Origin of the sequence: Gilliamella sp. ESL0441 (assembly GCF_019469185.1) — a bacterium.
GTDB lineage: Bacteria > Pseudomonadota > Gammaproteobacteria > Enterobacterales > Orbaceae > Gilliamella.
On the sequence record NZ_CP048264.1, the window covers coordinates 1,901,678 to 2,363,050 of the forward strand.

A 461,373-nucleotide genomic window follows, 5' to 3' on the forward strand; every position below is an offset into this window, starting at 1 on the left:
AACTGTTATTGCTATTGCACATCGATTATCAACAATTGCAGCGATGGACAGATTAATCGTACTTGATCAAGGAAAAATAATAGAGCAAGGCACACATCAAGAATTATTAGATAAAAATGGGTTATATGCTCAACTTTGGAAACATCAAAGTGGTGGTTTTTTACCTGATAATTTATAATATTTATTGAATAAAATTGTGTACATGCTTTTAAACTAAAGCATGTACAAACAATTCATTACTGGATAAAATTTTTATAAAATTCAGATTCAAATCGCATTATTGCACTATTTTTGGGTTCATCTCTTCTTTCTGGATGATATCCCGAAAGTAATTGAACAAAAGCAATATAACCACCATCTGATTTTTCAATAAAGCCGGCTAAATTATAACTCCCTTGAATATACCCTGTTTTAGCTCGTATTGCTTCTTTGAATGGTGGTTGATTAAAACTTTTTCGATTCTGCAATGTACCATCAGTTCCTGAAATTGGTAGTTTTTCAATAATTTCAAGTTCGGTATCATGGGCCGATATATATTGTAAAATTTCCATTATTTTATCAGCACTCACTAAATTTAATCGCGATAATCCCGAACCATCAGCAATAACAACATTTTCTAAATTTATTCCAGCTTTAGTTCGTAAAATTTGTTTAACCGCATCACGACTATTTCGCCATGTACCTTGGATATTAAAATGATGAGCGCCCAGCGTTCTAAAAATTGTATCCGCATATAAATTATTTGATTTTTTGAGCATAGTAGTTAACAGTTCCGAAAGTGGAGCTGACTTACTCGAAGTTAATAATGTTAATTTAGCCGCTGTTTTTTGATTGCGCTCTGTAATCGTACCTGTGTAAGAAATATTCTGTTGTTTAAGCTCCCGTTTTAAAATAGCAGAAAAATAATCAACACCATTTAAAACCGCAAATTTTAATGAGGCTTTATCAGAACTGGCAGGAATACAACCTGATAAATAGTAGCGATTTTTTTCAGAATAACTTGCGTCAAGTTCACAATATTTGTCACTTAAATCTTTACTATTTTTGGCAATGGTACGTACATTACCCGTTACTGTGACAGGAATATTAGTTGGTCCAGATACAGATGCTTTATTACCGATTTTTCCAGGCGTAATAGTCGCATAAAAACAATTATCATCAATAATTGCAGCTGAAGGTGGAGCATTGTAACAAGCTGTTAGATTATTCCAAGACCAACCTTCTGCCTTATCATGGCCTGTGAAAATAGAAGTATCTAAAATCACTTTGCCCGAAATTTTTTCAATACCTTTTTGATGTAAAGTTGCTAACATACTTTTCAAACGTTCACGAGTAAAGCTAGGATCGCCACTCAATTGAACAATCAAATCCCCATTAAGCTGCTTGTTCTTGATTGAACCATTAGTTAGCATTCGAGTTTCAAATTGAAAATCGCTGCCTAATTCTAGTTGTGCAGCAAGTGCAGTAATTACTTTTTGCACACTTGCAGGCTGTTTAAACTGATCACTTTTATATTTAGCTAATGTCTTGGGTTTTTTGCCTACGGATTGAACTAAAATTGACAAGTCACTGCCCTTTGGTAATGAAGACACGTAAGGTTCAACAGATTGGGCTTGTAATAAACTTGAAAAAAAAGCAATAAAAAACAGACTAATAGATCTGAAATTTTTCATCAAAATTGACTCAAAAAGATTTAAATTAAATAGATAAAATAGGGTTATAAATATATCGTTTTTTAGTAAAGCTATCAATCTTTAAACTATCACTTTTTGTACTAAAATAGTTTAAAAGCAAACAAACTTTAATATGTAAGAGAATTAATCAACTCAATAAACAAGTTACAATAAAATAATCACCTTAATGACTTTCCTTTTTCAATACAAACACTATTGATTTGTAGAAAAAGCTCATAATTTTAATCGAATATATTTAATATATATAAACGATATCGACCTTAAGATCTAACTGACTACAAAAAGTTAGCAGGGATTGCCCCTGCCTTAATTAGTAGAGTTTATTCAGTTCTTTTTCGTGAACGAATAAAATAGCTTATGCCTAAAATAATAAACCAAATAGGTGTTGCAATTAATGCATGACGTGTATCATCTTGGAATGTCAGTAGCACAAGAACAAATATGAAAAAGGCTAGACTAACATAACACATCAAAATTCCGCCTGGCATTTTAAATTGAGATTGCTGATGTAGATTAGCTTTTTTATGACGATAAGCAATATATGAAATCAGAATCATAGACCATATAAACATAAATAAAATAGCCGATATGGTTGTAACTATAGTAAAAGCTTCAATCACATTTGGTACAGTATAGATCAGAACGACACCACCAAATAAGCAACTGCATGAAAATAATAGACCATTAGCCGGAACGGAACGTTTCGATAATTTACCAAACGGTTCAGGTGCATCTTGTTTTTTAGCCAACCCAAATAGCATACGACTGGTTGAATAGACGCCACTGTTAGCTGATGAAGCAGCCGAAGTCAGTACCACAAAGTTGATAATACTAGCGGCAGCAGGTAATCCAATCATAGTAAACAATTCTACAAAAGGACTTTTATCAGGAGAAATCAAAGTCCAAGGTGTTACACTCATGATAATAATTAATGCAAATACATAGAAAAAGATAATACGGGCAGGAACAGAATTAATTGCATTGGGTAAATTTTTATTAGGATTGACCGTTTCGGCAGCGGTGGTACCCACAAGCTCAATACCTACAAAAGCAAAAATTGCAATCTGAAAACCAGCAAAAAACCCCATGGTGCCATTTGGAAAAAAGCCACCATATTCCCATAGGTTAGAAAATCCAGCGGTACTATTTGTCAAATCTGAATGAAAAGAAGTAAAAATCAATACAAGTCCAATTATAATTAACGCAACAATTGCAGCAATTTTAATCATTGACATCCAAAACTCTGTTTCACCAAACATTTTTACTGTCAATAAATTTAATACCGAAAGTAAAACAACAGTTAATAACATCGGTATCCAAGCGGGTAAATCAGGAAACCAATGTTGTGCATAACTGGCAATTGCAACAACGTCTGCAATTCCTGTTATCACCCAACAAAACCAATATGTCCAACCTGTAAAAAAACCTGCCCAAGGCCCTAATAAATCATTGGAAAAATCACTAAAGGACTTGTACTCCAAATTTGACAACAGAATTTCTCCCATTGCTCGCATTACAAAAAATAACATAAATCCAATAATCATATATACTAAGATAATTGAAGGACCAGCAAGACTAATGGTTTTACCTGACCCCATAAATAACCCAGTTCCAATTGCACCACTAATTGCAATCAATTGAATATGACGATTAGAGAGATTTCTTTTTAGATCATTGTTTGAGGATGTAATGCTCATCGCTATTCTTACCTTTTATGTCGTAGCTTTTAATTTTATCAGGAATATAGGACTATAAAGTCTATATCATTAAATCTCAAGTTGAAATATAATTAAAACTTTTTATGGCAAGTTACAAATTATCAGTAGTTTCTTATAATAGAATTGTGTAGCATAACAATCACTGTTTTAAAATCATTATAATTAATAAGATGAAAGAAATTATCAAACATTATCGGATTTACTTGTTATTTGTTTTTTTTATTTCAACTTTAATCTCAGGTTGCCAAAATAACTCAACCAAACAAGGTCAACAATATAAGGACGGGAAATTTAAACAACGATTAAATATTAGTTATCCTGATTTAGATACACCCGTAAATATTACGGATTATATTGTACAAGTAGATAAAATTAGAACTGCATCACCGGTTTTATATAGCCAAAATGAACATATCTATAAAGCTATCGATGATTGGATAAATCGCTTATTAGGATCCAATGAATTTGATAAAGTTGGCTTAAACAGTTACGAAATGGCAGGACAAGATGGATATGGTAATGTCCATTTAACTGGATATTATACCCCTGTAATCAAAGCTAGGCACAAGCCTGACGCCAAATTTAAGTACCCTATTTATAAAATGCCGACACATGTAAAACGAAAGTTGCCTAACCGGGAACAAATATACAAAGGTGCTTTATCAGGAAAAGGGCTTGAAATCGCTTATAGTAATTCCTTGATGGACAATTTTATTATGGAAGTACAAGGAAGTGCATATATCGATTTTGAAGATGGAACCCCATTAGTATTCTTCGGTTATGGCGGTAAAAATGGTCATGGTTATTCAAGTATCGGTCGGATTTTAGTTGAACAAGGTGAAATTGAAAAAGAAAAAATATCAATACAAGCCATTAAAGATTGGGCCAAAAATAAAAATGAAAAACAACTTAAAGAATTGCTCATACAAAACCGTTCATTTGTGTTTTTTAACCCAAAACATAATGCTGAAGTCAAGGGTGCTGCCGCTGTACCATTGATTGCTAATGCAGCTATTGCTTCAGATAAATCTCTTGTTCCGCTAGGCTCCGTGGTTTTAGTGGATGTACCGCTTCTGGATAATGATGGTCAATACCGTGGTAGGAGAGAAACTCGCCTAATGGTAGCCCTTGATGTGGGGGGAGCAATAAAAGGCCAACATTTCGACCTTTACCTTGGTATTGGTGAAGCATCAGGTCAATTAGCAGGTTTCTACAACCATTTTGGTCGTGCTTGGGTAATTAAACCCTAGATCTATAGCATCGACGTGATTAAAAGAAACTGTTAAAATAAGGATAGAGCGGCTCAATTAAGGATAACTCATGAGATTATGCGATCGAGATATTGAAGCATATTTACAAAATGGTAAATTAAAAATTACACCTCAACCGGCATCGAATTGTATTAATGGTGCGACTGTTGATGTTAGATTAGGTAATCAATTTCGGACTTTCCGAGAACATACAACCCCTTTTATTGATCTAAGTGGTCCCAAAGAAGAAGTTTCTGCAACATTAGAACGAGTAATGAGTGAAGAAATGGTACTACCTGAAGGTGATGTGTTTTATCTTCATCCCGGAGAACTTGCTTTAGCGGTCACATTAGAATCAGTCACCATTCCTGATGATTTAGTGGGTTGGCTAGATGGACGTTCTTCCCTAGCCAGACTTGGGCTGATGGTCCATGTCACAGCACACCGTATCGATCCAGGCTGGCAAGGTCAAATTGTATTAGAATTTTATAATTCAGGTAAAATCCCGTTAGCGTTAAAACCAGGTATGACTATTGGTGCCTTAAGTTTTGAAACTTTAACAGGGCCTGCTGCAAGACCTTATAATCGTCGACAAGATGCAAAATATAAAGACCAACATGGTGCAGTTGCCAGCCGTATCGATAAAGACTAAATCAGTTTACAACTATAATATAGGAACACTAATATGATAAAAAAAATATTGGTTACTTTTTTAATTTTAATTTTTATAATTGCAATAGGGATCGTATCACTTATTGTTTTTGTTGATCCCAACAATTTCCGTGGATTTATCTCTGATAAAGTGAGAGATAAAACAGGATATGAATTATCTATTGAAGGTGATTTACGTTGGCACATCTGGCCACAAGTCAGTATATTAACCGATTCAGTTAAATTAACCGATACAGGTGCTCAAAAACCAATTTTGACCGCTGATAATATGCGACTTGATGTAGAACTATTTCCATTATTTTCTAAAAAAATAGTTGTCAAAAATGTATTTGTTAAATCAGCCGTTATCAATGTTACTGATGACAGTAAAGGTCAAGTAGCAAAAAGTAAAGAAAGTAATAGCACCGCAAAACAACCAGTACCAAATACTGAAGATAAATCGCAACAAAATGAAGAAAAAGAAAAATCTAGCTGGAAATTCACATTAAACAAATTTGAAGTTGCAGATAGTACTTTGGTTTTTCAGAACAAAGATACATTAATTAACTTCAGAAATCTTAACCTAATAGTTCAACAAAATAGCGAAAAATATCTTTCAGTTGATATTAAAGGCAATATTGACCGAAATCAGCAGGATTTATATTATTCCGCCATTGCTGACATTGATTTAACTCAATTTCCAAATATTGCAAAAATTGATTTAAAAAAATTTGATTACACACTCAAAGGAATTGGTATTCCTAATGATGAGTTAGTGGGTAATTTGAAAGGAATCATTAATTATCAAAAAAATCCACAAAGCATAAACACACAAAATTTAATTTTTTCAATTAATGATAATATTTTTACAGGTAATGTAAATGTAAACCTAAATACTAAACCTTCTTTAGAATTAAATCTTAATTCTGACAAGTTAAACGTTAATACATTTATTTCAAATAAAGAAAAATCTAAAGAAAATACGAACATTAACCCTCAACAAACAACACCTGTTGTATCAAGCGTTAACAAATCAACAAACGAGCTTACCTTTCTTAATGCTTTCGATGCCAATCTTAAATTAAACATTAAGCAATTAATCGCTAACAAAATGATATTAACTAATGTTTATGCTGATTTACAAAACAATGATGGTGTTGCAACAATTAAGGCTATCAATTTTGACTTTGCTGATGGCACGGTAACCACCAATGGGGTCGCTAATGGCAAACAAAAAAATACTCTAATCAAGCTCAACACTAAAATTAACAATGTTGATTTAAATAACTTTTTTAATCAGATTGATACAGCCAAAGATTTAGTTGGACGCTTTAATGCTTCAGGCCAATTAGAGATCAATACAATTAAAGCCAATAAGTTATTAGAAAACTTACATGGAAATCTTGCTATCAATATAGCTAATGCAAAACTTGATAATATTAATATCCAAAACATTATTAATGCTGCCGCAGCTAAATATTCTAAGGATGTTTTAACACCTGAAAATCAAAATAAATATACTGAATTCCATACAATTGAAGCTAAAGCTAACTTAAATAATGGTAATTTAGAACTTACCACCTTAACTGCTGATTCTGAAACAATTGATATTATTAACGGTTCAGGAAGAGTTGGTATGTTAAAAAAAGATATTGATGTGAATCTAAATATTAAAATGTTAGATGGTTGGAATGGCAAAAGTGATACCATTGCTAAATTGCAACAAATGACTATTCCACTACGTATTTATGGTCAATTTACTAAACTTCATTATCAGATAGATCTTAATCAAGTATTTAAAGATGTACTAAATGACAAATTACAGCATGGACTTGAAAAACTTCGAGAAAAAATTGAAAAACGAAATTCAAAAGATAACGACAAAGACAAAGACAAAGACAAAGACAATAATGACTTTAAGTCTAAATCACGGCAAAAAGCGGCTAATATATTAAGCGAATTGTTAAAGAAATAACCAGCAATATCGCTAAAATATGATTAGTTTTAAAATTAGATAATAGCAAAAATGAAAAAAGGTGAGGATACCTCACCTTTTTTTATATTTAATATAAATAATTATAAAATAAACTTGCTAAGATCTTCATCAGCAACAAGTTTATCAAGATGATCACCTACATACTTAGCATCAATAGTAATCGTTTGACCACCAAGTTCACTCGCTTCAAATGATACTTCTTCCATTAAGCGTTCTAATACGGTATGTAAACGACGAGCACCAATATTTTCATTTTGTTCATTAACTTGCCAAGCAGATTCCGCAATTTTACGAATACCATCTGCCGTAAAATCAATGTTAACTCCTTCTGTTGCCATAAGAGCCTTATATTGTACAGTTAGTGAAGCATTCGGTTCAGTTAATATGCGCTCAAAATCTTCACTTGTTAGTGCTTGCAGTTCAACTCTTATTGGTAAGCGACCTTGAAGTTCAGGAATTAAATCAGATGGATTAGCTGTTTGGAAAGCACCCGAAGCAATAAATAAAATATGGTCGGTTTTCACTGCGCCATGTTTAGTTGAAACAGTACATCCTTCAACAAGTGGTAATAAATCACGCTGTACACCTTCACGTGAAACATCTGGACCCGATGAATTACCTCGTTTACAGACTTTATCAATTTCATCAATAAACACTATACCATTTTGTTCAACAGCTTCAATGGCTTCATGTTTAAGATCTTCAGGGTTAACTAATTTAGCCGCTTCCTCTTCAATCAACTGTTTGAATGCATCTTTGATTTTCATCTTGCGTGGTTTCGTTTTTTGTCCACCTAAGTTTTGAAACATTGATTGCAGTTGGCTTGTCATTTCTTCCATACCTGGAGGAGCCATGATCTCAACACCAATGTTTACTCCTGCAATTTCGATTTCGATTTCTTTATCATCAAGAGCACCTTCACGCAGTTTTTTTCTAAATGCTTGTCTTGCTGTCGAATCAGTATTATTTTCAACTTGGCCCCAACCATCTTTTGAAGGCGGCACTAGAACATCTAAAATACGTTCCTCTGCTAATTCTTCAGCACGGTTACGATTTCTTTCCATCGCTTCTTGACGAATCATCTTAACCGCAGAATCTGTCAAATCTCTGATAATTGAATCAACTTCTTTACCAACATATCCTACTTCAGTAAATTTTGTTGCTTCAACTTTAATAAATGGAGCACGAGCAAGTTTTGCTAATCGTCTTGCTATTTCAGTTTTACCAACACCAGTTGGGCCTATCATCAAAATATTTTTAGGGGTAACCTCATGTCGTAATGCTTCATCTAGTTGCATTCGGCGCCAACGGTTACGTAATGCAATTGCAACAGACCGTTTTGCTTTATCTTGCCCTATGATATGTTGGTTTAATTCGCTTACAATTTCGCGAGGGGTCATTTCAGACATAATAAAATTCTCTTAAATCAGTTTAAATTAATAATTGAGTTCTTCGATTGTTTGGAAATTATTGGTATAAACACAAATATCACCAGCAATCGATAAAGATTTTTGCACAATATCATGCGCCGATAGTGAAGTATTATCAAGTAAGGCTCGTGCAGCCGCTTGTGCATAAGGTCCTCCTGATCCTATAGCAATCAAATCATCTTCTGGTTGAATAACGTCCCCAGTACCAGTGATAATCAGTGAAGCACTTTCATCAGCAACAGCAAGCAAAGCTTCTAATTTGCGTAGCATTCTATCTGTTCGCCAATCTTTTGCTAGCTCAACAGCAGATTTGGTTAAATGACCTTGATGCATTTCTAATTTACGCTCAAATAACTCAAACAGTGTAAAAGCATCAGCAGTACCACCGGCAAAACCTGCAATCACTTTATTGTTATATAAACGACGAACTTTACGTGCATTCCCTTTCATGATAATACGTTCGCCTAGTGTGACTTGACCATCTCCACCGATTACAACTTGACCTTCTCGACGGACACTGACAATTGTTGTCATATTCTGCTCCTTCTCTTACATAAATAACTATATTCGGAATGAATAGAATATATATTGGGATGATTAATCCATTTTCAACATCTTAATTTAAAGATGTTGAGGATTTATTTATATGACAATAACACTATGTTATTAAGAAAGTTTTACTAGCATTAGTTAGGAGTGTAATTAATTTTCATTAATTTTACTTCATTATAAAGTTCTTGGGAAGGAATCGGCATATGTGCTAGCTTGGCTGCTGCAACTGCCTCACGACATAATGGTTCATCACCGCCTAATACTTTTAAACTCAATATCAAACCATCTGGAGCAATTAATATTTCCAGGTTACAATATTTTCCCGCATAAAGTTTGTTTGGATTAATAAACTTATTACTTATAGCTGTTCTTACCGAATTTATATATTTATTTTTTGCATCATTCGAATTACCTTTACTTGATGCAGGACTATTAGATGAACTTGGTTTACCTGAAGTGAGTCCGCCAAGAAGGTCATTGACTGCTTTTTCATTCTTGGCAGCCTCAGCTCTCTGCTTAGCTAATTGTTTCTCTTTTTTCGCCTTTTCTTGTGCTGCTTTTTTTTCAGCTTCTAATCGTTCTGCTTCTTTTTTGCGTTCCGCTTCTAGCTGTTCCTGTTTTTTTCTTTCCGCCTCAATACGTTCGGCTTCTTTTTTACGATCAGCTTCTAGTTGTTCTTGCTTCTTTCTTTCCGCCTCAATACGTTCGGCTTCTTTTTTACGATCGGCTTCTAGCTGTTCTTGCTTCTTTCTTTCCGCCTCAATACGTTCGGCTTCTTTTTTACGATCGGCTTCTAGCTGTTCCTGTTTCTTCCTTTCCGCTTCTAATCGTTCTGCTTCAAGTTGATCTTGTTTCATTTTTTCATCAAGCTTCAAACGCTCCATTTCCAATTTTTTTAGAAGCTGTTGTTGTTCAAGCTGCTTTTGTTGTAATGCTTCAGTTTGTTTGTTTATCTGATCGTCAATTTGTTCTCTTAATCGCTGTTGATTGATTTGGCTTTGTGATTGCCTTTGTCTTTGCTCAACCATAATAGAAGGATCAACCATAATAGCATTCAGAGATTGACCATTGATGTCACCGTAACTATTACTATCATCTTGCATAACTTTATAGCATAAAATTATGATTAAAATCACATGCAAGACAATAGACACAATTATGGCCAGACTTAATTTTGAATTTGATTTTTTAAACATTGCTGACATTTTTCATTTAGATTTTTAAATATTAAATTGGTTGAGTCATCAATCCAACCGATTTAACACCGGCAGATTGCAATAAATTCAACGCCTTTATAATTTCATCGTAGGGAACTTCCTTAGATCCACCAACCAAAAATACAGCTTTTTCATTCAAAGCCAATTGCTGTTTGGCTTCTGCAATAATTTGTTCTTGAGTAATATTTTCTTGTCGGACATCATCTACCCTAAGTGCATAAACGCCAATCCCGATAACCTCTAAAATTATTGGTTTATCAGAAGATGGAACTGTTTTCGATTCTGCTGCTTCAGGTAAATCTACTTCCACACTCTGATTCACAATTGGTGCGGTTGCCATGAAAATAAGCACTAATACTAGCAAGACATCCAGCAAAGGTACAATATTGATTTCAGATTTAGTTGAATAACGTGAACGTCTTCGCATAATTATTTCCTAACAGCAACAACTTGACGTTGTAAAATAGCAGAAAATTCATCAATAAAGTTAAGATAACTTTGTTCAATTCGACTGACTTTTAATGATAAGCGGTTATAAGCCATAACAGCAGGAATCGCTGCAAACAAACCGATGGCAGTGGCAATCAAAGCTTCAGCAATACCTGGAGCAACCAATTTTAACGTCGCTTGTTTAGCGTCACTTAAAGAAATAAATGCATGCATGATTCCCCATACAGTACCGAATAAACCGATGTATGGGCTAATTGAACCAACTGTACCTAAAAAAGGAATATGCATCTCTAAATTATCAAGTTCCCGATTCATAGCTAACCGCATGGAACGTGATGCGCCATCTAAAGCAGCTTCTGGCATATTAGGATTGATTTGGTATAAGCGAGTGAACTCTTTAAAACCTGAATAAAAAATATGTTCTGTTCCAGCAAGTTGTTCTTTACTTAATTTTGCTTTTTCAAAAAGAACATTTAACTCATCAGCAGCCCAAAAACTATTATCAAATTCTTGAATTTGTTTTTTTGCTTGACCTAAAACTCTACTTCGCTGAAATATGATTGCCCAAGATATGATTGAAAATACTAATAAAAGCAACATAACACCTTGAACGAGTAGGCCCGCATTTAAAAACAATTTAATAATATTCAGATTATCCACTTATATAAACTCCAAAACTAATGACTTAGGAAGCCCACATGGCTTCATTTTACTTATATCAACACATGCAATAATAACATTAGCTGAACTAACTACTTGCTTATCTTGATTAATAATAGTTTGCTTAAAAAAAATCGATGCTTTGCGAATTTGATCTACTTTACATGTAACCGTTAACAAATCATCTAAACGAGCTGGAAGGTGATAGTTAATATCCATCTTTTTGACAACAAAAGCAATATTTTCTTGCAATAACTTATGTTGGCTAATTCCAAGATCTCTTAACATTTCAGTTCTAGCACGTTCATAAAATGCAAGATATCTAGCATGATAAACTACTCCACCGGCATCGGTGTCTTCATAATAAACTCGGGCATTCCAATTAAATTCTTTCATACTGTCATTCATATATATAAACTCTATGAGAGTCATTATAACGAATTATCAATTACGCTGCACTATGATATAGAATTCGCCAAATGAAAACAATTATCATTTGTAACAAAATCTATTTTTAAATTGCTTAAATACGAAAAAGGTGACTAACAGTCACCTTTAGTTAATTATTCATGCTTTTTTATTGATTATTGTCGGACTCTTTATCTCCACTATGATTTTCGACCCAAAGTCCTGTAACAGCTGAAAGCATAACCGCTGCAATAATCCCGATAAACCATAAAAAGTAATACATAATAATACCTTAATAAAGTGAATGTTTATTATTTTCAATATGATTTTTATCAAGTCGCCCAAACATTTTGATATACGACCATGTAGTATAGAACAAAATGATAGGTAAAAATATGAGCACAACAAAGAACATAATGTTAAGTGTTAATTGACTTGATGTTGAATCCCATATAGTTAAACTTGCATTAGGCATAATGCTTGAAGGAATAATGAACGGGAATGTTGCAATTCCATAAGTTAATAAAACACAAGCAATGGTTAACGTTGATAAAATAAACGATAATGCATTTTTATTCATACCTGAACAAATAATGTTAAGTAAAGGTAGTAAAATCCCCAATACAGGCACAATCCATAAGATTGGACAATTCATATAATTGCTTAGCCATGATGCATCCGTAGAAACTGTTTTATTTAATGGCTGTGATGTTGCAGAATGATCTAAAGAAGTTACAACTTCATAACCATGCATACCAAACATAACCCATACCCCAGCGAATAAAAAAGCAACCACTAAAACTACACATGATATTTGTGTTGCTTTTCTTGCTCTTAAATAAAGCTCACCTGAAGTTTTAAGCTGTAACCAAGCACCACCATGCGCAACAAATAGCATTAAGCTAACAATACCGACTAATATCGCAAAAGGATTTAATAAACCAAAAAAGTTACCATCATAGAAGACACGGTAAGATCCATCAAATCTAAATGGCACACCTTCTAATAAATTACCAAATGCCACACCAAAGACCAATGCAGGAACAAAACTACCAATAAAAATTCCAGCATCCCACAAATTTCGCCATTTCGAATTTTCAAGTTTACTACGATAATCGAAACCAATTGGTCTAAAAAATAGCGCACAAAGCACTAGAATCATCGCAATATAAAAACCAGAAAATGAAACAGCATAAGCAAATGGCCATGCTGCAAAGATACCCGCACCTGCAGTAATTAACCACACTTGGTTACCGTCCCAATGTGGCGCAATCGCATTTATCATAATACGACGTTCTGTATCTGTTTTGCCAATAATCGGAAGTAGAATCCCTACTCCCATATCAAAGCCATCAGTGACAACGAAACCAATCAATATCACGCTTATTAGCAACCACCAGATAGCACGTAGAATTTCATAATCAATCATCATTGTGTATACTCCCTTAGTCCTATTCTGTTATTGGTTGTGTCTTTTCATAATGATATTTGCCTGTACCTAAGGAACTAGGACCTAAACGAGCAAATTTAAACATTAAAAACATTTCAGCAACTAAGAACAAAGTATAAAGCCCACAAATCAATATCATCGTGAATAATACTTCACCAGGAGTTAGAGATGAATTTGCAACACCTGTAGGAAGAATATCTTGAATTGCCCATGGTTGACGACCATATTCTGCGACAAACCAACCACATTCACATGCTAGCCATGGGAATGGTAAAAATAAAACTAACATACGATGTAACCAACGTTTTTCACCAATTTTATTTTTATATGTTACCCAAACCGATAAAGCTGTTCCTAGAATCATTAACAAACCAAGACCGACCATGCCTCTAAATGACCAAAACAGAGGCCAAACAGCTGGAATAGAATCTTCAGTCGCCGCTTTAATATGCTCTTCTGTCGCTTCAGAAATGGTAAGATTATCTCTATCTGTAAATCGTTTAACTAAGTAACCGTAGCCTAAATCTGCTTTATTATCTTCAAATGCCTTAACAACAGCAGGATCCTGATTACCTTGCTGAATTTTCACCAGATTAGTATAAGCTAAAATACCTTTGCGGATTCTTGCTTCATTACTTGTCAGAATATCTTTTAACCCTATTACTTGAGTATCTAATGAACGTGTTGTCATGATGCCCATCGCATATGGTATTTCAATCGCAAATAAATTTTCTTTATTTTTTTGAGAAGGAAAAGCAATAACATTAAATGATGCTGGAGCAGGTTGAGTTTCCCATTCCGCTTCGATAGCAGCAAGTTTAGCCGGTTGAACGGTTGTCATTTCATGGCCAGCTTCATCACCCATAATTGCAACAATGATAGAAGCTATAAATCCAAACATGGCCGCAACAGCAAAAGAGCGTTTTGCAAACTGAACATCACGTTTTTTAAGTAAATAGTAAGAACTGATACTTAATACAAATATTGCACCCGTTAAATAACCTGCGGCAACAGTATGTACAAATTTATATTGTGCAACCGAATTAGTAATTAACTCATAAAAGTTTGCCATTTCCATACGTGAGTTAATAGGATTGAAATCAGAACCTATTGGGAACTGCATCCAACCATTAGCCACAAGAATCCATAAAGCAGAAAAATTAGAACCAAATGCTACACACCATGTCACTAACAGGTGTTTTCCTCGACTCAGTCTATCCCAACCAAAAAAGAATAAACCAACCATTGTTGATTCTAGGAAGAATGCCATCAAACCTTCAATTGCTAATGGCGCGCCAAAAATATCACCGACGTAATGTGAATAATAAGACCAGTTAGTGCCAAATTGAAACTCCATTGTTAAACCAGTTGCTACACCAACTGCAAAGTTGATTGCAAATAGCTTACCCCAAAATTTGGTCATATCCTTCCAAACTTGCTTACCACTAACAACATATACAGTTTCCATTATCGCTAGCATAAAGGCTAGTCCTAGCGTCAATGGGACAAAAATAAAATGATACATTGCCGTGAGTGCAAATTGGAGGCGTGATAGTTCTACTATATCTAACATGATTGCTCCCTTTCCTCTAATGCCCACAAAAATATTACGTTTCTAAATATTGTACACCAATATTTTGATAATAAAAATTGATGAATGTCAAAAAAACGTCACTTAAACTGTTTTTTTACTGCATCACCAATTTCAGTAAGACTATTCACAACAGTGATACCAGCAGCTTTTAATACTTTCACTTTTTCTTCCGCTGTTCCTTTGTTACCCGATATTATTGCACCCGCATGCCCCATACGTTTACCTACAGGAGCTGATACGCCTGCGATATAGGCAATCACTGGCTTACTGACATACTTTTTGATATATTCAGCTGCTTCTTCTTCTGCACTGCCACCTATTTCTCCAATCATGACAATTGCTTTTGTTTTCGGATCTTGTTCTAAAAGCGCTAAAATAGAAATAAAATCACTACCAGGGATAGGATCCCCTCCGATACCAATACAAACAGATTGACCAAGTCCAATATCTGTTGTTTGTTTAACCGCTTCATAAGTTAGTGTACCAGATCGAGACACGATACCAACATGACCTGCTAAATGAATATGAGCAGGCATAATACCAATCTTGCATTCATCAGGAACAATAATACCGGGACAATTTGGTCCTATCATTATTACATCGGTCTCTTTTAATTTTTCTTTAATAACCAACATATCTAAAGTTGGAATGCCTTCAGTTATACAGACAATTAATTTAATGCCTGCTTCTATAGCCTCAAGTATAGAATCTTTACCAAATGCTGCGGGTACATAAATCACACTTGCCGTTGCTCCTGTTGCATCAACGGCTTCTTTAACAGTATTAAAAACGGGCAATCCTAAATGGACAGTTCCTCCTTTACCAGGAGTAACTCCCCCGACTAGCTTAGTACCATATTCAATAGCTTGTTGCGAATGAAAGGTCCCTTGACTACCTGTAAAACCTTGACAGATAACCTTAGTATTTTTGTTAATCAAAATAGACATAATAACGTTTCTCCACCTTTCTTATTATTTTGCAACAGTAACGATTTTTTGTGCTGCGTCAGTTAAACTTTCAGCTGTCATCACATTCAATTTACTTTCAGTTAAAATCTTTCTCGCCAATTGTGCATTATTACCTTCTAGTCTGACGACCACAGGAACGGTTAAACCAATTTCTTTTATTGCAATAATAATCCCTTCAGCAATTAAATCACAACGGACTATCCCACCAAAAATATTAACTAAAATAGCGCTGACGTTTTTATCTGATAATATGAGTTTAAAGGCTTCTGTAACACGTTCTTTAGTCGTTCCCCCCCCAACATCTAAGAAGTTAGCTGGTTGGCCACCATAAAGCTTGATAATATCCATCGTCGCCATCGCAAGACCTGCGCCATTGACCAAACAACCAATATTACCATCAAGCGAAACATAACTAATTCCATGCTTAGCCGCGATTGATTCACGTACATCTTCTTGCGTTGTATCTCTTAAAATATTTAAATTAGGGTGTTTAAATAGTGCATTATCATCCAAAACTATTTTAGCATCTAAACAAATTAAATCTTCCGAATCGGTAATAACTAAAGGATTAACTTCCGCTAAAGACATATCATTTTCTAAAAATAAGGTAGCAAAGTTAACAAACAGTTTAGCGAATTGATTAATAAGTTTTCCAGATAATCCTAATTTAAAAGCTAACTCTCTTCCTTGAAACGCACAAGGACCAGTTAATGGATCAAGCGCAACTTTATGAATCAAATGAGGGGATTTTTCAGCAACACTTTCGATATCAACCCCACCTTCAGTTGAAGCCATAATAACGACACGTTTAATACTGCGATCAATCACAGCACCTAAGTAGAGTTCTTTTTGAATATTGGAAGCTTTTTCAATTAAAATTTGATTGACTGGTTGACCTTCAGATGTGGTTTGATAAGTCACAAGCTGTTGACCTAACCATTTTTCAGCAAAAAGTTTTATTTGATTAAAATCATTGGTGCATATTACGCCACCAGCCTTACCTCGACCACCTGCATGAACCTGACATTTTGCTACCCATGCACCTAACTCGGATTTTGATGCTAATTCAGCTAGCGTGTCTTGAACTTCATCAATTGAGTTACAAACAAAACCTTCAGGCACGGGTAAATTATATTGCTTAAAAAGAGATTTGGATTGATATTCATGCAGGTTCATAAAGAAATTCCATGACTTAAGTTAATATTAAAAAATAGTCACAATTCTAATGCAAGATAAATAAATTGTGTAGTAAATAATATCTTATATTTATTGTATTTGAGAATTATTGCTGATAATAAGTGACAATGATATACTCAAAAGCTAATTTAATATCGTAATAATTGTAAAGGTAAAAATATGAAACAAGTTGGGATTTTTTTTGGTAGTGACACAGGTAATACAGAAAAAGTTGCTGAACAAATCCAACTCATTTTAGGGAGTGATAAAGCAGATCTTTTTGATATTCGAAACGCTACAAAAGAGCATATAGAAAAATATGACTACCTTTTTTTCGGCATTTCAACTTGGTATTATGGTGATCCACAAGCTGATTGGGAAGACTTTTTTCCTAACCTTGAACAAATCGATTTTAATGGAAAAACTGTTGCTATCTTTGGTTGTGGTGACCAAGAAGATTACGCTGAATTTTTCTGCAGTGCAATGGGCATGTTACGTGATATTATTGAACCTAATGGCGCAAAAATAGTTGGGCATTGGCCAATTGAAGGCTACAATTTTGAGGAATCTAAAGGTTTAGTAGATGATGACCATTTTATTGGTTTAGCTATAGATGAAGATCGTCAACCAGAATTAACCACAGAACGTATTCAAACTTGGGTTAAACAAGTTAAAGCAGAAATGAATATTTAATCTATTGAAATGATTTCTTTTATTTTCCGTTCATCATTTTTATAATAAACAATTTATAGCAACTAAACTATATTGGGATGTAATATGACAAATCATGATAGAGATAATAATGCAGCGCTGAAAAGTGCGGGTTTAAAGGTTACATTACCTCGTTTAAAAATACTAGAATTGCTGCGTGACCCTTCGTGCCAGCATATTACCGTAGAAGATCTTTATAAAAAGTTACTTGATATGGGAGAGGAAATCGGTCTTGCTACCGTTTATCGCGTGCTGAATCAATTTGATGATGCAGGGATTGTCACTCGCCATAACTTTGAAGGTGGGAAAGCAGTTTTTGAACTTGCAACACAACAACATCATGACCATTTAATTTGTTTAGATTGTGGTGAAGTCTTTGAATTCCGTGATGAAGTGATCAATGCGAGGCAAAAGGAAATCGCTGAACAATATGGTGTGAAATTAACTTTTCATAGCCTTTATCTTTATGGTCATTGTGATTCCGGTAACTGCAAAAAACACCCTGAACTTCATACTAAAAAATAAGCCTATTTTATAGGCTTTTTTTACTTTTCAAATTATCGTAATTCTTCTGTTAGGTTAGTAATTAAAATGAAACAGCTTTTAAACTTTATCCCGCTTGTTGTCTTTTTTGTCTTTTTGACAATGTATGATATTTTTATTGGTGTTCAAGCATTAATGATTGCATCATGTGTATCACTTGTTATTGGAATGATTTTATACAAAAAAATTGATAAAGTAGAATTAATTTCCTTTTTGATGGTGATGATTTTTGGTGGTATTACGCTCGCCACAAAAGAAGCGATATTCATAAAATGGAAAGTAACAATTATTAATTTTTTATTTGCATCTGTTCTATTAATCAGTCAATCTATATTTAAGAAAAACTTAATTCAAAAAATGTTAGGCAAAGAGTTACAATTAGATGACATTATTTGGAATAAACTGAATTTAATATGGATAGTCTTTTTTATACTTTGTGGAACGTTCAGTTTGATTGCAACTTATTATATGTCTGATAACTTTTTTTGGAAATTTAAAGTATTTATTTTACCCATTTTATCATTGTTATTATCTTTGATTTCAGGAATTTATATTTTCAAAAATATTGATAAAAAAGATCTAGAAAGTAAATAGCATATGCAGGAGTATCTTTAAATATGAGACAAAATATTGAAAGTCCTAAAGGACAATTAGTACTAAGAACACTTGCTATGCCTTCGGATACCAATCCTCATGGACATATTTTTGGTGGTTGGATTATGTCTCAGATGGATCTCGCTGGGGGAATTTTATCGAAAGAAATAGCTAAAAACCGAGTTGTAACTGTTAATGCTAGCAGTATTACTTTTCATAAACCAGCAATGGTGGGAGATGTCGTGTGTTGTTATGCGCATTGCCTAAAAACAGGTAGAACATCAATGACTATCGCTATTGAAGTTTGGATTAAAAAATTAATCGACACAGAAGATACAACTCAACGTTTTCGTATCACGGATGCTGTTTTTACCTATGTTTCAGTTGATAAACACAATAATCCCAAGCCATTGCCTGAAATATTTCAATATTTTGATTGTAACAAAGATCCAATTAGTAAACTAAATCTTAATAATAGTTAATAAATATGCAATTATACTCATTTCATACATTAGTTAGTACGTTGATATTTCTGATATATTGGTTGCTGATTGTTGCAACCACATTACGTATTGTCTTCAAACGAAGACCAACAACTTATGTGATTGCATGGATGTTAATTATCTATATTTTACCTATTGTTGGAATCATACTCTATTTCGCAATCGGTGAGGCACATTTAGGACAACAACGAGTAAAACGAGCTCAGCAAATGCGTCCTACTATTGCTAAATTTATTCAAAGACTTGAAGATTTTCCTGATATTTTTACAACAAAAGTTAGTCAAGTCAGCAAACCTATATTTCAATTATGTAAACATCAGACTGGACTTGATGGTATAAATGGCAACCATATTGAGCTACTGAGCGAAACTGATGAGATATTTGATCGCTTAATTAATGACATTAATCAAGCAACCTCGAATATTGAAATGGTATTTTACATTTGGAATGAAGGTGGTAGAGCCAATGAAGTTGAAAATGCACTAATCGCAGCAACAAAGCGTGGAGTAATTTGTCGTTTAATGGTGGATTCAGCTGGTAGCCGACACTTTATTAGAACCAATGCAAGTAAACGTATGCGTGATGCGGGGATCATAATTGTTGAAGCTCTTAAAGTAAATTTACTTCGTTTTATGTTTAGACGACTTGATTTACGTCAACATCGCAAAGTAGCTATCATTGATAACTATATATCTTATACTGGTAGTATGAATATTGTCGATCCACGTTTTTTTAAACAAAATAAACACATTGGTAAATGGGTCGATATCATGGTACGAATGAATGGCCCCGTTACAACATTGATGGGTGCAATATATGCCAGTGATTGGGAGTTAGAAACAGGTAAATATTTAGCCCTACCACAAATTACAGATTTTGCAGAACCGCCTGAAGACAAAAAACATATTATGCAACTTATTGCTTCAGGGCCAGGATATACTGAAAATATGATTCATCAAGTACTATTGACAGCAATCTATTCTGCACAAGAACAAATTATTTTTACTACCCCTTACTTAGTTCCTAGTGATGACATACTCCATGCTGTTGTTACCGCGGCTCAGCGAGGAGTAGAAGTTATCATTATAGTACCAAAAAAGAATGACTCTCTAATGGTTAAATGGGCCAGTCGAGCTTTCTTTTCCGAACTATTGGATGGGGGGGTCAAACTTTATCAATTTAATGATAACTTGTTACATACTAAAAGTGTACTAATCGATAATCAGCTTAGTCTTGTCGGTACGGTAAATTTAGATATGCGAAGTTTATGGCTTAATTTTGAAATTACAACGGTTATTGATGATGCTGAATTTGCAAACTCATTATCTATCCTATTGCAAAAATATTTATCACAATCCGATCCTGTCAATGTATCCGAATGGAAAAAACGCCCAATTTGGCAACATATTATTGAACGGCTATTTTACTTTTTTGCTCCGTTATTATAATAAAATTTAAATCATTTGGTATTCAAAACGGATAATTATTAGTAGCCGTTTTGAGACAGATCGGGTTGAAACTGGTTGCTATTTATTCGAAAAACATCGGTTTGTATTTCTCCATCTTTACCAAGTTTAATTTCTCGCCAACCGGGTGCCTCTAAAGATAAATTAAACTCATAGGATGCCGGTTTAAATTGCACGCAAGTTGAAGGTGTCGAAAATGCTTTGCAACCATACCAAGAATGCATTTGATTTTGATGTATATGCCCCCACCCTACTCCACTTATTTTAGGATAGTTTTGGATGATATTTTTCAATTGATCACTATTTTTCAATATATGTTGATCTAGCCAATGACATCCTGACTCGATAGCGTGATGATGTAAAAAAACAAGAGCATATCTATCATTATAGTTTTCAAGCGTTTTTCGTAAAAACGCTAGCTCTAAATCAGATAAGTAACCATATGCTTGCCCTACTACTTGACTATTTAACAAAATTAAAAGCCAATTATCACCCAATAAAACAACTTTATTTTCAGCTAGTTGGTAATCTTTAAAAATAATCTGCATGTAAGCATAGTTATCATGATTTCCGGCTAGCCAGACACAAGGCGTATTTAATTTTTGGATTTGCTTTGCAAATAACGAGTAAGCTTCTTTAGAGCCATCTTGTACAAAATCACCTGTTGCTACAATCAAATCATATTGTTTTTTTAAAGATTTTATCTCATCCATAACAGAGAGAAAACTTGCATTTGAATCAACACCTAATAACTGATTATTATCATTAGCAAATAAATGCGTATCAGTAATATGCAATATATTACCGAAATCGCTATTTTTTATTGGAAGGTGTAAAAATGACTGCAAAATTTACCTCAGCATCTGTTTTATTTTCAATTTTTATTATCAACTTAGTCATTAAATAGGACATTATGATTGGCTTTGATATTTATTTTTTTATTATAAATTCAAGTACGCTTACAAAGTGTAAAATGGATCACATTTTTATGAAAGAAAAAATTAAATGTGATCACTTAAAATTTTATTTCCATTCTTCCTGTAACAACGCATAATTGAGCTGTAACCATTGAATTGCAATAATTGATGCAGCATTATTGATAACTCCTTCTTGAACCCATCGATAAGCTTGCTCTCGACTGATTACGTGCACTTTAATATCTTCGTTTTCTTCGGCTAATCCATGAATTCCTTTAGCTGTTGAGGAATCAACTTCACCAACTAATATGTGCAGTTTTTCAGTTAATCCACCTGGCGATGCTAAATAACTAATAACAGGTTTGCAACGCCCTATCGTTATTCCCGCTTCTTCTATGGCTTCTCGTCTTGCAACATCTTCACATGACTCATTATCATGATCCATCATGCCAGCAATAAGTTCTAATAACCATGGACTATTTTGGGTTTCGATAGCCGCTATACGGATTTGCTCAATCATCACGATTTGATCACGCTTACTATCATAAGCTAATAATACTACAGCATGACCGCGTTCTAAAATCTCTCGAGAAACTAATTCGCTTTTAGTTCCATCGAATTTACGATATTGAAAACGATACTCTAGCAAAGAAAAAAAACCTTTATATAAAACACGTTTAGTTAAATTAAACACATCTTTTTTGTCAAAAAGGATCGGATTATTATTAATTTTCATATAAATTCTCAATTTTAGACTAAATTTTAATAAAAAGTGCGGATAGCAAACAAACTATGCTTACTATATCTTATTTATCTGTTAAAATTATACAATTAAAAATACTACAATATTTGAATGTTTTTTAAAGAGAAAATTGATGAAAAAAACTTTAACTTTTCTAATCGGCTTAGCGTTAAGCCACTCTGTCTTTGCAGAGAATTTGGTTCAGGTTTATGAACAAGCAAAGATAACTAATCCGGATTTGCGCAGTTCATTAGCTGAAAAAGACAAAGCCTATTCAGCCATCTCTGGATCTCGTGCCAGTTTATTACCACAAATAGGTTTAAGTGCCTCTTATGGTGTCACACATGGTCGTCGAGACTATAGCGGTATCAAATCGAAAAGTGGTAATTTATATCAATTAACTTTATCGCAAAGTCTTTTTGATTATTCTAACTGGAAAGCTTTAGATATCACTAAAAAGCAAGCCACGATTGCAGATATCGCTTACCAGTATCAAGGACAAACCTTAATATTAAATACTTCCGTTGCTTATTTTAATGTTTTAAAAGCTCTTGATGCATTAAGTTTTATTGATGCTCAGAAAAAAGCGATTGGACGTCAATTAGAACAAACACGTCAACAGCACCAAGTTGGATTAGTGGCAATCACCGACGTGCAAAATGCTCAAGCTAATTACGATCTTACTCTTGCACAACAAGTTAATGCATTAAATGACTTAAATAATGCAATTGAAGATTTACGCCAAGTTAGTGGTCGTTTTTATTCTAAACTAGCAACCATTAATACGAATACGTTTAAAACTGAAGCACCAACTGCAATTAGTGCATTGTTAAAACAATCAGAAACGTCTAATCTTAATTTGTTAACAATGAAACTTAACCAAGATATTGCTCGTGAACAAATCAAGCTTTCTCAATCAGGACATTTGCCAACTGCAAGTTTAGATGCTTCAACAAATTTAAATAAAACTGATAGATATGGTCGCAATACAGGGCCAAATGGTGGCAATGGTAAAACTTATTCTGGCAATAATTATGTAGGTCTAAGTGTAAATTTACCTATCTTCTCAGGCGGAGCAACGACTTCGAAAGTTGAGCAAGCACAGCATAACTACATTAGCTTTAGTGAAAAACTTGAGAGTACAAATCGTGCTGTAATCAACCAAGTTCGTTCTTCTTATAATAATATCTCTTCATCAATCAGCGCCATCAAGGCTTATCAACAAGCAGTGGTTTCAGCTGAAAGTTCATTAGAAGCGACAAACTCGGGCTACCAAGTTGGAACACGAACAATAGTTGATGTACTTAATGCAACAACACAACTTTATAGCTCAAAAAGAAACTTGTCTGATGCAAAATATAATTATCTAACCAGTTTATTACAGTTAAAATATGCTGTAGGTACGTTAACTGCTAATGACTTAGTTTATTTAAACAGTATGTTAGGTAAAGACGTAACGACATTAGTTACCATCAATAATTAATTTATTGTGGTTATTTTAATAAAAAGGCGATTAACTCGCCTTTTTTTACACCTAATCATTAATGATAAATGCTTTTTAACTAAACCTGAAACTCTAAGACATAGCATTAGTCACAAATTCAGTAAACATTTTCATTTTTGGTAATGGTTGTCTATCGGCGGTATAAAGCATGTGCACTTCTCTGGCTGGTGGTAAAAAATTTTGCAATATAGGCAGTAACTTATTTTGCTTAATGGGCTCAATTAGCATAGATTCAGGTAACATTGTTATACCCAACCCTTCGATAGCAGCAATAGCTAAAGCAGAAGTATCATTGGTTTGTAATAAGCCAGATATAGGAAGATTACATGATTTGCCATTAACGGAAAAAGGCCATACATAATCATTTTTATTCCGATTTACATATTGATAAATTAAACATTGATGGTGTTTTAAATCCTCCGGTACAGCAGGTATGCCATTTTGAGCCAAATAACTGGGTGATGCAGCAAAAATAAGTTGAAAAGGTTTGAGCTTTCTTCCAATTAAACCCGAATCATTTAATTGCCCAATTCGAAATAAAATATCAAAATCGTCTTTTACAATATCGACATAACGATCACTCAATTGAATATCTATATTGAGTTTAGGATAGCATTTCATAAAGCGACTAATAACTGGAATGAGATTATAATGCCCATAACTAACTGGCGCACTAATCCTTAGTCTACCTTTAGGTTCATCAATAAATTGTTGTGCTAATACTTTAGATTCTGCTATTTCACCAAGAATTAATTTAGAACGCTGATAATACTGTTTACCAAATTCAGTAAGATTTTGTGAGCGTGTTGTTCGATTAAGTAGTTTTAAACCTAAATATTTTTCTAAAAAAGCGATATATTTAGTCACCATTTGCGGCGATGTATTTAAAGAAACTGATGTAGCGACAAAAGATCCCGTTTCTACAGTTAATACAAACGCCTCCATACACTTTAAAAGATCCATATTATCAACCTCCAGTTGTTAATAAATTAATTAATATCATATTTATTCTCTACCATTTTATAATGATAATACAACAAAATAATTAATGATATGGAGCTTTACATGAAAAAAATAGGTATTATTGGTGCAGGTTTTGTTGGTCAAGCATGCGCTAAATTGTTTATCCAAGCTGGATATCAAGTTATGCTTAGTAATTCAAGAGATAAAAAATCGTTATACAGTGTCGCTAGCAGTTTAGGTTGTCAAATAGGTAGCCAGCAAGAAGCAATTGAATTCAGCGATCTTATTTTAGTCGCTATTCCATTCATTAATTACACTCTTTTGCCAAAAGATCTGCTCAGTAAAAAAATCATCATCGACACAATGAATTACTACCCAGATCGTGACGGTCATTTTGAACAACTAGATAACCATCAAATTACAACAAGCGAACTTGTCGCTCAACATCTTGACCAGTCTAAAATTGTCAAAGCATTTAATGCAATACTTGCCAAAGACATTGTTAAAGATGCCAAGCCGGATGATAAAACAGACAGAAGAGCACTCCCAGTTGCTGGTAATGATATGCCAAGCAAACAAATTATATTCAATTTACTAGAACAAGTTGGATTCGATTATATCGATACCGGAGATTTATCTCAAAGTTGGCGATTTGAACGAGCAAAACCTGCTTATTGTGTACCTCTAAATCGAGACCAGTTATTTGAAGCACTAGCTAAAGCTTCAAAAGAAGAAGAATTACCCCATAATTCATGGAAATAATAATAAATATTAATCTTATTCAAATATGAAAAAGGAAAGAAAATGATCAATAATGAAAAAAAATACACGGCAATAACCGGCGCCAGTTCTGGCATTGGTTATGCCTGTGCACTTGAATTTGCTAACCGCAATAAAAATCTAATATTAATAGCAAGAAGAGAACAACAACTGCAAGCATTAAAACAAAAAATAGCTGAAGTGAACCCAAATATCCAAGTCATTATCAAAATTTGTGATTTATCTCAAGCAACTAATGTTAATTCTCTGTTTGAGCAATTAAATAGCTATTACATTGAAACATGGATAAATAATGCGGGTTTCGGACATTATGGAAGCGTTGAAGATCAAAATTTAGAGAAAATACAATCCATGTTACATTTAAATATTGAAGCTTTAACTATTTTATCCACACTTTATGTCCAGAAATATCATAATAAACCTGATACACAGCTAATAAATATCTCATCAAGAGGTGGATATACTATAGTACCTAATGCAGTTACCTATTGCGCCACTAAATTTTACGTTAATGCCTTCACGGAAGGATTAGCACAAGAGTTAAAACAAGCAAAAGCAAAATTGACGGCAAAAGTTTTAGCACCAGCTGCGACCAAAACGGAATTTGGTCAAAAAGCGAATAATGTTAATGAATATGACTATGATAAAAGTTTTAACCAATATCACACAGCAGAACAAATGGCTGGTTTTTTAATGAAATTATATGATAGTGATCAAACTATCGGAGAAATCAGCACTAAAGATTTTTCATTTTCTTTAAAAAATAGCATATTGCCTTATTCTGGCAATCCTTCAGAAAATCAAAAAAGTTAGATAATTAATTAGATAGATGACAATTAAACAGCATTTAAACGATATCCTACTCTTTAGCTCAAAACCATCATTTAATAGTGTTTTGAGCTTTTTTTATCTAAGGGTTTCAACTTAAATATCGTTGTTCAAAAAGTTTTCAAAAAATTGCCCCAAATTTTTTAAAAATTACATTTGAATTAAATTCATCAGCGACCCAATCTTGGCAATTCTTTCTTCAACTTTTTTGGCTGCTCCGTCTAACGAATAACCATCATCAATCAATTCTTGAATGAGGATTATCTTTTTAATGTTCGCTAAATCAAATTGACGCGATTTAGATTTTGGATCCACTGTTTTGATAATGCCTTTTTCTTCCCAATAACGCAATTTTCTTACTGGAATTTTAGTTATTTCAGAAACTTCCCCAATACCAACAATTACCGTTGATAAAAAATTATCATAAGAATTTTTTAAGGATTTTTTTTCCATATCAAAAACCTATTTATACTCAAAGTAAAAATCTATTATAAAACACAATATATTTAAACAACAAATAATGTTGTACTTAAAACAAATTTGGCTTTATAATTCAATCATTGTACTTTAACTACAATAATTGTATATATAGAGCCTAAAATGAAATATAAATTAATCATAGGTACCTTGTGCATTCCTCTTCTTGCACTTGGTGTCGTTACCCAACTTTATTTACTAATGCCTGTCTCAACCAATCTGTTACAATTTGTTAAACATGCTACGACCAATAATATAGGATTATTAACCACTCTATTTGGCTTTTTTTACGCTGTCGGGTTAATTATCTGGGGAAGTTTATCTGATCGAATTGGCAAGGATTTAACCTTAATCATTGGTCTATTATTACTTGCTTGTGTTAGCTTTATCGTACCACTGCTACACAACTATTATTTATTATTATTTGCTCGTGCAGTTCAAGGCTTTTGTGCTGCTTCGTTTCCTCCCGTGGCTTTAGCTTGGGTTTCAATTAATCTGCCAGATAGTTCAAAACCTAAAGCAATATCCCTGATCAGTTGCGCATTTTTACTTGCAGCAACGATTGGTCAATGGTTAGGATCATTATTGATTTCAAACTCCCTTTATTATGCAATGTGGTTTTTAACAGGTATTTATGCATGTGGCGCAACTATTTTTTACTTTTACTATTTAAAAAACAAACAAAACTATCAGGTTACCCCAAGCGCAACACTCCTTTCAATATGTTGCAAGATACCTAATATACTCACTAATAGAAAGTTATTACCAGTATATCTATGCTCGTTATTTGTCTTACTTAGTTTCGTCTCACTTTATTCTGTGTTGCACCGTAGTGCACTTATCGTATATGTTCCAACTTTAAGAAACATTAGCATCATTGCTATGCTATTTAGTTTAACCTCCAGTTATCTATTTAAAGTGATCAAACCAACGTATGTTCTTGCGATAGCACTTTGCTTAATGGCTTTTTCATTATTTATACATACGTTTTTCTTAACTGATCGATTAAACACATTGGTTATTCTCTATTTCTGCCATTTCATGCTAATTATTGGTCTTGCGTATGCTGTTCCTTCCATGATCGTATGTATAGCAACGCAATCAGAGATAAAAGATCGCGGTATTGCCACATCACTGTATACCTGTATTTTATTTATAGGTGCAAGCCTTGGAGCATTATTACCGACATTTATTACCCCTCCTATTTTGATAACATCGCTTTCTATTTTACTTATGGTCTGCGCAATACAACTCATTTTAAATTTAAAAGCTCATCATTAAGGATATTGATTTATGACAAAACAACTAACCATACTGACATTTATATTAAGTTTTTTTTATTCAAATTGTTACGCACAGCAACTTAACCAAACTAAGGAAACGTCTATGACTTCAACACAATTGGCAAAAATCAGCACACAACTTTCCCCAAACTTTCAGCAATTATTACCTGATAATGAGCTTAATTTTAACTTAGTGTTAACACATAAAGGACTACACAACGAGCAACCGGTAACGTTATACCGTTTTGAACCACAAGAAACCATGCATCTTAATAGCCAACATGTTTCATTTTTACTCGATGATAATTCAAATAAATTGCAAGGATTTGTTAGATTATTACCACAGTATCAATCAACTAAAGCACAAGTGACGAAAGATAAAGCATTAGCAATAACGCTCAAATTTCTTGAAACTTATGCACCAGATTTATTGAAAAATTATAATAATAATTGGATAGATACCCATGATGAAGAGATTATGGTGAATGGTAAAAAAGTGACTTTAACTGGCATGAAAGTTAAATGCCGCGACTTAAATACAGGTCTTTACTTTTGGACAATTATTGCACCGGATGAAACTATCATGGTTTTTGAAAGAAATGTTGAGTGGGACTTTATTCGTGCAGGTCGTCAAACACAAAAATGGCTACATGACAGTTGGTTAAGAAAAAAATTATAAAGAAGCGAGATAATTATGGATATTAAACTCATGGGAGAGATTAATGAATGAAGCGGCTTTTTTTAATGTTGATAATACGCTAATCAACATCGAAAGTATGTTTGATTTTTATCACTATTGGGCTGAAATAACAGAAAATAAAGATAAATACAATTCTTATATTAAAAACTTTAAGCAAGACATTGCTAATAATGTTCCAAGAACAATTGTAAATCGAAAATATTATCAGGAATTTCAGAATCAAACTCTAGAGAGTTTAAATGATAGAGCAAATAAATGGTTTGAAAATTTATTACAAAAAAATCCACCGTTAATACATAAAACTATAGAACGTTTAAACTTTCATAAAAAAGAAAATTTCAGGATTGTTTTTGTATCTGGTTCGATGAAACCTTTGTTAGAACCTTTAGCTAGATATTTAGGTGCCAATGATATCCTCTGCACAACACTTGAAATTGAAAATGGGATACTGACAGGCAATATTTTACCACCACAAACAATTGGTGAAGGAAAGCACGTTGCCATGAAAAACTATGCAGTAATAAATAATATTAACCTAGGAGAATCCTTTGCATATGGCGATGATATTTCAGATATACCAATGCTTGAGTCGGTAGGCAATGCTGTCTGTGTTGACCCTAAAACAGACTTGATAAAGTATGCAAAGGAAAAAAATTGGGAGATTTTATAATATAAGATTTTAACTTTTTTTATTATCAAATATCAATTTTAATTCATCTTAACAAGCGTTTTAACTTGTTAAGATGTAAAAAAAGAAAACAATTAATTACGAAATTCGCATACCTGGTTTTGCTCCACTATCAGGTGACAATAAGTAAACGCCTTCACTATCATCTTTACCACTTGCACAAAGTACCATGCCTTCAGAGATACCAAAACGCATTTTACGAGGCGCTAAGTTAGCGATCATAATCGTTAATCTGCCCACTAAAACTTGAGGATCAGGATAAAACTCTTTAATGCCTGAAAAGACATTACGAGTTTCGTCTCCTATATCAAGTGTAAGTTGCAATAATTTGTCTGATCCTTCAACAACACTTGCATTTTTAATTAATGCAACACGCATATCCACTTTTGCAAAATCATCAAAATTGATCGTGTCAGCAATCGGTTCAGCAACTTTTTCTTTAGCTGGCGTCGCTAATGCAGCTTGTTGTTTTGTTTCATCAATCATAGCAGTAATTTTATCCATATCTATACGGTTAAATAGGGCTTTAAATTTGTTAATATTGTGTCCGGTCAAAGGTTGATTAATCGAATCCCACGTTAATTGGCTATTTAAAAATGCTTCAGTGCGTTCTGCTAATGCTGGCACAATAGGTTTTAAATAGGTCATTAAAATACGGAATAGATGAATCCCCATTGAACAAATATCTTGTAATGCTTGATCTTGCCCTTCTTGTTTTGCTACAACCCACGGCGCTTTTTCATCTATATAACGATTTGCTTCGTCAGCCAGTGCCATAATTTCACGTATTGCTTTACCGGATTCACGTTGTTCAAAATAATCAGCAATTACTTTTGATTTTTCAATGAACAAAGCATAAAGTTCTGGCTCAGAAAGATTATCAGACAATTTACCGTCAAAACGTTTGCTGATAAAGCCTGCCGAACGGGAAGCAATATTAACAACTTTATTGACTAAATCACTATTAACACGTTGGACAAAATCTTCCAAATTTAAATCGATATCATCAATATGTGGCGACAATTTCGCTGCATAATAGTAACGCAAGCAGTCTGGATCTAAATGTTTTAAGTAAGTACTTGCCTGAATGAAAGTTCCACGTGATTTTGACATTTTTGCACCATCAACCGTGACATAGCCATGAACAAAAATATTGGAAGGTTTACGATGTTCACTACCGTCTAACATTGCTGGCCAAAATAGACTATGGAAGTAGACAATATCTTTACCGATAAAATGATAAAGTTCAGTCGTTGAGTTTTTATTCCAAAACTCATCAAATATCGCTTTATTATTTTTATTACAGTAGTTAAGGAAAGATCCCATATAACCTATTGGCGCATCTAACCAAACATAAAAATATTTACCGGGTGCATCCGGAATTTCAAAACCAAAATAAGGAGCATCACGACTAATATCCCAAGGTTGTAATCCTGCTTCAAACCACTCTTGCATTTTATTCGCAACTTGATCTTGCAATGTGCCCGATCGGATCCATGCCTGTAACATTTCTGAAAAAGCGGGCAAATCAAAAAAGAAATGCTCTGAGTCTTTCATTATTGGGGTTGCGCCAGAAATAACCGATTGAGGATTAATGAGATCAATTGGATTATAAGTTGCACCACAAACTTCACAGTTATCACCATATTGATCTGGGGCTTTACAACGTGGACACGTGCCTTTCACAAACCGATCAGGTAAAAACATCTGTTTTTCTGGGTCAAATAATTGTGATATTACTTTTGTTTTGATATAACCATTGGCTTTTAGCTTTTTATAAATCTGTTCAGATATCTCACGATTTTCTGGACTATGCGTTGAATGGTAATTGTCATAACTGATGTTAAATCCAGCAAAATCACGTTGATGCTCAGTTTTAACTTCTGCAATCATCTGTTCAGGCGTCATCCCTAGTTGTTGGGCTTTAAGCATGATTGGCGTACCATGCGCATCATCTGCACAAATAAAGTAAATCTCATTGCCACGCATTCGTTGATAGCGTACCCATACATCAGCCTGAATATGTTCTAGCATATGTCCTAAGTGAATTGAACCATTTGCATAAGGAAGTGCACAAGTCACTAATATTTTGCGTTTTGTTGTCATGTCAATTTAATACCCTTTATTACATAATGTCGGGAATAGTACATCAAACATGGGATTATCGCTAGATTTATGCCATAATTTAATAAAAATTCTTTCCAGATTCAGAAAAATCAGCAAACTAATGATTCACGATATTTTGGAAAGCATAAAATAATTTGGCTGTTCTCAATATTTTACTTAAATAAGCATGATAATTATACAAATCAGCATTAAAGCAGATAAAACCGTAGATAAAAATGAAGGCTAATCACCATGGAACCCAAAAAGATTCTTGAAAATTTTGCTCATCCTACTTTGCGAAAAAATTTAATCGAATTAGGTGCAGTTAAAAAGTGTGAAATGGAAAATCAAACTTTGCATATTCATTTAACGATGCCCTTTGCATGGCAAATCACTTTTGAAGAGCTGAAAAAAACCATTACACCTCAATTACTCGAACTTGACGGTCTAAAACAAGTGAATTGGCAAATTGATTTCAATATTGCCACCCTAAAACGAGCAAATCATCAACAAGCGATAAAAAACATTAAAAACATCATCGCTATTAGCTCTGGTAAAGGTGGAGTCGGTAAATCATCAACCGCGATTAACCTTGCGCTTGCACTGCAAAAACAAGGCGCCAAAGTTGGTATTTTAGACGCAGATATTTATGGCCCTTCTATACCTACCATGTTAGGAACCGAAAAACAACAGCCACTTACTCCAGACAATAAACATATGACCCCAATTATGGCCTATGAATTAGCCAGTAACTCGATTGGCTATTTAGTCGATTCAGATGGAGCTATGGTATGGCGAGGACCAATGGCAAGTAAAGCATTATTGCAAATTTTACAAGACACGCTTTGGCCTGAACTTGATTATTTAGTAATTGATATGCCACCAGGTACAGGAGATATCCAATTAACACTCGCGCAAAGCATTCCTGTTACCGCCGCGGTGATTGTTACCACGCCACAAGATATTGCCTTAATCGACGCTAAAAAAGGGATCACAATGTTTAATAAGGTTAATGTTCCGACGTTAGGCATTGTCGAAAACATGAGTTACCATATTTGTGAAAATTGTGGGCATCATGAGGCAATTTTTGGTGAAGGTGGCGCTGCACAGCTTGCCGAAAAATATCAAACTCAATTACTTGGGCAAATACCGCTACATAAAATGTTGCGACAAGACCTTGATACCGGAACGCCAACAGTTATTAGTCATCCAGACAGTGAATTTACTCAAAATTATTGTCGAATTGCTGGGCAACTTGCCAGTGAATTATATTGGCAAGGCGAAGCGATTTTACCGGATATCTCATTTAAAGCGTTATAGTAGTTTAACTTGATATTGGTTGTTTAACGAAACAACCAATATCAGCCTTAAATTGATAAACATTGGATTTACAATCCAGTCATAGCCGTTGTTAACTTTTATTACTTTTTGCTTTGTTGATTGGTTTTTAAGTGGTTAAACTCCATTTTGGCTTTTGCTAATTGTTGATTAAACTGCGAATTAGCGTGCAATTGAGCAACGACACTCGCCGCCATCACTCTAGCTGCATCAATATCACTTTGCCAATGGTATCCACAAATAACACGACTTTCACCCACTTCAAGACCACGTTTTAAAATTTCATTTTGACGTTGTGGGTTGATTTCAGCTAACACCAGCGATATAGCAAAACCAATTGTTGTATGTCCTGATGGATAAGATCCATTGGTAGACAGCGTTTTTTCGTCTTCTGGTCGGCAAGTCGGCTCATTGAAAAATGAAAATGGTCGAATACGGTTGTAATAATTTTTAGCAGAACGAGTAGCCAGATCACCAGCATCTTCTTTCATTGTAGTAATTAATTTATAAATTTCGGGCGTTTTGGTTGCCGATATGTCTAATCCAAAAGACTTTGAAAATTGCTCAGTAACATTTTCTTTACTCGAATCCGCATCAACATAAGCTTGCTTTCCTCGTTCGGTATGACGCATCGATTTACCCCAATCATACATAGCTTTATCTCTTAAAAATTCGACACTGGTAAATGCAGGAGGAGGGGGTAACAATTGGAAACTATCGGGAGCTTCATTTTCGGTAAGAAAATAGTCATTGGGATGTGTTGTCACATCTTTTATTTCTAGAGCAAATGCTTGGAGACAAAATAAAACATACAACACAATACTTTTAACTAACATTTTTTGCATAGCCATCCCCTTTATCTTTCTCGATATCAATATTCCAATATGGTTTGTATACAAATGATTAAATGTCTTATTACACTTTTCATATAATGAAGTCGTCTAAATCATTTAGTTTAATAACTTTGATTTATTTAGTATTTATCAATGTTAAAATGGATTATTGAATTAATAAATGGCAACATTTATATTATGTGATAACTATCACATTCCCATATAGATCCCTTTCAAATAGTGATACTAAGATTAAATAATCTTTTTTGATTTAATCATACTTGTTGAATAAAGACTCATTTAGAGTTAAGAAAAAATCTTATCTCTAAACATAAAAAATACTGCGCCAAGCAAACAGAAACCAGCCCAAATATAATCAGTTTTAAAAGGTTCTTTTAAGATAAAAATTGAAAAAGGTATAAAGACAGATAAGCTTATGACTTCTTGAATAATTTTTAATTGACCAGCGGTGGCAACTTGAAAGCCTATACGATTAGCAGGAACCTGCAATAAATACTCAAATAGCGCAATACCCCAACTAATAAAAACGGCAACAATCCAGACTTGATTATGCAAAAAACGTAAATGACCATACCAAGCAAACGTCATAAACATATTACTAAAAATTAATAAACATATTGTAATAAGAAGTTGATTCATGATTATCATCATTGCAAGTAGAAAGGTATGGATATTATATACCAGTTGCGAATGTAGGTACAAAATCGATAAAGAATGCCGATTAGTTGTCATCAAAGATGATAGAATTATCTTTGCTGTCTGTTTAATAAAGAACATTATTCAGTTATAATGACAATCAATCTATTTATCCCTTCTTTGAAAAACAACATGATAAATAATGCTAATAAACGGTCTCGAATTTGGTCGTCAATATTATGTTTGGCATTTGCAGCATTTATTTTTAATACCACCGAATTTGTTCCTGTAGGGTTATTACCCAACATCGCTAAAAGTTTTTCAATGGATGAAGCACATGCTGGATTATTATTAACTATCTATGCTTGGTCTGTTTCATTATTATCGTTACCCTTAACGGTATTAACCTCAAAAATGGATCGCCGAAAACTCCTTGTTTTCTTATTCTGTTTATTTATTGGTAGCCATATCTTAGCGGGTTTTGCTTGGGATTTTTATAGTTTAATGGTAGCCAGAATTGGGATCGCCTGTGCGCACGCTGTATTTTGGGCTATTACTACGCCTTTAGCTGTTCGACTTGCACCCAATGGCAAAAAAGCTAAAGCAATGGGTTTTATTGTTGTTGGCGTTTCAATGGCAACAATTTTAGGTATTCCAATTGGCACGATAATTGGACAAGTTGTTGGTTGGCGGATTACTTTTTTATGTATCGGTTTTATTGCTTTTTGTGTCATGGTTTCATTACTCTATTTATTACCGCCTGTGCCAAGCACAGACACCTTATCTATCCGTGATATTCCAAAAGTACTTAAACGACCAATATTACTTAATATCTATCTGTTAACAGCAATTATTATTACTGGTCATTTTTGTGCTTATACCTATATCACCCCATTTATGATAAATGTCGGTGGCTTTAACGAAAAAGTGGTGGTTAGCATACTATTAGCTATTGGTTTTTCAGGTATGATCGGCAGTGTTGTCTTTGCTAAATATTCGGATAGACATCCAACAGCAATTCTAATCATCCCTTTGTTATTATTGATGATTTGTTTACTTTCACTCTATGTTTGCTCGTTCAATTTAATTACTGCAATCTTACAAGGCATGTTATGGGGACTTGCGATCACCATCATCGGCATGGTTATGCAAAGTAAAGTCATTGATGTTGCTCCAGATGCAGCTGATATTGCAACATCTGTTTATTCAGGTATTTATAATATCGGCATTGGAGCAGGTGCGTTTGTAGGTAGCCAAGTATTAGTCAGACTATCAACCGAGTATATCGGGTTTATTGGTGCAATATTTGTCATTTTCGCATTAGCACTCTTTTTTGTATTAACAAAAAGAACATGGTAAATGCTAACAAGAGCTTGCCAAGCAAGCTCTTAACACGACTATTGTTGACTTAACGACTCAAGCGCTTCCCAACGAGCAAAGATGGCTTCTAGTTCAGCTTCTTTATTGGCCAAATCAGTTAAAATCGGGCTCGTCACCTCGTGGGGTTGATTGAAAAAATCACTGTGCCCTATTTGCGCTTGTAAATCAGCTATTGCTAATTCCAATTGCTCTATTTGGCTTGGTAACTGTGCTAATTCACGTTGTTCATGATAACTTAACTTTACTTTCTTTTTCGCTTCAGGCACGTTAGCTTGAGCAGTTACCGCTTTTTCATCTTTTTTAACCGGTGCACTATTTTTATTCACCGACACGGGTTTTGCTTGCTGCTGTTGCTGTAAAGCATCAGTATATCCGCCTGCATAAATACCGATATGACCTTTTTCTTCAAAAAACCAACATTGAGTAACCACATTATCAACAAACTGTCGATCATGGCTAACCAATAAAACGGTGCCTTGATAATCATTGACTAGCTCTTCTAATAACTCTAATGTTTCAATATCCAGATCATTGGTGGGCTCATCGAGTACTAATAAATTACTTGGTTTTAAAAATAATTTAGCTAACAATAAACGATTTCGCTCTCCCCCTGATAATGCACGAACAGGAGTTCTGGCGCGTTTAGGTGGAAACAAAAAGTCCTGCAAATAGCCAAGCACGTGACGAGATCGACCATTAACCATCACCTCTTGCTTACCTTCAGCCAAATTATCCATCACTGTCTTTTCAGGATCCAACTCAAGTCGATACTGATCAAAATAAGCGACTTCCAATTTGGTACCACAATGGACGCTACCCGATGTCGGCTGTAAGTTACCTAACATCAGCTTTAAAAGTGTTGTTTTACCTATACCATTAGGACCAATCAGCGCAATTTTATCGCCACGTAATACTTGTACCGTAAAATCATTAACCAATAATTTATCTGCGACTTGATAGCTCACATTATCTAATTCAAAAACAATCTTGCCAGAGCGCAACGCTTCTTCAATTTGCATTTTCGCACTGCCCATGACTTGGCGACGCTGCGCATACTCTTGTCTCATTGCTTTTAAAGCACGTACTCTACCTTCGTTACGTGTTCGACGAGCTTTAATCCCTTGACGTATCCAGACTTCCTCTTGAGCTAATTTTTTATCAAATTCTGCATTTTGCAACTCTTCTACACGCAAGGCCTCTTCTTTACCAATAAGGTAGCTATCATAGTCCCCACCCCATGAAGCCACTTTTCCCCTATCGAGATCAATAATACGTGTTGCCATTTGTCGAATAAAAGAACGATCATGTGAAATAAATACAATACTGCCATTAAAGCTTTTTAAAAACTCCTCAAGCCATTTAATCGTTTCAATATCTAAATGGTTAGTTGGCTCATCCAGTAATAACACTGACGGTTGACACACTAATGCTTTAGCCAATGCAGCTTTACGCAACCACCCACCTGATAAGGATGACAGTAGCGCATCACCATCTAATGAAAGTGAAGAGATAACATTACGAATGCGATTATCAAGTTGCCAACCATTTTGTTGATCTAATTGCTCTTGTAATTTCGCTAATTTAGCCAAATTACTTTCACTGGGATCGAGTTCAATACGATGAGATAAATCATAATAATCCCTCAATAATTGAGCTTGTTCTTTTAAGCCTTCTGCAACGAAATCAAAAACATTTCCTTGAATATCCCTTGGAGGATCTTGTTGTAAACGTGACACAACAACATTATTCTCATAAATAATTTGACCTTCATCTAATGGTACTTCTTTATTAAGGACTTTAAGCAGTGTTGATTTACCGGCTCCATTACGTCCGACAAGACAGACTCGCTCATTAGCTTCAATTGACATATCAATATGATCAAGTAGGGGCGCATCGCTAAAGGAAAGGTGAGCATTTGTGAGGTTGATTAATGACATATTCTGTATTTTTATTTGGCAATTAACTGATATAACGTTATTCTATCATAAAGTTGCCTTAAGCAACTAAAATCAATTCGCCAAAATTTTACTAAAAACTTCGCTAAAGTGAAATTACTGTTCTCTTTCCTTAAACAACTAATACTGTTATATTTATTTAATTAAAGGAAATATAAATGAATTTCAGTATGGAGGTTATTATGAGTCATATGTGGACATTTCAACGAGTTGGTGGCTTAGATCAAGTTGTATTTAAAAATGCGCAAGACATTATCAATTTACCCAATCTTGATCCAAAATTATGGGTTGCACTGAGTTGTCCTACAACTGGACTGGATTTTGACAAAAGAACGTTAACATTATTAGATGAAGACCAAGATGGGCGCATTAGAATACCTGATATTTTAGATGCGATAAGCTGGACAAGAAGTAAAATACTCTCTTTCGAAACAATTTTGAATGCTTCCGATGTGTTACCTTTGTCACAAATTGATACCACAACCGAAGATGGACAAAAGTTACTAGTCACAGCGAACAGTATTCTTACCAGTTTAAATAAGAGTGGTTATGATTATTTAACCCAAGAAGATGTCCAAAAATCGATTAAGATTAATTCAGGCAAATTATACAACGGTGATTTAATATTCCCACCTTCAAATGAACTGTCATCTGACATGCAAACTTTTATTAAATCTGCAATAAAAACCGTTGGTGCTGAAAAAGATATGAGCGGTGAAGAAGGTATTAACTTAGCCATTGCCATGACATTCGTCAAAAATCTACAAACATGGAAACAATGGCAAACAGATATCAGAAACACCCAAACACCATTTGGTGAAAATAGTTCAGAAATATGGAATTTAGTTCAAGCATTAAAACCCAAAATTGATGATTATTTTTTGCGAGTCGAACTTGCCCAATATGCCCCACAAGCACAAACAGCATTAAATGTTGATGAAAAATATATCGTTCCAACTGAGAATGGTTTACTATCAGATGAAGCGTTAGCAGAATTACCTTTATCTAAAATTGATACCCACAACTTCCTTGATCTAGTAAATGGTCTCAATCCTTTATGGAAAACTAAAATTACACGATTTAAAAGTCTTGTTTCTCCACTCTTAACAAATCCTAATCAATTAACAGAAGAGGAATGGCAACACATTCAATCAAGTCTGGATGCTTATTCTTCTTTGATTAATTCGTCACCAAAAATGGAAAAGTTAGAGGTTACAATTCAACCTACTGCTAGTATTGAAGAGTTATCGACCAGTACAATTAATAATATAATAAAAAAAGATTTATTTTCTCAATTTCAAGAGATGGTTGAGCAAGATAATAAAACCCCGATTTCTGCTTCCGATGTGCTAATTCTAGAAAAACTAGTTCTCTTTCATAAACATCTTTATCGTTTATTGGTTAATTTTACCTCTTTTTCAGATTTCTTTTCACTTGAAAAAAGAGCGGCATTTCAACTTGGTAAACTCTATATTGATGGTCGCTGTGCAACACTTTGTGTTTCAGTTGATAACATAGCCAAACATTCAACGATGTCTGGTTACTCAGAGTTATGCCTACTTTATTGTGAATGTACACGAAAAGGTGAAAAAAAGCTGATCGCCGCAGCCATTACCGCTGGACAAGGTGATTTATTGATTGAAGGTCGAAATGGTGTATTTATTGACAACGATGGTAATGATTGGGATGCTAATGTGGTTAAAATTATCACAAAACCAATCAGTATCCAGCAAGCCATATGGGCACCTTATCAACGTATTGGTCGCCTTATTACTGAACAAATTAACAAATGGGCAACCAGTAAGGACGCTGATATCGAAAAAACCGGTACACAAGTCTTACAAAATCCAGAGACTAAATTTGATATTGGCAAAAGTGTCGGTATATTTGCCGCAATTGGTTTAGCTATTGGCGCAATCGGTACCGCTTTAGCAACTATTTTCCAAGCGCTATTTTCATTAAGCTGGTGGCAACTTCCTTTGGTTATTATTGGATTATTCTTAGTCATATCGGGACCTTCTGTCATTTTGGCTTGGCTAAAATTAAGGCACCGAACACTTGGACCACTTCTTGAAGCATCCGGTTGGGCAATTAATGGGCAAGTTAAGATAAACTTATTATTAGGCGGATTACTCACTAGTAAAGCGGAATTACCAAAAAATGCTAAACGTAATTTACGAGATCCAATGAGAAAACGTCGTAATAAATTTGCTATTGTATTTTGGATAGCTTTAGTATTAGGTATAGGTATAACAGGTGGATGGTTATGGCATAAAGGTCATATAAAACACTTTATAGAGCAACATAAGCAAGAACTCATACAAAAAACTAGTGACACAGAAAAACAATAAAAACAAATCAATGATTATCGCCGATGATTGGCGATAATCATTATATCTTAATGTTGATAAACAGGTAAACGCCGACATATTGCTAATACTTTTTCTTTAACAGCTTGAATAGCTTGTTCATCATCAATATTATCTAAAACATCACAAATCCAATTAGCCAATTCACGAGACTCTGGCTCTTTAAATCCTCGCCTTGTAATCGCTGGTGAACCAATACGAATACCTGATGTCACAAATGGACTTTGTGGATCTTTTGGTACACTATTTTTATTCACGGTAATATTTGCACTACCTAATGCTGCATCGGCTTCTTTACCTGTAATTTTTTTATCGACTAAATCAATCAAAAATAGATGATTGTGTGTTTCACCTGAAACAACTTTATAACTCCGCTTTAAAATCACATCAACCATTGCTTGTGCATTTTTAACGACTTGCTGTTGGTATTGTTGATAAGCTGGTTCCATTGCCTCTTTTAATGCCACCGCTTTTGCTGCAATGACATGCATTAAAGGCCCACCTTGGGCACCCGGAAATACCGACGAATTTAATTTTTTATAAAGATCTTCACTACCACCTTTTGCCAAAATTAATCCCCCCCTTGGTCCACCAAGGGTTTTATGGGTTGTTGTGGTGACCACATGCGCATAAGGAACAGGATTTGGATAAACACCTGCTGCCACTAAACCTGCAACATGCGCCATATCCACAAATAAATAAGCACCCACACTATCAGCAATTTCACGCATAAGCTTCCAGTCAACAATACCAGAATAAGCAGAAAAACCACCAATAATCATTTTAGGTTTCGACTCCTTAGCAATGGTCGCTAACTGTTCATAATCAATACGACCTGCCTCATCAACACCATAGGCAACCACATGATAAAGCTTGCCTGAAAAACTAACTGGTGCACCATGGGTTAAATGACCACCTTCAGATAAATTCATACCCAGTACTGTATCGCCAGGATTTAATAACGCAGTATAAACGGCAAAATTAGCTTGCGAACCGGAATGGGGTTGTACGTTAGCATAATCAGCACCAAATAACGTTTTAGCTCGTTCAATAGCCAGTTTTTCAACGATATCAACATATTCACAACCACCGTAGTAACGTTTACCTGGATACCCTTCTGCATATTTATTGGTTAATTGAGAACCTTGTGCTTGCATGACTCTTGGGCTGGCATAATTTTCAGATGCAATTAATTCAAGATGATCTTCTTGACGTTGTTCTTCACCCTTAATGGCATCCCACAACTCCTTGTCATAATCGGCAATAGTCATTTCTTTACTAAACATTTTGACTCCTTATTTTCAATTACATTGGCTTTTAGGCTGTTGGTTAACTTTATGCTTAAAAATCACGATGAATTATCCTTACCTATTCAACATTTTATTTCAATCTTTTTTATGAGTTATAAATAATATTTATAGAAATAAGATTATAAAAATATCGATATGCTAAATATCCGATTAACTTATCAAATGGTTATGATTTAACCTTAACAAAAAAATGTTAATTTTTAATTTATTTTTTGATAAATAATAGATTAATTACACTCAAAATTGTCAGTTAACAGCATTCTATCTAGCTATTGAAATAAAAATACTCGCTGCTTTTTATTTTTCATAATATTAAGTATATACTTATGCAAAAGTTAATTATTGAGTATTTTGTTCTATGCCACTTTCGACATTAATTGTTTTACCTCTCTTAATTATTACCGTCGTGGTTGCCTCTTTTTTTAAACGCAAAAAGTGGCAACTGCTGGTGATCAGCCTGTTGACAGTTTTTATTGTCATGGAGTTAACTTCAATCTATTTTAGTGGCGGCTTTATAGATTATCAGTTTTACGTCAATTTAAACATCAATGACATTGTACAAGGATTATTTATTTTTAAAGTACAAGCACTCTTGGTTACTGCTGTCTTTTTGGGTTTTGTATTTTTACTGTTCAAGTTAGCGGGTTTATTTAAACGCAAATGTCATCCATTACTGCGTTTGGTATTTGCTATCATTGCCATTATTAGCATCAGTTATCACAATGGCCCGTTAAGCCGTTTATACGAAATTTATCAAGTGACAAACGCACCGCGGGAATCATTTGAACAAGCTCTACAAACGCTCAATATGACTGACTATACTAATAAAAATCAGTTAATTAGTCATAAAGGAAAAAATATTGTTGTCATTTCGTTAGAATCGTTTGAGCAAGGTTTTTTAGATTTTGCGGATATCACACCGAATTTAAGACAATTACGTCAAACATATACTTTCTTCCCGAATATGCCAATGAGTGTTGGTAGTAGCTGGACAACTGCATCAATGTATACTTACATGACGGGCGTGCCTTTTTTAATTGGTGGGTACTCAACTTCTCCATTGATGAAAAGTAATCAAACTCAATTAATTAACTTAGGTGATGTCCTTAAAAAAGCGGGATATCAAACTCGCTATGTTATGGCTGGCCCTGACTTTGCTGGTATCGGTCACACAGCTGAACTATTGGGAATGCAAGTTGTTTCGGAAAAAAATTATCCATCCCAATACCCTAAAGCACCATTTGGATTATATGACAAAGATATTTTTGATATCGCCAAAAAACAAATTAATGATATGAATGAGGCAAATCAACCTTTTGCTTTATTTATTTCAACCGTTTCAACCCATGCCCCTAATGGATTTTACGATGAACGAATGGCATCGGTTATTACACCTAAAGATGACAATATGTCATTTGTTGCTGCCTCACTGGATTATAATGTCGGACAATTTATCCAGTATTTAGAGCATAACGGATTGCTTGAAGATACGATCTTTTATATTTTTCCAGATCACTTAATGATGGGTTCAGGTACCCCTACCATTAATCGCCTATCTCAAAAAGAGCGTAAACTTTATTTATTAACCAATGCAAAATCTGAAAATTTGAACAAATCTCCCGATCAAACAATCTATCAAATTGATTTGCCTAGATTGATTTTAAATGGTGCACAAATTAAAAGTAATGCTAAATTTTTAACCGATTATCTAACCGAAACCGACAGGAATAAAAAACAATTTATTGAACAAAATAAATCCAAAATCGCAACCTTAAATCATTCGGCAGAACAATAAAAATAGGGTTAAAATGACTGTCGATACCATGCTCATAGTTACTACCGTTAGTTTTTTGGGAATGATTTCGCCCGGACCCGACTTTTTTTTAGTTTTAAAAAATAGTTTAAGCTATAGCCGAAAAATAGCTTTATTCACGAGTTTGGGTATCATCATCGCCATATTAATCCATATGAGCTATTGTGTTGCAGGTATCGCATTACTAATTTCTACAACACCTATACTCTATAATGCATTACGTTATGTTGGTGCTACATACTTAATTTGGATAGGAATTAAAGCGTTACTTGCCAAAAATAGGGGTTCTAATTATATAGGTTCCGTATCAAATAGTAGAATAATCACCACCAAAACAGCTTTTATTCAAGGTTTTTTATGTAACTTGCTTAATCCTAAAGCGACTTTATTTTTTCTAGCCATATTTACTCAAGTACTAAATGAAAATTCTACACTGTATGATAAATTATTAGTTGCTCTGATTATTTGGACGGAAGCCATTTTGTGGTGGCCTTTTGTCGTCTTTATTTTCCAAACCCAGACCATCCAAAGACGCTATTATAAAGTACAGTTTATCATTGATAAAATCTTAGGGATTATGATTGTGATACTAGGTTTGAAAGTTGCTTTAGGAAGTTAAACTAACAATACTAACTTAAATTAACACTTATGTAAGTCTCTATTGAACGTCAGTATTGCTAATTCAAAAAAAATAACTCGCTTTATTTTTGAATATTTGGCTGTTACTTGATACACTGTGAGCTAACATAATAAATCATTATTTACATTTTTAATTATAAAATGATACAAATCATATGGTTACCGTTTAAAGACATTCCATAGGCTAATTGAAATGGATAAATTATTAAAATATGGTCGAGAACTTCTTGAGTTAGAATTAAGCGAAGCTCAAAAATTACCTCAACGCCTAGGCGAAGATTTTATTAAAGCTTGCAAACTCATTTTGATGGCAAAGGGGAAAATTGTTGTATCAGGTATTGGAAAATCGGGACATATTGGAAAAAAAATTTCAGCTTCTTTAGCAAGTACTGGCTCTCCTTCTTTTTTTATGCATCCAACAGAAGCGCTACACGGAGATCTAGGTATGGTAAGTGAAAACGATGTTGCTATTCTAATCTCATATTCTGGTCGTGCAAAAGAGTTTAACTTTATACTTCCAATACTGGCTTCAATGAATGTTCCTGTTATTGCAATAACTGGGACATTAGACTCACCATTAGCAAAAGCGGCAGATGCTGTGATTGATATTTCAATTGAAAAAGAAGCATGCCCTATGGGATTAGCACCAACATCAAGTTCAACTAACACCTTATTGATGGGGGATGCACTCGTTATTGCTGTGATGCGAGCTAGAGGTTTTAAAGAAGAAGATTTTGCTCGTTCACATCCAGCTGGTAGTCTAGGTGCAAAATTACTTAATCAAGTTAAAGATGTAATGAGAACAGGTGAATCAATTCCAAAAGTTTCACATACTGCAACAGTTTTTGACGCAATGCTGGAACTTAGTAGGACTGGCGTTGGATTAGTGGCAATCTGTCAGGATGATAATAAAATTATAGGGGTATTTACAGATGGAGATTTAAGACGATTGTTGTTAAAAAATGGTACACTACATGACAGTATAAAAACCGTTATGACGAGTCCCGGATATAGAATACCCGCAAGTTGGAAAGCGACTGAAGCTTTAAAATCATTTAATTATCACAATATTACTGCTGCACCTGTAGTGAATACTGAAGGTGAATTAGTTGGCGCTTTAAATATACATGATCTGCACCAGGCAGGTATCAGCTAAAACTATTGCTAAAATACCTATTGCAAAAAGGGGCTTTCTATTGAGATAATTACCACCCTAAATTTTTGTCGTATTAGACGGAGATACAAGAAATGTTACACAATAGGCATCATATGATTGTTAAAATCATCAAAGTTTTTATTGTGTGGTAAATTTTAACCAAAATTAATAGATGATGAAACTACAATGGCAGAAAAGCGAAATATTTTTCTAATTGGCCCTATGGGGGCAGGAAAAAGCACAATAGGTCGACAAATTGCGCAACAATTAGGCATGGAGTTTTTTGACTCAGATCAAGAGATCGAAAAACGTACGGGTGCTGATATTGCCTGGATTTTTGACTTAGAGGGTGAAGACGGATTCCGCGCCAGAGAAGAGAAAGTCATTAATGAATTGACTGAGAAACAAGGTGTAGTCCTAGCAACTGGTGGAGGTTCAGTGTTATCTAAAGAAACACGTAACCGATTATCAGCTCGTGGGATTGTGATCTATCTAGAAACAACGATTGAAAAACAAATGGCAAGAACTCAAAAGGATAAACGTCGTCCATTATTACAAGGTGGCAATACTCCTCGAGAGCTATACGAAGAACTTGCAGATGAACGTGAACCACTTTATCAAGAAATTGCAGATATTACTATCAAGACAGATGAACAGAGTGCTAAAGGTGTTGCTGGTTATATTATCGATAAAATAGAGCAAATTTAGACTATTAATTTTTATTATTAAAGTTGATACTGAACTAATAACATAGCAACTCAGTAAGTTAAGGAGTAAATATGCGTGTAGATAGAGATGACCGTTACATATCAGAAAAAGCAAATAAAGACTCTAAAACTTCATTAAAATTACTAAATTTAGTTGAAAATTTTTCTAAACCAAAATTAATAATTCTTGGTTGTGCCGTCGTCATTTTTTTGATATCACTCTATTTTGTGCTATTTAGTTCTTCAAATAAAAATGAGCCAACGCCATTGACGCCTCCTGACGTCAATGGATCTTTATTATCGAATACTGATAACAATATTAATGAATCAATAGGTAGTGCTTCAAACCTTTCTATAGGTAACACGCATGCAACTAATTCCGATTCTTTAACCAATAATCAAGCTACATCTGTATTAAGTGGAAATTCAATTGAGCAACAAACACACACAAGTAAATATAATTCAAAAAATGAACCAAATTATTCTAATGAAACTCAAACGGTCAAACAGAAAGTAAATACTCAAACAAAAAGGACTGTTGGAAATACAAGTAACTCAAAAAATATTAATTCAATTTTCAACAATGATGACTATACCATTCAACTTAGTGCATCATCATCAATTGAAAATTTAAAAAAATTAGCTGAAAGATATAACATTACTGATTACCAAATTTATGAAACTAAACGCGATAATAATAGTTGGTTTGTTTTAGTAAAAGGTAAATATTCATCATATGATGAAGCACAAAAAGTTATCAAGTCTTTACCGAGTGCACTACAAAAAGCTAATCCATGGGTCAAATCTGGCGCAGCAATAAATAAAGAGAAAATTGGAAAGTAAAGGATATGGTTCATTTATCCTATCAAAAACAACATAGGAGTTTCCGTTGAAAAAACAACGAGCCTTTTTAAAATGGGCTGGAGGAAAATATGAACTTGTGGACACCATTAGGCAGTATCTACCAGAGGGAGATCAACTGATTGAACCTTTTGTTGGTGCAGGTTCCGTCTTCTTAAATACCAATTATAAAAGCTACCTTTTAGCTGATATTAACAATGATTTAATTCAATTATTCAATTTATTAAAAACGAAACCGAATGAGTTTATTAATGATTTAAAAACATTGTTCAAACCTCAGAATAATCAGCCTGAGGCATTTTATCAATTAAGAGAGGTATTTAATTATAGTAAAGATCAATATTTACGATCTTTATTATTTATTTATTTGAATCGCCACTGTTATAACGGTTTATGCCGTTATAACAATAGTGGGTATTTTAATGTACCATTTGGTCGCTATAAAACAATCTATTTTCCAGAAAAAGAACTTAACTTTTTTGCACAAAAAGCACAAAATGCGGAATTTATATGTGCACCCTATCAACAGGTTATGAAAAAAGCAAAGCAAAATTCTGTGATATACTGTGATCCACCCTATTTATCACCAAATGAATCGGCCGGATTTACGGCTTATTATTCAAATAATTTTGGCTATGAAGAACATAAAAAACTCTCTAAATTAGCCGAAAAAATAGCTTATAAAAATAATATTCCAGTACTGGTATCCAATCATGACACGGATTATACAAGAACGTTATACAGTAAAGCTCGCCACCTTTATCGAGCTGAAATGCGACGCTCAATTAGCTGTGATGGTGAAGGTCGAAAAAAAATTGACGAAATATTAGCGTTATACAAAAAATATTAAAAAGTTTAAGTATAAGCTTCTATGATTAGAGGTATGTTATGAAAGAGTTTATTATTGCACCATCAATACTTTCAGCAAATTTTGCTTGTTTAGGTGAAGAAACACAAAAAGTGATTGATGCAGGAGCTGATGTAATCCATTTTGATGTCATGGATAATCATTTTGTACCTAATCTGACAATGGGAGCGATGTTTTGCCAAGCGCTACGTGACTACGGCATAAACGCCCCAATCGATGTCCATTTAATGGCATCACCTGTCGAAGAACTTATTGTCTCTTTTGCAAAAGCTGGTGCTAGCAATATCTCTATTCATCCCGAAGCAACGATTCATCTTGACCGAACGTTGCAACTTATCAAAGATCATGGTTGTACCGCTGGTTTAGTTTTTAATCCGGCGACTCCGTTAGATCATTTAGATTATGTAATGGATAAAATTGATATTGTTTTATTAATGGGGGTTAACCCCGGTTTTGGTGGGCAATCATTTATCCCATCAACATTAAAAAAATTACAACAAGTTAAACAACGCATTATTGAATCAGGGCAAAAAATCAGACTTGAAATTGATGGCGGTGTCAAAGTTGAAAATATTGCAGAAATAGCCAAAGCTGGCGCTGATATGTTTGTTGCAGGATCTGCTATTTTTGGACAACCTGATTATAAAACAGTTATTGATGCTATGCGAAAAGAATTAGCAGGAGTTAAACATGCCTAAACTGGATGACATTCAAGCGATAGCATTCGATCTGGACGGCACACTCGTTGATAGTGTACCCGGACTTGCATTAGCTATTCAGCAAATGCTTGCTGATTTACAATTACCCACAGTTAGCAAAGATCAAGTTAAAAATTGGGTAGGTAATGGTATCGATGTTATGTTAGAACGTACATTTAAAGCAATCGATATTACCCCAACAGCAGAATTGTTTAGCCATGCTAAAAATTGCTTTAATCAGCACTACGATAAAGTTATCGATGCAGAAACAAAACTCTTTCCACATGTTAAAGAGACCTTAAAAACACTTTATGATAACCATTATCCATTAGCACTTGTTACCAATAAACCTGCACAATTTTTACCTGCTTTATTAGCATCATTAGGCATTAAAGAATATTTCAAACTGGTGCTAGGTGGAGGTGATGTTATCAAGTTAAAACCTCATCCAGCTCCACTTTATCAAGTTATGGCAACGTTTGGGCTTTTTAACGATCAATTACTCTTTGTCGGTGACTCTAAAAATGATATCACAGCAGCAAAGAATGCTAACTGCCCTACTGTTGCGTTAACTTATGGTTACAACTACGGTGTATCAATAGCGACTAGTGATCCGGATTTTTTATTTGACGATTTCAAAGATATATTAACCTTGTTACCACTGCCCAAAGCTGAGGCAAAAAAATAACAAGTAAAGTAACAGAATGAATAGATTAGGAATAAATTATGAGTAAACCGATTGTATTTAGTGGCGCTCAGCCATCAGGAGAACTAACACTTGGCAACTACTTGGGTGCTTTAAAAAATTGGGTTGCTTTACAAGCGGAATATGATTGCGTTTATTGTATTGTTAACCAACATGCCATTACGGTACGACAAGATCCTCAAAAACTACGTAAAGCGACCCTTGATACCATGGCGCTTTACTTAGCATGTGGTATTGATCCGAAAAAAAGCACTATATTTGTACAATCTCATGTACCAGCTCATGCTGAATTAGGTTGGGCATTGAACTGTTATACTTATTTTGGTGAACTCAGTCGCATGACACAATTTAAGGATAAATCATCACGACATGCTGAAAACATTAATGCAGGGCTTTTTGATTATCCTGTTTTGATGGCAGCCGATATTTTATTATATCAAGCTAATTTAGTCCCTGTTGGTGACGATCAAAAACAACATCTCGAATTATCCCGTGATATTGCAATGCGCTTTAATGCCCTGTATGGTGATATTTTTACTGTTCCTGAACCCTTTATCCCTAAAGTTGGTGCAAGAGTAATGTCATTACAAGATCCAACGAAAAAAATGTCCAAATCCGATGAAAATCGAAACAATGTAATTGGATTACTTGAAAATCCTAAAGATATTGAGAAAAAAATCAAACGTGCAATGACCGATTCTGATGAACCACCTGTTGTACGTTATGATTTAAAAAATAAAGCAGGTGTATCAAACTTACTAGATATATTAACTGGCGTAACAGGAAAACCCGTCACCGAACTTGAAAAAGAGTTTGAAGGTAAAATGTATGGACATCTTAAAACGGAAGTGGCGACACAAGTGATTGATATGATAAGTCAATTACAAACACAATATCACCAATATCGTGATGATGAAGATTATCTCTTTTCAATCATGAAAGAAGGCGCTGAAAAAGCTCGAGCTAAAGCGGATATCACATTGAAAAAGGTCTATGACGCTATCGGTTTTGTATAGTCTAAAATCAAATAACATAATTATTATTAACACTAAACAGTATTAATTGGCTTAATATAGGCATTTATTATCACCATGATAATAAAAGATATAAGAGCCATTTAATTAAAATAGGTTAGTTATGAAGATTATCATTCTTGGGGCAGGACAAACAGGCAGTGCGCTTGCAGAATATCTTGTTACTGAAAAACAGAACGATGTCACTGTTGTCGATGAAGATCATGATAAATTGCAATCTTTGCAAGAACGCTTTGATTTACAAGTCATTTGTGGAAAATCATCTTATCCACAAGTTCTTGAAAGTGCCGGTGCTGAATCTGCTGATATGCTTGTTGCTGTTACCAATTCTGACGAAATCAACATGATGGCGTGTCAAATTGGGCATGTCATGTTTAATATTCCGCAAAAAGTGGCGCGTATCCGTGCACCGGAATACAATGATGAAAGATACCCTTTTTTCAACAAAGAGTGCATCAATATCGACCATATCATTGCACCAGAAAACCTTATTACTAACCACATCAGTCACTTAGTTCAATATCCAGGCGCATTACAATTTGCCTCATTCAACGATACCCGTGTATGTCTAGTCGCTGTTATGGCGTATTATGGTGGCGCGCTAGTTGGCAGTGAGCTATCAGAGCTTAAAGAACATCTTCCGCATGTTGAAGCCAGAGTCGTTGCTATCTACCGTAAAAATCGCTTTATTCGTCCTCTAGGTTCTACCTTGATTGAAGCTGGCGATATGGTTTATTTTATTACTCCGCCAACCAATATCAAAGCCGTGACCAGTGAGCTACAACGTTTAGAAAAACCTTATAAACGAATTATCATTAGTGGTGGTGGCGGCATTGCGCTTGCACTGGCTAAGCGTTTAGAAAATGATTATCAAGTCAAACTAATTGAACGCAATGCCGAACGGGCAGAACTCATTGCTGAACAGTTACTTAATACCACGGTATTACATGGCGAATCATCAGACCAAGAATTGCTATCCCAAGAACAGATTGAACTTACCGATCTTTTTATTGCGGTAACGGGTGATGATGAGTCAAATATTATGTCATCGATGCTAGCAAAAAGAATGGGCGCTAAAAAAGTCATCGTTTTAATCCAAAAACAAGCTTACTTAGAACTCATTAATGATAGTGTGATTGATATTGCTATTTCACCTCAACACGCCACTATTTCTGAACTTTTAAGTCATGTCAGACAAACAGGCATCGTCAAAGTTGTATCACTACGACAAGGCGAATCTGAAATTGTGGAAATCGTTGCGCATGGCGATAAAGAAAATTCAAAACTGGTCGGAAAAAACATCAATGGATTAAAGCTACCGTCTGGGGCAACAATCGGCGCAGTTGTACGTGATGAAGATGTTATTATTATCAACACGGATTTAACGATTGAAGAGAATGATCACCTAATTATTTTCTTGCCGGATAGAAGAGCGATTACCGATATCGAAAAATTGTTACAATAACATTTAAATCAAAATTTTCTATTATACAAACTTGTTAAAAGCCAATAGGCAGTTCATAATATAAGCATAATTTTGACTCGGGGTGTTTTTTATTCATTAAAAAACTGAGAGTTTACCCGTTGAACCTGATCTGGATAACACCAGCGTAGGGAAGTCTAGCCATTCAACTTTACAATAGGCAAATTCTTCCCGATAAATCAAATAAGGAATGAACATGTCAGTAACCACATCGCTTCAAATCACTCAAGTTACACCTTTTATTAATCTTGTCAAAACGCAACGACCATTAGTTCATTGTATAACAAATGATGTCGTACAAAATTTTACTGCTAATGTTCTACTTGCTATTGGTGCTTCACCAGCAATGATTATTGCTGAACAAGAAGTGGCTGAATTTGTTAAAATTGCTAATAGTTTACTGATTAACATCGGTACAATTAATCCCAATACCGCCAAAAGTATGCTACTTGCAGCAAGCCAAGCTCAACAAAGCCAAACCCCATGGGTACTTGATCCTGTTGCCGTTGGTTCGGCACTTGCTTATCGTACCGAAATTGCGCATCAATTATTATCATTTAAACCCACCGTTATTCGTGGCAATGCTTCGGAAATCTTAGCGCTTAGCGGTCAACTTGCATCATCAAAAGGCCCGGACAGTCAAGACTCGACAAAATCCGCTTTACAATATGCAAAACAATTGGCACAAGATTACCAGACTATCATCGCAATGACTGGTGACATTGATTATATTACTGATGGTCATACGACTTACGCTATAGCAGGCGGTGATATTGCTTTAACCAAAATTACCGGAACAGGCTGTTCCTTATCTGCTATGGTTGCAGCGTTTATTGTAAATTCAACCGATCCACTTTTAGCCACAGCAGCCGCTTGCTATATGATGAAAAAAGCTGGAGAAAAGGCAAATAAACAGCTTGGATTAGGCAGTTTTGCCGTATCGTTATTAGATCAATTATCACTATTTTATTCATCATACTAATAGGGACGTAGCATGCAGAAAGAGTTGGATCTTACTCTCTATTTAGTGCTCGATCCGACACTATGTGGGGGAATCAGTGGCATGGTCGACACCACCAAAAAAGCCGTTGCCAACGGTGTAACCGCCGTACAATTACGATCAGAACAAGAATTGACAGGCAAAGATTGGTATAAAGCTGCTTTAGCCTTAAAAGAAGTGCTCAGTCAAACATCAGTACCCCTATTGATTAATGATCATGTTGATATTGCTTTAGCTGTCGATGCAGATGGTGTGCACGTTGGTCAAAATGATTTACCCATTGATGTGGCTCGACGATTGATCGGTAAAAATAAATGGTTAGGGCTATCTGTTTCGAATCAGCAACAACTTGAAACCGTTCCTTGGCAAAACGTCGATTATATTGGAATTGGTCCTATCTATCCGACTTCAACCAAAAAAGATGCATCACCGGCAATAGGTGTAGAGAGGTTAACTCAATTAGTCAAAACCAAACATTGCCCTGCTGTTGCCATTGGTGGTATCGACGTAACAAAAGTTACAGAAATAATACAAACAGGAATTGAAGGCGTTGCAGTCGTATCGGCTATTTGTGGTCAATCCAATATTGAACAAGCAACCACCTTACTAATCAATAAAATACATCAAGCTAGATAGGAAGCAACATCATGACAATTACAGCCCTAACTATTGCTGGTTCAGATCCCAGTGGGGGAGCTGGCATCCAAGCCGATCTCAAAACGTTTTCGGCACTCGGTGCGTATGGCATGTCTGTCATTACCGCATTAACAGCGCAAAGCACCCAAGGTGTTGATGCGGTATTTGGAATTCCACCCGAATTTATCGAAGCAGAATTTAACACCTTATATCAAGATATTCACATTGATAGTGTGAAAATTGGTATGCTAATGAATAAAGAAATTGTCACAACTGTCTATCAGTTATTAAAAAATCATCCTATACCATCGATTGTACTTGATACCGTTATGATCGCTAAAGGGGGACATGCACTTTTAAAACCCGATGCCATCACCGCCATTCGAGAACAATTATTGCCACTGGCAACAATTATTACACCTAACTTACCCGAAGCCGCAGCGCTTTTAGATTGTGATGAAGCGAAAAATGAAGATGAGATGCTAAAACAAGGACAAGATTTACTTAAACTAGGTTGTAAAGCAGTTTTAATGAAGGGCGGGCACTTAGCCAGTCAAGAAAGTCCCGATTATTTAATCACCTCAGACCAAACAATCAGAATGACATCGCAAAGAATTCAAACGAAAAATACGCACGGTACAGGTTGTACATTATCAGCAGCTATTTCAGCTCTACTGCCTAAAAACAGCTTAGAACACGCTGTTAAACATGCGAAAGAATATCTTCATGGCGCCATTCGTCATGCTGATGATTTAAACATTGGTAAAGGAATTGGGCCAACACACCACTTTTATCGTTGGTGGTGATCAGATATTACCATTAAAGTATTGTTGCACTAGAGCACAGGTATTTTATTTTTTCAGCTTCGGTTAAGTTCTTAACTTCTTTTCCATAGAGCTACTTACGGATGATATCCGCAGCCAGATCACCGGTTACGGCACCGGCACCACCGGCAAGTCCTGAGTTGCCTTGTAGTTCAGCGACCACCGCACCCAAAATCGCATGGGCAATAAGATTACCGGCTACATCATCGGTCTTCCAGTTTCCGTTTTCTTCCTTATGACCGGTATGCTTTTTGATTTGCTCCGCTACCCAAGGCGCACTGGCACCGGCTAGTCCGCCTGTGATGTCACCGGTGATAATGCCGGTCACTATTGATATCGCACTGTCTATCCCTTTGCTAACATCACTCCCCATTCCGCCCAGGTTTTTATTATTTTCTCTATTCGTTTTTAACTGCTCATCAACAGCAACGTAATAGAAGTAGTCTTTATTCTGATTATAATAATCCTCAACAGTTTTATATTTGGCTTTTTCTGCATCGCTCAGCTTATTATAGGCCTTTTCCGCTTCCAGCTTTGATAACGCATCTTTATTTTTATCTACTTCATTTTGCGCCTGAATTCGGTCATACTTATTCATTACACTTTTTGCTTGCTGTGCTATGTCTTTGATAAGCTCGACCGTTTCTATTTTGTCTAACTCTTTTTGCTTATCAAATATCTGTTTCAGCGGATTATTCGCACTCTCCGTATCCCGACTTAATTCATTGATATCCTGTTTTTGCTGCTCTTTATTGCGGATGATTAACTCGCCTTTTTCAACCGCCAATTTCGTCGTGCTTGAGTCACTATCACTGTTTTGATAAGCCGTTGTCGGTGCCATGCCCCCGGTAACGATACTGATCAAGACTTGTCTTACTTTTGTTTAGTGGATATTAGATAAATGAAAAGCTTAGAATTAACTTAAGTTTGGAAGGAAGGTTTAAGAAAATATAATGAATAACGGCATAGATTAACGACGAACTGCTAACCACAACAACTAATGACGCTAGTTATTATGGTTAAAACACATTCTAAACTAAAATCAACCACAGACAAAACACCGGCACTACAACCCAATGAGCGATTCTATACCGTGGGTTACGTGCCACAAGGCACAAAACCCAACCGCAGACCAGAACTGACCATTAAGGGCAGATGGCTGGAGCAATTTGGTTTTTATGTGGGCTGCCCTGTTATCATTAAGATCGAGCAGGGCAAGTTAATTATTGAACTTGCTATATAGTTCTAAAAAATAATAAAAGATCCCCTACTGGTTAGGCGGGGGTTATTCATTAGTAGATGGTTTCACACTGTATGCTAGATAGTTTTATATTTCTTAAAAAACCACTCATTCTATCTAGATACCAATTAAAATCTGGAATATCTTTCCCAGATAAATACTGACGATTTATTGACAATGACATAGATAAATAATTAGGGTAAATTAATAAATTACCTCCTGATTCATTATCATAAACCATCACTATACCAATTTTATTCATAATATTATGAGAGTTTATAAACTCATCTAAATTGAACAGGTTCATGTCCATATTCAGCCAGTCATAATCATCAATATCATTTGACGATAGATAAGTAACTATATTTTGATAATAAATATTCCAGCCATTATTTATTAGGCACTTTAATATCTCTTTAGGAGAATATTCTTGTGCAAAATTTATATCTATGCTGACTTGCATTCCCATATTAATATTCCTTAAACGGTATGTTTTTCGATGTTAACCAATCTTTAACATGCTGAGGGATAGGTGTGTTAGAATGTACTTCAAAAGAAGTACCGTTTTGCTTGGCAATACTCGCATGAGATCCCACATCGGATTTGAATTTCTCAAATCCTTTACTACCTGCCTGAGCATGGTCTTGCCAATAGCGTCCTGATTTAGCCTCATACCAGATTGAATTATTTGGACCATAAGCGCCATCAAACTCTCGTCCTTTAAATGTAAAGCTACCTTTACCACCTAAAGTTTGATTCAAATAATTTTCAAAATCCTTACCGACAAGTCCTTGAGCACTATTCGTCCCCTTTCCAGCATTAATCTCTTTTTCTTTTTTTACATGCTCACCAAATTTGCTACTTTCGTTGGCTTTCTGATTGGTAGCCTGATTATCTAGTATTTTATCCTTAGTCTCTTTATAATGTCCACCGCCTTGCTCGACATTTCCTTTGCCGTGTTGCGTTTCTAAGGCTGTTTTATCTAATGGTTTGTTAGCACCCGTACCCTTTCCAGCTAATATACTTTAGCTTGATTTGTCACATAAATTTTTATATAAAGTCTACGTATAACTTTTAATTGCTTCATGATAACCATCTTGACTAACAAAATAATTCATGAAAAAGTCAAATTCCCATATTGATGATCTTATAGAATTAAAACGTTTTAAATCCATTGATTTATTCTTTTTCATGACTTCTGTTTCTTTTTCGTTATTTATTTTTTGTATACCTTGATAACCAATTTGATCATCACATCCTCTCATTAAGGGAATGATATTTTCCTCTTCTAATTCTAGAAAAACTTTACCTTTAAAAATAACCCGACTATAAATATTAGAATCCAAGTGTTCTATATCATAGCCACCTAATGATATAAGACGATCTTTAGTATTAAATTGTAATCCAGACGAATAATAATAATTATTCTTATTATGGATAACCATAAGATCATAACAACATATATTTTCTATAATAAGCTTAGCTTTTTTGGCTAAAATGATTAAGTCTTCATCAATATTAATCTTACTTTTAATATTGATTGAAAGTATCTGATCTCGCCATACTTTATCGTACATATTTACAGATAAATTTTCTAAATGTACTTGGCAAGTTGAGGTTTCCTGATCAATTTCAGGTAAAGACGAATAATTTCTTATTCCACTTAAATTATCAAAATCAATTAAATACTCATAACTATCTGTACAATCTATATTATATTTCATTACGTAGCCTATTTTTTCTTAAAGATATATTCATTAATAGTTGGGTTCTTGATAGGGCTTCCATCTGATTGTGTATACCCCTTACTTGAAATCGTTTTTTTCTCAACTAATTTTAACCCATTGTCTGCTGCTATTTTTTCTATATTTCTAATATATTTATTTCCCCCACCGCCACGAATTATTAATACACCATCTTTATTTAATACTCTCATAACTTCATTATTTATTGGTTTATAGCCATATGGATTATCTATAATTACTTTATTTTGAGAACCTGTTGCAATATTTGACAAATCATTAGCATTGCCAGGATAAACATTTTTTCCCATAGGATAATCAGGATGAGATATATTATAAGCGCCTTCAATCGGTTTATTTCCTGCACCGATATTTAATGTTCCTCCTTGTTCGGGTTTGTTTAAATATCCTCCAGTCCCCTTTCCAGCATTAATTTCTTGTTCTTTTTTTACATGGTCACCAAAATTACTTGATTCATTACCTTTTTGGGTTTTTGCAACATTGGATTCTACATTACCTTTGATTATACTTTGAAGATGCGTATTTGTACTACCTGTACCTAATCGATCTATCATCTTATTAAGCGCTGTCATTGATTCTGCATTACTTGAATCAGATAAATAATCTTTGCTTGCTTCATTTAATAACTGTACTAGATTAGTTTTATCTGTATCTGTTATAGCGATATCAGTTGCAGCTAAAATTGTCATTGCTGTGCCGATTGGTCCGGGTAAATATTGTCCAATTTGTTCTGGTGCTCGCATCCATAATTCAGCATAATCGCTACCGTTAGGCATTCCTTTTCCTTAACTGACAATTAAAGGCAGGTGGCTGGAGCAATTCGGCTTTTATGTTGGCTGCACTGTTATCATTAAGATTGAAGAAAGCAAGTTGATGATAAAGATTGATTTGCAAATTTAAAAATAAATGGTAGATTTTCCCACTACTATGTGGGAATTATTCAGGAAATAAATATGAGCAAACAACTAGATAAAATAAGTAAATTTTTAAGCTATATTTTGAGACATCAACCAGAAGCTATTGGAATCACATTAGATTCCAATGGTTGGGTTAATATTGATAACCTAATCATGCAATCTAATCAACATGGAGAACATCTTACTAGAGAGTTGATTGAGCTAGTTGTTAAAACAAATGATAAAAAACGTTTTACGATTTCTGATGAAGGTTTAAAAATACGTGCAGCTCAAGGACATTCAACTCAACAAGTAAACATTAGCTATTCTGAACGAATGCCTCCAGAATTTTTATATCATGGCACTGCAACCCGATTTATTGATTCCATTAAAAAGCAAGGATTAGTTGCTGGAAGTCGTCATTATGTTCATTTATCTGGTGATGAGAAGACGGCTAATAAAGTCGGAGAAAGACATGGGAAACCGGTAGTATTAAAAGTAAAAACCTTGCAGATGTATCAACAAGGTTTTAAATTTTATTTGGCTGATAACGGGGTCTGGTTGACTAATACAGTCCCTAATACTTTTTTAATATTTGATTAAATCTTCTCTAACTCAGCCTGTTCTGCTTTATATTGGGCTGATTCTTCTTTGGCTTGTTTTAACCATTCATCAAAATCACAAACACTACCTCTGTTCTCCCATCCGGAAGAAGCAAAAGCATGAACAAAGTATACTTTAGGATTTCCTGATTTATCTGAGCCATCAAAACAAACAATATCATCAGTATTAGAAGCCTTGGCAAATGGTATTAATTTTCTAGTTGGATATTGTTTTTTTAATTCAAATAACCATTGTTTAGCAAAATTTTCAAATTCATATAAAAACCACCATGGCTCCAAATCAAGAACGTCTTGTTTAGAACAAATTTTTAAAAAAGATAAAGGATATTTAAACCCTTCAGGTAATTCTTCTTTCGAATATAAGTAATGAGCCATATTTTTACTCCTTAGTTTTACCACTAATGCGAGGGGGTGTATTTGAACCAAATGGATTATTTTTACTAAATCCACCTGACTGTTTATTAATCCTTCCTGTTATTGCTTCTCCCCAAGTTGTAGGTATAAATCCTTTTTTAGGATCAGAAAATCTATTTACTTCAGATGGTGAAAGCTTATCATTAAAATTTCTAACATTAGCTTTAATATTTATACCAGCTTCTCTAGCTGCTGCTATTCTTGTGTTATCCATACTTGTAAATTTGCCGTCAGGCATTTTAATTACATCAACTGGATCTCCTTTCCAACCATTAGTTTTCATGTTTGTAACAAGATCGTCATAAGTATATTTCATATCAGTCCCTCGTTCTATTTTATTATAAGAAACGGTATTCTGTGAAAATCTAATTTCATTAGGATTTAGATTAGATATATTATTGACAGTCCCCTTTCCAGCATTAGTGTTGCCTATTATCCATCGCCCGACTGTTTTGACTTTTCTCTATATACATCAGCCACTTGCAACATCTTTTGCCTTAGCTCACTATTCTACCGTATTTTTTTGCCCCGACACGCTTTTTTTCTCCGTTTTGCCATTTTGCTTAGCTCACCCTTGTAAAACCGTTGAGAGGTCTATCTCGTTTTAGCTGCCCTTATATCGGAGCCCAACAGCAGCTCGCAGCTTGTCTGTGAGATGATGGCGGGCTGTGCCCGTGTGGGCGGCATAGAGCCCACGTAATAAAGATTTAGTGGGGAGCCCCGCTTGCGGGGCGGACGGGCAAGTAAGATAGCGAGCACGGCAAGGAGCAAGGAGCGATTGCGACTGCGAGCCGAGCGCAGCGTTGGCTTACTTGGGGATGGGCGGGGTGTAAACCAGACAAGGCGCAGCCTTGTGGCATTATTGCTCTTTGTTTGAGCCGGCAGGACGCCGGCGAGTTCGTCACTGATGTGGATTGCCTTTGTTAACCGCATAAGTTTGACTGACAGCTGGCTGACAGGCGAACTTGTGCCCCTCTCGGCACTAAAAAGCCCATTGCGGGGGCGTAAGACATAATGTGGATTATACGCATTAAGCCACTCACTTAGGTTTAGGCTGTGTTGTCGTGCCATTTGGCGCCGTGCGTATAATCCCCCCACATTATGTTGAATGGGCAAGCGGCAACACCCCAGGCGGGTAGGTTGTGCGGTGACTTTTTGCCGGTTGACCATTTACCCCCGCACACACTGAAGCTGGCTAAGCAAGAGGCGGGCAGGACGCCCGGCTGTTGCGTCCACTGTACTCAGCAGGCTCACAGAAGCAGCTAACTGTCCGGCAGCTGCGTGGCCTTTGTCCGCCTGCCTTTGGCTGTCCGGCCGGTGTTTTTCGTTGCTTTACTGCTGATGTTTTTCCGCTGCATACTGGCCGCCGGATGGGTGGCACTATGGATATCTTTTAAGGCTCTGATGGAGACTTGGGTGTATATTTGCGTGGTTTCCGGGCTGGCATGTCCCAGCATCGCCTGTATCCATCTTAAGTCTGCACCGTTCTCTAACATTAAGGTTGCCATGGTGTGCCGCAGCAGATGACAGGAGCCGTTTTTACCGATGTTCGCTTTCTCTATCAACGTCCTAACTAAGTGGCTCAGGCGGTTAGGGCTGAACGTTTCACCCTCTTTAGTCAGGAACAGGACGTCACTCTCTTCTTCTGCCTTACTGTAACTTTCCAGTAGCGGCCGGGTTTTATTCTGATATTGCTCAACCCAGTAGATTGCTCGTTCGCCTATCGGGATTATTCGGTCTTTATGGCCTTTGCCTTGCCTTATTGTGATTATGCCGCGTTCGCTGTCGATGCTGTATTTGTTTAAGCTAATCAGCTCGCTGCGCCGTATGCCTGTGCTGTACAACACCTCAAGGATGGCGCGGTCTCTTAGCCCGAACAAGTCGCTGGTATCCGGTATATTCATAATGGCTTCAACTTCGCTTTCTGTCAGTATCGCTTTAGGTAGCCGATACTCTTTTTTCGGCAGCTCAAGCTCACTGGCCGGATTGGATAAGATGATGTGCGATTTTGTCAACCATTTGAACCACGCCTTTATCGGCACTAAATAGCTGCGCTGCGTTCGGGCACTTAACGGCTTACCATCCGTTTTACGGTGATAGAACAGATGCCGCCGGTAGCTTTCAAGCGTTGATAAGGTAATTTCATTCGGGTAGCTTAAGCCTCTTTCCTCACACCACACTAAGAACGCTCGCAACATCTCTTGCCATTTCTCCGTGGTTTTCGGTGAGTAGTTGCGGATAAGCATCGATTCAAGGAAGGCTAACATTTGGCTGTACAGGCTGCGACGTTCGTGTGCATAACGACCTATCGGCGGCTTGGGCTGGCTGCGGGTTTCATTGGCCATGATTGACCGCCTGTTGATGACTGTCTTTAAGGTTGCCTTGTGTAGCTGCGGGCGGTGAGGTTTTACGCTTTTTAGATTTTGTTCTGATTGTTGCGTTGTTATCCTCACCGACCGCTTTATCATCTACGTCAGATACAGACTGGCTTTGTGCGGTATTGTCATTAACCGACTGACCGCCGACCTTGCCCCGACCAGTCACCGACCGCTTTTTAGTTTGCCCCGACCGTTTCGTTTTGCCTGCATCATCCACCGGGGTTATCTTGTTGTCATTGACCTTATTATCTGTTTTATCTGACGGTGCTTTATCATCGGTTTGCCTCGGTTGCTTAAGCTGTTCAACCGCTAACAACCCGCACAGATGACGTTGTTGATTGTCGCCGTTATCTTCACCATCATACAACAGACTGTACTCGTAACTTAAGCCTTTACGGTACAGGCTCAGGTACTCCATTTCAACCAGTCTTCCAAGATGGATTTTTAATTGCGTATCGCCCCAGTGAGTGTACGCCCTGACTTCACGGCGGCTAAAATGGTATTCATAAGGCTTGATACACTGACGTTCACTTTCAGCCTTCACCCAGTCTTTTAGCAGGTTAAGCAGCTTTCTTGTCTGCGGCGGCATTTCATCGAGCGTGCGGCCTAAGATAGCGTGTGCCAGTTCGTTAGCTAACTGTATATCATCCAGTGTCACTTCGATATATTCGATAAGCTTTCCCCGATGCTCAACCCGTTTTATCTCCCGCTGATATTGATGCAGCAAGGTAATACTCTGTATCAGGGTTAAGTATTTCATATGGTCACGCCGGGTGCGGGTTTTATCACTTAAAAAGGTCAGTTCATTGGCGTAAGGGTTTACCACTTTAAGCGGCTTAAGCAGTCGCTGGGCGTTTTGGTGCAGTTCAGTCAGGTACTGTCTTTCACTCTCTGCCAGTAAGCCCTCAAGGGTTTGTCTTTGTCGCTGAAGCGCATGTATCGCTTTGGTCTGGGCTTCGCTTTCATTGACTGACAGCACCAGGCAGCGGTTTAACAGCTCTTCATCCACATCAATAGCCGTGGTGGTTAACATCAGCATTACCGGACCTTTGACCGTATATTGTTTGGTGACAAGGCTGCCGCTCTTTTCATCCTTGCCAGTACTGGCGATAGTCAGCTCGCCATCCGACTGCAACAGCTTTAAGGCATAGGCCGCCTGACGTACCCCTTCCTCTTCGGCGATGGCCAAGATTTTATGTTGTAGGTTAGTTTCACCTAAGTAGAACAGGCTCTGCCCGGTCATGGCGGAGTATTGCACCCGCTCCTCCTCCGGTATCAGGCTTAACACCGCATCCATCAGACTGCTTTTACCGGCTGCTGAGCTACTTTGTATCAACACAGCCAAGGGCTTATCCAGCTTACGACTGACTGCTGCCAGATAACCCGCTAACAGATTATTACGCTCACCCACCACTCCGCACGATGCTAAGTCATCAGCAATACGGCTGATTAAGTCAGGTGAACGCAGCAGCTCAAGGGCTGAGGCTTGCTGTTCAGTGTCAAGCTCAACCACGCCACCACAACCGTGATTAACGGAACCGTTAATGCTGTCTTGTATCGCTTTATCCTGTAACCGTTCAAGTAACAGCAGTATTCGCCCAAGGTCACGTTTAATCACCGATTCATCTAAGGCCAGTTCACCACACGCCTGCCGGATAAACAGGCTTCTGGCTTTAGCCTGATACAGCTCTAACTGGTCGATATGGAACAGACCCGTTTGACTGCCCCGCACCTGAGCATGAATTTTCATGCTTGAGGTTGACAGGTTTTTGGCTACGTCCTTTAACCGCCATTCTCGGCTACCAAACACCACTAATAACTCACCGGACGGCAGGGTCTGGTAAGGGATATCCTCACTGACCTTATCAACACCTGAGCCTGACACATTAATACCGGCATTCACGGAGGCAACTGCATTCAACGGCTGCGCCTGCTCCAGCAACAGGTCAAGACTCTTTTTTGGGTTACCGCTGGCAACCAGGAAGTCGTTTGCATCCATCCCTTTAGGGAAGATAACCCGATAACACGTTATGCCGTGCTCTGCCAGCATACCGGCCAGTTTCTCCGCAGCATTATCGCCGGCATCATCCCGGTCATAGGCGATATACACCACCTTAACCTGATGATGTTGCAGTGCCACCAGATGGTCATCAGTAAAACCGTTAACCCCGTAGCTACTAATCACATTGCGATAACCGGCACACCAGATTGTCATCGCATCGATTAACGCTTCACACAAGATAACCGTATCCGACCCTACCAGGCACGATTCATTCCAGACCCCAACTAACGGTGACGGTAAATACAGATGTTTAGGGTTGCCCTTGATGATTTTATAGTCCGGCTGGGTGCGGCGGCCATAAAGTTGCAGCACTTTACCACGCTGAGCCACACAAGCCGATTCACTAAAGCCCATTACCGGCACCATAAAACAACCTCGAAAGTGGTCCTGATGGGTTGATGACCTCACCACACCTAAGCTTTCCAGTCGCTCCCGCATCTGCTTGCCGGCTTTACTGCTTTTTGATGGCATCACCGGTGCAATGCCGTGTAGCCCGGCATAACCCAGCTTAAAATGAGTTAACAACTCCGGGTCAGTCAGACCACGCTTAACCAACCACTCTTTGGCCTCAACCGACGATAATAACTGGTTGTGATAGTGCTTAACTACCTGATGCAACAAGGCCTGACCGTCGTCGTCGATATCGGTTAATACGCTGCGTTCACAAGCAGCAACAGTGCCAGCCTGAGCACCTGCGGGAGCGGCTAAAGAAGAGGATTGCGTCACAGAGGGTAACTGACCGGATACGGACTGGAGATAACCAATCGCCTTACCCATACTCAGCCGCTGGCTTTGCATCACATAGTCCAGCACCGAGCCTGACATGCCACAGCCAAAGCAGTGATAACAGTTTTTACTCACCGATACCGAGAACGATGGCGTCTTCTCAGTATGAAACGGGCAGCACATCACATAGTCCTTACCCTGACGATGCAGTTTATAACCTTCTAACCCAAGCAAGCTCACCAGTGATACTGACTGTTTTAAACGCTCCAGCTCGGCACTTGAGAGACGGCTCATAAAAAGCTCCTTATAAAACCTTGTCAAGACTATTTATATGTATTATATTAGCACATATATGTGTTCTTTAGTCAAGGGGTTATTTTTTTAGGGGGTACAATATGGATAAATCACTTTTATGGTACTCACCTATGTCACTGTCACAACGATTAATTACATTACGCAAAGAGCGGGGGCTCTCACAGCAGGCTATCGCCGAGGTGATTGGACTTCACCCTAATAGCTGGAAGAAGTACGAGACAGGTCAGGCTATGCCTTCTGTTGATGCCTTAACTAAAATTGCTAAGACATTGAACGTTAGCACCGATTTTTTATTATTTGATGAACATGAACGTGTGCCTGAGAATGAACTTTCGTTACAGTTTGAGGCGATTAGCCAACTACCCGAAAACGAGCAAAGTATCATTAAAGAAGTTCTGGAAGGAATGATTATCAAGTACCAGGCAAGGCGCTGGGACTCAGCAAGGCTGGCCAAAAAGAAGGATGAATAGATAATAAAACAAGCAGTAACATCAATCAGCGCAGGCTAACAGTGTTGACGCACCGCTAACCTGCTAACCACAACTAACTATACTGGAGTTAACTATGGCTAAGACACATTCTAAGCTAAAATCAGCTACAGGCAAAGAGCCTGCATCGCAACCCAACGAACGGTTTTATACCATCGGCTACGTGCCACAAGGCACAAAACCCAACCCCAAACCACAACTGACCATTAAAGGCAGGTGGCTGGAGCAATTTGGTTTTTATGTCGGCTGCCCTGTTATCATTAATATTGAACAGGGTAAGTTAGTAGTAGAGATTGATTTAAGAGTCTAAAAAATGATAACTTATAAATAATCTTTAATTCTTTTATATAAAAATTCATAAAAATTAGCAGCATAAATCTTACATTCAGCAGATGGGAACATAATGTATATTGGACATTCCCCATTATCAAATTTAGTATAGTCAAAATAATACACATCACCAAAATCTGTTTGGCTAACAACAAGTTGTGTGTTTTTCATAATGTTATTTTTCATATCAATGATATGATGATAAACAATATCCCCACCATTAACCGATTCAAAATCTAATCCGTAAATGCTGTATATTTCCTCTCCACATATATCACCACCACGGTATTCACGTAAAAACCATTTATAAGAATTAGTTAAAGGAAAACCTAAATATTTTTCGGCCTTTAAAATCCATGATTCATCAACCGCATCTTCCGGAGTACCGAAATTAACTATATTCTCATTTTTATTAATGAATTCAATTAGTACATTTTTTGTTATTTCATTCATAATTTTTACCTATATGTTTTTGCTCTCTCGATCCAGTATTGAGTTTTCCATTTATTGAACTCATTTCTATTAATTCCAGAAGGAATTGTATTAGGATTAACATGAATCGCTTTTTTATTTTGTTGATGAAATGTTTGCGTAACTTCAGCAATAGCTCCATTTTGATTTTGTGTCATATGGTGTAAATTAATCGAATTTCCATCATGACCAATAGGTGCTCGACCAGATGCCATTCTTTCTAAATTTGTTCCTTTAATTATTTTCCCTTTATCTGTCCAAGTTGTCATCAAATTCGGATCAAACAAATCATTACGTTGATAAACTTTATTGCCATTAAATTCTATAGGATCTTTGCTCCAATATTTTCGTTCTTGCCCAAAATATTTTGCTGCATCAGCCTGTGTTACACTATTCGTCCCCTTTCCAGCATTAGTGTTGCCTATTATCCATCGCCCGACTGTTTTGACTTTTCTCTATATACATCAGCCACTTGCAACATCTTTTGCCTTAGCTCACTATTCTACCGTATTTTTTTGCCCCGACACGCTTTTTTTCTCCGTTTTGCCATTTTGCTTAGCTCACCCTTGTAAAACCGTTGAGAGGTCTATCTCGTTTTAGCTGCCCTTATATCGGAGCCCAACAGCAGCTCGCAGCTTGTCTGTGAGATGATGGCGGGCTGTGCCCGTGTGGGCGGCATAGAGCCCACGTAATAAAGATTTAGTGGGGAGCCCCGCTTGCGGGGCGGACGGGCAAGTAAGATAGCGAGCACGGCAAGGAGCAAGGAGCGATTGCGACTGCGAGCCGAGCGCAGCGTTGGCTTACTTGGGGATGGGCGGGGTGTAAACCAGACAAGGCGCAGCCTTGTGGCATTATTGCTCTTTGTTTGAGCCGGCAGGACGCCGGCGAGTTCGTCACTGATGTGGATTGCCTTTGTTAACCGCATAAGTTTGACTGACAGCTGGCTGACAGGCGAACTTGTGCCCCTCTCGGCACTAAAAAGCCCATTGCGGGGGCGTAAGACATAATGTGGATTATACGCATTAAGCCACTCACTTAGGTTTAGGCTGTGTTGTCGTGCCATTTGGCGCCGTGCGTATAATCCCCCCACATTATGTTGAATGGGCAAGCGGCAACACCCCAGGCGGGTAGGTTGTGCGGTGACTTTTTGCCGGTTGACCATTTACCCCCGCACACACTGAAGCTGGCTAAGCAAGAGGCGGGCAGGACGCCCGGCTGTTGCGTCCACTGTACTCAGCAGGCTCACAGAAGCAGCTAACTGTCCGGCAGCTGCGTGGCCTTTGTCCGCCTGCCTTTGGCTGTCCGGCCGGTGTTTTTCGTTGCTTTACTGCTGATGTTTTTCCGCTGCATACTGGCCGCCGGATGGGTGGCACTATGGATATCTTTTAAGGCTCTGATGGAGACTTGGGTGTATATTTGCGTGGTTTCCGGGCTGGCATGTCCCAGCATCGCCTGTATCCATCTTAAGTCTGCACCGTTCTCTAACATTAAGGTTGCCATGGTGTGACGCAGCAGATGACAGGAGCCGCTTTTACCGATGTTCGCTTTCTCTATCAACGTCCTAACTAAGTGGCTCAGGCGGTTAGGGCTGAACGTTTCTCCCTCTTTCGTCAGGAACAGGGCGTCACTCTCTTCTTCTGCCTTACTGTAACTTTCCAGTAGCGGCCGGGTTTTATTCTGATATTGCTCAACCCAGTAGATTGCTCGTTCGCCTATCGGGATTATTCGGTCTTTATGGCCTTTGCCTTGCCTTATTGTGATTATGCCGCGTTCGCTGTCGATGCTGTATTTGTTTAAGCTAATCAGCTCGCTGCGCCGTATGCCTGTGCTGTACAACACCTCAAGGATGGCGCGGTCTCTTAGCCCGAACAGGTCGCTGGTATCCGGTATATTCATAATGGCTTCAACTTCGCTTTCTGTCAGTATCGCTTTAGGTAGCCGATACTCTTTGCGCGGTAGCTCAAGCTCTGATGCCGGATTGGACAGGATGATATGCGATTTTGTCAGCCACTTGAACCAGGCTTTTATCGGCACTAAGTAGCTGCGCTGGGTGCGGGTACTTAATGGCTTGCCGTCAGTTTTACGGTGATAGAACAGATGCCGCTGATAGCTTTCAAGCGTTGATAAGGTGATTTCATTCGGGTAGCTTAAGCCTCTTTCCTCACACCACTCTAAGAACGCCCGTAACATCTCCTGCCATTTCTCGGTGGTTTTCGGCGAGTAGTTGCGGATTAACATCGATTCAAGGAAGGCTAACATTTGGCTGTACAGGCTGCGACGTTCGTGTGCATAACGACCTATCGGCGGCTTGGGCTGGCTGCGGGTTTCATTGGCCATGATTGACCGCCTGTTGATGACTGTCTTTAAGGTTGCCTTGTGTAGCTGCGGGCGGTGAGGTTTTACGCTTTTTAGATTTTGTTCTGATTGTTGCGTTGTTATCCTCACCGACCGCTTTATCATCTACGTCAGATACAGACTGGCTTTGTGCGGTATTGTCATTAACCGACTGACCGCCGACCTTGCCCCGACCAGTCACCGACCGCTTTTTAGTTTGCCCCGACCGTTTCGTTTTGCCTGCATCATCCACCGGGGTTATCTTGTTGTCATTGACCTTATTATCTGTTTTATCTGACGGTGCTTTATCATCGGTTTGCCTCGGTTGCTTAAGCTGTTCAACCGCTAACAACCCGCACAGATGACGTTGTTGATTGTCGCCGTTATCTTCACCATCATACAACAGACTGTACTCGTAACTTAAGCCTTTACGGTACAGGCTCAGGTACTCCATTTCAACCAGTCTTCCAAGATGGATTTTTAATTGCGTATCGCCCCAGTGAGTGTACGCCCTGACTTCACGGCGGCTAAAATGGTATTCATAAGGCTTGATACACTGACGTTCACTTTCAGCCTTCACCCAGTCTTTTAGCAGGTTAAGCAGCTTTCTTGTCTGCGGCGGCATTTCATCGAGCGTGCGGCCTAAGATAGCGTGTGCCAGTTCGTTAGCTAACTGTATATCATCCAGTGTCACTTCGATATATTCGATAAGCTTTCCCCGATGCTCAACCCGTTTTATCTCCCGCTGATATTGATGCAGCAAGGTAATACTCTGTATCAGGGTTAAGTATTTCATATGGTCACGCCGGGTGCGGGTCTTGTCCGATAAGAACGTCAGTTCAGTCGCATAGGGATTAACCACTTTTAGCGGTTTTAGCAGTCTCTGGGCGTTTTGGTGCAGTTCAGTAAGGTACTGTTTTTCACTCTCTGCCAGCAACCCGTCAAGAGTTTGTCTTTGTCGCTGAAGCGCATGTATCGCTTTGGTTTGGTCTTCACTTTCATTGACTGATAACACAAGGCAGCGGTTTAACAGCTCTTCATCCACATCGATAGCGGTTGTCGTCAGCATTAACATCACCGGGCCTTTGACCGTATATTGTTTGGTGACAAGGCTGCCGCTTTTTTCATCCTTGCCGGTACTGGCGATAGTCAGCTCGCCATCCGACTGCAACAGCTTTAAGGCATAGGCCGCCTGACGTACCCCTTCCTCTTCGGCGATGGCCAAGATTTTATGTTGTAGGTTAGTTTCACCTAAGTAGAACAGGCTCTGCCCGGTCATGGCTGAGTATTGCACCCGCTCCTCCTCCGGTATCAGTGATAGTATCGCATCCATCAGGCTGCTTTTACCCGCCGCACTGGATGACTGGATTAATACGGCCAGCGGCTTATCTAACTTTCTAGAGACGGCGGCAAGATAACCCGCTAACAGGTTACTGCGCTCGCCGACCACGCCACATGAAGCTAAGTCATCCGCCACACGGTTAATCAGTGAAGGCAGGCGCAGTAGCTCAAGGGCTGCCGCCGTTTGTTCATCGTTAAGCTCAACGACCACACCTGAGCCGTTATTAACCGAACCATTAATACTGTCCTGTATTGCCTTATCCTGTAACTGTTCAAGTAACAGCAGTATTCGCCCAAGGTCACGTTTAATCACTGATTCATCTAAGGACAGCTCACCACACGCCTGCCGGATAAACAGGCTTCTGGCTTTGGCCTGGTACAGCTCTAACTGGTCGATATGGAACAAGCCACTTTGCACATCCCGCACCTGCGCATGGATTTTCATACTGGTTGCCGACAGGTTTTTCTCAACGCCTTTAAGCCGCCACTCACGACTACCGAACGTTAACAACAGCTCACCATTAGGTAATGTCTGGTAAGGGATATCATCACCAACTTTATCGGCACTTGTGCCAACCACATCAACGCGAGTATCAACATTGGCATTCACTGACGTAACTGCATTCAACGGCTGTGCCTGCTCAAGCAATAGGTCAAGGCTCTTTTTCGGGTTACCGCTGGCCACTAAAAACTCGTTAGCATCCGTGCCTTTGGGGAACACCACCCGATAACACAAGATACCGTGCTCGGCCAGCATCACCGCCAGTTTCTCTGCGGCTTTATCCCCCGCATCATCCCGGTCATAGGCGATATACACCGCTTTGACCTGATGATGTAGCAATGCCGCCAGATGGTCATCAGTAAAGCCGTTAACCCCATACGACGAGATAACATTACGGTAACCGGCACACCATACCGTCATGGCATCGATTAATGCTTCACACAGTATCACGCTATCGCAGCCGACCAGACAGGCCTCATTCCACACACCACCAAGCGCAGACGGCAGATACAGGTGCTTTGGGCTGCCGGATTTGATTTTATAGTCCGGCTGAGTGCGACGGCCATAGAGCTGGAGCACCTTGCCGCGCTGTGCCATATTCGCCGCTTCACTAAAGCCGATTACCGGCACCATAAAGCAGCCTCTAAAGTGGTCCTGATGGGTTGACGCCCTGACCACACCTAAGCCTTCCAGCCGCTCCCGCATCTGGCGACCGGCTTTACTGCTTTTTGATGGCATCACCGGGGCGATACCGTGCAGCCCGGCATAACCCAGTTTAAAATGGGTTAACAACGCCGGGTCAGTCAGGCCACGCTTAACCAGCCACTCTTTGGCCTCAACCGACGATAATAACTGGTTGTGATAGTGCTCAACCACCTGATGCAGCAAGGCCTGACCGTCGTCGTCAATGTCGGTTAAGGTCTGACGTTCAGTATTCGCAACAGCGACGGGTTTACCCTCGGTTGGAGCGGCTAAAGAATAAGGTAAAGTTGGAAGCTGACCCGATACGGACTGAAGATAACCGATGGCTTTACCCATACTCATCCGCTGACTTTGCATCACATAGTCCAGCACCGAGCCTGACACGCCACAGCCAAAGCAGTGATAACAGTTTTTAGCCACTGATACTGAGAACGACGCAGTTTTCTCCTCATGGAACGGGCAACACATCACATAGTCTTTACCCTGACGACGCAGCTTATAGCCATCCAACTCAAGCAAGCTAACCAGTGACACGGACTGTTTTAAGCGCTCCAGTTCGGCACTTGAGAGACGACTCATAAAAAAGCTCCTTATAAAACCTTGTCAAGACTATTTATATGTATTATATTAGCACATATATGTGTTCTTTAGTCAAGGGGTTATTTTTTTAGGGGGTACAATATGGATAAATCACTTTTATGGTACTCACCTATGTCACTGTCACAACGATTAATTACATTACGCAAAGAGCGGGGGCTCTCACAGCAGGCTATCGCCGAGGTGATTGGACTTCACCCTAATAGCTGGAAGAAGTACGAGACAGGTCAGGCTATGCCTTCTGTTGATGCCTTAACTAAAATTGCTAAGACATTGAACGTTAGCACCGATTTTTTATTATTTGATGAACATGAACGTGTGCCTGAGAATGAACTTTCGTTACAGTTTGAGGCGATTAGCCAACTACCCGAAAACGAGCAAAGTATCATTAAAGAAGTTCTGGAAGGAATGATTATCAAGTACCAGGCAAGGCGCTGGGACTCAGCAAGGCTGGCCAAAAAGAAGGATGAATAGATAATAAAACAAGCAGTAACATCAATCAGCGCAGGCTAACAGTGTTGACGCACCGCTAACCTGCTAACCACAACTAACTATACTGGAGTTAACTATGGCTAAGACACATTCTAAGCTAAAATCAGCTACAGGCAAAGAGCCTGCATCGCAACCCAACGAACGGTTTTATACCATTGGCTACGTGCCGCAAGGCATAAAACCTAACCCACGACCACAGATCACCATTAAAGGACGCTGGCTTGAGCAGATAGGCTTTTACGCTGGTCAGTCGGTCATCATTACAGTTGAGCAGAACAAGTTAATTGTTGAACTTGCGAGGTAGATCTAGGAAGTAAAAACAAGATCCCCACGGTGAGGTGGGGATTAGGAGATTACTTTATATAATCTCTATTTATATCGCCTGTTAAATAATATTGAGAGAACATATCTAAAATCATTGAATAGTCATTAGTTACTTGTCTTTTATCCCAATAATCACCAAGAATTTCAATCTGTCCTTGTTCACCTAACTCATTAAAATAAGATTTTATATCTATTTCATCTTCCGTTTCATCTTCTAATGTTAGTAGATAATTATTATTTTCTGCTTGAGTTTGTAGCGATGTTATTCCTGTTTCCCTATCAATTATAGATAATGTGATACTCCCTCGAGAATTTTTTAAATTAATTAGTAAATTCTTTAAAAAATCCCAATTAAAAGAATAAGTGTGACCACCTTTATCTTCAATAACCCATGACAATAAAAATTTCATTATTTTTGTACCTCAAGTTTTTTCATTCCTGGTCGCCAATAATAGGTTAACCCTGTTTTTGCTTCATATATTGTTACCGATTTAACATCAGCAGCTTTTGCGGCAGAAACAATATCCGAACGGCAATAACTACAAATCGCTTTCCCTGCCACATTAATTTTCAAATCAGCCCCTTTAGCCAGTCCTGCATTATGAGCTTGCTGAATTGCACCTATTTCTGCATGTGCATTAGCCATATTCCAATTAGGAAGTTCTTTACCTGTAGCTATTTCTTTATCTCTTATTTTATCTGCAATCAGTGTTGACTCATTTGCATTTGCCTTGTCCGCAGGTCTTGCTTTTTGATTAGTATCTTTAAATTTAACACCATTAACTTCTAACTCAGCCGTGACTGTTGGTTTAACAACCGTCGTTCCCTTTCCAGCATTGATCTCTTGTTCTTTTTTTACATGTTCACCAAATTTGCTACTTTCGTTGGCTTTCTGATTGGTAGCCTGATTATCCAGTATTTTATCTTTAGTCTCTTTATAATGTCCACCACCTTGCTCGACATTTCCTTTGCCGTGTTGCGTTTCTAAGGCTGTTTTGTCTAATGGTTTGTTAGCACCCGTACCCTTTCCAGCATTAGCGTTATAACCCATCGATGCAGCTAAAGATTTCGATACAGAATCCGCTATTAAAGCCCACCTATATTCCTTTAAAACTTCAAGTACAGGTCTACCACTTACTTTTGATATTGCTTCAATTTCTTTCCAATAACTTACTGAATCCTTGTCTAATCCTAACAATATATTTTGAAGGTTATTCGAATCTTCCCTGTAAACATCACTATATCTTATAGTTCTTGCAGCTTCTTTGGCATATTCATTTTGCATTTGCCATGCTTCTTGTAGTAATCCTTGACAAGCTGAACTTGATATATTACCTGCATAACAAGTTTCTAGCAAAACCAGATCACGTTTTTTATCTAATTTTTCAATGTACTCTAATTCTTTCTTTTCATCTTCCGTTAACTCCTCACCTTTCCAGTTCGGTTTTATCCAAGATAACTCAGCTTTTCGTCTTGCTTCGGAAACTTTTAAATAATTATTCTCAACCGCATTCTTACCTGCTGCTATACCCGTGCTGACATCACCGACATCACCGCCTACACTGGCTACAGCCAGTCCGGTGGCAAGTTGGGCTAAGGCGCTGATGTTTTCTTTTTCAGCTTCGGTTAAGTCCTTAACGTCTTTTCCATAGAGCTGCTTGCGTATGATATCCGCAGCAAGTTCTCCGGTTACGGCACCGGCACCGCCGGCTAGTCCTGAGTTGCCTTGTAGTTCAGCGACCACCGCACCCAAAATCGCATGAGAAATTAAACGGGCAGTTTCATTATCTCCTGTCTGGATTTTTATCTGCTCCGCGACCCAAGGTGCACTTGCGCCAGCCAGTCCGCCTGTGATGTTGCCGGTGATAATGCCGGTCACTATTGATATCGCACTGTCTATCCCTTTGCTAACATCACTCCCCATTCCGCCCAGATTTTTATTATTTTCTCTATTCGTTTTTAACTGCTCATCAACCGCAACGTAATAGAAGTAGTCTTTATTCTGATTATAATAATCCTCAACAGTTTTATATTTGGCTTTTTCTGCATCACTCAGCTTATTATAGGCCTTTTCCGCTTCCAGCTTTGATAACGCATCCTTATTTTTATCTACGTCATTTTGCGCCTGAATTCGGTCATACTTATTCATTACACTTTTTGCCTGCTGTGCTATGTCTTTGATAAGCTCGACCGTTTCTATTTTGTCTAACTCTTTTTGCTTATCAAATATCTGTTTCAGCGGATTATTCGCACTCTCCGTATCCCGACTTAATTCATTGATATCCTGTTTTTGCTGCTCTTTATTGCGGATGATTAACTCGCCTTTTTCTACCGCCGATTTTGTCGTGCTTGAGTCACTATCACTGTTTTGATAAGCCGTTGGTACACCCGGGCCTCCGGTTCCCCCACTCACCGAAACATGCGTCACTTTAAAGTCAGCCTTGTTTTTTATATCACTGAAGCTGATGGTGCCGGTATCAAGTTTGTTCTTACTTTTATCTTCCGCTTCCGACGCTATCACCGCACCTTTTAAGTCAGTATTATTACCCACATAAATATCATAACCGCCTTTTCCGGCAAATATCCCCGACTGGTCTGTCACACTTGCCCATTTACTGTCTATATTCGTTGCTGATATCGAACCATTGGCACTAAATCCTGTGCCTCCCGTGCCACTGACCGAGGCACTGATTTTCTCGTAGTCGTAATCATCCGTATCTTGCAGTGACTGAATATTCAGGTTATTCCCGACATCCATCTTCACCGTATCGCCTTTCAACTGACCACCCACCACATTGACATCATTGCCCGTTTTGATATTCAGTTTGTTCTTGGCATCAATAACGCTTTCCGTCCATGCACTGCCGTCAGCAACTTCCCGCTCACGACTAAAATTACCGTTCGCTTTAAACCGCAGACCACTTTCATCTCCGCCTACCTGGAATTGAATACCTGCCGCCGCACCATAACTTTTTTCATCCCGGTCACTGTGCTGCGTATTTACCGCTCCAATCACATTCAAATCACGATTTGCCGTCAGGTTAATATCATTGCCGGCTTTGATATCACTGCCTTTTAACGTGATATCACCCCCGTTTTTATTCGCATCACCCGTGGCAACAATATTGATATTTTTACCCGCTGACACGCCACTGCTAATCACATTATGTTGTTCCTGATTGACTTCACGCTCAGTCCGTTGCGTTCCCACCATGGCACTGACGCCAATCGAGGCTTGACTTTGACCTTTATCGTTCTTCAGCTGTAAATTTTGTATCTCTTCTGTAACTGTTAAACCTGACTTTATCGATTGCAACGCCATTATCTTATCGTTGTCTTTATGTTTCGCCCGCTCAAGAGCTTGCGCTGCTTCATAAATATTAGCAGCCGTCCCCGTTAGCGCAACCGTTAATCCGGATTTTTCATAACTGTACTCTTCTTTATAGGTCGTTTTCGCATCAAGCGATGTGATTTCAACATTTTCTGCTTTTAAGTTAACATCCTGCTGCGCAATAATGTCACTTCCGCGAACGTTGATATCTTTACCTGCCTGTATATTCACATTGCCATTAGTGCTACCCACTACACTACCTACATAAGCCTGCTCATTATCCGTCTGTTTTAAATCCTCTTTCATTTTGCCAATGGTGACACCCAGTCCACCACCGCTCAATAAACCTGATTCCTTTTTGATAGTTTGTTGATATTGATAGTAAGATTCTTCTGCAGCATCGATATTAACATTATTCCCCGCCTGCAAATTCACATCACCCGTTCCGACAACCTGACTACCGCTCACCGTTAAATCATGACCGGCATTTATACTGATTTCATCACCATAAAGCTCACTCCCCACTTGCGTTGTATTATCTATTTCAAGATGGTTAATTGTGGTTTTACTGTTTAATAAACGTTTACTGTTTTTCTGCGTTCGGTCTGTTAATGCAGTATGCTCTTGCGATGCCGATAAAGTAATATCATTGCCCGCTTCCAACTTTAACTTATCATTCGCCGACACTATCGCCGAATCGGTTTGGATATCATGGCCGGCTTGTAAAGTAATACTGCCATTCGACTCTATCTGCGTTCCTACTACCCGGGTTTCGTCAATATCTCGGTAATCATTTTCCCCAAAACTGGCATGTGAACGCGATTGAGTCTCCACTTTGTCCAGATGAATATCATGACCTGCTTTTATTTCAGTTTGGCTTGTTTCACCGCCGGCAATAACCATCGCCCCCTTCATTTCAACATCATGACCCGCTTGTAGCTTAATATCACCGGCTTTACTTTGTAGAGATGCGACTTTATCAATCACCGTCTCAATATTATAGTTACCACCATACACAACCTTTGTGGTTCGGGTTGTTGTATTTAATGAAATATCATTTACCGCAGATAAAATAATATCTTTATCCGCATAAAATGTGCCACTGCTTTTCAAACTGTCATTTGCATTAACCGTTATGCTCTCACCTTTCCAAATCCCTTCCTGCTCTATATTTTCAGCCAGTACATTCAGTTTATTCGCAGCAAGAATATTTCCGTTTGAATAGATATCACCATCGCTGTTGATTTGTACATCTCTTCCCGCTAATACACTTCCGTCTGTCGTAAGCATCGGGCGATTAACAATATATACCTGAGGCACAAGAACTTGCTCTGCTTTACCATCAACGATAACCGTTTTACTTACCAACCAAACCATATCACTGGTCAAATTTGCCATCTGCTCAGCTGAAAGTGCCACACCCAGTTGAAGTTGATATTGCTCAGCATACATTATCCCCGCATCCATCAACGCTTTGTATTGCTCGATGTCACTTGTATAACCTTTGAGATACCGCTGCCCTGTTAATGCGATTAGTTGTTGTTGTATTAGCTGTTGTTCATAATATCCATCCCCCAACCGCTTTTGCATGACATTCGGGTCAGATTGGATGCGACTGGTGATATAGTCGGAGCTTAACCATTTTTTACGGTTCGTAAAGCGTGGGTCAGTTTCAATTAAATAATTACTTTGTGGATTTTTATTAACGGTATGTAAGCTGTTATTTGGCAAATTAACATTAGGCTCTATAGTACTAACTGAATCAACTTGTATCTGTTGTTGATCATTCTTATCAACCTTTATGCCTGTTTCATTTTTTTCACGTGCATCAATCGTATTCTTGTTAATAACCTGATGGTCATCTATTTTCCCTACATCCAAATCCAGTGTCTTTTCAATCGTTTTTCGATAGCGAGAAGGAAATGCCACTGCTTCATAATCTCGGTCAAATCCTCCGTGCCATTCGCGGTCATGCCGAATTTGCCACCCTTTATCATTATATCTGTCAATACCCTTCTCTGCGATATTATCCAGTAATCCGGCGGTTAATTGTAAAGTTGCACCGGCTAAAATCTTACTGTTGATATTGGTGACATGATTAGCATCAATGGCTAAATTTTTACCTGAGACAATTTCAGCCGGGTCAGTTCGTATAATTTTAGTTTGGTAATGTGTTTGTTTGTACTTATATTCAATATATTTATAACTGGATTGAACAGTGCCATCCGGATTATACACAATAAGTGTAGGGTAGTTTTTGTCGCCATGTCCTTTTTGGATTCGATATTCATTACCACTGTATCGACGACTGCTATTTCTAAAAGAATATTCCCGCTTTTTTTCTTCGCTGACTTTTACCAGCTCTGTTTCAAAATCATCATTAATATTATTAAGTTCACCGGCATTGATTTTCATATCGTCACCGGATTCAATGCGTGCAGAATGATTATTAATTACATCAGCCTCAATAGCTAATTTACCTAAACTTAATAACAACGCATGGCTATAATTGTTTAATGTCTCGGCCTTAATTTTAAAATCATGACGAGCAGCTATTACCGGTGCCTGTTTATCATCCGCTCTGTTGTTCAGTGTTTGAGCATAAATCTGTAAATTGTCGCTATAGATACGCCCGCTACCGGTATTATTCAGCGTCGTGGCGGTAATGTTTGATGTTTCGCCATCAATTAAACCTACGTTAGTCAGCGTTTCATGTTTGAAATTAAGCTGATTACCGCTAATTTCACCGGTTTGATGATTAGTCAGTGACTGACCGGTTAAAGTAAGACTGTTGCCCGATGTAATAACACCATCATTAATCAGCGTATTGTTTGCGTCAATACTGATATCATGGTTTGCAATAATTTCATTTTGGTTATAAAAAGCTTTAGTCAATTTTAATCTTATATCATGCTCCGCCAATAACTGACCGTCACCACTTAGCTTATCTGCCTGAACAGATAAGTCATGCGCTAAAATTTTTGCGGCTCGATTATCAAAGTCATCCACGTCAAAAGTGGCTTGTTGGCGAATTAACATATTGGCCTGTTGATTCAATAGTGTCGTTGCTTTTAACGCCAGCTGCTTAACATCCCATGATGATTGCTGATTATTAACCGTTTTAGCATCAATGGCGGTTAAACCTAAACTTTTAAAATGTGCCAGCTGATTATCTATCTGGTCACCAGATAACGAAATCAGGTTGTTACTGGTAAAATGCGCTCCATGGTTAATGATTTGATTGTCCGCGGTCATGACAATATTTTGCTCAGATAAAAAAGTCGCACCATGATTGTCAATCTCATAAGCATTAAATGATTGATTACCTTTACTGCTAATGTTTGCTTCATTCGTGAAGATACTGTCCTTTGCCTTAAAAGTACTGTCTTTCTCAGATACAATCGAAGCGTGTTTTAATGAAATTTGCTTTGCCTGAGCGTGAATATCACCTTTTGCTACAATTGTTGCCCTTTCATGATTAATCATGTTTCCGGCTGTCATGCTGATATTGTTATCAGCAACGAGTTGGCTTTCGCGAGCCACGATATTGTCTTGAACATTAATAACGATGTTTTGACCGGCATTAATCATACCGTGCTCAACGCTGAGCGCCTTAGCTGTAACATTTACTGTTTCTGCAATGTGCTGACTGTCATCTAAATTTACTATGTCTCCAGCCTGAATATTGATTTGATGACCGGCTAAACTTTTCCCTTTAGATACGACCTGATTAGCATTTAAGCTTAATACGCCCGGATTATTGAGTTTTCCACTACTATCAACACCCGCAACGAAAGTACCGGTTGCAGTGTTTTCAATCTTGTCTGCCGTTAATGTGACATTTTTATGTGCCACGATGGTTTGAGTATTAGTAATCGATTCTTGCGTTTTTAAATCAATATTTTTTTTAGCATAGAGCTGTTTTTGATTGTTAATACCTTTACGGCTATTGAATACAAGATGTTCATTTGCCTGAATGATACCTTTATTAACTATCTTGCCATCAGCGCTGAGCTTGATACTACCTGTACGTGCGCCCAGTTCACCTTCATTATAGACCCCAACCCCTTTCTCGGTGCCTACCATCTGGATTTTACCGGCATACATCCCGCCCAGTGCTGACACATCCAGTGCCACTTCCGGTTTTGGACTGTTATCCTCCGCTAACGGCGTGATAGTCTGTGCATTGCGGCTGACTTTATTACGACCGGTCACCACATTTAAATCATTGGCCCATACCGCCGAATTTATTGACACTGAACGCGCAATTAAATCCGTGTAACTTTGTCCGGTGCTGTCGAGCCCTTTACCGGCTACCGAAATATGCCCCTGCTCAACCTGATAACCGGTTAACTCTCCGTTGTCTATTATCGGTTTACCTGTGGTGAGTGTGCTTCGGTCTGCGTTAATAAAACCACATCCGTGACAGCTAATCCCGGACGGATTGGCGATGATGACCTGCGCTTTTTGACCGGCAACCTCAATGACACCATTTAACTGGCTCGGGTTACGGGAGTTGACTTCGTTTAAGATGATTTTTGCTGAGCCTGTTTTTAAGTACTCATTACCTTGTACATAACCGCCAATCTGAGTTTGAGTGATTTTGCCGCTGTTATTTAAAATCACCCCACGCTGTGAAACATCAAACTGCTTGTATTTATTATGAGAAAGCCCTTTTTTGTTTGGCGTCTGAATATTAACCTGCGTGACCCCATTCGCCGCCTGAATAACTTGCGCCTGCTGCGTTTTCTTTGCCTGCGGGTCGGCAATAATTTGACTGCCATGAGCCGGTAAAGAGAGGGTGACAAACCCGAATGATATCGACATCAACAAGGTAACCGGTTTTAATGTTGCCAACACGGATTTAGATAAAGTCTGACCTAAACCTGATGTTGATTTTTCGTGACCGGTAGGGGTTTTTGCTATGTCAGCCACCACCATCTGTATGCCACGTTTTTTATTAAAGATAACCCGATATAAATACTTGTTCATGTTCTATATTCCTTACAAAATACTTTTAATCTTGCTGTATTTATCCATTTTGGTTTGGTTTAATTAAAACAGTTCAATTTATTCATGGTTTTGTTGTAATCTTTGTTTATTTTTGCATAAAAAATAACGTACTGACTAAACAAACCTAATGAGTAAATAGATAAATCAGTTAACATTGAATGGTAATAAATGATTATTTGAGGGTATATGGTATAAGGCTTTTGAAGTATTTTGCTTTAATCCCACAAGCAAATAGGTCTTTGATAATCAATTAGTTAAAGCTATATTAATAAAAGATACAAACGCAAAAATTTTCAAGACACCAATCTAAAAAAACAATACCGAAACACAAAACTTAAATAATATTAACACTTATTACTATAAATTTACACTTTAGCATATTACTGTAAAGAAGATTAGTTTGTCTACATTTATTTGGCAAATATTGATCCGAGATAGATCATCAAATAATCTTGTTTTAGATGAAAACGATAATATTGGAGGAAAATGAAGTAGATTCAGATGATTTTAGGGTTGTATTTTATTCAATATTTAACTATCTAATCAATATCAAACCTGCTTTGAATCGTTATCAATATTAGTTAAATAATAATTGTATCTTATATGAATAATATTAAAATAAGTCAATATGTTACTTTGAATCGGACGCAGATTAAACCTCAATAAAATCAAGTTTACCTCAATCGCCCGAAAAAAATACCAAGTAAAACTTTTAACAATTAATACGAAATTCCCACAAATTCATACCCTGCTTCATTAATAGCAGCTATAGCGGCTTCTTGGGATATGGTTCCACCCTCAATATCAACTTCATGTATGGCTAAATCTATGGTTACTTTCGCTTTTGGATCAATATCATTAATCGCTTTGGTAATGGCATTAACACAGTGCTGGCAACTCATATTATCGACAATTAATTTCATGATTGACCTCTCTTTTAAATTAAATCTTAGTTAAAAAATTAAGAAGACTAAATAATAAATCAATTAACTTATTTATTAAATTGTACTGTTCTACCTTGTAGTAAAATAATTATATATATTCAGAACAGCTATCATTAAACCCAAATATTATAACAATTGATTGGCATCTATCCCCGAAGCATTTTTTACGGTGTCAAATAAATCATTTTCATCATACTTATAAGTATCTTTTGACACATGATCAAGCTCGTGGCTGGAGTCGGATTATCCAATTTAGATTGTACTTCATTTTAATAACGTTCAAACCAATTTGTTATCGCCACAATTTTTGTGAAACAACAAAGAATTTCGCATTGAAAAGTTAATAAAGCTAAAATTTTGCAAGATAATCTATATTGTTTGCGAAAAAGAATTTTTCATTTAAGAAAGCGACAATGACATCAGTTGTTTTATCATACACAATTTTCTGTTTCGAGAAAACTGACTCCAATAAATTATCATCCTGCAAATAACGTAATGTTTTAAATCAATTAGTTTCCAATACCTTTTACTATTATTGGACAATAAATTGAATAATCTTGGATTAATATCGTTATTATAAATAATTAGTGATTCGTAAACTGCTTAAGTTTTAAAAAATAATTGTCTTAATTTATAATTCAATTTCTGTTTTTCTATATATAAATTTTTCGATGCATTTATTTTATTTACTTCTGAATCAACAACAAAAAATGCTATTAATCCAGAACTTCTTTGACACTATTGTTACTAAAACGTTATACTAAAGGCGATATTTTGTACATCTGAATAGTTAAGCAGTTTTTTCAAAAGCAGTTTAAACATAGGGGGGTGTAATTTGGGTATCTTAAATAATATTTTTTCTAAAATCTTTCCAAGTGCTCAAGCAGCTGTCGGTAATGTCGCTGACGCTGTTAAAAATCAAGTCAACAGCATTACAGGTCATGATAAAGATGCAACAGCATCAAATAATCAGAATCAAGACCAAAATCAAAATCAACAACATTCAGACAACCAAACGCCAATCTCTGACGTGGATGTTATGTCAATTCTTAATAATTTAGCGAGTAAATTTCCTGAGAAACTTAACTGGAAAACATCGATTGTTGATCTGCTAAAATTATTAGGAATAGATAATAGTCTAGATGCTCGTAAAAAATTGGCAAAAGAGCTTAATTATACAGGCAGTACTGATGATACCGCAGCAATGAATACTTGGTTAATCAAAGAAGTATTTAAACGAATTGCTGAAAAAGGCGGTAATATCACTCATTTATTTTCTTAATTCAAGATTGATACGTGATTTGTTATCCACCTGATCTTCAGGTGGATTTTTTAATCGATAACTTTGATATAAATTAGTTTCAATTAAATTTATTAAGCTTTGAAAGCGTGTAGTCGATTCATTGCTGCTTCTAGACTTTGGGATAATAAAATATCTGTGCAGCGTGCAGATTCATCAATTGCTTTATCTATTAATTCCTGTTCTGGTTTAGAAGGCTTATTTAATACAAAACCGACCACTTTATTTTTATCACCCGGATGCCCGATACCGATTCTTAATCGATAGAAATTCGGATTATTACCTAATTTGCTAGCAATATCTTTTAAACCATTGTGACCGCCATGACTCCCACCAAATTTTAACTTCGCAATCCCCGGATTTAAATCAAGCTCATCATGCGCAACTAAGATTTCTTCTGGTTTTATCTGATAAAATGAAGCCATCGCTTGAACAGCTTTGCCACTTAAATTCATAAACGTAGTAGGTACTAATAAACGTATATCATTTCCTGCGATGTTTATACGTGAACTATAACCAAAAAATTTGGGATCGTTTTTTAAAGGTTGTTGATAACGTTGTGCAAGCAAATCAACATACCATGCCCCTGCATTATGTCGAGTTTGGGCATATTCGTTTCCAGGATTAGCAAGTCCTACGATAAGTTTTATGGTTGTCATGATGTTTTAATTATTTAGTGTTATTATTTGAAGATGTTAAATTGAAAAAGCCCCAAAAACGGGGCATTTTTATCATTAAAAATCAATTATTGATGGAACATTGCAGAAATCGATTCTTCGTTGCTTATGCGACGAATTGCTTCCGCTAACATTCCTGATAATGTTAATTGACGTACATTTTGCAATGCTTTAACTTCAGCTGTTAATGGAATAGTATCACAAACAACTATTTCATCAATGGCTGAGTTTTTGATATTAGTGACTGCTTTACCCGAAAAAATCGGATGCGTTGCGTAGGCAAATACTCTTTTAGCACCACGTGCTTTTAATGCATCAGCCGCTTTGCAAAGTGTTCCAGCTGTATCAATCATATCATCAACTAAAATACAATCTCTATCGGCAACATCACCAATAATATTCATCACTTCAGCTTCATTAGCACGTTGACGACGTTTATCGATAATAGCCATATCGGTATCATTCAATAGTTTTGCTATGGCACGAGCACGCACCACCCCGCCAATATCTGGAGAGACAACAATTGGGCGTTCAAAATCACGTTGTAGCATATCTTCTAAAATCACGGGGCTACCAAATACATTATCCACTGGCACATCAAAAAAGCCTTGGATCTGTTCAGCATGAAGATCAACCGTTAATACCCTATCAACACCAACAGTTGATAAAAAGTCAGCAACCACTTTAGCTGTGATCGGAACCCGTGCAGAACGCACTCGACGATCTTGTCTTGCATAACCGAAATAAGGAATAACTGCTGTAATACGACCTGCAGATGCTCGACGCATTGCATCAATCATAACGAGCAATTCCATTAAATTATCATTGGTTGGTGCACAAGTTGATTGAATGATAAAAACATCCTCACCACGGACATTTTCATTGATTTGAACATTTACTTCTCCATCGCTAAAACGACCAACGACAATATCACCAAGAGAAGTATAAAGACGATTAGCTATACGCTTTGCTAGCTCAGGAGTGGCATTACCAGCAAAAAGCTTCATATCAGGCACGAGAAATCCTCAAGCATGTAAACATGATTACGCATTCGTAATCGGTTAATTCGGAGTGACAATTATATAATCATTTAGTGATCATGCTCAACTACATTATAAAAAATTATCAAAATAATTTAACCTGCCTAGCAAAAAAGTGTAGGAGTAATTTTGTTAAAATATGTTTTTTGACGTCAACTTAAAATCGAGTAAACTAATTCATCATCGCTATTTTATAGTAGCTTTCAATTAGCTTGAATCAATTTTATAACACAAGTAGATAATCTAATGGCAGAACAATTACATACAGATATTGAAGAACAAAAACCGAAACGAACAATACGCAGTTTTGTGCTACGACAAGGTCGCTTGACCAAAGGTCAAGAACAAGCTTTACAAAATTTGTGGCCCGTATTTGGGGTCGAATATAATGCTAGTTCCCCTATTCACTTTAAACCTAATCAACACGTCGTTTTAGAAATTGGATTTGGAATGGGGGCATCGCTCATCGAAATGGCAAAAAATGCCCCCGAGAAATCTTTTTTAGGTATTGAAGTACATAAACCGGGGGTCGGAGCTTGTTTGATGGCAATTGAAGAAAATCAATTATCAAACTTAAATGTGATGTGCCATGATGCAGTCGAAGTTTTAGAAAATATGATTGCAGATAATTCGTTAGATAAGGTACAAATATTTTTCCCTGACCCTTGGCATAAAGCAAGGCACAACAAGCGTCGAATTATTCAGCCTGCTTTTGTCGAACTTATCAGACGTAAATTAAAAGTTAATGGTATTTTACATCTGGCAACAGATTGGCAACATTATGCCGAACATATGCTTGAAGTGTTGAATCAAGCGACAGGTTATAAAAATTTATCATCAACAGGAGATTATATTCCAAGACCAGCAGACCGACCTATTACCAAGTTTGAAAAAAGAGGTCAAAATCTTGGTCATGGTGTTTGGGATTTACAGTTTCAAAAACAATAACGTTATTAAGGAGCCGTTATGGAAAATCAAACTCTTGATTTCATTTATCATCGTCGTTCAATTCGTGCTTATAAACCCACCCCATTGACGCAAAAGCAAATAGCATCGATGATTCAAGCAGCACAATCGGCTCCGAGTTCTAACTTTCTTCAATGTTCAACCATTATTCGTATCACAGACAGTGATAAGCGAAAAAAATTAGCTCACTATTCAGGTGATCAAAATTATATTTATCAAGCTCCCGAATTTTGGGTGTTTTGTGCCGATTTTAATCGACATTTTCAAATTGATGCAACGATTCCTCTTGAACGAGCCGAACAACTTTTAGTCGGTTGTATTGATACCGCCTTGATGGCGCAAAATACGGTTATTGCTGCGCAATCGTTAGGATTAGGTACAGTCTATATTGGTGGTTTACGTAATAATATATCTGAAGTGACCCAATTACTAGCCTTGCCAAAATATGTTATCCCCCTTTTTGGTCTCTGTATTGGGTATCCAGATCAAGAACCCGAAATGAAACCTAGATTACCGAGTGAATTAATCTTTTTCGAAAATCAATATCAACCAATCAATCAGACATTATTGGCACAGTATGATGAGCAAATAGAGGATTATTATCAAACTCGTAGTTCTAATCAAAAAGAAGGCGGATGGAGTAACAAAATAGCTGAAACGATCTACAAAGGACAACGAGAATTTATTCTCAACTATTTACATCAACAAGGCTGGGTGAAACAATAATGAACAATCGCTACCAATTGGATAAAGTCGTCATATTAAGCCGACATGGAATCCGTACACCATTACAAAATACACTTGAATTTTTAGAACAAGCTACGCCATTTAAATGGCCTGAATGGGATCACCCTTATGGTTATTTAACTACCCGAGGCGGTGCGCTAGAAGTTTATTTTGGACGATACTTAGCGACATGGCTTGAGAATCAAAATATAAAATACAGTGCAGATGATTCTGATGTGTTTGTATATGCAAATAGTCTACAAAGAACGGTTGCTACAGCTCAATTTTTGACAGCCGGTGCTTTTGCTGGATACGATATTGCCATAAAGCATAAATATCCTATTGAAAAAATGGACTCCATGTTTGACCCGAGTTTACGCATCGACTCTGACGAATTTAAGCAAGCGGTTATTAAGGAGATTGATGAAACTGTTACAGCAGAATCAATCTATAAAAATTTAGCACCTGCTTATGAAATTTTAGCCGATATTTTAGACTATAAACATTCCAAATTTTATGCACAATATCAATGTGATTTAGCCGATATTCCTGTTGAAGTTTATTTAAAAAAGCATGAAGAACCGGCTCTTTTAGGTGCATTAGCGATTGGCATTAGTGCAGTGGATGCATTTTTATTACAATATTATTCGGGCTTTCCTAAGGAACAGATTGCGTGGGGAAGAATCAATAGCCTAGCGCAATGGCAACAACTTATTCAGATACGTAATCAATATCTAAACTTAGTCTGTCGAACTAAAACGCTTGCCAAACATTCCGCTGCAGAATTGATTAATATGATAAACAATCTTATGCTTCATGATGATCGAAAAATTCATTTACTTGTGGGACATGATAGTACAATTGCTTCATTATTCGGCGCATTAGATTTTGAACATTATCAGTTACCGAATCAATACGAAACAACGCCAATCGGTGGTAAAGTCATTTTACAACGTTTTCGTCATTTAGAGTCTGGAACACACTACTTCAAAGCCGAATATGTTTATCAAAGCTTTGAACAACTATTTAGCGGTGCTCAAATCAGTATGAATAACCCACCACAACATTTTACGTTGCAGCTTAAAAATGCCATGCAAAATCAAGATGGTTTTTATCACTGGCATGATTTTCAGCAGCGTTTAAACATATTTAAAGGATGATTTAATCAATTCATTACTCACGTCAGTATTTATCATACATGGCGTGAGATGATTTTAACATTTAACAACTCGTTATTGTTACCCCCCTTTTACATTGTCTAACCTAAAAGTCATCCCCACCTTAATCTTCAATGAGTTGATAGAATGGATGAAAACGGTTTCACTTACAAATGTAACCGATTTCATAAAGTGTTATCTAGATCACTTTTTTCATCATTTTATGGTGATAATATTCAATATAGAACTGAGCAATTTTATTTTTTAATCAATTGTAATCGGTTTCTTGATGAATGCGTATTCATTCAAATTTTATTAAAGGAAGTAAATTATGAATCAAAATATTAAGGCTACAATGCATAATAAGAATTATTGGATTTTCAGTTTTTATTTCTTTCTCTACTTTTTTATTATGGGCGCCTATTGCCCTTTTTTTCCCGTTTGGTTGAAAATGAACGGACTTGATGAAGCAAAAACAGGTTATGTTTTTTCTTTTATTTCTTTTTTTGCATTATTCTTTCAGCCTTTATTTGGATTGATATCAGATAAATTAGGACTCAAAAAACATCTCCTTTGGCTCATTACTTTATTGTTAGTGCTGTTTGGTCCATTTTTTATTTTTGTGTTAGGGCCCCTTCTACAATTTAATGTCACTGTCGGCGCAATAGTGGGAGGATTATATCTTGGAATGGTCTTTAGTGGAGGTGCGCCTGCTATTGAAGCGCTGGTTGAAAAAATAAGTCGGCGCAGTGGTTTTGAATTTGGGCGTTGCCGCATGTTTGGCTGTTTTGGTTGGGCAATTTGTGCATCATTTGTTGGAATTATGATTTCGAAAAATGTCAACGCAGTTTATTGGTTATGTTCCGGTTTTGCATTAATTCTACTTATTTTAGTGAAATTAGCTGATCCGGCAAAAACCACTACAACCGATATCGTTGAACAAATGGGATTAAATAAAAGTGATTCATTTAATTTAAAACTGGCTGTCGATTTGTTAAAAATGCCAAAAATATGGTTTTTTATGCTTTATATTATCGGTGTTGCCTGTACTTATGATGTTTTTGATCAGCAATTTGCTAACTTTTTTACGTCGTTTTTTTCAAGTGAACAAATCGGTCGCGAGGCCTTTGGTTATGTCACCACACTGGGTGAATTTTTAAATGCTACTGTAATGTTCATTGCACCATGGATTGTGAAAAAAATAGGGAGTAAAAATACATTGTTAGTTGCCGGAGCTATTATGTCAATCCGTATAACTGGCTCAGCCTTTGCAAGTACAGCCGTTGAAGTTATTATTCTGAAAACCTTACATATGTTTGAAGCACCACTATTACTTGTCGGCGCATTCAAATATATCACTAAACACTTTCCTATTCGATTATCGGCTACAGTCTATTTAATTGCATTTTGCTTTGCAAAACAACTTGCTATTATGTTTATGTCCACCTTTGCAGGGCAAATGTATGTTAAAATTGGATTTGAAGGAGCATATTTAGTTCTTGGATTAATTGCATTTAGCTTTACGCTAATCTCCTCTTTTACATTATCTGGACGGGGACCTTGGGATCTGTTTATTCACAAAAACAAGCAGCCGTCAGAAATACAACAATAACTGACTATAACGTTTAAGATGAATTGAGGTTTCAATATGAAGATATTAGTAACAGGCGGTTGTGGATATATAGGAAGCCATACGTGTGTTCAATTAATTAAAGCGGGTTACACGCCTATTATCATTGATAATTTATTTAATAGTAAAGCATCGGTAATAGATAGAATAGAACAAATAACAGGACAATCTATTAAATTTTATCAAGGTGATGTCTGTGATGCTAATTTATTAGCTAGAATTTTTGAAGAACAAGACATTCAAGCCGTAATCCATTTTGCTGGTTTAAAAGCCGTCGGTGAATCGGTATATAAACCCCTTGAATATTATGAAAATAATGTTTATGGCAGTATTGTTTTAATGAAAGCCATGCGAAATGCAGGCGTCAAACAATTAGTTTTTAGTTCATCAGCAACTGTTTATGGAGAATTAGCACCTGTACCTTATGTTGAAACCCTGCCACAAGGATTACCAACTAGCCCTTATGGTAAAAGTAAATTAATGGTTGAACAGTGCATCATGGATTTAGGCATAGCCGAACCCGATTGGTCATTAACTTTACTACGTTACTTCAATCCTGTTGGCGCTCATCCAAGTGGTTTAATGGGAGAAGATCCACTCGGTATCCCTAATAATCTTATGCCTTATATTACTCAAGTCGCAGTAGGTAAACGGGAATCATTAGCAGTTTACGGAAGTGATTACCCCACAGAAGATGGTACATGTGTACGGGATTTTATTCATGTCGTTGATTTAGCGGATGGGCATATTGCCGCATTAAAAGCAGATCGAAATAACACTGGCGTTCATATCTATAATTTAGGTTCTGGAGTGGGTTATAGTGTTTTACAAGTCATCAATGCTTTTGAAAAAGCATCTGGCAAACCACTTAACTGGCATTTTGCTCCAAGACGTGCAGGCGATTTACCCGCATTTTGGGCTGATGCGAAAAAAGCAGAGCAAATGCTTGGCTGGAAAACTAAATTAACACTTGACGATATGGTAAAAGATTCTTGGCACTGGCAATTGAATAACCCACAAGGTTATCCTGAATGAAAAACAAGTAAACATTAATTCAAGCAGAATTATAAAGAGGCAAAAATGGAGACGTTTAATCCTATTGATCATCCTCACCGTCGGTATAACCCATTAACCGATCAATGGGTTTTAGTTTCACCGCATAGAGCTAAGCGACCTTGGCAAGGTCAACAAGAAGCACTAAATCAAGAACAAAAACCCAGTTACGATCCCAACTGTTTTTTGTGCCCCAGCAATAAACGGGTCACGGGTGATAAAAATCCCGACTATACAGGCACTTTTGTCTTTACCAATGATTTTGCCGCATTAATGGATAATACCCCTGATTTGCTGCCAACTGATGATCCGCTTTTTCAAATGCAAAGCGCCAAAGGAACCAGTCGAGTAATCTGTTTTTCTCCCGATCATGGCAAAACCCTGCCGGAGTTAGACTTAACGGCAATTGAGGGCGTGATTAAAACATGGATATCACAGCAAAAAGAATTAAGTCAAAATTATCCTTGGGTACAAATATTCGAGAATAAAGGAGCAGCAATGGGATGCTCCAATCCTCATCCGCACGGACAGATTTGGGCAAATAGCTTTATACCGAACGAAATTAAACGTGAAGACGAGAATATGCGTCATTATTTTGAAACTTATCACCGAAATTTATTAGTTGATTATGTTGAAAAAGAATTGATCTATCGTGAGCGAATAGTCGTTGAAACTGAACATTGGCTTGCTGTCGTGCCTTTCTGGGCAATATGGCCTTTTGAAACGTTATTATTACCCAAAACGCATATTGCACAATTAACTTTATTAACCGAAAACCAACAAATTGATTTAGCGGTTGCGCTGAAAAAATTAACAAGTCGTTATGATAATTTGTTCAATTGTTCTTTCCCTTATTCTATGGGATGGCATGGCGCGCCATTTGTGAAAGATAAAACTGAATACTGGCAAGTACATGCACATTTCTACCCACCTTTACTCCGTTCAGCGACAGTCAAAAAATTTATGGTCGGTTACGAGATGTTAGCTGAAGTGCAGCGGGATTTAACACCTGAACAGGCAGCTGAAAGACTGCGTAATGTGAGTGATATCCATTATAAAGAAAGAAAGGATAAATAGATGAAAGCATTAATCGATAAAACTAAACAAGCATTTGCAACTCAATTTGGTTATCAATCCGACACCACAGTACAAGCTCCTGGCCGGGTTAATTTGATTGGTGAACATACCGATTATAACGATGGGTTTGTATTACCTTGTGCAATTAATTATGGCACAGTAATAAGCGGTCATAAACGTACCGATAAATTAATACGTGTAATTGCCGTTGACTATGATAATCAACAAGATGAATTTTGGTTAGATTCCCCCATTGAAAAGCATCCTCAATACCAATGGGCTAATTATGTTCGAGGTGTGGTTAAATATTTACAAAACTATACAAATACGCTTTATGGTGTTGATTTAGCAATTAGCGGTAATGTCCCCCAAGGTGCAGGATTGAGTTCATCGGCTTCGCTTGAGGTGGCTATCGGAAAGATGTTTCAAGTTCTAAATAATTTACCTTTAGATGGCACTAAATTAGCATTAATCGGTCAGGAAGCTGAAAATCAGTTTGTTGGTTGCAATTGTGGAATTATGGATCAATTAATCTCGGCACTTGGACAGGAACATCATGCTTTACTTATTGACTGCCGTACGCTCTCTGTTCATCCAGTTTCAATACCGGATGATTTGGCTGTTGTTATTATTAACTCGAACATTAAACGCGGATTAGTCGATAGCGAATATAATACTCGTCGTAGGCAATGTGAAGCAGCAGCAACAGCACTTGGCGTAAAAGCATTGCGAGACGCCACATTATCAGATTTATTAAAAATTAAACCAACGCTTGATCCTATTGTTTTTAGACGTGCGCATCATGTTATTTCCGAAAATGAGCGGACTTTGCTAGCATCTCATGCACTTGCAATTCATGATTATAAATTATTATCAACATTAATGGCGCAAAGTCACAATTCAATGCGAGATGACTTTGAAATTACTGTACCAGCAATTGATTATCTGGTTGAAATCATTAGCAATGTCATCGGTGATCAAGGTGGTGTACGTATGACAGGCGGTGGCTTTGGTGGCTGTATTGTTGCATTGGTAAATAAAGACAAGATTGATGCAGTAAAAAACGTTGTTAACAATAATTATCAGAATAAATTTGGTATTAAAGCAGATATATATATCTGCCAACCAAGTAAAGGAGCGCATGCAATATGTCTTTAAAACTGATCACACTTTCTAATAAACAAGGGATGCAGATTAAATTGTCTAACTGGGGAGCGACATGGCTCTCTTGCTTAGTACCTGTTGAGAAAGTCAATCGTGAAGTATTACTGGGTTGTTATTCGCTAGAACAATATCAACAACAACATGCTTTTCTAGGGGCAACTGTTGGTCGTTATGCCAACCGAATTGCCAATGCATCCATTGATATTGAAGGTAAACATTATAAACTTATCGCTAATGAGGGAAAAAATCAATTACATGGCGGAGCAGATGGATTTGATAAACGAGTTTGGCAAGTTCACTCTCAATCTAATCAACACGTGACATTTAGCTTAGTTTCTTGTGATGGTGATCAAGGTTATCCTGGCGAGTTAACAGTTGAAGTCACTTATGAATTGACAGAGAATAATCAGGTTATCATCTCTTTCAAAGCTTCGACATCTCAAACCACTATTGTTAATTTAACTAATCATGCTTATTTCAATTTGGATGGTGAGAAGAGTAAAGATATTCTAAATCACACATTACAAGTCAATGCCAGTCAATTTTTACCCGTTGACAAATATGGTATCCCCTATGAAAATTTAGTTAGCGTCACTAAATTTGATATGGATTTACGCCAAGCAAAACGATTATCCGAACGATTACTTGATAGTCCAGAACGACAAAAAACAGGCGGTTATGATCATGCCTATTTATTGGATAAAACCCAGCCGATTGCTGCACAATTAACCTCATCCGATAATAAAGTAACCATGCGTGTCATGACGACCAAACCTGCATTACAGGTTTATACCGGTAATTATCTGCAACATACGCCAAACCGTCATAATGGGGAATATAACAATTTTGCAGGTATCGCACTAGAAGCACAATTTCTACCAGATAGCCCTCATCACAATAACTGGCCCCAACCTAATTGCTGGTTGAAATCCGATGAAACGTATCAACATCAAACAACATATCAATTTGTGGTAAACTAAAATCACAGAATTAATGATGAGATATCTTAATCAAACGTTTAATAAAAGACATATTCGTTCAAAAACAATGCATTAAAACAATTGAGCAGCATTCAAATCACTGTTTCAAAAGGTTAACCAATTGAATTCTTGAAGTATTATCATTTTCCTATAATAATTAATCAAAATCAGGTTTTTCTCACGATAGCCTAACAATTTTTTTAAGAATTCTGTATGATATGAGTATCATTGCTAATGGAAGATATGATAAATGAAAACAAAAAGTTTAACTGCAATTTTTCCGGGAACTTTTGATCCTATTACAAATGGGCATATTGATCTTATCACTCGAGCATCACTTTTATTTCCTCGATTAATTGTTGCAATTGCTGAAAACCCAAATAAAAAAACGTTATTCAGTCTTAAAGAACGCGTCAATTTAGCATCCAGTTCGGTTGAACACCTTCTTAATGTTCAAGTGATTGGTTTTGATAATCTAATGGCTGATTTTGCGCAAACTTACAATGCGACAGTTATTGTTCGAGGTGTGCGAACTACTCATGATTTTGAATATGAAAGACAATTAGCTGAGATGAATCGGGCGCTGAAACCTGATTTAGATACAATATTTTTAATGCCTTCAATGGCGATGGGATTTATTTCTTCTACCATTGTTAAAGATGTTGCTTATCACGGTGGTAATATCTCTAATTTAGTTCCATTACTTGTTAAAACCGAATTGTTAAAGCGATTAACTTAATTTCAGATTTTTATGGCTATTTTTTATACTGCTCCACCCAAAAAACAATCTACCCAAAAATTGACTGTCACTATCTCTGCATTAGATGCGTTTGGACAAGGGATAGCAAATCATAAAGGTAAAACCATTTTTGTAAAATCGGCATTACCTGACGAAACTGTTGATATTCAGTTGACAGAAAATAAAAAAAATTATGCTAAAGCGAAAGTTATTAAATATCACAATCAAAGTGCTCAACGAGTAAAACCATTATGTCAATATTATCAGAAATGTGGCGGCTGTGAATTACAACATATCTCACCACATTTACAACAACATGCAAAATACCATGCACTTATCAATTTATTACAAAAAGAATGTGGGCAATCGTTGACTCATATTACTGAATTACCACCTCAAATTATTGCCGATCAACCCTACCATTATCGTCGACGAGCTAGACTTTCGATTAATTTGATTAAAGGTGAATTATTCTTTGGTTTTCGTCAAGCTGAATCCAATCAAATTATTAATATTGATCACTGCCCAGTACTTCAAGAAGATTTAGATCAATTATTAATGCCACTACAAATACTGCTACGTAAAATTAAATCGAAAAAATCACTCGGTCATGTTGAATTAATCTCTGTTGATAGTGGCATTATCATGGTATTAAGGCATACCACACCAATGTTAGCCGAGGACATAGAACTTTTAAAAACTTTTGCCGAAGCTGAAAAAATTTCTCTTTATTTATATGGTCAAAATTTATCACATATTACAGGAAAAACTGAACATTATTATTTAATTAATACGTTAAAACTGACTTTTAGCCCGATGGATTTTATTCAGGTTAATAATAAAATTAATCAAAAAATGGTAACACAGGCACTCGACTGGCTAACATTAAAGCCAACAGACAGAGTGTTGGATCTATTTTGTGGTATGGGAAACTTTTCATTGCCAATGGCAACAATATGTCATTCGCTAATTGGTATTGAAGGCGTGAATGAACTAGTTGAAAAAGCAAAATTAAACGTTATATTAAATAGTGATATAATTTGCGCAGAAACTGTTTTTTTAACAAGCAATTTAGAGGATAACCAACAATTTTTAGCATGGAATCAATCACCGTTTGATAAAGTTTTATTAGATCCTGCTAGAGCTGGAGCACTTAATGCTACCTCAGAAATTATCAAAATGGCACCATCGAAAATTGTTTATATTTCGTGTAATCCAGCGACGTTAGCTAGAGATAGCAAACAATTTATTCAAGCTGGTTACAAAATCGCTCAAATTGCTATTTTAGATATGTTTCCGCAAACTAAGCACATTGAATCAATGTTGTTGTTAACAAAATCAGGATTGTAATTATGGTATCAATTAGGGGTGCACATCAACACAGTGAAGAGCACTATTCTCTTGCTCAGTTTGATGTTGAACAATGGGCAAAACAGGAATTACAACTGACTAACGCTGAAAATTATCAGACGTTCAAACATGTTTGGGATTTTTGTTTTGAAAGTAGCGCGGGAGCTTCAGAACAAGTCGCTTGTTTTCAAAATGCCGTTGAAATGGTTGAGATATTATCCACCCTGAATATGGATATAAATAGTCTGTGTGCAGCTTTATTACTTCCTTTTCTTGATACTAAGGTTATTCGTCGAGAAGATATACCAGAAGATTTTGATCGTGAAATGACTCATATCCTTTCTAGTATCATTCGAATGAAAGAAATTCGACAACTTAGAGCAATTCGTAATGGTAGTGCCACTTCAGAACAAATTGACAGCATACGTCGCATGTTATTGGCGATGGTCAATGATTTTAGAAGTGTGGTAATAAAAATTGCAGAACGTATTACCTATTTACGCAATTTATTACATGCGCCCATTGAAGAGCAAGTGCTTGCAGCTAAAGAGTGTTTTAACATTTATGCACCGCTTGCCAACCGTTTAGGTATTGGTCAATTAAAATGGGAACTTGAAGATTTTTGTTTTCGTTATTTATATTCTGATGAATATCGCTTTATCGCCAAAAAACTACATGAAAAGCGACTTGATCGTGAATCTTATATCAATAATTTTGTCAAACATTTGCAAGAATTAATGAACAAAGATCATATTCGTGCAGAAGTATATGGACGCCCGAAACATATTTATAGTATCTGGCGAAAAATGGAACGAAAACACTTAGAGTTTGAAGATCTTTTTGATATTCGAGCGGTAAGAATTATTTGTGATCGAATTGAAGATTGTTATAACGCATTAGGTATTGTGCATAGTCATTATAAACATATTGCTAAGGAATTTGATGATTACGTTGCAAACCCCAAACCCAATGGTTACCAATCTATTCATACGGTGGTTTATGGACCACAAAATAAAATCATCGAAATCCAAATTCGTACCGAAAAAATGCATAATGATGCGGAATTAGGCATTGCGGCACATTGGAAATATAAAGAAGGCAGTACTGACAAAATGACTGCCTATGATCAACGAATTACTTGGTTACGTAAATTATTAACTTGGCAACAAGAGATGTCAGAAAGCGGTGAGATTCAAGAAGCCGTACGTAGTCAGATTTTTGATGATAGAGTTTATGTCTTTACGCCAAAAGGTGATGTGGTTGATCTTCCAACAGGCTCAACACCGCTTGATTTTGCTTATCACATTCACAGTGATGTTGGTCACCGTTGTATTGGTGCAAAAGTGGGAGGACGAATCGTACCATTTACTTATAACTTAAAAATGGGCGATCAAGTTGAAATTATTACCCAAAAACAACCCAATCCCAGCCGAGATTGGTTGAATCCAAATACCGGATTTGTAAATAGTAGTCGGGCAAGAGCTAAAATTCAGGCGTGGTTTAAAAAACAAGATCGACATAAAAATATTGCTGCAGGTCAACAAATTTTAGAAAACGAGCTTGAGCCTTTAAATATTAACTTAAAAAGCGTTGAAAAAATGCTAATTGATAAATATAACGCCCATTCCTTTGATGAGGTTCTTGCTGGTATTGGTAGCGGGGATGTGAGAATTAATCAATTGGTCAATTTTGTCAATGCCCAAATTAATAAACCAACCGCTGAAGAAGAAGACGAAGCAGCGTTAAAACAAATTGTCCAAAAATCCAATTCACAAACCAAAAATACCAACAAAATCGGGAATAAAAAAGGAAGTGAAATTATCATTGAAGGTGTCGGTAATTTGATGTGCACCATTGCAAATTGCTGTCGCCCTATTCCTGGTGATCCAATTGTCGGATTTGTGACTCAAGGGCGAGGTATTTCCATTCATCGAGCTGACTGTGAACAGTTACAAGATTTAAAAAATCACGCCCCTGAACGTATTACCAGTGCGGTTTGGAGTAATGAAACCAACTCAAGTTATACAATGGTGATACAGATCATCGCTAACGATCGTAGTGGCTTATTGCGGGATATCACAACAATTTTAGCTAACGAAAAAGTCAATGTTCTTGGATTGATAAGTCGAAGTGATATGAAGCAACAATTGGCTAATATTGACGTCGACATGGAAATCTTTGATCAAGACTCGTTAAATCGTATACTGAATAAAATTAAACAACTACCTGATGTGATTGAAGCAAGACGCCATCAAGGGTAAGCGATTTGCTAGGCTACCCTAAGTCTTGCTAAATAAAACATCATTCCGTTAAAAAGTTGAGTTACGTTCTAACACTTCAAAGTAATAATTGTATGGATTCTTATCATCTGCTTGATGATGTTCTTGAAAAACTTGTTGCCATGTTTCTGGTGCGTAATAAGGAAAATAAGTATCACCTTTTAAATTCGCATCGATATGGGTTAAATAAAGCTTGTCAATAAATGGCAAAACTTGTTGATAAATATTACCACCACCGATAATAAACGCTTCATCGCAATTAAGCCTTTTGGCAAGAGAAATGGCTTCATCAATAGTTGTTACCCAGCTGAGATTTGAAATTCGATCTGATTCAGACTCTACTTTTACTTGCCTTGATATAACGATATTATGTCGATTAGGCAAAGGTTTTCCTATAGATTCAAAAGTTTTTCTTCCCATAATGACAGGTTTATTAAGGGTATTCTTTTTGAACCATGCTAAATCGGCTGGCAAATGCCAAGGCATTTGATTATTCATGCCAATAATACGATTATTTGCCATCGCGACGATAATACTAACTATCATTTTTGTACTTTTACACATAACCTAATGATTTTATTCTCTGTTTTACATTTTCAGGAAATATCGTTTTACTCCATAATCGTTGACTTAATGAAAGAAGTGATTCTTTACGCCCATCAACAATCCAATTAGCCACTTCATCAGCAACATTAGGGTAAATTATTGGTGTCGGTGAAGGTAAAGCTAACCAATATTTCAGTTTAATACTGCTTAAATTTTCCATTACCGTTGCCATATCAAGCGATTGTAAACATTGAGCATTATAAATTTGTTCAAATTGCCCTGAAACGGGTTTAGTTAAAATCTTTTTGCCCAACGTCAAGGCTTCAGATATCAACGCAAAACCAGTGTTAGTAATAATTCCTGAACAACTAATTACCGCATCCATAAACCCATTACGGCACAAAGGATGCAAAGTAACATTATTGCATTGTGTTATTTGCTTTATGTTCGGATGAAAACAGATGAATTGGTGTTGAGGAAATAACTTAAGTAACTCAACGATTTCGTCCATATTTTCAAACGGCAAATAAACAACAATGCAACCATTTTCTGTCGGCGCTACTTGAAATGAATCAATCATTGGTGGTAATAATTTATGTCCGAAATGAAACCAATGTAAACCAATTGGTGTAGTTACAGGAGCGTAATACTTCATGATCACATTTGCAATCAACCCATATTCTTTAGGTTTAAGATACTGACAGACGACTTGATTACTAATCCCTATACATTCTCGATGCTGATGATAAGCGGCCCAAGCACTAACAGGTTCAAAATCACTAATAATACAATCATACGTTGATAAGTCTAAATCACGCACATCCTTAATTAATCGAAAAGCACGGATACGTTGAACTGTTTTACGAAAATTTATCTTTCCGTTAAGTGTCGCAAAAGTCACCCCTCGAAAAGTCTTATAATTACCAAAAACATCCATATCAAAATAATCTTTTGGATCACGCCCACTAAAAATATAATCGACATCAGCACCAACTTTTTTTAGTGATTTAGCTAACGTTCGACAACGGCTTATATGACCATTTCCAGTTCCTTGTACACCAAAAAGAATTTTCATATTGTAATTATTAGTCAATTGAAGTTACGAGATATCATACCAGAAGACTAAATAATTATCTTGCTTAATTTAAACCATAAAGAAGGAAATTTAGGGGTATAATTTACAATAGTTATGACATAAATTTGGATATTAATTTAATTAATCATTTTTAAATTTAAAAAATATGCAGATCTTTTTTAGTATCGATAAAATATTCAAATAATTAGCAATCAATAGAGTAGTTACACAAATAGCTATGCTTAAAAAACGTGCTATATAATGATGTTTGAAGTAAAATAGGGTTAAGCAATGATCAGATGAGTCGTGAGATTGTAATATGTCAGCTAAGATGACCTACAAACGAATAAACATAATTGTTGTATTAACGACAATTTTATTGTTGTGTGGTTATTCTGCTTTACAATCATCTAAACGAGTATTTGATTTTGACTCAACTTGCCATTCAACTGATCAACACTCGTTGACATTCAGTGACCACTCAAATATTGATTACTCCAAAGGGTCAATGTCAAAATTAACTTGTTCTTCAATAAATCATTGTATTGTATGTGGGGCAGTAGTTTCAAATTATGCCATTAACCTCTACAAACAAACCAAATTTACAGATTTTATATCACTCAAGTTCATTGCAAATAATAATGAATTTATTCCTGAATTAAGACCACCACGAATTACTTAATAAGTTATCTCAGTTAGATAGAATTTGTTAATCACTATCTGTTATGAATATACGTTATCTGTCGTAATGCCCTTTTGCATCACGATATCAGCGTTTTTGTTAAATCAGTTAATTTATTATAGGAATATTATGAAACGTCGACATTTTTTACTGAATATTACGGCTGCTGTAGGTGGATTAGTTGCAACCAAAACCATTGCTAAAATGGATCATTCAACTATGTCTGGTATGACCTGCGAACTCAATTCAGATGATTGTAAAATGGGGGATAATATGCACGAACATATGAATATGAACATGAATATGAATATGAACCACAATGAAAAACCACAAAAACTTTTACCTACTTCATCACTGACACAGAACCAACCTTTACCTAGTTTGATCAGTTTAAAAAATGAGAGTAATCAATCAGGAGTATTTGAAGCAACTTTACATCTTAAACCCGTGAAAATTGCCTTAACCCCTGATATAACGACTGAATTTTGGGCTTATAACGGCATGATTCCCGGGCCAAAAATTGAAGTTAACGAGGGAGAACATGTTAAAATCACAGTAAAAAATGATTTACCACAAGCCACGACCGTGCATTGGCATGGTTTACTTATTCCATCGAATCAAGACGGTAACCCTCAAGATGCCATTCCAGCAGGAAAAAGCCGTGTTTATGAATTTGATGTTCCTAAAGGAAACGCAGGCACATTTTGGTATCATCCTCATGGACATGAAACAGTAGCTGAACAAGTTTATCGAGGCTTAGCTGGAACATTCATCGTTCGAAGTAAAGATGATCCTTTAAATTCTCTTCCTGAACAACACTGGTTCTTTTCAGATTTAAAATTAACGGAGAAAGGTGAAATAGCCGATAACACCATGGTTGATTGGATGAACGGTCGTGAAGGTCAATTTGTATTAATTAATGGGAGTTATCGACCTAAAATTAAGGTTGATTCAGCAACACGTGTTAGAATCTGGAATGCTTGTTCAGGTAGATACCTTAACTTATCTATTCCTGATTGTGATGTTTTTTTAGTGGGGACTGACGGTGGATTATTGTCTGAACCTGTACCACTAAATAAACCATTACTATTATCACCTGCTGAACGGGCAGAAATTGTTATTCTTCCTAAAAAAACGGGTACGGTTTATTTACAATCTATCGGTTACGATCGAGGCAAAATGGGCAATGTACCGCCTGAACAAGATATGTTACTTGCAGAGTTAGATTTAACGCAGTCAAACTCAATCACCTTGCCATCAACACTTCGTACCTTACCAAAACTCGGACAAGCCACCGCACACAAAAAATTGGAATATACCGAAGTGATGGACATGAAAGAGCCGCGTGGCGGAATGTTATTTTTAATCAACGGTAAACGCCATGATATGAATCGTATCGATCTTGAAAGCAAAATTCATGAGGTTGAAGAGTGGACTATTCATAATAACTCTCATATGGATCATAACTTTCACATTCATGGTGCACAATTTATGGTCGTTTCACATGAATTTAATGGTACAAAAACACCACCTCCATACGTGGCATTAAAAGATACAGTGAATCTTCGACCCCATGAAACAATCACGATAAAGATTCAACAAAATATGCCCGGATTACGCATGTATCATTGTCATATCATTGAACATGAAACACTGGGTATGATGGGGCAATTGATGGTGAAATAGTTTATTAAGTTCATCTATCTTGTCACTTTATCATAGACAAGATAGATACCCCCTCCCTTTTAAAAAACTTTATAACTGCGTTGGCAACTTGAGTAATAATAGTTTTGCATTTTGGCAAATAATGCTAACATATTGCCATTATGATCATGACTAATTTCTGGCAAATACTTAGTAAACGTTTAACAATTAAAACGGCTTTATCGCACTTATTATTAGGTGTAATTGCTACTGGGTTTAGTTTATGCCAACAAGATGCTATTCCTAATGAGTCAACGGTTTCTCACGTCGGTATTATGGCGATTAAAGAAATCGTACAAGATCAACAAATATCGCTTCGAAAGGAATCACAATCATTAATCAGTCTACATAAGCTCAGTACTATTCCTGTATTTATTGCTGTTAGCTATAATGATTTTTCTTTTAACAAACCCATTCAAATCACTTCACACAATGCGATAAGAGCAGGGCCTGAAAACATCATTTAACTCACTGGTTTATAACTTAGTTTATATGTTTTATATAAGGTTTCTGCCTTATATCCTCCCTATTGAAAAGAAGAAAGAGAAATTTATGTTATTAAAATTATTAACCAAAGTATTTGGTAGCCGTAATGAACGTGTATTAAAAACTATGCGTAAGCGTGTAGAGAAAATTAATGCCCTTGAACCTACAATGGAAGCATTAACAGATGATGAACTTAAAGCAAAAACTACCGAATTTAAAGAAAAATTAGCGTCTGGTACTCAGTTAGATGATATTTTGGAAGAAGCTTTTGCTGTTGTTCGTGAAGCAAGTAAGCGTGTTTTTGGTATGCGTCATTTCGATGTTCAGTTGATTGGTGGTATGGTATTAAATGAACGTTGTATTGCTGAAATGCGTACTGGTGAAGGAAAAACTTTAACGGCAACATTACCAGCTTACCTCAATGCACTAACTGGCAAAGGGGTGCATGTTGTTACGGTCAATGATTATCTAGCACAACGTGATGCAGAAAATAATCGACCTTTATTTGAATTTTTAGGTTTAACGGTAGGCATAAATCTACCTAATATGCCGCCGGCAATGAAACGTGAAGCTTATAATGCTGATATCACTTATGGTACGAATAATGAATATGGCTTTGATTATCTCCGCGATAATATGGTGTTTAGCAAAGAATCACGAGTTCAGCGACCGCTACATTATGCGCTAGTCGATGAAGTTGACTCAATTTTAATTGATGAAGCCAGAACACCATTAATTATTTCTGGTCAAGCAGAAGATAGTTCTGATAAATATATCAGCATCGATAAAATCATTCCTCATCTCATTCAACAAGAAAAAGAAGACTCAGACCAATTCCAAGGCGATGGAGACTTCTCAATTGATGAAAAAACACGTCAAGTAAACTTAACGGAACGTGGATTAATCAAAGTAGAAGAACTATTGATAAAACTTGGCATTATGGAAAATGAAGAGTCATTGTATGCGCCGAGTAATATTGTATTAATGCATCACGTTAATGCAGCGCTACGTGCTCATCACCTATTCCATCGTGATGTGGACTATATCGTAAAAGATAACGAAATTATTATTGTTGATGAACACACTGGTCGAACAATGGATGGACGACGTTGGTCGGATGGCTTACATCAAGCGGTTGAAGCAAAAGAACATGTTAAAATTCAAAATGAAAACCAAACATTAGCTTCAATAACTTTCCAAAACTATTTCCGTCTATATGAAAAATTAGCGGGTATGACGGGTACAGCGGATACTGAAGCCTTCGAATTTAATCAAATTTATGGTTTAGATACCATCGTTATCCCAACTAATCGCCCAATGCAGCGTATCGATAAATCTGATTTAGTTTACATGACTGAAAAAGAGAAAATCGACGCAATAGTTGCCGATGTTCTGGATTGCTTAAACCGAGGACAACCTGTTCTTGTTGGTACCGCATCTATCGAAAAATCAGAATTAGTCTCGAATGCATTTAAAAAAGTAGGAATTAAACACAATGTATTAAATGCTAAATTCCATGCCCAAGAAGCTGAAATTATTGCAAATGCTGGTAGTAAAGGCGCAGTAACCATTGCAACGAATATGGCGGGTCGTGGTACGGACATCATGCTAGGGGGTAATTGGCAAAGCGATCTTGCGAAACTTGAAAATCCAACACCTGAAGATATTGAAAAAGCTAAACAAGCATGGCAAGAAAGACATGAAGAAGTCATTGCACTTGGCGGTCTTTACATTTTAGGTACTGAACGACATGAGTCTCGCCGAATTGATAATCAGTTACGTGGTCGTGCTGGTCGTCAAGGTGACCCTGGTGGCTCACGTTTTTACCTATCTCTTGAAGATCCATTAATGCGAATTTTTGCTTCAGACCGTGTAGGCAATATGATGCGTAAATTGGGTATGAAAAATGGAGAAGCAATCGAACATCCGTGGATAAATAAAGCCATTGCCAATGCGCAAAAGAAAGTTGAAAGTCGCAATTTTGATATTCGTAAACAATTACTTGAATATGATGACGTTGCCAATGATCAACGTAAAGCAATTTACCGTCAACGAAACGAATTATTAGATAACTCGGATATCAAAGAAACTATCGATTCAATTCGTGGCGATGTATTTAATGCGTTAATCGATCGTTATATACCACCTCAATCAATTGAAGAAATGTGGGATGTGCCTGGTCTAGAAGCGGCATTAAAAAGCGACTTTGATCTCGAATTGCCTATCGCAAAATGGTTGGATGAAGAACAAAATCTTCATGAAGAGACACTGCGTGAACGTATCATACAACAAGCGCAACAACGCTATGAAGAAAAAGAACAAATTGCAGGTTCTGAAGCATTCAGGCATTTCGAAAAAAATGTGATGTTACAAACACTGGACAATTTATGGAAAGAACATTTAGCGGCTATGGATTACTTACGTCAAGGTATTCATCTACGTGGTTATGCCCAAAAAGACCCTAAACAAGAGTATAAACGTGAATCATTTAATATGTTTGCCGACATGTTAGAAGCTTTAAAATATGAAGTAATAGGGATTCTTAGCCGTGTAATTATACGTTCACAAGAAGAAGTTGAAGAAGCTGAAAGACAACGTTTAGCAGAGATGGAAAAATTGTCAGCTAAGCAACATGCTAGCCACGAATCTATCACTAATATTGATGATGATAATGACAGTGAAAACAGATCTGGACAACCAATTGTACGTTCAGAAACAAAAGTTGGACGTAATGATCCTTGTCCTTGTGGTTCAGGGAAAAAATATAAACATTGCCATGGAGCTGTTCAATAAATAAAAAATTTAGTATCATCAACTTATCTTGATGATAAAATAAACGATTATCATCGTCCGGCAAATTTAGGGGAAATTTAAAATTTCCCCGAATTTTACTAAAAGACAGATGGAATTATGAGAAAACATATCGAAATTGCAATAGGAATTATACGTTCACAAGATTGTGAAATTTTTATCACTCAACGCGGAGAGGACTCTCACCTTGCCGGCTTTTGGGAATTTCCAGGCGGAAAAATAGAACCCGGTGAAACACCCTATCAAACTTTGCAGCGCGAAATAGCCGAAGAAGTCGACATTCTTATTCATAATGCTCAGTTTTTGAAAGTTGTAAAACATAGTTATAATGATCGTGATATTACCATTCATGCTTATTTAGTTGAAGAATGGGATGGCGTTCCTTTTGCCAAAGAAGGCCAACCTAGTCGTTGGGTAGATCAAGAGGATTTAAACGCTGACGAATTTCCTGATGCTAACAGACCAATTATAGAAATGTTGAAAAATCGAGATAAACAAATTTAATTGTTTTTTTAGATAAATCTCGTTATCAGGCTCGATTCTTAAACTGGATTTGTTTTTTTGGCTAATGATTCTTATTGATGATTTGAATCAGTTGTATTTAGTTCCTATTGAATAAATACACATTATCAATTTTTTCAAAATTTATCCTGCACAATCTCAATCGATTTCGACATATTATTATCAAATCGGTGATTGTAGAAATTCCCTTAATAACTGATAAAAAAATTCAAAGGAAGAGTGTAAAGCAATTTCATTAAGATAGAATGAAAAAAGTCAACGCTCACAAACTATTTCAGACTTTCTTAACCTGTTTTATTTCTAAATAAAGAAATGAGCCACAATAATTATCAATTGTTACCTTTATACAACTAGTTTTCTAAGCATGCTAAGAAATGCATTAAATATTCTTGCTATTTCTGAAAATAACTAACCTAATATTTTTAATTATCAATAACTAGGATTTATTATGTAGTCTTTGCTCAGCCAGAGCTAAAAAAACAATGCCAATAATAATACTGATTGCACCCAATAAGTGCGACAAAGTAATTTTTTCATCAAAAACCAATACTGATACGAGCATCACAGTGACCAACTGCAAATGTGAAGCGGCAAAAGCAGGACCAACTGGCGCTTTCTTTAATAACACCATCCAAGTAATAAAAGCACCAGTATACCCAACCATCACTAAATAAGCCCAATAGTGACTGAAGATACGAATTAACCAATCAATATTAAACTCGAAAGGCATTGCTGACAAGGTGGTAAATTTAAAACACATCTGACCGAAAGTATCAAAAAATAATAGAAATACAAAACCAACCAAATAAAATTTTCTCATTCCGTCATTCCTACTAATACTACTCCTGTAGTAATAAAAAATATGCCTAATAATCGAAATAATGTCAGATGTTCTTTAAATAAAACTCGTCCTGCTAGCATAACAGTTATCATATTAAATGAACCTAACAAAATACCTTGAGATAAAGGGACTTCACTCAAAAATGCTAACCAAAAGATAAAACCAACAAAATAAGAACCGAAACCAATCCATAACCAAAAATTACCAAAAAGTTTATGCCAATAATCCAAACCTTGTTTATGTTTGGAAGTAATTGCAGCATATTTAAAAGCTATTTGCCCAACGGTATCACAACTAACATTAAGCAACCAAAGTACAATAATTAAGGTTGACACAGGTGACATTCTCCATGAATTTCAAGCACACTGTGCTTAATTAAAAACTTATTTTGCTGCGCTAACTGTTTAAGTTGTTTTTCGATATTTTCGGAATGTTTTTCGATGATTTGTTGGCAAATATCACAAATAAACAGAATTGAAAGATGTTCAGGGTCTTGGAAGTGAGGACAAATAATATAACTGTTGCTAGACTCAACTTTATGGATAAAACCTTGTTCAAGTAAAAATTCCAATGCACGATAAATAGTAGGTGGTTTAGCTTGTGGCTCACTGACTTTCAATAAATCTAAAAGATCATATGCACTCATCGCTTTATTTGCTTTTAACATAATATCTAAAACTGTGCGACGCTGCGTAGTCAGTTTAATATTTCGTTTTTTGCATAAGGTTTCAATCTTGTCTATTATCAGATTATGCATCTTCTTACCCTTGCCAATAGTCATTATTTTTTCAATGCGGCTCTTCTTCGTCTTATTTCTTTAGGATCATTTATTAAGGGACGATAAATTTCGATACGATCGCCATTATTTACGCAATCATTAAGTTCACAACGTTTACCATAAACTCCAACTAAATGATCATCTAATTGAATATGACAAATTGATAAGATATTTGATTTTATAATTGCTTGCAAGACATTAGTTTGTTCATCAACATTGCAATCAATAACGGTTGGATTATTTGGTAATGCATAAACAACTTGTATACTTATCATTTTAATAAATCTGCCTTGCTCGCTTAGAAAATGCCTCTACCATATTTGTCATCACTTCTTTAAAAACTGGTGTCATAGTCATATCTAATAATTTATTTTGAAATTCAAAATCTAAACTAAAACTAATTTTACATTCAGTATCATTTAACGATGTAAACTGCCATTTGCCCGAAAGGTGTTTAAACGGACCTTCTAAAAGGGTTAAGTCAATTGAATGAGGCTCATTAATTTGATTTAATGTGGTAAATGATTTTTTGAAACCAAATTTTTCAACTTCAATAAATGCAGCAACAACATTATCTTGTTTTCTAATAATCCCAGTTGCGATACAATCAGGGACAAATTCAGGATATCGCTCAATGTCATTAACTAATGCAAACATTTGTTCGATAGAATACGGTTCGATAACTTCGTGAAATATATGTGCCATAAGAATAAATTACAAAAAATAAAAATTGTGGCATATATTACCACGTAACTCTATAATAACGCACATTATGACTAAGAAAAAATCACACAAACCCGGTTCAGCAACCATTGCTCTTAATAAACGTGCCCGCCATGAGTACTTTATTGAAGAGGAAATTGAGGCAGGATTATCCCTTCAAGGTTGGGAAGTTAAATCCCTGCGTGCAGGAAAAGTTAATATTAGTGATAGCTATGTTCTACTCAAAGATGGTGAAGCATGGCTATTTGGCGCAACCATAACCCCGCTTAATGTCGCTTCCACACATGTGGTTTGCGAACCGATGCGTAACCGCAAATTGTTATTAAATGAGCGTGAGTTAAATTCATTATTTGGTCAAATCAACCGACAAGGTTATACCGTTGTTGCACTTTCGTTATACTGGAAAAATGCTTGGGCAAAAGTGAAAATCGGTATTGCAAAAGGTAAAAAAGAGTATGATAAACGTACCGATATCAAAGAGCGGCAATGGCAAGTTGATAAGGCTCGCATTATGAAAAACGCTAATCGCTAATTTTTTAGATCATCCCCCTTAATCATCAGTTCCACGATGACGTATAATCATGGGACTGATGAAAAATGCATTGTGCTTTAGCTCTTTGAAATTGATTAAATCAGCAATCACGCTCACACAAGTGAGTGCCATTGTTTCAAAATCTTGGGCGATAGCATCTATAGGATAGTTAGAATAATTAAGATAGATATTATAATCGTAGGAACAAAGACAAATATTTTCTGGTTTAACTTTACTTTCAACTAAATAACTTAATATCTCCTGTAAAATATTACCTGATGGCGTAAAAATTGCTTTAGGTAAACGCCCCAACTCTATGTGTAAACGTTTCAATAACTCATAACCCTTATTTGGGCAATAATCATCACACACAATCCAATGAGGTTTTGGAGTTAACCCTACTTTTATTAAACCTTGCTTAAACCCTTCTAACCTTGATTGAATCGAGGTTAATTGAGTATCACAGCCAATAAAATAAAATTCATCTAAGTTTTTAGCATAAGGTTCTATTAGATTAGCAACAGCAGACCTTGCTTCGCTGGTTATAAACGGTAATCTAGTCTGTTCAATGTAACGATCAAAAAACAGAACGGGTGTATGTTGATTGATACTCAAATAAAAATCATCTGTATCCAATGACGTTACCACTATCATCGCATCCACTTTACGCTCTACCAAATTTTGTGCAACATTAATTTCAACATCCTTATTATAATGGCTACATGTAATTAACAGCTGTATATTTTTTTCTCGAAATGACGCTTCCAGATGATGTAAAAACATTGAAAAAAATGAATTCGACATATCCGGAACAATAACACCAATTGTATTTGTACTATTTGCCTTCACCAAATATCGTCGAATATGCGATTGTTCTCTATATTGTTCGGCAATTGACAGTACTTTTTGTCGTGTTTGCGGTGAAATACGATATTTCTTATCCCGTTTATTAAAAATATGACTGACGGTCGTTGCCGACACGCCAGCCAAACGAGCAATATCATTGATTCTTAATTTATTACTCGTCATATTTCACCTTCCAGTCTATCTTGGCGTACGTTGTTGTTTATTGGGAAAAGTAGGATTATGATTTTCCGACGGATTTTGATACCAATAAGCTACACTTGAAATATCATCGCAACGTTCGTATAACCTGATATCATCATTGCCAATTTGTTGAAAAGCTAGTTTGATATTCTTATGAAAAGCGACTGGATCAGGTAAATGCCAACGATATAAGCCATGCATAGGAAGCGCATCATCACCAAAACCATGTACTGGATTTGAATCGCCTGTTTGAAAAAAGTCTCGTGTTGCATCACGATTAGTTTGATAAGGATAACCCATAAACAAAGTTTGGAAACATTTCGCTTTTGGTCTTCCTTGACTGTCGCGGTTATGGAACGCCCAAGCTCCACCAAAATAATCTTCTGAGCCAGTTGAATGTTGCGTTGGATAATCACTATCATCATCGAGATAGAATTTGAACTCCCCTTCTCCCCACCAATAACGTTCTAAAGCTGTTAAGGCTAGATATGTGCCAACATAATAACCATGCCCATTAACATTATCTAAAATAACATAATCTTGAGCAAAATTCGTAACTCGTTGACGGCGCCATTGCGCATGAAAATAAAGTGGTTGCTCAAACGGTTTTGGCATGATGGCATAGTTAATGGTAAAAAAGAAATGTTGTAAATCAGCTTCATGCTCATTGTGAATTTCGATTCTAGCCCTTTTATTAAATGGCATTCTGAAATAACTATTGAAACCACCGGTTGGGTTAACCACAATTGGCATTGAATTAATATCACACCGTGCTCCAAAACCATTACAGAAAAAATCCCCTATAGGGCTTTCAACCGATGGGACGGTTTCATCATCCCAATAAATCCGAATGACCACATCTCGCAATACAAAACTTCCTCGATGTGTCCTATCCGTTAAGGTAAACCACATATGCCTAATTTCAGCAGGCCCGTTAATTTCCGCAATAGTTATTTTTTCCCCTGCCGGAATCGAGATACAACCTTGTCCTTTACGGCTAGGACCTAAAGCACTCGCTTTCATACAAGATTTGCCTTTTTCACCGGTCATATTTTCAGGTGAAATAGTTCGAGTCTGTTCAAAGTTAAATTGTGTCACTGAATTGAATATATTCATTTTAAATCCTTAATATATTTTATTAAATTCTAAATATCAAAGTTTGGTAAATTTATGGTCAATTTTTTTGTTCTGTATTGCCTAATCTTTTATCTCGGCTTAAGAAAAAAATCGCAAAAATCATAAAGCCCAATACGACTAACCCCAGATTATTAAAAGTCGTCGCAGCACCTGCTGTATCGTAAACATCACCGACATAAGTTGAGAACAATATTACGCCGACTGAACCGGCAACTTGATAGCCAATTAAAAAAACAGTGGCTGAAAGACGTGCATTAAAATTATTATCAATATATTTAAATACAGAGACTAAAATGGTTGAGATTTCTAAACAATGCATCAGTTTAATTATCGATATAATAACAATGCTATTAACATGACCAGTTAAAAATATCCGGGAAGCCGATATGAAAGCAGCAAAGATAAGTGCATTTTTTGCACCAACGCGATTAACAACAAAGGGCACACAAAACATCACTGCCGCTTCTAAAAAAACTTGAAAAGAATTTAATAAACCATATAAACGATAACCATCATTTACATCGGTAAATTGTTGCGTAAAATAAACGGGGAACAATTGCTGATCATAAATATTATAAAGACTATAAGTACCTAGTACATAAATTACAAATATCCAAAATTTTTTAAGCGCAAACACAGAAAGAATTTCATTAAAGGTTAATTTTTCTTTCTTTTGAAACACCACACTCGAGGATTGAGTTAAGTCAGGTTTGAAATTGAGGTTCAAAATCATAAAACAGATACCGACTATCGACGCCGCCCAAAAATTAAGATGAGGATTAATACTGATCAAGATTCCAGCGAAAAACGTTCCTACTGCATAAGCAATACAGCCCCAGGTACGGCATTGACCAAATTCAAACCCAAATGCCCGACTAATTTTTTCACAATATGAATCAATCAGCCCCATCCCTGCAACCCAACCAAAACCAAGAAAAAAACTACCAAAAATCACACCGATATAAAAACTATGGCGTAACAGTGGTTCATAAACATAGATTAATGCAGGTGCGGCACAAGTAATAATAATACTTTGAAACCAAATAAGATGTTTTTTCAAAACTAATTTATCTTGATAGATCCCATAAAGAATCATAATAATTAGCGATATAAAATAGTTAAATGAATAAATAATACCTGTTTGCTTTGCTGTTAAACCTATTTCCTTACTGAGCCAGATTGCATAAAAAGAGAAAACAAAACTGCCTGCTGCGTAATACATAAAGCTATAACACGAAGCAAACCAATAAGTTGGCTTTTTATAAAATGCACTTGTCATAATTTATCCTATGAAGAGTTAACCACTAAGAAGGAGTATGAAGAGCTAAAAATTTAGCTTTAAAGAGTTTGTTGGATAAATGTGATCAATATCAAAAATTATTTTTAGAAATAAAATAAAATAAACGCCATAAGATAAAGTTATCACTCATAATTCTAACTACTTGAATAGCAAACCCTAATCAATTGGAAAAGAAATGTAAGCTAACTTATCCTAACAATTTAAGAAAATATGTCATATAAATTTAAAAGTTGGTCACCTTAAAAAATTTATTTGGATCTTGAATCATAGAAACAAGTTTAAACATTAATTTTTCGGAATATTTTAGACATCTAAAAATCTTAGAATAACATTCAATAAATAGCTTTTTAATGTAGCTAAAATTTTTCATTTTATAGTAATAGTAAACCTGCCTTATAAGCACAATAAAGCTAATCTGTATTACATATAGAATGATAAAGAAAATACAGCCAATTTGAACAAAAACATATATGACAATCGAAAAAGTTGACACACACCATTTAGCCAAATTATAACAACAAACAAAGGCTGTTTATTGACTTGTCAGTTATGTAAATATTTGCATAAAAAGTATAAAAAAAATTAGAGTAATATTATTTAACTCTAATCAATTAGATGTTATTTTAAGTTTAAATTTAAACAACTTAGGGATATTAAAAAATAAATTATGACCCAAAAACGAAATGAGCATCATAGGCTTTATCAAGTCATAGCTACAGAACTGAAAAACCGTATAATTAGTGGTATTTATCCGGTAGGCAGTAAGTTACCTTCAGAACGATTAGTTTGTGAAGAACTCAAGGTAGGACGTTCAGTAGTCAGGGAAGCAATTATAATGCTTGAAGTTGAGGGATTTGTATTAGCACGCAAAGGGTCAGGTATCCATGTTATAGGTAACAGTTCACCAAGAAATCTCTCAGCAACATCACCTGGTTTAAATTTCGTTAAAAGTGGGCCTTTTGAACTGTTACAAGCTCGACAGCTTATTGAAAGTAATATTGCAGAATTTGCAGCGACTCAAATAACTAAAGAAGATATTGTCAAATTACTGGAAATTCAACATAATGCTGAAAAAGGTGATCATCACCGAGATCCAAACTGGGATTTAAAATTCCATACTCAAATCGCGATGATAACAAGGAATAATGCACTCACAATGATTGTCAAAGAGACATGGCAACAACGAACGTTGAATCCATTGTGGAAAAAACTTCATGAACAAGCTCCCGAGGACACAATCAATAATTGGTTAGAAGAACACAATAAAATTATCGAAGCACTTATAAACCGAGATCCTAAAGCCGCAAAATTAGCCATGTGGCAACATCTTGAAAATACCAAGAAAACACTTTTTGAGGCTGCCAACAAAGATTTTGAAACTAAACGCGATCATTATCTTTTTTCGGATAATCCTGTCATTAGTATCAACGTAAATGAATTTGATTAATAAGCTCTAGCCCCATCAAGCTTTGGCTAACGCATAGCTATCAACTAATTTAAAATCAAAAAATTTGACTTTATCCGAATTAATTGACGCTATATTGTGTATAAGACCCAACGTTAAATAGCGTCAAATCGCTAATAAATAAAAGTTTAATTTCTATTTACAATTTATCTTTGATCATCAATTTCTACACCAACTGGCGGGGTAAATTGAAACTGACTAAGCGTAACCTTTCCAAGTTTTTGGCGAGATAGATCATAAAAACTGCGTTGTCCATCTTCTTCAATAATCGTAAAATTTGAAATCATGCCATTAGGTAAGACAGAAATTATAAAATTCTGATTAGAATCATCATTTGGTTTTAAAGTAAAAGAATCTTGTTTACGACTAACATCATAACTATCCCAAATTGGGTTATGACTATCTGTTATCAACAACATTAAACGGTTATCAACAGCCTTTTTTAAATTCATGACGGTTACTTGTTCAACGGCAGGGGTATATATCCACATATTTTTACCATCAGAGATTACTGTCGTTTCATCTGGTTCAGTCATTTTCCAATTGAAATAGTAAGGTCTTGTTACCCAAAGATCGCCTTTTCCTTCCTGAACCAATTGGTTATCAGCGGTTTTCACATTTTGAGAAAAGCGTGCATAAAATCCTTCGACCTTATCTAATCGTTGTTGTAATACTTCTTTATCACCAGCCCATGCGGATACGCTAACTAATAATCCCATTAACACTAAAAACTTTTTCATAACGAATCCTTACTTTTTATTATCTATAACAAAGCGTTAAATCTTGTTTCAAAAACTTATTAGGTCAAAATATTACCGTTTTTCGTTAAGTTCGAAAAGTTATTTTCTTTTCTTTTTCACTTATCAATTAACAAGTATATAATATAATGAACTTTTAAAACTTGGATACTACCCGTTATGCCTAGCATGTCATTTGATTTTACGACCGATGAATTTCAGCCTTTAGCGGCAAAAATGCGTCCACGTAATTTATCAGAATACATTGGACAAACTCAGTTACTAGGAGCGGGGAAACCATTACCTAAAGCGATAGAAGCTGGCAATCTTCATTCCATGATTTTATGGGGGCCACCGGGAACGGGGAAAACTACATTAGCTGAAATTATAGCGCATCATGCTCATGCTAAAGTCGAAAGAATATCAGCAGTCACATCCGGAATTAAAGACATTCGTGAAGCCATTGAGCGTGCAAAAATCAATCAACAAGCTGGAATCCGCACAATCTTATTTGTTGATGAAGTACATCGTTTTAATAAAAGCCAACAAGATGCATTCTTGCCCTATGTTGAAAATGGTACGGTCACATTCATTGGTGCAACGACCGAAAATCCATCATTTGAACTCAATTCTGCTTTGTTATCACGCGCTAGGGTTTATTTACTTAAATCATTAACCAATGCCGATATCGAAAATATTTTACAACAAGCTATTGATGATCCTGTTCGAGGTTATGGCAATAAACATATCGTGTTATTACCAGAAACAAAAAAACAGATTGCCGAATTTGTTGGTGGAGATGCCAGACGTGCACTGAATACACTTGAATTATTAGTCGATATGTCCGATGGCAATGAACTAACACCAGCGTTACTTAAGGAAGTCATGGGTGAGCGCAGTGCCAGATTCGATAACCAAGGTGACCGATATTATGATTTGATTTCAGCCGTGCATAAATCAATTCGTGGTTCTGCGCCCGACGCTGCTCTTTACTGGTACGCAAGAATCATTACTGCTGGTGGAGATCCCCTTTATGTTGCTCGTCGACTACTGGCAATTGCCTCTGAAGATGTTGGTAATGCCGATCCACGAGCAATGCAAGTTGCTTTAGCAGCATGGGATTGTTTTACGCGTGTTGGTCCGGCAGAAGGTGAACGCGCTATCGCTCAAGCTATTGTCTATTTGGCGTGCGCTCCCAAAAGTAACGCTGTTTATCTGGCATTTAAACAGGCTATGATTGATGCACAATCAAAACCTGATTACGATGTGCCTGAACATTTACGTAATGCACCAACCAGTTTAATGAAAAATTTAGGTTATGGAGCACAATATCGTTATGCTCATGATGAACCGAATGCTTTTGCAGCAGGTGAAAATTATTTTCCACCAGAATTGGCTGATAGCAAGTATTACCATCCAACTGATCGAGGTGCAGAAAAAAATTATGCCGATAAGCTGGCATGGCTAGAAGCACAAAATAAATCGAGTTCACAGCAACGCTATAAAAAAAATGATTCATAAGTAAAACCTTTCAAAGCAGTTTCCTTTTATAACAAAAAAAAACGTTTACTAACCGATAGTTAACAAATTTAATTTTTATTGATAAGCCCAAAAACACACTATATATAGTAATAAAATGATTAATAGGCACTACATATTGTATATTTTGACAAATATCAATTATGATAGGCACCTCAAAAAAACGGGATAAAACTGGATGGAAAATGAATAAATCAATATTTGTGACCAAACGAGATGGTAAGAAAGAACCTATCAATCTTGATAAAATTCACAAGGTTATCACTTGGGCAGCGGAAGGATTAGAAAATGTTTCGGTATCCCAAGTTGAATTGCGTTCACATATTCAATTTTATGATGGTATACGAACTTCAGATATTCACGAAACAATCATTCGAGCAGCAGCCGATCTTATATCGCAAGATGCACCTGATTACCAATATTTGGCAGCACGATTAGCCATTTTTCATTTACGTAAAAAAGCTTACAACCAATTTACTCCCCCACCACTTTACGAGCACGTTAAGAACCTTGTCGCAAGTGACCGTTATGACAAACACCTGCTTGAAGATTATACTCAAGAAGAGTTTGAACAAATGGATAAAATCGTCGATCATTGGCGTGATATGTCTTTTTCATATGCGGCAGTTAAACAACTTGAAGGTAAATACTTAGTTCAAAATCGGGTAACTGGCGAAATCTATGAAAGTGCACAGTTTCTATACATTTTAGTTGCAGCTTGCCTTTTTGCTAATTACCCTAAAGATACACGTCTTAGCTATATCAAACGCTTTTATGATGCGGTTTCAACATTTAAAATTTCATTGCCAACGCCAATTATGGCTGGTGTTCGCACCCCAACACGCCAATTTAGTTCATGTGTACTTATCGAATGTGACGACAGCTTAGATTCCATTAATGCGACAGCAAGCGCAATTGTCAAATATGTGTCACAACGGGCAGGCATTGGGGTCAATGCGGGCAAAATTAGAGCACTGGGTAGTTCAATTCGTGGTGGTGAAGCTTTCCACACTGGCTGTATCCCATTCTATAAATATTTTCAAACGGCGGTAAAATCTTGTTCACAAGGTGGAGTTCGTGGTGGTGCTGCAACGGTATTTTATCCACTTTGGCATTTAGAAGTCGAAAGTCTATTGGTTTTACGTAATAATCGAGGTGTTGAAGAAAACCGTGTTAGACATTTGGATTATGGTGTTCAGATTAATAAATTAATGTATCAACGCTTAATCCAAAACGAAAACATTACGCTTTTCAGCCCGTCAGATGTACCGGGTCTATACGAGGCATTTTTTGCCGATCAAGCAAAATTCGACGCCCTTTATCATCAATATGAACAAGATGTGAATATCCGAAAAAGAGTGGTAAAAGCGGTGGAACTCTTTGCCCTGTTAATGCAAGAACGTGCATCAACTGGACGTATTTATATTCAAAATGTTGACCACTGTAATACTCACAGTCCATTCAATGCTCAGCTTGCACCTGTACATCAATCTAATTTATGTATGGAAATTGCGTTACCAACTAAACCGTTGAATAATGTTAACGATGAAAAGGGTGAAATAGCACTATGTACACTATCTGCCTTTAATTTAGGTGAAATTCAATCGTTAGATGATTTTGAAGAGCTCGCCGATTTAACCGTTCGTGCCCTTGATTCACTGCTTGATTATCAGGATTACCCTGTTCCTGCTGCTCGCAATTCATCCATTAATCGCCGTACATTAGGCATTGGTGTCATTAACTATGCCTATTATTTAGCAAAACATGGGGTAAAATATTCAGACGGCAGCGCTAATAATTTAACCCACCGCACGTTTGAAGCGATGCAATATTATCTTTTAAAAGCATCCAATAACTTAGCGAAAGAAAAAGGTGCATGTAACTTATTTAACGAAACGACCTATTCACAAGGTATATTACCGATAGATACCTATAAAAAGGATCTTGATACCATTACAAAAGAGCCATTACATTATGATTGGGAAGCACTGCGTGAATCAATTAAAACTCATGGTTTACGTAATTCAACCTTATCGGCATTAATGCCTTCTGAAACGTCATCGCAAATATCTAATGCGACTAATGGTATTGAGCCGCCACGAGGATATGTCAGTGTTAAGGCCTCAAAAGATGGCATCTTAAAGCAAGTGGTACCTGACTATAAAGATTTAAAAAATTTCTATGAACTGCTGTGGCAAATTCCTAATAATACGGGCTATTTACAACTAGTTGGTATCATGCAGAAATTTATCGATCAATCAATTTCGGCTAACACCAATTATGATCCGACAAAATTCCCGAATGACAAAGTACCGATGAAACAATTACTTGCTGATTTATTAACCGCATATAAATTTGGAGTCAAAACACTCTATTACCATAACACACGTGATGGGGCGGAAGATATTCAAGGGGATATTGCACTAACTGAAAGTGATGAAGGTTGTGAAGGCGGAGCTTGTAAAATTTAATTGCCTTTTTCGACAAAAATAAAGCATTACTTTAAAAACGTTCGATGGGGATTTTAATCCCCAATAATTGCCCTTTTTTGCTATCGATAGGTAGTGGTAAAAGCAACTAAAATCAGTTAGGAGTACGATTATGAATATGAATTACAGTACCTTTTCGCATGTACATAACGATCAGCTTAAAGAACCCATGTTTCTTGGTCAACCAGTTAATGTGGCGCGTTATGACCAACAAAAATATGAAATGTTTGAAAAATTAATCGAAAAACAACTTTCGTTTTTTTGGCGTCCGGAAGAAGTCGATATATCTCAAGACCGGATTGACTATGCGGCACTACCCGAGCATGAAAAACATATTTTTATTAGTAATTTAAAATACCAAACATTATTGGATTCGATTCAAGGTCGTAGTCCAAACGTTGCTTTACTCCCTTTAATTTCAATTCCTGAACTTGAAACTTGGGTAGAAACGTGGTCGTTTTCAGAGACGATTCACTCTCGCTCTTACACACACATCATACGTAACATTGTCAATGATCCTTCTGTGGTATTTGATGACATTGTGACAAATAAAGAGATCCAAAAACGTGCGGGTGACATTGCGGGTTATTACGATGATCTAATTAGCTATGCGAGTTATTACAACTTATTAGGTGAAGGTAAACACACGGTTAACAATAAAACCATTACCATAAGTTTACGTGAATTGAAAAAGAAACTGTACCTTTGCTTAATGAGTGTTAATGCCCTTGAGGCCATTCGTTTTTATGTCAGCTTTGCTTGCTCTTTTGCTTTCGCTGAACGAGAACTAATGGAAGGAAATGCAAAAATCATCAAACTTATTGCCCGTGATGAAGCCCTACACTTAACGGGAACTCAATTTATGATTAATACGCTTCGTAGTGGTGAAGATGATCCTGAAATGGCTGAAATAGCTAAAGAGTGTGAACAAGACTGCTATGATCTTTTTTTACAAGCAGCGAATCAAGAAAAAGAGTGGGCAGCATACTTATTTGAAGGCGGTTCAATGATTGGCTTAAATAAAGATATTTTATGTCAATATGTTGAATATATCACCAATATCCGTATGCAAGCGGTCGGGCTTAAACTACCATACGAAGTCAAATCTAACCCGATTCCATGGATCAACAATTGGTTAGTATCCGACAATGTACAAGTTGCCCCACAAGAAGCCGAAATGAGCTCTTATCTAGTCGGTCAAATTGATTCTGAAATCAATGAAGATGATTTGAGTGATTTCACTTTATAGTTAATCTTTTCACTAATACTTTTTTATTCAGACTTGCTTAGGTTTTATATTCAAACCTGGGCAAGTTTTGTCTTTGATGGTTAATCAAATTTACAATTAAGTATCAAAATTATTTTTTTCATTGATATAAATAGCGCTCAATAATTGATTAATGACAATATTAATTGTATGATTAAAATAAGATTAATTAAAAAAAGCAAAAACAAATTAACAAAAAATTATCTAATTTAAATATTTTAACCTTAAATTTAATGAATATGTGTTATATTGTAATTGTTTTAACCTTTTAAAGCGGTACCGTTAATCAATCTTAAAAAAATTAATTCATTTTTTACTTACATTAAACATGGGTTTTAATATGAAAAAACTTTTATTGAGTAGCCTTATCGGTTTTGTTTTGGTTGGTTGTGGTGAAAACAAAGTGACAGAAGAGATGCTTATAGGTGATTGGGAATGCACTCTTATCGGTCAAGAAGCAAAATGGAAAGATGGCAAATTTGAAGATTATTCCCCTATAAAAACAGACAATGGGAAAATCAAATATTTCATGAAAAACAATACGCTATATTTCAATTTTGGTACTAACGAATCTTATCCTTACAATTTACATTCTTACTACAATAATGAAGAAAAAATCCAATCAAATAATGGAATTACTTACAAAGTACAAAAAACTATCAATTATGTATCACAAAATAAATTCCAAACTTCAGAGTTAACTGAAATCAATTTCGATAATAATGAGATGAGAAACAAAAAAATTAAGGTAGAAGTCACCTGTGACCGCATAACACAATAAATTTTCTAAAAAATTAATAGTATAAACTGTGGCTTGACAGCTATCTTAATAAAGGGGACGATATACAATAATTGAATTTTTTAATTTAATATAATTCCCATGACGCAAGCGCATTTGTTTTATCCTATTTCACCGCTAGATTTTAGAGATGATGAAATCAATATTCATCATCTTAAAATGCAACTTGATCAGTTTCAACAATGGTCGATAATGCAATTTAAACAGAATGCAGACATTGATGAATTAGTGCATCTACGCAGTCAATTTATCGATAAATTACTAGCACGATTATGGTGTTATTATCAAATTCCAGCTCAAACTTCATCACATTTAAAAAAAAATCGTATTGCATTAATCGCTGTCGGAGGCTATGGACGAGCAGAGCTACATCCTCTATCAGATATTGATATTTTAATATTAAGTGATTACCCACTTAATCATGACATCGAAAAACAAGTCAGCGAGTTAGTACGATTGCTTTGGGATCTTCATTTGGATATAGGTCATAGTGTCAGAACGCTAAAAACATGTTTGCAAGAAGCCAAGAATGATATTACTATCATGACCAATCTAATTGAATCAAGATTAGTTGCCGGTAATGATCCATTATTACATGCGCTACGACAACACATTTTTAGTGATAAAATCTGGCCTTCTCCTGCTTTTTATCGTGCTAAGATTGCCGAACAGCAAGCCCGACATCAGCAATATCACAGTACAACTTATAATCTTGAACCTGATTTAAAAAATAGTCCCGGCGGTCTACGTGATATGCAGATCATTCAATGGATTGCGATTCGTCACTTTGGCGATGAATTTTTACAAAAAATTGCTGATTTTAATTACCTCACTCCGGAAGAGATAGACGAATTTAAAACTTGTCGTAAATTTTTATGGCGTATTCGTTTTGCGCTTCATAGTGTCATTACTCGCTATGACAACCGCTTGCTTTTTGATCGCCAATTAAGTATCGCCAAGCTGTTAGGCTATCAAGGTCAAGGAAACGCACCTGTTGAACAAATGATGCATGATTACTATCGAATTGCACATAACGTTACCGAGCTAAATCAGATGTTACTGCAATTATTTGATGAATCTATTCTTGAAGTTAATCCAAGCAACAAACCCTATGATATCGATGAGCACTTTCAAATCCGAGAAAGATTAATTGATGTAAAAGATGATAGTATCTTTAAAAAAGATCCAACAATGATATTACAGCTGTTTTACACCATTTTGCTCAATCCTCAAATCATTGGTCTCTATTCTAATACCATTCGTCAGTTACGCTCTGCAAGGCGAAAACTTACCACATTATTATGTGAACACCCTAAAGCCAGAACACTATTTATGTTAATCATTAAGCATCCGGATGCCATTGCAAAAGCAATTTTACCCATGCATCGTTATGGTATTTTAGCGGTCTATATACCTGGTTGGAAACATATTGCTGGCATGATGCAATTTGATCTATTTCATACCTATACGGTTGATGAACATACGATACGATTACTCGTAGAGCTAGATAGTTTAAAATCAGAACAAGGAAAACAGAAACATCCTAATAGCTCAACGGTATTCGCTAAATTATCCAGACCTGAACTGTTAATTATTACGGGGTTATTTCACGATATTGGTAAAGGTCATCATGGCGATCATTCTGAAATTGGTGCCAAATTAGTTGAAAAATTTTGTCAATTACATGAGCTTGAAACAAAAGATACCGATCTAATTGTATGGTTAGTACGCTATCATTTACTGATGTCAGTCACGGCACAAAATCGCGATTTACAAGATCCTGCTGTGATTCAAGAATTTGTTCAACAGGTTAAAAGTCGCCGTCGCCTACAATATTTACTCTGTTTAACTGTTGCTGATGTTTGTGCGACGAACGAAACGCTTTGGAACAGTTGGAAACAAAGCTTAATACGTCAACTGTATTTTAATGCCGAACACTTATTTGACATTGGCATTCACCAAATACCTGAACAGCGGAGTATTGCTCGTCAGCACAAGCAAGATGCATTAACTAGTTTAATTGCACAAAATTATGATGAACAACACATCAAAAACTTCTGGCTAAACTTTCGTGTTGATTACTTTTTACGTTACAACACTGAACAAATTGTTTGGCATGCCCAAAATTTGTTAAACCACGACTTAACGCAAACTTTAGTAATGATTAATCCAACACCGTATCATGGTGGCACAGAAATCGTTATATATTCACCAGACCGACCTTATTTGTTTGCTACCGCTTGTAACAACTTAAGTATGCACAATTTAAATATCCTTGAAGCACTTATCATTACCAATAAACAAGGATTTGCGCTTGATACCTTTATTGTACTTGAGCCTAACGGCAATACCGTTCAGCCTGATCGCCACGAAGGTATAATAAAAGCACTTGAAAAAACACTACAACAACCGGTTTATAAAGGTGTTACCGTAAAACCACCAAAGCAACGATTACGCTCTTTTTCAGTGCCGACACAAATTAACTTTTTATCATCCTTTAACGAAAGTCAAACCTACATGGAATTGATTGCTTTAGATAGACCAGGACTTTTGGCGTGCGTTGGTGAGGTTTTTGCCAACTTGGAGATTTCGTTAAGAAGTGCCAAAATTGCGACTATCGGCGAACATATCGAGGATTTGTTTATTTTAACCAACAAACATAACCATGCCCTTGATGATGATACCTGTCATAAAGTAAAACAATCCATCATTGTTGCACTTGAAGCAATGAATTAATCAATTAAATTAAAGATAAAACCTATGCAATTTTTTACTATTTTGTTTCCTATTTTTTGCATTTTCGTGGTGGGATTTATTGCACAGAAAATCTTACATTTTGATGTGGCAAATCTGTCCAAAATGTCACTGTATGTGCTTTCACCCTTTTTGGCATTTAAAACATTTTATACGCATACCTTAACAACAGAATACTTATTCTATATTTGCTATATTTTTGGTCTCTGTGTTGTTTTGGTGATCATTATTTCACTCTGGTCTTTTTTGATGAAATATTCCAGCAAAGAACGTTGTGCAATGATTTTAAGTGCTTGTTTTATGAACAATGGCAATTATGGCACACCGGTACTACTTGTCTTTTTTGGGGCAGTTGGTTTTAATTTGGGCGTAATTATGATGGTGCTACAACAATTTGTCATGAGTACCATAGGTATCTATTATGCTGCAAAAGGAAGTGCTCGTGATGATATTGTTACGCAAAAAGATGTCATTAACAAAGTTATTCGCATGCCTGTGGCGTATGGAGCTTTTTTAGGTATCCTTTTTCAACTTTGTAACATTCCTTTGTCCAAATCGATTATGACGTCAATTGGGATGATTGGTGACTCATCTATAGTGGTGATTATGATAATATTAGGTATGCAATTAGCGAAAATAAAAATCACTCAACTGGATTATCCAAAATTATCTTTTGCACTCCTTACAAGGATGATTCTATCGCCAATTGTTGCTTGTGCCATGGTCTACTTCATGCCTATTGCGCCAGTATATAAGCAAGTGCTAATCGTACTAGCGGCGATGCCAAGTGCAGCAAACACGACGTTAATGTCGGTACAATTTGATACGCACCCAGAACTCGTATCAAGTGCCACTTTTTTCAGCACTTTAATCAGTTTAATTACCCTACCTATTGTTCTATCTTTGGTTGGAGCACCTATCCCATATTGATCCATGATCTCTCGATCTGAGAGATCTTATCTTTCACCATCAAAAACCATTTTTTTGATAAACGTTATCTGGATTCGGCCCTACGCGTAGATTTTGGTTAAGTCCATTAATCGCTTGTGTTTCATCTGGAGTGAGTTCGAAATCAAAAATATTGGCATTCTGCTCAATTCGATCCGGATGTGCTGATTTAGGGATCACAATGTAACCATTTTGAATATGCCAGCGTAATGTCACTTGTGATGCTGATTTTTGATATTTATTACCGATTTCAATTAGTAAAGGATCAGTAATAACTTTATTGCGTGCTAGCGGAGACCAAGCTTCAATAGCTATCTTCTGTTGTCGTAAATATTCCACTAATTCGATTTGAGTTAAATAAGGATGAATCTCGATTTGATTAATCATTGGCTTAATGTTTGCTTTGGTTGAGAGTAATTCTAAATGCGAGATTTGAAAATTACAAACGCCGATTGCTCGCACACGCTTTTCTTCATACAGTTTTTCAAACGCCTTCCATGTATCAAAAAAAGTGTCACTTAATGGCCAGTGAACTAAAAAAAGATCGAGGTAATCAAGCTGTAAATCTTTTAGCGACTGATCAAAACCCGCTAATGTTTTATCATAACCTTGATTGCTATTATTGATTTTAGTGGTAATAAACAATTTATCACGTGCGACATGGCAATCTTTAAGAATTTGCCCGAGTTGCTTTTCGTTTTGATAAAGCTGAGCGGTATCAAACGCTCGATACCCCGCATTAATAGCCGCATTTACTGCACATGATAATTCATCACAATCAGTTAATTGATAGGTGCCAAAACCGAGTTGCTGCATTGCAACATGATGACTCAGCATAACTTTACTGTTGATCGAAATCGTCATGATAACCTCTTCTATTTTATTCAAATTATTGATTAATTATATCGATCATATAGATATTATCAATTAATTTAGAGTATTACCTCTTCTTCATCACTACCCCACTCTTTTTCGAATTGCTTCACAAACTCAACCAATATAGCGTGACGCTTTAATGCGATTTTTTTAGCAACTTGTGTATTCATCCTATCTTTGAGTAAAAAAAGTTTTTCATAAAAATGGTTTATCACTGTATTAGGTTGTTTATAGTTTTCTTCATTTAATAATGTTCTGGGTAATATAGTGGGATCATACATAATATTGTGCTTGTTCCCTCCGTAATAAAAAGTCCGAGCGATACCAATAGCACCAATGGCATCCAATCGATCTGCATCTTGCACAATTTGTCCCTCTAACGATAACGCCTTTTTTTGAGTAAGATTTTTTCGATATGACATATTTTCAATAATGTCAAAAATTTGTTCTATTTCGTTTTGGCTGATAGTTTGTTGAATCAAAAAATCGTGTAACTCATTAATGGCGTGATTCACATCTGATACCACTTTTTCATCGATAACATCATGAAGATAAGCACTCAAAATCACGATAAAATGATTGGCTGTTGGTTCATGTTTTAAAATTTGTTGTGCCAATTTAACCACTCTTTCAATATGCGCCATATCATGACCAGAAAAATCGTCAGCAAGTTTTTGTTTAACAAAAGTTTGAACATTATTGATAATTTTTTGTTGATCTAACATTTTTAATTCCTGATTCAATAAGCTTATTAATACCATTTTTCAAATTAAAAACGGATATTACTATTTTATATCACTAAGCTAAGCATTTAATTAAAAGATCATATTGATTAAATATATCAATCATCACAGAAAGATGATTTTTTAACTCAAGATTATAGTGAGTTATTCTTGATTCCAATTGTTAATCTAAATAATTTTAGCTAAATTTTAATAGAAACAATTTATCACAAAGTCCTACTTGGCAATAAACAATTAAAGACATGACTAATATAAAAGCTACCGTGAAATATATTAAAAATATCATTCTTCTCTGAAATAAACAGAAAAATGTAGAAAATTTATCTTTTTTTATATTTTCTTTAATATCTCTCGATTGTTTTCATGAAATCCGATCGGTAGAATTAACTTTTTAAACCGGATTAAAGCAACTTTTGGGGTTGACTAAGTGAAAATATCAGCGCGTAAAGTTTTGCCTTGGCAACTTATAGAATACTTCACTCGCTATCGCCAATTCTTAGCGCTACTATTAGGTCTTTCAATATTTTTAATTGCACTATTTGTCTGTTGGCATTTGCTTAAAGAAATTAATATCAATGATTTAAAGCTGGCTCTACATCAACTTTCCATTCATGCAGTTTTATTATCCTGTTTGTCCGCAATAGGAAGTTACCTCATGTTAATCGCTTATGAATGGTCAGCTATGCGTTATGCTGGCGTAAAGTTAAAATTATCCGTTATCGCATTAGGTGGTATTTGTGCTTCAGCCGTTGGCAATGCAATTGGTTTATCTGCACTATCAGGTGGTGCAGTAAGATGTCGACTATATTTTCAATATGGTCTAAACACGATAGATATTGCCAGAATGTCAATTTTTGCCACACTTTCATTGGGTGCTTCGTTACCTCTACTTGCAGCTATTGCCGCTCTCACTCAATCTAATGAAGTCCTACAGTCCTTACATATTTCGGTAATCTTCGTAAAGTTATTAAGTTACACAATTATTGTAATGTATCTATTGTTGTTCAGTTTTTTCTATTTTCATCGATTACCCGAAAAATCCAATCATGCATATCAATCAGTTAAATTATGGCATTGGTCAATCAGATTGCCCTCTATTCGCTTAGCATCTTCTCAATTTATAATTACCTTGTTTGATGTCATTTTAGCCGGTTCAATCCTCTATTTTTTATTGCCTGTGCAACCTAACTTTATCAGCTTTATCTTAGTTTATACTCTTGCTTTAGTTGCAGGCGTTCTTAGTCATATCCCTGCTGGTGTTGGCGTATTTGAAGCGATAATGCTTGGTGCTTTTTCAACTGAAATAGGTCCCGCATCATTGACTCTTGCTTTAGTGATTTATCGAATTATTTATATTTTTATCCCGTTAATCATTGCTGGCATATTGCTACTTTTGAACGAAACAAAACATCATTTAGCCACAAATCAAGTCAAGGAAGATGAAACAGGTTTAGCGGCTCCAGTCATTGCTGCTACTGTTTTTTTTGCTGGTATAGTGATGATGTTTTCGAGTATTACTCCCGGTTTTAATGCACAATTTGTGAATACCTTTATTCCGAATAAAGTTGTCAATTTTGCTCATTTAATATCGAGTTTAATCGGTGTACTATGTTTATTGCTTGCAATGGGATTACGACGACGTTTACTCATGGCATGGAGTTTGTCAGTCGTTTTATTATTTATTGGTAGTATACTTTCAATAATACGTGGATTTCATTGGTTTGAAGCATTCACCTTATTTGTTATTGCCCTTTTACTTATCAAATACCGATATGCTTTTTATCGAAAAAATCGTTTGAGCATATTACCATTATCTTTCAAATCGTTTGCAATCTGTTTTTGTTTGATCGCTTTTCTAGTATGGTTAATATTTTTTATCTATCAAGATGAACCTTATAGCCACTCATTGTGGTGGCAATTAGAATTAGACAGCCGAGTGCCACGAGCATTGCGTGCGGCTTTAGGTAGTTTTATTCTATTAAGTGGCATTATGTTATTTTGGTTATTTCGTCCTGCATTACCCATTTTGACAAAACCAACAAAGAAAGAGCTAAATACCGCCTATCAAATTATTTCAGAATCCAAACAACCTGAAGGAGGACTTGCCTTAGCAGGTGATAAGTCACTTCTGTTTAATGAATCACAAACAGCCTTCATCATGTACGCTAAACAAGGTCGAAGTATGGTAGCACTTTACGATCCGATTGGAGATTGTGCCGATCGCCCAGATTTAATCTGGACATTTCGAGACCTTTGCGATCAACACCATTTACGCCCTGTTTTCTACCAAGTTAAAGCAGCGAATTTACCTCTGTATATGGATATTGGATTACAAGCCGTTAAATTAGGGGAAGAAGCCTTAGTCGATTTAGATAAATTTGATCTAGCCAATAAAGGTAACAAAGATCTTCGCTATACATGGAATCGAGGACAGCGTGATGGACTGTCAATTGAATTTTACACATCATCTACAGCACCTTATGATGAATTAAAAGCAGTATCTGACGAATGGTTAAAAGGAAAAAATGCCAAAGAAAAACAATTCTCGCTAGGGACATTTTCCAAAGAATATCTTGATCACTTTACTATTGCTGTCATCAAACATGAAGGGCAAATTATCGCTTTTGTTAATTTGCTCGAAACCAATCAAAAACAGTATGCCAGTATTGATTTAATGCGAGTAAAACAAGGCATTCCTAAATTAACCATGGAATTTTTTATGGTTGGATTAATCCTTCATTATAAGAATCAGGGGTTTAAATTCTTTAGTTTGGGAATGGTTCCGCTTGCAGGAATGCAACGACGACATGGCGCGCCATTAATTCAAAGATTAGGCGCATTAGTCTTTAAACGAGGTGGACGCTTTTATAACTTCCAAGGTTTACGACGATTTAAAGAAAAATTTGCCACGCATTGGGAACCGCGTTATATGGCCGTACCGGCTGGCTTAGATCCTTTTATGGCAATACTTGATACGACTTTACTCATATCGGGTGGCATAACAGGATTAAAAAGGAATAAGAGTCAATAAAATGAAAAAAATTATCCGCTATAGCTTACTTGTTATAATGGTGATATTAACGAGTTTATTTGCTGGTGCTATTTGGTATTTTACAAAAGGTCATGCAACGGCTACGATTAAAAACATCCCAATAAATCAAGAATTCTCGGTATTAATGGCAACGCCTAAACATTCAGCCGAAGCTGCTGCGGTTATTGTTGCAACTAAAACCAATCATTTTACTCCACAACAACTCTTAGATCTCTCTCAAAAAACAGGAGCAAAATTAGTTCAATTTGAGTTAAAACCACAAGCAACTTGTCATGAACAGCTCAGCCGTTTTAATTATGCGACCAAAATATTAAATGAAAGAAATTATGTTGTAGCAGGTATGCAAGAAGGTGCCGCATTTGCTTATCGTTGGTTAGCTCAACAGCAACAAGCGAATGCTAAAGCACTATCAATTGAATTTACGTTAGATCATAAAGATTGTGATGCTCCATTACCTGCTCAAGCAAGTCATGGTACTTGGCAAGTCATTTGGAATAATCCACCAGAAGATCAAGTTGCGGTATTTCCTAGGCAACAAAAAAAGATTAATGTGACCACATCAATAGGTGAATATTTAGCATCACCAGTTGAATTATTAATTTCACATTTATCATCTATTTTATTTGATGAACATAAAAACTTACCCGTTATAGCATTACCCACAAACGGGAACGACGTTCACCCCAATACTGTCACACTATATTATTCTGGTGATGGTGGATGGCGTGATCTGGATAAAGTGTCAGCCGAATATATGGCATCACATGGTTACGCAGTGGTGGGCGTTGATGCGCTAAAACTTTTTTGGCAACACCGTTCGGTTGAGCGAAGCGCTAAAGATCTAAGCGACTTAATGCAACAATACCGCCAAAAATGGGGAACTACTCAATTCATTCTTGCTGGCTATTCATTTGGTGGTGATATCTTACCGGCACTGTACAATCGTCTGTCAGCCACTGATCAAAAAAGCGTACAAGCTATAATTTTGCTCGCTTTCTCAAAAAGTGCAAACTTCGAGATTGAAATTAGCGGTTGGCTTGGTCAATCGGGTAATGAAATGCAAACGGCTGCTGAAGTAAACAAAATACCCGCCAATAAGTTATTTTGTATTTATGGGGCTGAAGAAAAAACAGACACAGGCTGCTTGCAACCAGAAATGAAAGGCGAAGCTTTTGAACTCCCCGGAGGACACCATTTTGACGAAAATTATCAACATTTAGGTCAAATTATGATGAATGCCATTGATAAGCGCATAAACTAATAAGATCTACGTTTTAGATAACAAAAAAAGAGGAGATTTCTCCTTTAATTTTTAAGATTAAAACAGTAATATAAATTAACCTATTTTTTTATTTTAATTTTTCTTTCGGATAATAAAACACCACAGAGCGTAAATAATGTGCCAAACGCAGCAAGCCAAGTAAACGGTTCATTCAACATAAGCACTGCCCCAATAATTGTTAAAATAGGAACCAGATAAAGATAAATACTAATTTTCACAGCCCCCACTAATTTCACCGCATAATTCCAAGATGCAAAGCAAATTGCAGATGCCCCAACGCCTAAAAATAGAATATTAAATAGATTGGTAGTATTGCTAAATCGGTCTAAATTCAGTTTAAAATCGAATAAATAAAGTGCAGGAAGCATGAGCAATAAACCATAAAAAAAGAATCGTCGGGTTAATAAAATAGTGTTATACCCTCGATTACTGCTTTTTTTAGTTAAGATCGAATAACATCCCCAAAACAAACAAGCAAGCATGGCAAGCAAATCGCCAAGAGGATTCATGGAAAGCACATATTTGCCATTAAAGCAGATTAACCCAACGCCAACCGAGGCAAATAAACAACCAACATAAAAACGTTTGGGTGGTGTTTCAGCCTTGAGAAAAAACATAGCTAATAGCGCAGTAAAAATGGGGGCTAATGTTGTGATAATTCCAACATTTGAAGCAGTAGTATAGGTTAATGCAATATTTTCACATAAAAAATAGCAGGTAATGCCACATAATCCAGCACAAAGAAAAATAAACTCTTGTTTTACTCCTTGCCAGACTAACAAACGCGGGCATAGAATCCAGAGAGTTACATAACCCAGTAAAAAACGAAAAAATAAAATCTCTATCGGTTTAAACTCAATTAATAATGTTTTGGTGGAAATAAACGTCGTTCCCCAAAAAAACACAGTCATTAATGCAATTAAATGCCCCTGTGTTCTTTTTGTTAATAACATATAGACCTCGAAACTTACAGCAATGTAGCCGTCTCTGAGTAAATTTTTACTCACCTTTTAAAGTGCATTGATAAATATATTAGGAATAATACAAAAATTATGTTCATTGCTCACTTGATATTGTTAAAAATAACGCTATTTAATAATATGCATTTATACTAATGCTATGCTCTATTGTGTGCAAACAAATTAAAGTCGTTAAAATGATAGATAAATATAAAGAAGGAAAATAATAGATAAAAAAAATCCACCCGAAATTCGAGTGGAGGGCAAAAAATGAAAAAACGTAATCTGTTAATATAGACAAGCAAAAACAGAAAAAGTTCAATTTAATTTCAGATATTTTTGAGTTTTTATAAAACTATTTTTTAACCATTTGATTTTTAATATTTATTTAATTAAATTTTTTTCAAAAAAAGTAAACTTTTTTGCTTTTTTAAAATAATACTTAATAACGTGCCACACTTTCTAGCAAATTTTCTTCAACATTTTTCATAAACTCTCATTTTCAGAAGAAACGATATAATGTTAACAAAATGAGTAAAACTAAATTAGAAAAAACTTCATTGTTCAACCAAGACTAAGCCAACTTGTTTTCATCCTTGATTTCACCTATAATGCCCCGATATTGTATTACGTTACTTATCACAATTGGGGCTGATTCTGGATTCGACGGGATTTGCGAAACCCAAGGTGCATGCCGAGGTGCGGTTGGCCTCGTAAATAAACCGCAAAAAAATAGTCGCAAACGACGAAAACTACGCACTAGCAGCTTAATAACCTGCATAGAGCCTTCTCTCCCTAGCCTCCGCTCGTAGGACGGGGATAAAGAGGAGTCAAACCCAAACGAGATCGTGTGGAAGCCTTGCTTGGGGCGGAAGCATTAAACTTAATCAAGCTAGTCTATCGGTAGCGTGTTTGTCCGCAGCAGGTAGGCGAAATTTAAAGACAAACTACGCATGTAGTACCAAGGATGTAGAAATTTCGGACGGGGGTTCAACTCCCCCCAGCTCCACCACCATTCAAATCAATAGATGTCAATTGAAGTAAAAATAACTCTAAAAATCAATGATAAACTTTGAAAGATAAGTTTTTTGTACATTCAACTTAACTAATATAAATACCACCGCCATAAAATAATAAGATGAATGGTAAGGAAATCTTTTTATTTGTAAGTCGAAGTGATAACAAAGTTTGGCAATTAGGTTATAAACTATGTTATATAAATAAGGAAACCGATATAACAATTTAACATTATCCGCAGCTAATAGTTAATCAAGTAGAAAGATACTTTGAAATAACATGAAGTAATCTATTTGATTCACAATTTTTTCAATTACCCATTAAATGACATAAATAGATGCTCAAAAAATCTCATAGAATACCGCTGTGTTTTAATTAAAATTATTGATAATTTAAAAAATCGCTTTTAAGTCATGAAAAACTTTTTAGAAATGAGAGATAAATAATCATTTGATATAATTAAATAAATAATGGAACAAATCTAATTGGTTGCAAAGTCCAAGGGACGTCTATTGATCAGTATTGGTGATCCAAAATAACGATATATTTAGACTGTATAACCATTAAATTTGAAAGGAACATTTTATGAGACTTGAAGAGAAATATATAAAATTTGGTTATTTTTGGCTTCCTGAAAATCAACAGAATTCAATAGCTGGGGTTCTCTCCATTTATGATGGTGGACGGGCAGAATTAGAAATCATGGGTAATTTTGATGAAGATAAAGAAATTGGATTTATTTGTGAACATGAAAATATTCGTCTAAAAAGAATAATTGGATTTGTCGAAGACGATGGATTAGTAACACTGGAAAATTGCATTTATCTTAAGAAAAGTTTTGGATTTGGAAACATAACTAAATCAAAAATTTTGGCTAATACAGTTTTGAGTGGGGCTGAATGGGGAGCCGATGAAATCGTTACTTTTAATACATTTTCTTTTTCTGTTGATTGCTTAGATGAATGGGTTGAAATAAGTGGTATTCATGTAGAGAGTGATTGGAAAAATAGATCAGTAAGTATTTCTTATAACAGACCTGAAAAAATAAATTTTATACTTGATAATGGGATGGAAATTGAAATTAATTTTCATTACACATCTCCTAGTTTTCCTCATATAAAAGAGGCAAAGATTACTCAAAAGGCTTATTTTACATTAAAATCTGAAGAGTTACGTAAATTAAATGATTTTATAGCTATTGCCTATAAGATAACCAACCTTATGTGCTTTGCTATGGACAAAGTTGTGAGTATAAAAAATGTTTCAGCAACATCATCTAAAAAACTAGATAAATTAGGTGAAGACGAATACCCAACTGAAATTAAATTATTCTATCAAGCCATACCATTTGTAGAAACTGTACCTAAACGTCATTCTTTTGAAATGTTATTCAATTTCAAAATTATAAGAAATAATGCTCAGCAAATATTCAACAATTGGTTAAATGCTTATGAGTATTTATCTCCCGCATTTAGTTTATACTTTTCAACTCAAAGAGGAGATCAAAAATATCTTGATGGTAGGTTTCTAGCTTTAGTACAGGGTTTAGAAACATATCACCGAAGAACTAGTGATGAGAAATTAATGAAGAAAGAAGTTTATGAATCATTAGTATCTAAAATTCTTGGTGCATGTCCCGAAGAACATTTAGAATGGCTTAAAGGCAGACTAATGCATGGAAATGAAATTACCCTGAGTAAAAGGTTGAAAATGCTTATTGAACCATTTAAATGTTTTCTGGGAACAAATAGTGAAAGAAATAAACTTTTGAGACAAATTGTAAATACTAGAAATTATTTAACTCATTATGATGAAAATTTAAAAGATAAATTAGTTACTGGACGAGATCTTTGGATTCTATGTTTAAAAATGGAAGTTATATTCCAGTTTCACTTTTTACATGTTATTGGCTTCACTACTGAAGATATCAAAAAGACGGTTGAAAATTGCACTAAATTAAAAAATAAAATTGAAGAAATCAAAAAAAAGGATAAGACCGAATAAAATATTCGATTTTTTATTTTCAAACCAAATCATCATATCTGACATAAATTATATTCTTGTATGAGAATTGTTTGGTATGCCATAAAGAAATATTCAAGGAGAACAGCAACGCTGTTGCCTGATAGTTAATTAAGAAAATTAAGCTATTAATAAAATAATGCCCCTGTAAATATATTTTTTGATTGGTTATCAATATAGAAAAACTATGATTATCAATAACCTTTAATAGATAAAATGATTGTTAACCTATTTTTGTATACTGGCGAAGCAAGTTCTTTAACTCGACCTACTGATACCACAAAAGTTATTTTTATGATCAAATTATTATTTACATTTTACTGTTTTCAACAGTAATTTTATGTGGTGTAATATTTTTTTCATGATATATATAAGGGAGAATTTTTTATGGCTAATTTTTTTAAAAAAACATTTGGTGGGTTAGAAAGAAGTTATTTGTTCCGACAATATTTATTCGGTTTTGTTTTTGTTATACTTATATTAATGCCTATATCTCAGTTGAAATTATCTGATATTATAGTTCCAACTACAATTGCTTTAATCCTGTGGGGATTTTATCCATATTCTAGGTTCGTTTATGAAAGCATTATAGAGTTTATAATAGGTGATAATATAATTATCTCAAATATCTTTTTATTTTTATTCTTAAAAATAATGACTATGGGAATATGCTTTTTTTTCTCTGTTTTTATAGCTCCTTTTGGATTATTGTATTTATATTTTTATCACTCTAAATTGGAAAAACAATCCAAAGCTAATGTTATCGATAATTAGTTATAAAATATATCTCAACAGAAAGAGGAAAGAAGAATAAAGCCTTTATTTCCTCTTAGACGACATAAAAATTATTTATCAATAAAAATAAGATCCTTTATTGACTTTTCATTAGACCCTATCCTAAATTTTGTGTATTTGCTAGTTAGAGGTAACGAGTCATTCTATCACCAAATTCTATAATGAATCGATTCATCGCACTTTTCCAGTTTTGAATAGGCATAGTCCATTTTTATATGCTTGTTGTATCGCTAAATAGATAACCTTTTTAACTGAGGCATCGTTCGGGAAAACCTTAGGTTTCTTGATAGCATGACGAATAACACTATTTGATCCTCGGTTAGCTCTCGGCGGCTGGTTTTATTGGGTGCCAATTGCCTTTCAAGTGGTTGATTTACCAACACCGAGGCGACCTGCGACCTCACTGATTGAAAGATGTGAATTTGATAATGAATAATAATCCGATTGTTGTTTAAATTCAGGACTAAATTTTTTGACCATGATGTGTCCTCCTATGATTTTCATTTATATCATAGAGGCAATATCTGTCTACTTTTTTGGCGAGGATCAAGTGACTGTACAAAGTAATATGATGGGTTCTTATTTGGTTAATTATGATCTTTCAAAACAGAATGCAGATTGAGTACACGCTTTTATAACTTTAAGCGTTATAAATAGAAAATATGAAACAAAGTGCGTTATATGTTAATAAACAGGCTTATATACTAAATAAGTATCTAGATCAATCACATAATCTACTTGAATGCTTTCATCATATGGATAAATATCATAGCTATAACGAGCACAAAAAACAGATATAAAATCTTGTATATCGCAATCGGCTACTACTGTCATCACTCGATGTTTTAATTGCCCTATAGATGACACTTTACCAGAGAGTAATGAATCGCCATAAAAACTTTCTATTTTTATTAACATAAAAGTATTTCCTTTTATACAGTGCTTACATTAATTTTGATGTTTATCTAAGTGTTAAATATATTTTAAACAAAGTGCTCTATTACCTTACAGTAACATAGTAAACATACCCTGAACAATATAGGCACTAAAAGGTAATGGCTAGTGATTCATCATATTCTTTTTGAATGTGCTCCCTCAGTTTTTCTTTGTTATAACAACCTAATAGTGAACAGGTGATGAATGTCAGTAAGGTAAGTTTAATTAATGTTTTCATTCCGTGCTTCTAAGGTTTCATCATAAAGAGGGTTATGGGTTCATGATATAATTCACCGTCATCGCCTTTTATAAAGGTAACAGTTTCTGGATAATTTTTTCCTGGCAACTTGACTTTTACTGTATATAAGGCATTAAGCTTATCTTGATTATTTAACGCCCAATCAGGCGTATCTAATACCTGATAATCAATTTTTACATCCACATTTGTCTGATTTTTTCGATATAACCCACTTTCATACGTTTTTTCTGTTATATCTTTTACTTTTACTATTTTTTTAGGACCATAGCAAAATGAACTATTGTAAATAGGGTCTTTATCTCTATTATCAATAAATTGATGCCAATATTCACGCCCCAAATCGGTTAAATCATAGCGATAAATGCCTGATTGCCCTTCTACCGGCGTTTGGCTTAATAAGCCTAACTCTGCAAACAGTGGTAAGGTTTTCGCTAATTTACCTTTATTCCAACTCGCTCAATGAGTATCACTTTCTAATACCGGCTCATCAGTATACGGCAGTTTTACTGAACCGAGAAAATAGCAAAAGTCACCTTTGGTTTTAGTGATTGATCTTGCCCTATCATATTCTTTTTGAATATGCTCCCTTATTTTTTCTTTGTTATAACAACCTAACAGTGAACAGGTGATTAATGTCAGTAAGGTGAATTTAGTTAATGTTTTCATTGCGTGCTTCTAAGGTTTCATCATAAAGAGGGTTATGGGTTCATGATATAACTCACCGTCATCGCCTTTGATAAAGGTTATGGTATCAGGATAAATTTTATTGGGTAGAAACACGGAATTTCTACCATATAACTCATTAATCTTATCTTGCCCCTTTAATGCCCAATCAGGCGTATCCAATACTTGAAAATCAATTTTTACATACACATTTGTCTGATTTTTTCGATATAACCCACTTTCATACGTTTTTTCTGTTATATCTTTTACTTTTACTATTTTTTTGGGGCCATAACAAAAAGAGCTATAGTAAATAGTTTTCTTACCATTATTATTAATATATTGATACCAATATTCACGCCCCAAATCGGTTAAATCATAGCGATAAATGCCTGATTGCCCTTCTACTGGCATTTGGTTTAATAAGCCTAATTCAGCAAACAGTGGTAAGGTTTTCGCTAATTTACCTTTATTCCAACTCGCCCATTGAGTATCACTTTCTAATACCGGTTCATCCGTATACGGTAGTTTTACTGAACCGAGATAATAGCATAAATTTCCTTTGGTTTTGGTTAACGACATTGACCTTTCATATTCTTTTTGAATGTGCTCCCTTAGTTTTTCTTTGTTATAACAACCTAATAGTGAACAGGTGATGAATGTCAGTAAGGTAAGTTTAGTTAATGTTTTCAATGTGGTTCTCCTGATATTCTTAAAATCCGCCCAAGGTGGAGTGATGATGTTTGTAACTGTCAATAAACACCAACGGTTTATTGGTGACGGTTTGATTTTTGCTATTTGTCGACGTTTTGCCCTGTGGCCAGTAATTAATTTGTAAATAAAGCTCTTCAATGCCGTCATAACAAAACTCGCCCATTTTATAAACAATTTTAAAATAACCAAGATTTTGTTGTTTTGAATCAACCGCATTACTGTAAGCTTCAACTTTACCTATTTGGTTTATATCAAGTTCAATTTCTTTATCAACGGGTTTTAATGGAGTTTCCCGTTTAATTAATAAATCGATGGCTGAGCTATCGGCAAAGGTTAAAATTGGGTATTCCTCTCCTTTGCTTATATGCAAGGTAATGGGCTCTTGATAGTCTTTATTATAAGCGCGAAGCACACCTTCGTAATGACTCACTTTTGGTTTGTAATGGGGCAATGCCACCGACAGATAAATTTCGCGGCTTCTGGCTTTAACACCTATTGCTTGTATTTCTGCAAGGTTAGGACAATCTTTATTTTTATATATGACTTTATATTGGTCTTTATATTTGTCTTTAATTTTGTCAATATTGTTGACACCTTCTAAATATTGACGCATTTTTTTGACATAATAAATCTTCTCTTTTTCTAACTGAATAGCAACATTAGCCCCCAGCATGGCAACCATAAAATCATTAATTGCCATTGCCATACTGTCAAACGTAGGTAAGTAGGGTTGCCCTTTATCCGGGTGTTCATTTAAACCCAATAAACAGCGGTTAAACCAGAGTTGCATTTTATCCCATTTGTCTGATTCATCTTCAAAGATAATTAGTAAAATGACTGATACTGCCCCCGCAATTAAACCTAAAACAAAAATCCCTACCCCTAGCGGCCCTAAAAAGGCGGTTATTTGTAACCATATACCTACCGAGCCGGCTAAGCTTAATACACCAGCCAGTACCTGAAGCCCCCCGGCAATACAATACGCTGTTTTGGTTGCTCCACTTTTTTGTTGTCCTTGGGCGATTAAGAAAAACCCCTCCATTATCGATATCGCACTACCTAATACGCCAACGACACCCGCTACCATGGCAGAGGTTTTAAACACCCCATTGACTAAAAGACTGAGATTGGCTCGGTTTGTAATAAACGACCCGGCTAAATGAGATAACCCCATATTGATAAGAGTTAAAACTTCGTTGACTACCAGCGCAAAACTTGCTGCAACTTTATATATGCCAAACTGTAAATCGCGTTTAATTTCATAACGCAGGGTTTCGCTTAAGTTTGTATCTTCCAGTTTTCGCAAGTTTTCGGTGTAGTTGAGGTAGGTGGCGGCTGATTGTAATCCTGCTGAAATCGATTTAACAAAGGCTATGCTGCCACCAAATACCGTCATTTTAGCTGTCGGGTCAATCCCGGCATTTTTTATACTGTTTAAGATTGACTCGCCTTGTAGTTTGGCGACCCGATTATAAATTGACACCCCGGTATTTTTTAATGTTCTGGCAGGAAATCTTGCGTTCGAATTTATGCCTGAAAATCTATCGAGTATATAGCTTTCTAATCGTTGAAATAATACCGAGCCATTTCTCAGCACGTTACGGTCATTGATGATATCGACTAGTTTTAAGCCAATATCGATATAGTTGTTGGCTGTTATCACAAAATTCCAATCAATCACCCCATTTTGACTTTCTTCTGTTTTCGAATAAGCCGGATAGGGTGAACTTGTGCTACGGTATCCCAACGGTTCAAAATATTGATTAAATTCACGTAACTCTAACACCGGAATATTTTTCATTTGAAAATGAAAAATCAATTCGCCACTTATCACTAACGCGCTTTCAGCAACCAACTTAAATAATCGTTCTTGAATACACAGATAGTGTAATGCGCCAAGGTCTTCTTCTGTAAAGTTGGAATGCCATGAAAGTACACGTGATATGAGTATCGAATAAAGCGTCAACACAAGCTCGCCTTTTTCACAGAAGAATTTTTCATCTAACTGGTTTGACTCTGTTTCCGCTTCCAGCTCTTGTAATATCGTTTTGGTTTCCTGCAATCGCTTTGCTTTCGCCTTTAATTCATTTTCTTCCGCGTCGCCAAGATATTGCGCTATTTGTTCGTCGGTTTTGTTTTCTATCGGCGAGTATAAATGACTGTGCGCTTCCAGCTCTTGTTTCATGATGTTAAGGCGTTTTTTTATGATTAACGCCCAAAAACTGTTACTTCGTCCATCAAGCAGATGATAAAAAATACTATCGCCATAATTGATTAAGTTATCCCATAATGCTATTTGTATTTGGCTCTTCACACCGCCGATAGACGTAAAATCTATCATTGCTAAAAAATCCGAAAGATAACCTACATGGTTGTTAGAACAATTGGTATCACACTCTATTAACCAAAATTTGCAATCATTAAATTGACTCATTTCGTCTGGAGTGTGTTGTGACCAGTGTTGATATCCAAATAACCATAGCAAATAATACAAATAGTCCTGCGAAAAGTGATTAATCGAACGGATTATAGCGTTATATCTGTTTTTTTCTAAATCGGTAAATTGCGTTTCAGCCCCCGGGTTTAATCGCTTTTCATATTTTTCCATATGTTTGCGGGTTCTCGATAAAGCATCGAGTTCTGCCCGACCATTTATTATACTGTTATGTTTAAAAGCTTTGACATCGTAATATTCTTCGGTTTTAAAAATCCCTTTTTCTTTATTTTTTTGTTTCAGGTGGTTACGTTTTTCTTCATCTGTCATCGGAACTTCAAAATATCCCTTTGATAGTAAGTTTTTTGTTCTTGGCCAAGTATGAGTTTGCTCGTACGCTCCTATATTGGTTTTTGATATATAGTCATATTCTGGCTCTTCTTGTGCTTTTGATAATTCTATTGCTTTGATTTGATTACGATATTCATTTATCAATGATAACGTTTTACGTTTATGCAGTGTTTCTTCTTTAAAATAATCTGCATTTACTCCGGCAGCCAACGTCGCATTGTAATAGTAATCATAATCTTGGCTTATCATTAGGTTATTTGAATTTGGGGATTGATTGACATTTTCATCATTGGTCTCTTCATGACTTATTCTATCCACACGTTTAGACCCCAGAATTTTGTTGAAATGTTCTTCAATTTTTTGGTTATAAATCTCTTCGGATTTAATCACCAGTTGCGCTATGGGCTCAATCCTTAATTGTCGTTGTAAGCTCAGTTCTTCCGCTATACCAAACGTATCTTCCACAACCACAACAGGGACTTTGTATTGACGCGTTTTTTCTAATTTCTCAATTTGCGCATCTAAGACAAAGCTTGTCTCTAAAAACTCTTTACTATTTGTCTTTGACCTGTCTCGTAATGAGTTAAATTTGTGGGCTGTGATAAAGTTTTTCGAACTTAACAAACGTTTTTTACCATCATGTGTGATGATAAATCTGGGATCAGCAGCCAGCTCCAATAATGAATTATCGGATTTGAGTTTTTTAAACTCAAAACTTCGCTTGCCCTCGTCAGTTAATTTATTTGGATCTTTGTATGCTTCTTGATTCAGGTTAATTTTAGTAAAACGTTTTATCGCTTGTTCTAAAAAAATCTTGTTCTCCCAATGTTCGCTTGTCGAAGCATCACCGGTTGTCGAAGTCGACTTACTCTTCGAAGCTGATTCAATAATGATACTGGATTCATTCATTAATTTTAGGTATTTTTCTATTGTGCTGTTTTTACCTTGAGACCAGGCTCGACGAGTGTAGGCAATGTAGGCTTCGCCTTCATATATTGTGGTGTCAATATTGATAAAAGAACCGGGTATATGGTGATTGCCACCTTTAGTACACGCTTTAGGGATCTCGTTTATGTTTCGTTCTTTTAGGTCAGTAATGGTTTTATGGCGAAATACGCCTGAAGGCGTCACTTCATATCCTAAAAACTCCCACCCATTCGTTTTATGTTTGACTAAGATATAAACGTAACCGACGCGTAAGGTTCGGTAGACATATTTATGGCTGACTAAGCCAATGGGTGGCTCTCGATTGTCTTCCAATAATTTAATGGTTTCACCCATATTTTGGGCTAAGTTAAAATTTTTATTAATCGGCGCTTTTCTGACCAGAAAAATGGGAAATCCTTTACGTTCGCAAACGCCACAACCTCCATTGGCTAAAGCTGATTGAGAATCCTTGCCATACTTAGTTGCTTCAGCATAAATAATGCGATCTTCGAGTTCAGCAGCTTGTTCTTCTTTTGTAGTTTTGGTGGTTGTATGCTTTTCCATTTAAATCATTCCAATTTTTTATTAATATTTCTTTTTACTCAAATTAATGTGAGTTATTTCCGCCTGATAAATATAAAAATATTTATTTTGCGATATTTAAATAAGATATTGTTAAAATTGAAGCGATGAGTGTGAAGTTTACAATGTGGCAGGTTTGTACCTATTAATATATCTGACCTTAAGGCAAGATATTATGATTTATTTTGTATTCACAAATGAAGTTTACTTGATTTAATATTAAATAAAAAAACAATAAACTAACCATTTTTCGATCTTTTCAGTTACTGCTTTCAAATTTATGCAATTTTATATTTTAGATATTTTTTAAAAAAAATTAACAATATCTAAACATAAAATTACTCTTTTTTTAACCATTTTGCAATAGTTATTTTAGAGAGTAACGCTATGAAAATTCATTAAATTTAAATGCAGTAACCTAGTTAAACTTTATTTCCCAATACAAAACGAACTGAAGATACGACCTAATAAATCGTCGGAGGTAAATTCGCCAGTGATTTCACTTAGCGCTTCTTGGGCAAGTCTAAGTTCTTCGGCAAGGAGTTCGCCTGCATGGAAAGCCGTCAGTTGGTACTTACCATTGTTGAGGTGTTCTGACGCTTTTTCCAGTGCTTGCAGATGTCGTCGACGCGCTAAAAAGCCGCCTTCAGTACTACTGGTAAAGCCCATGGCCTGTTTTAAATGGTCACGCAGTAGTGTTACGCCGTCCCCTGTTCGTGCGGAAAGTTGGATAAGTGAGTAACCATTGACTTCACTATAACCTAATGCTTCGCCAGTTAAATCTGCTTTGTTACGTATGACGGTGACAGGCATATTTTTGGGTAAACGTTCTATAAATTCTGGCCATAACTTTTCGGGATTGGTTTCGGTTGTGGTGGTACTATCGACCATAAATAGTACCCTATCTGCTTGTTCAATTTCTTGCCAAGCACGTTCAATACCAATGCGTTCAACTTCATCACTGGCATCACGTAATCCTGCGGTATCAATAATATGTAAGGGCATACCATCGATATGAATATGTTCACGTAATACGTCACGCGTTGTGCCTGCAATATCGGTAACAATCGCCGCATCACGACCAGCCAACGCATTAAGTAAGCTTGATTTACCTGCATTTGGGCGACCGGCTATCACCACTTTCATTCCTTCTCGTAATAGTGAGCCTTGTTTCGCTTCTTGGCGAACTTCGTTTAAGCGAGTAATCACTTCATTAAGTTGTGCTTCTATTTTGCCATCTGATAGAAAGTCGATCTCTTCTTCAGGAAAATCTATCGCAGCTTCAGTAAAAATGCGTAAATGAATTAATGATTCAACTAATTCATTAATTTTTTTCGAAAACACGCCTTGCAAGGATGAAATCGCTGATTTTGCAGCTTGTTCAGAACTCGCATCAATTAAATCGGCTATGGCTTCGGCTTGGGCTAAATCTAATTTATCATTTAAAAAAGCACGCTCTGAAAATTCACCCGGTTTTGCAATACGGACGTTAGCAATCTCTAATACCCGTTTTAAAAGCAAATCTAAAATGACAGGCCCACCATGCCCTTGTAACTCTAGTACATCTTCACCCGTAAATGAGTGAGGATTAGGAAAAAATAGCGCTATTCCTTCGTCTAAGGTTGTACCGTCAGAAGCTAAAAAAGGAAGATACTCAGCATAGCGAGGTTTTGGTATTTTGCCGAGTATCGCTTGTGCAACGGTTTGCGCCTGTGGCCCCGAAATTCGCAAAATGCCCACACCACCTCGACCGGGTGGTGTTGCTTGCGCAACAATTGTATCTAATTTCATATATGTTTATAGCTGATTTAAATTTGAATGTTTAATAATAGCATGGACGCACGGCAAAAACATTAAGGACTATAGGTTTTGCCGTTATTCTTTTATAATTTTAGTGACAGGATAAGTCGGCTAATTATTAGTCGTTATTTGGATGATCGAATAACCATGAATTTGCCAATGCTAGGGGTTCTCTTATTAGTGCAATATATTTATCTCCATTTCCCCAGCCTAATGGCGCCGATAAACCTGATATTTCGTTAAAGCCTGAACGTTTAGCCAGCATTAGCGAACGCAGAATATGAAAATCATTGGTTACCACAACTGTCTTACCTAACGGCAATACACGATTCGCATAGACAAATTGTTGAGCCGTTCGAGTCGATTTATCTTCTTGGTAAACACGTTTTGGGTCAATACCCTTATGAATTAGATATTGTGCCATCACACTCGCTTCGGTCGCAGACTCATTTTTACCTTGTCCCCCACATACAATAACTTTCGTTCGTGGATTATGTTGTAAATAATCGAAGGCAATATCTAAACGTTGAGCTAAACTGTAATGAGGAACAGCAGGCGTACCAACAACTTGTGCACCTAATACAACTAAGGTATCAGCATCTGGCGCCGGATTTTGTTTAGAATAAAGATAAATAACGATGTTAGTTATAACAAAATAAGTAAAGATTAACACTAAGCCGTACTTAATTAATTTAACGATCATTTATTTTAACCCCTATTTTTTATAACAATGTTCAAAATGGTCATTGACTAACCCCATTGATTGCATAAAAGCATAACAAATTGTTGAACCAACAAAAGAAAAGCCTCTCTTTTTTAAAGCTTTTGACATATTATCAGAAATATCGGTACTTACAGGCACTTCACTAATATCCTTGTAGTGATTGATAATCGGTTTACCGTCGACAAAAGACCAAATAAATGTCGAAAAATCTTCATTATTTTTTTTCATTGTTAGATAAGCCTGTGCATTTTTTATAATACTATTAAGTTTTAATCGATTTCGAATTAATCCTTTATTTTCGAGTAAACGTTCAACATCTTTTTGGGTTAACGTAATAATTTTTTCTGGGATAAAATCAAAAAAACAGCGCCGATATTCTTCACGCTTTTTCAATACCGTGATCCAAGATAATCCTGCTTGTTGTCCTTCTAAACAGATTTTCTCAAATAATTTGAGGCTATCATACTGGGCAACACCCCATTCGTTATCGTGATAATTTATATATAAAGGATCATTTGAAACCCAGTCACAACGTATTATTTCTTGAACTGTCATTTAAATAATATCCTAACAAATTGGTTGTATTATGAATAATTTTGTCTTCATTTACAAAAAAGGAATTTCAATATTATAAGATTAATATCGAAATTACTAAATAAAAATTGTTGTCAAAACAATATGATGATTCAATCTACCTAAGCTCGATTTTTAAAAATGGGGCATATCATTTTTAAAACTAAAATATATTCTTTCCTACTAAAACTAAAAATTAATAACAAGTTTACTTTACCCGCTTTTTTACTAGTTATCCTATTATTTTTAAATAACATGAATCATAAAGTATTCAATTTGAAATTAAGATTCATACTTCAAAACAACTTGGTTTAAATAACTAGTTAAATCATTTATATAATCTAATAATTAAAATTTTACCTACTGTTTTTTTTGAAATTTTTTTGATATTCCTTCCGCTTTTTTAGAATATTTTTTGTTCACCCCATTAAAGTGTGATTAAGATCACAAATTTTAAAAATACCCCTCCTTTTGCAACGTGATCTTGATCACGTTTACTGACTTTTTCTAATGAATCCACGCCATGAACGTATCTAAAATAGTGTTAATTCAATGACATCAATCAATAAGGAAGGTAACGAAAATGAGTCGTTCAAACATAAAAGTTAAAGTCCAAAATTTTGGGCGTTTTTTAAGCAATATGGTTATGCCAAATATTGGCGCATTTATCGCATGGGGGTTGATCACCGCTATTTTTTTATACAATGCAAGGGATCCCAGTGCTGGGGGTTGGTTTCCAAATGAACGTGTATCAACATCGTTTATTGGGCCGATGATCACTTATTTACTGCCACTATTAATTGGTTATACCGGCGGTAAACTCATGTATAACGACCGTGGTGCCGTTGTTGGTGCGATTACGACTATTGGCGTAATTGTCGGGTCATCTATACCAATGTTTTTAGGCGCAATGATAGCTGGTCCTTTAGGCGGCTTTATGATCAAGCAATTTGATCGCTTAATAGATGGTAAAGTTAAAAGTGGTTTTGAGATGTTAGTCAATAACTTTTCAGCTGGCATTCTTGGTATGATGCTTGCACTAATTGCTTATTTTGCAATTGGTCCAGCCGTGGCTTGGTTAACCAATATATTGATTATCGCCGTCCAATTTATGGTTGATCATGGATTATTGCCACTCACCTCTATTTTGGTCGAACCGGCTAAAGTTTTGTTCCTCAACAATGCCATTAATCATGGTGTCTTTACCTCATTGGGTGTGACACAAGTAGCAGAAACCGGTAAATCGATTTTCTTTTTAATTGAAGCCAATCCGGGTCCCGGTTTAGGGCTTTTACTGGCCTATATGTTTTTTGGTAAGGGTGCCGCAAAAGGATCGGCTAGTGGTGCTGCGATCATTCATTTTTTTGGCGGAATTCATGAGATCTACTTTCCCTATGTGTTAATGAATCCCCGCTTGATTATTGCCGTTATTATGGGCGGAATGACCGGAATATTCACGTTAACCGTTTTTCATGCAGGTTTAACAGCTCCAGCTTCGCCCGGTTCGATTTTTGCTGTAATGAGTATGGCAAAAGGTTCCTATTTTGGCGTAACGCTTTCAGTCATGGCGGCGACGGCTGTCTCTTTTGTTATGTCATTGATTTTATTAAAAACAACCAAAACATCGTCTAAAAGTCTTGATGATGCCAAATTAAGTCTCTCAAGCATGAAAGATGAGGCTAAAGGAAGAAAAAATGAAACGTTTGATCTAGCTAAAGTCAAAAAAATAATCGTGGCTTGCGATGCAGGCATGGGATCAAGTGCAATGGGTGCCGGTGTTTTACGCAAGAAGATTGAAAATGCCAACTTGGCAATCAATGTTAGCAATCTAGCCATTAATGATCTGCCCGATGATGTAGATATCGTCATTACGCATCAAGATTTAACGCACCGAGCCAGACAGTATGCCCCCAATGCTTGGCATATATCGTTAACTAACTTTTTAGATAGTGAGTTATACAGTCAATTAGTCGACCAACTTAACCACGCACTAGGAATTGAACAAAAGATAACGACAAAAAATTCCCCCCAAACTTCCGATAATTCCCCTCTCTTCCAATTAACCGACAAAAATATTTTTTTAAATTTAACCGCCAAAACAAAAGAAGAAGCAATCCGTTTTGCCGGTCAAAAATTAGTAGAAAATGGCTATGTTTCCCCTGCCTACATTGAATCGATGCTAGAACGTGAAAAATTGACTTCAACCTATTTAGGTGAATTTATCGCTGTCCCTCATGGCACCATTGAATCTAAAGACAGTGTAATTAATACAGGTATCGTATTTTGCCAATACCCCTCAGGTGTTCAGTTCGGTGATAACAAAGAGGATTACGCCAAAATTGTTATTGGGATAGCTGCACGTAACAACGAGCATTTGGACGTGATTGCAAAGCTGACCAACGCTCTCGATAACCCCAATACCATTACAAAACTCACAACAACTCACAGCGTGAAAGAGGTTTTAGCCTTATTAGGCTAATGCTGTTTTTGTACGCCTTACGTTTAGGTAAGAAAACTCGAACATTATTGAAACTCACAAGATATAAGGTATAAATTATGAAAGCATTACACTTTGGCGCGGGTAATATTGGACGCGGTTTTATTGGTAAATTATTATCTGATGCAGGATTTCACGTCACTTTTGCTGATGTCAATCAGCAAATTATTGATGAATTGGCACATCGTCATCAATATTCGGTCAATGTAGTTGGAGAAGAGGCAAGTACTGAGATAGTCTATCACGTCGATGCCATTAACAGTACATCACCTAACATTTGCCACCACATTGCAACGGTTGATTTAATTACAACCGCTGTTGGTCCACAAGTATTGAATAAGATTGCCCCAATTGTTGCTCAAGGTATTTTGAAAAGATATCAACACGATAATCAAGCGCCGCTAAATATTATTGCCTGTGAAAATATGATTCGTGGTACTACTCAATTTAAGCAAGCAATCTTTGCACAATTACCTGAAACCTTACATCAATGGGTAGAAACACATATTGGTTTTGTTGATTCTGCAGTCGATCGCATTGTGCCGCCGACCCTATCACCATCAGGTGATATATTAGCCGTAACGGTTGAAACCTTTTCAGAATGGATAGTTGATAAAAAACAATTTATTGGTACTATTCCGAATATAACCGGTATGGAGCCTGTCGATAATCTTATGGCTTTTGTTGAACGTAAATTATTTACGCTCAATACCGGGCATGCCATTACGGCCTATTTGGGCTTTTACTACAATTTCGCAACTATCCGTGATGCAATATTGAATGAGCAAATTCGTTTCATTGTTCGTGGAGCAATGGAAGAAAGTGGGCAAGTATTGATTCATCGCTATAATTTTGATGATCAAAAACACATGGCATATATCGAAAAGATTTTATCCCGTTTTGAAAATCCCTATTTACACGATGATACCGCCAGAGTTGGACGTCAACCCATACGAAAATTAGGAGCAAGTGATCGTCTCATAAAACCGCTACTTGGCACATTTGAATATCAGATTAACAATTGTAATTTATTGATTGGTATTGCTGCTGCCCTTAACTATCGGAATAATGATGATGAACAAGCAGTGCAATTAGCAAAACAGATTGTTAATCATGGAGTGATACCCACTTTTTGTCAAATTTCGGGCATTGATAGTCATAATCCAGTTGTTCAACCAATCGAAGAACTTTATACTGCAATGCAAAATCATCAATTTTTATTAAAAGATGTCGGATAAAAGGCTACAAGAAGATAAAATACTAGAAAAACTCAATCAGCAAACTGATATTCACAGTTTGCTGACTGTCGCCATTAAACTGATCAACAAAAGTGTGAATCGGTTGATTCTCAACATTTTTTGTAAGGAACCCCATGCCATTAAATTTGTGATTCCTTCACTTATTGGTAAAAATGGGCCTTTAAATGATACATCTGTTTGTTTAAAATTGCTTTTTGCTTTGGGCATTTTAAGCCGTGCAGATTATGAAGATATCGAATTACTTATTGCCATTTTAGATGAGCTGGATCTTAGTGATAAACACTATCATTATAGTGATGACGAGATTCTTGGACCGATAAGCTTATTACATGATATGGTGTTACCGCAAAATTGGGTGTTACAACAAGATCAAGTTGCCGAACTCGGGATTGTCGATAATTTTAAATCATCCATTTTACAAAATCGTTATCAGCAAATGATCCGTTCAGCACTGATTATTGCGATCACCGATCTTATACTTCGAATTAGTAATAAACCCAAACATAAAGATCATGATTAACTGTCTATTACCGACTTTTTAACGTAAAAATTATTTTAAGTGGGTAAAGTTAGCGGTAATGATCGGCTTTATTTCCCACTCTTTCATTTAGTCGGTATAATGCCCCCATTTTATTGTAAATTGGGTTATTCATGAAAACGTTATTTGCCAGCACCTCGCGCGGACTTGAGGAGTTACTTAAGAAAGAGTTAGAAGAGTTAGGCTCGATCAATTGTAAAATTACTCAAGGTGGTGTCTATTATGATGCCGATGAAACAACGTTATATCAGTCTTTATTATGGTCTCGTTTAGCATCACGCATTCTATTACCGCTTGCTGAATTTGATATATATAGTGATTTGGATCTCTATTCTTGCGTTTTTAATCTAAAATGGACTGATATTTTTGCCGTCGATAATTCATTTGTCATCAATTTTGTCGGGGTAAATGATTTTATCCGTAACAGTCAATATGGTGCATTGAAAATCAAGGATGCGATTGTCGATCATTTTGTCCGACAAACCAATAGGCGTCCCAATGTTGCAAAACACGATCCCGATATTCGAATTCATGCTTATCTTCATAAAAATCGTGTTACGCTATCCCTCGATTTAAGTGGAGAGAGCCTGCATCAACGTGGTTATCGTCAACAAACAGGTCAAGCACCACTAAAAGAGAGTTTAGCGACAGCAATCATTTTACGATCAGGCTGGCAAATTGATGAACCGCTACTTGATCCTATGTGTGGTTCGGGTACATTGTTAATTGAAGCAGCCATGATTGCAGCTAAAATCCCACCAGGATTTCATCGAAAACAATGGGGCTTTTTAGCATGGAAAGGGTTTAATCCTATACTTTGGAATGATCTGCTATTAAGAGCAAAACAGAATATTTGCCACCCCAAAGGCGTTTTTATTGGTTATGATAATAATGCAATAGTGTTGGAACGTGCACAACAAAATGCACGTTATGCAGGCGTGAGCGATTATATTAGTTTTGCCAAACAAGATGTAACTCAATTAATCAATCCACTTTCATCCGAATCATCAGGCATGATTATCAGCAATCCGCCTTACGGTGAGCGTTTAGAAAGTGAACCTGCACTCATTGCCCTACATACTGCGTTAGGTCAACTTATTAAACAACATTTTGGTGGTTGGCGCCTATCACTGTTTAGTGGAGCCCCACAACTATTAGATTGCTTACAAATGCGTGCAGATAAGCAATTTAAGGCAAAAAATGGCCCACTGGATTGTGTGCAAAAAAATTATGTCATCGCCAAACGTGATAACACGCTACCGGTTTCTAATCCTAATTTACCGGCAGCGGATTTTGCGAATCGATTACGTAAAAATAAGCAAAAACTGGAAAAATGGGCTACTCAAGAGCAATTGGAATGTTATCGTCTTTATGATGCTGACCTGCCGGAATATAATGTTGCCATTGACCGTTACAAAGACAAAGTTGTCGTGCAAGAATATGCAGCGCCCAAAAATATTGATCCTCAAAAAACACGGCAACGGCTATTTGATATCATTAATGCGACTATGTCTGTATTAGAATTAACAGCCGATCAACTGATCTTAAAAACTCGGGAAAAGCAAAAAGGTAAACAACAATATCAAAAACTTGCTCAAAAGCAGGATTATTTTTTAGTGCATGAATACCCCATCAATCACCGTAAAACCCAATTTTGGGTAAATGTGACTGATTATTTAGACACAGGCCTGTTTTTAGATCATCGCTTGGCACGTAAAATGATAGGTGAAATGAGTGATAATAAAGATTTTCTTAATCTGTTTGCTTACACAGGAACTGCCACCGTTTACGCAGGGTTAGGCAATGCAAAATCAACTACCACCGTGGATATGTCACGTACCTATCTGGAATGGGCAGATCGCAATTTAAAACAAAATGATTTAACGGGTAAAAAACATCGCTTAATTCAAGCTGATTGTTTGCTCTATCTTGCTCAATGCAATGAACAATTTGATCTCATTTTTATCGATCCCCCGACATTTTCAAATTCTAAACGCATGAATGAGACATTTGATGTTCAACGTGATCATCTTAAGTTAATGAGCGATCTAAAACGATTACTAAGACCAAATGGCGTTATTGTATTTTCGAATAATAAACGAGGTTTTAAAATGGATGCGCAAGGTATGCAAAAATTAGGCTTAACCTTTCAAGAAATCACTAATAAAACACTATCATTAGACTTTAAACGCAATAAACAGATTCATTGTTGTTTTATTATTAAACATAATTAATAGCCATTGCAAGTTGAATGCTTCTTATACAGTGATTCTGAAAATTAAAGCTACTTAAAGGCTGATTATTTTATTCAAAAATAAATTTAGTCAGCCTCTAATTTTTTATTATTACCCACCGTTTAATTCTTGGTTCATCTATTAATAAAATTTTTGAAATCAGAGTATTATATTTTAATACTTATAAATAAGCTTGTCAGTTAATACACCAAAACAGGAGAATTACGCATTAAATCCCATTGCCATTTAAAAAATGAATATCTGTTACCTCGATATTTGTTATCATCTGAATTTGATAGAACATAATTTTTTTCAATTTTAATTGAAACTCTTTTGAAACTATAATCCATAATATTTTCCGTATATCCTTGATAAAAGACAAAATCATTGGTGACTTCTGAATAAATATTAAAATTATTTAATTCAAATTGATTAAATAAACGTTCAGTTATTGGTGGACTCGATACTTGTTTTTCGAAAATATGATGTAAAGTCAGTGAATGCCCTAGTTCATGTTGAATTGTGCAATTATCTTTTAGCGAATTTTGGAAATAAATACTATAACCGTGGTATAACATCTTTTCTTCAATTATTATACCTTTATGGTTTATTTCCTTAAAATCTTTTATAGTTAAACCTCCAATCCTTCCATTCAATGGATTCACGGTAACAAAAAATAACGTTACGATATGATTCTGTGGATTACTTTGTTTTTCGTTGAAAGAATTGAGAATTTCTTTATATACCTTATAGTAATGTATTATCCTAAAAAACACATATTTATCTGGTGATTTATTTTTACTCACCTTCTTCGACATAAGAGCTTTATTTTTAACATTATCTAAAAAAGATTTTAGTTTACTATTCTGCGGATTTTCTTCAGAAAATTTTAGCATATCAAATTCCTCAATTGATGTTATTTCGGGTTTGATTAATGCCTGATTGAATGTTTTATTGCTTAATAAACTATTAATTGATTTCACGTAATCTGGACGAATCTTATTTCCTTTTTCATCTTTTTCTAATATCACACTCACTAAATTAATCTTTAATTTAGGTATGATATTATTTTGATAAACCATGAGTTTTCCTACTTCAATTTCAGTATCACCCAGTTTAGCAAATACTTTTATTTCCTCGTGAGTATCCAAAGTCCCTCCCTGACAAATGACATTCACCGCATTTTCAATTTCATAATAATTGACCTTTTCTTTGCTATATTGATCCAAGATTCTGGTTTTTTTTCCTTGTGCTATGAATTTTGAAATTGGAATCTGAGTTGGATTTACCTTTAAACAAGACTTTCCCGGTTTTAAAATTATCTCCGTACCATCATCATTGATTGAGTCAATTTCATCTAATTGAAGATTGAGATCAACGCCTTTATTGTGCATTGAAGAATTTGCGTTTCCTTCAATATTACAAGCATAGATAGCAAGCCAAGCAGGATAATAATCTTTGTTGTAGGGTTTTATAGGATTTTTGACATCTTTTAAATATTCTTTTTTTAGAAAATAGGGTTGTTGACATAAGGGAGTATATTTTTTTATGTATATTAAATTTCTAAATTGATCTTCTTTCAGATCAACAAATTCTATCGGATAAATATACTCATCTCGTAACCAATCAAAACCATATTGACCTTGATACGGTGCATTATTTTTTTGTTTTATGGTAGCAGGTCTTCTAAAATGAATAGTAAATTTTTTTAAACATGATGTGGTCAAATCATCTATTAATGAACTTGTTTTTGGAAAATCGCAAAATGTTGTTTTTGCAATATCTTTAATCATAAATTTCCCCTTTAAGTTAATATTTTAACATAGAAGATTTACGCATTTTATCCCATTGCCACTTATAAAATGAATCCATTTTTTTGTCGTATTGATTATACCCTTGAACTAATTTATTTGAGGGTAATTCTTTATCTATGTATTTAAAACCATAATCCATAATATTTTCCGTATAACCCAGATAAAAAAGAAAATTATTAGAAGTTGAAGGTTCATCTTTTGGTTTTTCGAAGAGATGGTGTAACCTCATTGCATGGCCTAGTTCATGTTTAATTGCAATCGCATCACTAAAAGCTCTTTTGAAGTAAAAACAATATGCTTGGTATAACTTTTCTTCTTCCCTAGTTACATCATTATTATGTTTATCGTAAGGATAATTGTAAGTCCCTCCACTCAAAAATTCAGTGACCGGATCTAATCCAATAAAAAATATCGTTAAACTATCTTCATTATAAATATAACTATTAATATCTTTTGAAGATGCGTTAACTTCTTGAAATTTTCTATAATAATCCATTACTATTTTCCAGATATAGTCTACCTCTAAATTGACTTTTTCATGCGGTATTTGCTCCTTTGCCATTTTTTCTCTTTCTGCAATCCATCTCAAAAAAGTTTGGAGTTCATCCTTAACTTCTAGTTTATTTACAAATTCAAACATATCAAATTCTTGTACTGCTGATAATTCGCTTTTGATCAATGCTTGAGTTAAGACTTTATCATTTAATAAATGATTTATGGCACTCATATATTCTGGACGAATCTTATTTCCATTCTTATCTTTTTCTAATACCACACTCACTAAATTAACTTTTAATTTGGGTATAATATTATTTTGATAAACCATCAATTTTCCAACTTCAATTTCAGTAGAACCCAGTTTAGCGAATACTTTTACTTCCTCGTGAGTATCCAAGGCTCCTCCCTGACAAATGACATTCACCGCATTTTCGATTTCATAATAATTAATCTCTTCTTTACTATACTGATCTAATATTCTGGTTTTTTTTCCTTGTGCTATAAATTTTGAAATTGGGATCCGTTCTGGATTTACCTTTAAACAAGACTTTCCTGGTTTTAAAACTATCTCGGTACCGTCATCAATGATTGAGTCAATTTCATCTAATTGAAGATTAAGATCAACACCCTTATTGTGCATTGGTGAATTTGCATTTCCTTCAATATTACAAGCAAAGATAGCAAGCCAAGCAGGATAATAATCTTTGTTATATGGTTTTATGGGATTTTTTACATCTTTTAGATACTCTTTTTTTAGATCATAGGGCTGTTGACATAGCGGTGTATATTTTTTAACAAAATCCCAGCTTCTATTTGGCGAGAAAATTTCTTTCATTTCAACAAATTCTATAGGATAAGCATATTCATCTCGTAACCAATCAAAACCATATTCCCCTCGATAAGGTGCATTATTTTTTTGTTTTATCTTAGCTGGTCTTCTAAAATGAATGGTAAATTTTTGTAAACATGAGGCGGTCGGATCACCAATTAATGAACTTGTTTTCGGAAAATTACAAAACAATTTTTTTGACACTTAAATAACCATTAATAACCAGTAAACTAATATTTCAACAGTGAAGATTGACGCATTGAATCCCATTGCCATTTATAAAATGAATCCATTTTTTTTGCGTATTGGTTTAATACATGAGTATATAAAGTTGAAAATTTTTCAGGTTTTGCATTTATTGTTTTAAAATTATAATCCATTATATTTTCTGTGTAGCCTTGATAAAAAATAAAATCCTTGGTTATTTTGCTATAAATGTTAAATTCATTTAATTCAGAATGATAGAATTGACTTTCAGAAATTGATGTTTTATCTCTTAATTTTTGGAAGATATGGAGTAAACCCATGATATGTCCAACTTCATGTTTAATTGAGAGAGCATTATTAAGCCCACTTTTGAAAAAAAAACAGTAACTTTGGTATAACAATTTCTCTTCTTTCGTTACTCCAACATAATGTTTTTCATTAGGAGAATTAATCGTTAATCCAGCTACATCCCCATCTAACGGATTTAATCCAACAAAAAATATCGTTACACTACCTTCATTTTGAGAAGTAATAAGCTGACTATATTTTCTGTAAAATTTCATTATATTTTTGCTAATATATTCTGCTGCATTCATTCCATTCGGCATTATTCCCAATTTCATGACTTTTTCGTTTTTAATTAACGTTATAAAGTCATTGAGATCCGTTTCAAAACTTAGTGTTTGGGCCAATTCAAGCATATCAAACGCTTCTACTGCTAACAATTCGAGATTGATCAATGCCTGAGTTAATATTTTTTCATTTTTTAAGTGATTAATAGCGCTCTCATAATCAGGAATAATCTTATTTCCATTCTCATCTTCATCTAATACCACACACACTAAATTAACCTTTAATTTAGGTATGATATTATTTTGATAAACCATGAGTTTTCCTACTTCAATTTCAGTATCACCCAGTTTAGCAAATACTTTTATTTCCTCGTGAGTATCCAAAGTCCCTCCCTGACAAATGACATTCACCGCATTTTCAATTTCATAATAATTAATCTTTTCTTTGCTATATTGATCCAAGATTCTGGTTTTTTTTCCTTGTGCTATAAATTTTGAAATTGGAATACGCTCTGGATTTACTTTTAAACAAGGCTTTCCCGGTTTTAAAATTATTTCGGTACCATCATTAATGATTGAATCAATTTCATCTAATTGAAGATTGAGATCAACGCCTTTATTGTGCATTGGAGAATTTGCGTTTCCTTCAATATTACAAGCATAGATAGCAAGCCAAGCAGGATAATAATCTTTGTTATAGGGTTTTATAGGATTTTTTACATCTTTTAAATACTCTTTTTTTAGAAAATAAGGTTGTTGACATAAAGATGTATATTTTTTAACAGACACCCAATCTCCATTTGACGGGTAAGTTTCTTTCATATCAACAAATTCAATCGGATAAACATATTCATCTCGTAACCAATCAAAACCATATTCCCCCCGATAAAGTGCATTATTTTTTTGTTTTATCTTAGCTGGTCTTCTAAAATGAATAGTAAATTTTTTTAAACAAGAAGCAGAATAATTCTCGACAGCAGAAGTAGTTTTTGGAAATTCAATGATAGATGTTATTTGCATTCTAAAACTCTTTTATTTAAGCTTGGCTCATTTCATTCGTATTAATTTTAATCAGCAATGGCAACCAATTGAACTGAAAACAAAACCTTTCATAGATAGTATTGAATCTTGGTGAGTCATTATTTCCTTCAAATTCCTTTATCAGGTTCTTTTCGGTACCTATTACAAAAGGGTCTTCATCAAAATAGCTACCCAATATAAACATTAATACTATACTTGTCGTAATTTCTTCGGGATGATTCATATGCAAATGTTTTTGAGCTCTATCAAGACCAAATGTTAATAATTTTTCAAAATCATCTTCTTTTGTTGCTTCAAACTTAGCTTGAACGATTTCATTCAATGAATTAACAACCTCTTGTTTTATATTATCTTTATTGATATCGGCAGGAGCTATTGGTGTAGAATGTTTTAGTGGTTGCCTTTTCAAATAATCATCAAGTTTTTTAAAAATTTCACCTTTGTTACAGAGTCCTTCTCCATACGATTTTTCTAAAAAAGGGATAACATCAAAATACAACACCTCTGCTATGGTTAGTTCAGTAAAATCATGATAATCATCAAATATTTTTTTTATCCAACTATATTGAGGATCATCACGAAACTTTGCGCCTAACAAAATCATTAAATCAATATAGAATCGAGTTGTATCTTGTTGGGTAAACCCATTTTGTTTAGCATGATTTAAACTTAATCGTAAAATATTTTTGAGCGCTGTAGAGCCAACTGCTTCACGCAGATAAGCATAGTTTGTTTGACAATGGCTAACCAGTTTATCCAGATAATTCTCAATGGATTGTTTTTTTAATATGACATTGACTTTATCATCAATCTTTAACGGCATAATGGTTATCCTTATTAAAAAATAGGTATTGATCATCACAAAGTATTGCCCAACTTTCTATCTTTTCGAGATAATAGCTAATATTCTTATCAGCTTTGAATAGCTCTAACATATTATTGAAACAACGAGGATCATAAAATCTTAAGAAATATTTTTTACCTTGTTCGTTTTCTGCAAAAAGCAGTTCTTTTAAATAGTCTTGTAAAGAAAAGAAAGATGCTTTACTCCACAACCACAATACAGAAGGTTTTTCAACTTGGGCAATTAAAATTTCATTAATAATATTTTGATAACTAGGCTCATATTTTTCTATCTGTATTAATAAGGGGCCTGCTTCTGACGATTTAACGTAAGGCGTATTTGCTAATAAAGAGCAACAAATTAGATTGGGATCTTTGATAAACATTTTGTAAAAACAACTATCAAACTGTGCACAGTCAATAATTGCATAACAATAGATTTTTTCTTCAACGTTTTCCGTAGATAAATCATCTGATTCTTGTTTAAGATCATCGATAATATCTTGCTTTTTAGGAAATTCTGGAAGGGAAACTTTATTATCATTCATCATTCAATCTCCAACATAACTTCGCCAAGACGAGCCGCCCTTCTTAAGCATTCGACACAAAGCGAAGTTTGAGGAATATCAGCAAAATGAGTTTCTTGCGTATTAATATTAATACTCGCTGGCCCCATTTTCTGAAATAAACCACTTTTTAATAGGATATTGCCTTTAGTGCCTAATTCAATGCCATTACTATTTATTTTAATATAAGAACCACCACTGATTAATGTGATATCACGTTGAGCCGTTAAAATAACAGAGTCATCAATACTACTAATTTGAATTTCATTTTTTGCAGTAATTACCATCTCATCATTTTGAGCTTCAATTTCAACTTTTCCTTTTGATGCAAACAGTTTTATACCCATTTTATGAGCAAAAAAACTTAACGCTCCACCAGCGGCCAAAGTAATTTTTTTAAGTACACTAATATCAGTATTATCCTCGGCGATAATCGAAACATTTTTACTGGTTGATAATTGAATATTTTTAGGGCTTGTTAATCCAATACCTTCTTTAGCGTACCCCATTATTCCACTTTGATTTAACTGAGTAAGAGTATTTTTAAGTTCTGACTGACTTTCAAGTTCGGCTGCATGGGCTTTGGAAGCCTGAACAGCTTGTTGTAATGACTCTGCAATTGAAAAAGCATTATTTAGTTGTGCGCTTGCCCCATCCATATCTAGTTGTTTAGCTGTTGCATTAGGTTTGGTTTCGGTTGTTATATATAGTCCTTTTTCAGCAGATATCGCTCCCCATTCATCCGTTCTCAGTTCAAACCCTTCACCACGTTTAGTTTTTTCGCTGTCAACTAAATGCCCTAAATTAAGCTGGGTTTTACCGTATTCGGTCGCCAATTTAATGTGTTCTTGTCCACGTTTATCATCCATACGCAATTTGTTATTGGCAGGTGTTCGAATAACATTACGATGTTTGTTGGCGGTTGCTACATGGTCTGGATGGGTACTGTCATGCATCGCATGAGCTATATAAGGTCTATCGGGATTACCATTCGTGAAGCCTATCGCGACTTCTGTTCCATCTATTAATGGAAAATGAAAGCCATATGTATCACCTGAATAAGGTTTTGCCAGCCTTACCCATAAACTTTCTTCCCCTTTTTTCCAGTTTTTTAAATCAAAATTGAATTTTATTCGATATCGTCCTTGAGTATCGATATAACCATACGTGTCATTATCCGGACTTGTCACCCGTGCCGGCAATGTTCCGCTCACTTGAGGCCATGGCAACGGTGCCGGTCGATATGGTTTTAAGGCTGCATAAGCAATGGCGGTAAAATGCATACGAAAAGGCTCTGCTCTGCTACCTAACGTTTGCGTGGATAAAATGATGATTCCTTCATCCATATCCTTAATCGGACATTCGTCAATGATAATATGCTGACCCGGGATTAGCTGATAGTTATTACATTCTCCCGAAATAATTAATTGTTCAGCGATATAATGTTGATGGCGAATATGCGCATACCACATACCGCTTTCAACCGTAAGCTCATCACCCAATGTTTTAGGGTGTTCTTCATAGCGATAATCTTCTCCACGCGTGGTGATATCTTCTACCTGACTATTAGCACTTCCATACAGCGAACTATTTGCCATTCGATAATTATAATCGTTGACACTAACTTGGTTGGGTTGGGTTTTACTTCTGAATTGTAAATTCCATACACTATATTTTAAGTTGTCATTTAAGCCACTTGGCTGTTTTATGATTATGTTACCTGCATCCTGAAATCCCTGTTCATAATCGCTGATGACCATTACATCACAGTTATGTTCACGATGTGTGTCAAAATAAAACCATATTCCGACATCTGACATTAACCTTTTGATAAACGCTAAATCCGATTCTTGCCACTGCGTGATAAATTCACGTATCGGATAGGATTCCTTTAATTCAAATCTAAAATCTATACCTGTAAAACCATGGTTTCGTAGTACTTCTTCCACCACCTCGACAACACTTTGATTCTGAAAAATTGCACTTTGATGATGATTTGACAGTAACGCCACACGTGGCTCTAATACCACTCGATACTGCGCTTGTTCCTGACTCATCGATATTAAGCTAAATTCGGTTATAATGCCGTATAGCGTCCTTGGTTTATCAATTAATCCACTTATTTCAATGAGTTGTTCTATAAGGTTAGCTGATTGAAAAGTTAAGGAAGCTGGCTGGCTGAGAACAGAATCAATAGCGATATGTTTATTAGGGCTATTAAAATTGATCGTATACCGCCATGGCTGATTTAATTCTTCTTTACCTTCTATTGATAATACTGAAATTTCCGCTGAGGCATCAACACTATCAATGGAAAGAATATAATGATTGAGTGCTGAATTTTCCATAAAAGAAGATAAACCATTGGTAAACTGCCCCTTTATATCCATTCCCACCTCACGTTTAATATTTAAATACTTTTGACTATCCATGTAAAATGACTACATAAATCACATAATAATGATAAGCTAAAACACGTAAATTAATATACGTGTTTTCATTATGCAGTCAACTCATTTTACTGTTATTTACTTTTTTATATATCTGAAAAAGATAATGAATTTTCTTTATTATTGATATATGGCAGAATATATTTTGAGGAGTAATTATTTAAATTTGGGTAACCAGTTGGTTTAAGAAATATCAAAATGAGCATCCAAGTATTGCTAAAATTTCAATCATCATAATTTTCGCACTGATAATCACTCTAAAAATAGATAACTATCTACAAGGAGCTTTTATATTCACTCCTTATAGGTATCTATTGGGTAAACTTTAACGAACAACTAAAATTGACGTTTGAGCGCCACGAACAACACCGGATGCATTGGAACCTAATAAATGGGTGGTAATATTTGGACGGCGAGATCCTAATATAATTAAATCGGGTTTTAATTCTTCTGCTATATGGAGAATTTCATCTCTTGGATTACCAAATGCTATCGAAAACGATAAGTTTTCTCGTGGAAGGTTAATGGTATCAAGCAACTGGTGAAATGCTTGTTCAGTTTGCACCGTTGCTTTATCTTTAAATTCATCAAAACCAAATGAGTAAGCATTTACAATAGCGGATGCAATAGGTAAAACGTGAAAAAAAATAACGTCCGCATTCGATAATTTGGCTAAACATTCCAAATGTGGAATGACCTTTTTTGTTAGATCGTTTTCAAGAATATCAATAGGAACAAGAATTTTTTTATACATAACAAGTACCTCGCAAATAGCATTTGATAACGCATCTTTTTATTCAAAAAAACAGAGTCATTGCTAATTATGATACTAGTTTTTAGTTTATTTGCTAATATTTTAACTTACGATTAATCAAACTGAATGTTTGGTGCAATTGTGTTGATCTTATTTATAATGGTGAAAAATTGTTTATAGTTGTATATATTAAACTAACTTTAACGCAAGCAACAAACTGATATAAAAAATAGGTTGGAGCAACGTCGATCCCCTGATAATGCTTTACCCTTTCAAGCAATATACAATCATGCTAATCTTATTATTACTATATGGGATAAATAAAAACCAATTGGAATTACTCATTGTATAACCGATTTTGTTGTTATCGACTGTTCAGCCAATCTTGCAGTTCATGAAAAATTTCAAAAATTATAGTTAATCAATTAATAAAAAAGTGCCCAAAGAAGAGCAATCAACATTGTGATATGACTTTACTTACTGCGCTTAAGATTATTGATTATTAAGGTCATATCGGTTTTAATGCTTATCCTTTAGCTTGGATTTTAAAAGATAAATTGACATGAAAATCATATTAGCATCAACATCACTTTCTCGAAAAAAAGTACTGGAAAAATTAGCCATTCCATTTGAGTGCGTAGCACCTATTTGTGACGAAACTCCACTGCTTGGAGAATCTGCAAAACAGTTAGTTGTGCGTTTAGCAACGCTTAAAGCTCAGTCATTAGTGGCTCAATATCCAAATAGCTTAATTATTGGTTCTGATCAAGTTGGCGTTTTAGATGATCAGATTGTTTGTAAACCCCATACTGTCGAAAATGCTCGTAAGCAATTAAGAAATAGCAGTGGTAAAGCGTTTTATTTTTATACTGGTATGACCGTTATCAATACCGTCAATGGACAATCAACCACAATTTGTGAACCTTTTAAAGTCACTTTTCGCCAGTTAACCGATGCTGAAATTGACGCATATATTTTAAAAGAGATGCCATTACAGTGTGCTGGTAGTTTCAAATGTGATGAACTCGGCATTACTTTATTTGATAAATTAGAGGGTGAGGATATCAATTCGCTAGTGGGTTTACCCTTGTTAAAATTGAATAAAATTATGATAACAATGGGATATAATCCACTTTTGATCTCATAAGTCAGCGTTCACTTAAGTAACACACTGACTTATCTTTCTTCGTTGGTCAATCGACCCGCTGACATTTTCATAATTTTTTGGCTATAACTTGCCACATCATTATCATGTGTGACAATTAATAGTGCAGTACCTTGATGATGTATATCGGATAAAAGTTGCATAATGTCAGCAGCACTTTCTTCATCCAGATCGCTTGTCGGTTCGTCAGCAATAATAAGTTTTGGCTGACAAATCAGTGAACGTAAAATAGCAATACGTCGCATTTCACCGCCTGACATATTAGCAGGATAGGCATCTTGGAGATAACTGACCTTCGCCTTTTCAAGTAGGCTTTGAGCATAACTTAAACAGTGTTGATTTTGGCGTTTGGTTAGATAGAAAGGTAAGCGAATATTTTCTAATGCCGTTAAATTTGGCAACAAACTGCTACCTTGTGGAATGTAACCAATCTGTTGATTACGAAACGCAGACACTTGCTGATCATCAAGCTCAAATAAATTGGTATTATTAAGTATGATTTTACCTTGAGTTGGCGTAAGTAAACCAGCAATCATATTAAGTAAGGTGGTCTTACCACTACCTGATTTTCCCATTATGCAAACAAATTCATCTTTATTCATTGTGAAACTTACGTTATTCACTGCCGAGAAAATTTGCTTACCTCGTTGATAATCCTTGCGTAAATTTTTAATCTCCAACAACATTATTCACCCTCTCTTAATGTGCGATAAGTATCAAATTTAGTTATAGATAATGCTGAGTAGATACATGAAAGAGGCCCAATAATTAAAGTAAGAATAAACACTATTGTGGCATAGATTAATGCATCTAACAGTGAAATGCTCATACACGGTAAACCAATTGATTGGCAAATCAATAAGCTAAATGCATATAACAACACGCCAGAGATGATGATTCCGGCAATAGCGCCTAATGCACTAATAATTAATGATTCACGTAGTAACATGCTGACAATATCACGACGTGAGGCGCCTAAAATTCGAAGTAGTCCAATTTCTCGTTTACGCTCATTTAATGTCGAAGAAAAAATGATAAAGATCACCGCAATAGCCAGTATCCAGAAGGTAGCAGATAAGCTATACACAATGGTCGAAAAACTGTTTAAATATTTAGCTATATTGCTTAACATACCTTTAGTCATAACAAAGTCGATATTGTAATCTATAGCATATTTGGGCATGATTTGATTAACGATATCTTTAGGTTGATAATCAGGATTAACCTTGATAAAAATCGATGAGGCATAATTGGTAAAATGTTCAATATCACCTTCAATTAATTTTGCTTCTTTCATTAAAGATTGTGCCGCTGACATAGTCATAAATACAGAGGTGTCAAACCCCATACCTGTTGAATCCATTTTTGCTGCCACTCTATAGGGATGATTAAAAAACATAATTTCATCCCCAATATTTGATGTAATTTTTGCGCCAACCACAACTTCATTATCGTTTAATGGATTAGTTAACTGTGATTGTAACCATGGTTTAATGACAAAATCGCTATGTTGATCAAAGCCAATTAATTGCACTTTGGAGCTACAACATCCAGCGTTTAACGAAGCGATAAAAAGTTGCGGTGAAATAGATTGTATCCCTTTAATATTTTTGATTTTATCCATTAAATCAACTTTCAAATAGAAACTACTCGGTTCACCACGCAATAATGCTACTTCAAGATTTTTTTCATAACCATAAGGGACTATCAGGATATCTGCTCCTAAACGATCCGCCATACCTGAAATCCCTAAACTCAGGTTTTTCATTAATACACTACCACCGAACAGTGTCGCAGAAAATAGCATGATAATAATAATCAGACAGCAGCTACGAAAAGGTCTACGTTGTATATTTCGCCATGCTAGATTGGCAATAGTTATAGGAGTTTCTTGCATGTTTTATGTCCATCTATCTAATATTTTTTTAATGATCTTATTAATTCATACTTAATTTTTTTTAATGAGTTTATTTAAATAGAGTGAATTAAGTATCGATACAACAAATAAAATACCAGATAACAAAACTAGAGCAGGTTTTGCGCCCATATTACATCGCATCATCTCGTTTGAGCATACCCCAATTAAAATAGTCGGAATAGCGATAGCCAAAAGTGAAATACACGCTAATGCCATACTTAAACCAAGACGAACAAAAATTGTCCGACTCAGTAACATTAATGTGCCAATTACTATGATTAATGCACCAATACCTAATTCGGCTCGGGCAGTCCAAAAACACTTCATAATTTTACCGGCACCTGTATGCATATGCCCAGTATTGGCAACCTGATTGTTTATGCCATGAGCCGTATTGACTAGTGCATCGGGATGAGGACACACAGGTAAAATATAGATGGGAAATAGGATAATCATTAATCCAAGAAACACAAAAAATAGTGATAAAATTATTCGATTTTTCATATCATTAAAGCCTTATTTATTATTAATCACACGTGCCACTTTACCATGCTCTAAAACGACGGTGGTTTGTGCATGTTTTGAGACGTCAACCGAATGCGTTACGACAATAATAGTACTACCTTCTTCGTGTAGCTGATGAAGTAAGTTCATCACCATTGCTTCATTACTCTCATCTAGATTACCCGTTGGTTCATCGGCTAAAATTAATTTCGGATAGTTAATTAATGCTCGAGCAATACATAAACGTTGTTGCTCACCGCCTGACAACTGGCGAGGTAAATGCTTAGCTCTTGCTGCCAGCCCTACACGCTCTAATGCTTGCAAAGCTTCCTTTTCATCTACCATACTATGATAATATTGCGCTATCATGACATTTTCGAGCGCCGTTAAATAAGAGACTAAATGAAATTGCTGAAATATTAATCCAATTTTATCTCGGCGAATTTCGGTTAATTGTGGTAATGAGAGTTGAGTAATATCTTGCCCATCAAGTATTACTGATCCAATTGAAGGTTTATCCATACAACCGATAATGTTCATCAATGTGGTTTTACCACTCCCTGACGGCCCCATTATCGATAACCATGTTCCTTCTTCGACGGTTAAGTTCACTTCCGATAATGCATGCAGTGAACCATAAATTTTAGAGACATTATTAACTTCGAGTATATTCATACTTACATCCTATTCGCCACGTAAAACAAGTGCAGGTTCAACTTCAAGCGCTCGTTTTACGGGAATTAAACACGCAATGACAGTCACCATAGCTGAAATAACAATTGTTGTTGGGATAAGGTAAAACTCAATCACAATAGATCGACCAAATACATTAGTGCTTATCACCTGTGCAAATATCATTCCACAAACGACACCTATCATCCCACCGATAATGCCTAAGACTAATCCTTCGGCTAAGAATTCTTTTGCGATACTTTTATTGTTTGCACCAATTGCTTTTTTCAGTCCAATTTCTTTTCGACGCTCCATGACTACCGTCATCATGGTGGTGGCAACGCATATCATAGTCAGTATTAGCACCACAAAAGTGACTAAATAAAGTAATGAAGACAATTTACCCAATACGGATGATTCAGATTGTGTTACCCATTTAATTAAGTGAGGGTCGACCGTTGAAGAGTTTGCTTTTATCCTATCAATATAGTGTTTTAACTCATCTTGTGTGGCTGTAATACTCACTTCTACCACTTCCGCTTTATCTGTATCCTTCAAAAACTCCCCTAGATCCTGTAAACCAATAAAAATATAACCATCTTCAGTACGTCCGGTTTTAATAATTCCCGTTATTGTTAACTCTTCGTTGTAGCGTGAGTCTTGTTTGTTTTTTCCTAAAACCGGCATGGTGCTTCCAATGGTTAATTTGGTAAAGTTTGCAATATCGGTACCGATTAAAATTTCATGGGAATGTTTAGGTAGTTCGCCTTCAATTTTCCAATAAGGACTTGTTTTCATCACTTGTTCAAAGTCCGTACCAACCATAATATAAGGCTGTTGATTACTGCGAATAGATTCATAACGAAACGGGGTAACACCAAGTAGTTTTTCTTTTGGTAATAAACTTACCGCTTTTGAGACATCTTCCATTGTCATCATGGATTGATTATCAGCAGGCATTAATAACATATTGGCACCATAGGATCGAAACTCTTTTCCCATTTGGCGAGGAATATCATAACAAAGTGTTATCATACCAAGTAAAACTGTTGCCCCTAGTGCCACACCAAGTAAAGCAATAAGAATACGTGAACGGCGACGAATTAGAGAGCTAAATACTGTTTTAATGATAAAGCGCTGATTTTTATTAATCATGATTTTGACCTTTCAATTACCGTCCATGTAAAACATCAGTTGGGCGTAAAAACATCATAAAACGCAATGCTGGTAAACTTCCCATAAACGTAATAAAACTCACCATGATGAATACCAATGGAATGATGAGCATTTTAGGCTCAATAAATGAACCAAATACCGTGTGACCAATAATCTGTGCAAAGCCAAGACCAATAAAATAGCCGAAAACACCACCCAACAAGGCAATAATAAAAATCTCGGTTAAAACTAACATTGCAACAGCTTTATTGGTTGCACCAAGTGCTTTTAAAAGTCCGATTTCAGTACTACGCTCAATGACATTAGCAGTCACTAAATTAGAAATAGCAAGCGCGGAACAAATTAGTGATAGAACCGTTAATAAAAGCATTAATAACTGCGTTTTTTGTAAAATAGATCCCTCAGATTCGGCGACTTGCATAATGGCTTTTACTCGCACATCTGGCATCAACTCTTCTATTTGATAGGCAATCGAACTAATATATGCTGTACAATACCATGTATCCCATTCTGCTCTTGATAAGCTATTAGGATCTTGCGCTGCTTTTCGAGCCAATTCATTTTCAGGCGTCGTTAGCGCACTCACTTCGATCCGTTCAACAAGACCATTTTTATTTGCTAAGTTTTGCGCAACAGGAAGGGAAACATAAAGTTGAGAATCCTCAACTCCACCACTATGAAAAATATTATTGATGGTTAATGTAATCGTATTTTTAGTTTGCGGCGAAATCAGTTCAATCGTATCACCGATTTTTAAATTCCACTGTTTAGCGACTGTCTCGCCAACCATTACACCATGCAAGTTATCATCTTGCATGGGGCTTCCTTCAATTGTCCACCATGACTTCATCGCTAACATCCCCGTATCCACTTCATCACCTGTTGGTATGTTAAGATGCTTATTGAACCATGTTCCAATAAGCGTAATTGGCTTACCATTAAAGGTTGCTTGAGTGGTTAAATACGGGGTAAAATCAACAATATTATATGCCCAGAAGATCATTTTTATTTTGACTAAATCATCTTGCTTAATATATTGAATAGAGGCTTGATTTTCAGCATTTTCAATTTGATACAGTTCACTGACTAAAGCCGTACTACGCGGCACGATGTTTAAATTAGCGCCATAAGCTTTGAGTTCTTGATTCACTTTATCTCCCACGTCAAACATTACATTTAACATGGCGGTTGCTAACGATACCCCTAAAGCAACGGTTAATGCTATCAAAAACAGCTTCTTTTTTTGACGAACTAATACACTTAGTAACATTCTGTGAAACATATCTTCTTCCTTTGGAAAAACTTCTACTTAAAGCGAGTTTTTTCTGCTTCAAGGTGAGCGGTGCGAATCACCATATTTCCGTCAATAATCTCATATTTAAGTGGAACTGGATTACAGCCACCTGAAAATCCGATAGTGGCAATATTCATAACCACATCACATAAAATACAAACCACTTGATTGCCACGCTGATAATAGCCACTTGCTCCACAAATATCACATGCATCAAACCCAACGCCATAAGCATTCTCACTTTTCTTGATAACGATAAAACGAATTAACGTACCGTCGGATGCTTGAAAGCCATATCGATGTAAATTACCATCATTGACTTGAGTAAGAGGAATAACAATTAACCCCTCTTTATTTGCAGAAACAGGCTCAGCTGGCGTTAACTCCACCCCTTTTTCAAAGATATAACGCGCACGTGTAACGGTATAAGCGGTCATTGCTATGCCAGCCATGAGTAGTAACGAGGTTCTTCTATCTGTGCGTAGCTGTGCTTTGATTTTGCGGATTTGAGCCGGATTACTCCCGACTAAAGAAGTTGTTTTAGATTTTATATATAAAACAATCGTGATTAACAGCACAATTGCCATAAAAATAAATGTAAACAAATTGACATGTGCCAGAATAAAAATAACTAAATCCATCATCCATTTTTGTGTGGAGATGAGACGTCTGACAATTAAAATTTGAAGAAGATTAATACTATTTGCAATCGTATAGATCACAATAGATAAATAGGCAATAACAATAACAAATTTAGTCGGTAAACGACCACATATTCGATAAGTAAACCGACCAATAAAAAAAACTAACAATAGTGCAAATCCATAACCAATCCATTTGAACAGATAATCATTATTAAAAATAGATTCCATTCCAACATCGAATTCAAAAGGAAAAAGTATTAAATTTGGTAGACACTGAGCAGTAATTAAACCAATAGCAAATACAGATAACCCTATTAATAAGTGCTGATAAATTGGTCTTGATGAACGCATTCGAATAAGGATGATGATTAACAATGGAAGAGTAATAACTAACCAAAAAATAATGATACCAAGATCGTAATACTCACGAACAGCAAAACCTGTGTTACGTTTCAAAATGGCATAGGATAATGCAGCAATAAATCCCGAAATACTACCAATAACGATAAATGTTTTTATATGAAGGGTATTGAATTTATAAATTAGCGCACAAACTAACGCTATCATAATTGCAGGGACAAAAGTATTATCGGTGATGTTGATCAGGTATTGAAGCATAATGATTGCCTAATTATTGCTATTTATTATTGACGAGCGTTAAACTCGTCAATAATCTAGTACTTTATTACTCATTATTTCGATTTGGTTAAATGAAAATTACCAAGCTCGTGGGATGTAATCAAAGTCCCAAGAAACTTCAATTGGTTTACTCCAAAAACGGCCTTCAACACCGGTTTCTTTATCTACATGTAATAAATAGCCTTGTTTTTCAGGATTTTCGATAGTGAAGGTTACTTTATATTTGCCAGCACCATCAAGTTTAATATTATTACCATAGTGAGGACCATCAGAAGCATTCATCGGCATAAAATTGCCTTCAATTGTTTTATCGCTACCTTGCTTCTGAATTTTATATTTAACCGTTAGATAAGGGATGAAATCACCCACGCCATAGCCTAATTTATTTCCTTCAGCAGCCGAAATATCTGCTTCTAGATGCATATCAGATTTTGAAGCTGGAAGTCCCCCCATTCCAGCGGGTTCCATATCTACTGGTTGGAAATAAACTGCGCCAATGTGCAAAGGCCCTACTGTCACTTCATCACCGATTGGAAATTCTTCAAAACCTTTTTGCTCACCTGGAGCTGGTGCTGCAGCATAAGCAATTGAAGATAATGCCAGTATTGATGAAATCCCTGCGGTTAATAATACTTTTTTCATTGAAAACTCCTCTAATTTTTTAACTACTTTTTATTACAAATAAACTAAATTGCTATCGCTACCAATACTTGCTTGTTTAATGTTTTTTCCGTTTTTTATTATAATTTGTTTTGTAGTACAAAATGGACAATGCAACAACCATCACCATAAATAATTGTGGAGCTAATGTTTCAGCAGTTGGATATATTCCCAGCACTTCAATTGAGTGAACATAATCAACTGGAGTAACCTGAATAATATCTGCTTCTTGTAACTCCTTGACTCCACCACCGGCAAAAGCAATAGCCATGATATACATTAAGATACTTGTACCAATGAAAAATGGTTTAAGAGGTAATTTCATTGTTCCATAACGAATGACAATAAAAATTACCGCCAACACTAATGCCCCAAGTGCTAGACCATACCAAACCATATCCATGTGTTCTTTACTTTCGCTCAACATTGCTTGATAGAATAAGATTGTTTCAGCCCCCTCGCGGAAAACCGCTAAAAAGGCAGCAAATCCCAGCGCAATACTACTACCTGAAGATATAGCACTTTTGACCTTATCTTCTACATAATTTTTCCAAGCTTCTGCTTCAGCTTTTGAGAACATCCAGTTACTAATGAAAAATAAGACGATTGTCGCGGTTAACATTGCGACACCTTCAATAATCTCTTGATTAGCACCGCTAAGATTGACAATAGAATTAAGTGCTATTGCAGCAAGAACACTAGCAAAAACGGCAAAAAGTGAACTCATATAGACCACTTTTACCATACGGATATTTCCAGAACGCACTAGGTAGGCCGAGATAGCAGCAATCACTAATATTGCTTCTAATCCTTCCCTAAAGATGATGATAAAGGAAGCTAATAGTACACTCCAACCACTCTCTTTTTTACCGTCTAATTCGTTAGCATCTTCATGAAGCATTTTTAAAATGACATCGATTTCAGCACGAACAGTTTTATTTGGTGCACCATCAGACATTAAACGCTTAATTTTTGCGAATTGATATTCAGTATCGGTTCCACGCTTACCTGAAATATAAGACATAACGGCGCGTTCAACACCGTGTTTTTCATAAAAACCAAAATAAGCATTATTAACGCGAGCTTTAGCCTTTTCAGGATCTTTCATAAAATAAATATCATAGGCATCATTAAGAATGACATCCATTTCGTCAATAATCGCATTCCATGTCTCATATTTTTTTTCAACTGCATAAGATGAAGAAACAAAAGCAACGACGCTAACAAAAAATAGCAATGTTAGCGTTAAATATTTTTTCACAGCCATAACCTCTTATTTTCCTAATAACATCAAACCTATTGGTTTATTGTCTGAAGGTAACTGTAATTCTTGACTAATAACGTCTGGTTTAATGGCGTGTATATAACGTGCACTTAAGTCCAAAGCAGCTGAAGCTAAGTAGATGTTTTGACTCATTGCACCTACAGCAATATTACCAAAATTATTAGCTTTTTCTTCTTTGATATTATTAAATGCAGCTGAATCAGTAACAAAAATCAGCACATAATTAGCTCGTTTTACAAAATTTTGTAAACCGACATCGGCTCGAATATCTTTATTGTTTATTTCTTTTAGATAATGCCCTTCCCACTCATACAAAAAGGTTCCTTTTTCGCTTGCTACATAAATTCTTACATAAGGTTGTTTACCCGTACCCATTGGAACAGTCCAGCCCGTTGTTCCTCGATTTAAACCACTTGCGGCCCAGAGCACAGTAGAGAGTTCTTCATCCGAAATTTGTCCATTAGGAAAACCAGGACCTGGTGTTGATGACCGTTTTTTTAAACTTTCAAATAAGCTCATTCCATCTTTTGTTTGAGGAGCAGGTAAAGTAATATCGGCATAACATAGAGAGATAGAAAATAATGATGAGAATAAAATGACTACTATTTTTCGCATAATATACTGCATAATTACCTCTGACATTTTTGTAATCTAATGGAGGTGCTATCTTATTGCTAATAATTCCAATTATCAATACAAACTATCATTTTTATCATTAAAGTAATAAGAAAATTAGCGATAATTTCTTAACATATTGATTTGTAATCATCTATTTTAAAAAAAGATTTCATGCCTTAAATCCTATTAAATTACCTTTACTTAAATTTTTTATAACAACTCATATCTTATTTATTACTGAAATGTTATATACACTTTGTATGAGGTTTTACTCGATTGACTGATGACTATGAAAATTTTGTATCACAACACTTTATTATCATTAACACTATTTTTTATTCAAAATTAAAATGCTTTTTATCGAAATCTCTGTTTGCAGGCTTGGGACATTATTAGAAGATTTTTTGGAAAATAGATTTTTATGAGTAAAGGCACACAAGAATATAAAAAATCTGCCACAAGTTGAATTTAATTCATTTGCTTCGTAAAATAGCCAAAATTTTATTTTTGGCTGATTATGCAACTTCATTTAGTCGTTAATACATTTGGTTCTGACCTGCAACGCCGTTACGGCGAAAAAATTTATAAACTAACTTTACATGGTGGTTTTAGCTGTCCTAATCGTGACGGTACTATCGGTGTTGGTGGTTGTACCTTTTGTAATGTCGCCTCGATCATTGATGAGTCCATTCAAGTAAAAACGATTTCACAGCAGCTTGCCCAACAAGCGCATCAGATGAAAAAATCCAAGCGCTATCTTGCCTATTTTCAGGCCTATACCAGCACTTATGCCGAAGTTGAAATACTCAAAAATATGTATGAAGAAGCACTCAATAGTGCGGATATTGTCGGGCTTTGTGTCGGTACTCGCCCGGATTGTGTGCCAGATGAAGCGCTGAATTTACTTGCCAGTTATCATGCAAAAGGCTTCGAAGTTTGGCTTGAGCTTGGCTTACAAACTGCTCACGATAAAACGTTACACAATATTAATCGTGGACATACGTTTGATGTCTATCATCAAACTGTGCAAAAGGCTCGTCGTCTTGGCATAAAAGTTTGTACTCACTTAATTATCGGTCTGCCTAAGGAAACTAAGCAAGATAATCTAATAACGCTTGATAGCGTGTTAAATAGTGGTGTAGATGGTTTAAAACTGCACCCGTTACATATCGTAGAAGGCAGTATAATGGCGAAAGCATGGCGTGCAGGTCGGCTCGATATACTCTCTTTAGAGCAGTATGTTGATATTGCTGGCGATCTCATTAGGCAAACTCCGTCAAATATTCTCTATCATCGCATCTCAGCCAATGCCCGCAAACCTACCCTACTCGCTCCGGATTGGTGCGAAAATCATTGGCAATCAATGAATGCCGTAGACCACAATTTAAGGCAATTTGGTGTTCAAGGTAGTGCGATTGGGGATGATTACTGTTACACTCAATCCTAGAAAATAAAATCCTATTCACTTTTTGATTAGAAAGTAAATTCAAATTGCCTCAAAAAAGCAGTATTAATTATCAATAATGAATGAGATTAAAATAGAAATAGGAAGATTATTATGTTCTGGCACCAGAATATGAAATAACTAAAGCGAGATTATCGATTTAAAATCATTTAACATCGCTTTAGTTCATTAAATTTTCAATTAAAAATGATTCAAGTCTAAACTTTTGAATGAGTGTCTAAACGTTCATTTATATCGTTAACAATTTTAGATAATGTTTCACGTTCAAAAAGAGAAATATCAATATCATATTCTTTGCCGTCATAACTAATGCATAAAGTTTCACTAATACTACACAATAATATAAATACACCAAATGGCAGCAGTAAAATCTCAAAACTCACAAAACCTGAAAACAGATTGATAATTCCTTTTATTCCTAAAAAAACCAATATTACGGCGATTAATACCGCTTTAAGTTTAAATGTACGAGTAGTTGAAACAGAGCGAATACTTTTTGTTGGAATTTCTCGATTATTTACGGCACTACTACTAAGAGGATTATTAAATTCGTCAACTTTGACGACATCATCATTAATTTCAATTGTTGATTTCTGCCAGGGGGTTAACATTGATTGCTTGAATTGATAAACTGCCATTTCTATTCCTTATTTTAAATTGTTAATAAATTTTTTAGGTGTACTTTTTTGCGTTGAGAATATTATCACTTACTAATGATTTTAACAATTAAACTAATCATGAATTAAATTGTTAAAGCAAACAAAAAATGACATTTCATTTTCGCTAAAAACTAACAATAAAATCTATTTTTTGTACCTTGTCTAGCAACAAGTATATAATATGCCTTTCAAACTTGAGGCAATGTGCATGCAACTCGCTTTTTGTATCTATAAATATTTTCCTTTTGGTGGTCTGCAACGTGATTTTTTGCAGATTGCTAATGCTTGTCTGGCTCGTGGACATAAAGTTCGTGTCTATGTGATGGACTGGCAAGGCGATAAACCTGTCAATTTTGATATCATCTTAGTGCCTAAAAAGGGGATTTCGAACCATCGTCGAAATCAGAATTATTACTATTGGGTGAAAGATCATTTAAATGCAAATCCTGTTGATAGTGTAGTCGGATTCAATAAAATGCCTGGATTGGATGTCTATTTTGCTGGCGATACTTGTTTTGCAGAAAAAGTATCACATAAAGGTTTTTTTTATAAGCTGTCTAAACGGTGTAAACACTATTTAGCATTTGAAGATTCAGTATTCAATCCTCAACATAATACCAAAATTATGGTATTAACTAAGCAACAAATTAGCGATTTTGAAAAATATTACCATACTCAAGCATCTAGATTTGTATTGCTTCCCCCCGGAATTGCAAAAGATCGTCAATATCACATTGATTCGCCAATTAAACGGCAACAATTTAGGCACGCAAACCACATCCAGCAAGACGCTTTTGTCATCGTCCAAATTGGGTCTGACTTTAAACGAAAAGGTGTTGATCGCTCATTAATTGCGATTGCTTCATTACCTGAAGGGTTAAAAAAACAGGTGATCTATTTAGTTGTAGGACAAGACAAACCAGACGCTTACCAAAAATTAGCTAAACAACTTGGTATTTTACAGCAAGTGCGTTTTTTTTCGGGCCGTGATGATATTCCAGATTTTCTATTTTCAAGCGATTTACTGCTACACCCAGCAAGACAAGAAGCTGCTGGCATGGTGTTAATAGAAGCATTAGCGGCAGGCGTGCCAGTAATTGTATCTGGCATTTCAGGCTATGCTTGTCATGTACACGATGCCAATGCCGGTGTTGTGCTTAACGAACCGTTTGATCAATCAAAATCAAATCAAGCCGTCTATCAAGCCATAGTAGACAAACAACAATTGTTATCTTGGCATAATAACGCCATTCACTATGGCGAAACAGCTGATTTATATCATCTGGCTGAACGAGCCACAGACATTATTTTAGGTTGCAGACATTATGAATGAAATCAAACTTAAATCACCGTTCGATCAGCTATGGAAAAATAAAGATCCGTTTACTGAAGTTGAATTGATTTCGGGCCATATCTATCGAGAGGTTAAACAGCGAAAAACATTAAATTTTAAGCTAGATGGGCATTCTTATTTTATTAAAATTCATCGTGGTTCAACAATTAAAGAGATTCTAAAAAATCTGTTATCATTCAGATTGCCCGTTTTAGATGCTAAACAAGAATGGGATGCTATTCATCGTTTAGAGCAAGCTGGGGTCAATACCATGGATGGACGAGCCTTTGGACGTAAAGGCCTAAATCCTCTTACCCGTCATTCATTTATTATTACTCATGATCTTAATCCTACTATCAGTTTAGAAGATTTCACTCAATCATGGTCGATAACACCGCCTAGCTATCACTTAAAGCGTTCATTAATAGTGTATCTGGCAAGAATGACTGCCAATATGCATGCAGCGGGAGTCAATCATCGTGATTGTTATCTATGTCATTTTCTGCTTGATTTACCGTTGTTTCAAAATCATCAACAAATAAAATTGTCGGTTATTGACTTACATCGGGCACAAATTCGTAAGCGAGTACCAACTCGTTGGCGTGATAAGGATCTGATTGGACTTTATTTTTCATCCCGCAATATTGGATTAACAACGCGGGATATTTGGTTATTTTTAAAAGTTTATTTTAATAAACCATTAAAAACGATTTTACAAGATGAGCATAAACTAATTAGTCGCACGCAACAAAAAGCAGAAAGAATCCGACAACGGACGGAAAAATATGATCTATAACTATAAGGAAATACTATGTTTATTGAACAAATCGATATTGAAGGATTTAGAGGTATTAGCCGAATATCTTTAAAATTAAATTCAAAAACGAGTGTTTTAATTGGCGAAAACCGCTGGGGGCGTTCAAGCTTAATTAGCGCACTAATGCTATTATCACTGGATAGAAAATTCTATCAATTTGTTGATTCTGACTTCTATCACGATAAGTATGAAAATTACGGTACAAAAATTAGTATTAATGCCACCTATTGTGAGTCTTATAAAAATGAGCTTAACAATCAGAGTTACCAATCGCTACAAGCGGTTGCTTATCAAATAGAGCAAGATAATTTAAAACGTATTACTTATCAACTTACAGCTGATAAAATCAACGAAAATATCATTAGTCAACACAACTTAGTTGATCATCAAAGAAAACCATTTGCCGTTTCAGATCCAAAAATATTTATTGAGACACTCGTTAATCTTAATCCGGTAATGATACTTAAAAATGTATTGAACACTGACAATTTACCGATCACTAATCAACCATTGTCTGAATATTTCACTAACCAACTTGCTAATCAATTACGTGAACATTCAGCACAACTAAGCCAAGATGAATTGCAACGAGGCTTAAAAGCGGCTCGTGCTTTGTTAGAATACTATTTTGTCAATCCTGAGCAACGTTATCGTAATCAATATTTAGCTAATAAAAACAGTCCTCGTAATGAAGATTGGAATTCACTTGAACGCATTAACAATATTTTAGATGAACTCGATAATCACTATTTACGAACAGCTTTATTAGGTATTTTCGGATCCATCATGATTGCCAAAGGTGATAATCCTTTATCGCAAAGCGCGGTACCAATTTTAATTTTAGAAGAGCCTGAAAGCCAATTACATCCGATTATTTTATCAATTGGATTTCGGTTACTTAAAAATTTACCGACTCAAAAAATTATTACTTCGAATTCAAGTGATCTCGTATCATTATTTCCATTGGAAAATATTTATCGGTTAATTCGTCTGCCTGATCAAATAGTGACAAAATATATTGCGCCGAATTCTCTGAGTATTGATGACAACCGCCGAATTTTATTTCATGTTCTTTATCGACGGGCGAGTGCTATCTTTGCACGTTGTTGGCTATTAGTAGAAGGTGAAACAGAAGTATGGTTACTACGAGAACTTGCAGAACAAAGTGGCTATCATCTCAGTTCTGAGGGGGTACAATTACTGGAATTTGCTCAATGTGGTTTGAAACCATTAATTAACTATGCCAATAAAATGGGGATTCATTGGTACGTCATTACTGACGGTGACATAGCAGGTAATAAATATGCCGAAACGGTAAAATCGTTATGTCCTAAAGATAAAAATTATAATGATTATCTGACGGTTTTACCCGCTCGAGACATCGAGAATTTCCTTTTCAAAAATGGTTTTAGTCGTGTTTATAAATTAGCCGCGTATAAAACTGTTGAACACATTGATTTGCCAGTTCACAAAATTATCCAAAAAGCGATCCAAAATAGTTCAAAACCCGATTTAGCAATAGCGGTTTGTGATTATGCAAAATCAAAAGGGATTAAATCTATTCCTCATCTTCTGATTTACGCTTTTTCCAAAATAATTAAAGCGTCAAATAAGTTCGATTAATCGTTATAGCAAGTTAAGTCTAGCAATGTTCCGCCGAAGTTATCGGCGGAAATAAAAATAAACTATTTAGCTATACGTTTATATTTAGCTCGCTTTGGCTCCAATGCTTCAGCCCCTAAAGTGCGTTTTTTCCACTCTTCATATTCGGTAAAGTTACCTTCAAAGAACTCAACATGCCCTTCGTCTTGGTAATCTAAAATATGAGTTGCAATACGATCTAAGAACCAACGGTCATGCGAAATGACTAATGCACAGCCCGGAAACTCTAATAACGCATTTTCAAGCGCTCGCAGTGTTTCAACATCTAGGTCATTGGTTGGCTCATCGAGTAATAGTACGTTTCCACCAACTTGTAATAATTTGGCTAAGTGGACACGTCCTCGTTCTCCACCAGACAACTCACCAACTCGTTTTTGCTGATCCACACCTTTAAAATTAAAGCGACCAACATAAGCACGGCTTGGGATTTCAAAGTTACCAATACGCATGATGTCTTGTCCATTGGATATTTCATCCCAAACGGTCTTTTTATCATCCATACTGTCACGGAACTGATCCACTGATGCTAATTGCACTGTATCGCCTAAAGTAATGGTACCCGAATCGGGTTGCTCTTTGCCCGATAGCATTCTAAATAGTGTCGATTTACCCGCACCATTTGGACCAATGATCCCAACAATCGCCCCTTTAGGAATACTAAAAGAAAGATTATCGATTAATACTCGATCACCATAAGATTTAGTCAAGTTTTGCACTTCGATGACTTTATCACCTAAACGTTGCCCAGGCGGAATAAAGAGTTCGTTAGTTTCATTACGTTTTTGGTAATCATTGCTGTTTAATTCTTCAAAACGCGCTAAACGAGCCTTGCTTTTTGCTTGGCGACCTTTTGGATTTTGACGCACCCATTCAAGCTCTTTTTCAATCGATTTACGGCGAGCTGATTCGGTTGCCGCTTCTTGCGCTAATCGCTGATCTTTCTGTTCAAGCCAAGATGAGTAATTACCTTCCCATGGAATACCTTCGCCACGGTCTAGCTCTAAAATCCAACCAGCAACATTGTCTAAGAAGTAACGGTCATGGGTTACAGCGACCACCGTGCCTTCATAGTCATGTAAAAAGCGTTCTAACCATGCCACAGATTCTGCATCTAAATGGTTAGTCGGTTCGTCAATTAATAACATGTCCGGTTTTTCCAGCAATAACTGACAAATCGCCACTCGACGGCGTTCACCACCCGATAAATTTTCGATTTTTGCATCCCAATCCGGTAGACGCAAGGCATCAGCTGCTCGTTCTAATTGATTATCCAGATTGTGCGCATCTTGCGATTGTATAATGGCTTCAAGTTCCGCTTGTTCTTTGGCTAATTTGTCAAAATCGGCATCTGGATCAGCATAAGCCGCATAAACTTCATCTAAACGAGCCAATGCTTTTTTGGCATCACCAACAGCTTGTTCAATTGCTTCACGTACAGTTTGCTTAGGATCAAGTTTAGGTTCTTGCGGTAAATAACCTATTTTTATGTCCGGCTGTGGACGAGCTTCACCTTCAATTTCGGTATCCACTCCTGCCATAATGCGTAGTAATGTCGATTTACCTGCCCCATTTAAGCCAAGAACACCAATTTTGGCACCAGGGAAAAAACTTAAAGAGATATCTTTTAAAATATAACGTTTAGGAGGAACAATCTTCCCAACACGATTCATGGTATAAACATATTGCGCCATAAAACATCATCCGTTTGTTAAATTAATCATAGCCAAGTTAATTTTACTTGCTATAAAAGTCATGCCGTATATTGTAACGATTCTGTCAATGGGGTCTAGGGTTATTTGTCGAATTGATTAGATTTATTCACTCTCTTTTATTTTTAACATGCAATATAATTGGTTTCATATATAATCAATAGTCTATTAAATTGACAGTATGAGTGATAAAGACCATTTTAGGAGCAAGGATGAGTAACATCACCGTTAATTGCCATATTGATCGACAATATATTGTCGATACTTATTACGCGCTACTATATTGTTTGGATGATGTGTTTACACAAAAATTAGATGATTCAATTGCTGATAATATGCGTAATTTTACCTTCACCTTCGATAATGAAAAAATAGTGAAGCTAAATAACGATAAAAACGAAGTCTGTACTTTCTATTACTCAGATTTGTATCAAATTCAAGAAGCTAAAACTGGGTTATTTTTTTTTAGTAATAAGATTATTTTTGAATTTCTTCGTTATGATCTGTTTCAACCTAATGAGTTACAGCGCCTAAAAGATTATCTGGCTCCTTATTTGAGCAAAAACCAAGAATCCAAAATAGCAACAGTTAATTTTCAATTTGACTATCAAAAAGTATATGCGTTTATTTGTCATCAATATCGAAATTTAAGAAAAATGATGTTTATTACATCTACTATTCTTTTCTTGATGAGTTTGTTGGTATTTGCAAAAAATCCTCCTTTATCAGCACTAATTTTCATACTGTCTATTTTATTACTTACCATATTTTTGGTTAATTTTAAACAACAATCAAAAAAGCAGGTTTTAACATTGAATGAACGCTTTGGCAGTATGACCTGTATCTTTTATAATGATCATCTAATAACCAGTAGCGAAAAAAGAGTAGAAAATTATTTTAATATTAACTATGCTGAATTTTTCAAAATCGAGAAAACACCAAAAGGTTATGTGTTTCTTATACAGAAACATATGGGTTATTTCTTTTTTTATGAAGAGTTTACTTTAGAACAACAACAAGCGCTGGAAGAGAATCTGAAACACTATAGCAATTATTCAGAGAAGTAATATCATACCCTTTTTACTCATCCCACCTAATACGAGGTGGGATGTTAATCAGATTATAAGAAGGTGAAGATTTGATCTTTCGGCAGACGTGATTTTGGACGATGCGCATTACCATCATCTTGAGCACGATAACCTAACGTTGCAACCACAATGCTTTTCAATCCTTTGCTTTTAAGATCTAAAATTTCATCCATTTTAGCAGAATCGTAACCCTCTATTGCGGTAGAATCAACACCAATTGCCGCAGCGGCAAAAAGCAATTGCCCTAATGCAATATAGGCTTGTTTACCTTCCCAACACTGTTGCGATTCAGGTGTCTTGCTGTTTAAATTTACAAAATAACGTCGACCCTGATCTTGAGACGCCTTTAATTCCGCCGAAGGCAAACGTCCGTCTTTCTCTTCTTGATTAAGGAGATTGACTAAATGGGCTTCATCCAACGGGGTTTTAATGCAAAAAACAATAGTATGTGATGAGCCGGTGACACGTGGTTGATTAAAATCAGCTATTGCTGGCAAAATTTTATTTTTAGCCGCTTCATTATCAATAACATAAAAATGCCACGGTTGAGAGTTAACCGAAGATGGACTGTTTCTTAATACTGTTAAAAGTTGTTCAATCACCTCAGCCGGAATTTTTTTAGTTGGATCATAATGTTTTGTGGTATAACGTTTTTCTGAAATTTCAACTATGTTCATTTTAATGTCCTTAATTAATGATTTAAATAATTAATACCATAAGAAATAGTATAACCAGAATGATAAGACGCTCAATATATTATTTTGATAGGACGAACTTTGAAAATTAACCGAAAATAGTAGTTAGAATGAGGTATAGACACGCTTAGTTTAGAGTAATTTTTGTTCATTGACAAATAATCGTTGACACATTCATCAGCATTTGGTAAAAATAACACCAATTTATTTTGTATAACTGTTGAATTTAGAGATTTTTATGTTTATTAACTTTTTAACTCACAACCTCAGCCTCCTCCTCGCATTATCTTGCGCGGATAGCTTGTGTTTGGAGTAAAAGTTTTAAATATAAAATACTCGACAAATTAACAAGAACCCGCGCTAAAGTGCGGGTTTTTTGTTTTATAACGCTAAACACCGAGATAGCGCCAAATAAGAAAAGGAAAAAACAATGAGCAACCAAGTCATTATTTTTGATACAACATTACGTGATGGCGAACAGGCATTACAAGCAAGTCTAAGTGTAAAAGAAAAATTGCAAATTGCATTAGCTTTAGAACGAATGCGAGTTGATGTTATGGAGGTTGGTTTTCCTGTTTCTTCTCCCGGTGATTTTGAATCGGTACAAACCATTGCAAAAACCATCAAAGATAGTCGGGTTTGTGCGCTATCACGCTGTATTGATAAGGATATTGATGTTGCCGCTGAAGCATTGAAAGTTGCGGATCAGTTTCGCATTCATACCTTTATGGCAACATCGACGTTACATGTACAAGATAAATTAAAAATGACATTTGATGATGTCGTTGACAGGGCTGTGCACTGCATTAAGCGTGCACGTAATTATACTAATGATGTGGAGTTTTCTTGTGAAGATGCAGGTCGTACCCCAATTGATAACTTATGTCGGATCGTTGAAGCGGCAATTAAAGCCGGGGCAACGACGATCAATATCCCAGATACTGTCGGTTATACTGTTCCTTATCAATTTGGTGGCATTATTCGTACCTTATTTGAACGTGTCCCGAACATTGATAAAGCGATTATCTCTGTTCATTGTCATGATGACTTGGGTATGTCGGTGGCTAACTCGATTAGCGCGATTCAAGAAGGTGCTCGGCAAATTGAAGGGGCGATGAATGGTTTAGGTGAACGAGCAGGAAACACCGCTTTGGAAGAAGTGATTATGGCGATCAAAGTTCGTCAAAATATCCTAAATGTTCATACTAATATCAATCATCAAGAAATTTATCGTACCAGTCAAATTGTCAGTCAAATTACCAATATGCCAATACCGGCGAATAAAGCCGTTATTGGCAGTAATGCTTTTGCGCACTCATCCGGTATTCATCAAGATGGTATTCTAAAAAACCGAGAAACCTACGAAATCATGACCCCAGAATCAATTGGGTTAAACCAAATTCAATTGAATCTTACTTCACGTTCAGGGCGTGCAGCGGTTAAGCATCGCTTAGAAGAATTAGGCTACCATGATACAGACTATAATTTAGATCAAGTTTATGAAGCTTTTCTTGAATTGGCAGACAAAAAAGGACAAGTTTTTGATTATGATCTTGAAGCATTAATATTTATTAACCAATTAAAAGATGAACAAGATCATTACAAATTAGATTATTTTAATGTTCAATCAGGTTCCACGGTCGTTTCGACCGCATCAGTGAGCTTAATTATTGGTGACCAAAAATTCTCTGATGCAGCAACTGGCAATGGCCCGGTCGATGCCGTTTATCAAGCAATAAATCGTATTACTGGCGAACCTATTTCAATTGTTAAATATCAATTGGCATCAAAAGGTCAAGGCGAAAATGCGCTAGGTCAGGTTGATATTGTTGCTGAATATAAAGGTCGAAAATTTCACGGCGTTGGGCTAGCTACCGATATTGTGCATTCGTCAGCTTTAGCATTGATAAATGTCTTGAATAATGTTTATCGAGCAAACCAAGTTGCCGAGGAAAAACAAAAATTACATCATGCGTAATAACGAATCTCATTTTGTTTATTGTGAACAAAATAACCAATTTAAATTAGATTGTTAAGGAATAAGAACATGTCACAAAATTACCATATTGCAGTATTACCCGGGGATGGAATTGGGCCAGAAGTGATGAAACAAGCCTACAAAGTGCTTAATATTATCCGTCAAAAATATCAACTTTCTATTACGACTAGTGAATATGATGTTGGTGGTGCAGCGATTGATATTCATGGATGTCCACTACCTAATGACACGCTGGAAGGTTGTGAAAAAGCCGATGCCATTTTGTTTGGTTCTGTTGGTGGGCCTAAATGGACACATTTACCGCCAGATCAACAACCAGAACGTGGTGCATTATTACCGCTACGAAAACATTTTAAATTATTTGCTAATATGCGCCCAGCAAGTCTTTATCAAGGTTTAGAAGAACTTTGTCCTTTACGTGAAGACATTGCAAAACGTGGCTTTGATATTTTATGTATGCGTGAATTAACTGGTGGTATCTATTTTGGTTTACCAAAAGGACGTGAAGGCACAGGTGCACAAGAAAAGGCTTATGATACCGAAGTTTATCATCGATTTGAAATTGAACGTATCGCAAAAATGGCTTTTGAAGCAGCTAAAATTCGACGTAAAAAAGTCACCTCGGTAGATAAAGCTAACGTTTTGCAAACATCAATATTATGGCGAGAAGTTGTCACAGAAATCGCTAAAGGTTATCCCGATGTCACGCTTGAACATATGTATATTGATAATGCCACTATGCAACTGGTGAAAGACCCTTCACAATTTGATGTGATTTTATGTTCAAACCTATTTGGCGACATTTTATCGGATGAATGTGCCATGATAACCGGTTCAATGGGAATGCTACCTTCTGCAAGTCTAAATGAGCAAGGTTTTGGATTATATGAACCCGCAGGCGGTAGTGCACCCGATATAGCAGGAAAAAATATTGCCAATCCAGCCGCCCAAATACTTTCTTTAGCATTATTAGTCCGTTATAGCTTAAAACGTGATGATATTGCTAAAGCAATCGAAAATGCAGTTAATCGAGCGCTGGAACAAGGCATCAGAACAATTGATTTAGCTCGAGGTGGTCAGTATGTTTCAACCGATGAAATGGGCGATGCTATCTGCCATTTTATCTAACAACATTTATTATGCTTAAGTTGAAAAAATTCGGTTAATCTTCAGGATAACAATAAAGGAATAAAGCAATGTCAACAACTCCAAAAACATTGTATCAAAAATTATATGATGCGCATGTTGTATATGAAGCGCCAAATGAAACACCTATTTTATATATCGACCGTCACTTAGTTCATGAAGTGACCTCACCTCAAGCTTTTGATGGTTTACGGGCGATGAATCGAAAAGTGAGACAACCCCATAAAACCTTTGCAACGATGGATCATAATACCTCAACCAAAAGTAATGATTTAAATGCATGTAGCGAAATGGCACAAATTCAATTAACCGAACTTGCAAAAAATGCTGAAGAATTTGGCGTTTCACTTTACGGGCTACACAGTCCATTGCGAGGTATTGTCCATGTTGTCGGCCCAGAACAAGGGATGACATTACCCGGTATGACAATAGTTTGTGGGGATTCACATACCGCAACACATGGCGCTTTCGGCGCACTCGCTTTTGGTATAGGCACATCAGAAGTTGAACATGTTTTAGCAACGCAAACCTTAAAACAAGGTCGTGCTAAAACCATGAAAATTGAAGTGAAAGGTCAGGTTGCCGACGGCATTACCGCTAAAGACATTATTTTAGCCATTATCGGTAAGACAACCAGTGCTGGCGGCACAGGGCATGTCGTTGAGTTTTGCGGTGAAGCCATTAAAGCCTTATCAATGGAAGGCCGTATGACTCTATGTAATATGGCAATTGAAATGGGAGCTAAGGCTGGTCTGGTAGCACCGGATGAAGTCACCTTTGCATACTTAAAAGGTCGCCAATTTTCACCAAAAGGGGACGATTTTGACAAAGCGGTAGATTATTGGAAAACCTTAAAAACCGATGACGGTGCACATTTTGATCGTGTTGTTACTCTTGAAGCCAAAGATATTGCCCCACAAGTCACATGGGGAACTAATCCCGGACAGGTCACATCCATTGATGCTACCGTGCCAAATCCAAATGATTTTGCTGATCCCATCGAAAAACAGTCTGCTCAGCGTGCATTAACCTATATGGGATTAACCGCAGGAACAAAAATGAGTGATATCAAGATTAATAAAGTCTTTATTGGATCCTGTACTAATTCTCGAATTGAAGATCTCCGTGCCGCGGCAAAAATTGCTCAAGGACGTAAAGTCGCTAACGGCGTGCAAGCTTTAGTGGTGCCTGGTTCTGGGCCTGTGAAGCAACAAGCTGAAGCCGAAGGTTTAGATAAGATTTTTATCGATGCGGGTTTTGAGTGGCGTCTACCTGGGTGTTCAATGTGTTTAGCCATGAATGATGATAAATTAGCACCGGGGGATCGCTGTGCATCGACCAGTAATCGTAATTTTGAAGGGCGACAAGGTCGAGACGCCAGAACGCATTTAGTCAGTCCTGCTATGGCAGCCGCAGCAGCAATCACTGGCTATTTTACAGATATTCGCAAACCATTTTAAGGAGACGGTCATGGCAAAATTTACAACACACACAGGACTAGTCGTTCCTTTAGATGCGGCTAATGTTGATACCGATGCGATTATTCCAAAACAGTTTTTACAAAAAGTAACTCGCACTGGATTTGGTAAACATGCTTTTCATGAATGGCGATTTTTAGATGATGCCGGTAAACAACCAAATCCAGAATTTGTGTTAAATAAACCTCGTTATAAGGGGGCGAGTATTTTATTAGCTCGTGAAAACTTTGGTTGTGGATCTTCTCGTGAACACGCTCCATGGGCATTAACTGATTATGGTTTTAAAACGATTATTGGTTCGAGTTTTGCCGATATTTTTTATAACAACTCGTTTAACAATCAACTATTGTTAGTGAATCTGTCAGAAGAAGACATTGATGAACTCTTCAAAATTGTTGAAGCCAATGAGGGAATCGAATTTACTATCGATCTGGTTAACGAAGTTGTGATTGCAGGCGATAAGCAATATCCTTTTAAAATTGATGCATTTAAACGCCATTGTTTATTAAATGGATTAGATAATATTGGTTTAACGCTACAACATGAAGATGCAATCAGTGCATTTGAACATAAAATCCCTTCTTTTTTAGCATAAAATCTTAATGAAGATATCATCGCTTATTATTATTTAAGCGATGGTATATCACTTTCTTTTAAAATAAGTTACCCAATAACACTTCACTTAGATGATCAATATCATATATACTTCCGCAACTTATTTTCACATCAAAAAATTATTACTATAAATTGTTCATAAGGAATAAAAATATGCAACACATTTTCCTATCTATATGGTTAGATCTCACCATAATATTAATTGGTTTTGTTTCATTTATTGTCTTTACTATCTATTTTATACAGAGAAAGGGGGAATATAAAACACACATTGTTGAACTTCCCTCATTAAAACAAAAAGTCATCATTGCGCAATCAAAATACTTCCAGCAAACCCCGAATAAACAAGATAAAATTTTCAAAAAACATTTTTATATCGGTAAAGAACTGACTATTGAAGGCGAAATGTTGAGAATTAGTAGGGTTAACAAGATTGCTCAGTTGCAAGAAAACAAGATAGTGTATAAATACATTGTCTATTTTAAAAAATATGAGAATATTGAATGTCAAAATACAATTAACATTCAACGGCATCCAATCATTAGTAAAGTTGTTATTGACAATCAAATAATTCAAATAATTAAGCATGATCAGAGTATTGAAAATCTTTCTTTATATAATATTGAATATAATCATACTAATAACAGTATTTGCTTAATGCAAAAAACAATGAATCAAGAATCAGATCGCTATAAATTAACTAAAGATTGTTTTGATCATTTAGCTGATTATCAATATATTGAAGCAATATTAGATAAATATGCCAAACTGAATGAATCTGTCGATTTAGAACCTAAGAAAAAAGGGTGGGCAGATTTGGATGACAATGGCGGTATTTATTTTATGAGAAATTGGTCTGCCTGGATAAGATGGTTATGTGTTTTACCTGGTTTTATAATTGGCTATGTAATCGGTTTTTTTAGCGCTTCAATGTTCTTTAATATTATTGAAAATCTAACACATATGCAAAATGGGCCGATTAGGATATTGTTAAAAGCAAGTTTGGGAGCAATGTTAATCTGGGGACTTGCTGTTTCAATCGCATCTTCTGTCGTACCTAGCCATCGTTATTTAACGAGTATCATATTGTCTAGTTTAGTTGTGATATTACAATTAATCATATTCTTTCATTTTTATGATTCAACGGAACTGACATTTGATGAAAAAAGTGGAATGATAGTTGGGATGATATCATCTTTATGTGGCATGCTGATAGTCATAAACAAGAACAAAAATTATGAGAATAAATCATCACGATGAGTGAATTCAATTAAACAATCTAGCGATCATTTTCAATGGTTTATAGATTGTGCTTCATCACCCGTCAGTTAAGCTATCACTCATAAATCATGATTGAATGAAATTTAACGGTATAACTAAAGTTGTTTACGTTGGCTTGACGGTGGAATAGATAATGCTTCTCGATATTTGGCGACGGTACGGCGTGCAATAATAATGCCTTGATCTTCAAATATTGAGACTAACTTGCTGTCACTTAACGGTTTTTTTCGGTCTTCTGCTGAAATATATTTTTTGATTAATGCTCGAATTGCAGTAGATGAGGCTTCACCACCTGATTCCGTATTAACATGGCTGGAAAAAAAGAACTTGAGTTCAAATATTCCCCTCGGACATTGCAAATATTTTTGCGATGTTACTCTCGAAACAGTAGATTCATGCATATCAATTGCCGTGGCAACATCAGATAAAATCAGCGGTTTCATCTGCTCTGTTCCATGCTCAAAAAAAGCTTGTTGATGTTCAACAATAAATTGACTCACTTTAAATAAAGTTTCATTGCGACTTTCAATACTTTTTATAAACCAATTCGCTTCTTGCAAATTTGCACGAATATATTGACCATCGGTGTCATTAGCCGATTTTGCCATTTTCGCATAGTGTTGATTAATGCGTAGGTTGGGTATGGTATCGGTATTCAACTCAACCTGCCATTTACTCGCCACTTTTTTAACTAGTACATCGGGAACAACATAATCAGGTTGCGTCGTATTCAACATGTCACCAGGATAAGGATGTAAATGCTTGATAAATTCAATCGAGGCTTTAAGTTGTTCCTCACTCACATTGAGTAATTTTTTCAATGTCCGATAATCATGGTTTGCCAATAAATCCAAATGATTATCAATTATCTGTTTAACTAATTTTGGGGCATCTAAATATTGAATTTGAATTGACAGACACTCTTGTAGCGTTCTTGCTCCCACGCCCATTGGGTCAAAATGCCAAATCCGCTTTAAAACAGCCTCAATTTCATCAAGCTCAATTTCAGCATTACCTTGCGCTTCAAGCAGTTCTTGCGTTGTCGCCGTTAAATAACCACGATCATCAACGGCTTGAATAATTGAAATTGCAATGGCGCGATCAGTCTCGCTAAAAGGAGTCAGATCAAGTTGCCATTTTAGATAATCGTATAGCGTTTCATGAGTTTCACCCTGATAGATAGGTAATTCATCGTTACGATAATCCGAATAAGTCCCAGACGGTGTCCCTGCAGAATAAAGATCATCTAAAGAAGCATCTAATGGTATGTCCTCAGGTATTTCTTGGCTTTCTAATGCTTCACGGGTATCTAAATCTTCAGTCTCTTCACTGTCGTCAACGTTAATTTCGTCATAGTGTTCAGCAATTTCTAATAATGGATTATTTTCCAGTGCGGTTTGAATTTCTTGTTGTAATTCCAATGTTGACAACTGAAGTAATCGAATAGCAAGTTGTAATTGTGGCGTCATCGATAATTGTTGAGAAACTTTCAGCTGCAAACTAGGTTTTATCATAGTTTAAATTCATTTCCTAAATAAACACGCTTAACATATTCGTTATTTAAAATACTATTTGGTGTTCCTTCAGCGATTAAATGTCCTTTATTCACAATATATGCTCTTTCACATACATCTAGCGTTTCACGCACATTGTGATCGGTAATTAAAACACCAAGACCACGATCTCTTAAATGTTTTATTATATTTTTGATATCAATTACAGAAATTGGATCAACGCCTGCAAATGGTTCATCTAATAAAATAAACTTTGGATTTGCAGCTAAAGCTCTGGCAATTTCAACACGTCGCCTTTCACCACCCGATAAAGACTGTCCAATGCTATCTCGTATGTGCGTAATATGAAATTCTTCGAGTAATTCTTCAGCTCTTTCGATTTTTTCGTTTTTATCGATATCTTGACGAGTTTCTAAAATAGCCATGATGTTATCAATAACCGACAACTTTCTAAATATTGAGGCTTCTTGTGGTAAATAACCAATACCTTTTTGCGCTCGTTCATGTAAGGGTAAAACGCTTATATCATCATTATCTAAATAGATTTTACCTGCATTTAACGTCACTATTCCTACGACCATATAAAACGTGGTCGTTTTACCTGCACCATTAGGCCCTAATAATCCAACGATTTCCCCCGAATTAACCGTTAAACTGACATCTTCAACCACTCGCCGTTTTTTATAAACTTTAGCTAAATTTTCCGCCTTTAAAATTGACATTTTATTTATTTATCTCTTTAACTTGGTTTGGGAAGATAGTGCTTTTAACTCGCACGTTTTTACTTAGATGTGCTGCAATATGTTGTTTTTTTACATCATAAGTAATGACTTCACTACTAACATGATTATCTTGTTGATACATATTCGCATTGCCTTGCAACGTTACCATGTTTTCTTTAACGTTATAGATTACTTGTGAAGAATGACCGGTAACAATTGTGTTTTTTTCAGGCAAAATTTGCTTAAAATTAACGGGTTTGCCATAAGCTGTGATTTTTTGTTTTGACGAATCTTGCATATTCGTAATCACCACTTTATCTGCAATAATGGTTAAATCATCTTGCGTAATATGGACATTCCCACTAAAAGTAACAGTATTATTTTCTATATCAATTTGTTGATTATCTGCATCAATAGCAATAGGTTTATTGTTAATCGTTGTATTTTGTGTTGGCTCTTGCTTTACAGGTGGTAATTGAGTGATGGATTCTTCTGCATAGCTACTCAATGATATAGTTAATATTAAAAATAATGGTAAAAAAGCTTTTTTGGGGAAACTCATTTTTTATTTTGCCTCAGTTTTATAATATGTTTTTATATTTTCAAGGATATCAGCCGTTTTCGCCTGTAAATCTCCGTCTAAACCAATTCCCGTTGAATAAAATCCGATACCTTTAAGAAATACAGGATCTTTAGATGTTACATGCTGCGTGTTCAAATTTACTAGTGCATTATCTGTTTTAACTTGTTGTAATTGAGCATCAGGAACAAGATTATCTAATTGAACATCTTGATAAAGGTAAATTAGTTTATCATTTGTTAAAGTGGCTTTCTTAGCCTTTATTTTCCATGTTGTGACATGGTTTTCATCATAAAGGGTAACATTTGGTAAATCAAATTCGGTATAGTCTGAATTATCAAAATACTTCACATGCGCAGATTCAATTTTATAACTAATTTCTCCTGATAAATCATAAACATTAGTAACCATAGCATCACTTTGATAAATGGGCATGGTTGATAAATCTGCTGGCGATTGTTCAACTCTATCATCACCCTTTTGATAATAATAGTAAACACCAACAACTATGATCAGAAGTAAAATACAGATAAAATTTTTTTTGTTCATAACATAATTCAATTACGCTAATAAAGTTAGTTAATGATTAAGAGAAGCAATTATTCTAAGAGCCAAATATTTATATCATTTTACTGCATTTTTTATCAAATTAATATCTGACATTAAAAGAAGTTAAATTTTCTTTAGACGATAATTCATAAATATTTATTTTAACAATATTGGCTGAACGAGGTCCACCTTGGTTAAGCCATTGTGTCATTGAAGATATTTGATGGCTACTACCTTGAACAACTATTTCAACATCACCATTATCGAGATTTTTTACATATCCAACCAGACCGATTTTAATAGCCTTTTGATAAGTGAAAAAACGAAAACCCACACCTTGAACCGAGCCACTTATTATAAACTTAACAAGCCTTATCATTTGATGATTTTCCTTAACTTTTTTGCTTAATCAATAATAATTCAGTTTTATCGTAAATTAAATAAATAATCTTATAATTTTCAAAATATCTATATCCACATTGATTATATTTCGACCATTCAATGTATGGAGAAAAAATTTTTCAGATCTTACATTAAATTATTTAACCTTCTTTTTAGATTTTCTTATAAAAAGCGATTTTAATTAAAAAATACTTCAAATAAAATATCAGGATGAATTCAAATTAGCGACTTCAAGAAAACAATGAAAATATTTTTCAAATATAAAAAAAGTCTATTTTTAATTATGTTGATTTTGTCATTAAGTATCTACCTTTTTGGTCAAAAAATTGATGCGTATTTTCTGATTGATAAAGATAAAATAGGCGTTGTTGTCGATGAATTTAATGGTGTTAAAGTTTACTATAATGGTAGCGTAGATAATGTGAGTGGGCGCAATACATCTAAGGATGGATATAATCTCGGTTTGAAATACCAATGCGTCGAATTTATTAAGCGTTATTACTATGAGCGCTTTAATCATAAGATGCCAGATAGTTATGGTCATGCAAAAGATTTTTTTGATGATTCTATCGCCGACGGAAAAATCAATCCCAAACGCAATCTACTGCAATATCACAATGGTTCACCGTCAAAACCTCAAGTTGAGGATATTATTGTAATGGGATGGAGTAGATATGGTCATGTCGCTATTATCAGTAAAGTCAGCGATAATGAGATTGAAATTGTCCAGCAAAACCCAGGTCCTAATGCTAGCTCTCGTGCCTTGCTTCCTTTAATTTATAAAGACGGTTTATGGAATATTGATTCATTTCGGGTTTTAGGCTATCTGCGTAAAAATTAATGTTAAATTAATCATTATTAAAAGAATATAGATTTAAAAACTATTTATAATTTAATAAATAGTTAACTACGATCCTATTTATATTATCTATAAGCTAGGATCGTAGTTATTTCTAGTTAAATAAGCAATTCAATGATTCACTTAAAATTCGTCATGTTTTATATCTCCAATAATAAAGCCACCATTGATTAGTTCAGGAACTTTAATATGAATTGTATTACTATAAATTTTACCGTTCCAATCATTATTAACTTTTTTCGCTTTTAAAAACATTTTATTATTGGCAATTATTTGCCCCTGATTATAAACTTTATCAGCGTTAATATTTATTGTATCACTAGACTTAATAAAATTATGATTTTCAAGTTCTTTACCGGCAAAATTTACGCCTTGTCTAGCAATTATTTCACCTTTCCAATCATTAAATAGTTTAGTTGGGGTAAAATCTATAAAATGTTCAGAAATAAGTTTTCCTTGATTATAAACATCCTTAGATTTTATAGACATTGTTTTGTATACATCGACAATATTATGATTTTCAAACTTTTCTCCTGAAATATTGATATCATAGCCTTGCATTTGCCCTTTCCAATCATTTTTTAAATAATTTGAATTTGTATCTAAGGTTTGTTTAGAAGCTAATGTTCCTTGATTATAAACTTTTATTGAATTTATACTTAATAACTTTTCTGCATTAACTTGATTATGGTTTTCTAAATTTTGTCCAGTAATCGTGATATTCTTACCTTTAACGAATCCATTCCAATCATTTTTGAAATAACCTTGACTTATCAACACTGAATTATCAGATGATAAATCGCCTTGGTTATATAAATTAGTAGCGGTAATAGCTAAATCATTAATTGCACTAATAGAGTTGTGATTTTCGAGTTTTTCACTTGAAAGTGATATTTTTTTAGCACTAACCCTACCATTCCAGTCATTTTTAAAGTTGAGACCTTTAAAAAAGATTTCTCCAAAAGAATTTAGTTTCCCTTGGTTATATAAATCATTAGCGTTAATTGTTAAGTTACTTAACCCTTCAATTAAATTATGATTTTCAAGTTTTTGACTTGAAGAAATTGATATTTCGTTAGCAACAATCGTACCATTCCAGTCATTTTTAAGTTTATAAGTCGAAAAATTCAACTTTTCTTTAGCGCTCAAAATGCCTTGATTATAAAAGTTATCTTTCACCGTAAGATTCAGAATTTTTGTCGCGTTTATATAATTGTGATTTTCGAAATTAGAACTTGATAAAGATATCGCATTAGCGAATAACTCACCTTTTCCAGCATTTTTAAATTCACTAGCATCGATTTTAATGCGATCGGATGAGAGTTTTCCATAATTATTTAAGTAATTTACCGAACTTTCTAAATCAAGTGAAGACTTAACTAAACCATAATTATCAAATGTCGAACCCTTTAAACCGATATATTTACCAATTTCTATATTTCCAGTACTTTGATTTATAAAATGTTGACTATTTACATAAAGATGATATGACTTAATCGTGCCTTGATTTTCAAAATTATTAGAATCTAAACTAATATTTTGAGTATTTGATTGAATCAAACTTTGTTTATCATTGAATAATGAGGAACTAGATATGGCAATATTCTTTTCCGCCAATATTTTATTTGCATTATGTATCGTTCCAGCCTTTATATTTAAATCATTACTTGCTTCAATAACACCATAATTTTTAAATTGTTTAACTTCTTTTAATTGAACGTTTTTTGATTTGATGTTATTGGTATTTATTATAGTAGAGCTATCAGCAGTGAATTGTTCTCCGGCGGAAATCTTACCAAAATTGTTTACCTCATGACTTTTTATATTAAGATTTTTTCCACTGGTGATGGTCATATTATTTTCAAATGCAGAACTATTAACATTGATTGAACCCTTTGCCGATATATAATGGTTATTAACAATCATACCTTTGGTATTAATGTTAAGGTCTCCAGCGCTTACACCCAATGTTCCTGAATTACGTACACCGACACCTTGTTCATTTGCACTCAATGTAATTTTACCAGCATACATACCACCTAACGCAGATACATCAATACCAAAATTATATTTATCTTCATAAATATTATCTTTTTTATTCTCAGTAAAGCTTAAATCTGTACCGACATTATTTTGACCTGCTATCACATTGATTTCTTTATTAGCCCATAATTCAGCATTAATTTTTACACTTCGAGCAATGATATCCGTATAATCTTGCCCGGTATTTTTTAAGCCTTGCCCGGTAACATAAATATGTCCACGTTCAACTTGATACCCAGTCAATTTACCGTCTTTTACTAGCGGTTTACCGGTTGTTAAGGTTGCTCGGTCAGCATTGATAAAACCACATCCATTACAGGTTATACCCGCTGGATTGGCAATGATTACTTGTGCTTTTTGACCAGCTACTTCAATGTATCCATTCAACTGACTAATATTAGGTGAATTGACTTCATTCAAAATGACTTTAGCACTTTGTTTGATTAATGCATTACCACTAAGATAACCCGCTAATTGCGTTTTGCTACCGTCTGGGGAATTATTTAAAATGACACCATTTTTGGCTACATCAAATTGAGTATATTTATTATGTGAAACCCCACTACTCGATGGAGTAGCAATATTACTTACATAGGTTCCGTTAGAAAGTTGATAAACATCAGGACGTTGATTACGATTGGCTGATTTGTCTGCGACAATATTGTTAGCATAACTGCTGTCAATCAGACTAACCATTCCCAATGCGATATACGATATAAATATTAATGGCTTTATTTTGAAGGATTTTGTTGGGTAAATTGAGTCGTGTTTTTGATGAATAATTTCAACTTTATTTTTATTACTTGCCACCATTTGATGCGATTTAACCAGTTCGGATACAACAATAAATAAATTTCGAGCTTTATTAAAAATAATTCTATATAAATTTCTATTCATTTTATTTCCACCTTTCATCAATTGTTAATGCATTAAGTTATATACAGCTAATTAAAAACATAACTGCCTAAGAAACATAAAGAAACATATAGATCAATAAATAAACAAGAACTATTACAACGAAATAGAGAATTTTATGGTTTTAACATTACTAATTGAATTTATAACAATTATTAATACTAATTTAACTGAAAAAATTTAAAAAAATTACATTAAATAATTTGAGGTCGGTATAAAAAATCTTGAATTTATCGAACCTAATTTAGTCTGTGATTTATTACTACCTAAATTAGGTTCTGATTTATAATCAGTGAACTATTCTATGGATGAGAAAGTTCACTGGGCTGATTATCCATTTTGGTACTGACACTATTACTTTTAATTAGAGAGAAAATAATCATATCAGTAATGTTGGATATTATCATTTTTGCTTTATTTAAATTTAGATCATCATTGATAAATGTATTATTGTTTAAATTCTGGAACAGATTAGAAACTGAATGATCAATTGTAGATTGCGAATTATTAATGCCTGAGTGTAAATCTGTCTTCTTGATCGTATCCAAATTTTCCATTCCATAATCAAAAGTGGATTCAAGCTGGTGTGACCTTAGGATACCCAACTTTTCACTGTTTGAATTTTTATTATCAATCATTATCACATTTTGAGTTAATGATTGACCATTATATTTAATTTCATTAGGATTTATTATTATTTTATCATTTGGTTTTATCTCTTTTTTATTATCAGTTTTTATCTCTTTTGTTTCAGTTTTGGTTGAGTTTGTATCTGTTTGCCAATCATTTTTGAAGTTATCTCCTTTAGCTTTTAGTCTTTCTAATGACATTGCTTTTGCTTGATTGTATAAATCATCAATATTAAATTTTAAATCTTTTTTGCCGGTAGAGCTACTTTGATAATCGAATTCATTCTCTTCAAATTTATTTTTATCAGTCACTAAGACACCATTAAAAATTATTTGATTGGCTTTAACTTTTCCTTGTGAATCATTTTTAAAATTATAACTTAGTATAGATAATGTATCGTTAGAATATAATTTACCTTGGTTATACAACAACTCTAATGAGTTAATTTGAAGCAATTCTTCAGCAAGAATTTCATTAAAATTATAGAGTTTTAAAGAAAATAAAAAGACTTTATCGGATTTTATTATCCCTTTACTATTGTTTTCAAGCATGGAAGTGTCTAAAAAAATCATATCTTTAACTAACACTTGGCCATAGTTATAAATTTTACCAATTTTTACAAATATATTTTCATTATTAATGGAACCATAATTGAAGAATTTTGAGTTTTTATCATTATTATCAATTTTTAGAAATTGACTTTGTAACTTACCATTCTTATCGTTGATAAATTCCTTAGATAATAGTTCTATCCCCTTCCTTAATAAGATATTACCCTGATTATTCATAAGATCTTTTAATATGATATTGGCAGAATCACCATTAATTAAACCATAATTAAAAAATTGCTTACCCAAAACTTTTATTAGCTCACCTGCAATCAACTTACCTTGCCACGTATTGACTAATTTGGATTCATCATAATCGCCTAAACTTATCAAGTTCGACTTTACGGTACCATCATTTATAATATCGTTTCCCTTTAAAAAAATATTTTCTTTAGCTTCTATCGAACCTGTTTCCTTATTAGTAATATTATCACTTTGGACTAATATATTTTTTTCAGATGTGAGCTTATTTAAATTATTAACATCATTAGCAACAATGTTTAATTGCTCTTTAGCATTAACTTCACCATAATTTTCAATATTTTTTCCTGCTAAATTGACATTTTTTTGACTAGCAATTTTGCCATGATTTACAATGCTTTTACCTTTTAGCGAGATATCTTGTTTGGCTTTGAGCTTCCCTCCAGCATTATTTAAAATTTTACCATCCGCCGAGATATTCAACGTTCCCGCACTTGCCATGATTGTCCCATTGTTACGTACACCCACGCCGGTTTCGGTGCCCACCATCTTAATTTTTCCGGCATACATTCCACCTAATGCTGAAACATCCAGTGCAAATTCAGGTTGTTCGGTATTGGTGGCTGAGGCGACTTTTTCAACCTTCGTCAGGTCTGCACTCACCTTCGCTTTACCTGTCACAATATTAATTTCTTTATTCGCCCATAACTCAGCATTAACACTGACACTGCGTGCGATTAAATCGGTATAATCCTGCCCTGAATTTTTTAACCCTTCCCCTGTAATGGCTATCTTCCCCCTTTCTACTTGATAACCCATCAATTTTCCATCTTCTATTATCGGTTTACCCGTCGTTAAGGTTGCCCGGTCTGCATTAATAAAACCACAACCATTACAGGTTATGCCTGCCGGATTGGCGATGACAACTTGAGCTTTTTGACCCGCCACTTCGATATAACCATTTAATTGGCTGATATTTTGTGAATTCACTTCGTTCAATATAACTTTGGCACTATTTTGCAGTGATGCATTACCATTAATATTACCCGCTAATTGCGTTTTACTGCCGTTTGGGGAGTTATTCAAAATGACACCGTTTTTTGAAACGTCAAATTGCGTATATTTATTGTGGGATACGCCCCCTTTTGTTGGTGCGGCAATATCGATTTGTGTCACGCCGTTTGGTAAACCTTGAATTGTTGGTTGTTGAGCTTGATTGGCTTTTTGATCGACAACGATATTATTTGCGTAACTGACGCCAGTCATACTAACCAGCCCTAATGCTACATAGGATAAAAAAACTAACGGCTTTAATACATAAGATTGAGTAGTTTTGATTGAATCATCCTTGACGTGAATGCTCTTTGCTTGCAGATGTTTGCTAACCACAACTTGATTTGATTGAGCAATATCAGATACAACAATGAACAACCCTCGAACCCGATTGAAAATAATACGATAAAAATCTTTATTCATAGAATTATTTCACCTTTCATCTATTTCTTAATAGCCGTAATCAATCATACTAAGGTTAAACATTAAATAATGTACAACAAACTTTCTAAAATCACTTCAACATCAGACAACACAAAAAAGTTTGAAATTAATATAACTAAAACGACTGCGATATGGTTTACACGTTTGGGACAATTACTACAAATTGCTTGCATAATGATTAGAGACTATCATTAAGTTAGCAACAAGAATAAATCTTTTTATATTGTTTAGATAACTTAATATTTGTATAATAAAATTTAGTGTTATATTTAGTCAAAGAATTTATTAATATTTTTGTCAATTTTGGTATTTTTGGTACTTTAACTATTAAATTAATTATATTTTAAACAGGGAATATTAGATAGCTTTACTTTCATCCATTAATCAAAAATAGTGCCGACTTTGCTACGTTAAAATTTAATGAATATAATTGATCGATAAAATTTTTAATCTATTAATACGAAACACAATTTAATAAGTTCTTCGATTTGAAAGAACTTAATACTGGTTTACCCATTATTGAATCATAACCGATAAACCAGAAAGATAATTTTAACGATATAAACTTTTATTTGTTACTGTTATAGTCGTTAATCTTTGATGAATATTAATCACTTATTTCTAATAATTCATCTGCTTTGATTTTTCCATAATTTTCAACCCCATTTTTAACTTTAAAAACAAGGTGTTTGGTATCGATAACGCCAAACCAATCATTTTTAAAATTTTGACTGACAACATCTATTTTATTTTGGGCAAATAACTCTCCATTATTGTAAAATTCGATTGTGTCTATCATCAATGTATCATTAGCATGAATGGTTTTTCGATTATCAAATCGTCCTTCAATTATTCCTTCTTCATTTTTTTGTCCTGCTATTTTAATCGTGTTGGCACTCATTTCACCCTGCCAGTCATTTTTAAAGTTGTTACTCATTATATCTAATTCTCCTGATGAGAGAATTTTTCCTTGGTTATAGCCATCTGTAACTTGAATCGTTAAATTGTTAGCGGCAGTGATTTCATTGTAATTTCTAAAATTTACAAAATTAGTATATATTTCATTAGCCTTTATTAGACCTTGCCAATTATTTACAAAATTACTGCCTGATAAACCTGATAAATATAAATGAGTCGCTGAAATTTTACCATAATTGTAAAAATTATTAGTAATCACATTCATCGTACCAACCTCTATTAGACCATAGTTGGTAATATCATTATCAAAATTAACAGAACTAGGCTCAATCGTAGCATAATCGAAAGATAGTTTACCGTTCCAATCATTTTTAAATTGATGATATTTAAAATGTAAATTTGATTTTATCGCAATTTGACCTTGGTTATACATTTTCCCATACGATACAATATGTCCACCATCACCACTTACCAATCCCCAATTATCAAATTGATCTGCTCTTATGGAAACAAATTGATCGGCTTCTATTTTTCCACGCCAAGTATTAACCACGGTTCCAACATGTCCGGCACCTAAACCTACAGATGAGCTTTTAATATTACCTTCATTAACTATATTCTTTCCAGATAATGAAACAACTTCTCCAGCTTGAATTAAGCCTGTATCCTTATTGATAATATTATTTTCATTTTCGACCGATATTTCATTTTCAGATATCAGTTTATTTACGTTCAGAACATCAGCAATAATGCTTAATTTATCCTTGGCATTCACTTCACTATAATTCTCAAAATCTTTCCCTTCTAAAGTAATATTTTTCGACTGAATCACGCCAAACCAATCATTTTTGATTTTATCACTCGATACAGTAACGCTTTCTCCTGCTGATAAGTCACCCGCATTTTCGGCATATGATGCTTTAATTTCCACCTTTTCAACCGCATTCATTTTGCCCACATTTTTGGTGTGCATTGCATTTAATGTAATATTTTTAGCGTTCACATTCCCTGTCCAGGTACTCAGAAATTCATCACTTTCTGCACTAAGATTTTTTCCTGCTGATAATCTATTTTCATTGGCTACCAATGCTTTAGCTTTAAGTTGGATGTCTTCTTTTGCTTCTATTGTGCCATAATTTTTTACGTCTGTTTTTCCCGTTAAGCTGACACTTTTTTGACTGGCAATCGTGCCATGATTTTCTATATGTTGACTGTTTAGTGAGATATCTTGTGTTGCCTTAAAATTACCCCCCACATTATTTAAAATTTTACCATCCGCCGAGATATTCAACGTTCCCGCACTTGCCATGATTGTCCCATTGTTACGCACACCCACGCCGGTTTCGGTGCCCACCATCTTAATTTTTCCGGCATACATTCCACCTAATGCTGAAACATCCAGTGCAAATTCAGGTTGTTCGGTATTGGTGGCTGAGGCGACTTTTTCAACCTTCGTCAGGTCTGCACTCACCTTCGCTTTACCTGTCACAATATTAATTTCTTTATTCGCCCATAACTCAGCATTAACACTGACACTGCGTGCGATTAAATCGGTATAATCCTGCCCTGAATTTTTTAACCCTTCCCCTGTAATGGCTATCTTCCCCCTTTCTACTTGATAACCCATCAATTTTCCATCTTCTATTATCGGTTTACCCGTCGTTAAGGTTGCCCGGTCTGCATTAATAAAACCACAACCATTACAGGTTATGCCTGCCGGATTGGCGATGACAACTTGAGCTTTTTGACCCGCCACTTCGATATAACCATTTAATTGGCTGATATTTTGTGAATTCACTTCGTTCAATATAACTTTGGCGCTATTTTGCAGTGATGCATTACCATTAATATTACCCGCTAATTGCGTTTTACTGCCGTTTGGGGAGTTATTCAAAATGACACCGTTTTTTGAAACGTCAAATTGCGTATATTTATTATGGGATACGCCCCCTTTTGTTGGTGCGGCAATATCGATTTGTGTCACGCCGTTTGGTAAACCTTGAATTGTTGGTTGGTGAGCTTGATTGGCTTTTTGATCGACAACGATATTATTTGCGTAACTGACGCCAGTCATACTAACCAGCCCTAATGCTACATAGGATAAAAAAACTAACGGTTTTAATAGATAAGATTGAGCAGTCTTCATTGAATCATTTTTGATATGAATACACTTGCCTTGCTGCCCCTTGCTGACTACAACGTGATTTGATTGGGCAATATCAGACACAACAACAAACATCCCTCGAACTCGATTAAAAACAATACGATAAAAACCTTTATTCATAATAATTTACCTTTCATCTTTTTGTTAATAGCCGTAATTATTCATATCAAGGATTAAACATTAAATTATGTACAGCACATTTTCCAAAATAAATTCAGAATCAGATAATACATTTAAAAATTTAAAACCAATTTAACTAAAACGGCTACGACAGGGTTAGCACTTTTAAAAAACACACAAATTACTTACATAACGATAAAAACCTTTATTAAGTTATCGATAAAAAATAAAGCTTTTATATTGTTTAGATAACTTAATGTTTGTATATTAAAATTTAGTATTATATTTAGTCAAAGAATTTATTAATATTTTTGTCAATTTGGGGATTTTGGGTGCTTTAGCTATTGAATTGATTGTATTTTAAACAGGGAATATTAGATAGCTTTACTTTCATCCATTAATCAAAAATAGTGCCGACTTTGCTGCGTTAAAATTTAATGAATATAATTGATCGATAAAATTTTTAATCTATTAATACGAAACACAATTTAATAAGTTCTTCGATTTGAAAGAACTTAATACTGGTTTACCCATTATTGAATCATAACCGATAAACCAGAAAGATAATTTTAACGATATAAACTTTTATTTGTTACTGTTATAGTCGTTAATCTTTGATGAATATTAATCACTTATTTCTAATAATTCATCTGCTTTGATTTTTCCATAATTTTCAACCCCATTTTTAACTTTAAAAACAAGGTGTTTGGTATCGATAACGCCAAACCAATCATTTTTAAAATTTTGACTGACAACATCTATTTTATTTTGGGCAAATAACTCTCCATTATTGTAAAATTCGATTGTGTCTATCATCAATGTATCATTAGCATGAATGGTTTTTCGATTATCAAATCGTCCTTCAATTATTCCTTCTTCATTTTTTTGTCCTGCTATTTTAATCGTGTTGGCACTCATTTCACCCTGCCAGTCATTTTTAAAGTTGTTACTCATTATATCTAATTCTCCTGATGAGAGAATTTTTCCTTGGTTATAGCCATCTGTAACTTGAATCGTTAAATTGTTAGCGGCAGTGATTTCATTGTAATTTCTAAAATTTACAAAATTAGTATATATTTCATTAGCCTTTATTAGACCTTGCCAGCTATTTACAAAATTACTACCTGTTAAATGCAAATTAGTCACTAAGATTTTCCCATAATTATGTAAACTATTACTAATCAAACCCATCGCATCAGCCTCTATTAGACCATAGTTGGTAATAGCAGTATCAAAATAATTAGAACTAGGCTCAATCATAGCATAGTTGAAAGATAGTTTACCGTTCCAATCATTTTTAAATTCACTATGTTTAAAATGTAAATTTGATTTTATCGCTATTTGACCTTGGTTATACATTTTCCCATACGATACAATATATCCACCATCACCACTTACCAATCCCCAATTATCAAATTGATTTGTTATTATGGAAACAACTTGATCGGCTTCTATTTTTCCACGCCAAGTATTAACCACTGTTCCGACATGTCCTTTACCTATACCCACCGATGAACTTTTAATATTACCTTCATTAACTATATTTGTTCCAGATAATGAAACAGCTTCTCCAGCTTGAATTAAGCCTGTATCCTTATTGATAATATTATTTTCATTTTCGACCGATATTTCCTTTTCAGATATCAGTTTATTTACGTTCAGAACATCAGCAATAATGCTTAAATTATCTTTGGCATTCACTTCACTATAATTCTCAAAATCTTTCCCTTCTAAAGTAATATTTTTCGACTGAATCACACCAAACCAATCATTTTTGATTTTATCACTCGATACAGTAACGCTTTCTCCTGCTGATAAATCACCCGCATTTTCGGCATATGATGCTTTAATTTCCACCTTTTCAACCGCATTCATTTTGCCCACATTTTTAGTGTGCATTGCATTTAATGTAATATTCTTAGCGTTCACATTCCCTGTCCAGGTACTCAGAAATTCATCACTTTCTGCACTAAGATTTTTTCCTGCTGATAATTTATTTTCATTGGCAACCAATGTTTTAGCTTTAAGTTGGATGTCTTCTTTTGCTTCTATTGTGCCATAATTTTTTACGTCTGTTTTTCCCGTTAAGCTGACACTTTTTTGACTGGCAATCGTGCCATGATTTTCTATATGTTGACTGTTTAGTGAGATATCTTGTGTTGCCTTAAAATTACCCCCCACATTATTTAAAATTTTACCATCCGCCGAGATATTCAACGTTCCCGCACTTGCCATGATTGTCCCATTGTTACGAACACCTACCCCTGCTTCAGTACCCACCATCTTAATTTTTCCGGCATACATTCCGCCTAATGCTGAAACATCCACTGCAAATTCAGGCTGTTCGGTATTGGTGGCTGAGGCGACTTTTTCAATCTTTGTCAGGTCCGCACTCACCTTCGCTTTACCTGTCACAATATTAATTTCTTTATTCGCCCATAACTCAGCATTAACACTGACACTGCGTGCGATTAAATCGGTATAATCCTGACCTGATTTTTTTAACCCTTCCCCTGTAATGGCTATCTGCCCCTTTTCCACTTGATAACCCATCAATTTTCCATCTTCCATTATCGGTTTACCGGTGGTTAAGGTTGCCCGGTCTGCATTGATAAAACCACAACCATTACAGGTTATGCCTGCCGGATTGGCGATGACAACTTGAGCTTTTTGACCTGCAACTTCGATATAACCATTTAATTGGCTGATATTTTGTGAATTCACTTCGTTCAATATGACTTTGGCGCTATTTTGCAGTGATGCATTACCATTAATATTACCCGCTAATTGCGTCTTACTGCCGTTTGGGGAGTTATTCAAAATGACACCGTTTTTTGAAACGTCAAATTGTGTATATTTATTATGGGATACCCCCCCTTTTGTTGGTGCGGCAATATCGATTTGTGTCACACCGTTTGGTAAACCTTGAATTGTTGGTTGGTGAGCTTGATTGGCTTTTTGATCGACAACGATATTATTTGCGTAACTGACGCCAGTCATACTAACCAGCCCTAATGCTACATAGGATAAAAAAACTAACGGCTTTAATAGATAAGATTGAGCAGTCTTCATTGAATCATTTTTGATATGAATACACTTGCCTTGCTGCCCCTTGCTGACTACAACGTGATTTGATTGGGCAATATCAGACACAACAACAAACATCCCTCGAACTCGATTAAAAACAATACGATAAAAACCTTTATTCATAATAATTTACCTTTCATCTTTTTGTTAATAGCCGTAATTATTCATATCAAGGATTAAACATTAAATTATGTACAGCACATTTTCCAAAATAAATTCAGAATCAGATAATACATTTAAAAATTTAAAACCAATTTAACTAAAACGGCTACGACAGGGTTAGCACTTTTAAAAAATACACAAATTGCTTACATAGCGATAAAAATCTTTATTAAGTTATCGATAAAAAATAAATTTTTATATAGTTTAGATAACTTAATGTTTATATATTAAACTTTTAATTTTCATTTAGTCAAAGAATTTTGCCCAACGAATTGTAAGTAAAATTTTGTTTTCAAAATGATAAAAATCGAAGACTTATATTGATATCTTTTAGTAGGATGGATTAGAGGTGAGAAATGAATGTAGATAACATGCAAAATAATTGAATCTTAATAACCTGGTTTATCAAACGATAAATAACGTTTGGTAAACCAGGTGAGTAATTTTTACAATTATACCATGCTGTCATTCATTTTATTGATTAACGAAAATACCATTGATCACGCCAATGTTGTTAATATAGGCTAATTTAGATTCAATATATTTTGCATTAATTATTCCATGGCTATCGTTGGTTAATGTCCTAGCTGTTAACTTGATATAATCATCTGAAGTTATTTTTCCTTCGTTATAGATGAGGTTAGCAAGTATACTGATTGAATTATTGACAGATAACGTTCCATAATTTTTAAAATTATAATCAATATTTAAATCAATGGTTTCTGATGCTATCCAACCAAACCAATCATTGTGAAAGTTTCTACTGGTTAACTGTATTTTATTTTTAGCCAGTAACTGACCATTATTGTATAAACTACTTACATTTAATTTGAAATCATTATTGGCTTTTACGAAATTTCGGTTATCAATATTTCCACCTTTAATTTCGATTTGGTTAGCATTGATTTCGCCTTTCCAATCATTTTTAAAGTTATCAGTTTTTATTGCCAATTTTTCTGATGCCAAAATTTTCCCTTGGTTATAGCCGTTTTTCACCTTAATCACCGATGAATTTGATGCATTAATTTCATTGTAATTATCCAACTTATTGATATCCATAGAAATTAAATCGGCTTTGATTTCACCTTTCCAGTCATTTTTAACTTCATTGCCTTTTAAAATAATCTGTTTATTGGCAAATAATTTTCCTTGATTATAAAACTGGTTATTGCTATTTACTGACAGTAATTGACCCGCTTTGAGTTCATTATGATTTTCAAAATTACGCGTATTTATATCCACCTCATCAGATTTGATAAGACCTTGCCAACTATTTACAAAGGTATTGTTCACTACAGATAAAGTCTGATTAACTAAAAGTTGACCATAATTATAAACATTATTATTCAAAATATTTAAATTATCAGCATTGATGACACCATAATTAGTGATAGTAGAATCCGATTTCGTTTTGTTGATATTCATATAATTACTGGCTAATTTGCCATTCCAATCATTTTTAAAATCTTTAATAGATAAATTGAAATTGTTATTTAGCGTAATTTGACCTTGGTTATACATATAATCTTGTAATACCATTGATCCATTATCCGCCTTTATCTGTCCAGAATTCTCAAATTGATTAGCTTGAATATCAACTAATTGATTAGCATTTATTTTTGCTCGCCAAGTATTCACAACTTTTCCAACTTCTCCTTCCCCTAAGAATACTGAGTCACTACTGATTGTGCCATCATTGATGATGTTCTTTGCAACTATTGAAACTTTGTCCTCAGCTTTGATCAATCCCGTATCGCTATTAGTAATGTTGGTTCCTTTTAACAACAATTGCTCATCAGAGAGTAATTTATTGATATTATTTAAATTTTCTATCGAAATCACTAGGTTTTCAGCAGAATTAACTTCGCCATAATTTTCAAAATTTTTCCCATTCAAGTTAATATTTTTAGCGTTAATAATCCCTTGCCAATCATTTTTAATATTATCGCTTTTTAGGGTAATTTGTTTGCCTGCCGTTAAGTTGCCATTATTTTCTGCAGTTGAAGCATTAAAGGTGACATTTTCATAGGCTCTCATTTTACCCACATTTTTTGCTTTCTTAGCATTAATCACAATGTTATTTGCTTTTACATCACCTGACCAAATACTAATAAACTCATCACTATTTGTTGAAAGAGAATTTTTTGCAGACAGTTTTCCTTCATTGGTAATTAACGTGTGGGATTGAAGATTAAGGTCATTTTTGGCTGTGATTGTGCCTAAATTTTTAATTTCAGATTGACTCTTTAGGACAGTTCCTTCTGAGGACTGCATCGTTCCTTTATTAATAATTTTGCCATCAGCAGAAAGATTCAATGTACCGGCACTCGCCATCAGTTTCCCATCATTTCGTACCCCTACACCATTTTCTGTACCGACCATTTTAATTTTACCTGCATACATTCCCCCTAGCGCAGAAACGTCCAATCCAAACTCAGGCAAATCAACTTGATTATTAAATCCTTGCTTTTCAATTTTACTCAAATCAGCACTTACTTTAGCTTGTCCGGTGATAACATTAATTTCGTTATTTGCCCATAATTCTGCATTAACATTGACACTACGTGCAATTAAATCGGTGTAGTCTTGCCCTGAGTTTTTTAAACCATAGCCATTAATTTCAATACGCCCGCCATCAACTTGGTAACTCTGTAATTTGCCATTATCCATAATGGGTTTACCCGTCGTTAGTGTGACTCTATCAGCATTAATAAAACCGCAACCATTACAGGTTATACCGGCAGGATTGGCGATAATAACCTGAGCTTTTTGACCTGCAACTTCAATATAACCATTTAACTGACTAATATTGGGAGAATTAACTTCATTTAAAATCACTTTTGCACGATTTTGTAATAATTTATTACCATTAATATCGCCAGCTAATTGGGTATTGGTTCTTCCTGTAGCATTATTGAGTATGACGCCATTTTTGGATACATCAAATTGGTTATATTTATTGTGAGAGACACCACTATTACTTGGCGCTGCAATATCAATTTGTGTTACACCATTTTGTAAGTTGTGTACATTAGGACGCTGTGATTGGCTAGCAGCTTGATCAACAACGATATTATTAGCATAACTGACGTTAACTACACTTACCAAACCTAATGCAATATAAGATATAAAGACTAAGGGTTTTAATCTGCAAAACTGAACGTGGTGGATTGGATTAGGGCTAACATGAACTGTTTTGATTTGTTTAGCATTGTCGGTTATGACTTGATGCGATTTAGTTATATCTGATACAACGACAAACAATCCACGGACTTTATTGAAAATGATGCGATAAAAATTCTTATTCATAGTATTTACACCTTTCACCTATTATTTTGTTAAAACGTAAAAAATAGAATCATCATATTAAACAAATGATTATTTCAAAAAAATCTACAAAATAGTTAAATACGGTAATACAAATAATATTCAGAAGTTAATGCAACAAAAAGGAAATCGATATGATGATAAATTGTATGAAAACAGACTATTTATTTACTAATTAACCATCATCATCGGTAGAACAGAAAGAAACAGATACACCAAATTAACATTATTTAGATAATTTGATTCGCGTATAATAAACACTAAATTTGTATTTAGTCAAAGTTTTATTTGTGCATCTGTCATTTACATTTCTTTGTTAATTTAAACAATTTTTATGCTAACTAAAAATTTTAGATAACAAGATTTTCTAATTTATTAGTTTATCGCTTAAATTATTTTCCGCTTTATTAAATATAACCATATTATTCATATCGTTGCCACAATTAAGCCAGTTTTAAAAATTTTTACGTTTTTTTGGGGATTAAAGTAAATGAGAAGGGATTTGAGAAGTAGACAAAGATCAAAAGATTAATTTTTAAGATCCTAGCTTATCTATCGATGATATATTTCAGTAAACTAGGATCTTATCTTTACAACAAAACAGAATTAATTGATCAAATTAATCTATTCATCTTTTGCATTAGTGGACTTTCCATTAATTAGACCACGATTAACGATTTTATCAGATAAATTGTCAGTAATAATTTCAGCATTAATCACACCATGCCAATCATTGAGAAAATGATTACCCGCTAATTTAATCTCTCTTTTCGAAATCACATTGCCTTGGTTGTATGTATAATTAGAATTAATAGTTAACTGATCACCAGCTTCAACCTCACCAAAGTTTTCCATATTTGTTATAACATTCAGATCAATATTTTCAGCTTTAATTGAACCAAACCAATCATTTTTTAGGTTGTGACTGACTACTTTTACTTGTTGGTTAGCCAATAATTCACCATTGTTATTAAAATCATTCAGGTTAATATTCATTGTATCATTCGCTATTAATTTATTACGGTTATCAAATCTATTACCTGTGATTTCAATGTTATTTGAATTTATTTCACCAAGCCAATCATTTTTGAAATTATTGCTATTAATTAATAACTTGCCTTCAGTTAAGAGCTTAGCTTGATTGTAAGCGTTTTCGACATTGACATTCAGCTCAGAATTAGCAAAAACTTGATTGTAATTGTCAAATTTTGCACCTAGCAACGTAATATTATTAGCTTGTACTTCGCCTTTCCAATCATTTTTGAAGTTGTCACTCGTTATAGATAAATCATTTTTTGCCAATAATTTACCTTGATTGTAAACATTCTTAACATCAATATTGAGTAAGTCATTGGCATTCATTTCGTTATAATTAATAAATTCACCCGTTTCGTTAACTTGATCATTGTTGGTTTTAATGTTCACAAGATTTATTTGATCAGCATTAACTTTACCGTTCCAATCATTTTTAAATGAATCAAAAGATAGATTAATTTTGAAACTTGGTGTTTCTGAACTTTCAGAATGTGGTGAAGGTTCGGGTGAAATTGATGATAGAATTCCTTGATTATAAAGTATTCCTTTTACGGCGATATCGATGGATTGTACACCATTAACAGCACCATAATTTCTAAAGTTATTGCCTTTTAAATCAACGATTTTCGATTGCATTGTACCATTCCAATGATTAAAGACATCATCACTAATAACATTCATATTTTCTATTGATGCTAACACACCGTTATTGGATAACATTTTGGAATTTATGGATAATTCTTTTTGCGATTGAATCAGACCTGTTGAATGATTTTGAATGTTCTGACTTGCTAGCGTTAATTTATTATCTGAGGTTAACGTATTAATATTATTTATATCTACAACGTTAATGATCAAGTTGTCAGTTGCGTTAATTTCTTTATAATTTTCTAGATTTGTTCCTTCAAGTTCTATATTTTTTGACTGAATCACACCAAACCAATCATTTTTGATTTTTTCACTTGATACAGTAATACTTTCTCCTGCTGATAAATTCCCAGCATTTTCAACACTTGATGCTTTAATTTTCACACTTTCAGCCGCATTAATTTTCCCCACATTTTTGGTTTGCGCTGCGTTTAATGTAATATTATTAGCACTCACATTCCCTGTCCAGGTACTCAGAAATTCCTCACTTTCTGCACTAAGATTATTGCCTGCTAATAATCTATTTTCGTTGGCAACCAATTTTTCAGCTTTTAGATTAATGTCTTCTTTAGCATTAACAATGCCATAATTTTTTACTTCTGTTTTTCCCGTTAAAATGACATTTTTCTGACTAATGATTGTGCCATGATTTTCAATATTGTCACTCTTCAATAAGGTGTCTGTCGCAGAACTAAGATTACCACTTACGGTATTTAAAATTTTGCCATTTGTTGATATATCTATCGTTCCAGCACTGGCCATAAGTATCCCATTATTACGAACACCTACCCCTGCTTCAGTACCGACCATCTTAATTTTTCCGGCATACATTCCACCTAACGCTGAAACATCCAGCGCAAATTCAGGTTGTTCAGTATTGGTGGCTGAGGCGACTTTTTCAATCTTTGTCAGGTCTGTACTCACCTTCGCTTTACCTGTCACAATATTGATTTCTTTATTCGCCCATAACTTGGCATTGACATTTACACTGCGTGCTATTAAATCAGTATAATCTTGCCCTGAATTTTTTAATCCATCCCCTGTAATGGCTATCTGACCCTTTTCTACTTGATAACCAGTCAATTTTCCATCTTCAATTATCGGTTTACCGGTGGTTAAGGTTGCCCGGTCTGCATTGATAAAACCACAACCATTACAGGTTATGCCTGCCGGGTTGGCGATGACAACTTGGGCTTTTTGACCCGCCACCTCGATGTAACCATTTAATTGGCTGATATTTTGCGAATTCACTTCGTTTAATATGACTTTGGCACTATTTTGTAGTGATGCATTACCATTAATATTACCCGCTAATTGAGTTTGGCTACCATCAGGAGAGTTATTTAAAATCACACCATTTTTTGATACGTCAAATTGCGTATATTTATTATGTGATACGCCATTACTGCTTGGTGCTGCGATATCAATTTGTGTTGCGCCGTTTGGTAAACCTTGAACTGTTGGACGTTGAGTTTGATTGGCATTTTGATCGACAACGATATTATTTGCGTAGCTTGTATCAATAATACTAACCATACCTAACGCAATATATGACAAGAAAACCAACGATTTTAATGTGTGAGGCTGAACTTGACGAGTTACATTTTTTTCTGCCATTTTAGTTCTTTGGTTATTATTTACCACGACTTGATGTGATTTAACAATTTCAGATACCACAACAGATAATCCACGAACTTTATTAAAAATAATGCGATAAAAATTTTTATTCATAGTATTTTTCACCTTGTATCTATTTGCTAACGTTTTAAAACAAAAGCATATTTAGTTATTAAAAAATTGATTAAATTAAATAAAATGATTAGAACAAAAAATTAATATCAGCTTTTAAACAAAAAAAGAGATACTAATGGGTTACTACAACTTGAAAAAAATAAATTAATTCTATTATTCAGTTAATTATGGAGATTTTCTATTAACCATATTTAGATTAATAGTTTTTGCGATCGATAATTTTATTTCTTAGGAATTAGCTGTTTATTCACTAACTCGGTATTCAAAAATTAAAACGAGTAAGAACGGTATATAAAATGGCTGATTTAAATCAATCAACGAAACAGTTATGTTATTTACAAAATTTTTCATTTTTACTAAATATTGACATTTATCAATTGTTGGAAAAACTAAAAACAAATCAATTATCATCAGGATAAAATATTGAAAATAACGTTTATTTCATTGGTAGAAATGTAAGATGATGATTCAATTTCTAGGTAAAATGTAAATAATGTAAGGCTCACTATATAAACATTAATTTTTCAATTGGTCAAAGACTTTATCAAAGTTTTTTATATATTATTGAAAGTATTTAATTCAATTTTAATTTAAATCAAAAAAAATGATGTTTTATAAAATAAAAAATGAGATGAAAATAAAATTTATGTCTGTTTTATAAATTTACAATTTTCGACCAAAGCGTATTCTTCCACTTCACGGTGGCTAAAAACAGTAAGCATTTTTGAATAATATTCCAAAGAATAAAAAAGATATTTCAATTTGTTATTGGTAAATTTAAAAGTAATACAATAAGTTGAGCATGATGAGTCTGACAAAACATAACTAAATCGATGTTATTCAGTTTTGTATGATAAAAGCGATCATCAAGATCGAGAATAATATATTGAATCAATGAAGGATGAGCGAGTTAAATACTCTATTTTGTTTTGGAACGATAACTTTCTGAATATAGGAATTTAAAGACCCTAGCTAACTTGTATATATAAAGTATAAGAACTAGGGTCTGAATTATTTTAATTGGATAACGATTTTAATACGATGAATTACAATTGATTTTCATCATTAATAATTCCTTTTATTGATCCATAATTTTCAATGTTAGTCACTTTCGTTTTAATGTAATTTGCATTCATTACGGCTTTCCAATCATTTCTAAAATAATCAGCGTATAACCAGATGTGCATATCAGAATCAACTCGTCCGTAATTATAAAATTTCTTTGTCACAATATTCATTAAATTACTTGTTTCAAATTTTCCATAATTCGATAACTGAGTTGAAAGAATATCTAGGTTTTCAGCTTTAATTACACCATACCAATCATTTTTAAAATTGGTGCCGCCTATTTCTAGATTTCCAAATGTAAATAAGGATTTGTTATTGTAAAAATCACTAACATTGATAGTAATATATCGATTAGCTTTTATTTCGTTCATGTTGTGCATTTTTCCACCGGCGATATCCAGTTTATCGGCATCAACATGAGCTGCCCAATCATTTTTAAAGTCTGCACTATATATACCAATATGATTATTTGATGTAAACCTACCTTGATTGTAGATGTTGCTAACAATGATTTGTAGATCATTAGTCGCATTAAAGGTACTATGATTGTCCAGTTTATCAGCAAATATTGTCACTAAATCAGCTTTGACAATACTTTCATTTCCTTCATTCGAAAAATATGAAGTATTAATATCTAAATTTTCATCAGATAATAACTTAAATTTATTATATAACTGTTTCACCCCAATATTTAGGGAATCTTGAGCAGTTATTAAACCTTTATTTTCTAATGTTGTACCGGATAGATCAATTTTGTCAGCGCTTATTGAAGCATTCATCTCATTTTTTAGTTTGTCACCCTGAATGCTTAATTCATGTTTCGCCAATATCTTCCCTTGGTTATAAAAATCCTTAGATTTAATTTTAATTTGATCTTTTGACTGTATCGAACCAAAGTTAGAAAAACTTTCATTGACGATCTGTTGGTCGAAATCAATTAAATTAGCGTTGATTGTTCCTTGCCAATCATTTTTAAAATTCTTATTCTGATTTACTTTTAGAGTTTTTATTGCATCAAATTGACCATTATTGTAAAAATCATTACTTTCAACGATTATTTTACTGGATGAGTATACCGAACCTTTATTTTCAAAATAATCATTATTGGCATATAATTCACCGACTTTTATTTTGCCAAAAGCGGTATTAATAAAGTCACTACCCAATTCATAAAAATAGCCTACATCGATAAGACCTTCGTTAACACTTTTATGTGGATTTATTAACTTGAAATAATCAGCTATTATTTTGCCATTGATGCCATTGTTATAGTTTATTTCAGCAGATATATCCAATGCGCCAGTTAAAATTGTACCATCAGAATCGAAATTTTGTGTTATAACTTCCGCATCATAAGCGTTTATTATTCCGTCTTTTTTGTTAGAAAATTCTATACTATTAATCCTGATTTCGTTTCTTCCCACTAATTCATTAAGATTCGTGATACTTTTAACATTCATAGTTAATCTATTGTCGGCAACAAGTTGACCATAATTGACAAATTCGTCACCAAAAATTTTGATATTATTTGATTCAATTTTGCCTTTCCAATCATTTTTGAATTTTCTACTGTTTATAGTGACTTCTTTTTTAGCAGCTAATTTTTTATTATTTTCAAACTGATTTGCGAGCAGATTAATTGTGTCATTTACGTTAATATTGCCTGTATTTTTTGCCATATTCGCATCAATTTTTAGATTTTGCGCTTTTATATTTGCTGAATAACTATTATCAAACTCTTTACTCGTTGTTGTAATCTGTTTACCCGAAGATATTAATCCTTGGTTACCAACCCAACTTTCTGCATTAAGCGTGATATCACCTTGCGCATTTAATCTATCAACATTTTTTATTTCTGCTTTACTGGATAATACAATGTTTTTTGAACTTTCAATTGTTGAATGGTTTTCAATTCCACCATAAGTCGTTTTGAATTCAAGGTTTTGCGCTGAACTGATATAACCAGCATTAATTACTTTGCCATCGTTAGTTACAGTTAATGTTCCTGCATTTGCCAATAACGTACCATTATTTCGTACACCAACGCCATGTTCTGTCCCAACCATTCTAATTTTATCCGCATACATGCCCCCTAATCTTGAGACATCTATGCCAAACTCGGGTTGTCCAACGTTATTATCAATGCCTTGTTTATCGATATGTTTTAAATCAGCGCTAACTTTTGCTTTACCCGTGATAACATTGATTTCCTTATTTGCCCATAATTTAGCATTGATATTGACACTTCGAGCGATCAGATCGCTATAATCTTGTCCACTATTATTTAGACCATTACCTGTAATTTGAATTTGACCTTTTTCGACTAAATAACCTTCTAGATTACCATTTGTTACAATCGGTTTACCGGTTGTTAACGTCGCTCTATCAGCATTGATAAACCCACAACCATCACAGGTGATCCCGGCTGGATTGGCGATGATCACCTGTGCTTTTTGCCCAGCGACTTCTATGTAACCATTCAATTGACTGATATTATTAGAATTAACTTCATTTAAAATAACTTTTGCACTGTTTTGTAATAATGGATTACCATTTACAATTCCCGCTAGCTGTGTATTTGTGCCACCGGTAGCATTATTAAGAATCACACCCTTTTTTGATACATCAAATTGAGTATATTTATTATGAGACACGCCGTTTTTACTCGGTGCAGTAATATTTATTTGTGTTGTACCATTCTGCAACTCTTTAACGATAGGACGTTGATTTTGATTAGCCGACTGATCAACCACAATACTTTTTGCATAGCTTGTACCAACAATACTTATCATACCTAATGCAACATAGGATAAAAATACAAGTGGTTTTAATGTGCTAAATTTTGTATTGTTATCTAAATTTTGGTTAATATCAGCTTTTTTAGCTTTTCGATTGCAACTTGTTGTCGCTTGATGTGATTTTACAATTTCAGATACCACAACGAACAAACCACGAGTTTTATTAAAAACAATGCGATAAAAATTTTTATTCATAGTATGTCTCACCTTTCATATACCCACTCTTTTTTATTCAAAAAGGATCGGAATTTCTCTCAAAAACCAGTCATTTCATAAAAAATCAATTTACTCAATAACTAGAACATAAATTAATACTACAGGTTTACAAATTTTCTAATATCAATTAGTTACTACAATCAAATAATGACTACTGAACTATTAACAAATAGTTAATATTTTTTGGAACATTGTTGCATGAAACTTAGCCCGTATTTATCTATGATAGTTTCCATAAATTAATGCTAGCTAACTTACTTAAAATATGATTAATCAAACAGGAATAATTCAAGTTTTAAAAAGGTAATTTAATAGAATCTCACGACCAACTCGTAAAATTAAATATAGCTATTAATTTGTTGACTGAATCAACAAAATAGAAACCTTTTTAATATTAACTTTCTCATAAACGTTATGAATTTACCGCTATTAATAAATACTAAAAAAACAACAACGAATTTACCAATATTGATAGAATTATCAGCACTTTATAAAGCAATGATAAAAATAACTTCCATGCGGTTTAGATAACATAACTTATATATAATAATCTTTAAATAAACTTTCAGTCAAAGGTTTATTCAAAATATCTTCATTACATTTTTAAGCGTGATTAATTTTTCAGAGAATAATTAAAATAGTGAATTGATTATATTGAATATTTATTGTGATTTGTTTGATATGGTTATTATTACTTTAATATTGCCTTTTTAAAACAATATTAAAGTAATAATTTATTTTGTATTAAAAGATAAAATTTAATAAGTCCAATTAAAGTAGAATCCTAGCGTTAGGTGATTAGTGTCAAACTTTTTGGGTTTATAGATAGGCACGCCAGCAAACATGTCATAATAAATACCAAATTGACGTCCTCTTACACCAACAACGGAACCAATTAACCTTTTACCTGATAATTTTTCTGAATTCCCGCCAGAAACACCGCCGGTATCTATTCCTAAATACCATTGTTGATTAATCGGGGCAATCCATGTAAGTTCATTTCGTACATACCATCCATTATCAGCACTCAACATTTCTTCACCATCAAACCCTCGCACAGTCCAACGGCTACCTATAGAAAAGCGATCTGGAGGAGTTAATTTATTACGTCTGGTCATTTGTCCATTATAATCAAAACTATAACCAAAGTTTTGGTTGGCTAATTTAAAAGGAACATATACAGAAAGATTAACTTTGAAAATATCTGTTAAAGCACTACCAATTTTCGCATATTCTTCTGGTGCCTCTTGGGCGCCAAACCAGCGCACACCTTTTTGATACCAAGCGCCAGCATAAAGTACTATATTGTCAATATAGTGACTATGCTGTAACCCCAATTGCCAGTTACTGGTTTTGCGATGTTGAATCTCTATTTCAATATCATTTAAATAGTTACTTGATTCTCGCATGTTAACGCCATAACTCAGTATCGTTTTTTGAGATTCATTGCGATGTAAAACTCGGCTAAGTTGTAAATTATAATATTTGCTTCGTCCTTTATATTCATAATCTACAATTCCCGAAATCTTTTGGTGATAAGTGTTACCATATATCGATGCATCTAAAAGCCAATAGCCATAGGGTACTGAATAAGAAAAAATATAATTTTTAGAACCGTATTTACTTCTTCCTTCCAGATCATGTCCGCCTGAAACATAAAAACTATCACTAAGACCTAAAGGATTATCGAGATAAAATGTCAGCCCACCTTGATTTCGTCCGGTATCTTTTGTACCCGAGTTATCGAATGATAAGCCTAATCGCCAATATTTAGATTGTTTACGTTTAATAATTATATTGCTTTCACCTTGACCAGAACCGGGTACCAATTCAATTTGAGCGCTTGCAGTTGGAATTCGTTGTAGGTTTTCAAGACCTTGCTCTATAGCACGGAGATTTAATAGATCGCCTCTTTTTAAAGGCATTGTGGTCATTAAACTTGCATACTGATCACTATCAGATGTATAAATAATATCTTGTACAGTCCCTTTGAGTAATAATAATTTAAATATGCCTGTGTTTAAATCTTGTTGAGGAGCGAGAACTCGTGTTGTTATATAACCATAGCCAATTAATTGATTTTGTAATTCCGTCATAAGTAAATTGAGTCCCTTCCCTCCTAAACAACGCCCCTCTGCTTGCTTAGCTAAAGAATTAAGTGGGATAGTAAAGGGTAGATTATCTCTTTCTAATAACTCAACATGTTGAATAGGAAAACAAAATTGTTCTTCTGGAAAATCGATAGTTTTTACATTTTTTATTGGGGATGACAAACTTACTTTGGGCGCTCTAGAAGATAAAGCTTCTTCTGTTGCTTTTTGCCTTTCTTGTTGGTAAATAAGCTGCTGATTACTTATTTTTTGTTCTTCCGGCGTAGGTAATTGTCTTGCACTCGTATTGGAGGAAATGATAAAGCTTACAATTATAATTGATAACGTTCTGATTTTCATCGTTTTTTTCCATTACTAATTTTTGGCTCGCCGTTATGTTAATTCGATTATCTAAATAAGTCCATTAAAAATTCATTAACAAACAAAAATTTAAGAAAATTAACATTTAAAAACATTTTCTTATTATAAGAAGATATATTAGGATATATCTCTTAATAGGATTTTAAAGTTATGTTATAGAAAGAAACAGGCAATATTTTGATAGTATTAATTGATAATTATGACTCTTTTACTTTTAATATTTACGATTATCTATGTCGAGCAGGTGCCAACGTTAAAGTTATCAAAAATGATGAATTAACCATTGAAGAACTAAAAAAAATCAACTTTTCTAAACTTGTCATTTCACCTGGTCCAGGCACCCCTGATAATGCAGGTATTTCACTGACAGCATTGCACGAATTTATTAATCGTTGTCCAATTTTAGGCATCTGTTTGGGGCATCAAGCTATAGCTCAATATTTTGGGTATTCCATTATTAAAGCCCCAATACCTATGCATGGTAAAATGGATGATATCACTCATGATGGTAGCGGACTTTTTTATGGTATTAAAAATCCCTTGTCAGTAGTACGTTATCATTCATTAATCGCTTGCGATAATGTAATATCACACCAATCACCATTGATGGTAACTGCTCGAAATAAACAAGGATTAATTATGGGACTACGCCATAAAGAATTACCTATCGAATCAGTTCAATTTCATCCTGAAGCGATCAAAACCGAATGCGGTTTACAAATAATTCAAAATTTTGTTTCTAAATAGGAATTTCATGAAAGTTTATATTGATTTTGAAGGGCAACATAAGTGTTTTAGTAATCCCATTAAAATTTTCAAATCTACAAATATTGAGTCTATAAAACAACAATTAGACGAAATAGAAAAATTAGTTCACCAAGGCTATTATGCAGTTGGTTATCTTGCCTATGAATGTGCCAGTGCTTTTACTGCGTCAAATAAAACCCAATCTCTTGATCAGCAAAATACAGATTTGCCTTTACTACTTTTTGGTATTTTCAATAATTTCACTCTGACCGACGTACCAAATACAAATAATTTTGTACCCAAACCATCTGATTTAAATTACGATACTTCTCTAGAAGAATATCATAAAAAGATCGATTATATTCGGTCCCAGATTAAACTTGGTAATACGTATCAAACTAATTATACTATTCGAATAAATGCATCTTTTAATGAAAATCCCATTGATTATTACTTTTTCCTTCAGAAAAATAATCAAGCAAATTATTGCGCATATTTAGAATATAATGACAATTATATTCTATCCATATCACCTGAATTATTTTTTAAAATAGACAATTCAACGATAACGACAAAACCGATGAAAGGGACTGTCGCTCGAGGATTAACAACACAACAAGATCAAGAGCAATTAAAACGACTCTTATCTGAAAAAAATCTAGCTGAAAATATGATGATTGTGGATTTGCTGCGCAATGATTTAAGTCGAATTTCAAAATCTGGCTCTGTCACTGTGCCAAAATTGTTTACAACAGAAAAATATCCAACGTTGTGGCAACTAACCTCAACAATTGAAGGGCAATTACAAAAAGACGTGAGTCTATATCAGATCTTTCAAGCGCTATTTCCTTGCGGTTCAATTACCGGTGCTCCAAAAACGAGTACGATGCAAATCATTTCTGATATTGAAAATTCGCCACGCGGTGTCTATTGTGGAACAATTGGTTATATCCAACCATTTATGGAAAAAGCGTTATTTAATATTCCTATCCGCACCTTAACGATTAATAATCAACAGATGTCCTATGGTGTTGGAGGAGGAATTACTTGGGATTCGACATCACAAGATGAATATAACGAAATCTTGACTAAAGCTGCAATATTAAACCGTAAGCTACCTATACCTGAATATATCATAGAATCGCTTTTGCTTGAGGACGGACAATTTTTTTTGTTTGATGCGCATTTGACAAGATTAGCTGATTCAGCTGATTATTTTAGCTTTGTGTGTGATATACAGACGATTAAACTTAATCTTATCGAATTAGCAAATTCATTACCTAAACTTAGGTATAAAATTAGAATTTCACTACCCAAAGATGGTAAGTATAACATTAGCTTAAGTGCCATTAATGAGCCGTTTAAAATAAGCGAACTCGCATTTGCTCCTAATTGCGTTAATAGTAATAATGTTTATCTTTATCATAAAACATCAATTCGAGAACATTTTCCTCAATTGACCGAAGGTAAGGAATGTATCAACTTCAATCAAAATGATGAAATCACCGAATTTGTTAATGGAAACATTGCATTATTTATCAACCATCAATGGGTGACGCCTAAAATATCATCAGGATTACTATCAGGAACTCTGCGACAATTTTATTTATCGCATCGGCAATTATTAGAAAAAACAATCACCAAAGCAGATATATTAAAAGCTGAAAAGATAGCATTTATCAATAGTGTTCGTAAATGGATTGACATCGATATGCAGGTATTAAATCGTTTTAAACAGCAACTACAAGATTCTACAAATAAGTAATAAGCATTTCATCATCTAACGATGATGAAATGTCTCATTGTCATTAATCCTTAATAGAATTTGCAAAATCTGACTCTTCGTCCTGCCAACCTTTAGATAAGGCTTCGACTAATGCGTCGTAACCATTGTTAGTCAATGGTACATGACGTTCAAAAGATTTTGTTTTAATCCTATCTTGACTATCTTTCACTACCCACCGCCCTTTTACTATAGCATCCCCGGTATGACTACCATGAAATCCATCAATAAATAATTTTACAGTCAAATTTGGAGTGGTAATTGATTTGGTTGATACTAAATAATTGGGTAAATAAACGGTAAGATCTTGCTCCAAACGATCACCTAACTGTTGTGAAAGCGTTGATACCCATAAATTATTTTTTGCTGTAACATATTTGATATCTTCTGTTTGCAACACGATACCCGGTTTATTCAAAAAACTGGCAACATCTATCGATTCAATCCATATAAAACCGTTCGTTGTTTTTATTTTTTGTAAATTATGAGATGGCAAACCACTCGCTAACTGATAATAGCTTTTATCAGGTGAGCTGGATGAGCATCCCGTTAATATCATGAACAACGATAAAACAGCGATCGTTGAAAATTTTGTTATTTTTCTCATTATTTTTTACCTTTTGCTTTCGGTTCAAGATCTTGTTTATCTGGAGCTGAAAATATCAGCGCATTACTTTTATCATTTAACGTATTTAATAATGGTGTCAATTCATCCATCATCTGCTGAATTTTCTGCAAGTTCTCTTTCATTTGATTGTTCATTTCTGAACCCGGTTGGAATTCTTTTAATGTTTCAGACAATGAACGTAGAGTTTTTTGCAGATCCTTAGGCATATTCTGCATCTCTTTACTACTCATCATTCGATTTAATGATTTTATCAAACTTTCTGTTGATGCAAGTGATTGATTAAACTGATCCATCGTTTTATTTAAAGGAAGATTATTAAAGTTATCAAGCAGTTGCAATATTTTAGCCTGTATTTGAGCAATACCTGTTGATGTAGTTTCTATTGTGTCATAACCAAACTGTTTAGCATTTTCCTCACTATATTGATCTTTCAAATCAGGATAAAAATCAAGATCAATGTAAAGTGCGCCTGTAAACAAATTAGATGTTTTTAATGAAGCTCTTAATCCATTTTTTTGCTCATCGATAATGAGTTTTGCAATATTAATTTTTTCTTCTACCAATTCAGATAAACGTTCTGGTTCAATCTTAATTAACACAGGTACTTTTTGATTCAATATTGGTGATGCTTTTAACATTTCTGGCGTATAGAATGGTACTTTACTTACGCTACCTAATCTAATACCACGATACTCCACAGGCGATCCTACATTGAGTCCAGATATAGAATCTGAAATCATGATCAGAAACTCTTTATAGTCTGTATATTGGGATTCTTGTATTGATTTTCTATCATCATATAATTTATATAAATCATATTGTTTAGCTGGGGCACCCAATTTAGAACCATCTGGTAAATCAAAGCTAATTCCACCTGACATTAATACATCAAGCGATGGAAAATTTAAACTAGCCCCCATGGAAGAAAGGGTAAGATTGACCCCTCCTTCTTTCCAAAATCTGACATTTTGTGTGACTAAAACATCATAAGGCTCTTTAATGAAAACTTGGTATTTCATTTTTCGGGCATCAACATCAAATGATGAAGTCTCAACATTACCAACACGATAACCTCTAAACATAACCGATGCGCCACGAGGAATCATGCCACTTTGATCGCTTTCTAAATTTAATCGTATTCCTCTAATACTCGGATCAGATAATGGTGGGTTATCCGATAAGACAAAAGGATCATTTCGGAAACTATGCGTATCGTTTCCAGATACTAATTCAATATAAATTCCAGATAGAATTGTGCCTAAGCCAGTTACACCATCACGACCTATCTCTGGTTTTACCACCCAAAATATAGAATCATTTTTAAGTAAAGGATCCATTCCATTATAGATACGTCCTTTAATGACTACTTGTTTGTAATCATTAGATAATGTCACTTCATCAATGATCCCCACATCAACACTGCGGTTTTTAATCACTGTTTTTCCAGCAACAATACCATTAGCATCTCTTGCTAAGAGTGTGAAAGAAGTGCCTCTATCAGCAAAATGTGAATAAATTATCCAAAGCCCTACAATAGCTGTAACAATAGGAATAATCCATATTGCCGAGATAGCTCTGATTTTAATTATTTTTGCTAATCTATTTGAAGTTGTCATAATTTTCCTATAATGCTAATTTCTAATTGCTCGATGATCCCAAATTAAGCGAGGATCAAATTTTTGAGATGCAATCATTGTCACAATAACTACAGTAGCAAAAAAAACTACACCAATATCAGGGTATACACCCATCATTTGTTGATTTCTGACTAATGAACAGACTACTGAAACAACAAAGATATCTATCATTGACCATTTACCAATAAATTCTACTGCACTATATAATTTTTTCATTTTTAAACAGCTTTGTTTTGTTTTTCGCTTAATCGCTATTGCGAAATAACAAAGCCAACTAAGAGAAATGATTTTTAATATTGGGATAACGACACTCGCTGTAAAAATAACAAGTGCAACAGGGACATCACCGGCTTGCCACATATAAATTACACCATCCATAATAGTTGAAGTGGACGATGATCCAAGTACAACTGTTATCATAATTCCATATAAATTAGCTGGAATGTAGATAAGTAATGACGTCACTAATAAAGCAATAGTCCATTGGATTTTATTTCGGTTTCTAATCTGACTTTTTTGTTTACATCTTGGGCATTTAACATATTCGAAAGGTAAAATAGCATGACAACAACCACACAACTTTAATTTTTGGCTGATTGCCGTTTTTCCTGTTTTTAGTTCATTTTTGGCAAAATTATTAGTTTTAATTTCATTCCAAATGGTTTCGGGTGAAAAAATGACTAACGCTTTAATATAAAAAAAAGCGAACAAACAAAAAGCCCAGAAAGAACTCGTAACGCCAATATTGCCATAACTCATCAATTTAACAAAACTGACCAAAACCCCAGTAAGAAATATTTCAGGCATACACCAATGTTGAAATTTTTCATAAACGACAAGTAGATCTCTTTTTCGGTATTTAGAAAGTGTTAATTTCGAACAAAGCAACGCAATAATAGATAAATTTATTATTGGAAATAACAATACGAAAAGTACGAATAGTGCCGAAATATAGCTGTAATTATCAAAAAATAGCGTTTTAGGAATATCAATAACACTGACACCATTAAAATTGCCAATCAAACGTATATCGATAAATACAAACCTGCTAGCCGCTATCATCATAACGATTGAACATATCGCATACATCATCGATTTAAACTTCATATTTACATCGTTTTTAGCCAATGTAGTATTACAACGCGGACATACAGCTTTATGCTCTAAAAGAATATCACTTACTTCGACAACCAGATCGCAATTAGGGCACAATTCATAATCATTATGTTGTTTTTCAATGGTCATTATGTTCCTTTACTCGCACTTTACTCTGGTATGTAAAAATAGTTAAGTTTAGCATAACATTTAAGTCTAAAGCTTCAAACTATTTGATTATCAAAAATTGCTAACTTAGTAATCAATTTTATTTTAAACTCAATACTAAGCACCTTTGCGTAATATAATAACACATGTAATTTTTACCGAAAAATTAATTTGTTACCAATTTTATCGTGTCAAAAGACGAATATTAAATTCGTGATTCTAGATAAAAAATATTACACTAAATTACAGCTTTACCGATTATTACATTTACTTACAAATAATGTTAAGTACAATTGATTTCATCATCGACAGTTAAAAGTGATCTCTTTTTTTTATTCATACTTATATTTCATTATTTCCCCCCCCATTTTGGTAGCCTGAATATAATTGAGAATTTCAATGAGTATTAATAAAAAATCTATTTATTACGTATGGTTAACAAACTATTCCGTTCTCGTAAAAAAAGCTTGATACTGTATAACAATACAGTATAATAGCGTTCAATATGCTAACTCATTGGAATTTTATTATATGAACGAAAACAAACAACGCGCACTTTCAGCAGCACTAAGTCAAATCGAAAAACAATTTGGTAAAGGTTCTATTATGCGTTTAGGTGATACCCAAACGTTAGATGTTGATGCAGTTTCTACAGGTTCATTAGGGCTTGATATTGCATTAGGGATTGGTGGTTTACCAATGGGGCGAATTGTTGAAATTTTTGGACCAGAATCTTCTGGTAAAACAACGCTTACATTATCAGTTATTGCACAAGCACAAAAAGAAGGTAAAACCTGTGCATTTATTGATGCTGAACACGCTTTAGATCCAATTTATGCTGCAAAATTAGGGGTACAAGTTGATGACTTATTAGTTTCACAACCCGACACAGGTGAACAAGCACTTGAAATCTGTGATGCACTTGTTCGTTCAGGCGCAGTTGATGTGATTATCGTTGACTCGGTTGCGGCATTAACACCAAAAGCTGAAATTGAAGGTGAAATGGGCGATTCTCACATGGGATTACAAGCTCGTTTAATGTCTCAAGCACTGCGAAAATTAACTGCAAATATCAAAAATGCTAATTGTTTAGTGGTATTTATTAACCAAATTCGGATGAAGATTGGTGTGATGTTTGGTAACCCAGAAACAACAACTGGTGGTAACGCACTTAAATTTTATGCTTCTGTTCGTTTAGATATTCGTCGTACTGGTGCAGTTAAAGAAGGCGAAGATGTTATTGGTAGTGATACTCGCGTTAAAGTGGTTAAAAATAAAGTTGCTGCACCATTTAGACAGGCTGAATTTCAAATTTTATATGGTTGTGGTATCTCTAAAGATGGTGAACTCATTGATTTGGGGGTAAAACATAAATTAGTTGATAAAGCAGGAGCATGGTATAGCTACAACGGTGAAAAAGTGGGTCAAGGTAAAGCTAACTCAATTAAATTTTTACAAGAACACCCTGAAATTGCGAATGAGCTTGAAACAAAATTACGCGAACTATTATTAAATAGCCCTGCTGTTTTTTCTGATGAAGACACATCACCAGAAGATGAAAGTTTTGAGTAATGAATAAAAAGCTCAATAAACCCATTTTAAATAAAGCTGTGCAATTACTTGCACAGCGTGACCACTCATCATATGAATTAACGCAAAAGATAACGCTTTATTTTGCAAATAAATTGAAAAAAACAGATGACGATTACCACGAGCAATTAAACCAAATTAAAAGTGATATCAATAATGTTATTGACTATTGTACTACACAAAATTGGATAAACGACATTCAATATATTGAGAAATACATTATTATGCGTGCCAACAAAGGGTACGGGAAGTATCGTATAGCATTAGAGCTGAAACAACGTGGTTTGCCAACACATTTGAGCCAAGATCTCCTTTACCAATGTGATATTGATTGGTCTGATCTCGCTTATAAGCAATTGATCAAAAAATTTAAAATCATTGATCCTAAGAACAAACTACAATGGCACAAAAATGTACAATTTTTAATAACAAGAGGTTATACACAAGATGATGTAAAAAATATGTACGGTTTGTTGACTTAAATTGGTAAAATATCTAAAATGTATCACATCGAAGTTAGAACGATACCCTTTACGAATAAAGCTCACTAGGTCATTTTGTTTTTCCTTATTTACTTGTAATATTAGCTAGATTCACTGCAGTATAAAGAATATCTACTATTCAACTTTAGTTGTAACGGGTATGTTACTATGTTTAAAAATTAATCATTTTTATATGGAAGCCTAAATGAAAAGCACTGCAGAAATTCGTCAAAGTTTTCTTGACTTTTTCAATAGCAAAGGACACGAAATTGTAGCCAGTAGTTCCCTTGTACCACATAATGATCCAACATTATTATTTACTAATGCAGGAATGAATCAATTTAAAGATGTCTTTCTTGGCATTGATAAACGTCCATATAGTAGAGCGACAACCGCACAACGTTGTGTGCGAGCAGGCGGTAAACATAACGATCTTGATAACGTTGGTTATACTGCAAGACACCATACTTTTTTTGAAATGTTAGGAAACTTTAGTTTTGGTGATTACTTCAAACGTGACGCCATTCATTTTGCTTGGGAATTATTAACCAGTAAAGAATGGTTTAATCTACCGAAAGAAAAGTTAACAGTTACTGTTTATGAAACAGATGATGAAGCATTCGCAATTTGGGAAAAAGAAATCGGTATTCCTAAAGAACGCATCATTCGAATTGGCGATAACAAAGGTGCGCCTTATGCATCTGATAACTTTTGGCAAATGGGTGATACTGGCCCTTGTGGACCTTGTACTGAAATATTTTATGATCATGGTGAACACCTATGGGGTGGGCCACCAGGTAGTCCTGAAGAAGACGGTGACCGATTTATCGAAATTTGGAACATTGTCTTTATGCAATTTAACCGCCATGCTGATGGTACTATGGAGCCTTTACCTAAGCCCTCAGTAGATACGGGTATGGGACTTGAGCGTATTGCTGCGGTTCTGCAACATGTTAATTCCAATTATGATATCGATTTATTCAGCAAATTAATTAAAGATGCAGCAAAAATTATTCAGACGAATGATTTGGAAAGCAAATCCCTGCGAGTGATTGCCGATCATATTCGCTCTTGTGCATTTTTAATTTCAGATGGGGTAATGCCTTCTAACGAAGGTCGCGGTTATGTATTACGTCGAATCATACGTCGAGCCGTACGTCATGGTCATATGCTTGGAGCTAAAGGAATCTTTTTCTACAAACTCGTTAAACCATTAATTGAAGTAATGGAAAATGCAGCGATTGAATTAAATAAAAATCGTGAACATGTAGAAAATACACTGAAATTAGAAGAAGAGCAGTTCCTAAAAACATTAGAACGAGGCTTATTCTTACTTGATCAGGAATTAACTAAGCTCACAAGCAATGTTTTACCAGGCGATATTGCATTTAAATTATATGATACATATGGTTTCCCATTGGATTTGACTGCTGATGTCTGCCGAGAAAAAAATATTACTATTGACGAAGTCGGTTTTAATAACTGTATGGAAGAGCAACGAAAACGTGCTCGCGAATCAAGTTCATTTAGTGTCGATTATAGTAACGTAATTAAACTTGATGATATAACTGAATTTTTAGGTTATCAAGCAACGGAATCTTCAGCAAAAGTTATTGCAATATTTAAAAATGGCCAGAAAGTTGACAGTATTCATGCTGGTGAAGAAGCTATTGTTATATTGGACAAAACACCGTTTTATGGCGAATCTGGTGGTCAGATAGGCGATAAAGGTGTATTAACCAGTGCAAACCTTGAGTATACGGTTTTTGATAGTCAAAAATACGGAAAAAGTATTGGTCATTTAGGACAAATCGCTAAAGGTTCATTAAGCGTTGGCGATAGTGTCACAGCTGCTATAGACGTAGAGTTACGTGAACGTATACGACGTAACCACTCAGCAACGCATCTATTACAAGCAGCATTACAGCAGATTTTAGGAAGTCATGTTCATCAAAAAGGTTCGCTAGTTAACGATAACTATCTGCGTTTTGACTTTTCACACAATCAAGCCATAACGCCAGAACAAGTGATTGAAATCGAAAACTTAGTCAATCAACAAATACGTCGTAATTTACCCGTTGATGTTGAACTGATGCCAATTGACGAGGCTAAAAATCGAGGTGCAATGGCATTATTTGGTGAAAAATACGAAGATATTGTTAGAGTTTTAACAATGGGAGATTTTTCAATTGAGTTGTGTGGAGGAACTCACGTAGATAAAACCGGCGATATTGGCTTATTTAAAATTACTTCTGAGTCCAGTATAGCTTCGGGAGTACGTCGTATTGAAGCGACAACAGGACAAAATGCAATTGACTTTATACATCATGAATCTAATTTGCTTGCTCAAATTGGACAACTGATTAAAAGCGATAAATCTACTGTTTTAGTTCGTATTGAGCAATTGCTTGATCAAACTAAACAATTAGAGAAAACCATTGAGCAATTGAATGCACAAAAAGCTAGCCAACAAAGTGCACAACTTCTCAATCAATGTGAAAACATTAATAATAAAAATTTGCTAATTGCTAAAATTGATAACGTCGAAGCTAAGCAATTACGAACGATGATTGATGATTTAAAAAATCAGTTGAAATCGGGCGTAATTATTCTAGCTGCTGTCAACGATGGCAAAATCAATTTAGCAGCTGGCGTAACAAGTGATTTGATCAATATTGTTAAAGCTGGCGAATTAGTATCTCAATTAGCATTAATGGTAGGTGGTAAAGGCGGTGGGCGGCCTGATTTTGCCCAAGCAGGTGGAATGGATCTTTCGGCGTTACCAGGAGCGTTATCTTCTGTGAAAAAGGAAATCAGTAATAAATTACAAGCGAGTTAGCTAGATGAACTCTATGGTTTAATCATGCAAGAGTTCATCTGTTAAATCCGTCGTGCTGTTATGATGATGGGCTAACAAAGCTACTTTTTATAACAGTTTGGATATATAAATAACTGAGAGTAGGAGATCTAATGTTAATTTTAACTAGGAGAGTAGGTGAAACACTAATAATTGGTGACGATGTCGTTATTACCATTTTAGGCGTGAAAGGCAATCAGGTCAGAATTGGTATTAATGCACCTAAAGAAGTTTCTATTCATCGAGAAGAAATCTATAACAGAATCCATCAGGCGCAAAACAAGGCTGATGAGGTTTCTGAGCCTAAAGAATAGCAATTTTTTGGGCACGAATTAGACAACTAGAACGCGTAAGCAAAAAAATGTTTGACTTATTTTTTGTAAACCGTAATATGTGCGCCACACATAATGATTTTGTTGTTCAGATAAAATCATAGTTGTTTTGGTGAGATGGCCGAGAGGCTGAAGGCGCTCCCCTGCTAAGGGAGTATGCGGTCAAAAGCTGCATCGAGGGTTCGAATCCCTCTCTCACCGCCATTTTTAAAAATTTAAAATATGCATCCGTAGCTCAGCTGGATAGAGTACCCGGCTACGAACCGGGCGGTCAGGGGTTCGAATCCCTTCGGATGCACCATTTTAACAGAATTCAAAATATGCATCCGTAGCTCAGCTGGATAGAGTACCCGGCTACGAACCGGGCGGTCAGGGGTTCGAATCCCTTCGGATGCACCATTTTAACGAACTTACAAGCATCCGTAGCTCAGCTGGATAGAGCACTCGGCTTCGAACCGAGCGGTCAGGGGTTCGAATCCCTTCGGGTGCGCCATTTAAGCATCCCTAAAAATTCTTCGTTTTATACTAATCAATCAAAGGTTATGATCTATAAAACCACCTGAAAAATTATTCCATACGCATAGATTAATCATCTGCTCTACTCTACACTTTAGCATGTTTACCAATACCCTAAAAATGCTAATATAAAACGCTCTGCAACGCTTTTTATATTTCTCAAGTGTCTTTTATTCTCCATTCCTATTCAAGCCTTAGAAAGTGATTTAAGGAAGATTTGATGTCAAAATTCGTATTCTTTTAGCAACGCAATAAATTTACTATCAAAATGTAAAATAAACACCATAATAAAAGCGTTATGCTCCCACAAATTATCCCTGTTATTGCAAAACCAGAACCGCTTTTATTATTATTTTTTATCTCAATCATAGCAACAGCACCCAAAACTATAGCGACAATAGCGAAAACAATACTTAAAATATTGATGACCAATATAGTAACGAGTGATGTAATTCCACAAATCATTCCCGCTATAGCTAAACTACTTGTTGCTTTATATTGTTGTTGATCCATTTATCTTTTGCCCTTAATATTTTTGAAAAATAAAATAAATAGCAGTTAAGTATAAGATTATCGTTTTAGCAGATCAATCTAAGAGATATTTCACTTTATCAATCATAAATCACCGCTATTCAAATTATTTTTTATAGATGCAAATAAAATCGATATCAGTAGAAATCAACATGCAATAATAACTAAATGATTTAGAAGATGTTTAAATGCTATATAAAAACAGACAAATAGATTTTAAACGAGCATGGAACATCGGTATGATAAAATTTACTAAAAAATAATTGTTAATAACTTGTATTTGTTTTTTCTTTTATGAATAATAGTCAAGATAAAATATTCAGCAGTATAAGCAAGAAAAAATAGATTATAAAAATAATTGCTTTTATCCAATTGAACTACATTGATTGACGAATATCAGTTAGATTTCTTCGGGTGTACCACTTCGGTTGAATCCCGATATAAATCGAGTATACTAAGCTCAAACTTTAAATATTTATAATCAGTCTGCTTTTTTTATTTTAAATATGGTCGTCGCTATAATAAAATAATCATTAAAGTAGATAGATATCTTTAATTAATCATAATGGACTTTTTTTATGTTGGACCCGAATTTACTCCGAAATGAATTGGATCTTGTCGCTACTAAATTAGCGCGCCGTGGATTTAAATTAGATGTTGATAGTATTCGTCAACTAGAAGAAAAACGTAAAGTACTACAAGTTGAAACCGAAAGCTTACAGGCAGAGCGTAATGCACGTTCTAAAGCAATTGGTGAAGCTAAAGCTCGTGGTGAAGATATCACGTCCGTACGTGAAGAAGTCAATAAGCTTGGTGAAAGACTCAACAGTGCTAAAGCTGAGCTTGAAATCTTACTGAATCAAATTAAAGATATTGCATCAAATATTCCAAATATACCGGATGATTCTGTGCCTGACGGTAAAGACGAAAATGATAATGTTGAAATATCGCGTTTTGGTACGCCAAGAACATTTGATTTTCCGGTACAAGATCATGTTGCTTTAGGTGAACGATTTGGTGGGCTTGACTTTGCTGCGGGTGTAAAACTCACTGGGGCTCGTTTTGTGGTGATGAAATCACAAATTGCGCGTTTACACCGAGCTATCACTCAATTCATGTTAGATCTTCATACCGAGCAACATGGCTATGCTGAAATTTACGTACCTTATTTAGTTAATAAGGCTACTTTATTTGGAACAGGTCAATTACCAAAATTTGCAGGTGACCTATTTCACACAAAACCGCTCGATGAAGAAGCAGAAAGCAGTAATTATGCATTAATTCCAACCGCTGAAGTTCCGGTAACAAACTTAGTGCGTGATGAAATTTTAGATGAAAATGAGCTTCCATTAAAAATGACTGCTCATACACCTTGTTTCCGTTCTGAAGCAGGATCTTATGGTAAAGATACACGTGGTTTAATTCGTATGCACCAATTTGATAAAGTTGAGTTAGTGCAAATAGTGAAACCTGAAGAATCCATGCAAGCATTAGAAGAGCTGACTGCACATGCTGAAAAAGTGTTGCAGTTATTAGAACTGCCTTATCGAAAAATTGTGCTATGTACCGGTGATATGGGCTTTGGTTCTTGTAAGACCTATGATCTTGAAGTTTGGGTTCCTGCTCAAAACACTTATCGAGAAATCTCTTCTTGCTCTAATATGTGGGATTTCCAAGCACGCCGTATGCAAGCTCGTTATCGTAGCAAAGCAGACAATAAAACTTATTTAGTTCATACTTTAAATGGTTCAGGATTAGCGGTAGGTCGTACATTGGTTGCCATTATGGAAAACTATCAGCAAGCTGATGGAAGTATTAAAATTCCATCCGTTTTAGTTCCATACATGAATGGTGTCGAAGTGATAGGCTAAAAAACGTTTTTTAACTCTATAATAGCGCTATCCATTAGCGCTATTTTTTTATTAAATAAGGTGAAATCATGATAAAAGGTGTTGTCCTGTCAATACTCGCATCATGCCTTTTTGGCTTACTTTATTATTATCCCGTGTTATTGCATCCCTTGTCAGTTATTGATATCTTTTGCTGGCGATTGTTAACTTCTTTTCCTGCGATTGTAATATTAATTTTAATCGAAAAACAGTGGTCTGCCATTCATCTACTTTTTGTCCGTATAAAAACACATCCCCTTCTCTTAATTGGGTTATTGTGTTCTTCACTATTATTAACAATCCAGATGATGATCTTTATTTGGGCGCCTATCAACGGACATGGCTTGTCGGCTTCCTTAGGCTATTTTCTACTACCGTTAACCATGGTTATTTCAGGACAGCTGTTTTATCAAGAAAAGCTCAGTTTTTTACAAAAAATAGCGGTGGGACTTGCAGCATTAGGCGTCACTATTGAAATTGTTAATACAGGCGCATTTTCGTGGGAAACTGCCGTCATTGCCCTCGGATACCCCGTTTATTTTATGACACGCCGAAAATTACAAATAGAAGGCATTGCAGGCACATTTTCAGACTTCTTCTTTATTTTTATTGGTTGTTTGTTTTATTTTATTCTTAACTACAGTTGGGATGAGATTATTGATGACATTACCCATTTTCCTATTTTTATCCCTATGCTAGGAATCATTACCGCTATTGCTTTTGCAATGTATTTTGTTGCAAGACGATTACTACCGATGGGATTATTTGGATTACTAGGCTATGTAGAACCGGTTCTGCTTTCTATGGTATCGGTACTATTTTTGCATGAATCAGTATCATCAGAGCATATCATCTCATATGGACTCATTTGGTTGTCTGTCTGCGTATTAGCGCTAGAAGGGAGTATATTTGTTTTACGAGCGATAAAACGTAAAAGAATTCGGTAAATAACAAAAAAGCACATTTTAATGTGCTTTTATTTGATATAGCGGAATTTATTTACTAAACGTGACCGGCTGACCATAACTTTCAATAATCGCTTGGATTCTATCTAAAGTTTCTCTTGGCGGCGCCTCAACACCTTCCAATTGATATTTATCCCCTATCGTATCCCATTTATAAGCCCCCATTTTATGGTAAGGCAATAATTCAACACGCTCAATATTATCCATTCCTTGAATAAATTGACCTAGTAGATGCGCAGAATTATCATCATCCGTCCAGCCTGGCACAACGACATAGCGGATCCATGTTTTTTTATTAATTTTTTGGAGATATTTAGCAAACTCAAGTACCCGTTTATTCGAAACACCAACCAGTTTTTGATGTATTTCATCATTCATCTGTTTTAAATCAAGCATCACTAAATCCGTTACTTCCATTAACGCATCAACAGTCTGATCAAGTTGTCTGGCATAACCGTTAGTATCTAGACAGGTGCTTATACCCTCTTCATGACAGGCCTTAAACCATTCTGTAATAAATTCAGATTGCAACGTTGCTTCACCACCGGATGCGGTCACACCACCACCATTAGGCATGATAAAACTTTTGTAAGAAACAATTTCTTTCATTAATTCATCAACTGTGACTTCTCGTCCTGCTTTCAAATCCCAAGTGTCACGATTATGACAGTATAAACAACGCATTAAACAACCTTGAAAAAAGACAATGAAACGAATTCCAGGCCCATCAACAGTACCAAAAGATTCGAAAGAGTGAATACGACCTTTAATCGGTTGCTTGGTTGTCATAATAATATTTTGTTCCATAAAAATTCTCTAATCATTGCTTACATTATTTTATATAGCTTATTTTAACTCAGATAAGGGTTAGCTTTCACCAATTGCATTAATCAATTAATATCTTAGTCTTTCGGTGATTATACAGGTTAACTGTCAACAATATTGAATTATTATTAATGTACTAAAGTCATAAAGATTCATTTTGTTGTTTCGGAAATAAAAAACTAGCAATGATAGCAACACTCAATGCGATTAACACAACGAGTAAACTCATTGTCGCCGAAATATTGTATCCATGATGCCAAATATGATCGGTTGCATTTAAAAGTAATTTGAACGCAATAAAAAACAATATGGCTATTACTGATTTTTCCAAATAAATTAGATATTTCTTCAATGCTTCAAGTACAAAAAATAAACTACGCAAACCTAAGATTGCAAACATCATAGCACTATAAATAATTAATGGGTCACGACTTACCGCAATAATAGCGGGAACTGAGTCAAAAGCGAACATCACATCTGATAATTCAATAACAGATAAACATAAAAACAATGGTGTGACAAAAAAATAAGCTTTAACATTACGCTTTATTGCCAAATCTTTATTTTCTTGTTTAGTTAACTCTTCGTTAACCTGTGTCTTACTTAAGAAAAATTTATTCCCATATAATTTAGGCCAAACAGGAAAAAATTTTTTTACTAAACGATAGGCAAGATGCTGAGAATAGTCTTCAACTTTCTTATCAGCACCATCGTTTTTTAGCATCATAAATGCAGTCCAACCAACGACTAATGAAAAAACGATTTCTGCATAAGAGCTTAATCCAAATAATTTGGTACCAATAATTACAAATATCGCCCTAAAAATAATCGCACCAATAATTCCCCAATATAAGATTCTATGCCAATATTTTGTGGGTATTGAAAACCAAGAAAATATTGCCATCATGACAAAAAGATTATCAACAGACAGCACTTTTTCCAATGCATAACCTGTAATAAATAAATTACCCGTTTCCCAACCATAATAAAAATAAAGGTAACCTGCAAATAGTAGGGATACAGCCAACCAGAAAATTGACCATACTGAAGCGCTTTTTAATGTCACTTCACTATCTTTTCGATGCATAAAAAGATCAATGATTAAAGCGCCAATTAAGATTCCCAAAAAAATAAGTATTGTATGGATTGGATAACCCCAAAAAGTTTCGTTCATTTTCATCCTAATTATTTATTGTGTTTTCTGAATATTAGTTGTGTATGCTAATTAACCTAAATATTAATCACTACCATATTTTTTGACTCATCTGTGATGATAGAGCATTATTTAATATTTAATGATGAAGGACACCCCGATTATTTAATGCTATTTTGGAGACATCCATCATTTTGTTAGTCATATCATACCACATAATCTTTTCGTATTAATTATCTTAGGTTAAATCAACTTTTTTAAGAAGTTTATTTGACATTTAATTATATTAAAAAGCACGGTTTAACTAATTTCATTTATACTTGATCCAAACAAAAGCAAGTATCAGTTTTGTTTTTATTCACTTTAACAATACTCAATTCAAAGAATTAATTATATAAACTCGATAGAATCACTTTATCAATCTACCGTCGTCTTTAATAATGGTATTTAGTAAAATATTTCTTATTCAACATAGTGTATATTCACTAAAATGCGAAAAACTCATAGTTGAAAAGAATGATTCAGTTCTTATTGGTTGAAAAAATTTTTTCAATAAAAGTTGATGATTAATAATAAACATCATTTACTATTAATTCTGTGTGAGGATAATAATGAGTTTTGAGAAATTTACTAATTCCTTGGTCTTTATAATTTACTCATAAAGACCAAGGTAACTAGAACCTAGAACAAATTACATTGATTGTGTAAAAGTACGTGTAATGACGTCTTTTTGTTGTTCTTTAGTTAATGAGTTGAAACGTACTGCATATCCAGAAACACGAATGGTTAATTGTGGATATTTTTCAGGGTGTTCCATCGCATCTAATAATGTTTCACGATTTAATACGTTAACATTTAAGTGCTGACCACCTTCAACTGACGCTTCGTGGTGGAAGTAACCATCCATTAAACCAGCTAAGTTACGTTTACGTGCATTATCATCTTTACCTAATGCATTTGGTACGATAGAGAAAGTATAAGAAATACCGTCTTTAGCGTAAGCAAATGGTAATTTAGCGACAGATGTTAAAGAAGCAACCGCACCTTTTTGGTCACGTCCGTGCATTGGGTTAGCACCTGGTCCAAATGGCGCACCGGCACGACGACCGTCTGGCGTATTACCTGTTTTCTTACCATATACAACATTTGAAGTAATGGTTAATACAGATTGTGTAGGAATTGCATTACGATAAGTTTTCAGTTTTTGAATTTTCTTCATGAAACGTTCAACTAAATCGACAGCGATATCATCTACACGTGGATCATTGTTACCGAATTGTGGATATTCACCTTCGATTTCAAAATCAACCGCAAGACCGTCTTCATCACGGATGGTTTTTACTTTTGCATATTTAATTGCAGATAATGAGTCAGCAGCAACAGAAAGACCAGCAATACCACATGCCATAGTACGAATAATATCACGATCGTGAAGAGCCATTAATGATGCTTCATAGCTGTATTTATCGTGCATATAGTGAATTGCGTTTAATGCTGTCACATATTGTTTTGCTAACCAATCCATAAAGTGATCTAAACGAGCAAAGACTTTGTCGAAATCAAGATATTCATCAGTGATTGGATCTTCTTTCGGACCAACTTGCATTTTTAATTTCTCATCCACACCGCCATTGATTGCGTATAGAAGAGTTTTAGCAAGGTTTGCACGCGCACCAAAAAATTGCATTTGTTTACCAACAATCATTGGGCTTACACAACATGCGATTGCATAGTCATCGTTGTTAAAGTCTGGACGCATTAAATCATCATTTTCATATTGTAAAGATGACGTATCAATCGATACTTTTGATGCGAACTCTTTAAATCCACTTGGTAACTGTTCAGACCAAAGAATAGTCATATTTGGTTCTGGTGATGGTCCCATTGTATATAAAGTATTTAAGAAACGGAAAGAAGTCTTAGTAACTAATGTACGACCATCAACACCCATACCAGCGATAGATTCTGTTGCCCAAATAGGGTCACCAGAGAATAATTCATCATATTCTGGAGTACGTAAGAAACGAACCATACGTAATTTCATTACGAAGTGGTCAACAATTTCTTGAGCATCTTTTTCAGTAATTAATCCAGCTTCAAGATCACGTTGGAAATAAATATCAAAGAATGTTGAAGTACGGCCTAAAGACATAGCGGCACCGTTTTGAGATTTAACCGCAGCTAAATAACCGAAGTAAGTCCATTGAACAGCTTCTTGTGCCGTTTTCGCTGGTCCAGAAATGTCGTAACCATATTTAGCAGCCATTTCTTTAATTTGACCAAGCGCACGATGTTGTTCAGCGATTTCTTCACGACGTTGCATTGTCATGGCTAAATCAACACCATTTTCAAAATCCGCTTGTAATGAATTGAATTGTGCAAATTTGTCTTGCATCAAATAGTCGATACCGTAAAGTGCTACACGACGGTAATCCCCAATGATACGACCACGGCCATACGCATCAGGAAGACCAGTGATAACACCTGATTTACGACAACGAAGAATATCTGGCGTATAGATATCGAAAACACCTTGGTTATGGGTTTTACGATAATCAGTAAAGATTTTTTTGACTAAAGGATCAAGAGTTCTGTTGTAAGCTTTACAAGAGTTCTCGATCATTTTGATACCACCAAACGGGATAATCGCACGTTTTAATGGTTTCTCAGTTTGTAGGCCAACAATTTTTTCTAAATCTTTTTCAATGTAACCTGCATCATGAGCAGTAATTGTCGAAATAACACTTGTATCAAAATCTACAGGGGCATGGGTAGCATTTTCAATTTTGATGCCTTCCATAACTTTATCCCATAATTTAGTTGTCGCATCAGTTGCGCCAGCTAAAAAAGACTCATCACCCTCATATGGTGTGTAGTTTTTTTGAATGAAGTCGCGGACATTGACATTATTTTGCCAATCACCATCTTTAAATCCTTTCCAAGCGACCGCTTGTACTTCGTTTAAATTACTCATAGTTTTTCACCTCAGGTTTACTAAAATTTCTATCTACTCTTTTCTATATAAGGGTAAATATCATAAAAATCAATGTGGCTTACGTAAATATAATGCCCAATAAGGCAGCGCAACGGCTAAACCACCCAAAATATTCCCGATTGTTACAGGAATCAAATTCTTTAACACAAAATGCTCTACGGTTAATTCTTTGAATGCATCCGGAGATGCACCAATTGCGTGCCAAAATTCTGGGGAAGCAAAATTGTTGATCACAATTCCCATTGGGATCATAAACATATTAGCAATGCTATGTTCAAAACCACTAGCAACAAACATTGCTACCGGTAAAATCATAATTAGCATTTTATCAAGTAAACTACGACCAGCATAACTCATCCAAGCCGCCAAACATACCATCAGATTCGCTAAGAAACCAAGAAAAATAGCCTCAATAAATGTATGATGCAATTTATGATCTGCTGTTTGCAGAACATTAAGTCCCCACATCCCATTGGCTACCATATATTGACCAGAAAACCAAATCACACAAACGAATAGTATAGCACCAATAAAATTACCAATATAGACCAAAATCCAGTTACGAAACATTTTTGCCCAAGTAATTCTATGAGTCATTTTGGGTAAAATAGTCAATATTGTTGAAGTAAAAAGATCTGTTCCACAACAAACAACGAGCATAAGACCTAATGAGAAACAGATACCACCGACTAATTTAGCAAGTCCAAAAGCAACGGTTGCTGTTCCTGTTGTTACGGTAATATAAAATACAAAAGCAATAGAAATATACAAACCTGCAAGAATAGCAGATAAAATAGTACTGCTAGGGTGCTTATTTACTTTATAATTGCCAAGATCTTCGGCGATTTGGGTCATTTGTGCGGGGGATAATGAGTCCACAAGCTTTTCATTACTCAATGTTAACATCCTCAAAAAAACTAGGGTTTTATGAGGCGGATAGTATACTCTTAATTTATGTCAAATCATCAATTTTTTTAGTTAAAAATTTCAAAAATAAATAACTGTATGTTTTAATTAAACATTATTAAAATTCAATCTTGGATGTTTCGGATTTATTTAAATTTATCGAAAGATTTTCGTCAATAAAATTAAAAGAGCAATTTGAAATAGGCATTGTTTTTTTAATAGCAAATAACTCTTTAAAAAAACATTTCCATCCCTTCCCTATTATTGAAAAGGGATGAAAACAAAGCAGAACAAGTCTGAAATAAATATGTAAATGTAACTTGACGTTACAATTTGGATATCCATATCCAAATTTTGCTTGTTATCCATATGTTATGGATTACTTTCCTCAGAAACCATGAAGTCAAGTTTGCTTGGAAGTCCTGGTGACACTCGTATCACTTTAGGATTTCGTCCAATAACTTCATAGCCTTTAGGTAATGTTCTTGTATCTAATTTAATGACAAAATTGGCTCCTCTTTCCCAACGACCGCCCGATACGCCAACTAAGTGGTAACGACCATTGGTATCAGTAGTAATAATTTCCCCTCGAGTTGTAACCAGTTTTACACCACTCAAACCTTCTTCACCTTCATCTTGAACGCCGTTACCATTTCTATCTACATACACTTTTCCGAAAATAAGTGCATCATCAAATAATGGATCAGCGGTGACGGTTACCGTTGCTTGAGAGGTATTAGATACTACTCGTCCAGTTAATGAATTAATCGCTTTAGCTGTATTGATATATTCGCCCTGAGTGACCCCTGAACCCACAACCAACATATAAGTTAGTGTAGTTTTACCGTTAGATTTTAATTTTATTACCTGAGAAGTAACTGTTCTTCCACCACTAAGGTCTGCAACTTTCTTCCCATCTAAACGTGTAGAACCTTTAACAAACTTAAAGCCTGCTGGTAAGATGTCTTTTATCTTAATAGTTGAAGTCCGGGCACTATTATTGATAATTTGAATTGAGTAAGGCACGATATCACCGACAACCACATTATCTTTTAATGCTGTTTTAATGATTGTTACGTCCGCATCAGTACTACGATAACCTAATAACATTCCACTCGCCAATCGAGTAAAGGTTGTTGCCGGATCTTTTAAAACAACCGGTACTGTATGCGCTCCACCCACACCATTGAATGTAACCGAAGCTGGTGGGTTGGATAAGTTAATTAAATCATGTTCAACCACATTGCCATTATTATCTGTATATTGCTCAAATGACGGTATCAAATCAAATAATGGATTACTACGATTGACACTTACACTACCATCATTGTAATCCCCATACAGAACTCTAACGAAGTATCGTATACCACCATTATTATCAATAATCAGATTACGGAAACTAAATTTACCATTTTCACTACTTACCGATGTAATTGGTTTACCACTATTATCTAAGATATGCTTTTTATCACTATCTAATAAGTAAACATTTACACCTTTTAAGCCTTTGTAATTGGCAGCACCACTTAATCCTTTACCTTGATTATCGTCAAGAATTCTTCCTTCGATGAATCCTCCATTAATATAACCAAAGTTTTGATCAACTAAACTACCAGAGATATCTAATATGGCTACATTCTCTGTTTTAGGCGTTTTTAACGTACCATTACTATCATGATGAGCATCATCTGGGTCAAAGCTTGCTTTCAAAGTCGTCGGTATACCCGTAACTTCAATTTTCCACTTACCAGGTATGATATTCTTAATTTCATAGTCAATAGCGTTAGCTGCTAGTGAGTGTGTAAAGTGAATAGCTGGGTTATTGACATTTTCAAATAGTAATGTGATAGGTGCATTAACTGAGCTATCAATGGATGGATTGTATTCTCCGTCATCATTATTATCTAAGAACACCTTACCTTTAATACCACTAATACCACTCCAAGCAAAAATCACTCCTTGAGCTTGATCAGTTGCACTTGCAAATTGGTAAATTTCCTCCATTTCGTTATCTGTCTTATTTGTTGTCGCAGTAATACGACTATCTGTTAGCATAAAGCTACTAATATAATTAGAATCTTGAATAGACACTTTTACTTTGTAGTTAACACCAGACACTAAGTTTTCAAACTTATATTGACCAAGATCGTCAATATTCGTTCCTGTGCTTATTGCTTCGGCGGTATCAACTAGATCATTTTCGACAAACAATTCAACAGTATAATGAGGGAACAGTAAATCAATACCAATATCTTGTGCAGTAATTGCATTACCATCATTGGTATCGATATCAATTACAACCTGACCACTAATACTTGCTTGACCTTTTAGACCAAAATCAACATTAGTAACTAATGGCGATGATGTAGAATTAATATCAAGTTTGATTCCATTTGTAACCGTTGTAGAAGTTATATTCTGTGGTTTAACTACATAGCTATAACTATAGCCTGAACCTGCTACTGGTTGAATAGTAATAATCCATTCGCCTTCTGCAATATTATTGATTTCATATTGACCACTAGCATCACTAACCGCAGTTAGACGGATATTAGGATTATTTACGTCTCTTGCTTCAACAGTAACACCCGCTAAAGTACTATGATATGTCTGATGTATACCTTTTCCTGAATAATCCTTGTAAATTGTCCCTTTTAACGTTTTTTGGCTTTTATAACCATAATCAATATTGTCAACTAATTGATTAACACTCGTTACCGCTAACGTGTCATGATTACTTGCACTTCCACCATTAACCATGGCTGGACTGAAACTGATTTCATATCCAGACTGAATTAACGTATTATCATCAACACTCACTTCATATTGATTGTATGCCGTTAAATTATCGAACTGGTAATGACCATTGTTATCCGTTGTCGTTCTGATTTCAGGCGCACCACTTAATCCATTACTTTTGAGGGTAACAGGGATGCCATTTAAAGGTCTATCAATAGCTGCCGCATGGTAATTTAAACCGGCATTATCATTGACATCCATATCGACAACCACTTGCCCAGCAATTTTAGCACTACCCTTCAAGCCATAATCGATAGTTTTACCTGCAGTATCTGTGGCAGAAATGGTTAGCTTCAACTCGCCAGGATTGACCTGATCAATAGACAAATAATTTACAGCGTATTTGACGTAACTATAATTCCAATCTTGGGGATAGCCTGTAATTTTAACAATCCACACACCCGACGTTAGGTTGTTTATTGCATAACTACCATCGGCAAGTGATACGCTCGAAACTTTTGCGTTATTACTTTGATTGATAGCACTCACCTCTACCCCTGATAACGTAGGATAATTAGCATTATGAACAGCATTACCCATAATATCTTGATAGATATGACCACTAATACCTATGTTACCTTTATAACCAAAATTATTACTGACTTTTTGATCGTTGTCCGCCGAAACAATTATCGTAGCAATATCGAATGCATTATTCGTCGATGCCTTACCTGTCGGACTAAAGCTAATGACATAACCACTTAAAGCGTTTGTAGGGTCAGTCACTCGAATTCGATAATTACCACTCGATAGATCATTAAATTCAAAATAGCCATTACTGCCAGTGTTCGTTTGTTTATAGATAACAGTATCATTAGTTGGATCAATTAGGTTTATGGTTAAATTAGCAATACCGGTATCACCTTGTGACAATTGTTCATCGACATCGTTGTCCAGAACAACCATACCTGTAATTATGCTTTGACCTTTCATACCTAGATCAAGTTTGATCTCTTGACCGGTATTTGAATCAACCTGATAACTAATACTATTAGTACTGTTCCCACTTGAACTTACTGATTTTTCAACAAAATAGCTATAAACTAAACTTGAACGTGTTGGATGTGAAACAGAAACTGTCCATTTACCTTCTGTTATATTGTTAAATAAGAAGTTGCCATCGCTACCAACCGTTTGGGTATAAGTCACTTTTTTGTTATTAAACTCACCTTCAATTTTTACAACAGCACCCTCTAATTTTGTATGGAATGTTTGATAAGAACCATTTCCGGTTGCGTCCAAATAAACTGTTCCTGATAAGTTGCGTTTAATTTGATAACCGAAAGCACGTTTTTCTGGATTAAGTTCATACCGACTGTCATTCGGACCATTAATATCAAACGTTGCTATCGCCGATGGCGTTGCTGGATTTCCGGGACTAAAGACAAGTTTATAATCATTATGATTTACTGAGCTTGTAATTTCATAATTATGTTGACTTAATCCTTCTATTTCAAAAGCACCTGTAGATGGATCAACCGATATATCTTTAGGTGTGAAGCCCGATTTATTGTTTACCGAATTTAAGATTATTACTGGGGTTATTGGTGTAGATAACTGACCAAATGCCATATCGTTTCGACTATATTGACCATCGTTATCTCGGTCGATAACCACATAACCTGTGATTTTACTGCTACCGCGATAACCAATGTTTATATCGTCAACAGTCGATTGATTTGCAGATATTTTGATATCTAATGAAAAACTATTATTTTTAGCAACAACCTTTATATTATTTATTGAAGTATAGTTTAAAACATAGCTATTCCAATCAGGCACATTTTGAGAACTATTAGCTGTAAGAATCCAATGTCCCGGTGATAAATTTTCGAATTTAAAATTTCCCGAACTGTCAGTTATTACAGATAAAGTTGCTTGATTATTAGTCGCATTAGGATTTGAGCCTGACACTTTTGTCAATTTAAGTTCAACATTAGCAAAACCAGTATCAACATCTGTTTTACTTTGACTATTATCCACATCAATCGTTACTTGTCCTGTGATAATACCGCCATAATTAAATCCAGTACTACTACTGAAATCATCATTAGTTAGCGGCATAAAATCAATGATATTTTTATTATTTGCTATCTCTGATGCAGGAATAAGTTTAGCGCCATCTGGTGTAATGACTTCCACTTGATAATAATAATTGATAGGTAGCTTTTCGAAAAGATATTGACCATTTTTCGACGAATTACCATTTAAAGAAATATTATTCGTGGTAATTGTTTTAAGCGTTTTATATTGATTTGAACCTGGCACCTTGTAATTTAGATTTACTGTCACATCATTAGCAAGTTCATCATCTGCCTTCATTTTATTGTTGTTGTAATCAATCCAAACATCACCACCAATTTTTTGCTTACCTAAAACAAGATAATGATTATCAAGTGATCCTTCTAAAGGTAATCCACTGACAGGAATAACAATATTTTGTGCTTGATTGCCTGATTTACTTTGTTTGAAATCATAATCATTAATGGAATTCATTATGATTTTAACAGAATAATTAACACCCGTTCCGTATAAAAGATTAGCAAAATGGTAATGACCATTGGTCGTTTTTTGAGTCATCAACGGCTGTCCACTAGCATTTAACCCTGAATATAATTCAACAGTTGCCTGTACTGAGCTGTCAAGTGGATACCCAAATTGATTTAAATGATTCAAATCTTGGTTTGAATCGTTAAAATCGATATAAACATTACCTTGGATGCCATCGTAGCTAGCTTGACTATAATAGAATATCTTACCGTCAATACCTCGATTATTAATAGCGATATTTGATATGGTATCAATTGGTTGTACTGAGTTTTCGCTATTCCCAACAATAACATAATTTTGTGGGGCCAAAATAACACTGACTTTATAGTTACCATCTGGCAAATTATAGAAATGATATTCTCCATTAGCATCACTGTACTGGCGAACCATCTCTTTATTCGTCGTAGCATCGTATAAACTGAGTAATACCCCACCTAATGGATTACCTGTTGCAGCAGCAGGATCACCAATTAATGTTTTGCCCGAAATACCACTATTTGTTGCGGTAGTACTGGTAATACCTGCCGATGGATTAGCATTTGTTTTCCCTGCTAATAAGAAGTATTTACCTTTCTGACTACCACCTTTAGTATTAAAAGATATCGGATTTAAAGTTTTCTTCGTATTGTTATCCGCATTCGCTATCACGCCATAACCGCTTGGCGGTTCAATTTCAACAGTATAAAGGCTAGCTTTCGAATCTTCTTTACTTAAACTAAAACTATAATAGCCAATTTCATTGGTTTTAAGCGTACTAAATGGCGTTCCTGTTGCGTCACTTCCTTTATATAAATTAATAGTTACATTTGAAACAGGAAGATCACCTGTTCTATTAAAACTGATATCGGGTTGACCATTATTATTGATATCGATCATGACATAACCCGATATCGATGCATCCCCCTCTTTTTTATAAATGAAGTCTAAACCACCACCTGATAAAATTGGCGTCGATGCAGTGATTTGAACATCGTTTACGGTATCAGAAGGACTTTTCAATTCATAGCGATTATCTAAGCCTGTATCCGTTACTTTTATCGTGTAATTATCATTTAAAAGATGACTGAAACGATATTTACCGTTATTGTCCGTTTTGGTATAAGAATATAATTTATTACTGCCTTTACGATAAATTTCGACACGTACACCTGTAATTGGCACATCACCTTTAGACGAATCAAAACTACCATTATCATCATAATCGTAATAAAGCTGACCGCTAATTTCAGTATTATTATTGGCTCTAATTAACCAATATTGATTCGGTACGCCTCTTGGTAATAAATAAACCTGCATATATTCCAAATTCGTTTTTATTTCATCTGGAAGATAATTTTTTTCTGTTTTAGACGCACTGCTATTACCAACTAATTTGAAAGTACTTTTATCCAATCCATTTAATCGCAGTAACATGCTCGTTATATATAAATTATTATAACGAGTTGAGTTTTGTTTATTATAAACAAATCGCCCATTTTGTTTTACCTTGTTATCAACAAAATCAGGATCAGCTAAGATTGAATCGATACTTTTCGTTCTATCATAGTAATTAGGATAAATTCTTGGTGTAAAGACCCCTTCTACAGATAAATCTGATAGATTATACCGTTGTAATTCATCTGATGTTAATAAAACGGATTGTTCATTTTTTTCAGTTGATCCAGTGATGTCTAAATAAATGTTACCTGACAAAGCTTCACTTAGTCCTGAAGGCGCTATCCTTGCTTGCATAAACCATTGATTATTCTTATCCATATTAACTAATGTACCATCAGCTAAAACTTCAAAGTTTACTGTACCAGGAGGTGAAGAAGGATCCTTATCGGCAATATCTAAATATTTATTTTTATCTGCTTGGTGGACAATACGGTATTTGCCTTCTGGTAATGATTTTAGGTTGATTGTTCGATAGTAATCACCAATAACACTCCATTTTTCATATGCGCTACCATTCCAGAAATAGAGATCAAAATATCCATCGCCTTTTTCTAATGTTTGCTCACCTGCATAATCCATATCGCCATTTAAATCATTAACCGGTGCTCCCGAAAATTCTCCTTTACCTTGCATTAAAAAGTTTTTCGTCATCGGGACATCAAGTTGTTTAAATTTTACTTTATAACTTGGCGCTAACTCTTTAGCGGTATTAGTAACAGAAGTTGTCCCTGGGTATATAGCTTTAACGATGTAAGTGACATTACGATTGATACCATCTTGTTGCCCTTGAAAACTATAATCTCCTTTGGCATTGGTTAGTTTTTTACCAATAAAATTACTTCCGTTTTCAGTACAATCATTAGAACTGTTATCTTCGCAAAGTAAAACGACCGCATTTCTTAATGGTAGGTCATTAGCATTGTACATTTGCCCGGTTTGTATCTCACCATCGCCTAACCATGTATCTAAAAATACTGTGCCACGAAGAACATCTTCGTTAATTTTCAATTTATACCAGATGTTAGTGCCTGTGTTATATCTGTTACCACCACTCGCATTAACAACAATGCTTGATATCGTTTTCTTGTTATCATTAGGATCGATACTTGCTCCCCTATTCTGATCATTATTTTCGAAATCAACATCGCCAGCCTTGATATTACTATCACCACCATACTCCTGTTTAGCAGTAACACGATACTCTCCGTTAGGCAAATTGGTGAAATTGTAATAACCATTGTTATCGGTTGCAAATTCAGTGATAACTGTCCATTTTCCAGACACTTTGCGTTCCAGAATAACCCGATTTTGTTTAATAGGTGTATCTTGATTTGGATTATAAGATCCTAAAGCCCCTCGATGGCTATTATTTAAATAAACATATCCAGAAATCGTATTGGGTCTTTTTGGTGTAAAATAGATGGTGTCTTCCCAAGTTTTATTTGGAGTGACATTAATCGAATATTCGCCATTATATGATTCGGGATAATTTAAATTATCCGTATCATATTCAACAACAGAATAATAAAACAAACCGGCATGATCGATAGGATAATCTTGTGAGCCTCTTACTCCATAAAACCCTGGTTTTTGATAGCTAACTTCTAATTTATTACCTTGTAAATCGGTTGCTTGAGTCACACCATCTTCTTCAAAAAAGGCTATTTTAGTATAAGTACTGGCGGTAATTGCTTCAAGCCCATTAATCGTTGAACTCCAACTCCAATTCCCATTAGCTGTTTTCAAATAATTGACGACTAATAAATTACCTAAATTTTTACGTATTGGTGAATACCAAAAATTTTGGTTAGTTTTTCTGTCATTAAGTTTAGGTACAATAATCTCTTTAGCCGCAATGTTAGCTTGTGTACCATTACTTAATGTGACCTTACCTTTATGAATACTTTTTGATTTAGAGGAGGTACTGGTTGACTTACCGTCTGTATCATTAACAAAAACAGTATTATTTAAATTTATATTTGACTCTGTGACAACAACTTTATAATCTTTATTTTTTACTAATCCGACAAATTTATAAGCGCCCAAATTACCAGTGAATTGAGAAGCAATTTTTTCCCAATCGGTTCCATTATGTTGGTAAAGATCAACAGTGGTATTAAGTCCTGTACTACCTTGAGCCGCAAGTGGAAGATTATTGTCCGTTTTACCTGAATCCGGACCGGCTAGAATATATTGCTGAGGTCCTAATACAAACACATTTCCGGATATACTTGATAAAGATGTATCGTAAGGATCTAATTGAAACAGGAAATTAGGACCACTAGGTACCCCTGTTGAGTCAGGTATTGTTAATTGTGCTTTTGCCCTGTTTTTACTATCAGTAGTAAAAGGCGGAGAAGTGACATTTGTTACCTGAATATCATAAGTGGCAACAGCTAGATCACGAAAGCTGTATTTACCATCACCGCCCGTAATAACTGTATCGGTTCCCATTACTTTGGTTGTTGTACCAGAATAATACAGCTCGACCCTCATGTTTTGTAGACCAGTATCAATATCAGCTTCATAGGTATTGTTGTTATTTCTATCAACCACAACAACACCATCAACAGAATTGGTATTACGATGTTTAAGATTAAACTGTCCGCTTTGATCTGAACCTACCATCTTAAAAGAAATGAGTTTAGCATATTGATGACTATTATCTGGTAGTGTTACATCCCATAATTTATAATTTTGAGTTTTTAAAAAGAGATCAACATCTTCATCAAAATAGGCCTCATATTTAACGTTTAATAAGGTGTTTTTTATCTCTATTTCGCCATTATTATTTGTCTTTAATACGATATTATTATCCGTATTGGTTACCATTCCAAACGTTGATTGAGTACGTATTTTTACTGGAATATCTTTAATACCTGCATCTGTTCCATTTTTAACTTTTAGACGAATAGTTCCCCCTTTTCCTTTTAAAAAGAGGTTTTGACTTAACTCACCTGTTGCCCCTCTAACAGTTACGTTTTTGGAAACTTTTTCACCATTATTGGTTGCTATTTCAACGACATAATTCCCTAATGTATTAACTTCAAAGTTATACTGACCATCATCATTTGTTTGTTGATTTGCTATTAAGACATTTTCATCGTTTTTTAATGTAACGGATAGACCTTGTAACGGAAATGTTACTTTAGCTGCGGTATCATCGTAGTCTAAAAATACTCTTCCCGATATTGGAATTGCATTAGCTATCGATACTACTGCAAATGACATAAAGATGGATAGCCACATCCATTTTAGACATTGTAATAACACTTTATAGCCTAGAGCATCAACCCACGATCTTTTTTTAGCATTCATTTTCACTGTTGCATTATGCGCAGTTCGCATTATCTTTTCTCCTGATATGCGTAAATTCTCTTCTTTTTGATTTTCAACTTTTTGGTCTGAATTGATTTGCATGGGTAAATGCATTTGACCACTGTTAACTTTTTGCCAACTGTTCATTAGAAACTCCCTACTACATTGACAAACCAACCATGTGAACGGTAGTTCAGGTGCGTTAAGTTGTCGTTATAATCCGTAAAGTTATAACCCACTCCCATCTTGATATTGTCACCGACATTTCGGTAAATACTGGTCACAATCCCGTCTTTATGGTCATCTGCCAGATCGGTACGTAACGTTCGACCTTCTATCTGGTATTCCCAGTCACCTGTCTTGTAATTGAGGCGTATTGCATACAAGCTTGCCCCTGAGGAGTACCATGAGCTTTCACCTTTGTAACGTAAATGCCCTTGTCGGTGCGCCGCTTTAAACGCTGTTTCCCAGTTCGCATTCCACTCATATACACCTTCTAATGACCACACCCAGCTCTTTTGGTCATACAGACTTGAGGTATAGCTTTTGCTATTTGACGACGTCGAGTTCGCTATCAGCTGATCATCCGGATCTAAACCATATACATACGTCAGCTTACCGAATAAATTCAGGTTATTGATGGATAACGGGCGATAAGCAAAGCCTATTGTCGATTCTGTGTAGTTACTCAAAACATCGTTCGAATTATTTTGTTTACCAAGTGTTTTCGCAAAATCAAACTGCGCCATCCAGCTGAGGTTCTCGTTCACGGTCGTTTTTGCCCGGTTGGTCGTTACCCATTGGCGGATACGCTCACTACCTTCATCTATCCGGTATTCCACCCGGTTACGCACCTGAACGGTATCATTTTTATAACCGTATCCTACTGCATACACATCCCGACGAGTTTCATCATTTCCGGTTAAACTAGTACGGTTTCGGTTACGGTTATTCACCCGTCCTACCGAGTAAGACCCTTCAACAAACTGAGATTCAGTCGGTTTATAAGTCACCCCGTAAACATCAGAGGTGGTTCGGTCAATTTTAGTAGTTTTAAATTGTCGCTCTGAGTAAAGCTCCATCTGGCTGGTCGCTTTGCTGCGTCCCCCGACAACCGTCGTAATGCCCCGACCCGAGGTCGAGTCCACATCATTTAAGACTTTGGTATATAAACTGGTGCGGTCATTCACATCCCAGCTACCCTGAACGCCACCACCGGCACCCCGATTTGATGCAAAAACTTCTGCACCCAAATTGATGCTTTCGGTAATTTGTGAGCTGTACCCTAAGGTAGTGCGATTGTCATCAGACACATCACCCGATTTAGTCATCGTCATTTGCTGGATGAAATAACCTTTATCCCGTCCACCAAAAAACGAACGCTCTATTTTCGCTGCCACTAAGGTTTCACGGGTAGAAGCATCACCATAATTATGGGTATTGCGTTGTTGTAACTCTAACGCCGTTTTATATAAGTCTCCGAGTGTTGTGTAGTATTGTGCGCGGGCTATTTTTTCAACATAATTTGCCTTGTCTTTTTCACTGCTGTAACCCAGTAAGACGCCTTTTTTATCCGCCTCAAAGTCATAACGTAATTCGCCACCCCACTCTTCTAAATCACTGCTGCGGGCTTTAGCAAAGGACGAAAAGCCTTCCTGCTGCATTGAGTAATAACCCGTAAAACTTAACGGAATATCCTCACCGGTCAAATCACTGAATTCGATTTTTTGGTTAATCTTCCATGCCGCTCCCCGTGTATCACCCGATAACACCGTCTGATTAAATGACAGTCCACCATTGCTCGACACAAAAATATCACTCATCCCGGCCTTACTTTTGGCATATTCAAAATGCGTATGTGTTCCCTGCGTCGGTCTGACAATCACATCCAGTCCTTTTAACTCATACGTTTCACCGCTTGCCTGGTCTTCACTGATATATGTCCCGCCAATACGAATATGGTCGTTTAACCAGTGATAAGCCCGACCACCAAACACTTTTTGACCGTCAAAGTCAAAACCGTCTGAATAATATTCATATTCCGCAATAATCCACACCGGGTCGCCCCCAACCAGATTACCGCTTTCGATAATTGAGCTACCTGTGCCCCCGTTTGTCGTCATCGGCAGGGCTTTAGTTAACATCACCCGACCCTGAAACTGGTTCACTTCATAATCAACCCCTTCGGTCAGGGTGCTGGTACTCAGTACCCGACCGGTATTACGGTCACGCACTTCTACCGACAGTTTTAAACTCCCTTCTGTTATACGCTGATGTTTTAAAAAGTATAAACTACCACCGGTCGATGCTAATTCATTGTGACTGCCCCGGGTTTCACCATTCGATAAAAACACTGTCGCTAATGTGCGGGTATCACCATACTGGGTCGACTGCTCACTTTCGTGATATAATTTTGCCCCGTATAAACTGCGGTTAAAATTGGCAAACTCATTACCGGTAATCTGTGTGGTATAGTTACCCCATAACCCGTAACTTTTGCCTCTCTCTAATTTGATATAAAACTTACCTTCCGTATCCACATCACTTTCTGTGGTCGAACCATCTCCGTACATCGGATAGTAAGATTGTGGGTCGATTTCACGCGCAAAACGAGTCGGGTCTTTTTCACCTAAATGACCAAAGGCATTTTTTAGCTTCGTTTCTGTTGTGTCTAAATGCGCCGTTAACCGGTAATCACCCTTATTCGCTTTGACATAAAAGGCTACCCGACCATCCCAGCTCCCTTTGCCACTGTAGTGGTGACTGTCAGCCTCTTCGAGTATCGAACGCCCTTCTCCGCTGACATTGTTTTGCGCATACGTCACATCCACGATACCCACATAAAAAATGTCATCTTTCTTTTCAACCACCAACTTTTCCTGTTGCGATTGCTTCTGACCCGATTCATCCTGCCAGCTTAAATCAAACTGATACTCACCCGGCGATAAAATCATCTCCCGCATCGCCCGGCCCTCGGCATCCACCACTAAAGGCTCGCCATTAAGCATCACCCCTTGTTTACCTTTTAAGCCCGCCATCTGAATAACGACTTTCCGGTCCTGAGCATCACTCACAATACCCTGATGGTCTATCCGGCTTTCGCCAAACCCCGGTATCGTGCTATCTGATTTCAATTGACCAAAAAATAAATGACCTGAGCCCGATTGATTATCGGGTTTGTTGTAGGAAATAAAATCACTGCCAGAGTCTGCTGTGCCCTGACCTAAGGTCTTAAACGATGTCGCATAAACACTGTCTTTTAAACCGTCATAACTGGTGGTAGTTAAAATCGCTTTATACTCGCTATTTGTCGATAACGGCTCGCCATTATCGGTATCACCATGCCATAACACCGCTTCATACGGACTGATTTCTTTAAATCGTAAGGTCTTTATCGGTTGACGGTTATCTACATCCGATTGACGGTAAATGGTGATTTGATATTCAGCGATTTTAGTGGGATAGTTAGTGTAAATATAAAGCCCCATCGGTGTCGTAAACAATCCTTGTGACGTTAACTTCACTTTTGGGTTATAGATACTTAAATTAAGCTTTTCTTCTGCGTTAAATTCATCCCGAATAATATTTAATTTAGGTACATTTGTACTACCTGCATAAACAGAGTTTACCCCAAATAGCAAAATAAAACTTATACCCAGATTAGAAAATCTCCGGAAACGATTACATTTGACCATGAATTATAATTTCCTTTCACTTAATTACATCTATTGTTATAAAAATGAGGCTGATGTACCCTAAAAATAAAGAGAAGATAATGTACGAAATAGCTTCTAGTGTATAATAACAGTGTATTTAAAATTTGATAGTTAAATACTTACTACTATTTTCAATTATTTTAGATTTAGCTTAAATATTCATCAACTTCATATTTGCTAAGAGTTGTAAGCGGTTAACTAGCAGATAAAATAGAAGATTATCGATTTTTTAAGTTGCACAGTAAGTCTTTTTAAAGGAATGAAAGTTGAGGGTTAATAGTTTCAATTTTAAACATTCAAACTAAAAATTTCTTCAAAAAAAACCATCTTATTAAGATTAGGTTATCTAAATAAGATGGTTTTTTATAAATTTAGCTAATTACCGATTATCCAAAATTTTACTAACCTTAATTAGATAATTTCGGGATTCTTGAGAAATATGAGAAGTAACAAGTTTTCTATAAACTTGCTGAGGAGTCATCGCATTAATAATCTTAATTGCTTCATCACGGTCATTTGAAAAAGTGCGAAGCACACTTCCTGCACCACCATTATAAGAAGTAATCATTGCATATCTTAATGAAATAGGATTATTGATTCCCGCTAAATATTTTGTTTTCAATAACGACAAATAGGCGGTACCCATATCAACATTATTTTTCGGATCAAGTAAAAATTGTCTACTAGGTTCTCCTGATTTACCCCGTAATTTAAAAATATCTCGCCCAGCAGTATGTTGTTGAACTTGCATCAATCCTAGCGCATCACTACGACTAACAGCATATGGGTTAAATGCAGACTCTACTTCCATAATAGCCAAAATTAATCTCTCGTCAATAAAGTAACGATTCGAAGCTTCGATAACAAGTGGCAAAAATTTCTTAGCACGCTGATTAATATGATTAGGCACTAGTTTAATTTCAACATAAGTGATTTGATGCGAGCCAGAACGCCGAACCTTTAAATTATTGGCAATCAGATAATCAGCAAAATTATTCGCTCTTCCCATCCATCGAATAGGCTGCCTTTCTTGATCTAATACCTGATTATATAAAAATGGTTCTTGTGATAAATTTTGCCCGGCCTTTTCATGACGGATAATATCGTCAGGTTCAGGCATTAATAATGTTGAAATAATCGCTTCTTTTAAATTAATTATCGGTGTATCAGACAATGTTTCTATTGTAATCACGCCCGATACAAAATTAATGTGAACTCGAGTTTGAAGATTGTCTTCATATTGAACATAGTCTTTAGGCCCAGCAATAAGGACTTCTTTAGGTCCCCAAATCTGTTCAATGTTATTAGCATATTGGCTAATTAAAATATTAAATGCGTTAGTATCTTTGACGTAATAATCTTCATCTTCTAAATTGGCATTTTTACTAGGACAACCGCTCAAAAGACTTACGGTAACAAGCAATGTAATAATTTTGATATTATTTCTCATGTTAACTCTCAGTTCTCGGGTTTATAACCATCAATTATGATGTCCTCACCATCAAATAGAAACTTCACCATTTCATTTTCAATTTTTTTCCGATGTTCTGGATTCATCATATTGAGTTTATTTTCATTAATTAGCATAGTTTGTTTTTTGAGCCACTCTTGCCAAGCAAGTTTCGAAATTTCATTAAAGATACGCTTGCCAAGTTCTCCTGGATATAACTGAAAATCTAAACCTTCTGATTCTTTTTTTAAAAATTGGCAATAAATAATACGACTCATAGAAAGCTCTTTAAAATACAAATAGTGATTAATAATTGATTATACCTGAAAATAAATGATGAAAAGAAGTAAATTATTTTTACCTAAAACCAATATAAAATATTTATATTGAATTTTAATTCAAAATAAATGAATAATTATTTACTTTACTACCGCTTTAATTGGCATAAAATAACAAACAAACTAGACAATATATAAGGATTAAAGCATGCAATCTCAAATCAGCCGTGAACTATTTGATGAAATTATTTTACCGGTTTATTCACCAGCCCAATTTATTCCCGTTAGAGGATTTGGTAGTCGAGTTTGGGATCAAAATGACCAAGAGTATATCGATTTTGCTGGCGGCATTGCAGTTAATGCATTAGGGCATTGTCATCCGAAACTAATAAAAACATTAAAAGAACAGAGTGAAAAATTATGGCATGTGAGTAATGTTTTTACTAATGAACCTGCGTTAATGCTTGCTCAAAAACTGATTGAGCATACTTTTGCTGATCGGGTATTTTTTGCTAATTCTGGAGCAGAAGCAAACGAAGCCGCATTTAAACTTGCTCGATATTATACAACAAAAAAGTTTCATCCTTATAAAACTAAAATTATCTCTTTTTATCAATCTTTTCATGGGCGCACTTTTTTCACCGTTTCAGTCGGTGGACAAGCCAAATATTCCGATGGATTTGGCCCTAAACCAGCGGATATTGTTCATATTCCTTTTAATAATCTCGAAGCAGTTAAGGCTGTCATGGATGATCATACTTGTGCCGTGGTGTTAGAACCCGTACAAGGTGAAGGCGGATTAACATCGGCGACGCCTGAGTTTTTAAAAGGCGTACGGTCGCTTTGTGATGAATATAATGCACTGCTAATATTTGATGAAGTCCAATGTGGTATGGGACGAACAGGCAGTTTATATACCTATCAACAATACAACATTATACCCGATATTTTAACTTCTGCTAAAGCATTAGGCGGTGGGTTTCCGATTAGTGCGATGTTAACCACCAATGAAATATCGGAAGTAATGCATGCAGGTGTGCATGGAACCACTTACGGTGGTAATCCCCTTGCTTGCGCTGTAGGATGTGAAGCTTTTGACATTATTAATTCACCTGAAGTTCTTCAAGGTGTCGAAAAACGACGAGCAATATTCATCGGAATGCTTGAAGAAATCAATGAAAAATTCAAAATATTTCGAGAATATCGAGGGAAGGGGCTATTGTTAGGTGCTGAGCTACAACCAACGTTTTATAATAGGGCTCATGATTTTTTGACAGCAGCAACAGAATTTAAAGTGATGATATTAAATGCAGGCCCTAATGTATTACGTTTTACCCCTTCTCTCATCATTACCGAAGAAGAGATTAAAGAAGGAATGACTCGATTTGCAAAAGCAGTCGAAAAAGTTGTCAATGCATGAGTTTTTCTATACAGTAACGGCATTTTAATCGATTAAATGCCGTTTATGCATTTATAGGATACTTATTTATGTACGATATTCGCCCATTAAATTATGCAAAAACAAAGTTTATTTTAAGTGCACCAGATATTACCCATTTACCTTTTGATAGTGGCGTTGAAGTGGCATTTGCTGGTCGCTCTAATGCTGGAAAATCTAGTGCACTTAATACATTGACTAATCAAAAGGGATTAGCCAGAACCAGTAAAACGCCCGGTCGAACTCAACTCATCAATCTTTTTGAAGTTGAGCCTAATTGCCGTTTAGTTGACTTACCAGGATATGGTTACGCTCAAGTACCGGAAGCAATTAAGCGAAAATGGCAGAAGTCATTAGGCGAATACTTACAAAAACGTGAAAGTCTTAAAGGCTTAGTAATATTAATGGATATCAGACATCCTTTAAAAGATTTGGATCAGCAAATGATTGAATGGGCTGTATCAGTCAATATACCCGTCATGTTATTATTGACCAAAGCCGACAAATTAGCATCAGGAGCCCTCAAAAAACAAGTTAATATGGTCAAGGAAGCAATTTTACCTTTCCAAGGGGATATTACCGTTGCACCTTTTTCATCACCTAAACGCATTGGACTTGATCCATTAAAATGGCAATTAAATGAATGGTTTAATCAACAATAAAAGAGAATGTTAATGAATTATTCAGATTTTTCATTTCAAACATTATCCCCTGAGTTAATCCTAGATAGTATAGCGTCAACGGGTATCCGTGTTGATTCAGGTTTAACGACCTTAAATAGTTATGAAAATCGTGTTTATCAATTTATGGATGAAGATCGCAAACGTTATGTTGTTAAATTTTATCGTCCACACCGATGGAATCGACAACAAATTATTGAAGAGCATAAATTTACGCAACAACTATTTAATGCCGATATTCCAGTCATTGCGCCTTTAATCTTAAATAATTCAACGCTTCATGAACATAAAGGTTATATGTTTGCAGTATTTCCTAGTATTGGAGGAAGACAATACGAAATTGACAACATCGACCAGTTCGAATCAGTTGCAATGTTGCTTGGGCGAATGCATAAAATTGGTGCTGAACAAAGTTTTAATTTCCGTCCAACAATCGGGCTAGAAGAATATCTTTATCAACCTCGAGAGATTCTGTTAACTAGCCATTTTGTGCCCAAAAATATTTACATCGATTTTAAAAGCGTTTTAGAAAAATTAATCAGAACAATTGAGATACATTGGCATAATGATTGGCAATCAATACGTTTACAAGCGGATTGCCATGCCGGTAATATTTTATGGCGTGATGGTGCTATCTTTGTCGATTTTGATGATGCCCGTAATGGCCCTGCAATTCAGGATCTTTGGATGTTACTCTACGGTAATCTACAAGAGCAACGCTTACAACTAGAAACCTTGCTTGAAATTTATCAAGAGTTTTATGATTTTGACTATATGCAACTTGCATTAATTGAGCCACTAAGAGCCATGAGAATGGTTCACCATTTAGCATGGATAATAACTCGTTGGCAAGATCCTGCTTTTCCTTTGGCCTTTCCTTGGTTAACAGATAGCGATTTTTGGCATCAACAACTCAAAATATTTGATCAACAAATTGAAGCAATTCAATCACCGCCAATAACATTAGGGTCGATGTTTTAATGTAAATAAACAGTTGGTTGCAGATGATTTATTTAACTAATAATGTTAATAAATCGCTTAAATTTGGCGATGAAGCAATGAGCTTTTCTTTCTGTTGTTTCGAGAGTTGTTTGATTCGATACTCAAGTCTTAAAGCAGTTGACTTATCGCCTACACGGAGTTGATAAACAACATCAAGATCATGATGTCCATTTAAATGTTTAGCACCTTTACCATTTTGGTGCTGAGATAATCTTCTTTTAACATCAGTGGTTATTCCCGTATACAGTGTTTGTTTAGCGGTTCTAATAATATATAAAAACCAAATTGATGATTTACTTGGCATAATTAGAAAGATGGTAATAAATGCATTTAACGATAGTATACAATGATAAATTATAAAAATCTGATAGCAAAGTTGGATTATCATAACCCCATTATTTATAGATGAATTTTTTTCGATATCATAATTAAAATCTGCTACTAATATAATTAATGTATATCATCGTTTCATTTACTTTAAGGTAGATAGTGTTTAAGATAAAGCAATTTTGTTATTGTTTGTTTTGAGGCGATAAAATTTGAATAACTTTGCAAACATTATTGAAGTAGAACGTGGAAATCTGAAATTTGCCTATGTTCAAAATGATGAAATCAACTATTTAACCCTTTTTGATCAATTTTTAGCTGAAGAAGGTCATCATGAATTACTTGACCCAAGTGATAGAATCGAAAGATATACCTATTTAATTAATGATAATCAAAATAAATTCATTTTTAAAATTGATGGTGGTGTTGAGCATCGCCTTGAACGCCGAATTATAGCAAAAATTACCGGTGATTTTTATTTTAATTTGATTTATAAATTAGCGAAAATGTCACTTGATCAATGCGATATCGCCTACGATCTTTATCTTGTCGCTTTTGATAAAATAACCAAGCGTCACTATATGATCTTCAACTTTATTGAAGGTAGATCATTGAAGTGGGAAGAGATGAAAGAATATGAAGAACAAGTTAGATACTGTATCGAGAAACTGCATAGCTATAACTTAGTCTCTAATGATGTTCACGGTGGTAATTTTATTTTAACGCCTGAAGGAAAAGTTAAAGCAATTGATTTGACGAATTCGGGTTTTATTTGGTTAACTAAAGCAAACGATGCCATTGAATTACGTGAACGCTTTAATATAAAAATTAAAGTTCCAATGCTAGCAATGGCAATTAAAAATTTTACTCACGGATTTAAACGGTTATCAAGAAAAATTCGGGGTAAAGAGGATTAAAAATGTTATATAATGTGAGGGCATTGCTTCCTCACATCTTTACATTATTCATAAACACTTTTTCAACTTTAGACGTCGTATTTTATTAGCTGATTTTTAAATAATTTGTAGGTTTGTGTTAGCAACATTGCGTAAATCAGTTAATAGTCAGATAAACTTAATCAAGTTATTCTATAAGGAATGTGCTATGAAAAAGTTATTAGTTTTATCCATGACATTGGTCACCCTAATTGGATGTACATCCCAGAAGATGATGTCAATTTATCATACTCAAGGTGTCGAAATAACCCAAAACTCATCAGGTGATGATATTGTTAATAAATATACCACCTCTATACCGTTTAAAACGTTACATGCATCATTACCGATTTGTATTGCCCAAGAACTTGATAATAACCCTGTAGTACTTACAAGTGAAAACTACTTTGGATCACCTTGGTGGTATTCTTATAATCTACCTTCACAACAATCAATAACCTTAAACAGAGGTGAAACAATCAAGTTGGTAGAAGGAAAACAAGTTGTTGCCAATGCTGTTACTGATTATCAGCGTAATACTAAATATTTTGTTAGTTACACTTTGACTGCTACTCGAAATCAACATAGTATCAACTATTTATTTAGTAATATTAAACAAGCACCACAATATACAGGTTCAATTAATGATGGATTTAATAATGTAAAAACAGAACAGCGATCCCATCCTGATTTGGTTATCGAGGCACTAAATAAAGAAGCGATTAAGATTCAATCTTGTTTGTTGAAATGATTAAAAAAGAATGATGAGTTAAACAATTAACCTTAAAAAATGATTAATGCAAATTGGATTAAGACTGGTATTTTTGCAAAAAATATCAGTCTTAACTTGCATACTTTTACCATCGAATTATTAACTATTGTATCATCCTAATTTAATTATTTTTAACCTATTGTTATTGTTGCATTACTCGCATTGAATGATTAATCGTATCGTAATTCTAATGACCAACATTTAATCCAAGTAATCATCAATTAATAAATCACTAGCTTGTTGACAAAATTCAACCTCTTTTTCTGTGCATTGACGAGAAGATAATATTTCAAAATTATTTTCAGATTTTGTTTCAAAACTACATTTAGAATTAGATAATGTAAACTTTTGCGAATTTGTAAATTGATAAAGCTCCTTTAAGATTACTTGATTAGTGTAATCTTTAGGACAAATCTTTAATTTTTCTGCTGTTTTTCTTTTGGCATCAAACGTAATAAAACGACCTGACAAGTTTAAATAAACAAACTTATCTTGAGCTAAATCATATGAATAATAAGCATCAATTATATTTCTATCATTAATACTATCTGTAGTTTTAGAAATATAAAAATCATTGTTTTCATGATCAAAATTTGCATCTCGATCGGTGTTTATACTCAAAAAAGAAAGAAAGTCATAACCGTCCAACTTGCTAATTGTTTGAAATAAACTACCATCTTTTTTTCGATAGATATTGATTCCAACCACTTGTGCAAATCCTTTATTTTCATTTGAAATAAGCGTTTTAAAAAAGTAATCCTTAGTTGACTCTCTTTGTAATATTTCAACATTATTGAATTTGTTTTCCTTTTTTAATTTTTCATTAACGAGTTCTATCTCTTTATTTTCGCTATCATATTCAAATTTTTTTTGTAATTTAAAAGGACCATATAATTTTGAATCACAATCCAAAGTTTGATTTAAAATGATGGAATTATCTTTCGTAAAAGCTATATTTTTTATTAGGATAGTATCTATAAACTGTTCATCAAAGTTTACGTTAGGAACATTAAATTCAATACCTTTCCCCTCTTTATATGTGGTATTTTTTTCAAGTTGTTTGGGTTCAAAATCATTACTGTTTAAATAAATAATATTTATGTCATATTCAAACAAAGCATCAAAATAGAATTCGACTTTGTTTTGTCCTAAAACACCTTCATAAACGCTATAATTTGCAAAAACAGAACTAGAAAAAAACACAATACATAAAACCACTTTTTGAATATTTAACATATCAACATTACTCCGATTTTTTAGACTTTCTTCCTTCGTTTATCATACACACTTTTTTGGATTTGTTTATTAATCGCTTTTAAATTAACAAATAAAGCCGGATTGATCTTGCAACCTAACTTATTGGTTTCTGCATCTTTTTTATTCGATCTGTTATATCTTGGTTTCATGGTTATTTCAAAATGTAAATGAGGATTAATGACTCCTTTAGCATTACCAGTATCGCCGGTATAACCTAACAAATCACCAGCTTTAACTTTAACACCTTCTTTTAAATGTGCTAATCTTTTACTCAAATGGCAATATCTTAAGTAGAAATAATTGGCATTAAGATTAAAATCATCTCCTTGCATGACCTCATTTTTAAACTCAAGCGATGAGCCATTTCGGGATTTTCTTAAATCTTCACCTTTAACTTTTAAAACTAATACTTTTCCATAACCTCGCGGATCCTCGTGAAGCGAAGCAATTTCGCCATCCAAACAAGCAAAACATTGAGTACCAATATCTGCAAATAAATCTAATCCTGTATGAGCTTTTCTACTTCCATCAGCTCGCCTACGGACTAATCCAAATGCGCCATTTTGAGGTTTGACAGCACCGCCTGAATTGTAATAAGTTCTCTGCGGATATTTAAGCGGTTCATGCCAGCAACTACTTGTGGATTTTTGTACCGGTACCGGTTTCGGTTCTGGTTCTGGCTTAGGTTCTGGCTTAGGTTCTGTTTTTTCCTCTGGTTCGGGTTCCGGTATTGGTTCTGGTTCAGCTTCTATTACAGGCTCACACCAGATATCTGGTTCAATATTAAAATAATCTATCATCGCTACAGGATGTATATACCATAGTTGACCGTCAGCTGATAAATTTTTGAGTATTGGTTTATAACCTTTTGGATAGTTTTGATTTGATTCGCCTGTTTGAGTTGATTGTGCTTGTGCGACTTCTTTCCACCATAATAATGGTTTAATGCGATCTTCTTTTTCGATTTGCCAATTGCTTTTGACATGTTCATGAGCTTCATTCAATTTTTGTAGTGCAAAATTACGCTCATGCTTTTTATCAATCCCTCGAATTTCTAGCAATTTTTCAATGTTTTGTTGTTGTTGTTGTTTTTGTTCTTCAAATAATTCGTCTATTTCATGCCATTTGGTGAGCGCCTCATCGGCATACCATTCACTTTCATATTTTACGAATAAATGTCCAAGCTGCTCTGCCGCCCAACTTGTTCGTAACAAGCCTTTGAATTGTTCCTTTGTAAAAGGTTTTTTTTCTTTTAATTTCATTAATTGTAAAAAATTTTCGATTTCACTTTTTGCATTATGTGGCAAGTAGCTTAATTGCTGAAGATTATGTTCAGATTGGCTAAAAATTCTCAGGATAGCTAACATTGTTTCAGTACAATCTTCTGTGTCTAATTTTACGGCATGATTCTGACTCACCTTTTTTGAAAATTCTCCGACTGAAGCTTTCTCTTCAATCATGCTAAAACCAGACCAATGCCAAGGACTCACTCGTTTTACATGTTCTTGAGCTCCTTTTTTAGTATTGATCCAACCTTGTATTGGTATTCCTTGTTTATTTCCTGCGATAATCCTTAACCATAAGGATTCTGGATCTGCATCATCTCTTGCTATAAGTCTATCATCGTCTTCAATAGAATTAAGGGGTATTGTTCGTGGATAATATACTGTGTTGTATATATCGTCCTCGGGTATACTATCTGAAGATAATGGAAAATTATTCCAATAATCAATTCTAGCGTTTAGTTGCCCATCTTGACCATGCAAATGCCATACATCCTTTGATGCTACCCAATAGCATTTGTCTTCAAGACAAAATTGTATTTTAAATAATGCGTCATCCTCAATACCATCATTTGCAATTAAACTCGTTACTGGAGGGTTGTTAACGAGTTCAACCTCATCAGGAATATCGCCAATCATCAATTCAGGAAAACTATTTTTATAATGATTAATTAGCCAATTCTTATCATCGTCGGTTAAACGATATCGTTTTTTTTCATTTTTAATTTCTTCATCTTGATTTTGTTCTACATCTATACAATCTGCTGTATTTAAATCAGTTTGAGATGTCACTTTTGAAGGATTAAAAAAGACCAACGGCATGCTTAACGTATAGTCAGGATGGATCTTGATATAATAATTAATTGAATTATCAATAAACTTTATCCCCAACCCAGCGCGTAAAAAACCATCCGGTTTAGTCGGTACAAATAGCTTTGCTTTTTTTTCAACTAAAATAATATTCTTTTCACTTTCTGGTAGCTGGTCTGCTAAAGCACGAGTTTTACTAATAAACGCCGGCAAATCATCACAAGTAAACAATTCTATGTGCGCTAATTTTGGTAATTTATTACCTAACGCACGTTTCATCGTCGATAATAATGCTTCTTTTGGTTCGTCAAAGCGTTGACTTTGACTGACATTGTGTCCGATATAACCGATAAAATCCCCCTTTCCTATCGGAATTGGCTGTTTTAATACCACAACTTCATCTAATTTTTCTGGTTTTAGCGCTGTTAACGTCAACGAGGATAATTTGACATAGCCTTTATGAGTTGAATCTTGGCTACCATTTTCAACTTTTAAGCTAGAAGGGATAACACAACCACTAATTTTTTTAATTTTGGCATAGCCATTTTCTTGACCATCGAATTCAAAAGTCGCTGTTTTAGGTAAATATGTTAATTTTTGTTGATCATCAGCAGAGTCATATACAGCTATACCGTTGATCTCGACCTCAGGACAACCTACCATATTATAATTTTCCCGACAGATTTCATAATCTTTGTTGGCATCTGCTGTTTTTCCTGTTGGTCGTTCTAATGCTGTAGTACCGATATCTTCATACCAAACATAACCTTCAGTATCCCCCAATTCAGTTTTGAATTCGCTTGAAGTCACTAAAGTACCTTGAGTGATTGATACAATCTTATACCAACCTGATTGCCCATTTTTTTGCTCGCCTAATCGGATTTTACTGCCTTTTAGTAATAAACCGACGACTTCTGTACCTTCTCCTTCTTTTCGTATTGCACTACCTTCAATAGCATCTGTCATTGATTCATTAACTTTTCCAGCTTCCACCCGCCAAAAATGAGGATATTCAACCTGACAAATATTTTTTTGCTGGTAACCATACCAATCAAGCTGATGCATATATAAACTATGTAAGATTATCGCAGGTGGGGTTTCGGTTGAATCAGGAATTTTGGGCATTTTCAAATAGTGACGAACTAACGTAAAACCACTTGAAAAATAGGCTACTTTTTGTTGTTCTTGATATGGTGCAATAAGCTCTTCATTATCTTGATACACAATTTTAGGATATACATTATTAATTCGATAGGCAATAACTTCACCATTTGCCATACACCATAGTTTGTCATCATTACCTATTTTATTTAAAAAGGACGCATCGATATGAATACCACCATGCCATATTCCATCTTCACTAAATGGAAAAAAGCCACTCTCTGCTTCCGCCAAAGCTTTATAATAAGCGTCTTGGCTTAGTTGTTTTTCTCCTACCGGAAAAATAAAGTTAGTTATTGTTTTTATTGTCATTGTTTTATTTCCTTAATCCGAAAAACCTTTTGAGTTAAACGTAATAAATTTTTTCAGTAATAACTCAAGTTCTTTATTATTGTTAGTCAATTTAGCGGATAAATCATTACTCGCCGGGCCCATTTTTTGCATCGCATTACATTTTAGATAGATATTATCTGATGTACCCAGCTCTATCCCTTTGCTGCTAATTTTGATATATGACCCTCCGCAGATTAAGGTCAGTTGTTTACTGGCCGTTACGGTCAACTCGCCATCTACACTGTCAATTTTGATATCGTCTTTAGCCGCTATATTCAGGTTCGCATCCTGTGCCTGTACATCAATATCTCCCTGATTGGCAAAAAGCTTCATCCCCGATTTATGGGCAAATAATCCTATCGCCTCGCCCGAAGACACTGTGATATTTTTTAACGCCGTTATATCTGTCTGCTTTTCAGCTACTACCGAAAAACTGTTGCCCGTTGATAATTGAATATTTTCCGGACTGGTTAACGCTATCCCTTCCTGAGCATAGGCTAAAATTCCACTCTGACTTAATGCCGTTAGATTCGTTTTTAGCTTGTCCTGACTCTCCGTATCGGCTCCGTGGGCTTCTGATTGGCTTGCCGCATCCTGTAACGCTTTGGCTATCGACAGTGCATTTTCTAACTGCGCTATTGCACCTTGCATGTCCAGCTGTTTGCCTTGCGCTTTCGGCGTTGTTTGTGTGGTCAGGTATAACCCTTTTTCTGCGGCTATAGCACCCCATTCATCGGTACGAAGCTCAAAACCTTCACCCCGACCTTCTTTATTTCGATTAACTAAGTGACCTATATTTAACTGGGTTTTGCCGTATTCAGTCGCCAGTTTGATATGCTCCTGACCCCGCTTGTCATCCATCCGCAATTTGTTGTTGGCCGGCGTGCGAATTACATTTCGATGTTTATTTATCGTGCTCACCGGGTCTGGATGTGCGCTGTCATGCATCGCATGAGCTATATAAGGTCTGTCCGGATTGCCGTCCATAAACGCAATCGCAACTTCTGTACCGTCAATTAATGGAAAGTGAAATCCATAATTGCTTCCCGCATACGGTCTTGCCAGTCTAACCCATAAACTCTCTTCACCTTTTTTCCACTCTTTCAAGTCGAAATTAAATTTAACCCGATAGCGTCCATAGGCATCAATATAACCGTATGTATCATTGTCCGGACTGGTCACCCGTGCCGGCAATGTCCCCCCGACTTGTGGCCACGCTATCGGAGCCGGACGGTAAGGTTTTAATACCTCATAAGCAATTGCCGTAAAGCTCAGTTCATACGCTTCTGAGCGACTGCCTTGTCCCTCGACACTTAATATGATGATGCCTTCTTCAACATCTACCAGCGGATTTTGATTTATACAGACATGTTGACCCGGAACAAGGTTATAACTGTTGGTTTTCCCTCGAATGATTATTTTTTTACTGATTGCATGCTCATGGCGGATACGCGCATACCATTTACCACTTTCTGTAATGTCACTTTCGCTACCGCCATTATCGTTTGACTCTACGTCATTTTCGGTATCTTCATTCTGAGTATTACCACTCCCCACGCCTGCATCCAGTCGTTTATAGTGCTCTCCATAACGATAGTCCGTTCCGTAAGTGGTCATGTCATTGGGTTGGGTGTTTTCTTCTCCCAGTAAATTTTCCTTCGCTTCCCGGTAATTATAATCCTGTACGATAACCGATGATTCCACCAGTTGACTGTGCAGTGTGATATCCCACACACTCTCCATTCCTCCGTCCTGCAAATTACTCGGTAAGTTATAATCAAGATTTGCAACCTGTTTGAAACCTTGTTCATAATCACTGATTATCAGCACATCACAATCGTGCTCGTTGTGACTTTCAAATCGAAACCAGATGCCTACATCTGCCATCAATCTTTGGATAAATTCCAGGTCGCTTTCCTGCCATTGCGTGATAAACTCCCTTAACGGGTATTGCTCTTTCAGCTCCAGCCGATAATCGACGCCACTAAATTCATGGCTTCTGAGTACCTCTTCTATCACACTGACAACATTTTGATTTTGAAATATTGCATTATTTCGGTTGAGTCCCAGTCTCGCTAACCTTGGCGTTAACACAATCTGATAATGCGCTTCGTCTTTATTAACCGATAATTGACTGAAATGAGTGATAATGCCATAAATTTTTCGGGATTCACCCTCCGGCAAAAAATCACCTAAGGCACGTATCGCTGCACTTAATGCATCGTTTGCTATCGGATTAAATGAAAATGATGCTGATTTGTTGAGAAAACTCTCAACAGATAATGATTTATCTATACTGGTAAATGTGATGGTATAGTGCCAGAGCTGGCTTAACTGCTCCTGACCTTCCACTGAAAAAACCGAAATAGGCGAATCAAGTTCATCGACTGTCAAAGTATAACGATTGTGGCTTGTTATATCTGTTAACCCATTTATTAAACCTTCGCCAACTTGACTGAAATTTTTAGTCAACGTTTTCGCCATAAAATACTCCTTATGTTTCATTTTAATTGCATATCTAATAGTTGCTTTGTACTTATTTTTATAAGATTAAATTCAATTAATCAGACAGTTATATAAATTGTTTGAGTGTTAAAAAATTCGGTTTGCAATTGTGTTTTTGTTAATCAGTTAACAAAAATTTGTGGATAAAGAATAGGATATATCGTGTCAAAAATAGTCATAAATTAACACGATGCTATATTGAAAAAACAGAGCAATGGACCATTCCTTTATATTCATACCGATTCGGATATATTATTATTTTTATTGTATTTATTATTTTTCAATTAACTAATACAGATAACTTATTTTGATTATCTAAAATACGTCTTTTTTTGGGTTATTTCAATTTTTTATTTTTTAATTTTTTTATTGATTATTTAAATCAGATTAACTTTAATTAAAATTGGAAAAATTTATAAATAATTAACTTCGACATGGTCAATTCGTATTATCGTGTCAGTCATTAATCAATTAATCTAACGAAATAACTAACTATTATTACAATGTCAGAGATTAAATCTTTTAAAAAAAATTATTTAACCATATGTAAATTATTTTTTTAATGAGACATTTCGCTAAAGATCAGTTACATTAGTTAACTAATGTATTTGTAATTTCAAAATAGAAAAATTAACTTGATATTAGAGCAGAGGTTAATCTATGCGTGATAATGAACCGCAGATATTAACGTCGATTTTGACGCAAAATTCTTCTTTATCACAGATAAAAGAAAGAATATCTGCACTCAACAAATTATCTAGTGTAGTGCATGATTTACTTCCTTCTCCCTTGAAACCACAATGTAGAGTTTCTAACTATCGTCAAGGGATTCTTATTATTGAGGTAAGTTCTGCAAGTTGGCTGACCAGATTAAAATACGAACAGAGTAAATTAATATCAGGAATTCGAAAAAAATTATTACCGTCTTTATCCTCTATTCAGTATCGAATTAATCCTGATATTTGTTTAGCGGTATCACAAAGTATTAATTGTTCATCAAAAAATGCTACAATGACAAGTGTGCTAACAGCAAGTAGTGCAAATTATTTGTATGCAATAGCAGAAAATGCACCAAATAAATTAAAAAAACAATTGATTAAACTTGCTAACCATGCAAAATGATTACCAATGATTTAATATAAGTTTTATCTAATCAGACTACGAAAAATACAAGGAGTGAAGTATGGAAAAAGACATAATCATCTATCTTTCGATTGGATTAGTTATGGGCTTTATTATTGGTGCTATTTTCATGAATGTCCTTAGTCCTAAAGCCCGTCGATTCGCAAGTGTTAAACGTGAACTAGAGCAAGCACAAGAAGAACTAAAAACGCAAAAACAAATGATTGCTAAACATTTTTCTCACAGTGCTGAAATATTAGATAACATGGCTAAAGAGTTTAGACGACTTTATCAACATATGGCTGAAAATTCTCAACAAATTATGGGAAACGAAAATATGCCAAATATGAATCTTGAAGTAAATAATAATTCAGATTCAAGCCATAAATTAATAGTCGAAAATCAACCTAAAGATTACTCTGACAATCCTTCTAATCTATTCAAAACGGATGAACATCGATCTTAATGTTATTTTTTCACAGAACTACGCAGGTAAATATTTCTGTTAATTTTAAAATTTTTAAATAGTGAGAGTTGTAAAATGAACAATTCATTAAAAAAACATAAAAAATTATTAAGTGTTGTTGCTTTAAGTATAAGCATGAGTTTATCATTATTTTCAAATGCTTATGCATCTTTTCCTTCAATTCCTGCTGGTAATACTACCGAACAGCCAAGCTTAGCCCCTATGTTAGAAACAGTTCTACCATCGGTTGTGAGTATCAAAGTCGAAGGTGTTGCTCAAATGCAAAATAATATGCCAGAAGAATTTAGACGATTTTTTGGCTATCCTGACAGTCAATCAAGAGCATTCACTGGTCAAGGCTCAGGAGTAATAATTGATGCTGAAAAAGGCTATGTGGTAACCAATAATCACGTTATTGATAATGCAGATAAAATTACCATTACCCTCAATGATGGCCATGAGTTTAAAGCAAAATTAATTGGAAAAGATCCACAAAGCGATATTGCATTATTGAAAGTTGAAGACGCTAAAAAATTAACAGCAATAAAATTAGCCGATTCGGACAAACTTCGTGTAGGTGATTATGTTGTTGCGATTGGTAATCCATTCGGTATTGGTCAAACTGTAACCTCAGGTATTATTTCTGCACTCGCTCGTAGTGGTTTAAGTATGAATGGTTTTGAGAATTTTATTCAAACCGATGCCTCAATTAATCGAGGTAACTCAGGTGGTGCATTGGTTAACTTAAATGGTGAACTCGTCGGGATTAATACCGCTATCATCGCTCCTAGTGGTGGAAATGTTGGTATCGGTTTTGCCATTCCAAGTAACATGGTAAAAAGTTTAACGTCTCAACTGGTTGAGTATGGTGAAGTTAGGCGTGGAGTGCTTGGCATTAAAGGGAATGAACTTACATCAGATATTGCTAAAGCATTTGATTTAGATGTACAAAAAGGTGCATTTGTTAGTGAAGTTATTGACGACTCAGCCGCGAAAGAGGCAGGGATAAAATCAGGCGATGTCATTGTATCAATGGATGGTAAACCTGTTGATAGTTTTGCTGAATTACGTGCTAAAATAGCCACCTCTGGTGTAGGACGTATAGTACAGTTAGGTTTAATTCGAGATGGCAAAGAAATAAGCGTTAGTGTTAAACTAAAAAATAGTGATGAATCAAGTACCGAAGCAAAATCTTTACACTCCTCTCTTGATGGTGCAACACTGACAAATGGCGATGTAAAAGGTCAAAAAGGTGTAGTTATTGAAAGCATTGCTAAAAATTCGCCTGCTTCTCGATTGAGTCTACAAGAAGGCGATCTGATTACTGGCGTCAATAAAACCCGCGTTAACAATATTGCTGATCTTCGTAAGGTTATTGATAGTAAACCTTCTGCAATTGCACTTAACATTGTTCGTGGTGATAGCCGTTTATACTTAATCTTACGCTAAACCAAGTATATTTTGTGTATTTCGTCGATACTTTATTTTGTATCGACGAAAATTATCAATATTTATAATTCTGTTGGATGTGTTAAAATTCCCTCATCACTTTTTTATCATTTGAAAAATTATGCTCAAAAAAATCTTATGGCCCATATTGATTGGAACTGTTTTAGCCATTGTTCTATTGATAATTTTTCCTACTTTACGCAATGGTACCCAATCAAATTTTTCAAGATCAATTTTTGATAATGAACCCATAAGTTATTCAGATGCAGTAAAAGCTGCCGCTCCTGCTGTTGTTAATATTTACAGCCGTTCAGTTAATGCGATGTCTCAACAATCAGCAAGCAATCCGATTACGCCTTTAGGTTCTGGTGTGATTATGAGCAATAAAGGCTATATCATTACAAATTATCATGTAGTAGATGGCGCAGAACAAATTATTGTAGCGCTACAAGATGGTCGAATTTTTGAAGCCCTATCAGTAGGCTCAGATAAGTTAGTTGATATTGCTGTATTAAAAATAGAAGCAATGAATATTCCAACTATTCGAATTAATTCTAAACGTGAACCTAAAATTGGTGATGTCGTTTTAGCCATTGGCAATCCATATAATATCGGACAAACCATTACACAAGGGATTATCAGTGCAACAGGCCGGGATGGACTTAGCCCTTATCGGAGACAGAACTTCATTCAAACTGATGCATCAATTAATCATGGTAATTCTGGTGGAGCCTTAGTCAATACTAAAGGCGAGCTAGTTGGTATTAATACCTTAACCTTTGCTAAAAATTTAGGAAATGAAGTACCAGAAGGTATCGGTTTTGCCATTCCAACTGCATTAGCAGTGAAGATCATGAATAAACTTATTCAAGATGGTAAAATTATTCGTGGTTATATTGGTATTGATGGATTAGAGTTTACCCCAACCCGAAATCCAAGTGATATGCCGGTTGTAGTAGGTATTTTAGTTACTAATGCCGAAGGCCCCTCATTACAAGCAGGAATACAATCTAATGATATTTTAATTATGGTTGATAACAAGCCTGTCAAATCCATTATTCAAACTATGGATCAAATAGCCGAGTTGAAACCAGGCACAACTGTCCCCATAGTAGTATTGCGAAACGGTGAAAAGGTTGAATTGCAAGTAACTATTGGTCAGTTACCGGTTTAAACGGGTCTTTTATTGCTTGATTACCTATGCTTTAAGGCGTATAATTCGCAACCTTAATCATGTTTTTTAACACTCGTATGGTGTGTAGACTTTGCTTTTACAGCCGTTTATATAGCGATACGAACCAACTTTAGAGGTTTATTATGAAAGAAGGTATTCACCCAGAATATAAAGCAATTACAGCAACTTGTTCTTGCGGTAATGTTATCAAAACTCATTCAACTATTGGTCATGATATTCATCTTGACGTATGTGGTGAGTGTCACCCATTCTATACTGGTAAACAACGTGATGTTGCAACTGGTGGACGTGTAGATAAATTTAAACAACGTTTTTCAATGGTTGGCGGTAAAAAATAGTTTTTGTTGTAACGATTTTTTCGTTATCATCATAAAAAAGGCGCTTAATGCGCCTTTTTTATATGCTTTTTTCAGTGATGCAACACGATGATAACCAAATAAAGCTAATATACTTGCTTATTCATCAATAAGATCAGGATCTATACCTAAATCTCTCATCATTTTTTGAGCTTGCAGTGGAATACCATCTTCACGATCTTTTTGTAGATCTTCATCACATGGTAGAGGCTGACCTGTATAAGCATGCAAAAAAGCTTCACAAAGAAGTTCACTATTAGTTGCATGACGCAAATTATTCACTTGTCGACGAGTACGTTCATCAGTCAATATCTTTAAAACTTTTAACGGAATTGAAACAGTAATTTTTTTTACTTGCTCACTTTTTTTACCATGCTCTGCATAAGGGCTGATATAGTCGCCATTCCATTTCATCATTTTTCCACCAAATTACATCACAAATAATATAGGTAATTTTAACGTTTTTTTTGTTTTACTGCAATCTACACACCAAGATACTTAGACGTCTAGACATGTTGACGGCTTTATTAATTGTGTTATTCTTATACAACTGATATCTAAGAATAAATCAAGAGGTCTAGGAAGATTATTATGGCTAATCAATCTAACAATCAAAGCCGATGTGCTAATTTGAATCAAGGGACGATTGCTGTCCGGGGTGGCTTAAATACTGATGATCAATACGGTAGTGTCGTTCCAGTGATTACACCTTCAACATGTTACCGCTATGAAGAGTTTGCAAAACCCAGAGAATTTGATTATGGTCGAAAATCAAATCCTAGCCGACGATTAGTTGAACAAACCGTCGCAAAATTGGAAGGTGGAGCCGATGCTATATTAACGAATTGTGGAATGTCAGCTATCCATTTAGTTAGCGTTGCATTATTATCCCCTAATGATTTAGTGGTTGCGCCTCATGATTGCTATGGTGGCAGTTATCGGTTATTTAACAGCTTAAGCGAACGAGGTCATTTTAAAGCAAAATTTGTTGATCAGTCCGATCCTGTTGCATTGAAAGAAGCGTTAAATCTACGTCCTAAATTAGTCTTAATTGAATCACCAAGTAATCCCCTATTGCGTGTTGTCGATATTCAAGCGATCACTCGCCAAGCACATGAAGTTGGTGCAATTGTACTTGTAGATAATACTTTTATGACACCTATTCTACAAAAGCCATTAGAACTTGGAGCCGATATTGTCACCCATTCTTGTACCAAATTTTTAAATGGTCATTCCGATTTATTGGCTGGTATTTTAGTCTTCAAAGATCAAAAATTAGCAACAGATGTCTTATGGTGGGCAAATAATATTGGTACATTAACGTCATCATTTGATAGCTACTTATTATTACGTGGATTACGTACTTTAGCTGCTCGTGTCAAATTACAACAAGACAATGCTAAACAGGTGGTTGAGTTTTTAGTGAATCATCCTAAAATTGCTAAAGTTTTCCATCCATCTTTACCGTCTAATCTTGGTCACGATATCGCAAAAAAACAGCAAAAAGGGTTTGGTTCCCTCTTAAGTTTTGAATTGGTCGGTAATACTGACGTTATGCCTAAATTTTTAAAAGCGCTGAATATATTTACGTTGGCACAATCATTAGGTGGAGTTGAAAGCTTAGTCTGTCACCCTGCAACGATGACCCATTCAGGAATTAGCGCCGAAGCACGTAAGACGGCTGGCATTTCCGATCAACTATTACGCATTTCAGTTGGATTAGAAGATATTGATGATTTAATCGGTGATTTAAAACAAGCATTAGCGGCTATTTAGCTTTAATTATACAATTAAATTATGGGTTGATGATTTTCACTATTATAATCTTTTTCATCAATCCTTTTATGATTTAATTAATTGATTTTGATGATGAATTTTAAATCTTATTTGCCGTAATGGATAATTTTATTTTGAATTGCGGTAAATATCTCATCAAGTGAGTGTCGTTTGGCTCGTCCGCAAATTTTTGCTACTTCATCACACACTAGACATTGCCTTGGACGTTGTTCAAATTGAGCTCGAGAAAGGCTCTGTTGGGTAGTGGGATCAATAACATCAATATCCCATAATCGTCCTAAAGGATGATTATCTTCAATATCAATACAAAATTGTTTTAACTTTTCTGTTTGACAAGCTACCGAAATAATCGCTTCAAACCCTGTGATTTGATGATAATGCTGTTCATTCACGATAGTGATATTGTTTGTACTCAAACAGTGATGTAATGCTTGGATCGCTTGATTAAATAGATAGTGTGCTCCACTACTATTTTTAATAGCCCCTGGAATAACCAAACAAAGTGAGATGATTGGTTGTTGATAGTGTGTGATTGCAAAAAGTTGATTGGCAACTCGTTTTTCTTTCGCAAGTAGCATCTGTTCAAGCGTGATTGGCGTACCATCATCAAATTTTACTATCATTGTGGTCTTGTCTGCTATTTAGATAAAAGAAGGCAATAGCATGTCATCATGTCATGCTATTGCAAGTTAGTTAGTCTTTAACTTCGCGTACTACATCAATCACCGAACCATCTCGGTAATGAACAATACCAACAATTTTATCATTAAATTCAATTGGTTTTGGTTCACCAGTCAATGACACCGCACGTTGGTAAAGCTCTTCAATGCTCATCACCGGCAAGTTTGCTGCTTTTAAACGTTCAGCGATTTCTGGACGATTAGGGTTAACAGCAATACCATGGTCAGTTACAAGCACATCAACGCTCTCACCTGGTGTTACAACAGTGGTCACTTTCTTAATCACAGTTGGAATACGGCTACGAATTAATGGCGCAACAATAATGGTTAAGTTTGCACCAGCAGCGGTATCACAGTGACCACCAGACGCACCCCGCATAACACCATCCGATCCTGTTAATACATTAACGTTATAATCAAGATCGATTTCTAATGCACTAAGGATAACAATATCTAACTCATCCACACTCGCCCCTTTCGATGCAGGGTTTGCATAGACATTGGTTGAAACTTCGATATGATCTCGGTTTTTACCTAAAGATTGTCCTGCGGTACCATCAAAACTTTGCGTATCAAGTAAACGTTTAACTAACCCTTTTTCATGTAAATCAACAATACTTGCTGTAATACCACCTAATGCAAATGAGGCAGTAATATTTTTAGCTCGCATACGATTTTCTAAGAATCGGGTGGCTGCCGTAGAAGACGCACCTGAACCGGTTTGAATTGAGAAACCGTCTTTAAAATAGCCAGAATACTCAATGACATCCGCAGCATAGCGAGCAATCATTAGCTCACGTGGATTGCTGGTAATTCGCGCTGCACCGACACTGATTTTAGTCGGGTCACCAACTTCATCGACTTTAACAATATAATCGACTTGATCCTGACGAATACTTGCCGGATGATTTGGATAACCAACGATATCTTCAGTCAACAAGACTACTTTTTTCGCAAATTGTGCATCAACCATCGCATAACCCAATGCACCACATTGAGATTTACCCGATACACCATTGGCATTACCTTGCTCATCCGCTGTTGAAACAGCTAAAAATGCGATATCAATGTTAATTTCACCACTTTGAATAAGTTTTACTCGTCCACCGTGAGAGTGAATATGAACAGGATTATCCATTAATCCATGTGAAATAGCATCAGCCAATTTACCTCGTAAACCAGAGGTATAAATTTTGGTAATCACACCTGCTTCAATATGTGGAATCAAGGCAGAGTTACAACTTAACAATGAGCTTGATGCTAACGTTAAGTTTTTAATACCAAGTCTGCTGATCGTTTCAACAACTTTGTTAATGACCTTATCACCTTCACGAAAAGCATGGTGGAAAGAGATCGTCATTCCATCACGTAATTCACATTTATGAATTGCTTGTTCGATAGAATCACATAATTTACGTGTGTATTTTGACTCATCTTTTAAATAAGGCGTTGTTGCATTAGCATCAACAAACGGTGCAATATTTTTTAGATCGGGATGCTGTTTTAGCAAATCATCAATTTTTTTGTCTATAGAAGTCGTCATTTTTTAATCCTATCAAATTTCTTTACGTACACCAGAATATTTGGCTAGCTCAATAATTTTTTGAGCACGTGCAATAATCGGTGCATCAATCATTTTGCCATTTAATGAAACCACACCAAGCCCTTTTCTTTCACCTTCTTCAGCAGCTTCAACCACTTTTTGTGCGTTTTCAACTTCTGCAGCTGTTGGCGCATAGGCATTATGTAGTAATTCAATTTGTCTTGGATTAATCAGTGATTTACCGTTATAACCTAATTTTTTGATTAAGCTAACTTCTTTCAAGAAGCCTTCATCATCATTAACGTTAGAATAAACCACGTCAAATGCATCAATACCCGCCACTCGCGCTGCATGTAAAACAGCACAACGTGCATAAAATAGTTCGGTACCGTCTCCACGTTCAGTTTGCATATCAACTAAATAATCGAACGCAGCTAACGCTATACCAATTAAACGTGGTGAAGATTTTGCGATTGAAACAGCATTTACTACACCTAACGCAGATTCAATAGCTGCCATTAATTTAGTACTACCAACCTCACGACCACACTCTTTTTCAATTCGTTCAACATGAGCTTCAAGTTCATGGATATCTTCAGCACTATTTGTCATCGGTAGACGTACAACGTCAACACCTGCTCTCACAACAGCTTCAAGATCTTTTAATCCAAATGGAGTATTGAGCGCATTGATTCGAACAACAGTTTCAATTCCATGTTCTTTATAAACCGGAAGACGTAATGTTTGTGCAACCAATAAACGAGCAGAATCTTTTTCTTTTAATGATACTGCATCTTCAAGATCGAACATGATTGAATCAGGCTTATAGACAAACGAAGTGGATAACATCGCTGCATTCGCACCCGGCAGAAATAACATACTTCGACGCAATTTTTTCATAGTAATTTACTCCAATCTAAGTTCTCTTCTTCTGCGCCACGCAATACTGCACATTGTACTCGAGCTTTAATCGCACAATCTAAAGCGCCTTTATCATCAATAATAATTAAACCGTCAGTCACATTAAGACTTGTTAAGGTTTGCTCAACAACGGCGCGTATTTGATCGCCAAATTGCTTATTAACATCACTATTAATAACAATTTCAATTCCTGTATTAGGAGTGACTTTCACTAACAAATCGCTTGATTCGAGAGTGCCAGCCATGGCTTCTTTCTTGATTTTCATTTAGTTACCTTTTGAACGAATTAAATTTTTGACTGAATCTAAATTAGCCTCTAGATAGTTCCATGTTGTTTCAGGAACTAATCGTTTTACCTCTTCATATTGCTCATCAGCCAGTAATTTTCTAACCAACGAAGCGGATATGATATCTTCCCCTTCAAGAATACGTTGAATTTCAACTAACGTCACAACCGGGAAAGGACTAACGTCTTTATCCTGTAACCAATAACGCATTGAAGTATTATAAGCATTAGTTATTTGACTGTAGGGCTCGGTTCCAACAAAACGATAGGTAATATTCAGTGCTGGGGCAATATAATTACGGAAAATTAATAAATCGATCCCCATGTAAGCGTAATCAATTTTATCATTATCCTTTAAAAAATAAGTAGGAAATGTTGCTCTAGATATAATATAGGCTGAACTTGCATGTACCGTGACATTTTTTAAGTGTTTCGATCCCTCTTTCACCAGTTGTAAACGTACATCAAATGGGAACAGTGAAACATTTTCATTGACGACAAAAACATGAAGCCAATCACATTGACTGGCAGCATACTGCAAAAGATGTTGGTGACCTTTTGTAAATGGATTAGCATTCATCACTACACTGCCAATCTTGTTCCCTTCCTTACGGTGTTCACTTAAATATTTACAGTATTGCTTAATTCCAACGGGGGTATTTTCCATTAATACGACAAGATTATTTACCTCGACGATAGGATAAAATCCACACCCTTTGAAAAAGTCGATATTTTCAGGTTTAGTATATAAAAAGAGATGAAAATGCCCCTGCTCATTAGCATATTTGATAACGTTATCCAACAAAGTCAAATTAAGCTGATTTCCACGATAATCGGGGTCAATCGCAACACATTTAATAATATTGTCATCAATGCCAGCACAAGCCACCATTTTACCGTCCATGTAAGCAACGATAAATATATGGACTTGAGGGTCTAAGTTTAGATCCGATAGCGTTAACAAACGAATAATTTGTTCTCGTTCAGTTAATGATTTAGAGATATCTACCACTGAAAAATCGACTAAACTATACATAATATCACCTATTTTTCTGCTACCACATAGTTCGTTAAACGACCAATTCCAGAGATTTCAACTTCAATTTTGTCACCATCTTTCATAAATACTGGAGGATTACGTTTTTTACCTACACCACCCGGTGAACCTGTTAGAATAACATCGCCAGGAGATAAACGGGTAAAAGTACTGATATAAGAAACAAGTTCAGGCACAGTATGGACTAAGTTTTTGACATAATCGTGTTGCATTTCCTGACCGTTTAAATAGGTCGTTAAAGATAATGCGGTAGGATCAGGAATCTCATCAGTCGTGGTTAAACATGGACCAAACGCACCTGTACTTGGCCAGTTTTTACCTGCCGTAAACCAAGTATATTGCCAATCGCGGATAGAACCGTCCATATAACAGCTGTAACCCGCTACATGTGATAATGCATCTTCTTGCTTAATACGAAAACCACCTTTACCAATGATAATGGCAAGTTCACCTTCATAATCTAGTTCATTGGTAATAGCTGGTTTGAGAATATTTGTTTTATGCCCTGTTTGTGAATCAGGGAAACGAACAAATAATGTTGGGGCTGAACTGGTTTCATTAAACTCTGCTCTTTTTTCAGCATAGTTCATGCCAACACATAAAATTTTATTTGGATTCGGTATAACCGGTAAATAAGTGATATCTTGCTCATTAATGTCACTTGGAGCATTAACATAGGTTTTTGCTAGCGACAAGCCTTCTTCATCAGCAAGTAATGATTTCAAATCAGCATATTTATCACCGAATTTTTGTTTTAAATCAACAATACCATGATTAGTGAGAAGACCAAAACTTGCTCTACCAGAGACAAGATAACTGACAAGCTTCATGAGTACTCCTTAAAAGCTGTTTGTATTGATTATTACTATAAAATAAAAACAAACAACCCTAGTCTAGGCTAAGGTTGTTGTTAAAAAAATTTAACTATACTAAGAAATTGCCGAGAATAAGTAACGATACCGATACATTAATCGCACCACCAATACGGGTTGCAATTTGTGCAAATGGCATCAACTCCATTCGTTCTGCTGCGGTTAATATTGCAACGTCACCTGTTCCGCCTTGACCACTTTGACAACATGAAATAACAGCTGCATCTACTGGATACATACCTAATTTTTTCGCTACAAAGAAGCCTGTTGTTACTAAGCTCACTACGGTACAAACAATGACTGCTAAGTTAGTTAACGTAAATGCAGAAACAATTTTATCCCATGGAGTGATTGCCACACCTACCGCAAATAAAATTGGATAGGTTACAGACGTTTGGAAAAATTTGTAAACGACTTGTGAACCACTCAATACTTTCGGTGAAACACCAGATATTAATTTAACAAATACAGCTGCAAATAACATCCCTACTGGCGCTGGAATACCCGTCACTTTATGACCAATCATACCAACCATATAAAGGATAGCGGCTAATAATACACCTGAAGCAAATGTTGTCACATCGATAACAGAATCTGCTTTTGTTGCTTTTTTATCTGTAATTTCGTCTTCTTCTGACGCTGGTAATAATCGTCCGTTACCTGTTAAATGTGGATAAGCTTTACCAATACGGTTAAGCACACCACCACAGATAATACCCGTTAACCCACCTAACATTACGATCGGTAAAACACGACCTAAGGCTTCACCTTGTTCCATATGCAAAATTGCTGCGTAGCCAATTGAAAGTGGAATTGCACCTTCACCGACACCACCAGCCATGATAGGTAATACCAAGAAGAAGAAAGTTTCAAACGGTGTTAAACCAAGTAGATAACCGACACCAACGCCAACAAGCATCCCGACAATCTCACCACATACCATCGGTCCAAAGATTTTTAAGAAACCTTGAATAAGTGTTTTCTTATCCATGTTCATAATACTACCAACGATGATACAACAAATGTATAAATAAAGAATATGTGTATCTTTATAGAACTTAGTTGTTGCTTCAACAACTGGCGTAGGAAGAATTCCATAATAAACTAAAGCAGATGGAATGAAGGTTGCACAGATTGCTGCTGCACCCATTTTACCAACGATCGGTAGACGTTTACCAATTTCACCACACAAAAAGCCAAAAAATGCACAAGTGACAACCATAACAACGATTTCACTCGGTAACTTACCTGTTACTAACACTTCGGTGAAAATAAGAATACCAGCAATAATAAATAATGGAAGTGGAATTACACCAATTTTATAATTGTCCATGAGTCGCCACCAATTATAAGGCCATCCTTGTAATTTCTGCTCGACAGGCTTACTCGTTGATTCTTCTTGATTATGCGTTTTTCCAATTGAATTGAAATCCACCATATGTATTTTTTCTCCAAAATGATTTGATTTGTTCGAGTTAATTGGCGCGTATAGTGACAAAATATGAATCTCATTTTTGTGATATAAATCATACTTTAACTGTGGTTTTTATGGTTTTAATGGCTCAAAGTTTTTTTATGCTGTGTTACACTCACCTTTACTTTAATTTGAAAAGTAAATGTAAAAATGCGAAAGAAGATTCAATTATCATTTACTACGAAATTATTTTTATCTCTTTTGATCTTTTCATTGATTATATTAACTCTATTACAAAGTTATATTTGGAAGACAACAGAAACGAATCTATATCGCAGTTTAGGTGAAAAAGCGCAAGTTCAAGCAAGAGAGTTAGCTGTAGTTCCGAGTTTGATACAATATGTTAAAGAAAAGGATACAAATAAAATAGCCGATTTAGTAATTGATATTTTTCAACAAAGTGATGCAAGTTATATAGTTATTGGTGATGAAAATGCCCATCGACTTTTTCATACTGCCAATAATGCGCTATTTTCACCCATGATTGGTGACGATAATCAACAAGTACTTAATGGCAATAGTAGTGTTACCATTAGTGAAGGTTCACTTGGGTTAGCATTAAGAGGCAAAGCACCAATAGTCGATCAAGGTAAAATCATTGGAATAGTCTCAATTGGTTATATGATTGATGATATTTATGCATTACATATCAAGCAAGTAATACCTTTTATCCTTTTTTGTTCATTACTATTTTTAGCTTTGTTTATCTTTTCTTTTTGTTTTTCTAAGGCAATCAAAAGACAGATGTTTAATTTGGAGCCAAAAGATATTGCATTACTGGTAAAAAGTCAGAAATCAATTATGGAATCCATTTTTGAGGGCGTCATTGCTATTGATCTTGATTATAAAATTATGAATATCAATCAATCTGCAAGATCAATGTTAAAAATTAAAGTCAATGATAATGAATTGATTCACCAACCTTTATGGGATTTTATTGAATCAACAGAATTTATATGTGGAAATGATAATCAGATCCAAGATATACATGATCATATTTGTTATTTTAATAATATTATTGTTATTGCTAATCGAGTACGAATTTTGGTTGATAATAAGATTAAAGGTTGGGTTATTACTTTCCGTAACTACAATGATATCAACTTATTAAGCATGCAATTAACTCAAGTTAATCAATATGTGGATAATTTGCGCACATTAAGACATGAGCATCTTAATTGGATGGCAACATTATCTGGCTTGATTTATATGAAGCGTTACCAAGAAGCAGAGTCTTTTATTGCGCTGCACTCAGCCGATAATCAAGCTAAATTAGATTTTATTACTGAACATTTTAAAGTACCTGCTGTATGTGGTCTGCTAATAGGTAAATATTCAAAATCACATGAAATTGGTTTAAAGCTGGTTTTCGATCCTGCATGCCAGTTAAATGCATTACCCGATTCAATTACCGAAACAGAATTTATGTCTATTTTAGGTAATTTACTTGATAACGCATTCAATGCCAGTTTGAAAAACGATCGTGGAGATAAAACGATTTCGTTATATCTCAGCGATGCGACGGATGAAATTGTTTTGGAAGTTAGCGATCAAGGTTGCGGTATAGATGAAAAGATTCGTGACTCCATTTTCAAACCTGGCGTGACATCACAAAATGCTAAGGATCATGGCATAGGATTACATCTCGTTTTAACTTATATAAAGAAAGCTAATGGCTATATTACATTTGAAGATAATGAACCTTACGGTGCAATTTTTTCGGTTTTTATACCCAAATAACATGAGGGATAAGAAAGTATGAATAAAGTAAAAGATGATATGATTAAAGCACTCATTGTTGAAGATGAGCCGATTTTAGCGGAGCTAAATGCTGATTTCATTCAACGTGATACCAAAGTAAAAGTTATCGGTATTGCCTCCAATTTAGCTGAAGCAAAAATAATGATCGATAAATTAAAACCAACTTTAATTTTATTAGATAACTATTTACCAGATGGTAAAGGTATCGATCTTTTTGAATATATCATTAATAATCATCTTGATTGTTATGTTATTTTCATCACTGCGGCTAGTGATATGGATACCTGTAGTAAAGCAATTCGCTTGGGGGCATTTGATTATTTAATAAAACCGCTGTCCTATCAACGTTTAAAACATTCGTTAGAACGTTTTGAGCTGTTCTTATATCGACAAAGCCTACAAAAACATGTCAATCAACGAAGAATTGATGAGCTTTTTAATTTACAAACGAAAGATTTTGTTGGTATTAATCGTCACTCAAAAGGGATAGAAGAAATCACCTTACAAAAAGTTAAGGATTTGTTTATGAAAACAGACAAACCATTAACCGTAGATGATATAGTCGAAAATGCCCAAATCAGTAAAACGACCGCCAGACGATATTTAGAACATTGTGTTCAAACAAAATTATTAACTGTTGAACTTAACCATGGAAAAATCGGGCGCCCAGAAAGACTGTATAAACGATTAGGAAAATAGCCCTATTTTCCAAACATTAGCTAAGTACCACTAAAGCCAACTATTCATATAATTGATAATTATATAAATATGCTTATTTGTTATTTTATCCCCTAAATATTTGATGCTAGATTGAATTCATCCAATCATGAAACAGGATTGATTCTGCCGTATCAAATAAGAGGAGTAAGCATATGTCTATAGCAATAGGAAAGGTAGTTACTACCGAAAATAATGAAATTAACCAAGATGGCGCTTTTGTTCGTCAATCTAATCGATTTGATACTCCCTTTGGCAACGAGCCAGGCATGCTACCGGTTGAATCGGGTCGTTATCGTTTGATTTGGGCGGCAATTTGTCCTTGGGCACACCGCCAGATGATAGCGATTAAGTTATTGGGATTAGAGCATGTGATCAGTGTTGGTAAAGTATCACCCGTTCGTACCAGCCATGGTTGGGAGTTTTCGCTTGATCCCAAGGGTGTCGATCCGGTGCTCGGTATTCGTTATTTACCCGAAATTTATGCCTCGACAGATCCCACTTACCATGGTCGAGCAACCGTACCAACCATAGTGGATGTGAAAACCGGCAAAGTGGTTAACAATGACTATTTTAATTTAACTTACTATTGGGAAACCGTTTTTAAACCCTTTCATAAATCAGGTGCGCCTGATCTGTATCCTCAACATTTACGTAAGGAGATTGATGAACTTAATCATGTGATTTTTCATGAAGTGAATAATGGCGTTTATAAGGCAGGGTTTGCACGCTCACAAAAGGCTTACGAAGAAGCTTATCATCTTGTATTCAATCAATTAGATAAACTGGAACAACGTTTAGACAAATCACGCTATCTATTTGGTGATAATATTACTGATTCCGATATTCGTCTGTATGTCACATTAGCGCGCTTTGATGTTGCCTATTATTCTGCATTCAAAACTAACCGTAATCGAATTATTGATTTTCCTAATTTATGGGCTTATGCCAGAGATCTGTATCAAATCCCGGCTTTTGGTGAAACCACCGATTTTGAAGCAATAAAAAAGGGCTATTTTTTGAGTAATAATTCGCATAATCCTTATGATATTTTGCCTTTAGGCCCTGATGTTAGCAATTGGCATACTCCCCATAATCGAGATAAACGGTTTAATACAAGTCACTAATTATTGGGATAATACGAATGCCAAATATAGTAGATATTGGATTGATTTTCAGCCAAATTCCGACATTACTTGCTTATTTGCCGGTCACATTGTTTATTACCTTTTTTTCAATGTTACTGGGGGTAATGTTAGGACTCATCATCGCTATCATTAAAATGAACAAGATACCTGTTTTTTCTCAGATGGCGATGATATTTGTTTCATTTATTAGAGGAACGCCATTGATAGTGCAACTCTATTTAAGCTTCTATGGTATTCCTATTATCTTACGTTATATCAATCATTATTATCATACCGATTTTAATGTTAACAGTGTTCCACCAATGCTATTTGTTTTGATTGCGTTTTCCTTTAATGAAGCGGCATATAATTCAGAAACAATACGTGCCGCATTACAATCGGTAAATAAAGGACAAATTGAAGCAGCACAGTCCCTTGGGATGACCTATAGCCAGTTATTACGTCGAATCATCATTCCGGAAGCCTTTATTGTCGCCCTACCCAATCTTGGTAACGCACTAATAGGCTTACTTAAGGGCACCTCCCTCGCCTTCGTTTGTTCTGTAACTGAAATGACGGGCAGAGGTAAAACCTTAGCTGGACATAGTTATCGCTATTTTGAAGTCTATATTTCATTGGCACTCATCTACTGGGCATTAACCATCATTATTGAATTAATCGTAAGATATTTGGAAAAGCGCCTTACGATATCTGACACGGTGAATACGCCAAGTTATCGACGAGGGAAGCTATTATGATAAATGTGCAAAATTTAACTTTATCTTTTCAAGATAATTCAATACTCAATAATCTTAATTTTCACATTAAACCTCATGATATTGTGGCAATTATCGGTGCGTCAGGAGCAGGCAAATCAACATTGTTACGATGCTTAAATTTATTAGAAAGACCGCAATTCGGTAAAATTAGCATTGATGATATTGAGTTGGATGTCAGCCGTGTAAAGCGATCGCAATTAGTTAAATTTCGCCAACAAACTGCAATGGTATTCCAACAATTTAATTTATTCCAACAAAAAAATGCATTAGAAAATGTGATGGAAGGATTAGTTGTTGTAAAAAAATATCCGAAAGATAAAGCACAACAAATAGCTTATGACAAATTAGTTGAAGTTGGACTGGGTGAACGTATCTATCATTACCCCAAACAGCTATCTGGAGGACAACAACAACGCGTTGCCATCGCCAGAGCATTAGCCATGGATCCAAAAGTATTATTACTTGATGAACCCACTTCCGCCTTAGATCCTGAATTAGTCGGAGAAGTGTTAGCTACGATAAAATTAGCAGCAAAGTCAGGTATAACGATGCTACTCGTCTCTCACGAAATGAGTTTTGTACACGAAATCGCAACCCGAGTCTTTTTCTTGGATAAAGGAAAAATAATAGAAGATGGCACACCCAAACAAGTTTTTACCAATCCAACTCAGCAAAGAACCCGTGATTTTTTAACACGCTATTACAATACCATGCAAATGGATTATGAAATCTGATGAATAGAAGAGGTCGTAATGAGTATTGTTTTACAACAACATTGTCTAAATATTAACTGGCAAGATGTCGCTGACTTACTTGCCTTTTATGGACTCAGTTCGCTTGATGCAAAAACCCAAGAACAAGTCTTTAAACAGAGTTATGGCGTCGTTTTTTTACTGGAAAAAAAACGAGTAGTGGGTGTGGGGCGCACACTATCAGATGGTATTTGTCAGGCAGCCATTTATAACATTGCGCTGGCAAACCATTTACATGGTCAGCAATTTGGACGGTTAATTGTGGAAAAACTGGTAGAACAGGTCAAACACTGCAATATCATTCTTTATACTCATCCCCAAACCATCGAATTTTATAAAAATTTGGGGTTCGATTTAATGAAAACGGGAATGGCTCGTTATCAGGTCGATCATCGAACAGAAATGAGAAATATGGGTTTTATCTAAAACTGTTTTAGCTTTATTCCGTAAAAAAAGGAGAGTAGCATTATGAATATCCCCACTAATTATTTTATTTCAGCTTTAAGTGTACTAACTTTAACTGTTTTGTTATCTGGCTGTGATAACGCCAAGGAAAACTCACCAACAATCCAAAAGGAAAAAATTACTATTGCTACCTCTGGTGCACCTAGCCCTTTTACGACGGTAAATGATAAAGGAGAATTAATTGGCTACGATATTGAGGTGGTCAAAGCGGTATTTGCCCAATTACCACAATATGAAATCAACTTTGAAGTTACCGAGTTTCCTTCGGTTTTAGCAGGACTTGACTCTCAGCGTTATCAAGTCGGTGCCAATAATTATGCGATGAATGAAAAACGCAAAGAAAAATATTTTTATTCTTCGCCAATTTTCATGAACCAATATGTAATAGCAGTAGCTGAAAATAATGACAATATTAACCGTTTTAGTGATTTAAAAGGCAAATCGACTGAAGTTTCACCGGGGCTTAATTATGCTACAGCGTTAGAGTTATATAATGAACAACATCCCGATAACCCCGTCAACATCATTTACAGTGAAGCAGACTTACTACCAGTGTTACAGCATGTTGAAACAGGACAATATGATTTCCAGTTAATTGATAAAGTCATGCTGTCGCAATATATCAGCGAACATAACTTAAAACTAAAAAGTATCGATTTAAGCAACGAAGATGCTGAACGTATTGCTTCTCCCTATAGTTACTTACTGATCAGCAAAGGAAAGAAAGGTGAACAATTAACCAAAGATATTAATCAAGGCATCCAAAAGATCATCAATAATGGAAAATTATCAGAAATTAGTATTCATTATTTTGGTGCTGATTATTCACCTCAATAAGTTTTTCATCTAAATAACCGAGTTAATTTACCTCACTAAAGATAAACAAAATATCGGTTATCATCCTTATACGCTGAAATATTTAACTTTTTTAAGATAATTAAAAACATGTGGATGATGCCGATATTTTCTAGACTTTCTGGGAAATTTATAAACGCATCAATCATTATTTGTTTGTTGCCTCTGCAACGGATGGGCTCTTACTTTGGGTATTATAGTTTATTTAGTTTTATAAGAATTTTTATAAACGGCTTTTTTGAAATAGATAAATCGCCGGGATATTTTATAATGGTGTTATTCATTAAAAAGGGCTTTCGCCCTTGTTAACTTGATAAACAATGATTAGAAGGTATAACGAATACCAGCTAATAAATCAACTGAAGTGAATTTAGCCGTTGATTTAATATCGTAATCTTCTCTATGAGCTTTAAATTTTACTTTACCAGCATCCAAATAACGAGCACTAAAATCAAAATCTAAATTATCTGTAATTTTATAGCCAACACCTGCCGCTAAACTCCAAGCAAATTTAGTTTTGTTTTTCGAAAAACGATCACGATAATCATCATCATAATCATCATTCACCCAATCACGATAATCGCGTTTCAATTTAGTAAAGGCAACCCCCAATCCAGCACCAACAAAAGGAGTAAATGATGTTTTAGTATCAATATCATAATATGCATTGAACATTAACGTGTTCATTTTAGCTTTTACTTTATTGGTAGTATGAATGGTGTCATCATCTTCATCGATTTCACTTTCATGTTTTGTCTTATTTGAATCACCACGTAGAGTAAATGAAATTTCAGCACGTACAGGGATATCAAAAGCAGATTTGAAATTATACCCAAGATTCAATGCACCAGCAAATTTACTTTTATTCATTGAACCCATGTTGATATTTAAACTTTTTTCATCATCATAAAAAGTATCTTTCATACTATTTACTTTAAAAATACTATCACCTAGTTGACCACCAAGATAGAAACCACTATTTTGAGCGTTTGCAAAACTTGATAAACAAGCCAACGTCGATAATGCTATTACTGTTTTTTTCATATTTATTTCCTAATAATCTTATTCATGCCATTCATGGCAAAAACATTCTAAAACATAAAAATTTCACATGCAATCAGATAGATATTAATATTTTTTATATCTTTATTGATTAATATAAACAGCACACAAAAAAACAATGTAAAATTAATTAGTTAAATGTAATTTTTATGTAATTAAAATGATTTTAATTTGTAAAGTAATTAAAATAAAAAATATTCTGATAAATAACTATTAACTCAGAGAAACTAATCCCATTGTCAAATTAATTAATCAACAATGATTCGTCCATTCAACGGTTGAATTGGGCGGTTATTATCATGTTGCATAATTGAGTGAAATTTTTCGATTTGTGCTTTTGATGCATAACTTTCGTGTTCTAACACAATCCACCTTACCCCTTCTGTACAAGGTGGCGTAGTCAGTGAACCACTAAAGCGGTAGTAGTCCAATACATTGGGTAATAACGCTTTAATATCAATAGCATTATCTAATATCAGGCTTTTATTCACCGCTGTTGGCATTTGATGCCATGCTTTTTCTAATTCTAAATTAGTTTTACCTTCATTGAACATTAACGCCATTACCGCTAAATCGCCATTTTGATTTTTATAAACAAAATGCGCCTCCATCGGATAATGCTTACCGTTAATTTCATTTTCGCTAGGCGTATGAAAGTGGAATTGCTGCAATGTAAAAGCCTCATCATCCAACGTTAAACTATTTTCACCCGATACATTGATTTGGATAGTGTGCCCATTATTAACCATTTCTTGCTTAGCAGAATTGAAAATAAGACTAAGCTCAGGATGATTTGTTTTAAGTGCATGTTCAATATTGATTGGCGATTGATTCTTGCCATTTTCACAAGTTGAATATTCCGGTGAAAGCTTTCCCCAATTTTCAGGCTTTTCTTGCCCATCATATCCCCAATGAGTGGTATGTTCATTTGCAAAACAGGGGAAGCTAAATGTTGCAATTAAAGCAACAATCCTTATGTTCAATTTCATAATTTCTCAATTTAATAATGTGATTTGTGGCGAAATTATAGACTCATTAAACTAGCCTGACTATCTAAAATTAGTTAATTAAAACAATTCTCTCAAAAAACCTCATTAAGGCCTCTTAAAAAATTTGAACTGTTTTTTAAATAAACAATATAGTTAACCAAATGTCGGTAAAATACAACCAATGCACAAAATTTCAATTTTGTCAATAAATTTTAAAAAATATAGATATTTCATTTCACTAATAAAAAATAATGCTCTATATTTCCTCAATAGGTTAATCTTAACGATAAATAAATTAGTTGGAATTTCTTAATTAAAAAGACAAGGTTTGATTAGATGAAAAGTATAAAAATAACAGGAGCTCGCATTCACAATCTTAAAGACGTTGATATTACTATTCCCAAAAACAAATTAACCGTTGCTACCGGTATAAGTGGATCAGGAAAGTCTAGTCTGATGTTTGATATTGTGTTTGAAGAAGGACGTAAAGGGTATCTTCAATCATTAGGAATCTTTCCGGGACTTGAAAATGAGAGAAAATTTGCAAGCATAGAGGGTATCGGCCCGACAATTGCAGTTAAGCAAAGCGTTGTACGTCAGAATAACCCAAGATCAACAGTCGGTTCAAAAACAAACATATTCAACCTTCTTGCCCTACTGTATTCAAGTGAAGGGCGGGTTAAATGTTCAGAGTGCAACGAAACTATTGGACAAGATAAGGTCTGCGCTAAGTGTGGACATGAGGAAGAGCGCCTTGAATTAGGCTATTTTTCCTATAATAACCCTAACGGAATGTGTATGAAATGCGCTGGCAGAGGCGCATATTATCACATTAATATGGAAAAGCTTATTGCAAATAAAAATCCCACCGTTCGAGAGTTATTTAATTTTATCGGGGTAACCCCCGGTATACTTCGCGTCTTGGAAAGGAATTTCAAAGGCTATATGGATCAGCCTTATTTAGAAATACCGGATGAAATAAAAGAAGAAGTGGTAAACGGGCATTATGTCAGCAATAACAGTGCAAATCAAAGCTTCTGCTTATCAAGAATTTTGCAAGCTAAACACAAAAGAGGCGAATATTTAAATGGTCTGTACGAAATAACCCTCTGCTCGGAATGTCATGGATATCGCATAGGTGAAGAAGCTCGCAACATATTAATTAATGATAAACATATTGGTCAAGTCGGCAAAATGACTTTAGACGAGGCTAAAACGTTTTTTGAATCGGCATTAGAACTAAACGAAATAACGCAATTTGGGAAAAATCTTCTTAACGATATTTTGAGCAAGACAAAATCATTAATTGCTTCTCGTTTAGGGCATTTATCACTTTATAGAGAAATGTCCTCACTGAGTGGCGGGGAAATACAACGACTCTTCCTTAACTCGCATTTGGAATCCAAACTTGAGTCACTTATCTATATTCTTGATGAACCCACAGTCGGACTACATGAATCAGAAAAACTTGAACTTTTACAATCTATAAAAGCGCTTAAAGATTTGGGCAACACGGTTATTGTTGTGGAACATGACAGAAGTACGATAGAAATAGCTGAACATATCATTGATATTGGCCCAAAAGCGAGAATTGAAGGCGGGGAAGTGATTTATGAAGGTGATTATGCTGGTCTGTTAAAATGCGATAAATCATTGACAGGACAATATCTTTCCGGCAAAGCAAAAATGCCGGTAAGGATGTTAAAACAAAATATCGATGATTCTGCTATTCCCCGTTTAGTCATTCGACACGCCAAAACCAACAATTTAAAAGATATTTCAATCGCATTTCCATTAGGCGTTCTTATTGGGGTTTCGGGCGTTTCTGGAAGTGGTAAAAGCTCCTTGATATCGAACACGCTTACGCCCCTGTTAAAAAGTTATTTTCGCTTAGACGCCAATAAGAACAATACCAATGGAGAAGAAATAGATCTTGAAGAAGAATCACTGTTAATCGAAACAATAGCCGAAAGGCTTGATGGCGCAGAAAATATTTCTGGCTTTGCTGAAGTATCGCAGGCACCAATAGGAAGAAATATAAATTCGAATCCTATCACTTTTACCAAAATATGGGACAAGATACGCAGATTATTTGCAGAACAACCCGAAGCAAAACGATTAAATTTAACGGCTGGACACTTTTCCTTCAATTCCGAGGGCGCTTGCCGAGAGTGTAATGGTAGTGGACGTAAAGCTATTTTTCCTGAGGGTAGCTTAAAAATGTACGCAACGTGCGAAAAATGTAAAGGTAAAAGATATAACAATGAAGTTTTAACTGTTATGTATAAAGGGAAAAATATTTCAGAAATTCTTGATATGCAGATTTCTGAAGCGATAGCCCTATTTAGTGATAATGATTTCATCGTTCGTCCGTTACAGATAATGGAACGGATTGGTATGGGATATATAAAGCTTGGGCAACCCACTTCAACAATGAGCGGAGGAGAAACCCAAAGACTAAAACTCGCGAAGGAATTAGGACGGCAACGAAAAGGTCATATCTTGTATATCATGGATGAACCCACTACTGGTTTAAGTCTTTATGATACAGCTCAGCTAATAAAACTGTTGGATGAATTAATCAAAAGCGGAAACTCTGTGATTGTTGTTGAGCATAATCATGAAGTTCTTGAATCGTGTGATTGGATTGTGGAACTTGGTCCTGAAGGAGGATTAAAAGGTGGTGAAATCATTGCCGAAGGAACCCCTAAAGACTTGGTGAAAAATCCAAAATCACTAATCGGAAAATATTTAACTCCTACGACTTAAAAAGTGGATACTTGATTATGGCTAATATAAAAGAATTAGAAACCATTGATGCAGAATCGGTGGATATGAATCCAGATAAATTGAGAGAGCTGGATGTCGCCTTGAATTTTCAACTAGGCATTATTAAAGGAATCGCAATTTTGCGAAAAGGCAGCATTGTGTTTGAAAAATATTTCAAAGGTTACCATGCTGAAAATACTCATCATCTCACTTCAGTAACACAAAGCGTTACTTCCGCTTTAGTGGGAATAGCCATTGATAAAGGATATATAAAAAGCGCCGATCAACCAATACTGGATTTCTTTCCAGAAGCGGAATCCAAAGCCAGTGATATGTTAAAGCGACATCTGACAATCAAACATTTACTAACCATGACTGCACCCTATTCTTGGAAAAAGAGTGAGCCATTAGATAGGTTGAGAAGGCAAAAGAATTGGACGATGTTTATGCTTGAAATGTTGGGACAAAAAGGCCTGCTTGGGGAGTTTCAATTCAATATGTCTAATGCCCACCTTCTTTCAGCGATTATTACGCGGAGTACGGGGCTATCAACCCGAGAATTTGCCAATAAATCATTATTCAGCCATTTAGGAGTGAAAGAGATCGTTGACCAGCAGATGAAATCCTTTTCTAAAGAAGAGGTCTATGGTGAAAATATTACCGGTTGGATAAAAGATCCTCAAAATATCAATACCGGAGGCTGGGGGCTGTCTTTAACTCTGCGGGATATGCTTCGTTTGGGATATTTGTATTTGAATAAAGGCCAATGCAATGATAAGCCGATCATTTCAGAAAACTGGATAACTGAATCGCTAAAACAGCATACGGAAGATTGTGGCTATATGTGGTGGCTTAGAGAAGATAAGGGGATTAACACTTTTCTTGCGGCAGGCATAGGCGGAACTTATCTCTATTGTGTTCCCGAAAAGGATCTGATAGTGGCAATCGTATCGAAAGTCGACAAGATGATAATCGACAGGTGGGAACTCATGGCGGATTATATCATTCCATCGATAACAGACAGTTAATTTTTTCGTCGTAAATAAAATATCCCTTCTGCGATTCATTCCACCAAAAGGCAAGAAGGTTTTACCGCCATGAACTGTCTAACAAAACGTTTTAGGTTGGGATAGGTGCTGTTCGGGCAGGTACTATAAAGTGAAAAATATAATGGATATTTTGCTCTCGATAAAATGTCGATTAGAAGCTTTTTTGCGCTAGAGAAAAATAACATCATTATTTAAAAAATAAACTTAAAGAGAAATCTATGTCAAATTTTCAAGAAAAATTGCAAAAAGGCATGTTTGAAGGTCCAATCATGACAATAATTATAAAAATAGGGATTCCCATTCTCATTGGTCACTTATTAAATTATGCTTACTTAATAATCAATACCTATTTTATTTCATTGATCAATCCTACTTCTTCAGCCCCGTTGGCGGGAACCGGTCTTTTATTTCCACTATTTTTTGTCTTTGAAGCTATCGCTTCAGGTTTAGCCGTTGGACTCAGTACCACAACGGGGCGATTGATCGGTGAAAAACGATTTAATCATTGTCAAAATCTGGGTGTTACAGGTGTCGTCATAGCTTTACTGCTAACCGTGCCATTTATGATTATGTGTTATGCTTTTGGCCCACAAATTATTAATTTATTATCAGGTGATAAATTAAGCCTTGAAGCAACAGTCTATAGCCTACAGTTTTTATATTCATTAGCCCCAGGTTTACTGTTCATAATATTATTACAGGTTTATGGCGGTATTCTTATTGGCGAAGGCCTGACATATGTTACTGCAATATCATTTATGATTATGGTAACGCTCAATATCATACTTGATCCGATATTGATATTTGTACTCGATATGGGGGTGGCTGGTGCAGGTGTAGCCACAACAATATCGTTATTTATGGCTTTTACCTATTTAATCCGCTTTATACACAAGGGAAAATCAAGAATTCCGTTAACATTTAACTTTACTCACTTTAACGGAAAAATTGCCAGAGAAATCATACGGATTGGATTGCCTCAGTTTTTAATGACAGCCTCAACTTATATCATTATCGTTGCCTACAATAAAATTATTACCAATACCTTTGATGAAAATGCAATGAATGCATGGACATTGGTTGGGAGAATTGATCAGATTTTAGTTATTCCGATGATTGCTATTGCTGGTGCAATGATGGTCTTTATTTCGCAAAATTATGGACGTAATCAACTTGATCGGATTAAAGAAGCTTTTAATCTAAGCTTAAGGGCAATAATGATACTATGTAGCTTCATTGCAGCAGTGTATGTATTACTTTCTCCTTGGTTATTTTCAATATTTACTTCAATACCAGAAGTGATTGATCTTGCCACAAAACAAGTGCTAATCGTGTCATTTACCTTTTGTTTTATGGCAATAACGTGGATAATCGCATCATTCTTTCAAGCGACAGGAAAACCCCTACCTGCGGTAATTATCCTTTATATTAGAATGATCATGATTTTTTCTATAGGACTATATTTAGTCTTTGTTCAAAAAATGGGAATGAATGGCATTTTTATCTCTATGGCACTCGGAAACCTACTTTCATGTTTATGGTCATTTTTGTGGGTGAAGAAAAGTCTGAAATCATTAAAATTCAAATCAATTTTGGAATAAGTTATTTTCGTCTATTGCTACGCTATTATCTCAAACAATATTAAGCAAATAAGCTAAGTACAAAAGTTAATCAAGGAGAAGAAAGACATATTGTAAAAAATAATTGGGTAGATATTGAATATCATTATATTATTGGAAGAAAAGAATAGGGAAAAAGTAATATTTATGAAGCACATCCCCGAATTAAGGTCAAAATTCAATCTATCCAATAAGATTATAAATGGATGACAAAATGAAATTATTAAAGATCTTAATAATACTATTACTATTAATTAAAGGTTTTACCCAAATTCTTATTTGCAAGGATGATCCTACTGTCTTTTTGGCGCTAAAATTGAATCCTCTTTCTGAAAATTATAATTATATTAATTATTTAAGTCACAATAGTTATTATGTTTTGTTTTCTGATGAAAATGAAATGATAGGACAAAATATCATTGATATGATTTATAAGATTCCTTTAATTCTTTATATTTCAGTTTTGCTTATATTATTTTTTTTAAAACATAAAAATACAAAAGAGAAAACCCTATAAAGCAATTTTTACCTCATATTACTTTTTTGGGTTTGATATATTTTTGCTTTTTATAAACAGGTTAATTGACCACAATTATTAAGTAATGAAATAGAGAAACATTTACTCGAAAGAAGATTAGATAATTATGATATATCGTAACTTATAAACAAAGACATCAAAAAAATTTATTCTGATGATGATTTTAAGTTTAAACTGGATGCTTATTTATCCCATTTCAAAAATAATCACTGGGTATTTGATAAAGCGGAAAAAATGGTTCTAAATAGTTTTAAGAGGTTGATTTAATAGTAAAAGGAAACAATTTTAAAATGAGAATATTATTACTGATTCTATTGTCTTTGGCTAATATAGCATGTAGTCAAAAAATAGAAAATCAATCAGCAGTGACTCAAACAATCCCACATTTTGATGCTACGGTTTATCAACTTATTGACCTTTTTAATAAAAAGAATTTTAAAGAAATTAACCAATATATTAATAAAGATATAGGTCTTTTCATTGTATATAATGGAAGTACCAGCCCAACAATGAGAAGAATTGAACAATTTAAATCGAATAATAAAATAATTGAAAATACAATACCGTCTTGGGTAGACGATGAATTGCTAGGGTTTTCAATATCTGGCAATCCTAAAATACAATATGAACAATATCCTACATTTGATCCATGTAGTGAAAAAGTCACTAAACTAGGTCTGTATGCCAATTCAAAAGAAAAAAATATTGAGGCTTTAAAAATAGCGCTTGGTTATTATCATTGGGAACTAAAACACTATCAATTTGAAAAAAATCCTGTTTGGGAGGAATATCAATCCATTGCCGATAAAATAGCCCCTAAAACAGTTAAAGTTGTTTACATTGAAAACTTTCCTGATACATTACCGGATGATGAAAAAAATATTTTCATATTTTATCTTACACAACTGGATAATAAATGGTATTTAACAATTTTAGATTTTTATACTATGGATTGCAGCGCATAAAATGCGTGATAATAAAAAATATTTTGGCAAAAATTGTTATTATTCAAAGTAACTTATCAATTAAAAATTCACCTAAAATAAAGCGGAAATAAATTCACTATTATCTGAAATCAGGTATATACTCTCCATAAATTCTGAAAACCTCACTCATATACTGCACCCGTTATTCTATACAAGCGTTTTTTTAAAGAACGGGGAAACATTGTAAAAAATAAACAAGGAATATTGGCAATGAGATTGATAATAGCATGTATAACCCTCTTATTTATGAGTAATCAAATAGCGAATAGCCAACCGATTAATAAAAATAAAAAAGACGATCTTATTACCCAAATTATGCAAGCTCCCCTTGCCAGCCCGCCAATTGGTGATAAACATGTTTTATATCCTTTTGCCACACATTGGCAACATGCAGAAACAGAAAATGAACGTTCGGGGAGTGAAAAGGCTTTTGATGAATTGGCCGGAAATTTAGATAAGCAGTCCCAATCAGAACAATCCTATAAGATCACTTTAACTATTGAAAATTTAAAACAGGTTTTTAATATCCCATATGATATCTATTCTGATATTATTGATGATATTACAAAACATGAGATTAAAGTTCATGTAGAGAAATTAGCTAGTTCGCCTCATTTTGATCTGTTTCTACTTACCACTGAATCCCTTGATTTAAAATGTAATCCTTGTGAATACGAATCTAAATTTACCCTACAAACCATTATTTCTATTTCTGCTGATAAAATTATAGATAAGTTGGTAGTAGCTTACAAATCTGGAAGTGATATAGGCAGAAGTTATCGTTTTTTCTATTATAACAAGGAAAAAATAATTATTAGGGAACTTGAACGTGATGAGATAAATAGTTTTGCTTCTGAAATAAAAACATATCAACTCTCCTCCCAAGGCAAATTTATCCGCTATTATGACGAAAATGGTCTATTTCAAAACCAAGAAGAGCAAGGCTTAGTTCAAAACCATACCCGCGAAGGTTTATGGATTGAAATGAAGCCAAACGGTTATACTCATAACAATACTTACTTAGAAGCCGAATATAAAAATGGTTTGCCCGTTAATATTTGGAAATTTTATCAATTAGAACAGCATTATAATGAACTCAATGAACCTATCTTATCCACCCGCAAAAAAGGCAAACTTTTGTACACAGAAACCTATAAAGACGGTGAGCTTGTGAATCGGGTGTTTATAGATGATGAAGTGGCTAAAATTAAAAAGGGGTAATATAGTATGAAAACGATAGTTATACCCTTTATCATCATCTTCTTGATGATAGGTTGTAATCAAATGGCGAATAGCCAACCGATTAATAAAAATAAAAAAGACGATCTTATTACCCAAATTATGCAAGCTCCGCTTGCCAGCCCGCCAATTGGTGATAAACATGTTTTATATCCTTTTGCCACACATTGGCAACATGCAGAAACAGAAAATGAACGTTCGGGGAGTGAAAAAGCTTTTTATGAATTGCTCAGAAATTTAAATAAGCAGTCCCAATCAGAACAATCCTATAAGATCACTTTAACCCAAGAAAATTTAAAGAAAATTGTTCAGGATTCCTATGATATCCCATTTAATATCAACGATATTTTAAACCTGAAGATTACAGTTCATGTAGAAAAAATAGCCGGCTTTCCTCAGTTTGATCTGTTTCTACTCACCACTGAGTACCTTGAGTTAGAATGCAACCATTGCGAGTATGGAAGACATCTTGTTTTTCAATCCATTATCTCTATTAGCTCGGATCAAATTGTAGATAAATTAGCAGCTACTTACGAATATGGAAATGATCTCGGTAGAGACTATCGATTTTTCTATTATGATAATGGGAAAATAATTATTAGGGATTTTGGCAGTGATGAGACAGACAGTGCTGCTAATGAAAAAAGAACATACCAACTGACACCCCAAGGCAAATTCATCCGCTATTATGATACTAATGGTTCTTTTCAAAATACAGATCTTAATGATACAGAGGAAGGTTTAGTTCAAAACCATACTCGAGAGGGGCTATGGATAGAGATAACAGTCAGTAAATATGCGCCTCTAGGTATCGGTTATATTTATCTCGAATCGGAATACAAAAATGGCCTGCCTGTTGGTATTTGGAAATGTCATCAATTAGAACATAATGAACTGAATGAACCCATCTTATCCACTCGCAAAAAAGGCAAACTTTTGTACACAGAAACCTATAAAGACGGTGAGCTTGTCGAACGCAAATTTGTGGAACCATTGTTAATGGTGAAATAATTACAAAATTTTGCAGAAATAGAAAAATTTATGAAGTTACAAAGGAAATAAAGAGAACAAACGTAAGGCTATTTTATTTTTATCCTGTTTATTAAGGATTAAAAATATGATTTGTAATCAGCAAACTTTATGGATAATAAAATCATTGAAGTTTATAAAAGAGATTAAAAATGAAGAAATTTATCTTTCCTTGCTGTTTTCTAAACTGATTGTTATTGGTTATTTAAGCGGCAGTATAAAAAAATTTTCTAGAACATACTTTGCCTTTTACGTTGTAGTTCCCTTTCTACCTATAGTAAGAGAGAGAACTACAACTTCAACAAAAGAAACCAGAACAGCTAGAAAAGCTGGAAAGGCTGAAAAGAATACTGATTTTTTCAAAAAGATCAGGAAAACCAGTTTATCCTACTAATAAAGGAGAAGAATGAAAAATAAACTAGAGCAAATCAAATTATTTTTTAAAGATAATTTAATTATAAAAAACGATAACAATGAATTAAGAGATAGTTTAAATATTGAAGATGCAGAAATACTATTTAATATCGGTTTACCAAATTCGACAGAATTAGACTTTAAATTTACAAAAGAAATTAACTATCTAAATAATAAAGAATTGATTTTAGATGATAGTGAAAGCAGAAAGATAATATATAGTATTACAACTAAGCAAGTTTATTTATTTTTTCCTTCAAATAAGAAAAAAACAATATTAAATGTAGGATTATTTCAGTTTCTATTCTCTATTTATTATTATGAATTTTTTTTAAATAATTGGAAAAATGATAAAGAAAATAGATCACATTATTTTAATGATTTTGAACAAAAAATGAATAAATTAAATAATAATTATCAAAGTTTAGATTATTATTGGGAAGCGATTATAGAAGAGTTATCACCTATTTAACAAGGAATTCGATAAGTTTATTATTTCTACAAATAGAACTGATTATTTAAAGAGGCCTTTTTATAAATGGATTTATAGGAAGGTCTATATTTGGTGCTTATGGCGGAGCTAATGCTATTACCTGTCAGATACCAAGGGTTTTGATGCCGAACAGGTTGCCAAAGTTTTTTGTTGCTGAAGCAACTGCTTATCATGCAGCTCTCGAAAGAGATCCTCAAAGTATCGCTTTACTTTTTATTTGAAAAAAATGAGCATTTTTGCTAACCCGCATTTAAACCCGAAAAAATAGTAAATTGATAGAAAAATTGATAAATGTATATGGATAAGCGGTATACTAAAAAAATATAAAATATTGATTTATAATCAAATAGAGACGTATAGATATGAGATGAAGTGAAAAGTTGGCTCCTCCAACTGGAGATGAGCTTTTCATCTAATAACTTGATTTTTTTATAAATTTATATATATATTTTTAGTAGATAACCCGAATGTGTACCCATTTAAATTATCAATGGCATAATAATATACTCCAACCGCCTTTTCAAGTCTCTATTTATCTAATTTCTATTTTTCAAGGTTTCCGTACCAATCTAAGATTTTTGATTTAATCAACTCATGGGATAATAGTTTGGTATTACGAGTTATAAAAACAACATGGTTTCTATGCGTATCTAAAGCTATTTTATAATCAGGAAGATTATTATTTTTAATAATTTTTCTAATTTCTGCACGAAAATGACGGTCGCTTTGGGTCGAGGCACATTTATCTTTGATAATGCTAAGTTGGCATTTCCAAATAGCTTTTTTACCGCAATGTTTACGGGCTAATTCATAAATTCTACGTTCCAGCGGTTTTGAAATTTGAAAATATTCGGGTGATAACGTTAAAATTTCTTTAGTCAGATATGCATTATAGATCCATTGAGATAGGATGACTTCAACACGTAAGATTGAATTTTTGCCCGATTTCAAAATTTTGTATTCATCTATTAGGCTGAACCCGTGAATGTATTGTATTCCTCCGTTCTCAATATTGGTTTCTAAAATAGTTCCTTTGAGCCGGCGGAGCGTATCATGGAATTGTATATAAGAATTATTTCCGGTTGAACGCCCTGTAAAATTCAAAAATTCATACGTATCAATGGTGATTTTATCAGAAAAGGGATAACCGTTTCGTTCTAAAGATAAAATTTTGTACCCACAAAATAATATCAACTCTTTGTCAAAAATGGTTGCAGCACCAAAAGCAGAAGGGATTATTTTAATTCTTTTGTTCGATGTTGAATGCACATATTCTCTGATGAGTAACGATTTATTCTTGGATAGTGAAAAAATGGGATATTCCAAAGAAACGATATCATTTTTAATTTTTACGGGTAATTTTTCCATGAACGCTTTTTATACATCTTAAATTTTGTTAATAAGATCTTCTTAATTGTTATTATTAAGTTAAAGGGTGAAACTTAGTGAAGCAATAGCAGCAAAAAATATTATAAAATATAAGGTTATTAGATGATTTGTCGATGATATACGAATACGGGTGACGGTGATATACGACGATCTGTCGGTGATATACGAGTAAAAATGTCGGTAAAATACGAGTGAATACACATGGTTATCCACAAGATGAAATTATAATATAAAATTCTTTATGTTCAACCATAAAAAATAATCTGTACAATTCAAAAACTTTTTTATAATATACGCAAGTTGTATCTTCTTTCTTCACATTTAATTCAAAATACTATTTCTATACATTACATTTCTCCTTTCCTGTACTAAGAATTTTATGTGAAGTATTCCAATGAATAATACAGATAAAGAATTACAATCCTCTATATTTGAGCAAACCTTATATTCCATGACCGAAAGAAAAATGTTGCAAAAATTTGGAACATCATTTCTTTTCTATAATATTTGCCTTACATTGACTAATATCATACTGGTTGTGTTGGTTAGTATAACGGTATGGTTTGCAATTCACCCACAACGAGAATATTTTGCCAGTGATAACGGGCGTATCATTAAGCTAGTCCCATTATCAGAACCCTACCAATCGCAATCTAACATAATTCAATTCGCACGAGATGCCATAATAAAATCGTTCAGCATTGATTTTCTGAACTATCAGGGGCAACTTGAACAGGTGCGCTCGGAGTATACACGTCAGGGATTCAGTTCATTTTTAGAATCTTTAGAAAATTCAAATATTTTAGATACGATTACTCGTAAAAGAATGAATATGACAGTTACCGCAAATACTGGGGTTTTAATTAAACAGGGGCTAGATCGGGGCATTCATTACTCGATTGTTGAAATACCCATCGAAATTCGTTTAGTGGGTCAATCTAGTGAATTTCCCTCTCAAAAACTGTTAGCAACTGTCAAAATTGATCGCATTAGTGTGTTGGATTCAATTAAAGGCATTGCCATATCTCAACTTGTAACCAAACCCTTATAATTTAAAAAATGAATAATATGAAACATATAAAATATTTTTTAGCAATTTTAACTTTATCCGTACTTAACCATGTGAGTGCGAATGAAAAAAATATAGCCTTATCCAATACCGAATACAATTCCGATGATTACATTACTTCAAATCCAATAGAAACAGACAACGAGGAAAGAGCCTTTGAAACTGCAAAGATGTTGATTTCGCCTTTTACGCCGGAAGAAATACGTCAGTTACGTAATTTTTTTGATGCGACAAGGCAAGAAAAGTCACGGCGTCCCCCTGTCATACCAAAAGTTCGAAGCATTTCGGTTGATCTTTCGGCAGGCTCTAAAATTCCTGTTTTAAAAACTGTACCGCATGAAATGAGTACATTGGTATTTATTGATTCCACGGGTGCTGAATGGACTATTGCCGCTCCTCCTCGTGTTTCAGATCCAAATGCTTTTGATGTGGAATGGTTAAAAGATACGGCAAGCGTAATTGTTTCGGCAAAAAGCTATACAGAAACCGCTAATTTGACCGTTTTTTTAAAAGGGCTTTCTACACCTGTGATTATCAAGCTCGGTCATGATGAAAATAAAAAACGTACGGTTGATTACCGCTTAGATGTAAGAGTTCACGGGCGTGGTCCAAATGCCCTTCCTCAAATTGAAGGTGATCATAAAATAGCAATTTATGATGAAACGATGCAAAATATTTTGGACGGCGTTTCGGTTAGTACTGCAAAAAAAATAAAATTTACTTCCAATACTCCCCCTACCCGTGATATCAAAATTTGGAAAATCAATGATACGTTATATGTTCGTACGTATTTAAAAATTTTCTCAAGTTATAAGCAAACCTTATCTTCTGCGGATGGAATGAACGTTTATTCAATACCATTAACCCCGTATATCACCTTATCCGATTACAACTCCAAAATTATTTTAAAATTGGATATATAACATGAAATTGCAGTTTGATATTAAACAAAATAAAAACGTGGCTATTATCGGCATTATCATTATTTCAGTTGTGATAGGCTATTTCATTTATCTGCTTACTAAAGCTAAGGATCTCAATTCAAATATAACTTTAACGGATAAAGGTACGGAATTCGATACTTCTGATACCGATAATGAATTATATAACCATACGTTAGAATCCTATAATCACCTAAATGCACAACAGGCAATTGAGGATGGTGACACCTATTTATCGGTATTATCAAATAGAAATGCTAAGGTTGAAAAATCCTCTGAATCTGAGGAAATATTGATTGAACCTCCAACATCAGCGCCTACAATCATTTATAAAACTAAATATGTCAAAGTTCCTGCAAACGAGCTGATCAATGAGCAAACTATGGCAATTTTATCCAGTTGGAGCACACAACCCGTGCATAGTACCGTTAGGGTTTCCAATGATTTTGATGAATATAAAAATTCATTGATGCAAAAAGTCGGTGAAAATACGGGTCATTCGTTTGCTAAAAATTCTTCTGTGCTTATCAGTGCATTTACTTTAGTACCCGCCATATTGGAAACGGACATCGATACAGATGAAAATTCAATCGTCAGTGTCTATATACCTACAGGTAAATATAAAGGCGCTCGACTTTTTGCTATGGGGTATAAACTGTTAACCAATACGGTAGATATGACATTTACATCAATGGAATACAATGGGCAATCGTACGAAATTGTAGCAAAACCCATTGATACTCAATCTATGAGGAGTTCATTATCCGGCTCAGTTAATAATCGATGGTTTACCAGAATTATAATTCCTGCCATTGCAAATGGTATCGGTAAAACAGGACAACTCTATGAACAAGCGAGTTCTCAAAATATTTTACCGAACGGTAATGTAATTCAGTCCTATCCCGAACATCCAAACAGTAGTGCCGTGGGTGGAACTATTATTGGAGGGATAGCTCAACAAATAGGTAAAGTTTTAAGCGAAGATGCAGCTAAAATGCCTGTTAAACAAGTATTAATTTCCAAAAATACAACTATTGGCATTCGATTTTTAGCCGATGTTGTCCCTACTATTACTTCACTTGATACACTTAAAAATGATTAAGATCTTATTTATAGTTTAACTTTTTCACACCTCATTCCTGTTATTTGAAAAAAGGAATAAAAAATGAAAAAATATTTTTTTAGTTTACTTTTACTTTTCTTCTCTTTATCAAGCACCGCAACCCACAACCCCGTAAATTTCACTAATGTTTTGAGCGTCACGGAAAATGTAGAGTTTCTGTTACAGGATGTCTCAAAATTGATTCAAAATTTTACGCTTTCAACCTATAAAAAAATCCCGTTATTCGTGCATTTAACTTTTTAATTATCTAATACAAAAGGAAAAAACGTGACAGATATCGGCACTATGATGGTGAATTTTGCGGGTGAATTTTCAGCTAGTTTATGGAAATTACTATGGGCTATAGGAATGCTTTTAGGCTGTGTTTATACAGGTAAAACCTTGATGCGGATGATTAAAGCTAATACGGTTGCAGGTCAACCGCCTGTTACGCTCGGAAGCATTATTCCGATTTTACTGATCGGAGGGTTAATGTTCAACCTGCCTACATTTATCAATTTTATGTGGGCATCCGTTGGAGAAGGTGAAGTTTCCTACAATGCGATTTCATATAAGCCCGCTCAAAATTTCGGAGTATTATCCGAAGCGGTTAACTCAACATTAACTCTTACCAGCGCATTTGGTGGCGTTTTTTTCATTAAAGGTTTAATGCTGTTAAAACGAGCTACTTTAGAAGGGCAAAATTCTCAAGGTAGCGATAAAGTTGGTAAAAGCTTAACGCATATGTTCGGAGGTGTTTGTTTGATACAAATCACACACATCATTGATGCAGCATGTGAATCGTTTGGTATTTTTTGGTAACAACAAGGAAATTTATATGAAAACTGAACAATTAGAACAAAGAATTTTATTTTTATCATTACTACTATTTATTACCCTTTTCGCTTTTTTATTTCCCTCTCATGCCCATGCTGCTAAAGGGCTTGCCCGAATGGCAGAAGAGGCAGCAGCACAAAGCAATTCCGTAAAAAACAGTTTATCTACCATATTCACGGCGATTGGATTTGCCGGAGTTGGTTATGGTGCGTTTAATTTATGGAGAAAAGGCAAGGAAGGCGAACAAAGCAGAATTACCGCCGCTCAAATTTTTATTCCAATGGTTGGGGGTGCAGCTCTGGCAGCCGTATCATTCATGCTCACTATGGCACAAGACACCGTAGGTATTCAATAAACAATCAGGAGGATGGAGATATAATTATCTCCATAATATTAATGAATATTCATGTAGATCTGGGTAAAAATTTTCAACAAAAAGTTATGCCGTTAAATCTATCGGCAAAAAATAGAATAAATGGAGCAGAAAAAGAAAATCCCGAAATAGACGACATGTTAAAAAGTACAGTTATGATTCGGGATAAATTTTGTTGCCAGTATTGCGGTTTTCAGTCTGAAAACAATTTAATTCATCATTTGGATGATAATCATCTACATAATGATATTGAAAATTTAGCGGTCATAGATCCTTTGTGCCGTTATTGGCAGCATTTGGAACTTATGAAGGATCGGGCAGTAATAGCCTATTTGCCCGAATTATCTGGTCGGGCGGTCAATCATTTACAACGTACCATATCCCATGTTTTAAAAACGGGCAATAAGCAAGAACAATCGGAGGCACGAAAAGTTATCGATTGGCTTGTATCTCATAAGGTTTACACGGAACAGGCGTTTAATACCTCATCGCCTTATGATTTCGCCGATGTGTTAACTTCAGTTGAACAACAGTATAAAAATAACCGAATATTTGTTTTTAGTGAATTAGCCTTAGTATTCACGGATTATGATTTATTCGATCAATTGATGTTGAACGTCCCCCCGATTTCCGAATGGAATAAAATTTATACTCATTTTTTATTATCCAACCCTATATAAATTAGAAGATTAAAAATGAAATTTTTAGAAAAATTAGCCGATGGAGCAGAAAGCTTATTAGTACATCTTTCCAAAAACTATATTGGAAAAAATTTATCGGAATATTGTGATTTAGACACCATTATCCCGTTGACAGATGAGGAAATCGCAAGAGATTCAGATAGTCAACCGTATATTTTAGTAAATAATTTAAAATCATTGCTAACTGTATATGAAATAGAAGGCACATTTGAAACTTATTCAGCAAATGAATTTTCTACTATTTTAAATAACCTGCATTCACGATTGAATGGATATTTTAATCGTGTGGGGCATAGTATAAGTATCACATTTGAACGAGATCCAGAAAGCGCCTATCAACAACTACGATTACTTTCAGAACCTGCGTTACAAGCTGCAAAAATGATGGATTTACAATCGGAAGATATCATTTTGGACAGAATCGAAAAAAACTCGCTTTATGTTGCACACGAAAAAAATTTATTGGTGGTATATACCCATTTATCCGTATTTTCCAATGATGAAATCAAACGAGAAATAAAGGAAAAAATTAAAGAGGCACAAGAGCTGAATTTGCCAAAGTTAACTTACGGGCAGAATCCTGCACAGATTTTAATGTCCTTAAAATCGAGGCATGATACATTTATCAGTCGTTTGGAAGATGACTTTAAGCTTTGTGGTGAGGGTAGTAATTCTGCCATATATTTAAAAAAAATACCTGCTTGCGATGCCATACGGCATTTACGGATGATGATCAGCCGAGAAAGCACTTCCGAAAATTTCCGACCTGTATTATTGGGTGATCGTTTGCTTGCGCACGGTAATGAAAAAAAAGACGATTATTCCGATTTAGTACCGCCTAAAATTAAATATCAGGTATGTAATACACCATTAAAATTTAACGGTGAAATTATAGAAACGCCGTTACTTTTTCACGGTAATTTATCTATTGAATTAGGGCAACAGGAAATCACGTTATTTGCAGATTTATTGAATAACATTGATAAAACTATGGGTTGGCGAGTAAAATTTGATTTGTCGCCTTGTGGTTTATCCTCTATGCGAACTCGGCGTACGTTATTATCATTTGTGGGTATGTTGCCGTCTAACAAAGAAATTCGTGAATCGTTTGAAGCATTGGACGCATTGAGTAAAGATGAATCGATTTGCGAAATGAAAATTACTTTGTCGACGTGGGCAGATAATTACCATGAGGTAAAACGAAGGGTAAGCATTCTTGAAAAAGCGGTACAGGCATGGGGTGGCTGCCATGTTAACGGGGTGCATGGCGACCCGTTAGCCATTTGGTCGGCAACCGTTCCTGCATTTTCAAGCAATAATATTGCTAATAGGCTTATTCCGCCTTTAAGCGATGCTTTACAACTGTTTCCGTTACAACGTCCTGCCACTCCATTTACCAATGGGGGTAATTTACTGTTACGCACGCCCGAAGGAAAAATTTTTCCTGTTGAATTAGCCAGTAGATTACAAGATACATGGATTGAATTGATTTCTGCCCCTCCTGGTTCTGGAAAATCGGTTTTTATGAACTCAATGAATTTGGCTGCTATTCACAGTGCCGGTAATAAAAGATTACCGTTAATGACTATCGTTGACGTTGGACCTTCGTCCTCGGGATTAATACAGCTCATACGGGATTCATTACCCGAAAACCGTAAACATGAAGCTATTTGCATTCGTATGCAAAATAGTTACGAATTTGCAGTAAATCCGTGGGATACGCAATTGGGTTGCAGATATCCCACGTTGAAGGAACATGAGTTTTTAGTTGATTTCATGGTGTTACTGTGTACACATTCATCAACTAATAAAATTCCCGAAGGGTGTCCGCAAATTTGTGAAATGTTGTTGAATATCGCCTATGAGGAAAAAGCCGATAAATCGCCGAATTTGTATGAAAAACAAGTAATTCCCGAAATTGATTCGCTATTGGAGGAATTACAAATTGAAAATTCCGAAAATCTTTCATGGTATGAAGTAACCGATATTTTGTTTAAAAACAACAAAATTAAAGAAGCAGGGATAGCTCAGCGTCAAGCTTCGCCGATACTTTCCGATTTTAGTGCCTATCTTAATACTCCTTCTATTCAACAATTATTTGGAGAATCACGATTAGAAAGTGGCGAACATCTGATTAGTTTTATGAATCGATGTTTTATATCAGCAGCAACCAATTATGCTGTTTTCAGCGGTCGTACTCATTTTGAAATCAGTAATGAAACCCGTATTGTCGCCATAGATATAAATGACGTAATAGGCAATAAAACCAATGAAGGAAAATTGCGTACAACGGTCATGTATTTATTTGCTCGTCAACTGGCAGCCAAAAACTATTTTTTGCGTGATGAATTGATTTTACCTATTTGTCCGCCGATTTATCGTAACTATCATTTGCAAAGAATTGCAAATATTCAGGATGAAAAAAAAATTTTAGCCTACGATGAAACGCATAATGTTTCTGGTATTGAGATATTTTCACAAACGATGATCAAGGATGCCCGTGAAGGGCGAAAATGGGGCATTCGAATTATCAACGCCTCGCAATTCCTTAAAGATCATGCGTCTGAATTGTTGGATTCCGCCACGTCTATTTTCGTTATGAGAGGAGGCAATCATTCGGATGAATTAGTCCTAAAAGAAAAGTTTAACATATCAAACCATACGATACAGCGTTTGCAACGTGAGGCGGTGGGTCCAACGTCTACAGGGGGGACATTTTTAGCCATTTTAAAAACAAAATTAGGTCGTGTTGTCCAACTATTAACAAATACCGTTGGTTCAATTGAAATGTGGGCATTTTCAACTACGCTTGAAGATGTCGCACTTCGCAATCGTATGTATAAAGCTATAGGTGCTTATAATGCCCGAAAAATTCTAGCTCAACGATTCCCTTCGGGTTCTGCACTATCTCACATCGAATATTTGAAAAAACATACCAAAGACGAGCATTCAGTCATTGATACACTTGCCACAAAACTAATTAATGAGTTTCAAAAAAATAAGTAGTAAGGAGTTTTTATGATAAAAAATTTAATTAAATTTTTTTCAATTGGTTTATGTTTTATGGGTATGCCAACCTATGCCAGTATGCCCGTGATTGATTCAGCGGTACTGGCTGCCATTAACTTAATGAGTTCTACTGTCAACACTTCCATTACCACGTTAAATGCGAGTTTATCCCAAATGTTATATCAAATCGGGGGGGCTATAAATCAAAATGGGGGTAAAATTGCCAGTACTATTGAAGCTGCCTCAAAGTCAAATCAAGATTTTCAGGTTATACAACAAAAAAATGAGCGTGTTTACCAATCCGAAAAAAATCATGAAATACCGTCCAGCATATGTGGTGAAACCGCTTCTAGTGGTGCTACACAAATTTCACAATCCAGTACTTCATTTAAAAGCCGAATGAGACAAGGTCAAGGCGGTGGATTAAAAATCAGTTCTGAAACTATAGAAAAGGCGGTTAATTCTCCTGCGGTATCTTCTGATATCGATTCTGCGAGGGCGGCAAAAATACATGCTAACTATTGTGATGCGCTTGATTTTTCAGCCTACGGCGGTAGTTCTGCATGTCCTAAAATTTCTTCTATGCCCGGTGCAGATAAACGTTTAGACACTTTGCTACTGGGTGCAGGAGAGAATGGCAAAGATGCCGATTTAACTTTTTCACAAAAACAAATTGATGCAGCCCATATGTATACACAAAATTCTATACGTCGTTCTATTGGTAATGAATTGAGCAAAGGAGAAGCCGACTCAATGGCAGGAACGCAATATATCGGCTTGATGAATCAATTCAATTCTATTTTGTCGGCTGCTGCCGAACCACAAGAAACGTGGCTTTCGAACAGTATGCCGAATCCTGCTACACGACCCTATGTAAACGAGGCTATCAAATCGCCTTCCGCTCATGCCTATTACAAACAAACGATATCTGATGTTGGTGAGAAAATTGGAATGTCTACCCGTGAATATGAACGTTTTGAGGTCGGCAGAAAATATTCAAATGTCATGTATAACTCGGATTTACAAGAAATGTCTCACGATAATTTAATCCGTGAACAAATTCGAATCATGGCGTTAAATAATTGGTTAATGTTGAATATAAAAGAGGAAATCCAAAAAAATAATATTTTGACGGGTCAGATTTTAGCCAGTGTGGCAAGACAAGAATTTGAGCCTCTTTTGAAAGTTAAACACACCGCCGTACTAGGCGCAATGGGTGGCAATTAATGGGTAAAAAATTAAATTTTGTACTAAAAGTACTTTTTCCTTTTTCGTCGATAAAAAAATCCGTTTCATTAATAAAAAAAGAGACTTTTAACTCTAAAGATCGTTGGAACGAAATACGTATGATGGCAAAGGAAATTAAAAATAACATTCGTCATTCCGAATCAAAAAACGACAGTTTTAATGCCGTACTCTCTACTAGTCCGTATACTCGTGATCAATTAATTTCAATTTTTATTACTAAAAAAAATATTATTTTAAGCGGTTTTTATATTTTTTTACTGTTTATTTTCGTCAGTTTATTAACCTCTTTTTTATTACAAAATACTTTCGGGGTTATTTGTAGTGTGGTGGGTGGTTTGATGTGTATAGCATTAAATATTGCCGTACTGTTTCAATATCAATTCCGTTTATGGCAATTACAGGTTAAACGGTTGTCCCTTGAGGAACAAGGGAGCATTTCCGATTTTATACATGAAAATAAGCGATGGTTTTTTCTTTTGCTGAAATTTCAGAAAAAGGCGGTGGAATAAATGAGAATAAACAAGATCCATTTTTTATTTGCCTACATATTGATTTTTCTTTCTGAAAATGCGTTTGCAACTTCCATGCAAGACATTTCGAATGCCGCCATGCGAACAACGGATAAATCAAGAGAAGCGCTTATTGCCATTTTTGGAGATGTAGTAATCAATCCGTTAGCCAACGGATCGGGGGGCAATAATTCGATATTATCCGAAATATTTAAAGTAAGTAATTCGTGTTTATTAGTCATCGGCGGTTTTCTTGCGTTGTACATTATGTTCAAAAAATTAGTCACTACTGCACATGACGGCAATTTATTTGAAAAACAGCAACATACGTTGTGGTCACCTATTCGAATTTTAGTCGGTTTATTGAGTTTAGTTCCAACCGTAAACGGTTGGTCGCTGTCGCAATTATTAATGCTATGGGGGGCGTCGGTCATGGGGGTTGGTATTGCTAATCTAGGTACGGATGCTGCCATTACTGCACTCAATGACGGAAAATCTATGGTAGTTAAACCGATCATGCCGTCGACTCAAGAACTGGCTCAAGATATATTTGAAATGAATCTTTGTTTGCATGCAATTAATACAGGTGTTGCAACGGCAGAAAAACAAGGGGGGTTAGTATCTCAAAAATCTTTTATACAACAGAAATCAACGTCTAAAGGTTTTATATTGAAAAATACCAGTTACGTATGTGGTGGGGCTAGTGTTTCCTCTGATTTGGAACAAGAGAACTTGACACAATGGTTGACTCCCGATATTAGTGTTGGTGATATTCGTCGAGCGCATTTAGAGGCATTATTTCAAATGCAAAGATCTTTAAATGATTCTGCAAAAAAATTTGTACAAGCGGTTTTGGAACGTAAAAAAAATAATACTCCGATACCCGTTGCTGCATCGTTTATTCAATCGAGTGCGCATGAATATGAAAATAAAATTATATCGGTAATTGGTAATAAACAAGGCAATATTTCTGAATTAGCGTCGAAAATTTCAGATTCGATAAAAAAATCGGGTTGGATGTCACTGGGTACATGGTATCAAACGTTTGCTCAAGCAAATACGAAGCTAACCGATTCCATTGCTGCAAAAGCAACAGCTTTTGGCAACTCCTCCACGGGTGATGCTGCTATTAACTCTATTTATCGTGAAGTTATGGAGATTTACAGATCTCAACAATCATCATCCGAAAATGCTTCAACTTTGGGTAGTTCTTCCAACGGGGACTATTCTAAAGGGGTTACAGGAAATGAAGCAGGGCAAATAATAGGCAGTATTTTTAAAAATCCGGGGCAACGGATTATTAACGGATTAATCGATTTAAATTTTAATGCTTCCGATAGAGGGCAACTCAACCCGTTAATTAAAATGAAAAACCTAGGCGATTATGTTATGGTAATGGCAGAAAATGCAATCAGTACCTATACTGCTGTTAGAGTTTTTGAACATGTAACGGGTGGTTTTTCGTTGGCTGGTTTAACTAATGCGGTATCGTCTGTCAGTGATATTTTGGCTGGTGTTTTTGCTGCTCTGGGTCCATTTATATCAGCGGCTATTATTTCGCTTTTTTTCTTTGGTATGCTCTTATCCATTTATATTCCTATGGTTCCATTTATTATTTGGTTCGGTGCTATTATTAACTGGCTGGTTAATTTAGCAGAAGCCATTATAGCTGCCCCGCTTTGGGCAATCACGCATTTAAGTAATGACGGCGAGGGCATGGGACACAGAACTACACATGGTTATATTTTTCTGTTAAATGTAATGATACGCCCTATTTTGATGGTCATCGGATTTTTTCTTGGTGGGGCAATTGTTGTGGCAGGGGGCACGTTGTTAAATCAATTATTCGGGATTGCCATTGCTAATGCTCAATTTGATTCTATAACTGGTATAGTCAGCATTATTGCCTATTTGGCAATCTATGTTTTTATAGCGTTAAATTTAATCCATTCTTCTTTTAATCTAATATACATAGTTCCCGATCAGGTGATTAACTGGATAGGTGGGCATGCGTCCGTATCATTGGGCAAGGATGAAAATGATCGAACTCGTCAGAATTTTTCTATGTTTTCCAGTAGAATGGAACATTTACCGCATGGACATTTTCCTCATCGTGGAGTGAATAGGAACGGAGACGGGTTTAAATGATAAAATGATTTACAAAAAAAATGGTTCTGTTATATTGAAAATTCACAGCAGGAGGTTATATGAATATGGCAAAAAAAATTGAAGAAAACGAAAAGGTTATTACTGTCGATGAAGCGTTGAAATTTCTGGATAATTTAAAAACGGAGATTTCGGCTCGTCCAACGAACAATAGAGATTGTACTATTGAACTAGAGGAAAATATTAACGTTGTTGCAAGATAATAAAATTTTGTTTGATGTTGAACTCATTGAAAATAGTATTTATGTTAATGCTCTGGATATAGCTAATGAATTATATTCTACTGTAGGAAAATTAAAATCTATTGAGTTTATTGAAAAATTAGAATATTTGTTAACCGATGTATTGCCTACTGAACGCATTTTACAATATCAGGTTAGAGAGATTGTAAAAACACGAATACGAACGTATATCAATTGTCGGATCATTGGGATAACGGATAATTATTCATTACTATGTGAACTCAATAAATCAAACAATACAGTAATAGTAAAAGAAATCACTTTCTCTAAAAATATACTTACCTCACTGAACTAATTTTCATTTTTAAATTAAATTATATCCCCCTGTGAAGGGGGATATACAAATTATATTAACTTTTCTAAGGCAAATGACGTAAATTTATTACCAGATACTATAACATGATCTATCAATTCCATATCAATTAATTTCAATGCACTTTTTATTTTTAAAGTAATTTGAATATCTGCCGTGCTAGGTTGTACATTTCCAGACGGATGATTATGAGAAACGATTACTGAATGTGCATTGTGATCTAATGCAAGTTTGATAATTTCACGGATATATATTTGAACTTCATCAATAGTACCGACAAAAAGGATTTTTGAGGTTATAAGTTTTAAATTATTATCTAATAAAAGAACCATAAAGTGTTCAGATTTTTTTATACCTATGACGGATTGACAATATTTTACAACTTCATATGCACATGACATATCAAGAGCGTTTTTACGTAAAGATTTTTCTAAAATTTTTTCTGCTAATAAAAGGATTTTTTCCTCACGAGTTTTCATAACAATCTCCTATAATGATTTTCAACTTTGTAAGGAATTCAACTGAATGAACAGCGTTAAAAAGCAAGTGCAGAATGCCGAAGGGTACACTTGCTTTTTAATGCCATTCAGTAAAATTCAACGAGCAAAGTGATTGAAAATTCTTTAGAGGAATTGATGCGAGTGAGAAACCTTTTAAGCTGATATAAATTTAGATAACTATAGGAATCCGATATTTTTACCGGCATTTTAGAACAAATAAACAATCCGATATAATTCAAAAAAATACCTCATGTAGTTCACAATCAGATACATATATACATGAAGCAATTTTATTTATTTATATTTGTGATGCTATTTTAGAAGAAAATATGACCGGCTCATAAAAGTATGAATGTTGAATGTCTTACGACAGGTCGGATATTTATCCTCCTTGAAAAAGGGGGATACTCCTTTGTTCAACATAGATCCTTCTGTGAAGAGGGATATATGATTTCCTGATAAAAAACTTCCTAAAAACAGACATTAAAAAAATATCCCATAAATGGGATATTGTTAAAAGATTATTGATTTAAAATAAAAATTTAAAAAAATGACAAGGATTATAAACGGGCAACAATGAGGGGTGTTATTATTTTTTTATGAGATGTGCTAGATCAGGATCATTGGAAATTCTTGATAATTCTTCATCGACAATAGATTGAACATCTTTTTTAATCTGCCGATAATTGATTAAAATGGTCTCCTGCATTTTGTCGTTATTATTTTTATCTTTAAAATTAGTAATGGTAGGTATGTCTTGATAATTTTTCATTTCTTGTGTAACACTTTTTATATCGATAACAATTTCAGAATGGAAAATTTTTTGTTTTATAACTTCTCCGAAATTATCAGATACCGACCCTACAAAATTACCTTGTGTTAAATTGGATATTTTGGAAGCAGGGATTAAACTATCCAATTGTGTGGATATGGACGAAGATACATCATTTCTATTGATGGATATTGAATGTCTTTTTTGTAAAATTTTACCGAATCGTTCCGATAACGTTTTTGCTGTATCGCCTACCACTTGCCCACTGAATATGTTACCAACCGTATTCATTACTACTTTAGCTTCTTTATCTCCGTAATCTCGTATTAATTGCGAAAAATCTTGAAAGCCTAAACATACGGCAACCTTGTTACTTCTGGCGGTAGCAATCAGGTTATCCAATCCTCTAAAATAAATGGTCGGCAATTCATCAATGATTACAGAAGATTTTAATTGTCCCTTTTTATTGATTAATTTAACAATTCGGCTATTGTACAGACCGAGGGCAGCAGAATAAATATTTTGCCTGTCGGGATTGTTACCCACGCATAAAATTTTAGGCTCTTTTGGATTGTTAATATCCAATGTAAAATCATTACCAGTCATCACCCAGTATAGGGCTGGTGAAATCATACGAGATAAGGGTATTTTTGCTGATGCAATTTGTCCTTGCAATTGATCTTGTGCCCCTCCTTCCCATGCATCCATAAATGGACTTAAATAATTTTCTAATTCGGGGTATGAGGTTAGAATGGTGAAAATATCTGCATATTTTTTATTTAAAAATTCGATGGCGTGAGGAAATGTGCAATATTTACCGTTGTTATAAATTTTTAAATACCAAATGATAGCAGCCAAAAGAATTATAGGCGATTCAACGAAAAAATCTCCTTGTTTTTGAATCCATGATTTATTTAAATTCAGCATAATTGTATAGGCAGATTCATAAGCGTCTGATATATCGGTCATAAATTCGGGGGCTATTGGATTACATCTATGGCTGTTAGCAGGATTATCGAAATTGATTACGTAAAATTTAGGGATAACCGAATATTTATCGATATTAGCCAACAGGGCATTATAGGCAATAATAGACAAATCATTAAATTTATAATCATAGAGATACAAGGAAAATCCTTTAGCTATTTGCTGTTTAATAAAATTATTAATAACTGCAAATGATTTACCCGAACCAGGAGTGCCTAAGACAATCGTTGCCCGAAACGGATTTACAACATTTATCCATCCATTATGCATTTTTCCTTGATAATAATAATGGGTTGGTAAATTGATTGAATATTCATTTTCAATCAAGCGACTTTCTTGTTCAAATGATTCATTTTCATAATTGAAAACATCATCCAAAAGTTTATCTTTTAAAATTCGGGACATCCATAATCCTGCAATTAGAATACAAATATATCCGCTAAGTAAAGTTATTGCATACAGTATGGTTATCCAGTTTGGATTCATGGAAAGATCCAGTATAAAAAAGTTTAGAAAAAATAGTACACAGCCTACAACTAATAAAATTGCTATTTTCTGGGTTGTGATTTTTTCATCTTTAATTCCACGAGTTCCTATACAGGAAAGTGCTAAGAACGTGAAGCAAAATAATTTAGTATATAAAATATGAGAGAACAGCCCACATGTCTTTTGAAAATTTATCAGAATTTTATCGATAATGTTTAAGGTCAAATGATGATCGGACAAAACTGAATAGTTATACCAATAAAGATGGATAATGATAAACAATAAGCTTATTGCTCTCATAAATTCCATGACTTTGCTTAAACCTCGCAAATCGTCTTCTTGTGCCATAGTTTTAAATTTTTATTGATTCGTATTTTTTTTCTTTTTCTTTTTTCTTTTTTTGCTCATCTCATTAATGAATGCTTCTTCTTCTGCATCCGCTCCGTTGGAGGATATGGAAAAGAGAGGAAAAAGGTTTCCAAAAATTATCTGATCGTCAAATGATGAAGTCTTGCCATTAAATGATGAAGGGGTTTCGTTGGTTTTAGGATTAAATATTTTTTCAATGGCGTTTGCTGATAATTCTCGTGAAAGTTGAGAACCGTTAAAAACACATTTACTGGCATGATCGATGAACGTAATACCGTAAATTCTTTTTTCGGCATTTACTCTGACGATTAATGATATATTTTGTTGAGACAGAATTTTTTTAAATTTTTTAATGGATCCTTTAGAATTTGTAATTGCTTTGAATATAGTTTGTTGCAAATCTGAAGGATCGAGCTTTTTCAAGCTTATTCGGTCTTTTTTGAATTTTTTTTGTAGGCTGTCTGCTCCTACTAAAGCATGAATTTTTGAGCTTTTAATGGGGTGTCCTGTTTTCTTTCCTCTTCGGTTAATAGGCGTGTAAACCAATCCCCGATAATCTTTGCCGTTTGCATTACCGTTCACCTCATCAACCGTAATTCCGTAACCTTCCAATAAAGCCCTATACTGAGCCATAGTAGAAAATTTATAATTTTTAACTACGTATAGCGTGATCCGTTGAATCTGTTTTTTTATATCTCCTTTGGTATCTAAGCGAAAATCATTAAAGGTTTGTACATCTGGGTCGGATTGTTTGTTATGCAAATTAAATTTCATCTCCAGTTCATCCGTTATTTTTTTAGAGCGCAATTTTTCATAATGATCGGGTATACGCTTTCCGTTACTTTGAACGCATGTGGTTACAATGTGTAAATGATGCCGTTCAATATCTTCATGCTTATACACTATATAGGGTTGTTCGCCATATCCCAATTGGTTCATATAGTCTCTCGCAATTTGCTCGTATTGCTCATCGGTTAAGATGTCTTTGGGATGGGGATTTAACGAAATATGATAAATCGGATATTCTGTTTTTTGATTTGCAATTAAAAAAGGTTCAAAAGATCTTTGACACAAACCAACCGAATAGATGCCGTTTTTAGGTTCAATCATGTTATTTACAAACAATATTTTTGCAGATCCTTTGTCTACTTTTTTTTGATTGTAAATCAGTACATTAAGCAATTTTGATGATTTATTTATGTTGGCTATCATGGGACGATAATTTTTGATTAAATGCTTCGGTTAATTCAAAAATTGCGTTGGAAATAACTACTAATTCTTTTGTCAATTTTTCCAATTTATACAGGAGTGCCAGTGCTTTTTTTTCCGTGAAATTAGATTTGAGCGTTTTTACTATTTGATTATAGTTTACTCCGACAGCTCGATATTGACTATAGAATGAGGTCAATCTCATGTAGTATTCATGTAAATTTTTGTCTACATGTACAACCTGTATAGGTTTGTTAAATAAACATTTTACTATGAAATGAGATTTTACATTCATTTCAGACTGCTCAAAAAGTTTTAAAAATCGAGCATTATCTACTTCATTTAAATAGAATACATATCGATTTTTTGCGGGATCTATCTTGGGCTTTCGCCCTGCTTTTTTTAAAATATTCTTATTCATAGATACTATGGATTAAATGATTAATTATGATTAATTGTTTACGTAAGTATTGATTGCTTACGTGAGTAATGATTGCTTGTATGAGTAATGATTGCTTACGTGAGTATTGATTGTTTACGTGAGTATTGATTACGACTTGATTCCGATTTACTGATTACGACTTTGGAGTAAAAAAACTCCGTTTTTGCGGTACTGAAAATATTTTCAGTGCCTTAAAACACACCTTGCGGTGTACTTGAGTACACTTCATAACGCATATCCCAGTTGCTTCTCTGAAGTTTAACAGAATGATTGAATTAGGGATATGCAAAGGTAGTTTAGACTTATTAATATTCTAAAAGTTAACCAGTTATCATATGCTAGTAAATAAGCCTCAATTTCAAAGGTGTATTTTAGGAAAGTTTATTTTTTACGTGATTTGCTTACAAGATTTTAATCAGTCAATTAATTAGACAATTGATTATCCAATGTGCCGATTCGCCAGCTAGTTAACTAACGGGTTAGTTAACTGGCCAAAGAATTAATCGATTAATTCTTTGCTTAATTGATCAATCATTTAATAAGTTGGTACATCAGTCAGCCCTATAATTCGACAGCTAGTTAACTAATGTATTAGTTAACTGGCCAAAGAATTTTGAGTTTATCTGAAAATCAAAAAATCGTATAAAAAATTGTTAACTTAAATATGAAAAACAATGAGTAAAAAAACTTTGTTACTTTCCTTCTGTACTCAAAAAGGGGGGGTAGGAAAAACAGCTTTTACGGTATTGTTAGCTAGTTTCTATCAATACCGAATGAATAAAAAAATTGCGGTCATTGACTGCGATTATCCTCAACATAGTATTGTACAAATGCGAAAAAGAGACACGGAATTGTTGTTAAATAATGAGCATTACAAGCAATGTTATTATCAGATGATTAAGGAATCAAGTATGGATGCCTATCCTGTTTTGGAAAGCACCCCCGAAAATGCTCTAAAAAAGGCTCGAGAATTATTAGAGAATGAAAATGAATACGATATTATTTTTATCGATATGCCGGGCACATTGAACACTAAAGGCGTTATTACAACTATTTCTCAATTAGATTATTTGTTTATCCCATTGAGTGCTGATCGAGTGGTACTTGAAAGTACGTTAGGATTTGCAAAAATGATTCATGAAAATTTATTTAAAAAAACCAACAGTCGAATCATGAACATGTTTTTGTTTTGGAATATGGTAGACGGTAGAGAAAAAAGCGATTTGTACGATGCCTATACTACCGTTATAAAAAAATTAGGATTATCTATGTTACAAACTCGTATTCCCGATTCTAAACGTTTCAGAAAGGAAATGAGTGACGGCAAAAAAATGATTTTCCGTTCTACGCTGCTTCCCGCCGATAGAGCATGGATGAGAGGAAGTGAAATTGACAAGTTAGCTAATGAAATCAGTAATATTTTAGAATATGGCAAAGAAAATTAATTTAGACCCTATTGATGAACAGGCATTGATGAAATCACTTCAAGGCGATCCATTATCAATAAAAGAAAATTCAGAAGTTGCAGACGTTCCCGAAACGACTAAAAAAACGGTTTCCGAAAAAATAAATACATCGAAATACGAAGATTTATTTTTGGTTGATACTCATTTAGTGGGTAGAATGCAAAAAACAACCTATATACGTAAGGAATATCACGAGCTGATTATTAAATTAATCAGTGTATTGCCGAAAAATGGTAAATTATCTATATTCAGTTATATTGATAACGTGTTGAGTGAACATTTCAAACGGTATCGAAAAGAAATCGAAGAAATATACAATCAACATCAAAAAGGGATTTTTTAATGGATCTGCTAAAATTAATTAAGAAATTCTTTTTCACTCAACAAGAGGAGAAAAAAGAAACTCACGATGCCCCTCGAAAAGCATCCGTATCTTCTGTACTAGGCAACAGCAACTTTGATTACGAAACATTCCAATCAGAAGTAGATGAAAAGAATAAACAGGCTCAGGAATTAACCAAACAAAAAGATAAGGATCTTGAGAATAAAAAAGAAATGGAAGAAATTGAGAACTTTTCAATGGATCTTAGCGAGTTGGTGGAAGTTCCTTCGGAAACTAACGATAACGACGATAACGAAGTTGATTTACGTTTGGAAGAAGATCTTATATTAGGGTTTGATGACGAGGATTTAGACGCTGAATCGGAAATTGCCACGGGTATGGAATTTCACGAGTTAGAAATTATTCAAAATGCCCTCGGAGATTCAACAACTCATAATTTACAGGCGGGTAAACTTTTATATGAATATGAGGACACGGATTTGTGCGAAACCTTAATCCACAGTTCTCAGGAAAATGCTTTGAAGATTTCCTCATTAATTGATGAATATTTATTGAGTACTCAACAGTAATATAATGCAATCATTATCAAATTGAAATCATATTAAATCTAAATGTAATAGCTCAAAATTTAATACCTATTTTTGAACAAAATATAAAGGAATTCACACGCAACAATTTTATACCTAAGCAAATTTAAATACCTACCGAAAGCGGTGAATTCTTTTTTTTCTGATTTTGAATAAATATACAGGGATTCACACGCCACATTTTCAACCTTAATACATATCTGCATTATGCTGTGAATCCTTTTTTTTCTGATTTTAAATAAATTTACAGGGATTCACACATTACTTTTTTATCATAGCAATTTATACTTACTTACTCTGGGTTGTGAATCCTTTTTTTCTGAATTTGAATAAAATGTAAAAGGATTTACAAAGTTCATTTACTATAATCAAAGCATTTTTCTAAATACACCAGTCTACTTTAAAAATCCTTTTTTCTCTTTTTAACTTTTTTAATAACCAAAACGTAAAATCAAAAATTTATGAAGAAAAAAAGTTTTTTTCTTGCTGTTCTAACAGCAAATTCAATCTATCTTGTAAAAGCTCAAGGAAACGGTATGGCAGGAATTGTAGAGGCTACCAATATGGTCACCTCTTATTTTGACCCTGCAACCAAATTGATTTATGCCATTGGTGCAGTGGTAGGATTAATAGGTGGGGTAAAAGTATATTCCAAATTCTCATCAGGAGATCAGGACACCTCTAAAACGGCAGCCAGTTGGTTTGGTGCTTGTATATTTTTAATTGTAGCAGCAACCATTTTACGATCATTTTTTCTTTAAAAAGATGGAATATTTTATTAATCGGGGTATTGGAAATACCCCCGAATTTAAAGGGCTGAAACGGCAGTATTTATATCTGTTTGTCGGAGGTATTTTAGGTTCATTTTTGCTGTTTGTTTTTTTATACATGGTAGGAGTAGATCCATTGATTTGCATTGTAATCGGCAGTATTTCGGTGCTCAGTTCTACCGTTACCGCTTTTTGTCTAAATAAACAGTTTGGAGAAAATGGGTTACTTCAATGGGAGGCTTCCTTGTACCGCCCGAAATACATTATTAATCGTAAAAAAATTCACGAACTTTTAAAAACGAAGACAAAATGAGAAACACATTAAAATCGTCCACATTAGAGCAAAAATTTCCCATTCTTGCGGTTGAAAATGATTGTATCATCTCCAAAAATGCCGATGTCACAATTGCCTATCAATTGGAATTGCCCGAAGTATTTACGGTGACGTCACCCGAATATGAAATTATACATGCAACATGGTGTAAGGCTATTCGATTATTGCCAAATTATACAATTGTGCATAAACAAGATTGGTTTGAAAATGAAAAATACCAAATTGAAAATCAAACAGAAAACAGCACCTTTTTAAACAGATCTTTTGAAAAGCATTTTTACCAACGCCCTTATTTAAAACATACGTGTTATGTATATATTATTAAAACATCGAAAATTAGGGCTGCGCAAAAAAGTAATGTGAATATGTTGACCCGAAAATTTGTAATTCCGGCAGAAGTTCAATCGGGTTCTATTGCAAAATTTGTTGAGGCTGTACAACAGTTTGAACGGATTATTAATGATTGTGATTTTCTACAATTAACCCGACTAACCAATGACGATATAGTGGGTACTGAGGAAAAAGCAGGAATCATTGAAAAATATTTTTCTCTTTCTCAACAGGAAACAACGTGTTTACAGGATGTAACCTTGAAAACAGGAGACATGAAAATCGGTGATAAACATGTGTGTTTGCATACCCTTTCGGAAACAAATGATTTACCCAGTTCGGTGTATACGGATTACAGGCATGAAAAAATGTCAACCGATAAAAGCGAGTGTCGCCTTTCTTTCGCTGCTCCTTTAGGGTTATTGTTAGCGTGTGATCATATCTATAATCAATATATATTTATTGATGACTCCTCTGAAAATTTAAAGAATTTTGAACAAACCGCACGTAATATGTATTCATTATCGAGGTACTCCCGAAGTAATCAAATCAACAGCGAATGGATAGAGGAATATTTAAATGAGGCTCACAGTAATAATTTAACCTCTGTTCGAGCGCATTATAATATTTTTGCGTGGAGCAGTTCTTTGGAGCAATTGAAAAATATTAAAAGTGAGGTGGGTTCACAAATTGCCTCGTTAGGTTGCACTCCTCGACATAATACCGTAAACACACCAACGTTATTTTGGGCAGGCATACCCGGTGGAGAAGGCGATTTTCCTTTTGAAGAAAGTTTTTATACATTCATTGAACAAGGGGTGTGTTTATTTTCTCAAGAAACAAATTATAAAAGTTCGCTTTCGGCATTCGGTATTCGCATGACGGATCGATTAAATGGTTTGCCGATACATTTGGATATTTCGGATATGCCCATGAAAAAAGGGATTATTACGAATCGTAATAAATTTGTTTTGGGACCCTCTGGGTCGGGTAAATCTTTTTTCACGAATCATATGGTACGTCAATATTATGAACAAGGCGCACATATCGTGCTGGTAGATACGGGTAATTCCTATGAAGGATTAAATAAACTGATTCATTACAAAACTCAAGGAATAGACGGCATATATTTTACCTATACCGAAGATAACCCTATTTCATTTAACCCGTTTTATAATGAAAGTTACCAATTTGATATTGAAAAAAAAGAATCCCTCAAAACGTTATTGTTAACGTTGTGGAAACGTGAGGACGAGATGCCCAAACGCTCGGAGGAAACTGAATTATCCAAAATTATCAGTAAATACATAGAATTAATCAAAAACGACAGAAATATAAGACCCTGCTTCAATACATTTTATGAGTATGTGCGTGATGTATATCAAGTTACTGAAAATGTTCGGGATAAAGAATTTGACATTATTAATTTTTTAAAAGTACTTGAGCCTTACTATAAGGGGGGTGAATTTGATTTTTTGCTTAATTCAGATAAAGAAATCGATTTGCTTGGTAAACGATTTATTGTGTTTGAAATTGATGCCATAAAAGATCATAAAATCCTCTTTCCTGTAGTAACCATCATCATAATGGACACTTTTATTAATAAAATGAGACGATTAAAAGGGGTCAGGAAAATGATTTTAATAGAGGAGGCATGGAAAGCTATAGCTAAGGCAGGAATGGCAGATTATATAAAATATTTATTTAAAACGATTCGAAAATTTTTCGGTGAGGCGGTGGTAGTAACGCAGGAAATTGACGATATCATTTCTTCGCCTGTTGTAAAAGATACGATTATCAATAATTCAGATTGTAAAATCCTTCTCGATCAGCGCAAATATGTTAATTCATTCGAACGCATACAAGAGATCTTAGGTTTAACCAACAAAGAAGTATCGCAAATTTTATCCATTAATACCGCTAATGATTCTAACCGTCTTTATAAAGAGGTTTGGATTGGTTTAGGTGGGATGCAATCAGCCGTATACGGCACAGAAGTATCATTAGAAGAATATTTTACATATACGACTGAGGAAACTGAAAAATTAGCTGTTTGGCAACTTGCAGAAAAAATGAACGGAAATTTTGAACTTGCTATCAGGCAGGTAGCTGAAAATTTAAGAAAAAATAACCTTTAAAATTAGAAAACATGAAAATCAAAAACTTTTTCAATACGTTCATCGTATTGGTGGGTCTGTGCAATCCTTTTATCTTACATGCACAACTGGTGGTTAGTGATCCCAGTAATTTAATACAAAGTATTATTAACTCTACACAAGAAATTGTAGAAACTTCTACCACAGCCCAAAATATGATTAAAAATTTTCAAGAAACCGAAAAATTATTTCAAGAAACAAAGAAATATTATGATCAATTGAAAAACGTAACTGATGTGGTGAGGGGTGCTCATAAAATCAAATTAACGTACGATTTGATTAAGGACATTTCGGATATCTATTCGAAAAATTTTAAAAAAATGATGAATGACAAAAATTACAGTATTGAGGAACTGGGGGCGATTGCAACGGGCTATACAAATATATTATCTGAAAGCAGTCTTTTGTTGGATGAACTGCAAAATGTAATTACGGTTACTAACATGTCTATGACGGACAAGGAGCGATTAGATCTTATTGATAAAATCTATTATTCGATGAAGAAATACCGCAATTTAACACAATACTATACGAACAAAAATATTAGTATATCGTATTTGCGATCTAAAAAATCGGGGGATTCGCAACGTATATTAAATCTTTACGGAAAACCCGAAGAAAAATATTGGTAATATCAGAATCGAAGTATGGATAACTTACATGCTATATTACGAGCACTATATCAAGACATGATGCCCTTGTGTAGTGAGATGATAACCGCTTCAAAAACGATTGCAGGATTAGGGGGATTATTTTATTTGGCATATCGAGTTTGGCAACAACTCGCACGAGCTGAGCCGATAGATGTATTTCCCCTACTGCGCCCGTTTGCTATTCTGCTTTGTATCACCTTTTTTCCTACCATAGTTATCGGTACGATTAATAGTATTTTAAGTCCTGTCGTGACGGGTACTAACAAGTTATTAAACGGTCAAACATTTAGTTTAGAAGAATACCAAAAGCAAAAAGATCAATTGGAATATGAATTTATGAAACGCAATCCCGAAACGGCATATTTAGTTGATAATGAAGTATTTGATCAAATGATTAATCAAATGGGGTGGCGGGATCTCGGCGTTATGACAGGTATGTACATCGAACGAGCGATGTATAATATGAAACGCTCGGTTCAAAGTTTTTTCCGTGGAGTGTTGGAAAGCATTTTTGTGGCGGTGAGTTTGGTAGTAGATGTTCTAAGGACTTTTTTCTTGATTGTGTTAACAATCTTAGGACCGATTGCTTTTGCCATTTCCGCTTTTGACGGATTTCAAAATAATATTTTACAGTGGATATCCCGATATATTTATGTCTACATATGGCTGCCTGTGTCCGATGTGTTTAGTTCAATTTTAGCTCAGATTCAAATTTTGATGTTAAAAAACGATATTTCAGAAATGCAAAACAACCCCGATTTTAATCCCGATGTGTCAAATTCTGTTTATGTAATTTTTATGATTATTGGAATTATTGGTTATTTATCGATTCCCATAGCTTCGGGGTGGATTGTTCAAGCTGGGGGCATGAGCGGCATGGGCAGAAATATTTCAAATGTTACTCAACGAACAGCGGCTGTAACAAGCGGTGTAATAGGTTCATTAACCGGAAATATTGCCGGCAGATTAATTAAGCGTTTTAAAAAATAAACAAAAAATAAAATGGAATTTAAAAGTTTAAAAAACATAGAATCGAGTTTTAATAAAATTCGGTTATTTTCGATGATTTATCTTATTTCATGTACTGCAATTACGGCATTCAGTATTTTTAAAGCCTATGATTTTGCAGAACAACAAAGAGAAAAGATTTATGTGCTAGATAATGGTAAATCTCTAATGTTGGCATTATCTCAAGATGCCTCACAAAACAGACCTATTGAAGCTCGTGAACACGTTCGGCGATTTCATGAGTTATTTTTTACGTTATCTCCAGATAAAAAAGCGATTGAGGGTAACATAGAGCGTGCTTTATATTTGGCTGATAAAAGTCCGTTCAATTATTATAAAGATCTATCGGAAAGTGGATATTACAATCGTATTATCAGTGGAAATATTCATCAAATGATACAGGTGGATAGTATTTTATGTGATTTCAATACGTACCCGTATTCCATAACAACGTATGCCTCGCAACAAATTATTCGTGAAAGTAATATTACTGAACGAAGTTTAATTACTCATTGTAAGTTGGTTAATTCTGTTCGTTCGGATAATAATCCGCAAGGTTTTATTATTGAAAATTTTATTATTCAACAAAATAAGGATGTGCGAGTTTTAGATAGATAAAATTAACTTTTTAATAAATAGCAATGAAATTTAATAAAAAAAATCTAAAAAAAATGGTTGTATTTTCTATAATGACAATCATTTGTATAACTACGGTATATTATATTTTTGCGCCTTCCGAAATAAACATGGAATCTGTTATCAATGGAAACATACCACAACCAAATAATGCAAATTTAATCAATGATAAGAAAAAAATATATGAATTGGATGACATCGCCCGACTGAAGGTCGAAAAGAAAAAAGGCATCCAAGAGTTGTCGACCTCGTTCGATCATTTAATTGGAGATGTGGAAACTCAAGAAAATACCCCGAATGAAAAAATTATCCATTCGGCACGTGCCTATAATGAAATAAACAACAGGATAAGTGATTTATCGAAAACTTCTAAAAACACGGATTATGAAAAGGACAAGTTAATTAAAAAAGTGGAAGAATTATCGGATAAATTGCAACATCAACATGCCTTAAATCCAACCAATCAAATTGATGAAGATGATAAAAAATTAGCTTTCATGGAAAAATCCTATCAGTTAGCAGCTAAATATTTTCCATCTATTACTGGTACTGTAAATTCTGTTCCTACGCAAACAGATATCGTATCTAATACGGGTAAGGTCACTCAAGAAAAGAAACATAAAATTTTATCGGTCAATGAAGAAGAAGAAGAATCAAATTTGATATCCTGTTTATCTCCGCCGAAGTCGGTTGAAGAAATTATGGATTCATACGGTGGGGATAGGCAATTTTTCTTTAATACTATGGGTAAATCGTATTTTGCCCAAGAAAAAAACACGATTCGGGCATGCATACATACTACTCAAAAAGTGATGGATGGGCAAAATGTCAGATTACGACTTCTTGAAAAAGTTTCGATTAATGAAAATATTATACCTGTAAATACGCTTTTAACGGGAGTGGTAAAAATAAACGGGGATCGGGTCGGTATTTTTGTTTCATCGCTCGAATATAACGGAACTATAGAATCGGTTGAATTATCTGTTTATGATCTTGACGGTCAACAGGGGTTATTTGTTCCTCATTTAATGACCCTAAATGCTGCAAATGAAATCTTAGCCGGAATGTCAAACACGGCAGGTACGGAAGTTTCAGTTATAAAAAGTACTGAACAGCAACTCGCTTCAAGCATGAGTAACGGAGTAATTCAAGGAATTTCTCAATATTTTTCTAAAAAATTAACCACGAAAAAAATCACGTTAAAATCGGGTCATCAAGTACTCTTAGTTTCAAAATAATCAATTTAAAAACTTACATAAAATGAAAAAATATTTTTTACTATCAATCATTATTTATTGTTTATTCTGCAATATTAATCTTTCAGCGCAAAATTATAATTATATTCAGTCAACTGGGATAGACGTAACCTATGATAAAACATTACATATTTTATTTCCGTCTGAAATTACCTACGTTGATCTGGGGTCTAACGATATTATTGCAAAAAAGGCTGACGGTGCTGAAAATGTATTACGTGTAAAAGCGGCTGTTAAGAATTTTAATCCCACTAATTTATCGGTAATTACGAGCGACGGCATTTTTTATCCGTTTAATGTATTTTATACGGATACCCCCTCTCAATTGAATATTGAGATGTTAGACATTTTACGGGATAAACAATTTTATAATCATAAAATACCTGTATATTTTTCAACTATGGGTGATACTTCTCCGAAAATGGTTAATGATATTATGACGTCTATTTATAATGAATCCAATAAAACCGCTAGGAATATTACTAGTAATAAATTTAAGATAAACTATCAATTAACGGATATCTACATACATGATCATTTAATTTTTTTAAAAACAGAATTAAGAAATTTATCTAATTTGCCGTTAGATATCGATTTTATAAAAATTAAAGTTGTGGACAAAAAAGTGGCTAAACGTACGGTTATTCAGGAAAATATATTATCCGAAGTGCAATCGTATAATGAGGTTAAAACTATATATCCTGGTACGTGCGAAAAAACCATATTTGTGATTAATAAAATTACTATCCCCGATGATAAATTATTAGTAATTGAACTTTTTGAAAAAAACGGAAGCAGAAATCAACAATTAATTATTAAAAATAAAGATTTACTTAACGCTAGATCCATTAAATCGTTGAATTATATAAAAAAATGAAGCGCAACCATTTGATTTACTATCGGTTAAAGCTCGAAGCCGAAGCATGAGGCTTCGAAAAATTTTTTTTAAAACCACTTCGTTAAGTTAATCATATGAAAGTAAAAAAGCCCTATTGATAGGGCTTTTTTATTATCTTAATCATTAATCATAAAAAATAGAAATAAATTCATAATGAAAAAAATGAAGCGCAACTTTTTGATTTACCATTGGATAAAGTTCGAAGCCGAAGCATGAGGCTTCGAAAAATTTTTTTCAAAACCGCTTGATCATGTTAATAACGTTAATAACGTTAATAACATAAAAGTTAATAGCCCTATTGCTAGGGCCGTTAACTTTTATTTTAAATCATTTTTATATTTTCTTGATGCTCGTAAAGCCTCACTATAGCTATTAAAAGACTCTACGATGTTATACTCAAAGTCTAAATGATTTCCTACTTGGTCAACAATAATCAAATAATTTTCATCTTTTATGAACGGTAAATCATTTCGTCTAATGGTCACGGTTCCAAATTTTGAATAATTTTCGATTAATTTGTTAAGGGTTTTTGTATCAGGAACTTTTGTACTGCTCATATCATTTTTTTTAATTACTGTGCCATTAAAACACCATATTAAATGGAAAAACTCCAATTCTCTCGGTTCGCCTTTTACTCTTCCTACATTTTGACATCTAACCCTTATGGTGTTACTGGCATAACGATCTAATCCCATGTATGGAGACCTTTTGAATACTGTTATAGTGAATTCCAGTTTTTGGTTAGGGTCGATTTTTTTTAATTTTTGAACTGTTTCTTTTAATAGTTTGGTATCTAATTTTACTTGATTTTTCATAAACATATGGCTTACTCTCTGTTGAATTACAGGATAACCCGTCCTGTTCGGTTAGTCATGGTTGACTGTGTAAGCCATATTGTATATAGACCTCTCTATATGGTCAAGTATAATTTTTGCTTTTTTGTGCTTTTTTATGGATTCCGAAAAACATAATTACCAAAACGTTTATAAATTTAATAATTGTTAAAATAATAGCCCTCGAATTGGCGAACATATCCCTGCTTGATTATGTCCTCTCCTAGTTTCTTAAAATCGATATAATTTTCTATAAATTCGATATTGTTGATACCTAAATAAGTATCAACTAGATCATAACCAAATTCATAATTTGATTTGTAATAACCGACATATTTATCATCAAACATATCGATGATATCTTGGGCATAATCAGAATCTTTAAAATCATAATTATCTAAAAATACATAAAAAGCTCGTTGTTTTTCTTCTGAAAAGTTATAATTTTTATCTATTAAATCAAAAATTCTTTTATCAATGGAACACTCAGTTATAAAACCATTGGGTATATTTTCATGAGATTGAAACATATATTCTGGGGCAAACTCGTTATTATGTAATCGTTTGCATTCATCATAAAATGATTCTAAATTAGAATGTTCATTCAAATTTATCCAATCTCCTTTAAGATTGCTATTGTTAAATTTATGATATGTGCCTACGTATACTTTCGCATTTAAAATTGTTTCCATATTGAATGTGTTTTTTATAGAAAGTCATTTTTAATGACTTTCTTTAATTATTTTATGTTTACTTGAAAGATTTTTTATTTTTATGTACAAGAAAAATAGTGATTGTCGATATCGTAAAATGAGCCTCCCTTGAGTTCATCTCGTCCCAGTTTCTCATAATCGATATAACGTTCTAAAAATTCCTCAATTTTGAATCCCATATTTTTAAAAATATAATGCCCAAATTCTTCTTCGGATTCGAAATAACCAATATATTGATCATCAAATTTATTGATGATATCGTGGGCATCATCACTTTTATTAAAAAGATCACTATCTAAAAAAACATTAAAAGCGTCTGCCTCGTCCCCGCTTAATCCGCTAGCATGTTCAATTAATTCAAAAATTCTTTTATCAATGGTGGATTCATTTATAAAATTTTTGGGTATATTTTCATAATCTTGAAACATGTATTCAGGCTCTAATTCATCGTCATGAATTTCTTTACATTTTTCTAAAAATGATTCAAAACTGTCATAATCAATAAGATCTAGCCAATCTCCTTGAATACTGCCGTTATTATATTTATCATATGTTCCTACATAAATTTTCGCTTCAGTGATGTCATGCATTAAATCATACTCCTGTGAGTAGAAAGCCCTATTTATGTGGGCTTTCTTTAAAATTGTTGGTTAATGTAATTGTTTGGTAATTTTTGTGGTTTCTGCTGGTATTGAAATCGAAAGCGATTTAATTTGTTCTTTGATTCGTTTTTTTCGCTTTTCATATACTTCACGATATTTTTTTTGAATTGATTTAGTTTGATCAGGTAGGTGTAAAGTTGCGAATTGTAAAAAATTATCGATTTCAATTTTATTCAATTCGGGTAATGCAGGGCTAACCGATTTCATTTTTTCAAATACAAAACATTGAATAATTAAAGATTCTTTTATTTCGTCTAAATTATCAACAATTTTTAGTCTATCCTCACTAGACAAATAATATTTGTCTGCAAATCCAAATACTGAAAAATATTTAGTTTTTAAAGATTCTAAAATATAGTAATAAAACAATTTTTTTTCTGTTTCCGTCAATATCTCTTTAAATTCAATTTTCTCCATCTCCTCTTTTAAATCTTTTACCGTATTTTCAACAACTAACTCTTGATTTCGCTTATCTTTTTCTTTTAATTCGAAAATTTTATCAGTTGTATCTTGCTTATCTGTTTGTTTTTTAAAATAATAGGTTAACCCCTTCGGTGATATTTGCGTTATTACCTCTATCTCTCCCCGTTTTTCGCTGTCAATAAATTTTTCTAAATAAATTTTATTGTTTTGATATTTATCAAAATTTTCGTTATATTCGGCGTCACTTTTAAAATCTTTTCGTTTAGGTTCGATTTGTTTTGGTGGAACAGGGGTATAATCAGACAGATCATTATATTTAACTTGGTAACCCTCATTTTCTAGGGCAGTAACTAAATGATCGGTATCAGTAAATTGTTGAATTAGTAATTCTCTGGTAGGGTATTTTTGATTAGATTGTTTAATCTCATTTAATATACATTGTGCATTTTTTTTGTACATACAATTTGTGTTGCTACAAAAGGAATCTTCTGTTATTTCACCAAATAGTGAAGTATTAGCCGAATTGCTCGGACAATTTTGACATTCTGATTTATCAAATTTATATAAATGGAGTTTATACGTATAATTTTCTTTGATTAACTCATCCAACTTTTTTGGTGATAGATTTGTCCAACTTCTAAAATTATATTTCTCATCTTCATTAAAATGATCTTGATAAATTTCTTTTTGTATTTCGGCAGAATAACAACTAATAAGATTAGCGCTTCGTAAGTTGATTTTTTCCTCATTTAATAAATTGGCAAATTCAGGTATTAAATTTGAAAATTTGAGGCGATTTCTAATATATGATTCGCTTTTCCCGAATTTTATACAAAGATCTTCAATCGTATAATTATATTTTTGAATCAATCGATTAAATGCGTTTGCCTCCTCAACAGGCGTGATGTTTTGGCGTTGTAAATTTTCAGAAATCCGCCACTCTTCCGCTTCTTGATCGCTCAAATTAATACAAATTGCTGGGATTGTTTCCCGTTTTAATAATTGAAATGCTTTGTATCTACGTTCACCGCAAACAATCTCAAAACCTGTACCGCATGGGCGTATAATTATAGGATTTATCAACCCGTTTTTATCAATATTTTCGCTCAATTCAATAAGTGAAGGGTCGTTATCCTGCAAATTACGTGGATTTAATGTACTCGGTTTAATCTGAGTTAATTTAAAATCTTGTACAGAATACTTTATATTTTTGTAAGTGATTTCTTTTTGTTTTTTTTGCGATGCCCGTGTAGGGGTTACAGTTGTTTTTTTCATGGTTTGTACTCTTTTAGTTGTGAAAATTTTTTTTATTTTTTGGAAAGTGGGTAACTTTTATTTTCAAAAATTACTCACTTCAACGACTTTTTTTTATTTTTCGGAGCCAGTGGTATAACCTTTCATTTTCAGATTTAGAAAAGGTTTAATTTGAGGAAAAATCAATTTTTTTTGAAAAAAAATACTACCTGTAAGGTGGAGATTTTTTGAAAAAACTTGCCTTGAAATTGAATTTTTCGAAAATTCAACAAACCTTTAAATCTGAATTAGAAAGGTAAGCCACGGCGATAATAAAGAGGAGTGATGGGATTTGAATTTAAATCTATACAGATAAATTTAATTGGTTTTTTCCAATTTTTTTAATATTTTACCTTTTGAAATTAATTTATCATTTATTCATAGTTCTATCTCTCCATAAGTGAAATCTGAGACTGCTAATCGTGATTTTATATATCACTGATATTCTTTATTTGTTGTAAAATTTTTTCCGGTTAAATTGTTAAATATTACTCCTAAGCTATGATTACCTGAAAGAATATATTTTCCGAATTGTCTTATTTCTTGTTCATCGTTGTTTGGGTTCAGCATTTGTTTAGTTTTTAATTATTTTTTATTAATTCTTTTGATATTACACCTTTTGAAATTAATTTATCATTTATCCATAGTTCAATCTCTCCGTATTTGAAGACACTTGATTTCATCATTGTAATTAAATACTCTTGATATTTAATGTCTGAATCAAAACTCTCTCCAGTTAATAAATTAAATAATTTTTCTGTATCATCGTTATCAGAAGAAATAACAAATTTTCCGAATTGTCTTATTTCTTGTTTGTGGTTTAATGTGTTCAGCATTTGTTTAGTTTTTAATTATTTTTTATTAATTCTTTTGATATTTCACCTTTAATAATTAATTTATCATTTACAAATAGTTCTATCTCTCCATAAGTGAAGCCTGAGGATCGTAAATAGGAGTTTAAAAACTTTTGATATTCGACATTTGTATCAAAATTGCGACCCGTTAAATTAAAAAATCGATCTCTTACAGGTTTATTATCTATAATAATACTTTTCCCGAATTGTCTTATTTCATATTTTATATATGGTGGATATTTCATTAGTTTAAATTTAAGTGATAGTAAATAGGTGTCTTATGTTAAATTTTGTCGTTGTGTAAAATTGTTACCAGTAATACAGGAAAACAAATTTCATGAAGTGTCATTTAATAAAAGTTGTGCGTTGTTTTTGTTTAGCATTTGTTTAGTTTTACATAAAAAAATTCAATAGATAATCTGCTCAAATCATTTGAGATCTCCCCCCTCGCAAATAATGTATCATTTAAATACATTTCTATCTTTCCAAAAGTAAACCCTAGCTTTGGCATGTTATAGTCCAAATACTCTTTATAGTCTTGATCTTTTTTAAAGTTCCAGCCCGTTAAATTAAAAAAGGTTTCATTTAAATCCGATGGAGCTGAAATAATAGTATTTTCAAATTGTCTTATTTCGAATATGGTATTATGAAGTTTTTTCATTAGTTTAAATTTAAGTGATAGTAAATAGGTGTCTTATGTTAAATTTTGTCGTTGTGTAAAATTGTTACCAGTAATACAGGAAAACAAATTTCATGAAGTGTCATTTAATAAAAGTTGTGAGTTGTTTTTGTTCAGCATTTGTTTAGTTTTTAATTATTTTTTATTAATTCTTTTGATATTTCACCTTTAATAATTAATTTATCATTTACAAATAGTTCAATCTCTCCGTATTTGAAGATATCTAATTTCATTACATTACTTAAATACATTTGATATTCAGTATCTGAATCAAAAGACTTTCCAGTTAATGAATTAAAAGTTTTTTTTATATCATAGTCTTCAGAAGAAATAACAATTTTTCCGAATTGTCTTATTTCATATTTTATATATGGTGGATGATTCATTAGTTTAAATTAAAAAATTGATTATTTTTTGAATATTGCATACATAGATTAAAAGCCCTTTGATTGTTTATTTCTGCCGTTCCTCCAAAATATAAAGAATTAAATTTATCTGAATCAGTTTTGTAATTACGGATGTTTTGATAATATCCAGAAATAGCGTTATATGCTCCAAATAAAGTTCCTTTTGTACTTTCCAAATTTTGTGAGGGATGTAATTTTGCATAACTGTAAACATTATTTACCTGTGTTTTGAGATTGGAAGACAATTTATATTTCTTCTCTTTATCAGAGTTATCGAGAGTATTTTGTTGTTCTGAACACATCGAAAGTTCAATAAATTTTCGCAAATTGGAATCCGTGATTTCAATATTAGCCCATGAATTAAATATATTTTCCATGTTTGATTGCATTTCATTAGCTAAATTGATTATGTGCGCTACGCTGCGCATACGGATATTAGCATTCGTTGTATGGCGAATTCGTACTGAATTTTTTTTGCCATATAATGCGGCATTTAAAGTATTTTCACAAAAAACCCTTATGGGAGTAATTTTTACGACTATTGATGATGTGGAATCGTGCGAGGTAGTAACAAATAAATAATTATCAATAATATCATCTTTTTTAATACGCATGTATGAAGGTAATTTTGCAGTTATAAAAATACGCGCACCATCATTTACTATGCCTGCTGTTTCAAATTCAATTCCTGGCATAACTTTTATAATGTCATCAAAAAAAGAAAATGCCTCCTTATTTTGTATAACTTTATAATTTTTGCCAACAACACCTAAATGTTGATTTGTATCGGTTCGAACAGTCGAAAAATGTGTTAAGATAGGTTTAAAATTGGTTTCCGATAATTGTACAAATAATGGTTTTTTTTCGACGTGAAAATTTAAATCATGTGAATTAATTACATCATGAATGCTTTTACATTCATCAATTGGTAATCCTATTTTCTGCCACGTTTTCGGCTTAACTTCAAAAAATGAAGGAGCTTTTTTTCGATTTAAAGATCTTTTTTTACTTAATGTTAAGTTCATAATATTAATTTTTTTAATTAATTATTTTATTTAAAATTCTTTGTCTGTCTCTCTTAAAAAAAAATGTTTTTTTTCAAAAGAAAAAACGACAAAAAAGAAAGCAGACTAAAGGATGGCTTATTCAGAAAAAAAAGAGGAAACGGAATAAGTTCCGAAGGATAGCTTTCCTCTTTAAGATTGAAAGCTATTATGCCGTAGTCTCTTTTTTTTCTAAGAATTAGCCGTACACCTTAGCTGCCTTTTTTGTTGTTTTTTTTTGAAAAAAATGTTAGAAAAATCTTTTATCGGTTTTTATAATATATTTTATTCTGATGCTATGTATTGCTTATAATTAAGAGGAAAATTATAGAAGAAGGTTTCCAATTTACTAAATGTAAATTGGCTCTACTTGATAATGTGGGATGTAAATCTATATAAGTAAGTAAAAGAATGAATTGAGGTAGGGATAAATTAAGATTTTATTATGATAAAAAAAACCCTTTTTTGATTACAAAAAAGGGTTTAATAAACGGGCGTTTTTTTGTCTTTCCTCCTTTCCAAAAGAGGCTAAATAATGTTCGGTAGTTTTTAAATCTTTATGCCCTAAACTTTCAGAGATATAAGCAATATTAGCTCCTCGATGTTTAAGTAAGGTCGCATAAGTATGTCTAGCACTATAAGTAGTGATTACTTTATTTATTCCTATTTTTTTGCCTATATTTGTCATGTGTCTATTACAATATCTTACATACTTTCCAACACTTTTATGTTTCTTTTCTGCTGTTTCGTCATCTAGTAAATCAGCAAAAATATAATTATTAGGAGATAAATTAGGATTGCCCCATTTTTTAATAATAGCTTTCATTTCTGATGTTAAACTAACTCGAATAAGTTTTTTTATGCGAGATTTACGAATAGTTTTTTGCCTATAAAAATTTATTTCATCATCCTGAATATTATTGTATTTTAATCGAAAAATATCAGCAAAATTAGCGCCATTCAAATAATAAGAAAAAAGCCATAAATCACGATATTTTTCGGCTTGTTGGGTTAAATCCTTACAATTAATAATCGCTTTCAATTCATCGATGGTAAGTGCTATTTTACGACTTTCACTTACTGGAATAATATATTTATCACCGCCGAAAGGATATTGTTTTTCAGTTATAATTTCCTGTTTTACAGCTAATCTCATCATATGTTGAATGTTACGAAGATAAAAACCAATAGTGGAATAAGCTAAACCTTCATTTAATGCTTTTCTTTCATAGGTTCTTAACCATTCAATGGTAACATCAGTAAGTAAAATATTTTTTCCCATGAGTCTGTTAGTGGAAGCAAGTGTGCTCTCATAGATATTACTAGTCCCTATTTGTTGATTCTCACGTAAGGATTTAATTTTGGCGTTTATGAAATTATCTAACGTTTCAGTTCTATTCTGACTATTGATGGGATTATCTGATGCTTCTTTTTTATTTGGACTAGCGGATAAAGATTGTTTGAGATTCTCAAATGAAAATTCATTTCTAAAAATAAGATCTCTAACTGCATTTTTGATTATATCAAATCTTATTTCAATATCTTTTCGTACCTCTAGCATTTTTTTGCTTTTGGTTTTTGCTAACGTTTGCCAATCCGTTTTGGTTATCTTTTTTCCTGTTGTAAAATATGAAATTTTTTGCTTATAGATAACTCGAACTCTTACATAATAATAATCTTCTTTACTTAATTCTTTTGTAATCTGATTTGCATTTTTCCTTTTCTTTTCTTTTACTTTTTCCAAGACAGTCGCAATAGAAACTCCGTTGCTAGTGTAGTTCATCATAAGAATGAATTTTTAATTGTTAATACTACATTTATATTTAATAAATATAAGGATAAAGTTTTAACAGTTAGTACTGTTTTAGTCCTAAATATCTCCTAAATAACTTTATGGATTATATATAAATCTAAGAAAATAAAAAAAAATCATAATTTTGTTAAATCACTGGAAATCAGAGATTTATTAAATAAAAATAGGAATGAGAAAGTGCTTGAAATATATGTGAATATTATTTTTATAAATATACTAATTAACTCAAAATAACTCATAACAAATTATCAATCAAAGAGTTGCATTTATCTCTAAATTTAGAATATTTTTAGTCCTAAATATATCCTAAACAACTTTTCTTATTCCTAAATTTTTGTTATTACTTAGAAATCCATTTTAGTTTTTCAAATATATAGAAAAAAAAGCAATGTTGGATGTTCATTTAATTCTTAAAAAATGTATATTTTTAGATAAATATCTAAAATGCCAAAACAAACTAACTACACAATTAGAAGAACTGAATTATCCCAAACGTTATATGATGCTATTATTTCAGAAGTAGCAAATCATCATCAATTTAATAATTTCGATATAAGTACTCTTACTATTAATTTTGATTGTATTAAGGAGTATAAGATTAATAATATTGATAAAATAATTGATAGACTGGAAAGATATCTTAAAAATCATCCAAACAAAATTATTGGCTCTCAAGCACAATTATCAAAAATTTTAAAAGTTAAAAGAAGTACGATATCAAGATGGATTTCTCTTGAATTAATTAGCAATGAGAAATTTAATTATTATCAATTAGAGCATATTTTAGAACAATTGCGTCTGTATAAAAAAAATAATTAACTGGGGTACAGTTAAATAGAATGACCGTACCGAATTGACATTTTTGCAAATAATCAAAAAAAACAAGAGTATTATTTTATAAAATAATGCTATTTAATATGTATATGTAACATTTTTAGGTGTTTTTATATCTAAACTTCAATTACTTACTTTGCCATATAACCAATAAATATAAATATATGGCAGATTTCACAATTTTAAATGAAAACGAATTACGCAAAATCCTTAAAGAGGAAATTTCGAGCGTATTTGATAATTATTCAGATCTTTTTAATCAATCTAACGAATTACCCGTTGTTGATACCATTAACCTCACATCTGCAATTGCTTTTCTTGCGGAAAATGGGTATGACATATCGAAATCCAAATTGTATAAATTATCTTCTGAAAGAAAAATACCCTGCAAAAAATTCGGCAATAAATTGATTTTTTCAAGAAAAGAGCTTTTAGACTGGATGCAGTCCAATACAAGATCAAAACTTACATATTAGCGTAAGCACCTACATTTTTTATTACTATAAAATAAATCTTAATAATCTAAATATAATAAAGTTACATGTTGACATGATTGAATAATGCCCTTTTATGCGTTTATGAAATTAAACAAAAAAATTCACAACTATGAAAAAGTTAATTATTGAAAACCCAGACCAAGACGTATTAATTGAAAAAATCGACCGAATCTTTAACTGTCTATGTAAGTTGATGCAAATGAGCGCTAATGATCATGCCTCTTTCAACAACAATGGTCAAATAGTATTGAAAACTGAGCATATCTATTTAGAAACCCATGAAGTTTGTCAAATACTACTTATTTGTCCAAGGACGCTATCTCGGTTAAGAGATAAAAAAAAAGTTACGTATTTAAGAAAAGGAACTAGGATTATATACAGATTTTCGGAAATAGAAAGAATCGTTGAAGAGAGACTAATATGTTGTAAAGTAAAGTCCGTCTCAAACTTGCATATGAACTATATAAACTACTTAACCAATACTATTAAATAATAATAAACATAAAAACAACCACAATGATCACTCTTGAAGAACTAGAAAAAAGACTACAAAAAACAGAACAAAAATTGTTGGAAAAACTGGAAAAAATTGAAAAGTTATTTTATTTCAAAAACTGCATTACAGAACAAAATTATTTTGATAATCAGGATCTATGTCAATTATTAAATATTAGCAAAGCTACCCTTCAAAGATATAGATCTATGGGACTTTTAAAGTATCAAAAAATCGGAAAAAAAATATTTTATACACAAGAAAATATACAAGAATTTATCCATAACAATAATAAGAAAATCGAATTATAAACAATTTTAAACCAAATAATCATGAAAAAAGAAGAAGAAAAAGAAGTATTATTAGTAAGAGAAAAAGAAAACAATAATATTAAAGTAGTTACAGGAATGGACGAAAAAGGTGATGTAAAGAGTGTCGCTCCTGAAAACAAAAACAAATCTAAATTTTTATTGCTAGACAATAATAATAATGTACTTGAAAACTTTATGAAGAATTTTTGGAATCAGTGCAAAAATCCTTACGGATATGATTTTTTTAAAGTACCTGCAATAGATGTAGAAAGTTATGCTGCTCAAATAAAACAAATTGTTGATGAACCCGAAGCAAAAGAAGTTATTTCAACCATAAAAGTAGAACCTTCTCAATACAACAAACCAACCTATAAACCGATTAGTGAAGATGAAATTGACTGGGAACAATTAAACTCGTTAGGGATAACTAAAGAAACGTTGGAGAAAACGAAATGTTTAGAAAATTTATTAAACTATAAAAAAACACCCATATTATTATCGATAAAAGCAGAATGCTTAGGGCAACCCTTTTATACAGATGCTCGGTTATCATTACGTAGAGATGATCAAGGTAAAGTAAATATAGCTGTACATCCACACAGGCATAAGCCCAATCTGAATGTTCCATTTTTTGGTTTAGAACTTACAGCATTAGATAAATTATCATTGTTGAATACCGGTCATTTAGGACGTTTAGCAGATTTAAACATAAAGGGACAAATAGTTCAAAGCTTTGTATCGTTAGATAAATTAACTAATGAATTGGTTGCCGTACGAGCTGATAAAATTAAAATTCCAGATGAATTAAAAGAAGTTCCATTAACACAGAAACAACAACAGGCTCTAAGGGAAGGAAGATCAATATACCTTACAGATATGGTATCTAAAAATGGAAGTTTATTTAGTGCAAAAGTTACTGTTTCGGCAGATACTCGAAACCTAAGTTTTGAATTTCTTAATAATGAAAAACAATCTAAAAATCAGAAAAATGATGATTTAATCGACTTTAAACTACCCAATACCTTACTCGGAAAAGAATTGAGTGAAGAAGATAAAATTAAACTTAGGAAAGGTGAAACTATCTTTTTAACAGGATTAACCAAAAATAACAAAGTATTCGATTCATTTATAAAGATAAGTAACGACCAAAAAAAGCTTGAATTTATGTCAAAAAATTATCAAAATAGAGAGGAAATCAATCGCAATGCAGAATCTCTAATTTCCTCATCTAACACAAATAAAACTCAAAGAAAAATCTAATACACTCCTATTGTAGTTTTTTTAAATCATTTAACTAATTAAAAGAAAAATTAATATGATAGTTATTTTAGCAGAAAAACCAAGTGTTGCCCGAAGTATTGCTTCCGTTGTAAAAGCAAATCAAAAAAAAGATGGATATTTAGAGGGCAACCAATATGCAGTAAGTTGGGCTTTTGGACATTTAATACAATTGGCAATGCCCGAAAGTTACGGATTTGAAGGATTCAAAAAGGAAAACCTTCCTATTATTCCACAACAATTTAAACTAACACCCAAAAAGATTAAAGACGGAAAAAACTATATTGATGACCCCGGCTCATTGAAACAAATCAATATAATTAAAAATTTATTTGATACCTGTGAAAAAATTATTGTAGCAACCGATGCAGGGCGTGAAGGTGAATTGATATTCAGATATATATATAATTATTTGAATTGTCAAAAACCCTTTTATCGACTGTGGATTAGTAGTTTAACGGAAAAAGCCATTAAAGAAGGAATGGATAACATCCAATTGGGCAGTAATTTTGACAATTTATATTATGCTGCCCAAATGCGAAGTGAAGCCGATTGGTTAGTGGGAATTAACGCTAGTCAAGCGTTAACCCTTGCAGCAGGTTCGGGCGTTTTTTCGTTAGGTCGAGTTCAAACGCCAACATTAGCTATGATTTGTAAACGGTATTTAGAAAATGTAAATTTTACGCCCGTTCCGTATTGGCAAATCAAATTAACCTTAAAAAAGGATCATGTTGTATTTACTGCAATTAGTGAAAATTTTGATGACATACAATCGGCTAATAACGCCTTTGAAAAAGTTAAAAACTGTAATTCAATTGAAGTAAAAACAGTTGATACCAAAGTAGTAAATCAAGAAGCACCACTTTTTCATGATTTAACCAGTTTACAACGGGAAGCAAACAGTAAAAATGGTTTTACTGCTGATAAAACCCTTTCCGTTGCTCAAAAACTCTATGAATCACAATATATAACTTATCCACGTACAGGTAGTCGTTATTTATCAAAAGATGTCTTTGAAACCCTATCCGAATTAGTACCTGTACTTTACGATCATCCTAAATATGGAAATTATGCAAAAGAGTTGAATAATTTTAATGATAAAGGGGTGAACGATTCCAAAGTAACAGATCACCATGCCATTATAATTACTGAAAAAAAACCAACTCAGTTAGCTCCCGATGAACAAATTATTTATGATTTGATTATCGTAAAAATGTTGGAAGCGTTAAGTGAGAAATGTATTAAAGAAATCACTACCGTAAACTATACTTTAGAGGGGATTTCATTTACAACTAAAGGTACATTAATAAAACAGCAGGGATGGCGTAAAGTCAATAATGAAAAAGAAAATGATAACGAGGATGAAAATTTACCAGTAATAGCAGTTAATGAACAGATACCCATTGATAATAATGTAGAACAAATAGAAAAGAAAACCAAACCAAAGGCATTATATACAGATGCATCTTTGCTAAGTGCAATGGAAAATGCAGGGAAGGAATTAGAAGACGTCGAACAACGTAAAATATTATCAGATATAGGCATTGGTACACCAGCAACGAGAGCAGCTATCCTAGAAACATTAATCCATAGAAATTATATTAAACGTGAGAAAAAAACAATAGTACCAACATCAATCGGATTATCTGTATATGAGGTAGTTAAAGATCAACGCATTGCAAATGTTGAATTAACGGGCATGTGGGAAAGCGCCTTATTAAAAATTGAAAAATCAGAAATGACAAAGGAAAATTTACAAAAAAGTATTGAGGTGTTCACCCGACAAATAACGACTGATTTACTTAATACCACGATTAAAGTGGAACGAACAGACCAGACGATGTATAAATGCCCTAAATGCCAAAAAGACATCATAAATTTTAATAAAGTACTTAAATGTAGTTCTTCTGAATGTGGTTTTGTGTTATTTAAAGAAATATCAGGCAAACAATTAAATGAAAAACAAATCAGTGCATTATTATCAAACAAAAAAACAGATTTAATTAAGGGACTAAATTCAAAAAGCGGTAAAAAGTTTGATGCGTATCTACAATTGAATCAAGAATTTAAAGTTGAGTTTTCATTTCCGGCTCAAAAAAAGAAAAAATAATTTTATCTTTATTGAAAGATTAAATTTAACAATTATGAAAAAGGATACTTATATGAAAAAGAATACTGAAAAAATTCCAAACATGTCGTATTACGAATTATTATTATTACGACGTCTAAGAGAAAGTTTTCCAACAAGTATTATAAACTTGGATGATAAAGCAGAAAGTTTTCCACCCACTGAAATAACTTTAGATTTTATCAAAAAACGTGGAGATGCGGCAGCCCTTGCCAAAGAAGATAACCTTAAATCCGGTTTATCCGAAATGGAAGCCGATAAAGTTGCTATGGCTATACTATATGAAAACTTCACATTTTCCATGTACGAGACATTAGTAGAAGTAATTGACGAAGAATTTTCCGAATTATGGGATGTGTCTGATAATGAAATGCAAGAATTTGCCAAAAAATTGTTATTACAAAAAGACAAAGAGATAAAAGAAATTACAAAAAAATACACTATTACAGATGATTTTGTTGATACTGAAGAATTTTATAATCTCCGTTTAGAACTAACCGGTTTTATCGCAGATTATGCAGAAAAAAATGGCACGAACACATGGGATATAATAAAAGAGAACATCTAAAAGCAAATATTTTAGCTATTGAAACGGCATTTAAATTAGATAAAGAAAATAGAAAAGCTACAGATTATGAAAAAGAAATTTTAAGTAAATATACAGGATTCGGCGGTATTAGATCCTTAATGTATCCGTTAGATAATCCTGTTTGGTCTGAATCTGATAAATCGTTACTGCCTTTGGCAAAAGAGTTATACGATATAGTTGAAAGGTTTTCAAACTCTCAAAGAGAGTTTGAAAACTATATCGAAAGTTTAAGACAATCAATATTAACCTCTTTCTATACTCCTCCCGAATTTGTTCAAATGTTGGCTGATGTGTTTGAAGAAAAAAACATCGTGATTGATCACTTTTTAGATCCTTCGGCTGGTATGGGTATTTTTGTTGAAAAATTTCAAAAATTAGGAACAGAAAAAAATAATTTTGTGAATTTGGAAGCAGATGCTTTAACGGCTAAAGTTGCTAAACATTATTTGAATGATTATCAAGTTTACCATGAAACTTTTCAACAATGGGATGCCGAAGATACTAAATACGATGTTATTACTTCAAATATTCCTTTTGAAAATATATCTGCTTCTGATATTCAATTTTCAAATCATAGCAATAAAGATATATATAAATCTGCTTCACGTAAAATAAATACCTTATTCTTTGTAAAAGCCTTAGATAATTTGAAAAATGGCGGAATATTGGCATTTATCGGTTCAAACGGTCTTATCGATTCACATGGCAATGAAAATATCAGGAAATGGTTAATGGATAATTCAAATTTGATATCGGCTTTACGACTGCCGAATAATTTATTTACTGACTATTCAGGTACAGAAGCCGGCACAGATTTAATAATTCTTCAAAAAAATATCGGAAAACAACAACTAACCGAAAGAGAAAAATTATTTACCTATTCCAAATTTTCTGAAGAAACTGGAAAATATGAAAACCAATATTTCAAAGATGCTAAAAATATTGTTCATACCGATGCTTCTTATATAAGAAAATTTTATGGTAAATTTACTGATTACTACCTACATAGTGGCGGTGTTGAAGGTATAGTTTCGGATGTTAAAGATCATTTAAAAAAGGATTTTGAGCTTTTCGACCATCATTTATACACGACCTCTCAATCAGTTAGAAACAATATCATTGAAGATAAAAATTTAGATAATTCACAAAAAACCTTATTTGATGAATTTTTCGATCGAAATCGAATTATCAAAAAAGTAAATGAATCTTCTAAAAGTGCATCCATTATAAAAACTCAAGTAAAAAGTTCTCCAAAAGTTACTATACAGGACTTTTTTAACCAATTAAATTTATTTGAAAATAATGAAAATAAAAGTAAAAATGAAAGTAGATTTATTTATCAAGACATAACATTACCCTACTATGCAACTGAAAAATCACTAATCATCCATAATGAACAAGTAGGGTATATAAAAAAAGCATACAAAAGACGAAAGGAATCCATATTTAGCCCGTTACAACTGAATAAAACAGATACTAATAAATTTATAAAGTACTTAGAAATTCGCAAGACAGCAAATAACCTTGATAACTATGAAAAGGAACATAAAATAGAAAATCCCGAACTTAGGGAAGAATTAAATAAAATATATGACGAATTCATAGCGGAATATGGATTTTTAAGATCTAAAGATAATGAGAAACTGTTTGCAATGGATTCTCTATCCAGTGAAGTGTTGAATCTGGAAAAGGTACTAGACGGACAATTTGTAAAATCCGATATTTTTTACCAACCTGTGGCATTTGCCACTAATATTGTAATGGAAGCAGATACACCCTCTGAAGCTTTAGCATGTTCATTAAATCAATACGGTAAAGCGAATTTGGATTATATGCTTTCTCTATTGAAAGATAAAAATATAACTAAAGAAGCCCTATTAGACGAATTAAAAGAAAGGATCTATTTTAATCCGATAAATAATGAGTTTGAGATATCTGAGTTATTTCTTTCCGGTAATGTCATTGAAAGATTGGATATCATTCAAAAAATGGTTCATTCTGGAATGGAAAATGAGCAATGGGCACAACTTTCAATAAAAGCTTTAAAAAATGTAATTCCAAAACCTATTCCTTATGAAGAGCTTGACTTTAATTTTGGTGAAAGGTGGATAAATACTTCATTATATGAAGACTATGTTTCCGAAATTTTTAAAACGAAAGTAAACATACAGTATAATTCAATTGTAGATCATTTTTCCGTTAAATTAGAAAAAGATAATCCGATAACCCTTGAAGAATTTTCCGTAAAAAGAGATTCCAAAAAATTGATAACCGGAAAAGGAATTCTTGAACATGCCTTGCTTGACACATGCCCAAATTTTACAAAAGAGATACTAAAAGATAATAAACCAGTTAGAGTAACCGATCATGAATCAATCCAAACAGCAAAAAGTAAGATTGAACAACTGCGCAACGGGTTTACAACATGGTTAAATAATCAATCCTTAGAAGTTCATGAATCGTTAGCAGATACATATAACCGTTTGTTTAATTGCTTTGCTAAACCTATATATGACGGGTCGCATTTAACATTCCCCGATTTAAATTTAAAAAATCTCGGAATTACTGAATTATATCCAAGTCAAAAAAACGCTATATGGATGTTAATACTTAATGATGGCGGTATAGTAGATCATGAAGTTGGTTTAGGAAAAACACTTACCATGTGTATTTCTTCCTATGAGCAAAAACGGATGGGATTAAAACATAAACCAATGATTATCGGCTTAAAAACGAATATTGATGAAATAACCAAAACATTTAAAAAGGCTTATCCAAACGCTAAAATTCTTGCGCCTACGCCTGCCGATTTTACTAAAAATAATCGAGTAAATTTATTTAATAACATGCGCTATAACAACTATGATTGCATTATTATGAGCCATGAACAATTTGGTAAAATTCCTCATAGTCTGCAAATTCAACATGACACCATTCAACGTGAATTAGATGATATTGCGGAAAATTTAAGAGTTGCTACCTCAAATACTGGTGCGTCCAATGCACAGTTAAAAGGATTGAGGATCAGACAAATGAATCTTGATAGCAAATTGTCTTTTATAAATCAAGAGATGAAAGAACGTCAAGATGATATTGCTGATTTTTCCAATATGGGGATTGATATGATATCCATTGATGAAAGTCATCAGTTTAAGAATTTAATGTTTACAACTCGTCATGACAGGGTTTCGGGTATAGGTAATCCATTAGGCAGTCAACGTGCCATGCACTTATTGATGGCTATTCGAACCATTCAACAAAGAACACAAAAAGATTTAGGTGCTGCTTTCTTTTCTGGTACAACAATAACCAATTCAATGGTAGAGCTGTATTTACTATTTAAATACCTGCGTCCACAAGCTTTAGATAAGCAAAAAATCACATCTTTTGACAGTTGGGCAGCAGTATTTGCCCAAAAAAGTACTGAATATGAAATTGACATTACTAATGATCCTATATTAAAAGAACGATACAGGTACTTTATTAAAGTTCCTGAACTTTCAAATTTTTATGCCCAAATAACGGATTATCGTTCTGCCGATGAAATTAAAATGGACAGACCTAAAGCGAATGAAATTTTATATAAAATAAAACAAACGCCTGATCAAGAAGCTTTTACCCAAACACTGATAAATTTTTTAAAAGATAATTCTTTAGAAAGCGGATTGCTTCTAGGCAGACCCAAACTTACACACAATGAATTACGAGCAAAAAAATTAATAGCAACCAATTATTCGGCTAAAATGTCTTTAGACATGCGATTAATAGAACCTCATTATGAAGATCATGAAGATAATAAGGCTTCACATTGCGCAAAAAAAATTGCTGAATATTATTATAAATTTAATGAGCATTTAGGTACTCAATTTGTATTTTCGGATTTAGGCGTTTACAAAGAAAATGATAAGACAACATGGAATATTTATTCCGAAATAAAAAGGAAACTTGTTGAAGACTATAAAATACCCGAAAACGAAATACAATTTATGCAGGCAGCTAAGACCAAAACACAGAAGGAAGAAATTAAGAAAAAAATTAATAGTGGTGAAATACGGGTAATTATGGGGTCAACTACAACGTTAGGTACAGGCATAAACGCTCAAGAACGAGCGGTTGCATCGCATAATTTGGATATTCCGTGGCGACCCGATATGTTAACGCAACGAAATGGGCGAACTGTTAGAACGAATAACAAAGTAGCAAAGCATTTTGCTAATAATCAAGTTGATATTTATACCTATGCCACTGAAAAAACGTTAGACGCTTATAAATTTAACTTACTAAAGAATAAAGATCATTTCATTAAACAACTTAAATCAGGAACATTAACCATTAGACGAATTGATGAAGGGCAATTTGAAGAAAACGGGATCAGTTTTGCTGAATATGCAGCCATCCTGTCAGGAAATACAGATTTGATAGAACGGGCAAAACTTGAAAAAAAAATTTCCTCTTTAGAAAATGAAAAGCGAAATTTTGAAAAAGAAAAATATATGAATAAGCTTACTTTACAAGATTCATTGAAAGAAGTAAGGAATAAAGAGAAGATTATAAATAATATTAAACAGGATTTAAAATATTGGAACTCGAATATAAAAGAAGATACTCAATTGTATTTAAAGGGGTTAAAGTTTAACAATTTACCTAAAAATGACATTAAATCAATAGCAGGTTATTTGCATGACTTGAATAAAAATTATATGTCTAACGAATTTACACAAATAGGTACTTTGTATGATTTTAAACTATTGATATCTACCCATTTCGATATGTTTCATAAAATGAATTTTTTTTACGTTGAAGGATTAAACGGGATAAAGTACCAATATAATAATGGTAAAATAGCTGAGAATCCAAAATTAGCATCAGAATATTTTTTCAATGCATTAAAAAAAATGCCAAATATACTTGAAAAGTATGAGAACGAAGTAAAAGCTTTAAAGCAAGATATTGTCATAATGGAGGATATAACTAAAAAAGAATGGAATAAAGAAAAAGAGTTAGTTGAATCGAAATTGAAATTAGTATCCATTGAAAAAAAGTTAAAAGATACCATACATAAAACGACTCAAGGAGAAACCAACAAAGATGAATCAACCCATGTAAAAGAACAAAAAACTGGAGGAATAATCGCTCCAATAAGAATGGAAAAAAAATTCAAATTACGTTAATATACTGCTATATATCTCTTAAAACACGATTTTAACTTATCACATTCCTTCCTTTAATTCCCTTACTACTCTTTTTCAATTTAATACATCATACTCCTTATACGCACATCAAAAAGTTAAAAAAGATGTAATTATAGTGAGATAAAAAATGAACTATATTAATGAAAAAAAATTACAAATTCTTAAAGATAATAAATTAGCAATAGAAACAGCGTTTATATTAGATAAAGAAAACAGAAAAGCAACAGAAGAAGAACGGACTATTCTAGGTAAATATTCGGGGTATACATGTGTAAGCGCCTTATTCCCAGAAAATTTTATGGTTGTTAGTCCATATTCACCGGTAGTTGCATTTACAAGCGATTTCAAGCGGCATGAGATGGAGAAAGAAAAATCTGAAGATTATTTATATTTAAAAAGTGAGGCGTTGCAAATATTAGAGGAAACACGAGGTATAATTAGAAAGTACTCAGATTCAATATCAGAGAGTAAAATATATATTAGCTATATGGACGGTAATAGATATTTTTCATTCACGACCCCTCCTGAATTGGTTCAAACAATGGTTGATGTATTCCAAGAAAATAAAATTACTATTAATAATTTTTTAGACCCTTCGGCAGGAATGGGGATTTATGCTCAAGAATTTAAAAAATTAGCAGAAAATTCATATAAATTTGTAAATTTGGAATCTGACCCATTAACGGTGAAAATAGCAAAACATTATCTAAGTGAATTTGAACTGCTTTTTCAACCATTTGAAACGTTGGATCATGAAAAAATGAAATTTGATGTAACGGCTTCAACCATTCCTTTCAAAGAAATCGCTCCATATGACGAGTATTTACTGACAATCTGTGATTCAAATGAATCGAATTTACATTCATATTTTTTTGAAAAAGGATTAGCAAGTGTTAAAAATGGTGGAATAGTTGCGTATATCTGTTTGAGTGATCTCATGGATAAACCTAGTCTATATGATTCACGAAGAATATTAATGGAAAATTCTAATTTAATATCAGCCATACGTTTGCCTCAAAATACATTTATGGGATATGAAAAATATATTTATAATTTTGATTTAATTATTTTACAAAAAAATATTGAAAAAAAAGAATTAACTGATCTTGAAAAGTCTTTTGTACATCAAAAAGATACAACGGATTTGTATCTTATTGAAAACGAATATTTTAAGGATTCGAAAAATTTAATTTATACAGATGTAAGAACTGAATTTGGTATAAATAGAACCCCTATTAAAATTCTAACACATAATGGGGGCATTACAGGGATAGCGTCAGATGTAAAAAAGATTTTACAAAGAGATTTCAAACTCTTCAATAAAGATTTATATACTATGACACAAGAAGATCTTCAGAAAACACATAAAGAAGCACCCAAAAAGAAAAAGCCTAGACATTCTTGATCAAGGTTATAGTATAATTTTCCTTAAAATAACACATTAAATTTTCGGCGAGTTCAACGGTAAAACAAAGGAATAATAAAATGGCATTATTTTTATCCGATTCAAAAAAACAATGCTCTAATTTTTGTTTGTTGAACTCGCTTATTTTTATATATGCTAAGGTTTCCCGACAAGTAATATCGCAAACCTTATTAATAGATTTTTCGACAACAGGCGGTAATTTAATTTGTTTGTTGTCATCAACAAAAAGCAAGCTAACCAAAAAAGGGATTTTTTTACCACAGTATTCAATATAATAAGCGGGTATATACTCTAAATTACTAACTAACATCTTTTTTCCTTTTTTTTAAAAAATATATATTGTTAAATTATTTCTTATGATATAACATTTGTAAGCTAATGTAAGTATAGTTAGTATTGTTTTTTCCTTTCTTCAACCCATATATTACCTTCTACACATAAACAAATAAATTTAAAACCGATGAAATCTAGCAGAAAAAAGATGTAGCGCATGGAAAAAATGAGAAAAAACGAAATGGGATGGATATATATTGGATTACTATTTACCTTATTCCTGTTAGTTTATATTTTATGGAATAAATACCATTTTGAAATTGTAACCCAAAGTACCTATTATTCTTATCATATTGTAAATAGACTTACCTTTTTAGAATTCTTCAAAGAGTTAAAAAAAGAAGCTGCATTTTTATATAAAAATGCCGGACAAGTCACTTTCTCTCAGCTAATTTCACATCTCAATAAGATTAGTTATTTATTTGTTATCATACCCGTATTATTAACTTTAAATGCTTTGAGACGTGCTAACAAGCACCCTGCTAATTACTCGCAAAGAAAAATTAATATTCAGAACCTGCCTCACATAATTGCACATCATTCACCTGCCATTATCCCTTCTTTGTATTATGGAGATGAAGAAACATTATTATTGAATGTAGATCCCGAAGAACATAAAAGCGCTTTAACACCTGAAGAATGGGCGGTAAAACATCAACTGGTTATCAATGGTTTTTTAGATATAGAACGTTGCAAAAAATGTTTTGTTGAAGATCTAGGAAAAAAAATTAATAGCATAGATGAATTAACCCATGTAGAAAAAGTTTTTTTTGCAATTTTTGCCACTCGCATATTTGGAGAAAAAACAGAATTAAAACAAGCGCAAGAATTGTTAGATGCGTTGAATCGTTCATGTCATTTCAATTCATGGCAAGGTAAAAGAGGCTATCCCGATCTAACGTTAACTAATAAAGTTTTTAAAAAATTTTCCAATCATCCCAAGATCGGAGAATGGATTGAAAAACATAGTTATTCTCGAACATTATTACATGCCATGCATAAACAAGCATTAAAGGTTGGCAAGTTACCCTCTTCTCATTTTCGGTGGCTAAAAGGCATGGATAGAGGTTTATTTTATGCACTGAATACCACGGGAAGAAAAACACCTTTCATAGAATCTGCTGCGGTATTCACACAAACCTTATGGGAAGAATTCGTTTTCGAACGGAATATTAAACTTGAAGAACCGGCTATTGAAGATGCGGTTATGGGATTACAAAACTACTTAAAAAAAATAAGTTTTATTACTTAATTTTTTTAAGAACCAGGAGACAATTTTGAACGATATCATTCAAATTGAAAAAAATATTTTATACTTACAATTTAAATCGGGCAAAAACGCCCGAATTACTATTGTCCCTTTTTCACATTTTATATCCATATATAGAGTAAATACCACAATTTTCATATTTGACGGTTATAAAGCAATTAGTATTGACGAGTTCCATAATGAATCAGTAGCAAAAAAGATTGAAAAACGAATCAAAAGATATATTCGAAATTACTTGTTCAAAAATCGAATTAAAAGAATATTAAAAGCATTACTAAAATATGTAGTCTATCCATTAATCTTTATACTTATTCTGTCTTCCTTGATTAATGTAACTAAGAATAATCCTGTTAATTCTTTTTCACAAGACAAAGAGGTTATTAATTTAAAAACCTCATTTCATGAGCAGTTAGCGGAGGCATTAAAAATAGGCTCTGAAACGAACAGTATAAAAATATCCAGTGGAAAAGAAGGAGTATTATATGTTTTTTCAGATCCTTTATGCCCATACTGTCAAAAGTTGCAACATGAATTGGAAAAATTGGCGAACAACTATACCATTTACCTGTTTCCTGTTACTGTTATTAGTAAAAATGCAATTATTAATGAAATTTCTGATATATTCTGTTATCCTAAAAATACGCATCGCTCCCGTTGGAGCGATATCATAACTCAAAAATATACATTCAATACTTCCAACACTTCCAACACTTTGCCGACGTGCAATAACACTATAATTCAAAAAAATAATATATTTTTTAAAAATATGGAATTTACCGGTACACCGACCATTATTAACGGAAACGGTATTCTAATGTCTGAGAATATGCCAAACACAGCTCAGGCAATCAAAGTATGGATGAAAAGTTATGACAATTAAGATTACTTCGTTACCAAAATATCAATATTTTAATAAAACATTTTTAGATGAACTCAATACTAAAATCTCATTATTAGATCTTGTTTCAAACAATATGACATTACTAAAAGATGGGCAAAATTATAAAGGAGCATGTCCATTTCATGAAAATGAACACGAATCCGAAAAATCCGATGCTAAAAATTCCTTTAGCATTTCAAGCGATTACAATCGCTACTATTGCTATGAGTGTCACGCTAAGGGCGGTATTATCAATTGGGTTATGCATCATGAAAAATTAGGATTTCAAGAAGCGATTTTATTTTTGTCTGAAAAATATCAAATTCCGTTACCTAAAGAAACACAATACTTCAATTTAGAACGTAATGTACTGATAGATATCTTGGAAAATGCTATGAATATCTATCGGTACAGGTTGCAACGTGAAACAGAAGCCTTGAGCTATTTATATAACGAACGACATTTAACTTCCGATTCGATAGAGCAATTTCAGTTAGGTATTGTAACCTCGGGTATTACACAACTGTTACGAAATCATTTTAGCGAATCACAATTGCTTGAGAGTGGTATCGCTATACGTTCAAGGGTAAATGCACTTGAAAATATTGATTTATTAAGATATCGAATTTGCATACCAATTCAAGATGAATTGGGAATGGTTATAGGTTTTGCAGGTCGCACCTATCGGAAAGAAAATTCTGTAAAATATTTAAATACTGGAGAAACTCCCCTTTTTCAAAAAAGAAAAATTTTGTATGGTTTATTCAATGCCAAAAAACATATTATGGATGATCATACAGCCGTTATTGTAGAAGGTTTCTTTGATGTTATTGCCTTACATCAACGAGGCGAAAACAGAGCCGTTGGTATGATGGGTACAAGTATATATAAAGAACAAATACAGAAATTATTTAAATATGCAGATAATCTAATTTTTGTTTTTGATGGGGATGAAAAAGGAAAAGAGGCTATATTAAATACAGCGTTCATGGCAATATCGGAAATGAACGACAATCAAATGGTATATTTTGTATATCTTCCTCAAGGAGAAGATCCTGCCACTTATATTCATGAACATGGATTAAGTGCATGGAAAGATCTGTTAAAAAATAAGCATTCTATCAGTCAAATATTAACTCAGTTTATAACTGCTGAAATGAAACAAGACAAAATAGGAGCAATTGAAAAAGCAAAAACCATTTTGTCGCAAATTAATAATGCAGAATATTTTAAAGAATCATTTACCTGTCATTTAGAAAAACTGTTCGACACACAATTAGATTAATCTAATATAAAACAGCACCAAAAAAAGAATCCTTTTTTTGGTGCATTAATTATCAATTCTTGCCAATACATTTATTCATTTCATTTCTTACTAATTCTAATTTAAAAATAAAATGACTAATCCCTATTCAGAAATCAATCATGACAGAATTACAAGAGATATTAGACCGTTAAATGTCAGAATATCAAATTTCATATTTTATCCTGCCCATTTTAAAATATTATTAATAATCCTATTAGGTTTAGAAATTTATTTACCAGTTTTATGGCTGTTTTGGAGTTTGTTAATATTATTTTTAACCGTTAGTTTCACAGATCAAAAATTTACCTTACCCTTGCGAATACCTAAAGATTTAAAGGTACTGGATCCTAGTGATTATTATGAATCTATAAAAGAAGAAAATTTTTTATTCGGATTAATAAAAAAAAATCGAATCGTACGAAAATTAAGGATGGCCGAAGGTATTTTATACCTCGGCTATCTTCGTTCCATTAACGAAAAACAAGGACAAGAATTATGGATTACTAACTCGGATGCTCGTACCCATATGTTTTTGGCTGGCACTACAGGTTCGGGTAAATCCGAAACACTTATGTCAATTTTTACAAATGCCATATTATGGGGTGCAGGTGCTTGTTATGGTGACGGAAAAGCCGATAATAATTTAGGGTTCTGCCTGTGGTCATTAAGCAGACGATTCGGACGTGAAGATGATTTTTTAGTCTTAAATTACTTAACGGGGGGTAGCGATCCTTTTCAAGTTATAGCAGATAAGGAAAAAGGAAAAGTATCGGGCATAAATTATCAATCTAATTCCATGAATAGTTTTGCCGAAGGAAGTGCAGATTTTCTGTTACAACTCATGGCTTCACTTTTGCCTAAAGCAGGCGGAGACGGGGCGCAATGGCAACAAAAAGCATTGAATATGATCGATGCCTTATTACGTACTTTGGCATATTTGAGAGCTAAAGGAGAAATCGATATTTCAATAGGAGTTATTAGGCACTATTTATCCTTACAAAACTTAGTCACATTTTATTTAGACGGAAAAGCAGGAAAAATACCTGAATTAGCATTTTTGCCAATTAAAGCTTATTTTGAAACAGGCTTGCCCGGTTTTAATCCTGATTTGGCAGAAGACCCGACACAATGGGATCCTGAAGTTTTTAACCAACATGGATATCTAACGGGGCAATTTTCAAGAATTTTATCTATGCTTATGGATACCTACGGGTTTATTTTTTCGGACAAATATCCTGAAATCGATATGTTGGATGTATTGTTAAATAATCGGTTATTAGTGGTAATGATCCCTTCAATGGAAAAATCTTCTTCAGAAGCAGCAGCTTTAGGTAAGCTGTATATCTCATCCATTCGTTTAATGATGGCTCAAAATTTAGGGTATCAATTAGAAGGCAATAAAGCGGATGTTTTGGAATCGAAAGCCACTAATTCTCCTCATCCTTCCATAATCATTTGCGATGAGCTTGCCTATTATTTTGCAGAAGGGATAGCCGTTATGTTTGCTCAAGCCCGTTCATTGGGCTTTATGTTGGTTGCAGCAGCCCAAGATGTGCAAGGACTGAAAAAGGGTGAAGCTGCGGATGAATCGGCATCTATGTTAGCTAATACAAAAATTAAATGGACGTTAGCATTAGAAGATCCACAAGATACCTACGAATTAATAAAAAAAGCAGGAGGCGAAAGTTATTACAGCGTTCTTGCCGGAAATTCGGAAACTGGCGGTTTATTTTCAAGATCGTTTAAAGCTAAGAGTGATATTAACTATGAAAAAAAGGAACGTATAACTTTATCAGAACTGAAAAAGTTAAATTCGGGTGAAGGTCTCATAATTTTTAAAGATGCGGTTGTACCGTGTAACTCTTTTTATATTCCCGATGATGACAAAAAAACCAGTAAATTAACGATGAAAATCAATCGATTCTTACAAATTGAAAGACCGTCAATGCATCGATTACCCAAGCATAGTTTGAAAAATTCGGAAAAACGAGAAAATAAACAGCTTTTTTCCTGTTTAATAGATAAAAAAAGAACGCTTCCACGTTTAAATGATAAAATATTAACGGAGTTGGTTAAAACCATGAAAAAAATTGAGGCTTGCAATACTATTTCTATTGAGTATCAAGGAATAGTTTATTTTGAAACAGTAAAAAAATACTTAAAAGAATTTGAAGAAAACGGAGAAGAAAAGATCCATTCATCCCTACTTGATGAAGACTAATAAATTACTATACCATTGTAAAAATAAATTTAAGAGGGTTAAAATGTTTACACATACCCCAAAACCCAGTTTAAAAAAACTGGGTTTTGGTTAATTAATAATAATCACATCTTGATTTGACTAATGGTTTTTTATCTTATAACAAACGTAAATTTTAAAAGGTTAAATTTTTTGTAAAAACCCAGTTTATTCACTGGGTCTTAACTAAACTAACTACTATAGATAAATTACCACAAGTTAATAATTTACTATATTAATCTAAATCACCATTATTGAAAAAATAATATCTATGATTATCCTATAAATAAAAGAGCAACTATTAGTTATTCATTTTGAATATATTTTAAATTATTTTACTTTTTCATTTAATTTTTTGATTGTTTCATCTTTTTCATTTAACATACATTTATATAAATTTTCCATTTTTTCCATTTGTTGATCAAATAAATTTTTCATATCCTTAATCTGCCTTTCATAAACCTCAATAAATTTATCTATCGAATGAGTATGAATACGATACGTAATATTTTCATTATTTGAATTTGCTCCGTTTAGAGTGGCATTATCGTGAAGCGTGTTATAGTAGTAGATTGGTGAATCATCTACCATTTCTTTAATTGTGTTAACTGGTGTATCAAGTATAATTGCTAACTTTTTTAATGTCTCATCATCTATATATGCTTTTTGTTCCAATTGAGAAATAAATTGTTGAGTTGTAAACATTTTTTCAGCAAGATAATCTTGACTTATATTCTTACATACCCTTATTTTTTTAATATTACGACCAAGATGAGTTTTATTAATATTTACTTTTTCATTTATCATGTGTCAAAATTAACAATAAATCAGATACATACGAAATTTTATTACTTGTAATATACAAGCGTAATACTTGTATTTTACAAGCGTGATACTTGTACTATACAAGCGTGATACATGAAAAATACAAGCATGATACTTGTAAAATACAAGCATAATACTTGTAAAATACAAGCATTTACTTGTAAAATACAAGTGAAAATTATGCATGATTCAAAAAATTTCTTATGAATTCATTTAAATATATAAGAGATATAAATTATTCAAAAGGATCTTTACCCTATTTGATAAAGTTTTTTAGTAAACTATTAGATAATTATGAATATTTAAGATATACTATAAAACCGGTAGTAATAGTTCATCAATCATAATACATTAATCCTTTATCTCTCCCTTTTTCCCATCATCACCTATTTTATATTCAAATTAATTTTTCCTTATATGAGATATATATGAATATAGCAAACTTATTAAATTTTAATGGCTTTGTCTCAAGCATGAAGCACTTCACTACCCCCCTTGAATCAACCGAAGAGCAACCCGATTTAACTGTAGCATCTTCAGATCCTTTGAATGTCCAAAACCAAAAGGAAGAAAAGGAGAAGGAAAAAAAAGAAAGTAAAAATGAAAATTTTTATCAAATCTTTGAAAAATTATCGTGCAAAATTACTAACAAAGGCTGGGTTGTATACAGTTTAGAAGGAAAAGGAGAAATTTTTACCGATCAACATGATTATATTAAATTTCATTCGAGCAATACCGAAGAAGAAGCATTATTAGCTACTTTATTATTTGCTAAAGAGAAATTCCATAATAGTTTTGAAATTACGGGTAATGAAGAATTTCAAAAAAAAGTTATGGAAACAATGATTAAAAATCAGATTGAAGTCAATCTAAGTAATCCCATTCAGGCAAAAAAATTTCAACAAATAAAAGATGAAATCAATGGAACACAACCCTTAACGCCTAAAGAGAACTTAGAGGAAATATACGGCAACGGTTTTATACACAGACAATACCCTTCATCAATGAACAAAAAAGCAAAAAAAACAAAAAAAGCAAAAGCTGCATTATAACTAATTAAAAGTAAGGAGATATTATGAGCGACCAAACAAATGACGATTTACAACTCATTTTCAGATGTATGACTAAAGATCCGGACACAAAAAAATATCAAGCAATATTAGAATTATTTTTAGATAAAGGAAAAGAAGAAATAAACGTTTTAGATGGGTGGGTTATGAGAGATTCAGAAAGGATTCCCATTAGAGCAACAATACGAGAACCTAAAGATAAAGAAAAGCAAAATTTTTTATCCATTTATGAAATCAGTGACGTTGGAGACGGTACCGTAAAATTTGAAAAGGAATTAGGTTTTGGGAATGCCATAAATAATCGTCAGGATAATGAACCTGTATATTATGATCAAATGGTATTTTCTCTTATAAACAAAAATAATGAAAATTATACAATATTCGGTCGATTAGTGGCTGATTTAAACGAAGAATTGACACACAAACTCGGTTTCAAAGAACTGAAAAAAGAACGTCCTTTAAGTTATTCTTCAAAAATTTTTGAAAAATTAGCCCAAGAGCATAAAACGCAAGATACCACTCATACAGAAGAAAAGCAGGAAAATCAGGCAAAAACTGCGGAAAAGAAAAAGAGAAGACCTAAACCGTGATTTTAAAAAAGATAATTTTAATCTCATTTGCTGGTTTTTACTCATTGTCAGTATTATCTGCACAATGTCCCAGTGCGACTATGGCTTCTCAAGGGAGAGATATTGCATTAAAAAAAGAAAATGAAAAAATTGAAACTGAAACCAAAAGATCAGAAAAGGCAGTAGATACATTAAGCAAATGCATTGATGGAATCGTTTCGATTCCAACTATGCCACAATTTCCAAATTTAACAGGAGTTTATCAAAAAGTTTTAGAAAAAACATGTAAAATCGTGAGAGATAAAGCCATTGATATTATCAATAACAATAAATTCAAATCAGAAAATATACTTCCTTTAGATCATTCACTTAATTCAATTAAAACAAATAGTAATTCAATTATTGAAGATTCAAAAAAGAATAATTCAAATTGGAAAACTTTTTGGAGATAAAAAAAAAGAGGTTATTTAACCTCTTTTTTAATTAGTATTTAAAATCCCCTCTAAAACGATTTCTGTACCACCACGGGCGACCTGTTACACGAGATCCCCTCAAATAATGTTGTATTTGGCGAATAAATACCGATAACGTTATCCCGAACTTTGCAAGTAGTGCCGAACATATCAGAATTATCAACGATAATAAAAACGTCCACATACGCATATGAAGCAGCCAAGCAAATAATGAAATATAGCTAATACAGGGTATACCCATAAGTTTTGGCGTTTTGGATGCATGTCGCCATATACATTTTTTTTTAATATTTTCCTCCTTGCCGTTTAGTAAATTCATTAGATCCTGCGATAGTGATAAACTCCTGTTTATCAATAATATTATTTTTCAATAAACCGTATGCTTTATCGATTAACGTTAAATGCTTCGTCTCTAATAAATTTCTGATAATAAATGCCCATTTTTCAAAACTTTCTTGCTGTAATTTATTTTTTAATTCTCGATCAAAAATCAGATATTCACGTATGGCACATCGTTTCCCGTCCAATGTTTTTAAAAGACGTTGAACAACGATGACTTGTAATGTTCCAAGTAATCGGGATGCAATGGATGAATGCGAAGCAGGCGGATAAACTTGAATAATTCTATTAATAGTTTCTGATACAGAATGTGCATGAATCGTTGCAAAGGTAAGATGTCCCGATAAGGAAGCTTCCAACATTGCGTCTATGGTTTCTAAGTCACGAGCTTCACCTATACCGATAATACTGGGTTTTCTGCGCATAGCATTTCTCAACCCTAAAGCGAAGTTCTCAATATCTTTACCAATCTGCGATTGAGAGGGTTGAACACCTTTCCAGTGTGTACCTCCCAAAATAAACTCAACAGGATCTTCATACGTTACCACTTTTCTGTCCGGCATATATTTACCTACATGAGCATAAATCCCTGCTAACAAAGTTGTTTTGCCCGACCCTGTCGGGCCGCAAACTAAAACCAGTCCCATAGACGGGTAAAAAGAATTAAATAAATCATTTTCAATATTTAATTTAGCTAAGTCTGGCAGCGTATTTGGTATAATACGCATCGTAATACTGTAGGCTTCATTAATATGTGCTACTTGTCCTTGAATAAAATTACATCTAAAACGGATAGGCTTCCAACGGGGTACATCTATTTCTTCGCCCGAAATTTCTAAGGATCTGTCAGCCCCTTTGCCCGAACGTATATAACTGTTTATATCAGTAGACCAAATAGCCGATACAATGATCGGCATTTGTGCTTGTTGAATAATGTGGGGCGTTGCTTGAATTTGTCGCCCGAAAATTTCAACCCATATATAATCTCCCCCTTGAATAGTAATATCAGATACATAATTATCATGACAATATTTGAAGAATTTCTTAAATTTTAACGGTGAGAAATCGCCATTAAAATTAAATAGCTCAAAACTCATCCTTTGTTACTCCTTTAACCAATTTTTGAAATTACTGTCAAATACAGCTTCTTTAGTTAAACGTTGTAATTTATCGTCAATAATAAGTTTTTTCGGCTCTGCATTGACCTTATCTATTAACTTTTCAGTCTCAAACGGTACTACCATTCGTTTTTGAAGTAAGGATTTATAACGAAGCATTCCTATATATTCACGGACAATTCTATTAAAATTTTCCTCAATTATGGCAAATGCTTGCTGTTCGCCGTCTTTAAATCCCTCACGTAAAATTCGTGTCCATAGTTCACGTTCCGGCTTAGTCGTGGGCTTCACGGCTTCAGGAAAAATATCGCCGTCAGAATTAGTATTCAAGCCTACAAATAAATAGTCTCTCCATGTCGGCGGTGTACTAATGAAACGTTCGGGTTTAACGATTGAGTAAATTTCGGAAGCTGTACGGAGTTGATCCGATGATACAGACAAACTGTTTTGAGCATGAACAATAACAGGCGGTAATACACCTTCTTTACTGATTAGAGTTGAGAATTGGAAAATATCATCCAAATTATGTTCTCTCTGTTCCAATGCGTGAATAATTCGTTTGGATTTATGCGCCATGCCTTGTTTAAAACCGACTGAATAGGATGCTTCACGCAACATTTGTTCTCGTAATTGAGTAATCGATTCATGGGCAGGTTCAAAATTTTCAGATTGAACAGGGGTTGACGTTGAAGCAAATGAATAAAGTGAAATAGGAGATAAAAAGAGAACGGTCAATAAGCTAACTTTTTTAAACACTTTTTAACACCTTTTAACGTGGATTATTATAGTCAAGTATTAGTAATGAAGGATTGTGAACTATTAAAGCACGGTAATTAATTTGACTTTGAATTAATGAAATCAATTCGTCGAACGTCACATTTTCGGCACGAAGTGAGATAGGTAAAGAAACCTGTATACCTGTACTTATAAATTTAACGCCTTTATTGATTGATATTTTTTTGAGTAATTGTAAAGCATCCCCTTTCCAAATATAGGTATACTTGACTTCATTTTTAGCTCTGTTTGAGTTTGTTTTTAAATCTTTTATGCCTGGATCTTTTAATGCCTTGCTTTCAAATAATTCTTGTTGAGCTTTTTTTACTCGTTGCGTTGCATCGAGCAACAATACATCAATCTCGTTAATTTCTGAAAACTTAGTTTTTGGGTTGGCACATCCTGTGAGAATAGAGGTGATGAAAAGTGTAGAAAGTGAAGTAAGGATCAATTTAGATTTTAATATCTTCATATGTTCTCCTTATAAAGCTGTGGCAGTATATCGCACAAAAAACTAAAAATAAATAAGATCTTCTAACTAACGGTTTTTTTATTATTATTATTTTTCTTCAATTCTGCATAATGCCATCCTCTAAGCTGTGAAACAGCCGTTTTATCGCCTTGTTCTGCTTGTTGATAAACCCATTCTTGATAATTCATTTTTCGATTTAATGGATTGGCTTTGATTCTGGCTTTCTCTTCTTCAAATAAAATTTTAATCCGTAACCGTTCTTTTGCTCTTTCTAATACTAGTAGGCTGTACATGGCTTTTCTTAAATCTAAGTCTTGTACATTCTGCCAAATTCTAATTCTTCTTTGTTTCATTTTTTGGCTTAACCGCTTAAATAAAGAGTGATAATAATCATAATTTATATGTTCTTGTGCATGGAAATTTGCTCGGTACTGTCGATATCTTTGTTTAAGCTTTTCTCGCTCTACCGCTCTTTTTATTCGTTGTGATTCTCTGATATTTTTATCTCGTACCGATTTGAAGGGGTGATAGGATTGAACAACAGAATTTTTTTCTTCGGAAAAAGCATAAGGCATAAAATCTCCCAACCATTGAGTAAGCCTTTTTTTAGATAATTTTTCATGTACACTGCTGGCTTTAATACCAATTTGTGTTGATTTATCCACAATAGCCAATCCTGCCCCTTTTTCAACAATTTCGAGATTATAGTTAGCAAACATTTTATGTAAATGTTGCCACGTACTATTTTTATTTTTCAATAATTTTAAAAATTCTTTTTTCGGCTCATTACGAGCAAAAATTAATAAACTTTCTTCATCATTGTAAATTTCCTTACATTTAATACGGCTGGGTATTTTATCGCTAAAAGATTTTTTAACACTGGATAAATGTATTATCTTTTCATTATTAATTTCGGAAACTTGATACGCTCCGTTACTGTGATTCCAACCAAATTTAATTTCCAACTCACGCATGGTACGATCTAAGGTAAAATAATCCCGAAAAACGGATATACATTTATAGGTTGTCGGATGAATTCTATTAACCACAACATGGATGTGTTTATGATCAGTATCATGGTGAATGGCTGAAATATATTGATGTCCCTGTAAACCTAAATTTTTAAGCGCATAGCGTGCGCATTCTAATGCTTGTTCATCGGTGGGATTTTCATTTGGCGACCAACTTAAAATAAAATGATACGTTGAATCTTTTACTTTAGGATTGTGTTTTGAGGTTGCTTCCATTTCCATTTTTAAGGTCTCTAACGATAATCCGTTATGTTCACACATCACGCCATGAAAATTTATAACGGTACGATGTTCATTCGAAAAAATAATTTCAGAATCCTTTGAATCGGGATGTAAATTTTCTCTAATGGTAATGTAATTAATCAATTTTTTTACATTTGATTTTTTCCTTTTAGGGGGTACTTTTGCGATCATTTTTTTCCTTCACGTCATAAGATTAATCCGTAATCTTTTTGATTGTTTCAATAATTTCTTTCATAATTTTTTCATAATAAACAGGATCGCTGCCTTGATAAAAAAGGTGTTTTTGCAGACCGCCCAATTTATTTAACGTGTCGATCATCTTATGGTCGGTTTTAATAAAAATCTTTTTATTCATAGCGCAAGTAATCAAATATTGACTAACGGTTAAACCTGCTAAACTTGCTTTTTCTTTAATTATCGTTTCTTCTTCTGGATAACAACGGGCACATATTCGACTGGTTTTTTTCATAAATCCTTACACTCTTTTTATTAGATACTGTTATGGGGGTGTCGGGGGCTTAGCCCCTGAACAAGGTTGTAGCAATGCGTAGGGAATGTTAATGACTGGATGCTTTGCGGTTGACTGATTCGGTGGTAACCGTGTCAGACAAACACTACCTTGCCGTTATAGAGAACAGGTGAAAAAAGGTATTTTTTTAACACCAAAAGGGGATAAAGAAGGAAGAAAGAAAAGAGATTTACTAAGTATGAATAGTATCATTTTTTACAATATATCAAATGAACGCATTTGACAATTGTAAAATATTTTGTAATATAAATGGACGGATATTTTCAAGAGGATCTATTTATGTGAAATATACGTTATCTGATATTGATGTGATAAAAAAACGATTACTTTCCTCGCCCCCCTTACCTCCCGAAAAACGAATCATTACATTAAAAACAGCCGTACAAAAACTTGAACCTGCATTACAAAACCTACTAAAAAAAGGGTATACTTATGAACAAATTCATAAAATACTAAAAGAGAATGGATTTAATATTAGTTTAAACACTCTAATCAAATACAGTAAAGAAGTTAAAACACATAATGTAGAACCCAAGCGTTTAAAAAAAACTCAAAAGACAAATAAGCGTTCTATCTCTCCCCTTCCTGCACTCAATAAACCGATAATAAATAAAAAAGAAAGTCATTTCACCATTTACGATGACAGTGACGATATTTAAGAGAAAATCAAATGAATAAACCAATATATTTAATTGGATGCGGTAAGGGTGGAACCGGTAAAAGCTGTGTAACTGTGACCTTACTGGATAAATTAAAAGAAAATAAAGAAAAAATAAAATTTATAGAAACAGATACATCCAATCCCGATGTCTATAAAAGTCATCGTCACGAGGAGGAAATTGACAGTATTTTATTAAATTTAGATAACGCCGACGGTTGGATCGATTTAATTAACATTGCCGATGAATCACCCGACTATAATCTAGTCATAAATACAGCAGCACGAAATAATCTATCTATTGAACAATACGGCAATATTTTAAATGAAACATTACCTCAGTTAAACAGAAAAATGATAACTCTATGGGTAATTAACCGGCAAAGAGATTGTTTAGAAATTTTGAAACAATATCTAAAGGTTTTGCCTTATAGTGACAACCATATCTTACACACTATTCGTAATAATTATTTTGGTAAAGATGATAAGTTTGAATTGTACAATAATTCAAAGTTACGATTGGAAAATGAGAAATTAGGCGGACTAACTCTATCATTTCCGGAACTGGCGGACAGGGTGGCGGATGAACTGTATTCTTCAAGATTATCAATCAGTCAAGCTATGAAAAAAATGCCTTTAGGCAATAAAGCAGAATTGATTAGATGGCAAAAAATAGCTCATCAAATGATTCAAGAGATTATAGAACATGGATAAAAGTGCATTTGAAAAGCTGATCGGACGAACAGTAACAGAACAAGAAGCTGCTCGACTGCAAAAAATTAAGGAAATCTTAGATATTCAAAATAACGATGCTATTTGGACTGTCATTTTAATATTAGAATACTATGACTATTCATTTAAACAATATCCCGAAATAATCACTAATCAGATTAATCATCTGATTAGTGAAATGCACATGATTATAAAAGAAGAAGTAAAATTAGAAATTCAACGCAATAAAAAGTTTGACTCAAAATTGGGTCATAAGGGATATACTGCAAAAAACGTTTTGATATTTTCTTTAATCAACAGTTTGCTGGTTTGTACAACAGTAGCTATTCTGCGTTTTTGTTTAAGTTAATACATATAAAATTGAAAATTACTAAAAAATCAAATTACCCAGACTAATTTTTGCTTTATTTTATATGTATTAATAAATAATTTAATATATTAGCAAAATATTTATGTGTAATCATATAGATAACTCAAGTTTCTATCAATTTTGAAGGTTCTTTTATGTTGAAATTTTATTTTTATGATTACATATAAACTATGTGATCATTATTTAAAAATAATCTTAATTAAAAAAAATTTTATGTCATCATTTTTAGCTAAATTAGAATTGGACGGAGTAACTTATACAATATTAGAATGCGATTATTTTTTCCACAAAAAAACGGATAGTACCTCAAAACCAACAGGTGAAACATCGGGTGGAGAAATAAATTTGAGTATAGAAAGCAACGGTAAAACTGATTTTGTTGAATGGGTTTTATCGGAAGACAAAACTAAAGACGGTAAAATCATTTTTTATCGTCGAGATGGAATGAGTAAGCTTTATGATATTGAATTTAAAAAAGCTTACTGTCTTGATTTTAAAGAAATCTTTAATTCAGAAAATTCTTCTCCCATGAAAATAGATTTAACAATTTCAGCACGTACACTGAAATTTAATTCTAAAGCAACTTATGAAAAAAGCTGGAAGATCTAAAAACTGGAAGATCTCATAATTATTTAAAGTCAAACTAATCCCAAAAAAAATCATCCTATGAATATATATCGTAGCTCTACTTTAGGTGAATCCTTCAAAACCTATGCAAAAGTTACTGTTAATGGAGTGGAAATATCACGAGAAAATCATATACAAGTAAAAATCAAGCAAAAGTTACTAACCCATAATTATTTCGAAATATTATGTCCAAGTGAAACCTTTAGCGAAAAAAACAGTTATCCTCTTATCAATAGCCAAAACCTGCACTATTCCTATTTTTCCGTGCATTTGATTCGATTTAAAGAAACTACAGCGATATTTCAAGGTGTTATTACGGGGGTTGAGCATCGTGTTCAGGATGGATATCCTTATATACTTTTGACCGGTGAAGCTGCTACACACCTTATGGATAAGAACATAAATTGTCAAACCTTTGTTAATAAATCTCTGAAAGAAATTGTAACAGCGGTTACCGATAAATATAAAGATAATCGCTTACAGGTACTTATATCTCCCGAAACAACGGAAAACCTGCCTTATACAGTATGCTATAACGAAACCGATTTTCAATTTTTAAAACGATTAGCCAAGCGATACGGTGAATATATGTATCATAATGGAGAATATTTTGTTTTCGGAAAAGGTAATCAACTAAGAACTGAAATATCCGAAGGAGAAGATTTTCAAGAATATTCCTTAAACGTAATCAGTAAACCTCAACATTTTATCCGTCAACGATATGATTTACGTAATGATAAGGTTATAAAAGAAGAATCAAATCAACTGTTCTATCCCGATCAAAAAAATCTTTTTCATGTCAAATCAGTTCGAGCTTCTGAAAAATACTCCATACAACCGCAAACGGGTTATTCTGCTCCCGATTTATTCTATGGGGATGCTCAACAATTAGAAAGAGCCGTACAGCGTAAAAAACTAAGTCATGAATCCACTATTATAGCCACAACTAAAACCGATAATCCTCATCTCCGTTTAGGCGATACCATGCAAATGAATGCATGGACTAAAGAAAAAAATAAACTTCAACCCATCGAAAGCTATCGTATCACAGAAATCGAACACAGCTTTACCGATGAAGGATATACCAATCATTGTAAAGGTATTCCTTTTGAGCAAAAAATAGCTCCTTATTTAGATGAAAATGCATATCCACATATCGATAATCAAATTGCGATTGTGGTTGACAATAACGACCCCGAATCTTTAAACCGACTAAAAATTCGCTTTTATTGGCAACAAGAACATGAAAGTACCTTGTGGATTCCTTTAATGCAAGGACATTCGGGGGGTGGACAAGGAGCGCATGTTATCCCAGAAATCGGACATATAGTATTGGTGGATTTTCTCGGTCATAATGCCGAAGCTCCTATCGTTCTAGGTAGTCTATACAGTGGAAGTCATAAAAGCGGGTTTCATACTAAAAATAATGATTTGAAAGTATTTCAAACCCGAAGTGGAACTAAACGAATTGTCAATGATGCCGAAGGAAGTATTTTGGAAGAGGATGCAGCAGGCAGTTTTATAAAGTTTGAGGGCGACGGTAACGTTACTTTGAACGTAATAAAAAATCTTACAATTACGGTTGGTGAAAATGTTAATTTTAATATAATCAAAAATAATAATTTGAGTGTAGGCGGTAACCATAAAACAAAAGTTTTAGGTTCAACTCAATATACCATTGCCGGAACTGCCGATATTGATGTTCAAGGCGATTTATCCATGCATACCGATAAGGATATGATTTCTAACAGCTACAGTAAGATAGAAAATCAAAGTGTAGGCAATATTATAAATAATTCACAAAAAGAGGTTAGAAATAACAGTATTAATAAATCCAATTTACATTAAAAATTGAATCCCAAAAACAAAAGTTATGCTACATATAAAAGTTGGTGGAATTTTACGCCGTACTGCCAATGGAGAAATTAAAAATTTCGCTATAGGCGACATAATTGATTCGGCAGATGAAGTAATAACAAGAGCAAGTGAAATAATATTTGGCAAGTCAATACTACATCCTGATAGAGAAATCCCGTTACCTTTGGCTTGCATAGAATTTTTGCCCGGAGAAGGACCTGATCCTTCAAGTCTTTCTACTACGGGGGAATTAAAAAAAATGAAATATCAAGGACAATTCGGCTTTGATTTTTTTCGGAAAAAAAATTCAGTTTTTAAAGATGAAAAGTCCTTTTTTGATAGTCTCCCTCTTGATAAGCAAACAGGATATTACAGTGAGAACGGAGCTTATAAACAATATAAAACCGCTAGAGATCAATATGAAGCCTTATGCAAGGAATATAAAAAGCATTTCATTGCTTATCGAACGCAAAAAGCAATAACTAAGGGGTGGGAAAGCGAAGAATGGACATATTATGTCCCTTATATGACTTTGTATTCAAAGGAATATGTGGATAGTATAACGTCCGAATATAAACCTGTTTATGAAGCTTATTTATCCATGATCGTTGAAATTGAAAAAGATATTGATCAATGGAAATTTGAATATGATACCAGTCTCTTTAAACATTCTCTTGAAACACCTTTAGAAATAAAAAAATGCCAACCCACTAAACACAGTTGTAACTTAAAAATAACCTGTCTGAAAGATTTTGATACAGAACAAGAAATACGGGTCTATGCCTATCCGAAAGGAAGCAATAAAAAAAATATAGTAGTGCGAGAATTTACGAAAGAATTAGCAGGAGTTATTAAGGTATTGCCCAATTCAGCCAACCATCGAAAAAAAGTAAACATTTTAGCCGTTCAATTACAAACGGATGTTGATAATACACAAGGAAAAGTGGTACAACAAGGAGAATTTTATAAAGATCAAATTCAGCGTTTCCACTATATGTTTAATCAAGCCTATATAGAACCTGAAATCAGATTATATAAAGCAACGGATGGAAGTGAATTTTTAGACTTGACTAATGATTTAAGGTTTAAATCAGGCACAACATATATTGATAAAAAAGGCTCTATAATTCGTAATTCACCAAATAGAAAGAATTATCAAACATTATTAGACAGTCTGATTAGCAAAGAAATTAAAAATGACGATATCGTTATATATTTTTGGGGGTTAAGTAAGCCATCTTCAGGTGGTGATACAATTCTGGGAACAAAAAGAAGCTTTATTTTTAGAAATAAAAATTTTAAAGATGGATTAACAAAACGCTCATCTTATGGTGATACACCCGTGCATGAAGTATTTCATTCTCTTGGATTATTTCATACTTTTTATGAAGCTAATTTTAATATACATTTTAGTCTTGAAAACCAAAGATTTATGTTTAAAATATATTCAACCTGTAATACAATGGACTATGTTTCAGAAAGGAATTTTCTTTATAAATGGCAGTGGGATATAATTCGCCAAAAAATTTAAAAAAAATCATGAAAAAGTTACTTATAACCTTAATTTTAATCATATCTATGACAGCTCCCGTCTACTCTCAATCCATGAAAGATTTTGACCTCTATACAAAAACGTTTGACTTAAAAACTTTCAAAGAAAAAATCAAAACCTCCAATAGAGATAGTTATATCTATTATTTAGATAATAATATTTGTGTTTATCAACACGTACAACCAGATCATTATATCAGTGAAGTTATTGATCAAGAAGGAAGTCCTTATAGCGTTGTAAGAAGATATTATCCTAATGGAAAATTATTTACAACGGTTAGAAAATTTTACGACTTTAATATCGGAAATTTAGATGTTTATGATAAAAACGGTAATCGTGAAGAAGGTATTAATTATGACTATCTGTATTCTTTTACGGTAGACGATTTAATCCAAAAAATGAAATCCTTATACGGGATTGATTTAAACGTTATTACTGAAGGAATATCAGTAAGTAAAGCTCATACTACGGCAAAGAAAAATATTGAACCTTTGTATACCGTGTATTATCCCATAATAGAAAAAGATTCCATTAAACGGGACGGCGCTATAGTTCAAGATCGAACCTTTTATATAGACGGCAGTAATGGAAAGGTAACGATAGAAGATTACGTTGAATTGAATAGTTATTCAGAAACAGAAGGAGAAAAAAAAGGTTTGTACGTAACCGCTCGGTATTATGAATTCAACGAAAAATGGAGACCTAAAAAAATCACTGAAAAAAAATTATACTTCAAATATGGTAAAAAATATTCACTGGAAATTTTGGAAGAAAAGAAGATTTTCGAATCATACAGCCAATAAGGAAGGCAATCAAATTTATGCTGTTTTTAAAATAAAATCATGAAAAAGTTACTTATAACCTTAATTTTAATCATATCTATGACAGCTCCCGTCTACTCTCAATCCATGAAAGATTTTGACCTTTATACCAAAACGTTTGATTTAAATACTTTTAAAGAAAAAATCAAAAACACCAATAGAGATAGTTATGCTTATGATTTAAATAATAATATTCACGTTTATCAATATGACGAAGGAGATAATTTTATTAGAGAAGTTATCAGTCAAAAGGAAAATCCATATAGCGTTGTAAGAAGATATTATCCTAATGGAAAATTATTTACAACGGTTAGACAATTTTACGGCTTTGATATTGGGGATTTTGTATCTTTTTATGAAAATGGTAATCGCAAAAATGTGATTAATTGTGATTATCTGTATTCTTTTACGGTAGAGGATTTGATACAAAAAATGAAATCCTTATACGGCATTGATTTAAGCGTTAGAATAAAAGGAATTACAGTTAGAAAAAATCTTACTTCTCCTAAAGATGATATTAAACCTTTGTATACTGTGCATTATCCCATAATTGAAAAAGATTCCATTATACGGGACGGAGCTATAGTTAAAGATCGAACCTTTTATATAGACGGCAGTAATGGAAAAGTAACGATAGAAGATTACGTTGAATTGAATAGTTATTTAGAAACAGAAGGAGAAAAAAAAGGTTTGTACATAACCGCTAGGTACTATGAATTCAACGAAAAATGGGGACCCAAAAAAATCACGGAAAAGAAATTATACATTAACAATAGGATGGGCTATATAACGGACATTGTGGAAGAAAAAAAGATTTTCGAATCATACAGCCAATAAGGAAGGTGACCAAATTTATGCAGTTTTTAAAATTATATATTAAAAAGTTACTTATAACCCTAATTTTAATCATATCTATGATACCCTCCAGTTACTCTCAATCTATCAAAGATTTTGACCTCTTAACAAAAACATTTGATATAAAAACATTCAAAGAAAAAATCAAAAACACTAATAGAGATAGTTATATCTATTATTTAAATAATAATATTCTTATATATCAACACATAGAGCCAGATCATTATATCAGAGAAGTAATTAGTCAAGAAAATAGTTCATATAGCGTTGTAAGAAGATATGATCCTAATGGAAAATTATTTACAACGGTTAAACGATTTTACGGCTTTGATATTGGGGATTTTGTATCTTTTTATGAAAATGGTAATCGCAAAAATGTGATTAATTGTGATTATCTGTATTCTTTTACGGTAGAGGATTTGATACAAAAAATGAAATCCTTATACGGCATTGATTTAAGCGTTAGAATAGAAGGAATTTTTGTTGCCAAACATCTAACTTCTCCTAAGAAAGATATTAAACCTTTGTATACTGTGTATTATCCCATAATAGAAAAAGATTCCATTTATCGAGACGGAGCTATAGTTAAAGATCGAACCTTTTATATAGACGGCAGTAATGGAAAGGTAACGATAGAAGATTACGTTGAATTGAATAGTTATTTAGAAACAGAAGGAGAAAAAAAAGGTTTGTACGTAACCGCTCGGTATTATACATTTAATGAAAAATGGGGAACTATAAAAATCATAGAAAAAAAATTATACTGGTATGGCAGTAAAGTGATGGGACCGGAAATTTTGGAAGAAAAGAAGATTTTCGAATCATACAGCCAATAAGGAAGGTAACCAAATTTATGTAATAAAGCTATATAATAGAACAGTAATGTAAATGTAAAGAAGATTAAGAATTAATAATTTAAAATTATTTGCTTATGAAATCTAATGGATTCTTCTTAGACGAAAAGAACTTTTCCACAAATAAACCAACTAGTGAAATTCATGTAAAAGTTAATAAACCCGAAGGAAAAGTGCGTTTACATTCGGAAAATTCACTTCCTTTACACCCACTAAATGTAAGAGCATATCGAGTAGACCTACGGTTTGCAAATGAAAAGCAATCGTTGGGATATGAAGTAAAGGTTAAAACTAAGCCCCTTTCTAACCGAAGTGTTGCTATAAAATATAAAAAAAACTACTTCTTTACAGACGGCAAAACGCCTAACCGATTGATTGATCAGTTAGCTATTGAATGCACCCATATTTTATATCCTATAGGAATAACTGTTAATTATGATACGAACATAAAGCGAATTAACAATTTAGCAGAAATAAAACAGAAGTTCGAACAACAATTACCGACAATTCAAAGAAATTATAAAGGCAATAATTTTGCAAATTATATTCAAGAAATACAAAGATGTCTTGCAGATCCTAACTTATTTAATCAACGGCTACTGCATAAAGACCTCTTTTTAGCCCTTTATACTCATCCCCTTTATCAGTCATACCCTCAATCAAGAGAGCTGGAAAGTAACATAATGGTACATGTTCCTGATGTAAGTTATCCTTTAATGTTTACAGGTAAGTTGAAAATCGATGAAAATTATAACTGCATGAGAGGGTTTTATATCCATTTTCAAGGAAGTGCTACTTCACTATCGGGGCAAGTATACGAGCTTTATGTAGAATACAATATGGATTATATCGATTACACTATTAAAGATATTTTAGCGGAGGTGAAAACCGTTATCGAAGATAACAAAATAGTACTTTATAAAATGACTTGTTACCAGTTAAGAGAAGAAGAGTCTTCTTCAAAAGAAAAGCAATTACAACACGTTCACAACATTCAAAAACAGAAAGAAAAAGAACAAAAAGAGGAAGAAAACTATCAAAAATATATGAAAAGCCAACGGAGTTGGATTAGCAAGTTATTTAATCTATAAATCCAAATGCAAAATAAAAACTAAAACACAAAAATTTCAACTATGGGAATAAAATATTTAGTTCAAGGTGCTATATGTGCCTGTAAATATGGCAATAGTACCGATGAACTGTTGGTTAAAACACAAAATATACTTTATCTGAATGATAGTAACAGCACGAAAAAATTAGCAGCTACTACAACCGATGTAGGCGCAACATTTAAAAAGAATTGTTTCGGAGGATGTGCAAAAAAACCGCACCGTGCGCCGTGTTCCGTACAAGTAACTCAATGGAGTAGCGAAGAATCCACGCAAAAAATAGAAGGAGCCGGAAAACTGTTAACAGAACAATCCAAAGCAGGTTGTCCTTTGGGTGGACAAGATTGTATCAGTGTAGTACACCACGGTCAACAAGCCGAATTATCACAACAAAACCTTGAAAATACCCCGAAGGAAGTTCACGAGCAAATCAATCCCCTGACCTCATTAAAACTAACCCATAGAATACTAACGCTAAAAGCCAAATAAAATGTCTAAAGGTATTAATCGAATCATTATCTCTGATGAACATATAAGCAACGGACAAATTATAAAGTTTCCACAACTTTTGAATGGTTGTGAAGTATATGGTTTGATAGCTAATGGAAACTGGGTTACCTTATCCGTTGAAATGGATGAAAAAGTATTTTTAGATGTTGAAGATAAAGTAAAAAATAAGCAAATACACAGCGGTATTAAATGGGTATACGGAAAGGTATATAATTTACAGAAAGGAGGAATTAGTTGGCACGGATGGTATACAGATACCAACAGAAATAATAAAAAAGATGAAAACGAAGAATGGGTAAATAACAAACCCGTTGAACAAATATCGAAAATCGATTTATACAATGTTCAAGGCAACTATACGATACAAAAAACCATTCAGATAAAATTTGACAACAAACCCTACGATACGCCTGCCTTGTCATGGGTAGAGCCTTTTTTAATTCATCCTGAATTACATTTCAGTAAAAAACCTAAAGGTATTTTTATTGTTCCGATTGCAGAACCAAAAATTTATCGAACGGATCTTCTAATAAATAATTCTCCTTTCGATAGAAAACTTCAAATACCTTTACCCAAAACAGAAAAAGAATCACAAGAAAACGAAAATGTAGTTTACTACGGAGAAAACCTCATCATTTCTGCCCATGTTTGTACTTTACTGATTCCTGAATCTGCTGAATTTACAGTTATAATTGATCAAAAAGTACAACATGGATCTAATAGCGGATTTTTAGGGGTTAAAATTGATAGTTACAAAACAATCTATGAGAAAAAAGTAAACGGATTAAAGCCCGAAAATGATAATTTTTGGAGTGAAGATCTTGATTATGAGCTAGTCTCATACCTCTCCCAATATTTTAAAAGAGCAGAACTTTTGATACCGTTAGCCATAGATAAAAAACCTGAAGATCAAAAAGAAAAAACTAAACGTACCTTCTTTGTTACTCTTAAACACATTTATCAAGCATATAGCGCAACTAATACAGATTTAAAAAAATTATATCCGATACAACAGGGGTATTTAACCATTGGTTATACCGATATGGAAAATTTGCTGGAGATACAAAATAAAGAAGTCGATGAATATGTGGAAAAGGCAGGGGATGTACTTTTGCAACCTAACGGAGAGCCTTGCCATTATACATGGATAAAAGCACATAAAGAAGACGAAGAGATAACCTTATTTGAAGAAAAAAAGGAAGGAATAAAATTTGATCCGATTGAAATTGGTCTAATAACAGGAGATGTAAATCCTTATCTGTTAACTTTAAGTACTAATCTAAAAACCGAAGAATGCAAAACACAACAACACACCAAAGGGGCAGACAGCGTATTTTATTTTCCTGCTAAACTATCTTCAGAAAAACAAGGCATTAAAATTCAAAAAATCGATTACAGTTCCGTTGATTTGCTTATCCCCTATAAATACATACGTGATCATAAAGCCTTAGGTATGGTTAATATTTTTCCTTTTAACTATTTTTGGTTAAACGAAAAAGATGTCCAAAAACATGTGGTAATGGTAGATACCTGCCGATACACCATACCCGTAAAAATTAATGTATACCCCGATATTGAATGGGAAATTGCATTTGTTTTAACAGCAGGATTACAGATCGAAGGCTCTATTACACGAGAAAGAAAAGTTTTGAACTGGTATCATCAAAAATTCGGTTTTAGATATATAAAAAGAGAGTTAAATATTGAGGTTACCGATTCAGCTAAACTTCAATATGATTTAGCAGTTTGTTACAGTATAAATGGAAAACCTCATAAATACGGGCTAAAAAGCATTGAAAAAATAATTGAAAATGCTAAATATGCCTACGATTCAGTTTCACTCAGTCTTCAAGATCTTAATCCTTCGACTGTTAAAAAAGGTTACAAGAACTACGGTTTAGAATCAGGAACATTAAGTAAAATAGATTTCAGCATAGACCCACCTAATATAGGTTTTGCCTTGCGTTGGCAATTTGATGAAAGCCAAAGCGGGCAAATGGCAACAGTTTATAAAGGAGGAATAGCTTTACAACCGTTAATCGGTATTGCGATAGGGATTGATTTAATCCCTTTCATAAAAAAGATTCCATATATTGGGGTAGTGTTCGATTGGATAAAATCAATTATTGAAAAGCTAAGTGAATCAGAAATATATATTACTTTCGAAGCTTCAATGGAGGTAAACTGGGAAGGCAGTTGGTCATACAATACTATAGACGGATTTGACAATGCAGGTGAGCAAGAAGCTAAAATCGAAGTAGGTATAAAAATTAAGGTGGGTATAAAACCAAGAGGTACAGTAATGGCTACCTCAACTCAACCAGTAAAATTAAAATGGATGGTAGATGGAGAGGCTGGAACTTCCTTTGTTTTTACTCAAAAAATCGGCTATGATAGGCAAAAAAGCGCTCAATATAAAGAATCTTCTGTTATTTGGGGAGGGGCTAAAATAACGATTAAAATATACGAACTAGTATTAAGCAAATCATATAACTTATATAAAGAAAACACATTAACATTATTTGATGAAAGAGAAATTTATAATTCAGGAAAAGAATACATTGAAGCTACTTAAAAAACTTATTATTTGTATGTCAGTATTTTTAATGATCGGATGCAACCAAGCCCAACAGCCACAAAGTTCTAAAATCATTAGTGGAAAACCTTTTGATATCAGATACCTCGATTTTTCCGTCCCTATCGATACTCTTTTGTCTGAGTTTAAGGGTAAATACTACAAAGAACCTTTAGGAAAAATGACATCTCCTGATGATGATGAGGTGATTGGTTATACTTATATTTTAGTTCGATTAGCTGATGAAGATTTTTATTTCTATAAAGAAAACATAAAATTGGAAAGAATATTAATTATTACCGATTTAAACGGCACGATCTATTCTTATACGGGAGAAATAAAGTTACCTAAAAATGAGGTTAAACATGCAATTGAAGATTTTCGACAAAAAAACAGCCAATATTTAGAGGATAACTTAAGAGGTGAGAAGTTAGATAAAGAGTTGGAGAAAAAATTTGATTCTTATTATTACTGCTATCACTTACCAGACCGATATTTAAGTACATATATTCAGATTAGCGGAACTGATTCAAATAAATTATTTGGCATGATTGAGGGAGAAAATCCCATTGAGCCAAAAAATGAATCACTTAAAGATCAAACAAAAGCATATATGCGTAAAAATTAGTTTATAGTAAAACATAGAAAAAATTAGAAAGGTGAATACATTGAAATTAATACCTAGAATCATCATTATACTACCGCTTATATTTATGGCAAATTGTAATCAAGCTCAAAATAATAATCACGAAATAAAAAACCAAAAGGTAATGAAAGAAAAAACACAGCAAAACATCCAAAATGTTTTAAACAATAATAAAATAAATATGCATTCTCCTTTTTATGAAATAGAAGTATCTACCCGTGGATGTGCTATTGATTTATTTGTTAACGATATTCTCGTCTTTACAAATTATGAAACTGGAAGCATGGCGGTAGATTGGCCGATTAATCAATGGATATTATCCAAAGAAGGAAAGCAGGCGGTAAAAGCTATAGTATATCCCTTTGATGGTCAAGAGTTTATTTCTACAAAAGCGGAAGTTGATCTAAAAGTATTTGTCAAAGATGTTTCTTTAGAAACCATGAAACGGCATGTTGTCTTAAGTTTCCCCCATATTACCTTTACTAATGATATTCAATTGCCAGTCTTTAAAACAGAAACTTTATATTTTCAAGCAGAAGTACCATACCATTTTGAGGGTTGGACAAATTCGGTTAGTTTAGAAAAAGAAGATAAAAACAAACTTCTTAAGGAATTAGATGAATGGTATAACGAATTTTATGACATATTTACCAAGCAAGATCGTTCAAAATATATTCAGCTAACAGAACAACGCTTAAAAGAAATCAATACTTCATTTTACTTATCTGATGAGGAAATAGAGGAATTAGACTATTTTAAAAATTTACCAAGAAATTTAAAAAAAGTACCTTTAGATGATTACGAACTCGTATTTTATGCAGATGGAAAATTGGTAGGTTTAAGAATACCTCATGAACTGTCGGGTTTTAAATTTCAATTAGATTTTAAAGAGCCGGAACAGAAGGGTAATTTTATTGAAATGGCTTTATTTCATCGAAAAAAAACAGATGCAAAATTATCAATCATAAGATGAAATCGAAGTTATTTATTCCGTTTCCATATCCCCGAAGGCTCTGACGAATTAGAGGTAATAAGATAGGGTAATAATGTAAAAATTATTTAACTAATTAATGATACTATTAAAACTAAAACATAAAAATAAATTGCCATGAAAGATATATTTAGCCATACCTATTCTAAAGAAGTACAGATTATTATATTAAAATACATGAAAATTATTTCAACTTTAGATATAACTTACCTTGAGATTTATAGAGAAAATCCAGACAATATAGAATCATATTACAGTGAACTTAAACTTAAATTAGAAGAAAAGAAATTTTTTTACTGCATGGAAGAGATTAAATTTAATGAAGTTATTGTACTTCCTAAAGGGGGCTATCTGCATGAACTAGATAAAAATACATTTTCTCCAATAGAAGAACTAACCCCTGAGAAAATTACGGAACTTGCTTATGAATATTTTCGCCCCTACCAAATTTCAAATACATATTTTAATCCTAATTAATTTTTTGATTGCATAGAGTTGTAAAAATTACCTTTTTAAACGATGGCAGTATTTACGCCTATCAAAAATAGTTGGGTAAAAGAAGAAACGCAAGGCTATTTGATTTTAACCCTTTTTATAAAGTTTATCAGACTTTATTACTACTAAAATAATTAAAATTCATAAAATAAATTGAAAAATGAAAAACATATCTTATATCTTCTATTTTTTTCTGCTGATTTTAATTGGTTGTTCAAGTAACAATATGAAAAAAATCACCATTCAACAGACCTTGCCGTTTACTTCTGATAGGTTAAAAAAATTTTATTCTATTAACAAAAATAAAGGTACTTATACAATAAATACTAAATTACTAGAAAAAAAACAATTTACTCAATCAGAAAAAAATATAGTTCCCAAAAATTTTATAACTAATTATTTAAAATCTGATTATTATTACCCTGTTTTAGAGTTTTCAAATGATTCGCATCAATTTATAGGATTGATATATAAAGGATGGTGTAATAAAAAAGAACCCTTTTTATTATTTCAATTAAACAGTTATGACAAAGCAGGAAATATAATTGATGCTTTGGTAATAGAAGATAGATTTTCATTGGATCCAAATCGTAATATTGATTTTGCAATCAATAAAGATGGGAAAATAATGATTAAAATAATTAAAAATTACAAGGTTTCAAAAAATTCCGAATTTGAGTGTTTATATTGGGGATTTGATCAAGATATGGTTTATAAAGAAACTAGTGTTATTCACCATGCAGATTATACAACTTGGATTTTCCTTTCAGAATTTAAAATTAACAATAATGGAAATTTTGTTTTGTTTAAGTAAATTTTAGAGATATAAATTATTTCGGCCGAAAACTTAATCGCCTAAAAATTCAACAAAAACTTGGTGGAAATTTAATATTTACTATTTTAATTAATTTACAATAAGTTATAATTAGAGCGTTCCCTATATGCATAGGGATAAACCGATAGCCAACAGGTTTGGCGTTTTCATGTAACCCGCGTTCCCTATATGTATAGGGATAAACCGCGGTGTTGATCCGTGATATTGCTTTATATATAAAAGCGTTCCCTATATGCATTGGGATAAACCTCAAGAATTGCCAATACCAATCAAAATTATATGGTTTATCCCTATATACATAGGGATAAACCGATAATAATTAACAAACAATAAATATTTAAAATTACAGTGTTCCCTATATGCGTAGGGATAAACCTGCAATTAAATACCTAAAAATCATTACACTTATAAATAGATAAAATAAAAAGGGCGTTTTAAAAACGCCCTTTTATTTAGCAAGTTAAACCCATTCATTAGTGTGTGACCCCGTACCCATTTCGATTTCTTTAGCCGAAATAGTAAACGTTTCAGTTAATGGGTTAGTACCAGAAGCGTCAAAATTTTCCTCATAGTAAACTACATAACCGTCTGTAAATTTTAAGGATTTTGATGTGGCATCTGAATCCCTTTTTAAAAAAATCACCTCACCACTTTTCCTTTCAAAACTGTTAGTCATCCATTCGAAAAAATCTGTTTCGTTTGTTGACTCAACGGTAATTGTAATTTTACCTCCTCTAGTTTCGGAAGATGGGCGACCTGTAACATCCGTTTCTTGTGCTAATTTGTAATTCACATTTAAAATGTTGTACTTCTTACCTGCAACTTCTAATCTTGATTTAAATGACATAATAAAAAATTTGATAGTTAATAAAATTATTTAAATTTATCTGGATTGAGATAATTCTCTACAAATGATTAATTCTCGTTTTAACTGATTAATTTGGCGCAATTGATATTTGATGTTCGCTTCTAATGTATCAACTTCTGACTTAGTATTTCCATTAGACATAATGGCTTTTTTTGATGCAATCAACGCTTGTGCCGTTAATACAAAATTCTTATATAACAGTCTTCTTCGAACACTATCTTGACTTGGAATATTTTTGTCAATATTTCTAACTATATCTATGGCTTTTTGTTGATAGTAGTACGTGTATTTTTTATTAGGTAAATCAATTGAATCAAGATACTTTCTTAACAATTCCATTTGATTTTCAAGCCTTTCTTGATATTTGTATTCACTAATAATAGCAGCATTTTCTTTTCTAAGTTGATCGTTCTGTTTCCACGGCAATTGATAATTAAAAAATATGGAGATAATAATTAACGCAACAGTTAATATAAACAATGGAGTAAATACCAAAAAGGCATATATACTCTCCTGTTTAAAGAGCAATTTTTTCATTTAGTATGATTTTAGTTAGTTTTAGTTAGTTTTTTATTATTTACTTACTATCCAAATTATTTTTTAGGATCTTGTTAAAAGATAATATGACTCACCCATAGTTGTAAGTAATATGGATATTCTTTAAATAACCAAAAAACTTTGCTAACTTAAAAAAAATATTTGAAAATATGAAATATATTTGCATGTTTTTTATGCAATTAAAACATACATAATTGAATTAGATTATAAATAAACAATTAATTTATTAAAATAAATAAAAAGACTTCCTTTATTTTATCTAATCATACTAACTTTTTCACAAAAAAAATCTAACTAATAAATAGTTATTTTTTTCTCAATACTAACGATCAGTAAATATAAAAAGCGCAAAAGATAAAAGTAATAATTGACTATATAGAAATGTCTATATACGATATGCTTAAATGAAATTACTGTAATAAAATAGCAGTCGTTATGAGTGGTATTTATATTTAACCTGTATAATTAATTCAAGTAATTATATGGAGCTAAATTAAATGACAGAAAGGTGTTTGTCGATGCTAAGAGAGAATATAGTTCTTTACAAAGTTTACGTTTTAAAACAGCGAAAAGGGGGTAGTGAGGTGGTGAAACATCTTAGTACACATACCCCGTTTTTTTCTAGTGCTAAAGCGGCTTTTTTGGAATTGCACAAACTAAATTTTAGTAAAAATTATTTGGTTTTAATGACTAAAAACAATGTACAAATCAACGCCTATCGATACCAGTCCGTAATGGGTGATAGAGATTATTTTGATGAAACTATGGAGTTAAGACAATGAGTTTAACCGAAGCACAAAAAAGAGCGATGAAAAAACAGGCAGAAAAACGGATTGGAATGCCAAAAATTCCGTGCACTTATATTACAGATGAAGAAAATGATTTGTTAATAGAAATGGCAAAGATATATGGCTCAAAAAAAGCGGCATTAATCAGAGGGTTAAGGCTATTAAAAATAGCGCAAAAAGATAAAAATTATAATTGACTATATAGAGAGGTCTATATATAATATTCTCATACAGTCAACCATGACTAACCGAACAAAAGATGAAGAATTAGCAAAGTTAAGGAATGAATTAGTAAGAATCAAGGCACGCATTGCGGAATTAGAGGCTTAATAGTCATTTGGGGCGTACTAAATACGCCCCTTTTTTATAGCACAAAAAGCTTAAAAATTTCTACTCTTACCTATTTACACGACCACTGGTCGGGTTATATAGTATAAAAAATAACTAATTGTTTTAATAAGGAAATAAATAAAATGTCACAGAAAAGCCATGAACACTTAATACCTAAAGAATTGGTTGAGAAGTTCAATATACCTAAAGATTTATTTGAGAAATTCAATTTTGCTATTAATTTAGACTTTAATGCAGACCACATCATCGATATTTTTAAATTTGAGAAATTATCAGATGAGCAAGTACAGGATAATGAAAATTTACCAAAACTTCAGTCATATAAATTATATTATAGATTCAAAAATGATGAGGATCATCAAATATTTCATGAAACAGTGTCAAAATATAGTAATGAGGAACATTGGCAAACCGAGGCTGTTAATATAAAAAAAGATTTAACTGAACTTAGTAAAATTTATAATCCTCAAAACCAAAATTATGAATTATCATCAATTATTATAGAAGATCTGAAAGATTTAACTGAACTTAGTGAAATTTATAATCCTCAAAACCAAAATTATGAATTATCATCAATTATTATAGAAGATCTTTTGGACTGGGCTTTTTTCAATTTAAAAACTGTTTACATAAATACCAGTGATCCACAGGGTAGATTAAATATCAGTGCTGAAGAAGCATCCAAATTGTTCAAATTTGTTGAAAAACAGGCTCTAGCAAAAAATTATGAGGTTAAATGGGTTAATGCTCCTGTAGAGGGGGACACATTTAGTGATGATTTTATTGACGAAATATTATATGTCGATCGTGAATTATGGGATAAATAATACATGTTAAGCAACGATTTATTATTAAAGTTCAGCCGTTTAAAGTTTGAAGAACGAGCTAAAAAAACATTGCAGCTTGCTTTTTTCGATTATGATATAGTCTCATTTCTGAATAATAACCAAATAGAATTACCCCCTATTGAAAGGATTACTGCATTTTGTGCATTGGGATTAATAAAATTTGCCTTAGAAAGTGATGTGCATATTTTAGGAGAACAAACTTTATCTAGTGCGATAGGTAAATATCAAAATAATAATAAAAATTTATATAAAAATAAATCTACTGGTTTTATTAGGTTTGAAAATTGGCTGAAGTCGGATTCAATATTTGAATTTTATGACAAATCAATAGCAATGATCAGACTTCTTAAGGTTAAAAAGTTAAAAATTAACGCCTTAACCCTCGTTGATAGTGTCTATTTAAAACAACAAATGCTTGATGGGTTAAATTCATTTGTTCATCCTCTCGATAGATTTCCTGTTCGTGAATGTATGAATCTTCAAGTATCTTTCCCATGGTTCGGAGAAATTACGCCTGAATTAATTTTAAAATGCAGAAATGTAGCTAACCTTACTCAAAAAGAGTGTGCGGATCTTGTCTATGTAGACGAAAGAACGTGGCAACGGTGGGAATCTGGAGAAAGAAGAATGGCTAGAAATATTTTCGAACTATTTTTAATTAAAATTGGATATACTAAATATCCTCTCACTAATTCGAAGTTAGAATTTAATAACTGTGATAGGGTTAATAGAATGTTACCATAAAATGGTAACATTTTGTTCATAATTAATTATTGTTGTTACGTGTTAAAATGCGTGATTCAATCCATTCATCTATTTCGCTTTCAATCCATCCGACCGCTACAGATGTAAGCTTAACATTTTTTGGAAATCTGTTTTCTGCCATTTCTTTATAAATTGAAGCACGGCACATGCCTGTTTTATGTATAACGTCTGCCAATCTAATTATCCTTTTGTTCATTTTTTCCTTCATTTAATAATTGTTTAACTATGCAATGTAATAAGTGAAAGAATGTATTAATTAAGCAGTAAGATTCATTGAGTAAGAAATTTTGCTCATATTGCTTGTGTTGCTATAGTTTGAAGTAAAGTTAACTGTAGGTTTAGGGTTGGTAGATTTTTGCTTATTAAACTGTAAGACTTTACCTATTTTAGCAAATCGCACAAACTCAGCCCAACAATTTAACATTTCGGTTCTTTGCTCAAGATATAGCGACCTGTTATACGCCCTACGAACTGTATTTTTATCAATATGTGAAAGTGCTATTTCGATGATTTCCTTATCAAAATTTTGTTCATTTAAATACGTTGATGCAACGGATCGTAAGCCATGAGCAACCAATTTACCACCATATCCCATACGTTTAATAGCACCATTGGCTGTTTGAGAATTCATATGATTATTAAGGTGCTTTTTAACCTGTGAAGTAAAAACATATTTTCTGCTACCATTAATTTTTTTCATCTCCAACAATATATCTATTGCTCGTTGACTAAGAGGTACAAGGTGTTCTCGATTTTTTTTAATTTTTTCTTTTGGAACTGTCCAAATACGTTTATCAAAGTCAATTTCGTCCCATTCCACTTGTACGGCTTCAATAGGACGAGCTAGGGTGAGTAGTTGAAACTCAATCAGCAATTTAGTATAGGGTTTGATGTGTGCTTTTGAAAGTGCTTTCATAAACTCAGGTAATTCTTCAGGACGAATAGATAACATATGTTTTGCTTGATGTGATTCGAAAATCATATGTACTTTATTTAACTTATTTGTATCTATATATCCAACATTTATGGAATAGTTCATTATTTCATTAATCCGTTGGATTATTCTGTATAACGTTTCAAATTTATTTTCCTGCTCCAACGGTTTTAACAGCTCAATAACCATGCTAGGCGTGATCTCTTGAATCGGTACATTTCCAATAAACGGGACAATATGCTTTTCTAAGGATTGCCGTTTTTTCAATAGTGTTCTTGGTTTAAGTTTTTTACAGTAACTGCTGTTATACCACTCGTTCATCACATATTTAAAAGTGGTGCGTTGTTTATCCAGTTGTTTTTGTTGCTCCGAATTTCTATAAGTTTGCGGATCTATTTTTTGCTTAAGAAGTTTGATATATTCATCTCTCTCGGAACGTGCTTCATCTAAACTTACCAATGGATAGTTACCTAGTGTCATTGAAGTTTCACGATTTGTGATTGGGGATGTATATTTAAAAGCCCATTTTTTAATGTTGTTTTTGCAAACAATAAGAACTAAACCATTTCCGTCTCTTAAATACAAGTTTTTATCCTTTGCTCGACTATTTTTAATTTGATTATCAGTTAATCTTTTAATTATTTTTGGCATAGAATTCTTTTCCTTGAGGAAAAAATGAGCATTTTTGCTAACCCTCATTTGAACCCGAAAAAATATTAAATTGATAGAGAAATTGATAGATGTATATGGATAAGAGGTATACTAAAAAAAATATAAGATATTGATTTATAATCAAATAGAGACGTATAGATACGAGATGAAATGTAAAGTTGGCTCCTCCAACTGGACTTGAACCAGTGACATACGGATTAACAGTCCGCCGTTCTACCGACTGAACTATGGAGGAACACTCGACGGTCAGAATATTAACGATCTATAACGATTATGTCAATCGTTAAAACACGAAATAAAACTAACTGCTCAGTGAGTAAACAAATAATACATCGACTATGTTAAAATAAAAGGCTACGGTAAGAATAGCTAGAGTATGATTTATGAAAAAAAATATTTGTGTATTTTGTGGTGCCAGTGAAGGCAATCGTTTGGAATATCGAACAGCTGCCGAACAACTCGGTAAAATTATAGCAAAACAAAATCGGCGATTAATTTATGGCGGTGGTAATAAAGGGCTTATGGGTATTATTGCTAATGCTGTTTTAGCTCATGGCGGTGAAGTCATCGGCATCATCCCTGAACGTTTAGTTAAAGCCGAAACTGCTCACCATGGCATTACCCAATTAGAAGTTGTCGACAATATGCATCAACGTAAAGCAAGGCTTGCAGAACTAGCTGACGGTTTTATCGCTATGCCAGGCGGTACCGGCACATTAGAAGAAATTTTTGAGGTTTGGACCGGTATGCAAATTGGTTATCATGAAAAACCGGTGGCATTATTTGATATTGCAAACTTTTGGCAATCTATGTTGAGTTTTTTAGAGCATGCTGTACAGGAAGGGTTTATTCGGGAAAATTTTTATAACACATTAATTGTTAGTGATAACGCCGAATTTGTGTTGAAACAAATGGACGATTTCGTTCCGAAAGATTTACAACGCTGGGTAAAAAAATAAGTGAATATAAGAAAAAAACGCCATCATCAGATGGCGTTTTAATTTATGCTTATTAAGCTGTCGTCGCTACAGCTTCTTTTTCTGGCGCTTTAATAGCTGCATAAGCAAGCCCTGCAATAACCGATCCAACAACAATGGATAACAGATAACCACCCACAGGTTTAACGACACCTGGAATTGCTAGAGCAAATAATCCACCATGTGGGGTCATTAATGTTGAACCAAATGCTAATGCCATACCACCAGTAATTGCGCCACCTAGAATACAACATGGAATAACACGTAACGGATCACGCGCAGCGAAAGGAATTGCCCCTTCAGAGATAAAGCATAAGCCTAATACTAATGACGCCTTACCACTTTCTTGCTCAGCTTTAGCAAACTTTTTGCGAGCGATTAGCGTTGCAATACCCATTGCCAATGGAGGTACCATACCACCAGCCATCACAGCAGCCATTGGTGCATAAACATGCGCAGAAATTAATCCCGTACCAAAAGCATAAGCAACTTTATTAATTGGTCCGCCCATATCTGTACACATCATACCGCCTAACACTGCACCTAAAATAACAGCATTAGCCGTGCCCATTGAATTTAACCAGTCTGTTACCTCACCCATTAACCAAGCAATAGGTGTACCAACAATAAACTGCATGACAAGCCCTGTCGCTAATGTTGCCAATAGTGGCACAATTAAAATGGGCTTTAAGGCTTCCATACTTTTTGGTAGGGGAAGGTATTTAGCGATTAATAATGCAAAATATCCAGCAAAGTAACCAATGATAATACCACCTAAAAATCCTGCACCTGTTGAGACCGCAAGCAATCCTCCGACCAGACCAGGCGCAAGTCCAGGTCTATCCGCAATTGAATAAGCGATATAGCCAGCCAGTAATGGCACCATAAGCGAAAATGCCAAGCCTCCAATTTGCGCTAAATGTGGTTCGCCAACTAATTTTTGTACACCGTCAATGTTTTCAAATGAACCCAAAGCAAAAGAAAGTGCGATGATCAATCCACCGGCAACAACCATTGGTAACATATAAGAAACACCAGTTAGAAGATGTTTATAAAAACTTTTCTTCTCATTGCTTGATTTAGCCGATGCTGAAGTTGATGAAGGTTGATAAACCGTTGCCTCTTCGAATGCTTTATCAAACTCTTGCGCAGTCTTTTTGAGCGCTGGGCCAGTTTTTGTTCGATATAATTTTTTACCCGCAAATTTACTTAAATCTACATCGATATCACAAGCTGCAATAACAATGTCTGCTGAGGCGACTTCTTCTGGTGTGAGTTCGTTACCAACCCCAACTGACCCTCGCGTTTCAACTTTACACCACCAACCACGTTTTTTGGCTTCTTCTTCAATCGCTTCGGCAGCCATAAAAGTATGTGCCACTCCAGTTGGACACGCTGTTACTGCAACAATACGTTTTACAGCCGTATTAGTGGTAGGAGCTGAAACACGTTGAGCTGATTGTTCAAAAACAACCGCTTTACTTTGTGCTTCTGTTAGAATTTGTTTTGGGTTGGCAAATAACGCATTAATATCTTCTACCACATAAACTTTTTTACCGATAACGAATTTATCACTAATTTCACCAGTCCCGATAGCAATAATCGCATCAGCAGAATCTGAATTATCGGTTACGTTAAAATTCAACGAATTGGCAGCCAATGCGAGTTCCGCTCTGGCTAAACGTCCATTTACAGGACCTGTATTACTACCTTCAACAATATAAATATTCATGCTAACTCCTAACCAGCATTTATTTCAATTTTGCCTAGCATATCAGTTACAGCTTGGCGATCCGAAATCCCCACACCCGCTTGTCCAACAGACAAAGCAGCAACACTTGATGCAAATACCAGGGTATCTTTAATCGATTGATTTGTTATTAATCCATACATGATTCCAGCAACCATTGAGTCACCGGCACCGACCGTACTCACTACTTGACATTTTGGTGGTTTAGCCAACCATGCTTCATGTTGAGTCACCCACAAAGCGCCTTTACTTCCTAGTGAAATCACAACATTTTCAACGCCACCTTTTACTAATTCCATCGCAGCTGTTTTAATTTCATCTAGTGTCGTTAATTTACGTCCGACCCACATTTCAAGTTCTTTATCATTTGGTTTGATTAACCATGGCTTAGCTTTCAATCCAGCGACTAACGCATCTCGGCTACTGTCAAACACCACTTTGGGGCAGATCTGTTTAACTTGTTCCATCCATTGTGTAAATTTATCGAGTGATACGCCGGCAGGTAAACTGCCACTTATTGCGACCATATCAATATCTTTTAACCATTCAAGAGAACTTGTCACAAAACGTTGCCAATCATGCTCTGTAATTGTAAAGCCTGAAAAGTTTAGATCCGTCACTTCGCTATTTTCTTCAGTCAATTTGACATTGATACGTGTACGGCCTTCTACAGTTTGGAATTTGTCGACTACATTTAATGAATTAAATAATAGATTAAAACCATCTCGGTTTTCTTGACCTAAAAAACCACCAACAGTTAATTTTATATCTAGATCAGACAATACTTTAGCAACATTAATCCCTTTGCCTGCGGCAAGTAAAGCATTTGTTTGAACTAAATTCACATCACCCAACTCGACTTTTGGACAAAATCCTAATAAATCATAAGCTGGATTTAAAGTGATTGTTGCAACACGATATGCCATTATTCTGTTCCCTCACCAAGTCCGCTTTCAATTGCTTTACCAATAGCATCAAGTGCTTGCTCAGCATCATCACCGACCGCAGTAAATTGCAATCGACTGCCTTTTTTGGCTCCAAGTGCAACGATTTTCATTAAGCTGGTAGCACTTACTGGCTCCCCTTTTCCATCAAGATTCGCAACGGTTACTTTGCTATTAAACTCTTTAACCAATTTAACTAATACTGAAGATGGACGAGTATGTAAACCATTTTCGTTAGGCACGATAAATTCACGAGTTAAAGTTTGGCTTGAATCCGATGCTAATGGCGCTGATGAGTTAGCTTGTTCAGTTTGAGAATTATCGATAGTTGAAGGCAGGTCATCTGTCATCAGTAAATTGATTAATTTATCCGTGCTTGCTGATAACATTAAATCTAATTTTTCATAAAATGCTAAACGCGCAATACGATCAATAACCTCAGACATTGAATTATCAACAACCGACATCGTGATAAGTAATTTTACCGGTTTATTTTCTTCATTTACGTTGCTTATTGTACGACTAATCACAATCGCATTTTTTAAATTACCTTCTTTGCTATCGTTCAACCAAACCCCACTACCTAGATAAGTTGGTTTATTATCCAGCACATGAGTAATAAAAGCCGTATTTACAGCATTTTGTTGTTTTAAACGTGATGCATTTAACGCTTGTAGAGTGGCTAAACTATCAGTATTGATATCCAATAAAAGTGATGATTCATTCATTGAAAATTGGCTATCTTCTTGTTCTGTTTTTCCGGTTAAAATAGCAAGCGCTTCATCCGCTGATTTAATGTTTTTGATTCGTTCCTCAACACCGTCGGCACCTAAAACATGTGTCAATTGACGAAGTAACTCTAAATGCTCGTCAGAACTAGCGGCAATACCAATAGCAACATAAGCTTTTTCACCATCATCACCCCATTCAACACCTTCAGGAAAACAAAAAACTTGAACCCCCGTCTTTTTAACTAAATGACGAGTGGTGGTAGTGCCATGTGGAATAGCAAGACCAATACCCAGATAAGTGGCAGCCTGTGCTTCACGTTCAAGCATTCCATTTACATATCCTTCTTCGACAAAACCGGCACTAGTTAATGCTGCCGCTACTTTTTTTATCGCTTCTGTTTTATTAGCAGCGTGTTCATTTAAATGTATATCTTCTTTAACTAAATGAAACATAGAATAAATACCTCTGGGTTATAAATATTGGGTCGACTAAAATGACTCATCTCTAAATCCATTTAATGATTTTTATTGAATCGTTTCAGCCATGATGAATAAATTAACGTTAATTATCCAATAAATTATGTCTATCAATAACAAATATGTGATCCAGATCTAATTTTTTGATTCTGATTAATCCTTTCAATACAAAATACAGATTATAGACATTTTTTTGTTATATCGTTGAATAGTTTTTATCTTTATAGACTTTAATAATATGACTATATCTGAGCATACTTTATCTTTTATTTTAATAAAAAATTAGGAAGAATCGCAACGCACATCAATATTTTCTAATACTAAGAGTAATAACAAATTCCTATTTCAAAAAATGTTTACTTCGATGAACGTCCCTTAATCATTTACATAAACGGCTAAGATTACCACGATAGATCAATTTTCTAGGAATTACAGTGGTACCCGATTGATATTCTTGTTGATGTAGATAATTAAGGAGTAGTTTAATCGTCACTTCTACAATTTCTTTATGATCTTGAGAAAGTGAAATCATTTTACAAGGCAGAAAATCAAGTAATTCATTATCCCCAAACGTTGCAATAGTTAATGTTTCAGGTAAATGACCAAATTTTCTTAAAATAGCATCGATAGTACCTTGAAGAAGAGAGAATGAAGTTGTAAAAATACCATTTGGTAATTCATGATCGTTTAACCATTTACTAAAAGCAATATCAGCATCTTGACGACTATAATTATTAGCATATAAAAATTCGACACTATCGCAATCGTTTAATGTTACAGCTTTAAAACCTTCAAGACGATGTTGGCTTACGGATAAATTTGGTAATGCCCCTATATATACAGCTTTACCTTGCACAAAATGATTAAATGTTTGGGCTAATGTTTGGGCATCATCTTTATCCGCACCAACTATATTTCGAAACTTTTTGGTAGATAACGTTCTATCTAAAGCAAATAATGGAATTTTAGAATTTTGCCAATTGTCATAAAACGCATAGTCAGAATCAGAAACAAAAGAGGATGAGAGAATTATGGCATCAACCCTTCTACGTTTTAAATGTGCAACGCATTCTTTTTCAATTTCAGGATTATCATCAGAACAAGATAACAATAATTGATAGCCCTCTTTCCTGACTAATTGTTCTAAATAACTAGCAATTCGTGTATAACTACTATTTTCTAAATCTGGAATGATGATTCCTATCGAACGCGTTTTACCTTCACGGAGTCCTGCAGCAACTGCGTTAGGATAATAATTATGCTTTTTTACAATTGCCATAACTTTGGCGATAGTTTTGTCACTAACACGATATTCCTTCGCTTTTCCATTAATCACATAACTTGCTGTAGTCTTTGATACACCTGCTAAAAAGGCTATTTCCTCTAACTTCATCACTATTGTCTCGACAAAAAGAAGCCATTTTTTTAACATGAAATAGAGGAATTAGCAAACAATAATTTTCTTTAACTCATTTATTATTAGTAATATTTTGTGGCAATTTAAAATTCACCAATCAACATTAATAATATACAGCGATATGTTGTCCTTGGATGGTTTCAATGCTAACCGGCGTATCAAAAATATCTTCTAAAATAGCTGAATTCATAATCTGTGTTGGAGTTCCTTGATAGACCAGTTCCCCATTTTTCATCGCTAAAATATAGTCCGAATAGACTGATGCAAAATTGATATCGTGAATAACAATGACAATGGTTTTACCAAGTTCATTCGCAGCACGTCGTAACTGTTTCATCATCGAAACTGCATGCTTCATATCCAAATTATTTAACGGTTCATCAAGTAACACATATTCAGTATCTTGACAAAGCACCATCGCGACATATGCTCGTTGTCGCTGTCCGCCAGATAACTCATCTAAAAAACGATCTTTAAACTCAGTTAAATTTAAAAAATCCAATGCTCGATGAATATGCTGATAATCATCAGGATTTAAACGCCCTTTTGTATGAGGATAACGCCCGAATCCGACCAGTTCAAATACGGTAAGCCTACTGGTAAAGCGATTTTCTTGTCTTAATACCGAAAGATGAGTAGCTAATTTATCACTCGGCGTTTTAAACACATCCATGTCTTGAATTTTAACGTTTCCTTCATCAGCGTTCAAAAGTCGACTTATAATCGAAAGTAAAGTTGATTTTCCAGCGCCATTAGGCCCAATGATTGCCGTTATTCCCCCTTGTGAAATCGTGGCGGTAACATTTTTTAAAACCGAAAGGGTTTGATATTTTTTATTAATATTATCAATTTGTATCACATCGGTACCTTTTTCAATAATAAGAAGATAAACAGACTACCACCAATAAACTCTATGACGACCGTAATGGCACCAACCATATTCAAAACATGCTCTAAAAACATTTGACCACCCACCAGAAAAATCACGCCAAGTAAAAAGGCCGTGGGAAGTAAAAATCGATGTTGGCTTGAGCGACTTATGCTATAAGCTAAATTTGCTATCAGTAGACCAAAGAAGGTAAACGGCCCAACCAATGCGGTTGAAATTGCAACTAATATCGAGACTAAAAGTAAAATAATGGTCACGCTTTGATGATAATTAACGCCAAGATTAATAGCGTTATCACGTCCTAAAGCCAAAACATCAAATTGAAAACGCATTCTCCATAAAAATAGTCCGATACATATTGCAATAATGAATGAAAAAATAATTAAAATGGGATCAGCCCGAGTGAACGTAGCAAAAATTCGACTTTGCAAAACAGCAAATTCAGTTGGTGTCATTAACCGTTGTAATAAGTTTGCAAAACTGCGGAAAAGTGTGCCCAGAATAATCCCAATTAATAATACTAAATGAAGATTTTGCTTAAATTTAGTCAATAAACCTTTATATAACAATAGAGAAAATAAGATCAGTAAAAGCGATTCAACGATAAATTTGCCCATAATACCGATGTAAGGAATACCTTGCACATCGATAAAGAAAATGACAATTGTTTGAATTAAGACAAATAAAGATTCAAACCCCATTATCGACGGCGTTAATATGCGATTATGGGTCACGGTTTGAAAAAGGAGTGTGGATGTTGCAGCCGAAAAAGCAACTAATATCATCGTCAACACTATCCACATACGATGAGTCAAAATATACCTAATATTCCCTTTTAGATTAAAGGTCATAAAAAAGAGGATACAAATAAGCGCTATACTCAATAATAGCCAAACTCTTTTTTGACTGGAAAGATAGTGTTTTGAACTAACTAGCATGTTTTTTTCGACTTAATAATATTAAAAAGATTACGGCACCGACAATACCAAGAATTACACTGACAGGGATTTCAAATGGATAGCGAATTAAACGTCCAATAATATCGCAAATTAATACCAATCCCCCACCAAATAAACAGACCCAAGGAATGGTTTTACGCACATTATCACCGAATAACAAGCTGACAATGTTGGGGACGATTAATCCTAAAAACGGTAATACACCAACCACCACAACAACAATACCGCCAATCAATGCTATGACAATTAGTCCAATTATCATGACTCGACGATAATTAAGTCCCACATTAACCGAAAAATCTCGACCTAACCCCACGACTGTAAACTGATCTGCACTCCAGCATGCTACCAATGTCAAACCACAAACTAGCCACAATAGTTCATAACGACCTTGTAAAATCCCAGAAAAATCACCTGATTGCCATCCATAAAGCGATTGCAATAGATCATAATACATGGCAAAAAATGTGGTTACAGCACTGATTATCGCGCCTAGCATAATCCCAATAAGTGGAACCATTAGTGCTGATTTGAGAACAATTTTATGGGATATTATCATAAAAAGAATCGTACCCATCATCGCAAATAAACTTGCAACCACCATTTTGATCATGACACTTTGTTCGGGCGCGAATACCATCATGATGAGTAAACCAAGACTGGCTGATTGGGTGGTGCCAACAAGGGTAGGCTCCACAAAGCGGTTTTGTGTTAATAACTGCATCACTAAGCCAGCGACACTCATTGCACTACCGGCTAACAATAACGCTAACGTTCTTGGCAAACGACTGACAAAAAAGATCTGCTGCATATTTGTATTGGTGAAAAGTTCATGTAAATTGACATGCCCTGCACCAATAAACAAACTTATTGCAGTCAAAATTAATAAAATAATGATGCCTGCAATAAAATATAACGACAACTTCATGTTTTTTTATTGATTAGTCGATGATTCTTGTAGTGCTTCTGCTATTTGATCCATTAAACGACTATACGTTTGAATCCCGCCTGCGATATACATCGATGTTGAATCAAGATAAACAATATGATTGTGCTGCCATGCTGCCGTTTTTTGAATTAATTCATTATTTAATACTTGTTGTGCTGATTGAGCTTCTTTATTACCAATGGCATTATCTCTATCTAACACAAATATCCATTCGGGATTAGTACTTAAAATGAATTCAGAAGTAACACTATTCCCATGACGACCGGCTTCTTGGAAAGTGGTTGCTGGCTGGAAACCTAACACATCAAAAACAAATCCAAAACGTGATTTAGGGCCATATGCAGACATTTTCCCACCGTTAATCATAATCACTAATGCTGAACCGGCTGTACTTGTTTTTGGTTTTAGTTGTTCTATTTTTTGATTGAAGTCTTCAATCAATTTAGATGCTTCTTTCTCTTTTTCAAAAATCCCACCTAATTGACGAGTTCGCTCAGTTAAACTCGCTAAGAAGTTATTTGAATCAATATCTAAGGAGATTGTTTCTGCTAATTTTTCCAATTTTGGATAGGCATCTGTTGCTCGTCCACCTGCTATAATTAAGTCAGGATTGATAGAGCTAAGAACTTCGTAATTTGGCTCAAACAAAGTCCCAATGTTAGTATAGGACTTATCACTATATTTAGATAAGAAATCAGGTAAATGGACATTTGATTGTGGTACAGCTGAGACTGGAATATTCAATGCATCAATAATATCAAGAGTTGCAACGTTAAAAACAGCTACTTTTTTGGGAACAGACCCAAAAAATGCTTCGCCTTGAGCGTGTTTAATTACCAGAACATCTTTCTTAATATCGGAATAATCTGGTTTTTGGTTATTCTTATTATTATCACACCCAACAACTAACAGCAATACAGCAAACAGCACTGTAATTTTAACTTTGATAAATGAATACATATGAACTCCTAATTATTGTTCAGATAAAAACAACACAAATATAAATAATTCTCATTTGCATTAAATTGTATCTAAAAACAACTCAGTGTTCAATAAACTTTAAAGAATATCTAAAGTCAGTGTTAAATGATTAGAAAACGTTTCTTTACATAGCGTTATGTCAAAATTTTATAGATTAATTAGCCAATATCACTGTCATTTTTATTTGAAAACTCTTTTAACTTTCTGGTTAAAGTATTACGCCCCCACCCTAATAAATTTGCTGCTTCTTGTTTATGTCCTCGGGTAAAATTAAGTGCGCAATTTAATAAAATACGCTCTACTTCTGTCACTGCCTCAGTTAAAATGCCCGATTTTCCTGCGACAAGCGATTGTTTAGCCCATTGTTCCAGTAAAAATTGCCAATCCATTGCAACTTGAGAGTCGTTTAATGTCAAACTTATATCATTACGACCAACCGAAATTTTAGGCATCGGAAATTGTAATAGCTCTGGTGGTAGATCTTGCACTAAAATTTCTTTACTAGAAGACATGACTGTCACCCAACGACAGGTATTTTCAAGCTGTCTTACATTGCCCGGCCAATTAAATTTACATAGAACACTCATCGCTTCGGGACTAAAAACTTTACTTTCAACGCCTAACTCTTTAGCCGTGGTATATAAAAAATGCTCTGCAAGTTTCGGAATATCTTGAGCACGATCACGTAATGGAGGCAATAAAATACGGATTACATTTAAGCGATGAAACAAATCATCCCGAAATTTGCCTTCACGCACTCTTGCTTCTAAATCTTGATGCGTTGCGGCAATAATTCTGACATCAACTTTTACGGGGGAATAACCACCAATACGATAAAATTGTCCATCAGCAAGGACTCGAAGTAACCGTGTTTGAACATCAAGAGGCATATCACCGATTTCATCTAAAAATAAGGTTCCACCATTAGCCTGTTCAAATCGTCCATGCCTGATTTGTGCAGCCCCAGTAAACGCCCCTTTTTCGTGTCCAAACAGTTCCGATTCAATCAGATCTTTGGGAATCGCTGCCATATTAAGTGCGATAAAAGGTGAATGTGATCGAGGGCTATGAGTATGCAACGCTTTTGCGACTAACTCTTTACCTGTACCTGATTCACCATTAATCAGCACACTAATAGAAGATTTTGATAAGCGTCCAATAATCCGAAATACCTCTTGCATTGAAGGTGCTTCACCTATTATGCCTGTTGATGCTTTTGCCGTAACATGAGTACGTTGATGATTTGGTACTTGTAAATGTTGAGACTGTGCAATAGCACGTTCAACAAGTTGAATCATTTCATCCACATCAAAGGGTTTGGGAATATAATCAAAAGCCCCTTTTTGGTAAGCGTTGACAGCAGCATCAAGATCAGAATGCGCTGTCATAATAATGACAGGCAAATGGGGGAATTGTGCTTTGATATAATTAAGTAATGATAGACCATCGATGCCAGGCATTTTAATATCAGAAATTAGTACAGCTGGTTTGGGTAGTTGATTAGTCAAAGCTTCGATCACATCTTGACCGTTTGCAAAACTAATACAATTAAAATGCGCATTGGTAAGTGCTTTTTCTAATACCCAACGAATTGAACTATCATCATCAACAACCCAAACATTCATTTTAAATTACCTCATTGTTTGATTGGCAAATAGACAGAAAATTCAGTGTGTCCAGGCCAACTATTAAATTCAATTTTACCATGATGTTGATCAACAATATTATGTGCAATAGAAAGACCGATTCCTGTCCCACCTTCATAACCGCTTACCATAGGATAAAAAAGTGTATCTTGAATATGAACAGGTACCCCCGGTCCATTATCTTCAATATCAATACGTGCACATAGTCGATAACGTTGTCCATGCAATGTAATTTGAAAGGCAGTTCTCGTTCTGATTGTTATCGTACCTGTTTTCGTACCAATAGCCTGTAAAGCATTTCGCACAATATTTAAAATAACTTGTTCGATCTGCTCTGAATCATGGATAAATTCTGGCAAACTTGGATCATAATCCCGTAAAATAGTCACATTTAATGGTTTTTCGATGCATAATAACGCATAAGTTCGCTCAATCGCTTGATGAATATTTTGTACTTTTTGGTGCAAGCGTTGCTGTGGTCCTAATAACCTATCTACTAGATTCCTTAATCTATCTGCTTGTTCAATAATAATTTGCGTATAATCTTGCAACTCATTTTTTGGTAATTCTCGTGATAATAATTGTGCGGCACCTCGAAGCCCACCTAATGGGTTTTTAATTTCATGTGCTAGCCCTCGCACAAGTTCACGAGCAGCACTTTGTTGAGCTTGTTGTAACTGTTCTTGGCTTAACCGTTTATGATTATTTAAAGGCGCCATTTCAATTAAGATCTGTTCATTACTTAAGGGTTGTGCCGTTAACGATAAGATATGCAATTCATTATTCACCACCAAATTCACTTCAGTATCCGTAAAACCTTGATTTTTGGATAATGAACTTTGCATTAACTCGAAATCTAAAGAATGGTAACTCAATAAATCAGGAAGATAACTATCTAATAACTTTTTGGGACTTTGTGCTAATAGCTGTTGGGCAGCGGTATTGGCGTAAACAATATTGAGATTTTTATCAAGTAATAAAATACTTGTAATCATCGAGTTGAGAACAAGATCAGCATCAGATTCACTATCAAATGTCATCGTCGGTATTCCGTCCTCATTAAAATCCACCGCTTTAGACGGTGGATTAACTGTTTAAATTTTAGATAAATTTATAAACTATAGTAAAGTTCAAATTCAACTGGATGTGGTGTCATACGTACACGATCAACATCTTGACGTTTTAAATCAATATACGCATCAATCGTATCATTAGTGAAGACATTACCACGCGTTAAGAATTCACGATCAGCATCTAATGCATTAAGCGCTTCTTCAAGTGAACCTGCCACTTGTGGAATTAATTTAGATTCTTCCGGTGGTAAATCATATAAGTTTTTATCCATTGCATCGCCAGGATGAATTTTGTTAATAATACCATCTAAACCAGCCATTAACTGCGCAGCAAATGATAAATATGGATTACCTGCTGGATCAGGGAAACGAACTTCAATACGGCGTGCTTTCGGGCTAGTCACAACCGGAATACGAATTGAAGCAGAACGGTTACGAGCAGAATACGCAAGCATAACAGGCGCTTCATAACCCGGTACTAAACGTTTATATGAGTTTGTTGCAGGGTTAGTAAATGCATTGATAGCTTTAGCATGTTTAATAATACCGCCAATATAGAATAATGCCATCTCAGAAAGCCCAGCATATTTATCACCGGCAAATAAGTTAACTCCATCTTTAGCTAAAGATTGATGGCAGTGCATGCCTGAACCATTATCGCCAAACATCGGTTTTGGCATAAATGTCGCTGTTTTTCCATAAATATGCGCTACATTTTGCACAACATATTTATAAATTTGAACTTCATCCGCTTTTTTAGTTAATGTATTGAAACGACAAGCAATTTCATTTTGTCCTGCAGTTGCCACTTCATGGTGATGAGCTTCAACCACTAAACCAAGTTGTTCCATAATTAAACACATCTCTGAGCGGATATCTTGCGATGAATCAACCGGAGGAAGTGGGAAGTAACCGCCTTTTACGCCTGGGCGATGACCTTTGTTACCTTCTTCATATTTTGTGCCTGAATTCCAAGCGGCTTCAATATCATCAATATGAACAAAACTACCTGACATCGGTGAACCAAAACGAACATCATCAAATAAAAAGAATTCGGGTTCAGGTCCAAAAATTACGGTATCAGCAATGCCTGAAGATTTTAAAAACTCTTCAGCACGTTTTGCGATTGAACGAGGATCACGATCATAACCTTGTAATGTTGCAGGTTCGAGTACATCACAACGGAGATTTAATGTTACATCTTCAAAAAATGGATCAATAACGGCACTTGAAGCATCAGGCATTAATACCATATCCGATTCATTAATCCCTTTCCAACCAGCAATTGAAGAACCGTCAAACATTTTACCGTCTTCAAAAAAGTCAGCATCAATTTGACTAACGGGTATCGTAACGTGTTGCTCTTTACCTTTGGTATCAGTAAAACGCAAATCGACAAATTTAACATCATTTTCTTTAATTAGTGTTAATACTTTTTGTATAGACATGTATCTTCTCCGTTGAGGACAAATAATTGTTCAGTTCGTAAGGCATTCTTGCCAAGTTATTTTCTTTTATGCAAATATGATGCCAAGTTTTAAGTCACGTTTTTCTAGTGAATTTACGGGTTAAATAGTAACACAAATAGCATTGATGCACCAAAATAATGCATAAAAACACTTAGAATGCACCAATAAAAGGCGTTGCACATTTATTTTGCTAAAAAGATGTCGTTCACGCATTCAATCATCCTTGTAATAATCAAAAACTCAATAAGAATCTTCTCAATTTAACGCTCGATAATTTGGGGAACAACAAGATTTTCTTATAGGTACTGTATTTCAGTGCATAATATCGCTATAATCTCTCCTTATATTGAAAAACTAGGTAATTATAAAAGTATGGACTTTATTACACTCGAAATTATACCTTTTGTTAAAAATCATATTTTACTTTCTTTAGGTTGGATTGTACTTTTTATTGCAATCATTGTATTAACCATCAAAAGTAAGTTATCAAAAGTTAAAATCATTAATAATGCTCAAGCAATCAATCTGATTAATAAACAAAATGCTAAAATCATTGATTTGCGATCAGCTGATAGTTTCAAAAAGGGGCATATTACCGATTCCCTGAATATACTCCCCATTGATATCAAAAATGCGAGTGCAAATTCTATTGAAAAACATAAAGAAAATTTTGTTATTTTAGTTGATGATAATGGTCTATCATCAGTCGGTATCGGTGAAATACTAGTTAAACAAGGTTTCTTGAATGTTTTTGCATTAAAAGATGGCATTGCAGGATGGAATGGCGAAAATTTACCATTAGTTAGAAAATAAAACTATATTAAAATAAGGTTAGATCATGACAGAACAAAACAATACACAACAACCAGAAACACAATTTGCAATTCAACGTATTTATACAAAAGATGTTTCATTTGAAACCAATAATGTACCTGAAGTTTTTACCAAACAATTTCAACCAGCCATGAATGTTGAATTGAATACATCATCTCAATCCTTAAATGATGATGTTTATGAAGTCGCATTACGCATTACAGTAACAATGAAGTCACAAGACGAAGTTGCCTATATTTGTGAAGTAACGCAAGCAGGTATTTTTTCACTCGTTGGATTCAATGATGCACAGTTACAACACTGTTTAGGTGCTTACTGTCCGAATATTTTATTCCCGTATGCACGAGAAACAATTTCTAACTTAGTCATTAAAGGTTCTTTCCCACCAGTTAATTTAGAACCGGTTAACTTTGACGTGTTATTTATGAACTATCTTCAACAGCAACAACAATCAGTTGAAGAAGAATCAACAGAAACATTACAATAATCATTGTGATTTAATCTAGAACGATAAATCTAACGGTTAATTATGGAAAAACATGCTGTTGTCACAGTAATCGGTGCAGGTTCTTACGGAACCTCTTTAGCTATTTTACTTGCACGTAATGGTCATCAAACATTATTGTGGGGACATAATTCACACAAAATGATGGCTTTACAGCATGACAGGCAAAATAAACAATTTTTGCCTGATATTCCTTTTCCTGAATTACTGCACATTGAAAGTGATCTGCAAACAGCTGTTTCAGCGTCACCAATCTTACTCATAGTGGTACCTAGCCATGCTTTTGGTACTATTTTAAAGCAAATAAAACCCTATTTACGCAAAGATAGTAAAATTGTTTGGGCAACCAAAGGACTTGAGGTCAATACCGGACGTTTATTGCAAGATGTCGCCAGAGAAATTTTAGGCAATCAAATCCCCCTAGCTGTCATTTCAGGCCCTACTTTTGCTAAAGAAGTTGCCTCAGGTTTGCCAACGGCGGTAACAGTTGCTTCAACGGATGATGATTTTTTAACTGAGTTACAAAATTTATTTCATTGTAGTAAAAGTTTTCGGGTCTATAGCAGTAAAGATTTTATTGGGGTGCAACTTGGTGGCGCCATTAAAAATGTGATTGCGATAGGAGCAGGATTGTCTGATGGGCTGGGTTTTGGTGCGAATGCAAGAACAGCGTTAATCACACGTGGACTGGCTGAAATGATGCGATTGGGCGAAGCGCTTGGTGCAGATCCTGCAACGTTTATGGGCATGGCTGGACTTGGTGATCTTGTATTAACCTGTACGGATAATCAATCACGAAATCGACGTTTCGGTATTTTGCTGGGACAAAATAAATCTATTCAAGAAGCACAAGATATTATCGCACAAGTTGTCGAAGGATTTAAAAATACTAAAGAAGTTTGGACACTTGCAAAACAATATCATGTGGATATGCCAATCACTGAACAAATTTATAAAGTACTATACGAGCATAAAGATCCTAAACAAGCGGCAATGACCTTACTCGGACGATCACAGAAAGAAGAACTAAAAAGTTAATTTTTAATACCGTTATATCATCACTTTGTATTAACGCTATTAAATAACGTTGTAATTAAAATGAGCTATTCTTTCTAATCTTTAGCTTATATATTTGTTCCAATACCCTTTTCTTTTGCTTTTAGATAAATATCATATCCAACATAAACATCGAGAACGGCTGTTCCCACCGTTTTAAATAAAGTGATTTGCTCATCGTTTTGGCGACATTTTTGCGAATCAGTAACTAATTCACCCAACTCAAAAAAATCATTTTTTGATACACGTTTCTGGTTAATTGGATCAATAATATCCCCTGCTTCGGCAAAAACGCCCTCTTTAGTATCAAGTACACGAATGTCCGCTTTTTCAACAATATTACTTGGTATTTCATGCATTTCATGGGTATATGCACCCACACCATTAATATGAGTACCAGGCTTAACGATATCACCATTAAATGTGACCACTTTAGATGTTGTCACTGAGGTGATAATATCTGCTTGACCAATGTCTTCATCAAAATTTTGCGAAAAATAGAGATTGGCTGAAAAATGTGAAAAGTGTTTTTTCATCGCTTCCGTAAATTGTTTCGCTTTTTGTTCATCGATATCGTAAATAGCTACATCAGTAAGATCCCGAACGGTTAACATGGCTTCTAATTGTGATACTGCCTGACCTCCTGTTCCAATTAATACTGCTCGTCGAGCATTTTTTCTTGCTAACAGATCGGTTGCCGCACCTTGTACCGCCCCTGTACGAAGTTGAGTTACAAAAGTACCATCTAAAATGGCACAAACTTCCCCAGTTAAAGGATCTAACATCATCACTTGCGCTGGTACGGAGGGTTTACCCAATTTAGGATTATCCGGAAATACAGACACAATTTTAATGCCAACGATATCCTTACCTTTTATATGCGCGGGCATAAATAAACTTTGCCCTTTCTGCATATCAAAATTGATACGTAAAGGCACTTCACTATCTCCTTGGGTATAGATTTTTAAAGCTTGTTTATCTGCCTCAATGGCATCTTTCATACTATAAACATGTTGAATATCATTTGCGGATAAAATTAACATTTTCACTCCAGACCTTTTTTTATGATTTATTTTACGTTTTTTATAGGCATTGTCTAACTTTTAGATAACTAAACAAAGAAAATCATTAATCATGTTCAGATTATTCATAATAAATTCAAAATAAACAACATATCTTGTGTATTTCCTCTATTTTCACTATTATGACAAGGTGCAATTTTGCACGGAAATTGAGAATTAAGATGTTATTCAATATATTAAGGGTTATTTTAAAGTTTCTTTTTCATGTCAAAATTTATGGTAACCTAAAAAACTTAAAGCAAGAAAGATTGCTTATCACTCCTAACCATGTTTCCTTTCTTGATGGTCTTCTAATCGGTGTTTTCTTACCTGTTAGACCCGTGTTTGCCATTTATTCAGGTTATATTGATCACTGGTTAGTTCGTTTAGCAAAACGGTACGTGGATTTTGTGCCGATGGATCCGATTAATCCTATGGCGATTAAACGCTTAGTACGCGAAATTGAAAAAGGACGTCCGATAGTCATATTCCCTGAAGGAAGAATCACCGTAACAGGGTCATTAATGAAAATTTATGATGGAGCGGCTTTTGTAGCGGCTCGATCGAAAGCAACAATTGTACCAGTCTGGATTGAAGGAGCAGAGTTCACATTAACTAGCCGCCTAAAAGGACTGTTTAAACGCCGCTTATTCCCGAAAATAACGATTCATGTACTTGAACCGACCACAATTCCAATGCCAAATGCGCCTAAAGCAAAAGACAAACGCTATATAGCGGGTGAAAAATTGCATCAAATCATGATGAATGCTCGTTTGGCAAGCCGTCCTAAATTAACACTATTTGAAGCATTACTTGAAGCACAAGTTCGCTACGGGACAAAATCAAGAACAGTACAAGACCCGACAACGTCCGAATTATCTTATCGTAATTTACTTAAGCAAATTATTGGTGTAAGTTGCATTATCGAAAAAATTACCGAAAAAAAAGAACGAGTGGGTGTTTTACTCCCCAATGCCACAATCACCGTTGCGACTATTTTCGGTTTATTAGTGAAAAACCGAGTACCTGCCATGCTTAATTATACTGCTGGTACAAAGGGATTAACCTGTGCAATTACTGCCGCCGAAATTAAATCCATTGTCACGTCGCGTAAATTTATTCAAAAAGGTAAACTCGATTATCTCTTAGATGAGATCAAAGGCATTAAGTGGTATTTTCTGGAAGATTTACGTAGTAGTTTGACTTTAAAAGATAAGCTCTATGTGGCAGTGAATCAATATATTCCACGTTTTGTTGAATGTAATCAGACAAGTGATGATGAAGCACTTGTTCTTTTTACATCAGGCTCTGAGGGTAACCCTAAAGGGGTTGTGCATACGCATGGTAGTCTACTTGCTAATGTTGAACAAATTCGATCGGTCATTGATCCTACTCCAGCCGATCGATTTATGTCTGCGTTACCGTTGTTCCATGCTTTTGGTATCACAGCTGGTTTATTTTTACCGCTTTTTTCAGGTAGTCGTACATTTTTATATCCAAACCCATTACACTATCGAATGGTACCAGAAATTATTTATGACCAAAATTGTACCGTTCTATTTGGTACACCAACTTTTTTAGCTAACTATGCTCGCTATGCCCACCCATTTGATTTTATGCGTTTACGCTATGTGGTAGCTGGCGCTGAAAAATTATCAGAACCAGTACGAGAACTATGGAAAGATAAATATGGCATTCGTATTTTAGAAGGTTATGGCGTCACCGAATGTGCACCGGTCGTTGCCCTCAATGTACCTATGGCATTTAAAAATGGCACAGTTGGTCGTTTATTGCCGGGGATGACTTCACGGTTAATTCATATACCTGGCATTAGTGAGGGAGGAGAGTTACAAGTTAAAGGGCCAAACGTGATGAAAGGTTATTTGCGCGTTGAAAATCCAGGCACCCTTGAACCACCTGTCGCCATAGATGAAAACGGTGAAGCTGAACAGGGTTGGTACGATACCGGTGATATCGTTTCAATTGATGATGAAGGTTTTATCACCATTAAAGGACGACTAAAACGATTTGCCAAAATAGCAGGTGAAATGGTCTCTTTAGAGAGTGTAGAGGCACTCGCTAAAAAAGTGGATCCCGATGCAATGCATGGTGCAACAGTAAAAGCTGATGCAGCAAAAGGGGAAGCAATTGTACTTTTCACAACTTCAACCAAGTTAGATCGTGAACAACTAAGTCAAACAGCACAAGAACTTGGTATTCCTGCTTTAGCCGTTCCTCGTGATATTCGAGTTGTTAAAGAACTTCCACTTCTTGGAACAGGAAAAATAGACTTTATCACACTTCGAAAAATGGCTGACGAATAGCATAAGGATATCACATGAACCACAATTCACTATTAAGCAAAGGCATGGTGGCAACCATGCTGGCGCAATTCTTTTCGGCATTTGCAGATAATGCAATATTCTTTGCTATTCTTGCATATATCAAAAAGTTTCACTATCCTGAATGGAGTCAGTCAGTATTACAAATTGGTTTTGTGATTCCTTTTATCATCCTTTCTCCTTTTGTTGGTCAATTTGCAGACTGTATGTCTAAAGGAAAAGTCATGATGATTTCAAATGGTATGAAGCTATTAGGCGCAGCCTGTATCTGTCTTAATTTCAACCCTTTTATTGGCTATTTTTTAGTAGGTGTTGGTGCAGCGGGTTATTCGCCTGCTAAATATGGCATTTTAGGCGAACTGACTTCAGGTAATAATTTAGTCAAAGCGAATGGATTGATAGAAGCATCCACTATTGCGGCTATTTTACTGGGTTCACTTGCTGGTGGACATCTTGCCGATATGAATGTCAGTGCGTCCTTACTTGCATGTGTATTAATGTATGGTTTTGCTGTTATTGCTAATATTTTTATTCCTAAACTCCCTGCTGCCAGAAAAGATATTCAATGGAATATAAAGGGTATGATAAAAGATTTTAGTAAAACCGTTCACATTATTCTCAATAATAAACTTGTTTTATATACTTTATTAGGCACAAGTCTATTCTGGGGGGCGGGAGTTACCTTACGATTTTTATTAATCCTTTGGGTACCAGCTGTTTTAAATATTACTGATATCGCAACACCAACAAATCTAAATGCAGTCGTTGCTATCGGTATTGTTATTGGAGCAGGATTAGCCAGCTTATTGATCTCAATCAATAATACGTTACGTTGCATTCCGGCAGGTATTATGATGGGCATTGCCGTTATCGCATTCACTTTACAAAGCAACCTTATTGCTTGTTATGTATTATTAATTGTTATTGGTGCGTTAGGCGGATTCTTTTTAGTACCCTTAAATGCATTAATTCAAAAAACGGGTAAAGATCTTGTGGGTGCAGGCAGTGTCATTTCCGTACAAAATTTAAGTGAATATACTACAATGATGGTTATGTTGGGTCTTTATACTGTTGCTGTATCTTTTAAGATCTCGATAATAACAATTGGCGTTAGTTTCGGCGCTTTATTTGCAATTGTCATCTTTTTACTGTGGCTAGGATTAAAAAAGTATGCAACCAATAAATCTATCAAAAATGTTAACTGAAAGTCGTAATCCATACAGCGAAAAAATTGATAGCTGTTCGACGATCGATATACTCAAAATCATCAATAATGAAGATAAGCATGTTGCCGTTGCTGTTGAAAAAGAGTTAGCAAATATCGCTAAAGCAGTGGATGTGATTAGTCAAACTTTTTTAAATCACGGTCGTTTAATTTATCTCGGTGCCGGCACTTCAGGTCGGCTTGGTATTTTAGATGCAAGTGAATGCCCACCCACCTATGGCACCCCTTCTCAACAAGTCATCGGATTGATTGCTGGTGGTCAAACGGCAATTTTTAAAGCAGTTGAAAATGCCGAAGATAATCCTGAATTAGCAATAACTGATTTGAAAAATATTCACTTTTCAGCCAATGATATTTTAGTTGGTATTGCCGCAAGTGGTCGCACTCCCTACGTTATAGGTGGTATGCAATTTGCTAAGTCAATCGGCGCAACAGTGATAAGTTTATGCTGTAACCCCAATGCCCCTATGATTGATCTGGCAGACGTCGCCATCACACCAATTGTAGGAGCTGAAGTGATAACGGGGTCATCAAGAATGAAAGCCGGAACAGCACAAAAACTCGTCCTTAATATGTTAACCACCGCAAGCATGATCAAAATTGGTAAAGTTTACGGTAATTTAATGGTCGATGTCGAAGCCACTAATGCTAAATTAATTGAGCGACAAATATCCATTGTCATGCAAGCAACTGAATGTGACCGCCAAACGGCGGTGTTAGCACTTAAACAGAGTGATAGACACTGTAAAACAGCTATTTTAATGATTCTCGGTCACTTTGATGTTGATCAAGCAAAAAAATTATTATCAGAAAATAATGGTTTTATCAGAAAAGCACTATCGGCGAGTTGATAAGATAATTATAGAAAAACAAACATAAATGGTCTGTTTTTATGATCTATGTCTAATTTTCAAATTAGGATTATTGACAATCTATAACATAATAGAGAAATATAAAAACTGTACCATTTATTTAAACAGAATATTACAGGCATAACAGTGCACTGAGATAATTATAATAATATGATTTAGTAAGATTAAGCGTAAATTCATCACTTCTTTCATGGATGTATACACTTCTCGCTAATTTCTGATATTAATTTTTTATTCAATTTTTGAAAGACACACAAGGACATTGTATGAGGAAATCACTATTTCATATCGCTATACTTGGTATTTTCATCCTATCAACGCCAATGGTTGTCTATAGTCAAAATCATCAGCTTTTAACAAATTCCAATTTATCAACGATATCCACTATCTCGGATCCAACTTTGATAAAAACCCAATTTGGATTAGTTAAAGGTCAACTCGACAACATCAACAACGTTCTCGTGTGGACAGGCATACCTTATGCGAAAGCACCCTCAGGGGAGCTAAGATGGAAAAAACCGATTGCCCCTGAACCATGGGAAGGTATATTTGATGCAACTCAAGCGAGTCCTATCGCATTTCAGCTCAATGAAGATAACATCGTTGGTTCAGATAACAGTTTAAATCTCAATATCTATCGACCAAATAATAATAAAAAAAATTTACCAGTTCTCGTTTATATTCACGGTGGAAACAACCAAATCGGAAAAGCAGAAGAGATGACTGGCAACGGCATGGTAACCGATCTGGATGCAATTTTTATCTCAATTAATTATCGTTTGGGGCCACTCGGATTTAATCCGCTTCCTGCCTTGCAAACGGGTGATAAACTCGAAGATTCGGGTAACTATGCGTTATTGGATATGGCAAAATCATTGGATTGGATTAAAGACAATATTACCTATTTTGGCGGAAATCCTCACAATATCACTGTCTCTGGTTTTTCAGCGGGTGGGCGAGATGTGATGGCGATGTTAATCTCACCTATTTTTAAAGATAAATTTCAAAAAGCGATCTCTTTTAGTGGTGGTATGACCATAGCAAATAAGGAAGATAGCATTAAAGTCTTTGCCAAAGCTATTGCCCCACTTGCTGTTGAAGATAAAATAAAGCCGACCGAAGAACAAGCTTATCATTGGCTGTTAACCAATCATCCCGATGTCAAAGCATATTTGTATAGCCTATCTTCTGAAAGATTGGTTTCACTGATGAATAATGCCGGAATCAGAATGAGTGTCTTTCCGCATTTATATAACGACGGCTATGTGATCCCCAAAGAAGGGTTTAATACGCATCAATATCATTCTGTGCCATTGATCATGCTGACCGGTACGGGTGAATTTTCATTATTCGCAAAATCTTCAGCTTATTTTAGCTCATCCTTCAATCATGGTATACCAAGTGGACAAACACTAACAGCATTTCAATTCGCCAATAAATATGGCGGAAAATTATATGATTTATTTAACGTTTCAGACTCAGCCCAAAAAATGGCACCTTTTTATAAAGCAAAAATTTATGGTATGGAAATACAATATGGCGAAGATCAAAATGTTGTAGGCTTACCAATGGGATTATATGGTGCTTTTCATGGTGTTTTTTTACCACTGATGGATCCGTATTCAGAAAATTATAACGGGTTAATAGCAAATGCCTATAAAACTCAAGGCGCTAAACAACTCAGTAAGATTTATAAAAAATATATTCATAATTTTATTTATAACGGCGATCCTAATGGTGACGATTTAGTTTATTGGAATAATTGGTCAACAACAAATAATAATGCGGATAAGGGACTACTCTATATCAATGCCGACAAAGAAAAAGCTATAGTTTATATGGGAAGACAAAATTTGGTTTATAGTGATGTTCTTGATGAAATGGATAACGACCAATCTGTGACACAAGAAATCAAAAAGATTATTATTTCTGAAGTATTAAATGGGCGGTGGTTTAGTCATGAACTAGATCTTAGATATCATAATAAGTCATTATGGATAAAATGATGTATTCTTGATAAAACGTTTAGATTAAATAAGATAATTAGCAAAAAAATATCTTGAATATCTCATTATTGAAAATTTTGAAATTTATAAACCATTAAAAAGTTATTTAAGCAAAAAAGCTATTTACAAAATGGGGATTTATTTCAATAATTCTATTCGAAATAAAACTTATATTGGTTCGTTAATATCACGAATTTCAGCCCTGTTTAAAGTTACAGACTATATTATTTATAGTTAATTTTTAATATCAATTTTTGATAAAAATTTATGACATTTATATTATGAATATAATATAAAAATTGGGAGGTAGTTGTATGGTAGGAATTATTCTAGCAACTCATGGTGAGTTTGCAGAAGGGATTCTACAATCTGGGTCAATGATTTTTGGAGAGCAAGAAAACGTGCAAGCTGTAACCTTGCATCCAAGTGATAGCCCGGAGAGTTTAAAAGAACGAATGTTAGCCGCAATAGCAACATTCGACGATCAAAATGAAGTACTTTTTTTAGTTGATTTATGGGGTGGCACGCCATTTAATCAAGCCAATAACCTATGTGGTGAACACCCTAATTGGGCAATTGTTGCAGGTTTAAATCTGCCGATGCTTATTGAAGCTTATTCATCTCGTTTTTCAATGGAAACAGCTAAAGAAATTGCCGTCGCAATCTTAGAATCAGCGAAAGAAGGAATTAAAGCAACAGTTGAAGCACCTGCTGCAAGCACCACTGCCACTCAACAAACGAATACCATACCTGAAGGCACCGTTCTAGGTGATGGTAAAATGAAAATTGTCTTGGCTCGGGTTGACTCTCGTTTATTACATGGTCAAGTCGCCACCGCTTGGACAAAATCAACCAATCCTAATCGTATCATCGTGGTATCGGATTCAGTATCGAAAGATGAATTAAGAAAAAAACTGATCGAAGAAGCCGCGCCTCCTGGGGTAAAAGCAAATGTCGTGCCGATTAAAAAAATCATCGAAGTTTCGCGCGATCCACGATTTGGCAATACTAAAGCATTATTACTATTCGAAAACCCACAAGATGTATTACGAACTATTGAAGGCGGGGTCGACATTGATACCCTTAATATTGGCTCAATGGCGCACTCTGTCGGTAAAGTAATGGTAAATAAAGTGCTGTCAATGAATGCGGATGATGTAGAAACATTTGAAAAATTAAAAGAAAAACACGTTAAATTTGATGTTCGCAAAGTACCTAATGATTCTAATAGTAATATGGATGAATTGTTGAAAAAAGCGAAAGAAGAATTAGCAGCACAAAAGAATTAGGACTTATACAAGAGGTTATATTATGACATTATCAATTGTTGCTATCATTTTAGTGATAGTTATTGCCTTTCTGGCAGGAATGGAAGGTATTTTAGATCAGTTTCAATTTCATCAACCGTTAGTTGCCTGTTCATTAATTGGTTTGGTGACCGGTAATCTTGAAGCGGGTGTTTATTTGGGTGGCTCATTACAAATGATAGCCTTAGGTTGGGCTAACATTGGTGCCGCCGTTGCACCCGATGCCGCTTTAGCCTCTGTGGCTTCGTCCATCATTTTAGTCTTAGGTGGACAAGGTGAAGCAGGCGTATCAACAGCTATTGCTGTTGCCATTCCTTTAGCGGTTGCTGGATTATTTTTAACAATGATTGTCCGAACCATTGCGGTACCTTTAGTACATATGATGGATGCAGCGGCAGAAGAAGGTAATATCCGTAAAATTGAACTATTACAAATATTAGGTATCTGCTTACAAGGTTTAAGAATTGCCATTCCGGCAGCTGCGCTATTATTTATTCCAGCCGAAACAGTAAAAGGCGTATTAGAATCTATGCCTGAATGGTTAACAAAAGGTATGGCAATTGGTGGTGGTATGGTCGTTGCTGTGGGTTATGCCATGGTAATTAATATGATGGCAAATCGTGAAGTTTGGCCATTCTTCATCATCGGTTTTGTGGTTGCGGCTATCTCAGAATTAACCCTTATTGCGTTAGGTGCATTAGGTATTGCATTAGCAATGATTTATCTTAGCCTTTCAGAACGTGGCAATTCATCAAATGGTGGAAGCAAAGGTGATCCACTTGACGATATTTTAAATGATTACTAGGTACTTGGAGTAAAAAAATGACTGATAAAATTCAATTAAGCAAAAAAGATCGTTTAGCGGTTGCTTGGCGCTCAACCTTTCTCCAAGGTTCTTGGAATTATGAACGTATGCAAAATGGTGGTTGGGTCTATTCAATGATCCCTGCAATAAAAAAACTCTATACCACCAAAGAAGATCGTTCAGCAGCACTTAAACGCCATTTAGAATTCTTTAACACTCACCCTTATTTAGCTTCACCGGTTCTTGGTGTAACGCTTGCTCTCGAAGAAGAACGTGCTAATGGTGCTGCTGTTGATGATGTTGCCATCCAAGGTGTAAAAGTTGGGATGATGGGACCTTTAGCCGGAGTTGGTGATCCCGTGTTCTGGTTTACGGTAAGACCAATGCTTGGTGCGCTTGGCGCATCACTTGCACTTAGTCACAGTGTTATGGGACCAATTTTATTCTTTTTACTTTGGAATATTATCCGTTGGAGTTTTATGTGGTACACCCAAGAGTTTGGTTACCGTACAGGTTCTAAAATTACCGATAATTTATCGGGTGGCTTACTGCAAAAAATTACCAAAGGTGCTTCCATTTTAGGGATGTTTATTCTGGCGGCCTTGGTACAAAGGTGGGTATCAATTAATTTCCAACCAGTCGTTTCAAAAGTTAAAATGGCCGACGGTACTTTTATTGATTGGAATCACTTACCAACTGGTTCAGAAGGCATTCAAACCGCATTACAACAAATGCAAGCAGGGTTATCCCTTACTCAAGAAAAGGTCACCACCTTACAAAATAACTTAGACCAACTGATACCTGGACTGGTTCCGTTACTTTTAACCTTTTTATGCATGTGGTTATTACGTAAAAAAGTATCACCAATCTTAATAATCCTCGGACTCTTTATTGTCGGGATTGTAGGACATGTGATTGGTCTTCTATAAGTTCAAACTTTAAGTAATCGATAAAAAGCATAATTTACTGTTTAAATTATGCTTTTTTATCTTTTATCAATAAATATTTGAATAATTGAGTCCAAAGGTTTTGGCTGTTCACATCATAAAAAAAACAATAAATTAACTTTAGTATTAATATGGAAGTCATATAAATGGTTCAATCATTAAACTCCAAAATAGACCTAACCGTTAAAGCTACCGCATTTACAGCTTTTACCGAGTATGGACAAATTATGATTGGAAATAAAGCGTTGGAATTTTATCATCAGCGAGATGCACGTAAATACATCCAAATCCCATGGCAAGAAGTCGAATATGTTTCTGCATCCGTCTTATTTGGGGGAAAATGGATACCACGTTATACTATCCACACAAAACAAAATGGCTCCTTTACCTTTGCCTCAAAAAATCCTAAAGACGTATTAAGAGCAATCCGAGTTTATATTGGTGGTGACAAAATGGTAAAATCATTAGGTTTTTTTGGTGTTTTAAAGCGAGCATTTACTCGCAAACCAAGTCAAAAATAATCGATGCTGATAAGCATGTAAATCATTCCTAATATTATAAATTATCCTGCGTTACTCATGGTGAGGGTGACAACGGATAATGAATACTATTTTGTCTATTCATTTTTTAATTGAATCTATTATATACTATCTTGTCTCTATCAATCATAATCAGTCATTGCACTTTTTGCCAGAAGGAGTATAATTCTGGGGCTTTGATTCTGTCCATGTTGGGCAGGAAAAAGATTATTTTTTAATTTAAGAGGATGTTATGGTAACTATTCGTTTAGCTCGTGGTGGCTCTAAAAAGCGCCCTTTTTATCAAGTAGTTGTCACTGATAGCCGTAACCCACGTGATGGTCGTTTTATCGAACGCATTGGTTTCTTTAATCCAATTGCACAAGGTAAAGCAGAAGAATTACGTTTAGATCTTGATCGCGTAAATCATTGGGTTGGTTTAGGTGCAACTGTTTCTGATCGTGTTAATTCATTGATCAAACAAGCACAAAAAGCTGCTTAATTAAGTAATAGATAGTCACTGTAAAATGAATACTGAGAATTTCATTGTTGTTGGTAAACTTGGTTCAAGCTACGGCATTCGTGGATGGCTCAGAATTTTTTCGTTTACAGAATTTCCAGATAGTATTTTTGATTACACTCCTTGGTATATCCAGCGAGCTGGAAAATGGCAAGAGGTAATCGTAGAAAGCTTTAAACCCCATAATCAAGATATGATTGTGAAACTCAAAGGTGTTGACGATCGTGATCAAGCCAATGCATTAACCAACATTGAAGTGTTTGTCGATGCTGAAAATTTGCCTGAACTGAATCATGGTGATTTTTATTGGAAAGATCTGATTGGGTGCCGAGTAAAAACAGTCAACGGTTACGATTTAGGTCAGGTCACTGATTTAATGGAGACCGGCTCTAATGATGTATTGGTGGTAAAAGCAAATCTAAAAGATGCATTTGGAGCAACAGAACGTTTAATCCCTTTTGTTGAAGAACAATTTATTAAACAAGTTGATCTAACAACAAAAATGATTGTGGTCGATTGGGATCCTGCTTTTTAATTGGTAAGGTAACACTATGTGGATTGGCGTAATTAGCCTTTTTCCCGAAATGTTTCAAGCCATTACCTGTTATGGCGTAACTGGTCGAGCTGTAAAAAATGGGCTGTTAACAGTAAATTATTGGAATCCGCGCGACTTTGCGCATGATAAGCATAAGACTGTCGATGACAGACCTTATGGCGGTGGGCCGGGTATGTTAATGATGGTACAACCCCTTAGGGATGCAATTCATGCAGCGAAAGCTGTAGCAGGTGACAATACAAAAGTAATCTATCTTTCCCCACAAGGGCGCAAATTGAACCAACAAGGCGTTTGCGAATTGTCACAAAATCAAAAATTAATTTTGATTTGTGGACGTTACGAAGGTATTGATGAACGCGTGATCCAAACCGAGATTGACGAAGAATGGTCAATTGGAGATTACGTATTGAGTGGCGGTGAATTACCGGCAATGACGATGATTGATGCACTGGCAAGATTTATTCCCGGCGTGTTAAATCATGAATCATCAGCAGAAGAAGACTCTTTTGCTAACGGTTTACTTGATTGTCCTCACTATACCAGACCTGAGGTGTTAGATGGAATGGCGGTGCCTGACGTGTTAATGTCTGGTCACCATGAAGCGATTCGTCGTTGGCGATTAAAACAATCCCTTGGACGAACTTGGTTAAGAAGAGAAGATCTTCTTGAAAATCTAGCTCTGACTGATGAAGAGCAATGTTTACTCGCTGAGTTTCAACGTGAATATCAGGATAAACATAGCCATTAAGATTTCAGTATAACTAGTAAGAGATAATATTATGAAAAATGCAATTATTCAGCAATTAGAACAAGAACAAATGAAAAAAGACATCCCGTCTTTTCGCCCGGGTGATACGGTTGAAGTAAAAGTATGGGTTGTTGAAGGTAACAAAAAACGTCTTCAAGCATATGAAGGTGTGGTTATTGCAATTCGCAATCGTGGTTTACATTCTGCATTTACAGTACGTAAAATTTCGAATGGCGAAGGTGTTGAACGAGTATTCCAAACTCACTCACCGATTGTTGATTCAATTACTGTGAAACGTCGTGGTCAAGTACGTCAAGCTAAACTTTACTACTTACGCGAACTTCGTGGTAAAGCGGCTCGTATTAAAGAGCGCCTAAACTAGTTTTTATTGATTAACAATAAAAAACGATTAAAATAGATTAAATAAAATATGGTCACCATTAAGGTGACCGTTTTTATGTGTAACCAATATTTTTTTCCCACCAGCTATCGTTGACACAATTCAAGCAATATCTTGGTCGAATAAAAGGTAATACTATGGCTAACTATCTTGTTGAGATTCTTGCCACAACAATAAAATTATTTGCATTAATGACACCACCTGCTGTATTAAGTGCATTTTTGAGTGGTACAAAACTGTATGATGAACAAGCACGTCGAAAAACCGCACGTAAAACGTCTTGTGCCGTGTTTATTATTGGCATTGTGCTATTCTTTTTCGGTAATGCGATGTTTAGTATTTTTGGCTTTACTCTCGATGCATTTCGAATTGGATCGGGTGCATTACTCTTTGTAACGGCAGTGGCATTAATGAACGATTCGCCTGACAAAAATAAAATTAATAGCGATGATGATATTAGTGTTGTTCCTTTGGCTATCCCTCTTTGTATGGGGCCTGCATCAATTGGTACAATTATCGTATTAGGAACAAGTTCAGATGGTTTAATTCAAAATTTAATTGGTGCGTTATCACTATTCATTGCATCAAGTGGTATTTATGTCATGTTATTATGCTCTAAAACCATCGCTAAAGTTTTAAAAAATACCGGAATTGCAATTTTATCAAAATTAACTGGATTATTGATTTCAGCAATTGCTGCCCAAGTCGTATTTACTGGCGTCGCCGGAATTTTAAATCTTAATTAGTCAGATCATTGAATATATTAGATAATGACAAAGGTCAGATGTTATCTTCTCGGTAATCACTACTACGTTTACGGTAGTGAGTGATTACACCAATCTTATTTAACCAAATAGTTTAGTCATTTGCATGGGGCATAATTAATTTTCTTTTTTTGAAGAAAAAATACGAACTGATAATAATCATAATTAATACCAATTCCGATATAAAAATAAAATAACCGGATTCACCAAACCAAACTCCAATAATGATAATCGTATTAATCACCATCGAAATGATCGCAAGCCATGGATAAAATGGTGATTTAAATTTAATGGTCTCTTGCGGATATTTCCCCTTATTGACCCCTTGACGAAACTGAAATTGACACCAAGCGATAATAATCCAAGCAAAACATCCAACCTGCCCTGTCGCTGCAACCAAATAAAGATAAAGTTTTTCCGCAGCAATATACTTTGAAAATAATGATACCAGCGCAATAATGGATATAAACAATATTCCTTTGGTTGGCACTCCCCGCCTATTCACCTCTGCAAAATATTTTGGTGCTAAATTATCCTGAGACATTGACCATAACATTCTAGAACTGGCATAAATTGCAGAATTAGCTGCCGATATAGCGGCGCAAAAAATCACAAATAACATGACATAAGATGCAAAATTGATGCCTGCTTGCGTAAATACCCAAACAAAAGGGCTTATCTCTTCTTGTGCATTACCATAGGGATAAACGAGTGCCAAAACTGCAATTGCTAAAACATAAAATAGGATGATTCTAAAAGCGACACCTGTAATTATTTTAGGTAAAACGGTTTGCGGTGATTGGGCTTCCCCTGCTGCACTTCCTATCAATTCAACGCCTTGAAAAGAGTAAGTGACAATCGTCATACAGACAAAAATCGCTGAAAAACCGTTAGGAAACCATCCGTTTTCTGTTTTCAATGTTGGTAGCACATGGGTGTCAGCATATTGATGATATAGCAAGTAAATACCTGTCCCAATAAAAGCAATAATTGCCAGAACTTTTATTGTTGAAAACCAGTATTCACTTTCGCCGTAAGCTCGTACCGATGTTAGATGTACAAAGGTTAAAACAATTAAAATAATTAGACTAAACAGATAAATAGGAATAGAAGTGATAAATTGGTGAGCAATAATTGATGCCGCCGTTAAATCAGCCGCCATCGACAGCACCCAACTTAACCAATATAACCAACCTATAGTATAGCTCCAAATGGGATTAGGTATAAACATTAACGCATAGTGCTGGAAAGAACCAGCATGAGGAAATGCGCATGAAAGCTCACCTAAACAGAGCATGGTGGAGAGCATAATACAACCAGCCATCAAATAAGCGATAATCGTCCCTAGCGGACCAACTGTGCTAAGTGGTGCTGCAATACCAATAAATAATCCGGTACCAATCGAACCACCCAAAGAGATCATCAACAGATGCCGATTTTTTAAATTCTTTTTTAAACTAGTGGTACTCGGATAGGAACTTCCTTGATATTCAGATGTTGCCATGTAAACCGCCTAGTAAGGTAAAAAAGCTGCTGGAAACCAGCAGCTAACACGAATTAATAAATAAACCGTTTTTCTACACCATTCGTTTGACATGCCATAAGTAAGGCTGTGTAATCGAGTTCAAAACCAATCATATCACCTACTTTCAGTGTTTCTAACACATCTTCAATATCAACGATGGTATGATCACTGGTTTGCCCCAAAACCGTAATACTATCATCGATAGGTACACAGTTTTCAGCCGGCACATCTTGACGACCAAAAGCAAGTAGTGCACGTTTACGAGTACCATGATCGACAAAGGTTTTACTATTTAAAAAGGCATCGACTCCAAGCTCCCCTACAGGCACGGTTGGCTTACTATTAAGTTCAATAATTTGTGCGTATAGCTTATAGATATCGCTACATGCTTTATCGACAGGTTTATTGGAATGATGAAATTCATCCAGATATTTCATATCGACATATTCAATACCAAACTCATGTAAACCACCTATTCTGATGTGATTCAATCCTTTAGGCCAAACACCTTTATCTAACAAATGGTAACTGGTACAATTACCGGCAGATAAGTATTTGATTTTAATACCACAAGTTTCCTCTACTTTGCGTGCTATGTGTAAAAAATCAACACCATTTTTAACCGTAGGCAAAACGGTTCCATAGCAGTTAAAGTTGGTGCCAAGCCCATAAAGCTCAACACCCGGTAACGAAAGAATGAGATTGACGGTATCAATAATCTCATCAAGATGCTCAAACCAGATACCTTCTCGTAAGTCCCCCATATCCACCATGAGCAACACTTGGTGAATCTTTCGCTGTTTAACGGCTTCATCAGATAAAGCCGTTATGACTTGCTTTTCACTATTTAAGCTAATATCCGCATATTTCACAACGTCGCTGATTTCACTTAAACAAGGACTGCGTAATAAACACGTTTTACAATTTAATGCCTCTTTGAGTTTTTTTAAATTGTAAGTTCTTGATTCAGCAATAACATCAATACCACCATCTAATACAGCTTTCGCTGTTTCGACGCAGCCATCAAATACTTTATTGACAGCCATGACTTCAATGCCGTGTTTAGCTAAAATGTCTTTCTCAACACGGGCATTTTCTTTTAATTTGCGTAAATCAATTTCCAATATGGGTTTGTACATGCTTTACTCCTCTATACCTTACTGTTCTAGCAAACGATTGCGTTTTTGAGCACGATGATATATCCATTCTGCTAATACAATCGCAAGTACAGCGCCACCAACTATCTTAGCAATATACTCAACGTATCCACCCATATCGATTTGAGCTGGTGGTATAAAGACTAAAATCACAGCAAATAGTGTAGATAAGAACCCTAATGCGGGTAATACTACTGGTAACACTTTACCCGGAATTTTAAAGCTACGTGGTACATCAGGTTGAGTCACTCGTAGTCGATAGTAAGCGATAAACATCACTAAGTAAGGAATGAAATAGCAAATTGTTGTCAACGCCGTCAACATCCAATAAGCTGCAGCAATACTTGGTGATACAAATGTTGAGAAGCAAAGTACAGTAACGATGATTGCTTGAACAACCAGTGCAAATGTCGGTGTTTGATAAACCGGATGTAAACGACCTACACGCTCACCCAACAAATTATCCTCTTTAGAGGCTTCTTGTAGCATATAGATCGGCCCAACTAACCATGAGTTAATTTGTCCTAAAGCTCCAAAGAATAGACATATTGCCATAACAGGTAACAACCAAGGCATATGTAATACATTGGCAGCAGATTGCATCGCTTGCATAACGCCAGCAACAATATCAGTATCTTCGGCTGGTAATAATGTATTGATAGCCCAAGAGCCAATCATATAAATACCAACAATAACAATTGCTGACACAGCCATCGCTTTTGGAAAATCACGTTGTGGATCACGTGTACGCCCGGCAATCATTGGCGCCACTTCAAGCCCAGCAAACGCAAACATCATACTGGATAAAAACACAATCGTATCCCAACTGCCTAAATCAGGGATCCAATCACTTAAATGCGTATAATCGGTTGCCATTGGATGACCAGTCAATAACCAAACAATCGCGAGTAAGACAATAATCGCTGCGGGAATAAATACACCAAGCCAAGCACTCACGCTATTAATAATCTTAGTCCATTTTAATCCCCGAATATTCATCAATGTTAAAATCCAGAAGACCACCATGGATCCCACCCCAATAAATACTTCATTTTGGGCTAATTCGGGACTAAACATATAACCAATAGCCGTAAAACCAAATTGCAACATCAATGGGAAGAAGAGTACACAGGAAAATAAAAAACAAACCACTACAATCCAAGCGATACGCTTACCAAATGCCTCTTTAACCCAAACAAATATCCCGCCATCTTTTGGCCAACCTGTTGAAAGTTCACCACACACCATGGCTAATGGAAAAAACAAACAAAATGCCGCAATGAGCCAAAGCACCATTGCTGATGCGCCATAAGGAGCAACGTTAGGAATTTGTCGTAAACTCAGTATCGCAATGACATTCATAAATACAATGTCTTTGATACCGAGCAAACTTGAATCTTTAGAATCACTCATAATAACCTCACATTGTAGTATCTAGGGCAACGTGTGCCCCAGATAGATCATGATTAATAGATGTCGTATCCAACCATATCTTCGTAAGTGTCCTCACGGCGAATCAAGCGATCTTTGCCTTTTTTGTCTATCATCACAACCGACGTACGAGGGCGATTGTTATAGACTGTCTGACTTTCAATGGTGTAAGCTCCAGCATCAAGGAAAGCAATAATATCGCCAATGTCGGTATCTTTAGGTAATAAGAACTCTTCACCTTTAACACCAACATGATAGTAGTCACCACCATCACACAAAGGACCGGCTAATTTAATATATTCATCATGTGATTCATTAATTCGAGATGCATTATAAACATAGAAGAACCAATCGAAATGTTGACTATCAGATAACACGCTATAACCTGCATCAACAAATTTCCATTCAACATGTTCTTCAATGTTACCGTCTAAATCGTAATTCGTTTTACGTTTTTCACAGGCAACTTCTGTTAATAGCACCCCAGCTGAACCGGTAACTTTTCGACCAGGTTCAATACAGATTTCAACATCGGTACGCCATTTATGTACTTCACGAATGACTGCATCAGCAAAATCTTGGGCAGTAATACCGGCATACATATTGTCTTGTAATGGGTTACCGTTTTCGTCATCGTATTTATAAGGAACAGGAATACCACCCCCTACATTAATTAAATCAAACTTGATTCCTAACACCTCTTCTAAACGGCGAGATTCATCAACAAGTACTTTGGTTGCTTTCGCAAAAGGTTCAGCTTCCGGTACTTGATCCCCAACGTGCATATGTAAACCACGTAAATGAACATAAGGCATTTCAAGAATACGGCGACAAGTCTCTTCTGCTTGTTCTAAATCGATACCTGACTTAGCATGATAAGCAGTAACTAATTCAGCGTGAGTTGCTGATGGTACATTCGGTTCAACACGTACACACACATTCGCCACTTTTTTCAATTTTTTTGATATTTCATCGATAATATCAAGTTCATATAAACTATCGACGTTAATAATATACAGATCATTTTTAATGGCATATTCAAGATCAACTGGTTTTTTTACCACACCATTAAACACGATTTGGCTACCCGGAAAACCAATCTCTAAACATTTACGTACTTCAAACATTGAGTTTGCTTCAGCGTAAATACCCGCATCTTTAATGGCTTTGAGTACGCCCATAACAGAACAAGTTTTAGAAGCATAGAAAATTTTTGTTTTTGGATGCGCTTTGAATGCTTGTTTAATTTCTTGAACATTTCGATCAATTTCTTTTTCAGAAAACACATAAAAAGGCGTTGGATATTTTCTTGCTAACTCTTCTAAATTAACGCCATCAAAACATAATTTACCGTTTTCAGCACTAAAACGACGATCTTTAGTTATAAGATCGTGACGTAATTTGTTATAATTTGACATAATTTTGTCGGACATATGACCTCCAGTTAATGAGTACTCAAAAAGTACATAAGAAAATAAGTAAAATGGCTTTTCTCTTGTAATGCAATCAGCATGCCAACTTAATAATACAAATAATCAATAAGTTAAACTAAACAATCTAGCAACAATTTTTGTCATTAAGTTAAAAACATGTCTTTATGACAAAAATTTGTCATTTTTTAGTGATAGTCGAAAGGTATTTAAATAAAAGTATGCTATTAAGCAATAATCCAAATTTTATAAGGTACTAATATCATGACAGTTGATCCTGAATTATTACAATCATTGGAAATATTTAAACATTTTTTTGATCTAATACATCAGCCAATGGCCATTATTGATAAAGAAGGTAAATATATTTACTACAATCAGGAAAGTGCAGAACTCGATGGCTATCCTCAAGATAAAGCTATAGGAAAACCATTGCTTAAAGTTTATCCTAATTTACAAAAAGAAGATAGTACTATGTTAAAAGCGTTGCTAGAAGGTAAGGAATATCTGGATAATTATCAATGCTATTATAATCATGTTGGTAAAGTTGTCGATTATTTGCATACCACGGTTCCACTTTACAATCATAACAAACAGATCATTGGCGCAATCGAAATCGGTCGAAATTTATCTAATGTAAGACAATTACAAGATCAAGTTTTTAAACTCAACAGCCGTTTATATCACAGTAAAGAACAATCACTTCCCGAAATCGTATTTGTATCTCAAAAAATGCAATCGGTCATTGATCAAACGAATATTTTAGGCGCTAATGATGTGCCAGTACTCATTGTTGGTGAGACAGGTACCGGTAAAGAACTCTTCGCCCATTTAATTCATCAAACTAGCGACCGACGAGATAAAGCCTTTATATCACTCAATTGTAGTGCGCTACCTACTACGCTAATTGAAAGTACACTATTTGGTACTGTCAAAGGCGCCTTTACGGGAGCTGAAAATCGCCAAGGTTATCTAGAACTGGCTAACGGTGGCACACTATTTCTTGATGAACTAAACGCCATGCCACTTGAAATGCAAAGCAAGTTATTGCGATTTCTACAAGAAAAAACCTACTGGCGACTAGGTGGCAATAAAGAGCTGCATTCTGATGTTCGCATTGTGGCCGCCATGAACGAATCACCTACTGATCTTTTAAAAAACGGTAAAATGCGCAGTGATCTGTTTTATCGATTAAATGTGGGATTAATAAAACTTCCAGCACTACGCGAACGGACAGAAGATATTCCTGTTTTAGCTCGCTATTTTATTGATAAACACCAAGATGAAATAAAAGTAACCATCAGTGGTATAAGTAAGCATGCTTTGAAACAATTGATGTCAGCACCATGGCCAGGCAATGTACGTATGCTTGAAAATGCAATTGTCCGAAGTATGGTTTTACAAAATGAACCCGGAGAATTACAACATATCGTTCTTGATGAAGAGCTATTTGAAATTGAAAGCCCTCATCAGCAAGCAGATGTCATGACAAAAATCGATGATTCTGCCACAAATTTTTCTCGATTTAGGGATTTAACAACCCAAGTAGAAAACTATGAGCGACAATTGATTATCGATGCGTTAAATCAAGCTAACGGAAAAATTATCAATGCCGCTAAATTATTAAATGTTTCGCGTACTACATTACAATATAAGGTTAAAAAGTACCATATTCAAATGGGTGTAATGAATCATTAACATTGATAGCTAACAGTTTTTTCATCCAATGCCTTTGCGCATGCAAAGGCACTGCTCCAAGCCCACTGAAAATTATAACCACCTAACCAACCCGTTACATCAACCACTTCGCCAATAAAATAAAGATTCGGCTGTGACTTGGTCGCCATTGTTTTTGATGATAATGCATCGGTACTCACCCCGCCTAATGTGACTTCAGCCGTTCGATACCCTTCGGTTCCGTTTGGTACAATATGCCACTTGGTTAATGTGTCAAAAAGACGCTGTTGTTGATGCAAATTGAGTTGTTTCACAGTGATATCTGTAATCATATCCAGTTGTATCAATGCTTCTACTACTCTTTTAGGTAAAATTTGTGCTAAACAATTTTTCAAAGTCTGGTTACGATTTTTTTCTAATAACGGTTTAAATGATGATTCAAATGTCATATCTGGTAATAAATTGATCCTAATGGGCTCACCCACTCGCCAATAGTTGGATATCTGTAAAATGGCGGGGCCTGAAAGCCCTCGATGAGTAAATAATAAATTTTCTTTAAAATGCATTTGCTCATAAGTCACTTCAACCGGAATAGCAATACCGGATAGTTGCGATAACACATCTAATAAGGGTTTATGTAAGGTAAAAGGCACCAGCCCAGCTTTGACCGGTACAATTGGAATGGAAAATTTTTCTGCCACTTTATAACCTATTGAAGTCATACCGAGTGCAGGCATCGATAACCCGCCTGTAGCAATAATCAGGTTTTGACAACTCAGCATACCTTGCGAAGTCTGCAATTTAAATCCATCTTCAACCGCTTCGACGTCATCTAATTGCGTTTGCATCATTAGGTTAACTTTTCCTTTTTGACACTCGCTAAGCAGCATATCGACAATATCTTTGGCTGAATTATCACAAAACAACTGACCATGATCTTTTTCATGATAAGCAATATTATATTGATTAACTAATTGGATAAAATCCCATTGGTTAAATCGTTTCAAGGCTGATTTACAAAAATGACGATTTTTAGAAATGTAATGGTGCGCATCCACATCAAGATTAGTAAAATTACATTTTCCGCCACCCGACATTAAGATCTTTCGTCCCGGTTTTTTTCCGTTATCAATAACGGTCACACGATGCCCTTTTTGCCCTAATAATCCAGCACAAAATAGACCCGCAGCCCCTGCTCCAACAATTGTAATATTAGTTTGCATAATTAATAGTTAAAAATAAGCGTTGATAAATTATAACAGCATCAGTTCTGGATGTGACATTCTCTATGGGTTTATAGATTTAAACATACACTAAAAATGAAAGTTTTTTACAAATAAGAAAAAGAATTTATGATTATTATACAATTTATTTTAAAAATGACGCATTAATAAAGAATAAATAGTTTAATAATCAATGAAATAAATTTAATTATTAGCTTCATTAATAACTCCAGTACAACTTATTAAAAGATTGACTTATAAGTAATATTTATTTGACCAAAATAGCATTTTTCTTTAATTTCTTAGCCAATATGGGATTAATGCCTATACCTTCACAAATTATAAAGCGATGAATTAGAGGCAATGATATGTTATATAACCAGCATCATGAAAAAGATAACTGCGGATTTGGTCTGATTGCTCATATTGAAGGGCAACCAAGTCATAAAGTGGTGCGCACCGCTATTCACGGATTAGCAAGAATGCAGCATCGAGGCGCAATCTTATCTGACGGTAAAACCGGCGATGGCTGTGGACTTTTATTACAAAAACCAGATCGATTTTTTAGATTAGTAGCGCAAGACGCAGGTTGGCGTTTAGCAACTAATTATGCGGTAGGCATGCTGTTTCTTAGCCAAGATGAGCAAGAAGCACAAGCAAGCCGTCAGATTGTAGAAGAGGAATTAGCTGACGAAACACTATCAATATTAGGTTGGCGAGAAGTGCCTATTGATAAAAGTGTTTTAGGTGAAATTGCATTATCTTCACTGCCTAAAATTGAACAAGTCTTTGTCAATGCGCCAGCAGGATGGACGAAAATTGATTTAGAACGCCGTTTATATATGGTTCGCCGTCGCATTGAAAAACGCGTACAAGACGACACCTTTTATGTTTGTAGCTTTTCGAATCAGGTTAATATCTACAAAGGCTTATGTATGCCTAAAGATTTGCCTCGATTCTATTTAGATTTAGCCGATATTCGAATGGAAACGGCGATTTGTTTATTCCATCAACGTTTTTCAACCAATACCGTTCCACGTTGGCCACTTGCTCAACCGTTTAGACATTTAGCGCATAATGGTGAAATCAATACCATTGAAGGCAATCGTCAATGGGCAAAAGCCCGTTCCTATAAATTTAAAACACCACTGATTCCTGATTTACAAAATGCGGCTCCGTTTGTGAATGTCACAGGGTCTGATTCCAGTTCACTGGATAACATGTTAGAACTGTTCCTTGTCGGTGGGATGGATATTGTCAGGGCGATGCGCTTATTAGTACCACCAGCATGGCAAAATAATCCCGATATGAATGAAGATCTTCGTGCCTTCTTTGACTTTAATTCGATGCATATGGAACCGTGGGATGGCCCAGCAGGTATTGTTATGTCAGACGGTCGCTATGCCGCATGTAATTTAGATCGAAATGGCTTACGTCCTGCTCGTTATGTTATTACCACCGATAAACTCATTACCTGTGCTTCTGAAATTGGTATTTGGGATTATCAACCTGATGAAGTCGTCAGCAAAGGACGAGTTGGGCCGGGTGAGTTATTAGTTATCGATACCGAAGAAGGTCGTATCTTACAATCTTCTGAAACGGACAATGACTTACAAAAACGTCATCCTTATAAAGAATGGATGGCAAAAAATGTTAAACAGCTTATCCCTTTTGAAAGTCTACCTGATGAGAACATTGGCTCACGTGATTACGATGACACTTTACTAGCTACTTACCAAAAACAGTTTGGTTATAGTGCAGAAGAAATTGATCAATGTATTCGTGTCTTAGGTGAAAATGGGCAAGAAGCAACAGGTTCAATGGGCGATGATACGCCATTTGCTGTCTTATCAAGTAAACCTCGATTAATCTATGATTATTTTCGTCAAAAATTTGCGCAGGTAACCAATCCGCCGATTGATCCATTACGTGAAGCTCACGTCATGTCGCTATCAACTAGCATTGGTCGCGAGATGAATGTCTTTGCTGAAGCCGAAGGTCAAGCACATCGAGTCGCGTTTAAATACCCTGTTTTGGTTTACTCTGATTTCCAACAATTAACTGCATTGGAATCACGTTACTATCAATCAGAAACACTAGATATTACTTACGAAATCGATGGTAGCTTGCGTGATGCCATTGAACAATTATGCGGTGATGCCGAAGCCAAAGTACGTAATGGTACCGTATTAATCATTTTATCCGATAAAAATATCGCAGCCGATCGATTACCGATTCCTGCCCCAATGGCTGTAGGTGCAGTACAGCAACGTCTAGTTGAAAAAAACTTACGCTGTGATGCCAATATTATTGTTGAAACCGCAAGCTGTCGCGATCCACACCAATTTGCCGTGCTGCTTGGTTTTGGTGCAACGGCTATCTATCCTTATTTAGCTTACGAAACCCTAGCCCAAATGGTCGACAATGGCACGATAAATAAGTCTTACCGTGAAGCCATTATCAACTACCGCAATGGTATTAATAAAGGCTTGTACAAAATCATGTCTAAAATGGGGATATCCACTGTCGCCTCGTACCGCTGCTCAAAACTTTTTGAAGCGGTTGGTCTGCATAAAGATGTGGTAGAACTTTGTTTCCAAGGTGTGACTAGCCGTATTAGTGGTGCAAATTTTGATGATTTTGCTCAAGATCAGTTCAATTTATCGAAAAAAGCATGGTTACGCCATAAACCATTAGACCAAGGTGGTTTACTCAAATTTGTCCATGGCGGCGAATATCACGCTTATAATCCCGATGTAGTTCAATCGTTACAAAAAGCGGTTAACAATGGGCGTTACGAAGATTATAAGCTTTATACCGATATCGTTAATAATCGCCCGCCAGCGACATTACGGGATTTATTAAAACTTAATCCCCCTGAAAATGCAGCAATTTCGTTAGATCAGGTTGAACCTGAAGAGTCACTATTCAAACGTTTTGATTCGGCGGCAATGTCAATTGGTGCATTAAGTCCTGAAGCTCATGAATCGCTTGCTGAAGCAATGAACACATTAGGTGGCTATTCTAATTCAGGCGAAGGTGGTGAAGATCCTGCTCGGTATAACAGTATAAAAGTGTCACGCATAAAACAAGTCGCATCAGGTCGATTTGGTGTAACGCCGGGCTATTTAATGAGTGCTGATGTGATTCAGATCAAAGTAGCGCAAGGTGCAAAACCGGGTGAAGGCGGTCAATTACCAGGTCACAAAGTAACCCCTTACATAGCTAAATTACGTTTTTCCGTACCCGGGGTGACATTAATCTCGCCACCACCGCATCACGATATTTATTCAATCGAAGATTTGGCACAGTTGATCTTTGATCTTAAACAGATTAACCCTCAAGCAATGATTTCTGTGAAATTAGTGTCCGAACCTGGTGTAGGAACTATTGCAACTGGGGTCGCAAAAGCTTATGCCGATTTGATCACGATTTCGGGATATGATGGCGGTACCGGTGCTAGCCCATTAACGTCAGTCAAATATGCTGGCTCACCATGGGAACTGGGTTTAGTTGAAACACAACAATCATTGGTTGCTAATGGTTTACGTCACAAAATTCGTTTACAAGTTGACGGTGGGTTAAAAACCGGTACAGACATTGTAAAAGCGGCAATTTTAGGTGCTGAAAGTTTCGGCTTTGGTACGGGGCCAATGGTGGCTTTAGGTTGTAAATATCTACGTATTTGCCATTTAAATAACTGTGCCACAGGTGTTGCGACACAAGATGAAAAATTACGTAGTGACCATTACCATGGTTTACCTGAAAAAGCGATGAACTATTTCCGTTTTATTGCACGTAACACAAGGGAAGTCATGGCAGAACTTGGCGTAAGTCGAATTGTTGATTTAATTGGACGTACCGATTTACTGTTAGAGCTTGATGGTATTACGGCTAAACAACAAAAACTGGATTTATCAGGATTACTTGAAACTGCGACACCAGTAGAAGGCAAACCCGTCTACTGTATTGAAGATAATAAACCGTTTGATAAAGGTGTATTGAATAAAGAAATTATTACTCAAGCACAACAATTTGTTGATAATCGTCAAAGTAAAAGTTTCTACTTTGATATTCAAAATACTGATCGTTCGGTGGGAACTAGCTTATCAGGTTATATTGCCAAAAAATATGGTGATCAAGGTTTAGTTGCCGATCCAATTTCACTCAATTTCACCGGTACTGCCGGGCAAAGCTTTGGTGTTTGGAATGCTGGTGGCGTAAATTTAACCCTAACAGGTGATGCCAATGACTACGTTGGTAAAGGCATGGCTGGGGGTCGCATCGTCATTCGACCACCTCAAGGCTCGGCATTTTTAAGTCATGAAGCAACCATTGCCGGTAACACCTGTCTATATGGTGCAACAGGCGGTAAATTGTTTGCAGCAGGACGTGCTGGTGAACGTTTTGCCGTACGTAACTCTGGTGCAATTAGCGTGGTTGAAGGTATCGGCGATAACGGCTGTGAATATATGACAGGTGGCATTGTCTGTGTCTTAGGTAAAACTGGTGTTAACTTTGGTGCTGGCATGACTGGTGGATTTGCTTATATTTTAGATGCCGATGGTGATTTCCATAAACGGATTAACCAAGAACTTGTTGAAATGTTAAACGTTGCTGATTATTCGATTCATGAAGAGCATCTACGAGGCTTAATCATGGAACATGCTCAACTAACCCACTCTTCACGTGCTGAAGAAATTTTAGCTAACTGGGAAGATTTCGCTAAACAATTTGTATTAGTTAAACCTAAATCCAGTGATGTAAAAGCGCTGCTCGGTCATCGAAGCCGATCATCAGCAGAACTTCATGTTCAAGCACAATAAGGAGAGCACGGAAATGAGCCAAAATGTTTATCAGTTCATCGATTTACAACGTGTTGATCCACCTAAAAAATCGTTGAATATTCGAAAAATAGAGTTTGTTGAAATTTATGAGGGATTTTCGGCTTCACAATCACAAGCCCAAGCCGATCGCTGCTTAGCGTGTGGGAATCCTTATTGTGAATGGCGTTGTCCTGTTCATAACTATATACCTAATTGGCTAAAACTGGTGAATGAAGGCAAAATTTTAGAAGCGGTTGAGCTTTCCCATCAAACAAACAGTCTACCAGAAGTGTGTGGTCGGGTTTGCCCTCAAGATCGGCTTTGTGAAGGCTCATGTACTTTAAATGCTGAGTTCGGTGCAGTAACTATTGGTAACATTGAACGTTATATTACCGATGAAGCCTTTAAACTGGGTTGGAAGCCTAACTTGTCTAATGTTGAAAAAACAGGGTTAAAAGTTGCAATCATTGGTGCAGGGCCTGCAGGACTTGCATGTGCTGATGTGTTAGTCCGTAATGGTGTGACGCCCGTTGTTTTTGACCGTCATCCTGAAATAGGTGGACTATTAACCTTTGGTATTCCTGCCTTTAAATTAGATAAAGAAGTGTTGATTAATCGTCGACGTATCTTTACCGACATGGGTATTGAATTTCGGCTGAATACCGAAGTGGGGAAAACGGTACAATTAACGGACTTACTCAATGAATTCGATGCTATTTTTGTTGGAACCGGTACTTATCAATCAATGCGAGCCGGTCTAATGAATGAAGATGCGGATGGTGTTTATGATGCCCTTCCATTTTTAATTGCCAATACCAAACATATTATGAAGCATAAGCAAACTGATGATACGCTTTACATTGACATGAAAAATAAACGTGTTGTAGTTTTAGGCGGTGGTGATACAGCCATGGACTGTGTACGGACGTCAATTCGTCAAGGTGCAATTGAAGTCACCTGTGCTTATCGTCGAGATGAAGCCAATATGCCCGGCTCTAAACGAGAAGTAAAAAATGCGAAAGAAGAAGGTGCACAATTCCAATTTAATGTGCAACCCCTCAGTATTGAAATTAACAATACAGGTCAAGTTACTGGTGTCAAAATGGTTAGAACAGAACTCGGTCAACCCGATGCAAATGGTCGCCGTTCGCCAGTGATTATCGAAGGATCTGAATTCATACTTCCTGCCGATGCTGTTATTATGGCATTTGGTTTTAGACCTCATGCCATGCCTTGGTTAGCAGAACATGGTGTCAATTTTGATACTCAAGGTCGTATTGTTGCCCCAGAAATTAAAGGCTACCAAACCAGCCATCCAAAAATCTTTGCTGGTGGTGATGCAGTAAGAGGATCGGATTTAGTGGTGACTGCCATTAGCGAAGGTCGCAAAGCGGCAGAAGGGATTTTAGATTATTTAGAAGTATAAAGCGATTGACTAAGTTAACCTTATGCCCATACCCTACTGAGCGGGAGTAAGGTTTACTACTCAATATTTATTGATCTGTCTAAACCATAACGTTTATTGATTACAACCTAAATATCGTTATTTATCGGATTGAAATTGCCAATGAATATTTACTTTGATAATTGGCATTAGATTACCATTAGCTGATACCATGAATTTGTATCAGCTAATACCCTTTAATTATTGGATTATCTGGCTATAAATAGACAACCTGAGAACCATTTTCAGGATTTTTAGTCGCCTCAGCAAACCCTTCTAAGAAAAAGGCAAGATGATCTGCTTCATCCCCTAAAAGGCGCCCTTTGACTTTATTCCAAGTTAATAACACGATAGCTGCTTGTGGTTCACAACTAATTAACATCGGTTGTTCAAGTTCTTCATTCCAATAAAACTCACCACCGTATAATTTTTGGGCTGTCAGTAATAAGTAACATCCATACTCTTGAGCAATCATATTAAGCTGTTCTTCAGGAATACTGAAATTTTTCTCAGCTAATTCACCAATAATCATTTCAACAACAGAAATACTTTTTTCGGAATAATCGAGCTGGTTAATACTCCACGTTGGACTATGTAAAATGGCATTTTGTGCCCATGCTTCGATTTCTTGAAATAATTCATTTTTTTCAGTCATATTTATTTACTTCGCTAGTTGATATTTCCAATTGTTTAACAAGTTGCCATGCGGCTTCCATTTCTTCAAGTGTTGCATCCGTTAAACGACGATTATTTTGTTTCAGTATTGCTTCAACTTGTTTAAATCGACGTTCAAATTTATGATTTGCCCGTTGTAAACAGAGCTCCGATTTAACTTTTAGATGTCTGGCTAAATTGACGGTCGCAAAAAACAGATCCCCCAGTTCTTCCTCGATTTTTGAATGATCTTGTACCGTTTTATTCAGCTCATGTTCTACTTCGTCGAGCTCTTCCTTAACTTTATCTAAAACTGGGGTTAACTCCTGCCAATCAAACCCAACCGATGCACAACGTTTTTGGATTTTTTCGGCTTTCATTAAAGCAGGAATGGCGTTAGGTATGTCATCTAACAATGAGTATTGAGCTCGCTCGTCACGCTCTTTTTGTTTTAATTGTTCCCAATTCGGTTTTTCAGTTGTCTTATCATCAAAAATATGCGGATGACGACTAACTAATTTTTCAGCAACAGCTTGACAGATATCCTCAAAATCAAACTGACCTTGTTCACTGGCAAGATCGGCGTAGAAAACAATTTGAAACAATAAATCACCCAATTCTTTTTTGAGTTCATTCATATCTTGTTTATCTATCGCATCAAGAACTTCATAAGTTTCTTCTAGTGTATAAGATTTTAATGAATCAAAAGTCTGCACGCGATCCCATTCACAACCCTCAATGGGGTCGCGCAATTGTTTAGTAATCGCTAATAAACGTTTGAGCTGTTCCACAATTTATCTCACCATAAATAATATGAAATTATTCGGATCAGTGTAACACAATTTTAAATTATTTTTATTTCCAAAAGTTGGTTCATGCTCAGCATAAACAATTGATCATATTTTCATCTAAAATACGCAGAAAAAAAATCAAATTAAATGTGTTAACATAACTTCTAGCCCATCAAGATGAATTAAGTATATAATAACCGCATATTGAATTAACTTTACGATAATATATGAATAATTTACGAGAACTTACACTTCGAGGCACAATTCTTGGTGCTCTTATTACAATTATATTTACTGCATCAAATGTGTATCTAGGTTTAAAAGTCGGATTAACCTTTTCATCGGCTATTCCTGCAGCTGTCATCTCAATGGCAATCTTAAAACTGTTTTCAGGATCAACCATATTAGAAAATAACATGGTGCAAACTCAAGCTTCTGCTGCCGGAACGCTATCATCTATTATTTTCGTTCTACCTGGATTATTGATGATTGGTTACTGGCAAGATTTTCCATTTTGGTTAACTTTTGCCATTTGTGCCGCAGGGGGAATGCTTGGGGTACTATTCTCAATTCCATTGCGTCATGTGATGGTAGTCAAAAGTACATTACCTTACCCTGAAGGTGTTGCTGCCGCTGAGATTTTAAAAGCAGGCTCGAAAACAGACAGTAATGATGACTCTGCCAACGAAGGATTGAAAGATATTTTAGTGGGAGGCGTTATCGCTTCTACTGTCAGTTTATTAACCAATGGTTTTCGGGTTTTATCTGAAAGCGCTTCATACTGGTTTACTGGTGGAAAATCGATTTTTCAATTGCCTATGGGGTTCTCATTAGCACTTCTTAGTGCCGGCTACTTAATTGGAATTGTATCTGGAATTGCCGTTTTAATAGGAACCATTATTGCCTGGGGATTTGGAATTCCAATTTTAAGTGCAATGACAGATTATGATACAACGCAACCACTGGCAAATATTGCAATGGGACTTTGGGCTAAAGATATCCGTTTTATTGGCGCAGGAACGATTGCTATTGCGGCAATTTGGACATTATTAACCTTAATCAAACCAGTTATTGAAGGTTTAAAAACATCATTCAAAACGTTACGTTCAGATGTATCTGTAAATGATATTGCACCGACAGAACGTGATCTATCACCTAAATCAATCTTTTTGATTATGGCAGGTATGGTCATTATTTTAGTTGCTACGTTTTACTCATTTATTTCAGATAGTGGTTTATCGACGGGCGTTGCATGGATACTGGTTATTTGTGCTGTTTTATTTGCTTTTATTATGGGCTTTCTTGTTGCAGCTGCTTGTGGATATATGGCAGGATTGGTAGGTTCTTCATCTAGCCCTATTTCAGGAATTGCTATTGTTGCCGCTATCGTGATATCAGTTATCTTACTTGGTTTAGGTGAAGCTTGTAACTTACTTTCTACAGCTGAAGGCACCAACTTTGCGATAGCCTTAGCGCTATTCACAACCAGTGCAGTATTAGCGGTTGCTTGTATTTCAAATGATAACTTGCAAGATCTTAAAACCGGTTACTTGGTTAATGCCACACCGTGGAAACAACAAGTTGCATTACTAATAGGTTGTGTTGTTGGTGCCATTGTTATTGCTCCTATTTTAGAAATTCTTTATAACGCGTATGGGTTTACGGGTGCATTACCACGACCAGATATGGATCAATCACAAGTTTTACCTGCGCCTCAAGCAACACTGATGACAACCATTGTGCAAGGAATTTTTTCACATAAACTTGGTTGGACAATGATTCTAATTGGGTTAGTCGTTGGAGCCGTGATTATTATCATTGATCTTCTTTTGGCGAAAGCAAAATGTAAATTTCGCTTACCCGCACTAGCTGTCGGTTTAGGTATCTATTTACCACCAACGATTACTGCCCCAATTTTTGTCGGTACATTGCTATCATGGATAATTAAACGTAATGCTTATGCTAAAGCTCAAAAATACAATTTAAATCATGAAGAACAATTTAAAAAAGTGGATCGTAAAGTGGCATTAATTGCTTCGGGATTAATAGTTGGTGAAAGCTTAGTGGGTCTTTTATTAGCTATTGTTATTGTTATTAGTACCACGCAAGGAAAAGGTGAAGCACCATTAGCAATAGAGGCTGATTTAGGCTTCTTACCACAATATTTAGGTTTAGCTGTCTTTGTGGGTATTTGCTTGTATATTATTCGTCGAGCATTATCCGCAATTAAAAAACAGTAATAATTTATATTTAAGCCCTTTATTGCTTAAAATAGAGGGCTTGATAAAATTTAAACCCTCACTATATATAAATTATTATCCTACTTTTCTGACTAGATTAAATGATAACCTTTTCCCTATCTGGAAATATTCAATAGCACGCTCAACCAATTATTGCCACAAGTTAAATTTTAAAATAATGAAACTTTCACTTTGCCCATTAAACTTTTTCATTTTGCATAACTTTCAATATTTGTTAGCATAACCCAATTTATTTTACATATTAAACAGAAAAATCATGATAGTATTTGATTCCATTCAAGTTCGCTTAGGCATTAATCTACTTTTAGATAATGCCTCTGCTACCATTAATCCTAAACAAAAAGTAGGGTTAGTTGGGAAAAATGGTTGCGGAAAATCCACCCTCTTCTCATTAATAAAAGGCGAAATTCAAACGGATGCAGGCAGCTTAAGTTTTCCATCACAATGGCAATTAGCTTGGGTTAACCAAGAAACACCAGCGTTGGATATACCCGCTATTGAATATGCTATTGATGGTGATCGTGAATATCGACAGCTAGAACAAAAGCTAGCTATCGCCAACCAACAAAATAATGGTGAGCAAATTGCTAATATTCATGAAAAACTGGATAACATTGACGCATGGACAATACGAGCAAGAGCCGCCACGTTATTACATGGTTTAGGATTTTCTAACGAGCAACTACAATTACCAGTTAAATCCTATTCAGGTGGTTGGCGTATGCGTTTAAATCTAGCTCAAGCACTTATGTGTCGTTCAGATCTACTACTACTTGATGAACCAACCAATCACCTTGACTTAGATGCGGTTATTTGGCTGGAAAAATGGCTGAGTAACTATCAAGGTACATTAATTTTAATCTCACATGATCGTGATTTTTTAGATCCATTAGTCAATAAAATTATTCATATTGAACAAAAAAGTTTATTCGAATATACCGGTAACTATTCATCATTTGAAGTTCAGCGTGCAACTAAATTAGCACAACAACAATCACTTTATGAGAGCCAACAACAAAAAGTCGCACACCTACAAAGTTACATAGACCGCTTTAGAGCCAAAGCAACCAAAGCCAAACAAGCTCAAAGTAGAATAAAAATGCTAGAAAAAATGGAACTCATTGCCCCTGCACATGTAGACAATCCTTTTCATTTTAATTTTAAACCTTCTGAATTTTTGCCAAGTCCATTACTGATGATGGACAAAGTTGTGGCAGGCTACGATGATAAAATCGTGCTTGAAAAAATTAAATTAAATCTTGTTCCGGGTTCACGCATAGGCTTACTGGGTCGTAATGGTGCTGGTAAATCAACCTTAATAAAATTATTAGCGGGCGAACTTCAACCTAAAGAGGGGCATATTAATCTCGCTAAAGGTGTTCAATTAGGCTATTTTGCTCAACATCAATTGGAATATTTACGTGCCGATGAATCACCACTTTGGCATTTAACTCAGCTTGCTGATCCAAAAATAACAGAACAGGAATTGCGTAACTATCTGGGTGGTTTTGATTTTCATGGTGATAAAGTGAATGAACCAGTTAAAACATTTTCGGGCGGTGAAAAAGCTCGGTTGGTTTTAGCGCTAATTGTGTGGCAAAAACCGAATCTATTATTACTTGATGAACCCACTAACCATTTGGATTTAGATATGCGTCAGGCATTAACTGAAGCACTTATAGGCTTTGAAGGTGCTTTAGTCGTTGTATCGCATGATCGCCATTTATTGCGCTCGACAACGGATGAATTTTATTTAGTGCATGATCACAAAGTCGAACCATTTGATGGCGATCTTGATGATTACCAAAAATGGCTTGCCGAAGAACAAAAAGCAGAAAATAAACCAGATACCGTTAACGTAGCCAGTAAAAATGATAGCATTCAAAATGTTTCCGCCACCGATCGCAAAGAACAAAAACGCCGTGAAGCAGAATTAAGAGCACAAATGCAACCCATTAAAAAAGAGCTACAAAAAATGGAGCAAAAACTTGAGCTATTAACTGAGCAATTACAAAATATTGAACAGCTACTAGCGGATCCTGCTATTTATGAAAACGATAAAAAATCAGCGTTGACCGAATTACTACTTAAACAAAGTAAAATTAAAAGCGAACAAGAAGACACTGAAATGAACTGGTTAGATTTACAACAACAACTTGAAGATTTTCAATTAAACTAACTTTCACTTATTAGGTATAAAAAAGAAGTGCACAAAATATTAATAGTATGAGCCTTAATTCAATACTGATAAATGTCAGGTAGTTAAACGTATTTCAACTGTTTATTCTGTGCAAAAAAAAATCACAGTTTTTTGCTGTGATTTTTTATTCTTAATTGAACGAAACTTATTCAATTAAAATTAACTTTTTTCAACTTGACTAAAATCAAGCTCAACAGGTGTTGAACGTCCAAAGATTGAAACTGAAACTTTCAGGCGACTTTTTTCATAATCAACTTCTTCAACTACACCATTAAAGTCTGCAAATGGACCATCATTAACGCGTACCAATTCGCCTGGCTCAAACAACGTTTTAGGACGAGGTTTATCGCCAACTTGTTGTAAACGATTCATGATAGCATCAACTTCACGTTGGCTTATTGGCGCAGGTCTGTCAGACGTACCGCCAATAAATCCCATGGTTCTTGGTACGCTTTTAACTAAGTGCCAAGTTGCATCATTCATCAACATCTCAACTAAAACATAACCGGGAAAGAATTTACGTTCACTTTTACGTCGTTGACCACTTTTCATTTCAACAACTTCTTCGGTAGGCACAAGCACTTCACCAAAAGAATCGTCCATATTATGTAATTTGATGTATTCACGTAATGATTGTGCAACACGTGCTTCATAGCCAGAATAGGCTTGAATAACATACCAGCGTTTTTGTTGTACTTCACTCATATTAACGACCTATTGATGTTAAAATTAAGACAACCCAACGGAATAAATTATCCATTCCCCAAAGGGCTAAACCAACGACTACTGTAACAGCTACAACGAGCAAAGTTGTCTGTGTAGCATCTTTACGAGAAGGCCATACCACTTTTCTTAACTCTTTTCTTGATTCTTGCAAAAATACAAGGAATGACTTACCCTTGTTAGTTGTAACTGCAATAAATAAAGTCAACAGTGAAATCACACTAACCGCAATAATACGGACAATCGTATTAGGTTGATATATATCATTAGGTCTAGCAAAATAAAAATTTCCCCAGACAATAAACGCAAGCAATACTAGAATTAAAATCCACTTGAATTTATCTAGATTCCTGTTTTTATCTTGACTCTCGTTACTTACCAGCATATAAAACCTATTAGTATGTTATTTATAATAATATCTATTTTCCAAAATGTTCTTTTTGGTAAAAACATTTTGCTAAACAGACCAGACAAGAAAGGGCATCACATGATACCCTTTCAAAAGTTATTAAATATAAATTATTTAATAACCTTAGCAACAACACCCGCACCAACAGTACGACCACCTTCACGAATCGCAAAACGTAAACCTTCTGCCATCGCGATTGGGTGAATTAATGATACTGACATTTTGATGTTATCGCCTGGCATTACCATTTCTACGCCTTCCGGTAATTCGATTGTACCAGTCACGTCTGTTGTACGGAAGTAGAACTGTGGACGGTAACCTTTGAAGAATGGAGTATGACGACCACCTTCATCTTTACTTAAGATATACACTTCTGATTCGAAATCTGTATGTGGGGTGATTGAACCTGGTTTTGCTAATACTTGACCACGTTCGATTTCTTCACGTTTAGTACCACGAAGTAATATACCAACGTTTTCCCCAGCACGACCTTCGTCTAATAATCTACGGAACATTTCAACACCAGTACAAGTTGTTTTTGCTGTTGGTTTGATACCAACGATTTCAACATCTTCACCAACTTTGATAATACCGCTTTCTACACGACCTGTTACCACTGTACCACGACCTGAAATTGAGAACACGTCTTCAATTGGTAATAGGAATGGTTTGTCGATATCACGTTGTGGCTCTGGGATATAAGTGTCTAACGCTTCCGCTAATTCAACAATTTTATCTTCCCATGCTGCATCGCCTTCTAACGCTTTTAATGCTGAACCACGAATAACTGGTGTATCATCACCCGGGAAGTCGTATTGAGATAGAAGTTCACGTACTTCCATTTCAACTAATTCTAATAACTCTTCATCATCAACCATATCACATTTGTTTAAGAATACGATGATGTAAGGAACACCTACTTGACGACCTAAAAGGATGTGCTCACGAGTTTGTGGCATAGGACCATCAGTTGCTGCTACTACTAAAATAGCACCGTCCATTTGCGCCGCACCAGTGATCATGTTTTTAACATAGTCAGCATGGCCTGGGCAGTCTACGTGTGCGTAGTGACGATTTGGTGTGTCGTATTCAACGTGTGAAGTATTGATGGTAATACCACGTGCTTTTTCTTCTGGTGCGTTATCGATTTGATCGAATGCACGAGCTTGTCCGCCGTATTTTTTAGCAAGAACAGAAGTAATTGCAGCAGTTAAAGTTGTTTTACCATGGTCAACGTGGCCGATTGTACCAACGTTAACGTGGGGTTTTGTACGTTCAAATTTTTCTTTAGACATTTATTGTCCCTCAAATGTAATACAAATCGGTGGTGAATCACCACATTAACCAAGTATTATATTTTATATCAACATAATACTAACTTAAAATTAGCTCTGAATAATAACAGATAAAGCTGTCAAGTGACAAGCTTTTAAGCAGTCAAATTTGATATTTTTAGAAGTTTAGGAAAGTAACAAGAATGGTGCTGATAGGCAGATTTGAACTGCCGACCTCACCCTTACCAAGGGTGCGCTCTACCAACTGAGCTATATCAGCAATTGGAGCGGGCAGCGGGAATCGAACCCGCATCATCAGCTTGGAAGGCTGAGGTAATAGCCATTATACGATGCCCGCATGTTCAAACTCGGCTACCTAAATGCTTCAATTAGCTATTGCTAATGTTAGATATATGGTGGTGGGGGAAGGATTCGAACCTTCGAAGTGTGACACGGCAGATTTACAGTCTGCTCCCTTTGGCCGCTCGGGAACCCCACCCCGAATCTTTTTAAATTTGTCTACTTAGGAAAATGGTGCCGGCTGCCGGAATCGAACTGGCGACCTACTGATTACAAGTCAGTTGCTCTACCTACTGAGCTAAGCCGGCCTAAGTGCTGCGCATTATGGACTAGAACATTTAACCTTGCAAGCAAAAAAAACAAATTTTATTTTGTTTGCTTAAAAAAAAATCAAAAACATAAAAAAACCCTGAAATATAGACAATTTCAGGGTTTAATTTAATCAAAAATAATTTTTTAGATTATTTCTTTTTTACCGCTTTTTTCTTAGTAGTAGAAGCTACACCTTTAGCCGCTGTATGCACAGCAACATCTTCACTGATATCACCCTTATCTTGATATGGACGACCATAATAGGTATCAAGCAAGATTTGTTTTAGTTCAGCAATTAAAGGATAACGAGGATTTGCACCAGTACATTGGTCATCAAATGCATCTACAGCAAGTTGGTCAACTTGTGCTAAGAACGTTTTTTCATCCACACCAAACTCTTTTATAGAGAATGGTATTTCAAGATCTTTTCTAAGTTGATCTAACCAACCAATTAATTTCTCAACTTTCTTCTCATCTTTATCCGCTGCAGCCGTTAAACCTAAATGATCAGCAATTTCAGCATATCGACGAATTGCTTGAGGATAACCATATTGACTAAATGTACCTTGTTTAGTTGGCTTATCTGTTGCATTAAAACGGACAACATTGCTGATGAGCATTGCATTAGCCACACCATGTGGAATATGGAAAGCTGCACCAATTTTATGCGCCATTGAGTGACAAATACCTAAAAATGCTTGAGCAAAGGCAACACCCGCTAATGTCGCTGCACTGTGTACTTTTTCGCGAGCGATAGGATTTTTAGCCCCTTCTTTATAGCTTGCCGGTAAATAGGACTTAAGCATACTTAAAGCTTGTAATGCTTGACCGTCAGAAAACTCTGTTGCCATTACTGACACATAAGCTTCTAAAGCATGAGTTACCGCATCATAACCGCCAGCAGCACAAAGTGAACGTGGCATATTCATCACTAAGTTAGCATCTACAATTGCCATATGAGGCGTAACAGCATAATCGGCTAACGGATATTTTTGTCCGGTTGCATCATCCGTCACAACCGCGAATGGCGTCACTTCAGAACCGGTGCCTGATGTTGTGGTAACACAAATCAATTTTGCTTTTTTGCCCATATTCGGGAAATGACAAGCACGTTTACGAATATCCATAAAACGTAATGCTAATTCATCGAATTTAGTTTCTGGGTGTTCATAAAGAACCCACATGATTTTTGCAGCATCCATTGGTGAACCACCGCCTAAAGCAATAACAGTATCAGGCTGGAATGCTCTCATTGATTCAGTCCCTTTACGAACAACACTTAAGGTTGGATCAGCTTCAACATCAAAGAATGTTTCACAAAGAACACCTTGTGACTCTAATTGATCGGTGATTTGTTTTGAATAACCATTGTTAAATAGGAATTTATCGGTGACTAAAAAGACTCGTTTTGCGCCTTGCTCAACGACTTCATTTAAAGCAATAGGAAGTGAGCCACGTTTAAAATAGATAGAACTTGGTAATTTGTGCCATAACATGTTTTCTGCTCTCTTAGCGATTGTTTTCTTGTTAAGTAAGTGTTTCGGTCCAACATTTTCAGATACCGAGTTACCCCCCCAAGAACCACAACCTAATGTTAGTGACGGCGCTAAATCAAAATTATATAAATCGCCAATACCACCATGCGCAGCAGGTTGGTTAATCAAAATACGGCAGGTTTTCATTTTTTTGCCAAAATAATCGATACGTTCACGATTGCTATCTTGATCGGTGTAAAGAACGGAAGTATGACCCATACCACCCATTTCAACTAATTTTTCAGCCTTTTCTACTGCTTCAGTAAAATCTTTAGCTTTAAACATAGCTAACGTCGGTGAAAGTTTTTCATGCGCAAACGGTTCAGATAGATCAACTTTGCTCACTTCACCTACTAGTACTTTTGAACCTGCTGGTACTTTAAAACCTGCTAATTCAGCAATTTTGGTCGCCGGTTGACCAACGATATTAGCATTTAAAGCACCCTTGTCATTTAAAATGATACCTTGAACGGCTTTTGTCTCTTTAGCATTTAAAACGTATGCACCGTATTGTGTCAACAAGCGACGTACTTCGTCATAAACAGAATCAACCACCACGATAGCCTGTTCAGAGGCACAAATCATACCATTATCAAACGTTTTAGACATCAGAACGGAAGCCACTGCTCGTTTTAAATCCGCTGTTTCGTCAATGATGACAGGCGTATTACCTGCGCCAACACCTAATGCAGGTTTACCTGAACTATAAGCTGCTTTCACCATACCCGGGCCACCGGTTGCTAAAATTGCAGCGACATCATCATGATGCATTAAAGCATTTGATAATTCGATAGATGGCTCATCAATCCAACCAATAATATCTTTTGGTGCACCAGCTTTGATTGCTGCATTTAGAACAATTCTGGCTGCTTCAATAGTTGATTTTTTTGCTCTAGGATGAGGAGAGAAGACGATTGCGTTACGGGTTTTAAGACTGATAAGGGATTTGAAAATAGCGGTAGAAGTTGGATTGGTCGTTGGTACTATTCCGCATATGATCCCTAAAGGTTCGGCTAGCGTAATAGTTCCAAAGGGTTCATTTTCTGCCACTACGCCACAAGTTTTGTCATGACGATATTTGTTTAGAATATATTCTGCAGCAAATAAGTTTTTAATCACTTTATCTTCTACAATCCCCATACCCGATTCAGCAACAGCTTGTTGGGCTAGTGGAATTCTCGCAGCTGCAGCAGCTTTTGCAGCCTCCGTGAAAATTTTATCCACTTGTTCTTGAGTATAAGTTGAATAAGTTTCCTGTGCTTTTTTTACACGGGCCATTAACTCATTTAACTCATTCATATTAGTTACTGCCATAGATTACTCCTTGAAATTAAAAAATAAATCTGAATCGTTTGGCGTCTTCCTTGAATCTTTTAAATGCCTATGCATAATAACAAAACGAAATTGCCGTTATCGTAAATCAGTTTTTTACTTTATACAATAAGATCTTGCAGAAAAATAAATGTTATTGAAATAGATGAGCGATATTCCTAATATTAGATAAAAGAAATTAATTTTTGAGATTTTTAGATAAAAAAAACTATTTTACTTAGGTAAAATAGCTTTTTTTAAATATGCTAAATTTTTTCGAAGAAATAAAAAGTTCACTTAAATTTTTGATAATTTGTCCAGTACATAACTAACAGCAACAAATCCAAAACTTGCCGTAACAGTCGTCACTGCGCCAAAACCTGATTCACAATCCATTTTTTTAGTGCCATGCGCTTCACTTTTCGTAAAACAGATTTGTCCATTCTCCGCCGGATATGTCAGTTGTTCTGTTGAGTAAACACAAGGTATCGAATATTTACCTTTACTATCTTTATTCAATTTATAATCGTTCTTCAATCTTTCTCGTAATTTAGCTGCCAAAGGGTCTTGAATGGTTTTAGCCAAATCAGCAATTTTAATCTGTGTTGGATCTTTTTGCCCACCTGCGCCACCAATAGTAATGACTTTCAATTTTTGTCGTCTGCAATAATTAAGCACGGCCGCTTTATCACGCACACTATCAATAGCATCAATGATATAATCATAACGAGGCAAGTTTTGAGCACCTAAATAATCTGAAACATTATCAATGTTTATAAAGTCATCAATTTGATTAACAATACATTCAGGATTAATTTGTAATATTCGCTCAGCCATGACGGCGGTTTTAGCTTTACCTATATTTGTGGTTAAAGCATGAATCTGGCGATTGGTATTAGTCACACAGACATCATCCATATCAATCAAAGTAATTTGCCCGATACCACTGCGAGCAAGGGATTCAGCTACCCAAGAACCAACACCACCAATCCCTATTACACAAATATGTGCACGAGCAAAACACGACAATGCGGATTGACCATACAACCGAGCAATGCCACTAAAACGTTGAAAATAACTGTCAGAAAATGTGTTATGCATAATTACCACTGATTTATCGAAATGTTGAAATACTAGCAGTGCATAAAGATTAACGCAACTAACGCTACTATTCTTGTCATTGAGGTTATCGGTATTAGACTCATAAATTAACTATTTACGACCTAATTTTAATATCTCTTGTGCCATTTGTTTAGTATGGGTTTGCATATATTTTACTAAATGGTCTTTTTTTTCATTGAGTAGAATGAGATAAAAACGATTACGAGCCAAATGCGTTGATTCATCATAAGTACTGACAATTAAATAACCTATACCATTTTTTTCATCCGTTCCTACGGCATAAGAAACGTTACCTTCTTGAGTGACTTTCGGATCAGACGAACGCATTGCGATTTGCAATTTAAAGAGTTTTTGAGCATCTTGAGCATTGGCAACGATATCATCCATAATGATGAAATAATCTTCATAATAGGTTGCTGATTTAGGATCTTGCATGTACATAATTGCACGCTTATCATTAGGATTACCTGAACCACTATCGCGACTTTGATTATATATATAATAGGTTTTATTGTGGAAATCTAATTTTTTTGGTAAATCATAAGCGGGTAATTTTTGATTAATTACCGTTAACATCGGACCATAGTTGCCAGGTTGATAATTACTTTCTAAAATCCCACAACCAAACAATAATATTGAGATAAAACTGACTATAACTTTTTTCATTTTTGTTTCCTTTTATTTTTTATCAATTAATTTTAGATAAGTAAGAAAAATGAGACTAACTGATTTATTATCAAATAGCATCCGTGTGATTGCTCATTATAGGGATACCGTAAAATGAAGGAAAAAAATCACGTTTTGGATTATCAGAAAGAAATCAATAGACAGAAAGTCATGTGATACCTTGTCTTTTTTGATATACAAGGCATCACAAAATAATCGCTTAGTTTTTGAAAGAGTGAATCGGAGCAGGAATACGCCCACCACGATTAATAAAATCAAATGAACTATATTTATTTACTGGCATCACAGGTGCATGACCCAATAACCCACCAAATTCAATATTATCACCCACTGTTAAACCAACCGCAGGAATGATGCGAACAGCAGTGGTCTTATGATTGATGACGCCGATTGCTGCTTCATCTGCAATAATAGCAGATATCGTTTCAGCTGGTGTATCACCCGGAATAGCAATCATATCAAGCCCGACCGAACAAACACAGGTCATTGCTTCTAATTTTTCTAAATTGAGTGCCCCCTTATTTACCGCATCAATCATCCCAGCATCTTCTGACACAGGAATAAATGCCCCACTTAAACCACCTACATGACCACATGCCATGACCCCACCTTTTTTGACAGCATCATTAAGCATCGCCAACGCCGCCGTTGTACCATGGGTTCCAACCACTTCCAGTCCCATTTCTTCTAAAATATGGGCAACTGAATCACCTATTGCAGGCGTTGGCGCTAAAGATAAATCAACAATACCAAATTTAACGCCTAAACGCTCCGAAGCCTCTTTACCAACAAGTTGTCCCATACGGGTAATTTTAAAAGCCGTTTTTTTGATTGTTTCCGCAACCACATCAAAAGGTTGACCTTTTACTTTTTCGAGTGCTCGCTTAACCACACCAGGCCCACTGACACCTACATTAATGACACAATCTGCTTCGCCTACACCATGAAAAGCCCCAGCCATAAACGGATTGTCCTCAACAGCATTAGCAAACACAACTAATTTTGCACAAGCCATACTGCTATTATCCGCCGTTAATGCGGCCGCCTCTTTAATAATATGCCCCATCTGTTTTACGGCATCCATGTTGATACCGGTTTGCGTAGAACCTACGTTAACCGATGAACAAACGCGTTCTGTTTGGGCAAGAGCTTGTGGGATGGATTTAATCAAAATTTCATCACCTTTATGGTAACCTTTCTGCACTAACGCCGAAAATCCACCAATAAAGTTCACCCCCACCGCTTTAGCAGCTTGATCAAGTGTTTTTGCGAACGCAACATAATCACTATCATTACTTGCTCCTGCAATTAAGGATATTGGTGTAACAGAGATACGTTTATTAATAATTGGAATACCAAATTCAGACGTAATTTGATCACCAACTTTTACTAAATTTTTGGCTAATTTAGTAATTTTGTCATAGATTTTTTGACGGGCTTTTTCACCATCGCTATCAATACAATCAAGCAAAGAAATACCCATGGTTATTGTGCGAATATCAAGCTTTTCTTCCTCAATCATTTTAATTGTTTCGAGGATCTGTTTGGTTTCCATTAGTACTATCCTTCAGTAAAAATTATTGAATAAAATTTAAAGACGATGCATTGCATCAAATATCTCTTCGCGTTGAATATTTACTTTAACTTTAAGATTTTCGCCTGTTTGCGTTAAAGTATTTTTAACATCATCAAATGAAACATCGATTTTTGATAAATCGAGTAACATAATCATCGTGAAATATTCACCCATGATAGTTTGAGATACATCTAAAATATTAATATTTAATTCATATAATTTTTGACTTATACCAGCAATAATTCCGGTCTGGTCTTTTCCTATGACAGTTAAAATGGTTTTCATCACATACTCCGCACAAATTTTGGACAATCAAAAGATATTTACTTGGTTGATTATAATAACATCTTCAAAAATTATCGAAATAGGAGTAGATTGTTTTTTTGTTAAAAATAAAAAAACATTAAAATAAATAAGAAGGGCAACATTATGAAAAATTTCCAAAAATCAAATAAATTGGATCATGTCTGTTACGACATCCGTGGACCAATTCTTGAGCATGCAAAGCGTCTTGAAGAAGAAGGTCAAACTATACTAAAACTCAATATTGGAAATCCTGCCCCTTTTGGTTTTGCCGCACCTGATGAATTATTAGTTGATGTCATCCGTAATTTGCCTTCTTCACAAGGATATTCCGATTCAAAAGGACTTTACTCTGCACGTAAAGCTATTATGCAACACTATCAAGCCAGAGGAATAACAAGTTTAGATGTCGAAGACATTTTTATCGGCAATGGAGTTTCTGAACTTATCGTACAATCGATGCAAGCATTGCTCAATAGCGGTGATGAAATCTTAGTTCCTATGCCAGATTATCCATTATGGACAGCTGCAATTAGTTTATCTGGTGGTAGTGCTGTTCATTACCTTTGCGATGAAGAAGCCAATTGGTCGCCCGATTTAGAGGATATTAAAAGAAAGATCACCCCTAAAACCAAAGGAATTGTCATTATTAATCCTAATAACCCAACTGGTGCCGTTTATAGTAAACAACTTTTACTTGATATTGCAGAAATTGCACGTCAAAACAATCTTATTATTTTTGCTGACGAAATTTACGACAAAATTTTATATGATGATGCTGTTCATCATTCAATAGCCGCTTTAGCGCCCGATTTATTTGTCGTAACCATGAGCGGACTATCCAAAACTTATCGTGTTGCAGGTTTTAGGCAAGGATGGATGGCACTTTGTGGCCCGAAACAACATGTAAAAGGATACATTGAGGGGCTAAATATGTTGGCGTCAATGCGATTATGCGCCAATGTACCATTGCAACATGCCATTCAAGGTGCGCTTGGCGGTTATCAAAGTATTAATGAATTTATTGTTCCTGGTGGTCGTTTATATGATCAATGTATGCTTGCATGGCGCATGTTAAATGATATCCCAGGGGTAAGTTGTACTAAACCACAAGGCGCATTGTACTTATTTCCTAAACTTGATCAGCAAAAATTTAATATTCACAATGATCAGAAATTGGTTTTAGATTTTCTATTGCAAGAGAAAGTTCTTTTAGTACAAGGCAGTGGTTTCAACTGGCATAAACCCGATCATGTCAGAATTGTTGCGCTTCCACATATAGGTGAATTACAAGACGCTATTGAACGTTTTGCTAAATTTTTATCAAATTATCAACAATAAAACGAATTAACTCCCAATTTTAGTTGGGAGTTTTAAATCTGTAACACTACGCAAAATTGTTTAATTCCATTCAATGAATGATAATAAAAACTTTCAGTATTATGCTTAAACTCATTAATACTGCTCTATTTATGCTAACTAATTAATATGACAATATTAATTTATTAACTGGCACTCTATTTTATTTATATCTCTACAACTCTAGTCATTTTCAGTGTTCTAAAACTAAAATCTATTCACATGAAATAATAATCTGGAATGCTTCATATAAAAAACCCCCAATAAATGGGGGAAAGACCTGAAAGGATTGGGATAGACAGACTTCCTTGTCCGTCTTTGTCTTTGATGGTCATTACTGATTTACTTCGGTAACACCAAAATCAACTTTACTTGGTAACCCTGGCGATACTCTCACCACTTTTGGATTACGTCCGTTTACTTTATATGCTTTCGGTAAGCTTCGTGGGTCTAGCTTGATAACGAAGTTTGCTCCTCGCTCCCAACGGCCTCCCGATACACCGACTATATGGTAACGACCATGCGTATCGGTTGTGATGATCTCGCCACGGGTGGTCACTAACTTCACGCCCCCCAGACCTTCTTCACCTTCATCCTGTACACCATTACCATTTCGGTCTACATACACTTTTCCGAAAATTAATGCATTGTCAAACAGTGGATCCGCTGTCACCGTTACCGTCGCTTCCGCTATATTCGACGACACTTTTCCTGTTAAGGCATTCAGTGCCATCGCTGTATTGGTATACTCGCCTTGGGTAACACCCGAGCCCACAACTAACATATAGCTGATCACCACTTCACTGTTCGCCGTTAAATCCAGTGAATCATACGTCACCGCTTTACTACCTTTCGGATCCGCTACTTTTTTGCCATTTAAACGCGATGAACCTTTCACGAACTTAAACCCTGACGGTAAAATATCCTTTATTTTAATGCGTGATTTGTGTGACGAATTATTAATCACCTTGATAGTATAAGGGACAATATCACCCACCACGACATTATCCTTCAGTGCCGTTTTTATTACGGTTACATCCGCATTATGTGCCCGGTAACCCAGTACGATATCGTTACTTGTTGCACTAAAGGTGCTGCTTCCATCATTTAGCTTAATTGGCAATGTTTGCATACCACCTGAGCCATTATAAACAATCGAAGCTGGTGGTGTGGCAAGATCAATTAAGTCATGTTTAACCACTTTTCCATTACTATCGATGTATTGTTCAAAATATGGCACTTTTTCGTATAATGGATTGGTTTTATCTGAGCCAACCACACCATCGTGATATTCACCAAACAGTAAACGGATACTGTATTTCGAATCGGCATTTATCTCCAGATTACGGAACATAAACTTACCATCGCTGTTTGTCATAAAGGATAGTGGTTTATTCTCTTTGTTCATCAGGTGTTTCTGAGTATTGTCTAACAAATAGACATCTGCACCCGACAATCCGGTTAACGCTGACAGACTGGACAGACCTTTACCTTCACGGTCTTCTACCAGTTTTCCTTCAATAATACCGCCATGGATATAACCAAAGTCCTGATCGGTTAAGTTACCGGTAATTTCTACTGTCGCCATATTTGCCGTTTTCGGTAACATCAATTGACCTTTGCTATCATGGTGCGCATCATCCGGATCAAAGCTTGCCCGTAACGTGCTCGGTACGCCTTCTACTTCAATTTGCCATTTACCAGGAATAAGACCGGTTATTTCATAAGCCATCTCTCCGGCAGCAATGGTTTGTGTTGTCTGCAATATCGGATTGTTGATATTACTCAATTTCACCGTTAATGCCGCATTAACACTGCTGTCATGCGATGCGTTATAAATCCCGTCATCATCACCGTCTAAGTAAACTTTTCCTTTGATACTGGTGGTACCTTTCCACGCAAAACTTACTCCGGTTGCTTTGTCCGTTGCACCGGCAAATTGATAAATTTCACTCATTTCACTGTCAGTCTGATCAACCGTTACTTTGTGTTTGCTGTCGGTTAACATAAAGCTGCTAACATAATCCGTTACCGGACGACTCACTTTCACCTGATAATCAACACCCGATACTAAGTTCTCAAATCGGTAGTTACCTAACTCCGTTTCTGTACTTCCGGTACTGACCGCTTTAACCTCTTTCACCAGATTATTATCTACATATAATCCTACCGTGTAGTCAGCAAATAGCTTATCAATTCCGATATCCTGTGCATTGATCACCGCGCCATCATTCGCATTCACGTCTATTACTACCTGACCTTCAATGCTCGCCTGTCCTTTCAAACCAAAATCAACTTTTGTGATTTTGTTTGCCGAAGATACTTGCGCAATGTTGACAACGGCACCATTTCCGGTAATTGACGTAATGGCGCCCCCCACTTTCTGTGCCACATAACTGAAGTCATAACCTGAATTTTTCGGTGCTTCTACACGTATCGTCCAGCTACCTGCTGCTATATTGGTTATCTCATATTCACCCTTACTGTCACTTTCTACCTCTAAGGTTAAGCCATTGCTGTTTGTCGCCACAACTTTCACCCCTGATAACGTGCCCACGTGATAAGGCTGATGGGTTCCTTTTCCAGAGTAATCTTTATAGATTGTCCCTTTTAAGGCGTTTTCAGCTTTAAAGCCAAATGCTTGTTGCTTCGCAACATCACCGGCTGAGAAGCGGGTATCTTTCGGACCATTAACACTGAACGTCACCTGATTGGTCACTGTTGTTGAATTCGGGCTGAACACCAGTTTATAACCGGAACTTTCGAGCGCTTTATCATCAATTTTCAGGACATAATCATGTTGGCTTAAGTCTTTTACCTCAAATAAACCGGTTTTTGCATCAACCTTAATTGCTTGCTCTACAAATCCGGATTTCGTCGATGTTAACACCAGTTTCGGCGTAATTGGCGTACTTAAGGCACCAAAGGCGATATCTTCTTTTTCACTATATTTACCGTCGTTATTGGCATCGATCACCACATAACCTTTGATAACTGCACTGCCGCGATAACCTATTTCAACGTCATTCACCGCTGGATTTTGCTTCGAAAGATTAACCTTTAATGATAAGTCTTTTGACGTTACTGCCACTGCTTTATTACCCGTTTGGGTATAACTCAATTGGTAGCCGGTCACACTTTGCGAATTGTCTGCCGTGATAACCCAATCACCAAACGATAAGTTATCTACTGCAAAATTACCATCGCTGTTAGTTATAGCTTCTCGGGTAAGTTTGCCATCCGAACTTTTCAGCGATAATTTCAGTCCTGCTAAGTTTCCGTCTACAGCCGTTTTCGTTTGGCTGTTATCGACATCAATACTCACATGACCTTTTATCGTACCATTGTATTTATACGCTGTACTATTAGTTAACTTATCTCCGTCTAACGAAGGAAACTCATAGGTATCTTTATTGTCTTTTATGACAGTGTTCGCAATTAATTGCATTCCATCCGGTGTGCTAACTTTAATTTGATAGTTACCACCCTTCGGTAATTTTTCAAACTGATAATTACCTTTTTTGCCATTCACCGTTTTGGTGTCAACTTTTTTAAGTTCAACATAATCCGTTGTACCTGGTGCCTGGTAGTTAAGGGTCACTTTGATGCCATTAAGCCCTTCGTCATCCTGTCTGTCTTTGCTGCCATTTTCATCAACCCAGACATAACCACCGATTTTTTGTTTTCCTACAAGCAGATAATTGTTATCCGGCGAACCTTTTTTTGGTAATTTTGCAACTGGAATAACGATATGCTTCGCATCTTTACCTGCTGAACTTTGTTTAAACTCATAGTCGGCATTAGTGTCTAATTTTAGTACCACAGAATAGTTAGCACTATTACCAAACATCAGGTTAGAGAATTGGTACTTACCATCTACGGTTTTTTGGGTCATTAATAGCTTACCATTACCATCTAAACCTTCATGTAATTCAACCGTTAACGCAGCTTTATTATCAAGTAAATAGGCAAATGCATTTAACTTATTAAAATCGGTATTATTATCGGCAAAATCAACATAGATTTTTCCTTGAATACCGTCAACACTAGCTTCTTTATAATAGAAACTATTACCAGAGACACCAGTATTGGTTATTTCAATATTTGATAAAGTATTGATTGGTTGAGTGGTTCCTTTACTGTTTTTCACTAATGAATAACCATCCGGTGACGTTACAACATTAATACTGTACTTACCGGAAGGTAAGTTATAGAAATGATATTCACCTTTACTGTTGGTATATTGACGAGCGATTTCAGTTCCGTTTGAAGTAACTAGACCGATCAATACATTATCAATTGGTAATTCAGGTGATGTACCTTCAATAATAGTTTTACCTGCAATACCACTATTAAGCGCTTGATTACTAGCTATACCTGCTGACGGTGAACTGTTTGAACTCCCTGCTAATAAGAAAGACTGATTTTGTATAGTTCTTCCTATATCACCAAAAGATATTGTTTCTAAAGTTTTACTTGGTTTTAGATTAGCATTTGAAATAACACCATAATTACTTGGTGGAACAACTTCAACTACATAATCCGTATTAAGATCAATACCACTAAAACTATAGTAACCATTTTCATTAGTGTCAGCTTCAAGATATTTAACAAGAGTGTTATTCACTTTTTTAAATAACTTAACTTTAACTTTTGTTACAGCAAGATCACCTGTTTTATCAAAACTAATATCCGTTTTACCATTATTATTAATATCCACCATTACATAACCTGCAATAGCTGCATCACCGTTTTTCTTATAGATAAAATCTAAATTACCACCCTTTATTTTTGGTGTTTGTGATGTGATTTTAATATTTGGTACAGTATCTAACGCTGATTTAAGTTCATAAGTTTTTACATCTAAGCCTTGTTCTGTAACTTTAATAGTATAAGTATCATTGAATAAATTTTTAAACGAATATATACCCGATTTATCAGTTTTAACTTGATTATATAATTCTCCATTACGATACAATTCAACTGTTACCCCAACAATAGGCACATCATTTTTGCTGGTATTAAAGTTACCATCCTCATCATAATCATAATAAAGTCGACCACTGATTTCGGTATCATTTTTTAATTTTACTAACCAATACTGATCAGATGCTCCATCAGACAGAGTAGGTGAAACCTGTAAATACTCTATTTTTTTCACTTCATCTGGTAAATGCTCGTCTTTAGGTTGATTACCACTAGCCACTAATTCAAATTGATTTGAATCTAGACCCTGTAATCTGAGAAGCATATTAGTTAGATACACAGTACCACGAGGTGAATTAGCTTGATTATAAGCAAATTCGCCAGTGTATTTTATCGTTTTATCGATAAAATCAGGTTTATTCAAAATAGTATTGACATCACCTTTATAATATCCCTTATAAACACGAGGTGAGAAAATACCTTCTACTCTGAGATTGTCCTTATTATATTTAGATAACTCTTGACTAGTTAATAAAACTGCATCTTCTTTTTTTCCTGAACCTGTAATATCTAAATAGAGATTACCTGTTATTCCCTTAGATGCTTTCGATACTTGCATAATATATTGACGAGGCTTAACATTATTAGCTAAAGTACCATCGGCCAAGACTTCTATGTCAAAAACACCTATATCTGTAACAGGATCTTTATCAGCAATATCGATATAACTATAATTAGTGTTATCTTGATTATGAATAATACGATATTTACCTTTAGGTAAACGGTCAAGAACTAGATTATTATAAAAGTCTCCAGCCGTTAGCCATTCTTGGTAAGCGCTTCCATTCCAATACTGAACTTGAAATATACCATAACCCTGTTCTTTGCTACCGTTACCTTCAAATTTTTCATTACCATCTAAATCATTGATAGGAATAAATCGAATTTCTTTACCTTTACCTTGCATTAAAAAGTTATGGATAATAGGTAAATCTATTTTATCAAAACGAACCGTTTGCAACTGAGCAAGACCCTGTTTTGGATCTGTTACTGCCTCAGTATCTGAGCGAACAACTTTAATGATAAAATCTTTCCCTTTTGTCAGTCCATCTTTTCCAGTAAATTCATAACGTCCTGTTTTATCGGTTTTTTGTGAAGCTAATACACTTTTACCCGAGCGAGAAGTACAATCATTATTATCTCTACATAATAAAACTGTTGCATCAAACAACGGTTTATCGAAAGCGTCAGCCGTCCCACCTACAGTAAGTTTACCGTCTCCTCTGTAAGTATCTAAATAAACAGTACCTTTAACAACATAATCTTGTTGTTTTAACTTATACCAGAAATTAGTATCTTTAGTATAGTTTTGACCACCTTTTACTTTAACAACAATACTAGCAGTATTTTTGGTAATAATATCATTTTGATCATTACGCTCTAATACAATATCATTTATATCTGCATTACTGCCTGAGCCAAAAATAGGTTGAATAACTACTCTATATTCACCATCAGGTAACTTAGTAAAATTATAACGTCCATCTTTGTCCGTTCCCATATAAGCAATATCATCATTTTCCCATTTGCCTGTAGATACTTGCTTATGTTGTAAAACGACACGATTATATCGAATAGGAACATCTTGCTTAGGATCAAAGTTGCCAGTTGTACCAACATGGCTATTATTTAAGTAAACATAACCCGAAATAGAGTTAGGCGTTTTGCCTCTGAAATATACAACAGAAAAACCACCCAATCTTTCGGTAGCACTTGTATTATTTGCAACTGATCTTACTCGATATTCTTGTGTAACACCTTGGATATCTAAATAATTTGAATCATATCCAATAATTTTGTATGTATAAATTCCACCATGATCAGAATTAACCCTAGCCCGTTGAGCACGCGAATAATCATCTGGGCCTTTTAGATATTTAGCATATAAGCGTGTCCCATCTATTTTGGTCGCTGGCGTGACGCCATCTTCTTCAAAAAAAGCAACGTTTATATAAGGCCCAGTACTTATTGCACTCATACCATTTACTTCGCCGCCCCAGCTTCCCTTATTATCTACGCTCTGTAAGCTACTTTCTACACCTAATAAACTCGGTCCGATCTTTGAATACCAAAAGTTTTGATTTGACTTAGTACCGCCATTTAAATTAGTAATAATAATCTCTTTCGGAGCTATTTTATCTTGCGTACCATTGCTAAGTTTTACTTTACCTTTATGAGTACTTTTTGATTCAGATGAGGTACTGGTTGATTTACCATCTGTGTCACCGATAAAGAAAAATTGATTCGTATCAATGCCTGATTCTTCTAAAACGACTTTATAATCTTTATTCGCTCTTAGTCCTCTAAATTTATAAGCACCTTCTTTATTAGTGGTTTGTTTTGCAATTAAACTCCAACTATTGCCATTATGTTGATAAAGATGAACTGGTGTTACAAGAGGTTTATCACCAGTCTTAAATAAAGTATTCCCATTTTTTTTACCACCATCCGGACCGTCTTCAGGGAATCGTTCTGAAGTTAATGCAAATACAAGACCAGATATACCTGCTAACGTTGTATCGTTCGGATCAATGTTTAACAAAAAGGTGGGACCACTTGTTTGACCATTTGCATCAGTTATTGTGACGTTTTGTTCAAGTTTGCTAAGTGCGATATAAGGCGCTTTAACATTGGTTACCTTAATGTCATATTTTTCTACAGCTAGATCCCTAAAATGATATCGACCATTATCAGTTGTAGTAATCGTTTTTGTACCCAGTACTTTCGTTGTCGTGCCAGGATAATAAAGCTCGACATTCATATCAATTGCACCGGTATCAGAATCTACTGTATAGATCCCATCAGCATTTTGATCGATAGCGACAACACCATCAACACCCCATTCGTTACGTGGTTTGACATTAAACACACCTTTTTGGTTTTTACCCGCCATATTGAAACTAATTTTGTCAACATAGGCGTTTTTGCTATCCGGTAACGTTGCATCCCATAAGGCATATTTGATTTTATTACTTGAATCTGCAATAAAATCTTCTGTATTAACCACCATATCATACTGATGACCTTTTAAGGTGTTTTTAAGTTCGACGATACCACTATTATTCGACACAAAAATGGTTTGTCTTTTAGAGGCGGTATGAATCAACCTAACAGGAATATTCATTGCTCCCGTGCCTTTGCCATCTTTTATCGCTAAGTTGATATCACCGCCTTGCCCTTTAATAAATAAATTTTGAGCCGATGCACCGGTATTAACTATCAATTGTACCGAACGATCGATGGTTTCACCTTCTGCCGTTTTTGCCACAACCTTATATGTCCCCAGTAACGGCGCATCTAATTTATAGCTTCCATCCTGGTTGGTTGTCACACTAGATAATAGTTTTTGATTACTATCATATAATTCAACTTTTAAACCCGTTAACGGCATTTCTGTTTTGCTTGCCGTATTATCGTAATCTAAATAAACTTTCCCATCTATATCAAAGGCATACGCAGTTGATAGTGTCGCCATCGATATAAATGCTGAGGCTAATAATTGCTTTATACCCCTTAGCATTTTCTTTTTCACTGTTGCATTATGCGCAGTTCGCATTATCTTTTCTCCTGATATGCGTAAATTCTCTTCTTTTCGTTTTTCAACTTTTTGCCAACTGTTCATTAGAAACTCCCTACTACATTGACAAACCAACCATGTGAACGGTAGTTCAGGTGCGTTAAGTTGTCGTTATAATCCGTAAAGTTATAACCCACTCCCATCTTGATATTGTCACCGACATTTCGGTAAATACTGGTCACAACCCCGTCTTTATGGTCATCTGCCAGATCGGTACGTAATGTTCGACCTTCTATCTGGTATTCCCAGTCACCTGTCTTGTAATTGAGGCGGAGTGCATACAAGCTTGCCCCTGAGGAGTACCATGAGCTTTCACCTTTGTAACGTAAATGCCCTTGTCGGTGCGCCGCTTTAAACGCCGTTTCCCAGTTCGCATTCCACTCATATACACCTTCTAATGACCACACCCAGCTCTTTTGGTCATACAGACTTGAGGTATAGCTTTTACCATTTGACGATGTCGAGTTCGCTATCAGCTGATCATCCGGATCTAAACCATACACATACGTCAGCTTACCGAATAAATTCAGGTTATTGATAGATAACGGGCGATACGCAAAGCCTATTGTCGACTCCGTGTAGTTACTCACCACTTCACTGTTGTTATTGTGCTCTCCTAACGTTTTCGCAAAATCAAACTGCGCCATCCAGCTGAGGTTCTCGTTCACGGTCGTTTTTGCCCGGTTGGTCGTTACCCATTGACGGATACGCTCACTACCTTCATCTATCCGGTATTCCACCCGGTTACGCACCTGAACGGTATCATTTTTATAACCGTATCCTACCGCCCAAACATCACGACGGGTTTCACCATTTCCGGTTAAACTGGTGTTGCGGTTTCGGTAACGGTTATTCACCCGTCCTACCGAGTAAGACCCTTCAACAAACTGAGATTCAGTCGGTTTATAAGTCACCCCGTAAACATCAGAGGTGGTTCGGTCAATTTTAGTGGTCTTAAATTGTCGCTCTGAGTAAAGCTCTATCTGGCTGGTCGCCTTGGTGCGTCCTCCGACAACCGTCGTAATGCCCCGACCCGAGGTCGAGTCCACATCATTTAAGACTTTGGTATATAAACTGGTGCGGTCATTCACATCCCAGCTACCCTGAACGCCACCACCGGCACCCCGATTTGATGCAAAAACTTCTGCACCCAGATTGATGCTTTCGGTAATTTGTGAGCTGTACCCTAAGGTAGTGCGGTTATCATTCGCCACATCACCCGATTTAGTCATCGTCATTTGCTGGATAAGATAACCTTTATCCCGTCCACCAAAAAACGAACGCTCTATTTTCGCTGCCACTAAGGTTTCACGGGTAGAGGCATCACCATAATTATGGGTATTGCGTTGTTGTAACTCTAACGCCGTTTTATATAAGTCTCCGAGTGTTGTGTAGTATTGTGCACGGGCTATTTTTTCAACATAATTTGCCTTGTCTTTTTCACTGCTGTAACCCAGTAAGATGCCTTTTTTATCCGCCTCAAAGTCATAACGTAATTCGCCACCCCACTCTTCTAAATCACTGCTGCGGGCTTTAGCAAAGGACGAAAAGCCTTCCTGCTGCATTGAGTAATACCCCGTAAAACTTAACGGAATATCCTCACCCATCAAATCACTGAATTCGATTTTTTGGTTAATCTTCCATGCCGCTCCCCGTGTATCACCCGATAACACCGTCTGATTAAATGACAGACCGCCATTGCTCGACACAAAAATATCACTCATCCCGGCCTTACTTTTGGCATATTCAAAATGCGTGTGTGTTCCCTGCGTCGGTCTGACAATCACATCCAGTCCTTTTAACTCATACGTTTCACCGCTTGCCTGGTCTTCACTGATATATGTCCCGCCAATACGAATATGGTCGTTTAACCAGTGATAAGCCCGACCACCAAACACTTTTTGACCGTCAAAGTCAAAACCGTCTGAATAATATTCATATTCCGCAATAATCCACACCGGGTCGCCCCCAACCAGATTACCGCTTTCGATAATTGAGCTACCTGTGCCCCCGTTTGTCGTCATCGGCAGGGCTTTGGTTAATATCACCCGACCCTGAAACTGGTTCACTTCATAATCAACCCCTTCGGTCAGGGTGCTGGTACTCAGTACCCGACCGGTATTACGGTCACGCACTTCTACCGACAGTTTTAAACTCCCTTCTGTTATACGCTGATGTTTTAAAAAGTATAAACTACCACCGGTCGATGCTAATTCATTGTGACTGCCCCGGGTTTCACCATTCGATAAAAACACTGTCGCTAATGTGCGGGTATCACCATACTGGGTCGACTGCTCACTTTCGTGATATAATTTTGCCCCGTATAAACTGCGGTTAAAATTGGCAAACTCATTACCGGTAATCTGTGTGGTATAGTTACCCCATAACCCGTAACTTTTGCCTCTCTCTAATTTGATATAAAACTTACCTTCCGTATCCACATCACTTTCTGTGGTCGAACCATCTCCGTATATCGGGTAGTATGATTGTGGGTCGATTTCACGCGCAAAACGAGTCGGGTCTTTTTCACCTAAATGACCAAAGGCATTTTTTAGCTTCGTTTCTGTTGTGTCTAAATGCGCCGTTAACCGGTAATCACCCTTATTCGCTTTGACATAAAAGGCTACCCGACCATCCCAGCTCCCTTTGCCACTGTAGTGGTGACTGTCGGCCTCTTCGAGTATCGAACGCCCTTCTCCGCTGACATTGTTTTGCGCATACGTCACATCCACGATACCCACATAAAAAATGTCATCTTTCTTTTCAACCACCAACTTTTCCTGTTGCGATTGCTTCTGACCCAATTCATCCTGCCAGCTTAAATCAAACTGATACTCACCCGGCGATAAAATCATCTCCCGCATCGCCCGGCCCTCGGCATCCACCACTAAAGGCTCGCCATTAAGCATCACCCCTTGTTTACCTTTTAAGCCCGCCATCTGAATAACGACTTTCCGGTCCTGAGCATCACTCACAATACCCTGATGGTCTATCCGGCTTTCGCCAAACCCCGGTATCGTGCTATCTGATTTCAATTGACCAAAAAATAAATGACCTGAGCCCGATTGATTATCGGGTTTGTTGTAGGAAATAAAATCACTGCCAGAGTCTGCTGTGCCCTGACCTAAGGTCTTAAACGATGTCGCATAAACACTGTCTTTTAAACCGTCATAACTGGTGGTAGTTAAAATCGCTTTATACTCGCTATTTGTCGATAACGGCTCGCCATTATCGGTATCACCATGCCATAACACCGCTTCATACGGACTGATTTCTTTAAATCGTAAGGTTTTTAACGGCTGACGGTTATCTACATCCGATTGACGGTAAATGGTGATTTGATATTCAGCGATTTTAGTGGGATAGTTAGTGTAAATATAAAGCCCCATCGGTGTCGTAAACAATCCTTGTGACGTTAACTTCACTTTAGGATTATAGATACTTAAATTAAGCTTTTCTTCTGCATTAAACTCATCCCGAATAATATTTAATTTAGGTACATTTGTACTACCTGCATAAACACTATTGGAGCCAAGTAAAAAAGCAGCACTAATACCCAGGCAAAGTGGATGCCGGGTCCAGTTATGTTTTTTCATTTTAGTTTATTTCCTTTCTCTTCTTCTAAGATCAATTATATTTTTTATTTTCGTAATTCAATTCAACATCAAAATTTATCCATAAACCTTAAAAATGATTGATAACTAATTCCAATTAATCTTTGTTGATAAATAATAAATTAGCTAACTAATCCGCTAAAAAAAATTACAAAATAAAACATTTTTATTAAATAAATTTATTAAATATTTTCCGAATATTTACACAATAATACATTGATCGCAACAAACGATCAATATCTATTATTTCGATCGCTTATATCTATATTAATTAAATTATTGCTTTGGTTAACCGTTTTTAATTATAAAAAGTAAGGTTAAGAAGACTGGTTAATTAGAAATAAAAAACCCCCGATAAACGGGGGAAAGAATTGAAAGGATTGGGATAGACAGGCTTCCTTGTCTGTCTTTAAGTTTGATGATAATTACTGATTTACCTCCGTAACACCAAAATCAACTTTACTTGGTAACCCTGGCGATACTCTCACCACTTTTGGATTACGTCCGTTTACTTTATATGCTTTCGGTAAGCTTCGTGGGTCTAGCTTGATAACGAAGTTTGCTCCTCGCTCCCAACGACCTCCCGATACACCGACTATATGGTAACGACCATGCGTATCGGTTGTGATGATTTCGCCACGGGTGGTCACTAACTTCACGCCCCCCAGACCTTCTTCACCTTCATCCTGTACACCATTACCATTTCGGTCTACATACACTTTTCCGAAAATTAATGCATTGTCAAACAGTGGATCCGCTGTCACCGTTACCGTCGCTTCCGCTATATTCGACGACACTTTTCCTGTTAAGGCATTCAGTGCCATCGCTGTATTGGTATACTCGCCTTGGGTAACACCCGAGCCCACAACTAACATATAGCTGATCACCACTTCACTGTTCGCCGTTAAATCCAGTGAATCATACGTCACCGCTTTACTACCTTTCGGATCCGCTACTTTTTTGCCATTTAAACGCGATGAACCTTTCACGAACTTAAACCCTGACGGTAAAATATCCTTTATTTTAATGCGTGATTTGTGTGACGAATTATTAATCACCTTGATGGTATAAGGGACAATATCACCCACCACGACATTATCCTTCAGTGCCGTTTTTATTACGGTTACATCCGCATTATGTACTCGGTAACCCAATACGATATCGTTACTTGTTGCACTAAAGGTGCTGCTTCCATCATTTAGCTTAACCGGCAATGTTTGCATACCACCTGAGCCATTATAAACAATCGAAGCTGGTGGTGTGGCAAGATCAATTAAGTCATGTTTAACCACTTTACCATTACTATCGATGTATTGTTCAAAATATGGCACTTTTTCGTATAACGGATTGGTTTTATCTGAGCCAACCACACCATCGTGATATTCACCAAACAGTAAACGGATACTGTATTTCGAATCGGCATTTATCTCCAGATTACGGAACATAAACTTACCATCGCTGTTTGTCATAAAGGATAGTGGTTTATTCTCTTTGTTCATCAGGTGTTTCTGAGTATTGTCTAACAAATAGACATCTGCACCCGACAATCCGGTTAACGCTGACAGACTGGACAGACCTTTACCTTCACGGTCTTCTACCAGTTTTCCTTCAATAATACCGCCATGGATATAACCAAAGTCCTGATCGGTTAAGTTACCGGTAATTTCTACTGTCGCCATATTTGCCGTTTTCGGTAACATTAATTGACCTTTGCTATCATGGTGCGCATCATCCGGGTCAAAGCTTGCCCGTAACGTGCTCGGTACGCCTTCCACTTCAATTTGCCATTTACCTGGGATAAGACCGGTTATTTCATAAGCCATCTCTCCGGCTGCAATGGTTTGTGTTGTCTGCAATATCGGATTGTTGATATTACTCAATTTCACCGTTAATGCGGCATTAACATTGCTGTCATGCGATGCGTTATAAATCCCGTCATCATCACCGTCTAAGTAAACTTTACCTTTGATACTGGAGGTACCTTTCCACGCAAAACTTACACCGGTTGCTTTGTCCGTTGCACCGGCAAATTGATAAGTTTCACTCATTTCACTGTCAGTCTGATCAACCGTTACTTTGTGTTTGCTGTCGGTTAACATAAAGCTGCTAACATAATCCGTTACCGGACGACTCACTTTCACCTGATAATCAACACCCGATACTAAGTTCTCAAATCGGTAGTTACCTAACTCCGTTTCTGTACTTCCGGTACTGACCGCTTTAACCTCTTTCACCAGATTATTATCTACATATAATCCTACCGTGTAGTCAGCAAATAGCTTATCAATTCCGATATCCTGTGCATTGATCACCGCGCCATCATTCGCATTCACGTCTATTACTACCTGACCTTCAATGCTCGCCTGTCCTTTCAGACCAAAATCAACTTTTGTGATTTTGTTTGCCGAAGATGCTGACGGGATATTGACAACGGCACCATTTCCGGTAATTGACGTAATGGCACCACCCACTTTCTGTGCCACATAACTGAAGTCATAACCTGAATTTTTCGGTGCTTCTACAGTTATCGTCCAGCTACCTGCTGCTATATTGGTTATCTCATATTCACCCTTACTGCCACTTTCTACCTCTAACTTTAAGCCATTGCTGTTTGTCGCTACAACTTTCACCCCTGATAACGTGCCCACGTGATAAGGCTGATGGGTTCCTTTTCCAGAGTAATCTTTATAGATTGTCCCTTTTAAGGCATTTTCAGTTTTAAAGCCAAATGCTTGTTGCTTCGCAACATCACCGGCCGAGAAACGGGTATCTTTCGGACCATTAACACTGAACGTTACCTGATTAGTCTTGGTCGTTGAATTCGGGCTGAACACCAGCTTATAACCGGAACTTTCGAGCGCTTTATCATCAATTTTCAGCACATAATCATGTTGGCTTAAGTCTTTTACCTCAAATAAACCGGTTTTTGCATCAACCTTAATTGCTTGCTCTACAAATCCGGATTTCGCCGATGTTAACACCAGTTTCGGCGTAATTGGCGTACTTAAGGCACCAAAGGCGATATCTTTTTCACTGTATTTACCATTGTTATCGGCATCGATCACCACATAACCTTTGATAACTGCACTGCCGTGATAACCTATT

376 protein-coding genes, 9 tRNA genes, 1 other RNA gene, 2 pseudogenes and 1 riboswitch (2 of these 389 only partly in view) are annotated in these 461,373 nt (G+C 34.8%); of the genes and pseudogenes, 205 read left to right on the forward strand and 183 right to left on the reverse strand.

What is annotated here, in order from left to right:
- Nucleotides 1-178, forward strand: the end of a protein-coding gene (locus tag GYM75_RS08530) for an ABC transporter ATP-binding protein (RefSeq protein WP_220215542.1). 1,658 nt of this gene lie to the left of the window's left edge; only the last 178 of its 1,836 coding nucleotides appear in the window; its start codon lies beyond the left edge, outside the window; the stop codon is at nucleotides 176-178.
- Nucleotides 179-236: 58 nt separating this feature from the next.
- On the opposite strand, the gene dacB is transcribed toward GYM75_RS08530, so the two are convergent.
- Complete coding sequence (dacB, locus tag GYM75_RS08535) at nucleotides 237-1,673, reverse strand: serine-type D-Ala-D-Ala carboxypeptidase (protein WP_220215543.1); 1,437 nt, start codon at nucleotides 1,671-1,673, stop codon at nucleotides 237-239.
- 341 nt (nucleotides 1,674-2,014) lie between these two features.
- Nucleotides 2,015-3,391, reverse strand: a complete 1,377-nt coding sequence (gene cycA / locus GYM75_RS08540; RefSeq protein WP_220215544.1) for a D-serine/D-alanine/glycine transporter — start codon at nucleotides 3,389-3,391, stop codon at nucleotides 2,015-2,017.
- 191 nt (nucleotides 3,392-3,582) lie between these two features.
- On the opposite strand from cycA, the gene mltA reads away from it, so the two are divergent.
- The 3 genes from mltA (at nucleotide 3,583) to asmA (ending at nucleotide 7,288) form a co-directional block, all read left to right on the forward strand.
- Nucleotides 3,583-4,662 carry a murein transglycosylase A gene (mltA, locus tag GYM75_RS08545; protein ID WP_220215545.1) on the forward strand — a complete coding sequence of 360 codons (1,080 nt, stop codon included), beginning with the start codon at nucleotides 3,583-3,585 and terminating at the stop codon, nucleotides 4,660-4,662.
- Between the two features lie 70 nt (nucleotides 4,663-4,732).
- A complete protein-coding gene (gene dcd / locus GYM75_RS08550) occupies nucleotides 4,733-5,314 on the forward strand; it encodes a dCTP deaminase (protein ID WP_220215546.1) in 582 nt (193 codons plus the stop codon).
- 33 nt (nucleotides 5,315-5,347) lie between these two features.
- A complete protein-coding gene (gene asmA / locus GYM75_RS08555) occupies nucleotides 5,348-7,288 on the forward strand; it encodes an outer membrane assembly protein AsmA (RefSeq protein WP_220215547.1) in 1,941 nt (646 codons plus the stop codon).
- A 101-nt stretch (nucleotides 7,289-7,389) separates the two neighbouring features.
- On the opposite strand, the gene hslU is transcribed toward asmA, so the two are convergent.
- The 11 genes from hslU to sucC form a co-directional block, all read right to left on the reverse strand.
- Nucleotides 7,390-8,718: an HslU--HslV peptidase ATPase subunit gene (gene hslU / locus GYM75_RS08560; RefSeq protein ID WP_255556762.1), complete on the reverse strand. Its 1,329-nt coding sequence runs from the start codon at nucleotides 8,716-8,718 to the stop codon at nucleotides 7,390-7,392.
- A gap of 27 nt (nucleotides 8,719-8,745) precedes the next feature.
- Nucleotides 8,746-9,273, reverse strand: a complete 528-nt coding sequence (hslV, locus tag GYM75_RS08565; RefSeq protein WP_065556332.1) for an ATP-dependent protease subunit HslV — start codon at nucleotides 9,271-9,273, stop codon at nucleotides 8,746-8,748.
- Between the two features lie 152 nt (nucleotides 9,274-9,425).
- Complete coding sequence (gene tolA, locus GYM75_RS08570) at nucleotides 9,426-10,487, reverse strand: cell envelope integrity protein TolA (protein WP_220215548.1); 1,062 nt, start codon at nucleotides 10,485-10,487, stop codon at nucleotides 9,426-9,428.
- A gap of 31 nt (nucleotides 10,488-10,518) precedes the next feature.
- A complete protein-coding gene (tolR, locus tag GYM75_RS08575) occupies nucleotides 10,519-10,935 on the reverse strand; it encodes a colicin uptake protein TolR (protein ID WP_220215549.1) in 417 nt (138 codons plus the stop codon).
- A gap of 2 nt (nucleotides 10,936-10,937) precedes the next feature.
- A complete protein-coding gene (gene tolQ / locus GYM75_RS08580) occupies nucleotides 10,938-11,618 on the reverse strand; it encodes a protein TolQ (protein ID WP_220215550.1) in 681 nt (226 codons plus the stop codon).
- The gene (gene ybgC, locus GYM75_RS08585) at nucleotides 11,619-12,014 is read right to left on the reverse strand and encodes a tol-pal system-associated acyl-CoA thioesterase (RefSeq protein WP_370632105.1); all 396 of its coding nucleotides are present in this window, start codon (nucleotides 12,012-12,014) and stop codon (nucleotides 11,619-11,621) included.
- Between the two features lie 181 nt (nucleotides 12,015-12,195).
- A complete protein-coding gene (locus tag GYM75_RS08590) occupies nucleotides 12,196-12,309 on the reverse strand; it encodes a cytochrome bd oxidase small subunit, CydX/CbdX family (RefSeq protein ID WP_220215552.1) in 114 nt (37 codons plus the stop codon).
- Nucleotides 12,310-12,318: 9 nt separating this feature from the next.
- A complete protein-coding gene (gene cydB, locus GYM75_RS08595; RefSeq protein ID WP_220217300.1) occupies nucleotides 12,319-13,455 on the reverse strand; it encodes a cytochrome d ubiquinol oxidase subunit II in 1,137 nt (378 codons plus the stop codon).
- Between the two features lie 22 nt (nucleotides 13,456-13,477).
- On the reverse strand, nucleotides 13,478-15,049 hold the full coding sequence (locus GYM75_RS08600) for a cytochrome ubiquinol oxidase subunit I (RefSeq protein ID WP_220215553.1): 1,572 nt from the start codon (nucleotides 15,047-15,049) through the stop codon (nucleotides 13,478-13,480).
- A gap of 98 nt (nucleotides 15,050-15,147) precedes the next feature.
- Entirely contained in the window at nucleotides 15,148-16,017 is an 870-nt protein-coding gene (gene sucD / locus GYM75_RS08605) for a succinate--CoA ligase subunit alpha (RefSeq protein WP_220215554.1), read from the reverse strand.
- Nucleotides 16,018-16,041: 24 nt separating this feature from the next.
- Nucleotides 16,042-17,214, reverse strand: a complete 1,173-nt coding sequence (gene sucC, locus GYM75_RS08610) for an ADP-forming succinate--CoA ligase subunit beta (protein ID WP_220215555.1) — start codon at nucleotides 17,212-17,214, stop codon at nucleotides 16,042-16,044.
- Nucleotides 17,215-17,394: 180 nt separating this feature from the next.
- Here sucC and fldA point away from each other — a divergent pair, with 180 nt between their 5' ends.
- The 5 genes from fldA to cls all read left to right on the forward strand — a co-directional run bounded on the left by fldA (nucleotide 17,395) and on the right by cls (nucleotide 21,013).
- On the forward strand, nucleotides 17,395-17,907 hold the full coding sequence (gene fldA, locus GYM75_RS08615) for a flavodoxin FldA (RefSeq protein ID WP_220215556.1): 513 nt from the start codon (nucleotides 17,395-17,397) through the stop codon (nucleotides 17,905-17,907).
- Nucleotides 17,908-17,991: 84 nt separating this feature from the next.
- Nucleotides 17,992-18,450 (forward strand): ferric iron uptake transcriptional regulator, encoded by a 459-nt coding sequence (gene fur, locus GYM75_RS08620; RefSeq protein WP_220215557.1) that lies wholly within the window; start codon nucleotides 17,992-17,994, stop codon nucleotides 18,448-18,450.
- A gap of 66 nt (nucleotides 18,451-18,516) precedes the next feature.
- Complete coding sequence (locus GYM75_RS08625) at nucleotides 18,517-19,062, forward strand: septation protein A (RefSeq protein WP_220215558.1); 546 nt, start codon at nucleotides 18,517-18,519, stop codon at nucleotides 19,060-19,062.
- 23 nt (nucleotides 19,063-19,085) lie between these two features.
- A complete protein-coding gene (gene yciA, locus GYM75_RS08630; RefSeq protein WP_220215559.1) occupies nucleotides 19,086-19,544 on the forward strand; it encodes an acyl-CoA thioester hydrolase YciA in 459 nt (152 codons plus the stop codon).
- Between the two features lie 5 nt (nucleotides 19,545-19,549).
- The gene (gene cls, locus GYM75_RS08635; RefSeq protein WP_220215560.1) at nucleotides 19,550-21,013 is read left to right on the forward strand and encodes a cardiolipin synthase; all 1,464 of its coding nucleotides are present in this window, start codon (nucleotides 19,550-19,552) and stop codon (nucleotides 21,011-21,013) included.
- Between the two features lie 38 nt (nucleotides 21,014-21,051).
- On the opposite strand, the gene cpdA is transcribed toward cls, so the two are convergent.
- Nucleotides 21,052-21,879, reverse strand: a complete 828-nt coding sequence (gene cpdA, locus GYM75_RS08640) for a 3',5'-cyclic-AMP phosphodiesterase (protein ID WP_220215561.1) — start codon at nucleotides 21,877-21,879, stop codon at nucleotides 21,052-21,054.
- Nucleotides 21,880-22,054: 175 nt separating this feature from the next.
- Nucleotides 22,055-22,684 carry an ADP-ribose diphosphatase gene (nudF, locus tag GYM75_RS08645; protein ID WP_220215562.1) on the reverse strand — a complete coding sequence of 210 codons (630 nt, stop codon included), beginning with the start codon at nucleotides 22,682-22,684 and terminating at the stop codon, nucleotides 22,055-22,057.
- 139 nt (nucleotides 22,685-22,823) lie between these two features.
- Between nudF and tolC the strand changes: the two genes are divergently transcribed.
- A complete protein-coding gene (gene tolC, locus GYM75_RS08650; RefSeq protein ID WP_220215563.1) occupies nucleotides 22,824-24,173 on the forward strand; it encodes an outer membrane channel protein TolC in 1,350 nt (449 codons plus the stop codon).
- Nucleotides 24,174-24,266: 93 nt separating this feature from the next.
- On the opposite strand, the gene GYM75_RS08655 is transcribed toward tolC, so the two are convergent.
- Nucleotides 24,267-25,157, reverse strand: coding sequence for a LysR family transcriptional regulator (locus GYM75_RS08655; protein WP_220215564.1), 891 nt, complete (start codon nucleotides 25,155-25,157; stop codon nucleotides 24,267-24,269).
- Nucleotides 25,158-25,259: 102 nt separating this feature from the next.
- Between GYM75_RS08655 and GYM75_RS08660 the strand changes: the two genes are divergently transcribed.
- Together GYM75_RS08660 and GYM75_RS08665 are read left to right on the forward strand one after the other, a co-directional pair.
- A complete protein-coding gene (locus tag GYM75_RS08660; RefSeq protein ID WP_220215565.1) occupies nucleotides 25,260-25,919 on the forward strand; it encodes an NADPH-dependent F420 reductase in 660 nt (219 codons plus the stop codon).
- Between the two features lie 42 nt (nucleotides 25,920-25,961).
- Entirely contained in the window at nucleotides 25,962-26,750 is a 789-nt protein-coding gene (locus GYM75_RS08665; RefSeq protein WP_220215566.1) for an SDR family oxidoreductase, read from the forward strand.
- A gap of 165 nt (nucleotides 26,751-26,915) precedes the next feature.
- Here GYM75_RS08665 and GYM75_RS08670 read toward each other — a convergent pair whose 3' ends face one another.
- Nucleotides 26,916-27,218, reverse strand: coding sequence for a MerR family transcriptional regulator (locus GYM75_RS08670; RefSeq protein ID WP_220215567.1), 303 nt, complete (start codon nucleotides 27,216-27,218; stop codon nucleotides 26,916-26,918).
- A 147-nt stretch (nucleotides 27,219-27,365) separates the two neighbouring features.
- On the opposite strand from GYM75_RS08670, the gene GYM75_RS08675 reads away from it, so the two are divergent.
- The 3 genes from GYM75_RS08675 to GYM75_RS08685 all read left to right on the forward strand — a co-directional run bounded on the left by GYM75_RS08675 (nucleotide 27,366) and on the right by GYM75_RS08685 (nucleotide 29,895).
- Entirely contained in the window at nucleotides 27,366-28,523 is a 1,158-nt protein-coding gene (locus GYM75_RS08675) for an MFS transporter (RefSeq protein ID WP_220215568.1), read from the forward strand.
- 105 nt (nucleotides 28,524-28,628) lie between these two features.
- Nucleotides 28,629-29,204 carry a hypothetical protein gene (locus GYM75_RS08680; RefSeq protein WP_220215569.1) on the forward strand — a complete coding sequence of 192 codons (576 nt, stop codon included), beginning with the start codon at nucleotides 28,629-28,631 and terminating at the stop codon, nucleotides 29,202-29,204.
- Between the two features lie 43 nt (nucleotides 29,205-29,247).
- The gene (locus tag GYM75_RS08685) at nucleotides 29,248-29,895 is read left to right on the forward strand and encodes an HAD family phosphatase (RefSeq protein ID WP_220215570.1); all 648 of its coding nucleotides are present in this window, start codon (nucleotides 29,248-29,250) and stop codon (nucleotides 29,893-29,895) included.
- A 96-nt stretch (nucleotides 29,896-29,991) separates the two neighbouring features.
- On the opposite strand, the gene metG is transcribed toward GYM75_RS08685, so the two are convergent.
- Nucleotides 29,992-32,019, reverse strand: a complete 2,028-nt coding sequence (metG, locus tag GYM75_RS08690; RefSeq protein ID WP_220215571.1) for a methionine--tRNA ligase — start codon at nucleotides 32,017-32,019, stop codon at nucleotides 29,992-29,994.
- A 252-nt stretch (nucleotides 32,020-32,271) separates the two neighbouring features.
- On the opposite strand from metG, the gene apbC reads away from it, so the two are divergent.
- Nucleotides 32,272-33,339 carry an iron-sulfur cluster carrier protein ApbC gene (gene apbC / locus GYM75_RS08695; RefSeq protein ID WP_220215572.1) on the forward strand — a complete coding sequence of 356 codons (1,068 nt, stop codon included), beginning with the start codon at nucleotides 32,272-32,274 and terminating at the stop codon, nucleotides 33,337-33,339.
- A 101-nt stretch (nucleotides 33,340-33,440) separates the two neighbouring features.
- Here apbC and GYM75_RS08700 read toward each other — a convergent pair whose 3' ends face one another.
- The gene (locus GYM75_RS08700) at nucleotides 33,441-34,202 is read right to left on the reverse strand and encodes a phosphatase PAP2 family protein (RefSeq protein ID WP_220215573.1); all 762 of its coding nucleotides are present in this window, start codon (nucleotides 34,200-34,202) and stop codon (nucleotides 33,441-33,443) included.
- 294 nt (nucleotides 34,203-34,496) lie between these two features.
- Nucleotides 34,497-34,850, reverse strand: coding sequence for a DMT family protein (locus GYM75_RS08705; protein ID WP_220215574.1), 354 nt, complete (start codon nucleotides 34,848-34,850; stop codon nucleotides 34,497-34,499).
- 189 nt (nucleotides 34,851-35,039) lie between these two features.
- Between GYM75_RS08705 and GYM75_RS08710 the strand changes: the two genes are divergently transcribed.
- A complete protein-coding gene (locus GYM75_RS08710; RefSeq protein WP_220215575.1) occupies nucleotides 35,040-36,206 on the forward strand; it encodes a sugar transporter in 1,167 nt (388 codons plus the stop codon).
- Nucleotides 36,207-36,244: 38 nt separating this feature from the next.
- Here GYM75_RS08710 and GYM75_RS08715 read toward each other — a convergent pair whose 3' ends face one another.
- Nucleotides 36,245-38,164: an ABC transporter ATP-binding protein gene (locus GYM75_RS08715; RefSeq protein ID WP_220215576.1), complete on the reverse strand. Its 1,920-nt coding sequence runs from the start codon at nucleotides 38,162-38,164 to the stop codon at nucleotides 36,245-36,247.
- 176 nt (nucleotides 38,165-38,340) lie between these two features.
- On the opposite strand from GYM75_RS08715, the gene GYM75_RS08720 reads away from it, so the two are divergent.
- Nucleotides 38,341-40,533: a hypothetical protein gene (locus GYM75_RS08720; RefSeq protein WP_220215577.1), complete on the forward strand. Its 2,193-nt coding sequence runs from the start codon at nucleotides 38,341-38,343 to the stop codon at nucleotides 40,531-40,533.
- 47 nt (nucleotides 40,534-40,580) lie between these two features.
- Here the strand turns inward: GYM75_RS08720 and glyA are convergent, their stop codons facing one another.
- Nucleotides 40,581-41,837, reverse strand: a complete 1,257-nt coding sequence (glyA, locus tag GYM75_RS08725) for a serine hydroxymethyltransferase (RefSeq protein ID WP_220215578.1) — start codon at nucleotides 41,835-41,837, stop codon at nucleotides 40,581-40,583.
- Nucleotides 41,838-42,219: 382 nt separating this feature from the next.
- Here glyA and GYM75_RS08730 point away from each other — a divergent pair, with 382 nt between their 5' ends.
- The 13 genes from GYM75_RS08730 (at nucleotide 42,220) to thiD (ending at nucleotide 54,268) form a co-directional block, all read left to right on the forward strand.
- Nucleotides 42,220-43,656, forward strand: a complete 1,437-nt coding sequence (locus GYM75_RS08730) for a sulfatase-like hydrolase/transferase (protein WP_220215579.1) — start codon at nucleotides 42,220-42,222, stop codon at nucleotides 43,654-43,656.
- Between the two features lie 13 nt (nucleotides 43,657-43,669).
- Nucleotides 43,670-44,293 carry a LysE family transporter gene (locus tag GYM75_RS08735; RefSeq protein ID WP_220215580.1) on the forward strand — a complete coding sequence of 208 codons (624 nt, stop codon included), beginning with the start codon at nucleotides 43,670-43,672 and terminating at the stop codon, nucleotides 44,291-44,293.
- A gap of 213 nt (nucleotides 44,294-44,506) precedes the next feature.
- Nucleotides 44,507-45,469 (forward strand): arabinose-5-phosphate isomerase GutQ, encoded by a 963-nt coding sequence (gene gutQ, locus GYM75_RS08740; RefSeq protein WP_220215581.1) that lies wholly within the window; start codon nucleotides 44,507-44,509, stop codon nucleotides 45,467-45,469.
- 186 nt (nucleotides 45,470-45,655) lie between these two features.
- Nucleotides 45,656-46,177, forward strand: coding sequence for a shikimate kinase AroK (gene aroK / locus GYM75_RS08745; RefSeq protein ID WP_220215582.1), 522 nt, complete (start codon nucleotides 45,656-45,658; stop codon nucleotides 46,175-46,177).
- Nucleotides 46,178-46,248: 71 nt separating this feature from the next.
- Nucleotides 46,249-47,019 carry an SPOR domain-containing protein gene (locus GYM75_RS08750; protein WP_220215583.1) on the forward strand — a complete coding sequence of 257 codons (771 nt, stop codon included), beginning with the start codon at nucleotides 46,249-46,251 and terminating at the stop codon, nucleotides 47,017-47,019.
- A 46-nt stretch (nucleotides 47,020-47,065) separates the two neighbouring features.
- The gene (locus GYM75_RS08755; protein ID WP_220215584.1) at nucleotides 47,066-47,887 is read left to right on the forward strand and encodes a Dam family site-specific DNA-(adenine-N6)-methyltransferase; all 822 of its coding nucleotides are present in this window, start codon (nucleotides 47,066-47,068) and stop codon (nucleotides 47,885-47,887) included.
- A gap of 38 nt (nucleotides 47,888-47,925) precedes the next feature.
- On the forward strand, nucleotides 47,926-48,603 hold the full coding sequence (gene rpe, locus GYM75_RS08760; RefSeq protein ID WP_220215585.1) for a ribulose-phosphate 3-epimerase: 678 nt from the start codon (nucleotides 47,926-47,928) through the stop codon (nucleotides 48,601-48,603).
- Nucleotides 48,596-49,291, forward strand: coding sequence for a phosphoglycolate phosphatase (locus GYM75_RS08765; RefSeq protein ID WP_220215586.1), 696 nt, complete (start codon nucleotides 48,596-48,598; stop codon nucleotides 49,289-49,291). The genes rpe and GYM75_RS08765 overlap by 8 nt, the downstream gene beginning before the upstream one ends.
- Before the next feature lie 38 nt (nucleotides 49,292-49,329).
- Entirely contained in the window at nucleotides 49,330-50,325 is a 996-nt protein-coding gene (gene trpS, locus GYM75_RS08770) for a tryptophan--tRNA ligase (RefSeq protein WP_220215587.1), read from the forward strand.
- A 121-nt stretch (nucleotides 50,326-50,446) separates the two neighbouring features.
- A complete protein-coding gene (gene trkA, locus GYM75_RS08775) occupies nucleotides 50,447-51,808 on the forward strand; it encodes a Trk system potassium transporter TrkA (RefSeq protein ID WP_220215588.1) in 1,362 nt (453 codons plus the stop codon).
- 68 nt (nucleotides 51,809-51,876) lie between these two features.
- Nucleotides 51,877-51,977: riboswitch (TPP riboswitch) on the forward strand.
- A gap of 45 nt (nucleotides 51,978-52,022) precedes the next feature.
- Complete coding sequence (gene thiM, locus GYM75_RS08780; protein ID WP_220215589.1) at nucleotides 52,023-52,808, forward strand: hydroxyethylthiazole kinase; 786 nt, start codon at nucleotides 52,023-52,025, stop codon at nucleotides 52,806-52,808.
- Between the two features lie 12 nt (nucleotides 52,809-52,820).
- On the forward strand, nucleotides 52,821-53,462 hold the full coding sequence (thiE, locus tag GYM75_RS08785) for a thiamine phosphate synthase (RefSeq protein ID WP_220215590.1): 642 nt from the start codon (nucleotides 52,821-52,823) through the stop codon (nucleotides 53,460-53,462).
- A gap of 8 nt (nucleotides 53,463-53,470) precedes the next feature.
- Nucleotides 53,471-54,268, forward strand: a complete 798-nt coding sequence (gene thiD, locus GYM75_RS08790) for a bifunctional hydroxymethylpyrimidine kinase/phosphomethylpyrimidine kinase (RefSeq protein WP_220217301.1) — start codon at nucleotides 53,471-53,473, stop codon at nucleotides 54,266-54,268.
- A gap of 91 nt (nucleotides 54,269-54,359) precedes the next feature.
- Here thiD and GYM75_RS08795 read toward each other — a convergent pair whose 3' ends face one another.
- Nucleotides 54,360-55,151 carry a hypothetical protein gene (locus tag GYM75_RS08795; protein WP_220215591.1) on the reverse strand — a complete coding sequence of 264 codons (792 nt, stop codon included), beginning with the start codon at nucleotides 55,149-55,151 and terminating at the stop codon, nucleotides 54,360-54,362.
- A gap of 150 nt (nucleotides 55,152-55,301) precedes the next feature.
- Between GYM75_RS08795 and GYM75_RS08800 the strand changes: the two genes are divergently transcribed.
- Nucleotides 55,302-55,529 (forward strand): SymE family type I addiction module toxin, encoded by a 228-nt coding sequence (locus GYM75_RS08800; protein WP_370632176.1) that lies wholly within the window; start codon nucleotides 55,302-55,304, stop codon nucleotides 55,527-55,529.
- 49 nt (nucleotides 55,530-55,578) lie between these two features.
- Here the strand turns inward: GYM75_RS08800 and GYM75_RS08805 are convergent, their stop codons facing one another.
- From GYM75_RS08805 to GYM75_RS08820, 4 genes are all read right to left on the reverse strand, one after another.
- The gene (locus GYM75_RS08805) at nucleotides 55,579-55,995 is read right to left on the reverse strand and encodes a hypothetical protein (protein WP_220215593.1); all 417 of its coding nucleotides are present in this window, start codon (nucleotides 55,993-55,995) and stop codon (nucleotides 55,579-55,581) included.
- A gap of 1 nt (nucleotide 55,996) precedes the next feature.
- Nucleotides 55,997-56,287: a hypothetical protein gene (locus GYM75_RS08810; protein WP_220215594.1), complete on the reverse strand. Its 291-nt coding sequence runs from the start codon at nucleotides 56,285-56,287 to the stop codon at nucleotides 55,997-55,999.
- A 300-nt stretch (nucleotides 56,288-56,587) separates the two neighbouring features.
- Nucleotides 56,588-57,250 (reverse strand): hypothetical protein, encoded by a 663-nt coding sequence (locus tag GYM75_RS08815; protein ID WP_220215595.1) that lies wholly within the window; start codon nucleotides 57,248-57,250, stop codon nucleotides 56,588-56,590.
- A gap of 8 nt (nucleotides 57,251-57,258) precedes the next feature.
- Nucleotides 57,259-58,065, reverse strand: a complete 807-nt coding sequence (locus GYM75_RS08820; protein ID WP_220215596.1) for a hypothetical protein — start codon at nucleotides 58,063-58,065, stop codon at nucleotides 57,259-57,261.
- Between the two features lie 19 nt (nucleotides 58,066-58,084).
- Here GYM75_RS08820 and GYM75_RS12435 point away from each other — a divergent pair, with 19 nt between their 5' ends.
- Together GYM75_RS12435 and GYM75_RS08830 are read left to right on the forward strand one after the other, a co-directional pair.
- Nucleotides 58,085-58,189 (forward strand): SymE family type I addiction module toxin, encoded by a 105-nt coding sequence (locus tag GYM75_RS12435; protein WP_370632177.1) that lies wholly within the window; start codon nucleotides 58,085-58,087, stop codon nucleotides 58,187-58,189.
- Between the two features lie 53 nt (nucleotides 58,190-58,242).
- Nucleotides 58,243-58,788: an RNA 2'-phosphotransferase gene (locus GYM75_RS08830; protein WP_220215597.1), complete on the forward strand. Its 546-nt coding sequence runs from the start codon at nucleotides 58,243-58,245 to the stop codon at nucleotides 58,786-58,788.
- Here the strand turns inward: GYM75_RS08830 and GYM75_RS08835 are convergent.
- The 4 genes from GYM75_RS08835 to GYM75_RS08850 form a co-directional block, all read right to left on the reverse strand.
- On the reverse strand, nucleotides 58,785-59,183 hold the full coding sequence (locus tag GYM75_RS08835) for an SMI1/KNR4 family protein (RefSeq protein ID WP_220215598.1): 399 nt from the start codon (nucleotides 59,181-59,183) through the stop codon (nucleotides 58,785-58,787). The two genes, GYM75_RS08830 and GYM75_RS08835, sit on opposite strands and share 4 nt — an antisense overlap.
- 4 nt (nucleotides 59,184-59,187) lie before the next feature.
- Nucleotides 59,188-59,538, reverse strand: coding sequence for a hypothetical protein (locus GYM75_RS08840; protein ID WP_220215599.1), 351 nt, complete (start codon nucleotides 59,536-59,538; stop codon nucleotides 59,188-59,190).
- Nucleotides 59,539-60,484: 946 nt separating this feature from the next.
- Complete coding sequence (gene xerC / locus GYM75_RS08845; RefSeq protein ID WP_220215600.1) at nucleotides 60,485-61,567, reverse strand: site-specific tyrosine recombinase XerC; 1,083 nt, start codon at nucleotides 61,565-61,567, stop codon at nucleotides 60,485-60,487.
- Complete coding sequence (locus GYM75_RS08850; protein ID WP_220215601.1) at nucleotides 61,557-64,682, reverse strand: CHC2 zinc finger domain-containing protein; 3,126 nt, start codon at nucleotides 64,680-64,682, stop codon at nucleotides 61,557-61,559. The genes xerC (GYM75_RS08845) and GYM75_RS08850 overlap by 11 nt, the downstream gene beginning before the upstream one ends.
- 131 nt (nucleotides 64,683-64,813) lie before the next feature.
- On the opposite strand from GYM75_RS08850, the gene GYM75_RS08855 reads away from it, so the two are divergent.
- Nucleotides 64,814-65,173: a helix-turn-helix domain-containing protein gene (locus GYM75_RS08855; RefSeq protein WP_370632178.1), complete on the forward strand. Its 360-nt coding sequence runs from the start codon at nucleotides 64,814-64,816 to the stop codon at nucleotides 65,171-65,173.
- A gap of 94 nt (nucleotides 65,174-65,267) precedes the next feature.
- Nucleotides 65,268-65,501 carry a SymE family type I addiction module toxin gene (locus GYM75_RS08860; protein ID WP_220215603.1) on the forward strand — a complete coding sequence of 78 codons (234 nt, stop codon included), beginning with the start codon at nucleotides 65,268-65,270 and terminating at the stop codon, nucleotides 65,499-65,501.
- An 11-nt stretch (nucleotides 65,502-65,512) separates the two neighbouring features.
- Here the strand turns inward: GYM75_RS08860 and GYM75_RS08865 are convergent, their stop codons facing one another.
- The 4 genes from GYM75_RS08865 to GYM75_RS08880 form a co-directional block, all read right to left on the reverse strand.
- Nucleotides 65,513-65,974 (reverse strand): SMI1/KNR4 family protein, encoded by a 462-nt coding sequence (locus tag GYM75_RS08865; protein WP_220215604.1) that lies wholly within the window; start codon nucleotides 65,972-65,974, stop codon nucleotides 65,513-65,515.
- Between the two features lie 5 nt (nucleotides 65,975-65,979).
- Nucleotides 65,980-66,261, reverse strand: a complete 282-nt coding sequence (locus GYM75_RS08870; RefSeq protein WP_220215605.1) for an HNH/ENDO VII family nuclease — start codon at nucleotides 66,259-66,261, stop codon at nucleotides 65,980-65,982.
- A 985-nt stretch (nucleotides 66,262-67,246) separates the two neighbouring features.
- Nucleotides 67,247-68,329: a site-specific tyrosine recombinase XerC gene (gene xerC / locus GYM75_RS08875; RefSeq protein ID WP_220215606.1), complete on the reverse strand. Its 1,083-nt coding sequence runs from the start codon at nucleotides 68,327-68,329 to the stop codon at nucleotides 67,247-67,249.
- A complete protein-coding gene (locus tag GYM75_RS08880; RefSeq protein ID WP_220215607.1) occupies nucleotides 68,319-71,450 on the reverse strand; it encodes a CHC2 zinc finger domain-containing protein in 3,132 nt (1,043 codons plus the stop codon). Before GYM75_RS08880 ends, xerC (GYM75_RS08875) begins: the two co-directional genes overlap by 11 nt.
- Nucleotides 71,451-71,582: 132 nt before the next feature.
- Here GYM75_RS08880 and GYM75_RS08885 point away from each other — a divergent pair, with 132 nt between their 5' ends.
- Entirely contained in the window at nucleotides 71,583-71,942 is a 360-nt protein-coding gene (locus GYM75_RS08885) for a helix-turn-helix domain-containing protein (protein ID WP_370632178.1), read from the forward strand.
- 94 nt (nucleotides 71,943-72,036) lie between these two features.
- Nucleotides 72,037-72,264 (forward strand): SymE family type I addiction module toxin, encoded by a 228-nt coding sequence (locus GYM75_RS08890; protein ID WP_220215608.1) that lies wholly within the window; start codon nucleotides 72,037-72,039, stop codon nucleotides 72,262-72,264.
- Nucleotides 72,265-72,313: 49 nt separating this feature from the next.
- Here the strand turns inward: GYM75_RS08890 and GYM75_RS08895 are convergent, their stop codons facing one another.
- From GYM75_RS08895 to GYM75_RS08905, 3 genes are all read right to left on the reverse strand, one after another.
- A complete protein-coding gene (locus tag GYM75_RS08895; RefSeq protein WP_220215609.1) occupies nucleotides 72,314-72,694 on the reverse strand; it encodes a hypothetical protein in 381 nt (126 codons plus the stop codon).
- On the reverse strand, nucleotides 72,694-80,607 hold the full coding sequence (locus tag GYM75_RS08900) for a hemagglutinin repeat-containing protein (RefSeq protein WP_220215610.1): 7,914 nt from the start codon (nucleotides 80,605-80,607) through the stop codon (nucleotides 72,694-72,696). The genes GYM75_RS08895 and GYM75_RS08900 overlap by 1 nt, the downstream gene beginning before the upstream one ends.
- Nucleotides 80,608-81,347: 740 nt before the next feature.
- Complete coding sequence (locus GYM75_RS08905; RefSeq protein ID WP_220215611.1) at nucleotides 81,348-81,551, reverse strand: heavy-metal-associated domain-containing protein; 204 nt, start codon at nucleotides 81,549-81,551, stop codon at nucleotides 81,348-81,350.
- 856 nt (nucleotides 81,552-82,407) lie between these two features.
- On the opposite strand from GYM75_RS08905, the gene GYM75_RS08910 reads away from it, so the two are divergent.
- Nucleotides 82,408-82,854 (forward strand): DUF3597 domain-containing protein, encoded by a 447-nt coding sequence (locus GYM75_RS08910; protein ID WP_220215612.1) that lies wholly within the window; start codon nucleotides 82,408-82,410, stop codon nucleotides 82,852-82,854.
- Nucleotides 82,855-82,946: 92 nt separating this feature from the next.
- Here the strand turns inward: GYM75_RS08910 and pth are convergent, their stop codons facing one another.
- Both pth and GYM75_RS08920 read right to left on the reverse strand, forming a co-directional pair.
- Nucleotides 82,947-83,531: an aminoacyl-tRNA hydrolase gene (pth, locus tag GYM75_RS08915; RefSeq protein ID WP_363317374.1), complete on the reverse strand. Its 585-nt coding sequence runs from the start codon at nucleotides 83,529-83,531 to the stop codon at nucleotides 82,947-82,949.
- A gap of 86 nt (nucleotides 83,532-83,617) precedes the next feature.
- Entirely contained in the window at nucleotides 83,618-84,565 is a 948-nt protein-coding gene (locus GYM75_RS08920; RefSeq protein WP_220215613.1) for a ribose-phosphate pyrophosphokinase, read from the reverse strand.
- Between the two features lie 270 nt (nucleotides 84,566-84,835).
- On the opposite strand from GYM75_RS08920, the gene trmB reads away from it, so the two are divergent.
- From trmB to relA, 11 genes are all read left to right on the forward strand, one after another.
- On the forward strand, nucleotides 84,836-85,537 hold the full coding sequence (gene trmB, locus GYM75_RS08925; protein WP_220215614.1) for a tRNA (guanosine(46)-N7)-methyltransferase TrmB: 702 nt from the start codon (nucleotides 84,836-84,838) through the stop codon (nucleotides 85,535-85,537).
- A gap of 18 nt (nucleotides 85,538-85,555) precedes the next feature.
- A complete protein-coding gene (gene nfsA, locus GYM75_RS08930) occupies nucleotides 85,556-86,281 on the forward strand; it encodes an oxygen-insensitive NADPH nitroreductase (RefSeq protein ID WP_220215615.1) in 726 nt (241 codons plus the stop codon).
- The gene (locus tag GYM75_RS08935; RefSeq protein WP_220215616.1) at nucleotides 86,281-87,441 is read left to right on the forward strand and encodes a histidine-type phosphatase; all 1,161 of its coding nucleotides are present in this window, start codon (nucleotides 86,281-86,283) and stop codon (nucleotides 87,439-87,441) included. The genes nfsA and GYM75_RS08935 overlap by 1 nt, the downstream gene beginning before the upstream one ends.
- A 328-nt stretch (nucleotides 87,442-87,769) precedes the next feature.
- Nucleotides 87,770-89,050, forward strand: a complete 1,281-nt coding sequence (locus tag GYM75_RS08940) for an MFS transporter (RefSeq protein WP_255556763.1) — start codon at nucleotides 87,770-87,772, stop codon at nucleotides 89,048-89,050.
- A 36-nt stretch (nucleotides 89,051-89,086) separates the two neighbouring features.
- The gene (gene galE, locus GYM75_RS08945; RefSeq protein WP_220215617.1) at nucleotides 89,087-90,103 is read left to right on the forward strand and encodes a UDP-glucose 4-epimerase GalE; all 1,017 of its coding nucleotides are present in this window, start codon (nucleotides 89,087-89,089) and stop codon (nucleotides 90,101-90,103) included.
- 45 nt (nucleotides 90,104-90,148) lie between these two features.
- Nucleotides 90,149-91,198: a galactose-1-phosphate uridylyltransferase gene (gene galT, locus GYM75_RS08950; protein ID WP_220215618.1), complete on the forward strand. Its 1,050-nt coding sequence runs from the start codon at nucleotides 90,149-90,151 to the stop codon at nucleotides 91,196-91,198.
- A complete protein-coding gene (gene galK / locus GYM75_RS08955; RefSeq protein WP_220215619.1) occupies nucleotides 91,199-92,356 on the forward strand; it encodes a galactokinase in 1,158 nt (385 codons plus the stop codon).
- Nucleotides 92,347-93,342: a galactose-1-epimerase gene (galM, locus tag GYM75_RS08960; RefSeq protein WP_220215620.1), complete on the forward strand. Its 996-nt coding sequence runs from the start codon at nucleotides 92,347-92,349 to the stop codon at nucleotides 93,340-93,342. Before galK ends, galM begins: the two co-directional genes overlap by 10 nt.
- Nucleotides 93,343-93,592: 250 nt before the next feature.
- Nucleotides 93,593-94,081: a pantetheine-phosphate adenylyltransferase gene (gene coaD / locus GYM75_RS08965; protein WP_220215621.1), complete on the forward strand. Its 489-nt coding sequence runs from the start codon at nucleotides 93,593-93,595 to the stop codon at nucleotides 94,079-94,081.
- Nucleotides 94,082-94,093: 12 nt separating this feature from the next.
- Nucleotides 94,094-95,431, forward strand: coding sequence for a 23S rRNA (uracil(1939)-C(5))-methyltransferase RlmD (rlmD, locus tag GYM75_RS08970; protein ID WP_220215622.1), 1,338 nt, complete (start codon nucleotides 94,094-94,096; stop codon nucleotides 95,429-95,431).
- A gap of 2 nt (nucleotides 95,432-95,433) precedes the next feature.
- A complete protein-coding gene (gene relA, locus GYM75_RS08975; protein ID WP_220215623.1) occupies nucleotides 95,434-97,692 on the forward strand; it encodes a GTP diphosphokinase in 2,259 nt (752 codons plus the stop codon).
- Between the two features lie 48 nt (nucleotides 97,693-97,740).
- On the opposite strand, the gene folA is transcribed toward relA, so the two are convergent.
- Together folA and GYM75_RS08985 are read right to left on the reverse strand one after the other, a co-directional pair.
- Entirely contained in the window at nucleotides 97,741-98,256 is a 516-nt protein-coding gene (gene folA / locus GYM75_RS08980; RefSeq protein WP_220215624.1) for a type 3 dihydrofolate reductase, read from the reverse strand.
- 10 nt (nucleotides 98,257-98,266) lie between these two features.
- The gene (locus tag GYM75_RS08985) at nucleotides 98,267-99,331 is read right to left on the reverse strand and encodes an MJ1255/VC2487 family glycosyltransferase (protein WP_220215625.1); all 1,065 of its coding nucleotides are present in this window, start codon (nucleotides 99,329-99,331) and stop codon (nucleotides 98,267-98,269) included.
- A gap of 319 nt (nucleotides 99,332-99,650) precedes the next feature.
- On the opposite strand from GYM75_RS08985, the gene GYM75_RS08990 reads away from it, so the two are divergent.
- From GYM75_RS08990 to mutT, 5 genes are all read left to right on the forward strand, one after another.
- On the forward strand, nucleotides 99,651-100,013 hold the full coding sequence (locus GYM75_RS08990; RefSeq protein WP_220215626.1) for a hypothetical protein: 363 nt from the start codon (nucleotides 99,651-99,653) through the stop codon (nucleotides 100,011-100,013).
- A gap of 129 nt (nucleotides 100,014-100,142) precedes the next feature.
- Nucleotides 100,143-101,699 carry a multicopper oxidase family protein gene (locus GYM75_RS08995; RefSeq protein WP_220215627.1) on the forward strand — a complete coding sequence of 519 codons (1,557 nt, stop codon included), beginning with the start codon at nucleotides 100,143-100,145 and terminating at the stop codon, nucleotides 101,697-101,699.
- 146 nt (nucleotides 101,700-101,845) lie between these two features.
- On the forward strand, nucleotides 101,846-102,184 hold the full coding sequence (locus GYM75_RS09000) for a hypothetical protein (RefSeq protein ID WP_220215628.1): 339 nt from the start codon (nucleotides 101,846-101,848) through the stop codon (nucleotides 102,182-102,184).
- A gap of 85 nt (nucleotides 102,185-102,269) precedes the next feature.
- Nucleotides 102,270-104,996, forward strand: a complete 2,727-nt coding sequence (secA, locus tag GYM75_RS12310) for a preprotein translocase subunit SecA (protein ID WP_370632110.1) — start codon at nucleotides 102,270-102,272, stop codon at nucleotides 104,994-104,996.
- Between the two features lie 117 nt (nucleotides 104,997-105,113).
- The gene (gene mutT / locus GYM75_RS09010) at nucleotides 105,114-105,518 is read left to right on the forward strand and encodes an 8-oxo-dGTP diphosphatase MutT (RefSeq protein WP_220215629.1); all 405 of its coding nucleotides are present in this window, start codon (nucleotides 105,114-105,116) and stop codon (nucleotides 105,516-105,518) included.
- A gap of 454 nt (nucleotides 105,519-105,972) precedes the next feature.
- On the opposite strand, the gene GYM75_RS09015 is transcribed toward mutT, so the two are convergent.
- From GYM75_RS09015 to GYM75_RS09035, 5 genes are read right to left on the reverse strand one after another with little or no spacing between them, the layout of a single operon-like run.
- On the reverse strand, nucleotides 105,973-106,356 hold the full coding sequence (locus GYM75_RS09015; RefSeq protein ID WP_220215630.1) for a multidrug efflux SMR transporter: 384 nt from the start codon (nucleotides 106,354-106,356) through the stop codon (nucleotides 105,973-105,975).
- A complete protein-coding gene (locus GYM75_RS09020) occupies nucleotides 106,353-106,721 on the reverse strand; it encodes an EamA family transporter (protein WP_220215631.1) in 369 nt (122 codons plus the stop codon). The genes GYM75_RS09015 and GYM75_RS09020 overlap by 4 nt, the downstream gene beginning before the upstream one ends.
- Complete coding sequence (gene zur, locus GYM75_RS09025) at nucleotides 106,700-107,134, reverse strand: zinc uptake transcriptional repressor Zur (protein WP_220215632.1); 435 nt, start codon at nucleotides 107,132-107,134, stop codon at nucleotides 106,700-106,702. The genes GYM75_RS09020 and zur overlap by 22 nt, the downstream gene beginning before the upstream one ends.
- Nucleotides 107,135-107,157: 23 nt before the next feature.
- Nucleotides 107,158-107,430: an RnfH family protein gene (locus tag GYM75_RS09030; RefSeq protein ID WP_220215633.1), complete on the reverse strand. Its 273-nt coding sequence runs from the start codon at nucleotides 107,428-107,430 to the stop codon at nucleotides 107,158-107,160.
- 1 nt (nucleotide 107,431) lies between these two features.
- Nucleotides 107,432-107,860, reverse strand: coding sequence for a type II toxin-antitoxin system RatA family toxin (locus tag GYM75_RS09035; RefSeq protein WP_220215634.1), 429 nt, complete (start codon nucleotides 107,858-107,860; stop codon nucleotides 107,432-107,434).
- Nucleotides 107,861-107,927: 67 nt separating this feature from the next.
- Here GYM75_RS09035 and smpB point away from each other — a divergent pair, with 67 nt between their 5' ends.
- Nucleotides 107,928-108,410, forward strand: coding sequence for an SsrA-binding protein SmpB (gene smpB / locus GYM75_RS09040; RefSeq protein ID WP_220215635.1), 483 nt, complete (start codon nucleotides 107,928-107,930; stop codon nucleotides 108,408-108,410).
- Nucleotides 108,411-108,428: 18 nt separating this feature from the next.
- Here smpB and GYM75_RS09045 read toward each other — a convergent pair whose 3' ends face one another.
- Genes GYM75_RS09045 through GYM75_RS09055 form a run of 3 tightly spaced genes read right to left on the reverse strand, consistent with a single transcriptional unit; the run spans nucleotide 108,429 to nucleotide 111,873 of the window.
- Complete coding sequence (locus tag GYM75_RS09045) at nucleotides 108,429-109,439, reverse strand: LacI family DNA-binding transcriptional regulator (protein ID WP_220215636.1); 1,011 nt, start codon at nucleotides 109,437-109,439, stop codon at nucleotides 108,429-108,431.
- A 15-nt stretch (nucleotides 109,440-109,454) separates the two neighbouring features.
- Entirely contained in the window at nucleotides 109,455-110,573 is a 1,119-nt protein-coding gene (locus GYM75_RS09050) for a glycoside hydrolase family 172 protein (RefSeq protein ID WP_220215637.1), read from the reverse strand.
- Nucleotides 110,574-110,631: 58 nt separating this feature from the next.
- On the reverse strand, nucleotides 110,632-111,873 hold the full coding sequence (locus GYM75_RS09055) for an oligosaccharide MFS transporter (protein ID WP_220215638.1): 1,242 nt from the start codon (nucleotides 111,871-111,873) through the stop codon (nucleotides 110,632-110,634).
- 688 nt (nucleotides 111,874-112,561) lie between these two features.
- On the opposite strand from GYM75_RS09055, the gene GYM75_RS09060 reads away from it, so the two are divergent.
- The gene (locus GYM75_RS09060; RefSeq protein WP_220215639.1) at nucleotides 112,562-113,341 is read left to right on the forward strand and encodes an FCD domain-containing protein; all 780 of its coding nucleotides are present in this window, start codon (nucleotides 112,562-112,564) and stop codon (nucleotides 113,339-113,341) included.
- Between the two features lie 164 nt (nucleotides 113,342-113,505).
- Here the strand turns inward: GYM75_RS09060 and lolA are convergent, their stop codons facing one another.
- Nucleotides 113,506-114,099: an outer membrane lipoprotein chaperone LolA gene (gene lolA / locus GYM75_RS09065; RefSeq protein ID WP_220215640.1), complete on the reverse strand. Its 594-nt coding sequence runs from the start codon at nucleotides 114,097-114,099 to the stop codon at nucleotides 113,506-113,508.
- Between the two features lie 177 nt (nucleotides 114,100-114,276).
- Here lolA and GYM75_RS09070 point away from each other — a divergent pair, with 177 nt between their 5' ends.
- The 6 genes from GYM75_RS09070 to GYM75_RS09095 all read left to right on the forward strand — a co-directional run bounded on the left by GYM75_RS09070 (nucleotide 114,277) and on the right by GYM75_RS09095 (nucleotide 123,874).
- Complete coding sequence (locus tag GYM75_RS09070) at nucleotides 114,277-115,617, forward strand: replication-associated recombination protein A (protein ID WP_220215641.1); 1,341 nt, start codon at nucleotides 114,277-114,279, stop codon at nucleotides 115,615-115,617.
- Nucleotides 115,618-115,820: 203 nt separating this feature from the next.
- A complete protein-coding gene (nrdA, locus tag GYM75_RS09075; RefSeq protein ID WP_220215642.1) occupies nucleotides 115,821-118,106 on the forward strand; it encodes a class 1a ribonucleoside-diphosphate reductase subunit alpha in 2,286 nt (761 codons plus the stop codon).
- A 136-nt stretch (nucleotides 118,107-118,242) separates the two neighbouring features.
- Nucleotides 118,243-119,373, forward strand: coding sequence for a class Ia ribonucleoside-diphosphate reductase subunit beta (gene nrdB / locus GYM75_RS09080; RefSeq protein WP_363317376.1), 1,131 nt, complete (start codon nucleotides 118,243-118,245; stop codon nucleotides 119,371-119,373).
- Between the two features lie 358 nt (nucleotides 119,374-119,731).
- Entirely contained in the window at nucleotides 119,732-120,172 is a 441-nt protein-coding gene (locus tag GYM75_RS09085; RefSeq protein ID WP_220215644.1) for a hypothetical protein, read from the forward strand.
- Nucleotides 120,173-120,271: 99 nt separating this feature from the next.
- Entirely contained in the window at nucleotides 120,272-122,926 is a 2,655-nt protein-coding gene (gene glnD, locus GYM75_RS09090) for a bifunctional uridylyltransferase/uridylyl-removing protein GlnD (RefSeq protein WP_220215645.1), read from the forward strand.
- A 24-nt stretch (nucleotides 122,927-122,950) separates the two neighbouring features.
- Nucleotides 122,951-123,874 carry an AEC family transporter gene (locus GYM75_RS09095; RefSeq protein WP_220215646.1) on the forward strand — a complete coding sequence of 308 codons (924 nt, stop codon included), beginning with the start codon at nucleotides 122,951-122,953 and terminating at the stop codon, nucleotides 123,872-123,874.
- A 39-nt stretch (nucleotides 123,875-123,913) separates the two neighbouring features.
- Here GYM75_RS09095 and GYM75_RS09100 read toward each other — a convergent pair whose 3' ends face one another.
- Together GYM75_RS09100 and GYM75_RS09105 are read right to left on the reverse strand one after the other, a co-directional pair.
- Nucleotides 123,914-124,756 (reverse strand): aldo/keto reductase, encoded by an 843-nt coding sequence (locus GYM75_RS09100; RefSeq protein ID WP_220215647.1) that lies wholly within the window; start codon nucleotides 124,754-124,756, stop codon nucleotides 123,914-123,916.
- Between the two features lie 68 nt (nucleotides 124,757-124,824).
- Nucleotides 124,825-125,493, reverse strand: a complete 669-nt coding sequence (locus GYM75_RS09105) for an HD domain-containing protein (RefSeq protein WP_220215648.1) — start codon at nucleotides 125,491-125,493, stop codon at nucleotides 124,825-124,827.
- Nucleotides 125,494-125,938: 445 nt separating this feature from the next.
- Here GYM75_RS09105 and mprF point away from each other — a divergent pair, with 445 nt between their 5' ends.
- Together mprF and GYM75_RS09115 are read left to right on the forward strand one after the other, a co-directional pair.
- Nucleotides 125,939-128,542 (forward strand): bifunctional lysylphosphatidylglycerol flippase/synthetase MprF, encoded by a 2,604-nt coding sequence (gene mprF / locus GYM75_RS09110; protein ID WP_220215649.1) that lies wholly within the window; start codon nucleotides 125,939-125,941, stop codon nucleotides 128,540-128,542.
- 1 nt (nucleotide 128,543) lies between these two features.
- A complete protein-coding gene (locus GYM75_RS09115; protein WP_220215650.1) occupies nucleotides 128,544-129,824 on the forward strand; it encodes a virulence factor family protein in 1,281 nt (426 codons plus the stop codon).
- 80 nt (nucleotides 129,825-129,904) lie between these two features.
- Here the strand turns inward: GYM75_RS09115 and GYM75_RS09120 are convergent, their stop codons facing one another.
- Complete coding sequence (locus GYM75_RS09120) at nucleotides 129,905-130,798, reverse strand: DMT family transporter (protein ID WP_220215651.1); 894 nt, start codon at nucleotides 130,796-130,798, stop codon at nucleotides 129,905-129,907.
- 653 nt (nucleotides 130,799-131,451) lie between these two features.
- Here GYM75_RS09120 and ssrA point away from each other — a divergent pair.
- The 3 genes from ssrA to GYM75_RS09135 all read left to right on the forward strand — a co-directional run bounded on the left by ssrA (nucleotide 131,452) and on the right by GYM75_RS09135 (nucleotide 134,617).
- Nucleotides 131,452-131,816: a transfer-messenger RNA gene (gene ssrA, locus GYM75_RS09125) on the forward strand.
- A gap of 590 nt (nucleotides 131,817-132,406) precedes the next feature.
- Nucleotides 132,407-133,825 carry a HEPN domain-containing protein gene (locus GYM75_RS09130; RefSeq protein WP_220215652.1) on the forward strand — a complete coding sequence of 473 codons (1,419 nt, stop codon included), beginning with the start codon at nucleotides 132,407-132,409 and terminating at the stop codon, nucleotides 133,823-133,825.
- Nucleotides 133,826-134,230: 405 nt separating this feature from the next.
- Nucleotides 134,231-134,617: a hypothetical protein gene (locus tag GYM75_RS09135; protein ID WP_220215653.1), complete on the forward strand. Its 387-nt coding sequence runs from the start codon at nucleotides 134,231-134,233 to the stop codon at nucleotides 134,615-134,617.
- Nucleotides 134,618-134,762: 145 nt separating this feature from the next.
- Here GYM75_RS09135 and GYM75_RS09140 read toward each other — a convergent pair.
- The 10 genes and pseudogenes from GYM75_RS09140 to GYM75_RS09185 form a co-directional block, all read right to left on the reverse strand.
- Nucleotides 134,763-134,947 (reverse strand): annotated as a pseudogene (locus tag GYM75_RS09140) (IS256 family transposase); the annotation flags it as partial.
- 375 nt (nucleotides 134,948-135,322) lie between these two features.
- Nucleotides 135,323-135,556, reverse strand: coding sequence for a hypothetical protein (locus GYM75_RS09150; RefSeq protein ID WP_220215655.1), 234 nt, complete (start codon nucleotides 135,554-135,556; stop codon nucleotides 135,323-135,325).
- Between the two features lie 127 nt (nucleotides 135,557-135,683).
- On the reverse strand, nucleotides 135,684-135,812 hold the full coding sequence (locus tag GYM75_RS12320; protein WP_255556765.1) for a hypothetical protein: 129 nt from the start codon (nucleotides 135,810-135,812) through the stop codon (nucleotides 135,684-135,686).
- Nucleotides 135,813-135,821: 9 nt separating this feature from the next.
- On the reverse strand, nucleotides 135,822-136,172 hold the full coding sequence (locus tag GYM75_RS09155) for a hypothetical protein (protein WP_220215656.1): 351 nt from the start codon (nucleotides 136,170-136,172) through the stop codon (nucleotides 135,822-135,824).
- Between the two features lie 117 nt (nucleotides 136,173-136,289).
- On the reverse strand, nucleotides 136,290-136,499 hold the full coding sequence (locus GYM75_RS09160; RefSeq protein WP_220215657.1) for a hypothetical protein: 210 nt from the start codon (nucleotides 136,497-136,499) through the stop codon (nucleotides 136,290-136,292).
- 9 nt (nucleotides 136,500-136,508) lie between these two features.
- Nucleotides 136,509-137,189, reverse strand: a complete 681-nt coding sequence (locus tag GYM75_RS09165; protein WP_220215658.1) for a hypothetical protein — start codon at nucleotides 137,187-137,189, stop codon at nucleotides 136,509-136,511.
- 19 nt (nucleotides 137,190-137,208) lie between these two features.
- On the reverse strand, nucleotides 137,209-141,486 hold the full coding sequence (locus tag GYM75_RS09170) for a toxin VasX (RefSeq protein WP_220215659.1): 4,278 nt from the start codon (nucleotides 141,484-141,486) through the stop codon (nucleotides 137,209-137,211).
- A 447-nt stretch (nucleotides 141,487-141,933) separates the two neighbouring features.
- Nucleotides 141,934-143,295: a tRNA uridine-5-carboxymethylaminomethyl(34) synthesis GTPase MnmE gene (mnmE, locus tag GYM75_RS09175; protein ID WP_220215660.1), complete on the reverse strand. Its 1,362-nt coding sequence runs from the start codon at nucleotides 143,293-143,295 to the stop codon at nucleotides 141,934-141,936.
- A 127-nt stretch (nucleotides 143,296-143,422) separates the two neighbouring features.
- Nucleotides 143,423-144,007, reverse strand: a complete 585-nt coding sequence (locus GYM75_RS09180; protein ID WP_220215661.1) for a YdcF family protein — start codon at nucleotides 144,005-144,007, stop codon at nucleotides 143,423-143,425.
- Between the two features lie 12 nt (nucleotides 144,008-144,019).
- Complete coding sequence (locus GYM75_RS09185) at nucleotides 144,020-144,583, reverse strand: DNA-3-methyladenine glycosylase I (RefSeq protein ID WP_220215662.1); 564 nt, start codon at nucleotides 144,581-144,583, stop codon at nucleotides 144,020-144,022.
- A gap of 601 nt (nucleotides 144,584-145,184) precedes the next feature.
- On the opposite strand from GYM75_RS09185, the gene GYM75_RS09190 reads away from it, so the two are divergent.
- From GYM75_RS09190 to rlmKL, 4 genes are all read left to right on the forward strand, one after another.
- Entirely contained in the window at nucleotides 145,185-147,080 is a 1,896-nt protein-coding gene (locus GYM75_RS09190) for a PTS mannitol transporter subunit IICBA (RefSeq protein ID WP_220215663.1), read from the forward strand.
- Between the two features lie 77 nt (nucleotides 147,081-147,157).
- Nucleotides 147,158-148,336 carry a mannitol-1-phosphate 5-dehydrogenase gene (locus tag GYM75_RS09195; RefSeq protein WP_220215664.1) on the forward strand — a complete coding sequence of 393 codons (1,179 nt, stop codon included), beginning with the start codon at nucleotides 147,158-147,160 and terminating at the stop codon, nucleotides 148,334-148,336.
- Nucleotides 148,326-148,877, forward strand: coding sequence for an MltR family transcriptional regulator (locus GYM75_RS09200; protein WP_220215665.1), 552 nt, complete (start codon nucleotides 148,326-148,328; stop codon nucleotides 148,875-148,877). Before GYM75_RS09195 ends, GYM75_RS09200 begins: the two co-directional genes overlap by 11 nt.
- 131 nt (nucleotides 148,878-149,008) lie before the next feature.
- On the forward strand, nucleotides 149,009-151,129 hold the full coding sequence (rlmKL, locus tag GYM75_RS09205) for a bifunctional 23S rRNA (guanine(2069)-N(7))-methyltransferase RlmK/23S rRNA (guanine(2445)-N(2))-methyltransferase RlmL (protein WP_220215666.1): 2,121 nt from the start codon (nucleotides 149,009-149,011) through the stop codon (nucleotides 151,127-151,129).
- 200 nt (nucleotides 151,130-151,329) lie between these two features.
- Here rlmKL and GYM75_RS09210 read toward each other — a convergent pair whose 3' ends face one another.
- The 7 genes from GYM75_RS09210 to GYM75_RS09240 form a co-directional block, all read right to left on the reverse strand.
- Nucleotides 151,330-152,922, reverse strand: coding sequence for a hypothetical protein (locus GYM75_RS09210; protein WP_220215667.1), 1,593 nt, complete (start codon nucleotides 152,920-152,922; stop codon nucleotides 151,330-151,332).
- Nucleotides 152,923-152,938: 16 nt separating this feature from the next.
- Nucleotides 152,939-154,474, reverse strand: a complete 1,536-nt coding sequence (locus GYM75_RS09215) for a hypothetical protein (protein WP_220215668.1) — start codon at nucleotides 154,472-154,474, stop codon at nucleotides 152,939-152,941.
- A gap of 26 nt (nucleotides 154,475-154,500) precedes the next feature.
- A complete protein-coding gene (locus GYM75_RS09220; protein ID WP_220215669.1) occupies nucleotides 154,501-156,069 on the reverse strand; it encodes a hypothetical protein in 1,569 nt (522 codons plus the stop codon).
- Between the two features lie 16 nt (nucleotides 156,070-156,085).
- Nucleotides 156,086-156,913, reverse strand: a complete 828-nt coding sequence (locus tag GYM75_RS09225) for a hypothetical protein (protein ID WP_220215670.1) — start codon at nucleotides 156,911-156,913, stop codon at nucleotides 156,086-156,088.
- Complete coding sequence (locus GYM75_RS09230) at nucleotides 156,897-157,484, reverse strand: DUF4123 domain-containing protein (RefSeq protein WP_220215671.1); 588 nt, start codon at nucleotides 157,482-157,484, stop codon at nucleotides 156,897-156,899. The genes GYM75_RS09225 and GYM75_RS09230 overlap by 17 nt, the downstream gene beginning before the upstream one ends.
- Nucleotides 157,481-159,931 carry a type VI secretion system Vgr family protein gene (locus tag GYM75_RS09235; RefSeq protein WP_220215672.1) on the reverse strand — a complete coding sequence of 817 codons (2,451 nt, stop codon included), beginning with the start codon at nucleotides 159,929-159,931 and terminating at the stop codon, nucleotides 157,481-157,483. Before GYM75_RS09235 ends, GYM75_RS09230 begins: the two co-directional genes overlap by 4 nt.
- A gap of 343 nt (nucleotides 159,932-160,274) precedes the next feature.
- Nucleotides 160,275-160,703, reverse strand: a complete 429-nt coding sequence (locus tag GYM75_RS09240; RefSeq protein WP_220215673.1) for a universal stress protein — start codon at nucleotides 160,701-160,703, stop codon at nucleotides 160,275-160,277.
- 562 nt (nucleotides 160,704-161,265) lie between these two features.
- Here GYM75_RS09240 and GYM75_RS09245 point away from each other — a divergent pair.
- The gene (locus tag GYM75_RS09245) at nucleotides 161,266-161,850 is read left to right on the forward strand and encodes a nucleoside triphosphate pyrophosphatase (protein ID WP_220215674.1); all 585 of its coding nucleotides are present in this window, start codon (nucleotides 161,266-161,268) and stop codon (nucleotides 161,848-161,850) included.
- A 29-nt stretch (nucleotides 161,851-161,879) separates the two neighbouring features.
- Here GYM75_RS09245 and GYM75_RS09250 read toward each other — a convergent pair whose 3' ends face one another.
- The 10 genes from GYM75_RS09250 to GYM75_RS09295 all read right to left on the reverse strand — a co-directional run bounded on the left by GYM75_RS09250 (nucleotide 161,880) and on the right by GYM75_RS09295 (nucleotide 171,275).
- Nucleotides 161,880-162,554, reverse strand: a complete 675-nt coding sequence (locus GYM75_RS09250) for an ABC transporter ATP-binding protein (RefSeq protein WP_220215675.1) — start codon at nucleotides 162,552-162,554, stop codon at nucleotides 161,880-161,882.
- Nucleotides 162,554-163,765, reverse strand: coding sequence for an ABC transporter permease (locus GYM75_RS09255; RefSeq protein ID WP_220215676.1), 1,212 nt, complete (start codon nucleotides 163,763-163,765; stop codon nucleotides 162,554-162,556). Before GYM75_RS09255 ends, GYM75_RS09250 begins: the two co-directional genes overlap by 1 nt.
- 51 nt (nucleotides 163,766-163,816) lie before the next feature.
- Nucleotides 163,817-164,290: a DUF4418 family protein gene (locus tag GYM75_RS09260; RefSeq protein ID WP_220215677.1), complete on the reverse strand. Its 474-nt coding sequence runs from the start codon at nucleotides 164,288-164,290 to the stop codon at nucleotides 163,817-163,819.
- Nucleotides 164,291-164,302: 12 nt separating this feature from the next.
- Complete coding sequence (locus tag GYM75_RS09265) at nucleotides 164,303-164,965, reverse strand: ABC transporter ATP-binding protein (protein ID WP_220215678.1); 663 nt, start codon at nucleotides 164,963-164,965, stop codon at nucleotides 164,303-164,305.
- A 9-nt stretch (nucleotides 164,966-164,974) separates the two neighbouring features.
- Nucleotides 164,975-166,117 carry an FtsX-like permease family protein gene (locus GYM75_RS09270; protein WP_220215679.1) on the reverse strand — a complete coding sequence of 381 codons (1,143 nt, stop codon included), beginning with the start codon at nucleotides 166,115-166,117 and terminating at the stop codon, nucleotides 164,975-164,977.
- Between the two features lie 16 nt (nucleotides 166,118-166,133).
- Nucleotides 166,134-167,420: an ABC transporter permease gene (locus GYM75_RS09275; RefSeq protein ID WP_220215680.1), complete on the reverse strand. Its 1,287-nt coding sequence runs from the start codon at nucleotides 167,418-167,420 to the stop codon at nucleotides 166,134-166,136.
- Between the two features lie 23 nt (nucleotides 167,421-167,443).
- On the reverse strand, nucleotides 167,444-168,694 hold the full coding sequence (locus GYM75_RS09280; protein ID WP_220215681.1) for a Fe-S-containing protein: 1,251 nt from the start codon (nucleotides 168,692-168,694) through the stop codon (nucleotides 167,444-167,446).
- A 99-nt stretch (nucleotides 168,695-168,793) separates the two neighbouring features.
- A complete protein-coding gene (locus GYM75_RS09285) occupies nucleotides 168,794-169,357 on the reverse strand; it encodes an iron transporter (RefSeq protein WP_220215682.1) in 564 nt (187 codons plus the stop codon).
- A gap of 76 nt (nucleotides 169,358-169,433) precedes the next feature.
- Nucleotides 169,434-170,636 carry an FTR1 family protein gene (locus tag GYM75_RS09290; RefSeq protein WP_220215683.1) on the reverse strand — a complete coding sequence of 401 codons (1,203 nt, stop codon included), beginning with the start codon at nucleotides 170,634-170,636 and terminating at the stop codon, nucleotides 169,434-169,436.
- 12 nt (nucleotides 170,637-170,648) lie between these two features.
- Nucleotides 170,649-171,275, reverse strand: coding sequence for a nitroreductase family protein (locus GYM75_RS09295; RefSeq protein ID WP_220215684.1), 627 nt, complete (start codon nucleotides 171,273-171,275; stop codon nucleotides 170,649-170,651).
- Nucleotides 171,276-171,795: 520 nt separating this feature from the next.
- Between GYM75_RS09295 and GYM75_RS09300 the strand changes: the two genes are divergently transcribed.
- Nucleotides 171,796-172,725, forward strand: a complete 930-nt coding sequence (locus GYM75_RS09300; protein WP_220215685.1) for a TIGR01212 family radical SAM protein — start codon at nucleotides 171,796-171,798, stop codon at nucleotides 172,723-172,725.
- A gap of 215 nt (nucleotides 172,726-172,940) precedes the next feature.
- Here the strand turns inward: GYM75_RS09300 and GYM75_RS09305 are convergent, their stop codons facing one another.
- Nucleotides 172,941-173,381: a hypothetical protein gene (locus GYM75_RS09305; RefSeq protein WP_220215686.1), complete on the reverse strand. Its 441-nt coding sequence runs from the start codon at nucleotides 173,379-173,381 to the stop codon at nucleotides 172,941-172,943.
- 229 nt (nucleotides 173,382-173,610) lie between these two features.
- Here GYM75_RS09305 and GYM75_RS09310 point away from each other — a divergent pair, with 229 nt between their 5' ends.
- From GYM75_RS09310 to GYM75_RS09320, 3 genes are read left to right on the forward strand one after another with little or no spacing between them, the layout of a single operon-like run.
- On the forward strand, nucleotides 173,611-174,735 hold the full coding sequence (locus tag GYM75_RS09310; RefSeq protein WP_220215687.1) for a glycosyltransferase family 4 protein: 1,125 nt from the start codon (nucleotides 173,611-173,613) through the stop codon (nucleotides 174,733-174,735).
- Entirely contained in the window at nucleotides 174,728-175,531 is an 804-nt protein-coding gene (rfaP, locus tag GYM75_RS09315; RefSeq protein WP_220215688.1) for a lipopolysaccharide core heptose(I) kinase RfaP, read from the forward strand. The genes GYM75_RS09310 and rfaP overlap by 8 nt, the downstream gene beginning before the upstream one ends.
- A 15-nt stretch (nucleotides 175,532-175,546) precedes the next feature.
- Nucleotides 175,547-177,175, forward strand: a complete 1,629-nt coding sequence (locus tag GYM75_RS09320; protein ID WP_220215689.1) for a DUF2813 domain-containing protein — start codon at nucleotides 175,547-175,549, stop codon at nucleotides 177,173-177,175.
- A gap of 62 nt (nucleotides 177,176-177,237) precedes the next feature.
- On the opposite strand, the gene ettA is transcribed toward GYM75_RS09320, so the two are convergent.
- Nucleotides 177,238-178,905: an energy-dependent translational throttle protein EttA gene (ettA, locus tag GYM75_RS09325; RefSeq protein WP_065559071.1), complete on the reverse strand. Its 1,668-nt coding sequence runs from the start codon at nucleotides 178,903-178,905 to the stop codon at nucleotides 177,238-177,240.
- Between the two features lie 230 nt (nucleotides 178,906-179,135).
- Between ettA and GYM75_RS09330 the strand changes: the two genes are divergently transcribed.
- On the forward strand, nucleotides 179,136-179,990 hold the full coding sequence (locus GYM75_RS09330; RefSeq protein ID WP_220215690.1) for a hypothetical protein: 855 nt from the start codon (nucleotides 179,136-179,138) through the stop codon (nucleotides 179,988-179,990).
- 53 nt (nucleotides 179,991-180,043) lie between these two features.
- Here GYM75_RS09330 and nfsB read toward each other — a convergent pair whose 3' ends face one another.
- On the reverse strand, nucleotides 180,044-180,688 hold the full coding sequence (nfsB, locus tag GYM75_RS09335) for an oxygen-insensitive NAD(P)H nitroreductase (RefSeq protein ID WP_220215691.1): 645 nt from the start codon (nucleotides 180,686-180,688) through the stop codon (nucleotides 180,044-180,046).
- Between the two features lie 448 nt (nucleotides 180,689-181,136).
- Between nfsB and leuA the strand changes: the two genes are divergently transcribed.
- From leuA to GYM75_RS09360, 5 genes are all read left to right on the forward strand, one after another.
- Entirely contained in the window at nucleotides 181,137-182,684 is a 1,548-nt protein-coding gene (leuA, locus tag GYM75_RS09340; protein ID WP_220215692.1) for a 2-isopropylmalate synthase, read from the forward strand.
- A 69-nt stretch (nucleotides 182,685-182,753) separates the two neighbouring features.
- Nucleotides 182,754-183,833, forward strand: coding sequence for a 3-isopropylmalate dehydrogenase (leuB, locus tag GYM75_RS09345; RefSeq protein ID WP_220215693.1), 1,080 nt, complete (start codon nucleotides 182,754-182,756; stop codon nucleotides 183,831-183,833).
- Between the two features lie 68 nt (nucleotides 183,834-183,901).
- Nucleotides 183,902-185,311 (forward strand): 3-isopropylmalate dehydratase large subunit, encoded by a 1,410-nt coding sequence (gene leuC / locus GYM75_RS09350; RefSeq protein WP_220215694.1) that lies wholly within the window; start codon nucleotides 183,902-183,904, stop codon nucleotides 185,309-185,311.
- A 10-nt stretch (nucleotides 185,312-185,321) separates the two neighbouring features.
- Nucleotides 185,322-185,924 (forward strand): 3-isopropylmalate dehydratase small subunit, encoded by a 603-nt coding sequence (leuD, locus tag GYM75_RS09355; protein WP_220215695.1) that lies wholly within the window; start codon nucleotides 185,322-185,324, stop codon nucleotides 185,922-185,924.
- Between the two features lie 173 nt (nucleotides 185,925-186,097).
- On the forward strand, nucleotides 186,098-187,204 hold the full coding sequence (locus GYM75_RS09360) for a hypothetical protein (RefSeq protein ID WP_220215696.1): 1,107 nt from the start codon (nucleotides 186,098-186,100) through the stop codon (nucleotides 187,202-187,204).
- A 116-nt stretch (nucleotides 187,205-187,320) separates the two neighbouring features.
- On the opposite strand, the gene GYM75_RS09365 is transcribed toward GYM75_RS09360, so the two are convergent.
- The 5 genes from GYM75_RS09365 to yccX all read right to left on the reverse strand — a co-directional run bounded on the left by GYM75_RS09365 (nucleotide 187,321) and on the right by yccX (nucleotide 190,969).
- Complete coding sequence (locus GYM75_RS09365) at nucleotides 187,321-188,736, reverse strand: RNA polymerase factor sigma-54 (protein WP_305054580.1); 1,416 nt, start codon at nucleotides 188,734-188,736, stop codon at nucleotides 187,321-187,323.
- Nucleotides 188,736-189,461: an LPS export ABC transporter ATP-binding protein gene (lptB, locus tag GYM75_RS09370; RefSeq protein ID WP_220215698.1), complete on the reverse strand. Its 726-nt coding sequence runs from the start codon at nucleotides 189,459-189,461 to the stop codon at nucleotides 188,736-188,738. Before lptB ends, GYM75_RS09365 begins: the two co-directional genes overlap by 1 nt.
- 1 nt (nucleotide 189,462) lies before the next feature.
- Nucleotides 189,463-190,023, reverse strand: a complete 561-nt coding sequence (gene lptA, locus GYM75_RS09375) for a lipopolysaccharide transport periplasmic protein LptA (RefSeq protein WP_220215699.1) — start codon at nucleotides 190,021-190,023, stop codon at nucleotides 189,463-189,465.
- Between the two features lie 3 nt (nucleotides 190,024-190,026).
- Complete coding sequence (lptC, locus tag GYM75_RS09380) at nucleotides 190,027-190,590, reverse strand: LPS export ABC transporter periplasmic protein LptC (RefSeq protein WP_220215700.1); 564 nt, start codon at nucleotides 190,588-190,590, stop codon at nucleotides 190,027-190,029.
- A gap of 100 nt (nucleotides 190,591-190,690) precedes the next feature.
- Complete coding sequence (yccX, locus tag GYM75_RS09385) at nucleotides 190,691-190,969, reverse strand: acylphosphatase (RefSeq protein ID WP_220215701.1); 279 nt, start codon at nucleotides 190,967-190,969, stop codon at nucleotides 190,691-190,693.
- 264 nt (nucleotides 190,970-191,233) lie between these two features.
- On the opposite strand from yccX, the gene GYM75_RS09390 reads away from it, so the two are divergent.
- Nucleotides 191,234-191,833, forward strand: coding sequence for a CHAP domain-containing protein (locus GYM75_RS09390; protein WP_220215702.1), 600 nt, complete (start codon nucleotides 191,234-191,236; stop codon nucleotides 191,831-191,833).
- 141 nt (nucleotides 191,834-191,974) lie between these two features.
- Here the strand turns inward: GYM75_RS09390 and GYM75_RS09395 are convergent, their stop codons facing one another.
- The 8 genes from GYM75_RS09395 to GYM75_RS09430 all read right to left on the reverse strand — a co-directional run bounded on the left by GYM75_RS09395 (nucleotide 191,975) and on the right by GYM75_RS09430 (nucleotide 217,490).
- The gene (locus tag GYM75_RS09395) at nucleotides 191,975-194,791 is read right to left on the reverse strand and encodes a filamentous hemagglutinin N-terminal domain-containing protein (protein WP_220215703.1); all 2,817 of its coding nucleotides are present in this window, start codon (nucleotides 194,789-194,791) and stop codon (nucleotides 191,975-191,977) included.
- 320 nt (nucleotides 194,792-195,111) lie between these two features.
- Nucleotides 195,112-197,724, reverse strand: a complete 2,613-nt coding sequence (locus tag GYM75_RS09400) for a filamentous hemagglutinin N-terminal domain-containing protein (protein WP_220217306.1) — start codon at nucleotides 197,722-197,724, stop codon at nucleotides 195,112-195,114.
- Between the two features lie 628 nt (nucleotides 197,725-198,352).
- Nucleotides 198,353-200,947, reverse strand: a complete 2,595-nt coding sequence (locus GYM75_RS09405) for a filamentous hemagglutinin N-terminal domain-containing protein (RefSeq protein ID WP_220215704.1) — start codon at nucleotides 200,945-200,947, stop codon at nucleotides 198,353-198,355.
- Between the two features lie 624 nt (nucleotides 200,948-201,571).
- Nucleotides 201,572-204,157 (reverse strand): filamentous hemagglutinin N-terminal domain-containing protein, encoded by a 2,586-nt coding sequence (locus GYM75_RS09410; RefSeq protein WP_220215705.1) that lies wholly within the window; start codon nucleotides 204,155-204,157, stop codon nucleotides 201,572-201,574.
- Nucleotides 204,158-204,670: 513 nt separating this feature from the next.
- Nucleotides 204,671-207,505 (reverse strand): filamentous hemagglutinin N-terminal domain-containing protein, encoded by a 2,835-nt coding sequence (locus tag GYM75_RS09415; protein WP_220215706.1) that lies wholly within the window; start codon nucleotides 207,503-207,505, stop codon nucleotides 204,671-204,673.
- A gap of 642 nt (nucleotides 207,506-208,147) precedes the next feature.
- Nucleotides 208,148-210,937, reverse strand: a complete 2,790-nt coding sequence (locus tag GYM75_RS09420; protein WP_220215707.1) for a filamentous hemagglutinin N-terminal domain-containing protein — start codon at nucleotides 210,935-210,937, stop codon at nucleotides 208,148-208,150.
- A gap of 1,067 nt (nucleotides 210,938-212,004) precedes the next feature.
- Entirely contained in the window at nucleotides 212,005-215,019 is a 3,015-nt protein-coding gene (locus GYM75_RS09425; RefSeq protein WP_220215708.1) for a filamentous hemagglutinin N-terminal domain-containing protein, read from the reverse strand.
- Between the two features lie 779 nt (nucleotides 215,020-215,798).
- Nucleotides 215,799-217,490: a ShlB/FhaC/HecB family hemolysin secretion/activation protein gene (locus tag GYM75_RS09430; RefSeq protein ID WP_220215709.1), complete on the reverse strand. Its 1,692-nt coding sequence runs from the start codon at nucleotides 217,488-217,490 to the stop codon at nucleotides 215,799-215,801.
- Between the two features lie 198 nt (nucleotides 217,491-217,688).
- On the opposite strand from GYM75_RS09430, the gene GYM75_RS09435 reads away from it, so the two are divergent.
- Together GYM75_RS09435 and pabB are read left to right on the forward strand one after the other, a co-directional pair.
- Entirely contained in the window at nucleotides 217,689-218,258 is a 570-nt protein-coding gene (locus GYM75_RS09435) for an aminodeoxychorismate/anthranilate synthase component II (RefSeq protein ID WP_220215710.1), read from the forward strand.
- Between the two features lie 7 nt (nucleotides 218,259-218,265).
- Nucleotides 218,266-220,023, forward strand: coding sequence for an aminodeoxychorismate synthase component I (gene pabB / locus GYM75_RS09440; protein WP_220215711.1), 1,758 nt, complete (start codon nucleotides 218,266-218,268; stop codon nucleotides 220,021-220,023).
- 43 nt (nucleotides 220,024-220,066) lie between these two features.
- On the opposite strand, the gene GYM75_RS09445 is transcribed toward pabB, so the two are convergent.
- Genes GYM75_RS09445 through GYM75_RS09455 form a run of 3 tightly spaced genes read right to left on the reverse strand, consistent with a single transcriptional unit; the run spans nucleotide 220,067 to nucleotide 223,551 of the window.
- Nucleotides 220,067-220,648 (reverse strand): ABC-type transport auxiliary lipoprotein family protein, encoded by a 582-nt coding sequence (locus tag GYM75_RS09445; protein WP_220215712.1) that lies wholly within the window; start codon nucleotides 220,646-220,648, stop codon nucleotides 220,067-220,069.
- Nucleotides 220,648-222,285, reverse strand: coding sequence for an intermembrane transport protein PqiB (gene pqiB / locus GYM75_RS09450; RefSeq protein WP_220215713.1), 1,638 nt, complete (start codon nucleotides 222,283-222,285; stop codon nucleotides 220,648-220,650). The genes GYM75_RS09445 and pqiB overlap by 1 nt, the downstream gene beginning before the upstream one ends.
- A 15-nt stretch (nucleotides 222,286-222,300) precedes the next feature.
- On the reverse strand, nucleotides 222,301-223,551 hold the full coding sequence (locus GYM75_RS09455) for a PqiA/YebS family transporter subunit (protein WP_220215714.1): 1,251 nt from the start codon (nucleotides 223,549-223,551) through the stop codon (nucleotides 222,301-222,303).
- A 549-nt stretch (nucleotides 223,552-224,100) separates the two neighbouring features.
- Between GYM75_RS09455 and recA the strand changes: the two genes are divergently transcribed.
- The 8 genes from recA to GYM75_RS09495 all read left to right on the forward strand — a co-directional run bounded on the left by recA (nucleotide 224,101) and on the right by GYM75_RS09495 (nucleotide 229,323).
- Nucleotides 224,101-225,141 carry a recombinase RecA gene (gene recA / locus GYM75_RS09460; RefSeq protein WP_220215715.1) on the forward strand — a complete coding sequence of 347 codons (1,041 nt, stop codon included), beginning with the start codon at nucleotides 224,101-224,103 and terminating at the stop codon, nucleotides 225,139-225,141.
- Nucleotides 225,141-225,641 (forward strand): regulatory protein RecX, encoded by a 501-nt coding sequence (locus tag GYM75_RS09465; protein WP_220215716.1) that lies wholly within the window; start codon nucleotides 225,141-225,143, stop codon nucleotides 225,639-225,641. The genes recA and GYM75_RS09465 overlap by 1 nt, the downstream gene beginning before the upstream one ends.
- A gap of 205 nt (nucleotides 225,642-225,846) precedes the next feature.
- Nucleotides 225,847-228,480 (forward strand): alanine--tRNA ligase, encoded by a 2,634-nt coding sequence (gene alaS, locus GYM75_RS09470; RefSeq protein ID WP_220215717.1) that lies wholly within the window; start codon nucleotides 225,847-225,849, stop codon nucleotides 228,478-228,480.
- 131 nt (nucleotides 228,481-228,611) lie between these two features.
- Nucleotides 228,612-228,812, forward strand: a complete 201-nt coding sequence (gene csrA / locus GYM75_RS09475) for a carbon storage regulator CsrA (protein WP_065559044.1) — start codon at nucleotides 228,612-228,614, stop codon at nucleotides 228,810-228,812.
- A 129-nt stretch (nucleotides 228,813-228,941) separates the two neighbouring features.
- A tRNA-Ser gene (locus GYM75_RS09480) sits at nucleotides 228,942-229,034 on the forward strand.
- A 20-nt stretch (nucleotides 229,035-229,054) separates the two neighbouring features.
- Nucleotides 229,055-229,131, forward strand: a tRNA-Arg gene (locus tag GYM75_RS09485).
- A 21-nt stretch (nucleotides 229,132-229,152) separates the two neighbouring features.
- A tRNA-Arg gene (locus tag GYM75_RS09490) sits at nucleotides 229,153-229,229 on the forward strand.
- 17 nt (nucleotides 229,230-229,246) lie between these two features.
- Nucleotides 229,247-229,323: transfer RNA gene (locus GYM75_RS09495), tRNA-Arg, on the forward strand.
- A 263-nt stretch (nucleotides 229,324-229,586) separates the two neighbouring features.
- Here GYM75_RS09495 and GYM75_RS09500 read toward each other — a convergent pair.
- Nucleotides 229,587-229,859: a DUF4190 domain-containing protein gene (locus GYM75_RS09500; RefSeq protein ID WP_220215718.1), complete on the reverse strand. Its 273-nt coding sequence runs from the start codon at nucleotides 229,857-229,859 to the stop codon at nucleotides 229,587-229,589.
- Between the two features lie 596 nt (nucleotides 229,860-230,455).
- Here GYM75_RS09500 and serS point away from each other — a divergent pair.
- Both serS and rarD read left to right on the forward strand, forming a co-directional pair.
- Nucleotides 230,456-231,748 carry a serine--tRNA ligase gene (gene serS, locus GYM75_RS09505; protein WP_220215719.1) on the forward strand — a complete coding sequence of 431 codons (1,293 nt, stop codon included), beginning with the start codon at nucleotides 230,456-230,458 and terminating at the stop codon, nucleotides 231,746-231,748.
- Between the two features lie 68 nt (nucleotides 231,749-231,816).
- A complete protein-coding gene (gene rarD, locus GYM75_RS09510) occupies nucleotides 231,817-232,713 on the forward strand; it encodes an EamA family transporter RarD (protein WP_220215720.1) in 897 nt (298 codons plus the stop codon).
- A gap of 48 nt (nucleotides 232,714-232,761) precedes the next feature.
- Here the strand turns inward: rarD and pflA are convergent, their stop codons facing one another.
- From pflA to GYM75_RS09550, 8 genes are all read right to left on the reverse strand, one after another.
- Complete coding sequence (gene pflA, locus GYM75_RS09515) at nucleotides 232,762-233,538, reverse strand: pyruvate formate lyase 1-activating protein (RefSeq protein ID WP_220215721.1); 777 nt, start codon at nucleotides 233,536-233,538, stop codon at nucleotides 232,762-232,764.
- A gap of 160 nt (nucleotides 233,539-233,698) precedes the next feature.
- Nucleotides 233,699-234,730 carry a TerC/Alx family metal homeostasis membrane protein gene (locus GYM75_RS09520; RefSeq protein ID WP_220215722.1) on the reverse strand — a complete coding sequence of 344 codons (1,032 nt, stop codon included), beginning with the start codon at nucleotides 234,728-234,730 and terminating at the stop codon, nucleotides 233,699-233,701.
- Nucleotides 234,731-235,400: 670 nt separating this feature from the next.
- On the reverse strand, nucleotides 235,401-237,683 hold the full coding sequence (gene pflB, locus GYM75_RS09525; protein WP_220215723.1) for a formate C-acetyltransferase: 2,283 nt from the start codon (nucleotides 237,681-237,683) through the stop codon (nucleotides 235,401-235,403).
- A 69-nt stretch (nucleotides 237,684-237,752) separates the two neighbouring features.
- On the reverse strand, nucleotides 237,753-238,601 hold the full coding sequence (focA, locus tag GYM75_RS09530) for a formate transporter FocA (RefSeq protein WP_220215724.1): 849 nt from the start codon (nucleotides 238,599-238,601) through the stop codon (nucleotides 237,753-237,755).
- 381 nt (nucleotides 238,602-238,982) lie between these two features.
- A complete protein-coding gene (locus GYM75_RS09535; protein WP_220215725.1) occupies nucleotides 238,983-248,861 on the reverse strand; it encodes an SdrD B-like domain-containing protein in 9,879 nt (3,292 codons plus the stop codon).
- Nucleotides 248,861-252,409, reverse strand: coding sequence for a hypothetical protein (locus GYM75_RS09540; protein ID WP_220215726.1), 3,549 nt, complete (start codon nucleotides 252,407-252,409; stop codon nucleotides 248,861-248,863). Before GYM75_RS09540 ends, GYM75_RS09535 begins: the two co-directional genes overlap by 1 nt.
- Before the next feature lie 400 nt (nucleotides 252,410-252,809).
- Nucleotides 252,810-253,880: a membrane-bound lytic murein transglycosylase MltC gene (gene mltC / locus GYM75_RS09545; protein WP_220215727.1), complete on the reverse strand. Its 1,071-nt coding sequence runs from the start codon at nucleotides 253,878-253,880 to the stop codon at nucleotides 252,810-252,812.
- 8 nt (nucleotides 253,881-253,888) lie between these two features.
- Nucleotides 253,889-254,158 carry an oxidative damage protection protein gene (locus GYM75_RS09550; protein WP_220215728.1) on the reverse strand — a complete coding sequence of 90 codons (270 nt, stop codon included), beginning with the start codon at nucleotides 254,156-254,158 and terminating at the stop codon, nucleotides 253,889-253,891.
- 208 nt (nucleotides 254,159-254,366) lie between these two features.
- Between GYM75_RS09550 and GYM75_RS09555 the strand changes: the two genes are divergently transcribed.
- The 3 genes from GYM75_RS09555 (at nucleotide 254,367) to GYM75_RS09565 (ending at nucleotide 257,257) form a co-directional block, all read left to right on the forward strand.
- On the forward strand, nucleotides 254,367-255,578 hold the full coding sequence (locus GYM75_RS09555) for an aspartate aminotransferase family protein (RefSeq protein WP_220215729.1): 1,212 nt from the start codon (nucleotides 254,367-254,369) through the stop codon (nucleotides 255,576-255,578).
- 68 nt (nucleotides 255,579-255,646) lie between these two features.
- Entirely contained in the window at nucleotides 255,647-256,258 is a 612-nt protein-coding gene (gene yihA / locus GYM75_RS09560; RefSeq protein ID WP_370632115.1) for a ribosome biogenesis GTP-binding protein YihA/YsxC, read from the forward strand.
- Between the two features lie 12 nt (nucleotides 256,259-256,270).
- The gene (locus tag GYM75_RS09565; protein WP_220215730.1) at nucleotides 256,271-257,257 is read left to right on the forward strand and encodes a serine/threonine protein kinase; all 987 of its coding nucleotides are present in this window, start codon (nucleotides 256,271-256,273) and stop codon (nucleotides 257,255-257,257) included.
- Nucleotides 257,258-257,285: 28 nt separating this feature from the next.
- Here GYM75_RS09565 and GYM75_RS09570 read toward each other — a convergent pair whose 3' ends face one another.
- Complete coding sequence (locus tag GYM75_RS09570) at nucleotides 257,286-257,582, reverse strand: GIY-YIG nuclease family protein (protein ID WP_220215731.1); 297 nt, start codon at nucleotides 257,580-257,582, stop codon at nucleotides 257,286-257,288.
- A 235-nt stretch (nucleotides 257,583-257,817) separates the two neighbouring features.
- On the opposite strand from GYM75_RS09570, the gene GYM75_RS09575 reads away from it, so the two are divergent.
- Both GYM75_RS09575 and GYM75_RS09580 read left to right on the forward strand, forming a co-directional pair.
- Entirely contained in the window at nucleotides 257,818-258,522 is a 705-nt protein-coding gene (locus tag GYM75_RS09575; RefSeq protein WP_220215732.1) for a lipopolysaccharide core heptose(II) kinase RfaY, read from the forward strand.
- A 187-nt stretch (nucleotides 258,523-258,709) separates the two neighbouring features.
- Nucleotides 258,710-259,291, forward strand: a complete 582-nt coding sequence (locus tag GYM75_RS09580) for a hypothetical protein (RefSeq protein ID WP_220215733.1) — start codon at nucleotides 258,710-258,712, stop codon at nucleotides 259,289-259,291.
- Nucleotides 259,292-259,513: 222 nt separating this feature from the next.
- On the opposite strand, the gene GYM75_RS09585 is transcribed toward GYM75_RS09580, so the two are convergent.
- Genes GYM75_RS09585 through GYM75_RS09595 form a run of 3 tightly spaced genes read right to left on the reverse strand, consistent with a single transcriptional unit; the run spans nucleotide 259,514 to nucleotide 266,640 of the window.
- Nucleotides 259,514-260,548 carry a hypothetical protein gene (locus GYM75_RS09585; protein WP_220215734.1) on the reverse strand — a complete coding sequence of 345 codons (1,035 nt, stop codon included), beginning with the start codon at nucleotides 260,546-260,548 and terminating at the stop codon, nucleotides 259,514-259,516.
- Between the two features lie 20 nt (nucleotides 260,549-260,568).
- Nucleotides 260,569-264,135 carry a M23 family metallopeptidase gene (locus tag GYM75_RS09590; protein WP_220215735.1) on the reverse strand — a complete coding sequence of 1,189 codons (3,567 nt, stop codon included), beginning with the start codon at nucleotides 264,133-264,135 and terminating at the stop codon, nucleotides 260,569-260,571.
- Between the two features lie 12 nt (nucleotides 264,136-264,147).
- Nucleotides 264,148-266,640 carry a type VI secretion system Vgr family protein gene (locus tag GYM75_RS09595; protein ID WP_220215736.1) on the reverse strand — a complete coding sequence of 831 codons (2,493 nt, stop codon included), beginning with the start codon at nucleotides 266,638-266,640 and terminating at the stop codon, nucleotides 264,148-264,150.
- Nucleotides 266,641-267,321: 681 nt separating this feature from the next.
- On the opposite strand from GYM75_RS09595, the gene GYM75_RS09600 reads away from it, so the two are divergent.
- The 5 genes from GYM75_RS09600 (at nucleotide 267,322) to rpmE (ending at nucleotide 271,231) form a co-directional block, all read left to right on the forward strand.
- Nucleotides 267,322-267,783: a DUF721 domain-containing protein gene (locus GYM75_RS09600; protein ID WP_220215737.1), complete on the forward strand. Its 462-nt coding sequence runs from the start codon at nucleotides 267,322-267,324 to the stop codon at nucleotides 267,781-267,783.
- A 61-nt stretch (nucleotides 267,784-267,844) separates the two neighbouring features.
- Entirely contained in the window at nucleotides 267,845-268,249 is a 405-nt protein-coding gene (locus tag GYM75_RS09605) for a YhcB family protein (RefSeq protein ID WP_220215738.1), read from the forward strand.
- 75 nt (nucleotides 268,250-268,324) lie between these two features.
- Nucleotides 268,325-269,698, forward strand: a complete 1,374-nt coding sequence (locus tag GYM75_RS09610) for a Do family serine endopeptidase (protein WP_220215739.1) — start codon at nucleotides 268,325-268,327, stop codon at nucleotides 269,696-269,698.
- A 121-nt stretch (nucleotides 269,699-269,819) separates the two neighbouring features.
- Nucleotides 269,820-270,872 (forward strand): outer membrane-stress sensor serine endopeptidase DegS, encoded by a 1,053-nt coding sequence (gene degS / locus GYM75_RS09615; protein ID WP_220215740.1) that lies wholly within the window; start codon nucleotides 269,820-269,822, stop codon nucleotides 270,870-270,872.
- 143 nt (nucleotides 270,873-271,015) lie between these two features.
- A complete protein-coding gene (gene rpmE / locus GYM75_RS09620) occupies nucleotides 271,016-271,231 on the forward strand; it encodes a 50S ribosomal protein L31 (RefSeq protein ID WP_065559662.1) in 216 nt (71 codons plus the stop codon).
- Between the two features lie 117 nt (nucleotides 271,232-271,348).
- Here rpmE and metJ read toward each other — a convergent pair whose 3' ends face one another.
- The gene (metJ, locus tag GYM75_RS09625; protein ID WP_220215741.1) at nucleotides 271,349-271,666 is read right to left on the reverse strand and encodes a met regulon transcriptional regulator MetJ; all 318 of its coding nucleotides are present in this window, start codon (nucleotides 271,664-271,666) and stop codon (nucleotides 271,349-271,351) included.
- A 174-nt stretch (nucleotides 271,667-271,840) separates the two neighbouring features.
- Between metJ and metB the strand changes: the two genes are divergently transcribed.
- Nucleotides 271,841-273,025: a cystathionine gamma-synthase gene (metB, locus tag GYM75_RS09630; RefSeq protein WP_220215742.1), complete on the forward strand. Its 1,185-nt coding sequence runs from the start codon at nucleotides 271,841-271,843 to the stop codon at nucleotides 273,023-273,025.
- Between the two features lie 107 nt (nucleotides 273,026-273,132).
- Here the strand turns inward: metB and citX are convergent, their stop codons facing one another.
- The 7 genes and pseudogenes from citX to GYM75_RS09665 all read right to left on the reverse strand — a co-directional run.
- Nucleotides 273,133-273,669, reverse strand: coding sequence for a citrate lyase holo-[acyl-carrier protein] synthase (gene citX, locus GYM75_RS09635; protein WP_220215743.1), 537 nt, complete (start codon nucleotides 273,667-273,669; stop codon nucleotides 273,133-273,135).
- Nucleotides 273,670-273,739: 70 nt separating this feature from the next.
- Complete coding sequence (gene citF / locus GYM75_RS09640; RefSeq protein ID WP_220215744.1) at nucleotides 273,740-275,269, reverse strand: citrate lyase subunit alpha; 1,530 nt, start codon at nucleotides 275,267-275,269, stop codon at nucleotides 273,740-273,742.
- A gap of 12 nt (nucleotides 275,270-275,281) precedes the next feature.
- On the reverse strand, nucleotides 275,282-276,169 hold the full coding sequence (gene citE, locus GYM75_RS09645; protein ID WP_065559667.1) for a citrate (pro-3S)-lyase subunit beta: 888 nt from the start codon (nucleotides 276,167-276,169) through the stop codon (nucleotides 275,282-275,284).
- The gene (citD, locus tag GYM75_RS09650) at nucleotides 276,166-276,456 is read right to left on the reverse strand and encodes a citrate lyase acyl carrier protein (protein ID WP_065559668.1); all 291 of its coding nucleotides are present in this window, start codon (nucleotides 276,454-276,456) and stop codon (nucleotides 276,166-276,168) included. Before citD ends, citE begins: the two co-directional genes overlap by 4 nt.
- Nucleotides 276,457-277,512 (reverse strand): [citrate (pro-3S)-lyase] ligase, encoded by a 1,056-nt coding sequence (gene citC, locus GYM75_RS09655; RefSeq protein WP_220215745.1) that lies wholly within the window; start codon nucleotides 277,510-277,512, stop codon nucleotides 276,457-276,459.
- An 8-nt stretch (nucleotides 277,513-277,520) separates the two neighbouring features.
- On the reverse strand, nucleotides 277,521-278,363 hold the full coding sequence (locus GYM75_RS09660) for a fumarylacetoacetate hydrolase family protein (protein WP_220215746.1): 843 nt from the start codon (nucleotides 278,361-278,363) through the stop codon (nucleotides 277,521-277,523).
- Nucleotides 278,364-278,457: 94 nt separating this feature from the next.
- Nucleotides 278,458-279,750, reverse strand: a pseudogene (locus GYM75_RS09665) (2-hydroxycarboxylate transporter family protein); the annotation flags it as partial.
- Between the two features lie 279 nt (nucleotides 279,751-280,029).
- On the opposite strand from GYM75_RS09665, the gene GYM75_RS09670 reads away from it, so the two are divergent.
- The 7 genes from GYM75_RS09670 to GYM75_RS09700 all read left to right on the forward strand — a co-directional run bounded on the left by GYM75_RS09670 (nucleotide 280,030) and on the right by GYM75_RS09700 (nucleotide 286,317).
- Nucleotides 280,030-281,619, forward strand: a complete 1,590-nt coding sequence (locus tag GYM75_RS09670) for an ATP-binding protein (protein WP_220215748.1) — start codon at nucleotides 280,030-280,032, stop codon at nucleotides 281,617-281,619.
- An 18-nt stretch (nucleotides 281,620-281,637) separates the two neighbouring features.
- Nucleotides 281,638-282,339: a response regulator gene (locus tag GYM75_RS09675; protein ID WP_220215749.1), complete on the forward strand. Its 702-nt coding sequence runs from the start codon at nucleotides 281,638-281,640 to the stop codon at nucleotides 282,337-282,339.
- A 173-nt stretch (nucleotides 282,340-282,512) separates the two neighbouring features.
- Nucleotides 282,513-283,484: a glutathione S-transferase family protein gene (locus GYM75_RS09680; protein WP_220215750.1), complete on the forward strand. Its 972-nt coding sequence runs from the start codon at nucleotides 282,513-282,515 to the stop codon at nucleotides 283,482-283,484.
- 17 nt (nucleotides 283,485-283,501) lie between these two features.
- Nucleotides 283,502-284,242, forward strand: coding sequence for an amino acid ABC transporter permease (locus GYM75_RS09685; RefSeq protein ID WP_220215751.1), 741 nt, complete (start codon nucleotides 283,502-283,504; stop codon nucleotides 284,240-284,242).
- Nucleotides 284,239-284,997: an amino acid ABC transporter ATP-binding protein gene (locus GYM75_RS09690; RefSeq protein ID WP_220215752.1), complete on the forward strand. Its 759-nt coding sequence runs from the start codon at nucleotides 284,239-284,241 to the stop codon at nucleotides 284,995-284,997. Before GYM75_RS09685 ends, GYM75_RS09690 begins: the two co-directional genes overlap by 4 nt.
- 18 nt (nucleotides 284,998-285,015) lie before the next feature.
- Nucleotides 285,016-285,441, forward strand: a complete 426-nt coding sequence (locus tag GYM75_RS09695; protein WP_220215753.1) for a GNAT family N-acetyltransferase — start codon at nucleotides 285,016-285,018, stop codon at nucleotides 285,439-285,441.
- Between the two features lie 42 nt (nucleotides 285,442-285,483).
- Entirely contained in the window at nucleotides 285,484-286,317 is an 834-nt protein-coding gene (locus GYM75_RS09700; RefSeq protein ID WP_220215754.1) for a transporter substrate-binding domain-containing protein, read from the forward strand.
- Between the two features lie 342 nt (nucleotides 286,318-286,659).
- Here GYM75_RS09700 and GYM75_RS09705 read toward each other — a convergent pair whose 3' ends face one another.
- Both GYM75_RS09705 and GYM75_RS09710 read right to left on the reverse strand, forming a co-directional pair.
- The gene (locus GYM75_RS09705; RefSeq protein ID WP_220215755.1) at nucleotides 286,660-287,379 is read right to left on the reverse strand and encodes an outer membrane protein; all 720 of its coding nucleotides are present in this window, start codon (nucleotides 287,377-287,379) and stop codon (nucleotides 286,660-286,662) included.
- Between the two features lie 266 nt (nucleotides 287,380-287,645).
- The gene (locus GYM75_RS09710; protein ID WP_220215756.1) at nucleotides 287,646-288,386 is read right to left on the reverse strand and encodes a carbonic anhydrase; all 741 of its coding nucleotides are present in this window, start codon (nucleotides 288,384-288,386) and stop codon (nucleotides 287,646-287,648) included.
- A 336-nt stretch (nucleotides 288,387-288,722) separates the two neighbouring features.
- Between GYM75_RS09710 and GYM75_RS09715 the strand changes: the two genes are divergently transcribed.
- The 9 genes from GYM75_RS09715 (at nucleotide 288,723) to GYM75_RS09755 (ending at nucleotide 298,501) form a co-directional block, all read left to right on the forward strand.
- Nucleotides 288,723-291,155, forward strand: a complete 2,433-nt coding sequence (locus GYM75_RS09715) for an excinuclease ABC subunit UvrA (protein ID WP_220215757.1) — start codon at nucleotides 288,723-288,725, stop codon at nucleotides 291,153-291,155.
- Between the two features lie 17 nt (nucleotides 291,156-291,172).
- Nucleotides 291,173-292,183, forward strand: coding sequence for a serine hydrolase (locus GYM75_RS09720; protein ID WP_220215758.1), 1,011 nt, complete (start codon nucleotides 291,173-291,175; stop codon nucleotides 292,181-292,183).
- Between the two features lie 239 nt (nucleotides 292,184-292,422).
- Nucleotides 292,423-293,805, forward strand: coding sequence for an MATE family efflux transporter (locus GYM75_RS09725; RefSeq protein ID WP_220215759.1), 1,383 nt, complete (start codon nucleotides 292,423-292,425; stop codon nucleotides 293,803-293,805).
- A 232-nt stretch (nucleotides 293,806-294,037) separates the two neighbouring features.
- The gene (locus GYM75_RS09730; protein WP_220215760.1) at nucleotides 294,038-294,340 is read left to right on the forward strand and encodes a hypothetical protein; all 303 of its coding nucleotides are present in this window, start codon (nucleotides 294,038-294,040) and stop codon (nucleotides 294,338-294,340) included.
- Between the two features lie 311 nt (nucleotides 294,341-294,651).
- Nucleotides 294,652-295,326 (forward strand): hypothetical protein, encoded by a 675-nt coding sequence (locus GYM75_RS09735; RefSeq protein ID WP_220215761.1) that lies wholly within the window; start codon nucleotides 294,652-294,654, stop codon nucleotides 295,324-295,326.
- Between the two features lie 231 nt (nucleotides 295,327-295,557).
- Nucleotides 295,558-296,568, forward strand: a complete 1,011-nt coding sequence (locus tag GYM75_RS09740) for a hypothetical protein (protein WP_187755592.1) — start codon at nucleotides 295,558-295,560, stop codon at nucleotides 296,566-296,568.
- Between the two features lie 6 nt (nucleotides 296,569-296,574).
- Nucleotides 296,575-297,597 (forward strand): hypothetical protein, encoded by a 1,023-nt coding sequence (locus tag GYM75_RS09745; protein ID WP_220215762.1) that lies wholly within the window; start codon nucleotides 296,575-296,577, stop codon nucleotides 297,595-297,597.
- A 106-nt stretch (nucleotides 297,598-297,703) separates the two neighbouring features.
- On the forward strand, nucleotides 297,704-298,009 hold the full coding sequence (locus GYM75_RS09750) for a hypothetical protein (protein ID WP_220215763.1): 306 nt from the start codon (nucleotides 297,704-297,706) through the stop codon (nucleotides 298,007-298,009).
- A 12-nt stretch (nucleotides 298,010-298,021) separates the two neighbouring features.
- Nucleotides 298,022-298,501: a hypothetical protein gene (locus GYM75_RS09755; RefSeq protein WP_220215764.1), complete on the forward strand. Its 480-nt coding sequence runs from the start codon at nucleotides 298,022-298,024 to the stop codon at nucleotides 298,499-298,501.
- 564 nt (nucleotides 298,502-299,065) lie between these two features.
- Here the strand turns inward: GYM75_RS09755 and GYM75_RS09760 are convergent.
- Complete coding sequence (locus tag GYM75_RS09760; protein ID WP_220215765.1) at nucleotides 299,066-299,890, reverse strand: replication initiator protein A; 825 nt, start codon at nucleotides 299,888-299,890, stop codon at nucleotides 299,066-299,068.
- Between the two features lie 415 nt (nucleotides 299,891-300,305).
- On the opposite strand from GYM75_RS09760, the gene GYM75_RS09765 reads away from it, so the two are divergent.
- The 12 genes from GYM75_RS09765 (at nucleotide 300,306) to GYM75_RS09820 (ending at nucleotide 312,403) form a co-directional block, all read left to right on the forward strand.
- A complete protein-coding gene (locus tag GYM75_RS09765) occupies nucleotides 300,306-300,962 on the forward strand; it encodes a DotI/IcmL family type IV secretion protein (RefSeq protein ID WP_220215766.1) in 657 nt (218 codons plus the stop codon).
- 17 nt (nucleotides 300,963-300,979) lie between these two features.
- Nucleotides 300,980-301,903 (forward strand): DotH/IcmK family type IV secretion protein, encoded by a 924-nt coding sequence (locus GYM75_RS09770; RefSeq protein WP_220215767.1) that lies wholly within the window; start codon nucleotides 300,980-300,982, stop codon nucleotides 301,901-301,903.
- A 1-nt stretch (nucleotide 301,904) separates the two neighbouring features.
- On the forward strand, nucleotides 301,905-303,023 hold the full coding sequence (gene traO / locus GYM75_RS09775; protein ID WP_220215768.1) for a conjugal transfer protein TraO: 1,119 nt from the start codon (nucleotides 301,905-301,907) through the stop codon (nucleotides 303,021-303,023).
- A gap of 288 nt (nucleotides 303,024-303,311) precedes the next feature.
- The gene (gene traQ / locus GYM75_RS09780) at nucleotides 303,312-303,845 is read left to right on the forward strand and encodes a conjugal transfer protein TraQ (RefSeq protein ID WP_220215769.1); all 534 of its coding nucleotides are present in this window, start codon (nucleotides 303,312-303,314) and stop codon (nucleotides 303,843-303,845) included.
- Between the two features lie 16 nt (nucleotides 303,846-303,861).
- A complete protein-coding gene (locus GYM75_RS09785; RefSeq protein WP_220215770.1) occupies nucleotides 303,862-304,215 on the forward strand; it encodes a DUF6750 family protein in 354 nt (117 codons plus the stop codon).
- A gap of 41 nt (nucleotides 304,216-304,256) precedes the next feature.
- Nucleotides 304,257-304,913, forward strand: a complete 657-nt coding sequence (locus GYM75_RS09790) for an HNH endonuclease (RefSeq protein WP_220215771.1) — start codon at nucleotides 304,257-304,259, stop codon at nucleotides 304,911-304,913.
- A 15-nt stretch (nucleotides 304,914-304,928) separates the two neighbouring features.
- Nucleotides 304,929-307,940, forward strand: a complete 3,012-nt coding sequence (locus GYM75_RS09795) for a hypothetical protein (protein WP_220215772.1) — start codon at nucleotides 304,929-304,931, stop codon at nucleotides 307,938-307,940.
- Between the two features lie 12 nt (nucleotides 307,941-307,952).
- Entirely contained in the window at nucleotides 307,953-309,170 is a 1,218-nt protein-coding gene (gene traW, locus GYM75_RS09800; RefSeq protein WP_220215773.1) for a conjugal transfer protein TraW, read from the forward strand.
- On the forward strand, nucleotides 309,170-309,700 hold the full coding sequence (locus tag GYM75_RS09805) for a hypothetical protein (RefSeq protein ID WP_220215774.1): 531 nt from the start codon (nucleotides 309,170-309,172) through the stop codon (nucleotides 309,698-309,700). Before traW ends, GYM75_RS09805 begins: the two co-directional genes overlap by 1 nt.
- A complete protein-coding gene (locus GYM75_RS09810) occupies nucleotides 309,701-311,848 on the forward strand; it encodes a DotA/TraY family protein (protein WP_220215775.1) in 2,148 nt (715 codons plus the stop codon).
- A gap of 59 nt (nucleotides 311,849-311,907) precedes the next feature.
- Nucleotides 311,908-312,069, forward strand: a complete 162-nt coding sequence (locus GYM75_RS09815; RefSeq protein ID WP_220215776.1) for a hypothetical protein — start codon at nucleotides 311,908-311,910, stop codon at nucleotides 312,067-312,069.
- Entirely contained in the window at nucleotides 312,056-312,403 is a 348-nt protein-coding gene (locus GYM75_RS09820) for a hypothetical protein (RefSeq protein WP_220215777.1), read from the forward strand. Before GYM75_RS09815 ends, GYM75_RS09820 begins: the two co-directional genes overlap by 14 nt.
- A gap of 50 nt (nucleotides 312,404-312,453) precedes the next feature.
- Here the strand turns inward: GYM75_RS09820 and GYM75_RS09825 are convergent, their stop codons facing one another.
- The 4 genes from GYM75_RS09825 to mobA (GYM75_RS09840) all read right to left on the reverse strand — a co-directional run bounded on the left by GYM75_RS09825 (nucleotide 312,454) and on the right by mobA (GYM75_RS09840) (nucleotide 317,165).
- Nucleotides 312,454-312,900 carry a RadC family protein gene (locus tag GYM75_RS09825; RefSeq protein ID WP_220215778.1) on the reverse strand — a complete coding sequence of 149 codons (447 nt, stop codon included), beginning with the start codon at nucleotides 312,898-312,900 and terminating at the stop codon, nucleotides 312,454-312,456.
- A gap of 610 nt (nucleotides 312,901-313,510) precedes the next feature.
- Nucleotides 313,511-315,514 (reverse strand): conjugal transfer protein MobC, encoded by a 2,004-nt coding sequence (gene mobC / locus GYM75_RS09830; RefSeq protein ID WP_220215779.1) that lies wholly within the window; start codon nucleotides 315,512-315,514, stop codon nucleotides 313,511-313,513.
- Between the two features lie 12 nt (nucleotides 315,515-315,526).
- The gene (gene mobB, locus GYM75_RS09835) at nucleotides 315,527-316,747 is read right to left on the reverse strand and encodes a conjugal transfer protein MobB (protein ID WP_220215780.1); all 1,221 of its coding nucleotides are present in this window, start codon (nucleotides 316,745-316,747) and stop codon (nucleotides 315,527-315,529) included.
- Nucleotides 316,728-317,165, reverse strand: a complete 438-nt coding sequence (gene mobA, locus GYM75_RS09840; RefSeq protein WP_220215781.1) for a conjugal transfer protein MobA — start codon at nucleotides 317,163-317,165, stop codon at nucleotides 316,728-316,730. Before mobA (GYM75_RS09840) ends, mobB begins: the two co-directional genes overlap by 20 nt.
- Nucleotides 317,166-317,860: 695 nt before the next feature.
- Here mobA (GYM75_RS09840) and GYM75_RS09845 point away from each other — a divergent pair.
- From GYM75_RS09845 to traN, 11 genes are all read left to right on the forward strand, one after another.
- Nucleotides 317,861-318,631 carry a ParA family protein gene (locus GYM75_RS09845; RefSeq protein WP_220215782.1) on the forward strand — a complete coding sequence of 257 codons (771 nt, stop codon included), beginning with the start codon at nucleotides 317,861-317,863 and terminating at the stop codon, nucleotides 318,629-318,631.
- On the forward strand, nucleotides 318,615-318,995 hold the full coding sequence (locus tag GYM75_RS09850) for a DUF3408 domain-containing protein (RefSeq protein ID WP_220215783.1): 381 nt from the start codon (nucleotides 318,615-318,617) through the stop codon (nucleotides 318,993-318,995). Before GYM75_RS09845 ends, GYM75_RS09850 begins: the two co-directional genes overlap by 17 nt.
- Nucleotides 318,995-319,564 carry a hypothetical protein gene (locus tag GYM75_RS09855; protein ID WP_220215784.1) on the forward strand — a complete coding sequence of 190 codons (570 nt, stop codon included), beginning with the start codon at nucleotides 318,995-318,997 and terminating at the stop codon, nucleotides 319,562-319,564. Before GYM75_RS09850 ends, GYM75_RS09855 begins: the two co-directional genes overlap by 1 nt.
- A 479-nt stretch (nucleotides 319,565-320,043) precedes the next feature.
- Nucleotides 320,044-320,343 carry a DUF4134 domain-containing protein gene (locus tag GYM75_RS09860; RefSeq protein ID WP_220215785.1) on the forward strand — a complete coding sequence of 100 codons (300 nt, stop codon included), beginning with the start codon at nucleotides 320,044-320,046 and terminating at the stop codon, nucleotides 320,341-320,343.
- A 4-nt stretch (nucleotides 320,344-320,347) separates the two neighbouring features.
- Nucleotides 320,348-320,665 (forward strand): DUF4133 domain-containing protein, encoded by a 318-nt coding sequence (locus tag GYM75_RS09865; RefSeq protein ID WP_220215786.1) that lies wholly within the window; start codon nucleotides 320,348-320,350, stop codon nucleotides 320,663-320,665.
- Nucleotides 320,662-323,154 (forward strand): TraG family conjugative transposon ATPase, encoded by a 2,493-nt coding sequence (locus GYM75_RS09870; protein ID WP_220215787.1) that lies wholly within the window; start codon nucleotides 320,662-320,664, stop codon nucleotides 323,152-323,154. The genes GYM75_RS09865 and GYM75_RS09870 overlap by 4 nt, the downstream gene beginning before the upstream one ends.
- Nucleotides 323,155-323,165: 11 nt before the next feature.
- Nucleotides 323,166-323,804: a DUF4141 domain-containing protein gene (locus GYM75_RS09875; RefSeq protein ID WP_220215788.1), complete on the forward strand. Its 639-nt coding sequence runs from the start codon at nucleotides 323,166-323,168 to the stop codon at nucleotides 323,802-323,804.
- A gap of 15 nt (nucleotides 323,805-323,819) precedes the next feature.
- Complete coding sequence (gene traJ, locus GYM75_RS09880; RefSeq protein WP_220215789.1) at nucleotides 323,820-324,815, forward strand: conjugative transposon protein TraJ; 996 nt, start codon at nucleotides 323,820-323,822, stop codon at nucleotides 324,813-324,815.
- A gap of 12 nt (nucleotides 324,816-324,827) precedes the next feature.
- Nucleotides 324,828-325,451 (forward strand): conjugative transposon protein TraK, encoded by a 624-nt coding sequence (gene traK, locus GYM75_RS09885; RefSeq protein WP_220215790.1) that lies wholly within the window; start codon nucleotides 324,828-324,830, stop codon nucleotides 325,449-325,451.
- Nucleotides 325,452-325,474: 23 nt separating this feature from the next.
- Nucleotides 325,475-326,707, forward strand: coding sequence for a conjugative transposon protein TraM (traM, locus tag GYM75_RS09890; protein WP_220215791.1), 1,233 nt, complete (start codon nucleotides 325,475-325,477; stop codon nucleotides 326,705-326,707).
- Nucleotides 326,708-326,729: 22 nt separating this feature from the next.
- Nucleotides 326,730-327,602, forward strand: a complete 873-nt coding sequence (gene traN / locus GYM75_RS09895; protein WP_220215792.1) for a conjugative transposon protein TraN — start codon at nucleotides 326,730-326,732, stop codon at nucleotides 327,600-327,602.
- 338 nt (nucleotides 327,603-327,940) lie between these two features.
- On the opposite strand, the gene GYM75_RS09900 is transcribed toward traN, so the two are convergent.
- The 8 genes from GYM75_RS09900 to GYM75_RS09935 form a co-directional block, all read right to left on the reverse strand.
- Nucleotides 327,941-328,438 (reverse strand): hypothetical protein, encoded by a 498-nt coding sequence (locus GYM75_RS09900; protein ID WP_220215793.1) that lies wholly within the window; start codon nucleotides 328,436-328,438, stop codon nucleotides 327,941-327,943.
- A 176-nt stretch (nucleotides 328,439-328,614) separates the two neighbouring features.
- On the reverse strand, nucleotides 328,615-329,148 hold the full coding sequence (locus GYM75_RS09905; protein WP_220215794.1) for an antirestriction protein ArdA: 534 nt from the start codon (nucleotides 329,146-329,148) through the stop codon (nucleotides 328,615-328,617).
- Nucleotides 329,149-329,228: 80 nt separating this feature from the next.
- Complete coding sequence (locus GYM75_RS09910; protein WP_220215795.1) at nucleotides 329,229-329,759, reverse strand: antirestriction protein ArdA; 531 nt, start codon at nucleotides 329,757-329,759, stop codon at nucleotides 329,229-329,231.
- A 60-nt stretch (nucleotides 329,760-329,819) separates the two neighbouring features.
- Nucleotides 329,820-331,529, reverse strand: coding sequence for a ParB/RepB/Spo0J family partition protein (locus tag GYM75_RS09915; protein ID WP_220215796.1), 1,710 nt, complete (start codon nucleotides 331,527-331,529; stop codon nucleotides 329,820-329,822).
- A gap of 599 nt (nucleotides 331,530-332,128) precedes the next feature.
- Entirely contained in the window at nucleotides 332,129-332,383 is a 255-nt protein-coding gene (locus GYM75_RS09920) for a hypothetical protein (RefSeq protein WP_220215797.1), read from the reverse strand.
- Nucleotides 332,384-333,211: 828 nt separating this feature from the next.
- On the reverse strand, nucleotides 333,212-333,466 hold the full coding sequence (locus GYM75_RS09925; RefSeq protein ID WP_220215798.1) for a hypothetical protein: 255 nt from the start codon (nucleotides 333,464-333,466) through the stop codon (nucleotides 333,212-333,214).
- The gene (locus GYM75_RS09930; protein ID WP_220215799.1) at nucleotides 333,466-334,512 is read right to left on the reverse strand and encodes a DUF932 domain-containing protein; all 1,047 of its coding nucleotides are present in this window, start codon (nucleotides 334,510-334,512) and stop codon (nucleotides 333,466-333,468) included. The genes GYM75_RS09925 and GYM75_RS09930 overlap by 1 nt, the downstream gene beginning before the upstream one ends.
- A 487-nt stretch (nucleotides 334,513-334,999) precedes the next feature.
- The gene (locus GYM75_RS09935; RefSeq protein WP_220215800.1) at nucleotides 335,000-336,316 is read right to left on the reverse strand and encodes a tyrosine-type recombinase/integrase; all 1,317 of its coding nucleotides are present in this window, start codon (nucleotides 336,314-336,316) and stop codon (nucleotides 335,000-335,002) included.
- A gap of 471 nt (nucleotides 336,317-336,787) precedes the next feature.
- Between GYM75_RS09935 and GYM75_RS09940 the strand changes: the two genes are divergently transcribed.
- From GYM75_RS09940 to GYM75_RS09980, 9 genes are all read left to right on the forward strand, one after another.
- Entirely contained in the window at nucleotides 336,788-337,162 is a 375-nt protein-coding gene (locus tag GYM75_RS09940) for a hypothetical protein (RefSeq protein WP_220215801.1), read from the forward strand.
- A 179-nt stretch (nucleotides 337,163-337,341) separates the two neighbouring features.
- Nucleotides 337,342-337,653 (forward strand): helix-turn-helix domain-containing protein, encoded by a 312-nt coding sequence (locus tag GYM75_RS09945; RefSeq protein ID WP_220215802.1) that lies wholly within the window; start codon nucleotides 337,342-337,344, stop codon nucleotides 337,651-337,653.
- Between the two features lie 220 nt (nucleotides 337,654-337,873).
- Entirely contained in the window at nucleotides 337,874-338,167 is a 294-nt protein-coding gene (locus GYM75_RS12440) for a helix-turn-helix domain-containing protein (protein WP_370632179.1), read from the forward strand.
- A gap of 23 nt (nucleotides 338,168-338,190) precedes the next feature.
- A complete protein-coding gene (locus tag GYM75_RS09955) occupies nucleotides 338,191-338,478 on the forward strand; it encodes a helix-turn-helix domain-containing protein (protein WP_220215804.1) in 288 nt (95 codons plus the stop codon).
- A gap of 21 nt (nucleotides 338,479-338,499) precedes the next feature.
- Nucleotides 338,500-339,738, forward strand: coding sequence for a DUF3945 domain-containing protein (locus GYM75_RS09960; RefSeq protein WP_220215805.1), 1,239 nt, complete (start codon nucleotides 338,500-338,502; stop codon nucleotides 339,736-339,738).
- Nucleotides 339,739-339,793: 55 nt separating this feature from the next.
- Entirely contained in the window at nucleotides 339,794-341,866 is a 2,073-nt protein-coding gene (gene topB, locus GYM75_RS09965) for a type IA DNA topoisomerase (RefSeq protein ID WP_220215806.1), read from the forward strand.
- A 52-nt stretch (nucleotides 341,867-341,918) separates the two neighbouring features.
- The gene (locus GYM75_RS09970; RefSeq protein WP_220215807.1) at nucleotides 341,919-342,452 is read left to right on the forward strand and encodes a DUF1896 family protein; all 534 of its coding nucleotides are present in this window, start codon (nucleotides 341,919-341,921) and stop codon (nucleotides 342,450-342,452) included.
- On the forward strand, nucleotides 342,425-347,644 hold the full coding sequence (locus GYM75_RS09975) for a helicase-related protein (protein WP_220215808.1): 5,220 nt from the start codon (nucleotides 342,425-342,427) through the stop codon (nucleotides 347,642-347,644). Before GYM75_RS09970 ends, GYM75_RS09975 begins: the two co-directional genes overlap by 28 nt.
- 148 nt (nucleotides 347,645-347,792) lie before the next feature.
- Nucleotides 347,793-349,070, forward strand: coding sequence for a hypothetical protein (locus GYM75_RS09980; protein WP_220215809.1), 1,278 nt, complete (start codon nucleotides 347,793-347,795; stop codon nucleotides 349,068-349,070).
- Here GYM75_RS09980 and GYM75_RS09985 read toward each other — a convergent pair.
- The gene (locus GYM75_RS09985; RefSeq protein WP_220215810.1) at nucleotides 349,057-349,401 is read right to left on the reverse strand and encodes a hypothetical protein; all 345 of its coding nucleotides are present in this window, start codon (nucleotides 349,399-349,401) and stop codon (nucleotides 349,057-349,059) included. The two genes, GYM75_RS09980 and GYM75_RS09985, sit on opposite strands and share 14 nt — an antisense overlap.
- Before the next feature lie 189 nt (nucleotides 349,402-349,590).
- On the opposite strand from GYM75_RS09985, the gene GYM75_RS09990 reads away from it, so the two are divergent.
- The 4 genes from GYM75_RS09990 to GYM75_RS10005 all read left to right on the forward strand — a co-directional run bounded on the left by GYM75_RS09990 (nucleotide 349,591) and on the right by GYM75_RS10005 (nucleotide 355,101).
- Nucleotides 349,591-350,676 carry a hypothetical protein gene (locus GYM75_RS09990; RefSeq protein WP_220215811.1) on the forward strand — a complete coding sequence of 362 codons (1,086 nt, stop codon included), beginning with the start codon at nucleotides 349,591-349,593 and terminating at the stop codon, nucleotides 350,674-350,676.
- Between the two features lie 25 nt (nucleotides 350,677-350,701).
- Entirely contained in the window at nucleotides 350,702-351,574 is an 873-nt protein-coding gene (locus GYM75_RS09995; protein WP_220215812.1) for a thioredoxin fold domain-containing protein, read from the forward strand.
- A complete protein-coding gene (gene dnaG / locus GYM75_RS10000) occupies nucleotides 351,564-352,859 on the forward strand; it encodes a DNA primase (RefSeq protein WP_220215813.1) in 1,296 nt (431 codons plus the stop codon). Before GYM75_RS09995 ends, dnaG begins: the two co-directional genes overlap by 11 nt.
- A gap of 451 nt (nucleotides 352,860-353,310) precedes the next feature.
- The gene (locus tag GYM75_RS10005; protein WP_220215814.1) at nucleotides 353,311-355,101 is read left to right on the forward strand and encodes a TraM recognition domain-containing protein; all 1,791 of its coding nucleotides are present in this window, start codon (nucleotides 353,311-353,313) and stop codon (nucleotides 355,099-355,101) included.
- 348 nt (nucleotides 355,102-355,449) lie between these two features.
- On the opposite strand, the gene GYM75_RS10010 is transcribed toward GYM75_RS10005, so the two are convergent.
- Nucleotides 355,450-355,926, reverse strand: coding sequence for a helix-turn-helix domain-containing protein (locus GYM75_RS10010; RefSeq protein ID WP_220215815.1), 477 nt, complete (start codon nucleotides 355,924-355,926; stop codon nucleotides 355,450-355,452).
- A gap of 446 nt (nucleotides 355,927-356,372) precedes the next feature.
- Here GYM75_RS10010 and GYM75_RS10015 point away from each other — a divergent pair, with 446 nt between their 5' ends.
- Genes GYM75_RS10015 through GYM75_RS10025 form a run of 3 tightly spaced genes read left to right on the forward strand, consistent with a single transcriptional unit; the run spans nucleotide 356,373 to nucleotide 358,035 of the window.
- Entirely contained in the window at nucleotides 356,373-356,996 is a 624-nt protein-coding gene (locus tag GYM75_RS10015; protein WP_220215816.1) for an LPD7 domain-containing protein, read from the forward strand.
- A gap of 23 nt (nucleotides 356,997-357,019) precedes the next feature.
- Complete coding sequence (locus GYM75_RS10020) at nucleotides 357,020-357,604, forward strand: hypothetical protein (RefSeq protein WP_220215817.1); 585 nt, start codon at nucleotides 357,020-357,022, stop codon at nucleotides 357,602-357,604.
- Nucleotides 357,601-358,035: a hypothetical protein gene (locus GYM75_RS10025; protein ID WP_220215818.1), complete on the forward strand. Its 435-nt coding sequence runs from the start codon at nucleotides 357,601-357,603 to the stop codon at nucleotides 358,033-358,035. Before GYM75_RS10020 ends, GYM75_RS10025 begins: the two co-directional genes overlap by 4 nt.
- A gap of 31 nt (nucleotides 358,036-358,066) precedes the next feature.
- Here the strand turns inward: GYM75_RS10025 and icmT are convergent, their stop codons facing one another.
- From icmT to mobA (GYM75_RS10055), 6 genes are all read right to left on the reverse strand, one after another.
- On the reverse strand, nucleotides 358,067-358,375 hold the full coding sequence (gene icmT / locus GYM75_RS12445) for an IcmT/TraK family protein (protein ID WP_370632118.1): 309 nt from the start codon (nucleotides 358,373-358,375) through the stop codon (nucleotides 358,067-358,069).
- The gene (gene traJ / locus GYM75_RS10035; RefSeq protein ID WP_220215820.1) at nucleotides 358,341-359,492 is read right to left on the reverse strand and encodes a plasmid transfer ATPase TraJ; all 1,152 of its coding nucleotides are present in this window, start codon (nucleotides 359,490-359,492) and stop codon (nucleotides 358,341-358,343) included. Before traJ (GYM75_RS10035) ends, icmT begins: the two co-directional genes overlap by 35 nt.
- Nucleotides 359,493-359,498: 6 nt before the next feature.
- Nucleotides 359,499-360,269 carry a type IV secretory system conjugative DNA transfer family protein gene (locus GYM75_RS10040; RefSeq protein WP_220215821.1) on the reverse strand — a complete coding sequence of 257 codons (771 nt, stop codon included), beginning with the start codon at nucleotides 360,267-360,269 and terminating at the stop codon, nucleotides 359,499-359,501.
- Between the two features lie 13 nt (nucleotides 360,270-360,282).
- A complete protein-coding gene (locus GYM75_RS10045; protein ID WP_220215822.1) occupies nucleotides 360,283-360,759 on the reverse strand; it encodes a DotD/TraH family lipoprotein in 477 nt (158 codons plus the stop codon).
- Nucleotides 360,760-360,821: 62 nt separating this feature from the next.
- Nucleotides 360,822-362,204, reverse strand: coding sequence for a TraI/MobA(P) family conjugative relaxase (gene traI, locus GYM75_RS10050; protein WP_220215823.1), 1,383 nt, complete (start codon nucleotides 362,202-362,204; stop codon nucleotides 360,822-360,824).
- 22 nt (nucleotides 362,205-362,226) lie between these two features.
- Complete coding sequence (gene mobA, locus GYM75_RS10055) at nucleotides 362,227-362,502, reverse strand: plasmid mobilization protein MobA (RefSeq protein ID WP_220215824.1); 276 nt, start codon at nucleotides 362,500-362,502, stop codon at nucleotides 362,227-362,229.
- A 341-nt stretch (nucleotides 362,503-362,843) separates the two neighbouring features.
- Here mobA (GYM75_RS10055) and GYM75_RS10060 point away from each other — a divergent pair, with 341 nt between their 5' ends.
- From GYM75_RS10060 to GYM75_RS10135, 16 genes are all read left to right on the forward strand, one after another.
- Nucleotides 362,844-363,221 carry a hypothetical protein gene (locus GYM75_RS10060; RefSeq protein ID WP_220215825.1) on the forward strand — a complete coding sequence of 126 codons (378 nt, stop codon included), beginning with the start codon at nucleotides 362,844-362,846 and terminating at the stop codon, nucleotides 363,219-363,221.
- Nucleotides 363,222-363,232: 11 nt separating this feature from the next.
- Nucleotides 363,233-363,934, forward strand: coding sequence for a protein mobD (locus tag GYM75_RS10065; protein ID WP_220215826.1), 702 nt, complete (start codon nucleotides 363,233-363,235; stop codon nucleotides 363,932-363,934).
- Nucleotides 363,927-364,301 carry a hypothetical protein gene (locus GYM75_RS10070; protein ID WP_220215827.1) on the forward strand — a complete coding sequence of 125 codons (375 nt, stop codon included), beginning with the start codon at nucleotides 363,927-363,929 and terminating at the stop codon, nucleotides 364,299-364,301. The genes GYM75_RS10065 and GYM75_RS10070 overlap by 8 nt, the downstream gene beginning before the upstream one ends.
- Before the next feature lie 234 nt (nucleotides 364,302-364,535).
- On the forward strand, nucleotides 364,536-364,931 hold the full coding sequence (gene tssD / locus GYM75_RS10075; RefSeq protein ID WP_220215828.1) for a type VI secretion system tube protein TssD: 396 nt from the start codon (nucleotides 364,536-364,538) through the stop codon (nucleotides 364,929-364,931).
- Nucleotides 364,932-364,988: 57 nt separating this feature from the next.
- Nucleotides 364,989-366,797 carry a type VI secretion system Vgr family protein gene (locus GYM75_RS10080; RefSeq protein WP_220215829.1) on the forward strand — a complete coding sequence of 603 codons (1,809 nt, stop codon included), beginning with the start codon at nucleotides 364,989-364,991 and terminating at the stop codon, nucleotides 366,795-366,797.
- A gap of 25 nt (nucleotides 366,798-366,822) precedes the next feature.
- A complete protein-coding gene (locus tag GYM75_RS10085; protein WP_220215830.1) occupies nucleotides 366,823-368,337 on the forward strand; it encodes a hypothetical protein in 1,515 nt (504 codons plus the stop codon).
- 8 nt (nucleotides 368,338-368,345) lie between these two features.
- A complete protein-coding gene (locus GYM75_RS10090; RefSeq protein ID WP_220215831.1) occupies nucleotides 368,346-369,161 on the forward strand; it encodes a hypothetical protein in 816 nt (271 codons plus the stop codon).
- Nucleotides 369,162-369,200: 39 nt separating this feature from the next.
- Nucleotides 369,201-370,016 carry a hypothetical protein gene (locus GYM75_RS10095; protein ID WP_220215832.1) on the forward strand — a complete coding sequence of 272 codons (816 nt, stop codon included), beginning with the start codon at nucleotides 369,201-369,203 and terminating at the stop codon, nucleotides 370,014-370,016.
- Nucleotides 370,017-370,033: 17 nt separating this feature from the next.
- Nucleotides 370,034-370,870 (forward strand): hypothetical protein, encoded by an 837-nt coding sequence (locus GYM75_RS10100; RefSeq protein WP_220215833.1) that lies wholly within the window; start codon nucleotides 370,034-370,036, stop codon nucleotides 370,868-370,870.
- A 95-nt stretch (nucleotides 370,871-370,965) separates the two neighbouring features.
- Entirely contained in the window at nucleotides 370,966-371,979 is a 1,014-nt protein-coding gene (locus GYM75_RS10105; RefSeq protein WP_220215834.1) for a hypothetical protein, read from the forward strand.
- A 42-nt stretch (nucleotides 371,980-372,021) separates the two neighbouring features.
- The gene (locus tag GYM75_RS10110) at nucleotides 372,022-372,486 is read left to right on the forward strand and encodes a PAAR-like protein (protein ID WP_220215835.1); all 465 of its coding nucleotides are present in this window, start codon (nucleotides 372,022-372,024) and stop codon (nucleotides 372,484-372,486) included.
- Between the two features lies 1 nt (nucleotide 372,487).
- Nucleotides 372,488-375,082 carry a hypothetical protein gene (locus GYM75_RS10115; protein WP_220215836.1) on the forward strand — a complete coding sequence of 865 codons (2,595 nt, stop codon included), beginning with the start codon at nucleotides 372,488-372,490 and terminating at the stop codon, nucleotides 375,080-375,082.
- Nucleotides 375,069-375,710, forward strand: a complete 642-nt coding sequence (locus tag GYM75_RS10120) for a hypothetical protein (RefSeq protein ID WP_220215837.1) — start codon at nucleotides 375,069-375,071, stop codon at nucleotides 375,708-375,710. The genes GYM75_RS10115 and GYM75_RS10120 overlap by 14 nt, the downstream gene beginning before the upstream one ends.
- A gap of 40 nt (nucleotides 375,711-375,750) precedes the next feature.
- A complete protein-coding gene (locus GYM75_RS10125) occupies nucleotides 375,751-376,701 on the forward strand; it encodes a hypothetical protein (protein WP_220215838.1) in 951 nt (316 codons plus the stop codon).
- 135 nt (nucleotides 376,702-376,836) lie between these two features.
- Complete coding sequence (locus GYM75_RS10130; RefSeq protein WP_220215839.1) at nucleotides 376,837-377,196, forward strand: hypothetical protein; 360 nt, start codon at nucleotides 376,837-376,839, stop codon at nucleotides 377,194-377,196.
- Nucleotides 377,197-377,440: 244 nt separating this feature from the next.
- A complete protein-coding gene (locus tag GYM75_RS10135) occupies nucleotides 377,441-378,028 on the forward strand; it encodes a hypothetical protein (protein WP_220215840.1) in 588 nt (195 codons plus the stop codon).
- Between the two features lie 481 nt (nucleotides 378,029-378,509).
- Here the strand turns inward: GYM75_RS10135 and tssD (GYM75_RS10140) are convergent, their stop codons facing one another.
- Entirely contained in the window at nucleotides 378,510-378,896 is a 387-nt protein-coding gene (gene tssD / locus GYM75_RS10140) for a type VI secretion system tube protein TssD (protein ID WP_220215841.1), read from the reverse strand.
- Between the two features lie 36 nt (nucleotides 378,897-378,932).
- Nucleotides 378,933-379,454, reverse strand: coding sequence for a type VI secretion system TssO (gene tssO / locus GYM75_RS10145; RefSeq protein ID WP_220215842.1), 522 nt, complete (start codon nucleotides 379,452-379,454; stop codon nucleotides 378,933-378,935).
- Between the two features lie 539 nt (nucleotides 379,455-379,993).
- Here tssO and GYM75_RS10150 point away from each other — a divergent pair.
- The 4 genes from GYM75_RS10150 to GYM75_RS10165 all read left to right on the forward strand — a co-directional run bounded on the left by GYM75_RS10150 (nucleotide 379,994) and on the right by GYM75_RS10165 (nucleotide 382,206).
- The gene (locus GYM75_RS10150; RefSeq protein ID WP_220215843.1) at nucleotides 379,994-380,257 is read left to right on the forward strand and encodes a hypothetical protein; all 264 of its coding nucleotides are present in this window, start codon (nucleotides 379,994-379,996) and stop codon (nucleotides 380,255-380,257) included.
- Complete coding sequence (locus GYM75_RS10155) at nucleotides 380,254-380,460, forward strand: hypothetical protein (protein ID WP_220215844.1); 207 nt, start codon at nucleotides 380,254-380,256, stop codon at nucleotides 380,458-380,460. Before GYM75_RS10150 ends, GYM75_RS10155 begins: the two co-directional genes overlap by 4 nt.
- A 276-nt stretch (nucleotides 380,461-380,736) precedes the next feature.
- A complete protein-coding gene (locus GYM75_RS10160) occupies nucleotides 380,737-381,441 on the forward strand; it encodes a hypothetical protein (RefSeq protein ID WP_220215845.1) in 705 nt (234 codons plus the stop codon).
- A 3-nt stretch (nucleotides 381,442-381,444) separates the two neighbouring features.
- Nucleotides 381,445-382,206 (forward strand): hypothetical protein, encoded by a 762-nt coding sequence (locus GYM75_RS10165; RefSeq protein ID WP_220215846.1) that lies wholly within the window; start codon nucleotides 381,445-381,447, stop codon nucleotides 382,204-382,206.
- Nucleotides 382,207-382,228: 22 nt separating this feature from the next.
- On the opposite strand, the gene GYM75_RS10170 is transcribed toward GYM75_RS10165, so the two are convergent.
- The 3 genes from GYM75_RS10170 to GYM75_RS10180 form a co-directional block, all read right to left on the reverse strand.
- Entirely contained in the window at nucleotides 382,229-382,423 is a 195-nt protein-coding gene (locus tag GYM75_RS10170; RefSeq protein ID WP_255556766.1) for an AlpA family transcriptional regulator, read from the reverse strand.
- A 60-nt stretch (nucleotides 382,424-382,483) separates the two neighbouring features.
- Nucleotides 382,484-383,812: a tyrosine-type recombinase/integrase gene (locus tag GYM75_RS10175; RefSeq protein WP_220215848.1), complete on the reverse strand. Its 1,329-nt coding sequence runs from the start codon at nucleotides 383,810-383,812 to the stop codon at nucleotides 382,484-382,486.
- A gap of 180 nt (nucleotides 383,813-383,992) precedes the next feature.
- Nucleotides 383,993-384,068, reverse strand: a tRNA-Asn gene (locus tag GYM75_RS10180).
- Between the two features lie 148 nt (nucleotides 384,069-384,216).
- Here GYM75_RS10180 and GYM75_RS10185 point away from each other — a divergent pair.
- Nucleotides 384,217-384,792 carry a TIGR00730 family Rossman fold protein gene (locus GYM75_RS10185; protein ID WP_220215849.1) on the forward strand — a complete coding sequence of 192 codons (576 nt, stop codon included), beginning with the start codon at nucleotides 384,217-384,219 and terminating at the stop codon, nucleotides 384,790-384,792.
- A gap of 52 nt (nucleotides 384,793-384,844) precedes the next feature.
- Here the strand turns inward: GYM75_RS10185 and fruA are convergent, their stop codons facing one another.
- From fruA to glnA, 11 genes are all read right to left on the reverse strand, one after another.
- Nucleotides 384,845-386,542: a PTS fructose transporter subunit IIBC gene (gene fruA / locus GYM75_RS10190; protein WP_220215850.1), complete on the reverse strand. Its 1,698-nt coding sequence runs from the start codon at nucleotides 386,540-386,542 to the stop codon at nucleotides 384,845-384,847.
- Between the two features lie 8 nt (nucleotides 386,543-386,550).
- The gene (gene fruK, locus GYM75_RS10195) at nucleotides 386,551-387,486 is read right to left on the reverse strand and encodes a 1-phosphofructokinase (RefSeq protein WP_220215851.1); all 936 of its coding nucleotides are present in this window, start codon (nucleotides 387,484-387,486) and stop codon (nucleotides 386,551-386,553) included.
- Complete coding sequence (fruB, locus tag GYM75_RS10200; protein ID WP_220215852.1) at nucleotides 387,486-388,688, reverse strand: fused PTS fructose transporter subunit IIA/HPr protein; 1,203 nt, start codon at nucleotides 388,686-388,688, stop codon at nucleotides 387,486-387,488. The genes fruK and fruB overlap by 1 nt, the downstream gene beginning before the upstream one ends.
- 403 nt (nucleotides 388,689-389,091) lie before the next feature.
- Nucleotides 389,092-390,105, reverse strand: a complete 1,014-nt coding sequence (cra, locus tag GYM75_RS10205) for a catabolite repressor/activator (protein WP_220217308.1) — start codon at nucleotides 390,103-390,105, stop codon at nucleotides 389,092-389,094.
- Between the two features lie 127 nt (nucleotides 390,106-390,232).
- A complete protein-coding gene (locus GYM75_RS10210) occupies nucleotides 390,233-390,988 on the reverse strand; it encodes an ABC transporter ATP-binding protein (protein ID WP_220215853.1) in 756 nt (251 codons plus the stop codon).
- Nucleotides 390,985-391,956: an iron chelate uptake ABC transporter family permease subunit gene (locus GYM75_RS10215; protein ID WP_370632119.1), complete on the reverse strand. Its 972-nt coding sequence runs from the start codon at nucleotides 391,954-391,956 to the stop codon at nucleotides 390,985-390,987. The genes GYM75_RS10210 and GYM75_RS10215 overlap by 4 nt, the downstream gene beginning before the upstream one ends.
- Nucleotides 391,946-392,905, reverse strand: coding sequence for an ABC transporter permease (locus tag GYM75_RS10220; RefSeq protein ID WP_220215855.1), 960 nt, complete (start codon nucleotides 392,903-392,905; stop codon nucleotides 391,946-391,948). The genes GYM75_RS10215 and GYM75_RS10220 overlap by 11 nt, the downstream gene beginning before the upstream one ends.
- A gap of 6 nt (nucleotides 392,906-392,911) precedes the next feature.
- The gene (locus GYM75_RS10225; protein WP_220215856.1) at nucleotides 392,912-393,886 is read right to left on the reverse strand and encodes a siderophore ABC transporter substrate-binding protein; all 975 of its coding nucleotides are present in this window, start codon (nucleotides 393,884-393,886) and stop codon (nucleotides 392,912-392,914) included.
- A 179-nt stretch (nucleotides 393,887-394,065) separates the two neighbouring features.
- The gene (gene glnG, locus GYM75_RS10230) at nucleotides 394,066-395,532 is read right to left on the reverse strand and encodes a nitrogen regulation protein NR(I) (RefSeq protein ID WP_220215857.1); all 1,467 of its coding nucleotides are present in this window, start codon (nucleotides 395,530-395,532) and stop codon (nucleotides 394,066-394,068) included.
- 11 nt (nucleotides 395,533-395,543) lie between these two features.
- The gene (glnL, locus tag GYM75_RS10235) at nucleotides 395,544-396,593 is read right to left on the reverse strand and encodes a nitrogen regulation protein NR(II) (protein WP_220215858.1); all 1,050 of its coding nucleotides are present in this window, start codon (nucleotides 396,591-396,593) and stop codon (nucleotides 395,544-395,546) included.
- A gap of 71 nt (nucleotides 396,594-396,664) precedes the next feature.
- A complete protein-coding gene (gene glnA / locus GYM75_RS10240) occupies nucleotides 396,665-398,074 on the reverse strand; it encodes a glutamate--ammonia ligase (protein WP_065559692.1) in 1,410 nt (469 codons plus the stop codon).
- 393 nt (nucleotides 398,075-398,467) lie between these two features.
- Here glnA and GYM75_RS10245 point away from each other — a divergent pair, with 393 nt between their 5' ends.
- Genes GYM75_RS10245 through gpsA form a run of 3 tightly spaced genes read left to right on the forward strand, consistent with a single transcriptional unit; the run spans nucleotide 398,468 to nucleotide 400,472 of the window.
- Nucleotides 398,468-398,908 carry a rhodanese-like domain-containing protein gene (locus GYM75_RS10245; RefSeq protein WP_363317403.1) on the forward strand — a complete coding sequence of 147 codons (441 nt, stop codon included), beginning with the start codon at nucleotides 398,468-398,470 and terminating at the stop codon, nucleotides 398,906-398,908.
- 25 nt (nucleotides 398,909-398,933) lie between these two features.
- Nucleotides 398,934-399,416: a protein-export chaperone SecB gene (secB, locus tag GYM75_RS10250; RefSeq protein WP_220215860.1), complete on the forward strand. Its 483-nt coding sequence runs from the start codon at nucleotides 398,934-398,936 to the stop codon at nucleotides 399,414-399,416.
- A gap of 39 nt (nucleotides 399,417-399,455) precedes the next feature.
- Nucleotides 399,456-400,472, forward strand: a complete 1,017-nt coding sequence (gpsA, locus tag GYM75_RS10255) for an NAD(P)H-dependent glycerol-3-phosphate dehydrogenase (RefSeq protein WP_370632180.1) — start codon at nucleotides 399,456-399,458, stop codon at nucleotides 400,470-400,472.
- 86 nt (nucleotides 400,473-400,558) lie between these two features.
- On the opposite strand, the gene GYM75_RS10260 is transcribed toward gpsA, so the two are convergent.
- On the reverse strand, nucleotides 400,559-401,533 hold the full coding sequence (locus GYM75_RS10260) for a hypothetical protein (RefSeq protein ID WP_220215862.1): 975 nt from the start codon (nucleotides 401,531-401,533) through the stop codon (nucleotides 400,559-400,561).
- A 200-nt stretch (nucleotides 401,534-401,733) separates the two neighbouring features.
- Between GYM75_RS10260 and aas the strand changes: the two genes are divergently transcribed.
- The 13 genes from aas to GYM75_RS10325 all read left to right on the forward strand — a co-directional run bounded on the left by aas (nucleotide 401,734) and on the right by GYM75_RS10325 (nucleotide 414,543).
- Complete coding sequence (gene aas, locus GYM75_RS10265; RefSeq protein ID WP_220215863.1) at nucleotides 401,734-403,875, forward strand: bifunctional acyl-ACP--phospholipid O-acyltransferase/long-chain-fatty-acid--ACP ligase; 2,142 nt, start codon at nucleotides 401,734-401,736, stop codon at nucleotides 403,873-403,875.
- Between the two features lie 14 nt (nucleotides 403,876-403,889).
- Complete coding sequence (gene lplT / locus GYM75_RS10270; protein WP_220215864.1) at nucleotides 403,890-405,098, forward strand: lysophospholipid transporter LplT; 1,209 nt, start codon at nucleotides 403,890-403,892, stop codon at nucleotides 405,096-405,098.
- Nucleotides 405,064-405,969 (forward strand): N-acetylmuramic acid 6-phosphate etherase, encoded by a 906-nt coding sequence (murQ, locus tag GYM75_RS10275; protein ID WP_220215865.1) that lies wholly within the window; start codon nucleotides 405,064-405,066, stop codon nucleotides 405,967-405,969. Before lplT ends, murQ begins: the two co-directional genes overlap by 35 nt.
- A 287-nt stretch (nucleotides 405,970-406,256) precedes the next feature.
- Nucleotides 406,257-407,996, forward strand: coding sequence for a carboxylesterase family protein (locus GYM75_RS10280; protein ID WP_220215866.1), 1,740 nt, complete (start codon nucleotides 406,257-406,259; stop codon nucleotides 407,994-407,996).
- 314 nt (nucleotides 407,997-408,310) lie between these two features.
- Nucleotides 408,311-409,285, forward strand: coding sequence for a mannose/fructose/sorbose PTS transporter subunit IIA (locus tag GYM75_RS10285; RefSeq protein WP_220215867.1), 975 nt, complete (start codon nucleotides 408,311-408,313; stop codon nucleotides 409,283-409,285).
- 22 nt (nucleotides 409,286-409,307) lie between these two features.
- On the forward strand, nucleotides 409,308-410,108 hold the full coding sequence (locus GYM75_RS10290; protein ID WP_220215868.1) for a PTS mannose/fructose/sorbose transporter subunit IIC: 801 nt from the start codon (nucleotides 409,308-409,310) through the stop codon (nucleotides 410,106-410,108).
- Between the two features lie 17 nt (nucleotides 410,109-410,125).
- Nucleotides 410,126-411,037, forward strand: coding sequence for a PTS system mannose/fructose/sorbose family transporter subunit IID (locus GYM75_RS10295; protein WP_220215869.1), 912 nt, complete (start codon nucleotides 410,126-410,128; stop codon nucleotides 411,035-411,037).
- Nucleotides 411,038-411,201: 164 nt separating this feature from the next.
- Nucleotides 411,202-411,576, forward strand: a complete 375-nt coding sequence (locus GYM75_RS10300) for a DUF956 family protein (RefSeq protein ID WP_220215870.1) — start codon at nucleotides 411,202-411,204, stop codon at nucleotides 411,574-411,576.
- Nucleotides 411,577-411,826: 250 nt separating this feature from the next.
- The gene (gene rpsP, locus GYM75_RS10305; RefSeq protein WP_065559705.1) at nucleotides 411,827-412,075 is read left to right on the forward strand and encodes a 30S ribosomal protein S16; all 249 of its coding nucleotides are present in this window, start codon (nucleotides 411,827-411,829) and stop codon (nucleotides 412,073-412,075) included.
- 25 nt (nucleotides 412,076-412,100) lie between these two features.
- Nucleotides 412,101-412,628, forward strand: coding sequence for a ribosome maturation factor RimM (gene rimM / locus GYM75_RS10310; protein ID WP_220215871.1), 528 nt, complete (start codon nucleotides 412,101-412,103; stop codon nucleotides 412,626-412,628).
- A 16-nt stretch (nucleotides 412,629-412,644) separates the two neighbouring features.
- Complete coding sequence (gene trmD / locus GYM75_RS10315) at nucleotides 412,645-413,397, forward strand: tRNA (guanosine(37)-N1)-methyltransferase TrmD (protein WP_220215872.1); 753 nt, start codon at nucleotides 412,645-412,647, stop codon at nucleotides 413,395-413,397.
- 31 nt (nucleotides 413,398-413,428) lie between these two features.
- Nucleotides 413,429-413,779, forward strand: a complete 351-nt coding sequence (gene rplS, locus GYM75_RS10320; protein WP_034900792.1) for a 50S ribosomal protein L19 — start codon at nucleotides 413,429-413,431, stop codon at nucleotides 413,777-413,779.
- 155 nt (nucleotides 413,780-413,934) lie between these two features.
- Nucleotides 413,935-414,543, forward strand: a complete 609-nt coding sequence (locus tag GYM75_RS10325) for a MarC family protein (protein ID WP_220215873.1) — start codon at nucleotides 413,935-413,937, stop codon at nucleotides 414,541-414,543.
- 112 nt (nucleotides 414,544-414,655) lie between these two features.
- On the opposite strand, the gene GYM75_RS10330 is transcribed toward GYM75_RS10325, so the two are convergent.
- From GYM75_RS10330 to lysA, 4 genes are read right to left on the reverse strand one after another with little or no spacing between them, the layout of a single operon-like run.
- Complete coding sequence (locus tag GYM75_RS10330; protein ID WP_220215874.1) at nucleotides 414,656-416,065, reverse strand: amino acid permease; 1,410 nt, start codon at nucleotides 416,063-416,065, stop codon at nucleotides 414,656-414,658.
- A gap of 53 nt (nucleotides 416,066-416,118) precedes the next feature.
- Nucleotides 416,119-417,225: an alanine/ornithine racemase family PLP-dependent enzyme gene (locus GYM75_RS10335; protein ID WP_220215875.1), complete on the reverse strand. Its 1,107-nt coding sequence runs from the start codon at nucleotides 417,223-417,225 to the stop codon at nucleotides 416,119-416,121.
- Between the two features lie 18 nt (nucleotides 417,226-417,243).
- Nucleotides 417,244-418,656 carry an APC family permease gene (locus GYM75_RS10340; RefSeq protein ID WP_065559712.1) on the reverse strand — a complete coding sequence of 471 codons (1,413 nt, stop codon included), beginning with the start codon at nucleotides 418,654-418,656 and terminating at the stop codon, nucleotides 417,244-417,246.
- A 53-nt stretch (nucleotides 418,657-418,709) separates the two neighbouring features.
- The gene (gene lysA, locus GYM75_RS10345; RefSeq protein WP_065559713.1) at nucleotides 418,710-420,107 is read right to left on the reverse strand and encodes a diaminopimelate decarboxylase; all 1,398 of its coding nucleotides are present in this window, start codon (nucleotides 420,105-420,107) and stop codon (nucleotides 418,710-418,712) included.
- A 258-nt stretch (nucleotides 420,108-420,365) separates the two neighbouring features.
- On the opposite strand from lysA, the gene GYM75_RS10350 reads away from it, so the two are divergent.
- Entirely contained in the window at nucleotides 420,366-421,802 is a 1,437-nt protein-coding gene (locus GYM75_RS10350) for a sigma-54 interaction domain-containing protein (protein ID WP_370632181.1), read from the forward strand.
- Here the strand turns inward: GYM75_RS10350 and GYM75_RS10355 are convergent.
- Nucleotides 421,799-423,004: an NAD(P)/FAD-dependent oxidoreductase gene (locus GYM75_RS10355; RefSeq protein ID WP_220215877.1), complete on the reverse strand. Its 1,206-nt coding sequence runs from the start codon at nucleotides 423,002-423,004 to the stop codon at nucleotides 421,799-421,801. The two genes, GYM75_RS10350 and GYM75_RS10355, sit on opposite strands and share 4 nt — an antisense overlap.
- A gap of 368 nt (nucleotides 423,005-423,372) precedes the next feature.
- Here GYM75_RS10355 and gltB point away from each other — a divergent pair, with 368 nt between their 5' ends.
- Together gltB and GYM75_RS10365 are read left to right on the forward strand one after the other, a co-directional pair.
- A complete protein-coding gene (gene gltB / locus GYM75_RS10360; RefSeq protein ID WP_220215878.1) occupies nucleotides 423,373-427,830 on the forward strand; it encodes a glutamate synthase large subunit in 4,458 nt (1,485 codons plus the stop codon).
- A 13-nt stretch (nucleotides 427,831-427,843) separates the two neighbouring features.
- A complete protein-coding gene (locus GYM75_RS10365) occupies nucleotides 427,844-429,256 on the forward strand; it encodes an FAD-dependent oxidoreductase (protein WP_220215879.1) in 1,413 nt (470 codons plus the stop codon).
- 235 nt (nucleotides 429,257-429,491) lie between these two features.
- On the opposite strand, the gene GYM75_RS10370 is transcribed toward GYM75_RS10365, so the two are convergent.
- Together GYM75_RS10370 and mazG are read right to left on the reverse strand one after the other, a co-directional pair.
- A complete protein-coding gene (locus tag GYM75_RS10370; protein ID WP_220215880.1) occupies nucleotides 429,492-429,929 on the reverse strand; it encodes a hypothetical protein in 438 nt (145 codons plus the stop codon).
- Nucleotides 429,922-430,719, reverse strand: coding sequence for a nucleoside triphosphate pyrophosphohydrolase (gene mazG / locus GYM75_RS10375; RefSeq protein ID WP_220215881.1), 798 nt, complete (start codon nucleotides 430,717-430,719; stop codon nucleotides 429,922-429,924). The genes GYM75_RS10370 and mazG overlap by 8 nt, the downstream gene beginning before the upstream one ends.
- 227 nt (nucleotides 430,720-430,946) lie before the next feature.
- Between mazG and GYM75_RS10380 the strand changes: the two genes are divergently transcribed.
- Entirely contained in the window at nucleotides 430,947-432,959 is a 2,013-nt protein-coding gene (locus GYM75_RS10380; protein WP_220215882.1) for an OPT family oligopeptide transporter, read from the forward strand.
- Nucleotides 432,960-433,236: 277 nt separating this feature from the next.
- Entirely contained in the window at nucleotides 433,237-435,159 is a 1,923-nt protein-coding gene (locus GYM75_RS10385; RefSeq protein ID WP_220215883.1) for an ABC transporter ATP-binding protein, read from the forward strand.
- A gap of 180 nt (nucleotides 435,160-435,339) precedes the next feature.
- On the opposite strand, the gene nusG is transcribed toward GYM75_RS10385, so the two are convergent.
- The 12 genes from nusG to GYM75_RS10445 form a co-directional block, all read right to left on the reverse strand.
- On the reverse strand, nucleotides 435,340-435,885 hold the full coding sequence (gene nusG / locus GYM75_RS10390; RefSeq protein WP_220215884.1) for a transcription termination/antitermination protein NusG: 546 nt from the start codon (nucleotides 435,883-435,885) through the stop codon (nucleotides 435,340-435,342).
- A 1-nt stretch (nucleotide 435,886) separates the two neighbouring features.
- Nucleotides 435,887-436,288 (reverse strand): preprotein translocase subunit SecE, encoded by a 402-nt coding sequence (gene secE / locus GYM75_RS10395; RefSeq protein WP_220215885.1) that lies wholly within the window; start codon nucleotides 436,286-436,288, stop codon nucleotides 435,887-435,889.
- Nucleotides 436,289-436,422: 134 nt separating this feature from the next.
- A complete protein-coding gene (gene tuf / locus GYM75_RS10400; protein ID WP_220215886.1) occupies nucleotides 436,423-437,607 on the reverse strand; it encodes an elongation factor Tu in 1,185 nt (394 codons plus the stop codon).
- A gap of 183 nt (nucleotides 437,608-437,790) precedes the next feature.
- Nucleotides 437,791-437,866: transfer RNA gene (locus tag GYM75_RS10405), tRNA-Thr, on the reverse strand.
- Between the two features lie 3 nt (nucleotides 437,867-437,869).
- Nucleotides 437,870-437,944 (reverse strand) — tRNA-Gly (locus tag GYM75_RS10410).
- Nucleotides 437,945-438,000: 56 nt separating this feature from the next.
- Nucleotides 438,001-438,085: transfer RNA gene (locus GYM75_RS10415), tRNA-Tyr, on the reverse strand.
- A 33-nt stretch (nucleotides 438,086-438,118) separates the two neighbouring features.
- Nucleotides 438,119-438,194: transfer RNA gene (locus GYM75_RS10420), tRNA-Thr, on the reverse strand.
- A gap of 153 nt (nucleotides 438,195-438,347) precedes the next feature.
- Nucleotides 438,348-441,047, reverse strand: coding sequence for a bifunctional acetaldehyde-CoA/alcohol dehydrogenase (adhE, locus tag GYM75_RS10425; protein WP_220215887.1), 2,700 nt, complete (start codon nucleotides 441,045-441,047; stop codon nucleotides 438,348-438,350).
- Nucleotides 441,048-441,341: 294 nt separating this feature from the next.
- The gene (tcdA, locus tag GYM75_RS10430) at nucleotides 441,342-442,145 is read right to left on the reverse strand and encodes a tRNA cyclic N6-threonylcarbamoyladenosine(37) synthase TcdA (RefSeq protein WP_220215888.1); all 804 of its coding nucleotides are present in this window, start codon (nucleotides 442,143-442,145) and stop codon (nucleotides 441,342-441,344) included.
- A 111-nt stretch (nucleotides 442,146-442,256) separates the two neighbouring features.
- Nucleotides 442,257-442,832, reverse strand: a complete 576-nt coding sequence (locus GYM75_RS10435; RefSeq protein ID WP_220215889.1) for a hypothetical protein — start codon at nucleotides 442,830-442,832, stop codon at nucleotides 442,257-442,259.
- A 220-nt stretch (nucleotides 442,833-443,052) separates the two neighbouring features.
- Complete coding sequence (locus tag GYM75_RS10440) at nucleotides 443,053-444,408, reverse strand: PFL family protein (protein ID WP_220215890.1); 1,356 nt, start codon at nucleotides 444,406-444,408, stop codon at nucleotides 443,053-443,055.
- A 36-nt stretch (nucleotides 444,409-444,444) separates the two neighbouring features.
- On the reverse strand, nucleotides 444,445-444,714 hold the full coding sequence (locus GYM75_RS10445; protein ID WP_065558707.1) for an ACT domain-containing protein: 270 nt from the start codon (nucleotides 444,712-444,714) through the stop codon (nucleotides 444,445-444,447).
- Nucleotides 444,715-444,858: 144 nt separating this feature from the next.
- Between GYM75_RS10445 and GYM75_RS10450 the strand changes: the two genes are divergently transcribed.
- A complete protein-coding gene (locus GYM75_RS10450) occupies nucleotides 444,859-446,073 on the forward strand; it encodes a pyridoxal phosphate-dependent aminotransferase (RefSeq protein WP_220215891.1) in 1,215 nt (404 codons plus the stop codon).
- Nucleotides 446,074-446,425: 352 nt separating this feature from the next.
- Here GYM75_RS10450 and GYM75_RS10455 read toward each other — a convergent pair whose 3' ends face one another.
- The 3 genes from GYM75_RS10455 to GYM75_RS10465 all read right to left on the reverse strand — a co-directional run.
- A complete protein-coding gene (locus GYM75_RS10455; protein WP_220215892.1) occupies nucleotides 446,426-454,699 on the reverse strand; it encodes an SdrD B-like domain-containing protein in 8,274 nt (2,757 codons plus the stop codon).
- Nucleotides 454,699-458,250 carry a hypothetical protein gene (locus GYM75_RS10460; RefSeq protein ID WP_220215893.1) on the reverse strand — a complete coding sequence of 1,184 codons (3,552 nt, stop codon included), beginning with the start codon at nucleotides 458,248-458,250 and terminating at the stop codon, nucleotides 454,699-454,701. Before GYM75_RS10460 ends, GYM75_RS10455 begins: the two co-directional genes overlap by 1 nt.
- A 443-nt stretch (nucleotides 458,251-458,693) precedes the next feature.
- A protein-coding gene (locus GYM75_RS10465; RefSeq protein WP_220215894.1) for an SdrD B-like domain-containing protein crosses the window boundary here: on the reverse strand, nucleotides 458,694-461,373 show its 3' end. 5,537 nt of this gene lie beyond the right edge of the window; the window shows 2,680 of its 8,217 coding nt (coding positions 5,538-8,217); its start codon lies off the right edge, out of view — the gene reads right to left on this strand; its stop codon occupies nucleotides 458,694-458,696.

Excerpts from the sequence above, each read along its gene's own strand:
- GYM75_RS10065 (WP_220215826.1), top strand. The coding sequence starts at position 363,233 with ATGAATAAACCAATATATTTAATTGGATGCGGTAAGGGTGGAACCGGT.
- GYM75_RS08900 (WP_220215610.1), bottom strand. The coding sequence starts at position 80,607 with ATGAACAAGTATTTATATCGGGTTATCTTTAATAAAAAACGTGGCATA.
- GYM75_RS08855 (WP_370632178.1), top strand. The coding sequence starts at position 64,814 with ATGTCACTGTCACAACGATTAATTACATTACGCAAAGAGCGGGGGCTC.
- GYM75_RS09795 (WP_220215772.1), top strand. The coding sequence starts at position 304,929 with ATGAAATTTTTAGAAAAATTAGCCGATGGAGCAGAAAGCTTATTAGTA.
- GYM75_RS09865 (WP_220215786.1), top strand. The coding sequence starts at position 320,348 with ATGGAATATTTTATTAATCGGGGTATTGGAAATACCCCCGAATTTAAA.
- secE (WP_220215885.1), bottom strand. The coding sequence starts at position 436,288 with ATGCTGGTAAGTAACGAGAGTCAAGATAAAAACAGGAATCTAGATAAA.
- GYM75_RS09785 (WP_220215770.1), top strand. The coding sequence starts at position 303,862 with ATGAAAACTGAACAATTAGAACAAAGAATTTTATTTTTATCATTACTA.
- traJ (WP_220215789.1), top strand. The coding sequence starts at position 323,820 with ATGGATAACTTACATGCTATATTACGAGCACTATATCAAGACATGATG.
- GYM75_RS10325 (WP_220215873.1), top strand. The coding sequence starts at position 413,935 with ATGGCTAACTATCTTGTTGAGATTCTTGCCACAACAATAAAATTATTT.
- GYM75_RS09120 (WP_220215651.1), bottom strand. The coding sequence starts at position 130,798 with ATGTTATTAACAAAAAGAACACAGGGGCATTTAATTGCATTAATGACT.
- GYM75_RS08660 (WP_220215565.1), top strand. The coding sequence starts at position 25,260 with ATGAAAAAAATAGGTATTATTGGTGCAGGTTTTGTTGGTCAAGCATGC.
- trmB (WP_220215614.1), top strand. The coding sequence starts at position 84,836 with ATGGCAGAACAATTACATACAGATATTGAAGAACAAAAACCGAAACGA.
- GYM75_RS08625 (WP_220215558.1), top strand. The coding sequence starts at position 18,517 with ATGAAACAGCTTTTAAACTTTATCCCGCTTGTTGTCTTTTTTGTCTTT.
- murQ (WP_220215865.1), top strand. The coding sequence starts at position 405,064 with ATGCAACCAATAAATCTATCAAAAATGTTAACTGAAAGTCGTAATCCA.
- traO (WP_220215768.1), top strand. The coding sequence starts at position 301,905 with ATGAAATTGCAGTTTGATATTAAACAAAATAAAAACGTGGCTATTATC.
- GYM75_RS09500 (WP_220215718.1), bottom strand. The coding sequence starts at position 229,859 with ATGGATCAACAACAATATAAAGCAACAAGTAGTTTAGCTATAGCGGGA.
- citD (WP_065559668.1), bottom strand. The coding sequence starts at position 276,456 with ATGAAAATCAAGAAAGAAGCCATGGCTGGCACTCTCGAATCAAGCGAT.
- cycA (WP_220215544.1), bottom strand. The coding sequence starts at position 3,391 with ATGAGCATTACATCCTCAAACAATGATCTAAAAAGAAATCTCTCTAAT.
- citX (WP_220215743.1), bottom strand. The coding sequence starts at position 273,669 with ATGATAGTAAAATTTGATGATGGTACGCCAATCACGCTTGAACAGATG.
- thiM (WP_220215589.1), top strand. The coding sequence starts at position 52,023 with ATGTCAGTAACCACATCGCTTCAAATCACTCAAGTTACACCTTTTATT.
- GYM75_RS08995 (WP_220215627.1), top strand. The coding sequence starts at position 100,143 with ATGAAACGTCGACATTTTTTACTGAATATTACGGCTGCTGTAGGTGGA.
- mobB (WP_220215780.1), bottom strand. The coding sequence starts at position 316,747 with ATGATAGCCAACATAAATAAATCATCAAAATTGCTTAATGTACTGATT.
- GYM75_RS12440 (WP_370632179.1), top strand. The coding sequence starts at position 337,874 with ATGAGCGCTAATGATCATGCCTCTTTCAACAACAATGGTCAAATAGTA.
- GYM75_RS08700 (WP_220215573.1), bottom strand. The coding sequence starts at position 34,202 with ATGCAAAAAATGTTAGTTAAAAGTATTGTGTTGTATGTTTTATTTTGT.
- GYM75_RS08895 (WP_220215609.1), bottom strand. The coding sequence starts at position 72,694 with ATGAAATTTTTATTGTCATGGGTTATTGAAGATAAAGGTGGTCACACT.
- degS (WP_220215740.1), top strand. The coding sequence starts at position 269,820 with ATGCTCAAAAAAATCTTATGGCCCATATTGATTGGAACTGTTTTAGCC.
- xerC (WP_220215606.1), bottom strand. The coding sequence starts at position 68,329 with ATGGCCAATGAAACCCGCAGCCAGCCCAAGCCGCCGATAGGTCGTTAT.
- rimM (WP_220215871.1), top strand. The coding sequence starts at position 412,101 with ATGAATACTGAGAATTTCATTGTTGTTGGTAAACTTGGTTCAAGCTAC.
- GYM75_RS09295 (WP_220215684.1), bottom strand. The coding sequence starts at position 171,275 with ATGCGAAAAATAGTAGTCATTTTATTCTCATCATTATTTTCTATCTCT.
- GYM75_RS10215 (WP_370632119.1), bottom strand. The coding sequence starts at position 391,956 with ATGCTAGTTAGTTCAAAACACTATCTTTCCAGTCAAAAAAGAGTTTGG.
- GYM75_RS10220 (WP_220215855.1), bottom strand. The coding sequence starts at position 392,905 with ATGAAGTTGTCGTTATATTTTATTGCAGGCATCATTATTTTATTAATT.
- GYM75_RS08990 (WP_220215626.1), top strand. The coding sequence starts at position 99,651 with ATGTCAGCTAAGATGACCTACAAACGAATAAACATAATTGTTGTATTA.
- galM (WP_220215620.1), top strand. The coding sequence starts at position 92,347 with ATGTCTTTAAAACTGATCACACTTTCTAATAAACAAGGGATGCAGATT.
- GYM75_RS09900 (WP_220215793.1), bottom strand. The coding sequence starts at position 328,438 with ATGAAAAATCAAGTAAAATTAGATACCAAACTATTAAAAGAAACAGTT.
- apbC (WP_220215572.1), top strand. The coding sequence starts at position 32,272 with ATGGAACCCAAAAAGATTCTTGAAAATTTTGCTCATCCTACTTTGCGA.
- ybgC (WP_370632105.1), bottom strand. The coding sequence starts at position 12,014 with ATGAAAGAATTTAATTGGAATGCCCGAGTTTATTATGAAGACACCGAT.
- GYM75_RS10335 (WP_220215875.1), bottom strand. The coding sequence starts at position 417,225 with ATGTACAAACCCATATTGGAAATTGATTTACGCAAATTAAAAGAAAAT.
- GYM75_RS09590 (WP_220215735.1), bottom strand. The coding sequence starts at position 264,135 with ATGACAATAAAAACAATAACTAACTTTATTTTTCCGGTAGGAGAAAAA.
- GYM75_RS08840 (WP_220215599.1), bottom strand. The coding sequence starts at position 59,538 with ATGAAATATACTTATGACGATCTTGTTACAAACATGAAAACTAATGGT.
- GYM75_RS09100 (WP_220215647.1), bottom strand. The coding sequence starts at position 124,756 with ATGACGATTTCGATCAACAGTAAAGTTATGCTGAGTCATCATGTTGCA.
- GYM75_RS10280 (WP_220215866.1), top strand. The coding sequence starts at position 406,257 with ATGAGGAAATCACTATTTCATATCGCTATACTTGGTATTTTCATCCTA.
- GYM75_RS10005 (WP_220215814.1), top strand. The coding sequence starts at position 353,311 with ATGGCCGAAGGTATTTTATACCTCGGCTATCTTCGTTCCATTAACGAA.
- GYM75_RS09905 (WP_220215794.1), bottom strand. The coding sequence starts at position 329,148 with ATGGAAACAATTTTAAATGCGAAAGTATACGTAGGCACATATCATAAA.
- GYM75_RS10450 (WP_220215891.1), top strand. The coding sequence starts at position 444,859 with ATGAAAAATTTCCAAAAATCAAATAAATTGGATCATGTCTGTTACGAC.
- GYM75_RS08860 (WP_220215603.1), top strand. The coding sequence starts at position 65,268 with ATGGCTAAGACACATTCTAAGCTAAAATCAGCTACAGGCAAAGAGCCT.
- citF (WP_220215744.1), bottom strand. The coding sequence starts at position 275,269 with ATGACGACTTCTATAGACAAAAAAATTGATGATTTGCTAAAACAGCAT.
- GYM75_RS09230 (WP_220215671.1), bottom strand. The coding sequence starts at position 157,484 with ATGATGAATGATAATAAAGTTTCCCTTCCAGAATTTCCTAAAAAGCAA.
- GYM75_RS10260 (WP_220215862.1), bottom strand. The coding sequence starts at position 401,533 with ATGTTAATTTTATCCGCAAATGATATTCAACATGTTTATAGTATGAAA.
- GYM75_RS09670 (WP_220215748.1), top strand. The coding sequence starts at position 280,030 with ATGCGAAAGAAGATTCAATTATCATTTACTACGAAATTATTTTTATCT.
- GYM75_RS10440 (WP_220215890.1), bottom strand. The coding sequence starts at position 444,408 with ATGGAAACCAAACAGATCCTCGAAACAATTAAAATGATTGAGGAAGAA.
- GYM75_RS10290 (WP_220215868.1), top strand. The coding sequence starts at position 409,308 with ATGACATTATCAATTGTTGCTATCATTTTAGTGATAGTTATTGCCTTT.
- GYM75_RS09030 (WP_220215633.1), bottom strand. The coding sequence starts at position 107,430 with ATGATAAGTATACAAGTTGTTTATGCATTACCAAATAATCCAACCGTT.
- GYM75_RS09130 (WP_220215652.1), top strand. The coding sequence starts at position 132,407 with ATGAGACTTGAAGAGAAATATATAAAATTTGGTTATTTTTGGCTTCCT.
- GYM75_RS09700 (WP_220215754.1), top strand. The coding sequence starts at position 285,484 with ATGAATATCCCCACTAATTATTTTATTTCAGCTTTAAGTGTACTAACT.
- aroK (WP_220215582.1), top strand. The coding sequence starts at position 45,656 with ATGGCAGAAAAGCGAAATATTTTTCTAATTGGCCCTATGGGGGCAGGA.
- GYM75_RS08800 (WP_370632176.1), top strand. The coding sequence starts at position 55,302 with ATGGTTAAAACACATTCTAAACTAAAATCAACCACAGACAAAACACCG.
- glnL (WP_220215858.1), bottom strand. The coding sequence starts at position 396,593 with ATGACATTTGATAGTGAATCTGATGCTGATCTTGTTCTCAACTCGATG.
- GYM75_RS09815 (WP_220215776.1), top strand. The coding sequence starts at position 311,908 with ATGAATATGGCAAAAAAAATTGAAGAAAACGAAAAGGTTATTACTGTC.
- GYM75_RS09150 (WP_220215655.1), bottom strand. The coding sequence starts at position 135,556 with ATGTTAATAAAAATAGAAAGTTTTTATGGCGATTCATTACTCTCTGGT.
- GYM75_RS08890 (WP_220215608.1), top strand. The coding sequence starts at position 72,037 with ATGGCTAAGACACATTCTAAGCTAAAATCAGCTACAGGCAAAGAGCCT.
- GYM75_RS10175 (WP_220215848.1), bottom strand. The coding sequence starts at position 383,812 with ATGCCAAAAATAATTAAAAGATTAACTGATAATCAAATTAAAAATAGT.
- GYM75_RS09690 (WP_220215752.1), top strand. The coding sequence starts at position 284,239 with ATGATAAATGTGCAAAATTTAACTTTATCTTTTCAAGATAATTCAATA.
- GYM75_RS09990 (WP_220215811.1), top strand. The coding sequence starts at position 349,591 with ATGAGAAAAAACGAAATGGGATGGATATATATTGGATTACTATTTACC.
- fruB (WP_220215852.1), bottom strand. The coding sequence starts at position 388,688 with ATGTTTCATTTAGTTAAAGAAGATATACATTTAAATGAACACGCTGCT.
- GYM75_RS09455 (WP_220215714.1), bottom strand. The coding sequence starts at position 223,551 with ATGACCATTGAAAAACAACATAATGATTATGAATTGTGCCCTAATTGC.
- tssO (WP_220215842.1), bottom strand. The coding sequence starts at position 379,454 with ATGAAAAAATTGCTCTTTAAACAGGAGAGTATATATGCCTTTTTGGTA.
- GYM75_RS09200 (WP_220215665.1), top strand. The coding sequence starts at position 148,326 with ATGTCGGATAAAAGGCTACAAGAAGATAAAATACTAGAAAAACTCAAT.
- GYM75_RS09240 (WP_220215673.1), bottom strand. The coding sequence starts at position 160,703 with ATGTATAAAAAAATTCTTGTTCCTATTGATATTCTTGAAAACGATCTA.
- rpmE (WP_065559662.1), top strand. The coding sequence starts at position 271,016 with ATGAAAGAAGGTATTCACCCAGAATATAAAGCAATTACAGCAACTTGT.
- GYM75_RS09180 (WP_220215661.1), bottom strand. The coding sequence starts at position 144,007 with ATGATCGTTAAATTAATTAAGTACGGCTTAGTGTTAATCTTTACTTAT.
- GYM75_RS09170 (WP_220215659.1), bottom strand. The coding sequence starts at position 141,486 with ATGGAAAAGCATACAACCACCAAAACTACAAAAGAAGAACAAGCTGCT.
- GYM75_RS08815 (WP_220215595.1), bottom strand. The coding sequence starts at position 57,250 with ATGAAATATAATATAGATTGTACAGATAGTTATGAGTATTTAATTGAT.
- GYM75_RS09985 (WP_220215810.1), bottom strand. The coding sequence starts at position 349,401 with ATGTTAGTTAGTAATTTAGAGTATATACCCGCTTATTATATTGAATAC.
- GYM75_RS09070 (WP_220215641.1), top strand. The coding sequence starts at position 114,277 with ATGCCTAGCATGTCATTTGATTTTACGACCGATGAATTTCAGCCTTTA.
- GYM75_RS09715 (WP_220215757.1), top strand. The coding sequence starts at position 288,723 with ATGAAAAGTATAAAAATAACAGGAGCTCGCATTCACAATCTTAAAGAC.
- glnG (WP_220215857.1), bottom strand. The coding sequence starts at position 395,532 with ATGAATGTTTGGGTTGTTGATGATGATAGTTCAATTCGTTGGGTATTA.
- GYM75_RS09360 (WP_220215696.1), top strand. The coding sequence starts at position 186,098 with ATGCAACACATTTTCCTATCTATATGGTTAGATCTCACCATAATATTA.
- GYM75_RS08680 (WP_220215569.1), top strand. The coding sequence starts at position 28,629 with ATGACTTCAACACAATTGGCAAAAATCAGCACACAACTTTCCCCAAAC.
- lolA (WP_220215640.1), bottom strand. The coding sequence starts at position 114,099 with ATGAAAAAGTTTTTAGTGTTAATGGGATTATTAGTTAGCGTATCCGCA.
- GYM75_RS09305 (WP_220215686.1), bottom strand. The coding sequence starts at position 173,381 with ATGGCAGTTTATCAATTCAAGCAATCAATGTTAACCCCCTGGCAGAAA.
- GYM75_RS09275 (WP_220215680.1), bottom strand. The coding sequence starts at position 167,420 with ATGTTTCACAGAATGTTACTAAGTGTATTAGTTCGTCAAAAAAAGAAG.
- rlmKL (WP_220215666.1), top strand. The coding sequence starts at position 149,009 with ATGAAAACGTTATTTGCCAGCACCTCGCGCGGACTTGAGGAGTTACTT.
- GYM75_RS08685 (WP_220215570.1), top strand. The coding sequence starts at position 29,248 with ATGAATGAAGCGGCTTTTTTTAATGTTGATAATACGCTAATCAACATC.
- fldA (WP_220215556.1), top strand. The coding sequence starts at position 17,395 with ATGAAACAAGTTGGGATTTTTTTTGGTAGTGACACAGGTAATACAGAA.
- GYM75_RS10245 (WP_363317403.1), top strand. The coding sequence starts at position 398,468 with ATGGACTTTATTACACTCGAAATTATACCTTTTGTTAAAAATCATATT.
- GYM75_RS09935 (WP_220215800.1), bottom strand. The coding sequence starts at position 336,316 with ATGATGAACTACACTAGCAACGGAGTTTCTATTGCGACTGTCTTGGAA.
- GYM75_RS10020 (WP_220215817.1), top strand. The coding sequence starts at position 357,020 with ATGAGCGACCAAACAAATGACGATTTACAACTCATTTTCAGATGTATG.
- GYM75_RS09185 (WP_220215662.1), bottom strand. The coding sequence starts at position 144,583 with ATGACAGTTCAAGAAATAATACGTTGTGACTGGGTTTCAAATGATCCT.
- GYM75_RS09680 (WP_220215750.1), top strand. The coding sequence starts at position 282,513 with ATGTCTATAGCAATAGGAAAGGTAGTTACTACCGAAAATAATGAAATT.
- nusG (WP_220215884.1), bottom strand. The coding sequence starts at position 435,885 with ATGAGTGAAGTACAACAAAAACGCTGGTATGTTATTCAAGCCTATTCT.
- GYM75_RS08940 (WP_255556763.1), top strand. The coding sequence starts at position 87,770 with ATGAATCAAAATATTAAGGCTACAATGCATAATAAGAATTATTGGATT.
- pqiB (WP_220215713.1), bottom strand. The coding sequence starts at position 222,285 with ATGACAACTTCAAATAGATTAGCAAAAATAATTAAAATCAGAGCTATC.
- GYM75_RS09015 (WP_220215630.1), bottom strand. The coding sequence starts at position 106,356 with ATGAGAAAATTTTATTTGGTTGGTTTTGTATTTCTATTATTTTTTGAT.
- GYM75_RS09600 (WP_220215737.1), top strand. The coding sequence starts at position 267,322 with ATGCGTGATAATGAACCGCAGATATTAACGTCGATTTTGACGCAAAAT.
- coaD (WP_220215621.1), top strand. The coding sequence starts at position 93,593 with ATGAAAACAAAAAGTTTAACTGCAATTTTTCCGGGAACTTTTGATCCT.
- GYM75_RS08590 (WP_220215552.1), bottom strand. The coding sequence starts at position 12,309 with ATGTATTACTTTTTATGGTTTATCGGGATTATTGCAGCGGTTATGCTT.
- GYM75_RS09430 (WP_220215709.1), bottom strand. The coding sequence starts at position 217,490 with ATGAAAATCAGAACGTTATCAATTATAATTGTAAGCTTTATCATTTCC.
- topB (WP_220215806.1), top strand. The coding sequence starts at position 339,794 with ATGATAGTTATTTTAGCAGAAAAACCAAGTGTTGCCCGAAGTATTGCT.
- GYM75_RS10445 (WP_065558707.1), bottom strand. The coding sequence starts at position 444,714 with ATGAAAACCATTTTAACTGTCATAGGAAAAGACCAGACCGGAATTATT.
- GYM75_RS09190 (WP_220215663.1), top strand. The coding sequence starts at position 145,185 with ATGAGTCGTTCAAACATAAAAGTTAAAGTCCAAAATTTTGGGCGTTTT.
- GYM75_RS10085 (WP_220215830.1), top strand. The coding sequence starts at position 366,823 with ATGCTACATATAAAAGTTGGTGGAATTTTACGCCGTACTGCCAATGGA.
- traW (WP_220215773.1), top strand. The coding sequence starts at position 307,953 with ATGATAAAAAATTTAATTAAATTTTTTTCAATTGGTTTATGTTTTATG.
- GYM75_RS09580 (WP_220215733.1), top strand. The coding sequence starts at position 258,710 with ATGAAAAAGTTATTAGTTTTATCCATGACATTGGTCACCCTAATTGGA.
- GYM75_RS09135 (WP_220215653.1), top strand. The coding sequence starts at position 134,231 with ATGGCTAATTTTTTTAAAAAAACATTTGGTGGGTTAGAAAGAAGTTAT.
- rfaP (WP_220215688.1), top strand. The coding sequence starts at position 174,728 with ATGAATGAAATCAAACTTAAATCACCGTTCGATCAGCTATGGAAAAAT.
- GYM75_RS08735 (WP_220215580.1), top strand. The coding sequence starts at position 43,670 with ATGACTGTCGATACCATGCTCATAGTTACTACCGTTAGTTTTTTGGGA.
- nfsB (WP_220215691.1), bottom strand. The coding sequence starts at position 180,688 with ATGAACATAGTTGAAATTTCAGAAAAACGTTATACCACAAAACATTAT.
- adhE (WP_220215887.1), bottom strand. The coding sequence starts at position 441,047 with ATGGCAGTAACTAATATGAATGAGTTAAATGAGTTAATGGCCCGTGTA.
- GYM75_RS09755 (WP_220215764.1), top strand. The coding sequence starts at position 298,022 with ATGAAAAATAAACTAGAGCAAATCAAATTATTTTTTAAAGATAATTTA.
- GYM75_RS09000 (WP_220215628.1), top strand. The coding sequence starts at position 101,846 with ATGACTAATTTCTGGCAAATACTTAGTAAACGTTTAACAATTAAAACG.
- GYM75_RS09105 (WP_220215648.1), bottom strand. The coding sequence starts at position 125,493 with ATGTTAGATCAACAAAAAATTATCAATAATGTTCAAACTTTTGTTAAA.
- GYM75_RS09725 (WP_220215759.1), top strand. The coding sequence starts at position 292,423 with ATGTCAAATTTTCAAGAAAAATTGCAAAAAGGCATGTTTGAAGGTCCA.
- GYM75_RS09300 (WP_220215685.1), top strand. The coding sequence starts at position 171,796 with ATGCAACTTCATTTAGTCGTTAATACATTTGGTTCTGACCTGCAACGC.
- GYM75_RS10295 (WP_220215869.1), top strand. The coding sequence starts at position 410,126 with ATGACTGATAAAATTCAATTAAGCAAAAAAGATCGTTTAGCGGTTGCT.
- GYM75_RS09720 (WP_220215758.1), top strand. The coding sequence starts at position 291,173 with ATGGCTAATATAAAAGAATTAGAAACCATTGATGCAGAATCGGTGGAT.
- traJ (WP_220215820.1), bottom strand. The coding sequence starts at position 359,492 with ATGAGTTTTGAGCTATTTAATTTTAATGGCGATTTCTCACCGTTAAAA.
- GYM75_RS08850 (WP_220215601.1), bottom strand. The coding sequence starts at position 64,682 with ATGAGCCGTCTCTCAAGTGCCGAGCTGGAGCGTTTAAAACAGTCAGTA.
- GYM75_RS09260 (WP_220215677.1), bottom strand. The coding sequence starts at position 164,290 with ATGAAAAATCGAATAATTTTATCACTATTTTTTGTGTTTCTTGGATTA.
- GYM75_RS09265 (WP_220215678.1), bottom strand. The coding sequence starts at position 164,965 with ATGAATATACTCGAAGTTAATAATGTCTCTAAAATTTATGGTTCACTG.
- GYM75_RS08765 (WP_220215586.1), top strand. The coding sequence starts at position 48,596 with ATGCCTAAACTGGATGACATTCAAGCGATAGCATTCGATCTGGACGGC.
- GYM75_RS09850 (WP_220215783.1), top strand. The coding sequence starts at position 318,615 with ATGGCAAAGAAAATTAATTTAGACCCTATTGATGAACAGGCATTGATG.
- pth (WP_363317374.1), bottom strand. The coding sequence starts at position 83,531 with ATGACAACCATAAAACTTATCGTAGGACTTGCTAATCCTGGAAACGAA.
- cra (WP_220217308.1), bottom strand. The coding sequence starts at position 390,105 with ATGAAGTTAGAGGAAATAGCCTTTTTAGCAGGTGTATCAAAGACTACA.
- GYM75_RS09285 (WP_220215682.1), bottom strand. The coding sequence starts at position 169,357 with ATGAAAAAAGTATTATTAACCGCAGGGATTTCATCAATACTGGCATTA.
- GYM75_RS09585 (WP_220215734.1), bottom strand. The coding sequence starts at position 260,548 with ATGTTAAATATTCAAAAAGTGGTTTTATGTATTGTGTTTTTTTCTAGT.
- GYM75_RS10455 (WP_220215892.1), bottom strand. The coding sequence starts at position 454,699 with ATGAACAGTTGGCAAAAAGTTGAAAAACGAAAAGAAGAGAATTTACGC.
- hslU (WP_255556762.1), bottom strand. The coding sequence starts at position 8,718 with ATGTCTGAAATGACCCCTCGCGAAATTGTAAGCGAATTAAACCAACAT.
- fruK (WP_220215851.1), bottom strand. The coding sequence starts at position 387,486 with ATGGCATATCGTGTTGCAACAATCACTTTAAATCCAGCTTATGATTTA.
- tuf (WP_220215886.1), bottom strand. The coding sequence starts at position 437,607 with ATGTCTAAAGAAAAATTTGAACGTACAAAACCCCACGTTAACGTTGGT.
- GYM75_RS08805 (WP_220215593.1), bottom strand. The coding sequence starts at position 55,995 with ATGGGAATGCAAGTCAGCATAGATATAAATTTTGCACAAGAATATTCT.
- pabB (WP_220215711.1), top strand. The coding sequence starts at position 218,266 with ATGAAAGTTTATATTGATTTTGAAGGGCAACATAAGTGTTTTAGTAAT.
- pflA (WP_220215721.1), bottom strand. The coding sequence starts at position 233,538 with ATGGAACAAAATATTATTATGACAACCAAGCAACCGATTAAAGGTCGT.
- lptB (WP_220215698.1), bottom strand. The coding sequence starts at position 189,461 with ATGTCAATTTTAAAGGCGGAAAATTTAGCTAAAGTTTATAAAAAACGG.
- lysA (WP_065559713.1), bottom strand. The coding sequence starts at position 420,107 with ATGTCCGACAAAATTATGTCAAATTATAACAAATTACGTCACGATCTT.
- tolC (WP_220215563.1), top strand. The coding sequence starts at position 22,824 with ATGAAAAAAACTTTAACTTTTCTAATCGGCTTAGCGTTAAGCCACTCT.
- citE (WP_065559667.1), bottom strand. The coding sequence starts at position 276,169 with ATGAAAAAATTGCGTCGAAGTATGTTATTTCTGCCGGGTGCGAATGCA.
- leuA (WP_220215692.1), top strand. The coding sequence starts at position 181,137 with ATGAGCAACCAAGTCATTATTTTTGATACAACATTACGTGATGGCGAA.
- GYM75_RS09540 (WP_220215726.1), bottom strand. The coding sequence starts at position 252,409 with ATGGTCAAATGTAATCGTTTCCGGAGATTTTCTAATCTGGGTATAAGT.
- folA (WP_220215624.1), bottom strand. The coding sequence starts at position 98,256 with ATGATAGTTAGTATTATCGTCGCGATGGCAAATAATCGTATTATTGGC.
- GYM75_RS09980 (WP_220215809.1), top strand. The coding sequence starts at position 347,793 with ATGAACTATATTAATGAAAAAAAATTACAAATTCTTAAAGATAATAAA.
- GYM75_RS09035 (WP_220215634.1), bottom strand. The coding sequence starts at position 107,860 with ATGGCACATATATTTCACGAAGTTATCGAACCGTATTCTATCGAACAA.
- mobA (WP_220215781.1), bottom strand. The coding sequence starts at position 317,165 with ATGAATAAGAATATTTTAAAAAAAGCAGGGCGAAAGCCCAAGATAGAT.
- galK (WP_220215619.1), top strand. The coding sequence starts at position 91,199 with ATGAAAGCATTAATCGATAAAACTAAACAAGCATTTGCAACTCAATTT.
- GYM75_RS09710 (WP_220215756.1), bottom strand. The coding sequence starts at position 288,386 with ATGAAATTGAACATAAGGATTGTTGCTTTAATTGCAACATTTAGCTTC.
- GYM75_RS09955 (WP_220215804.1), top strand. The coding sequence starts at position 338,191 with ATGATCACTCTTGAAGAACTAGAAAAAAGACTACAAAAAACAGAACAA.
- glyA (WP_220215578.1), bottom strand. The coding sequence starts at position 41,837 with ATGTTTAGTAAAGAAATGACTATTGCCGATTATGACAAGGAGTTGTGG.
- GYM75_RS09915 (WP_220215796.1), bottom strand. The coding sequence starts at position 331,529 with ATGAAAAAAACAACTGTAACCCCTACACGGGCATCGCAAAAAAAACAA.
- GYM75_RS09395 (WP_220215703.1), bottom strand. The coding sequence starts at position 194,791 with ATGAATAGAAATTTATATAGAATTATTTTTAATAAAGCTCGAAATTTA.
- GYM75_RS09860 (WP_220215785.1), top strand. The coding sequence starts at position 320,044 with ATGAAGAAAAAAAGTTTTTTTCTTGCTGTTCTAACAGCAAATTCAATC.
- GYM75_RS10115 (WP_220215836.1), top strand. The coding sequence starts at position 372,488 with ATGTCTAAAGGTATTAATCGAATCATTATCTCTGATGAACATATAAGC.
- rplS (WP_034900792.1), top strand. The coding sequence starts at position 413,429 with ATGAAAAATGCAATTATTCAGCAATTAGAACAAGAACAAATGAAAAAA.
- rpsP (WP_065559705.1), top strand. The coding sequence starts at position 411,827 with ATGGTAACTATTCGTTTAGCTCGTGGTGGCTCTAAAAAGCGCCCTTTT.
- GYM75_RS10185 (WP_220215849.1), top strand. The coding sequence starts at position 384,217 with ATGAAAAAAAATATTTGTGTATTTTGTGGTGCCAGTGAAGGCAATCGT.
- glnA (WP_065559692.1), bottom strand. The coding sequence starts at position 398,074 with ATGTCTATACAAAAAGTATTAACACTAATTAAAGAAAATGATGTTAAA.
- GYM75_RS09765 (WP_220215766.1), top strand. The coding sequence starts at position 300,306 with ATGAATAATACAGATAAAGAATTACAATCCTCTATATTTGAGCAAACC.
- GYM75_RS10385 (WP_220215883.1), top strand. The coding sequence starts at position 433,237 with ATGATAGTATTTGATTCCATTCAAGTTCGCTTAGGCATTAATCTACTT.
- GYM75_RS09930 (WP_220215799.1), bottom strand. The coding sequence starts at position 334,512 with ATGAACTTAACATTAAGTAAAAAAAGATCTTTAAATCGAAAAAAAGCT.
- GYM75_RS09855 (WP_220215784.1), top strand. The coding sequence starts at position 318,995 with ATGGATCTGCTAAAATTAATTAAGAAATTCTTTTTCACTCAACAAGAG.
- GYM75_RS09960 (WP_220215805.1), top strand. The coding sequence starts at position 338,500 with ATGAAAAAAGAAGAAGAAAAAGAAGTATTATTAGTAAGAGAAAAAGAA.
- GYM75_RS08720 (WP_220215577.1), top strand. The coding sequence starts at position 38,341 with ATGAATTTCAGTATGGAGGTTATTATGAGTCATATGTGGACATTTCAA.
- GYM75_RS08670 (WP_220215567.1), bottom strand. The coding sequence starts at position 27,218 with ATGGAAAAAAAATCCTTAAAAAATTCTTATGATAATTTTTTATCAACG.
- GYM75_RS09975 (WP_220215808.1), top strand. The coding sequence starts at position 342,425 with ATGGGATATAATAAAAGAGAACATCTAAAAGCAAATATTTTAGCTATT.
- GYM75_RS10225 (WP_220215856.1), bottom strand. The coding sequence starts at position 393,886 with ATGTATTCATTTATCAAAGTTAAAATTACAGTGCTGTTTGCTGTATTG.
- GYM75_RS10340 (WP_065559712.1), bottom strand. The coding sequence starts at position 418,656 with ATGAGTGATTCTAAAGATTCAAGTTTGCTCGGTATCAAAGACATTGTA.
- GYM75_RS10170 (WP_255556766.1), bottom strand. The coding sequence starts at position 382,423 with ATGAACAAAAGGATAATTAGATTGGCAGACGTTATACATAAAACAGGC.
- gltB (WP_220215878.1), top strand. The coding sequence starts at position 423,373 with ATGTTATATAACCAGCATCATGAAAAAGATAACTGCGGATTTGGTCTG.
- GYM75_RS09085 (WP_220215644.1), top strand. The coding sequence starts at position 119,732 with ATGAAAAAACTTTTATTGAGTAGCCTTATCGGTTTTGTTTTGGTTGGT.
- GYM75_RS12320 (WP_255556765.1), bottom strand. The coding sequence starts at position 135,812 with ATGAAAACATTAATTAAACTTACCTTACTGACATTCATCACCTGTTCA.
- cls (WP_220215560.1), top strand. The coding sequence starts at position 19,550 with ATGCAATTATACTCATTTCATACATTAGTTAGTACGTTGATATTTCTG.
- traN (WP_220215792.1), top strand. The coding sequence starts at position 326,730 with ATGAAAAAATATTTTTTACTATCAATCATTATTTATTGTTTATTCTGC.
- GYM75_RS09595 (WP_220215736.1), bottom strand. The coding sequence starts at position 266,640 with ATGGCGAAAACGTTGACTAAAAATTTCAGTCAAGTTGGCGAAGGTTTA.
- GYM75_RS08705 (WP_220215574.1), bottom strand. The coding sequence starts at position 34,850 with ATGAATCAACTTCTTATTACAATATGTTTATTAATTTTTAGTAATATG.
- yihA (WP_370632115.1), top strand. The coding sequence starts at position 255,647 with ATGTACGATATTCGCCCATTAAATTATGCAAAAACAAAGTTTATTTTA.
- GYM75_RS09695 (WP_220215753.1), top strand. The coding sequence starts at position 285,016 with ATGAGTATTGTTTTACAACAACATTGTCTAAATATTAACTGGCAAGAT.
- GYM75_RS09210 (WP_220215667.1), bottom strand. The coding sequence starts at position 152,922 with ATGATTAAAGATATTGCAAAAACAACATTTTGCGATTTTCCAAAAACA.
- cydB (WP_220217300.1), bottom strand. The coding sequence starts at position 13,455 with ATGATTGATTATGAAATTCTACGTGCTATCTGGTGGTTGCTAATAAGC.
- GYM75_RS09685 (WP_220215751.1), top strand. The coding sequence starts at position 283,502 with ATGCCAAATATAGTAGATATTGGATTGATTTTCAGCCAAATTCCGACA.
- GYM75_RS09945 (WP_220215802.1), top strand. The coding sequence starts at position 337,342 with ATGGCAGATTTCACAATTTTAAATGAAAACGAATTACGCAAAATCCTT.
- GYM75_RS09425 (WP_220215708.1), bottom strand. The coding sequence starts at position 215,019 with ATGAATAAAAATTTTTATCGCATTGTTTTTAATAAAACTCGTGGTTTG.
- zur (WP_220215632.1), bottom strand. The coding sequence starts at position 107,134 with ATGCATAATCTGATAATAGACAAGATTGAAACCTTATGCAAAAAACGA.
- trpS (WP_220215587.1), top strand. The coding sequence starts at position 49,330 with ATGAGTAAACCGATTGTATTTAGTGGCGCTCAGCCATCAGGAGAACTA.
- GYM75_RS08600 (WP_220215553.1), bottom strand. The coding sequence starts at position 15,049 with ATGTTAGATATAGTAGAACTATCACGCCTCCAATTTGCACTCACGGCA.
- GYM75_RS09810 (WP_220215775.1), top strand. The coding sequence starts at position 309,701 with ATGAGAATAAACAAGATCCATTTTTTATTTGCCTACATATTGATTTTT.
- GYM75_RS09735 (WP_220215761.1), top strand. The coding sequence starts at position 294,652 with ATGAGAATATTATTACTGATTCTATTGTCTTTGGCTAATATAGCATGT.
- GYM75_RS08710 (WP_220215575.1), top strand. The coding sequence starts at position 35,040 with ATGATAAATAATGCTAATAAACGGTCTCGAATTTGGTCGTCAATATTA.
- GYM75_RS10095 (WP_220215832.1), top strand. The coding sequence starts at position 369,201 with ATGAAAAAGTTACTTATAACCTTAATTTTAATCATATCTATGACAGCT.
- GYM75_RS09045 (WP_220215636.1), bottom strand. The coding sequence starts at position 109,439 with ATGACGAGTAATAAATTAAGAATCAATGATATTGCTCGTTTGGCTGGC.
- GYM75_RS09420 (WP_220215707.1), bottom strand. The coding sequence starts at position 210,937 with ATGAATAAAAATTTTTATCGCATTATTTTTAATAAAGTTCGTGGATTA.
- GYM75_RS08830 (WP_220215597.1), top strand. The coding sequence starts at position 58,243 with ATGAGCAAACAACTAGATAAAATAAGTAAATTTTTAAGCTATATTTTG.
- GYM75_RS10160 (WP_220215845.1), top strand. The coding sequence starts at position 380,737 with ATGTCACAGAAAAGCCATGAACACTTAATACCTAAAGAATTGGTTGAG.
- GYM75_RS09320 (WP_220215689.1), top strand. The coding sequence starts at position 175,547 with ATGTTTATTGAACAAATCGATATTGAAGGATTTAGAGGTATTAGCCGA.
- secA (WP_370632110.1), top strand. The coding sequence starts at position 102,270 with ATGTTATTAAAATTATTAACCAAAGTATTTGGTAGCCGTAATGAACGT.
- GYM75_RS08715 (WP_220215576.1), bottom strand. The coding sequence starts at position 38,164 with ATGTCATTAATCAACCTCACAAATGCTCACCTTTCCTTTAGCGATGCG.
- GYM75_RS09050 (WP_220215637.1), bottom strand. The coding sequence starts at position 110,573 with ATGAATATATTCAATTCAGTGACACAATTTAACTTTGAACAGACTCGA.
- GYM75_RS09020 (WP_220215631.1), bottom strand. The coding sequence starts at position 106,721 with ATGTCACCTGTGTCAACCTTAATTATTGTACTTTGGTTGCTTAATGTT.
- leuC (WP_220215694.1), top strand. The coding sequence starts at position 183,902 with ATGTCAACAACTCCAAAAACATTGTATCAAAAATTATATGATGCGCAT.
- GYM75_RS09060 (WP_220215639.1), top strand. The coding sequence starts at position 112,562 with ATGACCCAAAAACGAAATGAGCATCATAGGCTTTATCAAGTCATAGCT.
- traM (WP_220215791.1), top strand. The coding sequence starts at position 325,475 with ATGAAATTTAATAAAAAAAATCTAAAAAAAATGGTTGTATTTTCTATA.
- GYM75_RS10090 (WP_220215831.1), top strand. The coding sequence starts at position 368,346 with ATGAAAAAGTTACTTATAACCTTAATTTTAATCATATCTATGACAGCT.
- mutT (WP_220215629.1), top strand. The coding sequence starts at position 105,114 with ATGAGAAAACATATCGAAATTGCAATAGGAATTATACGTTCACAAGAT.
- asmA (WP_220215547.1), top strand. The coding sequence starts at position 5,348 with ATGATAAAAAAAATATTGGTTACTTTTTTAATTTTAATTTTTATAATT.
- tolA (WP_220215548.1), bottom strand. The coding sequence starts at position 10,487 with ATGTTTAAAAAATCAAATTCAAAATTAAGTCTGGCCATAATTGTGTCT.
- GYM75_RS09910 (WP_220215795.1), bottom strand. The coding sequence starts at position 329,759 with ATGCATGACATCACTGAAGCGAAAATTTATGTAGGAACATATGATAAA.
- yciA (WP_220215559.1), top strand. The coding sequence starts at position 19,086 with ATGAGACAAAATATTGAAAGTCCTAAAGGACAATTAGTACTAAGAACA.
- GYM75_RS09255 (WP_220215676.1), bottom strand. The coding sequence starts at position 163,765 with ATGCAAGAAACTCCTATAACTATTGCCAATCTAGCATGGCGAAATATA.
- GYM75_RS09570 (WP_220215731.1), bottom strand. The coding sequence starts at position 257,582 with ATGCCAAGTAAATCATCAATTTGGTTTTTATATATTATTAGAACCGCT.
- trkA (WP_220215588.1), top strand. The coding sequence starts at position 50,447 with ATGAAGATTATCATTCTTGGGGCAGGACAAACAGGCAGTGCGCTTGCA.
- dacB (WP_220215543.1), bottom strand. The coding sequence starts at position 1,673 with ATGAAAAATTTCAGATCTATTAGTCTGTTTTTTATTGCTTTTTTTTCA.
- GYM75_RS09750 (WP_220215763.1), top strand. The coding sequence starts at position 297,704 with ATGATTTGTAATCAGCAAACTTTATGGATAATAAAATCATTGAAGTTT.
- GYM75_RS09745 (WP_220215762.1), top strand. The coding sequence starts at position 296,575 with ATGAAAACGATAGTTATACCCTTTATCATCATCTTCTTGATGATAGGT.
- galT (WP_220215618.1), top strand. The coding sequence starts at position 90,149 with ATGGAGACGTTTAATCCTATTGATCATCCTCACCGTCGGTATAACCCA.
- GYM75_RS09790 (WP_220215771.1), top strand. The coding sequence starts at position 304,257 with ATGAATATTCATGTAGATCTGGGTAAAAATTTTCAACAAAAAGTTATG.
- GYM75_RS10300 (WP_220215870.1), top strand. The coding sequence starts at position 411,202 with ATGGTTCAATCATTAAACTCCAAAATAGACCTAACCGTTAAAGCTACC.
- mnmE (WP_220215660.1), bottom strand. The coding sequence starts at position 143,295 with ATGAAATTAGATACAATTGTTGCGCAAGCAACACCACCCGGTCGAGGT.
- GYM75_RS09445 (WP_220215712.1), bottom strand. The coding sequence starts at position 220,648 with ATGAGAAAAATAACAAAATTTTCAACGATCGCTGTTTTATCGTTGTTC.
- GYM75_RS09565 (WP_220215730.1), top strand. The coding sequence starts at position 256,271 with ATGAATTATTCAGATTTTTCATTTCAAACATTATCCCCTGAGTTAATC.
- GYM75_RS10380 (WP_220215882.1), top strand. The coding sequence starts at position 430,947 with ATGAATAATTTACGAGAACTTACACTTCGAGGCACAATTCTTGGTGCT.
- GYM75_RS08675 (WP_220215568.1), top strand. The coding sequence starts at position 27,366 with ATGAAATATAAATTAATCATAGGTACCTTGTGCATTCCTCTTCTTGCA.
- GYM75_RS09195 (WP_220215664.1), top strand. The coding sequence starts at position 147,158 with ATGAAAGCATTACACTTTGGCGCGGGTAATATTGGACGCGGTTTTATT.
- GYM75_RS10435 (WP_220215889.1), bottom strand. The coding sequence starts at position 442,832 with ATGAAAAAAGTTATAGTCAGTTTTATCTCAATATTATTGTTTGGTTGT.
- sucD (WP_220215554.1), bottom strand. The coding sequence starts at position 16,017 with ATGTCTATTTTGATTAACAAAAATACTAAGGTTATCTGTCAAGGTTTT.
- GYM75_RS09760 (WP_220215765.1), bottom strand. The coding sequence starts at position 299,890 with ATGGAAAAATTACCCGTAAAAATTAAAAATGATATCGTTTCTTTGGAA.
- GYM75_RS10150 (WP_220215843.1), top strand. The coding sequence starts at position 379,994 with ATGCTAAGAGAGAATATAGTTCTTTACAAAGTTTACGTTTTAAAACAG.
- GYM75_RS09095 (WP_220215646.1), top strand. The coding sequence starts at position 122,951 with ATGCAATTTTTTACTATTTTGTTTCCTATTTTTTGCATTTTCGTGGTG.
- GYM75_RS09220 (WP_220215669.1), bottom strand. The coding sequence starts at position 156,069 with ATGCAAATAACATCTATCATTGAATTTCCAAAAACTACTTCTGCTGTC.
- GYM75_RS10135 (WP_220215840.1), top strand. The coding sequence starts at position 377,441 with ATGAAAAAAATCACCATTCAACAGACCTTGCCGTTTACTTCTGATAGG.
- alaS (WP_220215717.1), top strand. The coding sequence starts at position 225,847 with ATGAAAAGCACTGCAGAAATTCGTCAAAGTTTTCTTGACTTTTTCAAT.
- GYM75_RS10165 (WP_220215846.1), top strand. The coding sequence starts at position 381,445 with ATGTTAAGCAACGATTTATTATTAAAGTTCAGCCGTTTAAAGTTTGAA.
- nfsA (WP_220215615.1), top strand. The coding sequence starts at position 85,556 with ATGGAAAATCAAACTCTTGATTTCATTTATCATCGTCGTTCAATTCGT.
- GYM75_RS08880 (WP_220215607.1), bottom strand. The coding sequence starts at position 71,450 with ATGAGTCGTCTCTCAAGTGCCGAACTGGAGCGCTTAAAACAGTCCGTG.
- GYM75_RS09245 (WP_220215674.1), top strand. The coding sequence starts at position 161,266 with ATGAAAATCATATTAGCATCAACATCACTTTCTCGAAAAAAAGTACTG.
- hslV (WP_065556332.1), bottom strand. The coding sequence starts at position 9,273 with ATGACAACAATTGTCAGTGTCCGTCGAGAAGGTCAAGTTGTAATCGGT.
- GYM75_RS10285 (WP_220215867.1), top strand. The coding sequence starts at position 408,311 with ATGGTAGGAATTATTCTAGCAACTCATGGTGAGTTTGCAGAAGGGATT.
- gutQ (WP_220215581.1), top strand. The coding sequence starts at position 44,507 with ATGGATAAATTATTAAAATATGGTCGAGAACTTCTTGAGTTAGAATTA.
- GYM75_RS09610 (WP_220215739.1), top strand. The coding sequence starts at position 268,325 with ATGAACAATTCATTAAAAAAACATAAAAAATTATTAAGTGTTGTTGCT.
- GYM75_RS10080 (WP_220215829.1), top strand. The coding sequence starts at position 364,989 with ATGAATATATATCGTAGCTCTACTTTAGGTGAATCCTTCAAAACCTAT.
- GYM75_RS08935 (WP_220215616.1), top strand. The coding sequence starts at position 86,281 with ATGAACAATCGCTACCAATTGGATAAAGTCGTCATATTAAGCCGACAT.
- GYM75_RS10365 (WP_220215879.1), top strand. The coding sequence starts at position 427,844 with ATGAGCCAAAATGTTTATCAGTTCATCGATTTACAACGTGTTGATCCA.
- GYM75_RS08985 (WP_220215625.1), bottom strand. The coding sequence starts at position 99,331 with ATGAAAATTCTTTTTGGTGTACAAGGAACTGGAAATGGTCATATAAGC.
- GYM75_RS10155 (WP_220215844.1), top strand. The coding sequence starts at position 380,254 with ATGAGTTTAACCGAAGCACAAAAAAGAGCGATGAAAAAACAGGCAGAA.
- trmD (WP_220215872.1), top strand. The coding sequence starts at position 412,645 with ATGTGGATTGGCGTAATTAGCCTTTTTCCCGAAATGTTTCAAGCCATT.
- GYM75_RS08730 (WP_220215579.1), top strand. The coding sequence starts at position 42,220 with ATGCCACTTTCGACATTAATTGTTTTACCTCTCTTAATTATTACCGTC.
- GYM75_RS09250 (WP_220215675.1), bottom strand. The coding sequence starts at position 162,554 with ATGTTGTTGGAGATTAAAAATTTACGCAAGGATTATCAACGAGGTAAG.
- rlmD (WP_220215622.1), top strand. The coding sequence starts at position 94,094 with ATGGCTATTTTTTATACTGCTCCACCCAAAAAACAATCTACCCAAAAA.
- GYM75_RS09920 (WP_220215797.1), bottom strand. The coding sequence starts at position 332,383 with ATGCTGAACACATTAAACCACAAACAAGAAATAAGACAATTCGGAAAA.
- GYM75_RS09270 (WP_220215679.1), bottom strand. The coding sequence starts at position 166,117 with ATGATTAATAAAAATCAGCGCTTTATCATTAAAACAGTATTTAGCTCT.
- secB (WP_220215860.1), top strand. The coding sequence starts at position 398,934 with ATGACAGAACAAAACAATACACAACAACCAGAAACACAATTTGCAATT.
- GYM75_RS10105 (WP_220215834.1), top strand. The coding sequence starts at position 370,966 with ATGAAATCTAATGGATTCTTCTTAGACGAAAAGAACTTTTCCACAAAT.
- GYM75_RS10010 (WP_220215815.1), bottom strand. The coding sequence starts at position 355,926 with ATGATAAATGAAAAAGTAAATATTAATAAAACTCATCTTGGTCGTAAT.
- GYM75_RS09410 (WP_220215705.1), bottom strand. The coding sequence starts at position 204,157 with ATGAATAAAGGTTTTTATCGTATTGTTTTTAATCGAGTTCGAGGGATG.
- GYM75_RS09465 (WP_220215716.1), top strand. The coding sequence starts at position 225,141 with ATGAATAAAAAGCTCAATAAACCCATTTTAAATAAAGCTGTGCAATTA.
- GYM75_RS09705 (WP_220215755.1), bottom strand. The coding sequence starts at position 287,379 with ATGAAAAAAACAGTAATAGCATTATCGACGTTGGCTTGTTTATCAAGT.
- fruA (WP_220215850.1), bottom strand. The coding sequence starts at position 386,542 with ATGAATATTTATATTGTTGAAGGTAGTAATACAGGTCCTGTAAATGGA.
- lptA (WP_220215699.1), bottom strand. The coding sequence starts at position 190,023 with ATGAGTTTCCCCAAAAAAGCTTTTTTACCATTATTTTTAATATTAACT.
- GYM75_RS09535 (WP_220215725.1), bottom strand. The coding sequence starts at position 248,861 with ATGAACAGTTGGCAAAAAGTTAACAGTGGTCAAATGCATTTACCCATG.
- mobA (WP_220215824.1), bottom strand. The coding sequence starts at position 362,502 with ATGAAAAAAACCAGTCGAATATGTGCCCGTTGTTATCCAGAAGAAGAA.
- GYM75_RS09730 (WP_220215760.1), top strand. The coding sequence starts at position 294,038 with ATGAAATTATTAAAGATCTTAATAATACTATTACTATTAATTAAAGGT.
- GYM75_RS10330 (WP_220215874.1), bottom strand. The coding sequence starts at position 416,065 with ATGGCAACATCTGAATATCAAGGAAGTTCCTATCCGAGTACCACTAGT.
- traK (WP_220215790.1), top strand. The coding sequence starts at position 324,828 with ATGGAATTTAAAAGTTTAAAAAACATAGAATCGAGTTTTAATAAAATT.
- GYM75_RS08905 (WP_220215611.1), bottom strand. The coding sequence starts at position 81,551 with ATGAAATTAATTGTCGATAATATGAGTTGCCAGCACTGTGTTAATGCC.
- GYM75_RS09875 (WP_220215788.1), top strand. The coding sequence starts at position 323,166 with ATGAAAATCAAAAACTTTTTCAATACGTTCATCGTATTGGTGGGTCTG.
- tssD (WP_220215828.1), top strand. The coding sequence starts at position 364,536 with ATGTCATCATTTTTAGCTAAATTAGAATTGGACGGAGTAACTTATACA.
- pflB (WP_220215723.1), bottom strand. The coding sequence starts at position 237,683 with ATGAGTAATTTAAACGAAGTACAAGCGGTCGCTTGGAAAGGATTTAAA.
- thiE (WP_220215590.1), top strand. The coding sequence starts at position 52,821 with ATGCAGAAAGAGTTGGATCTTACTCTCTATTTAGTGCTCGATCCGACA.
- tcdA (WP_220215888.1), bottom strand. The coding sequence starts at position 442,145 with ATGCATAACACATTTTCTGACAGTTATTTTCAACGTTTTAGTGGCATT.
- relA (WP_220215623.1), top strand. The coding sequence starts at position 95,434 with ATGGTATCAATTAGGGGTGCACATCAACACAGTGAAGAGCACTATTCT.
- GYM75_RS09555 (WP_220215729.1), top strand. The coding sequence starts at position 254,367 with ATGCAATCTCAAATCAGCCGTGAACTATTTGATGAAATTATTTTACCG.
- rarD (WP_220215720.1), top strand. The coding sequence starts at position 231,817 with ATGATAAAAGGTGTTGTCCTGTCAATACTCGCATCATGCCTTTTTGGC.
- GYM75_RS09415 (WP_220215706.1), bottom strand. The coding sequence starts at position 207,505 with ATGAATAAGAATTTTTATCGCATCATTTTCAATAAAGTCCGTGGATTG.
- xerC (WP_220215600.1), bottom strand. The coding sequence starts at position 61,567 with ATGGCCAATGAAACCCGCAGCCAGCCCAAGCCGCCGATAGGTCGTTAT.
- leuD (WP_220215695.1), top strand. The coding sequence starts at position 185,322 with ATGGCAAAATTTACAACACACACAGGACTAGTCGTTCCTTTAGATGCG.
- citC (WP_220215745.1), bottom strand. The coding sequence starts at position 277,512 with ATGTATAGTTTAGTCGATTTTTCAGTGGTAGATATCTCTAAATCATTA.
- GYM75_RS09770 (WP_220215767.1), top strand. The coding sequence starts at position 300,980 with ATGAAACATATAAAATATTTTTTAGCAATTTTAACTTTATCCGTACTT.
- metJ (WP_220215741.1), bottom strand. The coding sequence starts at position 271,666 with ATGATGAAATGGAATGGCGACTATATCAGCCCTTATGCAGAGCATGGT.
- tssD (WP_220215841.1), bottom strand. The coding sequence starts at position 378,896 with ATGTCATTTAAATCAAGATTAGAAGTTGCAGGTAAGAAGTACAACATT.
- nrdB (WP_363317376.1), top strand. The coding sequence starts at position 118,243 with ATGAATTACAGTACCTTTTCGCATGTACATAACGATCAGCTTAAAGAA.
- GYM75_RS09225 (WP_220215670.1), bottom strand. The coding sequence starts at position 156,913 with ATGCCGTTAAAGATTGATGATAAAGTCAATGTCATATTAAAAAAACAA.
- dcd (WP_220215546.1), top strand. The coding sequence starts at position 4,733 with ATGAGATTATGCGATCGAGATATTGAAGCATATTTACAAAATGGTAAA.
- leuB (WP_220215693.1), top strand. The coding sequence starts at position 182,754 with ATGTCACAAAATTACCATATTGCAGTATTACCCGGGGATGGAATTGGG.
- GYM75_RS09235 (WP_220215672.1), bottom strand. The coding sequence starts at position 159,931 with ATGGATAGTCAAAAGTATTTAAATATTAAACGTGAGGTGGGAATGGAT.
- GYM75_RS09870 (WP_220215787.1), top strand. The coding sequence starts at position 320,662 with ATGAGAAACACATTAAAATCGTCCACATTAGAGCAAAAATTTCCCATT.
- aas (WP_220215863.1), top strand. The coding sequence starts at position 401,734 with ATGTTATTCAATATATTAAGGGTTATTTTAAAGTTTCTTTTTCATGTC.
- lptC (WP_220215700.1), bottom strand. The coding sequence starts at position 190,590 with ATGAACAAAAAAAATTTTATCTGTATTTTACTTCTGATCATAGTTGTT.
- GYM75_RS08870 (WP_220215605.1), bottom strand. The coding sequence starts at position 66,261 with ATGACAACTTGGACAGATAAAGGGAAAATAATTAAAGGAACAAATTTA.
- GYM75_RS08835 (WP_220215598.1), bottom strand. The coding sequence starts at position 59,183 with ATGGCTCATTACTTATATTCGAAAGAAGAATTACCTGAAGGGTTTAAA.
- icmT (WP_370632118.1), bottom strand. The coding sequence starts at position 358,375 with ATGAATTTACTAAACGGCAAGGAGGAAAATATTAAAAAAAAATGTATA.
- mltC (WP_220215727.1), bottom strand. The coding sequence starts at position 253,880 with ATGAGAAATAATATCAAAATTATTACATTGCTTGTTACCGTAAGTCTT.
- GYM75_RS10460 (WP_220215893.1), bottom strand. The coding sequence starts at position 458,250 with ATGAAAAAACATAACTGGACCCGGCATCCACTTTGCCTGGGTATTAGT.
- GYM75_RS10110 (WP_220215835.1), top strand. The coding sequence starts at position 372,022 with ATGGGAATAAAATATTTAGTTCAAGGTGCTATATGTGCCTGTAAATAT.
- GYM75_RS09660 (WP_220215746.1), bottom strand. The coding sequence starts at position 278,363 with ATGAAGCTTGTCAGTTATCTTGTCTCTGGTAGAGCAAGTTTTGGTCTT.
- dnaG (WP_220215813.1), top strand. The coding sequence starts at position 351,564 with ATGACAATTAAGATTACTTCGTTACCAAAATATCAATATTTTAATAAA.
- GYM75_RS09925 (WP_220215798.1), bottom strand. The coding sequence starts at position 333,466 with ATGAATCATCCACCATATATAAAATATGAAATAAGACAATTCGGAAAA.
- serS (WP_220215719.1), top strand. The coding sequence starts at position 230,456 with ATGTTGGACCCGAATTTACTCCGAAATGAATTGGATCTTGTCGCTACT.
- traI (WP_220215823.1), bottom strand. The coding sequence starts at position 362,204 with ATGATCGCAAAAGTACCCCCTAAAAGGAAAAAATCAAATGTAAAAAAA.
- sucC (WP_220215555.1), bottom strand. The coding sequence starts at position 17,214 with ATGAACCTGCATGAATATCAATCCAAATCTCTTTTTAAGCAATATAAT.
- metG (WP_220215571.1), bottom strand. The coding sequence starts at position 32,019 with ATGACAACAAAACGCAAAATATTAGTGACTTGTGCACTTCCTTATGCA.
- GYM75_RS09675 (WP_220215749.1), top strand. The coding sequence starts at position 281,638 with ATGAATAAAGTAAAAGATGATATGATTAAAGCACTCATTGTTGAAGAT.
- GYM75_RS09330 (WP_220215690.1), top strand. The coding sequence starts at position 179,136 with ATGAGTAACATCACCGTTAATTGCCATATTGATCGACAATATATTGTC.
- GYM75_RS10130 (WP_220215839.1), top strand. The coding sequence starts at position 376,837 with ATGAAAGATATATTTAGCCATACCTATTCTAAAGAAGTACAGATTATT.
- galE (WP_220215617.1), top strand. The coding sequence starts at position 89,087 with ATGAAGATATTAGTAACAGGCGGTTGTGGATATATAGGAAGCCATACG.
- GYM75_RS09160 (WP_220215657.1), bottom strand. The coding sequence starts at position 136,499 with ATGAAAACATTAACTAAATTCACCTTACTGACATTAATCACCTGTTCA.
- fur (WP_220215557.1), top strand. The coding sequence starts at position 17,992 with ATGACAAATCATGATAGAGATAATAATGCAGCGCTGAAAAGTGCGGGT.
- GYM75_RS09825 (WP_220215778.1), bottom strand. The coding sequence starts at position 312,900 with ATGAAAACTCGTGAGGAAAAAATCCTTTTATTAGCAGAAAAAATTTTA.
- lplT (WP_220215864.1), top strand. The coding sequence starts at position 403,890 with ATGAACCACAATTCACTATTAAGCAAAGGCATGGTGGCAACCATGCTG.
- GYM75_RS10015 (WP_220215816.1), top strand. The coding sequence starts at position 356,373 with ATGAATATAGCAAACTTATTAAATTTTAATGGCTTTGTCTCAAGCATG.
- GYM75_RS09940 (WP_220215801.1), top strand. The coding sequence starts at position 336,788 with ATGCCAAAACAAACTAACTACACAATTAGAAGAACTGAATTATCCCAA.
- GYM75_RS09605 (WP_220215738.1), top strand. The coding sequence starts at position 267,845 with ATGGAAAAAGACATAATCATCTATCTTTCGATTGGATTAGTTATGGGC.
- GYM75_RS09405 (WP_220215704.1), bottom strand. The coding sequence starts at position 200,947 with ATGAATAAAGGTTTTTATCGTATTGTTTTTAATCGAGTTCGAGGGATG.
- mltA (WP_220215545.1), top strand. The coding sequence starts at position 3,583 with ATGAAAGAAATTATCAAACATTATCGGATTTACTTGTTATTTGTTTTT.
- GYM75_RS09115 (WP_220215650.1), top strand. The coding sequence starts at position 128,544 with ATGAAAAAAATTATCCGCTATAGCTTACTTGTTATAATGGTGATATTA.
- csrA (WP_065559044.1), top strand. The coding sequence starts at position 228,612 with ATGTTAATTTTAACTAGGAGAGTAGGTGAAACACTAATAATTGGTGAC.
- mobC (WP_220215779.1), bottom strand. The coding sequence starts at position 315,514 with ATGGCACAAGAAGACGATTTGCGAGGTTTAAGCAAAGTCATGGAATTT.
- nrdA (WP_220215642.1), top strand. The coding sequence starts at position 115,821 with ATGAATAAATCAATATTTGTGACCAAACGAGATGGTAAGAAAGAACCT.
- yccX (WP_220215701.1), bottom strand. The coding sequence starts at position 190,969 with ATGATAAGGCTTGTTAAGTTTATAATAAGTGGCTCGGTTCAAGGTGTG.
- GYM75_RS08655 (WP_220215564.1), bottom strand. The coding sequence starts at position 25,157 with ATGGATCTTTTAAAGTGTATGGAGGCGTTTGTATTAACTGTAGAAACG.
- GYM75_RS10370 (WP_220215880.1), bottom strand. The coding sequence starts at position 429,929 with ATGACTGAAAAAAATGAATTATTTCAAGAAATCGAAGCATGGGCACAA.
- metB (WP_220215742.1), top strand. The coding sequence starts at position 271,841 with ATGGCTAATCAATCTAACAATCAAAGCCGATGTGCTAATTTGAATCAA.
- GYM75_RS09740 (WP_187755592.1), top strand. The coding sequence starts at position 295,558 with ATGAGATTGATAATAGCATGTATAACCCTCTTATTTATGAGTAATCAA.
- GYM75_RS08865 (WP_220215604.1), bottom strand. The coding sequence starts at position 65,974 with ATGAATGAAATAACAAAAAATGTACTAATTGAATTCATTAATAAAAAT.
- ettA (WP_065559071.1), bottom strand. The coding sequence starts at position 178,905 with ATGGCGCAATATGTTTATACCATGAATCGTGTTGGGAAGATTGTTCCT.
- GYM75_RS10070 (WP_220215827.1), top strand. The coding sequence starts at position 363,927 with ATGGATAAAAGTGCATTTGAAAAGCTGATCGGACGAACAGTAACAGAA.
- GYM75_RS08750 (WP_220215583.1), top strand. The coding sequence starts at position 46,249 with ATGCGTGTAGATAGAGATGACCGTTACATATCAGAAAAAGCAAATAAA.
- GYM75_RS09845 (WP_220215782.1), top strand. The coding sequence starts at position 317,861 with ATGAGTAAAAAAACTTTGTTACTTTCCTTCTGTACTCAAAAAGGGGGG.
- GYM75_RS10355 (WP_220215877.1), bottom strand. The coding sequence starts at position 423,004 with ATGCAAACTAATATTACAATTGTTGGAGCAGGGGCTGCGGGTCTATTT.
- GYM75_RS09280 (WP_220215681.1), bottom strand. The coding sequence starts at position 168,694 with ATGCTTCAATACCTGATCAACATCACCGATAATACTTTTGTCCCTGCA.
- nudF (WP_220215562.1), bottom strand. The coding sequence starts at position 22,684 with ATGAAAATTAATAATAATCCGATCCTTTTTGACAAAAAAGATGTGTTT.
- recA (WP_220215715.1), top strand. The coding sequence starts at position 224,101 with ATGAACGAAAACAAACAACGCGCACTTTCAGCAGCACTAAGTCAAATC.
- GYM75_RS08820 (WP_220215596.1), bottom strand. The coding sequence starts at position 58,065 with ATGCCTAACGGTAGCGATTATGCTGAATTATGGATGCGAGCACCAGAA.
- GYM75_RS10045 (WP_220215822.1), bottom strand. The coding sequence starts at position 360,759 with ATGAAGATATTAAAATCTAAATTGATCCTTACTTCACTTTCTACACTT.
- GYM75_RS09400 (WP_220217306.1), bottom strand. The coding sequence starts at position 197,724 with ATGAATAAAGATTTTTATCGTATTATTTTCAATCGGGTTCGAGGGTTG.
- GYM75_RS08885 (WP_370632178.1), top strand. The coding sequence starts at position 71,583 with ATGTCACTGTCACAACGATTAATTACATTACGCAAAGAGCGGGGGCTC.
- tolR (WP_220215549.1), bottom strand. The coding sequence starts at position 10,935 with ATGCGAAGACGTTCACGTTATTCAACTAAATCTGAAATCAATATTGTA.
- GYM75_RS10100 (WP_220215833.1), top strand. The coding sequence starts at position 370,034 with ATGCAGTTTTTAAAATTATATATTAAAAAGTTACTTATAACCCTAATT.
- rpe (WP_220215585.1), top strand. The coding sequence starts at position 47,926 with ATGAAAGAGTTTATTATTGCACCATCAATACTTTCAGCAAATTTTGCT.
- GYM75_RS09055 (WP_220215638.1), bottom strand. The coding sequence starts at position 111,873 with ATGACAAGTGCATTTTATAAAAAGCCAACTTATTGGTTTGCTTCGTGT.
- GYM75_RS09520 (WP_220215722.1), bottom strand. The coding sequence starts at position 234,730 with ATGAACGAAACTTTTTGGGGTTATCCAATCCATACAATACTTATTTTT.
- GYM75_RS09970 (WP_220215807.1), top strand. The coding sequence starts at position 341,919 with ATGAAAAAGAATACTGAAAAAATTCCAAACATGTCGTATTACGAATTA.
- smpB (WP_220215635.1), top strand. The coding sequence starts at position 107,928 with ATGACTAAGAAAAAATCACACAAACCCGGTTCAGCAACCATTGCTCTT.
- GYM75_RS09310 (WP_220215687.1), top strand. The coding sequence starts at position 173,611 with ATGCAACTCGCTTTTTGTATCTATAAATATTTTCCTTTTGGTGGTCTG.
- glnD (WP_220215645.1), top strand. The coding sequence starts at position 120,272 with ATGACGCAAGCGCATTTGTTTTATCCTATTTCACCGCTAGATTTTAGA.
- GYM75_RS09390 (WP_220215702.1), top strand. The coding sequence starts at position 191,234 with ATGAAAATATTTTTCAAATATAAAAAAAGTCTATTTTTAATTATGTTG.
- GYM75_RS08665 (WP_220215566.1), top strand. The coding sequence starts at position 25,962 with ATGATCAATAATGAAAAAAAATACACGGCAATAACCGGCGCCAGTTCT.
- GYM75_RS09805 (WP_220215774.1), top strand. The coding sequence starts at position 309,170 with ATGGGTAAAAAATTAAATTTTGTACTAAAAGTACTTTTTCCTTTTTCG.
- GYM75_RS09550 (WP_220215728.1), bottom strand. The coding sequence starts at position 254,158 with ATGAGTCGTATTATTTATTGCCAATTTTTAAAAAAAGAATCAGAAGGT.